The sequence below is a fragment of the Pseudorhodoferax soli genome (assembly GCF_003337555.1).
In the GTDB taxonomy this organism is placed as follows: Bacteria; Pseudomonadota; Gammaproteobacteria; order Burkholderiales; family Burkholderiaceae_C; genus Pseudorhodoferax; species Pseudorhodoferax soli.
Map to the genome: position 1 here is coordinate 112751 of NZ_QPJK01000002.1, position 447656 is coordinate 560406.

A 447656-nucleotide genomic window follows, 5' to 3' on the forward strand; every position below is an offset into this window, starting at 1 on the left:
AGGGACCGCACTCACGGCCGCACAAGTGCCTGCCTCGTTTGGCGTCTCGGAGAAGTTGATGGTGTAGGGAGCGGTGAAGCCTTGGAACGGCAGGCCGGAACCGGTCGGTCGCAGCTGCAGTTGGGCGTCGATCTGAGTTGACCGCAGAGAAACGCTGTTTCCCCCAATATTGCCGTTGTTGATGTGCGTGTAGGTGTTGGCCATCATCGACGCACCGTCGGTGGTCAAGACGCCACTGTTTGGAGTGTTCGAGATCCGCAGCGCGCTACGGTTCACGCCCACCGAGCCACCCGTCACGCCCCAGCTGATTTCCTGAGGGCCGGCCATGCCATCGCTCGTGGCGCGGCCGGGCGCATAGGTCGTCGCGCCGACATCGAAGGCGCTGTCCACCTGGAAGTCCCACTGCGTAACTTGAGCCGCCGAAGCAGCGGAGACAGCTGCGAACGCCGCTGCTGCGACGCCGAGCTTTGCAAACGAGAAAGACATTGAGTGCTCCTTGTGTGGACGCCCCCGAACTGGCGGCCTTTTAGCGCAAGCACAGTCAATGCCTATCGTCAAAAAGCAAATCGGATCAATCGCCTTTGTTTCATTTAAACGAGCAGATCCCTGAATTTGTTAAATGATTCGACATTTAAACAAACCTAATGTCCTACGACAGCGCACGGTTTCAGCCTACATACTCCGCAAATGAGCGAAAGCCGCTGATCAGATGTTTGGTTTATGTACGTAGGCTAATGATTACATTTGACCGAAAAATTACGATGTGAGCATGCAGGTACAAGTGCGGCTACGCCTGAGAGATGACGCACGAGGCCGCCGGCAGCAGCACCAGCAACACCACGGATACCACGCGGCCCAGTGCCACCCGCAGGCGGCGGCGGAAGCGGTCGCTCTTCATGACAACGGCGCCGGACCGGTTTCGAAGTCCCGCGCCTCGCCCTTGCGCTCACTGCGGATCAGCTCGATGCCACGCGCGCGCAACGCATCGCGCAGCGCCAGCCACTCGCGGCGCGGGATCTCCCCTTTGCCGCTGTCGTTCAGGAAGCCGCTGATAAATGCCTTGTTCCCGCCGAGCACTTGAACCTGGGCCACGCTGGCGAAGTCGCTGCGGGCTTCAAAGCTGTCTCCGGGCAGGTAGCGCCGGGCCGTCATGGACGTGATCTCAAGGTGCCACGTCATCGCGGCCATGCCTCCACCAGGCCGGCGCGCTTGGCGCGCTCGCATCCGTACGCCTTGATCCACTCGACCGACCAGACCGCCAGCTGCTGTGCGGTGGCACCCTCGGCCAGGTCAGCCGGCGTCGGGCACGGCATCGTCAGCACCACAGGCGGCGGGTCGATCTTCGCGGGCACAGCGCGCGGCGTCGTTGAGCAGGCGGACAGCATCAGCAGGCACAGGACAGGCAGCCATCGGTTGGGTGACACGTTCGATCTCCTTGACGGTCTTGGTGATGAAGCGGTCCCTGTAGACCGTCTGAACGACGACGCGCTCTTCCACTGTGGCGGCCCTGCCCCGGTTGGACTCGCGCTGCAGCTCGGTCGCCCGCTCGCCGGCCAGTTGGTACTCGGCCAGGGCTTGGCGGGCCTGCGCGGTCTGCGTGCGCTGGTGCAGCAGCAGGCCGGCCAGCACCAGGGCGGCGATGCCGAGCGCGGCGATCGCCGGGTTTCGGATGTCGGCCATCAATCCCTCCAGATCTCGCGGAGTGAGCCGTACAGGTAGGTGCCCAGCAGGCCGGTCGGCACGCCGATCGCCAGCAGTGCGGCCACCAGGAGGGCCAGGGCGAACATAGCGGGAGCCTTGACCAGCAGCACCAGGGTGAGCAGGACACGCCATGCCAGCCGGCGCGCCGGCGTGGTGGCGCGGCGGTCGGCGAAGTGGCCGACCCGCTGACCGAGCGCGGCCGTGGCCAGGTTCCACCAGATCCACAGTGGCGCGCGCGCGCGGCGGCCGAGCGCCACGAGCCAGGGCGGCGTCTTCATGGCGCCAGCAGGCCGGCCGAGAAATGGCCGTCCCTGCCCCACTCCGCGCACAGCTCGCGTGTGGTGTCGCGGCGATCGACCAGGCCTGGCAACTTCGCGCGCTGGCCGGCGACCGTGCCGTAGACCCATCGCGGCATCTGCGCGCAGGCACCGGTCAGGTCGCCGGCATTGGCCAGCCGCTGAATGGTTGTGCCGTCCAGGGCCGACGGCCCCAGGTTGAACACCATGTCGATGAACGACGCACGCACCCACGGGTTGTAGGCGTCCCAGTGCCGCAGCCTGGCCTTGGCCTGCTTCTCGGCATCGCGGTAGCGCGGAAACTCGAGGCGGTGGCAGTCCTCGCGCGTGTAGACGCGGCCAGCCACCACGTCGGGGCCGGTGATGCCGTTGCAGACCGTGAGCGGCTGACCTTTCCCGAGTCGGTCCACGTACGGCGTGCCGATGCGCCGGCCGCTGCTCTCGAAGTGCGAGCCCAGCTCCATGGCCAGCAGCACCTCGGGGCTGGGCTGCTGGCTGGCCACGTAGGCGGTGCCGCTGGCCAACGCCACGCTGGCGGCCAGGGCCAGCAGCCTGTTGCGCAGGCCGGCGTTCAATCGTCTTCTCCCAGCCCGCCGAAGTTCGTGACCGGGTTGCTGCCGTTGCGCAGGTACTCCATGCGCAGCTGGTGCAGCTGCTCCGCACGCGCATCGGCCTTCGCCCGCGCAATGGCGTCCTCGGCCCTTGCCTGGGCCTCCATCCGGTCTGCCTTGCGCCGGTAGTGCCAGTTGACCAGGAAGCCACCGACCGCGACGACCAGGCCGGCCCATGCCACCAAGTCGCTGGACATCGCCATGCCACCAAGCGACACGCCGGCGCCGGTGTATGTGGCCTTCGATGCGACCGTGGCCGCGGCCGCTTCTGCCTCCACGGTGCGCGGCAAAAGAAACGCCAGTGCCGCAGCGATGGCGGCCAACAACTTCTTCATGGGAGCCTTTCGGGCAAAAGAAAGCCGCCTCGTTGGGCGGCTGGAAGGGAACCTGCGTGATCTACTCGGAAGGCCAGGCCACGGCGGCCACGCTGGCCTCGGTCGCGTCTTCGGCGTAGATGGCAGCGCGCAGGGTGCGCGACACCTGGTGCAGATGGTCGGCGTGCTGCGCGAGCGCCACGAGCATGCCCACCATTTGCGAGGCATCCAGCGCCAGGACGGTGTTGTCCTGGCAAGTCCAGTCGATGCTGAACGGTGCGCCGATGGCCAGCGCGGCCTGAGCGGCCGACGTGGCACCAGTGATGCGCAGCGCACTCTCGGCGTCGCTGTCGACCACCTTGCCCATGTACGGGAACCCGGCAGTCTCCAGCCGGTTGCGCTCGGCCTTGATCTCGGCCCACTTCGCGTCCTGCGCCAGCGCCAGAGCCGACACGCCGGGCACCACCCAAGCGCGCATCTCGGCATCTCGCACGTGCCGGAAGCTGGGTGCAGGCCCCAGATCCAGCACCTCGCCGTCCAGGTACAGGCACTGCGCGGGATCGCACAGCGCCTCGACCTCGGCGACCGTGCCGCCCATCTGCGCATGCGGCTCACCGCCGCCCGACATGGCCAGCAGCACCAAGCCGCCATCGTGCTCAACCCAGTAGCTCATCGCTGCCCTCCCGACAAAGTGATCGAGGCCTGTACGCCCTGCGTGGTGCCGGTGCTGGAGATGACGCGCACCGAGTAGCCGTTCGAGCCGGACACGGGCGCGTCGTCGAACGCCGTGATCGGGATGGCCTGGCTGCTGTTGGAACTGCCGCCGTTGGACTGGCCAGCGGAAGACGAGCCGATCTGCGCACCATCGCGGTCCCGGTAGATGCCCAGGGTCAGGAACGCACCCGCCGCCTCCGAGATGAAGAACGAGACGTTCACCGTGGCGGTGATGTTCACGCCCGAGCTGCCTGCCGCCATGGGGATCGCCCGGGTCACGAGCACCGTGCCGGCCTGCGGGTTGTTGAAGGAGCCGCCACGAGCGTACAAACCGGAGGTGATCGATCCGCCCCGCAGGTTGATCGTGTCGACGGCATTGATGGCGTTGGCCGTCAGCGTGCCGCTGAAGGTGCCGTCCGACCCGTTCAGCTTGCAGTTCGTCTCCATCACGCCCGTGGCCATGTCGAACACGAAGTAGCGCCCGCTTGGACCGGACATCGCCAGGCCACCAGTGTGCATGTGCATGCTGTAGCCGTTGTTCGTCATGTAGATCTGGCGCGTGTCCAGATCGATCGTCATCTTGCCGTCGCTGGACACCAGCCGGCCATTGACGATCAGGCCCAGGTTCGGGTTGATCGCCGAGAGCGCGGTTGTGCGAATGCCCCGCTCGTCGATGATGGTCCCCTGCCCCGATGCCGAGTAGTCCGTCGGCACCGTCTGGTAGGGGCTGGCCACCGCCAGCATCGGGCGGGCCAACCAGGCGTAGCTGTTGGCCGGCGTCGAGCCTGGCAGCGTAGGGAACTTGCGGAAGAACAGCCGCATCGAGACCGCGTTGGCCGGCGCGGTGCCGAAGCCGAACACGCGCTGATAGCCTGACAGCGCTGCCCCGCCGCCCATACCAGTCGAGATGTTTGAAGCCACCTCGGCGATAGTCGCGCCGGCTGCATCGTAGAACCCCAGCAACAGCATGCACGCGCAACGGTGCGACGCGACGGGTGCCGAGAACTGGTAGCGCTTGCCGGCCTCGCACGGGATAACCTCAGTGACCCACTGCGCCACCAGGTTCTGGCCCTGGAACCAGTCGTTCGGCTGGTAGATGCAGAACGCATCTCCGCCGGCAGGCTTCCAATCGTTGCTCGGGTAGTTCAGGTGCCCACTGGTGTCGGCTCCGAGGTTGCCCTGGCTGAACAGCCACCCCAAGGTCGTCACGAGCGTGGAGTTTGGCAACAGGTTGGCGCTGACCGCCACCCGAACCGACAAGGCATCGACGGTCTCGCCCTTGAGGTGGCGGAACTCGATTTCGGTGGAGCGAATGTGCTCCGCGCGTAGCTGGTCCACACCGACCATGCGCGCCTGAATCGTGCCGTCGATGTACATATTGCCGGCGAAGCCGAACGACGGCGAGCCGTCGATGGTGCCAACCACCAACGGATACTTCACACCAGCGCCAGTCGGCAGCGCCCAGGCGAAGCGGTCGGAAAGCACGATGAAATCGGTTTGCTGACCGTCGTTGCCGAAGATCAGGCCGCCGACCTTCGGGCCGTTCGCACTGACCACCCGCACGCCCCACCGGTCCTCGTAGGCCGGCAGTTCGTCAAGCTGCTCCAGCACGTCGTCCAGTCCCTCTTGCAGCTGCGCGATGGCCTCGCTGATGTGCGGCAAGGTGGTCAGTTCCACGTAGCCCGGGGCGCCACGGTTGCCGCCGCGGTCAATGGCCGTGACCCAGAACAGGTAGGTGCCAGCCGTGGCCGGCGTGTGCACGTAGCCGATGGCGTCGGTCAGGGTCAGCACGGGAGCGTCCGCCAAGAGGGGCCCAACCCGCACTTCATAGCCCTGCAGCGGCTGCGTGGTGCGCGACGGCGTCCAGCGCAGTTCCACCTGGTCGATCCACACGTCGCCGGTGACGATCGGCTGCGCCGGTGGCAGGATGACCAGCCCGGTGCTCGCAGGCTCCGACGTGTCGCCCGCCGAGTTGACGTGCACGGCGTAGAACATCAGCGTGCCAGCTTGCAGCCAAGCCAGGTTGCAGGTGTTGGCCTTGCCTTCGAAGACGGGCGACGCAGTCGCCCACGACCCGCCAGCCAGCCCCATGCGGATTTGCGTGGACGCGTAGTCGATGGAGTCGACATCCTGCGGCGTGTTCCAGCGCAGCACCACCCCATTCGTCTCGACCGACGCGACCAGTCCGACCACGGCCCCCACCACCACGCTCGGGTCGGTGAAGATCGCCGAGGCGATCGTGCCCATGCGCCCCAACCCATCGAAGGGCCGGACCTCGACCGACCACGTCTGGTCGGATGGAACGCGCCAGTTCAAGCGCGTGCCGTAGACGTTGCTGTCGATCAGCACCAGGGGTTGGCCAGCCGGAGCCGCCCAGACCTGGGCATGGTCGTAGTTGCCGGTCACGTCCCAGGTGGCCGACAGCTCGTGCTCCCAGCCCGCACCGACCTTCACCCGGGCCCGCGTGATCCGGAGCGCGCTCGCGACCGGCAGGTTCGCCATGAGCGACGATCCGTTCGGCGCGGGCACGTAGTTGCCGTTGATGACGTAGTCCCAGAACTCGGGGCCTTCGGGCACGCAGGAGATGCGCGCGCCCTTCAGATCCGCCTCCGGCTCCATGCTGACCACGCGCACGCGGTAGCCTGGCGTGGGCTTGAAGTCGTAGCACCACAGCGTGTCGTGCGCCGGGTCGCCCTCGGTCGCGCCGGGCAGCGGCAGCCCAGCCGGCCACGGGTCCGCCAGCGTCACTTGGTCGGAAGCAGTAGCCAGCGTCTCGACCTGGAACACCCGATAGTCGCGGTAGCCGGGCAGGCGAACGCCGATGAAGGCCTGCGCCATCGGCGGCACCGTCTCGTCGAGCTGCAGCACCACCTTGCCGGCGACGGTCTGTGCCGACACCAGGCGACCGCCGTAGCCCCACTGCGTCAGGTCGTGGCTGATGGACAGCAGCGACAGCCGCCGGTAGTCGAGGTGCTCGATGTCGGCCGTGTAGCCGATCGTCTTGAACTGGTACAGGCTCTGCGCGAGGTGGTAGCGCGCCATGATGGCCGCGTGCGCCTCGCTGGTGACACCCTCGCCCGTGATGCGGGCCGGGTTGAGCATCGTGGTCACGCCAGGGGCGGCCACGCGCAGCGTCTGCGTTTCCCAGTTGCGGTCGCGATCCAGGTACTGGTATTCGATGCCGTCGGCGGCGTTGCTCAGGCTGTAGGAGACCTCGAAGGACGCCTTGAGCATGTTGGCCATGTTCGCCACGCCGGACAGCGGCTGCCCGCTGGAGACGAACACCGCCGTGGGCCGGCTGCCGTCCGTCCAGCTGAACTCGCCCATGCCGGCCAGCGCGACCTCCTGGCAGAACTGCCCCAGCGACATGGCATCGGTCACCCACCGGTCGTAGGTGTAGCCGTTGGCCGTGCAGTGGAGCATGAAGGCCTTCAAGCCCTCGATGTCGATCTGCGCGTCGGGCAGACCGAAGCCGAACTGCAGCTCGCCGTTGGCGTAGACGCCGCGCATGGTCTGCAGCAGGATGGCACCGGGGTTCGACAGACCGTTCTCGCGCGTCGTCGCCGTGGCCCAGGCCGAGCCGTTCCAGATGGGCATCGGCCGGGCGCGGTAGGTCGCGCGCACCGTGTCCAGGCTGCCGGAGATCTGGCCCGTGGCCTTGATCTTGATGCCGATCCGGCCCCAGTCGCTGTAGTCGGTGGTGTCGGTCTGGATGGTCCGCAGGACGTTCCAGCCGATCTTGCACTGGTCCTTTCCCTCTCCCTGGTTCCACGTCGGGGCACCCAGCCGCACGCGGACTTCGTACTGGCCCTGCGCGACCTGCAACGTGATGGTCCGGCGCAGCGCATCCGCTGACGCGTTGGTCAGCGTCTGCGCCGGCGCCGGCGTCCAGTCGGACACGCCGACGGGGCGGGTCTCGATGAAGAGCGGCACGCTGTTGGTCTGCGTCTGGCCCTTGCCGCCGATGTCGTACAGCTGGCCCTCGAAGTCGAACTGCAGCGCGATCGCGCCCGGCGAACTTGTACGCACGACCCAGGCACCGTCGTTCTCCAGCTCGGCGCCGGTGATCGTGTCGGCGTTGCTGTACAGCGGGATGTCCTGGTTGGCCATGCCAGGGAACCCGCTGTAGAACACGTTCACATCGGTGTATCCGCTGATCGGCGTGTCGCCGACGGCGAGTTCCGACGCGCTGTGCACGTTGACCCCGCCCAGCAGGATCAGGCTCAGGTACTGCTCATCCCCTTCGAACCAGGTGTAGGCATTGCTTGCAACATCAGGGGTGACGCGCATCTCGCCCCAAAGAGTCGGCGGCGGCTGGTAAGGGCGCGGACTGTTGCGCTGCCCGTTCAAGCTGTAGATGGCGCGGGCTGCGGCCGGGCTCGACGCACTGGGCACCTTGGGTGCCAGCACCTTGTTGATGAGCATGGAGCCAGCGATCATCACGCCCGCCTGAATGGCAGCGATCGACGTGGCCGCGCCAGCCGCGACGAAAGTGCCACCGGCTGCACCGTAGATGCCTGTGGCGATGCCGAGCGAGAAGTACGACAGCACCGCGATGGCGATGATGGCCACGACTTGCTTGCCGGCCGTGGCGCGGCAGGCGATGAGCATGCCGTGCTTGGGGAAGGTCCTGGCCCACATGGCCTGCGGCACGGTCGCCCCGGCGATGCTCACCGTCCAGGCGCCGGATCGGATGCCGGGCACATGGCGCTCGAGGAAGACCTCCAGCGTCTCCCCGGGCAGCAGGTTGGCCGGAACGTTGCGCTGCCCGTCCAGGGTGGCAAAGTTCGGCGTGATGACCAGGCGGCCGTTGGCGTCCAGCAGCTCGGCGGCCACGCCATCGACTGCGGCCAACTCGGCGCGATTCAGTTCCATCGAAAGTACCCCATGACCGTCAGGCCAATGCCCGCGAGGTCTTTGATCTTGTGGAGCGAACTACCGCCCTGCATCCATGCCGCGGTGTGCAGCACGTAGGGCGTGTGGTTCAGAAAGAAGTAGGTGCCGACGTGGCCGGCCATGGTCTTGCCGCCCTCGCGCATCAGCAGGACATCGCCGTCAAGCGGCGCGTCCACCTGGTGGGCCAGCTCGGCGCAGTACGCGGCAATGGCCGCGTCCTGCTCGACGTGGGCCAGCGGGCGCGGCCTCTTGCCAGCGAAGACCACCTCGCGACCGAACAGCTCGCGCTGCACGAGCATCACGAGGTCGGCGCAGTCCATCCTCCGAGGGCAATACGGGATGCCAACGAACCGGTCGGTGTGCACGCTAGAAGATGCCTGGCAGGGTGAAGGGATTGGCGATCTGCTTGCAGGCGGCCTGGCGCATCAGCTCATCGACGCTGGCGGTGGCGCGCGCACTGCTGCCGTTGATCACGACGCCGGTGAGCGGCATCCAGAACACGTGCTCGTGCACATCAGGCGTGTCGCGCGCGACGATGATCAGGCGCGCCATCGTGGTGGTGCCGGGCAGCAGCCGCTCCAGCTCGGTGCTGATGTCGCGCCCGACGTTGTCCATCACCAGCTGCATGCGCGGGGCTTGGCCGCTCACGTCGTCCGGCAGCGAGAACCCGAACGGCAACGCGATGTAGGTGATGCCCTGGCTGGTGAAGTCCTGCACGTCGTTGCAGATGTGCATGGGCCCAGTGAAGCTGGGGTTGGTGACCTCCAGCAGCTCGACGTGGCCGACCGTGTTGGTCAGCCGCTGGTTGCGTTCGCGGAACTGGGTCATCGCAGGTACTGCAGGGTGACATCGCGCTTGGCCAGCGCGTAGCCCGACGTGACGGGCACCAGCTTGCCGATGTCGCCGCCCTTAAAGCGCACGCTCAGCAGCTGGTTCGTGCGCGGGTTGAGCCAGTCGAAAAAGCCGATGCGCTTGATCGTCTGGAAATACCAGGTCTCAAAGCTGATCGTGTCCTGCTGGGCATAGAACATCAGCGATGCGGGAATGTCCACGATCACCCTGCTCTGCCCGACCCGCATCTTGGCCAGGCCGCGCTCCATTTCGGAGACGACCACGCCCGGGTCGAACTCCTCGCCTGCCCCCTCCAGCAGGATGCAGACGTAGTCCGGTAGTGCTGCCATCACATCCCCATCTTTCCGCGCGCACGCATGGCTTGGCCGATGCTGCCGCTGTCGGTTGCAAGTTCGCCGGCGATCTCATCCTTGATCGCCTTCTTGATCGTCACGATCAGGTCCATGCCGCCGTTGGCGTTGGGCCGCTTTTCGGCGGTCACCGCGGCGCCCGCTTGGTTGTAGATGTTCACGTCGCCAAAGCCGCCGCGAACCGCTGGAACAAATGGGGCGCTGCTGGATCCGCCCACCCCGCCAGCGGCATGGCTGCGCCCGCTGCGGATCGTTGACACCAGCTGCGCGAAGCCCTGCGGCCCGCCGATGCGCGCCATGTCGCCCTGGTTCAGGATGCCCTCGCCCTTGTGGACGATGCCGGCCGGCTGGTACTTGCCACCAGGGCCGGTGTATCCGCCCTCGGCCCAGCCGCCACCGAACCAGCTCATGACCCCCGACAGCAGGCTGCCGAAGGCTCCGCTGCCGCCCGACCCACCCGACGCCCCCTTGGCCCCGAACAGCGAGTTCACGAGCTGCTGCCCGAGCTGCTTGCTGATCAGATTGTTGAACTCGTTGAACACGGACTTGCCGAAGTCCTTGAGCGAGTCCTTGGCGCTCTTGGCGCCGCCCGCCAGGTCGGAGAAGAGGTTGGAGAACGAGCCCTCGAAGGTTGAGCGCAGCTTGTCGCCGAGTGGATCCAGGCTGGCGTTCAACTCCTCCATCTGCAGCTTGACGCGGCCAAAGGCCTGCTGCTGCTCAGGTGTGAGGAGACCGAGAGCCTGCAGCTGCACGAACTTGTCGATCTCCTGCTGCAGCAGCCCGATGCGCTCGCGCCGCGCGGCGCCAGTGCGCTGCAGGGCCTCCATCTCGCTGATCGTGCCGGCCTCACGGTCGATGGCGATGCGCCTTTCGGCGTCGCTCAGGTCGCCCTGGATCAGCGAGAACTGCTGCGTGAGCTGATTCAGCTGCGCCTGTGCAACAGTCGATTCCTTGAGCTTGGCGAGCGTGTCGAGGCCCTGCTGGTTACCGTTCGCCGTGAACAGCTTCTTCAGCCCCTCATTGGCCTTGTCGAAGTTCAGCGCCGCCGCCTCCGCGGTCTGGCCGCGCAGCTCCATCAGCCGGGTGTTCACGTCCTGCAGCGAGTCGGCCAGGTCCTTGGCGGCCTGCTTCTGCTTCTCGTCCAGCTCGATGGCGGCCAAGCCGGCGTCCTGCTGCACCTTGGCGCGCTTGGCGACCAGGTCGGCGATCTTGCCCTCGGCGTCGGCCCGGTCGGTCTTCTTGTCCGCGCTGGCCCGGTACTTCTGCAGGGCGGCGATCTGGGCGTCGTAGGCCTTGACCTGGCCGGCCGTGGCCTCCTCCAGGATGGCGCGCTGCGCATCGTAGAAGCCCTGAACAGACAGCAGCCCTTGGCCGTTGTACAGATCCAGCATGCGGTTGCGGTCGGCCATGAGGCCGGTCTGCTCTTGCACCAGGCGCTCGAATTCCTTCAGCTCGTTGCTCAGCAGGTTCTTGGTGGCATCGTCGCCCTTGACGGCGATGCGCCCCGGCTTCGGTCGCGGCTTCGCGGGGTCGGCTGCCGGGGCCGGTGCGTTGTTCGCGTCCCGGATCATGCCGGCCTGGGTCTTGCGCAGCGTTTCCAGCTCTGCGGACAGGCTGTTGACCTCCTCGGTCGCTTTTTTGAATCCGCCCGTACCGGGGTAAGACCCACCAAGCCGTTCCTGGGCCTTCGCGAGCTTTCCACCGACCTCGTCGATCTTCTCGCCCAACCGCTCGATCGGGTCGTCCGCACCATGCAGCGCGCGGGCAATGCTGATGCCCAGTCCCGTTCCAACCTTGCCAAGGAAATTGACGATGCCGGCGCCTGCCTTGGTGGTGTACTCCAGGATGAGTGCCAGGCCGGAAACGAAGGTGTTGAATCCTTGCTTCGCCTCCTGCGAATTGAGCGTCTCCGAGAGGCTACGCACGCCCTCGGTCGCACCCTGCAAACTTCCGTCGTCGCCCGTCATCAGGCTGTTCAGGCTGTGCTGCAGCTCGGTGACTGCGCCGCCGAAGGTGTTGCGCGCGGCCTCTGCCGCGCCGCCGTACGACGACTTGAGCGCGTCCAGGATGATCTTCTGCGCCTCGGCTGTGCGGCCGGTGTCCTGCAGGCGCTCGACCAGCTTCTTCTGGTCCTCGCTGAAGCGGAAACCCTGCTTGGACAGAGCGGTCAGGCCCTCGGAAGGAACGTCCAGCGCCTTGCCAACGGTCTCGGCCGCCTGCTCCACCGTCATGCCCAGGCGCGCGGCCATGTCGACCGCGGCCTGCAGCGCTTCGGGAAACTCGTTCCCGACGACGTTGGTGTAGGCCAGCAGGCGCGTCTGCGCGCGGTTGATGTCGCCGTCGCTGAAGACGCCGGCCATGGCCGAGGCCATCTCGTTGAGCTCGTCGGCGGAGTAGCCGGCCGCCTCCTTCGTGCTCTTGAGCACCGCGACCAACTGGGCCTGCTCGGCCTGGGCATCTTTGGATTCCTGGATGAACTTACCGAAGGTCGAGCCGATCGTGATTCCGGCGAAGCCCGCAGCGATCGCGCTGCCCAGCGTGGACCACTCGCGCTCGATCTCCTTCTTGCGCTTGGACAGCTCGCGCGCGGTGCGCGCCGCCTGGCGCTCAGCCTGCGTGGCGCCCTGCGTGAAGCCGCCGATCTTCATGATCAAGTCGAGCGTCAACGTGCCAAGGCTCCTGCTCACGCTGCCACCTTCATTTCATCATTCATGGTTTGCCCTCTACCGGCAAGGGATGGGAGATCAGACCTCGACCGAGCCGACGCGGCGAACGCGCAAAGCGGCAGTCTTGCCGGCCGCGACTTCGATGCTGATATAGACCGTCATGTTCGCGGCCTCGGTCGCATCCACTGTCATCGCAGGGATGCGCAGGAACCGGCGACGCGTGCCGGCCGTGTACAGCTTGGTGGCATCGTTCTCCTGCAGGTGGTTGCGGCCAGGCTGCGTGCCGGCCCAGGACTTCGTGCGCAGATGGAAGGACAGCACCGATGCGTCGTCCGGCACCTCCACCTCGATGATGGCGCACACCGCGAATGAACCAGCGCCGCCAGCGATCTGTCGCTGGAACTCGAAATACTGCGTCGCCGACCCGGCGGTGCACACGACTTGCTGCCAGTCGGTCGGGTCGCTGTCGGTAGATGCGACTTTGGAGCAGACCGCCGTCGAGCCCGTCCCGCCGTTTGACGCAAGCCATCCATCCGCAACCACCCCGGACGCGCCGCCCGCGACCGATCCCGCGGTGCCAGCCATGACGCCATTCACGATGCGCGGGCTGGCCGCGCCCACCGGCGCCCATGAAGCCGGCGACACCGGGACTAGCGCTGGGCGCATCACGTCATACAGCCGCAGCCCCATCCGCTCGGCGCCGTTGGGTGCTGGGTGCACACCGTCATAGAGGATCGACACCGGGATCGTGCCGCTCGCCTGCTGCGGCACGTCGTCCCATTCGACCAGCGTCACCAGCCCCTGGTCGCGCGCGTCGCGCAACAGCTTGTTGACCGCCAGGCGCAGTGCGATTTTCGGCGCCGTGACCGCACTGGTATTCGGCATCAGAAGCCCGACAATGGCCGCGCGGCCCGTCGCCTTGATCTTGCCGACGCCAGACATGATCTGGTCAAACAGCTGCTGTGCGGTCAGCGCTCCGGCCACCAGGTCGTTTGTGCCGGTGTACAGCACGATGGTGCGTTCAGTGGTCAGCGTGGGCAGCCACGCATCCATCGCTGCGACGATGTTGGCCGTGATGTCCCCGGACATACCGAGCACCTTGCCCGGAAGAATGGCGCCCCCAGCAACGGCGATCAGGTGCGACCCATAGCCGCGAATGTCGCGAGCGACAAGCGGCGGCGTGTTTACTTCCGTGAATGACGTCAGAGAGTCGCCAACGAATCCCACGACCATGGGCGCCCCAAAAGCGTCGGCCTTGCCGTCCGCCAACGTCTTGAGCGTCTTGCCCTGCTCTGCCGACAACGCAGCCGTGGAGCCGCCCGTGGTTAGGTCATCGACGATGGGAGTGGCCGCCCCGCCGCCCAGGGAAGCGACCTGGCCCCAAGCGCCGCCCGTCTTGAGATAGACGACGCCGGCGGTCTCGTCGAGGCACAGATCGCCGTTGTCGCCCATACCGGACGCGGGAGCGCCGGTGCTGGCGTGCACGCGGTTGTCGTCGCTCGCCAGCGTGAACTTCTTGAACGCGATCACCGCGGTGCGGCCGTGGCTGGCGGCAGCGTTGGCTGCAGCCGATCCTGCGGTGGTGGAGAGCGTCCACAGCCGCTTGACCGCAGCGGGCTCGGCCAGCACCTGCAGGTCGATGCCGTCGTACCAGACCGGCAGGCCCATTGCGATGCAGGCGCGCTCGTCGGCAAGGCCTTGCAGGAAGGCCGCGCGGTCTGCGTAGACCTTTTTTGTGCCAGGCACGCTGTCGCCCTGGGCCCGATCCAACGCGGAGATGTACCGCTGCGTCGATCCGGTGGGAGTGGTGAATTTAGGCATCTTGCTTTTCAATTTGGTTGGTGCCGGGTGCGCACATCGACGGGTGCTCCGAACATGCGCGCGATCATTTCCAGGGATGCGGGTGACGCTTCGGCCGGCTTCTCTTCAGGCGGCGCGTCGTGGTAGCGCAGGAACTTGTCCAGCGTCTCCTTGCCGCCGTTGCTGGCATGGCGCTGCCAGTCCGATCGCCCGAACAGGAACTCAAGCCGGTGCCCCACGTTCAAGGTGCCGAAGCGGCTGCGGTACTCGGCCCACACCATCACTTCTTCAGCGCTCAGGCGCTCGCGGGCTTCTGCGAGGGTTCGGCCGCCGATTCCGTTGAGGACGAGCTCGCAGAGGAGCTCGTCGGCGGCCGTGAGTTTTTTGCGTCACCACCCATGGCCTGGTTGATGGCCACCAGCAGCTTGAAGCCCAGTTGCGAGTTCAGCGCGCGGGCGTTCTCGGCGCCGAGCGGCACCAGCTTGCCACCCTCCTCGACCAAGACCATCTGGCCGATGGCCGCCGCCCGCTTATCTGGCGAGTCGTCCAGCTGCAGATCCATGGCCATGCCGAAGGCCATGGGCTTGACGAAGACATCGATCGCGTAGTCCTCGCCGTCGTCGCCCTTCCAGTCGATGGTCTGCAAGACCGGTTCGAGGTCGCGGATCGCCCCGGCCGACTTCATGCCGGCCAGGCCTTTGAGTTTTTTCATGGGGTCCTTTGAATGGTCAGTTGACCTGCTTGAGGTTCGGCGGCGTCGCGTCCTGCACGGCCAGCAATGCGGTACGAAGCGCTGCGTAGTCCACGCTCTGCAGCGCCGCCTCGCCAGAGGTGCGGGCCAGCCGTGAAGCCACCGCCATGGCCTGGCCAATCATCACGGAATGCAGCTCCATGCGGGTCGAGCCGAAGGCCGCGTGGGTTGCAGAGACGCAGAAGCTGGCCGACACGTTGGCCGCGTCTGCAGCCTTTGGCACCGCAGCCTCATAGGGGAAGGGGTACGCCTGGTCCGTGCCGCCCGTGGCCGTGCCGAAGCCGCCCTCCGTGCTGATGCCGTGCGGCGTCTGGCTGGTGTCCACCACCCGGCGCACCGCGTGCGAGTCGAGCGGGTAGCTGAAGACGCCGATGGTCTTGAGCGAGCGCGGCGCCGTGCCGTCGGTCATGGCCGTGTCGTTGGCGTCGAACACGAAGTCGCCGACCATGCGGCGCATCTCACGCACGTACAGTTGGCTGGGCCAGTGCAGTTGGTCGTTCGGGTGCGGGTCCAGGTAGTGGTACATGTCCCAGCCGTGCGTGCGCATTCGGCTGGAGAACGCGGTTGGGATGCGGCTGTCGCCGCTGTAGCCCAGCCAGTACAGGAACCCGCGCAGGTAGTCCTCGTGCGCTTTCCAGGATGCCTCGCGCCCGGCCAGGGTCGTGGCGTAGACGTACGCGTTCGCCTTCGCGCCGCCCACCCAATCGGTCGTCCCGACGCCCTGGTTGTTCAGGTCGAAGATGTTGGCCGGCTGGCCGCTGGAGCTGCCCAGGTTGAACTCAAGGATCACGTCGTTGAACGTGGTGGGCTGGCCGGAGGCGAGCCATCGCGCATGGATCTCGTACTGAGACGCGTCGTAGTTCGCCGGAGGCGTTGTTGTCAGCGGCAAGCGGCGCGTGTTGGTGATCGTCGTGGTGAGACGAAAGTTGTAGCTCTGGATGTCCTCGTCCGCCTGCCCCAGAGTTTTGAGATTGGCCGGGTAGATGCCGGGCAGCAGACCGGAGCCGGGCACGTCAGGGGTGACGTAGGGACTGGCGCTCCACTTGCCATTGCCTTGCGCGCCACGGTAGCCGCTCAAGGCTTCCAGGCCCGTGCCTGCGGCTTCGCGCCCCGTGACGGTCGAGACGCCGGCCACCGCCAGCAGATCGCCCTCGTAGCCACCGTCGTGGAAGTACTTGCCCACGAAGGTGCGCCCGTCGCGCGTGGTGATGCTGGTGACCTTGTCGCCGGACTTGGTGGCCGACACCACGCCGCCGGAGAGATAGATCGGGATCGTGAGGCCACCGTCCCGGGCACCATCCAGCATCATGCGCAGCATGCGGGTGTAGTCCACGGGGCGGAAGTCGCTGGCGTTGTTGGGCCGGCCGAAGAGCTCGCGCACCTTCGTCGTCATCGTCTTGGCCAGGCCGCCCAGCTGCGAGAAGGCAATGTAGTCGGTCCGGCCCAGGCCGTGCGCGGACATGCCGCCCGGCTGGGTCTCCCGCCACCCGCCCACCAGCACCACCGATTCGCCGTCACGGGCGCACTGGATGGCGTAGGCCAGCGCACCAGGCGCCAGGCTGTAGACGATGTGATCTGCAGTGACCACGGCGGGCGCGAAGCCCGGCTCGTGGACCTCGATGTCGCCGTCGCGGATCTTGTCGCAGCAATCCCAGACCGCGGCATACAGGATCTGCATCTGCTGGTCGGTCATGCCCTCACCCACGAAGGCGGCGGTGATCCGCTGGGCTGATGGGGTGGTGCGGCCGTTGATCTTGCCGATGGTGATCGGCGCGGAGATGCTTCCGCCCGGGACCGACGTGCTGGCCAGCGTGTCCGTCTTGCGGCTCATGTGCCAGCCCTGCGCCTCGGCGGCGCTCAGCCGGTTGACCGCATGCATGCCGCCGCCGTCGCTGACCAGGCCGGCCGTGACTGCGGACATCGCGCCGAAAGAAGGCGTCTTGTCGGCCGCGGACAGCAGCTGCAGCCCTGCATTGGCCGAGCCATCGCTGGTGCCCATGTTGAACGAGGCAGCATCCACCTCGAACGTGGCCGACGTGTAGCAGCCCATGGAGACGTTGTCCTGCGACAGCGTGCCGAGCGTGATGCCGGTGTTCAGGAAGGCGCTGATGGCCGGGAACGTCATGCCGCGCTGCAGCACGAACGTGGGCGATCCAGCGACCGTCAGATCGTTGGTGCCCGGATTGCGGAAGTTGACCAGGGCTTGGGCTTGGCTGTCGGCCGACAGCAGCCACAGGCCGCGCAGCTTGGACCAGGCGCCGCACGCCTTGAGACGCTGCACCATGCGGTTGAGCGTGATCTTGCGGCGCGCGTTGGGGGTCGCGCCGGCGGCGTCCATGGCAGCGAACACCGCAGACGACTCGGCCTCGTACGCGAAGGCGGGCAAGGCACCGCCGCTGACGACGGCACGGGCCGAGGCCTGGAGCGCGGCTTTGATGGCAGGACGCATCGGATCAGCCCGGCAGGTAGGTGAAGAACTCGGCCGAGTCAACCTGCGGGCCGGTGCTGTTGCTCCAGACTGTGGCCGTGTGCGTGAAGCGCAGGCCGCACTCCGTTCCAAGCTGGGTCATCTCGGAATCGGGCTTCGTGGTGCTGAAGATCTCCACGCCGTTGACGCTCACGGTCTGCTTGTTTGGCTCGACCTTGAAGACGACTTCGCAATCCGTTCCCTCGGCGGGGATGTTCGTTGCCACGGCAGTCGCCAGAGCAGTGCTGGTGCCACTGCCATCGCGGTAGGACAGCGACCAACCTGCGGTGCTGTAGCCAAGCACAATGCCCTTGTCGGCAGACGCTGCCCCGCTCATATCGCCGCGCAGGTAGATGGCGAACGAGATACCCGTGGTCGGCGTGAATTGATGGAACTTGACCTTAGCCATCACGCCACCCGTTCCGGGCATGGTGATGCTGGTGCAGGTGTAGAAGAGGGTGATAGTGTTGCCCTGCGGCGATCCGCGCAGGCGCACCGGGTTGGGCGACGTGCCAGAAGCTGCCGCGCTGTAGCCGCTGACGCCTGCACCGCTGGACGTGGGCCGCTTGACCCAGTTGGCACCGGCGCTGTTGATCACGTCCTGCAGCAGCGTACCGGATGTGGCGGTGTTGAAGTTGGAACCCGCCACCAAGGCGTTCAGCCGCAGTTCGCCGAGCTCGACGGTGTAGTAGTTCTTGCCGGCGATGCGCTGGAAGGTGACGATGTATTCCTGGGCATTGGTGTTGCCCATGGCGACGCCGCCGCGCTTGATGAAGGGGCCGAGGCTCGGCGTGTTGGTTCCGTCGCCGATCAGCACGGTGGTCCAGCGCGCGCCGTCGGCCAGGCCGGCAGAGTTCAGGCTGAACGACATCGGGCCCGCGACCTGTTGCGGCGCCGAGACCATGCGGTTGCCGTCCAGTTGGATCGACGTGCCGAAGGCCACGGCCGCAGGCAGGCCGGATGGCAGCGTTGCGTAGGACTGCCAGTTGGCCAAGGTCGTGGCCGGCAGCGCCTTGAGTTCGTAGCCGATGCCGCCCAGGTCGGTGCGGCTCATCCAGTCGCCGACGGCAGCACCGGACAGGGAGAGCATGGCCGCTTCGTTGGCAGCGGCGCCGCGCCAGACGCGCGTTGCGCCGCCTGTACCGTAGGCCTTCCAGTTCGCCAGGGCGGTGGCCGGGCTCGCTGTCAGCTCGTAGGCTGCAGCGTTGAGGTCGGTGCGGGTGACCCAGTCGCCTACCGCCGCAGTGGCCGCCAGCATCGCGGCCTGATCAGCGACCGCCCCACGGAAGGTGCGTGTGCTGCCGCTACTGGCCGGCGCGCCGTTCAGAAGGCGTAGACCGTTGAGCGTGCTCGTGCCGACGATGGCGCCGCTGGAACCCGCTGCAGCATTGGCGTTGCCTGCCGTATTCGCAAGGTCCACGCCGCTTCCGGCTGCAAAGGACACCGCCCCCAAGCCGGTGACGACATAGGACATCGCAAAGGACCGCGGAAGACCGGGTGGGACAGTGACCGCGCACGCCACCTTGAAGTCGAGCGTCTTGTCCAAAGCAAGCAAGGTGTACGTGGACGCCTCGATCGCCTTGGGCTCCGGGTCGGACGCCGTTCCTCCCAGCGTAGTCTCCTGCGCCCAGGCGCCCAATGCCTTGCGGTAAACGATACCGGCCGTCTCGTCGAGTGCCAGGTCCCCGTTATCCCCTACCCCAACGCCAGGAGCACCGATCGTGGCCAGCACGCGGTTGTCGTCGCTCGCCAGCGTGAACTTCTTGAAGGCGATCACCGCCGTGCGGCCGTGGCTGGCAGTGGCGTTGGCAGCTGCCGAGCCTGCAGTGGTGGAAAGCGTCCAAAGCCGCTTGACCGCTGCGGGTTCCGCGAGCACCTGCAGGTCAATGCCGTCGTACCAGACAGGCAGACCCATGGCGATGCAGGCGCGCTCGTCTGCGACGCCCTGCAAGAAGGCCGCCCGGTCGGCATAGACTTTCTTTGTGCCGGGAATGCTGTCGGGCGCGTTGCGATCCAGCGCAGAGATGTAGCGCTGCGTCGTGCCTGCGGGAGTAGTGAACTTGGGCATGGCAGGCTCCGATCAGCTGGTGGTCCAGTCGCCAGCGGTGGGCTGCGAGTGGGGGTAGTCCATGCGGAACAGGCGCCACACGAAGCCGTCTCCATCGGCGAATGTCACGGCCGACTGCGCCGGCGATGGGCCACCGTCGGTGTTGGGGCCCGCCTCGCCTGCGCCGTTCCAGTCGCCCGGGGTGTTGGTGTCGTCGCGGAAGGTCACACCGACGGCAGAGACATCGCCAGGCATGGCCACCCAGCCGTAGTTGCCGGTCGTGGTCTGCAGGTTCTCGATCGTGCCGATCTTGCTGCCAGGCGAGCCGAACAGCGTTGCGGCATCCAGGAACGCTTGCGTGCCGCTGGTGTGCGCGTTGGCCGGGCCGACGAACCAGCGCGGCCGCGGGCCGGTGCCGGATGCCTTGGGGATCAGCACCTGCGTGCCGCTGATCTGGATGCCGACGGCGGACTTCACCACGTCGTTCAAGTTGAAGCTGAACGGGAACGAGCTCATGTAGCCCTCGAACAGCAGCCAGGACCGGCCGTCCGGCAGATCGAAGTCGTCGTTCACGACCGTGGGCGGCAGGTCGATGGTGCCGTCCGGCTCCATCGGGCCGTCACCCCAGCCGATCGCCCACTTGAGCGTCAGGCCCAGCTGCTTGAGCTGATACAGCTTCAGGTGAGAGGCGTCGGACGGGTCGATGTTGATGCCGAAGGAAGCCGCACCGGGCGAGCCCATGCCGGACACGTACTTGCGGTCCTTGCCCGAGTTCAGGCAGGTCGTCTCGATCTGCTCGACCGACGAATCGATGCCGTCGATGGTGGTGACGCAGCCGACGACGATGATGCTGTTGTCGCGGGGGTCGAGACCGAACAAGTCGGTGCCTTGGGTCTTTACGGTCATGGCGTGGGCCTTTGCAAAAGAAAAGGCCGCGAAGGCGGCCGACAGGTGGGAAAACGAAGAAGGCCGCGATATGCGGCCTTCGGGTGGGTGGCGGCCTTGCGGCTACCGGAAAACGATCCAGGACACGTCGAACCCGACGTGGAAGTTCTTGGTCTGCGGGTCGATGCTCTCGCCGCGCCAGGCGGTCAGGTGTGCATGGCCCTCGATCGCATCGCGGATGGCGTGCGCGACCGCACGCACGGTGTCCACGCCCTGCGATGGCTTGGCGTAGACATCGATCTGAAACAAGCCGGCGTCGTGGTCAGGCCGCCTGGCCAGCGTGTTGCCAGGCGTGCCGGCCGCGGTGCGCCAGACCGCGTAGGGGTACTGCACGTCCTGCGGCGCCATGCCGAAGGCATAGAACCGCAGCGGCCCGCGCAGCGCGCGCAAGTGCGCCTGGACGGCCGGCACGTTGACGGCTTTGAAGATAGGCGGGTTGTTCATGCGCCCGCCTTCTTGGCGATCTTGTCCAGCTCGCGCTCCAGGTTGGTGGCCGCGCCGGCTACCACCTGGTCGACGTTGCCCTCGAGCGCCGGGCGTAGGAATGGCTGCGCGGCCATCTGCTCGGTGCCGAGCTCCACCAGGTGCCAGTGCGGCGTGTTGCCCTTCGGGCCCGTGTCCGGGTTGCCCTTCGGGATGGCGCCGCGTTCGGTGGCCACGCCCACGCTGATCATGATGTCGCCGGTGCGCTTCTGGTAGCCGGAGCGCACGCGCTGCACCACGTTGTCGGAGATCTTGCGGCCCGTCTCCGGGTCGTTGATGCCCTCGGCATTGCGCTTCGCGGCATTGGTGACCAGGCGGGCGGCCTTGCCCAGCGCCGAGCGGCCGGCCTTGCCACGGAACTGCACCGGCAGCGCGCGCAGCTTGGCGATCGCGGAGTCGAAGCCCTGAAGGTCGAAGGTGTCGGCCATGGTCACTGCCCCTCGCCCACGCCGCGCGAGCACGGCGCAGTCAGATAGTCCAAACCCGATTCCTTATCCGGCAGGAAGTCGGCTGGGTTGTAGATCACGTCCGGCCGGCCGCTGCGCACGTGCACCAGGCGCATGGATGCGTCCAGGCCATCGCGGTAGCGGATGACGATGCGCGCGACGATCTCGGCCTGCGTCTTGGCGCTGGCGATGAACTCACGCGCGCTCAGGGGCTCGATCGAGGCCCAGACGGTGGCGACCTCGACCCACTGCTGCGCGGTCTCACCGGTGGAGGGGTCCTGCAGCACGGCGCCCGTTTCGTCCCGCAGGTAGTCCAGGCGCTCGATGCGGACCTGGTGACGCAGCTTGCCGGCTTCCATGGTCATGCCACCGTCGAGCGGCGCGAGCTAGCCAGCAACGCCGTAGCGCCCTGGCCCAGGGTATAGCCGTGGCCGGCGTGGGACGGCACGGCCGGCGCGCCGTCGCCATCGCGGAACCGGTGCTGCTGAGCCAGCTCGACCAGGACCGCAGCCTTGACTGTGGGACGAACGGCCGGCTTGCCCTCGCTGTCCACAGCCGGCACGGGGACTCCGTTGGCGTCGCGCACCACCGAGCCGGCACCATCTCGCGCCAGCACGTACAGGCGCCATTCGTCCTTGAGCCAGTCCCTCACGGCCTCGCTGACGGCCGGGATCATGATGGCGATCCAGGGGCCATCGGCGGCGGTGTCGCTCCGCACGTGCAGCGCGGCTTCCTGAACGGTTACCAGATCCACCTCAGCGCCCCAGCTTGATGGGCGCGGGCGGCCCGGCCTGAATGGTTTTCACGATGGACTCGCCATCGCGGCCCTTGCGCGCTGCGATGATCCAGTCTTCGCTCTGCGCCTGGGGCTTGCCCGAGGTGTCTTTCGTGGCGATCCACAGCGAACCGTCGTGCACCCAGGCCTCGCAGGCCTTGGCCTTCGTGCCTTCGCGCCAGTAACTCCCCGGACGCAGCCCGCCGGCCGGGAAGCGCACTTCCTTCGTGCGCCCAGCACAGGCGGCCTTGATGGCCACCTCGTGGGTCTCCTCGAGGTAGGTCAGATCGAAGGCGTCCAGGCTCATGCCGTCGGCGCCATCGGTCCCATCCTTGCCGTCCTTTCCGACCACCGGGCCCAGCGACTTCACGGTGCCGTTGGTCAGCGTCACCAGCAGCGCGCCGTCGCGGTCGATCATGGCACCGGCCAGGCCGATGCCGTCTGCGCCCTTCTCACCCGGGTCGCCCTTCAGTCCGGGTTCGCCATCCTTCGGCACGGGCAGCGCCTTGATGGCAGCGGCGACGGCGTCCGCAGACTCGTCCCGGACGCTCTTCACTGCGGAGGCGATCAACGGCTGTAGGTCTTCAATGGTGACGCTGCGACCGTCCCTACCGTTCTCACCGTCATTTCCATCTTTCGGCACAGGCAGCGCCTTGACCGCGGCCGTCACCATGGTCTGCACGACCTCCATGTCGCAGTCCTTGCCGTCCGCAGGGACGGGGACGGCGGCCACGGCCTTGGCCACTTCCTGAGCAACCAAGGCGGTGAAGTCGGGGCGCTGGGCCAGCTGCGTCTTCAGCTCGGAGATCTCGGACAGCAACGGCGCGACGGCCTTGCGGATCTCCTCGCCCATCGCCTGGCCGAACAGTTCGGGGTCAAACATTCACGGCCTCCCGGTTTGCGGCTTTGCGCATGGCTGCGATCGCCTTGTGCGTCGACACGACGGCTTTCGCCGCATCCACGGTTGCTTGGTCTTCTTCTGACATGGGAGCGGGCGCAGGCGCGGGAGCGGGAGTTGGGGCAGCTGCCGGGGCCGCCGCTGCGGCGAGGTCCTGGCGCTTCTCCAGCACCGCCAGCGGGTAGTCCTGGTGCTGGCCCCACAGCGTGCCACCACCACCCGTAGGCGGCAGATTGAAGCGCGCGCGGCCTTCGTTCGGCGTCTTGATCTTGCCCTGCACCAGCTTGGACTCCACCTCTGCCCGCTTGGCCTCATCCATGCGCAGCAACGGGTCGAGGTCGAGCTCGACCCCGAGGGGCGCGGCAATGGCGAGGCCTTGATCTAGCAGCGACTCCATGTGCTCGATGTGCGTCTGCAGCGCGTCGGAGTAGTACAGCTGGTTGAGGTCGTCCACCGCCATGCCCGCAGGGATGGTTCCGATGCCGACCTTGAACGGCGGAATTCCGAAGGGCTGACAGATCTGCTCATCGCTGGAGCCCATCTGCTCGACCATCTGGGCGTCGATGCTCTTCATGTCGAAGGGCGTGAACTTCATGTCCGCGCCGATGATGGCCAGCTTCCCCGCGTTGGAGCCGCTGAAGTTCGTCTCCCAGTAGGCCTTGACCTCCTTGGCCTCGTCGTCGGTCATGCCGGCCGGGCCAGTCAGCAGGCCGCCAGGCCGAGCGTTGTTCGTGAAGAACTCGGTTGCCGAGCGAAGGATCTTCATGTTCTTCAGCGCCGGCCAGTGCGCGGCAGCGACGGGCGGGACGCCCACCAGCGGGTGGAACAGCGTCATGCACCGATCGTGGATGATCTCGCTGGCCGGCACGATGAGGTCTGCAGCCGGATAGCCCACGGGCAAAGAGTTCAGTGCGTCGGTCTGCAGCTGGTAGAACACGAAGCCGGACTCCGAGATCATCGGCAGGCAGCGCTCGGGGTCGAGGATGTACAGCGCATTCACGACGCCGCGCGCGTCACGGCGCTTCAGGACGTACGTGTTCCCAGCCGTCAGCTTACTCAGCATCCAGTACTCGCGGAACTGGGCCGGCGTCTGGAAGTCGTTGGGCTTGCGCAGCACCGGGTCATAGGCGGCGTTCTCCACCGCGACCCAGTTGCCACTCTTCTCGCGCTTGCGCAGCGAGAACGGAAGCTTGCCGATGTCCGACGAGATGCGGTTGATGCAGGCATACAGCGTCGGGTACGTCAGCAAGTCGGCCTGCTTCTCCTCGATGTTCTTCTGCCACGCGCCCGCGAAAGGCTCGGTGATGGTGCGTCCATAGTTGCGCCAGGCGCCGGGGACCATGCTCAGCGACTTCTGCCGCGTTAGCCCGCTTTTCAGCGCTCCGAGAACGGTCAGTTCAGACATCGGTGCTCATCCCCTTGGCGATCAGCGAGGCCGCGGCCAGGAGGAACGCGCCTCCCACTGCCAGCGCCCAGCCGGTTCCCGCGATCAGGCCAACACCGGCCACGATGCATCCAGCGCCGGCCACACCCAGGCCCAGCACGGCCGTCAGCGGCTGCGTGGCGGCGCGCTTCAGGCGATCCTTCACGCGGCGTCAACGCGCAGGGCGGCGCGCAGCTTGTCCGCGCCGGCGTTGTGGTGGACCTTGAGGCCGCGCTCTTGCGCGAGCGCGCGCAGGGCGTCGAGGTCCATGGCGTCCAGGTCGGGCGCGGCATCGGCCATGACCACGGACCCTTTGCCCAGGCGCAGCAGCAAGCGCGACTCGGCCTGCGTGACCTTGCGCGTGCGGCCGTCCTTGAATGTGAAGATGACTTGGCTCATGGTGTCCTTCCTCTTGCGCAAGGGGCCTCCTTGCGGAAGCCTCTTGCACCAGCTGGCTGGTTACGGGGTGGGCTGGCCGGTCCAGTTGACGGTCGCCCAAACCACGGCGCCGGGGCGGCGCTTCATGAAGTTGACGATGCGCTCGACCAGGAAGCCGACGCTGTTGGTCTGCCAGAGGCTGACCACGCTGGTCGTTCCGGGGGCGCCGGTGGTGGCGTCCTGGGCCGGGGCGTCGTCCATGACGATGGAGGCCTGGTCGGAGATCGACACCTCGATGCCGCCTTCGTCACCCAGGAAGATCTCGTCGCCCTTGACCAGCATCACCACGTTGGCGGGAATCGCCTGCGAGGTGAAGGCTGGCAGGCCTGCCAGCGTACCGCCCTCCGGCGTGATGCCCGGGAACGCAGCTGCGCCCGCCAGGTTGGTCACCCCGCCGAGGTCGATGGCCGTCGTCTCGGCCATGAGCCAGAAGGCACCTGCCACGCTCAGGTTGTTGCCGACAAGTGCCTTGAGCATCGTCGCGATGTCCAGGCGGATGCCCTCCAGCGAGCCGTCGCCGGCCAGCACGGTTGCCGTGACGCCGTTGCGCAGGCCAGCCGGAGACACACCCGCGACCGCGGCTGCCGTGCCGACCAGCGTGCCGTCCAGGGCGGTGCCGATCGACAGCGTCAGCTCGTCGCGAATCAGGGCGTCGGCGGCGGCGGAAGCGCGGCGGATGGTCTCCTTCGTCGCCGCGGCGATGGTGGCCACCTTCAGCGGCTCCAGCTTCGTCTTGGCGTAGCTCCATTGGGTGACGGGCTTGGACTTGCCCTCGCCAACCCACTTCGCCGCACCCGCCGAGCCTTGCACCAGCACGGGCGTGTCGAACGGCAGGCGCCGCAGGCGGGCCTCGATCTGACCCAGGACGGTCTTCGCGCGCAGGTGCGTCACGAAGTCGGCGAAGTAGGCGCCACCGTCCAGGATCAGGTTGCCGGCCCAGCCAGCGTTGCCGGTGTTGGCGGCGGGGACAGCTGCCTTGGTCAGCGAGGTGCGCAGCTCTTTGTCGTCCGGGTACAGGGCGGACGCGACCTGCAGCGGATCGGCATTGTCCAGGCGCGCGAGGGCCTTGATGCGTGCGATGCGGGCGAAGCCGATGCCCTCTTCCACCTTCTCGGTGTTCTTGACCTGCACGGGCAGGCGCTCGGCGGCGCCGCCGACGGCGATGGCTGCGGCCTTGGTGGTCGCGTCCACGGGCTTGGCGCTGTCCTTCTCGGCGGCCTCGATCTCGGCCATACGCGAGAAGCGGGAAATATCGGCGTCCAGCGACTTGATGGCCGTGGTCAGCGTGTCGAACTGCTCGGCTTCGCCGGTGTCCATGGAGCGGCCCTCATCGACCGGCTTGCGGGCGATGGTGTCGAGCTCGGCGGATTTCGTGGTGCGGGTGGCCTTGAGGTCGGCCAACTGTTGGGCGTACGTCTTCATGTCGTTCCTTTCAGAAACGAAAAAACCGCCTCTCGGGCGGTCTGTGATGGGATGCCGTGGTGACACGGCGTTGGGGCTTTCGGTCAGAGCGGCCTGCGTGCAACGGCAGGCGGCCGACCGAGATCAGGAGCGATCCAGAGGGATGGCCCCCTTCAGGAACCGGAGGTCAATCTCACGGATCAGTGGAATTGACTCGCGCTGGCGCGCATAGAGCGCCTTCACGGTGTCGATGGTGGCGTCGGCATTGGCCGGCACGGTGACGGGCGAGAGCTCGACCACCTCCATGTCGACCAGCAGCGGCGGGCCGTTCTTGCGGACGAACTTCCGGCCGCCCATGGCGCCGATGCTGACGAACTTGACCAGGCCGGACTTCACGGCCTGCCAGGCGAGGTCGGCCCGCTCCTTGAGCAGGCCCGGCTCGGTCAGCTTGGCGAAGTTGGCCACGAAGCGGATCGCGTCGCCGTCCTTGAACAGCTGTGCGCGGCCGATGGCCGGCATGGATTGCTGGTGCTGCCAGATCAGCGGAACCTCGGGGCGGAACCGCGCAGAGGCGATGTCCAGGATCTCGCCGTGGCGGTCCATGCTGCCGGTCGTCGCGATGCCGGTGATCTGGCGCAGGTCCTCGCGGACGCCTTTCAGGACCATCTCGCAGAAGGTGACGTGTTGGGCGGTCATGGCGTCCTCGCTTTCTCGTTGCGGTCAGCCGGCCACGGCCAGGACCAGTTTCTTTTTAGGCACGGCGGTCGCGACAGCAGCACCGATCGCCATGCACAACGCAACAGCGGCATCGATCTTGTTGATCGACCTGGTCTTCGCCAGCCAGTGGTTGCCCCATTTGTCCTCTTCGGTCACCGCGGACATCATTGCGGAGACCAAAACGGGGTTGCGTCGCAGCCGGATGCGGCCTTCGAGCAGCGCATCCTCCAGCAGCCGGAGCGAGCCGGGCATCCACAAGCCCTCAGCCTTTTCCTTGCGCTTCTCGGCCGCCTCTTTCATTGCGTCGGTGGGCTGACCCTTCTTCGTCCCGCCCTGCGGGTGTTCCACGAACTCCAGCGCCAGGCCAATGTCCTTCACGTCCTCTTCGAACCGCTTGAAGGCGTACCGGTCATAGGCCACCATCTGCACGCTGTAACGCGTCGCGTCGTCGGCCAGCGACTGCGCCACGTGCCGGAAGCTGACGTTCTCGCCCTGCGGCGCGTGTATGTGGCCCTGCTGCTTCCAGACCGTGTACGGGATCTTGTCGCGCAGCTCGCGCGCCTGGATCGTGTCGCCCGGTGTCCACGCCTCAATCCAGGCATCGAACAGCGGTTTGTTGTCCTTGTTCACGCCGGTCTGCACGACCGATGCTTTGGCGGTGATGTCTCGGTTCTGCGAAAGGTCCAGCCCCATGAACACCTTCGCACCAGCGTGCAGCTGCTCGGGCTCGAAGTCGGCCAGCGCCGGCTCCAACGTGGCCCGCGTCATCCAGGCCGTCTCGGCATCGGTCCACACGCAGAAGTGCAGGCGCAGGATGCCGTTCAACTGGCCCGGGATCGCCTTCGCCTGGGCCACCACGTCGGCCAGGTACTGTTCGGTGATCGTGACGCCCAGCAGCGGGTTGGCTTTCGGCCAGCACGACGGGTCTCGCAGCGGATCGTCGCCCTGATCCAGCGCGCACACGAAACTGAACGTCGTGTCGTCAATCACCTCACCGACATAGGTCGGGTCGTTGACGGCCTCGGTGTGCCCCGCCGCGACCTTCACTGCGTGCTCATGCTCCTCCCAGCAAACGCTGTTGCGGTCGCTGCCGCTGTTGGTGATCATGAACAGCAGCGGCTGCCGTCGGAACTTGAACCCGCGCTCCAGCATCTCGATGCTCTTGCGGTCGGGCAGCTCGTGCACCTCATCCGCCAGAACGAAGTGCGGTCGCGGGCCCGAGCCAGTCTTTCCCGTGTCCCGCGACACGGGCCTGAAGAAGCTGCCGTTCGGGTGGAAGGCGATGTTGTACTCGCGCCCTTCGCCACCCGAGAACTCAAGCCGCTGCTTTAGCTTTTTCGACGCCTTCACCATCTTCACGGCGTCGGCGAACAGGATGCCGGCCTGCTCCTTCTTGGCGGCGGCGGCGTACACCTGGGCGCCGGCCTCGCGGTCAGCCGTCAGGCCATACAGACCAATGCCGCCCGCCATGGGGCTCTTGCCGTTGCCCTTGCCCTGCTCAATGAAGGCGCGCCGGAATCGGCGTGTGCCGTCCGCACGCTTCCAGCCGAACAGCGATCCGATGATGAATGCCTGGCTCGAATGCAGCCGGAACGGCGTTCCCTCGAACTGGCCCTCGGAAAGCATGAGCATGCCTTCGAAGAACCTGAAGGCGTATTCGGCCGCTTCGTGGTCGAACCGCAGACCCCTCTTGTGCCCGTTCTCCAGGTCCTGCAGGTGCCGGCGACACGCATTGCGCACGTGCGGGCCTGCGACGATCTCGCCGGCCACCACTGCCAGCGCATAGGCCTTAGTGCGGTCGGCCGAAGAACTCGTCGGTAGGGTCTTCTTCTTCGTCGCTGGCATGCCTCACCTTGCTGACATCCACCGGCGTCGCTCCGAGCTTGGACATGATGGTGGCCAAGGCGCTGGAAGCAGCTACCCCCAAATCGTCCTTGTCCATGCGGGCAACCCACGAGCACGCCAGCCGCACCATGATGCGATCGGAGCTTGTCAGCCATGGCATGTCGTGCTGAATCTCAGCCCAGGCAGCTTTCTGCTCCGGCGTCATGGTGGCGTACGGCTCGCCGAGTGGGCGCGAGCCTTTCTGAATCGTGCGGTCCTTGAACCGTCCCGCGTTCTTCGCGATGGCCCCAGACACCGCAGCCTTCGCTGTGGGTGTTCTCGGTCGTGGCATTTGCCCTATATCCTGAATCGTGGATGCGTGAAGAAAGGGTGAGGCGCGGTGTCCAAGGGTGTCGCCTTAAAACTACAGACCATCCCCCCCCTGTCTCGGTCGCCCTGCTGCACCATCACGGTGCGGGATCGACGGGCCAGCCGTCCTCGCCGATGGCCACGGTGTGCCGCCTGCCCAGGTCGTCGCTGGTCTTCTTGTCGTGGCACACGAGGCACAGGACCTGCATGTTCTTGTCCTCGTCCTCGCCATCCTTGTAGAGCGGGACGATGTGGTCGGCGTTGAAGCCGTCGGGCCAGTTGGTCAGCTTGCGGCAGTGGGCGCAGTGCGGGTCCTTGGACCACAGGCGTAGGCGCCGGGCCTGCGCCCTGCGGCCCCGCAGCCGGCCGTCCTGGTCGTCATAGCGGGCGGCCATTGAGCCCACGAGCGGGGAGCGGCGTCACGTCGCCCTGGTCTGCGTCATCAGCCTCTGCCATCGCGCGCACCAGCGCCTCGTTGCTGGCTGCCAGGCGGCTGATGGCCTGCGTCTGGTTGTGCATGGCCTGGATCAGCATCGCGATGCCCATGGTCAAGAATTGTTCGGGCTCGTTCATAGGCTACCTTGGTCCACTTGGCGATCCAGGCACGGCGAGCAGCGCATGCGGTGCACGGCATCAGCGCCAGCCCCAATGGCCAGCTACCCCGTCGCAATGGATGCAGTCGCGGTCCTGTCGGGATGGGCTTGCGGTCGGCCCGGCTTGCATGACGATGCACTGCCCGTCGAGGGTGTGCGCGACGATCTCGCCGTCGTGCAGTTCAGGCACGGCATGCGACAGGCCGACGCCTTCCACCACGACGACGTAGTCGGTGCGGCGTTCCTGCAATCCTGCGGAGGTCTGCACGAGCATGGCGTAACTCCTGGTGGTGGATTGAGGGGTGCACCCATCGGACCTACCGGGCTTGGTCTCGCCCGGCTGGGTGCTGCCGTTCGCTGTTCGCATGGCACCGCACCAGCTGGCGGCGGAAATCTCCCCGCCATTTGCCCGTGGCGGGCCGGCGCCAAGGTGCCGTGATGCTCGGGGGAGCAAGAGGAGCCGGCCGCGGTCCCGAGCGGACAAGGTGTGCGCGGAGGGGTGAGGGATGCGGCCGGCGTATTTCTCAAGGCTCAGGGTTCGCACTGACGCGCTGGACGTTGCGCCGCCTATAGTCCGGCCCATGCTTACACCGGGCACCCGAGCTTGTCTGGAAGAATGCCGCGCTCTCGTGGCAGATGCAGACGTGAAAGATGAGCTGAGGCAGCTTGGCCTCGATCTGATCGGCCATTTGCTAGCCATGCATGCAGACAAGCGGCTGAATTCCCAGATCCTCCTCCTTGCGCTGCCAAGTCTGGAGCTAGTGCCTGGACTGGAAGACGCAGTGAGCGAGCTCCGGGCCGCGGCAAGCCGGGAAGGCCTCAACTAAGGTGAACCGAGGCGCGGGAAGTGCCTCCGGTCATGGAGCCAGGGGCGGTCCCTCTAACTCTGCAATGACGCTACTGGCGTTGGCGGTCAATCCCTCGATCTGCGAAAGCCGCCGTAGCGCTACCAACGCGGAAGACCTCGTAAGGCCGCTGCCGTTCTGCAGGATAAGCAATCCCCGAATGAGGCGAGCAGCTTCCAGTCGCTCGTGATCTGACATGGTCGCGGTCCGCACCGCCTTGAGAAGGCGGTCGAAGTGTTGCAAGGGAATGACTGGTGCAGTCATGTCCAATTTTAGATGCGCCGAACAGCGCTCGCCTGTCAGGCGACTGGCTGAAGCGCTTGTAGCCGCCGCCGCAATAAAGGGCTTCTTCGGTCGCCGACTTGCGCTCTGTCCTGCGCGCGTTCGGCTGGATGGCCCACGGATGCGGGCACCAAACCGCGCGGGAATGGGCCACCACTCCCAGAAAGCCTTCCATGCTCGAAACGAAGCCCGAAAATGGCGCAGTCCCCACCTCGTCAAGCCGCAACCGATACGCCAACAAGCGCATGCTGATCATCTGCGGCGCGATCGCGGCGGTGATCATCCTCGTCGTTGTCCTGAGAGTGCTGAGCACGGTGCAGGCATAGCCAAGGCCGATGGCAGGTGCGCCGTGGGTCGAGCCGCCATGTTTGACCCACCCAAACGGGAAAGGCCCGCCGACCTTGGGAGGGGCGGGCCGACGCCACGGGCTCACATAGAGCAGTGGTTTGCAACGGTGTCGGGCCAGGACTGCGACGGCGCTAACCCGCCGCACCCGTGGGCGTCGGGTCAAATTGTGAAGAGCGCGACGCCCGGCCTGATGACAGCGCAGGGACCGCGTCCACTGAACTAACGAAGACTGCCCAGAAACAACGAAGCCCTCCGCACGGGAGGGCTCACTGAAGCAACGTGGGCGTCACTTCTGCTGGTTCGGCGCCTGCTGCTGGCCCTGCTGGCCACCCTTTTGCTTTTGATTGGGGTCCATCTGCTGTTGACCAGGCTGCTGGCTGTTCTGGCCGGCTTGGTTGCCTTGGTTCGGCATCTGTTGGCCCTTGTTGTCCATCCCGCTGGTGTTCGGGTTCGTAGCGCTCTGCTGGGTCTGCGGCGACTGCGGGTTCTGGTTCTGGCCTTGGTTCTGATTCGCTTGCGTCATCTGAAGTCTCCTGTGTTACGTGGACCAGCTGGCCCACGGATCCACAGTAGAGAAGGTACGCGTCGCGAAATGTCGTGCGGGAGCGCTCCTGCTTGTGGGAACCGGCTCACATGACAGCAGAAAGCAAAAAGCCTCCTTGACGGAGGCCTCGAACTTTCGAGCGCTGCATCTACCGACACCGCCGCCTCCAACATGGATGGGCGACCCTGGATATGCGTTTGCGCTCAGTCGTTGGGTGGCACGATACACGAAACAAGGACCGCGCGCAAGGGGGATTTCGTACAGCTCACCACGGCTCTCCCGCAATGTCGCCGTGGTCCTGCCTAATTTCGAGCAGCTCTTGTTGATCGGTTGCCGGCAGCCGAAGCCCGCACGATGCGCACTGCAGCCGCCGCTCCCGGCCGTCATAGTCTTCCAGCTCCGCGGTGCAATTGGGGCACCACAGGTAGGGCGCCATTGAGGGCTGTCGGGGCGGTTCTTTTGGCGTGTCCACGCTGTAGACGGCCCGGCGAATCGAGAATCCAAGTCGCGGCGAGTAACCACCGCCGCGCACCCCTGCCGAACAATTGAACCTGTTGCTGCCTCGCTGCTCGATCGGTGCTGCGCAAATCAAGCAGTGAAGAACCCTCATGTTGCGATGCTCCTAGATGTCGCGGTTGATCAGCATCTGGCGGCCGTCGCGCACGAGCTTGGCCAGGCCTTCCATTGTGGCGCCCAAGGCCTGGCACGCTCGCTTCGGGCTCACGGGCTTGACGTAGTGCCAGTTGATCGCCGTTCGGTTCGACTGCGGCAGCGCGGCCACGGCCTTGGCCATCTTCGTCGCGTCGGCCGTGTCCAGCACATCCGAGATCTGGTAGGCCATGTCCGCCCGGACGCGAGGCGGTGGCGGCGTCATGCGGAACATGGGCGAAGTCATCGGCGCAGAGGTGCCGTTGCACCAGCGCGCCCAGTTGGCCAGGCGACGATCCATGTGGCGCTGATGCGGCTCGACGGCGTGGAAGTCGACTTGCACGCGGCGGGGGCGCTCTGCTACAGCACTCATGCCTGGACTGCTTCCCGACGTGCGTCCTGGCGCGTGTGCATCGTGCCTCGCACTGAGGCGGCGATCGCCCGGCAGTCCTCGTCCGTGCCGATGAACAGCGGGACGTAGTCGATGCGCCGGTCGTCGGCATAAGCCTGGCGGTTGGTGCTCAGCATGGCATCCATCGGCTCGATGTGGAGCGCGCATTGGCTCTGGCTCCACAGCATGACGTGGGTGCCAGGGGCATGGCCGGCCGGCTTCGGCGGGGTTCCCGCCACGACCTGGGCGGCGGCGTCTGGGGTCAAAGTGATCATGGGTTGGCCTCCTGGGATGAGTACGGAACGAAGGAAAGGGGATAGCGGCGCTCCTGGGTGCGGTACTGCATGGAGTCGCGGTCGAACCACAGCAGCTGCGTGTAGTTCTGGGTGTCGCCGTTGCGCTGCTTCTGCAGCTCAAGCTTTGCGTCGCAGGTGCCGTCGTCGGCCTGCGACTGGTCCTTCTGGGCGCGCCAGACGCTGAAGACGTTGTCAGCGCCGTCGGTGATCTTGGAGCTGCCGGCCACGTCCAGCTTGCCGGGCGCCTGGGACTCGTCGCGGGCCTTGCGGGGATGCGCCACCAGGTGCAGGTGCACGCCCTGGCCGCGGGCGAAGGCGCATAGCTTGCGCATGGCCTCCTTCTGCGCCGTCATGGCGCCGGGCCCGTCCTCGGGCACGTCGGTCATCATCAGCGAGTCGATGACGAAGTGGTTGCAGCCGTACCGGCGCCGCGCGTGCACGAACACCTCCAGCAGGCGATCGAGCTTGGCCGTGCCCAGCACGTCGAACAGCCAGTACTTCTCGCGCATCCACTCGGCGATCTCGCGGATGTAGGCCTGACTCGGCTTGTCCAGGCCGGCCGCCTGCTTCATGGCCCGCTTGAGCAGGCGCGCCGGCTTCATCTCGCCGGAGAAGACGACGAAGTTCGCGCCCGCCTGCATGAGGCCGATCTGCACCTGCTGCAGCAGCAGCGATTTGCCGTGGCCGTTGATGCCGGTCCAGACCGAGACCTCGCCGCCGCGAAACTGGAACCAGTCGAGCGGCTTGTCGAGGAACAGCGACGGGTCGCGCGGCGCGTCGTGTGGCGGGTAGAACAGCGCCGTCACCTGGGCGGTGTAGTCGGCAGCCGAGCGCAGCTCTTCGGGGTCCTGGGCCTTGGCGGCCTTGAAAGCGTCGTGGAAGTCCACGGGCTCGGCGCCGCTCTGCAGGTACTCGTTCGCGTCCTTGGCGCCGGGGAAGGTCATGCGCCGGCAGCGCTCCAGGCCCAGGCGCTGCATGACCTCGCGCGCCCCCTTCTCGCCCGCGTCGTCGCTGTCGAAGCAGATCACGATGTCATCGAAGCGCTCCAGGCGGTCGAAGTCGTTTTCGATCCACTGGTGGTTTCCGGCGCCCGCGTTCACGGACAGCGCAGGCAGGCCGGCCTGGTGCAGCGTCATCGCGTCGAGCTCGCCCTCGGCGATGATCACGGTGCGGCTCTTGCGGTCCAGCAGCGGCCAGCCGAACAGGCAGGGCATCGCGCCCGGCTCCTGCCGCATGTCCCTCTTGTTGTCGATGTTGCGGGCCTTCCCGTTGATGTACTCGCCGGCCTCGTCCAGGTACGGGAACAGGGCATAGACGGCGTCGCCCCGCGTCTGTTCCACGACCTTGAACGCCGCCACGGTCTCCTGCGTCAGGCCGCGGCCCTGCATCCAGGCCAGCACCCTGCTTTCGCCGGACGCTGCCGCCCTGCCCTTCGGCTTCGCAGGCTTCGTGAAGGCCTTGCGCTCGCGCTCGGGCATGACGTCGTGCACGCCCAGGAAGCCCTTCGCCTCGGCGATCGCCTCGGCCAGCGACAGGCTGCGCACAGCCATCCAGAGGTCGATCAGGTCGCCGGCCTCGCCGGTCGAGAAGTCGCTCCACACGCCGGCCTTGGCGCCAGCGATGCACACGGACAGGCTGTCGCCCGGCTCGCCTGCAACGCTGCCGGCCTTCCACTCGCGGCCTGCCTTCTTGCCCTGCTGCAGCAAGTACTCGGCCACCCGGGCGGCGTCGCGCGCCAGCACCTGGCTCACGTCCTTGGCCTTCACGCGTGGGCCTCCTCGTCGCGCGGCAGCTTGCGGCCGTCGCGGAACTTGCCCGCGTTCCAGTGCCAGCACATGCCGTTGTGCGCTTCGTAGACGTTGGGGAACCCGGCGTCCTTCCACCACTGCGCGTCGCGGTGCGCCGCGAAGTACTCGTCGGTTCCGGGCTTGAGCACCGACAGCGTGGCGGTCCCCGACATCAGCGTGAGTTCGGCGCCATCCCACGGCTTACCGCGGAGGTACACGATCGGCGCTTCAACGAACTGGCAGTTCTGCTTGGTCCAGTCCGTTCGCGAGATCCGGGCCTGCAGGTGCTCCAGCACCGTGTCCGCGATCGCCTCGTAACCCCGCTGCCGCCAGACCTTCGCGCACTCGCCCTTGGCCTCCTTGCGCTTGCTGCGCGGCCACAGGTTCCAGAAGCGGACGAAGCCTTCCGGCAGGGTCTCCTCGGGGGGCTTGCCCCCCATAGAGGTTTTCTTCGTAGGAGACGGAGACGGAGACGGAGACGGAGACGGAGACGGAGCATTGCTACTCTGTGCTGCGTGCATGCTGCTAGCACTGCTGGCAGCATTGCTACTAGCATCCTCTGCAGCATGCTGCGTAGCAGGTGCGGCGGTGCTACTGCTACCCGGCGGCATGCTGCTGTTGTTCGGTCGCACTGCTGCGTACTCGGGCACCAGGCGGTCGGCCTCGGCCACACCGTGGTGGCGCTTCGCAGCGTTCCAGCGGGCCTTGGCCGAGCGCTGCTCGCTGCCCGCCGCCCACGGGTTGTGCTCGACCCAGTCGTGCAGTTGGTACTGTCCGTCGGAGCCATCAAGGAAGCGCACCTCGGCCAGCGTGGCAACGAAGCGCCCCTCATCGCCGTCCCACTCGGCGGCGAGCTCAATGTCTTCAGCCGACATGCCCGACAAGTCACCGTCGCTTCGGTTGGATGCCGCCCAGAGGAACAGGCAGACGAGATTCCAGCCCGCGGCCTGGCCAAGCTTTCGGATCAGTTTCTTGGTCTTCGGGTGACCGGGCAGACCGGTCGAGATGCGCGCGTCTGTTGCCATCGATAGCTCAGAACAGCAGCGCGTCGGGTTCGCCAGCTGCCGCAACCCACTGCGTCGAGAACCGGCCCTCGCTGTCGGGAATGCTGGCCTCAATCGCAGCGCCCAAGCGCCGCACCTCCGTTGGGGGGAATTCAATCGTCTCCCTCTCGTCCCAGAGGTCGGCGACGACAAACCGGGACTCGCAACGCGCGAGGTCAACAATGATCGACGCATCGAAGTGGGGCCGCGGCCCACCGCTGACCGGTGTCACGATGACCACGGGGCGCCTCGACGGAGGAGGCGAAGGGTTCCTGACCCACTTGTCTCCGACCCTAGATGAACTGGACGCCGAAGAGAAGATCTGCCCGCCGAACTGAAGGAGCGCGAGGTAGCTCTGCCCGCCTACAGCGCAGAACTCACCCAGAAGGACCGTTGCGCCACCGCGCATCGGTCCTTGGTCTATCTCGCCGGGCCGGCCTGGGGTTGGAGTACTTTCAGTCATCTTTGCCTTTCAACATGAGCAAGACGCCCTTCGGGAAAAAGAAGCCAGCGGCAGGCAGGAAAGGCAACTGCTCTTCGGGGCGGGTAGCTATTCCGCGACCTAGCCGTGGCGTCAAACAGTTGGGATCAGGTCGTCTCGTGGACGCGCAGATCGACCACCGCGCGGCGGCGTTGGCCCTCAGGCTTGCCGGCGTCGTGCGCCGCCTGCAGGTGCGCAAACAGCGCAGCCTGGGCGGCCATGGACTCGGCGAACTCCTTCGTGATACGCACCATGTCCGCGTCCTTGATGCCCTTCGCGGCAGCGTTGGTCGCTGCCTCCGCCAAGAACTCGCCGAACTCCTTGGCAGATGCAGCGATGCGACAGGCGTCGGCCGCGCTCATGCCGCCGGTCGACTCAATGGGGACCAGCACATAGCCGAGCTGGAAAGCCATGGCTTGCAAGGGCGAGTGATCTCCCGTCAACCGGCAAATGTCCACCACCTCTTCCGGGCTGCAATGGGCGCTGGGGTGGCTCGGTGCGACCTTGTGGCTCAGGCTGGTGGGCGAGATGCTCATGTACGCCGCCAGGCCGGTCGCGCCGTTCGAATCGTCTGGGCCTGCGCCCCGGAAGCCGCGCACCGCAGCGTGAAGAAGACCTCGGACGTTCATGCTCCGGCTCCTGGCAAATTCGATGGTTTGTTGGCAGTGACTTGGTTGGGGTAGCTCGGCAAACTGGCGCCAATGAATCCACCCGAAAGACCAGCCAGGTTCGACCCCGTGGCAGCCATGCCGCATGCAGAGGGCACGCTCGTGATCAACACGTCGGTGACGCTGCGTGTGCATGCGCAGCCAGGCATCCCGGAGCACAGGCTGCTGTCGGTGATGACTGCGCGCGTCGCGGGCGGGAAGTTGCTGATGAAGTTCAGCTCGGTGCGGCTGCCCGATCGGAACGAGCAGTTCGAGGCGCGGATGCGGCGCCAGAGGATGCAGCGGTGAGCGGGGTCAAGCATGGACGCCCTCCACGGCCGACTGCGTGGCGACGTGCCACAGGAAGATATGCGGATGGGCTAGCTTCACACTTGGCGGGATGCCGCGTTTCAGCCAGTTGTGGACGCGTTGCGGCCTGCTATAGCCGAGCTTGGCGGCCAACTTGGACGGGCCACCGAGCCGCTTTATCAGCGCGATGTCGGCTTGGACTTGAGCAGTGATCGTCATGCCACAGTGGTTGAGTAAACGTGGCGTGTACTGTAGACCAAGTCGCCGCGTTTAACAACACCATGTTTGAAGTTGCGACAATCGGACGCGTGCTGCATGCATCCAAAGACGTCCACCCTTCCTTCGTCCGCCTCCTTGAAGCCGTGATGGCGATAGGAGTGATGAACTCGAGCATGCTGGCCGCAGAGTTGAACGAGTCTCCTCAGACGATCACGAATTGGGCGAGGCGTGGCGTATCCAAAGCCGGCGCGCTAAACGCACAGCAGCGCTACGGGATCTCGGCCACCTACATCCTCACAGGAGAAGGGCCGCCACTTCCGAGTCAGTCGGACCAAGAAGTTGATCCCGTGTTGGTACGCCGGTACGCAACGCCTTCGATCGACAAGGCACTCGCAGTGATTGCCGCAGCTGCAGAGCGGGCAACCGAGAGCGAGCGCGCCAGCATTGCTGGCTTGCTTCGGGAACTCGTGATGGATCCGAAGCGCAACTCTGCCGACTTGATCCCGATTCTTACGCGGCGCTTGTCATAGCGTTTACGAAGCTCAATAAAACACCGTGTTGACTTTTTAGATTCACGCAGTGTTTAATCGCTCCATGCCAGCGCGTCGCTGGGCAGGAGCGAAGATGGTCACCAATCCCACCGAACACGCAGCTGTCGTAGCCGCACATGCAAGCCGCGCCGCGCTGACTATCGACCGCGGCCCGGTCAGCCTGCGCAAGCTGTACTTGCCTGACGTCTTCGCGTCGCAGGCCGCCTACGACCTTGCGTCCAATCTAGCCCGCAAGGCCAACCGCGACTTCGGCGCCGCGCTGCACCTCTGCGCCCTCGCCCGCATGGACCTCCATGAGCGCGTCGAGCGCGTCGTGATCCGCGGCGGCCTGCTGCACATCGGCGCACCCGGGCTCTGCGCATGAACGCCGTAGCAGACGTGATCGTGGCCGGCTTGATCGGCCTGGGCCTGGCTGCGAGCCTGTGCACCTGGTGGGCGGCATGAGCCATTCAGTATTGGCGGTCGCGCTCTTCGTAATGCACCGTCATCGCAATGCGACGGCGGTCGGCTTGGTTGAGGATGTTGAAGTGGCGCATACGGATGGGCTTGCCGAAGAGCTCCGCATCTACTGGACCGTGCATCAGCAAGGTGCTGAGGGTGTGGATGCAGTCCTCTGTGCCGAAGATCTGAACGTTCATCACACCAGGCTCGTCTACCGCCGCAGCGATCCGGAAGAATCCTTCGACGCAATGAAACCCGGGCACCTCCAGGGTGACGTACATCGAGGGACCACCTTTTCCTGCAGCGCATTGGACGGCTTCAGGATGACCGGGGTGCGTGGCCAGAGCCGTCCTCTGCGGGGCCGTCAGGACGTGGGAGGACGGGCCGACCTCACCCGGTTTTGCATAACGCAAAAGCAACGGAGTAGCGGGTCGCAATTCCAGGCGAGGCTGGGGAAAGTCGCCGGCATGAGTGGCACGCGGGAACATATGCCATGTCAGGACGCACTCGAACCGTCCGGGATCCTGAGCGCAGTCCGAACGACCATCGGACACTTGCGCTTCCGCCACGCTATTGCCGCACCCCCCTTGTATTCGGGCCGGGAAAAAATTCTCATGGCCGAAATGGCCAACCCCACGATCAAGCAGCATGCTGGACCAGATCCAAACCGACTATGAGACTACGGTTTTTTTGGTCTGCTCAGTACATCCTGGTAAGCCTTGGCTTCATCACTTCCGCGGACTTCATTCAGCGGCGTGAATCTGATCAGCTCGTCGGGATGCGGACGGTGGCTTCTGACCATCAGCAACTGGCGCGCAAGAAAAATGTTGCTCATCGACTTCTCGTACTCGGCGATGAACAACGGTTCCGCCTGCCCTTCTGGCGACAGCTTCTGGTAGGCGGCGCGAAACCGGTCCGCGCACTGCAGCACCTGTTCCGCCCAATACTCTTGAGACCGCTTGGCGCCAGCAAGCAGTTCGTCTTTGGCCGCTATTGCACTCTTGAGTGCTTGAACCAATTCCGCAGAGTCCGAGCGCGTGCGAACCTCCTCAAGTTCACGCCTAGCGGCCAAAACGCTCCGTTCCATGTCGGATTGGCGCATGCGCTCACTATCCAACAGAGCTCGCAACTTCAGTACTTCGGACTGCAGCTCGCTCGAGCGTTTCGCTTCGGCATCCATAGCTTTCGACGTTGCTTCAAGCCGCTCGCGAATGTGTTCGCGTTCAATTTCCAATTGAACACGCAGCCTGCGATTTCTTTCGGACTCCTCTTCCAACTCGCTGGCGTCGTGAAGCCGGGCAACTATTTCCGCATTGACGCTTTTGGAAGTAGCCGCCGCTGCGTCACCGAGTCGCGCGTGCAGCTCCTTGGGGAGACGCAGCGTGATGCGCGTGTAGCGGTCTTCTTCTTCCATGCACCAAATTTACATGAAAACCGTGCCAATCCTTGACACGACTTCTATGCTTCACATACATTTGAGTGACACCATGAATACGCCAAAAAGTGACATTGATTTCGTGCGAATCACCTTTAGGGTGCCGTGCCACTTGCTCAACCACCTGAAAAAGCACGCCACTCGAAACTTTCGATCGGTCAACAACGAAATGGTGCACCGCTTGGAATCGACACGTAAGCGGGACATGAATCCGACAACTGAGGAAGGACAGCAACCGTGAGCAAGTCGATGACCGTCAAGCCGGTTCAGGTTCGCATGAGACCGGAACTGCATAGCTGGCTCCACCGACAAGGGCAAGAACAGGACCGATCGGTGAACTGGATCATCAATGACGTGCTCGACCGTGCTCGACGATCCGAACAAGACCGCTCGCGAGTTATTCCTCAAGTTACCCACAACACTTAGTTCGAAACACACAGACGATCTACCACTTATACACAGGTTGTCCTGCGCTTGTCCCATGACGCTAGGCCAAGGTGCGTCTACATTGCGTCACCGTGCCATCGCCCACCGAAAGGAACTCCGAGTGAACAGCATTACCCCCTTCAAATTCGACGGCGCCAGCGTGCGCGTGATCGACATCGACGGCGAGCCGCACTTCGTCGGCAAGGACGTGGCCGAGGCACTTGGCTACGGAGACCCCACGACGGCAATTCGGTCGCACTGCAAGGGGGTGCAAAAGCTGCACCCCCTTCAAACGGCAGGCGGTCGACAGGACGTGCGCGTGCTGGCAGAGCCCGACGTGCTCCGCCTGATCGTTGCCAGCAACCTTCCAGCCGCAGAACGCTTCGAGCGCTGGGTGTTCGAGGAAGTGTTGCCCTCGATCCGTAGGACCGGCGGCTACACAGTTCCGTCACGGACCCCGCAATTGCCGGCCACCGTCAGCGCCATGTTGGCCATCAACAAGGCCATCTCCAAGATTCCCGGCGTGAACGCGGGCATCGCAATGTCGCTGACTCTCGACGCCATTGAACGCCACACCGGCCTGCCGACAACCGGCCTGCGCCTGGCACTGCCCGGCGCCAAGGTGGATGACGCGAAGAAGCTGAACGCTACGCAGGTCGGCGAGATGCTGAACCCGCAGAAGAGCGGCCGCGCCGTCAACACTGCGCTCCAAGTGCTTGAGCTGCAGGCGAAGGACGAGCGCGAGGGCTGGATCTTGACGGACGCCGGCACCAAGCACGGCGAGATGGTGCCCTTCACGCGCCATGGCCACAGTGGCTATCAGCCCCTCTGGCGCGAGTCGGTGTTGGCAGTCCTGCAAGCCCACTACGACACAAGCACCAACGTGGTGACGCTGGTAGGTGCACCGGCATGACATGCGTCGTCCACATCAACGGCCCGCCGCGAAGACGGAAGACCAATGTAGGTGAGGCCTGGGCAGGTGAGAGCGCCCAGACCTCGATGAAGTCCCCCAGCGATCAAACCGAAAGGATTCACCCGTGAATCATGCCATGGAGGCGCCTGGGTGCGCCAGAACTGAGGAAATGACCAGCGGCCGCCATGCGGTTGCTGCCGTCGAAGTCGACCACGCCGCGCGCAATGCCCTGCTCAAGATCGCGGGCCTGGCCTGCGATCTGCAAAACTTGCTCGACATCTGGGCCTCGGCCGAGTTTGAGGACTACCAGCGAGACGCAGCCGCCAGCGCATCGAGGGGCTTGGCCACTTTGATCGGCGCCATCACTGCAACGGTCGGCAGCGACCCGCCCGTCCCGGCCGGCGTGAGCATGTGGCTGTTGGGAGGCCAAGCATGAGCACCGCCACCGTTGAGACGCCGTGGCACGCCGATCTCTCTGAAGATCAGGACAACGCGCGCAAGCTGGCCCACGCCAGCGTCTGCGACATCGAGCACCTGTGCGCCGACTTGCTCGAGCGCGCCAACGACCGGCTGGGCAGCGAAGAGCTCTCAGACAGCGCTTGGTGTGCGCGCATCCGCATGTTCGCCACGCGGATCAAGGATCTGAACTCCTTGGTGATGTCGCACCTCGACGAAGACAGCGTGCAGCTGCGCGAGGCGCACCGCATGGTCTATGGCCGGTTTCCACATGAAGGAGAAGCGCTGTGAGCACCGCCACCTTCACGATGGAGCGGCCCGCCCAGGCTCCGGTCGCACCTGCAGCCGACGACCTGAACGCGCGCCGGGCGCTTGCCTTCGACGCCAACTTCGAACTGGAATCACTGGCCGAGGCGGCCCGGGAACTGCTCGAGGCAGAACGAAGCGAAGGCACGATCAAGTACAGCGGCATCTTGGCCCGGATCGTGACCCTCAACGAGATAGTCTTCTTCGCCATGCGGTTGCACGGCGAGCCCGATGCCGACAACGCCTGGGGTGACCGCGACAAGCTGGACTTCCTCCGTCGCATCTTCGAAGGGAAGCTGCCATGAGCATCGCGACCATTGACAAGCCGCGCGCCGTCCGCAAGGCCCGCGCGAAGGCGCCGGGTGTTGGCCAAGCGAAGCTGACGCAGCTGTCCGACATCCTCTGGCAGGCCTCGCAATGGGATGGAGACCTTTCGTCCGGCTACTCCCTCCGGCTGCTTCGCATCGCGTCCGAGATGGCGCTGGACGACGCGAAGAACTTCGACGCGCTTCGGCCTGACAACCAAGTCGACAAGGCGTTTGACCTTGCGGCTCTCGTCTCGTCCGCTCGGCGCGTGCCGAAGGACCAGCCCATGCCCTCAGGACTTGCGGCGCTGATCGCCAGCGCGCACACGGTGCTGAACGACCTCACGGACTGCGAAGATTGCTTCGATGACGGCGAGGAAAGGGCGGCCGTCGAGCCGGCGCCGATGCTCAACGGCTACACGCCGATGCAGCTGATGGAAATCCTGGATCACATCGCATGCAGCACGGAAGCAGCCGCCGAGATCCTGATGGATGTCGAGGGCCACATCGGGGGCGAAGCGTGGACGCCATCGCAGTGCAAGACGACTCTGCACGTAGCCGCCCAGGCCGTGCGCATGGTGGGGGCCATGGCCGACCAAGCCAGCGGCACGCACCTCATCGGTGGCCCGATTGAGTGGTCGATTGGCGACCGGGATCTGAAGGGGAATCACCATGCATGAACGCGTAGAAGTCGCGCCTGGCGTGTTCCGCCGAGTGCAGCAGCGTCGCGCCGTCTACAGCGGCGACGCAGACGATCTGCAGGCTGCAGGTCTGCTCACGCAGGACATGCTGCCTGGCCATGGTGGCAATCCGCGTGGCATGTGCAGCTACCTGCCCGATGGGACGCGGATCAAGCGCGGTGCGATCAGCCAGACCAAGCCTGGGCACACACGCATCGTGCAGATCAGGGGCAAGGGCAGCACGTTCTTCGAGGTCTGGGTGCTGCTCAGTTCCCAGCGAGTCGAAGCTGTTGAGGCCGAACGGGCCAGCGAGTTCTACAAGCCCTCGCTCGGCGCCGACGCCATCTTTGCTGGACGGCAGTCCGCCCTCGAAGGAGTCGCGGCATGATGTACCGCCCCAACCCTGAGAGCTTGGCAGCAAAGGTCTGCTGCTGGTTTGCAACGCACCCCGAAAGCACCCTGAGCCTGGCCGACATCGTTGAGCGGTTCGTCGTGCCAGGCGACAGCCGCAACGTGCCCGCCCAGTTGGTCTTGGCCATGGACTACGACCTCATCGCCTTCAGCGGCGACGACAAGCTGTTCCGCAAGGGCCCAGCAGACTTGCCTAGCTGCGCCCTGCCCCATGACGACAACAAGGATCGCGATGACGAAGCGCCTGTGGACAAAGGAGGACGAGGCCCAGCTGCGCGCCCTGTACCCGGTGACGAGCGTGCAACAGATCTCGCAGCTGACAGGCCGCAACGGGCCGGCGATCTACAAGCGAGCGCACGAGCTGGGGCTGAAGAAGCTTCACCATCCGGCGCGCAACTGGAGGCCCATCGGGTCGGAGCGGTTGGACCGCGGCATCTTGATCCGGAAAGTGACGGACACCGGCAACCCGAAGAAGGACTGGCGGCGGGTGGATGTGATCGAGTGGGAAGCGATCCACGGGCCAGTTCCGCCGGGCTACACGTTGATGCTCAAGGACTGCAACGGGCCGAGGACCGTGGAGAACCTGGCGCTGTTCACGAAGCAGGAGCACTTCGCACGAACGAGCGTCCGCAACCTTCCGCCCGAGGTGGCCGCGCTGTATCAGCTCAAGGGGCAGATCACTCGAGCAGTCAGGCAGCGGATGGAGAAGGAGCAGCAAGCCCCATCGCCGCCATCCGGCGACACCTGATGGCCACGCTGGCGGACCTGCGTGACCGCGAGAACCCCATGCCCATCGACCGCGCGAGGGCCGTTGCGGAAGTGGCCACGGTGCTGATCAACAGCGCCAAGGTTGAGGTGGAGTACCTGAAGGTGACGAAGCGCAAGACCGGCGAGTTCTTCCGGCCCGGCAAGGCAATCGAACCGGGGCGCGGCGATGCATGATCACGTCCCGTTGGGCACCGGCTTTCGCAATGCGTACTCAGCCTGCGCGGCCGACGCCTTAGTTCAAACCAAGTCGGCGTTCGATCTCAGCCTTCGCACGGCGAACAGCGTCGGCGAGCGCAGCGTCACGCGTCGCAAACGATTCGTCCGAGTTGAAGCGAATGCAGTCTGCGCCGGCAACTGGCGTATAGATGGCGCAGTTGCAACGAAAGCCACCGCGCTCACAGAGTACGGGAGTTGCAACGACGCGGTAGCCGCTGTGTTTGCCACTGCTGTAGCCACTGTCGCTCTGAGGCATCTGACTTCTCCAAGTGCCGACGGCGGGCGGAGTATGGCCGTCTGGGCTACACATCCTGCAAGCAGATGTATCCGCTCCTGCGCACCCGCGTCCAAGTCACGGCGCAAATCAGTCGGAGCGGGTGCCTCGCTGATCAACATCCTCTCTTTGAACGAACGGGCTGAGATGGCCTCTGGCGCGCAAGCCAAGCGCCGCTGCGTGGACGTGGCGCCAGCAGCGCCTATAGGCTGCGATCGCTTGCTCCTCACCGTATACGGCTTCGTCGGCGAGAACCGCAAGAGCATCCAGCGTGACCGCCCCTACGTGGACGTCGGCATCGGCAACGTACTCGAACACCACTCGCCGGGGGTTCATTCGGTATTGAGCTTCAAAGTCCATGGCGCATTCTCTAGGAGCCCAGTGACGGCCCCGGAGATCCCACAGCCCATGCGTAATGGGCTGCTAACCCGGGCTACTTGCGCTCAGCGTCTGCAAGCCATAGAGCCTTCGATCGATCATCCGCTTTGCCAGGGCGACGCCGTGGCTCAGAGCCAACTCTACCGACGTGAACGTGTGGTTCGAGTCGCAGCGGAAGGTGTCCCTCATCTGATCTGGAGGACCGACAACGCAGTTGCATCGGAACCCGCCTCGTCCGCTCGCGCCAGCGGTCACAACGATGTGAAAACCTCGGTGGAGCTCGCTGAGCTGATGCGACTCGATTCGATCGGTCAAGGAGACGCTCCAAGTTGGAGCCCGATACTACCCCCCGTGCAGATGTCGCATGGGCCAGTACTTCAGGAGCGCCGTCCGCGCCCCCTGACCGTTAGCTTTTGTCTGTGGGCAATCAGCTCCCGAGCCTCCGTGCGTGTACGACGCGCCTGCTCCGAAAGCCATCCGGCAGTCCAAGCCACATCGGCAAGCTTTGCGGTAACGCTTGCGTGCTGTGCGGCAGCGTACGGGTTTGCGTGCAGAGTTTCTCCCCGCAGAAATGCCATGCGGCCCTGCCGGCTGATCTCATCGACGCTGAAGGACATGCCACATGCCGGCAATACGCGTGCCGTGGGGCCCGTGGCTGCAGCCCCAAAGGAGTTCGGGTCGTGACTGTTGCAACCCTGATCTCCGACACCGGCCGGCCGGACCTGACCGACCAGCAGGTGGACGCGATCTGCGACGGGTTGACCCAGAACGCCGCGAAGGTGCGCTATCTGCGCGGCCTAGGCCTGCGCGTCGATCGCCGCCCGAATGGCCGGCCCCTGGTCGCGCGCGCCGACTGGGAGCGGGTCTACTCCAAGCGCCAGCAAGCCGACGAAGCACCCGATGGGGCGCGGGATGCTGACCTACCCGCCAATGGCCCGCGCTGGCGAACCGCCATGCCTGCATAGCGATGGGACGAACACGAGACCGCGCGTCGGCCGCAGGCCTGCTACCGCGCATGGAGGCCAGGCCCTGGAGCGACGGCAAAAAGATCACCTACCGCTATCACCCGGTGGGCGGCAAGCCGATCAACCTGGGCACTGACAAGGCGGCCGCGCTGCGCAAGGTCCTGGACCTCAACGGTAAGGCGCCAGCCGACGAGAAAGGAACGCTACGCTGGGTCTGGGCCAAGTTCAAGGACGCCCCGCGCTGGAAGAAGCTCAGCGACGGCACCAGGGCCGACTACGAAGGCGCCTGGAAACAGATCGATGAGCGCCTGGGCCACATGCACATGGGCGAGATCACGACGTTCGTCGTGGCGCAGTACGTGCACATCGAGCGCGCGGAGTCGCCGCGGCGGGCCGACATCGAGAAAAGCCTGCTGTCGCGGCTGTTTGGCCACGGCATCAAGCTGGGCGTGTGTGCGATCAACGCAACAATCGGCGTGGAGCCGCACGGCAGCGAGCCGCGCACGGAGGCGCCCGATCCGGTGCTGCTCGAGCGTTTCCTGGGCTGGCTGGCCAAGCAAACCGAGCAGCGCCAGGTCATCGGCATGGCAGCGGAGTACGCCAGCCTAGCCGGCAATCGGCAGGTGGAGTTTCTGCCGCTGAGCTGGCCGCAGGTGGACCGGGCGGCCGGCGAGATCCGCGTGTTCCGGGCCAAGCAGCGCGGCAAGAAGCGCGAGCGCATCGTGGAGGTGATTCAGATCACGCCGGCCATGGAGGCCCTGCTGGACCGCCTGCAGGCCGTGCAGAAGGAGCGCGGGAAGGATTGCCTCTACGTGTTCCCGACGCGCGACAACAACGCCTACACGGCGCGCGGCTTCAAGACGCTATGGCAGCGCTCTGTGATGAAGGCGATCGAGGACAACGTGATCACGGCCGAGGACCGGTTCACATTCCACGACCTGCGGGCCTACTACGCCACGGTGCACAAGCAGGTGCATGGCGCCCTGCCGGACATGCACACCAACCCGGCCACGACGGCCAAGGTCTACGACCGGAACAAGGAGGTCAGGCGTCGGGCGCTGTAGCCCTCACCGGTACTCTAGCTTGAACCGCCAGTGCCCCATGGTCAGTTCAAGCTGATTCAGAACATCTCGCCCGATGAGCCCCTCGATCGAGCTGTTGAAGAACGGCCTAGCCAGCACCTGCAGGGCAGGTACTGCAAATGGTGCCTCTCCTGGCGTGCGGATCTCAAACGCGATGTCGTGCGCTGAGCAGGTTGTTGGATCGATGTGTGTAGTCGAGCCAACAATATCTCTGGACCCGCTTTGCGGAATGCCAAGAGTCCGCATGAGTTGCTCGCTCACCATGGTCGTGTCGGCGCCGGTGTCAATGAGGAACGGCACCCTTTGGAAGGGCGCCGGCTCAAATCCCAACTGGTGCATCACCCGACGCCGAGGCTCGCTGACGCCTACGAAGACGTCGAGGATCGGTCCACTCTCGGCGTAGTTCCCCCTCAGGGTCGGCACGGGCCGAGGTCGCGCGTGAAATGTGCCACGTCTTGATCCACGGCCACCTTCTTGACGAAGAACTGGTCGAGGCCAAACGTCTGGTAGGCCCACTCGAGCGCCGCAGCGTACGTAGGCGAATAGTGCATCGTCTGGTCACCCTTGATCACGACGTATTCGCCGTCGTGGCGGTCCAGCATGCCTGGTAACTGTGCGCGGTAGGTTCGAAGTTCCTGTTGCAGTTCAACCATAGCGGTTGACCGGGTTGCCGTTGCTCATAAGGTTCTCCTTGTTATGAACCGGCTATCCCCACAGTTGTCCACAGCCGGTTTACGAAGGTTAACCGCGAGCAGCGCCGCTAGCCAATTGATTTTTTTTAACAAAACCTGCAGGCGAATTCCCACGGTGGGAACAAAAACAAAAAGGCGCTACAGCATTGATAGCTGTAGCGCCTTGAATTACGTGGGGTGACTGATGGGGCTCGAACCCACGACAACCAGAATCACAATCTGGGACTCTACCAACTGAGCTACAGCCACCACGAAAGCTCATGAGTATAACCCAGCTTTGGAGCTCACTGCGCCGGCAGGCCCGCAGGTGCCGCAACTTCCATGCGGACCTTGAGGCGCTCCTTGAGCAGGTTGTAGTAAGCGACGGTCTCCGCGGCCGCCCAGGCCTGGGCGTACTGCTGGCGGATCTGCTGCTCCGCCTCGGCCGGCAGGGCGCGCGGTGGTGCGATCTTGTCGACGCGGACCACGGCATAGCCCTGCTCGGCCAGGTCGACGCCCAGCAGTGTCGGCAAGGCCGCGGGATCGGCACGCAGTGCGGCATCGATGAGCTTCGCCGGGAACTGGTGCGTGTCGTCACGCGCGATGGTCACGGCCGCTGGGAGCTTGGCCTGCGCGCCCTGCGTCTTCCACTCGGCCAGTTGCGACTCGCCCTTCTGCTTGGCCAGTTCGGCCGCGCGCTGCGCGGTCCAGCGCGCCCTGACCTGGTCCCGCACCTCGGCCAGTGTCTGCGTGCGCGCCGGGCTGTGCTCGACCACGCGTGCGGACACCAGCTGGTTCGTGCCGACTTCGACAGCTTCCGTGTTGCGCTTTTGTTGCGTGGCATCGGCCGAGAACACTGCCTCGAGCAGGCGGGCATTGGCCAGCGGGCCCGTGGCACCGGCTGGCGGCACGGGCGAGACGGTGGCGGTCTGGATCTGCAGCTTGAGCTTGTCGGCCACGGGCTTCAGGCTGTCGGACTGCTCGTAGACGGAGTTCGTGAAGGTCTCCGCAGCTTCGGCGAACTGGCGTTGTGCCTGCTGGGTGCGCAATTCGGCCTCCAGCTGCGTGCGCATCTCGGCAAAGCTCGGCACCTTGGGGGCGCGGATGTCGGTCAGCTGGATCACGTGGAAACCGAAATCGGACTCCACCACATCGCTGATGTCGCCCTTCTTGCCGAGGCCGAAGATCGCATCGGCGATGGGCTTGTCGATCGCGCTGCGGGCCAGGTAGTCCAGATCACCGCCGCTGGCCGCGGAGCCCGCGTCATCGGAGTTCTTGCGCGCCACATCGGCAAAGGTGGCCGGGCTCTTGCGCACATCCGCCAGGAGTTGCTCGGCACGGGCCTTGGCCTTGGCACGCTCTTCGGCCGAGGCGCCTTTGGGTGCATTCACCAGGATGTGGCTGGCGCGGCGCTCTTCCTTGCCGGCCAGTTGCGCATTGTTCTGCGCGTAGAAGGTCTTGAGATCGTCTTCGTTGACGGTGGTGTTCTTCTTCACGGCGTCCAGGTCCAGCACCACGTACTCGATCTTTGCCTGCTCCGGCGCCTGGAACTGCGCCACATGGTCCTTGTACCAAGCCTCCAGTTCGGCGTCGGTCGGTTTCAGGCCAGCGCTGAAGTCGCCCGCCGCGAACTGCGCCACCTGCACTTCACGCCGTTGGAGGAAGGCCCCGAAAGTGGCGTCCGCCGCGGCGGCCACACCGAACGCCGATTCACCCACGCCGGCCATGACTTGGCGGGTGGAAATCTGGCGGCGCGCGTTGGCCTCGAACATCTCGGGCGTCATGCCCTGCGCGCCCACCAGCAGGCGGTAGCGCTCCACGTCCAGGCTGCCGTCCGGCTTGCGCAGACTGGCGATGGCCGGGTCTTCCTGCAGCGCGCGCGCCAGCCGGCCATCGGTCGTCACGAGATGGGCTTCGTCGGCCGCAACGGCCAGCACGCGGTCGCGCACCAGGCGCTCCAGCGTGGCGTACTTGGCTTCGGGCGAATCCAGGAGGCGAGGATCCAGGGTGGGCGTCTGCGCCAACATGCGCTGCACCTCGTTGCGGTGCGCGTTGTCCCACTCGATCTGCTTGATCTCCGAGCCGGCCACGCGTGCCACCACATGGCCGCCTTCGTTCATCCGCGTATAGCCTTCCAACCCGAAGAACACGAACGACGGGATGATCAGAAGGAACAGCAGTCCCATCATGATCTTGGTGTGCTGGCGGACGAAATCGAACATGAAAATGGTCTCGCAGAAATACGAAAGGCGAACGGATCGTTCGCCTTGGCCGGAGTGGGTGGTGGGTGCTGACGGTCTCGAACCGCCGACCTACGCCTTGTAAGGGCGCCGCTCTACCAACTGAGCTAAGCACCCCACTGCAATCGGATCAGTTCAAGGCGTCTTTCAACGCCTTGCCCGGACGGAACTTGGGAACCTTGGCAGCCTTGATTTTAATCGCCGCGCCGGTGCGGGGATTGCGGCCGGTGCGGGCTGCGCGCTTGCCGACGGCGAAGGTACCAAAGCCCACCAACGACACCGTGCCGCCTTTTTTCAAGGTCTTCTTGACCGCCTCGATCGTTGACTCCAGGGCGCGCGTAGCGGCAGCTTTGGAGATGTCGGCGTTGTTGGCGATGTGTTCGATGAGTTCAGTCTTGTTCACGAAGTGCCCCTCACTTGGGTTGTGTGGTCGGATTCGACACGAAGTTTCCACGGCCCGCACGAGAAGCGGCGCGCATCAGGCGAAGGGAGTGGACACGAATTGTTGCGGCGTCAAAGCCCGCCGCTACCGCCTCTCAACGGGCATGCAGGGCATGGCCTCTCAGGCGGCGCGGACGCGGATTCTAGACGCATTTGCAGGGCTGCCAAGGCAGCTTGCGCAAGGTGCATCGACCATCTTTTCGGTGGTCTCAGAGAGCCTGTGCAATGGCCTTGCCCAGGTCCGAGGTCGAGGCCTTGCCGCCGATGTCGGGGGTGCGCGGCGCCCCGCTGCCGGGCTGCAGCGCGGTCTCGATCGCCTTGAGCACGGCGTCGTGCGCGTCCTTGTGGCCCAGGAATTCCAGCATCATCGCGCCGCACCAGATCTGGCCGATCGGGTTGGCGACCCCCTTGCCCGCGATGTCGGGCGCCGAGCCGTGCACTGGCTCGAACAGCGAGGGCGTGGTGCGCTCCGGGTTCAGGTTGGCGCTGGGCGCGATGCCGATGGTGCCGGTGCACGCCGGGCCCAGATCGGACAGGATGTCGCCGAACAGGTTGGAGGCCACGACCACGTCGAAGAAGTCTGGCCGCTGCACGAAGTGTGCGGTCAGGATGTCGATGTGGAACTTGTCGAGCCGGATCTCGGGATAGGCCTTGGCCATGGCCGCCACGCGCTCGTCCCAGTACGGCATGGTGATCGCGATGCCATTGGATTTGGTGGCGCTGGTCAAGTGCTTCTTCGGCCGCGACTGCGCGAGCTCGAACGCGAACTTCAGCACGCGGTCCACGCCGTGGCGCGACATCACGGTCTCCTGCATCACGATTTCGCGCGGCGTGCCCTCGTACATGCGCCCGCCGATCGAGGAGTACTCGCCTTCGGTGTTCTCGCGCACGATGTACATGTCGATCTCGCCGGGCGCGCGGGCGCTGCCGTCGCGCCGTACCACGGGCGCCACGATGCCGGGCATCAGGCGCGCAGGACGCAGGTTGATGTACTGGTCGAACTCGCGGCGGAATAGCAGCAGAGAGCCCCACAGCGACACATGGTCGGCGATCTTCTCGGGCCAGCCCACCGCGCCGAAGTAGATCGCGTCGTGGCCGCCGATCTGCTCCTTCCAGTCGTCGGGCAGCATCTTGCCGTGCTTCTCGCAGTAGTCCCAGCTGGAGAAATCGAAGTGGTCGAACTGCAGGTCGATGTTGAAGCGGCTGGCGGCTGCCTCCATCACGCGCAGGCCCTCGGGCATGACTTCCTTGCCGATGCCGTCGCCGGCGATCACGGCGATGCGTTTCTTGCTCATGGTGTGCTCCTTTTGGTGGTGGCCGGCGGGCGCACGACCAGCGCCACGCCGAAGGCCGTCAACGCCGTGCCGGCCAGGGTGAAAACGGTGATGGGCTCGCCAAACAACGCCCACGCCATCAGGGCGGTGGTCGGCGGCACCAGGTACAGCAGGCTGGTCACGGCCGTGGCCGCGCCACGCTGGATCATGAGGTACAGCAGCGAACTGCCGCCCAGCGTGAGCACCAGCACCGACCAGGCCATGGCACCGATGAAATCGGCATTCAAGCGGATGGCTTCGGTCTCCAGCAAAAGCGCCAACGGCAGCGTGACCAGCAGCGCCGCCAGGTTCTGCACACAGTTGGCAGTGGGCACGGCACAGGGCTGCAGGTAGCGCTTTTGGTAGAGCGTGCCGATGGTGATGCTGGCCAGTGCGAGCAAGGCCAGCACGAGGTTCTGCGCATCGACCTCGCCATGCCCCAGCTTGTGCCAGACCACCAGCGCCAGCCCGCCGAAGCCCAGCGCCAGACCGGCCCATTGCCGGCCCGCGACCTGGCCGCCTCGCGAAGCGACCCACACCGCCGTCAGCACGGGCTGCAGGCCCACCAGCAAGGCCACCAGGCCAGCCCCCATGCCGAGCTTGACGGCGGCCCATACGCCCCCCAGGTAGCCCGCGTGCATGAACACACCCGTCACGGCCAGATGCCGCCACTGCCTGCCGCCGACCGGCCAGGCCGAGCGTGCCACGCGTGCCCAGGCACCGAAGCACAGCAATGCCAGCGCAAAGCGCAGGGCGAGGAACTTGAGCGGCGGCGACTGCGGCATGCCGTAACGCGCGACGATGAAACCGGTGCTCCAGATCAGCACGAACACCACCGGCATGGACCGCACCCAGCCGCTGGACAGGCTCATTGGGCGCGGGCCCGGATCTCCGGGATGGCCTTCTGCAGGTAATAGACCATGGACCAGACCGTCAGCACGGCGGCGATCCAGATCAGCACGATGCCCCACAGTGCGGTGTCGATGAAACCGAACAGCCAGCCGTCGTAGAGCAGGAAGGGAATGGCCACCATCTGCACCGTGGTCTTGAGCTTGCCGATCATGTGCACGGCCACGCTGCGCGATGCGCCGATCTGCGCCATCCATTCGCGCAGCGCCGAAATGGCGATCTCGCGGCCGATGATGATCAGCGCCACGAACACGTCGGCCCGGTTCAGGTGCACCAGCACCAGCAGGCTCGCGCAGACGAGGAACTTGTCCGCCACAGGATCGAGGAAGGCGCCGAAGGCCGAGGTCTGGTTGAGCCTGCGCGCGAGATAGCCGTCCAGCCAGTCGGTGGCGGCGAACACCACGAACAGCACGGTCGCGATCAGGTTGCAGGTGGCCACCGGCAACGGCAGGTAGAACACCCCCACGATGATCGGGATCGCGACGATGCGCGTCCACGTCATGATGGTGGGAATCGTCCAGAACATGGCGGGCATTGTGGCATGCGACCGAACGCCTTTTTTGCGCCCGGCCATGGCGCCGGCCCGGGTCTCAGTGCAAGGCTTTGTAGATGCGCTCGGCCAGTTCGCGCGAGACACCCTCGACGGTGGCGATATCGTCCACGCTGGCCGCCGCCACGCCGCGCACGCCGCCGAAGCGCTGCAGCAGCCGGGCACGGCGCTTGGGGCCGATGCCAGGGATTTCCTCGATGCGGCTGCCGCCCGTGCGCACCTTGGCGCGCGCCGCACGCATGCCCGTGATCGCGAAGCGGTGCGCCTCGTCGCGGATCTGGGCCACCAGCATCAATGCGGCCGAGTCGCGCGCCAATTGCGCCTTGGGCCGGCCATCGGCGAACACCAGTTCTTCCAGGCCGACCTTGCGGCCTTCGCCCTTTTCCACGCCGACGATGAGCCCGATGTCCAGGCCCAGGTTCTGGAACACCTCGCGCGCCATCGACACCTGGCCGCGGCCGCCATCGACCAGCACGAGGTCGGGCATGCGGGCCTTGGATGGCGGCGGCGGTGCTTCCGCCTGCGGTCCGGCCTCGGTGGCCTCTGCGGCCTCTGCGGCCGCTTGCGCGATCGCCTGCGGCGAGAACTTGGCATAGCGCCGCGTCAGCACCTGGCGCATGGCGGCGTAGTCGTCGCCGCCCGTGATGCCTTCGATCTTGAAACGCCGGTACTCCGAGCTTTGCATCCTGTGCTGCTGGAACACCACGCACGAGGCCTGCGTGGCCTCGCCGGCCGTGTGCGAGATGTCGAAGCACTCGATGCGGAACTGCTCCAGCGCGTCCGGCGCGAGGTCCAGCGCCTCGACCAGCGCGCGCGTGCGCGCCTGTTGCGAGCCCTCCTCGGCCAGCAGCCGGGCCAGCTGCAACGCAGCGTTCTTCTCGGCCATCTCCAGCCACTGGCGGCGCTGCTCGCGCGGCTGGTGCTGGGAGGTCACACGCTGGCCGCTGTCGGCCGACAGGGCCGCGATGAGATCCTTGGACACGGCCTCGCTCGTGATCAGCAGCGGCGGCACGGGCACACCGGTGTAGTGCTGGGCGATGAAGGCCTCGAGCACCTGCACCTCCACCGGCACGGCCGCCTGGGCATCGCTCTCGGCCTCGGCCGCCTGCAGTGCCACGGCATCGTCCACATGGCTCGGGAAGTACGGCCGGTCGCCCAGGTGGCGGCCACCGCGCACCATGGCCAGGTTGACGCAGGCGCGCCCGCCCTGCACCTTGACGGCCAGGATGTCGGCGTCCTTGTCCGAGCCCGTGTCCACCGACTGCTGGTGCAGCACGCGCGAGAGCGCGCCCATCTGGTTGCGCAGCTCGGCGGCCTGCTCGAATTCCAGCTTCTCGGCGTGGGCCATCATGCGCTGCTCCAGGCCCTTGAGCACCAGCTGGGTCTCGCCGTCGAGGAAGCGTTCGGCGTTGCGCACGTCCTCTGCGTACTCGGCGGGCGCGATGTAGTGCACGCACGGACCCGAGCAGCGCTTGATCTGGTACAGCAGGCAGGGCCGCGTGCGGTTCATGAACACCGTGTCTTCGCAGGTGCGCAGGCGGAACACCTTCTGCAGCAGCAGGATGGACTCCTTGACAGCCCAGGCGTTCGGGAAGGGGCCGAAGTAGCGGTGCTTCTTGTCCACCGCGCCGCGGTAATAGGCCACGCGCGGAAAGTCGGATGGCGCCGTCTGTCGCGAGGTCGACAGCTCGGTCGGACCGGCCCCGGTGATCTTGAGGTAGGGGTAGCTCTTGTCGTCCCGGAACAGGATGTTGTACTTGGGACCAAGCGCCTTGATCAGGTTGTTCTCGAGCAGCAGCGCCTCGGCCTCGGAGCGCACCACCGTGGTCTCCATGCGCGCGATGCTGGCCACCATGTGGCCGATGCGCGTGCCACCGTGCGTCTTCTGGAAATAGCTGGAGACGCGCTTCTTGAGGTCTCGCGCCTTGCCGACATAGAGCAACTGGTCGGCGGCGTCGAAATAGCGGTACACGCCCGGCAGCGCGGGCAGCGCGGCGACCTGGGCGAGCAGTTCATCGGAATGCATGGCGCTATTGTGGCCATGGAAAGACATCATCCTCACGCTCGCCCCTTTGCCGGGTCAGCTGACCCGGCGAAGGGGCGCGAGCTTGCTTGGGGCGGCCCGGCGCTGCGCTCACTCCGCTTCGATGCGGGCGCTCTTGACCACCCCGGCCCAGCCAGCCAGGTCGGCCTTGACCTTGGCACCCAGCTGCGCCGGGTCCTGGTAGTCGGCCGTGGCGCCTTGCTCCTCGGCCTTCTTGCGGAACTCCGCGCTTTGCACCACGGTGCGCGCGTCGGCCGCAAGCTTGTCGACCACGGCCTTAGGCGTCGCGGCCGGCGCAAACAGCGCGAACCACGAGGTGGCGTCCACCTTGGGCAGACCGGCCTCGGCCGTGGTCGGCACGTCGGGCAGGCTGGGCAGGCGCTGCTTGCCGGTGACGGCCAGCACGCGCAGCTTGCCGGCCTGGATGTGCGGCATGAAGGGCGGTGCCGTGCCGAAGGTCAGGTCGACCTGGCCACCCAGCAGGTCTTGCAGGGCCGGGCCGGTGCCTTTGTAGGGCACGTGGACCATCTTGATGCCGCCCTGCTGCTCCAGCATGGCGCCTGTCACGTGCTGCAGCGAGCCGTTGCCCGAGGAGGCGTAGTTGAGCTTGCCGGGGTTGGCCTTGGCATAGGCGATCAGTTCGGCCAGCGTCTTCACGGGCAGGCCCTCGCGCACCACGATGATCTGCGGCGCCGAGATCACATTGGCCACCGGCTGGAAGTCGGCCTGCTCCCACTGGTGCGCCTTGGTCAGGTGGGGCGAGATGACGTGGTAGCCCGAGTACTGCATGAGCAGCGTGTAGCCGTCCGCCGGCGCGCGCTTGACGATGCCGGCCGCGATGGCGCCGTTGCCGCCGCCCTTGTTGTCCACGACGACGGACTGGCCCAGCACGGGCGTCAAGGCCTGCGCGAGCATGCGCGCCGACAGATCGGTCGTGCCGCCCGTGGCGGTTGGCACGACCATGGTGATGGGCTTTTGCGGGTAGGCCTGCGCGAGGGCTGCGCCCGAGATGGCGCTCAGCGCTGCCAGCGCGAGAAGGGACCGTCGAATGCGTTGCATGGGTTCATGTCTCCGTGTTCAAAAAATCAATCCACCTGGGCACCGGTCTCTTTGACCACGCGCGCCCACTTGGGCAAGTCGGACTGCACCAGCGCAGCCAGTTGCTGGGCCGAGCCTTTGAACGGCTCGCAACCCACGCCGGCCAGCTTCTCGACCGTCTCTTTCTGCTCCAGCGCGCTGGCCACGGCGGCCTGCAGGCGCGCCACGATGGGCGCAGGCGTTCCCGCCGGCGCGAACATCGCGTACCAGGGCGCCTGGCCGAAGCCCTTGAGCGTCTCGCCGATCGTCGGCACATCGGGCAGCGCGGCCACGCGCTTCTCGTTGACCACGCCCAGCACCTTGAGCTTGCCGGCCTTGATGAGGCCGATCACCGAGGGCAGGCTCTGCACCGACAGCGGCACCTGGCCACCGGCCACATCGGCCGCCGCCGCCGCCGAGCCCTTGTAGGGCACATGCTGCAGCTGGATGCCGGCGGCCTTCTGCAGCATCTCGCCGATCAAATGGTTCAGCGTGCCGTTGCCGGCGGAGGCATAGCTGTACTTGCCGGGTGCGGCCTTGGCCAGCGCGATGAGCTCGGCCACGTTGTTGGCCGGGAACGCCGGGTTGGCCACCAGCGTGTAGCCTGCCGTGGCGATGGGCGCCACGGGCGTGAAGTCCCGCACCGGGTCGAAGCCGGGGTTCTTGTAGAGCGCGGGGCCGATCACGTGTGCGCTGTCGGCCGTCACCAGCAAGGTGTAGCCGTCGGGCTTGGCGCGGGCGGTGTTGGCCGTGGCCAGCGTGCCGCCCGCACCGGGCTTGTTGTCCACCACCACGCTCTGGCCCAGCTGTTCGGACAGGCGCTGCGCGAGCACGCGTGCGATGGCGTCGTTCGCTCCACCGGCCGCCTGCGGCACGATCAGCGTGATGGGCCTGCCCGGATAGGCGTCTTGCGCGTGCGCGCCCAGGGCACAGGCGGCCAGGGCCGACAGCAGCAGGCGGCGAGTCAGCAATGGAAGCGTCATGTTTCTGTCTCCTCTCGTTGTCGAAAAATCGTTCAGGCGCGCGCCAATGCGCGCACGCGCGTCGCCTCGAAGTCCGCTGGCACGGGGTGCAGGTCGAGCCGGCGGCCGGCCTTGACGATCTGGCCCGGCAGCTCGTGGCCGATCAGCGCCGGCAGGCGCCGGGCCGCGGCGATCAGCTGCGCCAGGTCGACCCCCGTGTCGTAGCCCATCAGTTGCAGCGCGTGCACGATCTCCTCGCTGCAGACATTGCCCGACGCGCCCGGCGCATACGGGCAGCCGCCCAGGCCGCCCAGCGAGGTGTCGTAGCAGTCCACGCCAGCCGCGATGCCCGCCAGCACATTGGCCAACCCCATGCCGCGCGTGTTGTGGAAGTGCAGCGTGAACAGCACGCCAGGCCAGCGCGCCCGCGCCGCCGCCGCGAGCGGCTGCACCTGCGAGGGGTAAGCCATGCCCGTGGTGTCGCACAGCGTGATGCCGGCTACGCCGAGATCGACGAAGCGCTGCACCCAGCCGAACACGGCCTCAGACGCCACGTCGCCCTCCATCGGGCAGCCGAACACGCAGGACAACGAGACGTTGACCGACACGCCGGCGGACTGCGCCGTGGCGATGACCTGGGCCAGCGCCGCGAATGACCGTTCCTGCGTCATGCGCAGGTTGGCCAGGTTGTGGGTGGCGCTGGCCGACATGACCAGGTTCAACTCGTCGGTGCGGGCCTCGATGGCGCGCTCGGCCCCGCGCACGTTGGGCACCAGCGCGGTGTAGACCACACCAGGCACACGGGTGATCTCGCGCATCACGATCTCGGCGTCGCGCAGCGCCGGGATGGCGCTGGGCGAAACGAACGAGGTGACCTCGATCTTGGACAGCCCGGCCGCCGACAGCGCGTTGGCCAGCGCGATCTTCTCTTCGGTCGGCACGAAGGCCTGCTCCATCTGCAGGCCGTCGCGCATGCCGACCTCCTGGATATGGATGCGCCGGCCGGCGCCTTGCCAGATGTCGTTGCTCATGCAATCACTCCATTTCTGCGCAGCAGCGCAATCTGTTCGGTGGTGAGCCCGGCCTCGGCCAGCACCGCATCGGTGTCGTCGCCCAGGCGCGGCGCGCTCGTGCGGATGCGGCCCGGCGTGGCCGAGAGCTTGGGCACGATGCCCGGCACGGTCACGGTGTCGCCGTCGCGCGTGGTCTGTGCCAGCAGCATGTCGCGCGCGCGGTAGTGCGGGTCTTCGGCGATGTCGCGCGCGGTGTAGACCTTGCCGGCCGGCACGCGCGCCGCGCCCAGCGCCTCCAGCACCTGCGGGACGCTGCGCGCCGCGGTCCAGGCGCCGATGGCTTCGTCGATCTCGGCCACGCGCGCCACGCGGCCGGCGTTGTCGGCCAGGTCGGTTGCCGTGGCGAGGTCGTCGCGCCCGATGGCGGCCATCAGGCGCTTGAAGATGCTGTCGCCGTTGCCGGCCACGAGCACCCAGCCGTCGGTGCAGGGGTAGGCATTGCTCGGCGCGATGCCGGGCAAGGCGCTGCCGGCGGCCTCGCGCACGGCGCCGAACGCGCTGTACTCGGGGATCAGGCTCTCCATGCAATTGAAAACCGCCTCGTGCAGGGCGACGTCGATGACCTGGCCCTGCCCGCCGTTGACCTTGCGGTGGTACAGCGCCGTCAGCACGCCGATGGCGCCGTGCAGCGCGGCCAGGGTGTCGCCGATGGAAATGCCGCAGCGCACCGGCACGCGACCCGGTTCGCCGGTCAGGTGGCGCAGGCCGCCCATGGCCTCGCCGACCACGCCGAAGCCGGGCATGTCGCGGTAAGGGCCGGTCTGGCCATAGCCCGAGATGCGCAACATGACCAGGCCGGGGTTGAGGCTGTGCAGTTCTTCGGGCGACATGCCCCAGCCCTCCAGGGTGCCGGGGCGGAAGTTCTCGATCAGCACGTCGGCTTCGGCGATCAGCTTGCGCGCGATGTCCTGGCCTTCGGCCTGGCGCAGGTCCAGTGCCAGCGAGCGCTTGTTGCGCGACTGCACCTGCCACCAGACCGAGGTGCCGTTCTGCAGCATGCGCCAGTTGCGCAGCGGGTCGCCGCCGCCGGGTGCCTCGATCTTGACCACATCGGCGCCGAACTCGGCCAGCGTCTTGCCGCAGAACGGGCCGGCGATCAGCTGCCCCATCTCGACCACGCGCACACCGGCCAGGGCCAGCGGCTTGTCTGTCTCCATCGTCTCGTCTCCTGCGTTGCGAACGGCGCGGATGATGCGCCAGGCGGCCGCCGGCGCAAAACCCCGATGCGCGAAGCCGCCATCGCAATCCGGCATGGCGGCTACGATCGCGGCCCATGAAGCTGGACCCGGTCTCCCTGCGCCTGTTCGTCGCCGTGATGGAAGAGAGCGCCATCGCACGTGCCGCCGCGCGCGAGCACATCGCCCCCTCGGCGGCAAGCAGGCGCCTGGCCGAACTGGAGCAGCAGCTGCGGGTGGAACTGTTCGCGCGCAGCAACCGCGGCATGCAGCCAACCGATGCCGCCTGGGCATTGCTGAACCTGGCGCGTGGCGTGCTGCACGAGCTGGACGGCATCGCGCTGCAGATGCGCGAGTACGGCAGCGGTCTGCGTGGCCAGGTGCGGCTGGTGGCCAACATCTCGGCCATCACCCAGTTCCTGCCGGGCGAACTGCAGCGCTTCATGGCCAGGCACCCGGGCGTGCACGTGCAACTGCAGGAGCAGATCAGCAGCGCGATCGCGCGCAGCGTGGCCGAGAACGCGGCCGATCTGGGCATCCTCAACGAGGGCAGCTACGGCGCCCACCTGCGCCTGTTGCCCTACCGCGAAGACGAACTGGTGCTGGCCCTGCCGGCCGGCCACGTGCTGGCGCGGCGCAAGCAGGTGCGGCTGGCCGAGGTGCTGCCCTATGAGCTCGTCGCCACGCACCCGGGCAGCGCCATCCACCACCAGCTGCAGCGTGCTGCCGCCGAGGCCGGTCTGCCGCTCAGGCTGCGCATGCAGGTTTCGGGCTACGACGCGCTGTGCCTGATGGTCGCGGCCGGCATGGGCCTGGGCGTGCTGCCGCGCGGGAGTGCGCAGATCTACAAGAGCGCGCTGTCGATCCGGCTCGTGGCGCTCGACGAAGCCTGGGCCCGGCGCCGGCTCATGCTGTGCCTGCGCGCCGACGAACAGCCCGGCGGCGCGGCGCGGCTGCTGGTCGAGCACCTGCAGACCGATGCGGGCGTGGCGGCATGACCTGGGACATCCTGTGCCGCGTGGTGGACAACCACGGCGACCTGGGCGTGTGCTGGCGACTCGCGGCCGATCTGGCGGCGCGGGGTGAACAGGTCCACCTGTGGTGCGACGACGCCAGCGCGCTGGCCTGGATGGCGCCGCAGGGCCGGGCCGGCGTGCAGGTACACCCGTGGCCCCAGGCAACGCCGGCCGGCGGCCTGGGCGAGGTCGTGGTCGAGGCCTTCGGCTGCGAGCCGCCCATGGCCTGGCTCCAAGCGTTTGGCCAGGCCGCCGAACCGCCGGTCTGGATCAACCTCGAATACCTCTCGGCCGAGGCCTATGTGGCACGCTGCCACGCCTTGCCCTCGCCGCTGATGGCCGGGCCGGCCGCGGGCCGCACGCGCTGGTTCTACTACCCTGGCTTCACGCCCGACACCGGCGGGTTGCTGCGCGAGCCCGACCTGCTGCAGCGCCAGGCCGCGTTCGACGGGCCAGCCTGGCGCCGCCAGCAGGGCCTGGCGGCCGGTGATCTGGTCGTCTCGCTGTTCTGCTACGAACCGCCGGCGCTCTCGGCGCTGCTGCAGCGCGTGGCCATGGCCGGCGCCCAGCTGCTGGTCACGCCGGGCCGCGCCAGCGCCGCGGTGCGCGCCCTGCCCCACCCGCCCGGCCTGTGCCTGCACTGGCTGGCGCCCCGGCCGCAGCCGGAATTCGACGCTCTGCTGTGGGCCTGCGACCTCAACTGCGTGCGCGGCGAAGATTCACTGGTGCGCGCGCTGTGGGCCGGCCAGCCCCTGGTCTGGCAGATCTACCCGCAGGACGATGGCGCCCACCACGACAAGCTGCAAGCCTTTTTAGACTGGCTGCAGGCGCCACCCTCGCTGCATGCCTTCCACGCCGCCTGGAACGGACTGGCTGCTCCCGAACTGCCGCCTTTGAGTGCCGCCCTGCTCGGCGAATGGCGTGCCTGCGTGCAAGCGGCGCGCGACAGGCTGCTCGCCCAGCCCGACCTCGTCAGCCAGCTGCGCGACTTCGCTGCCGAAAAGCGATAAAATCGCAGGCTTTGCGAAATTTCGCAACGGAACTCGCAACCTTGACGCAGCCCACAGAGTACAGGGTTGCGCCCCGGCGCCATCCTGCAACCATGGGCGGCACGGGCCACCCAACCTCTCTGCAGAACGCTTATGAAGATCGCTCAAGAAATCCGCGCCGGCAACGTGATCATGCACGGCAAGGATCCGATGGTCGTGCTCAAGACCGAATACAGCCGCGGCGGCCGCAACTCCGCCACCGTGCGCATGAAGCTCAAGAGCCTGATCGCCAACTTCGGTACCGAAGTGGTGTTCAAGGCCGACGACAAGATGGACCAGATCGTGCTGGACAAGAAGGACTGCACGTACTCGTACTTCGCCGACCCGATGTACGTCTGCATGGACACCGAGTACAACCAGTACGAAGTCGAAGCCGAGAACATGGGCGACGCACTGAACTACCTGGAAGACGGCATGCAGCTGGAAGTGGTGTTCTACGACGGCAAGGCCATCTCGGTCGAGTTGCCGACCAGCGTCGAGCGCGAGATCACCTGGACCGAGCCGGCCGTCAAGGGCGACACCTCGGGCAAGGTGCTCAAGCCTGCCAAGATCGCCACTGGCTTCGAAGTGCCGGTGCCGCTGTTCGTGGCGCAGGGCGACAAGATTGAAATCGACACCCGCACGGGCGAATACCGCAAGCGCGTCTGAGCGAGCGGCTCCCCCCACAAAAAAAGCGCCCGAGGGCGCTTTTTTGTTGCCTGCGCCACCGAAGGCGCAGGATCTCGCAAGCACCGGATCAGCGCTTGAGCAGCACCTTCAGCACGTTCTGCACCCGCCTGGCGGTGCCGGCGTCGTAGGGGCTTGCCAGCACCTTGGCAGTGTCCTGCGCCCAGGTCTGGGCCGGCGACGGGTCGTTGCGGCGCGTCAGCAACTGCAGCTGCAGCATGCGGCGGGCGCTGATCTGCTCGGCCGGCGTCGGCGCCTCGGCGGCGATCTCCAGGCGCAGCAGGGCCTCGGCAGCGGCCTTGCCATCGCCGGCGGGCGCCGAGATGCTCTGCACCCACTGGCCACGCACCGCCGAATTCACCCCAGCGCCCAGTTCCTGCGCGCTGGGCACCTGCTCTGGCTCGCGCTTCTCCCAAGCACCCAGCAGATTGGTGAGCACTTCGCCATGGGCCTGGGCCGCCAGCTTGCGCAGCGCGGCCTGCGCGTGTTCCATGGCATCGCGCTGGGCGCGGAAAGCGGCATCACCCAGGCGCGGACCACGGTCTGCCATGGGAGGGCGGTCGCCGAAGCGACCACCGTCACGGCCATCGCGGCCGTCGCGGCGCGGTTCGAAGCGGTTCTCACCGGGGCGCGCAGGGCCGCGGTCACGGTCGCCGAAGCGCGCGCCGCCGCGTGCGGGGGCGGGCTGGGTCTTCTGCATGCCCGGGCGGTCGTCGCCGCGCATGGCCACCACGGGCTTGCGCACGGGTGCCGGTGCGGGCGCAGGGGCGTCAGCAGCGACTTCCCCTTCGGGCGTTGCGTCGGCAGGCGCATCGGCCGGCGTGGCTGCTGCGTCTGCAGGCGCTTCGGTGCCCGCGGACGTGGCCACAGGAGCCGCGGGCACTGCCGCCGCAGCAGCAGCGGCAGCAGCCTGACCACGTGTGGCGGCCTCCAGCGCTGCCAGTGCGCTGCGGATCTTCTGAGCGTCGCCACTTGCGTTGGCGGCTTCCACCGCACGGGCCGCGTCCAGCACGGCGCGGTCGACCTGGCTCATGGCGCCGGCGGCCTTCTCGCGCTCTTCGGTCTTGCGCTGGAAGGCTTCGTCGATCGGCTTGCGGAAGGCGTCCCACAGCTTCTGCTCGAACTTGCGTTCCAGCGGAATGGTCTGCGCCTCGGCCTGCCAGCGCTGCTGCAGCGCCTTGACGGCGTCGATGCGCAGCAGGGGGGCCGCGCCCAGGACCTTGGCTTCCTCGATCAAGGCGCGGCGACGGTCGATGCTTGCCTGTTGCGCCTGCTCCAGCGGAGCCGCAGCGGCCTGGATGGCTTCCTTCCACTGGTTCTGCAGGTCGGCAAAGGCCTTTTCGCCCAGATGCCCCGCTTCGCGCCAGCGGTTGTCGAACTGGTGCAGGGAACGGCCCAGCAGCTTCCAGTCGGTGGAGGCGGCATGTTCCGCGCCCCAGGCCTTGAGCTCCTCCAGCAACGCCAGACGCTGGGCCTTGTGCTCGGCAGCCTCGGTCTTGCGCTTGTCCAGCCACTCTTCGACGACCTTGTGGGCGGCGTTGCAGGCTTCGTCGAAGCGCTTCCACAGGGCGTGGTTGGCGGCGCCGCCCTGGTCGGTCTGCTTCCACTGCTCGCGCATCTGGCGCAGCGTGTCCTGCATCTTGCGGCCGCCCAGCGCATGGCCCTCGGGCCGCTTGAGCAGGCCTTCGGCCTTGATGACGAGTTCTTCGCGCAGCTGGTCGGCACGCCAGCGCTGCCAGCCTTCCAGTTCACCGGCCGAGACCAGCGCGGTGTGGACTTCAGCCTCGAGCTTGTCGCCGACATGGCGGCCATGGTCCTTGAGCACGGCGCGCAGCGCGGTCGCGGCGGCGCTGCTGGCCTTGCCGTGGCCTTCGGCCACTTCCTGCTGCAGCTTGGCCAGGGCCTCGCTCACGCGCGCCTCAGCCTGCTCTCGCTGGGCGGGATCGACGGCGGGACGCGCCGGCTTGGGCGCCGCGGCCGGTGCGGCCACGGGCTCGGGCACCTCGCCGCGCGCCAGGCGCAGTGCATCGGCCCAGACGCGCACGGGCGGCAGCGGCGCCTCGGCGTTCTCCGAAGCCAGGCGGGCCTGCTCCAGTGAAGCCTGGAAAGCGTCCCAGACCACCAGCAGCTGGGCCTTGGATGCGTCCAGCAGCGGCGGGAACTTGCCGTCCACGCTGGGCCAGTTGGTGTCCTGCGCCAGTGTGTCGGCCTGTTGCTGCCAAGCGGCGACATCGGTGCGCAGGGCCTCCAGCGCGGCCAGTGCGTCCTGCCATGGCTTGGTCGACAGCACCTCGATGCGCTGCGCCAGCAGCACGGCTGCCTCGCGCTGCACCTGCACGCGGTGCTGCAGGTCCTCGATGCCGCGCACGCGCTCGGCCAACTGGGTCTTGAGCGCGGACAGGGGCTCCTTGGACAGCGGCGCGCCGGCCTTGGCCGCGTCGCGCTGCCAGGCCATCGCGTCGGCGATGTTCAGGCGCGGCAGTTCCAGCAAGGCCTGGGCCTTGGTGGCCCATTCCGCCGCGATGGCCTCCCGGCCACGCGCACGCTTGATCTCGTCGAGCTTCTCGCGCAGCGGTTTGGCAGCGCCGCGGTCGCGCACGCTGAGCTCCTGGAATACCTGCTGGATCAGCTCGGCATCGGGATTGCCAGCCAGCCAGTCGCGGATGCGCGCAGTGCGCTCGCCCGAGGTCGGCGCGGAGAAGGCACCGCCGGTCAGGGTGTCCAGCGCCTGGGAGTCATGGGGTTTGGAAGGAGTCGTTGTCACCACGGGTGTTCTGCGAAAAGAAGCGGCCGCCTCGGCAAGTCGGGCGGCCGCAGGATCCATGAGGGGCACACCGGTCGGCGCGCCAAGCCCGCTATTTTCGCTGGTTTTGCGCCGGTACCGCTGCGCTGTGGTTTCAGGGCGTGGCCAGCTCCAGCTCCGCATGCGGTGACCAGCCGGTTTCGGACGCCACGGTGCGGGGCGCACCGAGGAACAGGCGCTCCAACGGAACCTGCTGCGCGGCCAGGTAGTCGCGCACAGCGACGCTGCGCTGCACGGCCAGGTTGCGCACGGATTCGTCGGAGACCTGCATGTCGGCCAGCAGCAGCGCCTCCATGTCGGCCAACGGCAGCTCCTTGGCCACGCCCAACGCATTGCGCGGCTTGCTGGCCAGTTCTGCCCGGGCGTACAACGATTTCAACAGGGCGGGGTATTCCTCGGCGCTGACCACGGTAGGCGGCGCGCCTGCACCCTGCGCCGGCAGAGGCTGGCCCGCAGCCACGACCTCGCGGCGTTTTTCCGCCTGCACCATGCGCCCGAGCCGGGCGCGCTTCAGGGCCTCGCGCTCGGCCTCGGGGCTGGCCGTGCCGATCACCGAGAGCTTGAGGCCCGGCCGGTCGGTCAATGCACGTGCGACCTTGCCGAGTCGCTGTTCGGCCTCCTTGTCGAGCGTGGCGACGCCCGGCGCGAAGGAGACCTGGCCGAGCTCCTCGCCGCCACCGCCGAAGGCGCTGGCCAGCAGGCTGAACGGCGACGTCACGGCCTTGAGGATGAGGTTGCCGAGGATCTTCAGGATCACCGGTCCGATGCTGAACTGCGGGTCGTTCAGCGAGCCCTGGATCGGCAGGTTCAGGTCGATCACGCCATGCCGGTCGGCCAGCAGGGCCGTGGCCAGGCGCACGGGCAGGCTGGCCGGCGCGCCCGGCACCGGGTCGCCGAAGGTGAGCTGGTTCAACACCAGGCTGTTGCTGGCCGTGAGCTGGCCGTTGGGCAGCACCTCGTAATGCAGGTCCACGCTGAGCTTGCCGCGCTGGATGCCGTGGCCGGCGTACTTGACGGAGTACGGCGACAGCGGCGGCAGCTCCAGGTCGCGTACTTTGGCGCGGATGTCCAGGGCCAGCGGCTTGGCAAGGGGGTTGAGCTTGCCGTCGATCTCCAGCGAGGCCGTGCCCTCGGCCCGGCCGCGCAGCGTGAGGTCGGCCATGGCCGGCTGGCCGCCAGCGGCGCCGGCCGAATCGAAGGCGCTGAGCCGGCCTTGCAGCTCAGTGAGGTTGGCCGTGTAGTTGGGCTTGACGAAGCGGTCGGAGAACAACACGCGGCCGCCCTGGACCTGGATCGGCCCGAACCGGATGTTGGGTGCCGGGGCGGCCGGCGCAGCAGCCGCCGAAGCATCCGCGGGCGCGGCCTTGACCAGATCCTGCAGGTTGATGCGGCCGGTCTCGTCGACGATCACGCGCGCGTAGAAATCACTGAGAGCCGTTTCCTTGACTGCCAAGGCGAGCGCCGCGCCAGGCGCCATCTCGAGCGCCAGGCCGCGCAGGCGCAGCGTGTTCCAGGTCAGCAGGTCGCGTCCGTTGGCGGCTTGCGCGGTGTCGCCGCTCCCCTGCTGGGCGCGCAGGTCGTCAATGCCCAGGTCGCCCGCGACGCGCAACGCAGGGCCGCCGCTCTGCGCCGCGTAGCGCAGGCTGCCCTTGAAACTGGTGTCGGCGCGCTGCAGCCGCACGTTGAGCGCTTCGCCGAAGTACGGCTCCAGCGCGTGCAGCGGCAGCTGTTGCAGGTCGAGATCAGCCTGCAGCACCAGGGGCTCCAGCGCCAACTGGCCGCGCAGCGACAGCTTGCCTGGCGTGGTCTTGCCGGCGGCGACAGCGGCCGACAACTCCACGGGCACCGGGTGCGCGCGCTGATCGAGTTGCACGGGGCCAGCGCGCAGCTTCAGCGCCGAGACCGCCAGCGCGACCGGCCTGGCGGTGGACTGGTCGGCATAGCCCAACGCGCCCTCGTCGACTTCCACAGAGCGCAGGCCGACGCGCCAGGGTGCGCCTGCTGGCGCCGGTGCGGGATGGGCCTCGGCGCGCGCGGGCACGAGCCAGTCCTCGAACATCCAGCGCCCCTTGGCATCGCGCGCGAGCGCCAGGCGGGGCCGCTCCACCTGCACGCGGCCCACATCCACGGACCGGTTGGCCAGGTCGACGCGGGCGTCGCGCACCTCGAGCTTGCGGATGTCGGTGGGCTCGGCCGTGGCCAGCGCGAGTTGCGTGACGCTGAGCTGCTCGGCGTTGAGCACCAGGCCGCCCTCGGCCTTCCAGGCCAGCGCCACGCGCGCCGACAGCTCGCCTTTCAGGCGTGGCTTGAACACAGCCGCCAGGTAGGGCGCGCCGAGTTCCAGCGGAGCCTTGTCCAGCGCGGCCTGGAGATCGGCGGCCTTGTCGGTCGCGCTGCCCTCGAAGGCCAACGCGGCGGCGCCACCGATCCGGGCCGAGCCCTGCAAGCGCATCGGGTGCGCGAAGGGATAGGCCAGGTCCTGCAGCGCCAGCGTCAACTGGTCCACCGAAAGTTCGGCCGGCGGCCCGCCGGGCGCTGCCAGTTGGTCGCGCCAGGCGATACGTCCGCCTTGCAGCGCGGCCTTGTCCAGCACCACCGACCAGGCCGGCGCGGGGGCGGCCGGCTCGGCGGCGGGCGCTGGCTCGGCCGCCGCTGTCGCAGCAGGCAGCAGGTTGAACTGGCCACCGCCGTCGCGCTCCACGCGCAACTGCGGTCCATCGATCTGGAGCGAGGCGAGCCGCAACACCCGCTGCAACGGGCGCAGTTCGGCCACGTCCAGCGCGATGCGCTCGACCTGCAGCAGCTCGCCACCGCCGACGTCATGCAGGCGCAGGCCATGCAGGCCCAGCCGGCCCTTGACGACCACGGAGGCGGCCGGTGTCTGCTCGAAATCCAAGGCCAGATCGGCCTCCAGCACACCGGCCTGCAACTTGACCGGCAGACCTTGCGGCCAGTAAGGCAGGTAGGGCTGCACGTCGAAACCACGGATGGAGAAGTGCGCCGCCGTCTTGCGTGAATCCAGGAACGGCGTGCTCTGCGCTGAAGAGTCGAAGGCGCTGCCGTTGAGCGTGAACGCCAGCCGCGGCTGGGTCTGGATCTCGCGGTCGGCCTGCAGGTTGCTGAGGAAGGGCAAACCCAGCTGCAACCCGCGCAGGCTGTGCTGGCGTCCCACCACGTCGTCCTGGACCTCGACGGACCCGTCCATCAGCGCCAAGTTGTAGAGGGCGAACTTCGGCGGCTCGCCTGGAGGCTTGTCCGAAGGCGCCGACAGGCGCGCCAGGATGTCGTCGATGTCGTAATGGCCGGGCGACTGCTGGCGCAGCCGAAGTCGCGGCTGGCTCACCTCCAGTGCATCGAGCACCGGCGCGAGCCGCCAGAGGGAGTCCAGCGCCGCGTTGACGTAGATCTGGCCGACGTGCAGCTGATCGCCCGCGCCGTCCTGGGTGCGCACGGCCAGATCCTGTAGCGTGAGTTCCAGGCTCCAGGGGCGGAACTCCACCGTGCCGATCTGCACGCTGCGGCCCAGCGCCTCGCCGATGGCGCGCTCGGCCTGGGGCTTGAGCAGCCACGGCACCCACAACATTCCGGCGCTCCAGAAAAAGGCGAGGCCCAGTAGCGCCAGGATCAGGCGCTGCAGCCTGAGGGAAATACGGGAGCGGAGCGCTGCGAGCATGCCGGCATCCTACTGCGCCGGCACCAACAAGAAAGCCCGGCGCCAGGAAGATCCTGGACGCCGGGCCGGGCAGCGGACTCATCGTCTTTCGCCGCCGTTTTCGCAGGCCGGAGGTCAATGTCCCGCCGTGCGGTGGAGGCAAGGTATTGCCTCCGAGGGGTTACCGGGGCTGCAACCTTTGGCACGAATGCCGCGGAACTGCTCCTACCGGTGAGATGCTCGCTGTTAGGCAAGCGCCTTCACTCTAGTCGCCGCTTTGAACTCTGGCAAAGCTGGCGTTTCAATGACAAAAGTGTTCGCCATTGACGCCTTTGTGTTGACACAAATGGCCCACTGCATCCACTTTTAAAATTCCCCAGAAGAATAACGATTGAATTTTATATTCTTGACTTGTTATTAAAGCCACTTCTAGAATCCGCCAGCCCCAACAGGGGCCCCTGGGGTTTTCCCGTAGTGCCACTAGGCCAAGCAATCGCATCCTTCCGCAGGATTCAGCGATTCCGGACATGGACCCCATCCGATCGACAAGCCTTCCGCCCAGCTCTCCTGCCGTGGCGGCGGGCTTCTGAGAGAAGGAAGGCTATGGAGCTTTTACAGAACATCGGGCAAGGGCTGAGGACGTTCGCGTCCGACGTCGCCCAAGGGTTCTTCGAGATCACCCACAACGGTTTCGCCTTGCTGGGCTTGGTCGTCGTGGTGTGCGCGGGCACCGCACTTGCACGTCCTGACCTGCGCCAGTCGGCGGAAGTGGAATTGATGGGCTGGCTGCAGGAGCGCCACATCGCCACGACCGAAGCCGCCTGGCAACCCTCGGAGCCCGGTGCGATCGAGCGCGCCACCGCCACCAACCCGGCAGAGCTGCCCAAGCAGCAGGCGGCCGTGGCGTTCTGGCTCAGCAAGAAGTACCGCGTCGCGCCCGAGCCGCTGGGCGCGCTGGTGGCAGAGGCCTACGAGGTGGGCCGTCAGACCAAGCTGGATCCGACGTTGATCCTGGCCATCATGGCTGTGGAATCGGGCTTCAACCCGTTTGCGCAAAGCACCGTCGGCGCCCAGGGCCTGATGCAGGTCATGACGCGGGTGCACACCGCCAAGTACGACCGCTTCGGCGGTACGCTGGCGGCTTTCGACCCGGTCACCAACCTCAAGGTCGGCGTCAAGGTGCTGCAGGAATGCATCGCACGCGCCGGCTCCATCGAAGGCGGCCTGCGTCATTACGTGGGCGACGGCCTCGGCGAACAAGGCCAGAACTACGCTCTCAAGGTGCTGGCCGAACATGCACGGCTGTTCCAGGTGGCCACCGGCCGTGCCCTGCCGCCGCCAGAGCCACGCGTGATCCCGGCAGCTGCGCCTGCCGAAGAACCGCAGCTCGCCCCGGTCCAGACCAAGGCCGACGACACCTTGCTGTCGCTGTCCCAGAGCGCTTCCTGAAGCGGGGCAGCCGGGCCGGAGGCTCGGCTACACTAGCGCCGTACGCAACTGGCGATAGGCAACGGTCAAGCGCAGACCGCATGCTGACGTGGAACAGCCGGACTTTCACAAGCTCCTCGACAACCACTGGGAAGCGTACCGCAGGATCCTCGTGACCCCCGCGTTCAGCCGTTCGCCTGGGCAGCCCTTGTACTGATACAAGGCCATACCTCTGAGGACTGCCATGTACGACCGCAACATCCTGATCGAACAAACCGACCCCGAGCTGTACGCCGCCATCCTGGCCGAAAACCGCCGCCAGGAAGACCACATCGAACTGATCGCCAGCGAGAACTATGCTTCGCCCGCCGTCATGGCCGCGCAGGGTTCGCAGCTCACCAACAAGTACGCCGAGGGCTATCCCGGCCGCCGTTACTACGGTGGCTGTGAGTACGTGGACGTGGCCGAACAACTCGCCATTGACCGCGTCAAGCAGTTGTTCGGCGCCGACGCCGCCAACGTGCAGCCGCATTGCGGCGCCTCGGCCAACCAGGCTGTGTTCCTGGCCTTCCTCAAGCCGGGCGACACCATCATGGGAATGAGCCTGGCCGAAGGCGGCCACCTGACCCACGGCATGGCGCTGAACATGAGCGGCAAGTGGTTCAACGTGGTGAGCTACGGCCTCAACGCCAAGGAAGAGATCGACTACGACGCGATGGAACGCCGCGCGCACGAGACGAAGCCCAAGCTGATCATCGCCGGAGCCTCGGCTTACAGCCTGCACATCGATTTCGCGCGCTTCGCCAAGGTGGCGCGCGATGTCGGGGCAATCTTCATGGTCGACATGGCGCACTATGCCGGCCTGATCGCCGCGGGCGTCTATCCCAACCCGGTTCCGCATGCCGACGTGGTGACCTCGACCACGCACAAGAGCCTGCGCGGCCCGCGCGGCGGCATCATCCTGATGAAGTCCGAGCACGAGAAGGCCATCAACAGCGCCGTGTTCCCCGGCCTGCAGGGCGGCCCGCTGATGCACGTGATCGCCGCCAAGGCCATCGCTTTCAAGGAAGCCCAGGCGCCCGAGTTCAAGGCCTACCAGCAGCGCGTGCTCGACAACGCCCGTGTGGTGGCCGAGACGCTGACGGCGCGCGGCCTGCGCATCGTCAGTGGCGGCACGCAAAGCCACGTGATGCTGGTCGACCTGCGGGCCAAGGGCATCACCGGCAAGGAAGCCGAGGCCGTGCTCGGTGCCGCACACATGACCATCAACAAGAACGCCATCCCGAACGACCCGGAGAAGCCGATGGTGACGAGCGGTGTGCGCGTCGGCACCCCTGCCATGACCACGCGCGGCTTCGGCACGGACGAGGCCCACGCCACAGCCCACCTGATCGCCGATGTGCTGGACAACCCACGCGACGAAGCCAACCTGGCCCAAGTGCGCACCAAAGTCGCCGCACTGACGCAGCGCTTCCCGGTGTACGGCTGAGCCGTAAAGCCGAGCACAGGTCCGCCGTGCGGTGCCCCTTCTGCGGCCACGCCGAGACCCAGGTCGCCGAGACCCGGGTTTCGGAAGACGGCGACTTCATCCGTCGGCGTCGGCGTTGCGCCGGCTGCGACAAGCGCTTCACAACCTATGAGCGCGCCGAAGTGAGCTTTCCGGCCGTGGTCAAGAAGGATGGTCGGCGCACCGAGTACGCGCCGGCCAAGCTGCGCTCTTCCTTCGCGCTGGCGCTGCGCAAGCGGCCCGTCAGTACAGAGCAGATGGACGCGGCGATCGAGCGCGTCGAAGAGAAATTGCTGAATCTCGGCGTCCGCGAAATTCCGTCGCAGTCCATTGGCGAACTCGTCATGCGCGAGTTGAAGAAGCTCGACAAAGTCGCCTATGTGCGGTTTGCCAGCGTCTACCGGAGCTTCGCTGACATCGAGGAGTTCAAAACACTCGTGGACGAGGTCAAACGCTGAACAATTCGACGAATCGTATGCAAAGCGCTTCGTTGTGAATTTTCTACCTTCTTTGTAAGCAGTTGAATCCATAGACTGCCTCCCTGCCATTGCGCTGCGAGGTTGTCATGAGCTTCTTTCGTCTGAAGGTTGGCGCGTACCGCGCCGTTGCGGGCATCACCCTGGTCGAAACCATGGTCTGCCTGCTGATCGCCGGAGTTCTGGTCTCGTTGGCCGGACCTGCGTGGCGTGATCTGCTGCTGCGCCAGCGCATGGGCATGGTACGCACGGAACTGTCCAGCGCAATGCAGGTGGCACGCTGGGAGGCGGTGCGGCGCAACGTCCAGGTCAAACTGCAGCGGCGCACTGACTGCGGCGCCTTGCTAGCCGCCATCCACGACTGGGACTGCGGTTGGGATGTGGAAGCGGCGCTTCCGGGCGAAGCACGAACATTGCAGACCTTCATGCCGCCGCCCGGTGTACGACTGGCGCACCCGGGCGGCGGAGCGGCAATGGAGTTCGGTCCAAACGGCGTACCTACACTGGTTGCGCACAAGTTCGTCATCACTCCAGCGACGCAAGCCACATCGATGACCACCGTCTTGTGCATCAACCGCACAGGGCGTGTGCGCACCGTCAACGGGGCGGCCACATGCTGAGTCGCCGTCGCACACGCCAGACCGGTATCACCCTGCTGGAATCGCTGGTGGCCATGCTCGTCCTGTCGGTTGGCATCGGCGCACTGGCCTGGACCCAGGCGCGGCATCTGGCAGACGGCCGCGAAACCACCGCACGCAGCATGGCGATTCTTCTGACCGAAGATCTTGCGGACCGCATGCTTTTCAATCGCGGCGCAGCAGCAAGCGGCAGCTACGAGTTGGCTTGGGGCGAACGTCCGGCGCCGGCAGATTGCCGCAGCGCCCCCTGCTTGGGCAGCGCACTGGCGCGCGCCGATTTGTCCGCATGGCGCGATGCCTTGGCGCGAGCGCTGCCCGCCAGCGATGCGCACGTGTTTGCAGCCGGCAGCAGTCGGCAGATGGGCATTGCGATCTCCTGGCGCTCGCCCCACTCCAACGTCCTGGCGCAGCCGACGGACCTCGATTGCCCCGCGCAAAGCAGCTGCCATGTCACCTACGTCCCGTTTTGAGCGGCAAAGCGGCCGCATGCTGCTCGAGCTCATCGTGGCGCTCGCGGTGGGCCTGGGCGTTGTGCTGACTGCGATGGGGACGCTGGCTTTCGTGCAGGCCAGCGCCACCGTCCACGGCGACGCCCTCCTATTGCAGCAGCGTGCTGATATCGCGCTTCATGCGATCGGCCAGCAGCTGCGGCAGGCCGGCGCCGTCGAGTTGGTGGAGAACACCGATGGCAGCGTGCGCTTCAGTAACGCGTTCGACGGTCATGCTGCCAGCGGCTTCGCCGTGCAAGGAGAGAACGGCAGCCCGGGCAAACCCGACACGCTGAGCACGAGTCGACAGGACGACGGCGAGGCACACGATTGCCTCGGCAACCGCCCTGACGCCACAGCCCGAGGCATCCGCATGGACAGCCGCTTCTCCGTAGCCGGCGGCAGCCTGCGCTGCCTGGGCGCACAGACGGCCAGCGGCAGCCAGATCATTGTGGACGGCGTGGAGGACTTCCAGGTCCTCTATGGCGTGCGCTCGACCGGCTCGGGCGGCGACCAGTTCCGGTTCGTCGATGCCGATGGGCTCGCCGGTCGGTGGGCCGATGTGGCCGCAGTCCAGATCTGCCTTCAGCTGCGCGGCGAGCACCTCCATCCACAGGCGGCGAGCGTGCGCAACTGTCAGGGGGTGGACCAGGCCGCAGACGGCAGGCTGCACCGCGTGGCGTACGCCACGTTCAGCCTGCGCAACATCCACCCTACCGGTTCGTGAGGTCAAGCATGCAAGAGCGTGGCATCGCCCTTCTGAGCGTGATGGTGACACTGGTACTTGCCGGCCTTGCAGTGCTGGCCAGTGCCCGCGCCGGACTGCTGTACGAAATGGTGGCGGGACACCGGTCCGACCGGCTGCGCACGCATGCCATGGCGGAGGCCCTGCTGCTCGATGCCGAAGCCGACATCCTCGGGCGCCATGGCGATGCGCCCTGCCAGCCCAGCGCCGCGGGGTCGCAGCGCACCGCAAGCGGCTTCATCGGCTGCCGTGAACGCGGCACGGCATCGGTCGCCGCGGCGCCCTACTTCCCACAGGACACGGAGGAGTTCGACGAGGTGCGTTCCCTGCTTCAGGTCGGCGCCGCCGTGCCATGCCGCGACGGCATCTGCGCGCCTGCAAGCCTCCATGCCCTGGCCAGCACCGCGGCGCTGCCAGAAGCGCTCGGCGCCCGGCTCGGACAGTTCACCCGGCCGAGCGATGGCGCAGGGTCGGCAACCAGCATGCGCGGTCGGTACTGGGTCGAGATCTTCCTGTTCCACGGCGAAGGAACGGCCCCGACAAGCCTGCAGCAAGTCTTGCCAGACCCGGCACGCCCCTTCGTCTACCGCATCACTGCGCTGGCCGAAGGCCACAAGCCAGGCACGCAGGTGGTTCTCAGGAGCCTGTTCGTTCCCTATCCCAGAAGCCAGCTGCAATGACACGACTGCCCCTGTGCGCCTGCGCTGCCTTGCTCAGCGTGCTCGCCACCAATGCCATTGCAGAGCCGCAGGCCAGCGCCATCGTCGCGGCTTCGGGCAGCCAGACGCAAAGCCAACAGATCTTCGTTGGCTGGTACGACAACGCCGCCGGCGACGTGCAGGCTCTGGACAGCCCCGCGGCAAGCCATCCACGGTGGAGCGCTGCCGCGCGGCTGCAAGGCCTGGGCAGTGCATCGCGCACCCTGGCAAGCGCCGGTGTGGAGCGCGGCAGCGCCGCCTGGACCGCATTGGCCGACCAATACGGGGCCGCGGCGCTGGGAGCAGTGCGCAACGCCAACCTGTGGTTCGTCGCGGGGCGCGCTGGCGTGCCAGGAGGGCGCGCCATGGTCTATGCCGGCGCCACCGACGGCATGCTGCACGGGTTTGCCGCCGACGACGGCAGCGAGCTGCTGGCGTATCTGCCACGCCGACTGCAGCGCCGGTCCGGAATGGCAGCTGTCGATGGACCGGTGTTTGGTGGCGACGCCCCAGTTGGCGCCCAGGCCGCGCCGCGCAGCTTGCTCGTGGCCGGGCTCGGCCTGGGCGGGCCGGGCTATGTGGTGCTGGATGTGGGCATGCCCGACCGCTTCGCATCGGCCCGCGCCACCGATCTCGTCGTCGCCGACACCACCGACGGGACGGACGCCGACATCGGCCAGCTGCACGCCCCTGCCGTGCTCGACGACGCGAACGCCAACCGTGCCCGCCACATCGTGCAGATGGCCAACGGCCGCTGGGCGCTGGTGATCGGCAATGGCTACTTCAGCACCGCGGGCCGGCCTGTCTTGCTGGTGCAGTACCTCGATCAGGCCCGCGAATTGCTGCGCCTGTCTCCCTGCATGGCGGATGCGCCGTGCGCCTACGCGGGCGGCAACGGCCTGGCCATGCCGAGGTTGCTCGACACCGATGGCGACGGCCGCATGGACCTGGCCTACGCGGGCGATCTGCAGGGGCAGCTGTGGCGCTTCGACATGGGCGGCACCGAAAGTGACTGGCGCGCCAGCCGTGTCTTCACGGCCTGCGACGCGCAAGGCCGCCGCCAGCCCATCACCACGGCACCCTATGCGCAACACCATCCCCAGGGCGGATGGATGCTGGTGTTCGGGACCGGTCGCCATCTGCTCGACCAGGACAGCGCCGTCGCGGACCCGCAATCGCTGTATGGCGTGCACGACCGCGGCCCATCCGACCCGCTGCAACCGGAAAACGCCGCCTGCCGGCGCCCAGACACGCTGAGCGCGCTGGCCTACGGCGACGCGAGTGCCTCGCAAGGCACGGACTACCACGACATTCGCAAGCTGGTGCAGCCCGAAACCGCCGCACGATCGCGCGGTTGGTGGATCGACTTGCCGCACCCTGGGCAGCGCGTGCTGCACAACCCGCAGCTGTTCGAGGGCTACAAGCTGCTGGTACGCAGCGTGGTGCCCGTCGGCGGCGCACAGCCGCGCAGCGCCGGGCGCGCCTGGGTATCGGTGCTCAACCTGCTGACTGGCATGCCGCCGGCTCAGCCGCCCTTCGTGCTGGCCGACGCCGGCCTGCAGGCGCAGCCATTGGCCATGGCCAGCGTGCCGACCGGACCGGCGCTGCTGTCGCGCCGCCCCGGCAGTCGTGAAGCTCTGCTGCGCTCCGCCAACGGCCAGCAGCTGGCGCTGCGCACCGGCACGACGGTGGGTGCACGGGCCGGCTGGCGCGAACAGCCCTGAGCGATCCCTGACAATCCGGCGCGTGACCCCCGATTTCATGCCCGAGGCACTGGCGCTGGCCGAACAGGCGCTGACCCTTTCCAACCCCAACCCGCGCGTCGGCTGCGTGCTCAGTGACGCCCAGGGCGGCGTGCTGGGCCGCGGCTTCACACAACAGGCCGGCGGGCCGCACGCGGAAGTCATGGCACTGCGCGACGCACAGGAGCGAGGCCATTCGGTGGTCGGCGCCACCGCCTGGGTCACGCTGGAACCCTGCGCCCACCATGGCCGCACCGGCCCCTGCTGCGATGCGCTGGTCGCAGCCGGGGTGGCCCGCGTCGTCGCGGCCTGCGAAGACCCCAACCCCCAGGTGGCAGGCCAGGGCCTGGCCCGTCTCGCTGCGGCCGGCGTTGCGATCGAGTGCGGACCGGGCGGCGCCGCCTCGCGCGCACTGAACATCGGCTTCTTCAGCCGCATGCTGCGCGGCCAGCCCTGGGTGCGCATGAAGATCGCCGCCTCGCTGGACGGCCGCACCGCCTTGGACGATGGCCGCAGCCAATGGATCACCGACACGCCCGCCCGGACCGACGGCCATGCATGGCGCGCGCGCGCCTGCGCCGTGCTGACCGGCATTGGCACTGTGCTGCAGGACGACCCGCTGCTGGACGTGCGCCTGGTACCCAGCACACGCCAGCCGCATCTGGTGCTGGTCGACAGCCGGCTGCAGCTGCCGCTGACGGCCAATCTGTTCGCCCCCAAGCGGCAATTGCTGATCTATACCGCCAGCGACGACGCGGCCAAGGCCGAGGCCCTGCGCGCACGCGGCGCCACGGTCATCCGTCTCCCGGGCCAGACACCGCAAACCGCCGCCAAGGTCGATCTCGCCGCACTGCTGCACGACCTGGCCGCGCGCGAGGTCAACGAAGTCCACGTGGAAGCCGGCACCCAACTCAACGGTTCGCTGCTGCGCGAGGGCCTGGTGGACGAGCTGCTGGTCTACCTCGCCCCCAAGCTGATCGGCCAGGGCATGGGCATGGCGCGCCTGGGTCCGCTGGACGACCTCGCCGAGGCCCTGGCCTTGGAATGGGGCACCGTGGAACGCGTCGGCGCCGACCTGCGCATCCTCGCCCGCATCCCCGGCCGCGACCAGATCTGACCCCGCGCGCCCGGCGCAGGCGCAAAGCCTGCGAAAATACGCGGCTATGTTCACGGGAATCATCACCGGAGTGGGGCGCATCGCCGCTGTCCACGACCTCGGCAGCTCCTCCAGCTACGGCAAGCGGCTTGTCATCGAGACGCCGACCGCCTACCTCGACGATGTGGGCCTGGGCGACAGCATCGCGCTCAACGGCGCCTGCATGACGGTCACGACGCTGGACGCTCCCGGGCTCCGCTTCACCGTCGACGTCTCGGCCGAATCGCTGGCCCGCACCGCGGGACTGGCCGACACCGGCCGCGTCAACCTCGAAAAGGCGCTGCGCGCGCACGACCGGCTCGGCGGCCACATCGTCTCGGGCCATGTGGACGGCCTCGGCCATGTGCAGCGCTTCGAGCAGGTCGGCGAAAGCTGGGCGCTGGACATCCTGGCCCCGACCGAGCTGGCCCGCTACATGGCCTACAAGGGCTCGGTCACGGTGCAGGGCGTGAGCCTCACGGTCAATGCCGTCGAGGATGTGGCAGATGGTTGCATCATCCGCATCAACCTCATCCCCCATACGGTAGAGAACACCACCCTGGGCGACTTGCGCCAGGGTTCGCCCGTGAATCTCGAAATCGACACCATCGCCCGCTACGTGGAACGCATGCTGCGGCTGGGCAAGGACAACAACGCATGACATCCCCCTCCCCCGCGCCGATCTCCCCGGTCGCGGACATCGTCGCCGAGCTGCGCGCCGGCCGCATGGTCATCCTCGTGGACGAGGAAGACCGCGAGAACGAAGGCGACCTGGTGCTGGCGGCTGACCACGTCACGCCCGAGGCGATCAACTTCATGGCCCGCCATGCGCGCGGCCTGATCTGCCTGACGCTGTCGCGCGCGCTCTGCGAACGCCTGCGCCTGCCGCCCATGGTGGCACGCAACGGCGCCAAGCACTCCACCGCGTTCACCGTTTCCATCGAGGCCGCCGAGGGCGTCACCACCGGCATCTCGGCCGCCGACCGTGCGCGCACCGTGCAGGCTGCCGTGGCGCCAAACGCGCGGGCCGAAGACCTGGTGCAGCCCGGCCACATCTTCCCCCTGCAGGCCGTGGACGGCGGCGTGCTCATGCGCGCCGGCCACACCGAAGCCGGCTGCGACTTGTCCGTCATGGCCGGCTGCAGCCCTGCCTCGGTCATCTGCGAGGTCATGAACGAGGACGGCACCATGGCCCGCCTGCCGGACCTGCAGCTGTTCGCCGCCCAGCACGGCCTGAAGATCGGCACCATCGCCGACCTGATCGAGTACCGCAGCCGCACCGAGTCGCTCGTCGAGCGGGTGGGCAGCCGCGAGATCCAGACCGCCTACGGCCCGTTCACGGCCCATGCCTACCAGGACAAGCCCAGCGCCAGCGTGCACCTGGCCCTGGTCAAGGGCAGCTGGAGCCCCGATACGAGCGTGGCGGTGCGTGTGCACGAGCCGCTGTCCGCACTCGACCTGCTGGAGGTCGACCGCTCCATGCACTCGTGGACGCTGCCATCGAGCCTGGAGCACATCGCGCGCGAAGGAGCAGGCGTGGCCGTGCTGCTCAACTGCGGCGAAAGCGCCGCCGAGCTCCTGGCCCAGTTCGAGGGCACGGCGCGCGCAGCCCAGGCCCCCGAACGCGGCCGCATGGATCTGCGGACTTACGGTGTGGGCGCACAGATCCTGCGCGATTGCGGCGTGCACCGTATGCGCCTCATGGGCAACCCGCGGCGCATGCCCAGCATGACGGGCTACGGCCTGGAAAGCACGGGCTACCTCGCGCCCGGCCAAGACAAGGAAGAACAATGAAGGGCGCCAACCAGGGCGAACTCGCCGGCAACGATCCCCGCCTGGACGGCCGTGGCCTGTCCATCGGCATCGTGCAGGCCCGCTTCAACGCCGACATCACCGACGCGCTGGCCCAGGCCTGCAAAGAGGAACTGGCCGCGTTGGGGGTCGCTGCCGACCAGATCCGCCATGAAACCGTTCCCGGCGCGCTGGAAGTACCCATTGCGCTGCAGGCCATGGCCGCCTCGCGCCGCTACGACGCGCTGGTCGCCCTGGGCTGCATCGTGCGCGGCGAGACCTACCACTTCGAACTGGTGGCCAACGAATCGGGCGCCAGTGTGAGCCGCATCGCGCTGGACCACAGCATCCCGATCGCCAACGCGATCCTGACCACCGAAAACATGGAGCAGGCCGTGGCCCGCCAGACCGACAAGGGCCGCGACGCGGCCCGCGTGGCGGTCGAGATGGCACGCCTGCTCGAACAAGTGCGCACATGACCGAGCAAACCAACGACGACGCGCCCCCCATGGGCCACCAGACCCGCACCGGCCGCACTGCCACCGGCGCGCGCAAGGCGGCCGCCAAAAACGCACGCAGCCGCGCACGCGAATTCGCGCTGCAGGCGCTGTACCAGCACGTGGTGAGCGGCAACGATGCCGCGGCCATCGACGTCTTCACGCGCGACCTGTCGGGCTTCCACAAAGCCGACGCCGCGCACTACGACGCCCTGCTGCACGGCTGCATCGCCGAGGCGGGACAGATGGACGCGCTGATGGAGCCGCTGCTGGACCGCACCATGGAACGCATCTCGCCGATCGAGCATGTGGTCCTGTGGATCGGCATCTACGAGATGCGCCACTGCCCGGACGTGCCCTGGCGCGTGGTGCTCAACGAGTGCATCGAGCTGGCCAAGGAATTTGGCGGCACCGATGGCCACAAGTACGTCAACGGCATCCTGAACGGGCTGTCGCCGCAGCTGCGCGCGACCGAAGTCGAGGCCGACCGCGGCAAGAAGAAGCCGCCAAGCGCATGAGGATTTCGCGCCGGGCCCAGGCCATCGAACCCTTCTACGTGATGGAGGTGGCCAAGGAGGCCGCCGCGCTTGCGCGCGAGGTGGCTGGTGGATCGCAGCCCATGGTGTTTCTCAACATTGGCGAGCCCGACTTCACGGCCCCGCCGCTGGTCCAGGAGGCCGCAGCACGTGCCGTGCGCGATGGCCGCACGCAGTACACCCAGGCCACCGGCCTGCCCGAGCTGCGCGAGCGCATCAGCGCCTGGTACGCCGAACGCCTGGGCGTGCAGGTTCCGGCGCGCCGCATCGTCGTCACGGCCGGCGCCTCTGCCGCGCTGCAGCTGGCGTGCCTGGCACTCATCGAGGCCGGCGACGAAGTGCTGATGCCGGACCCTAGTTACCCCTGCAACCGGCATTTCGTGAGCGCCGCCGAAGGCCGCGCCGTGCTGCTGCCGACCACGGCGGCCGAGCGCTTCCAGCTCAGCGCCGACAAGGTTGCCGCTGCCTGGAACGCGCAGACGCGCGGCGTGCTGCTGGCCTCGCCGTCCAACCCCACGGGCACCTCGATCGCGCCGGAAGAACTGGCCCGCATCCACGCCCAGGTGCTGGCGCGCGGCGGCATCACGCTCATCGACGAGATCTACCTGGGCCTGTCCTACGACCCGGCTTTCGGCCGCAGCGCGCTGGCGCTGGGCGACGACGTGGTCAGCATCAACAGCTTCTCCAAGTACTTCAACATGACGGGCTGGCGGCTGGGCTGGCTGGTCGTGCCCGATGCGCTGGTGCCCGTCGTCGAGCGCATCGCGCAGAACCTGTTCATCTGCGCCAGCACCATTGCCCAGCATGCGGCGCTGGCCTGTTTCGAGGCCGAAAGCATCGCGCTGTACGAGCAGCGCCGTGCCGAATTCCGCGCGCGGCGCGACTACTTCGTGCCAGCGCTCGACGCGCTGGGCCTGAAGGTGCCCGTCATGCCCGACGGCGCCTTCTACGCCTGGGCCGATTGCGCGCAGGCCTGCGAGCGTCTGGGTGTGCAAGGCAGCTGGGACCTCACCTTCGCGCTCATGCACCAGGCCCACCTGGCCGTGACGCCAGGCCGCGATTTCGGCCAAGCCGACACCGGCCGGTTCATCCGCTTCTCCACGGCCAGCTCCATGGCCCACCTGCAGGAAGCCGTGGCGCGCCTGCGCACCCTGCTCGCATGACGGCCGATGTCTTCCGCTTCCCGGTGCGCGTGTACTGGGAAGACACCGATGCCGGCGGCATCGTGTTCTATGTGAACTACCTGAAGTTCTTCGAGCGGGCTCGCACCGAATGGCTGCGTGCGCGCGGCATCGGCCAGCGCGCGCTCAAGGACCAGAGCGGCGGCATGTTCGTCGTCAGCGCCACCGAGGTGCGCTATCTGCGGCCCGCGCGGCTGGACGACGAACTGTTGGTCACCGTGCGCGTGGAACGTTTTGGCGCCGCCTCGCTCCTACTGGCCCAGCAGGTGCTGGCGGGGCCCGCAGCCGGCGGGCCTGTGCTTTGCGAGGGAAGCATCCGCATCGGCTGGGTCCAGGCCGACACCCTGCGTCCTGCGAGAATCCCGCCCTCCGTTTTGAACGTGCTCGAACATCCATGACGCTTACCTTGCGCCCTTCCGTCCGGAGTCCCCGATGAACCAGGACATGTCGATCCTGCATCTGGTGCTCAACGCCAGCTTCGTCGTCCAGTTCGTGATGGCGCTGCTGGTCTGCGTCTCCATCGCCAGCTGGGCGGCGATCTTCCGCAAGCTGTTCGCGCTCAAGAAGGTGCATGCGCTCAACGAGGAGTTCGAGCGCGACTTCTGGTCCGGCAGCAACCTCAACGAGCTGCACGCGGCCGCCACGCAGAACGCCAAAAGCGCCGGCCCCATGGAGCGCATCTTCGCCAGCGGCATGCGCGAATACCAGAAGCTGCGCGAGCGCCGCATCACCGACGCAGGCACGCTGATGGACGGCGCGCGCCGCGCCATGCGCGCCAGCTTCCAGCGCGAGATGGACGTGATCGAGACCAACCTCTCGTTCATGGCATCGGTCGGTTCGGTCTCGCCCTACGTCGGCCTGTTCGGCACGGTCTGGGGCATCATGCACGCCTTCACGGGCCTGGCCAGCATGCAGCAGGTGACGCTGGCCACCGTGGCGCCCGGCATCGCCGAGGCGCTGGTCGCCACGGCCATCGGCCTGTTCGCCGCGATCCCGGCCGTGGTGGCCTACAACCGGTTCGCGCGCGACATCGACCGTACCGCGATCCGCCTGGAAACCTTCATCGAAGAGTTCTGCAACATCCTGCAGCGCAACGTGGCGACGCAATCGCCATCGGGACACTGACATGCCAGGAACGATCTCAAGGGGCCGCGGCCGCCGCACCATGAACGAGATCAACATGGTGCCCTTCATCGACGTGATGCTGGTCCTGCTGATCATCTTCATGGTCACGGCCCCCATGGTCACGCCCAGCCTGATCGACCTGCCCAGCGTGGGCAAGGCGGGGCGCCAGCCGGACAAGATCATCCAGGTCGTCATCAACAAGGATGAGCGGCTGGAGGTCAAGGGCGGCGATGGCAGCCAGCAGGTCTCGCAGCGCGAGCTGGCCGCCGCCGTCAAGCGCGCCCAGGGCGAAGACACCAATGCGCCTGTCGTGATCAGCGCCGACCGCAACGTGAAATACGAGACCGTGGTCAAGGCCATGGACGCGTTGCAGCGCGCCGGCGTCGCGCGCGTGGGCCTGTCGGTGCAGCTCGGCCAGTAGGCGAAGGGCCAATGGCTACCTTGACCCACGCTGCACTGGAGCCGTCCAGCCTCACGCCACCGCAACAGGACGGCCTGCTGCGCTCCGTCGGCCTGGCGCTGGTGGCGCATGCGCTGCTGATCGCCGCTCTGACCTGGGGCGTGAACTGGAAGTCGCAGGAAACCCCGGCCGTGGAGGCCGAGATCTGGTCGTCCGTGCGCCAGCAGGCCGCACCGCGCGCAGTCGAGCCGCCAGCGGTGCAGCCCGAGCCCGAACCGCCCAAGCCCGAGCCCAAGCCCGAGCCCAAGCCCGAGCCCAAGCCCGAGCCCAAGGTCGAACCGCCTCCGACCCCACCGGCGCCACCCAAGGTCGCTCCGCCGCCTGACACCAGCGTGCGCGACGCGCAGATCGCGCTGGAACGCGAGAAGCAGGAACGCGAACGCAAGGAGCGCGAGCGCGAATTGGCCGAGCGCCGCGAACAGCAGAAGAAGGCCGCCGCCGAAAAACAGCGCCAGGAAGACCTGGCCGAAGCCAAGCGCGAAGCCCAGCAAAAGGCCGAGGCGCAGAAGAAGCTCGAAGCCCAGAAGAAGGCGGAGGCACAGAAGAAGGCCGACGCCGAGGAACGCAAGGCGGCCGAGGCTGCCGAAGCCAAGCGCAAGCAGCAGCAGGCGGCCGTGAAGGCCGCCGACGAGAAGGCCGCCGAGGCCCGTCGCCAGGAGAACATCCGCCGCATGCAAGGCATGGCCGGCGCGAGCGGCGGCGCCACGGCCACCGGCAGCGCCCTGCAGTCCACCGGCCCATCGGCCAGCTACGGCGCGCGCGTGGCGGCACGCGTGCGGCCCAACATCGTGTTCCCCGACAGCGTGCAAGGCAACCCGAGCGCCGAGGTCGAGGTGCGCAGCGCGCCGGACGGCACCATCATCGGCAAGCGCCTCACCAAATCCAGCGGCAACAAGGCCTGGGACGATGCCGTGCTGCGCGCCATCGACAAGACCGAGACCCTGCCACGGGACACCGACGGCCGCGTGCCCGGGCTCATGACGATCAGCTTCCGGCCCAAGGAATAAGGCACTTCTGCCCGCCAAAGAAAAAGCCCGCGATGCGGGCTTTTTCTTTGGGCAGCGGGCCGCAAGCCCGCTGGGACGGTCAGGCCGGAACCTTGTCCGCCACGTCCGTGTAGTCCTGGATCTTGTCGAAGTTCAGGTACTGGTAGATCTGGCCGCTGGCGGCTGTCAGCACGCCCATGTCGACCATGTACTCTTCCTTGGTCGGGATGCGGCCCAGCTTGGAGCAGATCGAGGCCAGCTCGGCCGAACCCAGGTACACGTTGGTGTTCTTGCCCAGGCGGTTCGGGAAGTTGCGCGTGCTGGTCGACATCACGGTCGCGCCCTCGCGCACCTGCGCCTGGTTGCCCATGCACAGCGAGCAGCCCGGCATTTCGGTGCGGGCGCCGGCGTTGCCGAACACGCCGTAATGGCCTTCCTCGGTCAGCTGCTGCGCGTCCATCTTGGTCGGCGGCGCGATCCACAGCTTGACCGGGATGTCGCGCTTGCCTTCGAGCAGCTTGGACGCCGCACGGAAGTGGCCGATGTTGGTCATGCACGAGCCGATGAACACCTCATCGATCTTGGCGCCGGCCACGTCGGACAGCGTCTTCACGTCGTCCGGGTCGTTCGGGCAGGCCACGATGGGTTCGTGGATGTCGGCCAAATCGATCTCGATCACAGCTGCGTACTCCGCGTCGGCATCGCCCTGGAGCAACTGCTGGTCCTTGAGCCAGGCTTCCTGCGCAGCGATGCGGCGCTGCAGCGTGCGCGCATCGGCATAGCCCTCGGCGATCATCCACTTCATCAGCGTGATGTTGCTGTTGATGTACTCGGCGATCGGTTCCTTGTTCAGGTGCACCGTGCAGCCGGCAGCCGAACGCTCGGCCGAAGCATCGGACAGTTCGAAGGCCTGTTCCACCTTCAGGTCGGGCAGGCCTTCGATCTCGAGGATGCGGCCCGAGAAGATGTTCTTCTTGCCCTTCTTCTCGACCGTCAGCAGGCCCTGCTTGATGGCGTACAGCGGGATCGCGTTGACCAGGTCACGCAGGGTCACACCGGGCTGCATCTTGCCCTTGAACTTCACCAGCACGGACTCGGGCATGTCCAGCGGCATCACGCCGGTGGCGGCCGCGAAGGCCACCAGGCCGGAGCCTGCGGGGAAGCTGATGCCGATCGGGAAGCGCGTGTGCGAATCGCCGCCAGTGCCCACGGTGTCGGGCGTCAACAGGCGGTTGAGCCAGCTGTGGATCACGCCGTCGCCCGGGCGCAGCGAGATGCCGCCGCGGTTGGCCATGAAGTCCGGCAGCTCGTGGTGCATCTTCACGTCCACCTTCTTCGGGTAGGCGGCGGTGTGGCAGAACGATTGCATGACCAGGTCGGCCGAGAAGCCCAGGCAGGCCAGGTCCTTCAGTTCGTCGCGCGTCATCGGGCCGGTGGTGTCTTGCGAGCCGACCGAGGTCATCTTCGGTTCGCAGTAGGTGCCCGGTCGGACGCCCTGGCCTTCGGGCAGGCCACAGGCGCGGCCGACCATCTTCTGCGCCAGCGAAAAGCCCTTGCCGCTGTCCACCGGGGCCTGCGGCAGGCGGAACAGGGTGGATGCAGGCAATCCGAGGGCCTCGCGGGCCTTGGACGTCAGGCCGCGGCCGATGATCAGCGGAATGCGGCCACCGGCGCGCACTTCGTCGAACAGCACCTCGCTCTTGACCTGGAACTCGGCGATGACCTGGCCATCCTTGAGTGCCTTGCCTTCGTAGGGGCGCAGTTCGACCGTGTCGCCCATGTTCATCTGGCTCACGTCGAGCTCGATCGGCAGCGCGCCGGCATCTTCCATGGTGTTGTAGAAGATGGGAGCGATCTTCGTACCCAGGCAGACACCGCCGAACTTCTTGTTCGGGATGAAGGGGATGTCTTCACCGGTGAACCACAGCACCGAGTTGGTGGCCGACTTGCGGGAGGACCCGGTGCCGACCACGTCGCCCACGTAGGCGACCGGCAGGCCGCGGGCCACCAGTTCCTCGATGAACTTGATCGGGCCGCGCTTGCCGTCTTCTTCGGGCGTGAAGGGCGCGCCGTCGCGCTTGTTCTTCAGCATGGCCAGCGCGTGCATGGGGATGTCCGGGCGCGTGGTGGCGTCGGGAGCCGGCGACAGGTCGTCGGTGTTGGTTTCGCCGGGCACCTTGAACACCGTGAAGGTGATGCTCTTGGGCACTTCCGGGCGGCTGGTGAACCATTCCGCGTCGGCCCAGCTCTGCAGCACGGCCTTGGCGTTGGCATTGCCCGCGTCGGCCAGTTCCTTGACGTCGTGGAACTGGTCGAACATCAGCAGCGTCTTCTTGAGGCCGTTGGCGGCCACAGTGCCAACCTCTGCGTCCTTGAGCAGGTCGACCATGGGGCCAATGTTGTAGCCGCCCAGCATGGTGCCCAGCAGCTCGGTGGCCTTGGCGCGCGAGATCAGCGGGCTCTTCTCGGCGCCATGCGCCACGGCCGCCAGGTAGCTGGCCTTGACCTTGGCAGCGTCGTCCACACCGGCCGGCACGCGGTGGGTGATCAGGTTCAGCAGGAACGCTTCCTCGCCCGCGGGCGGTGCCTTCAGCAGCTCGATGAGCTCGGCCGTTTGCTGCGCCGACAACGGCAGCGGAGGAATACCCAGCGCAGCGCGCTCGGCAACGTGTTCACGGTAGGCTTGCAACATTTTCTTCTCCTGGGAACAGACCGACGGACGCATAAGCAAGAAGCGCACCGTTGGCGTGGGGCTGAATCTTGTGTTAGTTCTTGGGCGCGTCCGCGCTCTCAAAGATGGACCTGGGCGGGTTCTTCTTCATCTCGTCGGCAAACGCGAGCTGCGCCGGCGCCTGGCACTCATCCGCCACGCGAACGCCCTGCTTCTGGTTCATGAGCATGGACTTGTTGCCCAACTGCAGCCACATGGCGCCAGCCTTCGGATCTTCCAGACGGATCGCGCCGGTGCGGCTTTCGACCGGATGCATACGGTAACGGGCGCCCTTGGTGGAGACCGTGAAGAAGCCGGGCTTCTGCTCGTCTGCCGTCACGACCACATCGGCACCCAGCTCGCACTGGATCTTGCCGGTGAACACCCTTTGCGCGACTGCCAGATCGGCGTCGGAGATGACCACGTGCGTGTCCTCGGAGATCGGCGTGACCTCTTCGACGGCCTTGGCCGCACTGCGCCGGATCGGCGCCTTCTTCGGCTCCGCCTTGGCGGTCGGTTTGGCGGCGGCCTTGGCAACCGGCTTGGCAGCGGTCTTCGTGGAGGTCTCGGCGGCGGCCTTGGACGTGCTGCTTTGGGCCGAGGCTGCAAACGGCAGAGCCATCGACAAGACAGCGATGAGGGCGAGCTTCTTCATGGGAGGGAATTTCCTTGGCGGATGGGTTGCTAGGTTGCTGGCTGGCGTTCAGGCACGAAGAACGCCTGCGCCTGGTGCGGGAGCACACGCCCTGTGGCGTGCGCACGCACCAGCACCTGCCAGAAATGGCGGTAGCTTGCACGGTCGTGCAATGTGCCTTCGAAGCTGACGGGCGCCCAGCTTGCACCGATGGCGGCGTCCAGGATCTGTGCGGCTTGGTGGATCTGCTCTTCGTCCGGCGCGAACGCTTCAAGAATCGGACGGATTTGGCTGGGGTGGATGCTCCACATCCGCGTGTAGCCAAACTCGCGCGCTGCGCGGCGGGCCGCCATGCGCATGGCCTCGCCATTGCTGAACTCGGTCACGACGCAGTGCGACGGCACCTTGCCGTGGGCGTGGGCGGCCGAGGCGATTTCGAGCTTGGCGCGCACGACCAGCGAATGGGCGAACTGCCCGGCCACGCCCATGCCGTCGGCAGGGATCGCGCCGGCGTGGGCCGAGACGAAGTCCATGAGGCCGAAGCTCAGCGACTGCACGCGTGCGTGGGCCGCGATGTCGAAGGCATTGCGCACGGCCAGCGGCGATTCGATCAGCACATGCAGCGGCAGCTGCGACGCACCCGCTGCATCGAGCGCCTGCACTGCGCGCACCACATCGGCCAGGCTCTCGACCTTGGGCACCATCAGGTGGCTCAGGCGCGCGCCGGCGCGGCCCGCGATGAAGGACACATCGCTGTCGAACGCGGCATGGTCGACCGGGTGCACGCGCACGCCGACCCGCATGCCGGGCGCAGCGGCCAGCGCCAGTTCGGTGACCAAGGCGGCATGCTCGGCCTCGCCACCCACGGGCGCGCCGTCTTCGCAGTCCAGCGTGACGTCGAACACGCAGGCGCCGAATTCCTGGGCCATCTCGGCCTGCAGCGCCAGGCTCTTGCGCATGCGCGCCTCGACGCCGCTGTAGTGGTCACAGACCGGCAGCGTGACGGCGCCGGCCTGCGCGCCGAGCAGCACGGTGGCGGGATGGTTGGCAGCGGTGACGGTCATGCGGATTGACGTGCCACGATGAACATGCGGGGAAAGGCCAGCAGCCGCTTGCCGTCGGCACGCGGTGCGTACGCCGCATCGACGCGCCGCTCGTACTCCGCCAGGTAGCTGGACTGCAGCGCGGCCGGCAGGCGGTCGACAAAGGGCTTGAGCCCGGTGCCGCGCACCCATTCGACGATGGCCGCGGCCGAGGCCATTGGGTGCTGGTAGATGGTGTGCCAGACGTCCACCTGCGCCGCCAGCGGGGCCAGTAGGTCGTAGTAGCCGCCGATGCCCAGCAGTTCGGTGCGCAGCTTGTCTGCGTCGCCGATGGGCTCGGCCCAGGGCGCCAGGGCCGCCACCTCGCGCATCAGCCGATGGGTCGGCTGCTGCCGGTTGTCGGGCATCTGGATGGCCAGCACGCCGCCCGGCGCCAGCGCCGCAAACAGGCGCGGGACCAGCGTCTCGTGGCCAGGCACCCATTGCAGGGCGGCGTTGGCATAAATGAGGTCGGGCGCGGGTCCATCGGCCTCTTGCGGCGCCCAGGCCGCGATGTCACCCCATGCGAAGCGCGCCTGCGGCAGGCGCTCGCGCGCATTGGCCAGCATGGGTTCGGAATTGTCGATCCCGACGACCTTGGCGCCGGGAAAACGCTGCACCAGCAGCTCGGTGGAATTGCCCGGTCCACAGCCCAGGTCGACCACGTGGGCGGCCTGTGCCAGCGGCACACGCGCCAGCAGATCCTGTGCGGGCCGCGTGCGCTCGTCCTCGTAACGACGGTAGAGCGTGGGGTTCCAGTCGAGCATGCCGGCTTCCTGCTTACAGGAGGTGCTTGACGCCGTCCTGCTCGCTTTGCAGCTCGGCCAGCGTCTTGTCGATGCGCTCCTGGCTGAATGCGTCGATCTCCAGGCCCTCGACCAGCTTGTACTCGCCGTTCTCGCAGGTGACGGGGAAGCCGAACATCACGTCCTTCGGAATGCCGTACTGGCCGTCCGACGGAATGCCCATGGTCACCCACTTGCCGTTGGTCCCCAGGGCCCAGTCGCGCATGTGGTCGATGGCGGCGTTGGCAGCCGAGGCGGCCGACGACAGGCCACGCGCTTCGATGATGGCGGCACCGCGCTTGCCCACGGTGGGCAGGAAGGTGTCGGCGTTCCAGACCTGGTCGTTGATCATCTTGGCCACGCTTTCGCCGCCGATGGTGGCGAAGCGGTAGTCGGCGTACATCGTGGGCGAGTGGTTGCCCCAAACGGTCAGCTTCTCGATGTCGGCCACGGGCTTGCCGGTCTTGGCAGCCAGCTGGCTGGCGGCGCGGTTGTGGTCCAGGCGCAGCATGGCGGTGAAGTTCTTGCGCGGCAGGTCCGGCGCGCTCTTCATGGCGATGTAGGCGTTGGTGTTGGCCGGGTTGCCGACCACCAGCACCTTGACGTTGCGGCTGGCGACGGCGTTCAGCGCCTTGCCCTGGGCCGTGAAGATGGCGCCATTGACGGCCAGCAGCTCGGCACGTTCCATGCCGGGGCCACGCGGACGCGAGCCGACCAGCAGGGCGTAGTCGGTATCCTTGAACGCGGTCATCGGGTCGCTGTGCGCCTCGATGCCAACCAGCAGCGGGAACGCGCAGTCGTCCAGCTCCATGATCACGCCCTTGAGCGCCTTCTGCGCCTTCTCGTCCGGGATTTCCAGCAATTGCAGGATCACCGGCTGGTCCTTGCCGAGCATTTCGCCCGAGGCGATGCGGAACAGGAGGGCGTAACCGATTTGACCAGCTGCACCAGTGACGGCAACGCGGACGGGCTTTTTGCTCATGAGGAAGGCTCCGGAAAGGAAGGAGGGAGAAACACCCCCGCCCAGGCGACGGAACAGTGAGCGCACGGGCCCGGGGGACAGCCCTAGAGTTTACCCGTGTTCCGCAAAAGTGGTCAATTTGTCTTATGTCTTATATAAGATAAGATTGCCCGCCGCGCAGGCCGCTGCGGCACCGCGTGCGCGGGCATGGAAGGCTGGCTAGAACGCCGGCCGTCCGCGCGTCATCCAACCCCGCCGGGCGTTCCGACTCCCGGCACCCTGCCCCAGTTCCATGCCCGCACCCATCTCCGGCAACGCCGCCGAGCCGTCCCTGGACACGGGCCTGAGCGCCACGCCGGCCTTCAGCCCGCTGTACCAGCAGATCAAGGGCCTGATCCTGCAGCGCCTGCAGGCTGGCGAGTGGAAGCCTGGCGAACTGATCCCGAGCGAGATCGAACTGGCCGCCCGCTTCCGCGTGAGCCAGGGAACGGTGCGCAAGGCGGTCGACGAACTGGCCGGGGAGAACCTGCTGGTGCGGCGCCAGGGCAAGGGCACCTTCGTCGCAACGCACACCGAGCAGCATGTGCGCTACCGCTTCCTCAAGCTCGTGCCCGACGACGGCGACCTCATCCGCGAAGGCCCCGCCCAACGCGCCTTTCTCGAATGCAAGCGCACCCGGGCCAGCGCGGAGATCGCGCGCGCACTGGGCTTGCGCAGCGGTGACGCGGTGATGCAGGTGCGCCGCGTGCTCTCCTTTGCCGCGGATGGCGGCGCCCAGACGCCGACCATCCTCGAAGACCTTTGGCTGCCGGGCGGGCCCTTCAAGGGCCTCACCGCCGAGCGCATGGCAGGCTTTCGCGGGCCGACCTACGCCCTGTTCGAAACCGAGTTCGGCGTGCGCATGGTGCGCGCCGAGGAGAAGATCCGCGCCGTGCTGCCCGATGCAGACCAGGCCGGCATCCTGCAGGTCGCACCCGCCACGCCACTGCTCAGCGTGGAGCGCGTGGCCTACACCTACAACGACACGCCCATGGAACTGCGGCGCGGCCTGTACCGCACCGACACGCACCACTATCGCAACGATCTGAGCTGACTTTCGCGCATGGGCAGACGCATGTGCGACTGGCTTTGCAAGACCTCGTCGCGTTTGTCCTGTTGCATTGCAATAGAATTTTGGGCTAACCGCCGCGACAGAATTACAAGGCAGTTACATCCACGAAAGCGCATTCATGACAGAAGCCGCCTCCTCAGCACGACCCAAACGCCCCGAGTTCCGCAACATCAACGCCCTCACCGATCTGCCGACCTACCGGTTGCCGGCTGCAGGTTGGGTGTCCATCCTGCACCGCGCCAGCGGCGTGCTGATGTTCCTGTTGATGCCGTTCATCATCTGGATGTTCGACACCTCGGTCACGTCCGAACTGTCGTTCGCACGCTTCAAGGCCGCGTTCAACACCGGCCTGGGTTTTGCGCCGGGCTGGTTCCTGAAGCTCGTGGTACTGGCGCTGATGTGGGCCTACCTCCACCACTTCATCGCCGGGCTGCGCCACCTGTGGATGGACGTGAGCCATGACGCTGTCAACAAGCAGTTTGGCAAGACCTCCGCCACCACCGTGCTGGTGCTGAGCCTGGGCCTCACGCTGGTGCTGGGCCTGAAGCTTTTCGGCGTCTACTGATCACAACAAGGAAAAGTCTCCCCATGGCTGTCAACTACGGATCCAAGCGCATCGTCGTCGGTGCGCACTACGGCTTGCGCGACTGGCTGGCGCAACGCGTCACCGGCGTGCTCATGGCGCTGTTCACCGTCATCGTGCTGGCCCAGCTGCTGCTGACCAAGGGCCCGGTGGGCTACGACCTGTGGGCCGGCATCTTCGCCGCCCAATGGATGAAGGTGCTGACCTTCTCCGTGATCATTGCCCTGATCTACCACGTGTGGGTGGGCATCCGCGATGTGTTGATGGACTACATCACCGCAGCAGTCTGGCTCCGTCTCGCGCTCCAGATTTTCACCATCGTCTGGCTGGTCGGCTGTGCCGGCTGGGCCATCCAAGTCCTCTGGAGACTGTGAGCATGAGCTACACCAAGAAGAACATCAACAAGCGCAAGTTCGACGTCGTCATCGTCGGCGCCGGCGGCTCCGGCATGCGCGCTGCACTCGAACTCTCGCGCGCCGGCCTGTCCGTCGCTTCGCTGTCCAAGGTTTTCCCGACGCGCTCGCACACGGTGGCGGCGCAGGGCGGCGTGTCCGCCTCGCTGGGCAACATGTCCGAGGACAACTGGCACTACCACTTCTACGACACCATCAAGGGCTCCGATTGGTTGGGCGACCAGGACGCCATCGAGTTCATGTGCCGTGAAGCGCCCAAGGTGGTGATCGAGCTCGAGCACTTCGGCATGCCATTCGACCGCAACCCGGACGGCACGATCTACCAGCGCCCGTTCGGCGGCCACACCGCCAACTACGGCGAGAAGCCCGTGCAGCGCGCCTGCGCCGCGGCCGACCGCACCGGCCACGCCATGCTGCACACCCTGTACCAGCAAAACGTCAAGGCCAAGACCAACTTCTTCGTCGAGTGGATGGCGCTGGACCTGATCCGCGACGCCGATGGCGACGTGGTCGGTGTCACCGCGCTCGAACTGGAAACCGGCGAGCTGTACGCGCTGCAGGCCAAGGCCGTGCTGCTGGCCACCGGCGGCGCCGGCCGCATCTTCGCGGCATCGACCAACGCCTTCATCAACACCGGCGACGGCCTGGGCATGGCGGCGCGCGCCGGCATCCCGTTGCAGGACATGGAGTTCTGGCAATTCCACCCGACCGGCGTGGCCGGCGCGGGCGTGCTGCTGACCGAAGGCTGCCGCGGCGAAGGCGCCATCCTGCTCAACAGCAATGGCGAACGTTTCATGGAGCGCTACGCGCCCACGCTGAAGGACCTGGCACCGCGCGACTTCGTCTCGCGTTCCATGGACCAGGAGATCAAGGAAGGTCGCGGCTGCGGTCCCAACAAGGACTACATTCTCATGAAGCTGGACCACCTGGGCGCCGACACCATCCGCAAGCGCCTGCCCTCGGTGGAAGAGATCGGCCACAACTTCGCCAACGTCGACATCACCAAAGAGCCAATCCCGGTGGTGCCGACCATCCACTACCAGATGGGTGGCATCCCGACCAACATCAACGGCCAGGTCGTCACGCACGACGGCCAGCAGAACAACATCGTCAACGGCCTGTACGCGGTCGGCGAGTGCTCCTGCGTGTCGGTGCATGGCGCCAACCGCCTGGGCACGAACTCGCTGCTGGACCTGCTGGTGTTCGGCAAGTCCGCCGGCAAGCACATCGTCGAATTCATCCGCGGCAGCGGCGAGCACAAGCCGCTGCCGGCCGATGCAGGCGACAAGACGCTGGCCCGCCTGAACCAGTTGCAGGAATCCACGGATGGCGCCTACGCGCAGGACGTGGCCAACGACATCCGCGCCACCATGCAGCAACACGCCGGCGTGTTCCGCACGCAGGCCAGCATGGACGAGGGCGTGGTCAAGGTCGACGCCATCCGCGACCGCGTCTCCGGCGTCACGCTGAAGGACAAGTCGATGGTCTGGAACACGGCCCGCATGGAAGCGCTGGAAGTCGACAACCTGATCGAAGTCGCGCAGGCCACCATGACCTCGGCCGCCGCGCGCAAGGAATGCCGCGGCGCCCACACCGTCTACGACTACGAGCACCCGGCCGACCATGCCGAGTTCCCGCTGGGCCGCAACGACAAGGAATGGATGAAGCACACGCTGTGGCACAGCGAAGGCAACAACCTGACCTACAAGCCGGTCAACCTGAAGCCCCTGACGGTCGATTCGATCCCGCCCAAGGTCCGTACGTTCTAACAAGGTCCCACACGATGAAGCGCACATTCCAGATCTACCGCTACGACCCGGACAAGGACGCCAAGCCTTACATGCAGACCGTCGAGATCGAGCTCGACGGCAGCGAACGCATGCTGCTGGATGCCCTGGTCAAGCTCAAGCAGCAAGACCCGACGATCTCGTTCCGCCGCTCCTGCCGCGAAGGCGTCTGCGGCTCCGATGCGATGAACATCAACGGCAAGAACGGCCTGGCCTGCCTGACCAACATGAACACGCTGAAGGACCCCGTCGTCCTGAAGCCGCTGCCAGGCCTGCCCGTGATCCGCGACCTGATCGTGGACATGACGCAGTTCTTCAAGCAGTACCACTCGATCAAGCCCTACCTCATCACCGAAAGCCTGGCCCCCGACAAGGAACGCCTGCAATCGCCCGAGGAGCGCGACGAGCTGAACGGCCTGTACGAGTGCATCTTGTGTGCGAGCTGCTCCACGAGCTGCCCGAGCTTCTGGTGGAACCCGGACAAGTTCGTGGGCCCGGCCGGCCTGCTGCAGGCCTACCGCTTCATCGCCGACAGCCGCGACGAAGCCACGGCCGAACGCCTGGACAACCTGGAAGACCCGTACCGCCTGTTCCGCTGCCACACCATCATGAACTGCGTGGACGTGTGCCCCAAGCATCTGAACCCGACCAAGGCCATCGGGAAGATCAAGGAGATGATGGTGCTTCGCACCGTCTGAATGCCGTGGCCCAAGCGCAGGAAGTCCTCGACGAACGCGCGCTGGCGATGCTGCGCTGGCGCTGCCGGCGCGGCCTGCTGGAGAACGATCTGTTCCTGGAACGATTCTTCGAACGCCACGGTCCAAATGTCACTGCGGCGCAGGCCGATGCCCTGTCGCAATTGATGGAATTGGGAGACCACGACCTGCTCGACCTGCAACTGGCACGCAAGACGCTGGAACAGGTCAGTCCTGCGCTGGACAACGCCGAGACGCGCGCTGTCCTGAATCTGTTACGAGAAAACCGCTGAAAGGGTGAACATGAAACTAGCCGAAAACAAAGCCACGCTGTCGTTCAGCAATGGCAGTCCGAGCGTCGAGTTGCCTGTGTACCAGGGCAACGTCGGTCCGGATGTCGTGGACATCCGCAAGCTCTACGCGCAGACCGGAATGTTCACCTACGACCCGGGCTTCCTCTCCACGGCATCGTGCCAATCCGCCATCACCTACATCGATGGCGACAAGGGCGAGCTGCTGTACCGCGGCTACCCCATCGAGCAGTTGGCCACGAACTGCGACTTCCTGGAAACCTGCCACCTGCTGCTGTACGGCGAACTGCCGAACACGGAGGAAAAGGGCAAGTTCACCAAGCTCGTGACCAACCACACGATGGTCAACGAGCAGATGCAGTTCTTCCTGCGTGGCTTCCGCCGCGATGCGCATCCGATGGCCATCATGACGGGCCTGGTCGGCGCGTTGTCGGCCTTCTACCACGACAGCACGGACATCAACAATCCGGAGCACCGCAACATCTCCGCGATCCGCCTGATCGCCAAGATGCCCACGCTGGTCTCGATGGCCTACAAGTACACCATCGGCCAGCCGTACATGTACCCGCGCAACGACCTCAGCTATGCAGGCAATTTCCTGCACATGATGTTCGCGACGCCCTGCGAGGAATACAAGGTCAGCCCGGTGCTCGAACGCGCGCTGGACCGCATCTTCATCCTGCACGCCGACCACGAGCAGAACGCCTCCACCTCCACGGTGCGCCTGTGCGGCTCCTCGGGCACCAACCCGTTCGCCGCCATCGCCGCCGGTGTCGCCTGCCTGTGGGGCCCTGCCCACGGCGGTGCCAACGAGGCTGCGCTGAACATGCTGTATGACATCCAGCGCGAAGGCGGCGTTGAGAAGATCGGCGAGTTCATCAAGAAGGTCAAGGACAAGAACTCCAGCGTCAAGCTGATGGGCTTCGGTCACCGCGTCTACAAGAACTACGACCCGCGCGCCAAGCTCATGCAGGAAACCTGCAACGAGGTGCTGACCGAGCTGGGCCTGGAGAAGGATCCGCTGTTCAAGCTGGCCAAGGAGCTGGAGAAGATCGCCCTGGAAGACGAGTACTTCGTCTCGCGCAAGCTGTACCCGAACGTGGACTTCTACTCGGGCATCGTGCAGCGCGCCATCGGCATCCCGGTGCCGCTGTTCACGGCCATCTTCGCGCTGGCCCGCACGGTCGGCTGGATTGCCCAGTTGAACGAAATGATCGGCGACCCCGAGTACAAGATCGGCCGTCCGCGGCAGCTGTTCACGGGCTCGACCAAGCGCGACGTGCAGCCGCTCGCAAAGCGCTGATCGACTGTTGCCTTCGGGCACAAGAGCCCCGCCGGCCCTCTGGCCCGCGGGGCTTTTTCTCGTCCACGGCCGGCAGGAGGGGCATCGCGATCGGCGATGCCTCCGGCCTTAAAACTGGTGGAAAATGGCCGCCCCGTCGCCGCAGGCGATGCCCCACCATGATGAAACCGTCCGAACGCAACTTTGCCCGCCGCATCGACCTCACGTCGTTGCAGCTGTTCGTGGCCGTCTACGAACTGGGCAGCATCGGCAAGGCTGCCGAGCGGGAGTTCATCGCTGCCTCGGCCGTCAGCAAGCGGCTGTCCGACCTGGAAACGCTGTTGCAGACCACGCTGCTGTACCGCCACGCGCGCGGTGTGGACCTGACGCCGGCCGGCGAAAGCCTGCTGCACCATGCCCGCTCCGTGCTGTTCAGCCTGGACCGCATGCAGGGCGAGCTCAGCGAGTACGCCGACGGCGTGCGCGGCCATGTGCGCGTGCACGCCAGCATCTCGGCCATCGTGCAGTTCCTGCCCGAAGACCTGGGCGATTTCGTGCGGCGCCATGGCGGCATCAAGATCGACCTGGAAGAGCATTTGTCCAGCGAGGTCGTGCGCGCAGTGCAGGAGGGCGCGGCCGACCTGGGCATCTGCCATGCCGCGGCCGCCGAGACCAGTGACACGTTGCAGACCCGCCCCTACCGGCGCGACCGGCTGGTGCTGATCGTGCCGCGCGGCCACCAGTTGGCAGGACGCGGGGCCGTGCCGTTCGATGCCACGCTGGCTTTCGACCAGGTGGGCCTGCACAGCAACAGCTCCATCCACCTGGCCATGCACAGCGCGGCCGCGAGCCTGGGCCGCACCATCAAGCTGCGCATCCAGGTCACGGGCCTGGATGCCATGTGCCGCATGATCCACAACGGCCTGGGCATCGGCGTGATGCCGCAGCGCGCGTTCGAACTCATGCACGGCGTGGGCGACCTCGAGCATGTGCCGCTCAGCGACGCCTGGGCCGAACGCCAGATCCGCATGGTGGCGCGCGACTTCTCCACGCTGCCGGTCACGGCGCGGCTGCTGGTCGAGCACCTGGCCCCGCCTCCCGAACCACCTGCCGAGCCTGTGTCTGCCGACCAGGCCTTGGCCGTTTGAACGAACCAGTCCCCCACGAAAGAAGCCCATGAGCCTCACCACCAGCCCCGCGGGTGCGCGCACCCTGTACGACAAGATCTTCGACGAGCACACCGTCCACACCGAGGAAGACGGCACGGCCGTGCTGTACATCGACCGCCACCTGGTGCACGAGGTCACGAGCCCGCAGGCCTTCGAAGGCATCCGCCAGGCCGGCCGCAAGGTGTGGCGCGTGAGCTCCATCGTGGCCACGGCCGACCACAACACCCCCACCACGGGCTGGGAACAGGGCTACGACGGCATTGCCGACCCGATCAGTAAGGAACAGATCACCACGCTGAACAGCAACATCAAGGAGTTCGGCGCGGCCGCGTTCTTCCCCTTCATGCACAAGCGCCAGGGCATCGTGCACGTGATCGGCCCGGAGAACGGTGCCACGCTGCCGGGCATGACGGTGGTCTGCGGTGACAGCCACACCAGCACGCACGGTGCCTTCGGTGCGCTCGCGCATGGCATCGGCACCAGCGAGGTCGAGCACGTGATGGCCACGCAGACACTGCTGGCCAAGAAGGCCAAGAACATGCTCGTCAAGGTCGAGGGCCAACTGGCCAAGGGCGTCACGGCCAAGGACATCGTGCTGGCCATCATCGGCAAGATCGGCACCGCCGGCGGCACGGGCTACACCATCGAATTTGCCGGCTCCGCCATCCGCAGCCTCAGCATGGAAGGCCGCATGACGGTCTGCAACATGGCCATCGAAGGCGGCGCGCGTGCCGGCCTGGTGGCGGTGGATGACAAGACCATCGATTACGTCAAGGGCCGCCCGCTCGCACCCACCGGCGTGGCTTGGGATCAGGCCGTTGCCTACTGGAAGACGCTGCACTCCGACCCGGGCGCCCACTTCGACACCGTGGTCGAGCTGGACGCCACGCAGATCGTGCCGCAGGTCACCTGGGGCACCTCGCCCGAGATGGTGCTGGGCATCGACGGCCGGGTGCCCGATCCCGACAAGGAGAAGGACGCCAACAAGCGCGGTGCCATCGAGCGCGCGCTGACCTACATGAACCTGGAGCCGGGCAAGGCGCTCGACGACATCTTCGTCGACAAGGTGTTCATCGGCAGCTGCACCAACAGCCGCATCGAGGACATGCGCGAAGCCGCCGCCGTGGTCAAGAAGCTCGGACAGAAGGTGGCCAAGAACGTCAAGCTCGCCATGGTGGTGCCGGGCTCGGGTCTCGTGAAGGAACAGGCCGAGCGCGAAGGCCTGCACGAGATCTTCAAGGCCGCCGGCTTCGAATGGCGCGAGCCGGGCTGCTCGATGTGCTTGGCCATGAACGCCGACCGGCTGGAGCCGGGCGAGCGCTGCGCCTCCACCAGCAACCGCAACTTCGAAGGCCGCCAGGGTGCCGGCGGACGCACGCACCTCGTCAGCCCGGCCATGGCCGCGGCCGCTGCCGTGCATGGCCACTTCGTCGACGTGCGCCAGTTCGCCTGAGGCAGCCCCCATGAAAGCCACCACCGCACTGCTGCTGGCTGCTGCCTTCGCGCTGGCCGCATGCAACACCGTCAAGGGTGTCGGCAAGGACGTGCAACGTGCCGGCGAAGCCATCGAGCGCTCGGCCAAGTAAACACAGGAACACCGCCATGCAGAAATTCACCATCCACAAGGGCCTCGTCGCGCCCATGGACCGCGAGAACGTCGACACCGACGCCATCATCCCCAAGCAGTTCCTCAAATCGATCAAGAAGACCGGCTTCGGCATCAACCTGTTCGACGAGTGGCGTTACCTGGACAAGGGCGAGCCCGGCGTGCCCGAGTCCGCGCGCAAGCCCAACCCCGACTTCGTGCTGAACCAGCCACGCTACGCCGGCGCCTCGGTGCTGCTGGCGCGCAAGAACTTCGGCTGCGGCTCCTCGCGCGAGCACGCGCCCTGGGCGCTGGACCAGTACGGCTTTCGCGCCATCCTGGCGCCGAGCTTTGCCGACATCTTCTTCAACAACAGCTTCAAGAACGGCCTCTTGCCCATCGTGCTGCCCGAAGCCACCGTGGCCCAGCTGTTCGACGAGTGCTTTGCGTTCCCGGGCTACCAGCTGACGGTCGATCTGGAGCGCCAGGTCGTCGTGCGCCCGCAGGGCGAGGAGATCGCGTTCGACGTCCAGCCCTTCCGCAAGTACTGCCTGCTCAACGGCTTTGACGACATCGGCCTGACCTTGCGCCACGCCGACAAGATCCGCGCCTACGAGGCCGAGCGCCTGGCCGCCAAGCCCTGGCTGGCCAACACCATGCTGTCCGCCTGATCCCTTTTCCAACCTATCTTCATCGCTTATGAAAATCGCAGTTCTGCCGGGTGACGGCATCGGCACCGAGATCGTCGAACAGGCCGTCCGCGTGCTGAAAGCACTCGACCTGAAGCTCGAGATGGAAACCGCCCTCGTCGGCGGCGCCGCCTACGACGCACACGGCCACCCGCTGCCCGAGGCGACGCTCCAACTCGCCAAGGAGGCCGATGCCGTGCTGTTCGGCGCTGTCGGCGATTGGAAGTACGACACGCTGGACCGCCCGCTGCGTCCCGAGCAGGCCATCCTGGGCCTGCGCAAGAACCTCGGCCTGTTCGCCAACTTTCGCCCCGCCATCTGCTACGAGCAACTCGTCGGCGCCTCCAGCCTCAAGCCTGAGCTGGTCGCCGGCCTGGACATCCTGATCATTCGCGAGCTGACCGGCGACATCTACTTCGGCCAGCCGCGCGGCCGCCGCGTTTCGCCCGATGGCCACTTCCCCGGTGCCGAGGAAGCTTTCGACACCATGCGCTATTCGCGCCCGGAGATCGAGCGCATCGCGCGCGTGGCCTTCGAGGCCGCGCGCAAGCGCAGCAAGCGCGTGACCAGCGTGGACAAGGCCAACGTGCTGGAAACCTTCCAGCTGTGGAAGGACGTGGTCACCGAGATCGGCAAGGAATATCCGGACGTGGAGCTCGACCACATGTACGTGGACAACGCCGCGATGCAGCTGGTCAAGGCGCCCAAGAAGTTCGACGTGGTCGTGACCGGCAACATGTTCGGCGACATCCTGTCCGACGCCGCCGCGATGCTGACCGGCTCCATCGGCATGCTGCCCTCGGCCAGCCTGAACAGCAGCAACCAGGGCCTGTACGAGCCCAGCCACGGCAGCGCGCCCGACATCGCCGGCAAGGGCGTGGCCAACCCGCTGGCCACCATCCTGTCGGCCGCGATGATGCTGCGCTTCTCGCTGAACCAGGTGGCCGCCGCCGACCGCATCGAGTCGGCCGTGCAGAAGGTGCTGGCGCAGGGCCTGCGCACGCCCGACATCTACAGCGAAGGCACGACCAAGGTCGGCACGCGCGAGATGGGCGACGCAGTGCTGAAGGCGCTGGGCTAGAATCTCGCCCCATGTCCGCCGCCGCCTGCTCCGCAATCCTGTCCATGCCGTTCGGCATGGCTGCGGCGGCCGACATCTCCACCAAAACCACGACCACCATTACGGGCTGACTCAGCCTGGTTCGTCGTGCGCCCTTCCTGGCCGTCGACGCGCCAGGCGAGCAGTCCCTCTAGGCGCTGTTTGTTTTTACTTGAAAGGGCAATGTGATGAAGGTAGGTAATCTGGTCGGCCTCGTCGGCTGGCGCGGCATGGTCGGCTCGGTCCTGATCGACCGCATGCAGGCCGAGGGCGATTTCGAGTTGATCGAACCGGTGTTCTTCTCGACCTCCAACGCGGGCGGCAAGGCCCCTGCGCAAGCCAAGAACGAGACCACGCTGCAGGACGCCTACGACATCGCCGCGCTCAAGCGCTGCGACATCATCATCACGGCCCAGGGCGGCGACTACACCAGCGAAGTTTTCCCCAAGCTGCGCGCCGCCGGCTGGAACGGCCACTGGATCGACGCAGCCTCCACGCTGCGCATGAAGGACGACGCGGTCATCGTGCTCGACCCGGTCAACCTGCCGGTGATGCAGCGTGCGTTGGCCAAGGGCGGCAGGAACTGGATCGGCGGCAACTGCACCGTCAGCTGCATGCTGATGGGCGTGGGCGCGCTGTACAAGGCCGGCCTGGTCGAATGGATGAGCACCATGACCTACCAGGCCGCATCCGGCGGTGGCGCCCAGCACATGCGCGAGCTGCTGACGCAGTTCGGCAGCATCCACGGCGAGGTGCGCGACCTGCTCAACGACCCCAAGTCGGCGATCCTGGAGATCGACCGCAAGGTGCTGGCCAGGCAAAAGGCCCTTTCCGCCGACGAGACCGCCAACTTCGGCGTGCCGCTGGGTGGCAGCCTGATCCCGTGGATCGACAAGGACCTGGGCCTGGGCAAGTCGCAGGACGATGCCGAATGGGGCATGTCCAAGGAAGAGTGGAAGGGCGGCGCCGAGACCAACAAGATCCTGGGCCAGGGTCCGTCCTTCGGCACCGGCATCACGCCGGTCGACGGCTTCTGCGTGCGCATCGGCGCCATGCGCTGCCACAGCCAGGCGCTGACCTTCAAGCTAAAGAAGAACGTGCCGCTGGCCGACATCGAAGCCATGCTGGCCGCCGACAACGAGTGGGTGCGCGTGGTGCCGAACACGCGCGAGGACACGCTCAAGGGCCTGACGCCCGTGGCCACCACCGGCACCCTGACGATCCCGGTCGGCCGCATCCGCAAGCTGGCCATGGGCCCGGAATACGTGGGCGCGTTCACGGTCGGCGACCAACTGCTGTGGGGCGCAGCCGAGCCGCTGCGCCGCACGCTGCGCGTGCTGCTGCAGGCCTGAGCCGCACCCTTCCCCCTGACACGGCCCGCCTCTGGCGGGCCGTTGGCGTCTGGCAACATCGGGGGGCAGCGAGAATGGCGCGCTCCAATGCGGCGCCAAGTTCGAACCCGCTTCAGCTTGTCAGCCTAAAGCATTGCTGCTACCGTTCTTTTTAGTAACCAAGTCGGCCCGTCCATTTGCATGATCAAACGTTCCAATGCTGCTGAACAGGCCGATGACAAACCACTGGTGAAGCCGGCCTTGCAGGGCTGGACGCGCAGCATGGTGGCCGCAACCGCCACCGCGGCATTGCTGGCGCCGCTGCAGCAGGCCCAGGCATTGACCTTGGGCCGGGCCTCGGTGCAATCGGCCCTCGGCGAGCCGTTGCGCGCCGAGATCGAGCTGCCGGACATCACGGAAGAAGAGTCCCGCACGCTGCAGACCGCGATCGCGACGCCCCAGGCGTTCCGCGCGGCCGGGCTCGAGTACAACGCCGCCCTGGGCACGGTGCGCATCGAACGGGCGCGCCGCGCCGATGGTCGCGCCGTGCTGCGGCTCAGCAGCGACCAGCCCGTCCGCGAGCCCTTCATCGACCTGATCCTGCAGGCCAACTGGGCCTCGGGCCGGGCGGTGCGCGATTACACCTTGCTGCTGGACCCACCGTCGCAGCGCCAACCCGCTGCGCAGACGGCGCCGCAGTTGCCGCCCAGCGCCGCCGCGGCACCGCCTGCCGTGGCCGCGCCGCCTGCTCGCCCACCCGCCGCGCCCCCGGCGGCTTCGGCGCCAGCGCCGGCCCCAGCGCCAGCCGCCACTCCAGCGCCGCCCTCGCCTCCTGCAGCGCCGCCGGCTCCGGCAGCACGCGCAGCCGCACCCCCACCGGCGCCCGGCGCCACGCCAGACACCGCCACCGTGCGCCGTGGCGACACCGCCAGCCGCATCGCCTCCGCCAACCGGCCGCCCAACGTCTCGCTCGACCAGATGCTGGTCGCCATGTTGCGGGGCAATCCGAACGCCTTCATCGACGGCAACGTCAACCGCCTGCGTGCCGGTGCCGTGCTGGACTTGCCCAACGCCAGCCAGGCCGCCGCCGTTCCCGCGGACGAAGCCACGCGCACGATCGCGGCCCAGTCGCGCGACTTCAACGCCTACCGCAGCCAGATGGCGGGCCAGGTGCCCACGGTCCCGGGCGGCGCGCAGCGTTCTGCCAGCGGCCGGGTGCAAGGCAAGGTCGACGACAGCCGGCCCGCGGCGACGGCACCGGACCGGCTGACCCTGTCCAAGGGTGGCGTGCAAAGCCGCGCGCAGGAAGAAAAGATTGCGCGCGAAAAGGCCAGCAAGGAAGCCGCCGAACGCGTCGCGGAACTCTCGCGCAACATCGACGCGCTCAACAAGCTGGGCGCGGGCGGCCCCGCATCATCCGCATCCGCATCCGCACCTGCGCCCGCCCCAGCGCCGGCGCCGGAACCTGCGGCCTGGGCTGCTGCGCAGGTCCCTGCCCCGCAAGCTTCGGCCCCAGCCCCGGCGTCCGCCCCGGAACCCGCCGCATCGGTGCCTGCAGCCGAGCCGCCTGCCTCCGCCAAGGCCCTGCCAGCCCCCGGCCCAATGCCCGCGGCGCAGGAACAGGGCGGCCTGCTCGACAGCCTGCGCCGCAACCCGCTGCTGCTGGCCGCGGCGGCCGTCCTGCTCGCCCTGCTGGCCGCGTTGGGCATCTACCGCGCACGCCAGCGCCGCCAGGCCGCCGAAGAGGAGAGCCGCCTGCAGGAGCCGGTGGAGTCGTTCTTCGCCAGCAGCGGTGGCCAGCATGTGGACACCACCGCCGAGAGCGAGGCGGCGGCTACCGCCGTCTACTCGCCCAGCCAGTCCGACACCAGCAGCGAGGTTGATCCGGTGGCCGAAGCAGAGGTCTACCTCGCTTACGGCCGCAATCTGCAGGCCGAGGAAATCCTCCAGGAAGCCCTGCGCACCACGCCCGAACGCGTGGCCATCCACGCCAAGCTGGCCGAGATCCATGCCAAGCGCCGCGACGCGACCGCGCTGCAGGCGACCGCGGCGAAGGTGCACGCCCTGACCGGCGGCACTGGCCCCGAATGGGAAGCTGTCGCGGCACTGGGCCGCGAACTGCAACCAGAACACCCGCTCTGGCGCGATGCCGCCGTGGCGGGCCTGGGCGCGGCAGCCGCAGGCGCCGCTGTCGCTGTGGCTGGCGCCGCGCCGCCGCCGCCCGCGGCCGATGACAGCGATGCTTCGCTGTGGCCGGACTCCACGGCGACCCCGCCCGCGCCGTCGGCACCCGCACTGCAGCCCATGCCGGACATTAGCCTGGACCTCGGCGACGACGACAGCCCGGCCCCGCGGGCGCCGCCTGCCAAGCCCGCGGCCGATGCCGAGCCACCGGCGCCACCGATGGCCGAAGCCATGGACCTCGACTTCGACGTGCAGAGCACCTACAAGGCGCCGTTGGCGGCGCCCACGCCCGCACCGGCCACGGACTCCGACCTGCTGCCGTTCGACCTGGGCTCGCTGTCGCTGGACCTCGGCGAACCCGCCGACAAGGGCTCGGCCGCCGAGCCCATCGCCGAACCGGAGGCCGACGACCCGCTCGCCACCAAGCTGGCCCTGGCCGAGGAATTCCAGGCCATTGGTGATGACGACGGCGCGCGCGCGCTGGCAGAAGAGGTGCTGGCCGAAGCCACCGGGCCGCTCAAGGCCCAGGCGCAGCGCTTCCTGGCCGAACTCGGCTGAGCGGCGCGCCGGGGAGGGATCGATGGTGCGTCTGGCACTCGGGGTCAGCTATGCGGGCCAGGCCTACGACGGCTGGCAGAGCCAGCCTTCGGGCAACACCGTGCAGGACAAGCTCGAAGCGGCGCTGCGCAGCTTCGCGCAGCAGGACATCGGCACCCTCTGCGCCGGCCGCACCGATGCCGGTGTGCATGGCCTCATGCAGGTGGTGCACTTCGACACCACGGTCCGGCGCGAGACCCATGCCTGGGTGCGCGGCACCAACAGCTTCCTGCCTGGTGACATCGCCGTGCAATGGGCCCATCCCGTCACGGAGCAGTTCCACGCACGCGCCAGCGCCATCGGCCGGCGCTACGCCTACGTGCTGATGGAGTCGCCCGTGCGGCCCAGTGTGGAGCGCGGGCGCATCGGCTGGGTGCACCGCCCGCTCGACCACGCAGCCATGCAGGCGGCGGCCGTGCTGTTGCTGGGCGAGCACGATTTCACATCCTTCCGCGCCTCGCAGTGCCAGGCGCGCACGCCCGTCAAGACCATGCGCCGCATCGACATCACGCGGCGCGGCGCCTACTGGCGTTTCGAGTTCGAGGCCGATGCATTCCTGCACCACATGATCCGCAACCTCATGGGTTGCCTGCTGGTCGTCGGCAAGGGCGACCGGCCCGTGGAATGGATGGCCGAGGTGCTGGCCGCGCGCGACCGCCGCGTAGCCGCCCCCACCTTCTCACCCGACGGTCTGTACTTCCTGGGCCCGCGCTACGAAGACCATTGGGGCCTCCCGGAACGCACGGTTGCCTATGATTGGCTCCCCTGAGCGCTTCGCCTGAAAGCGCCCCACCGCCGCCCGTTTGGGCAGAGGTTTCCCCCTATGACCAGAACCCGCATCAAGATCTGCGGCATCACGCGCGAACAAGACCTGGACGCCGCCGTGGCCGCTGGCGCCGACGCCGTCGGCTTCGTGCTCTACGCCAATAGCCCGCGCTGTGTCGCACCGCGCCGCGCGGCCGAGCTTGCACGCCGGCTGCCGCCCTTCGTCACGCCCGTGCTGTTGTTCGTCAACACCCCGCCCCAGGAAGTGGCCGCCGCCTGCGACCAGGTGCCTGGCGCCACGGTGCAGTTCCACGGCGACGAGACGCCGGCCCAATGCCTGGCTGCCACGGCACGCCCCGCCCGCCCCTTCCTGCGCGCAGCCCGCATTCCGCTGGATGAAAACGCAGGGCCGTTCGACTTGGTAAGATTCGCGGCCGAATTCTCCCAAGCCCAGGCCATCCTGCTCGACGCCCATGTCGAGGGATACGGCGGCGGCGGCAAGGCATTCAATTGGTCACTCCTGCCAACAAGCGTCGACTCTCACCTCGTCTTGAGTGGTGGACTCACGCCTGCAAACGTGACCGATGGCATCTTGCAGGTGCGGCCACGCGCGCTGTCGCTGGCCGTTGATGTGAGTTCCGGCGTCGAGGCCTCCAAGGGCATCAAGGACGCCGACAAGATCAACCGCTTCGTCGCGGCCGTCCGCGCCGCCGACGCGCACTTTGCAAAGATTCATCATGTCGACCCCTTATCAACAGCCTGATGCCTCAGGCCATTTCGGCGTCTATGGCGGCAGCTTCATCTCCGAGACGCTGACGCACGCCATCGCCGAACTGCGCGAGGCGTACGCCCGCTACCAGCACGATCCCGAGTTCATCGCCGAATTCAAGAGCGAGCTGGCGCACTTCGTCGGCCGCCCCTCGCCCGTCTACCACGCGGCGCGCAGCAGCCGCGAGCATGGCGGCGCGCAGATCTTCCTCAAGCGCGAGGACCTCAACCACACCGGCGCGCACAAGATCAACAACGTGATCGGCCAGGCCATGCTGGCCAAGCGCATGGGCAAGCCGCGCGTGATCGCCGAGACCGGCGCCGGACAGCACGGCGTGGCCACGGCCACCATCTGCGCGCGCTACGGGCTGGAATGCGTGGTCTACATGGGCAGCGAGGACGTGAAGCGCCAAAGCCCCAACGTGTTCCGCATGAAGCTCCTGGGCGCCACCGTGGTGCCGGTGGAAAGCGGCAGCAAGACGCTCAAGGACTCGCTCAACGAGGCCATGCGCGACTGGGTCGCCAATGTGGACGACACCTTCTACATCATCGGCACCGTGGCCGGCCCGCACCCCTACCCGATGATGGTGCGCGACTTCCAGAGCGTGATCGGCAACGAGTGCCTGGTGCAGATGCCCGAGATGCTGGCAGCAGCAGGATGCAAGAACGACCAGCCCGACGCGGTGCTGGCGTGCGTGGGCGGCGGCAGCAACGCCATCGGCATCTTCTACCCCTACATCGGCCATGCAGGCACCCGCCTGATCGGCGTGGAAGCCACCGGCCAGGGGCTGGACAGCGGCAAGCACGCGGCCTCGCTGCAGCGCGGCAGCGCCGGCGTGCTGCACGGCAACCGCACCTACCTGCTGCAGGACGAAAACGGCCAGGTGACCGAAACGCACAGCATCAGCGCCGGCCTGGACTACCCGGGCGTGGGGCCCGAGCACGCGTTCCTGAAGGACATCGGCCGCGCCGAGTACGTCGGCGCCACCGACGCCGAGGCGCTGGACGCCTTCCACTACCTGTGCCGCACCGAGGGCATCATCCCGGCGCTGGAATCGGCCCACGCGTTTGCCTACGCGCGCAAGCTGGCACCCACCATGCGGCCCGACCAGAGCATCCTCGTGAACCTGTCCGGCCGCGGCGACAAGGACATCGGCACCGTTGCCGACCTGTCGGGCGAGGACTTCTACGACCGCCCCTCCATGCGCGGCCACGCCGTCAAGGGAGGCCAGCCATGAGCCGCATCGCCACCACCTTCGCCGGGCTCAAGGCGCAAGGCCGCAAGGCGCTGATCCCCTATGTCACGGCCGGCTTCCCCTATGCCGACGTCACGCCCGAACTCATGCACGCCATGGTCGCGGCCGGCGCCGACGTGATCGAACTCGGCGTGCCGTTCAGCGACCCGATGGCCGACGGGCCGGTGATCCAGGAGGCAGGCGAGAAGGCCCTGGCCCTGGGCATCGGCATGGCGCAGGTGCTCGCGATGGTGAAGGCTTTCCGCGTGCAGGATACGCAGACGCCCGTGGTGCTGATGGGCTACGCCAACCCGGTCGAGCGTTACGAGCAGCGCCACGGCGCCGACAGCTTTCCGCGCGATGCGGCGGCCGCCGGTGTCGACGGCGTGCTCGTCGTCGACTACCCGCCCGAGGAGTGCGTGGACTTTGCGGCCCGCCTGCGCGCCAAGGGCATCGACCTGATCTTCCTGCTGGCTCCCACCTCGACCGACGAGCGCATGCGCCAGGTGGCCGAGGTGGCGAGCGGCTACGTCTACTACGTCTCGCTCAAGGGCGTGACGGGTGCCGGCACGCTGGACACCGCGGCTGTGGAGGCCATGCTGCCGCGCATCCGCCGCCATGTGCAGCTGCCCGTCGGCGTCGGCTTCGGCATCCGCGATGCCAGCACGGCCCAGACCGTGGGCCGCGTGGCCGATGCGGTGGTCATCGGCAGCAAGATCATCCAGCTGCTCGACGGGCAGCCGCGCGACCAGGTCGCCAGCACGGCGGCTGGGTTCCTGCGCGGCATCCGTTCGGCACTCGACGCATAATCCTTCCCCCGTTCGCTCACCGGAGTAGCCAAATCTCATGTCCTGGCTCGAAAAACTGCTTCCCGCCAAGATCCAGCCCAGCGACCCGGCCGAGCGCCGCCAGGTCCCCGAGGGCCTGTGGATCAAGTGCCCCAGCTGCGAGACCGTGCTCTACAAGACGGATCTCGAGAAGAACCTGAACGTCTGCCCGACCTGCGGCCACCACCACCGCATCACGGCGCGTGCACGGCTGGACACCTTCCTGGATCCCGAAGGCCGCTACGAGATCGGCCACGAGGTCCTGCCCATGGACCCGCTCAAGTTCAAGGACAGCCGCAAGTACCCTGAGCGGCTCAAGGAAGCGCTGGACAACACCGAGGAAACCGATGCGCTGATCGTCATGGGCGGCGCACTCCATGGGCTGAACGTGGTGGTCGCCTGCTTCGAGTTCGAGTTCATGGGCGGCAGCATGGGCAGCGTGGTGGGCGAACGCTTCGTGCGCGGCGTGCACGCGGCCATCGACCAGAAGGTGCCCTTCATTTGCTTCACCGCCACCGGCGGTGCGCGCATGCAGGAGGGCCTGCTCTCGCTGATGCAGATGGCCAAGACCAATGCCTCGCTGACGCGCCTGGCCAAGAAGGGCCTGCCCTACATCAGCGTGCTGACCGACCCGACCATGGGCGGCGTGAGCGCCGGCTTCGCCTTCGTCGGCGACCTGGTCATCGCCGAACCCAAGGCGCTGATCGGCTTCGCCGGCCCGCGCGTGATCGAGTCCACCGTGCGCGTGACGCTGCCCGAGGGCTTCCAGCGCGCCGAATTCCTGCAGCAAAAGGGCGCGGTCGACCTGATCTGCAACCGCAAGGACCTGCGCCGCACCATCGCCAGCACGCTGGCCATGCTGCAGCGCCAGCCGGCCGACGCCGTCAGCGCCGGCTGATCAGAAGCTCATGCCGCCCAGCACGCCGCGCAAGGCGTGCTGCAGCACGATGGACGCCACCTGCAGCAACACCAGCAGGATCAGCGGCGTGAGATCCATGCCGCCCACCAGCGGCACCACGCGCCGCAACGGCCGCAGGGGCGGCGCCACCAAGCGGCCGATCACGTCGTACAGCGGCGACTGCGCCTGCACCCACGAGAGGATGGCGTAGACGATCAACAGGCCCGTGAGGCCGTAGATCACCAGGCCGATCACGCCGAAGATCGCCATCACCGGCACGACGACCAGTGCGCCGCCGGTCAGCAACCACAGCAGGAAGAATTGCGCCAGCTTGAGCAGCAAGGCTCCGGCCAGGCTGGCCATGTCCCAGCGCCCCACCGGGCGCAGCACCTTGCGCAGCGGCAGCACCAACCAGTCCGTCAGCGCGAACACCATGTTGCCGATCGGGTTGCCGAACGGGATGCGCTGGTGCTGCATGTACAGCCGCAGCAGGCAGGCGCTGCCCAGCAGGCCGGCGGCCACCTCGAGCAGAAAAGCGAAGATTTGATACAGCATGCGGCCCTATGAAAAGCGCATGGGATGATAGCGGCTGCAACAATCCCGCCGGTCCCTTGATTCCCTCGCCGCTGCCCCTGTTTCCGCTGTCCACCGTGTTGTTCCCAGGGGGCGTGTTGCCGCTGCGCATCTTCGAGGTGCGCTACCTCGACTTGATCGGCCAGTGCCAGCGTGAAGGCAAGCCCTTTGGCGTGGTCGCTTTGCACCAGGGCACCGAGGTGCGCCGGGCCGGCGCGCCTGCGGAGGAATTCCTGCAGGTCGGCACCCTGGCCCACCTGCGCGATGTCGAGCGGCCACAGCCTGGGCTCATCAACATCGTCTGCGACGCAGGCGCACGCTTTCGCATCGAGGGTGCGCGCCAGCTTCCGCACGGCCTGTGGATGGCCGATGTGCAGGCCATACCCGACGACGCAGCCGTGCCCGTGCCCGACGACCTGAGCGAGGTGGCCACGGCGCTTGAACAGCTGCTGGACAGCTGGCGCGCGCGCGCCATCCCCGAAGACCAGTGGCCGCTGCGCGCGCCCTGGCGCTGGGACGACTGCGGCTGGCTGGCCAACCGCTGGTGCGAACTGCTGCCGCTGCCACTGGCCGTGAAGCAGCAGCTCATGGAACTGGACAATCCGCTGGTGCGGCTGGAGCTGGTGGGTGATCTGCTGGCACGGCACGGCCAGGCCTGATGCCGGCAGCGCGCGCTTCTTCTTCCGTGCTCGGCTGGCCCCGCGCCGTCAAGCGCGTCGTGGTCGTGGTGACGGACGTGGCCCTGTCGCTTGCGGCGACCTGGCTGGCCTTCACGCTGCGCCTGGACACGCTGCACTGGCCCGCGCAAGACCAATGGGCCGTGTACACGGTGGCACCGCTGCTGTCTGTGCCGGTGTTCGTGCGCTTCGGCTTGTACCGCGCGATCTTCCGCTACACGGGCGTGGCCACGCTGGTCGCCACGGCCAAGGCCATCGCGCTGTACGCGCTGATGCTGCTGGCCGCGCTGGCCGTGATGCAGAACGCGGGCCTGTCGGTCGTGCCGCGCAGCCTGGGCATCCTGCAGCCGCTGATCTTTCTGCTGCTGGTGCTGGCCAGCCGCACGCTCGCGCGCGCCTGGCTGGACGCGCAGGCGCAGCACGGTCTGCGTGCCCCGCGCCGGCTCATGGTGTATGGCGCAGGCCAGGCCGGCGCGGAGGCCGCCGCCGCGCTGCTGAACGGCCGCCAGCCCTACCGCTTGCTCGGCTTCATCGACGACGACGCGGCCAAGGTCGGCCGCAGCATCCATGGCGTGCGCGTGTTCGCGCCACGCGAACTTCCCGCCTTGGTCGCGCGCCTGCGCGTGCAGGACATCCTGCTGGCCATCCCGAGCGCGGCCCGCGAACGCCGCAATGACATCCTCAAGGGCCTGCAGCCGCTGCCGGTGCACGTGCGCACGCTGCCCAGCCTGGCCGACTTGGCCAGCGGCCGCGTCAGCGTGCAGGACATCCACGAGCTGGACATCGAGGACCTGCTGGGCCGCGAACCCGTGCCGCCGCGGCCCGAACTGCTGGCGCGCAACCTGGCCGGCCGCACGGTGCTGGTCACCGGGGCGGGCGGCAGCATCGGCAGTGAACTGTGCCGCCAGATCCTGCGCGAAAGGCCGACGCGGCTGGTGCTGCTGGACCACAGCGAGTTCGCGCTCTACACCATCCACGAGGAACTGCAAGGCCTGGGAACGCGCCTGGGCAGCGAAGTGGACCTGGTGGCCGTATTGGGCAGTGTCGTGCACTACGCCCGCCTGACCGCGCTGTTCCAGCGCTGGCAGCCCACCACGGTCTACCATGCCGCGGCCTACAAGCACGTGCCACTGGTCGAGGACAACGCGGCCGAGGGCGTCATGAACAACGTGCTCGGCACGCTGAACCTCGCGCGCGCCGCCATGGCCGGAGGCGCCGAGCACTTCGTCCTGATCTCCACCGACAAAGCCGTGCGGCCGACGAACGTGATGGGGGGCAGCAAACGCGTTGCCGAGCTGATCCTGCAGGCGCTGGCGGCGACGCCGGTCGCCGTGTTCGACACGCCGCGCGACGCGCCCCCGGCTGAGCTGCGCAACCGCACGCGCTTTTCGATGGTGCGCTTCGGCAACGTGCTGGGCTCCAGTGGCAGCGTGGTGCCGCTGTTCCGCCGGCAGCTCGCGGCTGGTGGGCCGTTGACGGTCACGCATGCGGAGGTCACGCGCTACTTCATGACCATCACCGAGGCCGCGCAACTGGTGTTGCAAGCCAGCGCCATGGCCCAAGGCGGCGAGGTGTTCGTGCTGGACATGGGGCAGCCCGTGAAGATCATGGACCTTGCGCGGCGCATGGTGGACCTGTCGGGGCTGCGCGTGCGCGACGAAGTGCATCCGTACGGCGACATCGCCATCACGGTCACGGGCTTGCGTCCGGGCGAAAAGCTCTACGAGGAACTGCTGATCGGCGACAACCCGGAGCCGACAGAGCATCCGCGGATTCTCCGGGCGCGGGAGGAGCACATGGACTGGGACGTGCTGAGCACGCACCTGCAGGCCTTGACGGATGCGGCGCGGCATGGCGAGACCACTTCCATGCTGGAGCAGCTGCGACAGCTCGTCCCCGGATATCGGGGCGGCGAACGGGCCTGAGAACATGCCGGCTAAGCGCACCGCCAATGCATTGCACAGAGGCAGCCCGGATGGCGCGTTGCGGGCCGATGGCTGAGCCGGCAGCAGACGACAACGGGGTACAGACCGCAGCGCCTGGCCTCCTGTCCAGGGCCGAAGCACACCGCAGCATCGTGCATGGCGTGGTCTGGGTTTCGGCGTTGGCGCTGCTGGGCAAGCTTGCCAGCGCGGCCAAGGAAATGGCCGTTGCCTGGCGCCACGGGACCAGCGCCGCCGTGGATGCCTACCTCTTCACCTACAACCTCATCGCCTGGCCGATCGCGGTGTGGTTCGGCGTTCTTCTGGCGGTTCTGGTTCCCCTGCTTTCGCGGCTGCAGATCGACCGCAGCGCCGAGGCCCGCAGCCAGGCGCGCCTGTTTCGCGCCGAGCTGCTCGGCACGTCCATGCTGCTGGCAGGCGCATTGGGCCTGGCCACCTGGGCGGCACTTCAACTGATCCTCGGCGCAGGCTGGACCGGGCTGCCTGCGGGCACCGCGCACCTTGCGCGCGATGCCAGTGCGCCGATGGCTGCGCTTGTTCCACTCGGCATGCTGGTCTGCCTGCTGTCGTCCTGGATGCTGGCGCAAGGGCGGCACAGCAACACGCTCATGGAAAGCCTGCCCGCCATCGTGATCATGGCTAGCGTGCTGCTGTGGCCGTCACGCGCCATCGGTCCGCTGGTCTGGGGCACCGTCGCAGGCTTTGGGCTGCAACTGGCTTGTCTCACCCTGGCGCTGCGACGGCAGAACGGCATCGTGCCGCCGCGCCTGGGCCTCCGCGCTTCACACTGGCCAGCGTTCTGGCGAGGCTTCGGGCCGATGCTGTTCAGCCAGTCGCTGCTGGTCACCGCCGTCCTGGTCGACCAATTCTCGGCGATCCACTTGCCCGTCGGCTCCGTCGCCACGCTGAGCTACGCCAACCGCATCCTGGCGCTGCTGATCGCCGTCGGCGTCACAGCCGTCTCACGTGCGACCCTGCCCGTGTTCTCCAGTGCGCATGCACTCGAGCCGCTCGTGGTGAAGCAGCTCGCAGAACGCTGGGCATGGATGATGTTCGGCGCCGGACTGCTCGTCATCGCGGGCGGCTGGCTGCTGGGCGGACTGGTGGTCCGCCTGCTCTTCGAGAACGGCGCCTTCGGCCCGTCCGATACGGCGTCGGTCACCCGCGTTCTGCAGCATGGCCTGCTGCAGCTTCCCTTCTACTTCTCTGGCATCGTGATGATGTCGTGGCTGTCGGCGCTGGGCCGCTACCGGGGCATCCTGGTCGTGTCCGCCGGTGCGCTTGCGCTGAAAATCGCTGCCAACTTCTGGCTCGCCCCCCGTGTCGGCCTGGTCGGCATCCAATGGTCCACAGCAGCGATGCATGCATTTTTCCTCCTCGGCCTGCAGGTGGTCATGCTCTGGCCATCCGCCGGGTGGCGCCAACGGAGAACGCCCCCATGATCAACCGGATCATTGCCGCGTTCCAGCGTCCGGAAGACGGCTGGGACCCCATCCGCCCGCAGTACGCGGCGGCCTATGCGCGCGAGCACGGGGAGGAGGCAGACGAAACGTTGGTCGATGCGCTGGAGGCGTGGATCGGCGGCTTCGCTGGAAAGCATGTCCTCGACCTGGGGAGCGGGCCTGGGCAGTACGCCGTCGCGTTCGCCCGGCGCGGTGCCCTCGTCACCTGCCACGACATCTCCCGCAGCTACCTCCAGATCGCCCGGGAGAAGGCGCAGGCATCCTGCGTGGCGGACCGGATGCGGTTCTCCATCGGCTACATGGACGACGCCCTGTGCCTGGCGCCGGGTCCGTGGGATCTTGTGTTCAACCGCGTCTGCTGGTACTACGCCTTCGACGACCGCTCTTTCGCGGAGTTGATCTATCGCCTCATCGCGCCCGGAGGGTATGGCTACATCGACACGCACAATGCCAGCTTCCGACGGGAAGACCTGAGCCTGTCATCGGCCGTGCGCACGTGGATGAACAGCCACTTGGGGCTGAAGATCGGACATCCCCATCCCCCACGTGGGCGCATCGAGCAATTGCTCAAGCGCCATCCCTTCAAGCGGCTCGACGCCGACTACAGCAGCCCCGGCAACGACCGGATCAGGCTGGAAAAACCCGAAGGCGCAAGCACATGAGTGCCGAGTATCTGGTGCGGTTCGACGACATCTGTCCCACCATGAACTGGGAGCACTGGGCACGCATCGAGGCCATCCTGGCGCGCCACCGTGTCAGGCCGATCCTCGCCGTAACACCCGACAACCACGACCCGCAACTCATTGCCGGACCGGCGCGGCCCGACTTCTGGGATTACATCCGCGAGCGCCAGCGCTGCGGCTGGAGCATTGCGTTGCATGGCTGCCACCACAAGTACGAGACCACCGACGCAGGCTTGCTGGCGCTCAACCCATTCAGCGAATTCGCCGGGCTGCCGCGCGCAGCGCAGCAGGCCAAGCTCGCCTCTGCATGCCGCATCTTCGAAGCACAACGCGTACGCATCGACGCCTGGATCGCACCGGCCCACAGCTTCGACGCGACGACAGTCGAGTTGCTGCTCCAACTGGGCATCCGCACCATCAGCGATGGCTTGTTCACGCGGCCCGTTCGATGGCTGGGTGCGACCTGGGTACCCCAACAACTGTGGCGGTTTCACGCCATGCCAGCAGGCCTGTGGACGGTCTGCTTCCACAGCAACGGATTCACAGAGGGGGGATTCGACGCGTTCGCACGGAGCATCGAACGGCATGCACCGCGCATCACGGCACTCGATGCCGTGCTTGCGCGCACGCAGGCCGCGCCACTGCACTGGACCGACCGAGGGTTCGCGCAGCTGTGGCTTTGGATGTTGCGGCTGCGCCGCCGGCTTCGCCCCGCACGCGCATGATCGTGGCCATCGTCATCACAGGGCTTTCGGTCGGCGGCGCCGAAGTCATGTTGCTCCAGCTACTGGAACGACTGGACCGCGCGCGCTTCCAGCCCCACGTTTTTTCGCTGACCACGGTCGGAGAAATCGGGCCCCGCATCGCCGCGCTCGGCATTCCCGTGGAAGCGCTCGGCTTGCGCACCGGCGCGCCCAATCCATTGCGACTGTGGCATCTGGCCCGCCGCCTGCGTGCCATCCGGGCCGATGTCGTCCACACCTGGCTGTACCACGCCGACCTGCTGGGTTCGGTTGCTGCGCGTTGGGCAGGCATCCGCGCCGTTGCCTGGGGCATCCACCACAGCAACCTGGACCCTTCGCTGAACAAGCGTTCGACGCTCGCCGTCGCCCGGCTGTGTGCGCGGCTGTCCACGCGCTGGCCGCGGCGCATTGCGCTGTGCTCCGAGGCGGCCATGCGCAGCCACATCGCCTTCGGCTATGACGCAGGCAAGATGGAAGTCATCCCCAATGGGTTCGACCTTGCGCGCTTCCAGCCCGACCCGCAGGCCGGCGTGCGTCTCCGTGCGGAACTCGGCTTGCCCGATGACACGCCGCTCATCGGCCTCGTTGGCCGGCTCGATCCGCAGAAGAACCACGGCGGATTCCTGGTTGCCATGGGCATGCTGCACCGCCGCTTGCCACTGGCCCGGTTCGTACTGGCGGGGCGCGGCGTGGACCCGCAGGCCGATGGCATCACTGCGCTCGCAGCGCGATCAGGCATCCTGGACGCATGCCATCTGCTGGGCTACCGCGCCGACATGCCGAACATCATGGCCGCACTCGATGTGCTGGTCTCTTCGTCGCACGGCGAAGCGTTCGGCAACGTCATCGGCGAGGCCATGGCCTGCGGTGTTCCCTGCGTCGTTACCGATGTCGGTGTTTCCGCGCACATCGTCGGTGACACGGGGTTGGTCGTTCCCGCGGGAGATCCAGCCGCCCTGGCGAACGCTGTGCAAACCCTGATCGAGCAGCCTGCGACGGAGAAGGCACACCGTGCACAGGCGGCGCGCGCGCGGATCGCTGTGCTGTTCGAGATCGGCGTTGTCGTGCGCCGCTATGAACGCTTCTACGAAGACGTGGCCAGAGCATGAGAGCACCCGGCAAGGCCCTGCTTCTGCTGGTGAACCTGAACCGCTCGCTCTGGCTGTTGCGGCTGGGTCGACGCCTCCATGCCGCATTCGGTGGACGATGGGGGCAGCTTCAGGACCCGGCCATTCTGCGCAAGCACATTCCCGGCTGGTGGCGTCCCGATCCGTCTCGCACCGTCTCGATGACGATCGTCGAGGGGACGCGCATGGTCCTGGAACTCGACGACCACGTCCAGTTCCGGACTTTCATGGACGGCTACTTCGATCTTGTTCCGATCGCGCTTGCCAGGCAGCTGTGCCAGGGCGGTCTCGTCTACCTGGATGTCGGAGCCAACGTCGGGACCACGAGCATTCCCGTCGCGAACCGTGGCGTTGCGACCATTGCGATCGAGGCGTCCACGCACATCCTCGCAAAGTTGTACCGAAACCTGGCACTCAATCCTGGCGCCACGATGCAGGTCTTCGGCTACGCCGTGGGAGAACACGACGGGGAGCAGGTGTCGCTCTTTCGCCCGTTGGACGGCAACCTGGGCGCGACATCGACACTGGCGGCTTGGGGTGGAGGCCATGCTGTCGCGGTCGAGAAAACGACGTCCTACCGCGTCGACACGGTGCTGGAGTTCCTCGGCGCAGGAAAGGTTGGCTTGATGAAGCTGGACATCGAAGGCGCGGAAGCGGCCGCTCTGGCTGGCAGCCAACGCCTGATCGCAGAGCAGATGCCGGCAGTCCTGTTCGAGTGGAGACCCGACATTGCCGCACACGCAGCAGGTGCGATCAGGCCTGCACACGCCATGCTGCCGACGCACTACCTGCTGTTCGGGGTCCGGCTGGCTGCGGCGCAGGGAGCATCGGGCAACAATCTGCAGCTGTCGCCATTCGACGCAAGGCAGAGCTACGAGAACATGCTGGCCGTGACGCCGCGCAACCTGCTTCACCACGGCTTGCTTGCCGCTGCTGGTGCGCGCATCGAATCCTGGGGCTGACGCATGGTCCCCTGGTATCTCAAGATTCCCATGAAGATGGTGCTGGCGCGCTTGCCGGTGCCCAGGTCGCTGTTCAACCGCCTGGGCGTCTTTCGGCACGGGGGCATGCGCAGGCCGGACTACGCCCTCGAGATCGTCCAGCGGCACACGGCCTTTGCACATGTCGACCTGGCCCGCAAGCATGTCCTGGAACTTGGGCCTGGCGACTCCGTCGGCAACGGCATCGTCGCCTATGCGCTGGGCGCGCGGAGCACCTGCCTGGTCGACGCGGGCGACTGGGCAACGCGCGACCTCGACGTCTACAGGGCATTCGTCCGCTGGCTCGACACAGCACTCCCCGACCCCACGCGGCTGCGCGAGGCCGGCACCGACTGGGCGGATTTCGATGGCCTGCTGAGGGCCTTCAACATGCGTTACCTGACCAGCGGCCTCGCTGCGCTGCGCGGCTTGCCATCGCAGTCGATCGACTACTGCTTCTCAGAAGCCGTTCTCGAGCACATCCGCGTGCACGAGTTCGATCTGTCGATGGTGGAGCTGCAGCGCGTGCTGCGCCCAGGGGGAATTGCCAGCCACACCATCGACTACAAGGACCATCTACAGGCCAGCCTGAACAACATGCGCTTCTCGCGAGAACGATGGGAAAGTCCGCTGTTCTCGGCATCCGGGTTCTACACGAACCGGCTGCGCCACAGCGACGTGATGGCTTCGTTCCAGCGCGCCGGCTTGCAGACCGTACGCGAGGAGCGCATGCACTGGGCCGCCCTGCCGATGAAGCGTTCCTGCGTCCACGCCCAGCTGCGCGGCTACACCGACGCTGACCTGCGGGTCCATGAAGCCTTCGTGGTGCTCCGCGTACCATGAGCGGCGAACCTGCCATGCCCAGGAAGCTGCTGTTCGTCGTCAACGTCGACTGGTTCTTCGTCTCTCACCGGCTTGCGATCGCCACTGCGGCCATTGCTGCCGGCTACGAGGTCCACCTTGCGGCCACCTTCACCGACAAGCGTGATGAGATCGAGGCACACGGCATCATCGCGCACCCGTTGGCCATCCGGCGCGGCGGCGCGAACCCGTGGTCGGAGTTGCAGAACCTGATGCGCGTGTTCGGTTTGGTGCGGTCGTTGTCTCCGGATGTTCTCCATCTCGTGACCATCAAGCCCATCATCATGGGCGGCCTGTCGGCGCGGCTGCTCGCGACCCGCGCCGTCGTCATGAGTGTTTCGGGCCTGGGCTTCGTGTTTTCGTCGAATGCGCGGTTCGCGGCAGCGGTACGGCCACTGGTTCTTTGGCTCTACCGCGCCTGCTTCAACCGGGAGAAGCTTCGGGTCATCTTCCAGAACCGCACGGACCAGGACACCATCTGCGCCGCTACCGGTCTGCCAATCCGCAAATGCGTGCTGATCCGTGGATCGGGGGTCGACCTGGACCGCTTCGCCCCCGCACCGCGGGCGGCGTCAAAGCCGATCGTCGTCCTCGCCGCACGGCTGCTGAAAGACAAGGGCATCGCGGAGTTCGTGGAAGCGGCAAAGGCATTGCGCAGCAGGGGCGTCGAGGCCCGCATGTGCCTGGTGGGCGAGCCCGACCCAGAGAGCCGGGCAAGCATCGAACCGGCCCAACTGGGAAGCTGGCGCGCAGAGGGGGCCGTCGAGCTATGGGGGCATCGGCAGGACATGCCCGCCGTACTGCAGCAGGCGAGCATCGCGGTGCTTCCCTCGTACTATGGCGAGGGCGTTCCCAAGGTGTTGCTCGAAGCGGCGGCGTGCGGGTGCGCAGTCGTCACGACCGACATGCCCGGCTGCCGCGATGCCATCACGCCTGGCAAAACGGGCCTGGTGGTAGCTCCGCGCGACGCTGAGGGTCTGGCCAACGCCATCGAGCGCTTGTTGGCAGAACCCGCGCTGTGCAACAGCATGGGGCGCGCCGGTCGAACCCTGGCGCAGGCCGAGTTCGGCATCGGGTCGGTCGTGGCAACGCATTTGCAGATCTACGCCGAGCTGCTGGGGCCGCCATGAACGTGCTTGTGACCGGCGCGAGCGGCTTCATCGGTTCGGCCCTGGCACGCCATGCGGCGCTGACGGCTGCGGGTCTGACATGGCGTCTGGCCTTGCGTGCCGGCTTCGCCGAGCGGGCACAGTTCGTCGAGAGCCCCGATCTGTCCGGCGCAGCGGATTGGCGGGAGGCCGTGCGTGGTTGCCATGCCGTCGTCCACGCCGCGGCGCGCGTGCATGTCGTGCGCGACCGGAACAGTGACCCGCTGGCGCTGTACCGTGCCGCCAACACCGAGGGGACCCTGCAGCTCGCTCGCCAGGCGGCGCAGGAGGGCGTCGGACGCTTCATCTTCCTCAGTTCAGTGAAGGTGCATGGCGAAGCCAGCACACCAGGACGCGCGTTCACCGAACAGGTGGCGCCAATGCCGGCAGACCCCTATGGGACCAGCAAGCACGAAGCCGAACTCGGCCTGGCCACCATCGCACGGCAAACCGGCATGGACATCGTCATCATCCGGCCGCCCCTGGTGTACGGTCCAGGCGCAAAGGCCAACTTCGCCGCGCTGGTCCACGCTGTCGAGCACGGCTGGCCACTGCCGCTGCGCGCCATCCAGAACCGGCGCAGCCTGGTGGCGCTGGACAACCTCATCGACTTCATCCTGGTCTGCCTGCGCCATCCGGGCGCGGCCAATCAAACTTTTTTGGTCAGCGACGGCGAAGACCTGTCCACGCCCTGCCTGTTGCGCCGATTGGGCGCCGCGATGGGCCGGCCGGCCCGTCTGTGGCCCATGCCGCCCGCCCTGCTGTGCGCTGGCGCGGCCATGCTCGGCCGCCGCGCCGCCGCTGAGCGCCTATGCGGCACGCTGCAGGTCGACATCACCAAGGCCCGCACGCTGTTGGGCTGGTCGCCGCCAGTCACCGTGGACGAGGGCCTTCGCCGCGCCATCCAGGGATTGCCGCCATGAAGCGCCTGTTCGACCTGCTGTTTGCCCTGGCCCTGCTGCCCCTGCTCGCCCTCCCCCTGCTCTCCCTCGCCCTCGCCGTCCGCCTCACCTCCCCCGGCCCCGCCCTCTACTGGTCCGACCGCGTCGGCCGCCACAACCGCATCTTTCGCATGCCCAAGTTCCGCAGCATGCGCACCGACACGCCCGCCGTGGCCACGCACCTGCTCGAACGCCCCGAGCAATATCTCACGCCCATTGGCAGCTTCCTGCGCCAAAGCAGCCTGGACGAGTTGCCCCAGCTCTGGAGCATCCTCAAGGGCGATATGAGCTTCGTCGGCCCGCGCCCGGCCCTGTTCAACCAGCACGACCTCATCGCGCTGCGCACCCAACGCGGCGTCGATGCGCTGGCACCCGGCCTCACGGGCTGGGCCCAGGTCAACGGGCGCGACGAACTGCCGATCCCTGTCAAGGCCGACTTCGACCACTGGTACCTGCAGCACCGCAGCCTGCGCGTGGACCTGCTGATCCTGTGGCGCACCGCGCGCAAGGTTCTGGCCCGCGACGGGGTCACGCATTGATGCGCCCATTGAGCTTCTAAAATGGCGGGTTCGCCGCAGGCAGCCCGCCAGCGCGCCTTCCGTTCTTTCATCCATGTCCGACCCCACCAGCACGCCCACCGCCACCGACGACAACCAGCTCATCGCCGAGCGGCGCGAGAAACTCAAGGCCCTGCGCGCGCTGCAGGCTGAGGGCGGCGGCGTGGCATTCCCCAACGACTTCAAGCCGCAGGACAAGGCCGCCGCGCTGCAGGCCGCGCACGAAGGCGTGGCCAACGACCAGTTGGAGCCTCAGGCCGTGCGCGCCGTGGTGGCCGGCCGCATGATGCTCAAGCGCGTGATGGGCAAGGCCTGCTTCGCCACGCTGCAGGACGCCACCGGCCGCATCCAGCTCTACATCACGCAGGACCTCGTGGGTCCCGAGGTCTTGGCGGCCTTCAAGCACTGGGACCTGGGCGACATCGTCGGCTGCGAGGGCACGCTGTTCCGCACCAAGACCGGCGAACTCTCGGTCAAGGCCACCAGCGTGCGCCTGCTCACCAAGTCGCTGCGCCCGTTGCCGGACAAGTTCCACGGCATGCAGGACCAGGAGCAGAAATACCGCCAGCGCTACGTCGACCTGATCACCGACGCGGACGCGCGTGCGCGCTTCACGGCGCGCAGCCAGGCCGTCTCGGCGATCCGCGGCTTCATGGTCGAGAACGGCTTCCTGGAGGTGGAGACACCCATGCTCCACCCGATTCCGGGCGGTGCCAACGCCAAGCCCTTCGCCACGCACCACAACGCGCTGGACCAGGAGATGTTCCTGCGCATCGCGCCCGAGCTGTACCTGAAGCGCCTGGTCGTCGGCGGCTTCGACCGGGTGTTCGAGATCAACCGCAATTTCCGCAACGAAGGCATCTCGGTCCGGCACAACCCGGAGTTCACGATGATGGAGTTCTACGCGGCCTACTGGAACTACCGCGACCTGATGGACTTCACCGAGGCGCTGGTCCGCCATGCCGCGCAGACCGCCTGCGGCACGCTGGCCCTGACCTACGGCGGCAAGCCGGTGGACCTGGCCCAGCCCTTCGCCCGCCTGACCATCCGCGAGGCCATCGTGGCCCACACCGACGCTGGCGACAACGTCGACAGTGCCGAGTGGCTCATCGCCGCGCTGCGCAAGCTCGGCATGACCGAGGAGAAGGACCGCCTGTCCAAGCGCAGCCTGGCCAGCCTGCAGGTGCTGTACTTCGAAGAAACGGTGGAAGAAAAGCTCTGGCAGCCCACCTTCATCATGGAACACCCGACCGAGATCTCGCCACTGGCGCGCGCCAACGATGCACGGCCCGAAGTGACCGAGCGCTTCGAGCTGTACATCACCGGCCGCGAGTTCGGCAACGGCTTCTCCGAGCTCAACGACGCCGAAGAACAGGCGGCGCGCTTCCAGGCCCAGGTGGCCGCCAAGGACAGCGGCGACGACGAGGCCATGTACTTCGACCACGACTTCGTGCGTGCGCTCGAATACGGCATGCCACCCACGGGCGGCTGCGGCATCGGCATCGACCGGCTCATGATGTTGCTGACGGATTCGCCCAGCATCCGCGACGTGATCCTGTTCCCGGCCCTGCGCCGAGAGGGCTGAGCTCTTGGGGCTGCGCGACTACCTGCCCCTGTGGGCGCACGAGTGGATCGACGTCATCGTGCCGGGGCTGCAGATCGTCGGCATCCTGGTCGTGGCCTGGCTGCTGCAGTACCTGCTGCGCCGGATCGTGTCACGTGTCGGCCAGCGCTACCAGCTGCCGACGGACCTGGTGGCACCGGTGCGCAACATGCTGCGCTACCTGATCTACGGCGCCGCCTTCCTGCTTGTGATGGAACGGTTGGGCGTCTCGGCCACGGTGCTGTGGACCGGCTTCACGGGCTTCGTGACCGTGGCAGCCGTGGCCTTCTTCGCGGCCTGGAGCGTGCTGTCCAACCTGTTCTGCGCGGTGCTGATCTTCAGCACGCGGCCGTTCCGGCTCGGTGACGTGGTCGAGCTGATCGACTCGGGCGACAAGCCCGGCATCAAGGGGCGCGTGATCGACATCCAGCTGGTCTACACCACGCTGGAAGACGTGACGGCCGAGCACGCTGGCGCGCTGCTGCAAGTGCCCAACGCGCTGTTCTTCCAGAAGTCGCTGCGCCGCTGGCGCACCGATCCGGGCACGTTGTCGCTGTGAAGACCTCCGCGCCGGCACTCGGCATCGATTTCGGCACCTCCAACTCGGCCGTTGCCTGGGTGGGCGCCGACGGCTTGGCGCAGGCCCTGGCCGTGGAGGGCGCCGCGACGACCCTGCCCACGGCGGTCTTCTACAACACCGAGGAAGGCCAGCGCCACTTCGGCCGCGACGCCATGGAGCAGTACCTGGCGGGGCTGGAGGGCCGCCTCATGCGCTCGCTCAAGAGCGTGCTGGGCAGCGCCCTGATGCAGGAGACCACGGCCATCGGCGACCAACTGGTGCGCTTTCAGGATGTGGTGGCGCTGTTCCTCTCGGAACTGGCTGCGCGTGCCGAACACCGGCTGGGCAGCCGCCCGCGCCGCGTGGTGCTGGGCCGGCCCGTGCACTTCGTCGACGACGACGACAAGCGCGACCGCCAGGCCGAAGACAGCCTGCGCGCGGCCGCGCAGAGCGCCGGCTTCGACGAAGTCGCATTCCAGTTCGAGCCCATCGCAGCGGCGCTGGACTATGAGCGCCGCATCGCGGGCGAGTCGCTGGTGCTGGTGGCCGACATCGGCGGCGGCACCTCGGACTTCACGGTCGTGCGGCTCGCGCCGGGCCGTGCCGGTGCGACGGACCGCAGCGGCGATGTGCTGGCCACCCGCGGCGTGCACATCGGCGGCACCGACTTCGACCAACGCCTCAACCTCGCGCGCGTGATGCCTGCGCTGGGCTTCGGCCACCATGGCCCCAGCGGCCGCGAGGTACCGAGCGCGATGTTCTTCGAGCTCTCGTCGTGGCATTTGATCCACTGGGTATCGGGCCCGCGCGCGGTGCGCGAGGCGCGTGCGCTGCGCGTGAACTACAGCGACCTGCGCCTGCACGACCGGCTGCTGCACGTGGTCGGCGAAGGCCAGGGCCACCGCATCGCGGAGACGGTGGAGCGGGCCAAGATCGCGGTTTCGCTGCGCGAGGCCGAGACGGCGATGGCACTGGATTGCATCGAGCCGGGGCTGGCCATCGCGCTGACACCCGCGCAGCTGGCCGATGAACTCGGCGCACTGCTGGCGCGCGTGGTCGCATGCGCCCAAGACTGCGTGCGCGCGGCTGGCATCGCGCCGAGCGAGCTGCACGCTGTCTACCTGACGGGCGGCTCGTCCGCGCTGCGGCCCTTCCAGGCGGCGCTGCAAGCCGGCTTCGCGGGCGTGCCGCTGGTCGAAGGCGATCTGTTCGGCGGCGTCGCGGCCGGCCTGGCCTACCAGGCGCGCACGCTGTACGGCGCCTGAAACCTCAGGGCAGTTTCCAGAGCGCCTGCATGTAGGCCGGTTGCGTCATGAGCGCGTCCCAGTCCGTGGCCGGCGAGCGCGGCAGCAGGGCCAGGCGGCGCTGCTCCGATGCCTCGGACGGTTGCCAGCGGCCCTCGATCTGCGCCTGGGCCAGGCCGTCGATGAGCTTGTCCAGCACCGCGCCCTCCCCCAATGACTGGTTGCACAGCAGCGCCAGGTCGCAGCCCGCCTGCAGCGCGGCCAATGCAGCCTCGGTATAGGACAGGGTGCGGCCGTCCAGCTGGCGTGCGCCGGCCATGCTGAGGTCGTCGCTGAACACCGCACCATCGAAGCCCAGTTGGCCACGCAGGATGTCCTGCAGCCAGCGTGGCGAGAAGCCAGCCGGCCGCGCATCGACCTTGGTGTAGACCACGTGCGCAGGCATCACGGCGGTCAGCACGCCATCGAGCCAGCGGTAGGGCTGGGCATCGTCGGCCAGGATGGCCTTGAGGCTGCGGCGGTCGACCGGAGTGTCGGTGTGCGAATCGGCGCGCACGAAGCCGTGCCCGGGGAAATGCTTGCCGCAGTGGGCCATGCCGGCCTGCAGCAGGCCCTGGGCGACGCAACGGGCCAGCATGGCGACCACGCGCGGGTCGCGTGCAAAGGCACGGTCGCCGATCACGCCGCTGCCACCATGGTCCAGGTCGAGCACGGGCGTGAAGCTGAAGTCCACGCCGCAGGCACGCAGTTCGGCGCCCAGCACGTAGCCGCAGGCCGTCGCGGCCGCCATGGCGGCCATCGCACCCTCGCCGGACCGCTTCTCCTCGGCCTTGAGCCAAAGATCGCCCAGCGCGCGCATGGGCGGCAGATGGGTGAAGCCATCGGTCTTGAAGCGCTGCACGCGGCCACCTTCGTGGTCCACGCAGATGAGCAGGTCGGGCCGCAGCGCATGGATCTCGGCGCACAGGGCCGTGAGCTGGGCGCGGTCCTGCCAGTTGCGGCTGAACAGGATCATGCCGCCCACCAGTGGATGGCTCAGGCGGCGCCGGTCGTCGTCGGTCAGCAGGGTGCCAGCGATGTCGAGAATCAGGGGAGCGTGTTGCATCTTCAGTTTTTTTCCACGACCACGAAGCTTGCCGCGTAGTCGGTCTCGTCGGTCAACGTGACGTGTGCCGTGAAGCCCTGGGCCTCGAACCAGGTCTTGAGCGCGCCGTGCAGCACGATGACGGGCTGGCCGCTCGGCAGGTTGGCGATCTCGCAGGTGCGCCAGGTCATGGGCATGCGCATGCCCAGGCCGATGGCCTTGCTGAAGGCCTCCTTGGCCGAAAAGCGCGTGGCCAGGTAGCGCAGCCCGCGATCGGGCCAGCGCTCGCCGCGGCGGCGGTAGACGGCGAGTTCTGCTTCGCTGAGCACCTTCTCGGCGAAGCGCTCACCATGGCGTTCCACGCTCTCGCGGATGCGCCGCACGTCGCAGATGTCGGTGCCCAGGCCGTGGATCATGCAGCTTCGATGCAGGCCAGGTAGGCGCGCACGGTTTCGCTGTAGCCCAGCTCCAGCGCGTCGGCGACGAGCGCATGGCCGATGGACACCTCCTGCACGGCCGGGCAGGCCGCGAGGAAGGGCGTGAGGTTGTCGCGGTTGAGGTCGTGGCCGGCGTTCACACCCAGGCCTGCTGCGGCGGCCGCCCGCGCAGACTGCGCGAAGGCTTGCAGCACCTCGGCCTGTCGCGGGCTGCCGAAGGCCGCGGCATAGGGCTCGGTGTAGAGCTCCACGCGGTCGGCACCCACGGCCCGGGCAGCGGCCATGGCCCCCGGCTCCGGGTCCATGAACAGGCTGACGCGCACGCCCAGGGATCGGGCCTCGGCGATCAGCGGACGCAGGCGCTCGCCGTCCTTGGCGAGATCCCAGCCATGGTCGCTCGTGAACTGGTCTTCGCCATCCGGCACGAAGGTGCATTGCGCAGGCCGCACGGCGCGCACGAACTCCATGAGGTTCTGGAAGGGGTTGCCCTCGATGTTGTACTCACGGTCGGGCCAGGCCTGCATCAGCGCGGCCAGTTGGTGCACGTCGTCCGTGCGGATGTGGCGCGCATCGGGCCGCGGGTGCACCGTGATGCCTTGCGCGCCGGCCTTCAGGCACAGCTCGGCCGCGCGCAGCACGCTCGGGATGCCCAGGTGCCGCGTGTTGCGCACCAGTGCGACCTTGTTGACGTTGACGGACAGCGCGCAGCGCTGCGGGGAAGGGGTGGTCATAGGGCTTGCAGGTCCATCATCAGCTGCCGGGTGTGCAGCGGGGCGCCGCCGCAATGGTAGTGCAGCAGCGTGCGCAGCTGGGGCTTGAGGGCTGGCGCAAGGTGGGCACCTGCATGCAGCGTGGCCATGAAGGGCGCGGCATCCTGCAGCGCATCGTGCAGCGCGGTCCATTGCGCGCCGGAGAGGCCTGCGCGGTCGTCGCCATGGCGCTCGCGCAGGCCGCCCTCGGGCACCAGCGTGTACTGCGTTGCCGCGTGCAGCGGCGCCAGCGTGGCGGTCTGCAAGTCCAGCGCGGGCAGCACGCCGGTCTCGCGCAGCAGCAGGAGTTCGAAGGCACGCAGCACGGGCTGCAGCGCCTCGCCATGCTCGGACGCCAGCAGCGCCACAGCCTGGCCGTAGGCATCGAACAACTCGGGGTGTGCGTCCTCGCGTGCGAGCAGGCGCTGCAGCAACTCGTTGAGGTAGTAGCCGGCCAGCAGTGCGTCGCCGGTCGGCATGACATGGCCGCCGCCCCACTCCGCGCCCTTGAGGGTGCGGATCTCGCCATCGCCGCCGAAGGCCAGGCGCAGGGCCTGCAGAGGCAGCAGCACGGGGCGGAAGCTGGAACTGGGCCGCTTGGCGCCCTTGGCCACCAGGGCCACACGGCCATGGCGGCGCGTGAACACGTCGAGGATCAGGCTGGACTCGCTCCAGTCGTAGCGGTGCAGCACATAGGCCGGCTCGTCGAGGACGCGTCGGACGGCCACATGCTCACTCGTAACCGAACGAGCGCACGCGCGCTTCGTCGTCGGCCCAGCCCGAGCGCACCTTGACCCAGAGCTCGATGAAGACCTTGGCGTCCATCAGCTTCTCGAGTTCGACGCGTGTCTCGGTGCCGATGCGTTTGATGCGCTCGCCCTTGTCGCCGATCACCATGGCCTTGTGGCCATCGCGCTCGACCACGATGGTGGCGGCGATACGTACCAGGCGCTTGTTGGGCCCGCGGCCAGCCTCTTCGCTGTACTGGTCGATGATGACGGTAGAGGTGTAGGGCAACTCGTCGCCGGTCAGACGGAACAGCTTCTCGCGCACGGTCTCGGTGACGAGGAACTTCTCGCTGCGGTCGGTCAGCTCGTCCTCGGCGTAGAACCAGGCTTGCTCGGGCAGGTACTTCTCGCAGATGCCGAACAGGCGCTCGATGTCCTTGGCGTTCTTGGCCGACATGGGCACGAACTCGGCGAACGCGTGGCGCTCCTGCATGGACTTGAGCCAGGGCGCGATCTCTGCACGCCGGTGCACGTTGTCCAGCTTGTTGGCCAGCAGCACCACCGGTGTGCCTTCCTTGAGCAGGGAGAGCACCTTGGCGTCGGCCAGCGTGAAGCTGCCGGCCTCGACCACGAACAGCACCAGATCCACGTCGCCAACGGCGCCCAGCACGGTCTTGTTCAGCGAGCGGTTCAGGGCGTTGTCGTGCCGGGTTTGGAAGCCAGGCGTGTCGACGAAGACGAACTGCGTCGCGCCGCGTGTGCGCATGCCCGTGATGCGGTGGCGCGTGGTCTGCGCCTTGCGCGAGGTGATGCTGATCTTCTGGCCGACCAGCGCATTGAGCAGCGTGGACTTGCCCACGTTGGGCTTGCCGACGATGGCGATCAGGCCGCAACGCTGGCCATCGGCGCCTGGCGCCGGCGGGATCTCGGGCATGGCAGGGGTAGCTTCTTCGCTCATGGCTTGCTCGCTTTCAGTTTGGCCAGCATGGCGGTTGCGGCGGCCTGTTCGCCGGCGCGGCGGGAGCCGCCGATGCCACGTTCGCGCAGGCCCATCTCCTCGATGGCGCACTCCACGTCGAACGTCTGGCTGTGGGCAGCGCCCAGGGTGCCGACCACGGTGTAGGCCGGCAGCTTCATCTTGCGGCCTTGCAGCCACTCCTGCAAGGCCGTTTTCGGATCCTTGCCGATCGCCTGCATCTGCGGGTTGATGGCGATCTTGGCGAACAGGCGCTGCACCAGGGCCTCGCCCGCGGCGAAGCCGCCGTCCAGGTAGGTGGCGCCGATGATGGCCTCCAGTGCGTCGGCCAGGATGGAGGGCCGCTTGTAACCGCCCGAGCGCGCCTCGCCCTCGCCCAGGCGCAACATGGCCGGCAGGTCCAGGCCCAGCGCGATGCCGTGCAGGGTGTCCTGCTTGACCAGATTGGCGCGCACGCGTGAGAGATCGCCCTCGGGCAGTTCGGCCAGGCGCTGGTACAGGAGGGTGGAGACGGACAGGTTCAGCACCGAATCGCCCAGGAACTCCAGGCGCTCGTTGTGGTCGGCCGAAAAACTGCGGTGGGTGACGGCACGCAGCAGCAGGCGCTCATCGGAAAAGCGGTAATGCAGGCGCTGCTGCAGCGCCGCGAGGTCAGGATTCACGCGGGGACACTAGCGGGACCGGCCCTGGTACTTGAGCAACAGGTAGGCCGGACCGAACAGCGCGACCTCCTTGTTGTAGGCGAAGGCCACGACGACCTTGTCGCCTTCCTTGCTGATGTTGAGGTCCGTACCCTTGATGGACGAGATGTCGTCCACGGCTGCGGAACGGTCGAACAGCGAACGCACCTCGGCCACAGTGGTGCCCGCGGCGGCACGATCGGCCGCCTTGCGGATGGCCTGGTACTCCACCACGGTCGGCACGACCTTGGCGCCGACGACGAAACAGAACACCACGATGGCGCCGACGATGATCACGCCGAAGAAGCTCAAGCCGGTCTGCCGGCCGCCCACACGCCGATGCTGCGAAAGAGTCCGCACTGTCTGCCTCCTCAATTGAAGGCGCCGATGCGCCCGAAACTGCCGAAGTTCATCCAGATGAAGAAGGCCTTGCCGACGATGTTGGCGTCCGGCACGAAGCCCCAATAGCGCGAGTCCAGCGAGTTGTCGCGGTTGTCGCCCATCATGAAGTAATTGCCCTCGGGCACTTTGCAGACAACGCCCTCGACGCTGTAGCGGCACTGGTCCTTGCCGGCGAAGTTCTCCACGCCGGGGATGAAGGCGGGGCGGTCGTCATCGATCAGCAGGCGGTGCGGCTTTTCGCCGAGCTTTTCCTCGTACTGCTTGAAGTACCGCATCGCGTCCTGGTCGAAGAACTCGGGCACGGAACTGGTGGGCACCGGTTGGCCGTTCACGGTCAGGCGCTTGTTCAGATAGGCCACCTCGTCGCCCGGCACGCCGACCACCCGCTTGATGTAGTCCAGGCTGGGCTTGGGCGGGTAGCGGAAGACCACCACATCGCCCCGCTGCAGCGGATTGCCATCGGTGATCTTCTTGTTGATGACCGGCAGGCGCACGCCGTAGTGGAATTTGTTGACCAGGATCAGGTCGCCCACGAGCAGCGTCGGGATCATCGAGCCCGAGGGAATCTTGAACGGCTCGAACAGAAAGGAGCGCAGCAGGAACACCACCAGGATCACCGGGAACAGGCCGGCGGTCCAGTCCAGCCACCAGGGCTGCATCAGCAGACGGCTCTTGGCCTCGGCCAAGTCCACGTGGTCGACCTGGGTGATGCCCTTGCTGGCCAGGTCCTGCTTGCGTTGCGCAGTCTGTTGCTCGAGCAAGGCCACGGCCTTGCGCCGGCGCGGCAGGAACACGAAGCGCTCGGCCAGCCAGTACAGGCCGGTCACGAAGGTCGCGAGGAACAGCAGCAGTGCGAAATTGCCTTCGAGGCGCCCGAGGTACCAGGCCCCCGCATAGGCCACGAAGCCAGCGAGGATGGCGGCGGTGATGACCGGCATCAGTCTTCCACCTGCAAAATGGCCAGGAAGGCCTCCTGAGGAACTTCCACCGAGCCAATCTGCTTCATGCGTTTCTTGCCAGCCTTTTGTTTTTCAAGGAGCTTGCGCTTGCGGGAAATATCGCCGCCGTAGCACTTGGCCAGGACGTTCTTGCGCAAAGCTTTGATTGTCTCACGCGCGATGATGTTGGCCCCGATGGCGGCCTGGATCGCAACGTCGTACATCTGCCGCGAAATGATCTCTCGCATCTTCGCCACGACCGCGCGGCCGCGGTACTGCGACTGGCTGCGGTGCACGATGATCGACAAGGCATCGACCTTCTCGCCGTTGAGCAGGATGTCGACCTTGACCACGTCGGACGCGCGGTACTCCTTGAACTCGTAGTCCATGGACGCATAGCCGCGGCTCACCGACTTCAGCTTGTCGAAGAAGTCCAGCACGATCTCGCCCAGTGGCATCTCGTAGGTCAACACAACCTGGCGGCCCTTGTAGGCCATGTTGATCTGCACGCCGCGCTTCTGGTTGGCCAGGGTCATGACCACGCCCACGTACTCCTGCGGCATGTACAGGTGCACGGTGACAATGGGCTCGCGGATCTCCGCCGTTTTGCCGATGTCGGGCATCTTGGACGGGTTCTCGACCATGATCACTTCGCCGTCGTTCTTCATGACCTGGTAGACCACGCTGGGCGCGGTGGTGATCAGGTCCTGGTCGAACTCGCGCTCGAGCCGCTCCTGCACGATCTCCATGTGCAGCAGGCCGAGGAAGCCGCAACGAAAGCCGAAGCCCAGCGCCTGGCTGACTTCGGGCTCGTAGTGCAGCGAGGCATCGTTGAGCTTGAGCTTCTCGAGTGCGTCGCGCAGGGAGTCGTACTCGCTGGCTTCTGTCGGGTAGAGACCGGCGAAGACCTGCGGCTGAATTTCCTTGAAGCCCGGCAGCGGCTCTTCGGCCGGACCCAGGTTGTTGGGCAGCTTCTTCTCGAGCGTGACGGTGTCGCCGACCTTGGCGGCCTGCAGTTCCTTGATGCCCGCGATGATGTAGCCGACCTCGCCCGCCTCGAGCGCCGGACGCGGCTCGTTGGCGGGCGTGAAGACGCCCAGGCTGTCGGCGTTGTAGATGGCACCCGAGGCCATCATCTTGAAACGCTCGCCCTTGCCAAGGCGGCCGTCGACCACGCGGACCAGCATGACCACGCCGACATACGAGTCGAACCAGCTGTCGATGATCATCGCGCGCAGCGGCGCATCTGGGTTGCCCTTGGGCGCGGGCACGTGCGCGACCACGGCCTCGAGGATCTCGTCGATTCCCACGCCGGTCTTGGCCGAACAGGCAATCGCATCGGTGGCGTCGAGGCCGATCACGTCCTCGATCTCGGAGCGCGCGTTGTCGAGATCGGCGTTCGGCAGGTCGATCTTGTTGAGCACCGGCAGCACCTCCACACCGAGGTCCAGCGCGGTGTAGCAATTGGCCACGGTCTGTGCTTCGACGCCTTGCGATGCATCCACCACAAGCAGCGCGCCTTCGCATGCAGACAGCGAGCGGCTCACCTCGTAAGAGAAGTCCACGTGGCCCGGCGTGTCGATCAGATTGAGGTTGTAGACCTTGCCATCGCGCGCCGTGTACTTCAGCGCTGCGGTCTGTGCCTTGATAGTTATCCCACGCTCTTTTTCGATGTCCATCGAATCGAGCACCTGGGCTTCCATCTCACGCTCCGCGAGGCCGCCACAGCGTTGAATCAAGCGGTCTGCGAGCGTCGATTTGCCGTGGTCGATGTGCGCGATGATCGAAAAATTTCTGATGTGCTGCATCAACGGGAAGCTTTAAGTAATTGAATTTAGAGGGCGCACAAAAAGAAAAAGGGCGCGTCGATCAACGACGCGCCCAGAACCAACAATCTTTGGCAACTGCGATAGTTGGAACTTCATTGTAGGCAAAAAGCCCAGACTGCATAGCCGAGGGAACTGGTCCAAGGGGTCGTTGCAGGGTCACAACAAGCATTTTATCTACAGCTTATCCACAGGAATGCTGGATAGGTCTCTGGACAACTTGTGGGCGCCCTGTGGATCGTATGGCCGTTGCCTGTTGGCATCCCGCATCGTGGATTGACGGACGCTTCGATATGCCGAGTACGCCGACATCCAGCGCCTGATTCTATCCAAACCGCTTGATGAGGCCGGAAAGCTGGCGGGCGCTAACTTCCCATGGACAAGTTAATGCTGTGAAAAAAAACAGCCGAGAGTCGCATCGGCACCACCATCGGCAGCCCCAAACCCTGCAAACCTGAGCAGAGGCTGGGGCCTTTATCCGCCGCGATCCGTTCAGCGCTGTGCGCGAATCAGCGCGTACTGGGCCCAGTCGCCGCGCCGGAACAGCACGTTCACAGGCTTGCTGCGGTCGACCTTGGCGATGACGGCCTCGAAATCCTTGACGCCCGTGATCTCCGTGTTGGCGATCGCGACGATCACATCGCCCTCGCGCAGGCCAGCCTGCGCCGCCCCCTCGGTGGCGGCATCGACCTTCACGCCGCCCTTGATGCGCATCTCCTTCTTCTGCGCATCGGGCACCTCGCTGACCACCAGGCCGAGGGCCTGGCCGGCAGCGGAACCGCGCGGACGCTCTTCCTTGGCCTGAGCCTTGGCAACCGGTGTCTCGGCTTCGATCTCGGCCACGAGGATGCTGAGCTCCTTGGTCGCGCCACGGCGGAACACGGTGATGGCGCTCTTGGTGCCCGGCTTGGTGTTGCCGACCTGGCGCGGCAACTCGCCGAAGCGCTCGATCACACGGCCTTCGAAGCGCGTGATGATGTCGCCCGCTTCGATGCCGGCCTTCTCCGCTGGCGAGCCAGGCTCCACGCTGCGCACCAGCGCGCCCTGCGGCTTGCCCAGGCCGATGGATTCGGCAACGTCCTTGGTGACCTGCTCGATTTGCACGCCGATCTTGCCGCGCGACACGCGGCCAGTTGCACGCAGCTGCTCGCTCACGCGCGTGGCCTCGTCTATCGGGATCGCGAACGAGATGCCCATGAAACCGCCCGACCGCGAGTAAATCTGGCTGTTGATGCCCACCACCTCGCCGCGCATGTTGATCAGCGGCCCGCCGGAGTTGCCGGGATTGATCGCCACATCGGTCTGGATGAAAGGCAGGTAGTCACCCGTGTCGCGCTGCTTGGCACTGACGATGCCGGCAGTCACCGAGTTCTCCAAGCCGAACGGCGAGCCGATGGCCATGACCCACTCGCCCACCCGCAGGCGGTTGACGTCGCCCAGCTTGACGGCCGGCAGGCCGGTGGCCTCGATCTTCACGACGGCCACATCGGTGCGCTTGTCCGAGCCGATCAGCTTGGCCTTGAACTCGCGCTTGTCGGTCAGCGTGACCAACACCTCGTCGGCGCCGTCGACCACGTGGTGGTTGGTCATGATCAGGCCGTCGGCGCTGAGGATGAAGCCCGAGCCCACGCCGCGCGGCTGCGATTCGCCATCGGGCTGCTGCGGGCGCGGGCCCTGGCGCGGAATGTTGGGCAGCGGGATGCCGAAGCGGCGGAAGAACTCCAGCATCTCTTCGTCCGTGCCACCGGGGCCCGGGCGCGCGGCCGCGCGCTCGACCGTCCGGATGTTCACCACCGACGGACCGACTTGGTCGACCAGGTCCGTGAAGTCGGGCAGCCCGCGCACCTGCTGCGCCAGGACCGGCGTGTGCGGCGCAAGCGCCAGGGTTGCTGTGAGCGCCATGGCCCAGGCCATGGCCTGCACGCGCAGTTGTCGTCCGGCGAAGCTAGACATCGTCATCCACCTCTTTCCATCTCATGGTTCACAGGGCCTGCGCCCCATTTGCTCGTCTATTTGCGGGTGCGCTGCAGCGATGCGGCAAAGTTCTTGAGCGTGGCCGCCGGGACCTCGCCCACGGCGGTCAGCCACCAGTCCTCGCTGCGCCGCATCAGGGATTGCGTCGCGCCCATTCCCACCAGCCCCTCCTTGAGGTGGCGCTGTGCATCGTAAGGCTCCACGAACAAGGAGACCGAAGCCAGGCCGTCAGAGAAGACCCATTGCATGGTGCTGGGCGGCGTCCCTGGCTGCGGCGCGCGCTTGATGCAACTCATGGAACGAAAGCCCGGCACGGGCTCGCTGAGCGTCCAGCCTTCGGTGGCAGGATCCGTGGCCAAGGTTTCCACGCGCTCGGTACGGTAGCCGGCCGTCTTGTTCATCATGCGCGCCAGGCTTTCCAGGCGCACAGGTGCGTCGATCTGCAGTTCGGAAAAGGCGGCCTGCTCGAGCACCTTGCCGTCCACATCCAGCGTCTGTAGCTTGATCACGAGGCCGGACTTCTTCTCGGTCCAGACCCGGTAGCCGAAACGCAGCTTGTCCCTGGGCTTGAGCAACACGATGTCGGCCTCGAAACCGGCCACGCGGTCCTGGCCGAGCCGCTTGGCGCTGTAGAACTCGGCGATCGAGGTGTCGGCGGCCTGCAGCAGATTGGGAAACAAGCCCAGGGCATCGCGCTTTTCCATGCGTGCGACCTTGCTGTCCTGCAGGAAGGTGACGACATGGTCGTTGCGCCTGAAAGTGGTGCGCGGCGGGCCTGTCAACGCATCCACGCGCTCGATCTGCTGCTCGCCTTCGCAGGCATGCCAGATGCGCGCGCTGGCCAACATGGCCTCCGACGACACGACGAAGGTGCCGGTGTAGGCGCGTTTGCGAGAAGCATCGTGCATGCGCGTCAGCCATTCGCCGATGCTGCGTTGATCGGAAGCAGCCGGCGCGGCATCGACCGAGGCCGGGGCAACCTGAGCCAGCGCGGCGCAGGCGGCCAGACCAAGGGAAACCGCGGCCACCGCGGCGCGGCCAGACGACAGCATGGACATCGATAGCAAACTCACCCTTGACCGGCCATCAACGCTCCGACGCCGTGAACGTGGCGCTGCGCAGCAGGCCGGCGGGCACAGGCATCTGCAGGGCGCTGGAACTGCCCGCCTGCTTGTGCGCGGCGAGCAACTCGTCCAGGCGCGCATCGCGCAACATCACCTGTGCCTCGCCACTGGGCAGCCGCACCTCCTGCTCGACAACCTGTGGTGCCGCACTGGCCTCCAACACAGGCGCTTGCACAGCCGCCATCTGGGGCTGTGGCACGGCGGTACCGGCCCCGCCCACCACAGTCCAGGCCAGCGCGGCGACCGCGACGAAGGAGGCGCAGCCCGCCACCATCTTCCAGCGGAAACTGGCGTCGTTGGCCGGCTCGCGGCCCCGCACTGCCACGGCCACAGGCTCCGCAACAGGCTCCGCAACAGGCACGGCAACCGGGCGAGCAGGCACCAGTGGCGGCTCCTGCGCGAGCCGCGTCTGCAGGCGCGAGAGGAAGTCGGAAGAAGCATGCACGGCGGTCTGCTCGCCGCCGCGCAGCACGTCGCCGATCAGGTGGTAGGTCTGCCAGGTCGTGTGGAGCCCGTCGTGCCCGGCCTGAGGCGCAGCCATCAACTGCGCGGTCTCGTCGCCACCGAGCTCGCCGTCGGCCAACGCCGAAAGCCGTTCGTGCAGCTTCAACACTTCGTCCTGGTTCATCGTCGTCACCTGCATCACTGTTTCCGCCGCGCTGTCACCAGCGCTTGCCCGACTGGTTCTCCAGCAGGGGCTTGACCTTGGCCGAAATCGCCTCACGCGCACGGAAGATGCGGGAACGCACCGTTCCGATCGGGCAATTCATGGCTTCGGCGATTTCCTCGTAGCTGAGACCTTCGATCTCGCGCAGCGTCACGGCCTGGCGCAAATCTTCGGGCAAGGCTTCCATTGCCATGTTCACCACCGAGGAGATTTGCTTGGCCGCCAGCACGGTGTCGGGCGTCTCATGGCTGATTGGTTCGGTTTCGCCGCGGTAAGTTTCATCGTCGTCGTCACCGGAGCGCAGCGCCGCTTCCGCGACGGTGGGATCGCGCTTGAAGTCCATCAGCGTCTTCTTGGCGGTGTTGACCGCGATGCGGTACAGCCAAGTGTAAAACTGTGCATCGCCACGGAACTTCGGCAGCGCACGGTAGGCGCGGATGAAGGTTTCCTGGGCGATGTCCTCGACCAGATCCACATCGCGCACCATGCGGGCGATGAGCCGCTGGATGCGGCGCTCGTACTTGAGGACCAGCAATTCGAAGGCACGCTGGTCGCCAGCGACCGCGCGCTCGACCAGCAGCAGGTCGCTGTCGCCCCCCGTGGGCGGGGTACCGCTCACGGATGGGGCTCCGGCACTGTCGATGGGGCAAGGCTTCGCTGGTACAAGGCGCGGCGCAGATCGCGCCAGCGCGACGGCGCGGCCACACACGCCAGCCAGCGCCACTGCACACGGCCGGGCGCCCCCGTCATGCGCACGAGCACGGCCGATTGCAGGTCCAGGTGCAGGGCGACGCTCACCGCGTGCTCATCCGCCTGCGCGGCATCGTCCGGCAACCACCACCAGGCTTGGCCATCCCAGCGCAACTGGCCAGCACGCATGCCGCGCCACTGCAGAAAGATGACGGCGGCCGCGAGCAGCCAGCTGGCCCCGATGGCGGCCAGCGCCGCGGCCGGCAGACCAGAGGCCCAGCCATAGAGGCAAGGAGCTGCCGGCGCCAGGCACATCCATGCCAGCGCACGGCCGGCACGCGCAGACCGCGGCACCGGAAAACGGACCGCCGGAGCGCTGTGCATGCCGAACAGGAAGGTCGCGGATGGCTCAGACGCGCTTGAACACCAGCGAGCCGTTCGTGCCGCCAAAGCCGAAGTTGTTCTTCAGCGCCACATCGATGCGTGCATCGCGGGCGGTGTTGGCGCAGTAGTCCAGGTCGCACTCCGGGTCCGGATCGGTCAGGTTGATCGTCGGAGGAATCTTCTGGTGGTGCAGTGCCAGGATCGTGAACACGCTCTCGATGCCGCCCGCGCCGCCCAGCAGATGGCCGGTCATGGACTTGGTCGAGTTGATCGCCAGCTTGTAGGCGTGCTCGCCGAACACCGCCTTGACGGCGTTGGACTCGTTCACGTCGCCCAGCGGCGTGGAGGTGCCGTGCGCGTTCAGGTGCTGGACCTGGTCGGGGTTCAGGCCGGCGTTGCGCAGCGCCATCTGCATGGAGCGGCGCGGGCCGTCCACGTTGGGCGCGGTGATGTGGTACGCGTCGCCCGTCATGCCGAAGCCCACGAGTTCAGCGTAGATCCTGGCGCCACGGGCCTTGGCACGCTCGTACTCCTCGAGCACGACCACGCCTGCGCCCTCGCCCAGCACGAAGCCGTCGCGGCCCTTGTCCCAGGGACGCGATGCGGCCTTGGGATCGTCGTTGCGCGTGCTCAAGGCGCGCGCGGACGCGAAACCGGCAATGCCCAGCGGCGAGACCGTGGACTCGGCACCGCCGGCCACCATCACATCCGCATCGCCCGACTCGATCATGCGGGCCGACAGGCCGATCGCGTGCAAGCCGGTCGTGCAAGCCGTGACCACGGCGATGTTCGGGCCCTTGAAGCCGTACTTGATCGAGACGTGGCCGGAAATCATGTTGATGATCGAGGCCGGCACGAAGAACGGTGACACCCGGCGCGGGCCGCGGTTCACCAATTCGGCGTGGGTCTGTTCGATCATGGGCAAGCCGCCGATGCCCGAGCCGATGTTGCAGCCGATGCGCGTGGCCTCTTCCTCGCCCAATGCGTCACCCGTGGGCAGTCCGGAATCCACGACCGCCTGGCACGCGGCCGCGATGCCCAGGTGCATGAAGCGGTCCATGTGGCGCGCTTCCTTGTCGGGGATGTAGCTGGCGACGTCGAAGCCCTTGACTTCACCTGCGAATTTGCAGGCCAGGTTGCTTGCGTCGAAGCTCTGGACCAGATCGATGCCGGACTGGCCGGCCAGCAAGGCCTGCCAGGACGACTCCACCGTTGCTCCAACCGGGCTCAGACAGCCCAGACCTGTGACGACGACACGACGACGCGACATAAGCGGCGGTTCCCTTCGGCCTCAGGCCTTCTGGTGGCTGTTGGCGTAATCGATGGCGTTCTGCACCGTGGTGATCTTCTCGGCGTCTTCATCGGGGATCTCGATGCCGAACTCGTCTTCCAGTGCCATCACCAGTTCGACGGTGTCGAGCGAGTCGGCGCCCAGATCGGCAACGAACGACTTCTCGTTCGTGACCTGGGACTCCTCCACACCCAGTTGCTCGGCAATGATCTTCTTGACGCGTGCTTCGATATCGCTCATGGTTCCCTCTTAGGGTTTGTAAAGAATCGGTGATTTTAGCGAGGCGGCTTGCCCGGCACTTGTCCCCCGCTGCGCAGGGAATCGGCCGGCCGTCCCATCGCTACATGTACATGCCGCCGTTGACGTGCAGTTCCTGCCCCGTCACGTAGGCCGCCTCGGGTGAGGCGAGATAGGCCACGGCATGGGCCACATCGGATGGCTTGCCCAGTTGGCCCAACGGGATCTGGCCGAGCAGCGCCTTGTGCTGCTCGTCCGAGAGCTTGTCGGTCATGTCGGTGGCGATGAAGCCCGGTGCGACACAGTTGACCGTGATGCCGCGCGAGCCAAGCTCGCGCGCCAGTGCGCGCGTCATGCCGGCGACACCGGCCTTGGCGGCCGCATAGTTGGCCTGGCCCGGGTTACCGGACGCACCCACGACCGAGGTGATGTTGACGATGCGCCCGTAGCGCTGCTTCATCATCGTGCGCATGACGGCGCGGCTCATGCGGAACACAGCCTTGAGGTTGGTGTCCAGCACGGCATCCCAGTCCTCGTCCTTGAGTCGCATGGCCAGCATGTCGCGCGTGATGCCCGCGTTGTTGACCAGCACGTGCAGTGCGCCGTGCTCCTTGGCGATGGCGTCGACCAGCGCTTCGCCGGCTTTGGCATCGTTGACATCCAGCACGCGGCCGCTGCTGCCGGCGTGTGCGGACAACGCCTGCGTGATGTGGGCGGCGCCCCCTTCGCTGGTGGCCGTGCCGACGACCTTGAAGCCGCGCTGTGCAAGGTCCAGCGCAATGGCGGCACCAATGCCGCGCGAGGCGCCGGTGACCAGCGCGACCTGTTCGGAAATGGCGGGTGCGCTCATGCCGTCGTTCCTTCGAGCTGTGTCTTGGCCTGGGCCAGCGTGGCGGGGTCGTAGACGGCGCCCGAGGCCAGTTCGGCGTCGATGCGCTTGACGAGGCCGGCCAGCACCTTGCCAGGGCCGCACTCGAGCAGCGTGCCGATGCCGCGCGCCTTGATGGCCTGCACGCATTCGACCCAGCGCACCGGGCCAAAGGCCTGGCGGTACAGCGCGTCGCGGATTGCGTCGGCGTCCTGCTGCACGGCCACGTCGATGTTGTTGACCACGGGAATCTGCGGCGCTGCCAGCGTCAAGCTGGCCAGGCGTTCGCGCAGACGCTCTGCGGCCGGGCGCATCAGGCTGGAATGGAACGGTGCGGACACCGGCAGCGGCAGCGCGCGCTTGGCGCCCTTGCTCTTGAGCAGCTCGCAGGCCTTCTCGACCGCCAGCTTGCTGCCGGCGATCACGGTCTGGGCCGGATCGTTGAAGTTGACGGCTTCGACCACTTCACCGGCCTGGTTCAGCGCGGCCTGCGCCTCGGCGCAACCGGCGGCGACCTGAACACTGTCCATGCCCAAGATGGCGGCCATCGCGCCGGCGCCCACGGGCACGGCTTCCTGCATGGCCTGGGCACGGAAGCGCACCAGCGGCGCGGCCTGGGCCAGCGTCAGCACGCCAGAGGCGACCAGCGCCGAATACTCGCCCAGCGAGTGACCAGCAACGACGGCCGGCACCAGTCCGGTCTCGGCGATCCAGGCACGGTACGCGGCCACGCCTGCCACCAGCATCACGGGCTGGGTGTTGGTGGTCAGCGCCAGGGCCTCCTTGGGGCCGTCGTGGATCAGCTTGGCGACGTCTTCGCCCAGCGCTTCGGAAGCTTCAGCCAGCGTCTGGGCCACGGTGGCGTGGCCCTGCCAGCCGTCCAGCATGCCGACGGCCTGCGAGCCCTGGCCCGGAAAAACAAATGCGAATGGTGTGGTCATGGCGTGGAAGGCGCGCGGGTGCTTTGGCAGGCACCCCGCATGCACGGTTTCCTCAGAAGTTCAGCAGGACGGCGCCCCAGGTGAAGCCACCGCCGACACCTTCGAGCATCAACAGGTCACCCTTCTTGACCTGGCCCTGGCGCACGGCGTGGTCCAAGGCCAGCGGAATCGAGGCCGCCGACGTATTGCCATGCTGGTCCACCGTGACGACGAGTTTGTCCAGCGGCAGCTTCAGCCGCTTGGCCGTGCTCTGCATGATGCGGATGTTGGCCTGGTGCGGAATCAGCCAGTCGATCTGGTCCTGCGTCTTGCCGGCCTTGGCCAGCGTGGCGCGTGCCGCGTCCTCGAGCACGCCAACGGCGAGCTTGAACACGGCCTGGCCGTCCATCTTGAGCAGCGGGTCGCCCAGCACCGCGCCGCCGGACACATGGCCAGGCACGCACAGGATGCCGACATGCTTGCCATCGGCGTGCAGGTCGCTGGCCAGGATGCCGGGCGTCTCCGACGCCTCCAGCACCACGGCGCCTGCACCGTCGCCGAACAGCACGCAGGTCGTACGGTCGCTGAAATCCAGGATGCGCGAGAACACCTCGGAGCCGACCACCAGCGCGCGCGTGGCATTGCCGGCGCGGATCATCGCGTCGGCCACGGTCAGCGCATAGACGAAGCCGCTGCAAACCGCCTGCACGTCGAAGGCCGGGCAACCGGCGATGCCGAGCTTGTGCTGCAGGATCGCGGCAGCCGAGGGAAACACCATGTCCGGCGTGGACGTGGCGACGATGATGAGGTCGATCTGCTGCGGCGCGATGCCAGCGGCTTCGATGGCCGCCTGTGCGGCCGGCACGGCCAGGTCGCTGCAGTTGACGTCCGGCGCGGCGAAGTGCCGCGCCCGGATGCCGGTGCGCTCGACGATCCACTCGTCGGAGGTCTCGACACCCTTGGCCGCCAGTTCGGCGGCCAGGTCGGCGTTGCTCAGGCGGCGCGGCGGCAGGTAGCTGCCGGTCCCCGTGATGCGGGAATAGGTGGGCATGGATGTTGTCAGTGGTGGGCTGCCAACTCGGCCGGCACCGGCGCACCGGTGTCCACGGCCTGCTGCGGTGCGGTCTTGGCGATGCGGGCCTGAACCTGCTCCAGCAGCTTGTTGCGCGCCGCATCATAGCCGCGGTTCAGCGCCTGCTCGAAGGCGAAGGCGTCGGCCGAACCGTGGCTCTTGAACACCAGGCCGCGCAGGCCCAGCAGCGCTGCGCCGTTGTAGCGCCGGTGGTCGAGCCGGCCCTTGAGCGCCTGCAACACCGGGTATGCGACCAGGGCTGCCGCCTTGGTCCAGATGCTGCGCGAGAACTCGGCCTTCAAGAAGCCGCTGATCATCGAGGCCACGCCTTCGCTGCTCTTGAGTGCGACATTGCCGACGAAGCCGTCGCAGACGACGATGTCCGTCGTGCCCTTGTAGATATCGTTGCCCTCCACGTTGCCGTGGAAGTTCAGGTGGCCGGCGGCATGCGCGGCCTGGAACAGTTCGCCAGCCTGTTTGATGACTTCGCTGCCCTTGATCGTCTCTTCGCCGATGTTGAGCAGGCCGACCGTGGGCTCGTCATGCCCCTTGAGCACGGACACCAGCGCCGCGCCCATGAGGCCGAACTGCAGCAGGTGCTCGGCCGTGCAATCGACATTGGCGCCCAGGTCGAGCACCGTGGTGGCGCCACCGCGCGCATTGGGCAACTGGGTCGCAATGGCAGGCCGGTCGATGCCGGGCACGGTCTTGAGCAGGTAGCGCGCGATCGCCATCAGCGCGCCGGTGTTCCCGGCGGACACGGCCACATCGGCCGCCTTGTCCTTGACCTGGGCAATTGCCACGCGCATGGACGAATCGCGCTTCTTGCGCAGCGCGACTTCCACCGGGTCGTCCATGCCCACGACTTCGCTGGCCGGAACGGCGCGCGCACGCGGGTGCGAGAAGTCCTTCAAGGCCTCGGGCAGGCCGACGAGCAACAACTGCGCATCAGTATGTGCGGCCAGAAAAGCCTGGCACGCCGGCAGCGTGATGCCGGGGCCATGGTCACCCCCCATACAGTCGACAGCCACAGTGATCATGGGCGCGACTGTACGTCTACGGGACGCACGAATTCGAGAGAAAAGTGAACGGTCACCAAAACAAAGGCCCGTCGGCTACGCGAGGCAGCCACGGGCCTTGTGGGCGAAACGATCAGGCTTCGGACTTGTTCTTTAGCACCTGGCGGCCACGGTAGAAGCCGTTGGGGCTGATGTGGTGGCGCAGGTGGGTTTCGCCAGTGGTGGGTTCCACGGCGATGCCGGGCACGTTCAGTGCATTGTGCGAACGGTGCATGCCGCGCTTGGACGGCGATTTCTTGTTTTGCTGGACTGCCATGCTTGGCTCCTTGGGTCAAAAGTAGAGGTTTGCGGGGACCGCGACCCGGAAACTCTCTTCGAAAGGAGATATCTGGAGCGATCTGGCCGACGTTATGCCCAGTATCACCTGGGCCCGCGGCACGCGAAGCCGGCCATTATAGCCCGGCCGAAAGCGTTCCGGCTAGTGGTCGTTTGCGCCGGGCTTGCGCTTGATGTCAGCCAGGACGCCGAACGGATTCGGCTTGTCGGCTTCGGCCCGGGCGAAACCGGGGTCGGCCACCTCCATCGGCACCGCGTTCGGGCAGATGTCATGGCGCGGCACCAGCGGCAGTGCCATCAACAACTCGTCCTCGACCAATGCTTGCAGATCGAAGGCGGGGTCCAGCACGAGCACGTCCTCGTCGGCATCCTCGTCCTCGCGCGCAGCCTGGGCCTCGTCGGCCACGAAACGGAACCAGCGGTCCACGCTCAGGGGTTCGTCGACCGCTTCCAGGCAGCGCTGGCAGGTCAGCGGCACATCGGCCTCGGCCACCAGATGCAACCAGATCTGCGGCGCCACGCCGGCCGACTGGCGCAGCTTGCCAACGGCATGCCAGCGCACGGGATGGTCGGCGCCACGGCCTTCGGCTTCTTGAAACAAGCGCGGATAGTCGACGAGACGGTCTTCCTGCTGCCGCTCGCCGTCCGATTGGGCGAAGGCCTTGATGTCCAGGCCACGTGCCTGCTTGGGGGCTGTCATGCGGGGCAGTGTAAGAGAATCGTGCCATGCCACGCCTCATCCTGGGATCGACCTCGCCCTACCGCCGCGAACTGCTGACACGCCTGCGCATCGCCTTCGACGTGGTGGCGCCCGAGGTCGACGAAACCCCGCTGGCCGGCGAAGCGCCGGCCGATCTCGCCCGCCGCCTGGCCCTCGCCAAGGCCCACGCCGTTGCCACCCAACACCCCGACGCCGTGGTGATCGGCTCGGACCAGGTCGCCGATCTGCATGGCCAGCCGCTCGGCAAGCCCGGCGACCACGCACGCGCCACCGCCCAGTTGCGCGCCATGCGCGGGCAGACCGTGGTGTTCCAGACCGCACTGTCGGTCGTGCATGCCGCGCAAAGCTTCGCGCAGACAGCCTTGGTGCCCGTGCAGGTGCGTTTCCGTGACCTGGAAGATGCCGAGATCGAGGCTTACCTGCAGGCCGAGCAGCCCTACGACTGCGCCGGCAGCGCCAAGAGCGAAGGCCTGGGCATCGTGCTGCTGGACGCCATCACCAGCGACGACCCGACCGCTCTGATCGGCCTGCCGCTGATCCAGACCAGCCGCATGCTGCGCGCCGCCGGCGTGAAATTGCTGTGAACGGCCGCCTGTACCTGGTGCCGGCACCGCTGGACTTCGGCTGCGCCGAACAGGCGCCGCTGCAGGACGCGGTGCCGCTGGGCACGCTGCAGGTCGCAGCCCGTCTGTCGCACTGGATCTGCGAGAACGCCAAGAGCACACGCGCCTACCTCAAGCGCATCGACGGCGTCGTGCCGCTCGCCACGCCGCTGCAGCAACAGGTGATGACCGAGTTGCCGCGCGAAGTGCACAAGAAGGGCGACCACGGCCCGGGTTTCGACGCGACACCGCTGCTGGCGGCCGCGCTGCAGGGCCATGACATCGGGCTTGTCAGCGAGGCCGGCATGCCTGCCGTCGCCGATCCGGGGAGTTCGGTGGTGCGCGCTGCCCATGCCCTGGGTGTGGCGGTGGTTCCCCTGGTCGGCCCCAGCGCGCTGCTGCTGGCGCTGGCGGCCAGCGGGCTCAACGGCCAGAACTTCGCCTTTGTCGGCTACCTGCCACAGGATGCCGAGGCCCGCAGCGAACGCGTACGCCAGCTCGAGGCCCTCGCGCTCAAGACGGGCCAGACGCAGTTGTGCATCGAAACGCCGTACCGCACGGAGACGCTGCGCCGTGCCCTTGTGCAAACGCTGCAGCACAACACGCGGCTGGCCATCGCCACCGGCCTGACGCTGGACCAGGCCAACATCCTGAGCAGGACCGTGAAGGTATGGCGCCAACATGCCGAGCCTTTGCCCGACGTCCCAGCCGTCTTTGCGATCGGCCGCTGAGCGGCCTCAGCGCAGCGCGGGCACCGACTGGACGGCACGCATGGCGCCCTCGCCCATGGCCGCGCCGAAGCGCTTGGCCAGGCGTTCGGCCACGTTTTCACGGCGCGTGTAGTCCACGATCTCTTCGGCCTTGACCACGTCGCGCGCCACATAGTCCAGGCTGCCCAGCTGGTCCGCCAGGCCCATCTGCACAGCCTGCTCGCCGCTCCAGAACAGGCCGCTGAAGGTCTCGGGCGTTTCCTTGAGCCGGTCGCCACGGCCCTTCTTGACCACGCCGATGAACTGCTGGTGGATGGTGTCCAGCATGTTCTGCGCCAGCGCGCGCTGGGTCTCGCTCATCGGGCTGAACGGGTCGAGGAAACCCTTGTTGGCGCCCGCCGTCAGCAGCCGGCGCTCCACGCCCAGCTTGTCCATGAGGCCGGTGAAGCCGAAGCCGTCCATCAGCACGCCGATGCTGCCCACGATGCTGGCCTTGTCGACGAAGATCTTGTCGGCGCCGACGGCGATGTAGTAAGCGGCCGAGGCGCAGGTCTCCTCCACCACGGCATAGACCGGCTTGTTGTGCTTGGCCTTGAGCCGCAAGATCTCGTCGTTGATCATGCCGGCCTGCACCGGGCTGCCGCCCGGGGAGTTGATCAGCAGCACGACGGCCTGCGCGCCCTGGTCCTCGAAGGCGCTGCGCATGGCGGCCACGATGGATTCGGCGCTGGCATCGGCACCGGAAGCGATCTCGCCCTTGATCTCGACCACAGCGGTGTGCGTGGACGAGGTGTCGGTCGTCGGCGCGGCACGCAGCAGCAGCAGCCAGGCCAAAGCCACGAAGAAGCCCAGCCAGGCCAGCCGCGTGAAGATCTTCCAGCGGCGGGCGGCGCGCTGTTCCTTCAGCGAAGCGAAAGCCAGCCGCTCCAGCAGGCTGCGCTCCCATTGCGGATCGGTCGGGGGGGGGCCCGAGGGGTGCGGTTCACTCATGGCGTTTCAGATGACTAGAAGAAAACGGGTTGCAACTGGGGCCCAGTATGCCAATGGACCACGCCGTCGGATTCTGACAACGCGATCTTGACCAGGCCGCCGCGGCACGGACCACCGCCGCAGGCCCCGGAATCGGGCCGGTAGGCGGCGCCGTGGGTGGCGCACAGCAGCCAGTCGCCGCTGTCGTCGAAGAAGCGGTTGGGCTGGTAGTCGAGCTCCATGGCCACGTGGGTGCAGCGGTTCAGGTAGGCATGGGCCTGGCCGCGCCAGCGCACGGCGAATGCGCGGCAGGTCTGGCCTTGGTACAGCACATCGAAGGGCACGGCGTCCCCGCCCTCGGACAGGTCACGGGAGTTGCACAGGGCAACGCGGTCCATGGCGGCTTGCTTGCCAGCTTCAGCCCGGCGCCAGCAGCCAGTCGTGCAGTTCGCGGACCGAATGGGCCACGAACAGCGGCTGCAACGCAGCGAACTCACCATGGGGATGCGCCCCATAGCCGACCCCCACGCTGGGGCAGCCGGCGTTCAGCGCCATCTGCAGGTCATGCGTGGTGTCGCCAACCATGAGCGTGCGCCCGGGCGCCACATCGAACTCGCGCATGAGCTCGTTCAGCATGCGCGGATGCGGCTTGCCAGCGGTCTCGTCGGCCGTGCGCGAACTGTCGAACAGGCCTTGCAGCTCCACCACGCGCAGCGCTTCGTCCAGGCCGCGGCGCGACTTGCCGGTGGCCACGGCGAGCAGAATCTGCTGCTGCTTGAGCGCGCGCAGCAACTCCAGCACGCCGGAGAAGAGCACGATGTCGTTCTGGTGCTGCATGTAGTGCACACGGTAACGCGCTGCCAGATCGGGGTAGCGTTCGGGCGGCACGTCCGGCGCGGCATGGGCGAGAGCCTGCGGCAGCGCCATGCCGATCACGAAGGAAGCTGCGGTGTCCGTGGGCACGGTGCCGCCGACATCGCGCACCGCCTCCTGGATGCAGCGCGTGATGATGGCCGTCGAATCGAACAGGGTGCCGTCCCAGTCGAAGGCGATCAGGTCAAAGCGTCTGGCTTGCATGCGGCGATTGTCACCCCTGCCCCGTGACAGCCGCCCGGCACGCGCTCAGAAAACCGGCCAGTTCGGCCGGCAATGCGGCCTCCAGCTGCACCGTCTCGCCGCTGGCCGGGTGTGTGAGCCGCAACCGCCAGGCGTGCAGGAACATGCGCGACAGGCCCTGGCGAACCAGCACCTTGTTCAGCGCGAAATCGCCGTACTTGTCATCGCCCGCAATCGCATGGCCCTCGCTGGCCAGGTGCACGCGGATCTGGTGCGTGCGGCCGGTCTTGATGGTCACCTCCAGCAGGCTGTAATCGGCAAAGGTCTCGACCACCCGGACCAGCGTGATCGAGCGCATGCCCTGCGGATCGTCGGCGGCCGCGATGCGCACGCGGCGCTCGCCCTCCGTGCCCGGCCTGCCGGGCAGCAGGTAGCGCACCAGCGGCTTGTCCAGCACCTTGCGCTTGGCTGGCCACTGCCCCAGCGCCAGTGCCAGGTAGGTCTTGCCGGTCTCGCGCTCGCGGAACTGGTCCTGCAGGTGCTTGAGGGCGCTGCGCTTCTTGGCCACCAGCAGCACGCCCGAGGTCTCGCGGTCCAGCCGGTGCACAAGTTCCAGCATGGGCGCGCCGGGCCGGGCCATGCGCAACTGCTCGATCACGCCGAAGTCCACGCCGCTACCGCCGTGGACGGCCACGCCGGCCGGCTTGTCGATGGCCAGGAAGGCCTCGTCCTCGTACAGCACGGGAAAGCTGCGGGCCGGCGTGCTGCGGGCCATGGCCTCGGCCTTTTCTTCGGCGCGCTCGGACAGGCGCAGCGGCGGCAGCCGCACGCTGTCGCCCAGCGCCAGCCGCGTGGCGGCATCGGCGCGACCCTTGTTCACGCGCACTTCGCCGCTGCGGATGATGCGGTAGACATGGGTCTTGGGCACGCCCTTGAGCACGCGCAGCAGGTAGTTGTCGAGCCGCTGGCCCTCTGCATCGGGGCCGATTTCAACGAGCTTTGCAACCGGCGCCGACACCTCCTGCGCTGCACCTATAATATTTTTCACCAGCGCCTCGGCCTAAGTGCTTGATAAGACACGAGTTTAGAGCACGACTCCGAACCGCTGGGAGGCGATGCCACTTGCAGGCGTCGGCTGCAGACCCCGGGCCCGAGCGGCCTCTGGTGGCGGCCGGTGGCTTTCGAGGCGGGCTGACGCAATTGAAACCCTGATACGGAATACCCCAAACCGGCCTGGCCGGGCTGCCCACGGCAGCGAAGCCAGGCTGGCGGATCAAAGCAAGAACATGGTGTGGAGGCTCCCTTCCCGAACCTGCCAGCCCGGGCGAGCGCCCGCGCGGCCAGGGTCGCGCGCGAGCCACGCACCGCCCCGGCCCGCCTGTCCGACCGCAGCACCCGCGGCCCGGACAGGCCCTGCACAGCCCTTGCTCCATCCACGCGCCCATGCCCATTGCGCGAGCCCGATGGCTCGTGAGTGACGGCTCTCCGGCAATTCCCTTCGTTTCAAGCGCGTTCGTTCAGGCATCAACCAGGTTCCCACGGAACCACGACGTTTTGACGACACACCGGGCTCCAATGGAGCCCAGAGGACGCTACCCATGAAACGGATGCTGATCAATGCCACGCAGGCCGAAGAGCGCCGCCTGGCCATCGTTGACGGGCAAAAACTGCTCGACTACGAAATCGAGATCGAAGGGCGCGAACAGCGCAAGGGCAACATCTACAAGGCCGTGGTCACGCGGGTCGAGCCTTCGCTCGAGGCCTGCTTCGTCGACTACGGCGAAGACCGCCACGGCTTCCTGCCGTTCAAGGAAATTTCCCGCCAGTACTTCGCCGAAGGCGTCTCGGTCAGCCAGGCCCGCATCAACGATGTGATCCGTGAAGGCCAGGAACTGGTCGTGCAGGTCGAGAAGGAAGAGCGTGGCAACAAGGGCGCCGCCCTCACCACCTTCATCTCGCTGGCCGGCCGCTATGTGGTGCTGATGCCCAACAACCCGCGTGGCGGCGGCGTGTCGCGCCGCATCGAGGGCGACGACCGGGCCGAGCTCAAGGAGGCGATGGACCAGCTCGAGTACCCCAAGGGTTCGAGCATCATCGCGCGCACCGCCGGCATCGGCCGCAGCGCCCCCGAACTGCAGTGGGACCTGAACTACCTGCTCAAGCTCTGGAAGGCCGTCGACGAAGCCGCCAAGAGCCTGCGCAAGCCCGAGCTGATCTACCAGGAATCCAACCTGGTGGTGCGCGCACTGCGCGACTACTTCAACCACGACATCGGCGACATCCTGATCGACACCGACGACGTGTACGAGCAGGCCCAGCAGTTCATGGCGCACGTGATGCCCGAGCACGCGGCGCGCGTGAAGCGCTACCGCGACGACGCCCCGCTGTTCAGCCGCTTCCAGATCGAGCACCAGATCGAATCGGCCTACGCCCGCACCGTGACGCTGCCCTCCGGCGGCGCCATCGTGATCGACCACACTGAGGCACTGGTCTCCGTCGACGTGAACTCGGCCCGCTCCATCCGCGGCGGCGACATCGAGGAAACCGCGACGCGCACCAACCTGGAGGCTGCAGAAGAAGTGGCACGCCAGATGCGCCTGCGCGACCTGGGCGGCCTGATCGTGATCGACTTCATCGACATGGAGGAGTCCAAGAACCGCCGCGAGGTCGAGAACCGCCTGCGCGATTCGCTGCGCCAGGACCGCGCCCGCGTGCAGTTCGGCACCATCAGCAAGTTCGGCCTCATGGAGATGAGCCGCCAGCGCCTGCGCCCTGCGTTGTCCGAAGGCGCCTCCATTCCCTGCCCGCGCTGCGGCGGCTCCGGCCACATCCGCGACACGGAAAGCTCGGCGCTGCAGATCCTGCGCATCATCCAGGAGGAGTCGCAGAAGGACAACACCGCCTCGGTGCTGTGCCAGGTGCCCGTCGAGGTCGCCTCCTTCCTGCTCAACGAGAAGCGCGCCGAGATCGCCAAGATCGAACTGCGCCAGCGCATCAGCGTGCTGATGGTGCCCAACAAGACGCTGGAAACGCCGAACTACCGCATGGAGCGGCTCAAGCACGACGACCCGCGTCTGGACCAGATGCAAGCCAGCTACAAGCTGGCCGAAGAGGTCGAGGACCGCACGGCCGTCACGCGTCGCTCGCAAGAGCCGACCAACAAGCAGACCCCGCTGATCAAGGGCGTGCTGCCCGACGCGCCGGCCCCGCAGCCCGTGGCCAAGCCCGTCGAGGCACCCGCACCGGCACCTGCACCTGCACCTGCGCCGGCACCTGCCGCGTACGTGCCGCCCGTGCACGAGGAAAAGGGCTTCCTCGGCTTCATCAAGAGCCTGTTCGGCGCCCGTCCGGCCCCCGCGCCGGCACCCGTGGCACCCGCGCCCGTGGCGGCGCCCGCACCTGCGGCTGCGTCCAAGCCCGAGGGCCGTGGTCCACGCGGTGACGGCCAGGGCCGTGGTGGCCGTGGCAACCGTGGCCGCAACGGCGAAGGCCGTGAAGGACGCGAGCCACGCGAAGGCCGCGAAGGGCGTGAACCCCGTGAGGCCCGCGAGCCCCGCGCACCGCGCGCCGACGAAGTCCGCGGCGAAGGTGCCGAGGCACGCGGCCGTGGCCGCGGCGAACGCCAGGGCAGCCGCCCGCGCGCCGATGCCGACGTTCGCAACGAAGGCCAGCCTACGCTGCCGCTGAACGGTGAAGCAGGCGCAGACCAAGCCCCTGCCGAGCGCCAGCGCCCGCCGCGCAATGCCGAACGCGGCGAGCGTGGTGAACGCAGCGAGCGCGGCGAGCGTGGTGAACGCAGCGAGCGCGGCGAGGCCCGTGAAGCACGCGAGCCGCGCGAACCCCGTGAACCGCGTGAGCCACGCGAAGGTGGTCGCGGCCGCGGCCGGGGCCGCGGCGAGCGCGAGGAACGCGTGGGCGGCGATGCCGAAGCCACGGGCAACACCGACGACGCGGCGCTGAACGATGCACCGGCCGCTGCAGAGCGCGCCGAGCGCACCGAGCGCACGTCCTACTTCTCGGCACCACAGGCACCCCAGGCCGCAACGCAGGCCGAAGGCGCCGCCGAGGCGCCCTCCGCTGACGCGGAAGAAGCCGCCCCGCGGGCCGACGGAGAAGAAGCACCGCGCCGCGAGAAGCGTTCGCGCGACCGCTACGGCCGCGACCGCCGCGAGCGTGGCCCGCGTCCGGCCGACCAAGCCGACCAAGCGGATGGCGACGCAGCCGAGGCCGCGCCGGTCACGCCGGTCGAGGCGCAGGCCGAAGCCGCAGCGGCTCCTGCGGCGCCCGTCCAGGCACCTCTGGCTGCGCCCGTGGCGGCCGCTCCGGCACCGGTATCGGCACCTGCACCGGCATCTGCATGGGCACCGGCACGTGAACGTGCACCGGCCCCGGCCCCGGCACCCGCACCGGCACCCGTCGCGGCAGCACCCGCGGCAGCCGCCCTGCCCCAGGTGCAGTCCTTCACGCTGCCGGTCGGCGAACTGGAGCAGATCGCGTTGGGCGCTGGCCTGCAGTGGATCTCCACTGACACCGCCAAGAGCGCCGCCGTGCAAGCCGCCATCGCCGCAGAACCCAAGCCTGTGCGTGTGCCGCGTGAGCGCCCGCCCGTGGTCCAGATCTCCGACGAGCCCCTGGTCCTCGTCGAGACCCGCCGCGACCTGGGCAGCATGCAGTTGCCGTTCTGATAGCGGCAGCGCGCCATGAAAAGACCGCCTCTCGAGGCGGTCTTTTTTTTTGCCCGGCGTTGTCGCCGGGCAGGGGCTCGGCTCCTGGTTTCGATCCCGGCAACGGGTGCGCAAGGCGGCGCCAGCGCGGGCAGACGGAACACGGCAAGCCCGGTGCGGTGCCTGCCTGTGCCTGCTTGCCTGGAGGAGGAAGTCTTGCCGCGGCAAAACGCCGCAGCACGCTGCGGCGTTCGCCGAAACCGCCTTACAGCAGCGCGGCCTCGCGCAGCGCCTGCTGCGAAGCGGCGCTGTCGCCGCGCTGCTCGGCCAGCGCCGCCAGCGCGCGCCAGGCATTGCGCCTGAGCTCCGCATCCTGCAGCCTGCCCTGCGCCTGCGTGAGCAGTTGCTGGGCCTTGCCCCACAACTGGTGGCGCAGGCAGGCAATGCCGGCCAGGTACTTGAGCTCGGCGCTTTCGGGATGCTGACGCTGGGCGGCTTCGATGCGTTCCAGCCATTGCAGGTCGCTCGCACCGGCTTCTGCGCCGAAGCCTTCTTCCAGCGCATGGATGAGCTTGACGAGCACCGGCGCCTGTTCTCGCAGATTGGGCGCGCGCAAGAGCTCGTCCCAGACCGGTTGCAACCATTGCCGCGACAGGGCGACGTCGCCATCCAGGGCCGCGAGGCGGTGGCCGGCCTGGATCGCGACCTCGGCCATGGTCTGCTCGGCGGGCTCCAACTCCGCCCAGGCACGCTGCAGCTGCACAGGATCGTGCGCGCCATGGATCAGCTCCAAGGCCAGGCCCTTCAGGATCAGGTGCGCAGCCTCGGGCGAGAACGCGCGGTGCTTGGCCAGCAGCCGCGCCGTCTCCAGCGCCGGCAGGGTCTGGCGCGACAGCCGTGTGGCCTTGAGCCGGGCCCGCAGGGCCAACGTGCGGCGTGCGGCGCCTTGCGGCATCGCGTCCAGCCACTGCAGCGCCGTCTGCGGATCGCGGTCGGCCAGCGCCCAGCGGGCGGCCTGCAACTGCACACCTTCGCGCGTCTCCTGCGCCTCGCGTGCGTCGGTTTCCTTGAGCAGCTCCTGCAGATGCGTTTCGCGGGTCGTGCGGTCCTGCAGCGCGTGGGCGCTCTCGGCAGCCACGAGGTGGGCTGTGGCCCGCAGCTTGCCTGCATGCTGGACCGGATGGCCGCTGGCCGCCAGCATCTCTTCCTGTTCTAGCGCCGCCTCGGCCGCCTTGCGCGCACGCAGGAAGCGGCCGGCCTGCTGGTGCGTGAGCGCATCCAGCACCGCAGCGTGCATGGCGCGCTCGCGCTGTTGCAGGCGCCAGCGCTGGGCCTGGCGCGGCATGGAGAACAGGGCCGACAGGCCGCGCAGCGCCAGGTGCAGCAGCACGAAGCCCAGCGCCAGCGAGGCCAGCACCAGATTCAGCGACAGATCGACACGGTAAGGCGGCAGGAACAGCGTGACCGTTCCCTGGTTGTTGCCAGCCAGCAGCGCAGCACCGGCCGCCAGGCCGAACAGCGCCAGAAACCACAGCAGGGCGCGCATCATGCGGTTCAGCGCCCCGCTGCCGCCGTGGCCAGGGCCGACAGCGTTTCGTCGATGCGCGGCAGCTCCACCGCCTTGAGTTGCGCCTGCACATCGGACAGCGTGTTGGCGAACTGCTGGGTGCGCCGCGCCGCCGGGTCGAAGTAGCGGTGCAGCATGAAGGCGGCCGCCGCCGCATCGGCCCGGGCCGACGGGAATTGGCGCGCCAGCAGGCCCATGCGCACGTTCAGCAGGCGCAGCTTGAGGTTCTCGCGCAGGAAGTAGGTCTGGTCGGGCGCCAGCAGGGCGGCCTCGGGCTGGTCGATGCGCGACACGCGCATGAGCCGCGCGGCCTCTGCCCGCACCAGTTGCCAGATGCGCAGCCACCAATGTTCGGAAGGCGGCTCGGCCTGGGCCTGCCCCTTGGCGAGGTTGGCGGCCAGCACGGCGTTGAGCATGGGCACGTCATCGATCTGGCGCACCAGGTCGTCGAGCTTCTCGAGGATGGTCTGGGTGTCGGTGATCTGGGTGGAGCGGATCGCCTCGGTGTCGCGCGCGACAGCGCGGCGCACGGGTTCCAGCCGCGGCTGGGCGGCGCGTTCGAGGCGCTGATCCGCCGTGCGCAGCGCTGCCAGCAAGGGCTCGGCCGTCAGCGTCAGCTGGGCCTGCTGCTGCGCCAGCCGCAGCGAAGACTCGAGGTCCACGACCAGGGTCTCGTCGCGCGAGCGCGACAGGCTCGCGAGCAACTCGTCAATCTGCGCACGCTGCAGCGTGGCTTCGCCGAGCTTGGTGTCGCTCACGGCCTGGCGTGCGGCGGTTTCGCGTGCCAGGTCCTGTGCTTCACGGGCCGCAGCGCGGGCCTCCATGGCGCGGGCCTGCGTGTCGGCGCTTTGCCGGGCAAGGTTCTCCTGCATGCCGCCGACCTTCTGCCACAGCAGGCCGACCGCTGCCAGGGCCAGCACGACCAGCAGGGCCAGGAAGAGGACGAGCACCCGGGGGGCGGTGGTGGCCGGTGGCCGGGCTTGGGGGGCTGGCCCTGTGGCGGCATGGCCCGGCAGGGGTTCTGAAGACAGCTCGGCAGCGTTCATCGCGCGGATTCTATCGACGCGACCACGTCGTCCAGGTCGGGGCGCACGGTGGCGACATGGCCGAAACCGGCGGCGCTCGCCGCCTCGGCGATGCGCGCATGCGTGGCCAGTGCGCGCGTGGCGCGCCAGCTGGCATCGGGCAGCAGTTGTTGCAGGTGGCGCACTGCATCGGAACTGCTGAACAGCCACAGCGCATCGGTCGCGCCCGTGGCCCGCTCACGGGTGGCCCGGTCCCAGCGCGGCAACTCGCGCGCATAGGCGGCCAGCGCATGCACCCGGGCACCGGCCGCCACGAGCTGGTCGGCCAGCCAGGGCCGGCCCGCCAATCGGCCATCGGCATCGGTACCGCGCACGATCAGCACCTGGGCGCCGGCCAGGCCGGCGTCGGTACCGACCAGGCGCCACAGCGCTTCGGAGTCGAACTGCGGCGCATCGGCAGGTGGCGCGACCAGCGCCTGCGTCGGCACGCCGGCCGCCCGCAGCGCGCGGGCCGTGCCGGGGCCGGTGGCCCAGGCCGCCGTCTGCGCGGGCCAAACCAACGCCACGGGCTTTGCCGCAAAAAAGGCTTCGACCGCATTGGCGCTCACGAACATCGCGGCGCGGCAGTCCGCCAACCGGTCCCAGGCCTCGCGCACGGGTGCGGGATCGGTGGGCCGGATGTCGATCAGGGGCAGCGGCTCGGCCGACAGCCCACGGGCGCGCAGCTGCTCGCACCAGTGCAACGCTTCGCGCAGCGGCCTCGTGACCAGCACGCGCATGCGCGCGTCAGCCCGCTTTGCGGGCACCGCCGGCCTGCAAGGCCTCGGCCACCCGCAAGCCCAGCGCCTCCGCGGCGGCCGGGCCATCGACCGGCCCCGCGACTTCTGCCCGCACCAGGGCGCCCTCGCGGTCCTGGTCGCCCCAGGCGGCACGCAGCTGCAGGGCGCCATCGGCCCAGTGCGCATGCGCGGCCAGCGGCATCGAGCAGCTGCCGCCCATGGCGCGGCTCACGGCACGCTCGGCAGCCGTTGCCAGCGTGGTCTGCTGGTGTGCCAGCGGCGCCAGCAGGGCCAGCAGGTCGGCACGGTCGGACCGCACCTCGATGCCCAGCGCGCCCTGCCCGGCTGCGGGCAGCATGCGGTCTTGCGTGAACACATCGCGGATGCGGTCCGCGAGGCCCAGGCGTTTGAGACCGGCGGCCGCCAGCACGATGGCCGCGAACTGGCCTTCGTCGAGCTTGCGCAAGCGCGTGTCCAGGTTGCCGCGCAACGGCTGGATGTCCAGGTCGGGACGCAGCGCCTTCAGCAGCACGCTGCGGCGCAGGCTGGAGGTGCCGACCACGGCGCCCTGCGGCAACGCATCCAGCGATGCGTAGTGCGGCGAGACGAAGGCATCGCGCGGGTCCTCGCGCTCGAGCACGCAGGCCAGCACGAAGCCGTACGGCAAGTCCATGGGCACGTCCTTGAGCGAATGCACGGCGATGTCGGCGCGGCCGTCCTCGAGCGCGGCTTCGAGTTCCTTGACGAACAGGCCCTTGCCGCCGACCTTGCTCAGCGAGCGGTCCAGGATCTGGTCGCCGCGCGTGGTCATGCCCAGCAGTTCGACGCTGTGGCCGCGCTGCGCCAGCAGTGCCTGCACGTGTTCGGCCTGCCACAGCGCGAGCCGGCTTTCCCGGGTCGCGATGACGATGGTGGAAGAGGGGGAGGAGCGCACGCAGGTAACCAGTTCGTAATCGGCCGCGGGGGCCGGATGCTAGCATGGGGTAAGCCCGCAGCAGGGCATGGCATTCTTCTTGCAGGGCGCTTGTACAGCCCCCGTTCCAACATGAAAACACAAGACCAGGCGCCCTCTCCCACCGCTGCGGCCGCAGCCCCTGCCACCGACGAGACGCCCCAGCGCAGCCGTGCCGCGGCGCGCGATGCGGAGCGGCCCCTGGTCGAGGACATCCGCCTGCTGGGCCGGCTGCTGGGCGATGTGATCCGCGAGCAGGATGGCGCGCCCGCCTTCGAACTCATCGAGCAGGTGCGCAAGCTGTCCGTCGCGTTCCGCCGCGATGCCGACGAGGAAGCCGACAAGGCGCTCAAGAAGCTGCTCAAGAGCCTGACGGCCGACCAGACCGTCAGCGTGATCCGCGCCTTCACCTACTTCAGCCACCTGGCCAACCTGGCCGAGGACCGCCACCACATCCGCCGCCGCGCCGTGCACGAGCGCGCCGGCAACACGCAGGAGGGCAGCATCGACGTGGCGCTGTCGCGCCTGCGCTGGGCCGGCATCTCGCCCAAGGCCATCGCGATGACGCTGGCTACGAGCTACGTCTCGCCCGTGCTGACCGCCCACCCGACCGAAGTGCAGCGCAAGAGCATCCTCGATGCCGAACGCGACATCGCCCAGCTGCTCACCGCGCGCGACGAAGTGCGCCTGCGCGCCCAGCTGGCCGGCACCGGCCGCGACGCACTCGCACCGCGCGAACTGGCCGCCAACGAGGCCCAGCTGCGCGCCCGCGTGATGCAGCTGTGGCAGACGCGCCTGCTGCGCTTCTCCAAGCTCACGGTGGCCGACGAGATCGAGAACGCGCTCTCTTACTACGAGGCGACCTTCCTGCGCGAGATCCCCAAGCTCTACGCGCAGCTCGAGCGCGAGCTCGGCAACCAGCCGGTGGCCAGCTTCCTGCGCATGGGCCAGTGGATCGGCGGCGACCGCGACGGCAACCCCAACGTCAGCGCCGAGACCATGGAATACGCCATGCGCCACCAGGCCGAGATGGCGCTGCGCCACTACCTGACCGAGGTGCACCACCTGGGCGCCGAACTCTCGCTGTCGGCCCGCCTCGTCGACATCCCGGCCGAGATGCAGGCCCTGGCCGAGCGCTCGCCCGACACCAGCGAGCACCGCAAGGACGAGCCCTACCGCCGCGCGCTGACCGGCATGTACGCACGCCTGGCCGCCACGCTCAAGACATTGACGGGCGGCGACGCCGCGCGCCACGCCGTGGCGCCGCAGAACGCCTACCTGAAGGCCGAGGACTTCCTGGCCGACCTGCGCACCATCGAGGCCTCGCTCAAGTCGCACCATGGCGGCGCCTTCGCCGCGCAGCGCCTGCACCCGCTGATCCGCGCCGTCGACGTGTTCGGCTTCCACCTGGCCACGCTGGACCTGCGCCAGAGCTCGGACAAGCACGAGGAGGTGGTGGCCGAGCTGCTGGCCACGGCGCGCCTGGAGCCGCAGTACGCCGCGCTCGACGAGGCCGCCAAGCGTGCGCTGCTGCTGCGCCTGCTCAACGACGCGCGGCCGCTGCGCGTGCTCGGCGCCCAGTACTCCGATCTCGCGCGCCACGAACTGGCCATCTTCGAGAACGCCCGCAGCGTGCTGCAGCGCTACGGCCGCAACGCGATCCGCCACTACATCATCAGCCACACCGAGACCGTCAGCGACCTGCTGGAGGTGTTGCTGCTGCAGAAGGAAGTGGGCCTCATGCACGGCCTGCTCGACGAGGCCAAGGCCAAGGGCGCCCGCGGTGAAGGCGCCAGCTGCGACCTCATCGTGGTGCCGCTGTTCGAGACCATCGAGGACCTGCGCAACGCCGCGCCCATCATGCGCGAGTTCTATGCGCTGCCAGGCATCGCGCGGCTGGTGCAGCGCTCGGGCGGCGAGCAGGACATCATGCTGGGCTACTCGGACAGCAACAAGGACGGTGGCATCTTCACGAGCAACTGGGAGCTGTACCGCGCCGAACTCGCGCTGGTGGAGCTGTTCGACGAACTGTCCAGCAGCCACGACATCACGTTGCGCATGTTCCACGGCCGCGGCGGCACCGTGGGCCGTGGCGGCGGCCCGAGCTACCAGGCCATCCTGGCGCAGCCGCCCGGTACCGTGCGGGGCCAGATCCGGCTGACCGAACAGGGCGAGGTGATCGGCTCCAAGTACGCCAACCCCGAGATCGGCCGGCGCAACCTGGAGACGCTGGTCGCCGCTACGCTGGAGGCCACGCTGCTGCAGCCGACGAAGGCCGCCACGCCGGCCTTCCTCGACGCGGCCGCCGTGCTGTCGGAGGCCAGCATGCGCGCCTACCGGCACCTGGTCTACGAGACGCCGGGCTTCACCGACTACTTCTTCGAGTCCACGCCGATCCGCGAGATCGCCGAACTCAACATCGGCTCGCGCCCGGCCTCGCGCAAGGCGAGCCAGAAGATCGAGGACCTGCGCGCCATCCCCTGGGGCTTCAGCTGGGGCCAGTGCCGGCTCACGCTGCCGGGTTGGTACGGATTCGGCTCCGCCGTCGAGACCTTCCTGGCCGGCGACACTGAGCAGGCCAGCACGGGCAGGAAGCCCGCGGGCGCCAAGGAACGGATGGCGCTGCTGCAGAAGATGTACCGCCAGTGGCCCTTCTTCCGCACGCTGCTGTCCAACATGGACATGGTGCTGGCCAAGAGCGACCTGCAGTTGGCGGCGCGCTACGCCGAGCTGGTCAGCGATGCGCGGCTGCGCAAGAAGGTGTTCGGTGCCATCGAGGCCGAGTGGCAGCGCACGGCGCAGGCGCTGGCGCAGATCACCGGCGAGAAGCAGCGCCTGGCCGGCAATGCCGCGCTGCAGCGCTCGATCCGCCACCGCTTCCCGTACATCGACCCGCTGCACCACCTGCAGGTGGAACTGGTGCGCCGCTACCGCGCCGGCCAGTCTGACGAGCGCGTGCGCACCGGCATCCACATCTGCATCAACGGGATCTCGGCCGGGCTGCGCAACACCGGCTGAGCCGGTTCAACGCGCAGGACCGCGGCTCAGGCGTAGACGTCGAGCCGCGTGCCCAGCATGCCTTGCGGCACGGGCGGTGGCGGCGGCAGCGATTCCAGCAGGGCCGCCGCAGCGGCCTCCTGCGCATCCAGCGCCTTCTTCAGCACGCGCAACTGGACCGTCGATTGCACCGCATCGGCGGGCACCGATTGCGAAGCGGCGCTGGCCGTGGCGGCCTGGACGGCAGGCGTGCTGGCGATGTTCATTGCGAGCGGCCGTAGACGTCCTCGAAGCGCACGATGTCGTCTTCCCCGAGGTAGCTGCCCGACTGCACTTCGATCATCTCGAGCGGCAGGCGGCCCGGGTTCTCCAGCCGGTGCGTGGAGCCCAGCGGGATGTAGGTCGACTCGTTCTCGGAGACCAGGTAGCTTTCCTTGTCGCGCGTGACCTTGGCCGTGCCCGACACCACGATCCAGTGCTCGGCGCGGTGGTGGTGCATCTGCAGCGACAGCTGGCCGCCCGGCTTGACCACGATGCGCTTGACCTGGAAGCGCGCGCCGTTGTCCACGCTGTCATACCAGCCCCACGGGCGGAACACCTTGCGGTGCAGCTGGCCCTCGGAGCGGCCTTCGCGCTTGAGCGCGTCCACGATCTTCTTGACGTCCTGCGTCTTGTCCTTGTTGGCCACGAGCACCGCGTCTGCCGTCTCCACCACGATCAGGTTGTCCACGCCCACGCAGGCGATCAGCCGGCCTTCGGACAGCGCCAGCGTGTTGCGGCTGTCGTGCAGCAGCACGTCGCCCTGCTTCACGTTGCCGCTCTCGTCCTTGGGCAGCACTTGCCACAGCGCATCCCAGGCGCCGACATCGGACCAGCCGGCCGACAGGGGCAGCACCACACCGGCCGGCAGGTCTTCGCGGCCGCCGGCGGCCAGGCGCTCCATGACCGCGTAGTCGATGGAATCGCTGGGGCAGGCCGTGAAGGCGGCCTTGTCCACGCGCAGGAACTCGCCGTCGGACGAGCCCTGGCCGAAGGCGGTCTCGCAGGCGGCCAGGATGTCGGCGCGGCAGCCGGCGATCGCCGCCAGCCAGACCGAGGCCTTGAGCATGAACAGGCCGCTGTTCCAGGCGTAGCCGCCCGCGTCCAGATAGCCCTGGGCCGTGGCGCGGTCGGGCTTCTCGACGAAACGCGCGATGCGGCTGGCGCCGCCCTCGAAGGCCGCGCCGGACTGGATGTAGCCGTAGCCCGTCTCGGGCGTGTCGGGCGTGATGCCGAAGGTCACCACGGCGCCGGCCTCGGCCAGCTTCGCGCCCTGCACCACGACGGCCTGGAACGCCGGCACATCGACGATCACATGGTCGGCCGGCATCACCAGCAGCACCGGGTCGGCACCGTCGCGGCGCGCTGCGAGCGCGGCCAGCGTCAGCGCCGGCGCGGTGTTGCGGCCGATGGGCTCCAGCACGATGGTGCCCGGCTTGCCCATCAGGCGCAGCTGCTCGGCGATGACGAAGCGGTATTCCTCGTTGGAGACCACCATGGGCGCGGCCACGGACACGCCGGCCAGGCCCTCGACACGGCGCACCGTGGCCTGCAGCAGCGAATCGTCACCGATCAGCGGCAGCAGCTGCTTGGGGTACTTCTCGCGCGACAACGGCCACAGGCGGGTGCCGGAGCCGCCGGACAGGACAACAGGTTGGATCAGCATCGTTGCTTCAGACGGAGTTGGAATGGGTTTCAGGCGGCGTAGCCGTTGGGATTGCTGCTCTGCCAGCGCCAGGCATCCTGGCACATGGCGACGAGGTCGCGTTCGGCCCGCCAACCCAGCACGGCCAGTGCCTGGGCCGGATCGGCATAGCAGGAGGCCACGTCGCCGGCGCGGCGCGGCGCGAGTTGGTAGGGCACGGGCTTGCCGCTGGCCTGCTCGAAGGCGCGCACCATGTCGAGCACGCTGTAGCCGGTGCCGGTGCCCAGGTTGACCGTGAGGCCGCCCTCCTGCGTCTGCAAGCGCTCCAGCGCACGCAGATGGCCGACGGCCAGGTCCACCACGTGGATGTAGTCGCGCACGCCGGTGCCGTCGGGCGTGGGGTAGTCGTTGCCCCAGACCTGAAGCTGCTCGCGCCGGCCGATGGCGACCTGCGCCACGTAGGGCATGAGGTTGTTCGGCACGCCGCGCGGGTCTTCGCCGATCAGGCCGCTGGCATGCGCGCCGACCGGGTTGAAGTAGCGCAGGATGGCGATGCGCCAGGACGCATCGCTCAGCTGCAGGTCGCGCAGCATGTCCTCGATCATGAGCTTGCTGCGGCCATAGGGGTTGGTGGCCGAAAGCGGATGGTCCTCGGTCAGCGGCAGGCGCTGCGGGTCGCCATAGACGGTGGCCGAGGAGCTGAACACCAGCTGCTGCACGGAACACTCGCGCATGGCTTCCAGCAGGCGCAGCGTGCCCACGACGTTGTTGTCGTAGTAGGAGAGCGGCTGCTGCACCGATTCGCCCACCGCTTTCAGGCCCGCGAAGTGGATCACAGCGCTGGCGCCGCTCGACTTCAGTGCGTCGACCAGCGCCGCCCGGTCACGGATGTCGCCACGCACCAAGCTGGGTGCCTTGCCCGCAATGCGTGCGATGCGGGCCACCGACTCCGGGTTGCTGTTACAAAAATTGTCAAAAATGGTGACGTCGTGGCCCGCCTGCAGCAGTTCGACGCAAACATGGGAGCCGATATAGCCGGCACCGCCGGTGACAAGGATCATTGGTGTTCTTCGCAAGGCCGGCGCGGGCCGGCGGGAGATGGTTCTTGCAGCGCAGCGCGGGTTGCAAGCCTGTGGCGCGGCAAGAATAGCATGTGCCATGCCAGGCCCTGTGTCAGCCGCAAGGCGCCCATGGGCAGCGCGATCAGGCCTCCAAGGCCTGCTGCATGGCCGCGCGAAACCACTGCGACGCCGGGTCCGTGTCGGTGGACGCATGCCAGTACAGAAAGGTTTCCAGCTCCGGCAACGCCACCGGCAGGGCCAGCACCTGGATGCCGGCCTGCGCGTTGTCCAGCACGGCCTGCGAGCGCGACATGGTGGCCAACAGGTCGGTGCGCGCAACGATGGCACTGGCCGCACCGTGGCGCTGGCAGCGCACACGGATGCGGCGGCGCATGCCCAGCCGGCCGAGCGCCACGTCCTCCAAGCCCACGCCGCGCCGGCGCCCGGTCACCAGCACGTGCTCCTGCGCGAGATAGGCCTCCATGTCGAAGCCCGGGCCGATGGCCGGATGCCCGACCCGGGCCAGCACCACGAGTTCGCTCGCGCCGATCTGCTGGCGCCGGATCTCCGCCGTCAGCGGAAGGCCGATGTCCAGCGCCAGGTCGAGTTCGCCGCTGCGCAGGTCTTCATCCAGATTGCCGCGGTCGGCCCGCACCGTGGCCAGCCGGATGCCCGGGGCTTCGCGCGCCACGCGTTCGGCCAGATCCGGCAGGAACGACAGTTCGGCCGAGCCGCTGGTGGCAACCGTGAACAGCCGCTGGCTGCTGGCCGGGTCGAACTGCCCGACCTGGCGCAGCATCTGGTCCAGCCCGCCCAGCGACGCGTGCACCGTGCCCGCCATCATGCGGGCCATCGGCGTGGGGATCATCACATTGCCCTGGCGCTCGAACAGCGGGTCGCCCAGCAGCTCGCGCAGCCGCGCGAGCGCATGGCTCACCGCGGGCTGCGACAGGTGCAGCTGGCGCGCGGCCGACGTGATGCCGCGCTCGCGGTAGATCGCATCGAAGACGGCAAACAGGTTCAGGTCGATTCGGGACAGCTGCATGGTCTCGCGCCAGGGTGAGGCAGGCTATGCATGCGGCAAATACCGCGTGATGCGCACATTGCATTCGCCATCGGAGGGTCGCGCTGGCAAGCTGGGCGTCTTCCCGGCCTGCCGCCAGCCGGCCATTGTCCTTCTTCAGCACCAGCCACCCGTGACCCTGCTCGCACCGACGCATCCCGCCGTCTCCGACCGCTTCGCTCCGCTGCACGCCCTGGTCTGGCGCCCCGAGCCCGGCTCGAGCGCGCAGCACCGCGCCTGGACGCTGGAGCGGCCGCGCCCGCCCAGCGTCTCGCCCACCCAGCAGCGCACGCTGCTGGCCGGCGCCTGGCTGGCCGGGGTGGGCGAGGCGGCGCGCGAGGCGCTCATGGCCGCGCTCAGCGTCTCCAAGGTTGCCGCCGGCGACCAGCTGCTGCACCAGGGCGAGCACAGCGCGCTCTGGCATGGCGTGGCCAGCGGCGCCGTGCGCCTGGGCAGCGTCAGCGCATCGGGCCGGCAGCTCAGCACGGCCCTGGTCGCGCCGGGCGAATGGTTCGGCGAGGGCCCGGCCCTGGGCCGGCTGGCCGAAGCCTGCAGCGCCCATGCCCATGCCGATGCGGTGCTGGTGTCGCTGCGCTTCGATGCACTGCGCCGGCTCACCGCCGCCCACGCCGACCTGCGCCACGCCCTGCTGCGCTGGAGCGCCGCGCGCCAGCGCGCCGCCATGGAGGCCGTGCTGCAAGCCGCCAGTGCCCCGCTGAGCCAGCGCCTGGCCGCCTGCCTGCTCGACCTCGGCCAGCGCTTCGGCCAGCCGCAGGACGAGGGCTTTCGGCTCACGCTGCCGCTCACCCAGACCGACCTCGCGCAGCTCGTCGCCACCAGCCGCCAGCGGCTGAACCAGGGCATGCAGGACCTGCGCCGCCTGCGCGTGCTCGACACGCGCGAGGCCCAGATCACCGTGCTGTCGACCGAAGCACTGCAGCGCCGCGCCGGCATGCCGGCCTGAGCCTTACTCCAGCCCCATCAGCAGGGGCCGCACGTAGAGCTCCACCGCCGCTTGCGGCGTCGTGCCCGGCACGAAGCGCTGCAGTTCCGCCGCGGCGTTGATGCCCACCATGGCGAGTTGCGCGGCCTGCATCGGGTCCAGCGGCCGGATCGAGCCGTCCACCATGCCGCCCACCACCAGCGACGCCAACCGCTCGCCAATGCGGCCCAGCGCCTGGCGGATGCGGCTGCGTTCGGCCGCGTCCGGCAAGGTCGGCACGGCAGACCACTGCAGCAGCGGGCTGCCGTCGGGTGTGATCTGGAACAGCACCAGCGCGCGCAGCACGGCACTGAGCCGCTCCCAGCCGCTCACCTGCTCCTGCTCGGCCTGCGCCAAAGCCTGGCGGACGATGGCGAAGGTCTCGTCGAAGCAGCAGGCGACCAGGTCGTCCTTGGTCTCGTTGTGGTAGTAGAAGCCGCCCTTGGTCATGTTCAGCCGCTCGGCGATGCGGTTGACCGAGGCGCCGCGGTAGCCCTGCTCGTTGATGAGCTGCGTGGCCGTGCGCAGGAAGGCGGCCGAGGGCGAGAGGTCCGCAGAGCCCAGCTGCCAGCGCAGCTCGCAGCCCTCTGCCTGCCAGCGCGCGCCGCTGGCCATGACGCCGCGCAGCAACAGCCCCAGCATGCTGTCGGCCACCGCGCCGAAGCGCTCGGGCTCGTGCCGCAGCAGCCAGACGCGCTGCGCGTTGACCACGCCCAGCACGATGTGCGTGCGTGCGTTGGCCGCGCTGCGGTCTGCCGTGGCCTCGTCGTTGAGCAGGCGCCGCAGCCGGCGGAACATGTCCTCGTAGGCCGCGTACACCGGCGCCATGTGCTCGCCGCGCAGCGCGCGCAGGTCGTGGAAGCGCGTCACGGGCGCATGCAGGCCCTGCTCCACCGCCGCCAGCACTTGCGCATGCGCACGCAGCAGCGCACCCAGCCGCGCGGGCATTCCCGCCTGCGCCATGGCCTCGTCGGTCAGGCGGTTGTACAGGTCGATGCTGCGCAGGTAGCAGGCCGCCGCCAGGTCTTCCTTGCGCCGGAAGTAGTAGGTGACGCTGTTCTTGATGAGGCCCACCCCCTCGGCCACCGCCGACAGCGTGGTGCCGCGGATGCCGCGCTCGTTGAGCAGGCCGCTGGCCGAGGCGATCAGCGCCTCGCGCTTGTCGGCGAACTTGGTGGTCTGCGCAGGGGAGGTGTTCATGGGCGGCCGCGATTGTCCGCGAGCCGCCGCCGTTCAATTGCGGAACACCGCCGCCATGCTGGCGTCGTCTTCCTTGCTGCCCTCGTGCATGCGGATCTCGTTGCGGCCCACCACCAGGTGGTGCACTTCGTCCGGCCCGTCCGCCAGGCGCAGCGTGCGTTGCTGCGCGTACATGTGCGCCAGCGGCGTGTGCTGCGACACGCCCAGCGCACCGTGCATCTGGATCGCCTGGTCGATGATCTTGCACACGCGCTCGGGCACCATGGCCTTGACCATGTGCACCCACTGGCGCGCCTCGCGGTTGCCCAGCACGTCCATGGCCTTGGCGGCCTTGAGCACCATCAGCCGCATGCTCTCGATCTCGATCCGTGCGCGCGAGATGATCTCCACGTTGCCGCCCAGCCAGGCCAGCTGCTTGCCGAAGGCCTCGCGCGAGATGCCGCGCTCGACCATCAGGTCCAGCGCCTTCTCGGCCGCGCCGATGGAGCGCATGCAGTGGTGGATGCGGCCCGGACCCAGGCGCAGCTGCGAGATCTCGAAGCCGCGGCCCTCGCCCAGCAGCATGTTGGACTTGGGCACGCGCACGTTGTCGAACACGATGTGCATGTGGCCGTGCGGCGCATGGTCCTCGGCGAACACGTGCATGGCGCCGACGATCTTCACGCCCGGCGTGTCCTTGGGCACGAGGATCATGGACTGCTGCTTGTGCGCCGGCGCATCCGGGCTGGTGCGCACCATGGTGATGAAGATCTTGCAGCGCGGGCTGCCTGCGCCCGAGATGTAGTGCTTCTCGCCATTGATGACCCACTCGTCGCCGTCGAGCACCGCGCTGGTGGCCACGTTCTTGGCGTCCGACGAGGCGTGGTGCACCTCGGTCATCGCGTAGGCCGAGCGGATCTCGCCGTTCAGCAGGGGCTTCAGCCAACGCTCCTTCTGCTCAGGCGTGCCCACGCGCTCCAGCACCTCCATGTTGCCGGTGTCCGGCGCCGAGCAGTTCATGCTCTCGCTGGCCAGCGGCACCTTGCCCAGCTCGGAGGCGATGTAGGCGTAGTCCAGGTTCGACAGGCCCTCGCCCGTCTCGGCGTCGGGCAGGAAGAAGTTCCACAGGCCCTCTTTCTTGGCCTGGTCCTTGGCGGCATTGAGCAGCTCCAGCTGGCCGGGCGCGTACTGCCAGCGCTCTTCGCCGACGCGGTTCTTGCCGAGCGCCTCGTACTTCTCGGCCATCGGCGCCACCGTCTCGGTGATGAAGCGCTTGACGTGCTCGTACAGCGGCAAGGCCTTGGCGGACATGCGCAGGTCGTTCAGTTCGTCGGTCGGGTTGAAGCCGAAAGCGGGGGTGGGCTTGCTCATGGTCGAAGGGTCTCCAGGCGTGCTGTGGTTCGGTTGTTTCAGACACACAGTATGGAAGATCGCCCGGCCCCGCGGAGTCCAATCCGCGACAGCCGATTCCAGGGTTTGCACCGAGCGGCGCAGCAGGCTGCGCCGCTACCATTTTTGGCGTTTCATCCCTGGAGTACGGTCTGTCCCGCACCGGACACCTGCCAAGCTCCGTGCCCTTTACTCCCATCCACAGGACACCGCCATGCGCCAAGCCGTCATCGTCTCCTATGCCCGCACCGGCCTTGCCAAGGCCGGCCGCGGCGGCTTCAACGACACCCCCAGCATGACCATGCTGGGCCATGCCATCCGGCACGCCGTGCAGCGCTCCGGCGCCGACCCGGCCGAGGTCGAGGACGTGATCGCCGGCTGCGTGGCCGCCTCGGGCAACGTGGCACGCGCCGCCGGCCTGCTGGCCGGATTGCCCGTCACCACCTCGGGCATGACGCTGAACCGCGCCTGCTCGTCGGGCCTCAACGCCATCGCCATCGCCGCGCACCACATCGTCGAAGGCGGCGCCAACGTGATGGTCGGCGGTGGCGTCGATTCCATCAGCTTCCAGGGCGGCGGCGGCGGCGGGCGCGACGACAGCCTGCTGCAAACGCACCCCGCCATCTGGATGCCCATGATCGACACCGCCGACATCGTCGCCGCGCGCTACGGCCTGTCGCGCGAGTACCAGGACGAGTACGCCCTGCGCTCGCAGCGGCTCATGGCCGCGGCGCAGGAAGCCGGCAAGTTCAAGGACGAGATCATTCCGGTCAAGACGCGCATGAAGGTCGTCGACAAGGCCACCAAGGCCGAGAGCTATGTCGACACCGTGGTCGACCGCGACGAGTGCAACCGGCCCGACACCACGCTCGCCGGCCTGGCCAAGCTGGAGCCGGTCAAGGGCCCGGGCAAGTTCGTCACCGCGGGCAACGCCAGCCAGCTGTCCGACGGCGCCGCCGCCGTCGTGCTCATGGAAGCCAAGGAGGCCGAGCGCCGTGGCCTGCAGCCGCTGGGCGCGTTCAAGGGTTGGGCCGTGGCGGGCTGCGAGCCCGACGAGATGGGCATCGGCCCCATCTACGCCATCCCGCGCCTGCTGGAGCGCCATGGCCTGGAGATCTCCGACATCGACCTGTGGGAACTGAACGAGGCTTTCGCCAGCCAGTGCCTGTACAGCCGCGACAAGCTCGGCATCGACCCCGACATCTACAACGTCAACGGCGGCTCCATCGCCATCGGCCACCCCTTCGGCATGACCGGCGCGCGCCTCACCGGCCATGTGCTCATGGAAGGCAAGCGCCGCGGCGCCAAGCATGTCGTGGTGTCCATGTGCATCGGCGGCGGCATGGGCGGCGCGGGCCTGTTCGAGGTGTTGTGACGGCGGCCAGCACCGCCACCGCCGCCACCGCCCGGCCGCGCCGCGCCAGCGCTGCGCCCGCCAGCCGCACCACCGACCGCTTCCAGGTCAAGCGCGAGGCCATCCTGGCCGCTGCCGCCGAGGAGTTCAACCGGCACGGCATGAAGGGCGTCACGCTGGCCGGCGTGGCCGAGCGCGTGGGCCTGCACAAGGCCAGCGTCAGCTACTACCACCGCCACAAGGAAGACCTCGCGGCCGACTGCATGCTGCAGGCCGTGGCGGCCATGCAGGAGGTGGTGAAGGCGGCCCTGGCCGAACCCACGCCCGAGCGCCGCATCCGCGCCGTCCTGCGCGGCCAGGCCGCGCTGCTGGCCGACATCGCCACGGGCCGGCGCGGCGCGCTGGTGTCGTTCAACGAGATCCGCGCGCTGGCCGCGCCGCAGGTGGACCAGGTGGTGGCGGCCTACAACGCGCTGTTCCGCAGCCTGCGCCAATGCTTCCCCGGTGCCGGCTGGACCCCGGCCCAGCGCAATGCGCGCACGCACCTGCTGCTGGCCCTGGCCAACATCATGCGTACCTGGATCGACCGCTACGAGCCGCAAGACTATCTGCTGGCCGCCGACGCGCTGGCCGAGCTGTTGCTCGGCGGCCTGGCTGCCGATCCGCAGCGCTGGCACGCACAGCCCACCCCGCAGCTGCATGCCGCGCAGGCCGAGGGCACCGACGTGCGCGAGGCCTTCCTGCGGGCGGCCACGGTGCTCGTCAACGAGCAGGGCTTTCGCGGCGCCTCGGTCGATGCGATCTCGGCCCGGCTGCACCTGACCAAGGGCTCGTTCTACCACCACCATGCGAGCAAGGACGACCTCGTCGCCCAGTGCTTCGCACGCAGCTTCGACGTGATCCGCCAGACCCAGCTGCAGGCGATGGCGCAGACCGCCTCGGGCTGGGAGCGGCTCGTTTCCAGCAGCTGCGCGCTGGTGCGCTTCCAGCTGTCCGACGCCGGGCCGCTGCTGCGCTCGTCGGCCCGCAGCGTGCTGGCCGAGGGCGCACGCCACGACCCCATCCAGCGCGGCAACCAGCTGACCGAGCGCTTCGGCCTGTTCATCGTCGACGGCATGCGCGAAGGCGCGATCCGCCCCGTGGACGCCAGCCTGGCCGCGCAGCAGGTGGCCGGCATGGTCAACGCTGCATCGTCGCTGCGCACCTGGGTGGCGGGCATCGGCATGGACGAGGCCGTGGCGCTGTATGCGCAGCCGCTGTTCACCGGCATCCTGGCGCCGCCGGGAAATTGAGATGAAAGTGCCCTGCACATCCCCCCGCCGCGCACAGCGGCCGAGCGAAGCGAAGGCCCGAACCCCAGGCCGAGCGCAGCGATGGCCCGACTGTGACTTCCCCCTGTGCCCCTGCCGAGGAGCGCAGTGCCATGGGCTGCGCGGAGCATCTCGCGCTTCAACATCTGACTCATTGCGCTTGTTCGAGCTGAGTGAACGCAGTGAACGGTGCGAGTTGCGCAATGCAGCCCATGGCGCGAGCACCGCAGGTTGCCCGGAGCGAAGCGCAGGGACAGGGGCACCGGGGTCGCCTTCTTTTGCTTACTTTTCTTGGCGAAGCAAGAAAAGTAAGTCGCCGTGCGGGGGCGAATACCCCGCCTCCTCATCTCGATCAGCCAGAGGTGTGCATAGACCACGCTGCGCAAGCTTGAGCACCTGGGGCCGGGATGTGCCCCCGGCAGTGCAGTCACTTTCTCTTGCTATCGCCCAAGAGAAAGTAACCAAAGAGAAGGCGACCCCGGTGCCCCCGTCCCTCCGCTGGCGCTCCGGGCAACCTGCGGTGCTCGCGGCCTGGGCGCATTGCACAACTCGCACCACTCACTGCGTTCGTTCAGCTCGGACAAGTGCAATGAGTCAGTTATTGAAGCGCGAGGTTCCCCGCGCCGCCCAGTCCACTGCGCTCCTCGGCGTGGGCACAGGGGTGGGAGCGGGGTCACACACGGGCCATCGGTGCGCTCGGCCCCTGCTTTTGTTGCGCAACACCTCCATCACTGAAACAACCACCCAACTCGGAGACATTCCATGACCACCACCATCCCCGCCCGCTCCCTCGCCGTCGAGGGCGACATCGGCGTCCTCACGCTGAGCTACCCGCCCGTCAACGCGCTGTCGCAGGTCATGCGCGAGGCCATCGTCGAGGGCATGCGCGAGGCCAACGCCAACCCGGCCGTCAAGGCCATCGTGCTGATCTGCGACGGCCGCACCTTCCTGGCCGGCGCCGACATCACCGAGTTCGGCAAGCCGCCCAAGGCGCCCTCGCTGCGCGAGGCGCAGGACCAGATCGAAGGCGCCAGCAAACCCGTCATCGCCGCGATCCACGGCACCGCGCTGGGCGGCGGCCTGGAAGTGGCGCTGTGCTGCCACTACCGCGTGGCCGTGCCGAGCGCCAAGTGCGGTCTGCCCGAGGTGCACCTGGGCCTGCTGCCCGGCGCTGGCGGCACGCAGCGCCTGCCGCGCATCGTGGGCGTGGAGAAAGCGCTGGACATGATCCTCAACGGCAGCCACGTGCCCGCCAGGAAGTGCCTGGAGATGGGCCTGGTCGACGCGCTGGTGCCCGAGGGCGAACTGCGCGCCGGCGCCATCGCCTTCGCGCGCACGGTGCTGGCCGAGGGCCGGCCGCTGCGCCGCGTGCGTGACAACGACGACAAGCTGCTCGCCGCGCGCGCGCACCCCGAGATCTTCGCCAAGGTGCGCCAGGACAACGCGCGCAAGTTCCGCGGCTTCCCGGCCCCCGAAGCCAACATCCAGTGCATCGAGGCGGCCGTCAACCTCTCCTTCGACGAAGGCCTGGCCACCGAGCGCCGGCTGTTCACCGAACTCGTGGCCGGCACGCCGTCCATCGCGCAGCGCTACGCCTTCTTCGCCGAGCGCAAGGCCACCAAGATCCCCGACGTGCCCGACGACACGCCCACGGCCCGCGTGGCCAAGGTCGGCATCATCGGCGCCGGCACCATGGGCGGCGGCATCGCGATGAACTTCGCCAACGTCGGCATCCCGGTGGTGCTGGTGGAGACCCAGCAGGCCGCGCTGGACCGCGGCCTCGCGGTGGTGCGCAAGAACTACGAGAACTCGGCCAAGCGCGGCCGCTTCACCACCGAGCAGGTGGAGCAGCGCATGGATCTCTTGACCGGCAGCCTGCAGATGGAGGCGCTGGCCGATTGCGACCTGGTGATCGAGGCCGTGTTCGAGAACATGGCGGTCAAGAAAGAGATCTTCGGCAAGCTCGACCGCATCTGCAAACCCGGCGCCGTGCTGGCCACCAACACCTCGGCGCTCGACGTGAACGAGATCGCCAGCGCCGCCACCTCGCGGCCCGAGGCCGTGGTGGGCATGCACTTCTTCTCGCCCGCCAACGTGATGAAGCTGCTCGAGGTCGTGCGCGGCGCCAAGACCAGTGCCACGGCGCTGGCCACCGCCATGCAGATCGCCAAGAAGATCGGCAAGGTGGCGGCCGTTTCGGGGGTGTGCCCCGGCTTCATCGGCAACCGCATCCTGGCGGCACGCAGCGCCCAGGCGCAGGCCATGGTGCTGGAAGGCGCGATGCCCTGGGACATCGACCAGGTGCTCTACGACTTCGGCCTGCCCATGGGCCCGTTCGCGATGAGCGACCTGGCGGGCCTGGACATCGGCTGGAGCAAGGAAACCAGCAAGGGCGCCACCATCCGCGAGCGCCTATGCGAGATGGACCGGCGCGGCCAGAAGAACGGCGCCGGCTACTACGACTACGCCGTGGTGGACGGCACGCGCACCGCCCAGCCCAGCGAGGTGACGCGCGGCATCATCCGCGATCTCATGGGTGAGCAAGGCAAGGTGGCGCGGGCCATCGGCAAGGAAGAGATCCTCGAGCGCTGCGTGTACGCCATGGTCAACGAGGGCGCGAAGATCCTGGACGAAGGCATCGCCATCCGCGCCAGCGACATCGACGTGGTGTGGGTCAACGGCTACGGCTGGCCGGTGTACCGCGGCGGGCCGATGTTCTACGCCGACACCGTGGGCCTGCCCACCGTGGTGGCCCGGCTGCAGGCCTATGGCGACCGCATGGGCCCCGGCTTCACGCTGTCGCCGCTGCTGGAGCGCATGGCGGCCGAGGGCAAGAGCTTCACGCGCTGAGCCGGCCCGGCGGGGCCGATGGCTTCCAGCACCTTGCACACCTGCGTCTTGGCGTGCGCATCGTCGCCCGAATAGAACTGCACGCGCTGGCCGCCGCAAGCTTCGGGCTGCGCCAGCACGTTCACATCGAGGTGGTTGAGCGCCTTGACGACGCGGGCGCCCGGCACCAGGGCGCGGAACACCTCGCTCGACGACCGGCCGCCCAGGTCGATGGCCTTGATGCCATGGGCGTCCAGCGGATTGGCAGGGTCCTTGGCGTCGGGCGAATCCGGACCGAGGAACTCGACCGGGTTGGTGCCGTCGATGACGATGCGGTCGTTCCACGCTGGCAGGCTGCCCAGCGCCTCGTTCAAATCGCTCCAGCGCACGGCCACGAGCCTGGCCGCAGCGGGCGGCGTGCTGCGCAGTGCGCCAGCCCGCCCGGCGGTCAGCCGAGCCGGCCGGCCTGCTGCAGTTGCATGCCGAGCCGCCGGATCTCGGCCTCGCCGCGGGCGAGCGCCTCGGCGCTGGTGTGCACCGAGTAGGAGCCCAGCACCAGCGCGTGTGGATGCGGCGCGGCCGAGCCCAGCACGAAGTGGGTGTCGCCCTCGGCGGCGAAGTCGATGGCCTGGCCGGAGCGCGCGAAGGCCACCAGCTCGCCCGCCGCGATGGGCTCGCCCGCAGACAGCTGCCCACTGGCCACCGCCACCCACGCCACGCTGTGGCCCTCGGGCGGGGTGTAGCGCCAGCGCTCCCCGTCGCGCAGTTGCACCGAGAGATAGGCCATCGACGACGGCGCCGCGATGGCGCTCTGCGCCGCGCCGTACCGGCCCAACAGCACGCGCGCCGGTCCATCCTGCGGCACCTGCGCTGGCGCCAGGTACTGGCTGTGTGCGTGCGCGTGCTCGAGCGCCGCCGGCAGCGCCACCCACAGCTGGAAACCACGGCCGGGCACGTCGCCCACCGGCGCGCCGGTGTGCCAGACACCGGCGCCAGCACGCATCAACTCCACGCCACCGGCCGGCAGCACGCCGGCCTGGCCGGTCGAATCCTCGTAGCGCACGTCGCCTTCGGACAGGAAGGTCAGCGTGGCGATGCCCGAATGCGGGTGCATGCCGAAGTTCTGCCCGGCGGCACCGGGCTGGAAGTGGACCAGGTCCAGGAACACGAAGGGCTTGAGCACCTGGCCCAGGTCGCCAGGGCTCATGAGCCGCGTGACCGGTCCGTGCGTGCTGCCGCGCGTGCGGTGGACGATGGCGCGCGGCGCGGTGGCCACAGTGGCGGCGGTGGCAGGTTCGGTGCTGGCAGGAAGGGCGGACATGTGAGAACTCGTGGGTGTCGATGCGGTGGGGGTAGCTTAGAAACCGATCGATTGCTTGACTAGCCGGCACAATCGGATTGCACTCATCCACAGAACACAGGAATCACGCATGCTGGACCTCAACGACGTGGCCGTGTTCGTTCAGGTGGTGCGCTGCGGCAGCTTTGCCGAGGCCTCGCGCCGGCTCGGCGTGCCGCCCAACACGCTGAGCCGCCGCGTGCAGCAGCTCGAGGCGCAGCTGGGCACCCGGCTGCTGCAGCGTTCCACCCGCAGCCTGTCGCTCACCAGCGCAGGGCAGGCCTTCCACGCGCGCTGCGCCAGCGCGGTCGACGGGCTGCTCGATGCCGGCCAGGCGCTGGCGTCGGCCGAGCAGGAGCCCAGCGGCCTGGTGCGCGTGGCCGCGCCGGCCGACTTCTTCGACTTCTTCCCGATGGAATGGCTGGCGCAGTTCCTGGCGGCGCATCCGCGCGTGCGCGTGGACTTCGTGCTCAGCGATGCGCGCGCCGACCTGATCGCGGACCGCATCGACGTGGCGATCCGCGGCGGCGTGCTGAAAGACTCCGGCTTCTTCGCGCGCAAGGTGCTGGACCCGGGCATCGACGGCCTGGTGGCCAGCCCGCACTACATCGCGGCACGCGGCGTGCCGGACACCCTGCAGGCCCTGGGCGGGCACGACTGCCTGGTGTTCGGCCACCCGGGCGAACGCGCCACCTGGCACCTGTCGGGGCCTGGCGGCGCCCCGGCAGAAGTGCAGGTGTCCGGCCGGTTCAGCGGCAACACCGCGCAGGCGCTGCGCAAGGCGGCGCTGGCGGGCCTGGGCATCGCGCTGCTGCCGTCGACGATGACGCGCCGCGAGCTGCGCGCCGGCCTGCTGGTGCCCGTGCTGGCGCAGTACCACCGCGCGGGCCACGGCGTGCACGTGGTGTACCCCAGCCGGCGGCACCTGCCGCTGGCGGTGTCGGCCTTCATCGACCTGGTGGTGGCGCGGCTCGGCACCGTCGAGGAGCTGCTGCCGGCCGTGCCAGGTTGACCGGTCGATCGGCCGCGCCGCACGGCCCCGGCGCCGAGGCGCCTCAGCAGCCCGCGCGATCCACGGGCGGCGCCTGGCGCGGACGGCGTGCAGTCGCTCGTGCGCGCCCGCAGTGCGTCGTGCGCGGCGTACCGGGGCGGCGTCGTCACGCCTGATCGAGGTGCTGCAAGCCGACGAGAGCCTGCCGCGCGCCTCCGAGGCCCAAGCCCAGGCGCAGACCGAATCGGCGCGCGCCGCGGTCGCTCAAGGCGCTGGGCGGCGCTGGCAGCCAGGCGCGTGGCTGCCGGGCTTGCGTTCACCGGCGGTGCCATGCCAGCGGTGGCACGGCGATTGCCGCCGTCCAGGCCCGGCATGACCATCTGCTCCCATGAACACCACGCCCCGCTACCCCCCGGATGCCAACGACATCGAAGCGCAGGAATCCTGCGACATCTTCTGCGTGCTCTGCTCCGCCAGAACCCGCCGCAGCGCGGGTGGCGGCCTGCGCTGCGCTGTCGGTGGCGAGCTGCCCCCACGGCTCGCGCAGGCGATGGCCGAGGCCGTGGCCCGCGTCGCCGCGCCGCACACGCCGACGCACGAGCCCCGGCTGGCCAGCTTCCTCGCCTGCCCCAACTGCACCACGGAGCTGCAGCGCTACGCTGCCGACCAAGCTGCGGCCTGCGTCATCTGCGGCTTGCAGCTGGACGTGCCGGACGCTGCCGAGCTCGCCGACTTCCGCGCGCGCCACCGCGATCCCGTCACCGATCCCTGACGCCCCGTGCCGCGCGCTGCGCAACGCGGGGCGACCGAGAGCGCAGCGCGCTTCCCACGAAGCCGCGCCAGCGCGGCAACCTCGGCACCTGGGCCGCGCGCACCGCCGGCACCAACTGCAAGAGTTGCTGCAATTTCTCCAGTCACCGCGCCGCACGACAGCGCCGGCCTGGCCATCGCCGTCGCGCAGCGCTGCTACCTTGCGGCCGAGTGAGCGTGGACCATGCGGGCCGAACGGCTCGGGCCACCACCGCAGCCGGCACGCCCGTCCCGGGTGCCGGCTGCGGGCGGCGCCGCGTCAGAACGGCTTGGCCGTCATGAGCCAGAACACCACCACCAGCGCCGTGAACGCCGGCACGCCGAGCGCTGCCCACACCCTCTCGTACCGCCAGTACGGCGCCGGCAGCTCGGGCTCGCGGGACTGTGCGGCCAGCCTGTGCATGCGCCATTGCAGCCACAGCACCGGCAGCCAGCACGCGCCCGCCAGCAGGTACAGCAGGACCGAGGCCCCCAGCCAGTTCATCGGCGCTAACTGCAGGGGGAAACCGGCCATCACCACCATGCCGACGCCCGTGACCGGCTGGATGAAGCCCGACGGCGTGGTGAAGTAGAGGTCGGCCTGCATCACCACGCGCGTCACCACGGTGATGGCCGCGCGGTTGCGCGTGCGGTTGGCCATCAGCATGAAGAACGCCGTGCCCAGGCCGGTTCCGAACAGGATGGTGGACGAGACGATGTGCAGCGTCTTCAAGGTCAGGTACATGCCCGCTTCTCCGTGGTGGCCGCCTGTGGCCAGTGCGGCTCCGGACGGCTGGCACGCGCAGCGCGTGCATGCGTCCGCACCCGGCAAGGTGCGTGCCCAGCCACGCCGGGCATGCGGATTGCCACGGGTTGTTCTTCAATCCGTCGTTCGTCCACGCGTCCATGCAAGCCCTCGTCCCTGCCCTTCCAACACCACACCGCCCCGGCGCTGCTGCCGACCGCAGCGCGGGCCTCCACGCCCCGGCCCGCCGCGCGCCGGCGGTACAAGATTGCTGAGCGCCGACACGCGGGCCGGCCCGCTCCAAGTGCAGGCCGAGGCCCTGAGCCCGCGCGCCGCGCGGATCGCTGCCTCGCTACTGGCCGACGAGCCGCTGGTGCCGACGGATCTGCGCGCAGCGCTGCACACGGCGCTGGTGGCTGGCGATGCCGACAGCGATGGCCCGCCCATCTGGCACCGCGGCGACCCCGATGGCGAGGCTGCGTGCCGCTTCGTCGACGCCTGCAGGGCCGCCTGTGCCCCATAGCGCCGCACTGCCCCGCCCCTGCCGCCGCCGCTGCAGGCGTGGAGCGGCGGGCACCCCCTGCGTCCCGCCCGCACCGCCGGCCACCAGCACCGGGGCCGCGCCATGAAGCGGCTGCAACTGGCGCTGCAGGGCGGCGGCGCCCATGGCGCCTTCACCTGGGGTGTGCTGGACCGTCTGCTGGACGAGCCCGACATCGCCATCGAGGGTGTCAGCGGCACCAGCGCCGGCGCGCTCAACGGCGCCGTGCTGGTGTGCGGCCTGCACGCGGGTGGCCCGCAGGTGGCCAAGCAACGGCTGGCGCGCCTGTGGCACGACATCGCGGCGGTCGGCGCGCCGCTGACCTGGCTGCTGACGCCGCTGCGCAAGCCCGGCCTGGGCGTGTGGGACGACGCAGCGCCGCTGCTCTCGCCCTACCAGACCAATCCCTTTGCCATGGAGCCGCTGCGCCGCGTGCTGGCAGGCCTGGTGGATGTGCAGACGCTCAACGCCAGCGCACCGACGCGCCTGCATGTCAACGCGCTCAACGCCCGGACCGGCGTGTGCCGGGTGTTCGGCCCCGGCGCACTCGGCATCGACGCCCTGCTCGCCTCGGCCTGCGCGCCGCTGCTGTTCCAGGCCGTCGAGATCGATGGCGAGCCGTACTGGGACGGCAGCTATGCCGCCAACCCCTTGCTGTGGCCGCTATTCCCACCCGAGCTGCAGGCCGACATCCTGCTGGTGGAACTGACGCCGCTGCGCCGCGACGATCTGCCCACCACGGCCAAGAACATCCTGAACCGCATCAACGAGCTGGCCTCGATCCGCGGCCTGGTCGACGAGCTGCGGCTGCTGGAGCACCTCAACCGCAGCCATGCCCACGCCCACCTGCGCCTGCACGTGGTCAGCCTGGCCGAATCGGTGGAGCAGGCGGTGGCCGAGCCGTCCATCAAGCGGACCGTGGGGATGGATCTGTTCGAGATGCTGCGGGCCCAGGGCCACGCGGCGTGCGACCGCTGGCTTGCAGCGCATGGGCGCGCGCTGGGCCGCGAGGCCAGTGTGGATGTGCGGGCGAAGTACCTGGAGGGGTATGCGCAGCCGCATGGTTGGGGGGCGGGCTGGGATGAAGGCGTCGGGCGCCGAGGGCGCGACCATCCGAAGATGGCGTCGGAGAAACGGTCGTTAGCGCGGTGCGGTGACTGCGTCGGTAGCGCGGCCGCTGCCGTGGCAAGCCATGACAGCGGCAGCGCCAGATGCTCTTAGCGGACCAGGAAGGGCCGAGGTCATGAGCCAGTCGGCTGCTTCACGCCCTCTGTCGTCAACCTCATCGACGTGACATCAGCAGCGCAGCACTGGCGGCCATCGATGCCGCCAAGTCCACCGATGACGTCATGCTCAGACCTTGGCGAGGAAGGCCGCTGCATCACCTGCTTCGCACTGCCAGTCTGCGAAGACCCCGACCAGGTTGCATTCCACGCAGCGGCAGGCAATGTAGTACCACCGCACGTCATGTGTGCCTTCGGACACGGAGACGCCGGACACCAGCTCGAACACCTCGTTCTCGCACACGCACTCGTGCGCCTCAGGCGCGGCTTCGTCAACGTGGTCCTGGCTGTCGCCCATCAGGTGTTCCTGCCCGCAGTCGGTGCAGGTGCGGATTGCCACACCGGCTTCTTCATCGGTCTGCAGCGCGAAAGTCCGGCATCCGCAATCGCATTTGGACGTGGCGAACCGGACGGCCTCATGGCGATTCGCAACGCTGTAGCTGCGAAGTTCGGCTTGGGTGTCGCCGGACGTCGTCCCGTACCAGAACTTGCCCCTCTTCGTGAGTGCCATTGGTGCTGCTCCATTTCTCGAGATGGGCTTCCCGCCAGGCCTGATGCCGGGCTCGCCCCGTTCGTCTGGATTCTGCCTGGAGGCGCGGTGCGGGTGCTGGACGATCGCTGGCCGCGCCAGATGCCGATGAAGTCCCGGGTCGCGTTGACCGCCCCGGAACGCCGCCAGTTCTGCGCACCATCCACAGGCTCGGCAGCGCGCGCAGTTGCGCGGAATTGCCCAGCCCGCGGCAACACACCCAACCTGGCCGAACTGGCGCCTGGTCAGCCGGATCGGGCGCTACCCCCAGTGTGGTTCACAACGTGATCTCCGGGCCGATCTGCCAGCGCGCTGCCCAGGCCGGCCATGTGCCCTGCGGCGCATCGGCCGGCCAGCGCTGCGCGAACACGGGCGTGGTCTCCACCGGGCCGGCCGCGAGCGCTTCGACCTGCAGCGGCGCGTCGCCCAGGTTGACGTCGAGTTCCAGCACCAGCCCGTCCGCGTAGCGCCACTGCACGGCCAAGCCCGTGCTGCCCACCCGGCGGGCGGTGTGTTGGCCGGTCAGCAGCTTGTGTTGGCGTGGGCTGACCCAGCGGCGCCGCGCAACCAGCGCGCGGCGCACCAGGTCCCACTGCCGGCGGCCCTGCGGGCTGTCGCGCGCCAGCCAGTCCAGCCGGCTCATCGCGAAGGTGGCGACACTGCACGCGTCGGGCAGCACCTGGCCGCTGCCTTCGTCCACTGCATGGCCGAATTCGCGCTGGCGGCCCGCGCGCACCGCGTCGCGCAGTTCGCCCTGCCAGTCGGCGAAGTACAGGAACGGCGAGGCCGCGCCGAACTCCTCGCCGAAGAACAGCATCGGCGTGGCCGGCGTCAACAGCGCCAGCAAGGTCGCGAGCGGCGCGGCCTCGGCCGGCACCAGCTGCGACAGGCGCTCGCCGAACGCGCGGTTGCCCACCTGGTCGTGGTTGTGCGCGAAGTTCACCATGGCGCCCAGCGGCTGCGGGGGCGCCGGCACGCAGGCCTCGCGGCCACCGGCAGGCTTGCGCGCGGAGCCTTCGAACACCATGCCGTGCGTGAGCGAGCGGGCCAGCAGGTCCAGCGGCTCCTCGGCGTAGTCGCGGTAGTAGCCCGAGCACTCGCCGGTCAGCGCCACGTGCAGCACATGGTGGAAATCGTCGTTCCATTGCGCGTCGTAATGGCCGGGCTCGGGCCTGGGTGCCAGGCGGCTGTGTGCGTTGCGCTCGTTCTCCAGCGTCAGGTGCACGTGGCGGCCCGCTGCTGCGGCGCGCACGGCGGTGGCGATGTCCTGCACGATGTCGGGCTGGCTGGAGTCCACGATGGCATGCACGGCGTCCAGCCGCAGGCCGTCGATGTGGAACTCCTCCACCCAGTACAGCGCGTTGTGGACGAAGAACTCGCGCACCCAGCGGCTGTCGGCGCCGTCGAAATTGATGGCGGCGCCCCACGGGCTTTGGTGTGTCTGCGAGAAGAAGCCCGGCGCGTAGGCCGCAAGGAAATTGCCGTCCGGCCCGAAGTGGTTGTAGACGACGTCCATGAACACCATGAGGCCCAGCCGGTGCGCATGCTGCACGAAGGCGCGCAGGTCGTCCGGGCTGCCATAGGCGGAATGCGGTGCGAACGGCAGCACACCGTCGTAACCCCAGCCGAACTGCCCGCCGAATGCGGCCACCGGCATCAGTTCCACGGCGGTGATGCCCAGCGCGGCGAGGTCGGCCAGGCGCGTGGCAGCGCTGGCGAACGTGCCCTCGTGGGTGAACGTGCCGACATGCAGCTCGTACAGCACCACCTCGTTCCAGGGCCGGCCGCGCCAGTCGTCGTCCCACGCGAAGCGGGTGGCGTCCACCACGCAGCTGGGGCCATGCACGCCCTGCGGGTTGCTGCGGGAGGCCGGGTCGGGCACCAGCTGCCCGCCGTCGATGCGCCAGCGGTACAGCGTGCCGGCGCCGGCATCCGCCACGGTGCAGTGCCACCAGCCGTCGTCGCCGCGCGTGGCGTCCACGGTGCGAAGTGGCTCGGCCGTGCCGAGCACCAGGGCCGCGCTGTCGGTGGCGGGCGCCCAGAGGCGGAAGTCCACACCCCCGCCGGCGCGCACGCTGGCGCCGAAGGGCATCGAATGGGTCGATCGCATCGCCGTCATTTCCTTTGGAGTCGTGGGCCATGGGTGGGCAAGGCCCATGCCCGCCCATGTACTCGTGGCCGTGCCGCCAACGCAGTGGTGACGACCCCTGCATGCCGCGCGGAAAAATGTTCGGCAAGGCTTACAGGGCAGGCAGGGGCCGCGTGCCGGCGGGGCGCAGGCGGGAAAGCGCGCGCTTCATAGCAGCGCCCCACCTGCATCCGCGCGATGCACGGTGTCATCGCGCGTTTGTCAGCTGGCGGCGTGGCTTGCGTTCTGCAGGGCCCTTGGGCCTTTCTGGATGGATCAGCGGCCGGTACCGCCGCCGGAGCCGCCACCCATGCCGCCAGTTCCACTGCTCCCACCAGTGCCGCCGCCGCTGCCCGATCCCGTGCTGCCCGAGCCGGTGCTGCCCGAGCCGGTGCTGCCGCCCGAGCCGCCGGAACTGCCGCCCATGCCGCCGGTGCTGCCCCTGGCGGTGTTGTTGTTGCCGGATGTCGTGCCGCCGCTGCCCGTGGTGCCGCTGCGGTTCGTTCCACGGTCGGACATGCCGCTGTTGCCCCTGGAGCTGCCGGACGGGGCGCTGGCACCGGACCTGGCCCCGCCCGAGCCGGTCGTGGCGTCGTTGCGCGCCGCGCCGGCCGCACCGCCTGTCGTCCCGGAAGTGCCGCCCCCTGTGGTGCCTGTACCGGTGCTTTGCGCCTGCACGAATGCCGGCGCGGCGGCGATGGCAGCCACGACGAGGCAGGCCGAGATGGTGGAACGGCCCGAGCGCCGGCTGGTCTGGATCGATTGCATGAAAGGTCTCCGTTTGAGGGTGCGTGCGTGGATCGACGACGCCGATGGCGTCCATCCCGTGCCGGAATCGCAATGCCGAAAGAAAGCGCACCCAGCGCACACCCGTGTCGGACAACGCCTCGCCGAAGCCCGCGACCAGGCCGGAACGCGCCCGCATCGGCCCGACCGCCCGCGTCCTCAGCTGAAGCGGGTCGGCGGCACGTTCAGGTGGACCAGCCCATGGCCCCCATCAGCAGCCGCAGCAGGGCTGCGGCACCTGCCAGCGTGGCCACGCTGACGCCCCAGATCGCCACCATCCAGCCGATGCGGCTCAGCCACTGGCGCGGCGACGCAGGCGGCGGTGCGAGGGGCCGCCCGCGCAAGCCCCTGCGCGATGGTGCGTGCACACCTGTGGGCGCTGCCCCACGTGGCGGGCTCTCAGTGGTAGCCATCGCCGTGCCGCACCTTGCCGCGGAACACCCAGTAGCTCCAGGCCGTGTACATGAGGATGATGGGGATGATCAGCAGCGCTCCCACCAGCGCGAAGCCCAGGCTCTGCGCCGGGCCTGCGGCCTGCCAGATCGAGATGTCCGGCGGGATCACGTTGGGCCACAGGCTGATGCCCAGGCCGGAGTAGCCCAGGAACAGCAGGCACAACGTCAGCACGAACGGCGAGGCGTGGCCGTGCCCCGGCACCTCCCTCAGCAGCCGCCACACCACCAGCCCCACCAGCGCCGGCACCGGCGCCAGGTACAGGATGTTCGGCAGGCTGAACCAGCGGGCCGCGATGGCGGCGTGCTGCAGCGGCGTCCACACGCTCAGCGCCACGATCACGCCGAACATCGTCCACACCAGCGGCATCGCCAGCCGGCGCATGCGCTGCTGCAGCGCGCCCTCGGTCTTCATGATGAGCCAGGTGGCGCCCAGCAGCGCGTAGGCGGCGATCAGCGCCAGGCCGGTGAACAGCGAGAACGGGCTCACCCAGTCGAAGGAGCCGCCCGCGAAGTTGCCGTCGGCCACCTTCAGCCCGTTCAGGAAGGCGCCCAGCGTCACGCCCTGGAAGAACGTGGCGGTGACCGAGCCACCGATGAAGGCCGCGTCCCACCAGCGGCGCTTGCCGGCCCGCGCCTTGAAGCGGAACTCGAACGCCACGCCACGGAACACGAGGCCGATCAGCATCAGGATCAGCGGCAGGTAGAACGCGCTCAGGATCACCGCATACGCCAGCGGGAACGCCGCCAGCAGCCCCGCGCCGCCCAGCACCAGCCAGGTCTCGTTGCCGTCCCACACGGGCGCCACGGTGTTCATCATCACGTCGCGGTCTTCCTTCGCCTGCACGAACGGAAACAGGATGCCGATGCCCAGGTCGAAGCCGTCCATCACCACGTACATCATGATGCCGAACAGGATGATCACGGCCCACACCAGGGGAAGGTCAATGCCCATGGCGGTGCTCCGGTGCGGCGGTGTCGCCGTGTGCGTCCACTCCCTCGGTCGCCGCCGACAGCGGGCGCATCGGGTGGCGCGGCTCGCCGGGCCCGCCCTGTACCGGCAGGTCGCCTTCGTCCGATGCGGGGCCCTTGGTGATGAGCCGCAGCCCATAGGCCGTGCCGGCGCCGAACACCACGCAATACACCACCACGAAGAGCGCCAGCGTGAAACCGACCTGCGTCGCCGAGTGCTGCGGCGAGGCGGCGTCTGCGGTGCGCATGAGCCCGTGCACGATCCAGGGCTGCCGGCCGATCTCGGTGGTGTACCAGCCGGCCAGGATGGCCACCAACCCCGCTGGCGACAGCGCCAGCGCGAAGCGCAGGAAGCCGCGTTGCGAGAACAGCCGCTGCCCGCGCCGCAGCCACAGGCCCCACGCCGACAGCGCGATCATCAGCAGCCCCAGGCCCACCATCAGGCGGAAGGTCCAGAACACGATGGTCGCGTTGGGCCGGTCCGCGGGCGCGAAGTCCTTCAGCGCCGGGATGCGGCCGTCCCAGCTGTGCGTCAGCAGCAGGCTGCCGGCGCGCGGGATCTCCACGGCGTAGCGCGTGGTTTCGGCCGCCATGTCGGGCAGGCCGAACAGGATCAGCGGCACGCCTTCGCCTTCGGCGCCATGCTCCCAGTGCCCCTCGATGGCGGCCAGCTTGGCAGGCTGGTACTGCAGCGTGTTCAGGCCGTGCTGGTCGCCGATGAAGGCCTGGATGGGCGTGGCGGCCAGCAACATCCACATGGCCATGGACAGCATGGTGCGGATGCGCGTGTTGTCGTTGCCGCGCAGCAGGTGCCAGGCCGCGGCGCCGGCCACCATGAGCGCCGTGGCGATGTACGAGGCCACCACCGTGTGCGTGAGCCGGTAGGGGAACGAGGGGTTGAAGATCACGCGCAGCCAGTCCACCGGCACCACCCGCCCGTCGATGATCTCGTGGCCCTGCGGCGTGTGCATCCAGCTGTTGGAGGCCAGGATCCAGGTGGCCGAGACCAGCGTGCCGAGCGCCACCGCGAGCGTGGACACGAAATGCAAGGCCGGCCCCACGCGCTCGCGCCCGAACAGCATCACGCCCAGGAAACCCGCCTCGAGGAAGAACGCTGTCAGCACCTCGTAGGCCAGCAAGGGGCCGGTCACGCCGCCCGCGAAGCGCGAGAAGTTGCTCCAGTTGGTGCCGAACTGGTAGGCCATCACCAGGCCCGACACCACGCCCATGCCGAAGGCCACGGCGAACACCTTGATCCAGAACTGGTAGAGGTCCAGGTACACCTTGCGGCCCGTGCGCAGCCACAGCCCTTCCAGCACGGCGAGGTAGCTGGCCAAGCCGATGGTCAATGCCGGAAACACGATGTGGAACGAGATCGTGAATCCGAACTGGATGCGGGAAAGCGTGATCGGGTCCATCTAGAGGAAAACCTTGGTGAGCCCACGGCGCACATGACGTCTGCACGCTGCATCGGCCTGCGCATTGCACTGCGGATCGGCGTGCGCGGGAAGAGGGCATTTTGTCTACCGCCGCGCGGGCCGTGCGCCACCCACGGCCGCAACGCTGGGGGCAAACGGCGTGCCTGCTGCTCGCGCTGGCACGGCTGCGGCCACCGCGCTAGTGCACACCGACCTGTGCCCGGAGCGGTGACGGGAGCGCAGGCATGCGTGCGCTTGCGGTCGCAGGCCAGCTGCTCTCTCCGTTCACGCCGCTGTCTCCGCGGTGGCCGGTGGGTCTGCACTGTCGGCGTCCGGCGGTGCTGCCCGGCGCAGGAAATCGATGGTGCGCCTCGCCACCCGCTCGGGCTCCTCGTGGTGGAGCCAGTGGCTGGCCTGCGGCAGGTGCACCGATGCTCCTTGCCGGCAAACGCGCAGCCCGGCCTCCGCCAGTCCGGCGTCGAGCGCAAGGTCGCGGTCGCCCCAGATCACCTGCACCGGCACATCGATCGTCGACATGAGCGACCGCGACCATGGCAGCGCGCGGTACCAGTTGAGCATGCCGGTGAGTGCACCTTCCGCGCGCCAGGCTTGCCGGTAAGCGGCCAGCCGCGCCGGGTCGAACGTGCCGGGGCGGCTGCTGCCGGTGAGAAGGCGCTGGAGCAGCGCGTTGTCGTGCGCACCGAGCAGCCACTCGGGCACGCCCGGCATCTGGAAAAAGGCGACGTAGGTGCTGCGCAGCAGCTGCATTGGATGCACCAGGCTGAAACCCGGCAGGCTGCCGGGGTGCGGCGCATTGAGGATGCAGGCGGCGCGCACCCGTCGTGCATCGCGGGCGGCCAGGTGCCAGGCCACCACTCCGCCCCAATCGTGGCCGACCACGGCGAAGCGCGCATGGCCAAGCGCGGTGCTCAGATGCAGCACGTCATCGGCCAGGACATCGAGCGCGTAGGCGCGCAGCCCAGCGGGTTTGTCACTGCGGCCGTAGCCGCGCTGGTCCGGTGCCGCCACGCGCCAGCCTTCGGCGGCCAGGGCGCCGGCCAGTGCCGTCCAGGCGTCGCCGGTTTCGGGAAAGCCATGCAGCAGGATCACGAGCGGCGCGCCCTCGGCGCCTTGCACACGGACGTGCAAGCTCAGCCCGTTGGCCGACATGCGGCGCGCGATGGCGGCGTCGGCAGTCATCGGCAGGGCTTTCGGCGTCGTTGGTGCAGCATGCCCCGGCAGCAGCAAACGGGATGCCCGACTGTTGCCCAGGCCCTGTCGCCGGGCACCTCAATTGCCCGGCTAGCGCCATGCCATCGACCTCTTCCCCCTCCTCCACCCCACAGGATGCCTCTCTGGCACGCCCCGGCGACGAGACACCGGCAGGCACGCCGCAGAGCGCCGAGGGTATCTGCCCACGATGCGGCGGCAGCGGCCGCGTCGCGGACGCCGAGTGTCCCAATTGCGCGGGCAGCGGCACCGTGACCGTCATCGTCGGCGACGCATGAGGCATGGCACGTGCGCAGGCCTTCCCGCGAGCCCAAGGGGAAAGCCCCTTGGGCGTCGACATCAACGGGACGCACGTGACGGATCGGCTTGCCGCGATCGATCGCTGCGACCTGTCGCTGTGACGCCCCATGAATGCAGGGAAGTCGCAAGCTCACCCTCCTTCAGATCCGGTACACCCTCGCTGCGGTGTCATGGAACATGGCGTGCTGCTCCCCCTCCGAATACCTCGCCGCGATCTTCTTCATCGCGTTCCAGTAGCTCACGTAAGGCAGCGAGCGCCGGTCCATCGGGAAGTTGCTTTCGAACATGCAGCGCTGCGGACCGAAGCACTCGATGGTGTGCCGGTAGCAGCGCCCCTGGGCCTCGGCCAGTTCGCCTGACCGGGCGGGCAGCGCCGTGCCGGCAGGCGCCTACTTCAGCGAGTTCAGCATGACTTCCCGGATCTTGCCGTCTTCCACTACGGCGGCCCGGCCGTCAGCCTCCGAGCTACCTGTGGCGTCGACGCCGGACACCCCGAACATGTTCTCCCTGCGCGGCATGGTCTTGAAGGCCTCGTTGAGCTTGGCGCGGATGGCCGTGGCGTCGGTCACGCTGCCGGCCAGCTTCATGGCCAGGGCGGTGGCATGGACGGCGCTGTAGTTCAGGGAGGTCTCCGAGGTCACGAGCCGGTTCGGGTACAGCTTCTGGAAGCGCTGCACGAAGGCGACCGACTCGGGCAGCTTGTCTTCCATCACAGGCAGCACGCCGATGGCGCCGTTGAGCGAGCCATAGCCTCCGCTGACCTTGGCGACCTCGTCCAGCTTGGCCTGATCGATCAGGATGAAGCCGCCCTTGAAGCCGAGCTCGCGCGCCTGCTTGACGACCAGACCGGTCGGCTCCGAAGGCCCGCCGATGAACATCACGTCGGGCTTGCCCGCCAGTGCGCGGCTGACCCCGCTGTAGAAGTCCGTCGCCCGGGTGTAGCTCATGGGGTTGTCGGCGACGACCTTGCCGCCGGCCTTCTCGAGCAGGGGCTTGAACGCGGCGTTCCAGGCCTTGGCGTAGTCATGGTCGGCATCGGCGATGGCCACGTTCTTGCCGAACTTCTTCGTCGTGTAGTTGATGAACGGCTCGATGTAGGAGGTGAAGTCCGGCGGAATCCGCAAGGTCAGCTTGTTGCCGCGTGCGGTGATCTGCGGTGTGCTGCTATAGGCCAGCACCAGGTACTTCTGCGCTTCGTTGTTGGTCTGCAGGGCATAGATGCCGCCCGAGTGCGGCACGAGAACGGCCGGCGTCTTGCTCTCCTGCACGAGGCGTTGTGCGTTGATGGCGGTCTCCGACGGGTTGTACTTGTCGTCCAGCGCGGCGATCTCCAGCTTGTACTTCTTGCCGGCGACCTCGAACCCTGCAGCATTGATTTCGTCCACGGCCATGTTCATGCCGTCCAGCACGTTCTTGCCGTACAGGGCGGCGCCGCCGCTCAAAGGGCCTGAAAAGCCGATCTTCACGACCTCCTGCGCCATTGCAGGGGCGGTGAGCACCAGCCCGGCGGCGAGTGCGGTGGCAAGACGGTTCGGTTGCAAACGCATGGCAGTCTCCTTCGTGTGTAAAAAATAAACGCTCAGGCGCCGATGTAGGCGCGCCGCACGGCTTCGTTGTTGAGCAGGCTTTCGCGGTCGCCTTCGAGCACGATGCGTCCACGCTCCAGCACATAGGCGCGGTGCGCGATCCGCAGTGCCGCGAACGCGTTCTGCTCGGCCAGCAGCACCGTGGTGCCGGCCTGGTTGATGCGCTGGATGACCTCGAACACCATCTTGACCACCAGCGGCGCCAGACCGAGCGAGGGTTCGTCCAGCAGCAGCGCCTTGGGCCGGCCCATCAGTGCGCGGCCAATGGCCACCATCTGCTGCTGGCCACCGCTCAGAGAGCCGGCCGGGTCGTCCTTCTTCTCGTCGAGGATGGGGAACATCCCCAGCACCTCGTCCAGCACCTTCTGGTTGCCGGCTCGGTCGCTGCGGTGCACGTAGGCGCCCAGCGTGAGGTTCTTCAGCACCGACATCTGCGGGAACAGCTTGCGCCCCTCGGGGCACTGCACCACGCCGGACGCCACGATCTGCGACGGCTTCATGCCGACGAGTTCCCGGTTCTGGAACTTGATGCTGCCGCCGGCGGCCTTGTGCAGGCCGCTGGCGGTCAGGAAGATCGAACTCTTGCCGGCACCGTTCGCGCCCAGCAGCACCACGAGCTCGCCCTCGCGCGCATGCAGGTTCACGCCATCCAGCGCACGGAAGCTGCCGTAGTTGAGGCTGACCTGGTCAAGCGCGAGCATCAGCAGCCTCCAGGTGGTCGATCCCCGCGTGGTCGGTGCCGAGGTAGGCATCGATCACGGCCGGATTGCGGCGGATCTCGGCCGGCGTGCCCTCGGCGATGCGCTCGCCATGGTTCAGCACCAGGATCTTGTCGGCCAGGCTCATGATCATGTCCATCTTGTGCTCGATCAGGCAGACGGTGAGCCCGCTCTTCACCATCTTGCGGATCAGCTCGGCGAGCCCGAGCGTCTCGTCCGGGTTGACGCCGCCGGCAGGCTCGTCCAGCAGCACCAGCGACGGGTCGGTCGACAAGGCCAGCGCGAAGGCCAGGCGCTTGCGCTCTTCCTGCGAGATGTCGCCGGCCACCCGGTGCTCCAGGTGCGCCAGGCCGACGAAGTCGAGCGCCGCACGCGCCTTCTCGCGGCAGACCTGCTCCTCCTGCCGCAGCCGCCGGGAGCCGACCAGCACATCCCACAGACCGGAGCGCGTGCGCAGGCGGTGGCCCACGATCAGGTTGTCGAGCACGCTGGCCACGTCGAACAGCGTCGTGGTCTGGAAGGTGCGGGCGATGCCCAGGCGTGCCATCTGGTCCGCCGGCAGGTTGGTGACATCCTGGCCCTTGAAGACGATGCGCCCGCTGGTGGGCCGGTGCACGCCATTGATGAGGTTGAAGAAAGTGGTCTTGCCGGCGCCGTTGGGGCCGATGATGGCGTTGATGCGGCCGGCCTCGATCGTGGTGCTGACGTCGTGGACGGCCGCCAGGCCGCCGAAGCGCTTCGTGAGGTGGCTGATCTCAAGCATGGCGGTTCCCTCCAACCGTTGCGCTGGGTGGACTGGGTGCGCGTGGCGCGCGCTGTGCCGCGGCCCGGCGCACGCGCCAGGCCAGGAAGCTCCCAACGATGCCGTGCGGCACGAAGATCACCAGCAGGATGAGGATCGGCCCGAACACGATGAAGCGGTACTCCTGCAGGAACTGCAGGTACTGCGCGAGCCAGGGCATCATGATGGCGCCGACCAGCGGCCCGAGCAGGGTGCCCAGGCCGCCGACGATCATGGACACCGTCATGTCGAAGGTGGTCTCCACGCCCGCCAGGCCCGGGCCGAGGAAGCGCACGAAGCCGGCGTAGAGCCCGCCGGCCATGCCCGCGTAGAACACCGACAGCATGAAGGCCAGCAGCTTGGTGCGCATCGGGTTGATGCCGATCGACTCGGCCAGGGCGTCGCTGTTGCGGATGGCCATGAACGAGCGTCCGAGCAGCGAGCGCGTGATGCGGTGCATCAGCCAGACACCCACCACGAGCACGGCGAACACGAGGTAGTACAGCGACAGCGGCGTCTCGAAGCGCAGCGGGCCGATCGGCGACGGCACCGGGATGCCGATGATGCCGACCGGGCCGTGCGTCAGGCTGTCCCACTTCTCGATGACGAGGAACATGATGTAGCCCACCGACATCGTGAAGATCGAGAAGAAGTGCCCCTTCAGCCGCAGCGACACGATGCCGACGAAGAAGCCCAGCACGGTGGCGAAGACGCCCGACAGCGCAAAGGCGATCCAGAACGGCACCTGGTGGTCCACCGTCAGGATGCCCACGGTGTAGGCACCGACCGCCATGAAGCCGCTGTGGGCCAGGTTGAACTGGCCCGTGTAGCCCACGATCAGGTTCAGGCCCAGGGTGGCCAGCGCGAAGATGTAGGCGGTCGACATCACCGTGAGGTGGTAGTCGTTGCGGGCCAGCAGGGGGAACGCCAGGCCGGCCGCGAACAGCACGGCCCAGCCGATGCGTGCAGCGCCCGGGCTCATCAGTGCGCCCCCTTCGAGAAGATGCCCTGCGGACGCAGCGACAGGATCAGCACCAGGATGGCGAAGGCGATGATGTCCTTGTAGTCGGTCGAGATGTAGAAGGCGCCGAAGCTCTCGGCGAAGCCGATGATCAGGCCGCCGACGATGGCCCCCGGCACGCTGCCCATGCCGCCCAGGATGATGATGACGAAGGCCTTGGTGATCACCAGGTTGCCCATGGCCGGAAAGACCAGGTTGATCGGCGCGAACAAGGCCGCCGCCACGGCCGCGAGCGCGCCCGAGATCGCGAATGTCAGCATGGCGACGCGGTTGGCATCGATGCCCACCAGCGAGGCACCGTCGCGGTTCTGCGCCATGGCGACGATGGTCGAGCCCATGACCGTGCGCGTGAGGAACAGATGCAGTGCCAGCATCAATGCAAAGGCAGCACCGATGATCAGCAAGCGCTGCACCGGCGCCGTGACGCCGGCCACCTCGACCATGCCGCCATAGGGCGTCGGCATGCGGTGGAATTCAGCACCCCAGATGGCTTGCGCACCGGCCTCCAGGAACAGCAGCAGGCCGATGGCCGCGATCATGGGGTGCAGCCCGCTGGCGTTGCGCAAGGGGTGGAACACCAGGCGCTCGGCCAGCGTGGCCAGCACCGCCACGCACAGCGCGGCACCGGCCATGGCCACCCAGTAGTTCAGCCCCCACGCCACCATGAGGTGGAACGAGGCGAACGCACCCACCATGTAGAACGCGCCGTGCGCAAAGTTGGGCACACGCAGGATGCCGTAGACCAGCGTCAGCCCGAGTGCCACCAGGCTGTAGATGCCGCCCAGCGTCAGGCCGTTGAGAACCTGCTGAAAGAAAAGCTCCATCTCGTCTCCATTCTTTGAGGTGTGCGCCGCGCGTGCGGTCTGCGCAGCACGGCGTGAAGCGGTGGCTCCATGCCTGCGCTGCGAGGTTCAGATCCGGTACACCCTCGCTGCGGTGTCATGGAACATGGCGTGCTGCTCGCCCTCCGAATACCCCGCCGCGATCTTCTTCATCGCGTTCCAGTAGCTCACGTACGGCAGCGAGCGCCGGTCTACCGGGAAGTTGCTTTCGAACATGCAGCGCTGCGGACCGAAGCACTCGATGGTGTGCCGGTAGTAGCGTCCCTGGGCCTCGACCAGTTCGTCCGAATGGGCCGGCAGCGCGCGCCGGTCCCAGCCGAAGCCGTTGTCGGGCATGGCCAGGCCGCCCAGCTTGGCGACCACGTTGGGGCAGCGCGCGATTTCTGCGATGTCGCGCTGCCACTGGCTGAAGATCGCGTCGCGCTGGCCGGCATACGCGCCCACGCCCAGCGGCGTGCCGAAGTGGTCCAGCACCAGCGTCGTGCCCGGCACGGCGCGCGCCAGCGCGGCGAAGTCGGCGTTCTGGTGGTGGTAGTGCCAGGTGTCGTAGGTGTGGCCCAGGCGGCCCAGCAGGGCCACGCCGGCGCGAAAATCGGCGTCGGCGTACAGGCCTTCGCTGCCGCGGCCGGGGATGGTCAGGGCCTCGGGGTTGGCGTCGCGCGCGCCGGCATGGCGGATGCCGCGGAACAGGCCCTGCGCCGCATCGGCCTGTGCGGCCAGCACCTCGCGCAGCTGCGCCTCGCCCTGGCGCAGGTCGGCGTGGCCGACGAAGCCGGCGATCTCGGCGCCGCCACCGCCCTCGCGGCTGGCGCGCGCGATGCCGGCCACGAACTCGGCCTCCCCCACGCTGCGCAGGTGCTCGGGGCCGTCGGCGCGGTAGCTGGCCCGGCACTCGATGAACACGGTCTTCTGGATGTTGTGGCCGCCGCCCGTGTCGGCCCACAGCTGGCCGAGCAGGTAGGGGCCCCAGTCGCCGCGCGCCACCCACAGGTGGTGGTGCGGGTCGATGATGGGGCGGTCGGGGTCGATCGCCTCTTCGCGCACCTGGTTCAGCCAGGCCTGCGAGCCGGGGGCAGGTTGGGTCATCGTTCAGTCTCCAGCAGTTGTGGTTCGGTTGCGGTGGAACCGCGTGGCTACACGAGGTTGCGGGCGGGCTTGGGCGACAGGCCGATCACGCCCTCGGCTACCAGCGCATCGAAGCGCGCCCTGCCGATGCCTGCATGGGCCTGCAGCGCGGCCTGGCTGTGCTCGCCCAGAAGGGGCGCCGGGCTGTGCGCACCCAGGCGTTGGCCGTTCTGGCGGATGGCGGGGCCGATCTGGCGCTGTGGGCCGGACACGGCGCGGTCCATGTCGACGAACAGGTCGGTCCCGGCGAGGTCCGGATCGCCTTCCAGTTGGTCGGCACGCAGCAGCGCCGCCGCGCCGATGCCGGCGGCGCGCAGCGCGGTTGCAGCGGATGCAGCGGGCTGCGGACGCGACCAGTCGGCGATGGCCGCGTCGATGGCGTCCTCCCTTTGACGCCGGCCCTCCAGCGTGCGCAAGGCCGGGTCGTGTGCCCACTCGCTGCGCCCCAGCAGCCCGCACAGGGCGGCGAAGCCGGCGTCGTCGGCCACCTCCAGCGCCAGCCACTGGTCTTCACCAGCGGCCGGGTAGATGCCGTGCGGCACGGCGAAGCCGCGGCGGTTGCCGCGCCGCAGCGCAGCGGCCGGTGCCAGCTGGTGCGCCAGCAGTGCTGGCGTCGTGAACTGCAGCATGGCCTCGACCATGCTGATGTTGACGTACTGCCCATGGCCATGGCGGCGGCGGTGCACCAGCGCCGTCAGCAGGCCGGCGCAGCCGTAGAGCCCGCCCACCGGATCGCCGTGCGCCAGGTGCGTCATCGTCGGCGCAGTGCCGGGCGTGCCCGTGAAGCTGGGCAGGCCGCTGCCCTGCTCCAGCGTCGAGCCATAGGCGCGCGTGCCCGACCAGGCGTTGCCGGTGCCGAAGCAGGACATCGAGGCCATGACCACATCGGGCCGCACCGCGCGCAGCTGCGCGTAGTCCAGGCCGAACTTGGCCATCACGCCCGCGGCCTGGTTTTCGACCACGGCGTCCGCGCCGCGCACCAGGTCGAGGGCCACCTGCCGGCCGGCAGGCAGGGTCAGGTCGATGCTGACGCCCTGCTTGCCGCGGTTCATGCCGCAGAAGATGCTCGACAGCTCGTAGCCGCGCTCGGCGATGAACTCGGGTGTCCAGTTCATGCCGCGCCACCAGTCCGGGTAGCGGGCCGCCTCGATCTTGACGACGGTGGCGCCCAGGTCTGCCAGCAGGCGCGAGGCCAGCGGGCCGGCCCAGCCCATGGAGAAATCGACCAGGGTGACGCCTTGCAAGGGCGGCGCGTGTGCGGCGGTGGCCCGGGCTGCTGGGGCCTCTGTCGGCGCTGCGGCGCCATCGGCCGACGCGGCACGCGCCGGCGTCAGCCGGGTCGCCACCGGCGTGGCGCTGAGGCCGAAGGGCGTCCGCGGCACCTGCACCGCACGCCCCGGCAACATCAACCGGGCCAGCGAGCCGCGCGCCCGGAAGACCGGATGCGCCAGGATGCCGTCGGCGTCGGGCACCACGACGATGGGCACCCGGTACTCGCGCCCGACCTCGGCCCATTCCGTGGCCGTGCGCCGGGCCAACGCGGCGCACAGGCCCTGCTCCACCTCGTCCAGGCGGCCGAAGCGCAGTTCCCGCGTTGCCAGGCCCTCGTCTGCGGCCATGGCCCGCAGGTCCAGCGCCTCGCACAGGGCGCGCCACTGGTCGGGCGTGGCCACGGTGATGCCGACCCAGCCCTCGCGGCACGGGTAGATGCCCACCGGGCTGTTGGGCGCGAAACGGTTGATGCCCCAGCGACGCATCGGCAAGCCGTCGCGCTGGAAGAAGTACATGTGCATCTCGGCCAGCACCAGGTTGGCCTCGGCGATCGCCACCTCCAGCCGGCGCGGCGCCTGCGTGGCCTCGGCCAGCAGGGCGGCGCAGGCCGCGATGTAGGCGGTGACACCGCCGACCATGGTGGCCTGCCGGTCGCCATGGGCCAGCGGGGGGCCCTCTTGCGTGCCGACCATCTGCGGCAGGCCGGTCAGCGCCTGGACGATGAGGTCGCTGCCGGGCCAGTCGCGGCGGGGTCCGGTGCGGCCGAACCACGACAGGTCGACGCTGGCCACGCGCGGCTGCAGCGCGCTGGCGTCGCACTGCGATGCCTCGCCCACCAGCACCAGGTCGAAGCTGCGGCTCAGTGCCTGCAGCGGCGCGCCTTGCGCCATCGCCGGCAGCACCGTCTTGCCGGCTGCGAGCCACTGGCCATAAGCCTGCTCGAGCGGATCGTCGGCGCGCACGATGCCCGCCAGGCGCAGCGCTTCGCTCAACGCGGTGCTGTGCACGTCGGCGCCCGCGTCGGCCAGCAGGCGGCCGCAATAGGCCGCGGCCGCGCCGCCGCCGATTTCCAGCACCCGCACACCGGCCAGTGCCTGCGGCGCGGCGGCCGGCGCCGCGTCCGTCGGTGTGTCGCCCGTCATCTGCCGCCCCTCACGGCCGCATGCCCGCGCCGCTGCGCCCCGGCGTGCGCAGGGGTTCGGCCAGGTGCACGAAATCGACCAGCCGCTCGCGCGTGGCGCGTGGGTCGATGATCTCCTCGACCCAGAATTTCTCGGCGCTGCGGAACGGCGAGCGCAGCGCATTGAGGCGGGCCTCGATGCGGCCCAATTCGGCCGCGGGGTCTTCCGCCGCCTCGATGTCGGCACGGTAGGCGGCCTCGATGCCGCCCTCCAGCGGCAGCGAACCCCAGCTGGCCGACAGCCAGGCATAGCGCAGCGACAGGCGGCCGCTGGGCTGGTGGGCAGCCCCCGCCACGCCGAAGGCGTTGCGCACGATCACCGTGCACCAGGGCATGGTGGTCTGGTTCATTGCGGCCATCGCGCGCACGCCGTGGCGGATGGTGGCCGTGCGTTCGGCCTCCTGGCCGATCATGAAGCCCGGGCAGTCCATCAGGTAGACCACCGGCAGGTGGAAGGTCTCGGCCAGGTCGACGAAGCGCACCACCTTCTGGCAGGTGTCGGCGCTCCAGGCGCCGCCGTAGTGGTAGGGGTCGCTGGCCAGCAGCAGCACCGGGTGGCCGTCGATGCGCGCCAGGCCGGTGATGATGCTGCGCCCGAAGCCGGCACCCATCTCGAAGAAGCTGCCGGCATCGACCACCGACGCGATGATGGGCCGCATCTTGTAGACCTGCCGCCGGTTGCGTGGCACGGCCCGCATCAGCGCCTCATCGGCCCGCGCGGGATCGTCCTGGCTCGGCAGCACGGGCGGCACGCCATAGACCGACGGCGGCAGGTACGACAGGAAGCGCCGCACGCAGTCGAAGGCCTCTTCCTCGGTGTCGACCACGTGGTCGATGGCGCCCGCGCGGGCCTGCACGTCCGCCCCGCCCAGCTCCTGCTTGGTCAGGCTCTGGCCCAGCCGCGCGACGAGCGGCGGGCCGGCCACGAACATGGCCGAGTTGCGCGTCATGACCGAGTAGTGGCTCGATGCCAGCCGCGCCGCGCCGAGCCCGGCCACCGAGCCCAGGCCGAGGCCGACCACGGGCACTTGCCCCAGGTTGGCCGTCATCATCTGGAAGCCGCGCGTCTGGTCCACGCCGCCCGGCAGGTTGGACGCGCCCTTGGTCTCGATGGTCTTGACCGAGCCGCCGCCGCCGGAGCCTTCGATGATGCGCACGATGGGCAGCCGGTACGTGGCCGCCATGTCCTCCGCCATGAGCGGCTTGGCGGCGATGGACGCATCGGCCGAACCGCCGCGCACCGTGAAGTCGTCGCCCACCAGCACCACGGCCCGGCCATCGATGCGGGCGCGGCCGAACACGCAGTTGGCCGGCATCACCTGCTGCAGGCGGCCTGCGTCGTCGTAGGTGCCGGTGCCGGACAGCGCGCCGACCTCGTGGAAGCTGCGCGCATCGGCCAGCCGGTCGATCCGCTCGCGCACCGTCAGCCGGCCGGCGTCGTGCTGGCGCTGGACCTTGTCGGCCCCGCCCATCTGCTGGGCCATGGCGTGGCGCTGCGCGAGTTCTTCGAGTTCGGGAGTCCAGGTCATCGGTGCCTTCCTTGTCTTAACGTTTGGTGGTGGGGTCGAGCGCCACGCGCATGGATTCGCCCAGCGTGTTGAAGGCCAGCGCGGTCAGCAGGATGGCCATGCCGGGCGCGTACATCTGTTCGGGGGCCAGTTCCATGTTCTGGTAGGCGCGCGCCAGCATCGAGCCCCAGCTGGGGCTGGGCGGCTGGATGCCCAGGCCCAGGAAGCTCAGCGAAGCCTCGGCCAGCAGGGCCGCTGCGAGCAGCAGCGTGACCTGCACGATCACGGGCTGCACGGTGTTGGGCAGCACGTGCCGCCACAGGATGCGCGCCGTGCTGGCGCCGAAGCAGCGCGAGGCATCGACATACAGGTCCTGGCGCACCACCAGCGCGCGCGCACGCACCAGCCGCGCCAGCTGCGGCGAGAACACGATGCCGACCGAGATCATCCCGTTCGTCAGCCCGATGCCGAGCGCACCCGTCACCGCGATCGCCAGCACGATGGACGGGAAGGACAGCAGCGCATCGATGAAGCGGCTGATGCCGTCGTCCACCCAGCCGCCCGTGTAGCCGGCCAGCAGCCCCACCGGCACGCCGAGCACGATGGCGATGCTCACCGCCAGCACGCTGGCGTACAGCGTGCTGGCGGCGCCGTGCAGCATGCGGCTGAACACGTCGCGGCCGAGGTCGTCGGTGCCGAGCAGGTGCGCGGTGCTGGGTGCGGCCAGCGTGTTGTCCAGGTCCTGCGCCTCGACCGTGTAGGGCGCGAGCAGCGGCGCGGTCAGTGCCAGCACCACCAGCGCTACCAGGAAGGCCAGGCTCAGCGCGGCACGCAGGTCGCTGCGCAGCCAAGCCAGCAGGCGCCGGATGCCGGTCGGTCGGACTTCGGACTGGTGGGCCGCGGTGCCACCGGCAACCGGGGCCAGTTCAATCGTGTTCATGCGGATTCCTTCGCGCTGGGGTGCTCATGCGATGCGCGGGTCGAGGAAGGTGTAGAGCAGGTCGGCCGTGAGGTTCACCGCGATCACCACCAGCACCATCACGAACACCACGCCCTGCACCACGGGCAGGTCGCGCGTGAGCGCGGCGTTGACGATGAGGTTGCCCATGCCGGGGATGGCGAACACGGCCTCGACCACCACGGTGGCCGCCAGCATGCGGTTGAACAGCAGCGTGATGACGGTCAGCAGGTTCACGCCGGCGTTCTTGAGGCCGTGCTTCCACAGGATGGCGCCGGCGCTCAGCCCCTTGGCGCGCAGCGTGCGCACGGGCGGCGACGACAGGATCTCGACCAGCGAGCTGCGCAGCTGGCGCGAGACCTCGGCCACGCCGCCGGCCGCCAGCGCAAGCGCCGGCAGGATGGCGTGGTGCAGGGCCGGCCCGATGCCGTCCTGCAGCGCCTTGGCGCCGGTGGCGGGGAACCAGCCGAAGTCCAGCGCCAGCCAGGCCACCAGCAGCATGGCCAGCCAGAAGTTGGGCACCGCGATGCCCAGCGACGCGATGGACGTCACGGCCCGGTCGCGCAGGCCGTCGGGCCGGCTGGCCGCCAGCATGCCCAGCGGGATGCCGACCAGCAGCGCCACGCCCATGGCCAGCACCACGATCAGCAGCGTGTTCGGGAACGCCCGCGCGATGGAGCGCGCCACCTCCTCGCCGGTAGCCAGCGAGCGTGACAGGTCGCCCTGCACCGCATGCCCCAGCCAGCTGCCGTACTGCACGAGGAACGGCCGGTTCAGGCCGTAGATCTCGCGGATCTCGTGGATGCGCGCCTCGGTCGCGTTCTCGCCGGCCAGCGTGATGGCGATGTCGCCCGGCATCAGCTTGAGCAGGCTGAACACCACGAACGTGGCCAGCACCAGCACCGGCAGCGCCTGCAGCAGGCGCCGCCGGACCACGCGCAGACGGCCGGACCTCAGCATGGCATGGCCACGCACATGTGCGCTGCGGCGCTCATTGCAGCGAGATGAATTCGTACTTGGGCTTGCCGAGCAGGTTGGACTCGTAGCCCTTCACCTTGGACGACGCGGCCACCAGCTCGTACTGGAAGGCCAGCGGCGCCACCAGCGCGTTCTCCATCACGTGGCGCTGCAGGCGCCGGAAGATCAGCGTGCGCGACTCGATGCGCTCGGCCACGCGGCTCTCGGCCAGCATGTCGGCCAGCTCCTTGCCGGTGTCGACCCGGCCGGCGTTGAAGTACGCATCCTTGCTGTACAGCAGGCTGTAGGTCATGCTCGGATCGGGCCGGCCGGTCCAGGCCGACAGCAGCATGTCGAACTTCTTCTCGGTGCCGAAGAACTGGCCGCTGATCTCGGGGATGGTGCCGGTGATGAACTTGAGCCGGATGCCGGCCTCGCGCGCCTGCTCCATCACGATCTCGCTGCGCCGCACGGAATCCTGGTCGGTGTAGCTGCCCACGGTGAGCTCGATGCCGTCCTTGTAGCCGGCCTCGGCCAGCAGCTTGCGGGCCTTGGCCGGGTCGTGCGGGTACAGGTTGACGAGGCTCTCGTCGAAGGCCCAGTGGCTCTTGGGCAGGTTCATGTAGGCGGGCTCGCCCACGCCGGCCAGTGAGCCCTTGACGAAGGCCTGCCGGTCCACCGCATGGTTGATGGCCTGGCGCACCTTCAGTTTGTCCAGGCCGGGCTTGGCCATGTTGAGGTACAGCTGCAGGCAGTACAGCGTCGGCCCGCTGATCTGGCGCAGCTGCTTGGCCCGGGTGATGATGGGGATCAGCCGCGGCGGCACCTGGTAGGCGAAGTCGTTCTGCCCGCTCACCACGGCGCGCAGTCCTGTGGCCAGCTCGGGGATGATGAAGAACTCGATGCCGTCGACGAAGGCGCGGTCCTTGCGCCAGTGGTTCTCGGCCCGCGTGACCTCCACCTTCTCGTTGGCGGACCAGCGCACGATCTTCCAGGGGCCGGCGCCCACGGGCTTGCGGTCGTGCTCGGCACCGAGCGCCTGCACCGCCTTGGGCGAGACCATCATGCCCGCGCGGTCGGACAGGATGGCCGGCAGCGCCGTGTCGGGCCGCAGCAGCTTCACCGTCACGCGCAGCGGGCCGCTGACCTGCACATCGGCCACGCTCTGCAGGTCGGCCTTGATGTTGGAGCGGGGGTCCTGGCGGTTGCGGTCGAAGTTGAACTTGACGGCCTCGGCATTCAGCGGCGTGCCGTCGTGGAAGACGATGCCGGGCTGGATCTCCAGCACCATGGTCAGCGGGTCGGGGAAGGTGTAGCTGGCCAGGCCCGGCTTGGTCTTGAGCGTCTGGTAGTCCCATTCGACCAGCGTGTCGAAGATGGTCCACAGGAAGGTGTGGTCGGACCCCGCGCCGCCGGTGGCCGGGTCCAGGCTCGATGGGTTGGCGTTGGCCGAGACCTTGAGCACGCCGCCGCGCTTGGCCGGCGCGGCCTGCGCCCACGCAGCACCGCCCGTGGCGGCCGTGCCGGCGATGGCACCCGCCATCACCATGAGGTCCCTGCGCGACAACGCCACGGGGGCTGGCCCGGACGCACGATCGGATTCGGTTTCGGATTCGGATGCTCGGTGGCTCATGCTTGTCTCCTTTGTGGTCTTCCGTGAAGCTGCGCCGCGGACCGCCCTCTCAGGGGCCGTGCCGCGCCGGTGCGGCGTCGGGCGGGCGCGCTGGCGGCCCGTCGGCGCTGGCGTAGTGGCAGGCGGCCCAGTGGGCCGGCCGCAGTTCGCGCCAGGCCGGAACCTCGGCAGCGCAGCGCGGTTGCGCGCTGGGGCAACGCGTGCGGAAGCGGCAGCCCGACGGCGGGTCGATGGGGCTGGGGATCTCGCCCTGCAGCACGATGCGCCTGCGACTGCGCAGGTGCGATGGCAGCGGCAGCGGATCCGCCGACATCAGCGCTTCGGTGTAGGGGTGCAGCGGGCGCTCGCTGACGGCCTCGGTCGGCCCGACCTCCATGAGCCGGCCCAGGTAGGTCACGGCGATGCGGTCGCTCACGTGCGAGACCACCGACAGGTCGTGCGTGATGAAGACGTAGGTCAGGCCCATCTCGCGCTGCAGGTCGGCGAACAGGTTCAGCACGTCGCCGCGGATCGACACGTCCAGCGCCGCCACCACTTCGTCGCACACGATCAGCTTGGGCCGCAGCGTCAGCGCACGCGCGATGTTGATGCGCTGCTTCTGCCCGCCGGACAGCATGTGCGGGTAGCGCTGCGCGTACTCGGCCGCGATGCCCACCCGGTCGAGGGCCTGCAGCGCGCGGCGCTCGCGCTCAGCCGCACTGAAGCCGCCGGCGATCTCCAGCGGCTCGCAGACGCTGTCGAGCACGCGCTGGCGCGGGTTGAGTGCGGCGTGCGGATCCTGGAAGATGACCTGGTAGTCGCGGCGGTGCTGGCGCAGCGCGCGGGCGCTCAGCGTCTGCGGGTCCACGCCGTCGTGCAGCACCTGCCCCGCGGTGGGCCGCAGCAGGGACACCAGGGCGCGCCCCAGCGTGGTCTTGCCCGAACCCGATTCGCCGATGATGCCGAAGGTCTCGCCGGCCACCACGTCGAAGCTCACGCCGTCGACGGCGCGCACCGTCTCGCCACGGTCGGCCAGCGGAAAGCGGATGCACAGGTCGCGCACGCTGAGCAACGGCGGTGCGCCGGCCATGGGTGCTGCTGCTGCGGCGGCGGCGGCGCTCAATTGAGCACTCCCGGCAGGTGCAGATCCGCCGCACGTTCGCAGCGCGCCAGGTGGCCCGCCTCCAGCTGCTGCGCCACCTGCTCGCGGCTGCACTGCGGCGCGGCGTGGTCGCAGCGTTCCCGAAAGCGGCAGCCGGTCGGCATCTCGCTGGGCGAGGGCACGCGGCCACGGATCGATGGCAAGGCCTCGCGGCGTTTCGCCAGGCGCGGCAACGAACGCAGCAGGCCCGAGGTGTAGGGGTGGCGTGGCCGCACCAGCGCAGCGTCGACCGGGCCGTCCTCGACGATCTCGCCGGCGTACATGGTCAGCATGCGCGTGCAGACTTCGGCCACCACGCCCAGGTCGTGGCTGATGAACATGAGGGCCGTGCCCGCGCGGTCGCTCAGTTCGCGCAGCAGGTCGGTGATCTGGGCCTGCACCGTGACGTCCAGCGCCGTGGTGGGTTCGTCCGCGATCAACAGCTTGGGTTCGCAGATCAGTGCCATCGCAATCATCACGCGCTGGCGCATGCCGCCGGAGAACTGGTGCGGGTACTCGTCGTAGCGGCGCGCCGGCGTGGAGATGCCGACACGCGCCAAGGCGTCCACCGCGCGCTCGCGCGCCTCGGCGGGGCTGACCGGAAAGTGGCAGCGGTAGGCCTCGGCGATCTGGTGGCCGATGCTGAACACCGGGTCCAGCGCGGTCATGGGCTCCTGGAAGATCATCGCGATGTCGCGCCCGCGGATGGCCCGCATGCGCGACTCGGGCAGCCCGACCAGGTCCTGCCCCTGCATCAGCACCCGGCCCTGCATCACCGTGTTCTGCTCCGGCAGCAGCCGCAGGATCGACAGCCCGGTGACGGACTTGCCGCAGCCGCTCTCGCCCACCACGCCCAGCCGTTCACCGGCGGCGATCGTGAAGTTCAGCTTGCGCGTGACCGCCACGCGGCCACGGCCGGTGAGGAACGACACGGAGAGATCCTGGACTTCGAGCATGGTGTGGCCGGTGGGTCTCGTGGGCTGCGCCGGGCCGTCAGAACGCCAGCCGGCGGAAGGCGTCGGCGTCGGCTTCGTGCATGAGGCCGAGGTACTGCAACACCTCGTCGCGGGTGTTGGTCATGATCTTGCGCATCAGCAGCTCGGCGCCGTCCGCGTCGCTGGCGCGGATTTTCTCGAGCAGCCGCGCGTAGTCTTCGTAGGTCGCGGTGCGACGCGCCGAGCTTTCGTAGTCCGGTGGGGAGGGCTTGACCCACAGCATGCGCCACAGCGCATCGTGCGGCAGGTCGCGGTAGGTGGCCTGCAGCACCTTGGGGCTGCCGCAAGCGGCCAGCAGGCCCATCGCCACGCGGCCGGTGGCCTGCGCGAAATCGAGCAGCGAGGGCTTTTTCTGCCCGGCGAGCCGGCGCAGCTGCGCCAGGCGTGGATCGACCTCGGCCAGGCCGGACTTGTCGGGGTCGCACGAGAGGTAGCGCACCGCCAGGCCCAGCAGCACGCCGCGCACGTTGAAGATGTCGGCCACCTCGTTGTGCGAGAGGTGGCGCACGCGCGCACCGCGCCGGGCCTGGATCTCGATCAAGCCCTGCCGCTCGAGGATGCGCAGCGCATCGCGCACCGGCCCACGGCTGACCGCGAACATCTCGGCCACGGCCTGCTCGCCGACCCGCTCGCCGACCGGGTGCTGCCCTTCCAGGATGGCCTGGCCGAGTTGCTTGGCGATCTGTTCGCCGGTGGTGGCTGTGGTGGTGGTGGTGGTGGTGGTGGAGGAGGCGGAGGTGGTCGCGGCGGCCGGCCTGGTGGCCTTGCCTGTGGCCTTGCCTGCGGCCGGTCGCGCGCTTCTACCCGTCGACGTTCCAGAGCTTCTGGACGAGACCTTTGCAGCAACTTTGGCAGGGGTCTTGCGGGCGTGTGGCATCTCTGACATTCACGGTGGCCGGTCCATTCTAGGAATGCGGTGTGCTCCTTGAAACTGTCATTTGTTAACAATTTCGGGGTGTTTTCCCCTATGTCGTGCAGAGCGGTGCGCCGGTCCAATTGCAGCGAACACACGCACTGCTGCGCAGCGCCGGGCGCCTGCGCGGTCCCCCGTTCGTACTGGAGGCAAGACACCATGGGCATGCACCGCATCGAATCCCCCGTGACCGGCAAGGTCTGGAAACTGGAGCGCCAGGTCGGCGACCAGGTCGCAGCGGGCGACACGCTGCTGATCCTCGAATCGATGAAGATGGAGATCCCGCTGGACGCCACCGCGACCGGCGTGCTCAAGGAGTTGCTGGTCGGCGAGGGCGACGAGGTGCAGGAGAACCAGGTGCTGGTGGTGGTGGCGTCCTGAGGCGTCCGGCCCCGGTGCTGCGTCACTTCCGCGGGCGGCACGCGGGCCCCCGCGCTACTCGCCGAAGTGCGTGTCGGCTGCGGCGGCCGCGGCGGCCGTGCTGGCCAGGGGACTCAGCATCAGGGGCCGGCGCCGCCAGCGGCCCCAGCGGTAGTAGGCCCAGGCCAGCAGCGCCGAGGTGATGCTGCCGAACGGAAAGCTCCACCAGATCGCAGCACTGCCCAGCCAGGGCTCCAGCCACACCGCGAACGGCACGCGGAACAGCCACATGGTGACCACGAAGACCAGCGTGGGCGCCAGCATCGCACCGTTGGCACGGACCACGGCGAACAAGCCCATGGTGATGGACAGTGCGATCCAGCCCCACAGCGCGATGAAGTTGATGCGGCGCGCCTGCGCCAGCACCTCGCCGTGTGCGCCATCCGCGCCATCCCCGCGGATGAACAGGCGCAGCGGCAGGTCGTCGAAGGCCGCACCCAGTGCGTAGATCAGCAGCGTGGCCGTGGTGGAGACGGCCAGGCTGGCCAGGCAGCCGCGCAGCGCGATCTGCTCCACGCGCTGCCAGCGGCCCGCGCCGATGTTCATCGCCGCCATGGCCGACATCGACGCGGCCAGCGCATTGCCCGGCACCTGCACATAGGTCCACAACTGGGCCGCGCCCGCATAGGCTGCGGCCATGGTGGCGCCGTAGCGGTTCACCAGGCCCAGCAATGCGAAGTAGGCGCCCTGCGTGACGATGGACTCCAGCGCCATCGGCACGCCGCGGCGCAGCATGAGCAGCAGCAAGGCGCGCTCGGGCCGCAGGTGGCGGATGTCGTCGCCATGCAGCGCGATGGGCAGGCGTCGGCGGTAGATGGTGCGCAGCAGCGCAGCCAGCGCCGTGCCGGCGCTCAGCAGGTTGGCCAGGCCGACGCCTGCGATGCCCAGGCCGCGCAGCAGCAGCGGCACCAGCAGCAGCGAGAGGCCGATCCACACCAGCGTGAAGCGGAACGGCGTGCGCGAATCGCCGGTGCCGCGCAGCATCATCACCAGCACCAGGTAGACGAAGATGGCCGGCATCGACAAGCAGGTGAAGCGCAGGTGCACGACCGCGTAGCCGCGCACCTCGGCCGGCGTGCCCAGCGCGTCGATAAGCAGCGGTGCCAGCGCCCAGCCCGCCGCCGCGACGATGAGCGAGAAGCCGGTGACGAAGGCCAGCGCGCAGCCGGCCACGCGCTTGACGGCATGCAGGTCGCCCGCCCCCAGCGACTGGCCGATGGCCACGCCGGCCGCGGTGCCCATGCCCATCACCGCGCCCATCAGCATGAACAGCAGCACGGCGGCGGTGGCCACGGCTGGCAGCGCGTTGGCGCCCAGCAGCTGGCCCACCCACAGCGCGGCCCAGGTGCCGGTGGCCGCGTGCAGCAGGTTGGTGGCCAGCAGCGGCAGCGCGAAGCGCATCAGCGTGGGCGTGATCGGCCCGGCGACGAAGCGGCTCGCCAGGGCGTGGGTGGACGCGGTGACGGGGGCGCTCACACGCTGGCGACGCGGCCCTGGTGTGCTGCCAGCGCGGCCTGCTGGATCTGGCGCTTGAGGATCTTGCCGGAGGGCGTGCGCGGCAGCGGCCCGGGCGCCAGCTGGATGTAGCGGGGGATCTCGAAGCGCGCCAGGTGCTGCGCCAGAAACGTGCGCAGCGCCTCCACATCCAGGCCCGGGGCGCCATGCACGGTGGCGCCCACCTCCTCGCCCATGCGCTCGTCGGGCACGGCGTAGACAGCAGCCTCGTGCACGTCGGGGTGCAGCAGCAGCGCGGCCTCGACCTGGCCGCAGCCGATGTTCTCGCCGCCGCGGATGATGAGGTCCTTGATGCGGTCGACGATGAAGAGGAAGCCCTCGTCGTCCAGATACGCCACGTCGCCCGTGCGGAACCAGTCGCCGTCGACGAAGCTGCGCGCATTGACCTCGGGCCGGTTCCAGTAGCCCGGGAACACCGAGGTGCCGCGCACCAGGAGTTCGCCGCGCTGGCCGGCCGGCAGGCTCTCGCCCGTCTCGTCGACGATGCGCAATTCCAGCACCAGCGCGCAGCGGCCCGAACTGGCGGGCCGGGCCAGGTAATCCTCGCCACCCACTCCGGTGCCGATGGCGTTGGTCTCGGTCATGCCCCAGCCGGTGTTGGGCAGCGCCTGGGCAAAGCTGGCGCCGATCTGGCGCACCTGCTCGGGCGCGCGCGGCGCACCGCCGCCGCCCAGCGTGACCAGCGAAGCCAGGCTGTACTTCTTTTGCTGCGCCACGCGCACGAGGTCGCCCGTCATCGCGGCGGGCGCCACCAGCGAGGTGAGCCGTTCGCGGTCGATCAGTTCGGCGGCCTGTTCGGCATCCCAGCGGTGCATGGCCACCATGCGCCGCTGCATGCGATAGCACGACAGGTACGAGGCATGCAGCCCCGACACATGGAACAGCGGAACGGCCAGCAGCGTGCCGGGCTGCGGGGGCGGCACGGCCGGCGGCTCCAGGCCGGCCACGCGCTCGCCGACGGCCCGGTCCAGCTCCCACGACAGCAGGGCCGCCAGGATGTTGCGGTGCGTGGAGACCACGCCCTTGGGATGGCCGGTCGAACCCGAGGTGTAGAGGATGGTGGCGAAGTCGTCGGGCGCGATGTGGGTAGGCGGCATGGGCACCTCGCCCACGGCTTCGGTCATGGCCTGCAGCGCGCGCACGCCGGGCGGCAGTTCGGCCGTGCGCACGGCCAGGCACTGCAGCTGCGGCAGCGCCGCGCGCACCTGGGGCTGGGTGAGCCGCGCCAGGCGTTCGGTGTCGGCCAGCACCACGGTGGCGCCGCTGTCCTGCAGGCCGTAGAGCAGCTCGTCGGCCTGCCAGTGGCCGTTCATGGCCACGGCCACCGCGCCGATGCTGGTGATGGCCGTGAAGGCCAGCACCCACTCGGGGTAGTTGCGCATGGCGATCGCCACGCGGTCGCCCTGGCGCACGCCACAGCCGTGCACCAGCACATGGCCGATGCGGCTGGCCGCGAGCCAGGCCTCGCGGAACGTCAGCCGCTCGTCTTGGTAGACCAGGAACGGCAGCTCGCTGGCGGTCTGCTCGTACAGCGCCCGCAGCGAGGCGGGGCCGTTGGCGAACACGCGCACCTGGCGGCCCAGCGCGGTGGCCTCTTCCAGCGCGTAGGGCATGCCGGGCGCGGTCAGTGCCGCGATGGCTTCGGCGCGTGTGGCAGGGGTGGCCATGTCAACGCCCGTTGAACACGGGTTCGCGCTTGGCGACGAAGGCCTTGGTGGCCTCGCGGTGGTCTTCGGTCTGGCCGCAGTGCACGTGGTGCGTGGCCTCCAGGTCCATGCAGTCGTCCACCTCGCCGGCCAGTGCGCGGTTCAGGTTCTCCTTCATGTAGCGGTAGGCGACGGTGGGGCCGGCGGCCAGGCGCAGCGCCAGCGCGCGCGTGCGCTCGGCCAGTTCCTCGGGTGCGCAGACCCAGTTGGCCAGGCCCAGGCGCAGGGCCTCGTCGGCGCCCACGCGGTCGGACAGGAAGTACATCTCGCGCGCCTTGGCCGTGCCCACCAGCTGCGTGAGGAAGTAGCTGCCGCCGTAGTCGCCCGAGAAGCCGACCTTGGCGAAGGCCGTGGTCATCACCGCCGTGCTGGACATGATGCGCAGGTCGCAGGCCAGCGCCAGTGCCAGGCCGGCGCCGGCGGCGGCGCCGGGCAGCGCGGCCAGGGTGGGCTTGGGCATCTTGAACAGCTTGCCGGCCGTGGCGCGCTGGTTCACGCGCTGGCGGTGGATGGCCTGGTCGATGGTCTGCGCGCCCACGGTGCCGTCGCCGCTGGCGGCCATGCCCTTCACGTCGCCGCCGGCGCAAAAGCCCTTGCCCGCGCCGGTCAGCACGATGCAGCGCACGGCGTTGTTGAACTCGGCCAGCGCCAGCTGCTCCTGCAGCGCGGTGTTCATGGCGCGGCTCATGGCGTTGCGCGCGTCGGGGCGGTTCAGCGTCAGTGTCAGCACGCCGGACTCCAGCGTGGCCAGCAAGTCGGGGGTGCCGGTGTCGAGCGCTGTGGCGGCGGTCATGGATTCGGACATGGGAATGCTCCTGGAAGGAAAGTCAGACGTAGCGGAAGCTGGCGTTGGAGACCACGGTCTTGTCGCCCACGCGGCCTTCGAAGACGAGCCGGCCGGGGCCGTCGTGCCAGCCCACCAGCCGCAAGGTGTCGCCCGGGTAGACCGGCGAGGAGAAGCGCAGGCCCAGCGCGCCGAAGCGCGCGGCGTCGCCACCGCACAGCGCGCCCAGCAGCAGCTGGCCGCAGTGGCCATAGGTGCACAGGCCGTGCAGGATGGGCTGCGCGAAGCCGCCGAAGGCAGCCGCTTCAGGCGCGATGTGCAGCGGGTTGTAGTCGCCCGACAACCGGTAGATGTGGGCCTGGTTGGCCGGGATGTGCACCGAGAGGTCGAGGTCGGGCGCGCGGTCGGGCATGGTGAGCTTGGCCGACCGCGCGGTGCCGGCGCCCTCGAACGGTTCGATGTCGCCCAGCGCCGCCACGCCGCGCCGGAACGAGCCGCTGACCATGCGCACGCAGACCTGGCCGCTCGCGTCGATCACCTCGGCCTCGACCTCGGCAAAGGCCGCGCCGCGCGGGCGTGGGTGCACCGACAGCAGGCGGGCGCGCACCTGCACGGCGCCTTCGGTGGGCAGCGGGGCCAGTTGCTCCAGGTGGCGCTCGGCATCCAGCATCAGCGGGCCGGGCGACGGCGGAATGGCGTCGGTGTCGATCTGCAGGCCGGCCGCGCCCCAGCGGATCGCGAAGGTGGGGAACACCGCGAACTGCGGGTGCTGCTCGTAGACGTGGCGCAGGTCGCTGCAGCCGATGCCCACGGCGTACAGCAGCACATCGCGCTGCGTGTAGGCGATGGTGACCGGGTCGCTCCAGGGGCCGGGCTGGCCGTCGGGCAGCAGCGCGCGCGGGCGGTAGGTGGGCATGGGCTCGTCTCCTTGTTTTGTCTTCAGGCTTGTTGTGCCTGTTGGGCTTGTTGTGCCCATTGCCATGCGCGTCGGGCACGCGGCGCGGCGCTGGCGCCGGCCGCCTTGGCCTGGGCGCTGGATGCCGTGCCGGCTTCCACCCGTTTGGCAATGCCCTGGGCGATGGCAGCCAGGCGGAACAGGTTGTAGGCCATGTAGAACGACCAGTCCTGGCGCAGCACCTCGGGTGTGGTCAGGCCGCTCTGGTCGCAGTACATGGCCATGTAGTCGTCCAGGGTGGGGATGCCCAGCGCCGGCAGGTCCAGCCCCTCCAGCCCGCGCTGCGTGGACGGTTCCACATGCCAGACCATGCAGTGGTAGCTGAAGTCCGCCAGCGGATGACCCAGCGTGGACAGCTCCCAATCCAGCACCGCCAGCACGCGCGGCTCGCTGGGGTGGAAGATCATGTTGTCGAGCCGGTAGTCGCCGTGCACGATGCAGGCCTTGTCGTCGCGGCCGCTGGCCGGGATGTGGGCCGGCAGCCATTGCAGCAGCGCGTCCATCTCGGGGATGGGCTGCGTGATGGAGGCCTGGTACTGCTTGCCCCAGCGGCCGATCTGCCGCTCCAGGTAGTTGCCGGGCTTGCCGTAGCCGGCCAGCCCGCGTTCGGCGAAGGGCACGCGGTGCAGCGTGGCGATGACGCGGTTCATCTCGCGGTAGTGGGCGCTGCGCTCGCCCGGAGTCATGCCGGGCAGGGCCGGGTCCCACAGCACGCGGCCTTCGACGTGCTCCATGATGAAGAACACGCGGCCGATGACCGACTCGTCGTTGCACAAGGCCAGCATGCGCGCCACCGGCACGCCGCTGCCGTACAGGGCCTGCATCACCGTGAACTCGCGCTCGACCGCATGGGCGCTGGGAAGCAGCTTGGCAGCCGGGCCGGGCTTGGCGCGCATCACGTAGCGCTGGCCGGGCGTGACGATGCTGTAGGTGGGGTTGGACTGGCCGCCGGGGAACTTGGAGACGGTCATCGGGCCGGCGAAGCCTTCGACGTTCTGGGCGAGCCAGGTGTGCAGGGTGGCTTCGTCGAAGCCGTGCTCGGTGGGGGGGTGGGTTGCTTCGGTCATGTCAGTTGTGCACTGGTCGCATCGCGTGCATTGGTGGCGTGGAGGCCGAGGCCACCGGGTGGCCTTCTCCGCGAATGTCCCCCGCCAGGGCCGCAGGCGGCCCAGGCTCCTCCTTTATTTCGCTGCGAAGGCCACCCGATACCCTCGACCTTGGCAGCATCGCGTCGTGCGGGCCGCTCAGGGGCTGTGCCCATGGACTGTGTCGATGGCGTGCTCCGCGCAGCGAAATAAAGGAGGAGCCCCGGGCCGCCTGCGGCCCGGGGCGGGGGACATTCGCGGAGCGGAGTACGCCGTCGGCGCGGTCTGGCCGCCACAGAGGGTCCAAATGTCGATCCCGCATGTCAGTGGTACGCCTCCAGCGCTTCATCCAGCGTGCGCTCCAGATCCGCCGCCGTGGCGCAGTGCGACATGCTGGTGCAATACGGCCGGTACTGCAGCATGGCGCTGTCGCCGCTGCCCCAGCGCCCCTCCGCCTCCGGGCACAACCACACCACGCGCTTGGCACGGCTTGCCAGTTCGGCGAACAGGTCGAGCCGCGGATTCGAGCCGTTGCTGCGGCCGTCGCCGAGCACGATCACGGTGGTGCGGCGGTCGATGGCGTCCCAGTGCCGGTCGTGCAGGTCGACCCAGGCCTGGCCGTAGTCGGTGGAGCCGTTGCCGACCTCCTTGAGGATCAGGGCCATCGCGTCGTCGAAGGGCAGCTTCTCGAGCGGCTCGGCCACATCCTGCAGGCGGTTGGAGAACGCAAAGCTGCGCAGGTCGCCCACGGCGTCGTGCAGCGCGTAGAGGAACAACAGCAGGAAGCGCACATGCGAGGCCACCGAGCCCGAGACGTCGCACACCGCGACGATGCGCGGCTTGTCGCGGCGGCGGTGTTTGAAGGCCAGGGTGACGGGCACGCCGTCGTGGCCGGCGTTGGCGCGCATGGTGCGGCGCAGATCGAGCTGGCCGCGCCGTTCCACGCGCTGGCGCCGCGCGTGGCGGGCTGCCAGCTTGCGGGCCATGCGCGCGACCGCTGCCTTCATGCGCTCCATCTCGGCCGGCGCCATGCGGCCCAGCGCGCGCGTGACGACCACCTCGGTCATGAAGGCCTCGGTGGCGGGCTTGCCGAAGATGGCGTAGCGCTGCTGCACCACGGCACGGGCCTGGCGGCGCAGCTGATCGCGCGCGGCTTCCAGGGCCTGCACCTCGGCCGGGGCCTGGGGCTGGGGCTCGGCGCGCAGCGCGGCCAGCCGGGCTTCGAGTGGTGCGATGCCCAGGGCCTCCAGCGTCTGGCGCGCGTAGTAGCCGGTCTGGGTGGCAAAGCGGATCTCGTCCACGCCGGCGCTCGCAGCGGCGCGCGCGAGCGCAGCGGCCAGGGCGTCGCCGGCCTGCCCGTCCGCGCCGGGCTGGGCCAGGTCGAGCAGCGCATCGACGGCGGCGTCGCCGGTGCGCAGCTGCGTGGCCGCCTGTTCCATGGCCGTGGGCTGCGGCCGGCCGAAATAGAGGTCGAAGACCTGGTCGTGGATCTGCTTCTCGTCTTCGGACTTGGCCAGCACCAGGCCGAGTGCGGCCTTGAGGCCGTCGCGGTCGCCGTAACCCACGAGCGCCAGCGCGCGTGCCGCGTCGATGGTCTCTGCCGTGGACGCCTCGGCCCCCGCGGCCCGCAGTGCACGCACGAAGCCGGCGAGGATGCTGTCCATCAGGAAGCCGCCAGCGCAGCCTGGGTCATTTTGGCGAGCCGGCCCTCGACCTCGCGCACATCGGTCTCGCGCTTGAGCAGCACGCCCAGCGTGTCGCGGACCGTCTGCTCGTCGAGCGCGCTGGCGTGCAGGAGCAGCAGCGTGCGCGCCCAGTCCACGGACTCGGCGATCGAGGGTGGCTTGCGGATGTTGTCGGCCCGCAACCCCTGCACGAAGGCCACGAGCTGCGCCAGCAGTTGGTCCTGGATGCCGGGCACGCGGGCGCGCAGCACGCGCTGCTCGAGCGCCGCATCGGGAAAGCCGATGTGCAGGTGCAGGCAGCGGCGCTTGAGCGCGTCGCCCAGTTCGCGCGTGTTGTTCGACGTGAGGATGACCAGCGGCGGCACCTCGGCGCGGATGGTGCCGATCTCGGGGATGGTGACCTGGTAGTCGGCCAGCACCTCGAGCAGCAGCGCCTCGAAGGACTCCTCGGACTTGTCGATCTCGTCGATCAGCAGCACGCTGCCGCCAGGCTGCTCCATGGCCTGCAGCAGCGGGCGCGGTTCCAGGAATTCGCGTGAGAAGAACAGGTCCTGGAAGCCCGCGAGCTTCTTGAACGCGCTGTCCAGCGTATCGGCATCGTCCACCAGCAGGCCGATCTTCTCCTTCAGGATCTGCGTGTACAGCAGCTGCTTGCCGTACTTCCATTCGTACAAGGCCTTGCTGTCGTCCAGGCCCTCGTAGCACTGCAGGCGCAGCAGCTCGAACTGCAGGGCGCGCGCGGCCGAGACGGCCAGCTCGGTCTTGCCCACGCCGGCGGGGCCCTCGATCAGCACCGGCTTGCGCAGGTGGTGGGCCAGGTAGAGCGCGGTGGCGATCGGGCGCGAGGCGATGTAGCCCACGCCTTCGAGCAGGGCGATGACGCTGTCGACGGACGCCAGGCCGGCTGGCGTGCTGGGGGGGAGTGCTGCGTTCATCCGGTGAGTATGGGAGGGCACCCCGGCGCGGGTAGTCCAGCGGGGGACAGACCGCTTCAGGGTTTTCCTTGGGTTTCAGTCCGCTTGCGCGAAACGCTCGAGGTGGTGGTCGGCATCGCCGAAGCGCAGGCCGGCCATGGTCAGGCGGCGGAAGGTGTGCGAGACCTTGAGCTCCTCGGTCATGCCCATGCCGCCGTGCAGCTGCACGGATTCCTGGCTGATGAGCCGGGCCGCGTCGGCGATCTTGACCTTGGCGGCCGAGACGGCACGGCGGCGCTGCGCCGCATCCGTTGCGCCATCGACCCGCGCCGCCGCCAGGATGGCCATGGAGCGCGCCTGCTCGAAGGTGATCAGCATCTCCACCATGCGGTGCTGCAGCACCTGGAACGAGGCGATGGCCGTGCCGAACTGCTTGCGCGCCTTGGTGTACTCCAGCGTGGCCTCGTGCGCGTGGCGCATCGCGCCGATGGCGTCGGCACACTGCAGCGCGCAGGCGAAGTCCAGCGCCTCGTCGATGTGCGGCTGCGCGGCGCCAGCATCGCCCAGCAGGGCATCCTTGCCGAGCTGCACGCCCGCGAACGCGACGTCGGCCACGCGCAGGCCGTCCACCGTGCGGCTGGGGTTCAGCGACACGCCCGCCGCGCGCGGATCGACGATGAACAGGCTGGCACCTGCGTCGGTGCGGGCCGAGACGATGAGGCGTGCGGCCGATGCCGCGCCCACCACCACGCTCTTGGCGCCGTCCAGCACCCAGCCATCGCCTGCGCTACGCGTGGTGGTGGCCTCGGGCGCCTGCGCGTAGCGGCGGCCCGGCTCCAGATAGGCCAGCGTCAACGCGGCCGTGCCGTCGGCCAGGCCGGGCAGCAGCGCCGCGCGCTGGGCGGCAGTGCCGGCCTGTGCGACCAGCCGGCCGGCCACGATGCTGTCGAGCAGCGGCTCGACCACCAGGGCTTCGCCCAAGGCTTCCATGACGGGCATCAGGTCGAGCGCGCCGCCGCCGAAGCCGCCGTCGGCCTCGGGCAGCGCGATGGCGGTCAGCCCCATCTCGGCCAGTGCGTGCCAGGTGGCATCGCTGTGGCCGCTGGCCGAGCCGACGATGGCCTGGCGCTGCTCGAAGCCGTAGTGGGTGGCCAGGTACTTGCGCACCGAGTCCGCCAGTTGCTGTTGTTCGTCGCTGAGTTCGAAGTTCATGTCGTGTCCTCGCTCACAGCCCCAAGGTCATCTTGGCGATGATGTTGCGCTGGATCTCGTTGGAGCCGGCGTAGATGCTGGCCTTGCGGTAGTTGAAGTAGCGCGGTGCCAGGCGCGAGCTGAAGTGGTCGATGGCGCCGCCTTCCACCGCCTTGAACGGCTGGGCCATGGGGCCTGCGGCCTGCATCATGAGTTCGGTGATCATCTGCTGCACCTCGGTGCCGCGGATCTTGAGCATGGACACATCGGCCCCGGGCGGCTGGCCGCTGCGGCGCATCTTGTCGAGAAAGCGCATCGAGGTGAGTTCCAGCGCATCGAGCTCGATCTCCACGCGCGACAGCCGGTCGCGGAAACGCGGGTCGTCGATCAGCGGCTTGCCGCCCTTCTGCTCGCGCTGGGCCAGGGCCTTCAACGCGGCCAGCTCGCGGCGCGAGCCGCCCACGTTGCCCGAGCCCATGCGCTCGTGGCCCAGCAGGTACTTGGCGACCGTCCAGCCGCGGTTCTCCTCGTGCACGAGGTTCTGCACGGGCACCGCCACGTCGTCGAAGAACACCTCGTTCACCTCGTGGCCGCCGTCCATCAGGATCAGCGGGCGCACCGTGATGCCCGGCGTCTGCATGTCGATCAACAGGAAGCTGATGCCCTCCTGGCGCTTCTCGGCCGTGGGGTCGGTGCGCACCAGGCAGAAGATCCAGTCGCCGAAATGGCCCAGCGTGGTCCAGATCTTCTGGCCCGTGACGCGGTAGACATCGCCGTCGCGCACGGCGCGGGTCTTGAGCGCAGCCAGGTCGGAGCCGGCGCCGGGTTCGGAGTAGCCCTGCACCCAGAAATCATCGCCCTCGCGGATGCGCGGCAGGAAGCGTTCCTTCTGCTGCGGCGTGCCGAACTTGAGCAGCACCGACGCGCACATGCTGGGGCCGAAGGGCGGCAGGGCCGGCGCGCCCGCCAGGCCGAACTGCTCTTCGTACAGGTAGCGCTGCGTGACGTCCCAGCCCGTGCCGCCCCACTCCACCGGCCAGTGCGGCACGGCCCAACCCTTGGCGGCCAGGATCTTGTGCCAGCGCATGATGTCGTCCTTCGACATGCCCTTGTACTGGGTCACCTTGTCGCGGATGTCGGCGGGCAGGTTGGCGTCGAGCCAGCCGCGCACCTCGTCGCGGAAGGCCAGTTCTTCGGGGGAATAGTTCAGGTCCATGGTGGGCTTTCTTCAGACGGCCGTCTGGCCAGGCAGCTGCCGCGTGACGGGGTGCGAGCTCGACAGCCCGCCATCCACCGCGATGGCCTGGCCGTTCACATAGCTGCTCTGGTCGGACGCGAGGAACAGCGCGACCTGCGCCAGCTCTTCGGGCTGCGCGGCGCGGCGCAGCGGGTTCAGGCGGCCGAGCTTGTGGTCCACGCCCTTCTCGCGCGCGTAGTCGAAGGTGGGCTGGGTCATGCCGGTCTCGGTCAGGCCCGGGCAGATGGCGTTGACGCGCACATTGCTCTCGCACAGCTGCTGGGCAGAGACCATGACCAGGTTGATCACGCCGGCCTTGGAGGCCGAGTACGCCGGCCCGCCCGCGCCCGAGCGGATGCCCGCCACGGAGGCCGTGCAGATGATGGAGCCGCCGCGGCCCGCATCGGCCAGCGCCTTGCCGGCGTGCTTGACCATGAGCCAGGGGCCGATCAGGTTCACACGCAGCACCTCGGTCCAGGCCTCGGGCGTCAGCTCGAAGATGCCGGCGCGGCCGCCCGAAATGCCGGCATTGGCAAATGCCACGTCGAGCTGGCCGTACTGCTGCAGCGCGGTGGCCACGAGCTTTTCGACATCGGCCTCCAGGCCCGCGTCGATCTGCAGCGCCACGGCCTGGCCGCCGGCCTCCTGCACGGCGCGTGCGGTGGCGTGCACGGCCTCGGTCTTGTCGCCCAGCACCAGTTTCGCGCCCTCGGCGGCGAAGCGCAGCGCCGAGGCGCGGCCGATGCCCGAGCCGGCGCCCGTGATGATGGCGACCTTGCCGCTCAGTTGTTCCGCCATACGGCTTGTCCTTGTGGTGTTGGAATGGAGGGCGCAGCGTGCCAAAGCGGCACGGCGCCTGCGATCACTTGCGCGACAGGCCCCATGCCTTGCCTCATGCGGGCTGCGCCGCGGGCATGGCCTTCTCCCAGGATTCGTCCCACTCCATGACGGAGTGGCGCTTGCCCACCGCGCGCACCTGGCGCTGCGGCGGCACGTAGCTCACCGGCCGCATCGGGCTCCTGATCTCGTCGTTGGACACCGGCCGCTTCTGCAGCCGGCGCGCCGGGTCGGCGATGGGCACGGCCGCCAGCAGGCGCTTGGTGTAGGGGTGCTGCGGGTTGCCGAAGACCTCCTCGCGCGGGCCGATCTCGACGATCTCGCCCAGGTACATCACCGCCACGCGGTGGCTGATGCGCTCGACCACGGCCATGTCGTGCGAGATGAACAAATAGGCCAGGCCCATCTGCTCCTGCAGTTCCAGCATCAGGTTGATGACCTGGGCCTTGACCGACACGTCGAGCGCGGAGACGGATTCGTCGGCCACGATCAGCCGCGGCTTGAGCGCCAGCGCGCGCGCGATGCAGATGCGCTGGCGCTGCCCGCCCGAGAACTCGTGCGGGTAGCGGCTGGCCATGTCGGGCGCCAGGCCCACGCGGCGCAGCAGCTCGGCCACCTGCTGGTCGGCCTCTGCCGCCGTGGCCAGGCGGTGGATCAGCAGCGGCTCGGCGATCGCCTCGCCGATCTTCATGCGCGGGTTCAGGCTCGCGTACGGGTCCTGGAAGATCATCTGCATGTGGCGGCGCTGCTCGCGCAGGGCCGACTTGTGCAGCTTGAGCACGTCCTGGCCATCGAGCAGGATCTCGCCGGCCACGGGCTCGTCCAGCCGCAGGATGGAGCGGCCCGTGCTCGTCTTGCCGCAACCCGATTCGCCGACCAGTGCCAGCGTCTCGCCGGGCTGCAGGCTGAACGACACGTTCTCCACCGCGTGCACGCGGCCCGTGACCTGGCCCAGCATGCCGCCGCGCACCTCGAAGCGCGTGGTCAGCTTGCGCACCTCCAGCACGGGCGGCACGCCGGTGGCCACGGTGTCGCTGACCTCGGTGGGCACGTCGCTGAGGCCCGTGGCGCGGTCGACCACCGGAAAGCGCATGGGCCGCAGGTGCCCGTTCATCGCGCCCAGGCGCGGCACGGCCGACAGCAGCGAGCGCGTGTAGGGGTGCTCGGCCCGCGCGAAGATGTCTTCGGTGCTGCCGCTCTCGACCGCCTTTCCGTTGTACATGACCACCGTGCGGTCGGCGATCTCGGCCACCACGCCCATGTCGTGCGTGATGAAGAGCACGGCCATGCCCTCCTCGGCCTGCAGCGTCTTGATGAGCTCCAGGATCTGCGCCTGGATGGTCACGTCCAGGGCAGTCGTGGGTTCGTCGGCGATCAGCAGCTGGGGCCGGCAGGCCAGCGCCATGGCGATCATCACGCGCTGGCGCATGCCGCCCGAGAAGCGGTGCGGGTGTTCATCGAAGCGCGTCTGCGCGGCCGGGATGCGCACCTTGTCCAGCAAGCGCAGCGTCTCGGCCCGCGCAGCGGCCTGGTCCAGCCCGCGGTGCAGCACCAGCGCCTCGGCGATCTGGAAGCCGATGGTCAGCGAGGGGTTCAGGCTGGTCATCGGCTCCTGGAAGATCATGGCGATGCGGTTGCCGCGCACCTGGCGCATGGCCGGCTCGCTGAGCTTGAGCAGGTCCTTGCCCTCGAACAGCACCTGGCCGGCCTCGATGCGGCCGGGCGGCTCGGGGATCAGCCGCATGATGGACATGGCCGTCACGCTCTTGCCCGAGCCGGATTCGCCGACCAGGGCCAGCGTCTGGCCGGCATGCACGTCGAACGACACGTCGTCGACGGCGGTGAACAGCCCGCGCTCGGTCTGGAAGCGCGTGGTGAGGCCTTTGACTTGGAGAATTGGTGGCATTTCAGTGGTCCTCAAAGCGGGGCTGGAAGCGGCAAGGCCAAGCGCAGCGATGGCCCGTGTGTGACCCCGCTCCCACCCCTGTGCCCACGCCGAGGAGCGCAGTGGCCTGGGCGGCGCGGGGAACCTCGCGCTTCGTGAACTGACTCATTGCACTTGTTCGAGCTGAACGAACGCAGTGAGTGGTGCGAGTTGTGCAATGCGCCCAGGCCGCGAGCACCGCAGGTTGCCCGGAGCGCCAGCGGAGGGACGGGGGCACCGGGGCCGCCTTCTCTTTGGTTACTTTCTCTTGGCGGAGCAAGAGAAAGTGACTGCGCTGCCGGGCGCACATCCCGGCCTCTAAGACTTGCGCGAACGCAGTGTGTTCTATCGACCACCACGCCTGATCGAGGTCCAGAGGTGGGGCTATCCACCCCACACCCGGACTTACTTTTCTTGCTTCGCCAAGAAAAGTAAGCAAAAGAAGGCGACCCCGATGCCCCTGTCCCTCCGCTGGCGCTCCGGGCAACCTGCGGTGCTCGCGCCATGGGCTGCATTGCGCAACTCGCACCGTTCGCTTCGCTCACTACGCTCGAACAAGCGCAATGAGTCAGTTCACGAAGCGCGAGGTTCCCCGCGCAGCCCATGGCACTGCGCTCCTCGGCAGGGGCACAGGGGGAAGTCCCACACGGGCCATCGCTGCGCTCGGCCAGGGGCTCGGGCCGTCGCTGCGCTCGGCCTGTGGGTGCGTGGCTCGCAAGTTGAGGCCGTTTCACTTCAGAAGCCCATCTTCTTTTTCAGTTCCTGGTCGACCCACATGCGCGCATAGATCGGCCCCGGCCGCGCAGCGCCCGCGAACAGCTCGCCGTCGTAGTTCTTGACCCAGGGCCACCAGGCCGCGTAGTAGTACGGCGTGGGCATGAAGATGTAGGGCGCGGCCGCCAGGATCTCGCGCGTGGCCTGCTTGATCTTGGCCTGGCGCGCAGGCTCGTCGCGCTCGGCGTAGATGGCGTCCATCTGCGCATCGAACTTCGGGTCGGCCCACTGCGCGGCGTTCCAGGTCTGGCCCGACATGAAGTTCTTGCGCAGCGAGGTGGTCGGATTGGTGAAGCCGTTGCTCATGTAGTAGCCCGGCGCGTTGGTCTTGGACGTCATGGCCGACAGGAAGGGCGCGTACTCCATCGACTGGATCTCCATGCGCACGTTGACCTTCTGCAGGTAGCCGGCCAGCATCTGCAGCAGCTCCATGCTGTTGGGCTCGCAGGCGCAGACCTGCACCTTGAAGCTGAAGCCCTTGGCGTGGCCGGCCTCGGCCAGCAGCTTCTTGGCGCCCTCGGGGTCGTAGGTGAAGAGCTGCTTGACCTCTGGGGGCATGGCCGCCAGCGGCTCGTAGTAGCCGTCGAAGGCCGGGCTCATCGGGAAGCTCAGCAGCTCGGCATTGCCGCCGTAGAACTGCTTGACCACCTCCTGCTTGTTGACGGCCATATTCAGCGCGCGGCGCACGCGGATGTCGTCGAAGGGCTTCTGGTCCACGCGCATGGCCAGGTAGTTGGCGCTGGTGGCCAGGAAGCGCTTCCACTTGAGCGCCGGTGCGTTCTTCTTGAGTTCGTCCACCGAAGTCCAGCGGATGGTCTCCAGGATGTCCAGCCGGGCGGTGCGCAGCGCGGTCAGCTGGGACGACTCGTCCTTGATGGTGCGGTAGGTGATGCTGTCGACGAAGGGCAGCTGGTACGCCTGGCCGCCGATGCTCTCCTTGTCCCAGTAGACCGGGTTCTTCACGTAGGTGTTGGCATTGCCCTGCACGAAGTTGCTGAGCAGGAACGGGCCGGTGCCGTTGGCCTTGCGCCAGTCGCCAGCGCCGGCCTCCACCACCTCGCGCGGCACCACGCTGGAGTAGTAGCCCCAGCCCCAGCGGTAGTCCCACTCGGCGTTGAAGCTCTTGAAGCGGAACACCACGGTGTGCTTGTCCGTCGCCTCGACCTTGTCGATGTGGTCGAAGTAGGTCGGGATCTTCTTGGCGCTCTTGTCCTGGCGGTTGTAGGAATACACCACGTCGTCGGCCACGAGTTCGCGCTCGGCCATCACGCCTTCCTTGGCCGGGAACTTGATGCCTTTGCGCAGCTTGACGCTCAAAGTGAGCGGGTCGGTCCAGGTCCAGCTCTCTGCGAGTTCACCGCGCATGGCGTCCGCAGGCACCCAGGCGTCGGCCGCGAAGGCCTGCTTGCCGCCGTTGCGCTGGGCCTTGGAGAGGTCGGCCGCGAACAGCTGCTCGTACATCTGGCCGGCGTCGTGGTTGAACTTCCAGTTCCAGTCGGCACCGTCCCACGACAGCGCGGTCCGCGTGACGTAGACCGTGCCGACGTTGAGCGTACCGCCGTACTGCGGCTTGGCGGGGGCCTGGGCGAACGCGGCGCCGGCCGCCAGCAGCGCCAGGCCGGCAAGGTTGCGCAAGGGGGTCATGCTGTCTCCTTCTTGTGGCAGGTAGCGCGCCTGGCGGTGGCGCCGCGGCGCGTCAGAAACCCATCTTCTTCTTGAGTTCCTGGTCGATCCAGATGCGCGAATGGATGGGGCCGGGCCGCTCGGCGCCCGCGCGCAGCTCGCCGTTGTAGTTCTTGACCCAGGGCCACCAGGCGGTGTAGCGGTAGGGCGTGGGCAGCCAGATGTGCGGCGCCTTTTCCAGGATCTCGCGCGTCATGCCGCGCAGCAGCTGCTGGCGCTTGGCTTCGTCGGGCTCGGCCAGCATCGCGTCGACCTGCTTGTCGAAGGCAGGGTCGCTGTACTGCGAGGGATTCCAGGTCTGCCCGGTGACGAAGGTCTTGCGCAGCGCGGTGGTGGGGTTGGTGGCGGCCAGGTTCACGAAGTAGCCCGGCGCGTTGGTCTTGGTGGTCATGGCCGACAGGTAGGCCGGGTACTCCATGACCTGGATCTCCATCTTCACGCCGACCTTGGCCAGCTGGGCCGAGATCAGCGAAAGCAGGTCGTTGTCCAGGCTGCCGGAATGCGTCTGCACCTTGAACGTGAAGCCCTTGGCCAGGCCGGCCTCGGCCAGCAGCTTCTTGGCCTGCTCGGGGTCGTGCTTGAACAGCGCCTGGATGCTGGCGGGCATGGACGACACCGGCTCGTGGTACGGGCCGTACGAGGGGTGCATCGGATACGACATCAGCTCGGCGTTGCCGCCGTAGAACGACTTCATGATCTGGTCGCGGTCGATCGCCATGTTCAGCGCGCGCCGCACGCGGATGTCGTCGAAGGGCTTGGTGTCCACGCGCAGCGCCAGCACCGGGCCGTTGACGGCCAGGTAGCGGTTCCACTGCAGCTGCGGCGCGCTCTTCTTGATCTCGTCCACCGCCGTCCAGCCCACCACCTCCAGCAGGTCGAGCCGGCCGGTGCGCAGGGCCGTCATGTAGGTGGATTCGTCCTTGATCAACCGGTAGTTGATGGTGTCGACGAAGGGCAGCTTGTACTTCTGGCCGGCGATGGTCTCGCTGTCCCAGTAGTTGGCGTTCTTCGTGAAGGTGACGGTGTTGCCCTGCACGTAGTTGCTGATGCCGAAGGGGCCGGTGCCGTTGGCCTTGCGCCAGTCCTTGGCGCCGGCCTCCACCACCTCCTTGGGCACGATGGCCGAGTAGTAGCCCCAGCCGAAGCGGTAGTCCCACTCGGCGTGGTAGGCCTTGAAGGTGAAGACGACGGTGCTGGCGTCCGGCGCCTCGACCTTCTCGATGTGGTCGAAGTAGTTGGGGATCTTCTTGGCGCTCTGCTCGTAGCGGTTGTAGCTGTAGACCACGTCCTGCGCGGTGAGCTCGCGCGCCTCCATCACGCCGGCCTTGGCCGGGAACATCACGCCCTTGCGCAGCTTGATCTCCACGCGGCGGGGGTTCTCCAGCATCTTCCAGCTCTCGGCCAGTTCGCCGCGGATGGCGTCGCTGGGCAGGAAGGCGTCGATCGTGAAGTCGTAGGGCCCGCCGTTGCGCTTGGCCTTGGACAGGTCGGCCGCGAACAGGGACTCGTAGGTCAGGCCCATGTCGTGGTTGAACTTCCAGGTCCAGTCGGCGCTGTCGAAGGACAGCGGCGGCACCGTGAGGAAGATGGTGCCGATGTTGATGGTGCCGCCGTACTGCGGCTTGGCAGGGGCCTGGGCCAAGGCCGTGCCGGCGGCCAATGCGGCAGCGGCGGCCACGACGACAGCGGCGAACTTGCGGGATGCGGTCATGCGGTCTCCTTCGTTTTTTGGGGATCGGAACGTCGGCTCAGCGCGTGCCGCGCATGCGCGGGTCGAGCAGGTCGCGCAGGGCGTCGCCGAAGACGTTGGTGGCGTAGACCACGGCGGTCAGGCACAGGCCCGGCGCCAGCGCCAGCCAGGGGCCTTCGAACATGAAGGTGCGGCCGCTGCCCGACAGCATGGAACCCCAGGTAGGGGCCGGCGGCGGCACGCCCAGGCCCAGGAAGGACAGGCCGGATTCCGCCAGGATGGCCGTGCCGACGCGCGTGGTGAACAGCACGATGATGGGCGGCATCACGTTGGGCAGCACATGGCGCCACAGGATGCGCGGCGACGAGGCGCCGAGCGACTGCGCGGCGTGCACGTAGGTGTTCTCGCGCACCGAGATCACGGCCGAGCGCACGATGCGAGAGCCGGCAATGCCCAGCAGCACCCCCAGCGTGATGATGATCTGCGGCATGCCCGGGCCGAGCACCGAGACGACGACGATCAGCACCACGAGGTCGGGGAAGCTCATCCACGCATCGACGAAGCGCTGCAGGAACAAATCGAGCTTGCCGCCGAAGTAGCCGCTGACGATGCCCAGCACGGCCGAGATCAGCGTGGCCAGCAGCGCGGCTGCGCAGCCGATGATGACCGACAGCTGCGCGCCGTAGATGCAGCGCGACAGCAGGTCGCGGCCCAGGTTGTCGGTGCCGAACCAGTGGCCAGCGCCGGGTGGCTTGAGCCGTTCGGCGGGCGAGATGTCGTTGTAGCCGAAGGGTGCGATGAAGTCGGCGAACACGCCGCAGAACAGGAAGAACAGCAGCATGGCGCCGCCGGCCGCACCGAGCGGCTTCTCGCGCACGAGGCGCCGCAGGAAGGGCAGGACGCCGCCGGTGACCGGCACCGGGGCTGCGATGGGAACACTGGTGGCGATGCTCATGTCAGCGTGCTCTCACTTTGGGGTCGAGCAGGCCATAGCTCAGGTCGACCAGCAGGTTGATGACGAGGACCGCCACGCCGACGATCAGGAAGACGCCGGTGACGATCGGGTAGTCGCGCTGGCTCACGGCTTCGAGCAGCAGCATGCCCATGCCCGGGATCACGAAGATCTGCTCGATGATCACGGCGCCGCCCAGCAGCAGCGGGGCCTGCAGGCCGATCAGCGTGACCACCGGGATCAGCGCGTTGCGCAGCGCATGGCGCAGCACCACCACGCGTTCGCTGAGGCCCTTGGCCTGCGCGGTGCGGATGTAGTCCTGGCGCAGCACCTCCAGCATCATGGTGCGCGTCATGCGCATGGTGATGGCCGACAGCGAGGTGCCCAGCACGATGCCCGGCACCACCATCTGCTGCAGGTTTTGCCAGGGGTTGGTGAAGAAGCCCACGTAGTCGATGGGCGGCGACCAGCCCCACCAGATCGACGGGAACACCACCACCATGGTGCCGAGCCAGAAGCTGGGCACGGCCAGCAGCAGGATGGAGAACGAGCGCGCGACATAGTCGCCCGCCGTGTCCTGCCGCGTGGCCGAGTAGATGCCGATGGGCAGCGCCATGGTCAGCGAGACCACCAGCGCGATGGCGCCGAGTTCCATGGTGACGGGCAGGCGTGCGCCGATCTGCTCGGCCACCGAGGTGCCCTGCCACAGCGAGGTGCCCAGGTCGCCGTGGAACACGATGGCGCGCACCCACAGCAGGTATTGCTTCCACATCGGCTTGTCCAGGCCGAGCGCGGCGATGAGCTGGTCGCGGCTCTTGGGTTCGGCCGAGATGTCGTTGTTGCTCAGCATGAGATCGACCACATCGCCGGGAATGAGCCGGATCGAGATGAAGACGATGAGGCTGGCGATGACCAGTGTCGGCAGCAGCGACAGCAGGCGGCGGATGACGTAGGCGTGCATGGCGTCAGCTCCGCCCGCGGCCTGCGCGGCCGGTCCGGGAACATCGTTGGCAAGGCGTCACGGGTGATCGCATGTGTCTCCTTGATGTCGGCGTCGCCCGCTGCGGCACAGGTGCCGCGGGACGACTTTGGGTCTGCGCAGTCTAGTGATTCGATTCACGATTGGAACGTGGGGTATGCCCCACCCGTGGATGTCTCTCACATTACAAGACCCACTTGGCGATGGGATTAGAAAACACGGTCTCACCAGAACAACCACAGGCAGGAGCAAGGAAATGTCACTTTTCGCACTCGACCGCAAGGTCGCCGTCATCACCGGTTCTTCGCGTGGCATCGGCCGCGCCATCGCCGAACGCATGGCCGAGCAAGGCGCCCGCGTGGTCATCTCCTCGCGCAAGGCCGGGCCCTGCGACGAGGTGGCCGCGGCCATCAACGCGCGCCACGGCGCCGGCCGCGCCATCGCGGTGCCGGCCAACATCTCGTCCAAGGAAGACTTGAAGCACCTGGTCGACGAGACGAACCGGCAGCTGGGCGCCATCGACATCCTGGTGTGCAACGCCGCGTCGAACCCGTACTACGGGCCGATGGCCGGCATCGCGGACGAGCAGTTCCGCAAGGTGCTGGAGAACAACGTGATCGCCAACCACTGGCTCATCGGCTTCGTGGCGCCGCAGATGGTCGAGCGGCGCGACGGCGCGGTCGTCATCGTGTCGTCCATCGGCGGGTTGCGCGGCTCGCCGGTGATCGGCGCCTACAACATCTCCAAGGCGGCCGACTTCCAGTTGGCACGCAACCTGGCGGTGGAGCTGGGGCCGCACAACGTGCGCGTGAACTGCATCGCGCCCGGGCTGATCCGCACCGACTTCGCACGCGCGCTGTGGGAGAACCCGGACACGCTGGCCAAGGCCACAGCCAACGCACCGCTGCGGCGCATCGGCGAGCCCGACGAGATCGCCGGGGCGGCGGTGTTCCTGGCCTCGAAAGCCGGCTCGTTCATGACCGGCCAGGCCATCGTCGTCGATGGCGGCGTCACCATCTGAGGGGCGCACCATGCAAGACGACGACACGCTGGCCGGCTTCCGCGCCGAGACCCGCGCCTGGCTCGAGGCCAACTGTCCGCCCGAGATGCGCCAGCCCGTGGCGACCGAAGACGACATCTGCTGGGGCGGCCGCAACGCGCAGTTCAGCAGCGACGCGCAGCGCCTGTGGCTGCAGCGCATGGCCGCGCGCGGCTGGACCGTGCCGGCCTGGCCGCGCGACTACGGTGGCGGCGGCCTGTCGCCCGAGCAGGCCAAGGTGCTGGCGCAGGAGATGCGCGCGCTGGGCTGCCGGCCGCCGCTGTCGAGCTTCGGCATCTGGATGCTGGGGCCGGCGCTGCTGAAGTTCGGCACCGAGGCGCAAAAGCTGGAGCACCTGCCGCCGATCGCGCGCGGCGAGATCCGCTGGTGCCAGGGCTATTCCGAGCCGGGCGCGGGCTCGGACCTGGCGGCGCTGCAGACGCGCGCCGAAGACCACGGCGACCACTTCATCGTCAGCGGCCAGAAGATCTGGACCTCGTACGCCGACAAGGCCGACTGGATCTTCTGCCTGGTGCGCACCGACCCGCGTGCGAGCAAGCACACCGGCATCAGCTTCGTGCTGTTCGACATGGCCAGCGCCGGTGTGTCGACCCGGCCCATCCTGCTGATCTCGGGCAAGTCGCCGTTCTGCGAGACCTTCTTCGACCAGGTGCGCGTGGACAAGCGCAACCTGGTCGGTCAGGCCGGCGCCGGCTGGACGGTGGCCAAGTACCTGCTGACGCACGAACGCGAGATGATCAGCGCGATCGGCGACCGCGCCGCGCCCACACCGCTGGGCCGCACCGCCCTGGCGCTGGTGGGCGCGGACGCACAGGGCCGCCTGGCCGACCCGCTGCTGCGCGCGCAGATCGCCGAGTTCGAGATCGACGAGGCGGCCTTCCGCGCCCTGCTCGCACGCTTCGGCGAGGTGGCGCGTGCGGGGCAGGCGCACCCGGCCTTCTCTTCCGTGCTCAAGTACTACGGCGCCGAGCTCAACAAGCGCCGCCACGAACTGCTGATGGCCGCCGGCGGCAGCGATGCGCTGGAATGGGAGAGCGCCCGCTCGCAGCAAGGCCATGCGGCGCGTGCCTGGCTGCGCACCAAGGGCAATTCCATCGAGGGCGGCACCAGCGAGGTGCAGCTCAACGTGGTCGCCAAACGCATCCTCGAACTGCCCGGAGCCTGAATCCCATGTCCTACCTTCCCACACAGGAACAGACCATGCTGCGCGACAGCGCGCGCGCCTTCCTCTCCGAACAGGCGCCCGTGGCGCAGCTGCGCAGCCTGCGCGCGCAGGCCACGGGCGACGGCTTCGACCGCGCGCTGTGGCAGCGCTTCGCCGGCCTGGGCTTCACCGGCATGCTGGTGCCCGAGGCGCAGGGCGGCCTGGGCCTGGGCCATGCCGACGCCGGCCTGCTCATGCAGGAGATCGGCCGGCACCTGAGTGTGCTGCCGTTCTCGGCTTCGGCGGTGGTGGCGGCCAGCGCGATCCGCGCCGCGGACAACGAGGCCCAGTGCGCAGCGCTGCTGCCGGCGATCGCCAGCGGCGAACGCATCGCGGCGCTGGCCGTGGACGAACGCGGCCGGCACGGTCCGCAGCAGCTCGCACTGGCTGCGCAGCGCGACGGCGCCGGCTGGGTGCTGAACGGCGGCAAGACCTTCGTCGAGTTCGGCCATGCGGCCGACCTGCTGGTCGTGGCGGCGCGCACGGGCAGCGCGCCGGGCGACATCGGGCTGTTCGTGCTGCCCCAAGACACGCCCGGCCTGCAGGCCGAGCGCGTGGCCATGGTGGACGCCCAGGCCTCGGCCCGGCTGGTGCTGAAGGACGTGCGCCTGGGCGCCGACGCCCTGCTCGGCGCGCCGGACGGAGGCGGGGCGGCGCTGCAGGCCGCGCTGGACGCAGGCCGTGCCGCGGCGGCGGCCGAACTGCTGGGCATCGCCGACGAGGTGTTCGCGCGCACGCTGGCCTACCTCAAGGAACGCCGGCAGTTCGACCGGCTGATCGGCGAGTTCCAGGCGCTGCAGCACCGCGCGGCAGTGCTCATGGTGGACATCGAACTGGCGCGCGCCGCCGTCGGCCAGGCCCTGCAGGCGCTGGACACCGACCCGGCTCGCGCCAGCGCGGCCGTGTCGGTCGCCAAGTCGCGCGCTGGGCGCAGCGCCACGCTGGCGGTGCAGGAAGGCGTGCAGATGCACGGCGGCATGGGCATGACCGACGAGTTCGAGATGGGCTTCTTCATGAAGCGCGTGCGCGTGCTGCAGGAGCGCTACGGCGATGCCGGCTTCCACGCCGACCGGCTGGCGGTGCTGGGCGGGTACTGAACAGGGAGACGGCCGAGGGGGAGTTGGTAGGGCCCCCGAGAGTCGAACTCGGCACCAACGGATTATGAGTCCGCTGCTCTAACCAACATGAGCTAGGGCCCCGCGCCGCACCGGTTGCAACCGGCGGCGGGCGGCGCCGATTGTAGGGGCCTACCGCGGCCGGCTCAGCGCGTTGCTGACCAGCTTGGACGTGATGTCCACGATCTGGATCATGCGGTCGTAGGGCATGCGCGTGGGGCCGATCACGCCCAGCGTGCCGACGATCTGGCCGTCGACCTCGTAGGGCGCGCTGACCACCGACAGCTCTTCGAACGGCACGACCTGGCTTTCGCCGCCGATGTAGATGCGCACGCCCTCGGCGCGGGTGGACACGTCGAGCAGGCGCAGCAGCTGCGTCTTCTGCTCGAACAGGTCGAAGGCGCGGCGCAGGTGCCGCATGTCGCTGGAGAAATCGCTGACGGCCAGCAGGTTGCGCTCGCCCGAGATCACCACCTCTTCCTTGGCGTCGGAGGCTTCGGAACTCAGGTTGACGGCCGTCTGCATGAGCGTGGCGATCTCGCTGCGCAGGGTCTCGACCTCGCTGGCCAATTTGTCGCGCACCTGCTCGAAGGCCATGCCCACGTAGTTGGCGTTGAGGTAGTTGGCGGCCTCGACCAGCTGCGACTGGGTGTAGTCGGCCTCGGTGAACAGCACGCGGTTCTGCACGTCGCCATCGGGCGAGACGATGATGACCAGCACGCGCCGCTCGGACAGCCGCAGGAACTCGATGTGGTGGAACACCGAAGCCCGGCGCGGCGCCAGCACCACGCCCACGAACTGCGACAGGCTGGACAGCAGGTTGGCCGCGTTGGCGATGACCTTCTGCGGCTGCTCGGCCGCCAGGCGCGGCGTGTGCAGCTGGTCGCGCTGCGCCGTGAGCATGGTGTCGACGAACAGGCGGTAGCCGCGGGCTGTGGGAATGCGCCCGGCCGAGGTGTGGGGACTGGCGATCAGCCCCAGTTCCTCGAGGTCGGACATCACGTTGCGGATGGTGGCGGGCGACAGATCCAGACCCGAGGCCTTGGACAATGTCCGAGAGCCCACGGGCTGGCCATCGGCGATGTAGCGCTCGACCAGCGCTTTCATCAACAACTTGGCTCTGTCATCCAGCATTGGCACATTTTAGTGATGTAATTTGCCAATGAAATCCACGTTCCGCCGGGTTGCGCTGTTCGGCAAGTACCAGCCTTCGGCCTTCGGCGGTTCTTCCTCGACGCCATCACCGGCCATGCGCGAAATCGCGCAGTTCCTGGTCAGCCAGGGCTGCGAGCTGGTGCTGGACCGGCAGACCCAGGCAAATGCCGGCCTGCACGAGTTCGAGTCCCAGGACATCGAGGCCATCGGCGAGCAGTGCGACCTGGCCCTGGTGGTCGGCGGCGACGGCACCATGCTGGGCATCGGCCGGCAGCTGGCGCCCTACGGCGTGCCGCTGATCGGCATCAATCAGGGCCGGCTGGGGTTCATCACCGACATCCCGCTGGAGGGTTACCAGAGCACGCTGGCGCCCATGCTGGCCGGCGCCTACGAGGAAGACCACCGCAGCCTCATGCACGCGCGCGTGATGCGCGGGGGCGAGTGCGTGTTCGACGCACGCGCCATGAACGACGTGGTGATCAACCGCGGCCCGACCTCGGGCATGGTGGAGCTGCGCATCGAGATCGACGGGCATTTCATGTCCAACCAGCGCTGCGACGGGCTCATCGTCGCCACGCCCACGGGATCGACGGCCTATGCGCTGTCGGCCGGCGGGCCGCTCATGCATCCCTCGATCCCGGGCTGGGTGCTGGTGCCGATCGCGCCGCACTCGCTGTCGAACAGGCCGCTGGTGCTGGCCGACCCGGCCGAGGTGGCCGTGGAGCTGGTGTCCGAACGCGACGCCAGCGCCAATTTCGACATGCAATCGCTGGCCTCGCTGCAACAGGGCGACCGCATCACCGTGCGGCGCTCGCAGCACCGCGTGCGCTTCCTGCACCCCAAGGGCTGGCACTATTTCGACACGTTGCGGGCCAAACTGCACTGGAACGGAGGCGGCTGAAGATGCTCAGGCGCATGCAACTGCGCGATTTCGTGATCGTGCGCGAACTCGAACTCGACCTGTCCGGCGGCTTCACGGTGCTGACCGGCGAGACCGGCGCCGGCAAGTCCATCCTCATCGACGCGCTGCAGCTGGCCCTGGGCAGCCGGGCGGACGCGGGCGTGGTGCGCGAAGGCGCCACGCGCAGCGAGGTCAGCGCCGAGTTCGACGCCACGCCGGCCGTGCAGGATTGGCTGCAGCAGGCCGGCTTCGACGAAGCGGAGCAGTTGCTGCTGCGCCGCATGGTCGACGCGCAGGGCAAAAGCCGCGCCTGGATCAACGGCAGCGCGGCCACCGCCACGCAGCTGCGCGAACTGGGCGAGCTGCTGCTGGACATCCATGGCCAGCACGCCTGGCAGAGCCTGACCCGCCCCGCCAGCGTGCGCGGCCTGCTGGACGGCTACGCCGGGCTGGACCTGGCCCCGCTGGAACGCCTGTGGGCTGGCTGGCGCACGGCCGCCCGCGCGCTGGGCGATGCGCGCCAGGCACAGGATTCATTGCAGCGCGAGCGCGAGCGCCTGGCCTGGCAGATCGCCGAGGTCGACAAGCTCGCGCCCGGCGATGACGAATGGGAGCAGCTGAACGCCGACCACGGCCGCCTGTCCCATGCCCAGGCCCTGATCGACGCGCTGCAGACCGCCATCGCCGCGCTCGACGATGACGACCAGGGCGCACTGCGCGGCCTCACGCGCGCCCACGCCGCGCTGGCCGAGCAGGAGCACGTGGCCCCCGAATACGCCGAGATGGCCGAGGTGCTGGCCAACAGCCTTGCCCAGGCCGAGGACGCACTGCATTCGCTGCACGCCAGCCAGCGCCGTACCGAACTGGACCCCGAACGCCTGGCGGCGCTGGACGAGCGGCTCGCCCAGTGGATGAGCCTGGCGCGCCGCTACAAGCGCCAACCGGCCGAACTGCCGGCGCTGTGGACCGGCTGGAAAGAGGAACTCGCCAAGCTCGACGCGGCAGCCGACCTGGCCGCGCTGGAGCGCAGCGAGCGCCAGGCCTTCGCAGCCTTCGAGGCCGAGGCCAGGCGCGTCGCCAAGGTCCGCGCGCAGGCTGCGCCCAAGCTGGCCAAGGCCATCACGGCCGCCATGCAGAGCCTGGGCATGCAGGGCGGCCGCTTCGCCGTGGCGCTGGAGCCGCTGGCCGAGCCCGCCGCCTTCGGTCTGGACGAGGTGCAGTTCCTCGTGGCCGGCCACGCGGGCAGCACGCCGCGCCCGGTGGGCAAGGTCGCTTCGGGCGGCGAGCTCTCGCGCATCGCGCTGGCCATCGCCGTGACCACCAGCGCGCTCGGCGGCGCGCCCACGCTGATCTTCGACGAGGTCGACTCCGGCGTGGGCGGCGCTGTGGCCGAAACCGTGGGCCGGCTCATGAAACAGCTGGGCACCGACCGCCAGGTGCTGGCCGTGACCCACCTGCCACAGGTGGCGGCCTGTGCCGACCACCACCTGGTGGTGGCCAAGCAGCGCGAAGGCGCGGCCACGGTCAGCCACGTCGGCGAGGTGCAGGGCGAGCAGCGCGTGGCCGAGATCGCCCGGATGCTGGGCGGCGAGCGGCTGTCGGGCACCACGCTGGCCCATGCACGCGAGATGCTGGGGACCGCCCCATGAGCGATGTGACGACCAACCTGGACATCGTGCTCATCACCGGCATGTCCGGCTCGGGCAAGTCGGTGGCGCTGCACGCACTCGAAGACGCGGGCTACTACTGCGTGGACAACCTACCGCCCGAGCTGCTGCTGAACCTGGCCGAGCTCGAGCAAAAGCATGGCAGCCGCCGCGTGGCCATCGCGATGGACGTGCGCAGTGCCACCTCGCTCCCGCTGGTGCCGGCGCAACTGGCCGCGCTGCGCAGCCAGGGCGTGACGGTCAAGTCGCTGTTCCTGGACGCAGGCACCGACACGCTGGTGCGGCGCTACTCCGAGACGCGGCGCCGCCATCCGCTGTCGCGGCGCGACCTGCTGGACCAGCAGAACGCGCTCTACGAGGCCATCGAGCTCGAGCGCGAACTGCTGTCCGACCTGCGCGAGCAGGCGCATGTGATCGACACGAGCATCATCCGCGCCTCGCAGCTGCAGGGCTACGTCAAGTCGCTGATCGCGGCGCCCAACAGCCAGCTGACGCTGGTGTTCGAGTCCTTCGCGTTCAAGCGCGGCATTCCGCTCGATGCGGACTATGTGTTCGACGTGCGCATGCTGCCCAACCCGCACTACGACCCGGACCTGCGGCCCCTGACGGGCATGGACGCGCCGGTAGCCGATTTCCTGCGCCAGAGCGCCGAGGTCGGCCAGATGTTCACGCACGTCGAGCGCTTCCTCACGCACTGGCTGGAGCCGCTCGCGCGCGACCACCGCAGCTATGTGACGGTGGGCATCGGCTGCACGGGTGGGCAGCACCGCTCGGTCTTCCTGGTCGAGCAACTGGCCAAGAGCTTCAGCCGCAACTGGGTCACGCTGAAGCGCCACCGTGAGCTGGACGCCCACGCCAGCACCGTCATGGGGCCGGCGCCAGACCCGAAATGGGGCTCAACAGTTTTTTGACCGGGGCCGGCAGCCCAATGCCGGCCAGCGCTTCAGGCAGCAGCCACTGACCTTCGCGCGGCAGGTCGCTTGGCGACAGCTGCACGTAGACCGGGTGCAGCAGCAGGTCCTTGTGCGTCAACACATGCGTGAAGGGCGGCAACGGCTGGACCTGCGCACGGGCGCCGGCCGGCAGGGAGGCCAGCAGCGCATCCTCGTCCTCGAACACCGGCAGGCAGTGCAGGCCCGACCAGATGCCCGTTGGCGGACGCCGGGCGATGAAGATGCGGCCTTCGGCGTCCTCGGCCCACAGCAGCCACCAGTCGGCGCGGCTGCGCTTGAGCTTGCGCGTCTTGACGGGATAGTCCTGCATGCGGCCTTCATGCCGGGCCACGCAGCGCGACTGCAGCGGACACAGCAGGCAAGAGGGACTGCGCGCCGTGCAGACCGTGGCGCCCAGGTCCATCACCCCCTGCGTGTAGCGCGGCATGGCCGTGTCCAGGTCGGTCTGCGGCAGCAGCTCTGTCGCCAGCGCCCAGAGCGTGCGCTCGTTGCGGGCCTCGGCCAGGTCTTCGCCATAGCCCAGCAGCCGTGTGAGCACCCGCTTGACGTTGCCATCCAGGATGGCCACGCGCTCGGCGAAACAGAACGACGCCACCGCCGAAGCCGTGGAACGGCCGATGCCGGGCAGCGTCTGCAAAGCCTCGGCCGTTCGCGGGAACTGCCCGCCGTGCAAGGCCACCACCTGGCGTGCGCAAGCGTGCAGGTTGCGCGCGCGGCTGTAGTAACCCAGGCCCGCCCAGTGGGCGAAGACATCGTCCTCGCTGGCCGCCGCCAGGGCCTGCACGTCGGGAAAGCGTTCGAGGAAACGCGCGTAGTAGCCCAGCACGGCGGCGACCTGGGTCTGCTGCAGCATGATTTCGGAGAGCCAGACCCGGTACGGGTCGCGCGTGTTCTGCCAGGGCAGCGCATGGCGGCCATGGGTGACCTGCCACTGCACGACCTGGCACGCGGCCCAGCCTGGTGCGCGGGGATCCGGTCCGCTCACTGGAGTACCTTCGGCTTCGCCTGCGGTGCGAGCTTGCTTGGGGCGGCCCGGCGCGGCGCTCATGCCTTCTGGCACTGCGGGCAGAAGAAGGTCGAGCGCTGACCCTGGCGCAGCGCGCGGATCGGCGTGCCGCAGACGCGGCAGGGCAGGCCTTCCCGGTCGTAGACCATGGTTTCCAACTGAAAGTGCCCCTGCTCGCCGTAGGCGTTGGAGAAGTCGCGCAGGCTGCTTCCGCCGCGCTGAACCGCGCGCGCCAGCACCTCGCGCACGGCCGCGTGCAGCCTGCGCGCCCGCAACGGCCCGATGCGGCGGGCCCGCGTCGTGGGACGGATGCCGGCCAGGAAGAGCGCCTCGGACGCATAGATGTTGCCCACGCCGACCACGAGCTCGCCGGCCATCAGCACCTGCTTGATGGGCGCCGCGCGCAGGCGCAGGCCGGCATGGAACACGGCGGCGTCGAAGCCCTCGTCCAACGGCTCGACACCCAGGCGGCCCAGCAGTTTGACGGCTTCTGGGGCATCCTGGCTCTCGGCATGCACGACGGCGCCGAAGCGCCGCGGATCGTGCAGGCGCAACAGGCCGAGCGAGGTCTCCAGGTCGAAGTGGTCGTGCGGGCCTGCGGCCTGCATCTGCAGGTCGAAGCGCAGGCTGCCCGACATGCCCAGGTGCAGCAGCAGGAGGCCGCGGTCCAGGTCGAGCAGCAGGTACTTGCCACGCCGGCGCACGGCCTGCACGCGGCGGCCGACCAGCACCTCGGGCGCGACGCCCAGGCCCCAGCGCAGCGGCTTGCCCAGGCGCACGCCGGTCACGGTCGCGCCGGCAATGCGCTCGGCAAAACTGCGGCGCGTGACTTCAACTTCTGGCAGTTCCGGCATGGTCCATGGGGCTTGGCGGGCTGCATTATGATGGCCCGATGATGCGACTCCTGCGACCGGCTGCCCGTGGTCTTGTCTCGCTGACATTGCTGCTGGGCCTGCTGCCGGCGCATGCGCAAGCACCTTCCGCCAGCAATGGCGAAGCGCCACCCACACCACCCTCCACCCCATCCGCGTTGACCGCGGAACTGTTCTACGAGCTGCTGCTGGGCGAGATGAACGCCTCCAGCGGCGAACGGGCGACCGGCTACGCGCTGATCCTCGACGCGGCCATCAAGGCCAAGGACCCGCAGCTGTTCCAGCGTGCCGTCGAGCTGGCGCTGCAGTCGCGCTCGCCCGATGCCGCGCTGCGCGCTGCGCGCGCCTGGCGCGACACATTGCCGCAATCACGCGAGGCGAACCGGTTCCTGCTGCAGATCCTCGTCGCGGCCAACCGGGTGCTGGAGTCCGTGGAGCCGCTGCGCGGCGAGATCGCCGGCAGCCCGCCGATGGAACGCAACGCGGCCATCCTGGCCGTGCCGCGCGTCTACGGCCGCGTGCCCGACAAGAAGCTCGCGCTGCAGGCCGTCGAGCAGTCGCTGCAGGGCTACCTGCAGGACCAGACCACGGGCGCATCGGCATGGGCCAGCCTGGGCCGCATGCGGCTCTTGGCAGGCGACGTGCCCGGTGCGCTGGAAGCCGCACGCCGCGGACAGGAGATCGAGCCGGGCGCGCAGGCCCCGGCCATCCTGGCTCTGGAGATGTTCGGCCGCAGCCAGCCGCAGGCCGAGGACATCATCAAGCGCCAGCTGCAGGCCAGCCCCTCGCCCGAGATGCAGCTGGCCTATGCCCGCGGGCTGCTCGACGAGATGCGCTACGCCGAGGCGCTGGCGCAGCTGGAGCAGCTGACCACGCGCCATCCCGAGTTTCCGGACGGCTGGCTCGTGCTGGGCTCGGTGCAGACGCAGGACAGCCGCCCTGAGCTGGCCGAGGCGTCGCTCAAGCGCTTTCTCACTCTCGCGCAGCCGCTGCCAGAGAGCGAGCAACGCAAGCGCGCCATGAACCAGGCCTACCTGGCGCTGGCGCAGACCGCCGAGAAGCGCAAGGACTTCGCCGCCGCTGAGGGCTGGTTGGGCCGCATCGACAACGCCGAGGAGATGCTGGCGGCGCAGAACCGCCGAGCCTCGCTGCTTGCGCGCCAGGGCAAGTTCGACGAGGCGCGCGCGCTGATCCGCGGCCTGCCCGAACGCAACGAGGCCGAGGCCCGCGCCAAGCTCAACGCCGAGGTGCAGCTGCTGCGCGATGGCAAGCGCTACCAGGAGGCCTACGACCGCCTGCAGCAGGCGCTGAAGCGCGAGCCCAACGACACCGACCTGCTGTACGAGCAGGCCATGGTGGCCGAGAAGCTCTCGCGGCTGGACGAGATGGAGCGCCTGCTGCGCCGGCTGATCGAGCTGCGGCCGGACTACCACCACGCCTACAACGCGCTGGGCTACTCGCTGGCCGATCGCAATGTGCGGCTGGACGAGGCCAAGCGCCTGATCCAGAAGGCACTGGAGATCGTGCCCAACGACCCCTACATCGCCGACAGCCTGGGCTGGGTGGAGTTCCGCCTGGGCAACCGGGCCGAGGCCGAGAAGATCCTGTCGCAGGCCTTCCAGGCCAAGCCCGATGCCGAGATCGCCGCCCACCTGGGCGAGGTGCTGTGGGCCGGTGGCCAGCGCGAGCGCGCAGTCGCCATCTGGCGCGAAGGCCTGAGCCTGAACGCCGACAACGAATCCCTGCGGACCACGCTCAAGCGCCTGCGCGTGCCTGGGCTGCAATGAGTGCCAGGCTTGCGCGGCGCGTGCTGCTGCTGGCGGTCGCGCTGGGCCTGAGCGCCTGCGCCCTGCCGCCACGTGCGCCCGATGCGGCCGGCCAGCCCTACTGGAACGGCCGGCTGGGCCTGCAGGTCGATGGTGACAAGCCCCAGTCCTTCTCGGCCGGCTTCGAATTGCGCGGCGCGCCGCACGCCGGCGAGCTCTCGCTGTACTCACCGCTCGGTGCCACGCTGGCGCAGCTGCGGTGGGCACCCGGCATGGCAGAACTGCAGGCCGACGGCCAACGCCGCCAGTACCCCTCGATCGAAGCGTTGACGCAGGAAGCCACGGGCACCGCCCTGCCGCTGCCCGCGCTGTTCGCCTGGCTCGACGGCAAGCCGGCCGAGGTGCCGGGCTGGCAGGCCGACCTCTCGCGCATCGCCGATGGCCGCCTCGTCGCGCGCCGCAGCGAACCGCTGCCCACCGCCGAACTGCGCATCGTGCTGCAGCAGCCGTGAAGGCGCTGTACGAGGTCGCGGCGCCGGCCAAGCTCAACCTGTTCCTGCACATCACGGGCCGCCGCGCCGACGGCTACCACCTGCTGCAGTCGGTCTTCATGCTGATCGACTGGCACGACACGCTGCATTTCGAGCTGCGCGAGGACGGCCTTCTGAGCCGTGAGGATCTGGGCCCCGCCCTGCCGCCGGACGACCTCACGCTGCGGGCCGCGCGTGCGCTGCAGCAGGCCAGCGGCACGCCGCTGGGCGCGCACATCGGCGTGCTGAAGCGCGTGCCGGCGCAGGCCGGCATGGGCGGCGGCTCTTCCGACGCCGCCAGCTGCCTGTTGGCGCTCAACCGCCTGTGGGGCCTGAACCTCAGCGTGCGCCAGCTGTCGGCCATCGGCCTCACGCTCGGCGCAGACGTGCCCTTCTTCCTGTTCGGCCGCAATGCCTGGGTCGAAGGCATCGGCGAATCGATGCAGCCCGTGGACATCCCGCCGGCCCGCTTCCTGGTGGTCAAACCACCCCAGGGACTGGAGACTGCGAAAATTTTTGGGTCGCCTTCGTTGAAACGCGATTCTGATACTGCTATACTCACAGGCTTTGCTGCACACCCCTTCTACTTCGGTAGAAACGACTTGCAGGACGTCGCTCAAGGCCTGAGCACCGATGTCGCAGATGCCCTTTCGTGGCTCTCGGCACACGGCAAAAATGGCAGAATGACGGGCTCTGGAAGCGCAGTGTTTGCACTCTGGGACAGTGATCACCAACCGGTCGCTCCGCAGGGTTGGCAGGCACGGATTTGCGGCAACATGGAAGTCCATCCTTTGGCGGGGTGGGCATCCGGAGACAATTGAACGGTGGACGGCTTTGCCGGACACCTGTGTAGGGGAGTCGCCAAGTTGGTTAAGGCACTGGATTTTGATTCCAGCATGCGAAGGTTCGAATCCTTCTTCCCCTGCCACCTGACAAGTCGGGCCTGAGAACCAGGCCCTTTGTTTTTTCTGGCGAACTCAGCCGAGGCACGTGATGCAGGCCCTCCATCCCGATTTCATGATCTTCACCGGCAATGCCAATCCCGGTATGGCCGCTGAGATCGCGCACCACCTCGGCATCACGCTGGGCGCTGCCAGCGTCGGCCGTTTCTCCGATGGTGAGGTCACGGTCGAGATCAACCAGAACGTGCGTGCCCGCGATGTGTTCGTCGTGCAAAGCACCTGCGCGCCGACCAACGACAACCTGATGGAACTGCTGATCATGGTCGACGCGCTCAAGCGCGCCTCGGCCGAACGCATCAGCGCCGTCATCCCCTACTTCGGCTACGCCCGCCAGGACCGCCGCCCGCGTTCGGCCCGCGTGCCGATCACGGCCAAGGTCGTCGCCAACATGCTGCAGTCCGCCGGCGTCGACCGCGTGCTGACCATGGACCTGCACGCCGACCAGATCCAGGGCTTCTTCGACATCCCGGTCGACAACATCTACGCCTCGCCCGTGCTGCTGGGCGACCTGCGCCAGAAGAACTACGAAGACCTGATCGTGGTCTCGCCCGACGTGGGCGGCGTGGTGCGCGCACGTGCGCTGGCCAAGCAGCTGGGTTGCGACATGGCCATCATCGACAAGCGCCGGCCCAAGGCCAACGTCAGCGAAGTCATGCACGTGATCGGCGAGATCGACGGCCGCAACTGCGTGATCATGGACGACATGATCGACACCGCCGGCACGCTCGTGAAGGCGGCCGAGGTGCTCAAGGAGCGCGGTGCCAAGAAGGTCTACGCCTACTGCACGCACCCGATCTTCTCGGGCCCTGCCATCGAGCGCATCACCCAGGGCTCGGCCCTGGACGAAGTCGTCGTCACCAACACCATCCCGCTCAGCGAATCCGCTGCGGGCTGCAAGAAGATCCGCCAACTCACCGTGGCACCGCTGATCGCCGAGACGATCCAGCGCATTGCCAAGGGCGAGTCGGTCATGAGTCTGTTCTCGGACCAGGACAACCTGTTCTAAGCCGGGAACATCAAGCCGACGCCGCCTCGCCTTGCGCCTGGCGGCGTTTTTTCAACAGGAGCGCAGGCTGGTCGCGGCCCGCTCCCACAGGAGTTCACCATGAAATTCGTCGCTTTTGAGCGCGCAAAGCAGGGCACGGGTGCGAGCCGCCGTCTCCGCATCACCGGCCGGACCCCCGGCATCGTCTACGGCGGCGCCGGCGAGCCCCAGCTCGTCGAGCTGGACCACAACGCACTGTGGCACGCCCTGAAGAAGGAAGCCTTCCACTCCTCCGTTCTGGAGATGGAAGTGGCCGGCCAGGTCAGCAAGGTCCTGCTGCGTGACGTGCAAATGCACCCGTTCCGCCAGTTGGTGCTGCACATCGACTTCCAACGCGTCGATGCCAAGACCCGCCTGAACAAGAAGGTGCCCGTGCACTTCAAGGGCGAGGAAGAGTCCGATGCCGTCAAGCTCGACCACAACCTGGTCAACCACGTGACGACCGAACTCGAACTGAACAGCCTGCCGGCCGACCTCCCCGAGTTCATCGAAGTCGACCTGTCGGGCCTGAAGAACAACGGCACCGTCACGCTGAACGACATCAAGCTGCCCAAGGGCGTGAAGTGGGTCAGCCACGGCCGCAAGGCCCCGGTGCTGGCTTCCGCCACCGCACCTGTGGTCGAAGAAGAAGTGGCACCGGTGGCAGCTGCTCCGGCCGCTCCTGCCAAGGGCAAGGGCAAGAAGTAAGCTCTGCACTTCGCCACGACGGCCCGCCTCGGCGGGCCGTTTTCATTTCCGCATCCGTTCACCGACCGAACCATGAACCATCCCGTGTCCCGCCGCAGCGTGCTGGGCGCCTTGGCCGCCCTGCCGCTGGCAGGCATGGCCCAGTCCATTCCGTCGACCCTGCGCATCGTCGTCGCTTACCCGGCAGGCGGCGTGTCCGACGTGGTTGCGCGCGCGCTGGCCGACAAGCTGGCCGTGCAGCTGGGCACCACCGTCATCATCGAGAACCGGGCCGGCGCGAGCGGCAGCATCGGCATGGACATGGTGGCCAAGGCCGCGCCCGACGGCGCGACGCTGGGCTTCTCCGCCGTCAGCCCGCTGGTGCTGAACCCGCACCTGGGCAAGTCGCCGTTCGATCCCTTGAAAGACATCGCGCCCGTAGCGAGCGTGATGGTCTCCCCCGTGGTGCTGGCCGCCACGCCGGCCTGCGCCGCGGCCGACTTCCAGGCCCTGCTCGCACAGGCGCGCAGCCAACCCGGCGCGGTGCGCTGGGCCACCTCGGGCCAGGCCTCGCTGGGCCACATCATGCTGGCGCAGCTGCGCGCGGTGACCGGCGTGGACATCACGCACATCCCCTACAAGGGCGGCGGCCAGCAACTCAACGATGCGCTGGGCGGGCAGTTCGAGATCCTGTCGACCAACGCCGGGCCGGCCCTGATCAACCACATCCGCGCCGGCAAGCTGCGCCCGCTGGCCGTGGGCTCGCCCACGCGGCTGGACAGCCTGCCCCAGGTGCCCACCCTGGCCGAACTCGGCGTGCCGGCTGCCAACCTGTCCTCGCAGTTCGGCATCTTCGCGCCTGCCGGCCTGCCGGCCGCGCTTCTCGCGCGCTACAACGCCGAGATCAACAAGGCGCTGGCCACGCCCGACCTGCGCGCCAAGCTGCATGCCACCGACAACCTGCCCACGGGCGGCACCGCGGCCGAGTTCGCGCGCACGATCGCCACCGAGCACGAGGCGAACGGCCGCATCATCCGCGCCGCCAAGATCTCGGCGGAATAATCCAGCCATGGGGATCAAGCTCTTCGTCGGCCTGGGCAACCCAGGCTCTGAATACGAACAGACCCGGCACAACGCCGGCTTCTGGTTCATCGACGCGCTGGCGCGCGAGCTCAAGGTGGCACCCGTGCCCGAGAAGAGCTACTTCGGCCTCGCGGCGCGCGCGCAGTTCCAGGGCCAGACGCTGTGGTTGCTGGAGCCGCAGACCTTCATGAACCTGTCGGGCAAGTCGGTCGCAGCGCTCGCGCGCTTCTTCAAGATTGCGCCCGAGGAGGTGCTGGTCGCGCACGACGAACTCGACATCGTGCCGGGCCAGGTCAAGCTCAAGCAGGGTGGCAGCCATGCCGGCCACAACGGCCTGCGCGACATCCATGCGCAGCTCGGCTCGCCCAACTACTGGCGGTTGCGCCTGGGCATCGGCCATCCAGGCGCCAAGGACCAGGTGCTCAGCTGGGTGCTCAAGAAGCCCATGGCCGAGCACCGCGACGCGATCGACGAATGCATCCAGCGCTCGGTGCGTGCGCTGCCGCTGCTGGTGGCGGGCGACTTCACGCAGGCCATGATGCAGATCCACACCAGCAAGCCCCCACGGCCCAAGCCACCGCGGCAGGAGCCGCCGCAACAGGAGCCGCCGGCACCGGCGGCCACGCCTCAGGGCTGATCGACCGCGGGCTTGCCGGCTTCGGCCTGCAGCCTGCGGTACTTGGCCCACAGGCTTTCCTTGCTCTCCACGAAGTCCGGATGCACCGGGATGCAGGCCACAGGGCAGATCTGCACGCATTGCGGTTCGTCGAAATGCCCTACGCACTCGGTGCAGCGCGCAGGGGCGATCTCATAGAACGCCTCGCCCATGGAAATGGCGTCGTTCGGGCACTCGGGCTCGCACACGTCGCAGTTGATGCACTCATCGGTGATGGTCAGGGCCATGACCGATTATCCGGCCGACGCCGCCATGGCTATCATGGCGACCGCGATGACCCGCCCCACACAAGGCCCAAGGCCTACAACAATCCGCGGCGCGCCATGAGCCTGTTCCTGGCCAAGCGCTTTGCCACCCTGATCGCCACGCTGCTCGGCGCCTCGGTCATCGTTTTCCTGGTGCTCGACATCCTGCCCGGCAACGCCGCGCAGATCCTGCTCGGTCCCGATGCCGCGCCCGAGGCCGTGGCGGAGCTCGCGAGCAAGCTGGGCCTGGACCAGCCGGCTTGGGCGCGCTACTGGCAGTGGATGGGCGGCCTCGTCACCGGCAACCTGGGCGACAGCCACGCCTACGGCTCGCCCGTGCTGGACCTGATCCTCGAACGTCTCGCACTGACCATGCCGCTGGCCATCATCGCGATGCTGCTGACCACCGTGCTGGCGCTGGTCGTGGGCGTCACGGCCGCGTCCAGGCACAACCAGATGGGCGACGTGGGCCTCATGGGCCTCACGCAGGTGGGCATCGCGATCCCGAACTTCTGGTTCGCGATCCTGTTGATCCTGCTGTTCTCGGTCAAGTTGCAGTGGTTCTCGGCCGGCGGCTTCGATGGTTGGGGCGAGGGCTTCGAAGGCCTGTGGCAAGGCCTCAAGGCGCTGGTGTTGCCCGCCCTCTCGCTGGCAGTGGTGCAGGCCGCCATCCTCGCGCGCATCACGCGCTCGGCCGTGCTCGAGGTCATGCGCGAGGACTTCGTGCGCACCGCGCGCGCCAAGGGCCTCAAGCAGCGCGCCGTGCTCTGGGGCCATGTGCTGCGCAACGCGCTGATCCCTGTCATCACGGTGATGGGCATGCAGTTCGCCGAACTCATGGCCGGCACCATCGTGGTCGAGAACGTGTTCTACCTGCCCGGCCTCGGCCGGCTGATCTTCCAGTCCATCGCAAACCGCGACCTGATCGTGGTGCGCAACTGCGTGATGCTGCTCGCGGCCATGGTGGTCATCGTGAACTTCGTGGTCGACCTGCTGTATGCCGTGATCGATCCGCGCCTGAAGGCCAGCGACATATGAGTGCGGTCCTCTCCCCGCTGCAGGCGCCCGGCTTCTGGTCGCGCGCGATGCGCCACCGCAGCTTCGTGGTTGGCGCCGTGCTCACCGCGCTGCTGCTCGCGGCCGCCCTGCTCTCCTACCTCTGGACGCCCTGGGCACCGCTGGAGATGGACATGGCCAACAAGCTGCAAGGCCCGTCGGCCAGCCACTGGCTGGGCACGGATGCCTTCGGCCGCGACGTGGCCTCGCTGCTGCTGGTGGGCGCGCGCGCTTCCATCCTCGTGGGCGTGATCGCGGTCGGCATCGGCCTCGTGGCCGGCACGGCATTGGGCCTGCTGGCGGCTGCCAGGCGCGGCTGGGTCGAGGAAGCCATCATGCGGCTCGCCGATTTCTCGCTGGCCTTCCCGGCCATCCTGTCGGCCATCATGCTGACGGCGGTGTTCGGGCCCGGCATCGTCAACGCCATCGTCGCCATCGGCATCTACAACATCCCGATGTTCGCGCGCATCGCGCGCGGCTCGGCCAAGGCGGTCTGGGCACGCGAGTACGTGACGGCCGCGCGCGCCTGCGGCAAGGGCGCCTGGGCCATCACCTTCCAGCATGTGCTGCCCAACATCTCGGCGGCGCTGATCGTGCAGAGCACGATCCGTTTCGCCATCGCCATCCTGGCCGAGGCCGCGCTGTCCTACCTCGGCCTGGGCACGCAGCCGCCGCAGCCTTCCTGGGGCCGCATGCTCAGCGAGGCGCAGACGCTGATGTTCCAGCAGCCGCTGCTGGCCGTGTTCCCGGGCCTGGCGATCGCGCTGGCTGTGCTGGGGCTCAACATGCTGGGCGACGGTCTGCGCGACCTGCTCGACCCCCGACTGGCCCGCGCCCGGTAAAGCCCATGACCGAACCCCTGCTCCAGGTGCGCGACCTGCGCATCGGCCTGACCACGCAGCGCGGCCCGGCCGACGCCGTGCGCGGCCTGTCTTTCGACCTCGCGCGCGGCGAGACGCTGGGCATCGTCGGCGAATCGGGCTGCGGCAAGTCCATCACCGTGATGTCGCTGATGGGCCTGTTGCCTGCCAACGCGCGCGTGGGCGGCAGCATCCGCTTCGGCGGGCAGGAACTCGTGGGGCTGCCAGAGTCGGCCATGTGCGGCATCCGCGGCAACCGCATCGGCATGATCTTCCAGGAGCCCATGACGGCGCTGAATCCGGTGCACACCATCGCCCGCCAGGTGGCCGAGCCGCTGCGGCTGCACCGCGGCCTGTCCAAGGCAGAGGCCCGGCGCGAGGCCCTGGCCCTGCTCGACCGCGTGGGCATTCCCGACGCAGCGCAGCGCCTGGACGCCTACCCGCACCAGTTCTCGGGCGGCCAACGCCAGCGCATCATGATCGCCATGGCGCTGGCCTGCGGGCCCGACCTGCTGATCGCCGACGAGCCGACGACGGCGCTCGACGTGACGATCCAGAAGCAGATCCTCGACCTGCTGGCCGAACTCGTGGCCGAGCGCGGCATGGCGCTGATCCTGATCTCGCACGACCTCGGCGTGATCGCGCAGACCGTCTCGCGCATGCTGGTCATGTACGGCGGCAGCGTGGTCGAGAGCGGCCCCACGGCCGCCGTGTTCGCCGAGCGCGCCCACCCCTACACCCAGGGCCTGTTCGCGGCCCGCCCGGCCCTGGGCGCGACCAAGGGCCACCGGCTGGCCACGATCGCCGGCAGCGTGCCCGAACTCGTGGACCTGCCGCCAGGCTGCCCGTTCGCGGGCCGTTGCGCCCACACCGTGCCTGAATGCCACGCCACAGTCCCGCCGCCCACGCTGCTGCCGCACGACCATGCCGTGCGCTGCATCCGGCTGCCGGAAATCGCGGGAGTGGCGGCATGACGGCCCTGCTCGCAGTGCAGGACCTCGTGCGCCACTACGCGATGCCGCGCGAGCGCCTGTTCGGCCCGCTGCCCATGGTTCGCGCGCTCAACGGCGTGAGCTTCGAATTGCAGGCCGGCCGCAGCCTGGGCATCGTGGGCGAGTCCGGTTCGGGCAAGTCCACCATCGCGCGCCTGATCATGGCGCTGGACCGTCCGACCAGCGGCAGCGTGCGCCTGCAGGGCAAGGATCTGCACGCACTCGACGAGCAGGCGCTCAAAGCCGCGCGGCGCGACTTCCAGATGGTGTTCCAGGACCCCTACGGCTCGCTGGACCCGCGCCAGACCGTGGCCCGCATCGTGGCCGAGCCGCTCGCCGCGCTGGCAGACTCGGGCCGGCAGGAGCAGCGCGCGCTTGCCGGCGAGATGCTGGCCGCAGTGGGCTTGCGCAGCAGCGACCTGGACAAATACCCGCACGAGTTCTCGGGGGGCCAGCGCCAGCGCATCGCGATCGCCCGCGCACTCATCACGCGGCCCCAGCTCATCGTGGCCGACGAGCCGGTCAGCGCGCTCGACGTCTCGGTGCAGGCCCAGGTGCTCAACCTCATGCAGGACCTGCGCGAGAAGTACGGCGTGAGCTACCTGCTGATCAGCCACGACCTGGCTGTCGTGCACCACCTGTGCGACGAGGTCTGCGTGCTGCACCGCGGCCTCATCGTCGAGCGCGGCGAGACGGCCCGGTTGTTCCAGCACGCCGAGCACCCCTACACCCAGGCGCTGCTCGCTGCCGTGCCACGCGCCGAACCGCCGGAGCGCCGCCCGATTTGAGGTATGGTCCGGCGGTTTGTCCCGCAAGCCTTCTTTTCGGAGAGAGATGACATGCTGAACCGCCGTACCGTCCTGACCACCAGCGCTGCCGGTGCCCTCGTCGCCGCGCTGCCGGCCGCCGCCCAGAACCGCAAGGACGCCATGGTGCTGGGCATGACGCTGGAGCCCACCGGCCTGGACCCGACCGTCAGCGCCGCCGCCTCCATCTCCGAGGTCACGCTCTACAGCATCTATGAGACGCTGACCAAGATCCAGCCCGACGGCCGTGTCGTGCCGCTGCTTGCCGAAAGCTGGGACGTCTCGCCCGACCTCAAGACCTACACCTTCCGGCTGCGCAAAGATGTCAAGTTCCACAACGGCGAGCCCTTCAACGCGCAGACCGTCAAGTTCGCGTTCGAGCGCGCCGGCGGCGAGAAGAGCACCAACAAGGACAAGCGCACCTTCGCCAATCTGGGCGTGCAGGTGGTGGACGACTACACGGTCGTGCTGCTGAACAAGGAGATCGACCCCGACCTGCCGTTCGCGCTGGGCCAGGCCACGGCCATCGTCGTCGAGCCCAAGAGCGTGGACACCAACGCCGCCAAGCCGGTGGGCACCGGCCCCTACCAGCTGGAAAGCTACAACAAGGGTTCGGCCCTGTGGCTGCGCAAGTGGGCGGCCTACCGCAACCCGGCCGCGGCCAAGCTCTCGCGCATCGGTTTCCGTTTCATCTCCGACCCGGCCGCCCAGGCCGCCTCGCTGCTGGCCGGCGATGTGGACGCCTTCCCGCGCATCGCCACGCGCGTGGTCGCGCAGTTCAAGGGCAACCCGCAGTTCCAGACCATCCTGGCCGGCTCGCGCGCCAAGACCATCCTGGCCTTCAACCACCGCCGCGGCCCGCTGAAGGATGTGCGCGTGCGCCGCGCCATCCTGGCCGCGATCGACCGCAAGACCGTGATCGAGGGCGCCGCCGACGGCTTCGGCACGCCCATCGGCAGCCACTACGTACCGGGCGCGCCCGGCTACGTGGACACCACGGGCATCAACCCCTTCGACCTGGAGAAGGCGAAGAAGTTGATGGCCGAATCCGGCATCAAGATGCCGATCGAACTGACCATGACGCTGCCGCCGCCCCCGTATGCCCGCCAGGGCGGCGAGGTCATCACGGCGCAGCTGGCCAAGATCGGCATCAACGTGAAGACGCAGAACGTGGAATGGGCGCAGTGGCTGTCGGGCACCTACGGCGGCGGCTTCAACTTCGACCTGTCCATCGTCTCGCACGTCGAGCCCTTCGACCTCAACAACTACGCCAAGCCAGAGTACTACTGGGGCTACGACTCCAAAGAGTACCGCGCGCTGTACGACAAGCTCATGGCCACGGGCAACCTGGCCGAGCGCAACAAGCTGCTCGGCGACGCGCAGCGCCTGCTGGCCACGGACGCGGCCAACGGCTTCCTGTACCAGCCGCAGTTCCCCACCATCGCCAAGAAGAACGTCAAGGGCCTGTGGACCAGCCTGCCGATCTTCGCCAACGACCTGGGCGCCCTGTCCTGGGGTTGAGCCAGGCATGACGGGCATGCCGGTCGACAGCCTGGGCAACCCCGTCACGCTGGACGACGCGGCCAGCCTCGCCCACGTGGACGACTTCGTCCAGGGCCTGCTGCGCTACGAGCCGCGTGCCGCGCGCTTGCTGGAGATCGCGGACCAGGAACCCGGCGCGCTCGTGCAGGCGTATGCCGCGGCACTGCAGATGTTCGCCGAGACACCCGGCGCACCCGCGGCCGCTGGGCCGCACGTGGCGCGCGCCGCAGCATCTGCGGCGCGGGCCACGCCGCGCGAGCAGCGCTTCGTGGCGGCCATCGCGGCCTGGGTCGCAGGCGACATCGGCCGCGCCCTCGCGCTGCACGAAGAGCAGGCCGCCGAGTTCCCGCGCGACCTGGTCTCCGTCAAGCTCGCCCAGTACCACCTGTTCAACCGCGGCGACGCACCGGGCATGCTGCGGCTCGCGCGCGCCGTGGAGCCGGCCGCCGCCGATGTGCCGCAGCTGCACGGCATGCTGGCCTTCGGCTGGGAGCAATGCCACTTCCTGCGCGAGGCCGAGGCGGCGGCGCAACAGGCGCTGGCTGGCGAGCCTGGCGAGCCCTGGGCCCACCATGCGCTGGCGCACGTGATGCTGACCGAAGGCCGGATCGCAGAAGGCCAGCAGTTCATGGCGGAGATGGCGCCGCACTGGGCCGGCCTGAACTCCTTCATGCGCACGCACAACTGGTGGCATGCCGCGTTGTTCGCCATCGAGCTGGAACAGTTCGACGCCGCGCTGCGGCTCTACGACGAACAGGTCTGGGGCGTGCTGCCGGACTACTCGCAGGACCAGATCAACGCCGTCTCGCTGCTGGCCCGGCTAGAGCTCGCGGGTGCGGAAGTGGGCCCACGCTGGCAGGACCTGGCACAGTGGCTGGCCCCGCGCGTGGCCGACCAGGTGCTCGCCTTCCTGGACCTGCAGTACCTCTACGGCCTGGCCCGCGCGGGCCGGCCCGAGGCCGACCGCTTGCTGGCCAACCTGGCGCAGCGCGCGGACCACGACTGCACCTGGCGCGAGGTCGCCCTGCCGGCCGCGCAAGGCCTCCTGGCCCATGCCCGCGGCCAGCATGCCGAGGCGGCACACGCGCTCGCACGCGCCTTGCCGCGGCTGCGCGAGATCGGCGGCAGCCACGCGCAGCGCGACCTGTTCCAGCAGATCTACATCGACGCGCTGGCCCGCGGCGGCCAGCTGGCCGAGGCGCAAAACCTCGTGCAGCAACAGGCGCGGCAGTTGCCCGCCTCGGGCCGCCTGCAGCGCCAGGGCCGGTCGCTGGCGCTGGCATTGGGCATCGCCTAGAAGCGCCAGCCCAGGCCCACGCCGAACAGCACCGGGTCCACATCGAACTGGCCGACCTTGGCGCCCGCGACCTTCACGTCCGTGCCCAGCCAGAGCTTCTTGATGTCGAAGTTGAGCACCAGGTTCTTGTACGGCAAGGGAATGTCCACGCCCACCTGCAGCGCGCCACCGAAGCTGCTCCTGTCGATGTCCACGCCCGGGGGCAGGTGCACCGAGCTGAAGCGCGTGTAGTTGACCCCGGCGCCCACGTACGGCCGCACGCTGCCGCCCGGGTTGAAGTGGTATTGCGCCGTCAGCGTCGGTGGCAGGTGGCGCAGCGTGCCAACGGTGGCGCCACCTGCGCGCAGGTCGTGCTTCTGCGGGATTGTCAGCACCAGTTCGGCCGCGATGTGGGGCGTGAAGAAGTAGCTGATGTCGACTTCAGGGATGGTCTTGTCGTTGATCGACAAGCCCAGGCCCGTGCTGTCGCCGTTGTCGCTGTTCAGGTGCACGGCCCGCAGGCGCACCTGCCAGGGCCCGGCGTCGGCGCTCTGTGCGAATGCGGGGGCGGCCATCGCCAGGCCCAGCACGGCCGCGGCGATCATTGGCTTGTTCATGGTCTTCTCTCTGTCATCGGTCCGGGAACACTCCCAGGACCGATTACAGAAGGACCGTGGCGCGCGCGGCTTGATGCGGCTCAAACCCCGCGCCGCCGGCGGCTCGGGGTTGCCGCCGGCTTGCGCTGCATCAAACGATCTACAGGCCCAGGCGCCTGCAGAGCTCCAACGTGGCCACCGACTGGTTCATCGTGTAGAAGTGCAGCCCCGGCGCGCCGCCGCGCAGCAACTGCTCGCAGAGCGCCGCGACCACGTCCAGCCCGAAGGACTTGATGGAGGCCGTGTCGTCACCGAAGGCCTGCAGCCGCAGCCGGATCCAGCGCGGGATCTCCGCGCCGCAGGCGTCGGAGAAACGCATGAGCTGCGTGGAACTGCCGATCGGCATGATGCCTGGCACGATGGGCACGTCCAGGCCCAGCCGCTGGCTGTCCGCGCAGAAGCGGAAGTAGGCGTCGGCGTTGTAGAAGTACTGCGTGATGGCCGAGTCGGCCCCCGCGCGTACCTTGGCCGCGTAGGCCTGCAGGTCGGCCTCGGGAGAGCGCGCCTGCGGATGCACCTCCGGGTAGGCCGCCACCTCGATGTGGAAGGCATCGCCGGTCTCGGCGCGGATGAAGGCCACGAGGTCGCTTGCGTACTGGAATTCGCCGCCGGCGCCGTAGCCACTGGGGAGGTCGCCGCGCAGCGCCACGAGGCGCTTGACGCCCATGGCGCGCAGTTCGGCCAGCTGGGTGCGCACCGTTTCCTTGGTGGCGCCGATGCACGAGAAGTGCGAGGCCGCGTCCACGCCCTCGGCCAGGATCTCGCCCACGGTGCCGAAGGTGCCCTGCTGCGTCGATCCGCCGGCGCCGTAGGTCACCGAGCAGAAGCTCGGCTTGCGCGCGTACAGCGCCTCGCGCACACCGCGCAGCTTGGCCGCGCCCTCGGGCGTCTTCGGCGGAAAGAACTCGTAGCTGACCGGCGTGGCCGGTTGGGTGCCCGTGTTCATGTCTTCTTTCTCCCCAGGATCCAGAACTCGCGGTTGCCATCGCCCCCGCTGATCGCGCTGTCCCACCAGCCGGCGACGGCCAGGCCCAGGTCGGCGCAGCAGGCTTCGACGCGCTCGCGCACGATGGGGTACATGGCCTCGTCGCGCACGATGCCGCCCTTGCCCACCTGGCCGGGCTGCAGTTCGAACTGCGGCTTGACCAGCATCAGCAATGCGCCGTCGTCGGCCATGAACGGCACGACGGCCGGCAGCACCAGCGTCTGCGAGATGAAGGACAGATCGCCCACGATCAGGCCGAAGCCGCCTTCAGGCAGTTCCTCGCCGAGATCCTCGGGCTCGAGCGCACGCGCGTTCACGCCCTCGACGCAATGCACGCGCTCGTCGCCGCGCACGCGCGGATGCACCTGGGCATGGCCCACATCCACGCCGACGACGCGCGCCGCGCCATGCTGCAGCAGGCAGTCGGTGAAGCCGCCGGTGGACTGGCCCACATCGAGGCAGACGAGCCCGGTCGGGTCGACGCCGCTGGATTGCAGCGCGCCTTCGAGCTTGAGCCCGCCGCGCGAGACGTAGCGCGACTCTGCCGCGTCCGCCAGCTGCAGCTCGGCCGCGTCCGGTAGCTCGTCGCGGTTCCGGGCGACGGCCTTCCAGGGACCATTGCCGACGCGCCACGACAGGCCCGCGGCGATGAGCCGCTGGGCCTGCGAACGCGATGCGGCAAGGCCGCGGTCCACCAGCAACTGGTCAGCACGCATGCCCAGTGCCGCCATCAGTAGCGGTAGGTGTCGGGCTTGTACGGGCCCTGCACCGGCACGCCGATGTAGGCAGCCTGCTCCTTGGTCAGCACGCTCAATTGCGCGCCGAGCTTGGACAGCTGCAGGCGGGCGACCTTCTCGTCCAGGTGCTTGGGCAGCACGTAGACCTGGCCGACCTTGTAGTCCTTGGGCTTGGTGAACAGCTCGATCTGGGCGATGGTCTGGTTCGCGAACGAGGACGACATCACATAGCTGGGGTGGCCCGTGCCGCAGCCCAGGTTCACCAGGCGGCCCTTGGCCAACAGGATGATGCGCTTGGCCGGCTTCTTGCCGACCTTGGGGAAGATCACGTGGTCGACCTGCGGCTTGATCTCGTCCCACTGGCAGTTCTTTTCCAGCGAGGCGACGTCGATCTCGTTGTCGAAGTGGCCGATGTTGCAGACGATGGCCTGGTCCTTCATGGCCACCATGTGCTCGTAGCGGATCACGTCCTTGTTGCCCGTGGTCGTGACGAAGATGTCGGCCTTGTCGGCGGCGTACTCCATGGTCACGACGCGGTAGCCTTCCATGGCGGCCTGCAGCGCGTTGATCGGGTCGATCTCGGTGACCCACACTTGCGCCGAGAGTGCGCGCAGGGCCTGGGCCGAGCCCTTGCCCACGTCGCCGTAGCCAGCCACCACGGCGACCTTGCCGGCGATCATCACGTCGGTGGCGCGCTTGATGCCGTCCACCAGCGATTCGCGGCAGCCGTACAGGTTGTCGAACTTGCTCTTGGTCACCGAGTCGTTGACGTTGATGGCGCGCATCTGCAGCGTGCCCTTGGCCGACATCTCGTTCAGGCGGTGCACGCCCGTGGTGGTCTCTTCGGTCACGCCGATGATGTTCTTCAGGCGGCGGCTGTACCAGGTCGGGTCGACCTTGAGCTTGGCCTTGATGGCGGCGTGCAGGATCTTCTCTTCCTCGCTCTTGGCGCGGCCCAGCGACTTGATGTCCTTCTCGGCATTGGCGCCCAGGTGCATCAGCAGCGTGGCATCGCCGCCGTCGTCCAGGATCATGTTGGGGCCGTCGTTCTTGCCTTCGAACTCGAAGATGCGGTGGGTGTAGTCCCAATAGTCGACCAGGGTCTCGCCCTTGATGGCGAACACCGGCGTGCCTGCGGCGGCGATGGCGGCGGCGGCGTGGTCCTGCGTCGAGAAGATGTTGCACGAGGCCCAGCGCACCTGCGCGCCGAGCGCCTGCAGCGTCTCGATCAGCACGGCGGTCTGGATCGTCATGTGCAGCGAGCCCGTGATGCGCGCGCCCTTGAGCGGCTGGGCCTTGGCGAACTCGTCGCGGATGGCCATCAGGCCGGGCATTTCGGTCTCGGCGATGGCGATTTCCTTGCGGCCCCAGGCGGCGAGGCCCAGGTCGGCGATGGCGCAATCGGCGTTCAGCAGTTGCTTGGTAGAGGCAGGGGCGTTCATGACGGCTCCGTGGTCCCGCAGGGGGACAGGTTGAAGACGACCACGTTCTTGGGGGAATGAACTCACCGCACAGAGCGTGGGCGAGCGTCGTTGCAAATGGATTCCGAGCCTCGCGCCCCTGTGAAGGGATGGCGCTGCAACGCTCCTCGGAAGCCGACGATTATAAGAGCGTCCGCCTTGGTGGCCGTCATACGCCGCTTGCCTCCCATACCCTCTGCCGCGCCAGCCGCATGCGCATCGGCGGTCTCCGGCGGCCAGACGGCTCCTTTACCGTTCCCGGCTTCCCGCTGGTGCTGGCCCGCATGGCGCCAGCGGGCGCATCGCCCTGCTCTTGGACTAGGGGATGCCCCAAGCCCATACCGTGCAAAACTGCACGAATGCATGTACGCACTTGCAGGATTCCCCGGAACAATACGCCGCCCATGGAAACCGCCGACCCACCCAGTCCCCTGGTGACCACCGTCACGGCAACGCAAGCCAACGATTTCACGACGCTGTTCGACTTCTTGCCCATCGGCGCCTACCGTTCCTCGCCCGATGGCCGGCAAATCCGCGCCAATCCAGCCCAGGTGCAGCTGAACGGCTACACGCACGAGGCCGAGCTGGTCGCCGCGATGCAGGACATCGGCCGCCAGTGGTATGTGGACCCGTCGCGTCGCACCGCCTTCCGCGAGATGCTCGAGCGCCAAGGCCACGTGCGCGGCTTCGTCTCCGAGGTCTACCGCCACAAGACCGGCGAGCGCATCTGGGTCAGCGAGAACGCCCACGTGGTGCGCGATGCCGCAGGCCACATCCTGTTCTACGAAGGCACGGTGGAGGACATCACCGAGCGGGTGCGCGCCGACGCCGAACTGCACCGGCGCGACGAGATCTGGAAGCTGGCGCTGGAAAGCACGGGCGACGGCGTCTGGGACTGGAACCTGGCCGAGGGCGTGGCCAGGATGTCTCGCCGCTGCCTGGAGATGTACGGCTTGGGCGCGCACGACCTGCGTCCCTCGCCGCACAGCATGGACCAGCGCACGCACCCGGACGACAAGGACCGGATGCTGCGCGACCGCCAGTCGCACCTGGACGGCGATGCCCCGAGCTATGTGAACGAACACCGCGTGCTGTGCGCGGACGGCAGCTGGAAGTGGGTGCTCGCGCGCGGCATGGTGATCAGCCGCGACGCCCAGGGAAAACCGCTGCGCATGGTGGGCACGCACACCGACATCACGCAGCGCAAGGAGGCCGAGGCGCTGATCTGGCACCAGGCCAACTTCGACGCACTGACCGCCCTGCCCAACCGCCGCATGCTGCGCGACCGGCTCAGCCAGCACATGCTGCGCTGCGACCGCGAGCGCCTGCAGCTGGCGCTGCTGTTCATCGACCTGGACCACTTCAAGGCCGTCAACGACACCCTGGGCCACGAAGGCGGGGATCGCCTGCTGGTCGAGGCCGCGCAACGGCTCAGCCGCTGCGTGCGGGCCTCCGACACCGTGGCCCGCATGGGCGGCGACGAGTTCACCGTGGTGCTGCCCGAGTTGCACGAGGTGCGCGAGGTCGAACGCATCGTCCAGGCCATCCTGCGCGAGCTGGCACGCGCCTTCCACCTCGGCGACGAACCCGCCTTCGTGAGCGCCAGCATCGGCATCACCTTCTACCCTGGCGACGGCCAGAGCGTGGACGACCTGCTGCGCCAGGCCGACCAGGCGCTCTATGTCGCCAAGGATGCCGGGCGCAACCGCTTCGCCTACTTCACCCCGGCCCTGCAGGAAGGCGCGCAGCTGCGTGCCCGCGTCGCCAACGACCTGCACGGCGCACTGCCCGCGCAACAACTCAGCGTGGAGTACCAGCCCATCGTGGCGCTGGCCAGTGGCGCGGTCTACATGGCCGAGGCGCTGCTGCGCTGGCACCATCCGCGGCGCGGCCGCATGGCGCCGATGGACTTCGTGCCGATTGCCGAGGCGAACGGCATGATCGTCGAGATCGGCGAATGGGTGTTCCGTGAGGCGGCGCGCCAGACGCAGCTGTGGCGTTCGCAGCTCGATCCACGCTTCCAGATCAGCGTCAACAAGTCGCCCGTGCAGTTCCACCGCGCCGACGCAGACCATGCGCAGTGGCTGCGTGAGCTGGCGGCGCTGGGGCTGCCGCGCCATGCGATGACGGTGGAGATCACCGAAAGCCTGCTGCTGGACCCCAGCGCCAACGTGGCCGACCACCTGATGGCGCTGCGCGCGGCCGGCATCGGCGTGTCGCTGGACGACTTCGGCACGGGCTACTCCTCGCTGGCCTACCTGCAGCGCTACGACATCGACTTCATCAAGATCGACAAGTCCTTCGTGGCCGGGCTGGCACCGCAGTCCAACGATCTGGCGTTGTGCAAGGCCATGGTCGTGATGGCGCACCAGCTCGGCATCGCCGTGATCGCCGAAGGCGTGGAGACCCTGGCGCAGCGCGACCTGCTGGTGGATGCCGGTTGCGACTATGCGCAGGGCTACCTGTTCGCGCCGGCCATGCCCCCCGGGCAGTTCGAAACCTGGTTCAGCCAGCCGCGCGCCTGAGCGCAGCGGTGCGCTGGCGCGTCTGCGCGCCGGCCATGGCCACCAGCCCCGGCGCGAACCATTCCCGCACGGTCTCGGCCGGCAGTTCGGCGCAGACGCGGTCGATGTTGGCCTGCATGCGCGCAGCATCCACGCGCAGCCCGGGCAAGGCCGTGGCCAGCGCGCGCAGGCTGCCCGATGCGGCCATCCACAGCGAAGGCCACTCGGCCTGCTCCGCCTGCCAGGCGCCGAGCGCGCGCTCGTGTTGCTGCACCATGCCGGCCAGCAACGCGGCGACACGCTGCGGCACGCGCTGGGCGGCCGACAACGCCACCATCGACGCCACGGGATTGCGCTTGTGCGGCATCACGGTGGAACTGCCGCGCCCGGTCTCGGCCGGCTCCATGAGTTCGCCGACCTCGTGCTGGCCCAGCAGCGCCAGGTCGGCCGCGAGCTTGCCCAGGCTTCCGGTCATGAGGCCCAGCGCACAGCCCAGCGCCACCCAATCGTCGCGCTGTGTGTGCCAGGCGCCGCCGCCGTCGCGCAGGCCCAGGGCCGAAGCCACGCGCGCGCGCACGGCCGCGGCGCGCGGTGCGTCCACCTGCATCTGCGCCAACGTGCCGACGCCGCCGCCCAATTGCAGCTGCAGCGCGTCAGCGGCCGCCTGCCGCAGCCGCTGGCGGCCACGCACCAGCGGCGCAACCCAGTCCGCGCACTTGAAGCCCAGACTCGTGACCGAGGCCGGCTGCATCAGCGTGCGTGCCAGCATGGGCGTGTCGGCATGGGCCTCGGCCAGTGCCAGCAGGGCCTGGATGCAGCGCTGCAGGTCGGCATCGAGCAGGGCCAGCGCGTCGCGCGTGACCAGCACCAGCGCGGTGTCGATCACGTCCTGGCTGCTGCTGCCGAAATGCGTCCAGGCCACGGCGTCGGCATTGAACAGGCCGACCGCCTCGCGCAGCGCCCGGATGAGCGGGATGGCCACGCTGCCGGCGCGGCCGCTGTCGCGCACGATCTTCTCGACATCGAACAGCTCGACGCGGCAGGTGTCCACGATGGAGCGCGCCACCGCCAGCGGGACCAGGCCCTCGTCGGCCTGGGCCTGGGCCAGTGCCGCCTCGAAGCGCAGCATCGCCGCCACCACGGCCTGCCCGCTGAACGCGGCCACGGCTTCGGGCGTGGAGAGGTAGCCCTCGAAGAGGCTCATGGCAGCGGTGCTCAGTACTGCAGCGTGGCCACTGCGCGCAGCGCCTCGGCCGTGGTGGTGCCGAAACCGAAGAACTCCAGGTAGGCCGGTATCTGCTCGAACAGCATGTCGGTGCCGACCTGCACGGCGCAGCCCTTGTCCATTGCGGCGCGCAGCAGCGGCGTGTACTCGCTCTTCATGACCACCTCGCCGACAAACGTGGTCGGCGCGATGCGGGCGATGTCGAAAGGCAGGGGGTCGCCCTCCTGCATGCCCAAAGGCGTGGCGTTGACGACGATGTCGAAGCCGGTGGGGTCCTTGCTGCCCGTGCGCACCACGAGGCTGGTGTAGTGCTGGCGCAGCCGCGCGGCCAGCGCGTCGGCCGATTCGGCACGCGCATCGAACAGTGCCAGCTCGGCAGCGCCGGCCTGGGCGATGGACGCGGCGATGGCCGAGCCCACGCCGCCGGCGCCCGAGACCAGCACGCGCGCACCGGCGAAGCTGCGGCCCTTGCGCTGCACGCCGCGCACGAAGCCGGCGCCGTCGAACATGTCGCCCAGCAGGCTGCCGTCGGGCCGCTTGAGCACGGCGTTGCAGGCGCCGGCGATGCGCGCCGTGGGCGTGGCCTCGTCCACCAGATCCAGCGTCACGACCTTGTGCGGCATGGTGACCAACGCACCGCGCAGGTTGGAGAACCGCATGATCTGGCGCAGCGAGACGGCGTAATCCTCGGGCAGCACGCCCATGGGCATGACCACCGCATCGATGCCCTGCTGCGCGAACCAGGGGTTGTAGATCATCGGCGCCTTGAAGGTGGCCGTGGGGTAGCCCAGGTGGGCGATCAGCGTGGTCTTGCCGGAGATCATGGTGTTGTGCGGTGCGTTCAGGGACGAAAGGGCCATTGTCGGATGCGTCAGGCGCCCGCGCGGCCCTGCGCCACTGCCGCTGCGCGCTGGCGCTGGTAGTCGGCCAGCGGCACGGGCTTGGCGTCGGACTGGCCCAGGTCGTGCATCTGGATGCGGAAGGTTTCACGGGCACTGGCGGCGGCCAGCGCGGCGATGACGGTGATGCCGAAGGCGATCGCGCCCACGGTCAGCCAGATGTTCTGGGCGCCGGGCGGGGCCACGATGGTGAACAGGGCCGGCAGCATGGCCGTGATGGCCGTGCCCACGTTCTGCGAAATCGCCATGGCCGAGACCCGGGTGCGCGTGGGGAACAGCTCGGGATAGAAGCTGGGGAACACCGCGTTGTAGCCCTGGTAGACCACGCCCCACATCAGCAGCGACATGACGATCGCCAAGGTGACGTTGTGGATGCTGATGGCATACAGGTAGCCGAAGGCCAGCAGGCCGGCCAAGAGCGAGCCGACGATCAGCGGCGGCTTGCGGCCGATGCGGTCGGACAGGTTGCCCACGAACGGGATCACCACCACCGCCAGGATGTTGCCCATCACGGGAATCCACAGGTACACATCCTTGGCGAAGTTGACGCCATAGGCCGGTTGCACGGCGTAGGCAGCGCCGAAGATGGTGGCCACGACCGGGATCACGTTCATGAGCGCCATCAGCACCACGCGCAGCATGTCGCCCCAGCTGTACTTGAAGGCGTCGAGCACCGGCGAACGGGCGCGCTGCTTCTGCTCGGTCTTGTCGGTGAAGGCCGGGGTCTCGTCGACCTCGCGGCGGATGATGTAGCCGGCCACGATCACGATGAAGGACAGCAGGAACGGAATGCGCCAGCCCCAGGCGTTGAACGACTCCTCGGGCATGTAATGCGCCAGCGGCAGGAAGACGGCGGCGGCCAGGATCTGGCCGGCTTGCACGCCCTGCAGCGTGAAGCTGGCGAAGAAGCCGCGGCGCCCGAACGGGGCGTGCTCCAGGATCATCGAGCTGGCACCGGAGATCTCGCCGGCAACCGCAAAGCCCTGGACCAGGCGGCACACCACCAGGAGGAACGGCGCCCACAGGCCGATCTGCTCGTAGGTCGGCAACAGGCCGACCGCAATCGTCGAGAAGCCCATCAGGAACATGCACCAGACCAGCACCTTCTTGCGGCCGTGCGTGTCGCCGATGTGGCCGAGCACGAAGGCGCCGATGGGGCGCGCCACGTAGCCCACGCCATAGGTGGCCAGCGAGGCGATGATGGCGATGCCGGGATCGCCCTTGGGAAAGAAGATCTGCGGAAAGATCAGCGCCGCGGCCGTGGCGTAGATGAAGAAGTCGTAGTACTCCAGCGCGGACCCGATCCAGCCGCTCGCAGCGGCCTTCTTGGATTGGTGCCGGCCCTGCGGCTCGTGCGCAGCGGTTGCGGTGCTCATGGTTTGTCTCCTGATGGATGGGAAGTCGTTCGACAATCGCACGGCGGGTGCGACGGACTGGACTCTAAAGACGGAGAAGCCCCACCGCCCAGCCTTCGCGGCACACACTCGTTCGATAATCGAACGATAACGCGCGATTATCGATCACACCAAGGGTTTTCACTGATGAGCGACGCCGCCGACAACGCGCCTGCCAGCCTGCACCGGCGCGACTGGATCGCCGGGCTGGACCGTGGCCTGGGCTTGATCGAGGCCTTCGACGACGCCCACCCGCGCATGACGGCCAGCGAGATCGGCCAGCGCACCGGCATGACGCGCACCGCGGCGCGGCGCTATCTGCTCACGCTGCAGCACCTGGGCTACGTGGCCGGCGACGGCAAGCTCTTCTGGCTCACGCCGCGCGTGCTGCGGCTGGGCCAGTCCTACCTGGAATCTGCGCGGCTGCCGCGCGTGGTCCAGCCCTTCCTGCAACGCGTGGCCATGGGCACGCACGAGACCGCCTACCTGGCGGTGCTGGACGGCGACGACGTGGTCTACATCGCACGCAACGGCCCCAACCGCAGCATGAACACCGGCTACGTGCTGGGCGCGCGCGTGCCGGCGCAGCTCACGGCCTCGGGCACGCTGATGCTGGCGCTGCGGCCCGAGGCCGAAGTCGAACATTGGCTGCAGACGCACGACCTGCGCGTGTTCACGCCACACACCATCGCCAGCAAAGACCGGTTGCGCCTGGAGTTCGCGCGCATCCGCGTGCAGGGGTGGTCGCTGTCGGAGCAGCAGCTGGACCTGAACTCGCGCGGCGTCGCCGTGCCGCTGCGCGACCGCAACGGCGATGTCGTGGGCGCGCTCAACATCACCATGCCCATGGGCCACGAGAGCAGCGACGACGCTGTCGCGCGCGTGCTGCCCGTACTGCGCGAGACCGCACAGGCCATGCGCAACCTCATCTGATCAGGGGCCTCAGGGACCGATCACCAGGCAGGCCAGGGGCGCCGCCTCCCCCACCGTCCACTGCAGGGCCTGGCCCCTGCCGCGCAGCTGGTGGCCGGCGCCGGCGTACCAAAAGCCCGAGCCGGCGACCTGCTGCGGCAGCCCACCTGGCCGCCGCCCGGCAAGCTGACCAGCGCATGGTCGCGCTCGAAGCGCACATCCAGGCGGACCCCACCTTCGCAGGTGTAAGCCACCAAGGGCGCGCGCACCGGCGTGCAGGCCACCACCAGGGCCAGCAGCCAGGGCCAGGGACCTTTGCGCAGCGTCGAAACAATCGTCACACCGGGCATTCTTGCAGCTGCGACACTTGCCACGATGAACGCCTGGCTGATCCCCCTGCTCTGCCTGCTTGCCGGCAGCGCCCACGCTGCCGACAACTGCGAAGCCCTCCGCAGCGGCATCGAGGCACGCATCCGCGCGGGCGGCATCGCCAACCCCCTGGTCACCGTGGTGGACACCGGCCAAAGCGCGCCGGGCCAGGTGGTCGGCAGCTGCGCGATGGGCAGCAAGAAGATCGTCTATGTCCAGGGCGACGCGCCGCCCCGCAGCAGCGCGCCCATCCTGACCGAATGCCGCGACGGCTCCATGCCCGTCGATGGCCGCTGCCCGCGCTGATCCGGGTTTGCCCGAAAATAGCGGTTTTTCCGGCCGCGCCCCCGCCGCGCCGCCCGCCCCTCACCTGGAACCGCGCTTTGTCCTTCGTCTCCGAAACCCGGCGTCGCCGCACCTTCGCCATCATTTCCCACCCCGACGCGGGTAAAACGACGCTCACCGAAAAGCTGCTGCTGTTCTCGGGCGCGATCCAGATCGCCGGCTCGGTGAAGGCCCGCAAGGCCAGCCGCCATGCCACCTCCGACTGGATGGAAATCGAGAAGCAGCGCGGCATCTCGGTGGCCAGCTCGGTCATGCAGATGGCCTACCGCGACCATGTGGTCAACCTGCTCGACACGCCCGGCCACAAGGACTTCTCCGAAGACACCTACCGCGTGCTGACCGCCGTGGACTCGGCGCTGATGGTCATCGACGCCGCCAACGGCGTGGAAGCGCAGACGCGCCGGCTGATCGAGGTGTGCCGCCAGCGCGACACGCCCATCATCACCTTCGTCAACAAGATGGACCGCGAGGTGCGCGAGCCGCTGGACATCCTGGACGAGGTGGAGCGCGAGCTCGGCATGCCCTGCGTGCCCATGACCTGGCCGGTCGGCCAGGGCAAGGCCTTCGGCGGCATCATCAACCTGCGCACCCAGGCCATGACGGTGTTCGAGTCCGGCAGCGAGCGCCGGCCGCAGGACTTCGACGCCATGCCGCTGGCGGACCGTGCCGCGCTGGAGGCGCGCTTCGGCAGCGAGTTCAACCACGCCATGGAGAGCATGGAGCTGGCCACCGGTGCCTCGCCGGCCTGGGACCACGCCGCCTTCCTGGCCGGCAAGCAGACCCCCGTGTTCTTCGGCTCCGGCGTCAACAACTTCGGCGTGATGGAAGTGCTGGACGCGCTCGTGGACCTGGCGCCGCCGCCGCAAAAACGCGTGAGCACGGTGCTGGTCAACCGCCAGCCCGTCACCAAGGAGATCCAGCCCGAGGACAAGGATTTCGCCGGCGTGGTGTTCAAGGTGCAGGCCAACATGGACGCCAACCACCGCGACCGCATCGCCTTCGTGCGCATGGCCTCGGGCAAGTACACGCCCGGCATGAAGCTCAAGGTGCAGCGCACGTCCAAGGAGCTGCGGCCGACCTCCGTCGTGACCTTCATGAGCCAGCGCCGCGAGGCCGTCGACGAGGCCTACGCCGGCGACATCATCGGCTTCACCACGCACGGCGGCGTACAGCTGGGCGACACCATCACCGACGGCGCGAACCTGCAGTTCACGGGCCTGCCCTTCTTCGCGCCCGAGATGTTCATGACCGTGATCCTGCGCAACCCGCTGCGCACCAAGCAGCTGCAGCAGGGTCTGGCCCAGCTCGGCGAGGAAGGCGCGATCCAGGTGTTCAAGCCCGAGGCCGGCGGCGCCATGCTGCTGGGCGCGGTGGGCCAGCTGCAATTCGAAGTGGTGCAGCACCGCCTGAAGGCCGAGTACGACGCCGACATCCGGCTGGAAGGCTGCCAGTACACCGGCGCGCGCTGGATCACGGCCGACACGCCGGCCGAGCTGCGCCAGTTCATCGACGCCTACCCTGCCCGCATGGCGCGCGACGCGGCCGACACACTGGCCTACCTGTGCACCTCGCCGTACGACGTGCGCTTGGCGCAGGAGCGCTTTCCCAAGATCCATTTCCATCCGCTGCGCGAGCACGCGGGGCTGGCGCTGCAGAACGCGGGATGAAGCCCCTGGCGGCCTGGCCGGCGGCGGCATCCCGCGCCCTGCGCGGCGTCTTCACCGACATCGACGACACGCTCACCACCGAGGGCGCCATCACCGCGGACGCGCTGCAGGCCCTGGCCGACCTGCGCGCCGCGGGCCTCGCGGTGGTCGCCATCACGGGCCGCTCCGTCGGCTGGAGCCTGCCGTTCGCAGCAGAGTGGCCGGTCGATGCCATCGTGGCCGAGAACGGTGCCGTGGCGCTGCTGCGCGGGGCCGACGGCGTGGTGGAAAAGCGTTACCTGCAGGACGCTGCCACGCGCGCTGCCAACTTCGCGCGCATGCAGCAGGTGCTGGCCCAGGTTGAGCACGGCATCCCGGGCGCGTTGCGGGCCGGCGACTCGGCGGGACGCGAGACCGACATCGCCATCGACCACAGCGAGTTCGTGCGATTGGGCCAGGCGCAGATCGATGCCGTCGTGCGGACCATGCGCGAGGCAGGCCTGCATGTCACGGTGTCCTCCATCCATGTGAACGGCTGGTTCGGCGAGCACGACAAGCTCGAGGGCGCGCGCTGGATCCTGCGCGAACTCTGGCAGCGCGACCTGGACGCCGAAATGGCCCACTGGGCCTACGTGGGCGACTCGACCAACGATGCGCGCATGTTCCAGGCCTTCGAGAACAGCGTGGGCGTGGCCAACATCGCGCGCTTCGTGCCGCAGCTGGCGCACCTGCCGCGCTATGTGGCGCAAGGCGAACGCGGCGCGGGCTTCGCAGAGTTCGCGGGACTGGTGTTGGCGCAGCGCCGTCCGCAAAGCTGAGTAAAAGGCGGCCAGAGGCTCGGGCGCGATGCCCGCACATCCCGAGATTAGTCAGTACACTAGCAGTTTCGGGGATTGCGACAAGGCAGGAATTCGATGGCTACAGAGGGAAAAGAGCCCAAACCGCAGCGGTCTCAAAAGCGGCCATCCGGTGCACATTTCGACCCGATCCAGCAGGTGCTGTGGGCACGGCCGGGGTTTCTGGTGCGCCGGCTGAACCAGATCCACTACGCCTTGTTCGCGGAAGAGTGCAAGACCTACAGCATGACGCCCGTGCAGTTCGGCGTGCTGACGGCCCTGTCGCTGAACCCCTGGCTCGACCAGACCGCCATCGGCAGTGAACTGGGACTGGACCGCACCACCACCGCCGACGTGCTCAAGCGCCTGGAGGAGAAGAAGCTCATCGAGCGGCGCATCAACCCGGCCGACCGGCGCTCGCGCCAGTCCATGATCACCGAAGAGGGCTACCACGCCATGAAGTCGCTGCACGAGAGCATGATGGCCGCGCAACAGCGGCTGATGGCGCCCCTCTCGGCACGCAACCAGGAGATATTCCTGAAGCTGTTGTCCACGCTGGTGGACGGCAACAACGAATACTCGCGCGCCCCGACGCGCGCAGCGCTGTAGCGCAGCGCGCGGCAGAGCACGGCGCTCAGCCTGCGGTGGCCGCCAGCGCCTGATCGCGGTCCAGCAGGATCGCGTACTTCTGCCCCATGTCGAACAGGTTGGCCTCGTGCGGCGCCAGCGCGCGGTCGCCCACGCAGTCCGTCACCACCAGCGGGCGGAAACCCCAGGACATCGCATCGACCACGCTGGCGCGCACGCAGCCGCTGGTCACCGCGCCCGCCACCAGCAGCGTCTGCACGCCGCGCTGCGCAAGCCATGGCGTGAGGCCCGTGGCGAAGAAGGCCGAGGGCACGGTCTTGCGCACCACCAACTCGCCAGCCACGGGCGCGAGCACATCGACGATCTGGCTGGCGGCCAAGTCCTCCTTGAGGCCGAGCATGGTCGGCACCTTGAGCGAGAAGACGTTGTGGTCGGCGTCGTCGTCCTGGTAGACGATGCGGCTGTGCGCCACCGGCCAGCCGCGCGCGCGTGCCGTGGCCAGCAGTTCGCGCGTGCGTTCGATGGCCGCCGGAATGTTGCCCCCGCCGAACTGCGCCGGGTCGGCGAAGCCGTTCACAAAGTCGACGATCAGCAGCCCATAGGGTGCCTTGGGCGGCATGGCCGCACCGAAACCCTGGCGCGCATAGACAGCGCTCTCGGCCTGGCTCATGCCGCACCTCCGTCCAGCACCTTGCCTCGGCGCACGACCACCTCGCCGTCCAGGCTGACGGTGCAATTGCGCAGCGGGATGTCGATGTGGCAGGCCGTGGTGCGCTGGCCGCCGGCCTCGTTGTTCGGCCCCAGGGAGAACAGGAAGTTGCCCTCGAACGCGCGTGCGTCCATGGCGATGGTCTGCTCCTTGTCGTACATCGCCAGCGTGCTCCAGTGGCAGCGCGGCTGCAGGCCCCAGCCGATGTGCGACATGGCGTAGGCCTCGGGGTCGCGGAAGGTCGCCATGTACTCGCTCAGCAACTGCGCGTCAATGCCGCCCTCGATGGCGCGGGCGTAGCCCTTCTCGATCGTCAGGCGGATCGGCGCCGTCGTGTAGCTCTTCTGCGGCAGCACGATGTCGCCCGTGTCGACCACGATGGTGCCGTTGCTGCCGCCTTCGTTGGCGAAGGTGAAGAGGAAACCGCTGGGCCAGTGGTCCCAGCGGCCCGGCTCGTCCACGAAGCCGTACTCGCAGATGGTCGGGAATTCGCCGAGCTGGAAGGTCACGTCGGTGCCTGCTTCGGAGGTGACGTGCATCGTCTTCGCCTTCTTGAGCTTGGTCGATGCGGCGAGCACGCGCGCGCGGTCCGCTTCGGTGGGCACGGTGCGCACCAGCACTTCGGGGGGCTCCACCGCCAGCAGGATCTTGGTGCCGGATTCCAGGATGTCGATCTGCTCGGGCGAGAACAGCAGCGTCATGAGGTCCAGCACCAGGTCGCTGGCCTTGAGCGCGGCGATCGCGGCCGGGTTGCCCGTGAGCGGCGTCTCGCCCAGATAGGCCAGCGCGTCGCGGCTCAGCGCCTTGTCGGCGTTCACGGGCGGCAGGTCGATGCGGCTCACGATGGCGCCCGCCGCCTGGGCTGCCATGGTGGCCGCGCGCAGGGTTTGCGGGTGCGTGGCCGCACCGGTCAGGATGGTCACGGCCTGGCCGGGTTGCACCTCGGACAGGCGCAGCACCTCGCTCCAGGCCTGGGTCAATTGGTGGTCGCTGACGGGCATGGGTTCTCCTTCAAACGGGGGTGCCCAGGAAGTCGCCGAAGCCGGCGTAGAAGCCGGCCTCGTTGTCCCAGGGGATCATGTGGCCGGCGCCGGGCACGCGGTGGTGGCGCACGCCGGGCAGCAGTCGCTCGATCTCGGCCACATCGTCTGGCAGGACCACGTCGCCGCGCTCGGCCGTCATGAGCAGCGCCGGCACGCGGATCGCGGGCAGGCAGGCGTGGATGTCGTCGGTATGGAAGCCGTCGAACGAGCTCTTGATCGCGCGCGGGTCGCAGGTGTGCAGCCACTCGGCGCGCAGGTCGAGCTGGGCGTCGGTCCACGTGGGGCAGAACTTGCGCATGGCCTCGCGGTCGCAGCCGATGCTGGCGGCCGCGATGGAGTCGGCATACCAGGCGTAGTTGGCCGGGTAGGCGCGGCGGCCCGGTCCGGAAACGGGCGGGTCGACGATGACCACGCGCGACAGGCCGGCCGGCGCCTGCGCAGCGGCGCGCGCCACGATGCGCCCGCCCATGGAATGACCGACGAGCGCGAAGCGCGCCAGGCCCAGCGCCTGCACCAGCGCCAGCACGTCGGCCGTCTGCGCTTCGAGCGAATAGTCCAGCGTGTCGGAGGCTGACGACAGGCCACGCCCCCGCACGTCGAGCACATAGGTGTCGAAGTTGCGGCCCAGCCGCTCGCCGACGAAGCCCCAGGTGATGGCCGGGCTGGTGACGCCGGGCACCAGCACGACGGTGTCGCGCTCGGTCCGGCCTTCGCCAGAACCGCCGTAGCGCAGCACGTGCTGGCGGATGCCGTTGGCGGCGATGTTGGCGCCGTACAGGAAGGTGCTCATGGCGGCGCCCACTCAGTAGGCGCCGGAGAGCAGCGCACCGGCACCCGGCACCACGCGATCCAGCCCCAGCGACTTGAGCATGGCGTAGGTGGTGGCCACCGCGGCCGTGATGACGGGCTTGCCAGTCATCGCCTCGACCTGGGCGATGGCCGGCAGCGAGGGCATCTGTACGCAGGCCGACAGCACGATGGCGTCGGCGTCGGCATGGTTCAGCGTCTTGACGATCTCGGGCAGGCGCGCCGGGTCGTGGCGGCCCACGTCCAGGTTGTCGGGGATCTCCAGCGCGCGGTAGTCCAGCACCTCGTGGCCTTCGCGGCGGATGTAGTCGACCACCAGTTCGGTGAGCGGCAACATGTACGGGGCCACCACCACGATCTTCTTCGCGCCGATCACCTTGAGCGCATCCACCAGGGCGCCCGCGCTCGTGATCACCGGGGCCGTCGCGCCGTTCTCCTCGGTGCGCTGGGTCAGGCGTTGCTGCGAGACGCGGTGGTAGCCGGGCCCCATGGCCATGATGGCGACCAGGCAGGCATAGCCCAGCACGTCCACGCGCGCGTCGCTGAGTTCCACGGCGCAGCGGTCGGATTCGCCGTCCATGGCCGCCAGTTCCTCCTTCACCACCTTCTTCATGCGCATGCGGCTGGAATGGAAGGTGAAGCGCTCGGGCCGGATCTGCAGGCGCGCCGTCAGCATCGCCGGGATCTCTGTCTCCATCGTGGTGTTGGAGCTGGGGACGATCTGTCCGATGCGAAAGGTCTTGGTCATGGTCTTGTCTCAGAGATTGAACAGTCGGCGGGCGTTGCCGTGGCAGACGAGATCGCGCGTGGCGGCGTCCAGCGGCGCCTGCTCGATGAACTGGCAGGCGTCCACGGTCGATTCGTAGGGGTAGTCGATCGAGAACAGCACGTTCTCTGCACCCATCTCGCCGATCGCGCCCAGCAGCGAGGGCGCCGAGCACACGCCCGAGGTGGTGATGAAGAGGTTGGACTGGAAGTAGGCCGAAGGCGGCTTCTTGAGCGTGATGCCGTGCGGGTAGGCCGCGAAGCGGCTGTCCAGCCGCCAGCGCATGAAGGGCAGGAACTCGCCCATGTGGCCCAGTACCACCTTGAGGCCGGGGAAGCGGTCGAACACGCCGCCGAACAGCAGGCGCAGCGCATGGCCGCCGGTCTCCATGGCCCAGCCGAAGGTGGCGCCCTGCAGCACCGGCACGTCGGCCAGCAGGGCCGGCACGGCGCTGAAGTTGGCCGGGTGCAGGTAGATCGGCGCGCCCAGCGCCTCGGCCCGTTCCCAGAACACGTCGAAGGCCGGATCGTCGTAGTAGCGGCCGCATGTGTGGCCGTTGATCAGCGCACCCTTGAAGCCCAGCTCCGTCACCGCGCGCTCGAGCTCGCGCGCCGCCAGCTCCGGCTGGTGCATGGCCAGGTGGGCGAATCCGCCGTAGCGGTCGGGCCGGCGCGCCACGCGCTCGGCCAGGAAATCGTTGTTCTCGGCCGCGCGGCGCAGGGCCAGCGCCGCATCGGGCTCGGCCTGCATGCCGGGCGCGCTCTGCGACAGGATCACGTACTGCACGTTGCCGGCGGCCATGTCGTCCAGCCGCGCGTCGTCGAAATCGGCCAGCCGCGTGAGCAGGTCCTTGCGGGCATCGGCGGGCAGGTGCTGGGTGAAGGCCTTGGCGTACTCGGAGAAGACGGGTACGGAGAAGTGCTCTTCGAAGGCGATCTTGGGTGTGGCGTTCACAGGGATGGTTCCGTCAGGGCCGCTCAGGCGGGATAGACCAGGTCGTTGGCGAGGATGTTGGTGTCGTGCACGACCTGGCGGTCGGCCAGCAGCAGCCGGCCGTCCTGGCGCACGAAGCGGTCGTGGTAGCAGCCGGCCAGGTGCAGGGTCGAGGGGCCCTCCACCAGCGTCTGCACGAGCATGAAGGGCGTCTGGGCCAGGATGCCGTCGGGCGTTGCCGACTCGACGCGCGTGAGCCCCAGCAGGTGCAGCATGTAGCGCGGCGCGAACATCTGGGTGCGCGAGATCGCCACGGCGCGGTCGATCATCATGGCGCGGCCTTCGCAGTAGACGAGGCCGACGGGCAGGTCGAGTTCGGCGTTCTCGCGCGCGGTGACGCGGTACACCGCATCCTCGGTGAAGAAGTCGGGCCAGCGCTCCAGGTCATTGGCATCGAGCACGGCGCAGTACTCGGCGTTGAACAGCTCGATCTCCTGGCGCAGCGCGATGGCCTGGGCGGGCGCGAGCTGGCAGGGGCGGTAGGCGGTGAGCTTCATGCGGCACCCCCTTCCACCGGCAGGCCCATGACCTGCCGGTAGTAGATGTACATGGCGCGGATGGCCGCTTCGGAGATCAGGCTCTCCGAGGTGCCCACGCGGCCCGGATCGAGCTTGATGTGGTTGATGCCCGTGCTGGAGCGGCGCACTCCCTCCTGCACGAACTTCATGGCCTCGTTGTCCTCCAGCCCCAGGAAGCCGGCCGGGCCCATCAGGTTGCCCTGGCGCAGCCGGTGGCGCTGCATCTCCGGCGTGTCGTCCTCGTAGCCGAACATGGTCCACTGCATGACCATGCTGTTCGGGCCGTTGGGGATGATCTGGCGCACGCCCAGCGTGTTCATCTCGCGCTGCACGATGAGGTTGGGCCAAACCGTCATCATGGTCACCGACCAGGGCGAATCGAACTCGCGCACGAAGTCGAGGAAGCGCTCGTCCTGCAGCCGCAGGCCATCATGGAAGGAGCGCATCTCCTTCTTGTTCTCCTCGCTCACGCTGGCGTACTTGTCCTCGGACTTGGCCGAGCCCATGAAGCCGTGCCGGCCGTGCACGGTGTCGGCGAACATGGTCGACTTGTTGCCCGCCACCAGCAGGCCGAACACCACGAGGAAGGAGTGCAGCAAGGTCGCGTGGTACGGGTCCTTCAGGTTCTCGTGGTACATCTTCCAGTTGCAGGGCAGCTCGTTGCGGTAGTAGCCCAGCACCTTGAGCTTCTTGCCCGTGAACGTGGTGTCGAACTCGTCCAGGATCTCGGGCGTGAGATAGTCCTCCAGCGGCTCCACGGTGTCGGAGTAGGAGGCGAACACCACGCCGTGCCGCGTGGCCACGCGCAGCTGGCGCGTGCCGTGGTCGGCGTTGCGGAAGTCCTTGGGCATGCCGCCGGCCTTGTTCACGCCGCGCTTGAACGGCACGCCCTGCAGGTTGCCCTTGAGGTCGTAGGACCACTGGTGGTACGGGCAGACGAACTCCTTGGCATTGCCCTGGTTGTGGCGGCAGAACTCGGCGCCGCGGTGGGCGCAGCGGTTCTCGAACACGGCGATGCTGCCGTCCTCGGCGCGCGCCACCACCACCGGCGTGGCGCCCACGTAGGAACGCTTGTAGTCGCCCACGTTCGGGATCTCGGCCTCCAGCGCAACGTAATTCCAGGTGGCGCCGCGGAATATCTTCTCCATCTCGCTGTCGTACAGCGGCTGGCTGGTGTAGACCCAGTCGGGAATGGTGTTGAGGGCATCGGCCGGCCAGACGCAGCCGTCCAGCGGCACGTTCTTGGACGCGTCCGTGATGCCGATCACGGTTTGGGATTGGTACATGGGTGTTCCTCCTGGAAAGCGCCAGGCCACGGCCTGCGTGGCCTTGACCCAGGCACGCAGCGGGCCCGCATGGGCCACGAACGCATCCGGGTCGAAGGGAGTGCGGGCGTCGAACAGCGCACGCAGCGCGCGCAGTTCGCCACCGGCGTTGAGGGCGATGCCGTGCACCGGCACGCCGGCGCGGTGGCCGATCCACAGGGCCTGTGCATTGGCGGCGGGATCGCCTCGGCGCACATACGCCAGGTCGGGCGCGGCCAGGCCCAGCATCTGCAGGTTGTGCGGGCCCTGGTCTGTCCAGAACCAGGGGTAAGGCACCACAGGCTGCGGCAGGCCCAGCATGCCGGCCGCGGCGGCGCGCGCCTGCTCGTTGGCGTTCTGCCAGGACTCCAGCCGCAGCTGCAGGCCCAGGTGCGGGTTGAACTGGCTGGCGCAGTCGCCGGCGGCGAAGACCTGCGGGTCGGAGCTGCGGCACTGCGCGTCCACGGCGATACCGCCGTTGCGCGCATCGATCTGCAGCCCCGCGGCACGGGCCAGCTCCGTTTCTGGCTCCAGGCCAATGGCCACCAGCACCTCGTCGGCCTGCACCACGGCGCCATCGTCCAGCACGAGTTGCACGCCCCGGGCGTCGACCTTCGCCTCGCGCAGGGCACGGCCGAGCCGCAGCGTCACACCGCGCCCACGCGCTGCGTCGGCCAGCCAGGCCGACGCGTCGGCCGGGAGGAAGCGCGACAACAGGGCCGGCGCACTCTCCACCACGGTGGCCTGCGCGCCGAGCGCCTGTGCCGAAGCCGCCGCCTCCAGGCCCAGGAAGCCGCCACCGACCACGGCAAGCCGCACACCTGGCGCGAGCGCGCTGCGCAGGCGGCGCGCGTCGTCCAGGCTGCGCAGGTAGTGCACTCGGGGCGTGCCGGGCGGCAGCGCCGCGAGCACGCGCGCCCGTCCGCCGGTGGCCAGCAGGCATTGCCGGTACGCCAGCACGCGGCCATCGCCCAGGTGCACGGTGCGCTGCGCCAGGTCCAGCCGCTCGGCGCGCGCGCCGGAGATGAAGGTCAGGCCGCAGCCTTCGAACTGCGCAGGAGCCAGCACGTCCAGCGCCGGTTCCTGCGCCTCGCACAACACCGCCTTCGACAAGGGCGGGCGCTCGTACGGCCGATGTGCCTCCGCACCGACCACCACCAGCCCGCCGCCGTAGCCGGCCCCGCGCAGCGCCTGGGCGGCCCGTGCCGCAGCCTGGCCGGCACCGACGACGACGATGGGCGCGTCGGCTGCTGTCATGGCGCAGCCGGGTCGACGACGTAGATCTCGTCGCCCTCGCGGCGCACGGCGTGCGTGCGCAGGTCGACGGTGGCCGGCGCGCACAGGGCCTTGCCGGTGCGGATGTCGAAGCGCGCCTGGTGCAGCGGGCACTCGATGCAGCCGTCCTCCAGGTAACCCTCGGACATCGACGCCTCCGCATGGGTGCAGCGGTTGTCGGTGGCGAAGAACTCGCCCGCGCTGCGGTACAGCGCGATGCGGGCGCTGCCCACGGTGACGGCCATGACCTCGTCGTCCTGCAGGTCTTGGGCAGATGCGATGCGTATCCAGTTCATCGGGGCAGCTCGGTTTGGGAACATCGATCGACAGCACGGTTCATGCCATCAAAATTACTCAGTAGGCTTGCATATTAAAAGAAATATAGCCTCGCCTGCAAGCCTGTTCTTCGGTGCAGCGCGGCACCACCGACGAATCCGCCATCGCCATGGGATGCGTGATCGGCTACAGCATCCGCACCGCGCAATGCCCCGTTTCAGTGAGAGAAATGCGCGCGGATGATGCACGTCCGCACCATATTCGGGCAAACCCCGAGGCTCCGGCGGCCTCCAGGCATTCCACTTCACGGCATAGTTCAGTATGCTGACCGATAAATGCGTAGTACCTTCGCTATTTTCCAAATCACCGCGCATCGATGGCATAGCATTTGCTGAACCGAGCAGGTCAGCCTCCCACCCGCCCCACCCCTCATTCCGAAGGAACTTCCAATGCAACGTCGTGGTTTTCTGAGTCAGGCCGCCGTCGCCGGCGCCGGAGCCGCCGCCCTCGCCGCCCCGTCCGCACAGGCGCAGGCCACCGTGCGCTGGCGCATGTCCACCTCCTGGCCCAAGAGCCTGGACAACATGTATGGATCGGCCGAGCTGCTGTGCAAGCGCGTGGGCGAGCTGTCGGGCGGCCGCTTCGAGATCCGCGCCTTCCCCGGCGGCGAGATCGTTCCGCCCGCGCAGAACATGGACGCCGTCAGCAACGGCACCGTGGAATGCAACCACGTGCTGGCCACCTTCCATTTCGGCAAGAACAGCGCGGTGGCGTTCGACACCGGCCTGTCCTTCGGACTCAACGCACGCCAGCACAACGCCTGGGTCATGCACGGCGGCGGCCTGGCCCACCTGCGCAAGCTCTACAAGCAGTACGGCATCGTCAACTTCACGAGCGGCAACGTGGGGGTGCAGATGGGCGGCTGGTTCCGCAAGGAGATCAAGTCGGTGGCCGACCTGCAGGGCCTGAAGATGCGCATCGGCGGCATCGGCGGCATGGTGATGTCCAAGCTCGGCGCGCTGCCGCAGCAGATCCCGCCGGGCGACATCTATCCCTCGCTGGAGAAGGGCGCGATCGATGCGGCCGAGTGGATCGGCCCCTACGACGACCTCAAGCTGGGCCTGAACAAGGTGGCGCCCTACTACTACTCGCCCGGCTGGTTCGAGGGCAGCGCGTCCATCACCACCATGGTCAACGAGAAGGCCTGGGCCGCGCTGTCGCCCGAGTTCAAGGCCATCTTCGAGACCGCCTGCAACGAGCAGACGCTGTCCATGCTGGCGCGCTACGACGCCACCAATCCTGGCGCCCTCAAGCAGCTCATCGCCGGCGGCGCCAAGCTCGCCTACTTCCCGCGCGACGTGATGGACGCTGCCTACAAGGCCTCGCAGGAAGTCTGGAAAGAGCTGTCCGACAAGAACCCCGACTTCGCCGCGATCTTCCCGCAGTGGCAGGCGTTCCAGAAGGAGCAGGTGGAGTGGTTCCGCGTGGCCGAAGCCGCGCTGGACGGCTACACCTTCAACGCCGTTTCCCGCCGCTGAGCCCGCCCTTCTTTTCTCCCCCACGACCGTTCATGGACCACAGTGACAACCCGGGCACCCGGACGAAAGCGCAGGGCATCGGCGCCCGGGTGCCGCGCAAGGAAGACGCCCGCCACCTGGCGGGCCAGGGCAACTTCGTCGGCGACATGGCCATGCCGGGCCTGTGCGAGGTGGCCTTCCTGCGCAGCCCGCTCGCGCACGCACGCATCGTCTCGGCCAACGTGCCGGCCGATATCGCCGAACTGGTGGTGCTGCGCGATGCCATGCCCGATGCGCAGGACATCGTCTCGCCCTCCACGTTGCCGACCTACCAGCCCTCGGCGCAGTCGCCGCTGGCCTCGGGCAAGGTGCGCTTCGTCGGCGAGCCGGTGGCGCTGGCCTTCGCGCCCACGCGGGCACAGGCCGAAGACCTGGTCGAGCGCGTGGAGGTGGAGTACGCCGAACTGCCGGTCTATGCCAACGTGTGGTCGGCGCTGGACGCCACCGAGGACTTCGTGCACGAGACCTGGCACGACAACCGCTTCGTGACGCTCAAGGCCGACCGCGACTTCGACCAACTCGCGGCCACGGCCGAAGTCAAGGTCTCGCGCCGCATCGAGCTGTCGCGCCAGTGCATGGTGCCCATGGAAGGCAAGGCCGTGCTGGCCTACTGGGACTTCCAGGCCGACCAGTTGGTGGTGGTGAGCGCTACGCAGGTGCCGCACCTGATCCGCACCGGCATCGCCAGCTTCCTCGACCTGCCCGAAGAGCGCGTACGCGTGATCTCGCCCGACGTGGGCGGCGCCTTCGGCTACAAGTGCGTGCTGCAGCAGGAAGAGCTCTGCGTGGCCTGGCTGGCCAAGACCTACCGGCGCCCGTTCCGCTTCCTCGAAGACCGGCGCGAGCACCTGATCGCCGGCGCCAACTCGCGCCAGCACCATTACGAGGTGACGGCCTATGCCGACCGGCGCGGCCGCCTGCTGGCGCTGGACGCGGTCATCACCATCGACGGCGGCGCCTACTCGGTCTGGCCCTTCACCGTGGGCCTGGAGCCCGGCCAGGCCGTCGGCAATCTGCCCGGCCCCTACGACTTCCGCGGCTACCGCTGCGAGACACGCTGCGTGGCCACCAACAAGCCCGGCTTCGTGCCCTACCGCGGCGTGGCGCGCACCGGCGTGTGCTTCGCGCTGGAACTGCTCATGGACGCATTGGCCCGCGAGGTCGGCCGCGACCCCTCCGAGGTGCGTCTCGAGAACCTGGTCCGCCCCGAGCAGATGCCCTATGTGAACGTGGCCAACAAGCACTTCGACGGTGGCGACTACCCGGCCAGCCTGCGCCGCGCGCTGGAGATGGTCGGTGCCGACGCCGTGCGCGAACGCCAGCGCCGCGGCGAACCCGACGGCCGGCGCATCGGCCTGGGCTGCGCCACCTACACCGAGCAGTCCGCCCACGGCACCTCGGTGTTCGCCACCTGGGGCACGGCCGTGATCCCCGGCCACGACCAGGCCATGGTGCGCATGACGCCGGACGGCGGCCTGGAGCTGCGCGTGGGCGTGCATTCGCACGGCCAGGGCATGGAGACCAGCTTCGCCCAGATCGCCCACGAGGTGCTGGGCATCGCCGTCGAGCGCATCCGCCTGCTGCATGGCGACACCGGCCAGACCCCCTACTCCACCGGCACCTACGCCTCGCGCTCGCTGGTGATGTCGGGCGGCGCGGTGTCCATCGCCTGCAAGCAGCTCGCGCCCCGGCTGCGCCACATCGCCGGCCACCTCATGGGCGTGGACCCGGCGGTGGTTGCGCTGGCCGACGGCCGCGCCTGGGCCGGCGAACAGTCGGTCACGCTGGCCGACGTGGCCAACGCCTGGTACGTGACACCGCAGCGCCTGCCTGCCGACGTGGACCGCGCGGGCCTGGAGGTGTCGACCGGCTACAAGCCCAAGGTCGACACCGGCGCCTTCACCTACGCCAGCCAGGCCGCCGTGGTGGCGGTCGACCCGGAGACCGGCGCCATCGAGATCCTGGACTACGTGGTGGTGGAAGACTGCGGCGTGATCGTCAACCCCATGATCGTCGAGGGCCAGACCATCGGCGGCATCGCCCAGGGCATCGGCACCGCGCTGTACGAGGAGATGCCGTACGACGAGCAGGGCCAGCCGCTGGCCTCCACGCTGGCCGACTACATCCTGCCGGGCGCCACCGAAGTGCCGCACATCCGCATCGACCACTTCGAGACGCCCTCGCCGCACACCGAGTTCGGCGCCAAGGGCATGGGCGAAGGCGGCGCCATCGCACCGCCTGCCGTGCTGTTCAACGCCGTCAACGACGCGCTGCGCGGCACCGGCGCGCCCGAGCTGCTGATGACGCCGCTGACGCCGCGCCGGCTGCTGCAGGCGCTGGCGCAGGGCCGGGCCGCCGCCACCAGCACGGTCGCGGCCGCGGAGGCCGCGCCATGAAGGCCGCTGCATTCGACTACCGCAGCCCCGACAGCCTGCTGGCCGCCACGCAGCTGCTGGCCGAGCAGGCAGGCCGGGCCAAGCTGATGGCCGGCAGCCAGTCCTTCGGCCCGATGCTGAACCTGCGCCTGACCCGGCCGCAGCTCGTCGTGGACATCTCGCGCCTGGCCGAACTGGCCGGCGTGCGCGTGGCCGACGGCCAGGTGGAGATCGGCGCCGGCGTCACCCATGCCGCCATCGAGGACGGCCTGCACGCGGCGCTGCGCGAGCACCCCATGCGCGAAGTCGCGGCCGGCATCGCCTACCGCGCCGTGCGCAACCGCGGCACGCTGGGCGGCAGCCTGGCGCACGCCGACCCCGCCGCCGACTGGATCGTCACGCTCACCGCGCTCGGCGCCCGGCTCACGCTGCGCTCGCCGCGCGGCACGCGCAGCATCGCCCTCGAAGAATTCATGCACGCCGCCTACACCACCGCGCTGGACGCGGACGAGGCCATCGCCGCCGTCCACGTGCCGCAAGCCACCACCGGCCACCGCTGGGGCTACTACAAGTTCTGCCGCAAGCCCGGCGAGTTCGCCGAGGCCAGCGCCGCCGTCTGGCAGGGCGCCGGCCAGCCGCAGGCGCGCATCGTGCTCGGCGCGCTGGACGGCGCGCCGCTGCAGCTGCCGGCCCTGGCCGAGCGCATCGCGGCGCAGGGCGCGGCCGCCGCCACGCGCGAGGCCCTGGCCAGCGCCGTGCACGCCGCCCTGCCCGGCCGCGATGCGGTCGACCACCAGTTGCACACGGTCTGCCTGGCGCGCGCACTGGCGCAAGCCGGCCTGGCCACCGCGCCGGCCACCCAGCCGGCGGGAGCACACGCATGAACACCGTGACGCTCGAAGTCAACGGCCGGCCCCTGTCGGCCGAGGTCGAACCGCGCACCCATCTGGGCGACTTCCTGCGCGACACCGTGCGCCTGACCGGCACCCACCTGGGCTGCGAGCATGGCGTCTGCGGTGCCTGCACGGTGCTGGTGGACGGTGCGCCCACGCGCTCGTGCATCACCTTCGCCGTGGCCTGCCAGGACCGCTGCGTCACCACCGTCGAAGGCTACGACGGGGATGCGCTGATGGGCCGCCTGCGCGCGGCCTTCACGCAGCACCATGCGCTGCAGTGCGGCTTCTGCACCCCCGGGATGCTGGCCACGGCACGTGACATCGTGCTGCGCCTGCCCGAGGCCGACGAGGCCCGCGTGCGGCTGGAACTGTCCGGCAACCTGTGCCGCTGCACGGGCTACATGGGCATCGTCGCCGCCATCCGCGACGTGCTCGGCCAGCTGCAACGCGAGCCCGACCCGGCCATCGCCGCGCTGCGGGATGCCGCGCGCGCCGGCCGGCCGCTGGTGCCAGCGGCGGCCACCGCCCCGGCCCAAGGTGCAGCCCGGCCCATGCCGGTCTTTCCGATCGCCACCGCACGGCCGGCGGCAGCCACGGGCTTGCCCGCGGCGACTGCCGTCGCAACGCCTGCCCAGGCAGCCGCCGTCACGCCACGGGCCGACACCACGCCGCAGCCCGATGTGCCCGCAGCAGCCATCCGCAAGGGCACGCAGATCGACGCCGCCTTCGAACTGCCGTTCGGCGCCGATGCCGTCTGGGCCTTCATGGGCGACCTGCCGGCCGTGGCCGGCTGCCTGCCCGGCGCGGTGATCGAGTCCCAGGACGGCGACAAGGTCAAGGGCAGCATCGCCATCAAGTTCGGCCCCATGGCCGCAGCGTTCGCGGGCGCGGCCCGCCTCGAGCGCGACGACGCGGCACGCCGCGCCGTGCTGCGCGGCGCCGGCAAGGACTCGCTGAGCCAGTCGCGCGCCCAGGGCGACATCGCCTACCGGCTCGAAGCGCTGTCGCCGCAGCGCACGCGTGTGCATGTGGACATGCTGTACGCGCTGCAGGGCCCGCTGGCGCAGTTCTCGCGCTCCGGCTTGGTCAAGGACTTCGTGCGCCGCATGGTGGCCGACTTCGGCCAGCAGGTCGCGTTGCGCATGGGCGGCGCCGCCAGCGGCGAAGCCACGCCACCGCCGGCCGCCGTGAGCCCTGTCGCCATCGTCTGGAGCCTGCTGCTGCAGCGCCTGCGCCGGCTGTTCGGCGGTGGCCGCTGACCCGCCGGTTTCGTCATCAACTTTCGAGGCCTCGCATGTCCCATCCTTCCGCACGCCGTCACCTGCTGGCGGCCGCCGCCATCGCCCTGGCCACGCTGCTGGGCGCCGCGCCTGCCGCCGCCCAGGCCCTGGAACCCGTCAAGGTCCGCCTGGACTGGACGCCCTGGGCCAACCACGCCGCGTTGCACCTGGCCCAGCAAAAGGGCTGGTACCGCCAGTCCGGCCTGGATGTGACGCTGGAGGACGGCAACGGCTCCGTCACCACGGTGCAGATCGTCGGCTCCAGCAACGCCTTCGACATCGGCCACGCCGCGCTCGCGCCGGCCATGATCGCGCGCGACAAGGGCCTGCCCGTCAAGGCGCTGGCGGTGTTCCTGCGCAAGAACGACATCGGCATGCTGGTGCCGGTCGACTCCGGCATCACCGGCCCGGCCCAGCTCAAGGGCAAGAAGATCGGCTACACCGCCGGTTCGCTCGAAGCCCCGTTCGTCGACGCCTTCCTGGCAGCCGGCAAGCTCAAGCGCGACGACGTGGAACTCGTCAACTTCGATGCCGCCAGCAAGGCGACCAACTACGCCGTGGGCCGCACCGACGTGGTGTTCTCCACCATCCCGTTCGTGCTGCCGACCACGAGCAAGGCGCGGCCCTCGCGCGCCATCCCGTTCGCGGACTTCGGCCTGAACATGCCGAGCTTCGGCCTGGTCGTCAGCGAAGCCAAGTTCGCCGAGCGTGGCGAGGTGCTCGCCAAGTTCGCCTCCATCGTCGCGCGCACGTGGGAGTACATCTACGCCGGCCACGAGGACGAAGCGGTGGACGCCATCGTCGCCCAGCGCCCGCAGGCCCGGCTCGACCGCGCCGTGCTGCGCGCCCAGCTCGACACGCTCAAGCTGTTTTTCGACAACAAGCCGGGCGAGCGCGTCGGCGTGCCGCAGCCGGCCGACTGGGAAGCCGCCGTCAAGACGCTTTCTTCCGTGCAGCTCATCGGCACCAGCCGCCCCGCCAGCGACTACTACGTGCCCGGCCGCGTGAACCCGGCCGCCTTTGACGCCCTGGTCGCAAAGTAAGCCATGCAGCCATCCAGTGTCTTGGCCAAGGGGGTCAGGAAGCAGTACCCAGGGCCGCGCGGCGTGCAGGCGCTGCAAGGCGTCGACGCAGAGATCGGCGCAGGCCGCTTCGTCAGCATCCTCGGCCCGAGCGGCTGCGGCAAAAGCACGCTGCTGCGCTGCATCGCCGGGCTCGAGGACATCAGCGAAGGGACCCTGACGGTTGGCGGCCGCGCCGTCGACGGCCCGCCGGACGGCGTGGGCATCGTGTTCCAGCACCATGCCCTGCTCGACTGGCGCAGCATCCGCGACAACATCCTGCTGCCCATCGAGTTCGCCGGCAAGCGCGTGGCCGACTACACCGCCAAGGTCGAGCACCTGCTGCGCATGACCGGCCTGCAGGACTTCGCCGACAGCTACCCGCGCGAGCTCTCGGGCGGCATGCGCCAGCGCGCCGCAATCTGCCGCGCGCTGGTGGACGACCCGCCGCTGCTGCTCATGGACGAGCCCTTCGGCGCGCTGGACGCGCTCACGCGCGACCAGATGAACGCCGAGCTGCAGCGCATCTGGATGGAGACGCGCAACACCGTGGTCTTCGTCACGCACGGCATCGCCGAGGCGGTGTTCCTGGGCGACGAGGTGCTGGTGTTCTCGCCGCGGCCCGGCCGCGTGGCGCACCGGTTCGTGGTCGACCTGCCGCGACCGCGCCCGCTGGCGGTGCGCGAGACGCCGCAGTTCGGCCAGTACGTCGGCGAGATCCGCCGGCTCTTCGGCCAGATGGGCCTGCTCGACGAGACCGGGGTGGCCACGGCATGAAGCATCCCGTCGTCTCCTCCATCCTTGCCGGCCTGGCTTCGAGCGTGGTGCTGCTGGTGCTGTGGGAAGTGCTGGCCCGCGCCTCGGGCGTGCGGCCCATCGTGCTGCCGCTGCCCAGCGCGGTGCTGGTCGAGCTCGGTGCCGAATGGCGCTGGTACCTCGGCCATGCCGGCTACACCACGATGACCACGCTGGCCGGCTTCGCGCTGTCGGTGGTCGGTGGCGTGCTGATCGGCACGGCCGTGGCCAGCTCGCGCCGCTGCGAGCGCTTCGTCTACCCGCTGGTGGTGGCGCTCAACAGCGTGCCCAAGGTGGCCGTGGCCCCGCTGTTCGTGATCTGGATGGGCACGGGCGCCGAGCCCAAGATCGCCATCGCCTTCCTGATCGCCGTGTTCGCCATCATCGTCGACACGCTGCACGGGCTGCGCTCGGTGCCGCAGGACGTGCTGGACGTGGCCCGCGTGCTCAAGGGCCGCCCGCTGGCGGTCTTCTGGAAGGTGCGGCTGCCGGGCGCGCTGCCGTCGATCGCGGCCGGCATGAAGGTGGCCGTCTCGCTGGCCCTGGTGGGTGCCATCGTGGGCGAATTCGTCTCGTCCCAGCGCGGCCTGGGCTACGTGATCATGAGCGCGCAGGGCACCTTCGACACGGTGCGCGTGTTCGCCGCGCTGCTGCTGCTCGCACTGATCGGCCTGCTGCTGTATGGCGCCCTGGTCTGGGCCGAACGCGCGCTCACGCCCTGGCGCGCCAACGACAAGCACTGACATCGGAGTTTCAATGGGTGCACTTCTCTCGCTTTCCAGGCTGATCGATGCCATCAACCTGTTCGTCGGCCGCTGGATCTCCTGGACGGTGCTGGCCGTCGTGGTGGTCAGCGCGCTCAACGCGCTGGCCCGCAAGTTCCTGCACGGTGGCTCCAACGCCTGGCTGGAGCTGCAGTGGTACCTGTTCGGCGCGCTGTTCCTGCTGGCCTCGGGCTACACCTTGCTCAAGAACGGCCACGTGCGCGTGGACGTGCTGTCGTCCAGGCTCTCCAAGCGCAAGCAGATCGGCATCGAGATCGCCGGCACGCTGTTGTTCCTGATGCCGGCCGCCGTGCTCATCATGGTGCTGGCCTGGCCGATGTTCTGGGACGCCTGGGTCACGCAGGAGGCCTCGCCGAACGCGGGCGGCCTGATCCGCTGGCCCGCCAAGCTGCTGGTGCCGGTCGGCTTCTCGTTGCTGATCGCGGCCGGCGTGTCGCACCTGATCAAGTGCGCGGGCTTCCTCATGGGCCGCTGCCCCGACCCGACTGCGCGCGACTCGGCCAAGACCGAGGAAGAGAAGCTGGCCGAGGAACTCAAGGCGCGGCTGGATGCCGAAGCCGCCGCGGCGCACGCCGCCGCCCGGGAGCGTTGAGATGGAATTCCTGATCGCCAACCTGGCGCCCATCATGTTCGCGACGCTGGTCGTGCTGTTGTTGTTCGGCTACCCGGTCGCCTTCGCACTGGCGGCCAACGGCATTCTGTTCGGGGTCATCGGCATCGAGCTAGGCCTTCTCACGCCAGCGCTGTTCCAGGCGCTGCCGCAGCGCGTGTTCGGCATCATCATGAACGACACGCTGCTGGCCCTGCCGTTCTTCACCTTCATGGGGCTGATCCTCGAACGTTCCGGCATGGCCGAGGACCTGCTCGAAACCGTGGGCCAGCTGTTCGGCCCCATGCGCGGCGGCCTGGCCTTCGCGGTGGTGGCGGTCGGTGCGCTGCTGGCGGCCACCACGGGCGTGGTGTCGGCCTCGGTCATCTCCATGGGGCTGATCTCGCTGCCCATCATGCTGCGCTACGGCTACGACCGGCGGCTGGCCACGGGCGTGATCGCGGCCTCGGGCACGTTGTCGCAGATCATCCCGCCCTCGCTGACGCTGATCATCCTGGCCGACCAGCTCGGCCGCTCGGTCGGCGACATGTACCGCGGCGCGCTGTTGCCGGGCCTGGTGCTGACCGGCCTGTACCTGGCCTATGTGGCGGGCCTGGCCATCGTCAGCCCCAAGCAGGTGCCGGCGCTGCCGCCCGAAGCGCGGGCGTTCCGCGAGGCCAACGGCAATTCCGGCGCGCGCTCGCTGGTGGTGCTGATGACCATGGCGCTCGGCTTCGCGATCGGCACCATGGAACTCGTGGTCGGCCCGGACGCTCCGGTGGACGAGCAGTTCGTGGTCGGCATGCTGCTGTGGGGCGGCTTCGCCTTCGCCGCCGCCACGGCCAACCGCGTGTTCAAGCTGGGCTGGCTGTCTGCCGTGGCCGAGCGCGTCACCTTCGTGATGATCCCGCCGCTGGCGCTGGTGTTCCTGGTGCTGGGCACCATCTTCATCGGCGTGGCAACGCCGACCGAGGGCGGCGCCATGGGCGCGGTCGGCGCGCTCATCCTGGCGCTGGTGCGCCGGCGCATGAACCTGACACTGCTGCAGCAGGCGATGGACTCGACCACGCGGCTGACCTGCTTCGCGCTGTTCATCCTGATCGGCTCCACGGTGTTCGCGCTGACCTTCCGTGCCGTCAACGGCGACCTGTGGGTCGAGCACCTGCTGACCAACCTGCCGGGCGGGCACTGGGGCTTCCTGGTCTTCGTGAGCCTGTTCGTGTTCGTGGCCGCGTTCTTCCTCGACTTCTTCGAATTGGCCTTCATCATCATCCCGCTGCTGGGCCCGGTGGCGGACAAGATGGGCATCGACCTGGTCTGGTTCGGCATCCTGATCGCGGTGAACATGCAGACCTCGTTCATGCACCCGCCGTTCGGGCTGGCACTGTTCTACCTGCGCTCCGTGGCGCCGCACGACGACTACCGCGACCGCGTGACCGGCACCACCGTGGCCGGTGTGCGCACCAGCCAGATCTACTGGGGCTCGGTGCCCTTCATCGTGATCCAGCTGGCGATGGTGGTGATCGTGATGACGTTCCCGGGCCTGGTCATGCACTACAAGGACGGAGAATCCAAGATCGACCCGAGCAGCGTCAAGATCGAGGTGCAGGGCGGCGGTGCCGGCTTCAACCCCTACGACAACGGCGAGCCGCCGGCCATGCCCACGGCGCCCTGAAGATCAGGCCACGACCGCCTGCTGCAACACGCCGCGCACGGTGTCGGCCACCACGTGCCGGCTCTGGGCGCGCCAGGCCAGGTGCAGTTCGGCATGCAGGCCGGCCGGTTCGCGCAGCGGCCGGAAGGCGACATGCGCATAACCCAGGCGCTGGGCCGATGCGGGCACAAGCGCCACACCCCACCCTGCATCGACCATGGCCAGGATGGAGTGGGTGTGGCTCAGCGTCAGCACGGTGTCGGGCGCCACGTCCTCGGCGCGCAGCCGGCCTGCGATGAGCTCGTAGATGTAGCGCGTGTCCGACGGGCAGTAGGCAATGAAGGGCTGGCCCTGCAGCTCCGCCAGCGCCATGGCGTCGACGCTGGCCAGTGCGTGGCCGGCGGGGGCCGCCAGCAGCAGCGGCTCGCGCAGCAGCATGCACGAGGCCGCGAAGCTGCGCGGCGCGAATGGCCGCACGATGCCCAGGTCGATGCGGCCTGCGGCCAGTGCGTCGAGCTGGTCCACCGTCTGCAGCTCGCGCGGCACGACTTCCACATCGGGCAAGGCCGTGCGGATCGCGCCCAGCACCTGCGGCAGCAGCGCGAAGCTGGCCGCGGCGATGAAGCCCAGCGTGACGGTGCCGGCATCGGCCCGCATGGCGCGGCGCGCGGCCAGCATGGCCGCCTGGCTGCGGCGCAGGATGTCCTCGGCCTCGCGCAGGAAGCTGGTGCCGGCCGGCGTCAGCCGCACCGTGCCACCGGCACGCTCGAGCAGCTGCACGCCCAACTCGTGCTCCAGCAGCTGGATCTGGCGCGTGAGCGGCGGCTGCGTCATGTGCAGCATGGCAGCCGCGCGGCCGAAATGGAGTTCGGTGGCGACGGCGACGAAGCAACGCAGTTGCGAGAGCTGGAACACGATTCAGAACTTGGATGGCGGGATCGACGGATTGGATTGGACGGCGCGGCGGCCGCTTTCTAGAGTAGCACCCCGTTTCACCGCTTCCTGGAGTTCTTCCCCATGCCTTCGTTCCAAGGTCCCGCGCTGCGCCAGGCGCTCAACGGCATCTCCGGCATCCTGGTCACGCCCTTCGACGCGCAGGACCGCGTGGTCGCCGCGCCGCTCAAGCCCGTGGTCGACCGCGCCGTGCAGGCCGGCGTGCAGGTGCTGGTGGCCAACGGCAACACCAGCGAGTTCTATGGGCTGCAGGCGGCCGAGGCCGAGCGTGCCGTCGCCATCGCCGCCGACTGCGTGGCCGGCCGCGTGCCACTGCTGGCCGGCGTGGGCCGCAGCGTGGGCGAGGCCTGCGCGCTGGCACGCGTCTCGCGCGACGCCGGCGCCGACGCGCTGATGGTGCACCAGCCGCCGGACCCCTTCGTCTCGCCGCGCGGCGTGCTCGCCTACGTGCAGCGCATCGCCGAGGCCGGCGCCGGCCTGCCGCTGGTGCTGTACCTGCGCAACGAGAACATCGGCCTGGACGCGATCGAGGCGCTGTGCCGCATCCCCGAGGTCGTAGGCATCAAGTGGGCATCGCCCACGCCGCTGGTGCTAGCCGCCGCCATGCGCCGCACGGCCGACCGGCAGCTGGCCTGGGTCGGCGGCCTGGCCGAGGTGTGGGCGCCGCCGTTCTACGCGGTCGGTGCGCGCGGTTTCACCTCGGGCCTCATCAACGTGCTGCCCGAGCGCTCCGTCGCGATCTACAACGCGCTCGAGGCAGCCGACCAGCCACTGGCCATGCGCCTGATCGAGGAGATGCTGCCGTTCGAGGAACTGCGCGCACAGGAGAACAACGGCACCAACGTGACCGTGGTCAAGAGCGCGCTGCAACTCATGGGCCACGACTGCGGCGCCACCCGCGCGCCCTCGGCCTGGCCGCTCACCGACAGGCAGCAGCAACAGCTGCGGGCACTGCTCAACGGCTGGAACCTGCTGCGCTGAAGCGCACGCCCCCCTTTTCCCTTTTCCACTTCGAGGAGACATCCCATGCGCATTCGCCGCGCGCTGATCGCGCTCGCCTGCACGGCAGCCATCGCCCCCCTGGCTTCGGCCCAGCCACCGGCCTTCCCGGCCAAGCCCATCACCATCGTCATCGGCTCCACGCCCGGCAGCGCAACCGATGGCCTCACGCGCGCCGTGGGCGCCGAGATCACCCGGCGTACGGGCCAGGCCGTCATCGTCGAGAGCCGTGCCGGCGCCTTCGGCAGCATCGCCGCGCAGTACGTGGCCAAGGCCCAGCCGGACGGCTACACGCTGTTCATGACGACCAACACCACGCAGTCGGCCAACCCGCACCTGCTGCGCAAGATCGCCTACGACCCGATCAAGGACTTCGCACCGGTCTCGCTGCTGGCACGCGGCTACCTGGCGCTGGTGGTGAACCCCCAGATCAAGGCCACCAACGTGGCCGAACTCGTGGCCCTGGCCAAGGCCCAGCCGGGCAAGCTCAACTACGGCTCGGGCAGCTCGTCGGCGCAGATCGCGACCGAGCTGTTCCAGCAGGCCACGGGCACCAAGTTCAACTACGTGCCCTACAAGGCCAACCCGCCGGCCGTGCTGGACCTCGTGGGCGGGCAGATCGACCTCATGATCGTGGACCTCACGACCAGCCTGCCGCAGGTCAAGGCCGGCAAGCTGCGTGCGCTGGGGATGAGCAGCCCCAAGCGCTCGCCGCTGGTGCCCGAGGTTCCGGCCATCAGCGAGTCGCTGCCAGGCTACGAATTCGGATACTGGAACGCGCTCTACGCGCCGGCCGGCACGCCAGCGCCGGTGGTGCAGCAACTGGCCGGCCTGGTGCGCGAGGCGCTGGCCGCGCCCGCGGTGCAGCAGGTCATCGAGAAGACCGGGCAGGAGGCCGCGTTCATGGGGCCGGAGGAACTGGGCAAGTTCCAGCTCGGCGAACTGGAACGTTGGGGCAAGATCATCCGCGCGGCGGGGATCGAGGCGGAGTGACTTCCTCTGCATCGGATGCGATGCTGAAGCGCGCATCGCAGCCGATCCCCGCTGCGATCCAGCGCCGGGCCAGCGGCGCCAGCCAGCGCGCGCCCAGCACCTCGGCCGGCGCGCTCAGTGCGCCACACAGGTAGCGGCTCTCCGCCTCGCTCCAGCGCAGCGCGCTGCAAGCACCGCGCCTGCGCCGCGAGAGCAGCATGCCCAGGGGGCACGGCTCCAGCAGGCAGCACATGCCGCAGCCGTTGCACGGCGCGCCATGCGCGGGCTTGGCCGGCGCATGCGGGTGCACGTGCACGACCTGCCAATCAGGGGAATCGGAACGGGGCATGGCGCGATGATGCCGCGTCCGGCCCGAGGGGTCACTGCGGCTTGGCCAGCCCCAGCTTCTCGATGACGACCTTCTCACGCGCCACCGTGTCCTGCGCGAATTTGGTGTAGTCGGCCGTGCTCTTGTAGTCGGGCAGCATGTCGTACTTGGCCAGCGTGGCCACGTAGCTGGGCTCTTCCATGGCCTTCTTGAACGCGTCGTGCAGGCGCTTGACGACCTCAGGTGGCGTGCCCTTGGGCGCACCGATGCCGAAGGGCGAGTTCTGCACGATGTCGTAGCCGAGCTCCTTGAGCGTGGGCGCATCGGGAAACTTGGGCAGGCGCTTCTCGCCCCAGGTGTTGAGCACGCGCAGCTTGCCGGCCTCGACCTGCGGCGCAAATCCGGTGGAATCCACCGCCGCCATGAGCTGGCCGCTGACCACGGCCAGCATGAGGTCGGCGCTGCCCTTGTAGGGCACGTGCTGCAGTTCGATGCCGGCCTGCTGCGCGAGGATCTCGGTCGTCAGGTGCGGGCTGGTCAGCGTGCCGGTGGAGCCGTAGGTCAGCTTGCCGGGGTTGGCCTTGGCGTAGGCCACGAAGTCGGCCCAGGTCTTGAACGGGCTGTTGGACGGCACCACGACACCGAAGGCATAGCCCGTGACGTTGATCACGTAGCTGATGTCCTTGATCGGGTCCCAATTGATCTTGGTGGTGTAGCCCAGGCGGAACACGCCCAGCGGGATCTGCGCGATGGTGTAGCCGTCGGGCTGCGCGATCTGCAGCGCCTGCGCGGGCAGCGTGCCGCCTGCGCCAGGCTTGTTCTCGATGATCACGGGGTGGCCGAGCACCTTGGCCGCGTTGTCGGCCAGCGAGCGCATGGTGATGTCGGTGGGCCCACCGGCGGGAAAGGCGATGACCAGCTTGATGGGCTTGCTGGGGAAGTTCTTCCAGGCCTGCGCCTGGGCGGTGAGGGGGGCCACGAGCGTGGTCAGCGAGGCGAGCGCGGCAGCGCCCAGCAGGGAACGGCGGAACATGGAACGGTCTCTCATCGTGGCGGGTGCAAAGCGGACCATTGGACACGAGCCGCCGCGGGGGCGCATCGGTGATGTCCCGGGGCGCGCGCTGCCGCGCCAGCGACCCGGGCGACACCGGTGGGAATGGCCGGGGCACGAACGCCCTGACATGCAGAAACAGCGCGCCCTGCTCTCCGCGTTTCCGCCGTGGACGGTATGCAGGCGCGCTGCTAGGGTCGTATCGCACCAGGAGTGCATGCAGAACAACCTTTTCGACGGCCCACCACATGAACACACTTCACCGCACAGCGGTTTCCATCACCCTCGCCACCCTCGCCTGCGCGGCCGCCAGCCAGGGCACTCCCGCAACCAGCACCATGGACAAGATCAAGGCCACCGGCGCCGTGGTGCTGGGTGTGCGCGAAGCCTCCGCGCCCATGGCCTATGCGCTCGGCGCCCACGACAAGTTCGTCGGCTACCACGTCGAACTGTGCGAGCACGTGCTCAGGGAGATCGCGCCCGGCGCCCGCTTCGACTACAAGGTCCTGACCGCGCAGAACACCATGTCGCTGGTGCAGAACGGCACGGTGGACATCGGCTGCGGACCGACCACCAACAACCTCACGCGACAGCAGCAGGTGGCGTTCGCGCTGACGAGCTACGTGAGCCAGGTGCGCATGGCGGTGCGGGCCGACTCAGGCATCACCTCGTTCGAGCAATTGGCCGGGCGCAGCGTGGCGGCGTCGACCGGCACGACGGCCGTGCTGCTGCTGCGCAGCTACGCCAAGACAAAGAACATCGAGATCCCGACCGTGCTCGGCAAGGACCATTTCGACAGCTTCCTGATGCTGGAATCGGGCCGGGCCGACGCCTTCGTGCTCGACGACAACCTGCTGGCGGGCCTGATTGCCAATGGCCGCAACCCCACGGGCTTTCGCATCGTCGGAGAGGCCCTGGCATCCGAACCGATCGCGCTGCTGTTCCGCAAGGACGACCCCGCGTTCAAGAAGGCGGTCGACGACGCACTGCGCAGGTACATGCTGTCGGGCGAGGCAGCCAAGCTCTACGCCAAGTGGTTCCTGTCGCCGATCCCGCCGAAAAACGCCAACCTGAACCTCGCCATGAGCGAGACGCTGCAGCAGCTGTTCCGCGAGCCCAACGACAAGCCGCTGGAGTCCTACGCCAAGTAGCCGTCAGCGCGCGAGCACCGGGGCCAGTGCCTTGCCCGTCGCCGTGCCCAGTCGCACCAGTTCTTCCGGCGGCGCCGCGCCGACGATGCGGCCACCGCCATCGCCGCCCTCGGGGCCCAGGTCCAGCACCCAGTCGGCCTCGGCGATCAGGTCCAGGTCGTGCTCGATCACGACCACGCTGTGGCCGCCATCGACCAGCCGGTGCAGCACACGGATCAGCTTCTCGACGTCGGCCATGTGCAGGCCCACGGTCGGCTCGTCCAGCACATACAGCGTGTGCGGCGCCTTCTGGCCGCGGCGGCCTACGTCGTCGCGCACCTTGCTGAGTTCGGTGACGAGCTTGATGCGCTGCGCCTCGCCACCCGACAGCGTGGGCGAGGGCTGGCCCAGCGTCAGGTAGCCCAGGCCCACGTCCTTCAGCAACTGCAAGGGGTGGGCGATGTTGGGCATGCTGGCGAAGAACTCGACCGCCTCGTCGACCTCCATCTGCAGCACCTCGCCGATGCTCTTGCCGCGCCAGCTGACGGCGAGCGTCTCGGGGTTGAAGCGTGCGCCGTGGCAGCTCTCGCAGGGCACCTTCACGTCGGGCAGGAAGCTCATCGCGATGGTGCGAATGCCTTGGCCTTCACAAGTCGGGCAGCGGCCCTCGCCGGTGTTGAACGAGAAGCGGCCGGGGCCGTAGCCGCGGGCCTTGGCCTCCAGCGTCTCGGCGAACAGCTTGCGGATGGTGTCCCAAAAGCCGATGTAGGTGGCCGGGCAGCTGCGCGGCGTCTTGCCGATCGGGGTCTGGTCGACCTCGAGCACGCGGTCGATCTGCTCGTAGCCGCGCACCTCGGTGCAGCCCGTCCAGCTGGCCCCATGCAGCGCCAGCGCCGCAAGGCCGGCCTGGGTGGACTTCTGTGCCACGACGGTCTGCACGTTGGACAGCAGCACGTCGCGCGCCAGCGTGGACTTGCCCGATCCGCTGACGCCGGTCACCACCACCAGGCGCTTGAGCGGCACGTCGGCGTCCACGTTCTGCAGGTTGTGCTCGCGTGCGCCGCGCACCGAGAGCCAGCTGGTGCCCGGCTCGGTGCCGCGGCGGGCCTTGAGCGGATGGCGCATGGCATCGCGCAGGTAGCGGCCGGTGACCGAGTCCTCGGCATTGGCCAGATCCTGCGCACTGCCTTGCGCCACGAGCCGGCCGCCGCGCTTGCCGGCGCCGGGGCCGATGTCGATCAGGTGGTCGGCACGGCGGATGGTGTCCTCGTCGTGCTCGACCACGACCAGCGTGTTGCCCTTGTCGCCGAGCTTGTGCAGCGCGTTGAGCAGGATGTGGTTGTCGCGCGCGTGCAGGCCGATGGTGGGCTCGTCCAGGATGTAGCAGACGCCCTGCAGGTTGCTGCCCAGCTGCGCGGCCAGGCGGATGCGCTGCGCCTCGCCACCGGACAGCGTGGGCGCACCCCGGTCCAGCGTCAGGTAGCCCAGGCCCACTTCTTCCAGAAACTCGAGCCGGCTGGCGATCTCGGGCAGCAGGTCGCGTGCGATGTCGGCCTCGCGGGCCGACAGCCGGCCACCGGCCAACAGCGCCTGCACCCAGGTGCGGACCTGCGCGACGGACATGCGCGCGATGTCGGTGATCGAGCGGCCGTCGAAGCGCACGGCGCGTGCCGTGGCGTTCAGCCGCGTGCCGGCACAGGCCGGGCAGGCGTGCTCGCCCACATCGTCGGCTTCCGGCTCGGCGAAGGTCTGTTCACGGCCCTTGTTGTCGTCGTCACGCACCGAGTCGTCGTAGACGGCGCGCTGCTCCTTCGAGAGCTTGACGCCCGTGCCCACGCAGTCGGGGCACCAGCCGTGCTTGCTGTTGTAGGAGAACAGGCGCGGATCGAGCTCGGCGTACGAGGTGGCGCATACCGGGCAGGCGCGCCGGGCCGAGAACGCCAGCAGCGCGCCGATGTGGGCCGTGGGCTGCCCATCGGCCAATGCGCCGCGCAAGCCGTCGAGCTCGCTCAGCACATGCACTACGCCTTTGCCGTGCTCCAGCGCCTGGGCCAGTGCGTCGCGCAGCCGGCCCTCGTTGGCGGGCGTCACGTCCAGGCTGGCCACCGGCAGCTCGATGGTGTGTTCCTTGAAACGGTCGATGCGCGGGAAGCCCGTGGTCGGCAGAAAGTTGCCGTCCACGCGCAGGTGGGTGTAGCCGCGCGGGCGCGCCCAGTCGGCCAGCTCGGTGTAGACGCCCTTGCGGTTCATCACCAGCGGTGCCAGCAGGCCCACGTGCTGGTCGCGGAACTGGCGCATCAGCTGGGCGGCGATGCTGTCCGGCGTCTGTGGCTGCACCGGTGCGCCGTCCTTGGTGCAGTGCTGCACGCCCAGCTTGACGTACAGCAACCGCAGGAAGTGCCAGACCTCGGTGGTAGTGCCGACCGTGGACTTGCGGCCACCGCGCGACAGCCGCTGCTCGATGGCCACCGTCGGCGGAATGCCGTAGACCGCGTCGACCTCGGGCCGGCCGGCCGGCTGCACGATGCTGCGCGCGTAGGCGTTCAGCGATTCGAGGTAGCGGCGCTGGCCTTCGTTGAACAGGATGTCGAAGGCGAGCGTGGACTTGCCGGAGCCGCTGACGCCGGTGACCACGTTGAAGCTGCCGCGCGGAATCTTCACCGAGAGCGACTTGAGGTTGTGCTCCTTGGCGTTGACGATCTCGATGGCGTCGGGCGCAGCCGCCGCGTAGCGCGGTGCCGGCTCGTGCACGGCCAGCGCCTGGCCCGGCTCCATCGCGGTCTCGTACGCGCGCAACGCGGCGCCGGTGTGCGAAGAAGCGTGCTCGCGCACCTGCTCGGGCGTGCCGGTGGCCACGAGCAGGCCACCGCCGTCGCCGCCCTCGGGGCCCATGTCGATCAGCCAGTCGCTGGCGCGGATCACGTCGAGGTTGTGCTCGATCACGACCAGCGAATGCCCGGCATCGAGCAGCTTGCGCAGCGCACGCATGAGCTTGGCGATGTCGTCGAAGTGCAGGCCCGTGGTGGGCTCGTCGAACAGGAACAGCGTGCCCTTGCGTGCCAGGCTCTGGCGCGAGGAGGCGCCGCTTTTGGCGGCCTCGGCGAGGAAGCCTGCGAGCTTGAGCCGCTGCGATTCGCCGCCCGACAGCGTGGGCACGGGCTGGCCAAGCTTCACATATTCCAGGCCCACGTCGACGATGGGCTGCAATGCGCGCACCACCTCGCGGTCGTTCTCGAACACCAGCACGGCCTCCGAGACAGTCAGATCGAGCACGTCGGCCACGCTGAACTGGCGGCGCTTCGCGCTCGCCACGTCGCGGCGTTCGATCGGCACCTCCAGGATCTCCGGGCGGTAGCGCTTGCCGTCGCAGTCCGGGCAGCGCAGGTAAACGTCGGACAGGAACTGCATCTCCACATGCTCGAAGCCGGAGCCGCCGCAGGTCGGGCAACGGCCGTCGCCGCTGTTGAAGCTGAACTTCGACGCGGTGTAGCCGCGCTGGCGCGCGAGCGGGGCATCTGCGAACAGCGCGCGGATGGCGTCCCACGCACCCACGTAGCTGGCCGGGTTGGAGCGCGCGGTCTTGCCGATGGGCGATTGGTCGACGTACACCACGTCGGCCAGGTGGTCGGCACCGAGCAGGCGGTCGTGCAGGCCGGGCGAATCGGTGGCGCGGCCGAAGTGGCGCAGCAGTGCCGGCGCCAGCACGTCCTGGATCAACGTGGACTTGCCCGACCCGCTGACGCCGGTCACGCAGACCAGGCGCTGCAGAGGGATGTCGACCGTCACATCGCGCAAGTTGTGCTCGCGCGCACCTTCGAGGATCAAGCGTGGTGTGTTCTCGCCGACAGGGCGGCGCTGGCCGATGCCGATCTGCTTGCGCCCGCCCAGATACTGGCCAGTCAGCGTATCGGCGTGGCGCAGCTGCGCCGTGCTGCCGTCGAACACGATCTGGCCCCCGCGCTCTCCGGGGCCCGGGCCCATGTCGATCATGCGGTCGGCCGCGAACATGACGGCCGGGTCGTGCTCGACCACGACCAGCGTGTTGCCCGCATCGCGCAGGCGCTGCATGGCCTCAATGATGCGGTGCATGTCGCGCGGGTGCAGCCCGATGCTGGGCTCGTCGAGCACGAACAGCGTGTTGACCAGCGAGGTGCCGAGCGCCGTCGTGAGGTTGATGCGCTGCACCTCGCCGCCCGACAGCGTACGGCTCTGGCGGTCCAGCGTGAGGTAGCCGATGCCCACGTCGCAGAGGTAGCGCAGCCGCGTGGTGATCTCCTCGAACAGCAGGCGCAGGGCCTGGGCCTCGCCCTGCCCTGCCGTAGGCGTGCCGGTGGAAAGCCGGTCGAAGAAGCGGCGTAGCCGGTCGATGGGCAGCAGCATGAGGTCGTGCAGCGTGAGGCCCGGCAAGGTTTCGAGTTGCGGGCGCGTCCACTGCACGCCTTGCGGCATGAAACGCTTGGCCGGTTCGAGTACGGCGTCCGCATCGTCCTTGCTGCCAAGGCGCCAGAGCAGGCTTTCGGTCTTGAGCCGTGCGCCGCCGCAGGTCTCGCATGGCGTGTAGCTGCGGTACTTGGACAGCAAGACGCGGATGTGCATCTTGTAGGCCTTGCTCTCCAGGTACTCGAAGAAGCGCTTCACGCCGAACCAGTGCTGGTTCCACTTGCCGTTCCAGTTGGGCGAGCCGTGGATCACCCAATGTTTCTGCTCGGGCGTCAGCTGCTTGTAGGGCGTGTCGCGCGGGATGCCGGCGGCCTCGGCATGGCGCATGAGGTCGTCCTGGGCTTCCTGCCAGGCCGGTGTCTGCATGGGCTTGATGGCGCCGGCACGCAGCGTCATCTTGTCGTTCGGAATGACCAGGTCGTAGTCCACGCCGATCACGCGGCCGAAGCCGCGGCAGACCTCACATGCGCCGACCGGCGAGTTGAACGAGAACATCGACGGGATCGGGTCGGCGTAGCGCAGGTCGCTGTCGGGGCAGTGCAGGCCCGTGGAGAAGCGCCAGATCTCGGGCGCGGCGTCGGGCTCGGCCGCGAGCGCGTAGACGTTGAGCCTGCCGGCGCCACGCTTGAGCGCGGTCTCGATGGCCTCGACCGCACGCACGCGCTCGGTGCCGGCCAGGCGGAAGCGGTCGGCCACCACATCGAGCAGCTTGCGCGGACCGGCGGGCGTGGCCACCTCGCGCTCGGCCTGGATGCGCGTGAAGCCGCTGGCCAACAGCCATTCGGCCACCTGCTCGCCCGACGTGCCGGCCGGCAGTTCCACCGGAAAGGTCAGCACCAGCCGCGGATCGTTCTGCTCCGCGGCGCGCCGTTGCAATTGGGCATAGATGCTGTCGGGCGAATCGTGGCGCACGGGCTGTGCCGTCACCTTGTCGAACAGCTGGCCCGCGCGCGCGAACAAGAGCTTCAGATGGTCGTTGAGCTCGGTCATCGTGCCCACCGTGGAGCGCGAAGACCGCACCGGGTTGGTCTGGTCGATGGCGATTGCCGGCGGCACCCCTTCCACGCGGTCCACGGCCGGCTTGTCCATGCGGTCCAGGAACTGGCGCGCGTAGGCCGAAAAAGTCTCGACATAGCGGCGCTGGCCTTCGGCGTAGAGCGTGTCGAACACCAGGCTGGACTTGCCCGAGCCGCTGGGCCCGGTCACCACCGTCAACTCGCCCGTGCGGATGTCGAGGTCCAGGTTCTTGAGGTTGTGCTGACGCGCGCCACGGATGGCGATGGTTCCATGGGGCATGGCTTGGGTGGGGGTGCAGACGTGAAAGGCGGGGAATTGTAGGGAGAGGCATGTAGCCGCGCTGGGAAGCGTGCAAATGTTCACAAAGACGTTCCAGGGCTAGTCGCTGACGCGTCGCCGGCAACACAGCGTGGCCCCCTTACGTCGACTTCTTCACAGGGCGATTTCTCAGAAGTTTCCACAATTCATTGCATACAAACCAACCGTCACTAGGCACTGAATATGAGCAAATCCATCCTCCGCCTGCAGCTGTCCACGCTCGCTCTTCTGTGCGCAGGCGTGGTTCTCTCATCTGCCGCTGCGGCGACCACCGTCACGCTGAATCCGCTCACCACTGGCAGCGTGCCCACTGGAAGCGCGGCGGGCGGTCTGTCCAGCACCTGGTACAAAGTGCAGAACGATGCGCGCTTCAGCAACCAGGTCTACACCGACGAAACCGGCACCACGCAGGCCATCAGCGCCTACAGCTGGGGCACGGGCATCTGGTCGACGAGCGACATCCCGGGCATCGCCTCGGGCAGCAACCCCTATGTGACCAAGACCGCCACCACCACGGGCCAAGTCAGCTACGCCAACAACATCTACAACAACACCCAGGCCAGCGGCGCCTACGGTGTCTGGGGCGAGGACTATCAACGCGCGCTGGCGCCAATCGTCGGCGGCGCGAACGGCTGCCCGCTGCAAACGGAGGCCCAGAGCCTTGCGCATTGCGGCGGCGAGTTCAACTACGCTGCCGTGTTTTCCGGCTACCTCTACGTCGGCGTTGCAGGTGTTTACGATTTCGGCGTGTTCGCCGATGATGGCTTCACCTTCACATTGACGGGCCTGAACGCCAGTCTCGGCATGGCGCACGAAACCCTGGCAGGCAGCAGCGGGCGCGGCCTGTACGAACTGCTGGCCATGAATGGCATCGACGAGTTGTACCTGGAACAGGGCTACTACGGCATCGACATGACCTATTTCAACCGCCTGGAAGCCGGCGTGATCGACCTGGGCTGGCGCGGCCCCGGTGCAACCGCCTGGACGAGCATCGACGAAGGCAGCCTGTACAACCAGGTGCCGGAACCCACCTCGGTGGCCCTTTTCAGCGCCGCCTTGCTGGGCCTGTGGGGCATTCGCCGGCGCAGCCTGTCGGCGGCCGTGCGGTCAGCCGCATGACGCGAGCGCCTGGCCAGCGCCACGCCCGCACGCGCCTGCAGGCTTGCCTCACAGCGCTGTTGCTGGCCAGTTGCGCGTTGCCCAGTTGGGCGGACCGCTACGGACAAGCCATCGCGGAAGCGCGCGCCGGCAAGTACGACAGTGCCCTTGCCACGCTGCAGGATCTGCTGGCGCAGAACCCGCGTCGCCTCGATGTGCGGCACGACCTCATCGCTGTTCAAAGCTGGGCCGAACGGCACGAAGAGGCCATGGCCAGCAGCCGCTCGCTGCGCCTGGGCACCTCCACGCCGGACTATGTGCTGGCCGCCATCGGCAAGTCGGCGTTGAGCCGGAACGACGGGGCTCGTGCAGCCCAGGCCTATGGGTTGCTGGCACAACGCCGTCCACGCAGCGCCGATGCCGCACTGGGCGCTGGGCTGGCACTGCTCGCCGACGGCAAGCCTTCCGCCGCTGACGCGCAGTTGCGCCGAGCGCTGTTGCTGGCGCGGCAGGACGTACCTATGCTGCAGTCGGCACTCGCGGCCTTGCAGGCACGCGATGAAGACCAGCGCGCCCGGCCCTTCGGGGAACGTCTGCTGGCCTTGGGCGTGCAGACGCCAGCAGCGCTTGCATCTGCTCCAGTGGCCATGCCGGCAGCGCCCACTCCTGTGGCAGTTGCTGCACCAGCTCCGGCACCAGCTCCGGTATCAGCACCGACGCTGGCCGACGCCCAGGCCACGAACGGCCGTCATATCCGCGAAGCCATCGAGGTGCTGGACCGCGACTTCACGCCGGCGCGCTACGCGCCCATGGACGCAGCGCTCGTTGAAAACGCCCAGCTCATCGATGAAGCGCGCCAGCAGAAAGCCAACGACGTGCTGCTTCGCCTGCGCCGCGACCGCACCGTCGCGCTGCGCCAGCGTGGCCACGCGGAAGAAGCCCTTGCGCTGTTCCGTGAACTCGAGACCAACGGCGCTCAGCCGAACTATGTCGTGCTGGCCGCGGCAGACGCACAACTGCAATTGCGTCAACCAGCGCAAGCGCGCGCGCTGTACCGCCGCGTGCTGCAGCAGGAACCGACCAGCGCCGCTGCCCGGTCCGGCCTGATTTTCGCGGAGGTCGAGGCCGAGAACTTTCCCGCCGCCGAAGCAGTGTCGCAAGACCAACTGCGCGACAGCGGTGCCAGCGTATCGGCACGCCGCACCGACATCATGCTGCTGCGTTTCGCCGACCGACTGAACGAAGCCGAGGCGGCGCTGAGTGTCCTGCAGGCCGAACTGCCCGACGACGCCGGCCTGTGGCTTGATCAGGGCGAACTGCTGGCGCGGCGTGGCTCTCCCCGCGCAGCCGCAGAACGCTTCGAGGCCGTGCTGAACCGGTCGCCCGACAATATCCGCGCGCGCGTGGGGCTCGCTGACGCCATCTGGGCCCAGGGCGATATCGCCCAGGCCCGCACAGCCATCGAAGATCTGCAACGCAGCGCGCCAGAACACCCCGCCGTGCAACGCCTGGTGCGCGCGTGGGAGCGCAGCAAGCGCCCCCTCCTGGTCAGCGGCGCCACGCGCGGCCTGGGTCAGGGCCACGTGGCCGGCAACAACGATCTGATCTGGGAATCCACGCTGTACAGCGGCATGCTCGGTGACGGCCAGCGTGTCTACGCCAACCACCATCTGGCGCGCGCGAGCTTCGACGACAACTCGGCCAAGCACGAACGCGCCGGCATGGGCATTGAGATCACGCGCCGCGACTGGCAGGCCAGCATGGAAGTGGGCCAGGACCTGCGCAACGGCGAAGACGCCTATTGGGCCATCAGCGGCAGCCGCCAGGTCGGCGACCATTTCTCGGTGCGCGCGCGACACGAGAGCCAGACCAACGACTTCCCGCTCAAGGGCCGTATGCCGGATGCGGAGAACTACCTGAACGCGCCCCGACACCTGCACGCGAGCAAGAGCCTGGTCGGTGCCGCCTACCAGTGGAACGAGTCGCGCCGCATCGCGGCCGACCTGGCCTACTACGACTTCAACGACGGCAACCGCCGCAAGTCCTTCGCGGCCAGCTGGACCGAGCGGCTCTACAGCGGCTACGGCAGGACGCTGGACCTGCAGCCAGCGTTCTACGCCAGCGCCAACACGCTGCGCGACGCGATCTACTTCAACCCGGCGCGCGACATGGCGCTGTCGGTCACGCTGGCCGGCGACTGACTGACCTGGCGACGCTACGACAAGAGCTTCAACCAGCGCGCCGCCATCACCATCGGCAGCTACAAGCAATTCAGCGATGTGCATGCCCCGGGTGGCGGCTGGATGCGCGAGGACTACGGCTGGAACTTCTTCCACGACCTGCGCTACGAGCACGAGTGGAACATCGGCCCTGACTTCTCGACCCGCTATGGCGTCGGCACGCGCCGCTTCCCGTACGACGGCGTCTACGAAACCAAGGGCTACATCTACCTGCACGCCACCTGGCGCTTCTGACCCACTGGAGAGACCAACATGGACTTCGACCTGGGCCGCAGCATCGGCTGGCTGTTCGACTTCACCTTCTACTACCCGCTGTTCATGTCCTATGTGTGGATGTGCGGCGGCCTGTACTACTACTTCCACTACGAGCGCAAGGACCCGGCCTTCGACCAGCCACCGCCGTTGCCGTCCTACCCGCCGGTCAGCGTGTTCGTGCCTTGCCACAACGAGGCGGCCAACCTGCACGAGACCGTGGCCGCCCTGCGTGCACTGAACTACCCCGAGTTCGAAATCCTGCTGATCGACGATGGCAGCACCGATGCCACGCCAGCCCTGATCGACCGCTATGCGCGCGAAGACAGCCGCATCCGCGCGATCCACCTGGCCGCCAACCAGGGCAAGGCCGTGGGGCTCAACACCGCGGCCGCGCTGGCCCGCCACGACTACTTCCTGTGCATCGATGGCGATTCCATCGTCGACCCGCACTGTCTGCAATGGATGATGCGCCAGTTGCTGTCCAGCCCGCGCGTGGGCGCCGTGAGCGGCAACCCGCGGATCCGTACGCGCTCCACGCTGTTGGGCCGCATCCAGGTCGGCGAGTTCTCGTCCATCATCGGCCTCATCAAGCGCGCCCAGCGCACCTACGGCAAGGTGTTCACGGTGTCCGGCGTGATGGTGTGCTTCCGCCGCGCAGCGCTGCACGATGCCGGCTATTGGAACCCTGATGCGCTGACCGAGGACATCGACATCAGCTGGCGCCTGCAATTGCGCCACTGGGACGTGCGCTTCGAGCCCGCCGCGCTGTGCTGGATCCTGATGCCCGAAACCTTCCGCGGGCTGTGGCGCCAACGCCTGCGCTGGTCAATGGGGGGCACGCAGGTGCTCTTCGGCCGGCGCGCCGTGTTTGGCCAGTGGCGGCACCGCCGCATGATCCCCGTCTACATCGAGTACTTCACGAGCGTGCTGTGGGCCTACACCATGGCCGCAGTGATTCTGCTTTGGATCGCGGGCCAGTTCGTACACATCCCTGCGCCATGGCACGTCAACACACTGATTCCGGGCTGGCATGGTGTCGTGATCGGCACCACCTGTCTGCTCCAGTTCGCGGTGTCCATGTTCCTCGATCGCCGCTACGAGAAGGGCCTGGGCCGCAACTACTACTGGATGATCTGGTATCCGCTGGCGTTCTGGATTCTCAACGTCTTCACCACCTTGGTGGCTGTGCCGCGCGTGATCCTGCGCGGCAGCAAGCGTGCCACCTGGGTCAGCCCGGACCGCGGCATCCGGGCACAACCCTGACACAAGAAGAGCCAGACATGAGCAGTCTTTCCATTGAATTGAGCCACCGCCCCGCCAACCCGCTCATCATCGAGCGCCCGGACCTGCAGAGCGGCAACCAGCGCGCGGTCTTCGGCTTGCTGACGGCCGTGTTCTGGCTGCTGTGGGTGGTGCTGTGGTTACCGCTGATCACGGTGTTCGGCTGGGCCTTCTTCGGCTACCAGTTCAAGTTCCACGTCATCGACATGCAAGGCTATGCCGGCTTCCTCGGCGTGCTGGGCGTCTACGCCCTGGTCATTGTGCTGCTGGGCGGCAGCCTGCTGGCCTGGGCCAAGTACAACCACCTGCGCTTTCGTGGCGTGGACCGGCGCAAGGGCTTCGAGCCGCCCACGCCGGCAGATCTGGCCGCCATCCATGGGCGCCTTCCGGAAGAAGTCGCGCAATGGCAGCAGATGAACATCGTCACCGTGCACCACGACAGCGAAGGGCGCATCGCGCGCGTGGAATGAAAGAGGCCCGGGTGACCCGGGCCTTCTCACATGGGGCGCGGCGCGCCCTCAGTCGTTGGCGTAAATGTCGTTGTCCTTGGTCTCCTTGACGAACAAGGTGCCGATGACCAGCGTGACGGCCGCGATGATGATCGGATACCACAGGCCGTTGTACATGTTGCCGGTCTGCGCCACGATGGCCAGCGCGGTGGCCGGCAGCAGGCCGCCGAACCAGCCGTTGCCGATGTGGTACGGCAGGCTCATCGAGGTATAGCGGATGCGGGTGGGGAACATCTCGACCAGCATGGCGGCGATGGGCCCGTAGACCATGGTCACGAGGATCACCAGATAGACCAGGATCACGATGGTCATGAAGGTGTTCATCTTGGCCGGGTCCGCCTTGGCCGGATAGCCTGCGGCCTTGAGGTCGTCGGTCACGGCCTTCTTGAGCGCCGAGTCCTTGGCCTTCAGTTCGTCTGCTGGCAGGCCAGCCGCGTTGTAGCTCGTGATGACCTGCTCTCCGATCTTGATGGTGGCCGGTGCACCAGCCGGGCCGGCCACGTTCTCATAGCTAACCGAGCTGGACGACAGCACCTGCTTGGCGATGTCGCAGGAGCTCGTGAACTTGGACGTGCCCGTGGGGTTGAACTGGAACGAGCATTCCTTGGGATCCGCCGTCACGACGACCTGGTTCTTGGCTTGTGCCGCGGCCAGGTCCGGGTTGACGGCCTTGGTGAGCGCGTTGAACACCGGAAAGTAGGTCAGCACGGCGAGCAGGCAGCCGGCCATGATGATGGGCTTACGGCCGATGCGGTCCGACAGGCTGCCGAAGATCACGAAGAACGGCGTCGCGATGACCAGCGAGATGGCGATCAGGATGTTCGCCGTCGCGCCGTCGAGCTTGAGCGCGCCGGTCAGGAAGAACAGCGCATAGAACTGGCCCGTGTACCAGACCACGGCCTGCCCGGCGGTCAGGCCCACCAGCGCCAGGATCACGATCTTGAGGTTGCGCCATTGGCCGAAGGATTCGGTCAGCGGCGCCTTCGACACCTTGCCCTCGGCCTTCATCTTCACAAAGGCTGGCGATTCGTTCATCGACAGCCGGATGTACACCGACACGCCCAGCAGCAGGATGGACACCAGGAACGGGATGCGCCAGCCCCACTCGGCGAACGCGGTCTCGCCGATGGCAGTGCGCACGCCCAGGATCACGAGCAGCGACAGGAACAGGCCCAGCGTCGCCGTGGTCTGAATCCACGAGGTGTAGAAGCCGCGCTTGCCCGGTGGCGCATGCTCGGCCACGTAGGTGGCCGCGCCGCCGTACTCGCCGCCCAGCGCCAGCCCTTGCAGCATGCGCAGGATGATCAGGATGATGGGCGCGGCCACACCGATGCTGGCGTAACCGGGCAACAGGCCGACGATGAAGGTCGACAGGCCCATCAGCAGGATGGTGACAAGGAAGGTGTACTTGCGCCCGATCATGTCGCCCAGGCGCCCGAACACCAGGGCACCGAAGGGCCGCACGATGAAGCCGGCGGCGAACGCCAGCAGCGAGAAAATGGTGCGCGAAGCCGGATCCAGTGCCGAGAAGAACTGGTTGCCGATGATCACGGCCAGCGTGCCGTAGAGGTAGAAGTCGTACCACTCGAACACCGTGCCGATGGACGAGGCGAGGATGACCTTGCGCTCCTCCTTGGTCATGGGGCGGCTGGCCGGAACCGGCTTCCCCCCCTGCATTGTGGCTGCCATGCGTTTGTCTCCTGTTGTAGCCGGCCCCCGGACGGGAGCCTAGGCGCATTCTTGGAGCGCGCACTGACCCATCTCTGACACCGGGCCAACGGATTCTTACAACTCGGGTACTAACCCGCAGAGTCCGTTTCAGGATGTGGGTTGTCAGACCTCAATGGCTGAACATCCGCCGGTGCAGTTGCCGCAGCGACCACCACACCGTGCCTGCAACCAGCGGAATCGCCAGCGCCGCCGTGCTCTCGGCCGACCAGGGCCAACCGAGCTTCTGTGCACCCTTGGCCAGGTAGCTGACCAGACCGACGATGTAGTAGGTGATGGCTGCGACCGACAAACCCTCGACCGTGGACTGCAGCTTGAGCTGCAGGTCTTGCCGCGTATTCATGGTCGCCAGCAGCGCCTGGCTGCTTTGCTGCTGCTCAATCTCCACGCGCGTGCGCAACAGGTTGCTGATGCGCGAGACGCGCTGCGACAGCGCATCCTGCCGGCGCACCGCCCATTCGCAGGTCTTGCGGGCGGGCGTGAGCCGCCGGTCCATGAACTCGGCAATCGTCTGCAGGCCTGCGCGGCGCACCTCGGCGATGTCGGCGATGCGGCTGTCCATGAGTTCGAAGTAGGCGCTGCTGGCCGAGAAGCGCGAGTGCGTGGCCGCGTGCTGGCTTTCGACCTGGCCGGCCAAGCGCGTCAGGCGGTCCAGCAACGCGGGTTCGGCATCGCGGTCGGCGCTGCGGATGGCTTCGGCCAGGGCCGCCAGTTCGCCTTCGGCGCTGGCCAGCACGGCGCTGGCACGGCGTGCCGCAGGCAGGCCGAGCATCGCCACCATGCGGTAGGTCTCGATCTCCAGCAGCCGCTGCACGAGCCGGCCCAGCCGGCGTGTAGACAGGCTGCCCACGCGCAGCAACATGCGCGAGCCACCGTCGGCGTGGATCGTGAAGTCGGTGTAGACCTCGGCCAGCCCGCCCGCGACGCTGGCGCCGACCTGCGGGTCCTCGTGCAGCCAGTGGCGCGCGAGCGCCTCGACCTCGCCGTCGCGCGCGGACAGCACCCACAGGTTCAGCTGCGACAGGCATTGGCCCGGCAGCGCGGACAGCCAGTCCTGCGGCACTTCGGAGGCGGCGCTGTCTGCCACGCGCTCGGCGGCGGGCGGCGCCGTCATCGGCAGCATGAAGGTCCAGGTCACGAACTCGGTGTGCAGCTCCCAGCGCAGGCGCAGCGGTCCCAGGCTCGCGCGCAGGTGCGTGGTGTTGTCGTCGGGCGGCGGCTGGTGGTGGTCGCGCAGCAGGGCCGCCAGGTGGGCACGGCTCGCGGTCCGTCCCTCTGCATCGGCCAGCATGACCACATGGGTGATGGCCAGCGGCGCCGCCAAGGCCTCCGGCGGCCGGGCATGGACTTCGTTGTGCAGCAGAGCCCGGTCGGGGTGCTGGTGGAGCGCGGTGGAAGGCAGCATCGTGGCGCGATTCTGCCCGCGCCCGGCGGCAGGACTATGGCTTGCGGTCGAGCGCCGAGGGCCGCCGGGGCGCCTCATCCCAGGCGCTTGTGGCGAACCAGGCGTCGCCTTCCAGGTAGGCGCGCAACATGGGCAGTGCGTCCAGGCCCCAGAACACGCGGCCATCCACGACCAGCGCGGGCACGCCGAACACGCCCGCGGCCGTGGCCTCCTCGGTGTTGGCGCGCAACTGGGCCTTCGCGGCCTCGCCGGACGGATCGCGCGGCGGCGCCAGTTCCGCGGCCAGCTGCTGCAGCCGCTCCGGCGCGCTGGCGTCGGCACCGCCGCGCCAGACATGGCGGAACACGGTCTCGCAGATGTAGCGGTTGGGCTGCGGACCGGCACCGCAGGCCAGCGCCAGACGCAGCAGCGGCAGCGGCGCGAACGGGTGTTCTGCCGGCAGGTCCATGGGCACGCCATGCTCGTGGGCCAGCCACAGCACCTGGCGGTAGATGAAGGCGCGCTTGGCCGGGATCTCCGCAGGGCCGCGCAGGCCGTGCTCGCGCAGCACGGCGCCCAGCAGCACGGGCTTGTACCGCACCTGGACGCTGAGGCCCTGAAGCGCCACGGGCAGCGTCTCGAACGCCAGGTAGGCGTAGGGCGAGAGGAAGTCCAGATAGAAGTCGATCTGCTTCATGTGCGCCGCCCGGCCTCCCGAAGGCGCAGGTGCGCCCCCTCGGGAGGCAGCGATACGCGAAGCGATGAGCGTGGGGGCCTTGTCATGCCACAGCCTCGCCTGCGCGTTCCAGCACCAGCCGCCATACCGCACGGCGCGCGGCATCGTCCATGCGCGACCAGCCTGCGATCTCTTCGAGCCGGCGCAGGCAGCCTTCGCACAGCCCATCGGCGCCCATACGGCAGACCGAGACGCAGGGCGAGCCCACGTCGCCGGCCGCTGCCAGCGTGCGCGGGCCGCGCCGCAGCAGGGCCTGGGCCGGGGTCATAGCGTCTGCACCACGTCGGCAACGGGCGCGCCGGTCAAGGCTTCCAGGTCCTGCGGGCGCAGCTTGAACACGCCGTGCGGATGGCCGGCCGCGGCCCAGATCTCCTCGAAGCGGAACAGTTCGCGGTCGATCAGCGTGACCGGCGGCGTGGCGTGCGCCAACGGCGCCACCCCGCCGATGGAAAAGCCGGTCCGGCTCTTGACGAACTCGGCGTCGGCGCGTCCCGTCTTGCCGACCAGCGCATCGACCTTCTTCTCGTCCACACGCCGGTCGCCCGAGGTCACGACCAGCACGGCCGCGTCGTCGCTCTTGCGCCGGAAGATGATGCTCTTGGCGATCTGCCCGACCGCGATGCCCAGCGCATCGGCCGCCTGCTGGGCCGTGCGCGCGGCATCGTCCAGCATCTGCGGCGCATGCGGGTGCGCCTTGTCCTGCAAGGCGCGCGCCACGCGCTGCACGCCCTCGGGCAGCGCCGTCAATTCAGCTCCACACACGGTGATTCCTCAGTTCGAAACACGTTTGACCAGGAACAGGCTGGCGCCCATGGCCATCAACACGCCGCCGAACACGCGGTTCTGCGAACGGCGCGCCCGCGCGCTGCGCAGCAGGCGCTGCAGCCGCGAGGCCAGCCAGGCGTAGCCGTGCATGACCACCATGTCGACCGTCACCGTGGTGGCCAGCAGCACCAGCAGCTGCAGCCACAGCGGGCGTGCCGGGTCGATGAACTGCGGCAACACGGCCACCATGAACACGATGCCCTTGGGATTGGTCATGTTGGTCAGCGCGCCGCGCAGCACGCGCTGGCGCACCGACAGCGCGGCCTCGCTCAGCACCACGCCGGTGGCTGCATCGCCGTGCACCGGCGCGCGCCACTGGCGCCAGCCCAGCCACAGCAGGTAGCCCGCGCCCAGCACCTTGACCACTGTGAACGCCACGGCCGAGGCCATCAGCACAGCGCCGATGCCCGCCCCTGCGACCAGCAGCACCACGGCCAGCCCGATCTGCAGGCCGACGATGGTGGCCGTGGTGCTGCGCACACCGTACGAAAGGCCGTGGCTCATGCTCAGCACGGCCCCCGAGCCGGGCGACAGCGCGATCACCCAGGCCGCCACGCAGTAGGCCAACCAGACATGCAGTTCCATCTCGTCTCTCCGTTCAGCCGCAGCGCTTGGTGCGGATGGCCTTGGACACGCGCGAATGCGGCTCGCGGCCCAGCACCTCGCTGATGTAAACGCCAGCGTCGATCAGTTTGTCCAGATCGATGCCGGTCTCGATGCCCATGCCGTGCAGCAGATAGACCACGTCCTCGGTCGCCACGTTGCCGGTGGCGCCCTTGGCATAAGGGCAGCCGCCCAGCCCAGCCACCGACGACTGGAAGTTCCACACGCCCAACTCCAGGCTGGCCAGCGTGTTCGACAAGGCCTGGCCATAGGTGTCGTGGAAGTGGCCCGAGATGGCGTCGATGCCGTAGTGCGCCAGTGTCGCCTCGATGGCGCGCTGCACCTTGCCCGGCGTGCCCACGCCGATGGTGTCGGCCACGTCCACGCGCTGCACGCCGATGCCCTTCATGAGCCCGGCCAGATAGCCCACCTTCTCGGGCGCGATGTCGCCTTCATAAGGGCAGCCCACCGTGCACGACATGGCGCCGCGCACGGCGATGCCCTTGGCGCGTGCCGCCTCCACCACGGGCGCGAAACGCTCGATGCTTTCGGCGATCGAGCAGTTGATGTTCTTCTGGCTGAAGGCCTCGCTGGCAGCGCCGAAGACCACGATCTCGTCGGGCCACTCGTCGCGCGGCGCGGCGATGGCCGCCTCGAAACCCTTGAGGTTGGGCGTCAGCACCGAGTAGCGCACGCCGCCCTGGCGCTGGATGCCGTGCATGACCTCGGCGTTGTCCGCCATCTGCGGCACCCACTTGGGGCTCACGAAGCTGGTCACCTCGATCTCGCGCAGGCCGGCCTCCTGCAGGCGTTGCACGAGGCCGATCTTGGCCTCGGCCGACACCGGCTGCTTCTCGTTCTGCAGGCCGTCGCGCGGGCCGACATCGACGATCTTCACGCGGGTGGGGAGCTTCATGGTGTGTCTCTCGGGTTGCTGCGGGCAAGCCCGCAAGCCTAGCGCATTGCGCGACAGCGTGTCGGCCAGCCTGGTATCGGATCGTGCCAGCCGGCCGGGCGCGCTGCACGAAGGCCGTCGGCTCCGCCATGTGGCCCGGTGCCGCCCGGCGCAACCGCTCCAGCGGCGCCAGCGCCAGTGCATCTGCGCCATGTCGTCCCGGCACAGGGGCGATGGCCGTCTTCAGGGCCTCAGTAGCCGCGCTCCAGATCCACCACGCCAGCCACCGCCTCGCCGCGCGCCAGCGCGCGGATCTTGCCGGCGATCTGCGCGATCGACTCGCGCCGCAGCGTGCGCGCCGAGCCGTGCGGCGTGATGCTGATCTTGGGGTGTTGCCAGAACGGGTGGGCGGCCGGCAGCGGCTCTGTCTGGAACACGTCCAGCGTGGCACCGGCCAGCTGGCCGCTGTCGAGCAGCGGGATCAGGTCGTCTTCGACCAAGTGGCCGCCGCGCGCGATGTTGATCAGGTAACCGCCCTTCTGGAGTGCCGACAGCGTGGTCTTGTTCAGGATGCCGCGTGTGGCATCGGTCAGCGGCAGCAGGTTGACCAGCACGCGCGTGCCGACCAGGAAGTCGCCCAGCCGCGCCTCGCCCGCGAAGCTGCGCACCCCCTCGATGTCCTTGCGCGAGCGGCTCCAGCCCAGCACGGGGAACTCGAACTGCGCCACGGCCTTGGCCACGCGCTCGCCGAGCACGCCCATGCCCAGGATGCCGACCGGGAAATCGGCCCGCTCGCGCGGCTTGCGGTAGACCCAGCGGCCGGCCCGCGCCTCGGCCTCGTAGACGTCGAACTCGCGGAAATGCCGGATCAGCGCATGGCACACGTACTCGGCCATCTGCACCGACATGCCCGCGTCGTCCAGCCGCACGACGCGCGTGGTGGCCGGGATGTCGAGTTGCATGAGCGCGTCCACGCCCGCGCCGATGTTGAACAACGTCTGCAGCTTGGGCTGTGCGTCGATGAAGGACTGCGGCGGTGCCCAGACCACGGCGTGGTCGGCGGCCGGCTGGCCCGGCTCCCAGGCGAATACCTCGGCGTCGGGCAGTTCGGCCTGCAGGCCTTGGACCCAGGGCTCGGGCTTCTCGGGGAGGCAGACGGCAATGCGCATGGCGATCGGACCTTTGGCAGCAAAAGGCCCGATCCTAACGGCGTGCTACGACGCCGCCAGCTTGAGCAGCTCCGCCCCCTCGGCCACCTGATCGCCCGGCGCATAGAGCAGTTCGGCCACGGTGCCGTCCGCCGGCGCGGCGATGGTGTGTTCCATCTTCATGGCCTCCATCACCGCGAGGGCCTGGCCCTTGGCGACCTTGTCGCCGGCCTTGACCGAGAACGAGACGACCTTGCCCGGCATCGGTGCCGTGAGCCGGCCGCCCTCGGACTGGTGCTCGCCGGCATGGGCCAGCGCATCGACGAGCAGCACTTGCGTGGCGCCCTGCGGCGCGAACAGGTGCACGGTCTCGCCCTGGCGCACGCAGCCCAGCACCACGCGCCGGCCGGCGAATTGCAGGTCGATGCGCCCGTCGGCACGCGTGCTGGAGGCCAGAACGCCGGTGGTCTCGCCCACGCGCAGCTGCAGTGCGCCGTCGTGCAGCACACGCAGTTCGGCCGCACCCTCCTCCCCGTGGAACTGGTAGTCGATGCGCCGCAGCATGGGTGTGTAGGCGCGCCAACCGTCGCGCCGGCTCCAGGGATCGGCCCAGCTGCCGGGGGCCGGTGCAGCCGCCGATCGCTCGGATTGCAGCAGCTGCGCCACGGCACCGGCCACGGCCAGCTCGCGCCCGAGCGGCTCCTGGTGGAACAGCACGGCCTGCTCGCGCTGGATCAGTGCGGTGTCCAGGTCGGCCTGGGCGAATGAGCGGCTGGCCAGCACATGGCGCAGGAACTGCACGTTGTTCTGCACGCCCACCACACGCATGGCGGCCAGCGCCTGGTCCAGCCGTGCCAGCGCCTCTTCGCGCGTGTCGCCGTGCACGATCAGCTTGGCGATCATGGAGTCGTAGAACGGCGAGATGGCGTCGCCCTCGCGCACGCCGGAGTCCACGCGCACGGGGCCGCGTTCGAAGCGCACGCAGTCGGGCAGCTGGTAGGCGTGCAGCGTGCCCGTGGCGGGCAGGAACTGCTTGTCGGGGTTCTCGGCGCAAATCCGCGCCTCGATCGCATGGCCGTGGATGCGCAGCTGGTCCTGGCGCAGCGGCAGCGGCTCGCCGCTGGCCACGCGCAACTGCCACTCCACGAGGTCCAGGCCCGTGATGGCTTCGGTCACCGGGTGCTCCACCTGCAGCCGCGTGTTCATCTCCATGAAGAAGAAGTTCATCGTGCCGTCGGGCCGCTGCTCGACGATGAACTCCACCGTGCCTGCACCCACATAGTTCACGGCACGGGCGGCGGCCACGGCCGCCTCGCCCATCTGCTGGCGCATGGCCGGCGGCATGCCGGGCGCAGGCGCCTCCTCCAGAACCTTCTGGTGGCGGCGCTGCACCGAGCAATCGCGCTCGAACAGGTAGACGGCGTTGCCCTGGGTGTCGCCGAAGACCTGGATCTCGATGTGGCGGGGACGCTGCACGTACTTCTCGACCAGCACCGCATCGTCGCCGAAGCTGTTGATGGCCTCGCGCTTGCACGAGGCCAGCGCGGCCGCGAAGTCCTCCGCCTTGTCGACCGCGCGCATGCCCTTGCCACCCCCACCGGCGCTGGCCTTGATCAACACCGGGTAACCGATGCGGTCGGCCTCGCGCGCCAGCAGAGCCGGGTCCTGGTCGCTGCCGTGGTAGCCCGGCACCAGCGGCACGCCGGCCTTCTCCATGAGCTGCTTGGATTCGGCCTTCAGGCCCATGGCCTGGATCGCCGATGCGGGCGGGCCGATGAAGACCAGGCCGGCGGCGGCGCAAGCCTGCGCGAATTTGTCGTTCTCGCTCAGGAAGCCGTAGCCCGGGTGGATGGCCTGTGCGCCCGTGGCCTTGGCGGCTTCGAGGACGCGCTCCCAGCGCAGGTAGCTGTCCTTGGGCGCGCTGCCACCGATGTGCACGGCCTCGTCGCAGGCCTGCACATGCTGGGCGTCGGCATCGGCGTCGGAGTAGACGGCGACGGTCTGCACGCCCATGCGGCGCGCTGTGGCGGCCACGCGGCAGGCAATCTCTCCACGGTTGGCGATCAGGATCTTCTTGAACATGTCTCAGGTACCTTGTGATGCAGTGTTCGACAACAGGGAAGTCAGCTTGCGCGCCAGGAGGCGCAGGAACTTGAACAGCACCACCAGCAGCAGCACGCTCAGCACGAGCACGAGCAGCAGGCAGATGCCGAAGGCGACCGGATGGTGGGTGGCCAGCCAGACGGCGGCCACCACGAGGCCGTCTTCCAGCAGGCTCAGGCCCAGGTTGGAGAACGGCTCGGGCGAGGTGTTGGCGGCGGCGCGTGCGGTGGCCTTGGTGGCGAATGCGGTGGCCGCGAGCGAGCCGCCCAGCAGGCCGGCCACGGCAGCCATGGTTCCGCTGTCGGCCCCGAACACGCCGGCCGCCAGCGCTGCACCGGCCGGGATGCGGATCACCGAATGCAGCAGGTCCCACACCGAGTCCAGCCCCGGAATCTTGTCGGCGAAGAACTCCACGAACAGCATAAAGCCGCTCGCCGCGAGCATGGCCGGGTGCTGCAGCACCTGCAGCCCGGCGGGCAGCGGGAACCACCCCAGCCAGCCCGACATGCCGACCAGGAACACCACGGCATACAGCCGGATGCCGCTGGCCCAGCCCAGCACGCCGGCCAGGGCCAGCAGCTGCGCCATGTCCAGCCTGCTCGCGCCCGCCTGCGCGACGCTGCCGGCCTGGCCCGCCGCCACGCCGAGCCAGGCGGCGACCGTGCTCCAGAACTGGGCGAGCGAGTCCATGGCGCGCAGGGCCTGTGGTGTTCAGCGCGCCGGCAGCCAGGCCGGGGTGCGCTTGTTCAGGAAGGACTGCACGCCCTCGCGGCCCTCGGCGCTGGCACGGATGTCGGCGATGCCTTCCACCGTCGCCGCAATGAGCTCGGCGTCGATGGCGCGTTCTGCCACGTCCTGCACCAGCTTCTTGCAGGCCTTGACGGCCTCGGGGCCCGCGTTCACGAGTGCCTGCGCGAGCTCGGCGACTTTGGTGTCCAGCGCGTCGGTGGGCACCACGGCGTGGACGAAACCGATGCGCAGCGCCTCGGCTGCGTCGAAGCGCTCGGCCGTCAGGAAGTAGCGGTGCGCGGCACGCGGCCCCATGGCGCGGATCACGTAGGGGCTGATGGTGGCCGGGATCAGCCCCAGCTTGACCTCTGACAGGCAGTAGCCGGCCGTGTCGGCCGAGACCGCGATGTCGCAGGCCGCCACCAGGCCCGTGCCGCCGGCGTAGGCGTCGCCCTGCACACGCGCGATGGTGGGCTTGGGGCAGGTGTAGATCACGCGCAGCATCTCGGCGAGCTTGCCGGCATCGGCCAGGTTCTCGGCGCGCGTGTAGTCGGCCATGCGGCGCATCCAGTTCAGGTCTGCGCCGGCGCAGAAGGACTTGCCCTCGGCCGCCAGCACGATGCAGCGCACGTCGGCGCGCGCGCCGAGCGCGCTGAAGGCCTGGGTCAGTTCCGCAATCAGTTCGTCGTTGAAGGCATTGCGCACCTCGGCCCGGGTGAGCGTGACGGTGGCGACGTGGTTCTGGACGGTGGTGGTGAGCATGGCCATGGCGGGCCTCCTTACATGCGGAAGACGCCGAACTTCGGCTCGGGAATCGGCGCGTTCAGCGCAGCCGACAGGCCCAGCGCCAGCACGCGGCGCGTGTCGGCCGGGTCGATCACGCCGTCGTCCCAGAGCCGGGCCGTGGCGTAGTAGGGATGCCCCTGGTGTTCGTACTGTTCGCGGATCGGCGCCTTGAAGGCGGCTTCTTCCTCGGCGCTCCACTGCCCGCCCCTGGCCTCGATGCCGTCGCGCTTGACGGTGGCCAGCACGCTGGCGGCCTGCTCGCCGCCCATCACGCTGATGCGCGCGTTGGGCCACATCCACAGGAAGCGCGGCGAGTAGGCACGGCCGCACATGCCGTAGTTGCCGGCACCGAAGCTGCCACCGATGACCACCGTGAACTTGGGCACGTTGACCGTGGCCACGGCCGTGACCATCTTGGCGCCGTGGCGCGCGATGCCCTCGTTCTCGTAGCGCTTGCCGACCATGAAGCCGGTGATGTTCTGCAGGAAGACCAGGGGGATCTTGCGCTGGCCGCACAGCTCGATGAAGTGCGCGCCCTTCTGCGCCGACTCGGCGAACAGCACACCCTGGTTGGCGACGATGCCCACCGGCATGCCCTCGATGTGGGCGAAACCGCAGACCAGTGTGGTGCCGAAGCGCGCCTTGAACTCGGCGAAGGCACTGTCGTCCACGATGCGGGCGATGACCTCGCGCACGTCGTAAGGCTTGCGCGTGTCCGCCGGGATCACGCCGTACAGCTCCTCGGGGGCATGGCGTGGCGGGCGGCTGGCTTGCAGCGCCAACTGCGCCAGTTGCGGCACCTTGCTGCGGTTCAGGTGGGCCACGGCCTGGCGCGCCAGCGCGAGCGCGTGCGCGTCGTCCTGGGCCAGGTGGTCGGCCACGCCGGACAGGCGCGTGTGCACATCGCCACCGCCCAGGTCTTCGGCCGAGACCACCTCGCCGGTGGCCGCCTTCACGAGCGGCGGGCCGGCCAGGAAGATGGTGCCCTGCTCCTTGACGATGATGGATTCATCGCTCATGGCCGGCACATAGGCGCCGCCCGCCGTGCACGAGCCCATCACGACGGCGACCTGGGCAATGCCCTGGGCGCTCATGTTGGCCTGGTTGTAGAAGATGCGGCCGAAGTGCTCTCGGTCGGGGAACACGTCGTCCTGGTTCGGCAGGTTGGCGCCGCCCGAGTCGACGAGGTAGATGCAGGGCAGCTGGTTCTGCTGCGCGATCTCTTGCGCGCGCAGGTGCTTCTTGACCGTCATCGGGTAGTACGTGCCGCCCTTGACCGTGGCGTCGTTGCACACCACGACGCAGTCCACGCCGCTGACGCGGCCGATGCCACAAATGATGCCGGCGCAGGGTGCGCTGTCGGTGCCGTCGCGGTCGGGGTACATGGCCAGCGCGGCCAGCGGCGAGAACTCGAGGAAGGGCGTGCCGGGATCCAGCAGCATCTGCACGCGTTCGCGCGGCAGCAGCTTGCCGCGCGCCTGGTGCTTGGCACGCGCGGCAGGGCCACCGCCCTCCGCCGTTTGCGCCAGCTTGGCGTTCAGGTCGGCGACCGCCGCGCGCAGCACCTCGGCGTTGGCCTGGAACTCCGCGGAGCGGACGTTGAGCTTGGTTTCCAGAACGGGCATGGGGGTCTTGTCTCCAGGAAGAGACCCCGAGGGTACCCGTTGCGGCCGTGCAATTGCGGCCACAAGGGTTGCAGATCGTGCCAGCGCCCTGCCCGCGGACGGCCGCCCGCGCCCCGCCGTTTCAGGCCGGAGCGGGCACAGGCTGGGCGCGCATCAGCACGTTCAGCGCGTGCGTGCCTGCAGCCAGAGCAGCCTCGTAGCTGTCCGCGGGCTCGGGCGCACGGCGCGCCACCTTGGTCGGGCGGCCGCGTGCGTCGGTCTCGGCAAGGGTCCACACGAAGGCGCCCGGCACGGGCTCCTCCACCAGAAGTTGCATGGATGGGTGTGTCATGGCGCCATGCTGCGCCGCCTGCCGGCCGAGCGGTGTCGGACAAGTGCGCATCCGTGCCCGCTACCATCCTGCGCCATGCAAGCCCTTCCGCTGGCGCAAGTACTGACGCTGTCGAACGCCCAGATCGTGATCGAGGCAGCCGCCACGCTCGCCTTCGCGGCCTCTGGCCTGCTGGCGGCGGCGCGCAAGCGGCTCGACGCCGTCGGCGTGTGCATCGTCTCCGGCCTCGCAGCCTTCGGCGGCGGCACGCTGCGCGATGTGCTGCTGGACCGCCGGCCATTCTTCTGGGTGGAGCACGCGGGCTGGCTCTGGGCGCTGCTGGTGCTGTGCGTGGCGGCCATGCTGTTCCTGCGCACGCGCCACTTCGCGGCCACCGAACGCGCCATGCAATGGCCTGACGCGTTCGGCCTGGGGCTCTTCGCGGCCAGCGGCACACAGATCGCGCTGCAGGCCGATTCGCCGGCCGTGGTGGCCGTGCTGATGGGCACGATGACGGCGGTGTTCGGCGGCGTGCTGCGTGACATCGTCTGCAACGAGGTCCCGCGCGCCTTCAGCGACCACCAGCCCTATGCCGTCTGCGCCTTCACGGGCGCGTGGGTGGTGGTGCTGGGGCACCGGCTCGGCATGGACGACTGGCTCGGCATGGTGGCGGGCGCCAGCTGCGCGCTGCTGCTGCGCGCCATCGCCCTGTGGACAGGCTGGCAGCTGCCCGCCTGGCACACCGACGAAGCGCCGCCGCGCGAATGACCGTCAGGCCGCCGGCAGCCACGCCGCGAAGAGCCCCCAGCGCCACGCCGCCAGGCCCAGTGCCAGCACCAGCAGCACGGCCAGCCACGGCGTGGCGCTGCGCGGCGCGAAGGGGTCGCGCAGCCGGCGCGTGCCGGGCGGCAGTTGCGCCGTCTGCGACAGCGAAGCGCCCAGCCGGACGTTGAGCCGCATGCGGCCGTTGATGGCCCAGCCGCTGGCGTCCAGGATGGGGCCCAGGCTGCGCTGGCGCAGCTTGAGCCAGGCGATGAGCATGCTCGGACCGGATATCGACAGCACGATGCCCAGCACCCCCATCGGGATCCACCAGCCCAAATCGACGAACTTGGTGAAGAGGCCCACCATGACGGCGCTGATGCTGCCCAGCGCGACGCCCAGGGCCGCCACGGTGCCGACATCGAAGCGCCCGCGCCCGCTGGCGGCGGCCGCGCCCGGCACCGCCGCAGTCGGCGCGGCCTTGTCCACCGTGGCCAACTGGCCCGCCAGGTTGCCCAGGCCCTTCTGCTGCATCGCGTCCCCGGCGGCGGCGCGCTTGGCGACCTGCTCCTCGATCATGCGCAGGAACTTCTTGTACGGGGACATGAAGGCCTGGCCGATGCTGATCGGGTTCTCGATGACCTTGACGATGCGGGCGTCCCAGTCGCGCCCCTCGCGGTCGTAGAACAGGCCGTTGCGGCCCACGAACAGGAAGTCCACGTCGCCGGCGGTGAACGCGGCGGCGATCGTCATCTTCTCCTTGCCGCGCTGGCATTCGCAGTACGCGAGATAGGTCTTGGCCAACCCGGCGACCACGGCGTGCTTGGCGGCGTCGGCCACCTGGACCGTCAGCTCGCAGCTGCGCCCGTCCAGGAACAGGCGTCCGGCCTGGAACACGGCGCCCTCGCGGTGGTAGAAGGCCTCGAACGAGACGAAATTGCGCACCAGGACGACCAGGTCGCGCTGCAGCCGCAAGAGTTTTTCCAGCGCGTTCACACGGCCCTGCTGGCCCCCGGCGGCCACGTCTTGCGCGATCAGGTCGAGTACGCGGGCCTGGGCGGCAGCGGCGGCATCGCCCACCAGTGCGCGCAGCTTCTCGCTGCCCAGCGCCGCCACCGCGCCCGGCGGGCGCCGCAGCAGCCAGGCGCGACAGGGCGCCACATGCGCCTTCAGGCGCTGCCAGCCGGCCTCGTCCAGCGCATCGCCCGCCGGCACGCCAAGCAGGGGCAGCACAGCGTGGTCGCGCAGCGTGCGCAGGGCAACCTGCCAGGCCGGATGTGCCAGGGCGTCCAGCGGCAACGCGCGGCCGGCCGCCACGGGTGCCAGCGGCAACTGCGCCAGCGGTTCCGCATCCACCGCCAGTGGCTGCAGCGCGTGGCTGCGCAGTTGCTCTGGCGTGGGCACGCTCAGCGCGGCGGCCGCCGCCGGGTCGTAGCTGGCCAGGCGGCAGCGCGCGAAAAAGTCCTCGACCTTCGCATACACGGCTTCGACCGCCTGCGCCGCCGTCCGCAGCGTGCCGCAATCGCGCTCGCCCTGGGCATGCCAGGCGAACAGCGCCTCGGCCTCGGAGAAGAAGGCCTTGACGCGCGCTTCGTCCACGCCCGGCGTTCCGCCCGCATCGGCCACGCCACCCTGCGTCGCCACGATCTGCTCGATGAGCGCGCGCAACGCTTCGTCGTCCTGTGCCGTGGACGGCACAACGATGCCGTCGCCGTTGAACCGCTCGCCGGCCAGGTGCTTCTGCCGTTCCGCGAGTTCGGCCAGGCCGATATCGGCAGCATCGGCCTGGCCCTGGCCGGCCAATGTGCGCCGCGCCTCGGCAGCCAGTGCCTGGCCCTCCTCGCTCTCGGAGAGATCCGCGAGGGCAAGCCGGTCGCCGCCACGCAGCAGGCGCTCTGGGTCACGCAGGCGGGCACAGGCCCATTCGCAGGCGTCGATCAACTCGGGCGCGCGGATGCGGCCATCGTTGTCGGTGTCGATGAGGTCCAGCGTGCGCGCATCGAAGTGCAGGCCGCGCGTGGGGCAGGCGAGCGCCACCCAGAGCTTTTGGTCGAGCTCGCGCAAATGAAGGAGATCAGCGCCGCGGGCGATCAGTACCTGATCGACGCCACCGGCGCGAAAGAACTGCCAGGCATGGGACATGGACATCGGCCTGCGGCTGCCGCGCGCTGCAGGCAAGGAAGGATGAGACAGGGCGAGCACCGAGCTTGCCTGGCGATCTCTCGCGCGGCCATCGCCCGAGCGCCGCCCTGCAAGTAGGACAAGGCCACAGGCGCGCCTCGCATCGCGCCGGGTTCGGCACAAAAGCAACCCAACAGCCCGGCCCGCCACATGCACAGATGTGACGCATGAAACTCCCCGTTGCACCATTGGCAGGTGCAGGCACCGCCCCGCTCGCTAAATTCTGTGCCGGGAGACACCATGGCGCGCAGGACCTATTCGGCAGTCGTTGCAGGCACCGCCCTGGGAGGGCGGTCGGACCTGATCAAGGCCTTCGCGCGCCAGGGTGCCGAGGTGCAGTTGCGCCGTGAAGCCGCCAGCAAGCACCCCGAAGCCATCGGCGTCTGGCTGCGCTGCCCTCGCTTCTGGGGCTTGTGGAAGACCTGGGCGCACATCGGCTTCATCGAACACGACGGCGAGCAGCACTGGGCCCACAAGATGGACACCGGGCGCCTGCGCGTGGTCAAGGCCTGGGTGCACAGCGCCCATGCGCCGCTGGAGCACCATCGCCCAAGGGTGCTGCTGCGGGTGACTTTCGAGGGAGACGACACGCGCGAGGAAATGGTCTCGCGACCGATGGCGTAGCACGCCGGGCCCGCAGGGGCGGCGTCAGCTGGGTCGCGTCGGTATTCGCACGTCCGTCCGGGTCAAGCGCGCCACCTGCAGCGGCGGCATTCCGAGTTGCTTGCACAGCCTGCGCTGGAACAGCGTCAGGCGCGGGATTCGGCTCTGCGATTCAGCGGGCAACGAAACCTCCTGGGACGGATGCCACAGCATAGCGGCGCTCCATGCAACCCGCATCCATCGGGCCAAGGCCTGTTGCTTTGCTCCAAATCCGAACCTGCCACCGGTCCACGACAGTCCCGCACCGGCATGAAAAAGCCCGCACGGCGGCGGGCTTCGGAATTGGTCGTGGACTCTTGCGCGGTTCACGTTTACGACCCTCTGGGGAGTTCTCCCCGATGCGCTCGGGTGGGGCGGGAGAAGCCTGATCTCCAGCAGCCCACACTTCCTAGTGGACAGGGGCGCAAGCGCCAACGAACGAGATGGTAGGTGCCTCGCATGACGATTCGGCGACTGCCAGGCGCATGCGGCTGTAGGACAAAGCCGCATCGCGTGATCAAGGCGGCCGTGCGCCGGTTGGTTGCTGCGCGGGACGGTCCGAACGCGCAATGGCGCCGGCGAGTTCCGCCGCATGCGCAGCAAGCGAGGGGTCGTTCGCGATCTGGAGAACCAAGGGCGCGATGCTGGCACGGGCCAGTGGGCTCAGCGTGGAAAGCAGCGCGCCGAGTTCCACGATGGCCTGGCCCACACTCTCGGCCGTGTGGGTGCGGGCCAGCCGGCTCGCCGCAGAGTCAAGCTGGAGGGCTTCGCTGCCCGGCCGCCCCTCCTTCCATTCGCCCTTGCCTTCCTCCAGCCACGCCGGGCGGACGCCGAGGGCCGCGGCCAGGCTTGTCAGATCGCGCGGCCTGTCGCGCACGCCCGCCTCCAGGTCGGCGATCGCACTCGTCAACATGCAAGCGGCCTTGGCCAGCGCGGCCTGCGTGAGACCGCGCAGTTCGCGCGCCCACTTCACTCGTGCACCGATGGATTCCATGGAGCGATTACAGCGGAAGTTGCCGCTGGCTTGCAGTCGGAAGCAGCGCAAGGTCCGGGTGAAGCGCGGTCAAAGCGTCGGCATGCATGGCCCGCGCGAAACCCTCGGACAAGAAAAAACCCGCGATGCCTTGGAGGCATGCGGGCTTCGAGACGTCCTAGGACTGTCCAGTGGTGCCGATTGTCGGAATCGAACTGACGACCGTCCGCTTACAAGGCGGGTGCTCTACCAACTGAGCTAAATCGGCGAAAAACCAGCGGCGATTCTACGCGGTCACTTGACGCGCTTCAGCGCCGGGCGGGGTGCGCCACCACCCGGCCTGGGTGGCTCGGGCTCGGCGCCTTCATCGGCGGATTCGACGGGTGCCAGCTGCAACACCTTGGGTGCGGCCTTGTCGTCAGGCATCTCCGCCGGCAACGGCACGCCGGCAGGTGCTGGCGCAGCCTCGGACGAGGCAGCGGCCACCGGCGAGGGGAAGGCCATGCCCTGCCCGTTCTCACGGGCGTAGATGGCGATCACGCGCCCGATGGGCACGAGGATCTCGCGGGCGGTGCCCGCGAAGCGCGCCTTGAACTCGATGAAGTCATTGCCGAGCTTGAGCGCGCTGGTGGCGTCGAAGCTCACGTTCAGCACGATCTCGCCGTCCTTCACGTATTCGCGCGGCACCTGCACCGTCTCGTCCACCAGCACCGCGATATACGGTGTAAAGCCGTTGTCGGTGCACCATTCGTACAGCGCCCGGATCAGGTACGGGCGGGTGGAAGTGGCGTCGAGCGCGTTCATCCGGTCCGGTTCTCCGCGCTTACTTGCGCATGACCTTTTCGGACGGCGTCAGCGCTTCGATGTAGGCCGGCCGCGAGAAGATGCGCTCGGCGTACTTGAGCAGCGGCGCCGCGTTCTTGCTGAGGTCGATGCCGTAGAAGTCCAGGCGCCACAGCAGCGGTGCGATGGCCACGTCCAGCATCGAGAAGTTCTCGCCCAGCATGTACTTGTTCTTGAGGAACACCGGCGCCAGCTGCGTCAGGCGGTCGCGGATGTGGGCACGGGCCTTTTCCAGCGCTTTCTCGTTGCCCTTGGAGGCACGGTTCTCGAGCAGGCTGACGTGCACGAACAGTTCCTTCTCGAAGTTGAGCAGGAACAGGCGCACACGGGCGCGGTCGACCGGGTCGCCGGGCATCAGCTGGGGATGCGGGAAGCGCTCGTCGATGTACTCGTTGATGATGTTCGACTCGTACAGGATCAGATCGCGCTCGACCAGGATGGGCACCTGGCCATACGGGTTCATGACGCTGATGTCTTCCGGCTTGTTGTAGAGATCGACGTCGCGGATTTCGAAATCCATGCCCTTTTCGAACAACACGAAGCGGCAACGGTGGGAGAAGGGGCAGGTCGTTCCCGAGTACAAGACCATCATGAGAGAAGACTCCTAAAAAACCAAAAAGAGTGGGTGCGGCATCCGCACCCACTCTGATCACGCCCGCAGCCTGCTGCTGCCGGGCATGGACTGCTTACTTGACGTCTTTCCAGAACGCAGCGTTCAGGCGCCAGGTGATGAGCGAGAAGACCGCGAGGAACAGCAGCACCCACACACCGACGCGCACGCGCGTGTTCTGTGCGGGTTCGGCCATCCAGGCCATGAAGCTGACCAGATCACCGACGGCCTGATCGTATTGCAGGGGCGTCATTGTGCCCGGCTTCACCTGCTCCCAGCCTTTGAACACGGCAGTGGCATGGCCATGGCTCTGGATTTCCTCGAAGACAGGCTTGCGCTCGCCCTGCAGTTCCCACAGCACATGGGGCATGCCGACGCTGGGGAAGGCGAGGTTGTTCCAGCCCGTGGCCTTGGTCTCGTCGCGGTAGTAGGTGCGCAGGTAGGTGTACAGGTAGTCCGCACCCGTGCCGCCGTGGCCGGAACGCGAGCGCGTCATCAGCGTGAGGTCGGGCGGGTTGCCACCGAACCATTCCTTGGCCTGGCGCGGGTCGATGGCGGCCTTCATCGTCTCGCCGACCCTGTCGGTCGTGAACAGCAGGTTGTCCTTGATCTGCTGCTCGGTCAGGCCAATGTCCTGGAGCCGGTTGAAGCGCATGAACGCGGCCGAGTGGCAGTTCAGGCAGTAGTTGACGAACAGCTTGGCGCCGTTCTGCAGCGCCACCATGTCGTTGGTCTTGACGGGCGCCTTGTCCCAGGCGATGCCGCCTTCGGCGGCGTGTGCGCTGCCGGCGGCCAGGCCCAGCGACAGCAGCAGGCCAGCGATGAAACCGTGGAGATTCTTTTTCATGATCTGCGTCTGTTCCGTGGCTCAGTGCGGGTTGAATGTCACGCGCGCGGGCACCGGCTTGGGATCGCCCAGGCGGCTCCACCAGGGCATCAGCAGGAAGAAGCCGAAATAGAACAGCGTGCCGACTTGCGAGACGCGCTCGCCGATCGGCGACGGGGCCTGCACGCCCAGGTAGCCCAGAACCAGGAAGTTCAACACGAACACGCCATAGACGTACTTGTGCCAGTCAGGCCGGTAGCGGATCGATTTGACGGGGCTGTAATCCAGCCAGGGCAGGAAGAACAGGATGATGACCGCGCCGCCCATGACGACCACGCCCCAGAACTTGGCGTCGATCGACATCATCAACGCGACGGCAACCACTGCGGCCACGACGATGAAGGCCTTCACGAAGCCCGGCAGGCGCAGCTTGAGCGCCATGAAGCCGGCACCGAGCACCACGCAGGCGACCAGCACATACATCATCTCGCTGGTGATGGCACGCAGCATCGAATAGAAGGGCGTGAAGTACCACACCGGGGCGATGTGCGAAGGCGTCTTCAGCGGATCGGCCGGGATGAAGTTGTTGTACTCGAGGAAGTAGCCGCCGGCCTCAGGGGCGAAGAAGATCACCGCCGTGAACGCCATCAGGAACACGCACACGCCGAAGATGTCGTGCACGGTGTAGTAGGGATGGAACGGGATGCCGTCCAGCGGCTTGCCGTCGGCGCCCTTGGTGGCCTTGATCTCGATGCCGTCGGGGTTGTTGGAACCGACGTCGTGCAACGCCAGCAGATGCGCCACGACCAGGCCCAGCAGCACCAGCGGCACGGCGATCACGTGGAAGCTGAAGAAGCGGTTCAGCGTGGCGTCGCCCACCACATAGTCGCCGCGGATCAGCAGTGCCAGGTCGGGGCCGATGAAGGGGATCGCCGCGAACAGGTTCACGATCACCTGGGCGCCCCAGTACGACATCTGGCCCCAGGGCAGCAGGTAGCCCATGAAGGCCTCGGCCATGAGGCACAGGAAGATCGCGCAACCGAACACCCAGACCAGCTCGCGCGGCTTGCGGTACGAGCCGTACAGGAGGCCGCGGAACATGTGCAGGTAGACCACCACGAAGAACGCGGAGGCGCCCGTGGAGTGCATGTAGCGGATCAGCCAGCCCCAGGGCACGTCGCGCATGATGTACTCGACCGAGGCGAACGCGAGGTTCGCATCGGGCTTGTAGTGCATCACGAGGAAGATGCCGGTGACGATCTGGATCACGAGGACCAGCAGCGCCAGCGAGCCGAAGATGTACCAGAAGTTGAAGTTCTTCGGCGCGTAGTAGTCCGACATGTGGACGCGGTAGGCGTCGAACGCGGTCGGGAACCGGTTCTCCAGCCAGTTGGTCACATGCGCACCGATTGGTGCGTTGGGCGAGATTTCCTTGAATTCAGCCATTGCCAGTGTCCCTCAAGCCTTCTTGTCGTCGCCGATCAGCAGGCGCGTATCCGACAGGTACTGGTGCGGTGGCACCTCGAGGTTGTCGGGCGCGGGCTTGTTGGCGAACACGCGGCCCGCCAGGTCGAAGGTCGAACCGTGGCAGGGGCACAGAAAGCCGCCTTCCCAGTTGTCCGGCAGGGAAGGCTGGGGGCCAGGGGTGAACTTGTCGACCGGAGAGCAACCCAGGTGGGTACAGATGCCGACCACGACGAGCACATCGGGCTTGATCGAGCGGCCTTCGTTGCGGGCGTATTCGGGCGTCAGCTCCGAGGGCTTGCGCAGCGACTTGGGATCGGCCAGCTGGCTGTCGAGCTTTGGCAGTTCTGCCAGCTGCTCGGGCGTGCGCTTGATGATCCAGACGGGCTTTCCCCGCCATTCCACGGTGACCTTTTCGCCGGGCTTGAGCGCGGAGATGTCGACCTCGACCGCGGCGCCTGCCGCCTTGGCGCGCTCCGAGGGCTGAAACGTGCTCACGAACGGAACTGCGGTCGCCACACCACCTACCGCCCCCGCGCAACCGGAGGCGATCAGCCACGTCCGCTTGCTACGGTCGACTGGAATGTCACTCATGGGGTTCCTCAATAGTCTCTTATTGGAGTCAACAAAAGATTGTAGCGGACAGGGTTATTCGCTCTCAAGGCGGACCGATGCCGCCTGTGCCCCCTAAGCGACAGGTGTTTACAGCGAGAATGCGCGGGTTTTTCATTCAGCAAAGCGAGGATTGCCATGGGGATGATGCAGGAGTTCAAGGAATTCGCCGTCAAGGGCAACGTCATCGACCTCGCGGTCGGCGTGATCATCGGTGGCGCCTTCGGCAAGATCGTCGACTCGGTCGTGGCCGACCTCATCATGCCCGTCGTGGGCCTGGTGTTCGGCCGGTTGGACTTTTCCAATCTGTTCGTGGTCCTGGGCACGGTGCCCGCAGGCGTGCCGAACACGCTGGACGCGCTGCGCAAGGCCGGTGTGCCGGTGCTGGCCTATGGCAACTTCATCACCATCGCGGTGAACTTCGCGATCCTGGCCTTCATCATCTTCATGATGGTCAAGCAGATCAACCGCCTCAAGCGCTCGGAACCCGCCCCGGCCCCGGCCGCGCCCGCGACGCCAGAAGACGTCATGTTGCTGCGCGAGATCCGCGACAGCCTGAAGAAGTAACGGGCGTTCAGGCGCGCGCCAACTGGCGCGCCATGCGCAAGGCCTCGATCAGGCTGCGCGCATCCGCCTGGCCGGTGCCGGCGATGTCGAACGCGGTGCCATGGTCCGGGCTGGTGCGCACCAGCGGCAGGCCCAGGGTCACGTTGACACCCTGCTCCACGCCCAGGTACTTCACCGGGATCAGGCCCTGGTCGTGGTACATGGCCACGACCACGTCGAACGCGCCGGTCCGGGCCCGCATGAACACCGTGTCGGGCGCATAAGGCCCCTGGGCATCGATGCCTTCGGTGCGCGCCGCAGCCATGGCCGGGGCAATGGTGTCGATCTCTTCGCGGCCGAACAGGCCGCCCTCGCCCGCATGCGGGTTCAGGCCTGCCACGCCGATGCGCGGCACCCGGCCCAGCACGGCCGCCAACGCGGCATGCGTGATGCGCAGCGTCTGCAGCACGTTATCGAAGGTCACGGCGTCCAGCGCGGCGCGCAGCGACACATGGATGCTGACCAGCACGGTGCGCAGCTCCGGATTGGCCAGCATCATGCGCACCGGCATCTCGGCCACCGGCCGGCCGGCATGGGCCGCGGCCTCGGCCTGCAGCAACTCGGTGTGGCCCGGATAGGGCACGCCCGCAGCAGACAGCGCCTCCTTGTGCACCGGCGCCGTGACCAGCGCTGCCACCTCGCCGCGCAAGGCCGCACGCGCACCCCATTCCACGCAGTCGGTAGCCAGGCGGCCAGCCACGCCGCTGACTGCGCCATAGGGCATGGCGGGCGTGTCGGGGCCCGGCTGCAGCACCGCCATGCAACGCAGTGGCACCTGCCCGACCTGCTGGGGTGCTGCGATCGGCGCCAGTGCCGGTGGGACGCCCGAGAGCAGCGCCAGCGCACGCCGCATGAGTCCGATATCGCCCACGACGAAGCAGCCCTGCAGCAACGCAGGCTCGGCCTGAAAAGCCTTGGCAATGATCTCAGGGCCGATGCCAGCGGCATCGCCCATGCTGATGGCGATCGGCAGCTTGGCCATCAGGCAGGGTTCTCGATCTCGATGAAGCGGTGCGCGATGCCCATTTGGCCCGCGACTCGGGCAGCCACCGCCGGCGCGCCGTAGCGCTCGGTGGCGTGGTGGCCGCAGGCCAGGAAGGCGACGCCGCATTCGCGCGCCAGATGGGCTTGCGGCTCGGAGATCTCACCGGTGATGAACGCATCCGCACCGGCAGCGATGGCCGCCTCGAAGTACGACTGCGCCCCGCCAGTGCACCAGGCGATGCGTCGCAGCGGCCGGCCGTGGCCGGGATCGACCAGGGTCACGCTGCGGCCGAGGCGCTGCTCCACATGCCGGGCCAGTGCCTGTGCATCGGCGAAGGCGCCCTGCCCCAGGAAGCCGAGGTCCTGCTCGCCGAAGCGTGTCGGTTCCAACGGAAGTTCCAGCACACGACCCAGCTGCGCGTTGTTGCCCAGTTCGGGGTGCGCGTCCAGCGGCAGGTGGTAGGCCAGCAGGCTGATGTCGTGCGCGAGCAGCAGCGCCAGGCGCTGCTTCATCCAACCGGTGACGGTGCCGCTCTGGCCGCGCCAGAACAAGCCGTGGTGCACGAAGATGGCATCGGCGCCCTCGGCGATCGCGGCCTCGATCAGCGCCCGGCTGGCCGTGACGCCGCTGACGAGCTGGCGGATCTGCACCTTGCCCTCCACCTGCAGGCCGTTCGGCCCGTAATCCTTGAAACGGGCCGGCTGCAGCAGTGCATCGCAGGCCTGCAGCAATTCGTCGCGCGTGGTGGTGTCCATGGCGGAATTGTCTCAGGCGACGCGGCCCATCAGGCGCGCGGCTGCCACCCCCGCGAAGCGAAGGGCCACAGGCCGATCAGGAAGCCCAGTACCGCGATCCCGGCCACGTAGTGGGCCGGGGCCATCACGTCGACTTTCTGCCAGACGCTGATCAACACCGGCGTGAGGCCGCCGAAGACCGCATAGGCCATGTTGTAGGCGAACGAGAGCCCGGAGAAACGCACGGCCGGGGGGAAGGCGCGCACGCCCACGATGGGCAAGAGCGCGATGGAGCCGACGAAAAAGCCGACGAGCGCGTAGCTCCACACCAGCGACTCGGGCGTGCCCGGCAGGCCCAGGTAGAACAGGTAGGTGGTGGCGAACAGGCCGCCCCAGCCGACCAGCATCACGGCCCTGGTGCCGAACCTGTCCGATGCCCAGCCCACCACTGCGCAGCCGAGGGTCAGCGTGAAGGTCGCGGCCAGGTTGGCCTGCAGCGAGAGCTTGGCCGGAATCTCGAACACCTTCTGCAGGTAGGCCGGCGTGAACAGGATCACCACCACGATGGCCGTCGACAGCACCCAGGTCATGAGCGCGACCAGCACGATGGCAGCCCGGTGTTCGCGCAGCACGGTCTTCACGGGCAGTTCGCGCGCGACCTTCTTGCGCTCGGCCAACTCCTGGAACACTGGCGTTTCCTCGAGGAAGCGGCGCAGGTACACCGAGACCAGGCCGAACACGCCCCCGAGGATGAACGGGATGCGCCAGGCCCAGTCATGGATCTCAGCCGGCGCGTAGTGGGTGTTGAGCGCCACTGCGACCAGCGAACCCAGCAGGATGCCGCCCGTGATGCCGGCGGTCAGCGTGCCCACGGCCATGCCGTAGTGGCGCTGTGGCACGTGTTCGGCCACGAAGACCCAGGCACCCGGCATCTCGCCGCCGATGGCCGCGCCCTGCAGGATGCGCATGGCCAGCAGCAGCAGCGGCGCGGCGATGCCGATGGACGCATAGGTCGGCAGCAGGCCGATCACCAGCGTCGGCACCGACATCAGGAAGATCGACAGCGTGAACATGCGCTTGCGGCCCAGGATGTCGCCGAAGTGCGCGATGACGATCCCGCCGACCGGCCGCGCCAGGTAGCCGGCCGCGAAAATGCCCAGCGTCTGCAGTTGGCGCAGCCAGTCCGGCATGTCGGCAGGGAAGAACAGCGCGCCCAGCACGTTGGCGAAGAACACGAAGACGACGAAGTCGTAGAACTCCAGCGTGCCGCCCAGGGCCGACAGGCCGAGGGTGCGCAGGTCGCGACGGGTGAGCGGTCGGCGGAGTGCGGCGTCCGGCAGGGACGGCGCCGAAACGGTGGTGGTCATAGAGGCTTTTCCGGAAACGGCAGGCAGGATCGCGTCTGCGCAGGACGCGGCCGCGGGGTGGGCGGCACGCAGTGGATCGTTCGACGAGAGGGTCCGGATGGGGCCTGGGCCCATGCACGCGACCGGGGTGGCCGGTCCGGCATGGCAGTGAACGCAGCGGCTGACGCAGGCCTGCAATTCTAAGGGTTTACCCGATGATGTGCTGCGCAGGGGCAAGCCAGCGGGCGGCGAGAGCCGCGGCCGCCATGGCAGACAATGCGCGCTTTCCCGGATACTTTCTTGCCACCATGAAGCGCTTCTGGCTGCTCTTTTCCCAATCCGTGACGGTGCTGCTCGCGGCCTACTTTGTGGTCGCCACCTTGAAGCCCGAGTGGCTGGGCAAGCGCGGCTTCACGGGCAGCAGCATCTCGGTCGTCGAAGCACCCGCGGTGCCGCCCGGCACCGTGGCGGCTGGCAGCTTCGCCCCGGCGGCCAAGCGCGCCGCACCCGCCGTGGTCAGCATCAACACCAGCACAGCGGCCCAACCCCATCCCAACAGCAACGACCCGTGGTTCCGCTTCTTCTTCGGTGACCGCGGCGGCGAGGCGCGCGCCGGCCTGGGCAGCGGCGTGATCGTCAGTGCCGAAGGCTATGTGCTGACCAACAACCATGTGGTGGAGGGCGCCGACGTGATCGAGGTGATCCTCAACGACGCACGGCGCACGCAGGCCAAGGTGATCGGCACCGACCCCGAGACCGACCTGGCCATCCTCAAGATCGACCTGGACAAGCTGCCTGTCATGGTGCTGGGCAGCTCGGACGCCCTGCAGGTCGGCGACCAGGTGCTGGCCATCGGCAACCCCTTCGGCGTGGGCCAGACGGTCACCAGCGGCATCATCAGCGCGCTCGGCCGCAACCAGCTGGGCATGAGCCCGTTGCAGGAATTCATCCAGACGGATGCGGCTATCAACCCCGGCAACTCGGGCGGCGCGCTGGTCGACACGGCCGGCAACCTGCTGGGCATCAACACCGCGATCTACTCGCGCTCGGGCGGCAGCATGGGCATCGGCTTCGCGGTCCCGGTGTCCACGGCCAAGCTGGTGCTCGAAGGCATCGTGCGCGATGGCCAGGTCCGGCGCGGCTGGATCGGCGTCGAACCCAACGACCTCTCGCCCGAACTGGCCGAAACCTTCGGCGTGAAGACCACGGCCGGCGTGATCATCACCGGCGTGCTGCAGAACGGCCCGGCCGCCCAAGCTGGCGTGCGGCCCGGCGACGTGATCGCCGCGGTCTCCGGCAAACCCATCGGCAACGTGACGGAGCTGCTCTCTTCCGTGGCCGCGCTCAAGCCAGGCGAGGCTTCGGAATTCGAGGTGCTGCGGCGCGAGGAGCGTTTGCGCCTGCAGGTCACGCCGGGTGTGCGGCCCAAGCCGCAGCGCGCGCAGCGGCCCTGATCAGTTGCCGCTGGCCTCGGCTTCGGTTTCTTCCGGGGCCTTGGTGTGCTTGATGAACAGCTGCGCCGCCCAGATCCCCACCTCGTACAGGATGCACATGGGAATGGCCAGAGCCAGCTGCGACACCACGTCGGGCGGCGTCACGATGGCGGCCACGACGAAGGCCACCACGATGAAGTAACCGCGAAAGCTCTTGAGCTTGTCAACCGTGACGATGCCCACGCGCGCCAGCACGACCACGGCGATCGGCACCTCAAAGGCCAGGCCGAACGCCAGGAACATGCTCAGCGCAAAGCCGAGATAGGCCTCGATGTCAGGCGCGGCCGTGATGCTCTTGGGTGCAAAGCTCTGGATGAACTTGAACACCTGGCCGAACACGAAGTAATAGCAGAACGCCACGCCGATCAGGAACAGCAGCGTGCTGGAGATCACCAGCGGCATCACCAGCTTCTTCTCGTGCGAGTACAGCCCCGGCGCCACGAAGGCCCAGACCTGATAGAGCACCACCGGCAGCGCGATCATGAAGGCCGCCATCAGAAGGATCTTGAGCGGCACCAGGAACGGCGAGATCACCGAGGTGGCGATCATCGTTGCGCCGGCCGGCAGCGAAGCCACCAGCGGCGCGGCCAGCAGGTCGTACAGCGCGCCCGGGCCGGGCCAGACAGCCAGCACCGCAGCCACGACGCCGATGGCGATCACGGCCTTGATCAGCCGGTCGCGCAACTCCATCAGGTGCTCTACGAACGGCTGCTCCGTGCCGGCGAGTTCGTCTTCCTTCTTGTTCGGATCAGGCATGGTGCAAGCGGATGGGCGGCGGGCTGCTGCGCCGGCCGGACACGGTGCAAACCGTGGTCAATTGAGTTTCTGGGGCCGGTAGCGGGCCACCCGCGCTGCGCCGGACAAGGCCTTGGTTCGCACGCCGGTGCGCGCCTTGTACCACTGCGGCATGGCGCCCTGCTTGACGCGCCAGTGCTTCTTCGGGTGCTTGTACTCGGGGTATTGCACAAAGCCATCGGCCGCCGCGCTGTCGGAAGAAGTCGCCGTGCTGCCGTCCAGGCCGGCCGTGGTGGCTGCCCAGTCCTTCTCGAACTCGCTGGCGGTGGTCTGCATGGAGGACTGCACGTCGCGTGCGGCGCCCTCCACCGTGTCCTTCATCTTCTTGAGTTCGTCCAGCTCCATGGAGCGGTTGACCTCGGCCTTGACGTCGGCCACGTAACGCTGCGCCTTGCCCAGCAAGGCACCCACCGTGCGGGCCACGCGCGGCAGCTTCTCCGGCCCGATGACGATCAACGCCACCGCGCCGATCAGCGCCATCTTCGAAATGCCGAGATCGATCACGGGCGGGCGATCAGGACTTGGTCTTGGCTTCGACGTCGATGGTGGACTTCTCGGCGTTGGCCGCCGTGGTGCCCACCTGCGCGTTCGGGCCGGTCGCGGCCTTGTCTTCCGGGGCGCCGCCGTCCTTCATGCCGTCCTTGAAGCCCTTGACGGCACCGCCCAGGTCGCTGCCCATGTTCCTCAGCTTCTTGGTGCCGAACACCATCACCACGATCAGCAGCACGATCAGCCAGTGCCAAATGGAAAAAGAACCCATGGAAGTACTCCTAACGAATTGCGTTGAATTTTAGTGTGCGGGATGAACCATTCCCGCGAAGGGCGAATAGGCCGCTCAAGCGCGTGCCCAGGGACGCGGGCCACCCAGCACGTGCAGGTGCAGGTGGTGCACCTCCTGGCCGCCTTCGGTGCCGGTATTGACCACCAGCCGAAAGCCACCCTCGGGATACGGGTTGCAACCTTCCTGCATCGCCAGGCGCGGTGCCAGCGCGAGCATGCGGCCCAACATCGGCGCGTGCTCGTCCGTCACGTGGGCCATGGAAGCCACATGGTGCTTGGGGACGATCAGGAAATGGATGGGCGCAGCCGGGCGGATGTCGTGGAAGGCGAAGAACTCGTCGTCCTCGTGCACCTTGCGGGACGGGATCTGCCCTTGGGCGATCTTGCAGAACAGGCAATCGGGATCGTGCATGCGGGCTCGCTCAACGGGATAGGCCGACCGGGCGGCTGGCGTTCATGTCCACCATGCCACGCACGATGCGGTACAGGAACCAGATGGAGATCACCAGCCAGGCGATGGCGCCGGGCAGGTACAGCAGGAAGAACAGCGGCAACGTGACCAGGTAGAGCACGCCAGCCCACAGCACCGAGCGGATGCGCCAGGAGAAATGGCTGGCCTGCCAGGTGCCTTCGGCGTCCGAGCGCTTGACGAGATCGATGACCAGCGCGATCACCAGCAGCCCGATGCTGGGCTGGGCCGAGGGCACCACGGCCGCCACCGCCACCACGAGGTGCAGCAGGTAGCTGATCCAGCCCACCGTCTTGAGCTGCTGGGCCTGCTCACTGTCCTTGACTTCCACGTCGATGACGTCATTAGCCACGGCCGTCTCCTTCGCGTGCAACGGCCTTGCGCAGGGCCTTTTCCTCGATGCCGCTGGTGCCTTCGCGGCGCAGCAGTTCGGCAATCACATCCTGGGGGCCCGCGCCGTAGTGCGCCAGCGCCACCAGCGAGTGGAACCACAGGTCGGCCACCTCGCCCACGAACTTGCCCTTCAGGTGCTCGGCGTCGCCGCGGCCGGCATCGATGTCCTTGGCCGCCATGACGACCTCGGTCGCCTCCTCGCCGATCTTCTTCAGGAAGGCGTCCGGGCCCTTGTGCAGCAGCCGCGCCACGTAGCTGGCATCGGGGTTGCCGCCGGCCGCGGGCTTGCGGCTCTCGATCACGGCCGCGAGGCGGCCCAATGCATCCTGGGACAAAGTGCTCATGCGGCCTACTTGTAGATGGACTCGGGGTCTTTCAAGACCGGGTCGACGGCCTGCCAGTGCGCACCAGCGCCTGCTGCCTCGAGCTTGCTGAAGAAGCAGCTGTGGCGGCCCGTGTGGCAGGCGATGCCCGGCTCGTGGCCCAGTTGCGTGACCTTGAGCAGCACCACGTCGGCATCGCAATCGAGCCGGATCTCGTGCACGGTCTGCACATGGCCGGATTCCTCGCCCTTGAACCACAGCTTGCCGCGCGAGCGGCTGAAGTACACCGCGCGCTGCAACTCGAAGGTCTTCTGCAGCGCCTCGCGGTTCATCCAGGCGAACATCAGCACGTCGCCGCTCGCCGCTTCCTGGGCGATCGCCGGCACCAGGCCCTGCGCATCCCACTTCACATCGTCCAACCAGTCCATCGCAGGATTCTCGGCGATCACGATGACGTCAGATCCGTACGGGAATACCGCGCGCCGCCATGTGGGCCTTGGCCTGGCCCACCGTGAACTCGCCGTAGTGGAAGATGCTGGCCGCCAGCACGGCGTCGGCACCGCCGGTCTGCACGCCGTCGGCGAGGTGGTCCAGATTGCCGACCCCGCCGGAGGCGATGACGGGCACGCCCACGGCGTCGCTGACAGCGCGTGTGAGCGCCAGGTCGAAACCGGACTTGGTGCCGTCACGGTCCATGCTGGTCAAGAGGATCTCACCCGCGCCGCGGCGCGCCATCTCGGCGGCCCATTGCACGGCGTCCAGGCCGGTGTTCTTGCGCCCGCCGTGGCTGTAGACGTCCCATCCGGCACCGCGCTGCGCGGCATCTTCCGGGCTGCGGCGCTTGGCGTCGATGGCCACCACGATGCACTGCGCGCCGTACTTGTCCGAAGCCTGGTTGATCACGTCCGGGTTGGCCAGCGCGGCCGAGTTGAAGCTGGTCTTGTCGGCCCCCGAATTGAGCAGCCGGCGCACGTCCTCGACCGTGCGCACGCCGCCGCCCACGGTCAGCGGAATGAAAACCTGCGAGGCCACCGCCTCGATGATGGGCAGGATCAGGTCGCGGCCGTCGCTGGTGGCGGTGATGTCGAGGAACGTGAGTTCGTCGGCGCCCTGCTCGTTGTAGCGCGCAGCGATCTCCACGGGGTCGCCCGCGTCACGCAGTTCGACGAAATTGACGCCCTTGACGACACGGCCGCCCGTGACGTCCAGGCAGGGAATGATGCGTTTGGCCAGCATGGGCGTTTGCTCGGAGAAAAGGGGAAATCAGGCGACGACGGTCAGCCGCTGCCAACCCGTCCACTGCGCGCCGGGCTGAAGGCTCTGCGGGCGCTCGACCTGCGCCGCCTCGACGCACAGCATCTGCGCATAGCTGTCGGGCGCCATGTCGGCCATGGTCGCGGACTTGGCCGCGCCAGGGTTCCAGACCACGGTGTCTTCGAAACTTGCGCTCTGGGCAATCTCCAGCTGGGCGTCGCCGTCCAGCAGGCGCAGCGGCGCGGCTGCGGCCCGGAACACGCGGTCGAACTCCCCGTCGAAGCGGACCTCGCCCGCATGCGTGGCGCGCGTGTCGGCCAGTGCATCCCAGCAGGGCTGGCCGTCCAGGCCCTGCAGCCGTACGCCGGTGATGTCATCCACTTGCAGATAGGTGTGCAGCGCACCCGTGAAGGTCCAGGGCGTCGTGCCGATGTTGTCCAACTCCAGCAGCATGTCCAGCCGGCCAGCGCCGAGCCGCAGCGTCAACGCAAACCGGAAGTCCGCCGGCCATGTGGCGCGCGTGGCCGCATCGCTTTCAAGGAACAGGGTCAACAGCACATCGCCCGAAGCCGCATCGACGCGCGCGCCGCCGCATTGCCAGGGCAGGTTGCGCGCAAAGCCATGCTTGGCCAGCGGACCGCGGGCGTTGAACTGCGGCAGGCAGACCGGCACGCCGCCGCGGATGGCGGCCTGGCCGTCGAACACCGCCTCGGGGCTCAGGTACAGGCGCTCGCGGCCTGCGCCCGTCCAGGACAACACATGGGCACCGTGCAGGGCCACCAGCAGGCTGTCGTCGGGGCCCCAGGTCAGTCGCAGGCAGGGCTGGCCGCGGAAGGATTCGGCCGCGGCCGCCAGCTCAACCATTGTTGTAGTTGTCGGCACGCTCCTGCGCGCTGGCGAAGTCCAGGTCGCCGGTGTAGATGGCGCGGCCGCAGATCACGCCTTCGATGCCTTCGCTCTCGACCTCGCAGAGCTTCTCGATGTCGGTGATGTTGGACAACCCGCCGGAGGCGATGACCGGCGTGCTGAGCGCCTGCGCCAGCTTGACCGTGGCATCGATGTTGATGCCGGTCAGCATTCCGTCGCGGCCGATGTCCGTGTAGATGAAGGACTCGACCCCGTAGTCCTCGAACTTCTTGGCCAGGTCGACGACTTCGTGGCCTGTGAGCTTGCTCCAGCCGTCGGTGGCGACCTTGCCGTCCTTGGCATCCAGGCCCACGATGATGTGGCCGCCGAAGGCGGTGCAGGCATCGTGCAGGAAGCCGGGATTCTTGACCGCGGCCGTGCCGATGATGACGTAGCGCAGGCCCGCATCCAGGTAGCGCTCGATGGTGTCCAGGTCGCGGATGCCGCCTCCCAGCTGGACGTCGACCACATCGCCGACCTCCTTCAGGATGCGCCGGATCGCCATCTCGTTCTTGGGCTTGCCAGCGAATGCCCCGTTGAGGTCGACCAGATGCAGGCGGCGCGCGCCCTGGTCGACCCATTTGCGGGCCATTTCGGCTGGGTCGTCGCTGAAAGTGGTGGACTGTTCCATGTCGCCTTGCTTGAGGCGGACGCATTGACCGTCTTTCAGATCGATCGCAGGAATGAGGAGCATGGTGCTGAGGGCAGCCTGAGCGTTGGAAGGGGAAGGGTCAGGGATTCCAGTGGAGGAAGTTGCGGTACAGCGCCAGACCATGCGCTGCGCTCTTCTCCGGGTGGAACTGGGTCGCAAAAATATTATCGCGGGCGATGGCGCAGGTAAAGGTTTCCCCGTACTCCGTCAAGCCTGCACTGTGGCGCTGATCCGACGGACGTGCGTAAAAACTGTGCACAAAGTAGAACCAGCTTTGGTCTGGCACCTCGCCCCAAACCGGATGGCGGCGCCCGTCGGGCTCCTGCTGCATCACGCGGTTCCACCCCATCTGGGGCACCTTGTAGCGGCTGCCATCGGGCTGGGTGCGCCCTTGCAGGTCGAAGCGCAGCACCTCGCCGGCGATCAGGCCCAGGCCAGGCGTGTCGCCACCGGCGTCGCCCGAACGGGTCTCGGCGCTGCGGTCCAGCAACATCTGCATGCCCACGCAGACACCGAACAGCGGCTTGCTGCGCGAGGCCTCGAGCACCGACTCCAGCAGGCCGGACTCGCGCAGCTCGCGCATGCAGTCGGGCATGGCGCCCTGGCCGGGCAGCACCACGCGCGTCGCCGCGCGCACCTGAGCCGGATCGCTGGTCACGACCACGTCCACGCCCTCGCCTGCCGCAGCGGCCTGCACGGCCTGCGACACCGAGCGCAGGTTGCCCATGCCGTAGTCGACCACGGCCACGGTGTTGCCGGCCATTACAACGAGCCCTTGGTGGAAGGAATGGTGCCCAATGCGCGCGGATCGAATTCCAGCGCGCCGCGCAGCGCGCGGGCGAAGGCCTTGAACACGGTCTCGCACTGGTGGTGCGCGTTCACGCCGCGCAGGTTGTCGATGTGCAGCGTCACGAAGGCATGGTTCACGAAGCCCTGGAAAAACTCGTGCGTCAGCTGGGTGTCGAACGCGCCGATCATGCCGCTCGTGAACGGCACGTTGAGCACCAGGCCCGGGCGGCCCGAGAAGTCGATCACCACACGGCTCAGCGCCTCGTCGAGCGGCACGTAGGCATGGCCGTAGCGCCGGATGCCCTTCTTGTCGCCGATGGCCTTGGCCACGGCCTGGCCCAGCGTGATGCCCACGTCTTCCACGGTGTGGTGGCCATCGATGTGCAGGTCGCCGTCCACCGCGATGTCCAGGTCGATCAGGCCGTGCCGCGCAATCTGGTCCAGCATGTGGTCGAAGAAACCGATGCCGGTGCCCAGCTTGGCCTGGCCGGTGCCGTCCAGGTTGACACGCACCGTGATCTTCGTCTCGGCGGTGTTGCGGCTGACCTCGGCGGTGCGTGCGAATGGCGCGGTGGGGGTGGTGACTAGGCTGCTCATAGGGACTGCTGCAGGGCCCGCAGCATCTGGGCGTTGTCGTCGGCGCTGCCGACCGTCAGGCGCAGGCAGTTGGCCAGCAAAGGGTGCATTTTAGAAACGTTCTTCACGAGCACGCCGCGGGCTTTCATGCCCTCGAACACGGCCTGGGCCTCGCCCGGTACGCGCACTAGCACCATGTTGGCGTCGCTGTTCCAGACCTTGAGCCCCAGCGCGCGCAGCGCCGGCAGCAAGGCATCGCGCTGGGCACGCAGGTCGGCGGCCTGGGCATCGAACACCTCGGCGTGTTCCAGCGCGAACAGCGCGCACTCGGCGTTGAGCACGCTGACGTTGTACGGCGGGCGCACCTTGTCGATCTCGGCCATCAGCGCGGACGGACCCATCATGTAGCCCAGGCGCACGCCGGCCAGGCCGAACTTGCTGAGCGTGCGCATCAGCAGCACATGGCCGTGGCGCGCCACGCGGTCGATGTAGGAGCGGCTGGCGAAGGGCTGGTAGGCCTCGTCCATGACGACCAGGCCAGGCGCGGCAGCGACGATGCGCTCGACCACCGTGTCGTCCCACAGGTTGGCCGTGGGGTTGTTCGGGTAGGCCAGGAAGACGATGGCGGGCTGGTGCTGTTCGATGGCTGCCAGCATGGCGGCCTCGTCGAGCTCGAAGTCGGCCGTGAGCGGCACGCCGACGAAGTTCAGGCCCTGCAGCTGCGCGCTCATCGCGTACATCACGAAGCCGGGCACGGGCGCGAGGATCGTCGCGCCGGGTCGGTCGCAGGCCATCGCCAGCAGGGAGATCAGTTCGTCCGAGCCATTGCCCAGCATGAGGCCGAAGCCTTCTGGCATCTGCGCATGGCGTGCCAGCGCCTGGCGCAGTGCGTCCAGGCGGCTGCCGGGGTAGCGGTTGAGTTCCACCGCGCCCAGCCGCTGGCCCAGCTGCGCCTGCAGCGCCGCGGGCAGCCGGTACGGGTTCTCCATCGCGTCCATCTTGAGCAGGCCGCTGGCGTCCTGCACGGCATAGGCGTGCATGGACTGCACGTCCTGGCGGATGAGTCGGGCGAGGCGGGGAGCGAGTGCAGCGGTCATGGTTTCAGGCGCAATTCGGCCGCGCGCGCATGGGCCTGCAGGCCCTCGCCATGGGCCAGCACGGAGGCGATGGGGCCGAGCACCTGGGCACCGGCCGCGCTGACTTCGATCAGGCTGCTGCGCTTTTGGAAGTCGTACACCCCCAGCGGGCTGGAGAAACGCGCCGTGCCGGAGGTCGGCAGCACGTGGTTGGGGCCGGCGCAGTAGTCGCCCAGGCTCTCGCTGGTGTAGGCACCCAGGAAGATGGCGCCGGCGTGCTTGAGCAGCGGCTCCCAACGGTGCGGATCCGCGCTGCTGACCTCCAGGTGCTCGGGTGCGATGCGGTTGCTGATGGCACACGCTTCTTCCATGTCGCGCGTGTGGATCAGCGCGCCGCGGCCGTTCAGGCTGGCGGCGATGATCTCGGAGCGCGGCATGGTGGGCAGCAGGCGGTCGATGGCCTCCTGCACGGCGTCGATGTAGGCCGCATCGGGGCAGAGCAGGATGCTTTGCGCAAGTTCGTCGTGCTCGGCCTGGCTGAACAGGTCCATCGCCACCCAGTCGGCCGGCGTGCTGCCATCGGCCAGCACCAGGATCTCGCTGGGGCCAGCGATCATGTCGATGCCCACCGTGCCGAACACACGGCGCTTGGCCGCAGCCACGTAAGCATTGCCGGGGCCGGTGATCTTGTCCACGGCCGGCACGGTGGCCGTTCCATAGGCCAGCGCGGCCACGGCTTGCGCGCCACCGACCGTGAAAGCGCGGGTGACGCCCGCCACGTAGGCCGCAGCCAGCACCAGCGGGTTCTTCTCGCCGCGCGGCGTGGGCACGACCATGATGATCTCGCCGACGCCCGCCACGTGGGCCGGGATGGCGTTCATGAGCACGCTGGACGGATAAGCGGCCTTGCCGCCGGGCACGTAGATGCCCACGCGGTCCAGCGGCGTGACCTTCTGGCCCAGCAGCGTGCCGTCGGCATCGCGGTAGCTCCAGCTCTCGCCGCTGGCCTTCTTCTGGGCCTCGTGGTAGCTGCGCACGCGCTGCGCCGCAGCCTGCAGGGCCTCGCGCTGGGCTGGCGGCAGGCCGTCGAAGGCCGCCTTCAGCTCTTCGGGCTGCAGCGTCAGCGCCTGCAGGTCGGGCGCGTCCAGGCCGTCGAAGCGGCGCGTGTACTCCAGCACCGCGGCATCGCCACGCCGTTGCACGTCGGCCAGGATCTCGGCCACCCGCTGCTCGATGGCGGCGTCGGTGTCGGCCGACCAGTGCAGCCGGGCCTTGAACTGCGCCTCGAAGTCGGCCTGGGTGGTCGCCAGGCGCAGCGGGCTGGCCGACAGCGTCATGCCGCGCTCCCGACCGGCTGGCGCAGCGCGGCCGCAAAGCCGTCGATGACCTGGCGCAGTGCGGCCTGCTTGCGCTTGAGCGCGGCCTGGTTCACGACCAGGCGCGAGCTGATGTCCATGATGCGCTCGACCTCGACCAAACCATTGGCACGCAGCGTGTTACCGGTGGACACCAGGTCGACAATGGCGTCGGCCAGGCCCGTCAACGGCGCGAGTTCCATGCTGCCGTAGAGCTTGATCAGGTCGACGTGCACGCCCTTGGTGGCGAAGAAGTCGCGCGCGATGCCGACGTACTTGGTGGCCACGCGCAGGCGCGAACCCTGGCGCACGGCCGAGGCGTAGTCGAAGTCCTTGCGCACGGCCACGCTGATGCGGCAGCGTGCGATGTCCAGGTCCAGCGGCTGGTAGAGGCCGTGCCCGCCGTGTTCGATCAGCGTGTCGCGGCCGGTGATGCCGAGGTCGGCACCGCCGTACTCCACATAGGTCGGCACGTCGGTGGCGCGCACCAGCACCACGCGCAGCTCCGGCTGGTTGGTCGCCAGGATCAGCTTGCGCGAGGTTTCGGGGTCTTCCAGCACCTCGATGCCGGCCGCGCGCAGCAGCGGCAGCGTCTCGTCGAAGATGCGTCCCTTGGACAAGGCCAGCGTGATCATGCTTTCACCCGTTCGATGTCCGCGCCGATGCCGCGCAGCTTGGTTTCCATGCGGTCGTAGCCGCGGTCCAGGTGGTAGACGCGGTCGACCAGCGTCTCCCCGTCGGCCACCAGGCCGGCGATGACCAGGCTGGCCGAGGCGCGCAGGTCCGTCGCCATCACAGTGGCGCCGGACAAACGCGGCGCACCCTCGATCAACGCGACCTTGCCGTCGATCTGGATGCGCGCGCCCAGGCGCACCAGTTCGTTCACGTGCATGAAGCGGTTCTCGAAGATGGTCTCGGTGACCTTGCTGGCGCCCTGCGAGATGCAGTTGAGCGCCATGAACTGGGCCTGCATGTCGGTCGGGAAGCCCGGGTACTCGGTGGTGCGGAAGTTCTGCGCGCGCAGGAACTCGTAGGCCGGCGCGTCGGCCTGCACCCGCACGCCGCCCTCCACCACCTGCACGCGCGCACCGGCGTCGCGCAGCTTCTCGATCACGGCGTCCATGTGGTCGGCACGCGCCCCTTGCAGCAGCACGTCGCCACCGGCAGCCGCCACCGCGCACAGGAACGTGCCTGCCTCGATGCGGTCGGCCACCACGGCATGCTGGCAGCCGTGCAGGCGTTCCACGCCCTCGACCACGATGCGGCGCGTGCCGTGGCCGTGGATGCGCGCGCCCATGGCGATCAGCATCTCGGCCAGGTCGGGGATCTCGGGCTCCTGGGCGGCGTTCTCGAGCACGGTCTCGCCTTCGGCCAGCGCGGCGGCCATCAGGAAGTTCTCGGTGCCGGTGACGGTGACCATGTCGGTCGTGATGTGGGCGCCGCGCAGCCGCGTGCGGCCCTCGGGCAGCCTGGCGATCATGTAGCCGTGCTCGACGACGATCTGCGCACCCATGGCTTGCAGGCCCTTGATGTGCTGGTCCACCGGGCGCGAGCCGATCGCGCAGCCACCGGGCAGCGACACCGTGGCATGGCCGAAGCGCGCCAGCAGCGGCCCCAGCGCCAGCACCGAGGCGCGCATGGTCTTGACCAGCTCATACGGCGCTTCGGGCTTGTCCAGGCTGCGCGCGTTGATGGCCACGCGGCCGTCGTCGTGCTGCTCCACCGCCACGCCCATGTTGCGGATCAGCTTGAGCATGGTGGCCACGTCCTGCAGGTGCGGAACGTTGGACAGCTCGACCTTCTCATCGGTCAGCAGGGCAGCGCACAGCTCCGGCAGGGCCGCGTTCTTGGCGCCGGAAATGCGCACTTCGCCGCTCAGGCGGCGGCCGCCGCGAATCAACAGTTTGTCCATCAGAAGCCGTTCAGGAAATCAGGCCCGCGCAGCTGGCCGCGGGCGGAGGGAAGCGCTCAGTGCTGCGGTCGGCCCTGGGCCACCCATTCGTCGGGCGTCAGGGTCTTCATCGACAGCGCATGCACTTCGTCGTTGCGTATTTTCTCACCCAGCGTGGCGTAGACCATCTGGTGCCGCTGGATGGGGCGCTTGCCCGAGAAGGCGGTGGACACGATGGTGGCGTACCAATGCCGGCCGTCGCCCTGGACGTGAAGGTGCTCGCAGGCCAGGCCGGCAGCGATCAGGGAGCGGAGTTGGTCGGCGGTCATGCGGGGAACGTCTTCAATTGCGGATCTTGTAGCCGGTGCGCAGCAGGTGCACCGCGATGGCACTCACCACCACCAGCGCCGTGCCGACGATGGCCAGGCTGGTCCAGGGCGAGATGTCGCTGATGCCGAAGAAGCCGTAGCGAAAGCCGTCGATCATGTAGAAGAACGGGTTCAGGTGGCTCACGGTCTGCCAGAAGCTGGGCAGCGAATGGATGGAATAGAACACGCCCGACAGGAAGGTCATGGGCATGATCAGGAAGTTCTGGAACGCCGCCATCTGGTCGAACTTCTCGGCCCACAGACCGGCGATCACGCCCAGGGTGCCGAGCAGCGCCGCGCCCAACACGGCGAACACGATGATCCACAGCGGCGCCACCAGGTGCACGCCCGTGAAGCCCACCGTGACCAGGAACACGCCGAAGCCCACCAGCACGCCGCGCACCACGGACGAGCCGACGTAGGCGACGAACCAGCTCCAGTGCGACAGGGGCGTGAGCAGCACAAACACCAGGCTGCCCATGATCTTGCTCTGGATGAGCGAGGACGAACTGTTGGCAAAAGCGTTCTGCAGCACGCTCATCATGACGAGGCCGGGCACCAGGAAGGCCGTGTAGCCGATGGTGTCGTAGACCTTGACCTTGTCCTCCAGCACGTGGCCGAAGATCAGCAGGTACAGCACGGCCGTCAGCACGGGCGCGGCCACGGTCTGGAAGCCCACCTTCCAGAAGCGCAGCACTTCCTTGTAGAACAGGGTTTGCCAGCCGGTCATGCGGTCAACGCCATCGGGGCGGTCGGGTTGCGTTCGGCGGCCATGACCTGCAGGAACACGTCTTCCAGGTCGGCCTTGCGGATTTCCACGTCCTCGACCGTCAGGCCGGCCTGGCGCACGGCGGCCAGGTACTGCTCGATCTCGAGCGCGCCCTGGGCCGGCAACTGCACGATGCGGCCGGTCACGCGCGCGGTCAGCGCCAGCGCGGGCGGCAATTCGCGGTCGACCTTGAAGCGCAACACGTTGCTGGAGGCAGACCTCAGCAGTTCGCTGGTTTCGGCCAGCGCCACCATGCGGCCTTGCTTGAGCATGCCGATGCGCGTGCACAGCGCCTCGGCTTCTTCGAGGTAGTGGGTTGTCAGCAACACGGTGTGGCCCTGCTTGTTCAGGCGGGCGATGAACTGCCACAGCGTCTGGCGCAGTTCCACGTCGACACCGGCGGTGGGCTCGTCGAGCACGATCACGGGCGGGCGGTGCACCAGCGCCTGGGCCACGAGCACCCGCCGCTTCATGCCGCCGGACAGCTGGCGCATGTTGGACTGGGCCTTGTCGGCCAGGCCCAGGCTTTCGAGCAGCTCGTCGATCCAGGCGTCGTTGTTGCGCACGCCGAAGTAGCCGGACTGGATGCGCAAGGCCTCGCGCACGTTGAAGAACGGGTCGAACACCAGCTCCTGCGGCACGACGCCGAGCTTGCGGCGGGCCTCGGCGAAATCGCCCTGCACGTCGTGGCCGTGCACGGCCACGCGACCGCTGCTGGCACGCGAGAGGCCCGCGAGGATGCTGATCAGCGAGGTCTTGCCGGCGCCATTGGGCCCCAACAGGCCGAAGAATTCGCCCTCGGCGATGTCGAAGCTGACATCGTCGAGTGCACGGAAGGGGGAGTTGCCGCCTTTGGACCCTGCGTAGGTCTTGCTGACGGACTGAAACGAGATGGCGGGCATGGGCAACCCGGCATTCTAAAGGCCGCCGGTTTTTGCTGCAGGCGGCGGGCCAGGCTCAGACGGCAGCGGGCAGCAGCAGGTCCACGCCGTAGAGCTTGGCGAGCGAGCGCAGCCGCTCGGGCAGCGCGCGCACCGTGAAGCCGCGGCCCTGGCTCATGCCTTCGCGCCGGCACTGCAGCAGCACGGCCAGGGCCGAGGAATCGAAGCGTTGCAGCGCGCTGGCATCCACCAGCACCGGCCCGGTCTGCGAGGCCAGCCCTTGCAACAGCATGTGCAGCGAGGCCGAGGCCTCGGCATGCGTGAGCGTGGCCGGCAGCACCAGCATCAGCCGCTCTTCTTGTCGTTGGACTTGTTGCGCTGCGCCAGCGCCGCGATCAGGCCATCCAGGCCCTTGGCATTGATCTCCTGCGAGAACTGGCTGCGGTAGGTCTCCACCAGCCAGATGCCCATCACGTTCAGGTTGTAGATCTTCCAGCCGGCGCCCTCGCCCGGCGTCTTCTCGAGCCGGTAATCCAGCTGCACCGGATCGCCACGGCCGCGCACTTCGGAGCGCACCACGACCTCCTTGTCTTCCGCCGCTGCGCGCAGGGGGCGCACCGAGATCTCCTGGTCGCTGACCTGGGCCAGCGCGCCGGAATAGGTGCGCACCAGCAGGATCTTGAATTCGTCCTGCAGCTTCTGCTTCTGCGCGTCCGTGGCTTGGCGCCAGGCCGGGCCGACCGCCGAAGCCGTCATGCGCTGGAAGTTCACGTTCGGCATGATCTTGGTGTCGACCAGCGTGATGATCTTGCTGACATCACCGGCCTGGATCGACTTGTCGGCCTTGATGGCGCCCAGCACATCGGTCGACAGGCGCGTGATCAGCGCGTCCGGCGCCTCGTCGGCGGCCAGGGCCAGGCCCGACACGCCCTGGGCCAGCACCAGGCTGGCCACGCCGGCCCAACGGGCGAGTTGTCTGCGGTTCATCATTGCGTTCTCTCCAACAGGGCACGCAGCCCGTGTGTGTGCATGGGTATTTGAGGCCGCCGGCTGCAGAGGGTTCCGCAGCGGCCAGGCGGGGTGCGACAGAATGTGCAGCCGATTACTGTGCGGGTGCCGGCACCGGCCGCGCACTGGGATCATCGGCCTGCCCATCGTAGTCCGAGGCACCGCGCCACTGCAGGTAGACATCGCGGGTGAAGCTGTACTTGTCCAGCGCCGCTTCGTCGAGCACGCTGCTGGCGCGCAGCAACTGCGCCCGCGCGTCGATGATGCGCAGGCCATACAGGCCGTAGCGTGCACCATGGTCGTCCAGGTGCGAGACCGGGTTGCCCCAGGTGTCCACCGGCAGCGCAGCCGTGTCGCGGATGGTGGACGGGCCCAGCAGCGGCAGCACCAGGTAGGGACCGGTCGGCACGCCCCAGCGGCCCAGGGTCTTGCCGAAGTCCTCGCGGTGGCGCGGGATGTCGGCATCGCTGGCGATGTCGATCAGGCCGCCCAGGCCGAACACGGTGTTGACCTGGAAGCGGAACAGGCTCTCCACTGCCGCCTGGCCGCGCAGTTGCAGCAGTGCATTCACGGCGGTCCAGGCGTCCGCCAGGTTGTTGAAGAAGTTGCGCACCCCGGTGCGCACCGGGCTGGGCAGCGTGTCGTTGTAGGCCTGGGCCACAGGCTTGAGAACCGCCCGGTCCACGCCTTCGTTGAAGCTGTACACGCCGCGGTTGAAGGGCTCCAGTGGGTCGCGCGGGTCGGCGTTCGGGCCCGTGGCACAGCCGCCGAGCAAGGCCAGCACCAGCACGCCTGCCATGGCAGCACGGGGTCGGACGAAAGAGAACTTCATGGCGTGGATACCCTTATTTTTTCGGAGCAGGCGCCGCAGGCGTGTCTGCTGCCTTGTTGTAGAGGAACTGGCCGATCAGATTCTCCAGCACCACAGCCGATTGCGTGGTGGTCACGGTATCGCCGGCGGAGAGGTTCTTGTCGTCGGCACCGGCCTCGATGCCGATGTACTGCTCACCGAGCAGGCCGCTGGTCAGGATCTTGAGCGAACTGTCCTTGGGAAAAGTGTAGCGAGTCTGCATCGCCAGCGTCACGCGCGCCTGGAAGCTCTTGTCATCAAATTCGATGGCTTCCACGCGGCCCACGACCACACCGGCGCTCTTCACCGCCGCTTTGGGCTTCAGGCCGCCGATGTTGTCGAACTTGGCGGCGATGGTGTAGGTGGACGACAGGCTCAGGCTCGTCAGGTTGGCCGCGCGCAGCGCGAGAAACAGGATGGCGGCCGCGCCCAGCAGCACGAACAGCCCCACCCACACATCCGTCTTGGAACGTTGCATCGACTTCCCCTGCCCGGCTCGCGGGCTCTCAGATATTGAACATCACGGCCGTCAGCACGAAGTCCAGCGCCAGCACGGCCAGCGAAGACACGACGACGGTGCGCGTGGTGGCGCGCGACACGCCCTCGGGCGTGGGCTGGGCCCGCCAGCCCTGCAGCAGCGCGACAAATGTGACCGTGAAGCCGAACACGATGCTCTTGAGCACGCCGTTGCCGACGTCGGCCAGCCAGTCCACACCGCCCTGCATCTGGCTCCAGAACGCGCCAGCGTCCACGCCGATCATGACCACGCCGACCAGCCAGCCGCCGATGATGCCGACGGCCGAGAACAGCGCCGCCAGCAGCGGCATGGCGATCACACCGCCCCAGAAGCGCGGCGCCAGCACGCGCTGCACCGGGTCCACAGCCATCATCTCCATGGCGGTCAGTTGCTCGCCGGCCTTCATGAGGCCGATGCCGGCCGTCAGCGAGGTGCCGGCCCGGCCCGCGAATAGCAGCGCCGTGACCACTGGCCCCAGCTCGCGCACCAGGCTCAGCGCCACCAGCAGGCCCAGCGCCTCCGACGAGCCGTAGCGCTGCAGGGTGTAGTAGCCCTGCAGGCTCAGCACGAAGCCCACGAACAGGCCCGAGACCATGATGATGGCCAGCGAGTAGTTGCCCAGGAAGTGGATCTGGTCGCGCACCAGGCCGAAACGGCGCAGGCAGGCGCTGCCCAGGCCCAGCAGGCGCACGAAGAGGCGCGCGGCCTCGCCCAGGTCGGTCAGGGCCGTGCGCGCGGCAAAGCCGATGTCGGCAGGCTTGTACCAGCTCATTTCTTGCGCACCGCCACGGAAGGCCCGTGCGTGGGACCGAAGTCCTGGTCGATGCTGGGGCCGGGGTAATGGAAATGCACGGGGCCGTCGGCCTCGGCGTTGACGAACTGGTGCACCAGTGGGTCGGTGCTGGCGCGCACTTCGGCCGGCGTGCCCTGCGCTGCGATCCGGCCGTTAGCCAGCACGATCACGTGGTCGGCGATCGCGAAGGTCTCGTCCAGGTCGTGCGAGACGACGATGCTGGTCAGGCCCATGGCGTCGTTGAGCTGGCGGATCAGGCGCGCGGCCGTTCCGAGCGAGATCGGATCGAGGCCGGCGAAGGGCTCGTCGTACATCACCAGTTCGGGGTCGAGCACGATGGCACGCGCCAGCGCCACGCGCCGCGCCATACCGCCCGAGACTTCGCTCGGCATCAGGTCGCGCGCGCCACGCAGGCCCACCGCATTGAGCTTCATGAGCACGATGTCGCGCACCAGCGCTTCCGACAGGTCGGTGTGCTCGCGCAGCGGAAAGGCCACGTTCTCGAACACGTCCAGGTCGGTGAACAGGGCCCCGAACTGGAACAGCATGCCCATGCGGCGACGGATCGCATACAGGCCGGTGGGGTCCAGCGCCGCCACGTCCTGCTTGTCGAACAGCACCTGGCCCTTCTGGCCCCGGATCTGCCCGCCGATCAAGCGCAGCACAGTGGTTTTGCCGCCACCCGAAGCGCCCATCAAGGCGGTCACCTTGCCGCGCGGAATGGTCAGCGAGACGCCATCCAGGATCGGACGCTCTCCGTAAGAAAACGAGAGGTCCTTGAGTTCAACCAGGGGTTCGGCAGGGGCGGGAATAGCGTCCATCAAAACAAGAAGGCCGGAGAGCTCCGGCCTTGGACGATGATAAGGGATGCCGCGCAGGCCATCGTATACGCGGCGATGCCCTTACTTCCCATCAGCGGGGCAGGTCCGAGAAGCCCATCAGGAACTCGTCGACCGCCCGCGCCGCCTGCCGGCCCTCGCGGATCGCCCAGACCACCAGGCTCTGGCCGCGGCGGATGTCGCCGGCCGCGAAGACCTTGGGCACGTTGGTGGCATAGCCGCCGTCGAACTCGGTCGTGGCCTTGGCGTTGCCACGGGCGTCCTTGTCGACGCCGAAGGACTCCAGCACCAAGGCCACCGGGTTCACGAAGCCCATGGCCAGCAGCACCAGGTCGGCCTTCATGACCACCTCGGTCCCCGGGATCTCCACGAGCTTGCCGTCCTTGAACTCCACGCGCACCGTCTTCAGGCCAGTGACCTTGCCCTTCTCGCCGACGAACTCCTTGGTGGAGATGGCGAACTCACGCTCGCAGCCCTCGTCGTGGCTGGAGCTGGTGCGCAGCTTGATCGGCCAGTAGGGCCAGGTCAGCGGGCGGTTCTCCTCCTCGGGCGGACGCGGCATCACCTCGAACTGCGTCACGCTGACCGCGCCATGGCGGTTGCTGGTGCCCACGCAGTCGCTGCCGGTGTCGCCGCCGCCGATGACGATGACGTGCTTGCCGTCGGCACGCAACTGGCCCTTGAGCTTGTCGCCGGCGTTGACCTTGTTCTGCTGCGGCAGGAATTCCATCGCGAAATGGATGCCATCCAGATCGCGGCCCGGCACGGGCAGGTCGCGCGACTGCTCGGAGCCGCCGGTCAGCACGATGGCGTCGAAGTCCTTCTGCAGTTGTTCGGGCGTGACGCTGTGCTTGGCCCAGTTCGTGACCTTGGAGTCCTTGGGCCAGTTGCCCACGACCGTGCTGGTCTTGATCGTCACACCCTCCGCCTGCATCTGCTCGACCCGGCGGTCGATGTGCGATTTTTCCATCTTGAAGTCGGGGATGCCGTAGCGCAGCAGGCCGCCGACGCGGTCGTTCTTCTCGAACAGCGTGACGTCATGGCCGGCCCGCGCGAGCTGCTGGGCCGCGGCCAGGCCGGCCGGGCCGGAGCCGACCACGGCGACCTTCTTGCCGGTCCTGTGCTTGGCAGGACGCGGCGTGACCCAGCCCTCTTCCCAGGCCTTGTCGATGATGGCGTGCTCGATCGACTTGATGCCGATCGGGTCGTCGTTCACGTTCAGCACGCAGGCCGCCTCGCAGGGCGCGGGGCAGATGCGGCCCGTGAACTCGGGGAAGTTGTTCGTGGAGTCCAACACCGCGAAGGCGTTCTGCCAGTCGTTGCGGTACACCAGGTCGTTGAAGTCCGGAATGACGTTGTTGACCGGGCAGCCGTTGTTGCAGAACGGCGTGCCGCAGTCCATGCAGCGCGCGCCCTGGACCTTGGCCTGCTCGGGCGTCAGCCCGATCACGAATTCCTTGTAGTGCTTCAGGCGCTCGGAGGCGGGCGCATAGCCCTCTTCGATGCGCTCGTGCTCCATGAAGCCGGTGATCTTTCCCATCGTGTTCTACCTCGTTGTTCTGGCTGCGTTCAGACCTTGGCCGGCTGGCGCACGGCGTGCGGCTCCAGACCCACATGTGCGTTGTTGCCGCTGCTGGCGAGCTCGACCTTGCGGTCATGGATCTCGCCGAGGGCGCGCTTGTATTCGTTCGGGAACACCTTCACGAACTTGCCGCGCGAGGTCGCCCAATCGTCCAGCAGGTCGCGCGCACGCTTGCTGCCAGTCCAGCGGTGGTGGTCTTCCAGCAGCTTGCGCAGGATGGCCTCGTCGGTCGCGCCGTTGTGCCAGTGGCCACGCTTGACGGTGGCCGTCTGCTCGGCCGTGGTCAGCACCTTCTCCAGCGTGACCATGGCGGGGTTGCAGCGGCTGGCGAACTGGCCGTCCTCGTCGAAGACGTAGGCCACGCCGCCGCTCATGCCGGCGGCGAAGTTGCGGCCGGTCTTGCCCAGCACCGCGACGGTGCCGCCCGTCATGTATTCGCAGCCATGGTCGCCCGTGCCCTCCACGACGGCCGTGGCCCCCGACAGGCGCACGGCGAAGCGCTCGCCAGCCACGCCGCAGAAATAGGCCTCGCCGGTGGTGGCGCCGTACATCACCGTGTTGCCCACGATGATGTTGCGCACTGCCTCGCCGCGGAAGTCCAGGCTGGGACGCACCACGATGCGGCCGCCCGACAAGCCCTTGCCGGTGTAGTCGTTGGCCTCGCCGATCAGGTACAGCGTGATGCCCTTGGCCACGAAGGCGCCGAAGGACTGGCCGCCCGTGCCCTCGAACTGGATGTGGATGGTGTCGTCCGGCAGGCCCTCGGGATGCACGCGCGTGACGGCGCCCGAGAGCTTGGCACCCACGGTGCGGTTCACGTTGCGCGCGACCTCGATGAAGCGCACCTTCTCGCCCTTCTCGATGGCCACCTTGGCCTTCTCGATCAAGCGCGTGTCCAGGTTGTGCTCCAGGCCGTGCTCCTGGTTCTCGACATGGAAGCGCGGCACGTCGGCCGGCACCTCGGGCAGCGCGAACAGGCGCGAGAAGTCCAGGCCCCTGGCCTTCCAATGGGCGATGCCCTTCTTGATGTCCAGCAGGTCGGCCCGGCCGATCAGGTCGTTGAACTTGCGGATGCCCAGCTGCGCCATGATCTGGCGCACTTCCTCGGCGATGAAGAAGAAGTAGTTCACCACGTGCTCGGGCTTGCCCGAGAACTTCTTGCGCAGCACCGGGTCCTGCGTGGCCACGCCCACCGGGCAGGTGTTCAGGTGGCACTTGCGCATCATGATGCAGCCCTCGACGATCAGCGGCGCGGTGGCGAAGCCGAACTCGTCGGCGCCCAGCAGCGCGCCGATGGCGACGTCGCGGCCGGTCTTCATCTGGCCGTCGGCCTGCACGCGCACGCGGCCGCGCAGGCGGTTCAGCACCAGGGTCTGCTGCGTCTCGGCGAGGCCGATCTCCCAGGGGCCGCCCGCGTGCTTGATGGACGACCAGGGCGAGGCGCCCGTGCCGCCGTCGTGGCCGGCGATCACCAGGTGGTCGCTCTTGCACTTGGTCACGCCCGCGGCGATGGTGCCCACGCCCACCTCCGACACCAGCTTGGTGCTGATGGACGCGTGCGGCGCCACGTTCTTCAGGTCGTGGATCAGCTGCGCCAGATCCTCGATCGAGTAGATGTCGTGGTGCGGCGGGGGCGAGATCAGGCCCACGCCGGGCACGGCGTAGCGCTGCTTGCCGATGTACTCGGTGACCTTGCCGCCGGGCAGTTGGCCGCCCTCGCCCGGCTTGGCGCCCTGGGCCATCTTGATCTGGATCTGGTCGGAGGACGACAGGTACTCCGCCGTCACGCCGAAGCGGCCAGACGCCACCTGCTTGATCTTCGAGCGCAGTGAATCGCCAGCCAGAAGCGGCAGGTCGACCTCGACCTCCTTCTCGCCGATGATGCTCTTGAGCGTGTCGCCCTGCTTGATCGGGATGCCCTTGAGCTCGTTGCGGTAGCGCGCCGGGTCTTCCCCGCCCTCGCCCGTGTTGCTCTTGCCGCCGATGCGGTTCATGGCCACGGCCAGCGTGGCATGGGCTTCGGTGGAGATCGAGCCCAGCGACATGGCGCCCGTGGCGAAGCGCTTCACGATCTCGGCAGCGGGCTCCACCTCGTCCACCGGGATGGCCTTGGACGGATCGATCTTGAACTCGAACAGGCCGCGCAGCGTCATGTGGCGGCGGCTCTGGTCGTTGATGATCTGGGCGTATTCCTTGTAGGTGTTCCAGTTGTTGGCGCGCGTGCTGTGCTGCAGCTTGGCAATGGCATCGGGCGACCACATGTGCTCTTCGCCACGCGTGCGCCAGGCGTACTCGCCGCCGGCGTCCAGCATGCTGGCCAACACCGGGTCGTCGCCGAAGGCGGCGGCGTGCATGCGCAGCGCTTCCTCGGCGATCTCGAACACGCCGATGCCTTCCACGCGGCTCGCGGTGCCGCTGAAGTACTTGTCGACGGTGCCGTTGTTCAGGCCGATGACCTCGAACAGCTGCGCGCCGCAATAGGACATGTAGGTCGACACGCCCATCTTGGACATGATCTTGGACAGGCCCTTGCCGATCGCCTTGACGTAGTTGTAGACGGCCTTCTCGGCCGACAGCGCGCCGGGCAGGTCGGCGTGCATGGCGGCCAGCGTTTCCATCGCCAGGTAGGGGTGGATGGCTTCGGCGCCGTAGCCGGCCAGCACGCCGAAGTGGTGCACTTCACGCGCGCTGCCCGTCTCCACGACCAGGCCGGCCGTGGTGCGCAGGCCCTCGCGCACCAGGTGCTGGTGGATGGCGCTGGAGGCCAGCAGGGCGGGGATCGCGACCTGGGTCGCGCTCACGGCACGGTCGGACACGATCAGGATGTTGGCACCGCCCTTGATCGCGTCGACGGCTTCGGCGCACAGCGAGGCCAGCTTGGCTTCCACGCCTTCGCGGCCCCAGGCGGCGGGGTAGGTGATGTCCAGCGTGGCCGAGCGGAACTTGCCCTGGGTGATGCGCTCGATGTCGCGCAGCTTGGCCATGTCGGCGAAGTCCAGGATGGGCTGGCTCACTTCGAGCCGCATCGGCGGGTTGACCTGGTTGATGTCCAGCAGGTTGGGCTTGGGGCCGATGAAGCTGTTCAGCGACATCACGATGGCCTCGCGGATCGGGTCGATCGGCGGGTTCGTGACCTGCGCGAACATCTGGCGGAAGTAGTTGTAGAGCAGCTTGTTCTTGCTCGACAGCACGGCCAGCGGGCTGTCGTTGCCCATGGAGCCGATGCCCTCTTCCCCAGCCTGGGCCATGGGGCTCATCAGGAACTTGATGTCTTCCTGCGTGTAGCCGAAGGCCTGCTGGCGGTCCAGCAGCGAGACGGCGCTGTCGGCCGGGTTGCCGGAAGTCTCCGACAGGTCGTCCAGCTTGATGCGCAGGTTCTCGATCCACTGCTTGTAGGGCTTGGTGTTGACGACGAGCGACTTGAGCTCGTCGTCCTCGATCATGCGGCCCTGCTCCAGGTCGATCAGGAACATCTTGCCGGGCTGCAGGCGCCACTTGCGCACGATCTTGTGCTCGGGAATCGGCAGCACGCCGGCTTCCGAAGCCATGATGACCATGTCGTCGTCGGTCATGATGTAGCGCGAGGGGCGCAGGCCGTTGCGGTCCAGCGTCGCGCCGATCTGGCGGCCGTCGGTGAACACGATGGAGGCCGGGCCGTCCCAGGGCTCCATCATGGCGGCGTGGTATTCGTAGAACGCGCGGCGGCGTTCGTCCATCTTCTCGTGCTGCTCCCAGGGCTCGGGGATCATCATCATCACGGCCTGGGCGATCGGGTAGCCCGCCATGGTCATGAGTTCGAGGCAGTTGTCGAAGGTGGCCGTGTCGGACTGGCCGGCGAAGCTGATCGGGTACAGCTTGGCCAGGTCGGCCGCCAGCACCGGGGACGACATCACGCCCTCGCGCGCCAGCATCCAGTTGTAGTTGCCGCGCACCGTGTTGATCTCGCCGTTGTGGGCGACATAGCGGTACGGGTGGGCCAGCGGCCACTTGGGGAAGGTGTTGGTCGAGAAGCGCTGGTGCACCAGGCCGATGGCCGAGACGCAACGTTCGTCCGCGAGGTCGAAGTAGTACACCCCCACCTGGTCGGCCAGCAGCAAGCCCTTGTAAACCACGGTGCGGCTGGACATGGAGGGAACGTAGTACTCCTTGGAGTGCTTCAGTTCCAGGTTCTGGATGTTGGCGCTGGCGGTCTTGCGGATCACGTACAGCTTGCGCTCCAACGCGTCCTGCACGATCACATCGGCGCCGCGGCCGATGAACACCTGGCGCAGGATGGGCTCGGTCTTGCGCACGGCCGGGGACATCGGCATGTCCTTGTTGACGGGCACGTCGCGCCAGCCCAGCAGCACCTGGCCTTCGGCCTTGATGGCACGCTCGATCTCCTGCTCGCAGGCCATGCGCGAGGCGTGTTCCTTGGGCAGGAAGATCACGCCCACGCCGTACTCGCCGGCCGGCGGCAGCGTCACGCCCTGCTTGGCCATCTCTTCGCGGTACAGCAGGTCCGGGATCTGGATCAGGATGCCGGCACCGTCGCCCATGAGCTTGTCGGCGCCCACGGCGCCGCGGTGGTCGATGTTCTCCAGGATCTTGAGCGCCTGGGTGACGATGTCGTGCCGCTTCTCGCCCTTGATGTGGGCCACGAAGCCCAGGCCGCAGGCGTCGTGCTCGTGTGCGGCGGAATACAGGCCGTGCTGGGCCAGGTGTTGGATCTCTGCATCCGTGGTCATCGACGCACTCCTTCGGGTTTTCACTCAATCGCGGGGGAAGCGGAGCATAGTGCGTTGCAACAAGGATGCCAAGCGGAATAAATGGGGTCAGATCCTTTTTAAATCCCGACGTTTTTCATCAGAAAATATTTGGGGACATATCGACTTTGAGCGGCCTCTGCCCTTGTGTACACGGCGACAGATGATCGCTCAGGTGGTCTTGCGCGGGCGGCCTGGCTGGCTGCGCGTGAGCCGGCGCGGCGCGGATTGCTGCAGCCGCGCCACGAAAGCCTCGTCGCCCAGCGCCCAGCCGCCCAGAACGGAGCGGGTCAGTGCATCCTGCTGCGCCGATGTGACGCCGTCATGCACCATGCTGGCGTATGCAGCCTCGCGTGCGAAGGGGGTGTTGTCCAGCGCCCAATAGGCAGGCGGCGGCGTCAGCCAGCCGTCGTTGCGCAGCCCCGCATAGTGGCCATGGCTGGACCAGGGATAGTCCTTGGCGGCCTGCACCAGCGATGCACGCACCGGGTTCAGGTCGAAGTAGGCCATGCAGGGCAGCAGGTAGCGCTCGGGCTGCAGGACCGTGGAACGGTAGCGCCCCTCCCACAGCGTGCCGCTGCGGCCATGGGCCAGGTTGAAGCGGCGCACATAGATGCGGCCCACGGCCTGCAGGGCGTGCGAGAGCGCACCCTCCTCCGGTGGCGTCAGCAGCAGATGGAAATGGTTGGGCATCAGCACGTAGGCGTGCAGCGCCACGCCCACGCTGCGGCATTCCTGCGCCAGCAGTTGCAGCATGGCTACATGCTCGTCGGCCGTCGTGAAGATGGCCTGGCGGTTGTTGCCGCGCTGCAGCACATGGTGCACCTGGCCAGCCAGGGACAGGCGGGGCAGGCGCGCCATGTTGTTACGCAGGCAGCAGGTCGAAGCGGGTCTCGCGCAGCGCTTGCAGGCCGAATTCGTCCAGCAGCTGGCCCAGGCGCTCGGCTGCGCTGCGCTTGCCGCGGCCGGTCTTGCGCGCCACGATGAGTTCGTTCTTCAGGCTGTGCTCCCAACCCACGAGTTCGGTCACCGTGACCTGGTAGCCGCAGGCCTCCAGGTACAGGCAGCGCAGAACGTTGGTCAGCTGGCTGCCGATCTCGCGCGTGTGCAGCGGATGGCGCCAGAGCTCCGCCAGGGGCGTGCGTGCCAGCGCCAGCGCCTTGTGCTGGCGCAGGCTGGCCGCCACCTCGGCCTGGCAGCAAGGCACCAGCACCATGCTGGCGGCCTCCTTCTGCAAGCCGAAGCGGATCGCGTCGTCGGTGGCGGTGTCGCAGGCATGCAGGGCCGTGACGATGTCGATGCGCGGCGGCAGCTGCTTCGATGCACCCGCCTCGGCCACGCTGAGGTTCAGGAAGGACATGCGGCCGAAGCCCAGCCGCTCGGCCAGCAGTCGCGATTTGTCGACGAGTTCGGCGCGCGTCTCGACGCCGTAGACATGGCCGGGGCGCTGCGCGAACACCAGGTCGTAGAGCATGAAGCCCAGGTAGGACTTGCCCGCGCCGTGGTCGGCTAGGGTGATGGCGGCATCGGGCGCGAAGCCCTCGCGCATCTCGCGCTCGATGAACTGCACGAGGTGGTAGACCTGCTTGAGCTTGCGGCGCGAGTCCTGGTTGAGCTTGCCCTCGCGCGTGAGGATGTGCAGCTCTTTCAGCAGCTCGATGGACTGGCCGGGCCGCAGTTCAGAGGCCAGGGCCGCGGCCGGGTCGGCCGGTTCGGAAGCTCGGCGTTTCATGGGGATTCCTTGGTGGCGCCGACGCCGAGCGCGGCCCAGCCCTCGACACCCAGCCCCTCGAGCGTGGCCATGTTGCGCTCGAAGATCTCGGCGGCGTCAGGGAAGGCGGAGGTGGCGCGTTCCACGCTGTCTTCACGCAGCAGATGCAGCATGGGGTACGGCGCGCGGTTGCTGCAGTTGGTCACGTCGTCGGCTGCGGTGCCGGCGAACTGGTAGTCGGGGTGGAAGCTGGCGATCTGGAGCTCGCCGACGGCGTCGAGCGTGTCGAGCACGGCATCCGCCCGGTCCAGGAAATCGTTGAAGTCCAGGAAGTCGGGCAGCGCGTGCGGCAGCACCAGCAGCGTGGTGTCGCGCTGCTCGGCGTCCAGCGCGAGCAGCGCCTGGATTTCGTCGCGCAACACGGCCTCCACGGCGTCGTCGTCGCGCGCGTCGCTCACCGCCACGTGCAGCTGGCCCTTGGCCACCACACCCTTGGCGAAGGGGCACAGGTTCAGGCCGATCACGGCGCGTTCGAGCCAGCGCTGCGTGTCGGCGCGGACCAGGTCTTCAGACGGCATGGCGGCACTCATCCGAGCAGGCGCTGGCCGGTCAGGCGTTCGTGCTCGCGCGCGGCAAAGCGATCGGTCATGCCCGCGATGTAGTCGGCAACCACACGCGCCTGGCCCGCCATGCCCACGGCGGCGAAACGCTTGGTGGCCCGCTCGGCAAAGCCTCCGGCCATCTCGGCCGGCGCCTGCTGGTAGGCCGCGAACAGCTCCTGCACCACAGCCTTGGCGCGGCCCGTGACCTCGACCACCTGCGCATGCCGGTACAGGTTGGCCATCAGGAAACGCTTGAGTTGCTGCGAGGCCTCACGCATGGCGTCGCCGAAGCCGACCAGCGGCGCGCAGCGGCGTGCCGCATCGGCACTGCCCGGCTGCGCGCGCGCCAGCGCCGCACTGCTCGCATCGATCACGTCGTAGACCTGGGCACTCAGCATGCGGCGGATGCTCTCGTACAGCAGGCGGCGTCCGGCCAGCTGCGGGTGCTCGCGCAGCGTCGCGCGGCGGTAGTCGTCGAACAGCGGCACCTCTTCCAGCTGCGCCATGACCAGCAGGCCAGAACGCACGCCGTCGTCGATGTCGTGCGCGTTGTAGGCGATCTCGTCGGCCAGGTTGCACAGCTGCGCCTCCAGGCTGGGCTGAGTCCGCTCGAGGAAGCGCAGCCCCACGTCGCCCGGGCACTCGGCCTCCAGCCGCTCGGCATTGGCGCGCGAGCAGTGCTTGAGGATGCCCTCGCGCGTCTCGAACGACAGGTTCAGCCCGTCGTAGCGCGGGTAGCGCTCCTCGAGCTCATCCACCATGCGCAGGCTTTGCAGGTTGTGCTCGAAGCCGCCCCACGCACCCATGCAGGCGTTCAATGCGTCCTGCCCGGCATGGCCGAACGGCGTATGGCCCAGGTCGTGCGCGAGCGCGATGGCCTCGACCAGGTCTTCGTTGAGCTTCAGCGAACGCGCGATCGACCGGCCCAGCTGCGCCACCTCGAGCGAATGCGTGAGCCGCGTGCGGAATAGGTCGCCCTCGTGGTTCAGGAACACCTGGGTCTTGTAGACCAGGCGCCGGAACGCGGTGGAATGCACGATGCGGTCGCGGTCGCGCTGGTATTCGGTGCGCGTGGGCGCCGGCACCTCGGCATGCCGGCGGCCCCGGCTCGCAGCCGGGTCGCAGGCGTAGGGAGCCAGCACGCCCTGCATCGTTCAGGCGCAGGACGCGTCGATGACCTCGCGCACCAGCGCATCGGGTGCACCACGCACCACGGCACGGCCGATGCCGTCGATCAACACGAACTTGATCTCGCCGGCCTCGGCCTTCTTGTCCACGCGCATGAGTTCGAGATAGCGGCCGGCGTTGTCCCCGGCATCGAGGACGGGGCCAACGGTGGGCAGCCCGGCGCGTTCGATGAGGCGCGTCAGGCGCAGCACCGCGGCGTCGTCGATCAGGCCCAGGCGCTGCGACAGCCGTGCGGCCATCACCATGCCGCAGCCCACGCCCTCGCCGTGCAGCCAGGCGCCGTAGCCCATGCCCGCTTCGATGGCGTGGCCGAAGGTGTGGCCGAAGTTGAGGATGGCCCGCAGTCCGCCTTCGCGCTCGTCCTGGCCGACCACGTCGGCCTTGATCTCGCAGCTGCGCCGCACGGCGTGCGCCAGCGCGGCGGGGTCGCCGGCGCGCAGCGCATCGACGTTGGCCTCGATCCAGCCGAGGAAGGCGGCGTCGGCGATGGGGCCGTACTTGATGACCTCGGCGAGGCCCGCGCTGAGCTCGCGCGCGGGCAGGGTCTTGAGCAGGTCCAGATCGCACACCACCAACTGCGGCTGGTAGAACGCACCCACCATGTTCTTGCCCAGCGGATGGTTGATGGCGGTCTTGCCGCCGACCGAAGAATCCACCTGGGCCAGCAGCGTGGTGGGCACCTGCACGAAGGGCACGCCGCGCATGTAGCTTGCGGCTGCGAAGCCCGTGATGTCGCCCACCACGCCACCCCCGAGTGCGAACAGCACCGTCTTGCGGTCGCAGCCACGCGACAGCAGCGCGTCGAAGACCAGGTTCAGCGTTTCCCAGGTCTTGTAGGCCTCGCCATCGGGCAGCACCACGGTGTGCACGGCGCGGAAGCGCCCGGCCAGCGCCCGCTGCAAGCGCTGCACATAGAGGGGCGCGAGCAGGGTGTTGGTGACGATCAGTGCCGCTGCCGCCTTCGGCACGGCGGCGTAGGTCTCGGGCTGGTCGAACAGGCCCGCGCCGATGGCGATCGGATAGCTGCGCTCGCCCAGCGCGATCTGCACCTGGGCCGTGGGAGGGGCGGAAAGGGTGGCGTCCATGAGGGCGCCAAGTGTAAGCCGCGGCTCTCAGCCGCCCTGGCGCTGCACGATCTCGGCGATGGTGTTGACCAGCGCCGCCGTCGACGGCCGGCCGATCGTGATGACCTCGTGCGCGGTCTCGCGGTAGAGCGGGTCGCGCTGCGAAAACAGCTCACGCAAGCGGGTCTGCGGGTCCGCGACCTGCAGCAGGGGCCGCACCTGGTCGTGCCGCAAGCGGCGGTAGACCTCCTCCGGCGTGGCGAACAGGTAGAACACGCGGGTGTGCTCACGCAGGCAGGCACGGTTGGCCTCGCGCAGCACGGCACCACCGCCGGTGGCGATCACGGCCGGGCCGGTGGCTGCGATGTCGGCCAGCGCCTGCTGCTCGAAGTCGCGAAAGCCGACCTCGCCCTCGCGCTCAAAGTACTCGCGGATCGAGCAGCCGAGCTGGCGCTCGACCCACTGGTCGGCATCAACGAAGGGGAGTTGGAGTCGGCGCGCCAGTTGACGGCCGACGGTCGACTTGCCCGATCCGGGCAGGCCGATGAGTGCAATGTTCAAGGAAATCTATAAGAGTCAATTCGCCACAGTGCAGTCGAGAACTGTTCCAAACGGACTCCACTGACCTGCCGGCCCAGGAGTTTTACTGGTGAAGTCACCCGCCACGCCACCGGCCAAGTATGACAGCTTCGAGCTCGACTCCGTCCCCGCGACGCTCGCGCGCGCTGTGATCTCGAACTCCACCCACGGCGCATACTGCTCGCCGTACTCCACAGCGAAGCTTGCAAAACCGGTGTCGTCCGTGGTGACCGTTGCCACCGGAATCACCCCCGGCATCCCAGGCGTCAACCGACCATCGCGGTTGGTGTCTTCGTTTGGACCAAGAATGCCGTTCCGGTCGCGGTCTTCGTTGACACAACCTTGCACCCCTCGCGCCATGTTGTAGCCCCAAGCACCGTCATCCTCAGAGTAGCTCAGGTTTCCCTTGTAATAGACGGTCGGAAACACCGAAAGCACCACCGACTGGTTTCTGACCGCCGCGCCGTTGGCGTCCGTCACCCGCAAAGAGAACGGCTTGGAATAGACCGTCTCATCCTTGTTGGCGATCGTGTTACTCGTCGCGATGGCGATGAACAAGGCTTGGTTGCTCACGGTCAGCGCAGCAGTACTTTGCACGCTCGTTCCGGCAACGGTGGCACGGATCTGCACGCCATCCGCCGCCGTGGACAGTGGCCCGGAAATGAACGTGTCGCTGATAGTGCCGTTGGCATCGGTCGTTCCGGTACCAGTACCCAGCCGCCCACCGCTCGTATCGGTGACCAACGTGAAATTCACCGTCCGTCCCTTCACGGGATTCCCGGAAGCGTCACGCACGACCGCCTGCAGTTGCGCGCGGTTCGTCGACGAACCCGATGCGTTCGGTTGCACCGCACTCGGATTGATCTGCAGCACCACCGAATCGGGGGTCGCTGCGGTGAACAGCAGTGCAACGCTGGTCAGGGCGCCACCGCCCATCTGGGCCGTCACAGTCGCCGGTCCGGCCGTGGCAGATACCAGATTTACCGCAGCCTCGCCGTTGGCATCGGTCAGCACCGACGCTACGGACACGGTTCCCCGCGTCGTGCTGAAGTTGACAGTTTGCCCGGCCACACCGGCGCCCGCCGAACGGTATCGCACGCGAACCTCACGGCTGGAATTGACAAACACCTCCGTGCCCGCGCTCGGGCTGACCACGGCAAAGTCTTCGCCGCTCACCGCTACCGCAAGTGTGGTCGAAGCACCGCCGCCACTGACCGTCAGCACATCGTTGCCAGCGTTGTTGGCGACATAGTTGAACGTTGCGCTGCCGTTCACGTCGGTGGTCAAGCCAGTCGGGCTCACGTTGTTGCCGAGGCTGGAACTGACGGTCAGGGCGCTGCCGGAGATGGCATTGCCACCGCTGTCGCGCAGCGTTGCCGTGTATGTCGTCGTCCCTGCAACCAGAACGGAGCCGACACCCACAAGGGAAAGGGCGGTGCCGGTCACCGGCAAGACCACTGAGCCCGTAATGGTTCCAGCCGTGACTGTGACGCGGATATCGCGGTTTGCACGGTTCGCCCCCGTCGCCAGGGTAGCCGTGGCCGCCCCGTTGGCATCCGTTGTTGCAGCGACCGACTGCAAGACGCCGGAGTCGGCGACGAAAGACACGGCTGTATCGGCCATGCCGTTGTTTGCCGCATTCTTCACAAGCGCCGTGATCGTGACCGAATTCGCACTGGCGGATGCCAGCGTGGCCGCCGACGACAACACTTCCACACTGGCGACCGCAGGGGTCGGTGTAATGGTCCCGCCTCCGGAACTGCCGGTGGAGCTACCCCCACCCCCACAAGCCACCACCAATCCAGCCACGGCCACAGCCGCAAGGTATCGCATCCAACGCATAGCTCTTCCCTCTTGTGATTCTGTGTCTGCGCCGCAGGCCGGCGCCTCAGCGTCCCGCCATCCGGTCCGCGATCATCTTCGGCGTGATGAACACCAGCATCTCCGTCTTGTTGGAGGTGCGCGTGCGGCTCTTGAACAGGTTGCCCGCGATCGGGATGTCGCCCAGCAGCGGCACCTTGGTCACGTCATCGTTCTCGGTCAGCTCGAAGATGCCGCCGATCACCACCGTGCCGCCGTTCTCCACCAGCACCTGGGTCTTGATGTGCTTGGTGTTGATGGCAAAACCGGCCGAGGTGCTCTGGCCCACGCTGTCCTTGTTCACGTCCAGGTCCAGGATGATGTTGCCCTCGGGCGTGATCTGCGGCGTCACCTCCAGCTTGAGGTTGGCCTTGCGGAATGCGATCGAGGTCGCGCCGCTCGAGGTGGCGACCTGGTAGGGCAGCTCGGTGCCCTGCTCGATCAAGGCCTTGGTCTGGTCGGCCGTCACCACGCGCGGGCTGGACACCACCTTGCCCTTGCCGTCGGCCTCCATGGCAGACAGCTCCAGCGACAAGAAGCGGCCGACGCCCTCCTTGAAGATGGACACCGCAAAGGTCGCTGCGTCCGTCGCACTGCCCTGGGTCGTGGCGGGCAGGTTGACGAAGTTGCTGCTGGTGTTGATCGCGTTGCCGTTGGCAGCGGCGACGGCATTGCTGTAGCTGGTGCCCGCGACGATCCGGTTGCCGCCGCCCAGGCTGTAGCCGTTGCCGTTGCCGCCACCGAGCCGCACGCCGATGGACTTGCCGAAGGTGTCGGACGCTTCGACGATGCGCGCCTCGATCAGCACCTGGCGCACCGCCACGTCGAGCTTCTTGATCAGTTCGTTGACGGCCTCGAGCCGGCTCGCGACGTCGGTCACGAACAGCTGGTTGGTGCGCGGCTCGGGGATGGCCGTGCCGCGGCTGCTCAGAAAGCGGCTGTTGCCGGAGCTGCCGCTGCCGCCACCGCCCGCGTTGGTGATCTGCGTGGCGATGTCGGTGGCCCGCGCATAGTTCATCTGGAAGGACTGGGTGCGCAGCGGCTCCAGGTTCTCCAGCGCCGCGGCGGACTCCAGGTCCTTCTTCTTGCGCGCGTCGATCTCGTCCTTGGGCGCGATCCACAGCACGCTGCCGCTCTTCTCCATGCCCAGGCCCTTGGCGTCCATGATGATCTGCAGCGCCTGGTCCCAGGGCACGTCCTTGAGCCGCAGCGTCACCGCGCCGGTGACCGAATCGGAGGTCACCACGTTGAAGTTGGTGAAATCGGCGATCACCTGCAGCAAGGCGCGCACCTCGATGTTCTGGAAGTTCAGCGACAGCTTCTCGCCGCTGAAGCCCGGGCCCTGGCTCAGGCGGTTCGGGTCGACGCGCTGCGGCCGCACCTCGACCACGAACTGGCCTTCGCTCTGGTAGGCGCTGTGCTCCCAGTTGCCGCGCGGCTCGATGACCATGCGCACCCGGTCGCCCACCTGGAAGGTGGAAACGGTCTGCACCGGTGTGCCGAAGTCGGCCACGTCCAGCCGGCGCCGCAGTCCTTCGGGCAACGAGGAGTTGAGGAACTCCACCACCAGGCTCTGGCCTTGCTGGCGCACGTCCACGCCGACCTGGCTGTTGCCCAGGCCCACGACCACGCGGCCGGTGCTGTCGGTGCCGCGCCGGAAGTCCAGGTCGCGCAACGCCGCACGGCCCTGTGCCCCGGCATCGGGGAACACCGGGGCCGGGCTGGCCGGCAGTGCCGACGCCACGGGGTCGAGCACGATCAGCACCGAGTTGCCCTGCAGCAAGGCCTTGTACGAGGTGGCCTGCTTGAGGTTGAGCACCACACGGGAGCGATCGCCCACGCTGAGCACGCTGGCCGAGCGCAGGTTGCCCTGGTTGATGTCGATGGGCGTGCGCGGCATCGTGCTTGCCACGCCCGCGAAGTCCAGCGCGATGCGCGCCGGCGACTGGATGGCCACGCCGGCCGGCAGGGCTGCCGGGGCTTCGCTGAGGTCGATGCGCACGATCTCCGAGCCGTTCTGCACCGCGCCGCTGACCGACTGGATGGTCGGCACGGCCCAGGCGCCGCAGCAGGCCAGGGCCAGCCCGAGCGCTGCCATGCCTCGCGCCAGGATGCTGCGGGGACGGTGGTTGTGCTTGTTCATTTGACTTTCTCCTGCAGCTGCAGACTCGCCGCGCGCTCGATCCACTCGCCGCTGCCGTCCTGCACGATCTCGCGCAGGAGCACCTCCGCTTCGTCGATCTTGGTGACTTTCCCGTAGTTCTGGCCCAGGTGCTCGCCGACCCGGACCTGGTAGAGCAGGTTGTCCACGCGGACCAGCGCCACCGGCGCGCCGGCGCGGCGCAGGCTGCCGACCAGGGCCATGGCGTCCAGCGGATAGGCCTCCAGCGGCTCCTTGCGGCGTGCCAGCTCGGGGCCGATCAGGCCACTGTTGCTGGCCGTCGGCGCCGCATCCTGCCGCAGCACCGAGGCCAGCCGCTGCTGGCTGAACGGGTCGACGGACGCCTCCTGCGTGTAGGCCTGCGGCACGAACTGCTTGGGGGGCGACAGCGGCGTCACCTTGGTGCGTACCTGGCTGCGCCGCTCGGCCATCCACTGCTGCAGCTCGTCCTGGTCGTTGCCGGTGCAAGCGCCCAGCAACAGCACAGCGCACACCCAGGCCCCCAGCCCGGCCCAGCGCAGCAGCCGGCTCACTTGCCGCCCCCCTTGGCGGGGATCTTCTGGGCGGCGATCTCGTCGGCGTCCAGGTAGCGGAAGGTGCGCGCCGTGGCATCCATGGTCAGCGCGCCGTCGCGGGCGGGCACGATGCTGATGTTGTTCAAGGTCACGATGCGCGAGAGGTTGGCCACGTCGGCCGCGAAGGCGCCGACGTCGTGGAAGCGGCCCGTCACGCGCAAGGCGATCGGCAGTTCGGCGTAGTAGGGGCGCACCACGACCTGGCCCGGACGGAACAGGTCGAACTGCAGGCTGCGTCCCAGGCCGGCCTGGTTCACGTCGGACAGCAGTGCCGCCATCTCGGCCTTGCTGGGCAGCTGGCGCTCCAGCTGCGTCACGTACTGCTGGATCTGCTCGCGCTGCTTCTTGAGGGCGTCCAGGTTCACGGCCTTGACCAGGCGTGTCTCGTACGCCTGGCGCAGTTCCGTTTCCTTGCCCTGCTCGGCGATCAGGTCGTCTTCGAAGCTGCTGAGGTAAGCGAACCAGGCCACTGCCAGCACGGCGAGCGCCACGAAGGCCAGCAGCAGCGCGCGCGGCAGGGGCGGCCACTGGGAAGGATCGGACGGATGCAGGTTGCGGAACTGCCCGGCCATCCGAGCCTGCAGCGCAGCGACATCGAGGGAGCGGGCCTTCTTGGATTGGGTCGCCATGGCGCTCGCTTCTTCAGGGTTTCGCCACGGCCGGCGCCGAAGCCGCCTTGGCGGCCGCCTCGACCTCGCTAGCGCGCACCAGGCGCACACGCAGGTTGAAATTGGCCACGCGCCGGTTGTCGCGTGGGCTCAGGGCCACGTTGCCCGCGACGATCTCGGCCAGGTCCGGCCTGGACAGCCAGGGCGTGTTCTCGGCCAGGTTGCGGAGCAGCTCGGAGATGCGCTCGTTCGACTGGGCCACGCCCTGCAGCGTGACGGCCTGGTCGTCCTGCTTGAGGCTGGTGATGTAGACCCCGTCGGGCAGCTGCTTGACGAGCTCGTTGAGCAGGTGCACGGGCAGGTTGCGGTCGGCCTGCAGGTCTTCCACCGCCTTCTGGCGTGCCGTCAGCGCCGCGATCTCCTGCTCGATCGTGGCGATCTCCTTGATCTGCACGTCCAGTGTCCGGATCTGCGCCTGCAGGAACTGGTTGCGCTCCTGCTGGTTCTCGATGCGCGCCTGGAACCACAGGTAGATGGCGCCAGCCACCGCCAGGCCGACCAGGGCAGAGACGCCCAGCATGACCTGGAAGGCCTCCTTGCGGGCCTTGCGCGCCGCCTCGCGGTGAGGCAACAGGTTGATGCGCACCGTCGTCATGACTGCACCCTTCGGCCTGCGGCCTGTCCCGCCAGGCGGGAGCGAGCTTGCTTGGGGCGGCCCGGCGCGGCGCTCATGGGAACCTGCGCAGCGCCAGGCCGCAGGAGGTCAGGTAGGCGGGCGCCTCGCGGCCCATGCGCGCTGTGCGCACGTCCTTGCCCATCTCCATGCCGTCGAAGGGATTGGCGAGGTGGCACGGAAACGAGGAGTGCAGCGTGACGGCTTCCGTCAGCCCCGCCAGCGGCGCGGAGCCGCCGGCCAGCATCACGTGGTCCACCTTGTTGTGCGGAGTGCTCGTGAAGAAGAACTGCAGCGCTCGGCCGATTTCCTGGGAGAGCCCCTCGACGAACGGCGCCAGCACGCTGCTGGAATAGTCCGGCGGCAGCTCGCCGCTGCGCTTCTTCTGTTCGGCCTCCTCGGCCGAGAAGCCGTACTGGCGCACGATCATCTGGGTGAGCTGCGCGCCGCCGAAGGCCTGGTCGCGGTCGTACAGCACCTCGCCATCGCGCAGCACCTGCATGCTGGTGGTCATGGCGCCGATTTCGAACAGGGCCACGATCTGGCCAGCGCCTTCGTTCGGCAATTGCGCGACCAGCCGGCCGACGGCCAGCCGCGAAGCAAAGGACTCGATGTCCAGCACCACCGGGGTCAGGCCCGCCGCCTCGGCCAGGCCCTGGCGGTCCTGCACCTTCTCCTTGCGCGAGGCGGCGATCAGCACCTCCACGTCGCCGGAGCCACCGGCGCTCGGCCCGACCACGCAGAAATCCAGGCTCACTTCGTCGAGCGAGAACGGGATGTACTGGTTGGCCTCGGACTCGACCTGGAACTCCATCTCCTGCTCGGTCAAGCCGCCGGGCAGTGCGATCTTCTTGGTGATGACGGCCGAGGGCGGCAACGCCATGGCCACGTTCCTGGTGCGCGTGCCACTGCGCTTGACGAGACGGCGCAGGGCCTGCGCCACTTCGTCGAACTTCTCGATGTTGCCGTCGGTGATCCAGCCGCTCTCCAGCGGCTCGATGGCGCAGCGGGTCAGCAGCAGGCGCCCAGCGGGATCATGGTCCAGTTCCACCAGCTTGATGCTGGACGAACTGATGTCGATCCCCAGCAACGGGGCCGGTCTACGGCTGAACATCGTCCCCAAAGAGATCAATCAAGGCCCCTGAATTGCTCAGAAATCGCTACAAATGCTGACAAGCTTTATGGATGCTATCAGCAACAGTTTGGTGCGTGACCGCTTTGTGTACGCCGTTGCACATGCGACGTTGCCAAAAGCCGACGCCCGCGGACCGCAAGGTGCGCCGATTTGTAACAACCGCAGGGCGCGGGCCGTGGGCATGCATGCCGCAGCCCGCGGGCCGCAGGGCAAAATGACGGCCCGCGTCCGGCCCCGGCCGGCGCCATCCCGCGAGTCTCTATGCCTTCAAAGTCTTCCCCCGGCGACGCTCCCAAGGCCGCCCCCTCCACCCCGCGCGGCCCGTGGGCATGGGTCGGCCGCGTGCTGGTCTGGCTCGTGGGCATCGCTGCGGCGGGCGTCGCGGCCGTGGGCCTGATGGTGGCGATCGCCCTGGCAGTGGCCTACCCGAACCTGCCCGACATCTCCGACCTGGCCGACTACCGGCCCAAGCTGCCGTTGCGTGTGTACTCGGCCGACAACCTGCTCCTGGGCGAGTTCGGCGAAGAACGCCGCAACCTCATGCCGATCGCCGAGATCCCGAAGGTCATGAAAGACGCGGTGCTGGCCATCGAGGACGCCCGCTTCTACGAACACGGCGGCGTGGACTACAAGGGCGTGGCCCGTGCGGCGCTGGCCAACCTGGGCAGCTTCAAGAGCCAGGGCGCCTCCACCATCACCATGCAGGTGGCGCGCAACGTCTACCTCTCCTCCGAGAAGACCTACACGCGCAAGATCTACGAGATTTTGCTGACCTTCAAGCTGGAGCACCTGCTCTCCAAGGACAAGATCCTGGAGATCTACATGAACCAGATCTTCCTGGGCAACCGGGCCTATGGCTTCGCTGCGGCCTCGGAAACCTACTTCGGCCGCCCGCTCAAGGACATCACGGTCGCCCAGGCCGCCATGCTGGCCGGCCTGCCCAAGGCGCCTTCGGCCTACAACCCCATCAGCAACCCGAACCGCGCCCGTGTGCGCCAGCTCTACATCATCGACCGCATGCTGGAGAACGGCTTCATCACGGCCGCCCAGGCCCAGCAGGCCAAGACCGAGGAGCTGCGCATCCGCCCAGGCAACGAGGGCACGCGCGTGCACGGCGAGTTCGTCGCCGAGACGGTGCGCCAGCTGATGTACGCGCAATACGGCGACGCCACCTACACGCGCGGCCTGAACGTCTACACCACCCTCAGTTCCAGCGACCAGGTCGCCGCCTACAACGCACTGCGCCGCGGCATCATGGATTTCGAGCGCCGGCAGATCTACCGCGGCCCGGAGAAGTTCGTCACGCTGCCCGCTGGCGGCGCGGAACTGGAAGACGCCATCGACGACGTGCTGCTGGGCCATCCCGACAACGGCGACGTGCTGTCCGCCGTGGTGCTGGAGGCCACGCCCAAGCGCATCCTCGCGGTGCGCGGCAATGGCGACGAGGTCGAAATCACGGGCGACGGCCTGAAGCCCGCGCAGTCGGGCCTGGCCGCTGCGGCCCCGCCCAACATCAAGATCCGCCGCGGCGCCGTGATCCGTGCGGTCAAGACGCCCAAGAACACCTGGGAGATCACCCAGCTGCCCGAGGTCGAAGGCGCCTTCGTGGCCATGGACCCGCGCACTGGCGCCGTGCGCGCGCTGGTGGGCGGTTTCGATTTTCAGAAGAACAAGTTCAACCACGCCACCCAGGCCTGGCGCCAGCCGGGCTCCAGCTTCAAGCCCTTCATCTACTCGGCCGCGCTGGAGAAAGGCTTCACGCCGGCCACCGTGGTCAACGACGCGCCGCTGTTCTTCGATGCAGGCTTCACCGGCGGCCAGCCCTGGGAGCCCAAGAACTACGACGGCAAGTTTGACGGCCCGATGACCCTGCGCACGGGCCTCGCAAAGTCCAAGAACATGATCTCCATCCGCGTGCTGCAGGCCGTGGGCGCCAAGAACGCGCAGGACTGGATCACGCACTTCGGCTTCGAGGCCGAGCGCCACCCGGCCTACCTGACCATGGCGCTGGGTGCGGGCTCGGTCACCCCCATGCAGATGGTGGCGGCCTATTCGGTGTTCGCCAACGGCGGCTACCGCGTCAACCCCTGGCTGATCGCCAAGGTGACCGACCACAAGGGCCGCGCGCTGGTGGAGACCCAGGCGCCGGTGCTGGACGAGTCCATGCGCACCATCCCGGCGCGCAACGCCTTCCTGATGAACAGCCTGTTGAACGAGGTCACGCTGCGCGGCACGGCCGCGCGCGCGCAGGCCACGCTCAAGCGCCCGGACGTCTACGGCAAGACCGGCACCACCAACGATGCCATCGACGCCTGGTTCGCCGGCTACCAGCCCACGCTGGCGGCCGTCACCTGGATCGGCTACGACCAGCCGCGCAACCTGGGCTCACGCGAGACCGGCGGCGGCCTCTCTCTGCCGGTGTGGATCAATTTCATGGAGACGGCGCTCAAGGGCGTGCCGGTGGTTGCGCTGACCCCGCCGCCTGGCGTGGTGAACAGCGGTGGCGAGTGGTTCTACGAGGAATATGCCCACAACGCCGGCGTCAACAGCCTGGGCCTGGACGCGCCGCTGCCCAACAGCAACGGCAACGGCGGCACGGTGGCAGCGCCGCCGCCGGCCGAGGAACGCAACCGCATCCTCGACCTGTTCAGAAACTAGGAGAAGACGAGCGCCTGGCCCGCCTGGGCGCTCGCGTCGCGCGAGAGCTGGGCGAAGAACTCGGCGCCGCCCTTGGTGTCGCGCCACTGGCCATCGGCGAAGCGGTAGTGGTAGCCGCCGGATTGGGCGGCCAGCCAGACTTCGTGCAGCGGCTTTTGCAGGTTGACGACGATCTGGCTGCCATTGGGGAAGGCCAGCGTGACCATGCCGCCCACGCGCTGGTTGTCCAGGTCGGCATCGCTCTCGTCGTTGATGCGGTCGCAACTGGCTTCCACGGCCGCCAGGAGTTGCTCGGCAAGGTCCATGAATTCGGGGTCGGTCATAATTTTGCGGATGTCTTCTATGCCAAAGATTCTAGGTGCGGCCTTGCTGGCGCTGCTGGCTGCAGCATGCGGCCAGAAGGGCGATCTGTACTACGCCAAGGACCCTGCTGCGCGCAACCGGGCCTCGCTCGGTCAGGCCCTGCGCCCCTCGATGCCGGCTTCGGCCACCCCGGCGCCCGAAGCCCAGGAACTGCCTTCGCTGACGCCCGCGACCCAGCCCCTGCCGCTGCCCCGCAACTGAAGGCCGGTCGGCGCCAGCGCCGTTGAATTCCAGGCCTTGGCAGGCGCAGGCCTTGCTTTGCACATGGCTTGCCTGGCCGGGCCTGCATAACATCTTCCTCTTTTCGCTGCCCGCACCATGACCAACACGCCCCTGCCCGGCCATCCCCATGTCCACCAGCGCGACGGCGCGCTGCACACCGAAGGCGTGCGCCTGGCCGACCTGGCGGCCACGCACGGCACACCGCTCTTCGTCTACTCCAAGGCCGCGATGCTGGACGCGCTCGCGGCGTACCAGCGCGGCTTCGCCGGCCGGCGGGCGCAGATCTGCTATGCGATGAAGGCCAACTCCACGCTGGCCGTGCTGCAGCTGTTCGCGCGTGCGGGATGCGGCTTCGACATCGTCTCGGGCGGCGAACTGCAGCGCGTGCTGGCCGCCGGTGGCGACCCGGCCAAGGTGATCTTCTCGGGCGTGGGCAAGACCCGCGCCGAGATGCGCCAGGCGCTGGACCATGGCATTGCCTGCTTCAACGTGGAGAGTGCGGCCGAACTCGACGTGCTCGACGAGGTGGCACGTGCGCACGGCAGCCGCGCCCGCGTGAGCATCCGCGTGAACCCCGACGTGGACGCCAAGACCCACCCCTACATCTCCACCGGCCTGAAGGGCAACAAGTTCGGCGTGGCGCACGACGAGGCGTTGGCGCTGTACCGCCATGCAGCCCGCCTGGCAGGCCTGCAGGTGGTCGGCATCGATTGCCACATCGGATCGCAGATCACCGATGCCTCGCCCTACCTGGACGCGATGGACCGCGTGCTCGATCTGGTGGACGCGGTCGAGGCGGCTGGCATCCCCATCGCGCACATCGACTTCGGCGGCGGCCTGGGCATCGTCTACGGCGCACCTGGCGACGACGCGCCACCGGCGGCCGACGGCCTGTGGCAGCAGCTGCTGGCCAAGCTGGATGCACGCGGCTACGGCGACCGCCTGCTCATGATCGAGCCCGGCCGCTCGCTCGTCGGCAACGCCGGGTTGTGCCTGACGGAGGTGCTCTACCTCAAGCCCGGCACGCAGAAGAACTTCTGCATCGTCGACGCGGCCATGAACGACCTGCCGCGCCCGGCCATGTACCAGGCCTTCCACCAGATCGTGCCGCTGGCGCCGCGCGCCGATGCACCGGCCGTCTACGACGTGGTCGGCCCGGTCTGCGAGAGCGGCGACTGGCTGGGCCGCGACCGCAAGCTGGCGGTGCAGCCTGGCGACCACCTGGCCGTGCTCTCGGCCGGCGCCTACTGCATGAGCATGTCCAGCAACTACAACACGCGCGGCCGGGCGGCGGAGGTGCTGGTCGACGGCCAGGCCGCCCACCTCATCCGCGCGCGCGAGGACGCGCAGGCGCAGATGCGCGGCGAGTCGCTGCTGCCGGGCTGAAGCGACGCCACAGCCGCCAGCCCAGCAGCACGCCGAGGATGGCGGCATAGACCGCGACCTCGGCGAAGTCGTTCTTGCCCGAGCGCATCCAGAAGAAGTGCAGGATGCCCAGGCCGGCCACCAGGTAAACGGCCTTGTGCAGCGCCTGCCAGCGCCTGGCACCCATGGCCTTGATGGCACGGTTGAACGAGGTGGCGGCCAGCAGCGTCAGCAGCACCAGCCCCAGGAAACCGACCAGGATGAACGGCCGCTTGGCGATGTCGGCGGCGATGTCGGGCACGTCCAGGCCCATGTCGAACCAGGCGTAGCAGAGCAGGTGCAGCGCGCCGTAGAACCAGCAGAACACGCCCAGCATGCGCCGAAAGCGCGCAAGCGCCGGCCAGCCGGCCATCACACGCAATGGGCTGACCGCCAGCACGATGCACAGGAAGCGCAGCGTCCAGTCGCCGGTGGCACGGATCAGGTGCTCGGCCGGGTTGGCGCCCAGCGTGTTCGCAAAGGCCCCCCAGGTCAGCCAGGCGAACGGCAGCAGGCACAGCGCGAACACCACGGGCTTGGCGGCCGGGTGCAGCAGCAGCTTCACGTCAGTAGTTCTTCTTGAGGTCCATGCCGGCGTACAGCTGGCCGACCTGGGCCTCGTAGCCGTTGAACAGCAGCGTCTTGCGCTTCTTGGCGAACAGGCCGTCCTCGCCGATGCGGCGCTCCGTGGCCTGGCTCCAGCGCGGATGGTCGACGTTGGGGTTCACGTTGGAATAGAAGCCGTACTCGTTGGCGGCGGCCTTGTTCCAGGCCGTCGCCGGCTCCTTGTCGACGAAGCGGATCTTGACGATGCTCTTGGCGTTCTTGAAGCCGTACTTCCAGGGCACGACCAGGCGCACCGGGGCACCATTCTGCTTGGGCAGCACCTCGCCGTACATGCCGAAGGACAGCAGGGTCAGCGGGTGCATGGCCTCGTCCATGCGCAGGCCTTCGGCATAGGGCCAGCTCAGCACGCGCGAGCCGACGAAGGGCATGGTCTTGGGATCGGCCAGCGTCAGGAATTCGACGTACTTCGCGCCCGGCTGCGGCTCCACCTTCTGGATCAGCGCCGACAAGGAATAGCCGACCCAGGGGATGACCATGGACCAGCCCTCGACGCAGCGCATGCGGTAGATGCGCTCTTCCTGCGCGGAGAGCTTGAGCAGGTCTTCGAGCGCGTACTTGCCGGGTTTCTTGACCAGGCCCTCGATCTCCACGCTCCACGGGTCGGTCTTGAGCGTGTGCGCGTTGCGCGCCGGATCGGCCTTGTCGGTGCCGAACTCGTAGAAGTTGTTGTAGCTGCTGGCGTCCTCGTAGGAGGTCAGCTTCTCCATCGTCACGGCACCGGCCACGGCCGAGCGCGCGCCCGGCAGGGCCGCCAGCTTGTTGGGCCGCACCACCTGGGCTAGCGCGTCGCGCTGCGCCCAGCCGGCAAGCGCTGCACCGGCGGCGCCACCGGCCATCCAGCGCATGAGCTGGCGGCGCTCTGCATAGACGCCGCGCGGCGTGATCTCGCTGGCGTGGCCGTGGTCAAAGCCGTTGTCTGGGGTCCGGATCAGCATCGCAAGCTCCTCAAGAGGTTCGTGGTCAGACCGGCCGCCGTTCAAAGCGTTCCGTAGCTGTGCAGCCCGGATAGGAACATGTTGACGCCGAGGAAGGCGAAGGTCGTGATCGCCAGGCCCACCAGCGCCCACCAGGCCGCCACGGTGCCGCGCAAGCCCTTCATGAGCCGCATGTGCAGCCAGGCTGCGTAGTTGAGCCAGACGATCAGCGCCCAGGTCTCCTTGGGGTCCCAGCTCCAGTAGCCGCCCCAGGCCTCGGCCGCCCACAGCGCGCCCAGCACGGTGGCGATGGTGAAGAAGGCGAAGCCGACGGCGATGGCCTTGTACATCACGTCGTCGAGCACCTCCAGCGCGGGCAGCCGCCCGGCGATGCGGCGCCGCCCGAACAGGATGCCTGCGACGATCAGCGCCGAGACACCGAAGTAGATCGCCCAGTAGCTGCTGCCGCCATCCACGCCGCCCTGGCGGAAGACGATGGGCTCGAAGCACAGCACCACCCCCAGCGCCCACAGCGGCGCCAGCCGCCACCAGCGCTGTTTTTCAGGAGGTAGGCCGGCCTGCTGCTTGATCAGGTAGGCGAACGCCACCATGGCGGAGAGCGCGAAGGTGCCGTAACCGACGAAGTTGGCCGGCACGTGCAGCTTCATCCACCAGCTCTTGAGGGCGGGCACCAGCGGCTGGATCTCGTGCGCCTCGCGCACCACCGTGTACCAGAGCAGGAAACCCACGGCAGCGCTGATCACGAGCATCACGAAGGCACCCAGCGCGCGCGTGCGGTACTGGTCCTCAAAATACAGGTAGAACGTGGCCGTCAGCCAGCAGAACAGCACGAAGACCTCGTACAGGTTGCTGACCGGGATGTGGCCGATGTCCGGGCCGAGCTGGTGGCTCTCGTACCAGCGCACCATGGTGCCGACCAGGGCCATCGTGACGGCCGCCCATGCCACGCGCGAGCCGATCAGATCCAGCGCCGCAGACGGGTTGCGCGCCACCATGCCGCCCCAGTAGAAGACCGTGCTGATGAAGAACAGCATGCTCATCCACAGGATGGCCGACTGGCTGGACAGGAAGTATTTGAGCCAGAACACCTGGTCGGCGCGCGCCAGGTCGCCACGGCCATCGACCTGGTAGGAGACGATGGCCAGCAGCGCCAGGCCCGCCACCACCAGCATCAGCGCGCGCAGCGGCCGCCAGAACCAGCCCAGCCAGATCAGGCTGGGCACGGTGCCGGCCAGGATGCACTTCTCGTAGATGTCCATGGCGGCGTGGTAGCGCGAGAACGCGAACACGCCGCCTGCCACGACCAGCACGGCAAACAGCCAGTCGAACCCGTTGCGGCGGGCCAGGAAGCTCTCATGGAGCACCAGCGTGTCGGCGCTGCGCGTGATGGTGGTCATGGTGTCACTCCTTTGCGGCGGTCTCGGCGCCAATGAGCCTGCTTTTGAGCAGGTCGAATTCGCGGTCCACGTCCAGCGTCTTGCGGTTGGACGACAAGGCCATGGTGGCTTGGGTGGCGTCGCCCTGGGGCGCCATCCAGACCCACAGGCGGCGCTCGCGAACATACAGCATCGCGAAGATGCCCAGGATCAGGAACAGGCAGCCCAGGTACACGATGTTGCGTCCGGGGGCACGTGCCACCTGGAACACGCTGGCCTGCACCTGGTTGAAATTGGCCAGCTGGAACACCATCGGCGCCGGGTACAGGGACGCATCGCTCAGCGAGAGCACGGCCTGCGTCATGAAGCCCTGGGTCTTCTCGCTGCTGTCCAGCGGCTTGGCGCCCACGCGCTCCTGGCCCATCTGCACGAGTTCGAACAGCACACCGTTCAGGATGCGCACCAGCACCTCGCCGGCGCGGCCGCGCTCGCCCTCGGGCACATTGGTCTCCATGAAGTCGGCAATGGCCTGCAGGCCGCCGCGCGGCGTGGTCCCGCCAGCGGCGCCTTCGCCCGCGAACAGGGCCAGGGCCTTGGCGGCGGAGGCAGCCAGTTGCTCGGCCAGCTCGGGCCGTTTCGGGTCGACAGCGCGCGCGGCGTAGCGCCGCACGGCCGCAGCGCGCAGCGCCGGGTCCATGAGGTCGGCGCGCAGCCGCAGGAAGGTGTCCATGCTGGCGTTCTCGTCGGCGGGCACGCGCAGGTAGCGGAAGGATTCGGCCGGCGTCTCGCGCACGCCCAGCAGGAAGGCCGACACACCGTCGCCGGTGTCCACGGGCAGCATGTAGTTGTGGTACTCGCGGGCCTGGCCGGCCGCGTCGCGCAGGCGGTAGGTGATGCTGGGGCCCACGTTGCGCAGTTCGCGGTGCGTGACGGTCTTGTTGCCCGCGCCCAGGCGCGCATCGATGGCGCCGCGCAGGTCGACCTTGCGCACGTCCACGGCGCTGCCAGCCTGGCCCGTCAGGTTCTCGACGTTGATGACGCGCAGGGCCTGGTATTCCAGCGTCATCTTCTCGCTGCCGCGGTTCAGCTCCGTGCTGCCGCCGATCACGCCATCGACTTCGAAGGTCTTGCCGCCCGGCACCAGCGGCACGGCCCTGAGCTGCACGCTGGAGCCGCCGTCGTCGAAGCTGGACTGGTAGATCTCCACACCCTTGTAGCTGGCCGGGTGGTTGACCTCCACACGTGCAGGGGTCTGCGCGCCGGTCTCGCGGTCGTGGATCACGATCTCGCTGGCGAACAGCTTGGGCATGCCGGTCGAGTAGTACTCGACGATGAACTTCTTGAGCTCCACCGTGAAGGGCAGGTCCTGCAGCAGCACGCCGTCGGACTGGGCCAGGATGGCGGTGCTGGACTGCGTGCCCTCGGCCACCATCAGGTTGCCACGGAAGGTGGGGTTGCGCATGGACAGCCGGTGCTCGGGCGCCACGTCGGCGATCATGCCGCCACCCTTGTAGACGGTCTTTCCGTTGAACCAGGTCTGGGCACGCACCACGAGGTCGCCGTCCAGCAGGCCGCCGATGCAGACCAGCACGATCGCGCTGTGCGCCGCGATGTAGCCGAACTTGTTGGCCGCGCCGGCCTTGGCCGCCACCATCCAGCCCTCGCCCTGGGGCGTCTCGCGGCGCTGCAGCTTGACCTTCCAGCCGGCCCCCGCCAGGGCCTGGCCCACGCGCGCGGCGGCGGCCTCGGGCGCACCGGCGACCACGGCGCTGGCCTTGTGGTGGAAGGCATTCAGGCTCTGCGCGCGGATGTTCTCCTTGTAGACCTTGAGGTCCGCGAAGATCTTGGGCGTGCTGCGCGCGATGCACAGCGTGGTGCTGGTGACCAGGAAGGCCAGGATCAGCAGGAACCACCAGGCGCTGTAGACCGCATTGAGGCTGAACTTGTCGAACACCAGCGCCCAGAACGGCCCGAACTGGTTGACGTAGTTGTTGGCCGGCTCATGTTGCTTGAGCACCGTGCCGATGATGGACGCGACGCAGATGATGGTCAGCAGCGCGATGGCGAAGCGCATCGACGACAGCAGCTCCACCGCGGCCCGCCAGGCTTGCGAGCCGCTGCGAACGCGCAGGCCGTGGGTGGTGGTGGTCATCGTGCAAGGCCCCGGTCAAAAACAAAACGGGCCGCTGTACCAGCCGGCCCGCCGTGGCGCCCGATTCTTGGGGTGGGAATCGGGCAATTGGTTCCGCCCGCTTGCGGGCGCCGCGGTGTGGGCCTCAGCGCAGGCCGGCGATGTAGTCGGCCACGGCGCGGATCTCGCGGTCGTTCATCTTGGCCGCCACGCCCGTCATCTGGGCGCTGTTCTTGCGCTTGCCGTCGCGGAACTCGGTCAGCTGGGTGGCCGTGTAGTCGGCATGCTGGCCCGACAGGCGCGGGTACTGCGACGGGATACCGGCGCCGTTCGGGCTGTGGCAGCCTGCGCACGCGGCAACCTGGCGGTCAGGGATGCCGCCGCGGAAGATGCGCTCGCCCATCTGCACGAGTTCCTTGTCCTTGGCGAAGCCGGCCTTGGGCTTCTGCGAGGTCAGCCAGTAGGAGATGTTGCGCATCTCGTCGTCGCTGAGCGCCGAGGCGAAGCCCTTCATGATCGGGTTGTTGCGCTTGCCGTCCTTGAACTCGTGCAGCTGCTTGACCAGGTATTCGGGATGCTGGTGCGCCAGCTTGGGGTTGGCCGCGATGGCCGAGTTGCCATCGGCACCATGGCAAGCCGCGCACACCGCCGTGTAACCCTGCTCGCCCTTGACCAGGTCGGGCTTGGCCACCTTGGGCGCGGCTGCCGGCGCCGGGTCGGCGGCGTGGCTGGAGAACGACGGCGCTGCGAACACTGCAGCCAGAACCAGGGTGGCAAGCAACTTCATATCGAGGGTGGTTTTATGTACGCAAAACCGGGCGATTCTACAATGCGCCCCCAAGCCAACCTCGCACTTACATGACAGCTCCCGCTCCCGCCGCCGCCGCACCGGCCCCCTCCGCCGCTGCCGTCGCATCGGGTTGGCTCCATACGGCCCGCTTCCTGACCACGGCCCCCAAGCTGGAGTTCCTGCCCGCGCTGGACCTGCCCGAGATCGCCTTCGTCGGCCGCTCCAACGCCGGCAAGTCCACCTGCATCAACACGCTGACGCAGCAAAAGCAGCTGGCCTTCGCCTCCAAGAAGCCCGGCCGCACCCAGCACATCAACCTGTTCGCGCTCGGCAAGCAAGGCGTGACCGACGCCGTGCTGGCCGACCTGCCCGGCTATGGCTACGCGGCCGTGCCCAAGGCCGACAAGATCCGCTGGCAGCAGGTGATGGCCAACTACCTCGTCACGCGCGAGAACCTCAAGGGCATCGTGCTGCTGTGCGACCCGCGCCTGGGCCTGACCGAGCTCGACGGGGTGCTGCTCGAAGTGGTGCGTCCGCGCGTCGAACAGGGGCTGAAGTTCCTGTTGCTGCTGACCAAGGCCGACAAGCTCACGCGCATGGAGGCTAGCAAGGCCCTGGCGATCGCCAAGCTCAACGCGGGTGGTGGCGAGGCCATGCTGTTCTCCGCGCTCAAGCGCCAGGGCATCGACCAGGCCAGCCAGCTGCTGTGGCGCTGGGCCCACCCCGAGGCTGCATTGCCCGCTGCCGCTCAGTAGACCGGCGGCGCCCCGGGCGGGCGGGTCTTGAAGCGCTTGTGGACCCAGAAGTACTGCTCGGGCATGGTGTCGATGTAGCCCTGCAGGCGCTCGTTCATGAGGGCCGTGTCGGCCACGGCGTCGGGGCCCGGGAAGCCGTCCCAGCCCGGCAGGATCTGCACTTCATAGCCGGCAGCAGTCAGCCGCGTGACCACCGGCACCACGCGTGCGCGGCCGAGCCGGGCGAAGCGGGCCAGCGAGGGCACGGTGGCGGCCGGCACGCCGTAGAAGGGCACGAACACCGAGTCGCGCGCGCCGAAGTCCATGTCGGGCAGCAGGTACACCGGCTCACCGGCCCGCAAGGCCGCGACCACCGGCTTGATGCCGTCGGCGCGGTTGTACAGCTTGGCATTGCCGAAGCGCTGGCGCCCGCGCGCCACCCAGATGTCCACGGTGGGATTGGATTGCGTGGTGAAGATGGTGGCGAACTCCCGCGGGATCTGCTGCGACAGCGCCGTCGCGCCCGCATCCAGGCCGACGAAGTGCGGCGCGAAGAGCAGCGTGGGCGCGGTGCCGGCCAGCTCGTGCACCGCGCCCGTCATCTGCAGGCGTTCACGCACCACTTCCGGCCGGGCGTGCCAGAGCCAGGCACGGTCCAGCCAGGCCTGCACGAACACCTCGAAATGGCGGCGCGCCAATGCCTCGCGCTCGGCCGCCGCCATCTGCGGAAAGCACAGTGCCAGGTTGGTCAGTGCGATGCGCCGGCGGCTGCCCACCAGCGCGTAGAGCAGCCGCCCCAGGAATGCGCCCAGGCCGCGCACCCACGGCAGCGGCAGCGGCGCAAGAAGACGCAGCAGGGAAATCGCGAAACGGGTCATCAGGCCAGCCGGCCGGCGCGGCGGCCACAGCACATCAGGGTCATGGGGAACGCTAGAATCGCCGCCGTCGCTGAGTTATGGAACTACTTGCAGGGCGACGTTAAACACATCTGCTAAAGCGTTCGCCACGAGCTCTCCGCCAGAGGCAACGCGCGACGCAACAGCCGTTTTCAAAGCGAAGGAGTTTATTCAAATGGCGAACGATTTCCTCTTCACATCCGAATCCGTCTCCGAAGGCCATCCCGACAAGGTGGCCGACCAGATTTCCGACGCCATCCTCGACGCGATCTTCGAGCAGGACCCGCGTTCGCGCGTGGCCGCCGAGACGCTGACCAACACCGGCCTCGTGGTGCTGGCCGGCGAGATCACGACCAACGCGCACGTGGACTACATCCAGGTGGCGCGCGACACCATCAAGCGCATCGGCTACGACAACACCGACTACGGCATCGACTACAAGGGCTGTGCGGTGATGGTCTGCTACGACAAGCAGTCCAACGACATCGCCCAGGGCGTGGACCACGCATCGGACGACCACCTCAACATCGGTGCCGGCGACCAGGGCCTGATGTTCGGCTACGCCTGCGACGAGACGCCCGAGCTGATGCCCGCGCCGATCTACTACGCGCATCGCCTGGTGGAGCGCCAGGCCCAGCTGCGCAAGGACGGCCGCCTGCCCTTCCTGCGCCCCGACGCCAAGAGCCAGGTGACGATGCGCTACGTCGATGGCAAGCCGCACTCGATCGACACCGTGGTGCTCTCCACCCAGCACCACCCCGACCAGAGCGAGACGCCGACCAAGATGAAGGCCAGCTTCACCGAAGCCATCATCGAGGAGATCATCAAGCCGGTGCTGCCCAAGGAATGGCTGCAGGACACCAAGTACCTGATCAACCCGACCGGCCGCTTCGTCATCGGCGGCCCGCAGGGCGATTGCGGCCTCACCGGCCGCAAGATCATCGTCGACACCTACGGCGGCGCCTGCCCGCACGGGGGCGGCGCGTTCTCGGGCAAGGACCCGTCCAAGGTCGACCGCTCGGCCGCCTACGCCGCACGTTACGTCGCCAAGAACATCGTCGCCGCCGGCCTGGCGCGCCAGTGCCAGATCCAGGTGGCTTACGCGATCGGCGTGGCACGCCCGATGAACATCACGGTCTACACCGAAGGCACCGGCGTGATCTCCGACGAGAAGCTCTCCGCCCTGGTGCAGGAGCATTTCGACCTGCGCCCCAAGGGCATCATCCAGATGCTGGACCTGCTGCGCCCGATCTACCAGAAGACCGCGGCCTACGGCCACTTCGGCCGTGAAGAGCCCGAGTTCACCTGGGAACAGACCGACAAGGCCGCCATCCTGCGCGCCGCTGCCGGCCTGTAAACGGAGCCACCCATGCGCTCAGAGGCCACGCCCATGTGGCGCGGCCCGCGCTGGGCCCTTGCCGTGCTGCTCGCGATGCTGGGCATGCTGGGCCCGTTCGCGATCGACACCTACATCCCGGCTTTCTCCGGCATCGCGCGCTCGCTCGGCGCCACGCCGGTGGAGATGCAGCAGACGCTGTCGGCCTACCTCTTCGGCTTCGCGTTCATGAACCTGTTCCATGGGGCGCTGTCGGACAGCTTCGGCCGCCGGCCCGTGGTGCTGTGGGGCATCGCCGTCTTCACGATCGCCTCGGCCGGCTGTGCCCTGTCGCAGAGCATCGGCCAGCTGGTGTTCTTCCGCGCCCTGCAGGGGCTGTCGACGGGTGCCGGCATCGTGGTCTCGCGCGCGGTGATCCGCGACGTGTACCCGCCCGCCGAGGCGCAGAAGGTCATGAGCCAGGTGACCATCTACTTCGGCGTGGCGCCAGCCATCGCGCCCATCGTGGGCGGCTGGCTGTTCGTGCACCTGGGCTGGCACAGCGTGTTCTGGTTCCTCACCGGCGTGGGCGTGCTGCTCTGGATCAGCAACTGGCGGCTGCTGCCCGAGACGCTGCAGCCGGCGCAGCGCCAGCCCTTCCATGTGCCCGACCTCATGCGCGGCTACCGCCAGCTGCTGTCGGACCCGCGCTTCGTGCTGCTCGCCTTCGCCAGCGGCGTGCCGTTCAACGGCATGTTCCTGTACGTGCTGTCGGCGCCTGAATTCCTGGGCACGCTGCTGCACCTGGAACCCACGCAGTTCTTCTGGTTCTTCCTGCTGACGATTGCCGGCATCATGGGCGGCGCCATGGCCAGCGGCCGGCTGGCCGGGCGCATCCCGCCCAAGCGGCAGATCCGCCACGGCTTCCTGATCATGACCGTGGTGGCCGTTGTGAACCTGGCCGCCAATTTGCTGTGGACGGCCGAGCCCCTGTGGGCATTGCCGCCGATCGCCGTGTTCGCGTTCGGCTGGGCGCTGATGGTGCCCGTGGTCACGCTGCTGGCGCTCGACCTGCATCCCACGCGGCGCGGCATGGCCTCGTCGCTGCAGGCCGTAGTGGGCTCCACGGCCAACGGCGTGGTGGCCGGTGTGATCGCGCCGCTGGTCATGCATTCGACCGTCCTGCTGGCCTTGGCCTCGCTGCTCATGATGGGCGTCGGCCTCGTCTGCTGGATCTGGCTGCACCACCGCTGGCCGGAGATCGGCCGGCACGCCAACGCCGCGTAAAGCCGGCGCGGCGGCGGAACCGAAACGCACCTGCCGGGCTCCCACCCGGCCATGATCGAACTTCAGCACCTGGCCCTGCACTACGCGCTGGGCGAGACGCGTGTGGACGTGCTGCGCGACGTCAGCCTGACCATCCCCGCGGGCCAGAGCGTGGCCATCGCCGGCCCTTCGGGCTCGGGCAAGACTTCGCTGCTGTTGCTGCTGGCCGGGCTGGAACGCCCGCAGGCCGGCCATGTGCTGCTGGACGGCCAGGCCCTCGACACACTGGGCCGCGACGCACTGGCCGACCTGCGGCGCGAGCGCGTCGGCATCGTGTTCCAGTCCTTCCACCTCTTGCCCAGCCTGACGGCACTCGACAACGTGGCGCTGCCGCTGCAGCTGGCCGGCCGGCGCGATGCCCATGCCAGGGCGCGTGATTTCCTGCGCCGCGTGGGCCTGGCCGCGCGCCAGCACCACTACCCTGGCCAGCTCTCCGGTGGCGAGCAGCAGCGCGTGGCGATCGCGCGGGCGCTCGTGCACGGCCCGCGCCTGCTGCTGGCCGACGAGCCCACCGGCAACCTGGACGACCAGACCGGTGCGCGCGTGCGCGAACTGCTGCTCGAGCTGAACCAGGAGGCCGGCACCACGCTGGTCCTGGTCACGCACGACATGGACTTCGCAGCGCAGTGCCAGCGCGTGCTGCGCCTGCACGACGGCCAGCTCCATGAAGCCCGCCAAGAGGACGCCCATGCTGCTTAGCCTGGCCTGGCGCGACCTGCGTGCGGGCGGCCGCCAGCTCTGGGTGTTCTGCGCCTGCCTGGCGCTGGGCGTTGCCCTGGTGGCGGCCAGCGGCGGCCTGTACCGCCAGGTGGCCGGCGCGTTGCAGGAGGATGCGCGCGCGCTGTTCGGTGGCGACCTCGAGGTGCGCCATGCCGAGCCCTTGTCGCAGGCAGAACTCGACTGGGTGCAGGCGCGCGGCGAGGTGTCGCGCGCGGTCGCGTTGCGCAGCATGCTGCGCGTGCCGGACGGACGGGCCCAGCTGGCGGCGCTGCAGAGCGCCGACGCCCGCTATCCCTTGTACGGCCAGGTCACGCTGGCGCCAGAGCAGCCGCTGGCCGATGCGCTTGCCCAGCGTGACGGCCTCTGGGGCGTGGCCGTGGACGGCGTGCTGGCCCGGCGCCTGGACCTGGCACCGGGCAGCACCGTGCAGCTGGGCGATCTCACGCTGCAGGTGCGCGCCGTCATCGCGCGCCAGCCCGACCGCAGCCTGCGCGCCGACTGGAACGGTGCGCCCGTGCTGCTGGCCGAGGGCGCGCTGCAGGCCACCGGCCTGGTGCAGCCGCTGAGCCGCGTGCAATACCTCTACCGCGTGCGCACCGCCACGCCACCAGCGGCCTGGCGCGACAACTTCGTCGCCGCCTTCCCGCAGTCCAATGCCGAGGTGCGTAGCTTCGCGCAGCGCAGCGAGCGCGTGGCCCAGGTGCTGGAGCAGGTCGGCTCGGCGCTCATGCTGATCGGCCTGTCGGCGCTGTTCATCGGCGGCCTGGGCGTGTTCAACAGCGTGCAGTCCTATCTGCAAGGCAAGCTCGCCACACTGGCCACGCTGCGCGCGCTCGGCCTGCGCGATGCGCGGCTCGCGGCCCTGGTGCTGCTGCAGGTGCTCATGCTCGGCGTGGCCGCCAGCGCCGTCGGCGTGCTGGCCGGCGGTGCGCTGGCGCTGGGCGGCGCCTCCCTGGCCGCGCACAGCCTGCCGCTGGTGCAGCAGCTTGGCCCGCAGCTCGCGGCCATGGCCGGCCCGGCCGCGCTGGCCATGGGCTTCGGTGTATTGACCGCACTGGCCTTCGCGTTGCCAGCCCTGGGCCGTGCGCTGACGGTCACGCCGGCCGCACTCTTCAGGGGCCTGGATGCCGCGGTGCTGCGCACGCCCGCCTGGGCCTGGGCCGCGAGCGCGGCCTGCGCGCTGACCATCGCCGCACTGCTGGTCGGCAGCCTGCCCGATGCGCGCATCGGCTGGGCCTTCCTCGCCGTGGTCGCGGTGCTGCTGGTGCTGCTCGAAGGCATGCAGCGCATCCTGCGGGCGCTGGCACGCCGGCTGCTGGCCTCGCGCTGGCAACCGGCCTTCGCGCTGCGGCTCGCGCTGGCCGGCCTGCAACGGCCGGGCTCGGCACTGCGCCCGGCCCTGCTCTCGCTGGGCACGGCGCTGACCTTGCTGGTGGCCTGCACGCTGGTCGTCGCCACGTTGCTGCGCACCATCGCCGACACCGTGCCGCGCGAAGCCCCCGGCCTGGTGCTGCACGACGTGCAAAGCGAACAGCTGCCCCTGCTGCGCGAGCAACTGGGCACCGTGCAGCGCCTGCAGACGGCACCGCTGGTGCTGGGCCGGCTGGCCGCCGTGAACGGCGACGCGCTGCGCGACAGCGGCGACGCGCGCCGTGCGCGCGAGGCGCGCAACGAGCACAAGCTTTCCACGCGCGCTGGCAACCTGGACGACGTGGTGGTCGGGCGCGGCGCGCTGTGGGCGGCCGACTACCGGGGTCCGCCGCTGGTGGCCATGGAAGACCGAGAAGCCGATCAGCTCGGCCTGAAGGTCGGCGACCGCCTGCGCTTCGACATCCAGGGCCAGCCGGTCGAGGCCACGCTTGCCGCCATCTATGGCCAGCGCCGGCTGCAAGCACGACTGTGGCTGGAAGGCATCTTCAGCGACGGCGTGCTCGATCCGTTCATCACGCGCCATGTGGGCGCCGCCTGGCTCGATCCGCAACAGGCGATTGCGGCGCAGGACCGGCTGGCGGCGGCCGCCCCCAACATCGTCAGCGTGCGCACCGACGCCTTGCTGTCCGAGAGCCGTTTGCTGCTGGGCCGCGCCAGCGCCGCGCTGGCGGTCATCGCAGGCACATGCCTGGCCGCCAGCCTGCTGGTGCTGACCAGCGTGGTCGCGGCCAGCCGCGCGCGGCAGGTCTATGAATCCAGCGTGCTGCACGTGCTGGGCGCGCGCCTGAGCAGCCTGCGTCTGGCATTGCGCTGGGAGTACGCGCTGCTGGCCGGCGTCACAACCGTCTTCGCCACCGTAGCTGGCAGTGCGATCGCGCTGGCGCTGCTGCGCTGGCGGCTGGAACTGGACGCCAGCGGCCTGTACTGGACCGGTGCCGTGGCCGCGCTGGGCGTCAGTGGACTGAGCCTGGGGCTGGGCGCGCAGTGGCTGCTTGCGCAGTTGCGCCTGTCGCCGGCGCGGCTGCTGCGCTCCGGCGGCTGACGGTCAGTCGTCCACGCCCGGCCCGGTCTCCAGCACCGGGTCGGCGCTCTCGTCCTCTGCCGCCTCGGCACGCGGGCCGTACTGCCCGTCGCCCATGGCGCGCAGCGTCGAAGCGCCGTCTTCCCAGGCCTCGCTGTAGGTGTCGTAGGCGTCGTCGGAGGCCTCCACGACGAACCAGGTCTTCATGGCGTCCTCGCTCTCGATGATCATCCAGTGGTACAGGCCCGGTTCGGGCTCGTCGACGGACAGCGCCAGATGGCGCAACGGTGTGTGTTGCATGGCAGTTCCTTCGCTGTTCCTGCCAGTATGGAAACCAGCGGCGCCGCCGCTGTAGGCCGGCGGCCTCCGCGGTTGCCGGTTCAGAACTTGGTGTAGCCGCCGTCGATGATGAACTGCTCGCCCGTGGTGTAGGCCGCGGCGTCGCTGGCCAGGTACACCGCGATGCCGCCGAAGTCGTCGATCGAACCCCAGCGCCGCGCCGGCACGCGCGGCATCACCGACCCCGCGAATTTCTCGTTGGCGAAGGAGCGCTGGGTCATCTCGGTCTCGATCCAGCCCGGCAGGATGGAGTTGACGCGGATCCTGTGGCGCGCCAGTTCCACGGCCAGCGCGCGCACCATGGCGGTGACGGCCCCCTTGGAGGCGCCGTAGTGGCTGTTGCGCGCCGCGCCCTCCACCGCCGCCGTGCTGGCCGTGGCCACCAGCGAGCCGCCCTCGCCGTGCGCGGCCATGTGCCGGGCGGCGGCGCGGAAGGTCAGGAACACGCCCTCCACGTTGATGCGCTGGACACGCCGGAATTCCTCCAGCGACATCTCGGTCAGCACCGTGCCCTTGCTGGACACGCCGGCGTTGGCAAAGCAGGCATGGATGGGACCGAGCGCGGCCACGGTGTCCGCGAAGGACTGCTCGACTGCCGCCTCGTCGCCCACGTCGCAGACCGCGCTGTGCACGCGCGCCGCATCGCCGCATTCACGGGCCAGTGCGTCGCGCGCGCTGGCCGTCTTGTCGGGGTTGGAGCCCCAGATCGACACCGAGGCGCCGCAGGCGAGCAGCGCGCGCGCCATGCCCAGGCCGATGCCGCCGTTGCCGCCGGTGATGAGCGCGCTGCGCCCGCTGAGATTGAAGGGTTGGTACATGTCTGTCTCCTGATGGTGGTCGCGTGTATAGCAAGCGCCGGCCCTGCGCAAAGACACCAAGGTGACGCAGCGCCCCCCGCCCCCGCGCACAATCGCCGGCCATGGACCGCGAAGAACTGCACCACCGCCAGATCGACCTGCGCTTCTACCGGCTCGCCAGTGGCCTGTACGAGGTCGTCGGTCGGCTCGTCGACACCAAGCGCCAACCCTTCCGGCGCCAGTTGGCAGAGGCCGACACGCCCCCTGGCACGCCCATCCACGACATCGCCGTGCACCTGGTCGTCGACGGAGACATGCTGGTGCACGATGCCTTCGCCTCCATGGACGCCACGCCCTTCAGCATCTGCCCGGGTGCCACGTCCACGCTGGCACCGCTCAAGGGCCTGTCCATGCGCAAGGGCTGGAACCGCCAGGTGCGCGAGCTGCTGGGCGGCGCGGCCTCGTGCACGCACATCGTGGAACTGCTGGGGCCGATGGCGACCACGGCCTTCCAGGGCCTGGCACCGGCGCGGCTGGCACAGATCAACCTGCCCGGCAGCGAAGCCCAACGCCAGGCCAAGGTCGACAGTTGCTATGCCTACGCGGCCGAGCGCGAGGTCGTGGCACGGCTGTGGCCACATCTCCACCGCAACCCAGATCGGCTGAACTGAGCCGCCAGGCCGGGCGCCGCAATGGCGCCAACACAGAAAGACCGCACAGTTCGGTCGGCCAGCGCGCGACCGGGATGTGCCACCATCCGGCCCACCCATGGGAAGCATGTCTACCTACGCGCTGGATCCACGCACCACCGTCCTGATCGGCAGCATCACGAGCGGGCTCATGGCCCTCGTGCTGTGGCTGCTGGCCCGCGCCACGCCCCTGCCCGTGCCGGGGCTGCGGACCTGGGTGGCCGGTGCCTGGCTGGTGTTCGTCGCGCTGGTGCTGCTGGGCCTGCGCGACTGGATCACGCCGCTGGCCTCGGTCACGCTGGGCAACAGCGCGCTGGTGCTGGCCTACATCGTCTGGCTGGCCGGCACGCACCGGCATTTCGGCGTGCGCCTGCGCTGGCTTCCCTGGCTGGCGGCCTGGGCCGCCATGGTGGCCGCGGTCACCTGGTTCGTCTACGGCGATGCGAGCTTCCGCGCCCGCTCGGTGATCGTGGCCGCCCTGTGCAGCGCCATCAGCGCCTACCACGCGCTCGTGCTGCTGCGCTACCCGCAGGCCGAGCGCTTCGGCCGCTCGCTGGGCATCACGCTGACCAGTTCCTGGCTGACGATCCTGGCTGCGGTTTATGCCATACGGGCCGTGCACGCGGCGCTGTTTCCGCAGGGCGACAGCGGCCTGCTGACCCAGGACACGATCCAGATCGTCTACACCGGCAGCTTCACGGTGTGCAACCTGCTGCTCGTGATCGGGTTTGCCACGATGGCATCGGACCATGTGCGCGCCCGCATCGAGGAGCAGGCCGTCCGCGACGCGCTGACTGGCACGCTGAACCGCCAGGCGCTGCGCGAATGCCTGGAGCGCGCGCGCGCCAGCCACAAGCGCACGGGCCAGCCTTTCTGTGTCGCCATGCTGGATGTGGACCACTTCAAGAAGATCAACGACAACCACGGCCATCCCGTGGGCGACCGCGTGCTCGTGCACCTGTGCCGGCGCATGGCAGCGCTGGTGCGGCCGCACGATGCGGTGGCACGCTACGGCGGCGAGGAGTTCGTCATCGTGATGCCGCAGACGCGCCTGCCCGAGGCCGCGCTCGTCGCCGAGCGCATCCTCCTTGAAGCAGTGCAGGTCGACAGCCCCACCCTGCCGGCGTTCACGGTCAGCATCGGCCTGGCCGAATCGTCGACCGACGATGCCACGGCCGACGCCATCATCACGCGGGCCGATGCCGCGCTCTACCAGGCCAAGGCGCGGGGCCGCAACCGGCTCGAGCGCGCCGCCCTGCGGCTGGTCAACGCTTGAACAGGTCGAGGATGCTGCGGCGCTCTTCGCTGCGCTCCTCGGTGGCTGGCGGGGCGGCGCCCGGCATGGGCTGGGCCGTCGGCACCGCCTCGGTGCCGACCAATCCTGGCACGGCGGTGCTGGCGAACTCGGTGTAGGACCAGTCGCCCTCGTTGCGCACCACACCCTCGGGCACGGCCGGCTGCGCCACCGGCACGCCCTTGAGCGCCTGGCGCATGAAGTCGATCCAGACCGGCATGGCCAGCGCGCCGCCGCTGGCGTGCGCGCCCAGGTTCTGCGGCTGGTCGAAGCCGATCCAGGCGATCGCCGCCAGCGTGGGCTGGTAGCCGGCGAACCAGGCGTCGACCGCGTCGTTGGTGGTGCCGGTCTTGCCGTACAGGTCGGGGCGCTGCAGCGTGGCGCGCGTGCGGGCAGCCGTGCCGCGCGTGGCCACCTCGCCCAGGAGCTGCGTCATCAGGAAGGCGTTGCGCGCGGGCACGGCGCGGGCCGTTTCGTCGAGCACCGGCGGGGTTTCCTGCTGCAGCACCTGGCCGCGCTGGTCCGTCACCTTGTCGATCAGCCGGGGCTGGACGCGGTAGCCGCCGTTCGCCAGCACCGAATAGGCCGATGCCATCTGCATCGGCGTGACCGAACCGGCCCCCAACGCCATGGTCAGCGAGGGCGGCTGGCGTTCGGCGTCGAAGCCGAAGCGGCTCACCCATTGCTGTGCGGCCGGCACGCCCACGGTCTGCAGCACGCGGATGGCGACGACGTTCTTGGACTTGGCCAGCGCCGTGTCCAGGCGCACCGGGCCGTCGAAGGCACCGTTGTCGTTCTTGGGCTCCCAGGGCTTGCTGCCCGTGACGCTGGCGTCGAAGAACAGCGGCCCGTCGTCGACGATGGTGGCCGGCATCAGGCCCTTCTCGAGCGCAGCCGAGTAGACGAAGGGCTTGAAGGTGGAGCCCGGCTGGCGCCAGGCCTGCGTGACGTGGTTGAACTGGTTCTTGCCGAAGTCGAAGCCGCCAACCAGTGCGCGCACCGCGCCATCGCGCGGGTCCATGGCGACGAAGGCGCCCTCGACCTCGGGCAGTTGCGTGATCTCCCAGCTGCCCTTGTCCGTGCGCATCACGCGGATCACCGCGCCGGGGCGGATCCTGACGGCCGCCGCCGCGTTCGCCGCCAGGCCGGACTGCGCCGGCACCAGGCCCTCGCCCGTGATCTCCAGCCGCTCGCCATCGCTGCGCACGGCCTTCACGCGCCGGCTGTCGGCCTCCAGCACCACGGCGGAGACCAGTTCGCCGTTGTCGGGGTGGGCGTCCAGCGCCTCCTCGATGGCATCGTCCTGCGCCTCGCCCGCGGTCGGCAAGGCGATCTGGCCCTCGGGGCCGCGGTAGACCTGGCGCCGCTCGTACGCCATGATGCCGCGCCGCAGCGCGCCGTAGGCTGCGGCCTGGTCGGCCGCGTCGAGCGTGGTGTAGACGTTCAGGCCGCGCGTGTAGGTGGCATCGCCGTACTGCGCAAGCATCTGCTGGCGCACGCTCTCGGCCACGTATTCGCCATGCACGGCCACTGTGTCGCCGGCGCTGCGCACCGCCAACGGCTCGGCCTTGGCGGCCTGCGCCTGGGCCGCAGTGATGAAGCCGTTCTCTTGCATGCGCTCGATGATGTACTGCTGGCGCACGCGCGCACGGCGCGGGTTGCTGATCGGGTTGTTGGCCGAGGGCGCCTTCGGCAAGCCGGCGAGCATGGCGGCCTGGGCCACGGTGATGTCCTTGAGCTGGCGGCCGAAGTAGACCTCGGAGGCCGCCGCGAAACCATAGGCCCGGTGGCCCAGGAAGATCTGGTTCATGTAGATCTCCAGGATCTGGTCCTTGGAGAGCGCGCGTTCCAGCTTGAAGGTCAGCAGCACCTCGCGCAGCTTGCGCGCATAGGTCTTCTCCGACGACAGGAACATGTTGCGCGCCACCTGCATGGTGATGGTGGAGGCGCCCTGGCTGCGCGAGCGGCCCAGGTTGGCAACCGCCGCGCGCAGCATGCCCAGATAGTCCACGCCGTCGTGCGTGTAGAAGCGCTGGTCCTCGATGGCCAGCACCGCGTCCTTCATGACCTGCGGGATCTCGGCGATCGGCGTGAGGTTGCGGCGCTCTTCGCCGAACTCGCCGAGCAGCACGCCGTCCCGCGTGTACACGCGCAGCGGCAGCTTGGGCTGGTAGTCGGCCAGCACGGACACGTCGGGCAGTTGCGCATAGGCCTGGTAGGCGGCCACGCCCAGCCCAGCGGTGGCCAGCGCGACCGTGGCCAGGACGATGCCCCCAGCCCAGAGCAGGGTGCGGCGGCGTGCGCCGGCCCGCGGCGAAGCAGAAGAATCGTTCGAGGGGTCGGGCTGGCGGGGAGAGGAGACCATGCGGTGCGCGGAAAAGGCGTGGGGCAATGCCCACCTGGCAGAGTCGCCCGCCTGCGAAATGGTTCGGCAGGGCGTCAGCGCTCTTACGTAAGCCCTTGATTTTCCTCTATTGGCGCGACGGCAGCCAGCCAGCGCTTGCGCCGGGGCGCAATCCGAGGGTGCCACCCAGGTTTTGGCGGCTTTGCATAATCTGCCCCGGCCCGCGCGCCGCCGCGCCGCGCCCCTCTGTCAGAACCGCGCCGATCCCCCCATGAAGTTCCCCCTGGGCAGACTGCCCGCCGCCCGCCGCTTGCGGCAGATGGCCACCCATGCGCCGACCCCGGAAATGCCCGATGTGGCCCACAACCTGGCGCGTTTCAGGACGCGCGTGCTGGTGGCTGGCGCCGTCGTGCTGTGCGCCTTCGGCATGCTGGCCGCGCGCCTTGTGCACCTGCAGGTCACGCGGCACGAGGACTTGGCCGCCCAGGCCGAAGGCAACCGCACGGCCATCGTGCCTGTGGTGCCCCAGCGTGGCCTGATCCTGGACCGCAACGGTGTGGTGCTGGCCTCCAACTACTCCGCCTACACGCTGGAGATCACGCCGGCCAAGGCCGGCGATGTCGAGCAGACGATCGACCAGCTCGCCGAACTGGTGGAGATCACGCCGCGCGACCGTCGCCGCTTCAAGCGCCTGCGCGAGGACTCGCGCAACTTCGAGTCGCTGCCGATCCGCAGCCGCCTGACGGACGAGGAGGTGGCCCGCTTTGCCGCCCAGCACTACCGTTTCCCGGGCGTGGAGATCAATGCGCGGCTGTTCCGGCGCTACCCGCTGGGCGAGACGGGCAGCCATGTGCTGGGCTACATCGGCCGCATCAACCAGCGCGAGAAGACCGCGATGGAAGACTGGGACGAGGACGAGCAGGCCAACTACCGGGGCACGGACCACATCGGCAAGCTCGGCATCGAGCAAAGCTACGAGAAGCAGCTGCACGGCCAGACCGGCGTGGATGTGCTGGAGACCGCGGCCAGCGGCCGTGCGGTGCGCGAACTCAGCAGCCACCGCGCCACCTCGGGCAACACCGTGATGCTCACGCTGGACATCCAGCTCCAAAAGCTCGTCGAAGACCTGTTCGGCGAGCGCCGCGGCGCGCTCGTGGCGATCGACCCGCGCAGTGGCGAGGTGCTGGCCATGGTGTCCAAGCCGACCTTCGATCCGAATGCGTTCGTCGAGGGCATCGACCAGGACAGCTGGCAGGAGCTCAGCGAGTCCATCGACAAGCCGCTGCTCAACCGCGCGTTGCGCGGCACCTACCCGCCCGGCTCGACCTACAAGCCCTTCATGGCGCTGGCAGCGCTGCAGCAGGGGGTGCGCGGCCCGCGCGACATCGTCAACGACCCGGGCTACTTCAACTATGGCGGGCGCCGCTTCGGCAGCCCGGAGGGCAACCTGGGCGCCGTGGACATGCGGCGGGCGATCCAGCATTCGTCCAACACCTACTTCTTCTCGCTGGCCGTGGACATGGGCGTGGACGCCATCCACGACTTCATGGCGCCGCTGGGCTTCGGCCAGATCACCGGCATCGACCTGCCGGGCGAGGTGCGCGGCGTGCTGCCCAGCACCGACTGGAAGCGCCAGGCCTACAAGCGCGCCGACCAGGGCCGCTGGTTCCCGGGCGAGACCGTCTCGCTGGGCATCGGCCAGGGTTACAACAGCTTCACCATGCTGCAGCTGGCCGTGGCGGAAGCCACGCTGGCCGCGGGCGGCATCAAGCACCAGCCGCACCTGGTGCGCGCGCTGCAGGACGCGGCCTCCGGCCAGGTGACGCCGCGCCAGCAGCCGCCCGGCGAAGACCTGCACTTCGCACCCCGCAACGTGGACGTGGTGCGCGACGGCCTCGTCGCCGTGATCAAGGAGGGCACGGGCAAGCAGGTGTTCGCGGGTGCGGCCTACAGCGCGGCAGGCAAGACCGGCACGGCCCAGGCCGTCACGCTGCGCCAGGGAACGAAGTACAACGCCCGCGCGATGGAAGAGCACCAGCGCGACCACTCGTTGTTCGCCGCTTTCGCACCGGTGCAGGATCCGCAGATCGCGCTGGCCGTCATCGTCGAGAACGCAGGCTGGGGGGCGGCGGCGGCGGCGCCGATCGCACGGAAGGTGTTCGACTACTGGCTGGACCCGCACCGGGCCGAGCGGCCGCAAGACATGCACTGAGCGCGCAGGGGTTTGTGGCGCGCTGCGCAGGAGGCGGCAGGCCGGTCGCCCGCTGAGGAAGCGCCGCTATGCCACCGCGCCATGGGCCTGCGGTGCGACATAGGGGGACTCCACCACCCGGTCCGCGGTGCAGAGCAGCCCGGCCCCCAGCATCGATTCGTACTGGTCGCGCGTGACCGGCATGCGGAACATCGCGGCCCCGCCTTCGACATGGTCTACCCGCAACCATTCGAGGCATCCCTTGCCCAGCCGGTAGCGGTGCGCGCCCTCGGGAACGTAGATGCTCAGTTCGTGCAGCTTGTCTCGAACGTTCATGGCGATCTCCCGGACGAGGGTTGTGGCGCAGTCTGAAGCGGCGCAAGCGCCGCGTGTGTCGGACGGCAGCCTGTCTTGTTGCGGCAGGCCAAGGCATTGAATTTGGCGCCCGGGTTTCGCTCCGGGCGAGCGGGAGAGATCTGTTCTCCTACAGCCACGCGACCGGTGGGACAGGAAGCAGTCACGCCTGTGGCCAGCATAGGGGCGTCTTGTGACAGTCTTGCCAAGCCCCCAGACGCAGCGGGTGGTTGGCGCGGACGAACCGTTGCTCCCGCTCAATAATTCAATATTTGTTGTACAGTCGATGGATGGAAGAAGCAGATGCCGTCCGATCCCTGGCCGCCCTGTCGCAAGCGCTGCGGCTGCGGCTGTTCCGCGCTCTGGTCGTTGCCGGTCCCGCGGGGCTGACCCCTGGCGCGCTGGCCGAGCAACTGGCGGTGGCGGGCAACACCCTGTCGTTCCACCTGAAGGAGCTGGCGCATGCCGGCCTGGTGACGCAGGAGCGCCAGGGCCGCAACCTCATCTACCGGGCTTCGTTCGCCACGGTGAACGACCTGCTGGGCTACCTCACCGAGAACTGTTGCGAGGGCGCGGCGTGCGCGGTGACCGATGCGGTGACAGGGCACTGCGTGCCCCATGCGCACGGCCGCCACTGAACGCTGGGCGCCCCGATGCTCGCAGCCATCCTGATCTTTCTGTTCACGCTCGTCCTGGTCATCTGGCAACCACGGGGCCTGGGCATCGGCTGGAGTGCATCGTTCGGCGCCGTGCTCGCGCTGGTGTTCGGCGTGGTGCAACCCGCCGACATCGCCGTGGTGTGGGGCATCGTCTGGAATGCGACGGCCACCTTCGTCGCGGTCATCGTCATCAGCCTGCTGTTGGACGAAGCGGGCTTCTTCGAGTGGGCCGCGCTGCATGTGGCCCGCTGGGGCGGCGGCAACGGCCGCTGGCTGTTCGCCTTCACCGTGCTGCTGGGTGCCGTCGTGGCCGCGCTGTTCGCCAACGACGGAGCGGCGCTGATCCTCACGCCCATCGTCATGGCCATGCTGGCCGCGCTGGGCTTTTCTCCGGCCGCCACGCTGGCCTTCGTGATGGCGGCCGGCTTCATTGCCGACGCGGCCAGCCTGCCGCTGGTCGTCTCGAACCTGGTCAACATCGTGTCGGCCGATTTCTTCAGCATCGGCTTCAACCGGTACGCGGCCGTGATGGTGCCGGTGAACATCGCCGCCGTGCTGGCCAGCCTGCTGGTGCTGCTGCTGTACTTCGGACGGGAGATTCCGGCACGCTATGACCTGGCCCAGCTCAAGGCGCCGGCCCAGGCCATCCGCGACCGAGCCACCTTCCGCGCCGGCTGGGTGGTGCTGGTTCTCCTGCTGGTGGGCTTCTTCGGCCTGGAGCCGCTGGGCGTTCCCGTCAGCGCCGTGGCGGCGGTGGCCGCGGTGGTGCTGCTGGCCGTGGCCGCCAGGGGGCGCGTCATCGGCACGCGCAAGGTGCTGCACGGCGCGCCCTGGCAGATCGTCGTGTTCTCGCTGGGCATGTACCTGGTGGTCTACGGCTTGCGCAATGCCGGGCTGACCGACCGCATCGCCACGTTGCTGGACTGGTTTGCGCTGGGCGGCATCTGGGGCGCAGCGCTGGGCACTGGCGTGCTCACGGCGCTGCTGTCCTCGGTCATGAACAACATGCCCACGGTGCTGATCGGCGCGCTGGCCATCGACGCATCGCAGGCCAGCGGTGCGGTGAAGGAGGCGATGGTCTATGCCAACGTCGTCGGCTGCGACCTGGGGCCGAAGATCACGCCCATCGGCAGCCTGGCCACGCTGCTGTGGCTGCACGTGCTGCAGAAAAAGGGAACCACCATCCGCTGGGGCACCTACTTCCGCGTGGGCATCGTGCTCACGCTGCCCGTGCTGCTGGTCACGCTGTCGGCCCTGGCGCTGCGCCTCGGCCTGGATTGAAAGCAATTGCCAAGGAACCGACCATGAGCGACATCACGATCTACCACAACCCCGCCTGCGGCACGTCGCGCAACGTCCTCGCGATGATCCGCAACTCCGGCGCGGAACCCCGGGTCATCGAATACCTGAAGACCCCGCCCGACCGGGCCACGCTGGAAAAGCTGATCGCGGCCATGGGTACCACGCCGCGCCAACTGCTGCGCCAGAAGGGCACGCCCTACGAAGCGCTGGGCCTGGACAGCACCACGTGGACCGACGCGCAGTTGATCGACTTCATGCTGCAGGAGCCCATCCTCATCAACCGGCCCATCGTCGTCACGCCCCTGGGCACGCGGCTGTGCCGGCCCTCGGAAGCGGTACTCGATCTGCTGCCCAGGCCGCAGCAAGGCGCCTTCGCCAAGGAAGACGGCGAGGCCGTCATCGACGAGAAGGGAGCGCGCCTTGCCAAGCCCTGAACTGCCGAACGTCGATGCCGAGAGCTTCCGCCGGCCCGAGCTGGCGCAGCTGCTGCCGGCCCAGCGCGCGACCCATCCGCCGCGCATCCTGCTGCTCTACGGTTCGGTACGCGAGCGCTCCTACAGCCGGCTGGTGACCGAGGAAGCGGCCCGGCTGCTGCAGGCCTTGGGCGCCGAGGCGCGCATCTTCGATCCGCGCGGCCTGCCCCAGCCCGATGGCGCACCCGAAGACCACCCCAAGGTGCAGGAGCTGCGCGAGCTGGCGCAGTGGTCGGAGGGCATGGTCTGGTGCTCGCCCGAGCGGCACGGGGCCATGACCGGCATCATGAAGTCGCAGATCGACTGGATTCCCCTCTCAAGCGGATCGGTGCGCCCGACGCAGGGCAAGGCTCTGGCCGTCATGCAGGTATCCGGCGGCTCGCAGTCCTTCAATGCCGTAAACCAGCTGCGCGTGCTGGGGCGCTGGATGCGCATGCTGACCATCCCCAACCAGTCGTCGGTGGCCAAGGCCTTCGCCGAATTCGAGGAAGACGGCCGCATGAAGCCCTCGCCGTACTACGAGCGCGTGGTCGACGTGATGGAAGAACTGGTCAAGTTCACGCTGCTGACGAGGGATTGCGCTGGCTACCTGGTAGACCGCTACAGCGAGCGGCGCGAGAGCGCCGAGGCGCTGTCTCGGCGGGTCAACCTGCGCAGCATCTGACAGTCCGGGCGGGCCGCGGACTGCACCAGGCAGGCTGTGTCCGGAGCCTTCTTCTGGCCTTGCGCGCTCATTGCGGAACGTCAGTCATGTTGAGCTTGCCAACGCTCTAAGCCGTTGAATCTCTGCCGCCCACTTCCTTCCGCACCATAGAAGTTGGGCCGTCAGCGCCACTCGACATGGCTGATGCGGATGGAAGTGGAGGCGAGATCAACCACCTGATAGTCCCGGTGGCCGCATTGGGCGGTCGTTCGCCTCGTCGCTTGGATGAAGGCAGTGCAGCGAACAGAGCCGGTCAAGCATTCGGCTTGTAGGGAACCGCATCGCGCTCCTGGCGAAGGGCCTCCCTGACTTCGTCGTGCGCATGGTTGTCGCGCAGCACTTCTTCTGTCTCATGCGGTTCGGCGCTTGTAGCCACCAATGTGCACTTGGAGAAAAGAATGTGTTGGCCAGTCACGTCGTAGCCATCTGTCTGTGTCTTCCTGACGGACGCTTCAACGTACTGGGTTTGGACAACTTTGCCGACGCATTCGGTTCGGATGAAGACGCCTTTCGATACGCGTACAAGAGCCACTGCCACCTCGCCTTGGTTGATATGAAACGGCCGCCGCAGAGCTGGAGTTCCTCTTAGAACGGCCTGCGGCACTTTTCGATGGGTTGAGCCATTGGCTGCGCGCGCCTTGGCGGGGGGTGCCCTGAGAGAAACACGGCACCTCATGGCCGCGAGACATCCGTTGGTGCGGCCGGTGCCTCCCGCAGTTGGCCGCCTTCCATCACGAGCACCCGGTCGGCGACTTCGAAGTAGCGGTCGTCGTGCGAGATCACGACCAGCGTGTGGCCCTGCGCGCGCAGCGCGGGCAGGAACTCGCGGTAGAAGCGCTTGCGGAATGCCGGGTCCTGGTCGGCCGCCCACTCATCGAACACCATGACCGGACGGGCCTCGGCGCAGGCGTGCACCATGGCCAGGCGCTTGCGCTGCCCGGTGGACAGGTCGGTGCCGGCCAGGCGGCCATCTTGCACTGTGAGCTTGTGCGCCAGCTCCAGCCGCTCCAGCGCGGCCTGCGCAGCGGCGTCGCGCTCGGCCGCAGGCCTTTCAGTCTCGGGCAGCTCTTCGAACAGATGAAAGTCCGACAGGACTGGCGAGAACAGCTGGCGGTACGCGTCGCGGCCGGCGTCTTCCACGGGCCGGCCGTCCAGTAGCAAGCGGCCCTGCTGAGGGCGGTACAGGCCGGTCAGCAGCTTGAGCAAGGTGGTCTTGCCGGCGCCGTTGTCGCCGACGATGAACAGAAGCTCACCGCGCCGCAGCTGCAGATCCAGCGGGCCGAGAGCGAACGACGCTGCGCCCTCGCTGGCCTCGAAGGCGTAGCGCACGCCCTGCAGTGTGATGCTGTGCAGCAGCTGCGGCGGCTCGTCGCTCACCTGGCCGGGCTCGGGATTGGCGAAGCACGCGCCCAGTTCGTTCACACGGCCCAGCGCGACGCGCGCGCGGGCATAGAACGGCAGAAAGCCAAGCACCTGGTCCAGTGAGCCCTTCATGTACAGCAGCGCCAGCACGAAGCCGCCAGCCACCTCGGACGACAGCTGCCACCAGCGCGCCGCCGCGAACACCAGGGCGACCAGCAAGAAGTACAGCGCCGCACTGGCCTCGAAGGACAGCGCGAACAGGTCGCCGGCCTCGACCTGCGCACGCGCGATGTCGTCGGCGTGGCGCGCGATGCGGCCGTCCAGCAGCTGGCGGCGCCGGCCCCGACTCAAGCGCAACTCCTTGGCGCCATCGCCGAGCGTGCGCCAGGCCTTGTGCAAGGCATCCTCGTCATCGCGCGCGGCCTCGAATCGCAGCATGGCGCGGTCCTGCGCCCAACGCTGCAGCGCCAGCGAAAGCGCCAGCGCACCGAGCACCAGCAGGGCGAGTTGCCACGACAGCCAGGCCAGCCACAGCACGCAGCCCAGGACCACGCTGGCCGCCACCACGGTCATCGGCAGCGACAGGCACAGGCCGCTGACCATGCCCACATCCCCCGTCAGCACGGGCAGGAGGCGGTGCGTGCGGTAGCGTTCCAGGGCATCCAGCGGTGCCGCCAAGATGCGCTGGGCCAGCATCAGTCGCAGCTCGCGGATGATGGTCTGGCCGGTGCGGTTGCTCAGCGCGCTGGCGGTGGCTCGGCCGGCCAGCATGGCCAGACCGAGGCCGACGAAGGCCAGGGCCATCTCGCCCAGCGGGCCGGCCGGGCGGTGCAGGGCCACGTTGATGCGGGCGAGCAGCGCCACCGTCGCGGCGCTGGCACCCACACCGGCCAGTCCGGCCACCGTCAGTGCCAGGGCATGCCGGCGCAGCAGGCCGGCCGGGCCGAGCAACAGGGCAAGGGAAGGGATGTCGCGCATAGGACCGGTCGTCACAAGAACAGGTCCGCGTGGCGTCGGCTGGCGGTGGGCCGCGCATCATAGTGGAGTGCACGAGGCCACCGATGGCTGTGGAGGCGCTGGTTCGAACCTGGCGTCTTCAACGTCGCGGTCCAGGGCGCCGGGTTGTTGGCCGCTTGCTTGCCGCGACGGAGGGCCTGCCAAGTGGCGCAGGGGGCATCGCCCCCTCCTCAGTGGCGTTCCGAACTCGGTTTTTTGCCTCCGCCCCTTGAACCGCCACAATTCCGCCTTATGATTAGCACTCGATGGAGAGGAGTGCTAGCGATGCATCCGATCCACGTTTCCAGCGCGCACCGGTGTGCGCCTGCCCCCTTCCAAGCAAACTTCTTCAGGAGCTGCAATTGAAACTTCGTCCTTTGGCCGATCGCGTGATCGTCAAGCGCATTGAAAGCGAAACCAAGACTGCCTCTGGCATCGTGATCCCCGACAACGCTGCCGAAAAGCCCGATCAAGGCGAAGTCCTGGCCGTTGGCCCGGGCAAGCTGGACGACAACGGCAAGCGCATCGAGCTGTCGATCAAGGTCGGCGACCGCGTGCTGTTCGGCAAGTACTCGGGCCAGACCGTCAAGGTCGATGGCGACGAACTGCTGGTGATGAAGGAAGACGACCTGTTCGCAGTCGTCGAGAAGTAATTTCTCGCCTCGCACCCTCTTACTGAATCGAATCCGGAGAAACTCTCATGGCAGCAAAAGACGTCATTTTCGGCGGTGAAGCCCGCGCCCGTATGGTCGAAGGCGTGAACATCCTGGCCAACGCGGTCAAGGTCACCCTGGGCCCCAAGGGCCGCAACGTGGTGCTGGAGCGCTCGTTCGGCGCCCCCACCGTGACCAAGGACGGCGTGTCCGTGGCCAAGGAAGTCGAGCTGAAGGACAAGCTCCAGAACATGGGCGCCCAGATGGTCAAGGAAGTCGCTTCCAAGACCTCCGACAACGCTGGCGACGGCACCACCACCGCCACCGTGCTGGCCCAGGCCATCGTGCGCGAAGGCATGAAGTACGTGGCCGCCGGCATGAACCCGATGGACCTGAAGCGCGGCATCGACAAGGCGGTCACCGCCCTGATCGCCGAGCTGAAGAAGGCCTCCAAGGCCACCACCACCTCCAAGGAAATCGCGCAAGTCGGCTCCATCTCGGCCAACAGCGACGAATCCATCGGCAAGATCATCGCTGACGCGATGGACAAGGTCGGCAAGGAAGGCGTCATCACCGTCGAAGACGGCAAGAGCCTGGACAACGAGCTGGATGTCGTCGAAGGCATGCAATTCGACCGCGGCTACCTGTCGCCCTACTTCATCAACAACCCGGAAAAGCAAGCCGCGTTGCTGGACAACCCCTTCGTGCTGCTGTTCGACAAGAAGATCAGCAACATCCGCGAACTGCTGCCCACGCTGGAAGCCGTCGCCAAGGCTGGCCGTCCGCTGCTGATCATTGCCGAAGAAGTCGACGGCGAAGCGCTGGCGACCCTGGTGGTCAACACCATCCGCGGCATCCTGAAGGTCGTGGCCGTCAAGGCACCTGGCTTCGGCGACCGCCGCAAGGCCATGCTGGAAGACATCGCCATCCTGACGGGCGGCAAGGTCATCGCTGAAGAAGTCGGCCTGACGCTCGAGAAGGTCACCCTGGCCGACCTGGGCCAAGCCAAGCGCATCGAAGTGGGCAAGGAAAACACCACCATCATCGATGGCGCCGGTGCTGCTGCCGACATCGAAGCCCGCGTCAAGCAAGTGCGCGTTCAGATCGAAGAAGCGACCAGCGACTACGACCGTGAAAAGCTGCAAGAGCGCGTGGCCAAGCTGGCCGGCGGTGTTGCCGTGATCAAGGTCGGCGCTGCCACCGAAGTCGAAATGAAGGAAAAGAAGGCCCGTGTCGAAGACGCACTGCACGCCACCCGTGCTGCCGTCGAAGAAGGCATCGTGGCTGGTGGCGGCGTTGCGCTGCTGCGCGCCAAGCAAGCCGCTGGCACCATCAAGGGCGACAACCCTGACCAGGACGCCGGCATCAAGCTGGTGCTGAAGGCCATCGAAGCGCCCCTGCGCGAGATCGTCTACAACGCCGGTGGCGAAGCCTCCGTCGTCGTCAACGAAGTGCTGAACGGCAAGGGCAACTACGGCTTCAACGCCGCCAACGACACCTATGGCGACATGATCGAGATGGGCATCCTGGACCCGACCAAGGTGACCCGTACGGCTCTGCAGAACGCGGCTTCCGTGTCCTCGCTGATGCTGACGACCGAAGCCATGATTGCCGAAGCACCGAAGGACGACGCTCCTGCCGGTGGCATGCCTGGTGGCATGGGCGGCATGGGTGGCATGGGCGACATGGGCATGTAATGCCTGCCCGGTGCGGCTGCAAAGCCGCACCGCCCAAGAAAAAGCCCCGCGGCGCAAGCTGCGGGGCTTTTTGCATTCCGGGCGCCGCTCAGCCGGCGGGGTTGTCGCGATGCTCTACACGCGCCTGGGCCTGGCTGACGCGGGCCAGCGCTTCCTCGAAGCTCGTGAACCAGGCCTGCTGCGCGGCCGGCGAGCAGTGCGGGATCCAGGTGCGCAGCGTGTCCTCGATGGCACTGCGCATCAACTCGCCGGCCTGCTGGGCCGTGACCGCGGCCGGCAGCGCTGCACATGAGCACCCCATGCCCTGCAACAGGTCGCCTACCGTGCCCTGCGCCGGGCCGGCCTGCGACGACGCACCCATGCCCGATGCGACGAAACCGGCCGAGGAGTCGTCGAACAGGGCCAGGTCGGGCCAGGGCGGCACATGCCGGGACAGCGGCTCGCCGGTCATGTCGTCGAACAAGGCCTCCTCGTCACCGGGCGCCAACTCATGCTCGCCCGCGTCGGACACCAGCAAGGAGAACCGACCGATGCGCAGCACGTCGCCTGCGGCCAGCGCCGCCTCCTCGGCCGTGGCCAGCAGGCCGCCGTTGTGGATGATGGTGTTCAGGCCCATGTTGACCAGCACGAAGCCGGTCGGCCGCCATTCCACGCGTGCATGCAGGCGCGACACCGAACGCTCTGCATCGCTGAGCACCAGGGTGTTCTGGGAGGCCCGGCCCAGCGTGCCGCCCTGCGGGCCGAACACCGCCCCAGGGTCGGCGGCACCTTCGATGGACAAGCGCAGTGCCGGCATGGTGGTCCTCAGCCGCGCAGGCGCTGCAGCAGGCCGGCGGTGGAGGCGTCCAGCCCGCTGGCGTCGCCACTGGCCAGGCGCGGCTCGATGTCCTTGGCCAACACCTTGCCCAGTTCCACGCCCCACTGGTCGAAGCTGTTGATCCCCCAGACGGAGCCGCTGGTGAACACACGGTGCTCCTGCAGTGCGACCAGCGCGCCCAGGCTGCGCGGCGTGAGTTGCTGCAGCAGCAGGAAGCTGCTGGGCCGGTTGCCCGGGAAGTCGCGGTGGCCACCGGCATCGGGCTTGCCCTGCATCAGGGCCTGGGCCTGGGCCAGCGCGTTGGCCAGCAGCGCGCTCTGGTGGCCCGGCAGGCTGTGGGTGGCCTCGCGCACGGCGATGAACTCGACCGGCACCACATCCGTGCCCTGGTGCAGCATCTGGAAGTAGGCGTGTTGGCCATTGGTGCCAGGCTCGCCCCAGAGCACCGGCGAGGTGCCGTAGGGCAGCGCGCCGCCACGGCGGTCCACCCGCTTGCCGTTGCTCTCCATCTCCAGCTGCTGCAGGTAGGCCGGCAAGCGTGCGAGCGCGCTGTGGTAGGGCGCGATGCTGCGGCTCGTGAAGCCCAGGAAGTTGCGGTACCAGACATCCAGCAGGCCCAGCCGCGCCGGCAGGTTGGCCTGCAGCGGCGCTTCGCGGAAATGCCGGTCCATGGCGTGGGCGCCGGCCAGCAGTTCGCGGAAGCGCTCGGCGCCGATGGCGATCGCGATCGGCAGGCCGATCGCGGACCACAGCGAGTAGCGCCCGCCCACCCAGTCCCAGAAGCCGAAGATGTTGGTGATGCCGAAGGCACGCGCAGCCTCGACGTTGCTCGACAGCGCAGCGAAGTGGCGTGCCACGTCGCTTCCGCCCTCGCGCTGGAACCAGGCCAGCGCCGAACGCGCGTTGGCCATGGTCTCGGCGGTGGTGAAGGTTTTGGACGCGATGAGGAACAGGCTGCTTTCGGGCTTGAGGCGGCGCAACACGGCGTCCAGCTCGTGGCCGTCCACATTGCTGACGAAGTGCAGGCGCCGCTCGGGCGCGGCGTAAGCGTCCAGCGCGCGCACCACCATCTGCGGGCCGAGGTCGGAGCCGCCGATGCCGATGTTGACGATGTCGGTGATCTGGCCGTCGGCGCGCACCCGCTCAGCGTAGGCCAGCATGGCGTCCAGCGTTGCGTGCACCTCGGCCAGAGCCGCATCCAGGTCGGGCGTGGCCTGCGGCGTGCCGGCCGGCGCGCGCAGCAAGGTGTGCAGCACGGCGCGCTGCTCGGTGTTGTTGATGCGCTCGCCAGCGAACATGGCGTCGCGGTGCGCCGGCATGCCGGCCTGCTCGGCCAGGTCGAACAGCGCGTTCTCGATGCCGGCGTCGATCCAGTTCTTGGACAGGTCGGCGAACACCTCGGGTGCTTGCTGGCTGAAGCGCGGCACCCGGCCGGGGTCGTCGGCCAACGCAGCGCGCACGTCGTAGCCCGTCTTCAGGGACTGGCTCAGTGCGCGCAGCTGGCCCCAGGCGGGCAGCTGGTCGCAGCGGGGTCGGTCGGCCCAAGCCATTTCAGGCCGCCTGCATGAGCTTTTCGAGCTTGACGGCGTCCACCGCAAACGCGCGGATGCCCTCGGCCAGCTTCTCGGTGGCCATGGCGTCCTCGTTCAGCGCGTAGCGGAAGCCCGCCTCGTCGTACTGCACGGGAGCGAGGTCGAGCTTGCCTGCGGCCTCCGCATCCAGCGCCCGCGTGAGCGGCTCTTCGCTGGCTGCCAGCTTGGCCAGCAGGTCGGGGCTGATGGTGAGCAGGTCGCAACCGGCCAGGGCCGTGATCTGGCCCGTGTTGCGAAAGCTCGCGCCCATCACCTCGGTGGCGATGCCGAAGCGCTTGTAGTACTCGTAGATCTGGCGCACCGAGCGCACGCCCGGGTCGTTGGCGCCGCTGCTGGCAGCCTCGTCCCACGCGCTGCCAGCGGACTTCTTGTACCAGTCGTAGATGCGGCCGACGAAGGGCGAGATCAGCTGCACCTTGGCGGCGCCGCAGGCCACCGCCTGGCAGAACGAGAACAGCAGCGTGAGGTTGGTGCGGATGCCCTTTTTCTCGAGCTCGGCAGCCGCCTGGATTCCTTCCCAGGTGGAAGCCACCTTGATCAGCACGCGCTCCTTGGCGATGCCTTCGGCCGCGTACAGCGCGATCAGGCGCTCCCCGCGCGCCACGGTGGCGGCGGTGTCGAAGCTCAGGCGCGCATCGACTTCGGTCGACACGCGGCCCGGGATGATGGCCAGGATCTCGCAGCCGAAACGCACGAGCAGCCGGTCCATGACCTCGTCCAGCGCCTTGCCGCGAAAGCGCGCCACGGCATCCTTGAGCAGCGGCGCGTAGTCCGGCTGCTGCACGGCCTTGAGGATCAGCGAGGGGTTGGTCGTCGCGTCGGTCGGCTTGTAGGCACCGAGCTGCTTGAAGTCGCCGGTGTCGGCAACGACGGTCGTGAGCGCCTTGAGGGCATCGAGTTGGTTCATGGCGGGTGGCAAGGCTATTGCAAGGGATGGCAAGGTGCGCAAAGGATACGGCAAGCACACACGGGGCCAGGTCAGCGAAGGCCGCATCGCGCAGCGCGAGCAGTATGCCCGACCATGAAACTAAGTTACAGTCCCACCCACCTTTTCATGTAACAACCATGAGCTTCGACCTTGTTCTTTTCGGCGGCACCGGCGATCTGGCCTGGCGCAAGCTGATGCCTGCCCTGTTCCAGTCCTTCCGCCACGGCACCCTGCCGGCCAATGGCCGCATCATCGGCGTGGCCCGCGACGACCTCAGCGACGACGACTACCGCGCGCTGATCGGGTCGCGCTTCGATGCCGTGGAGGGTGACAAGCGCCCCAACGTCGAGGAGTTCAAGCGCTTCGCCGAGCTGCTGCACTACCAGCGCGTGGACCTGTCCAAGCCGCAGGACTTCGCGGCGCTGGCCGACACGCTGCTGGCGCGCGATGCCGATTCGCTCGTGATGTACGTGGCGACCGCGCCTGCTCTCTTCACGCAGGTGGTCGAGCAGATCGCCGCGGCCAAGCTCAACGGGCCCAAGACGCGCGTGGTGCTAGAAAAACCGCTGGGCCACGACCTGGCCTCCAACCGCGCCATCAACCAGGCCGTGGGCAGCGTGCTGGCCGAGAATCAGGTGTTCCGCATCGACCACTACCTGGGCAAGCCCTCGGTGCAGAACCTGTTCGCCATGCGCTTCGGCAATGCGCTGTTCGAGCCGGTCTGGCGCCGCGAGTACATCGCCAACATCCAGATCACCATCGCCGAAGACCTGGGCGTCGAAAAACGCGGCGCCTTCTACGACCAGACCGGCGCGCTGCGCGACATGGTGCAGAACCACGCGCTGCAGCTGGTCTGCGCCATCGCGATGGAGCCGCCCATCAACGCCCACGCCGACGCGATCCGCGACGAGAAGCTCAAGGTGCTGCGCTCGCTCAAGCGCTGGAACCCTGAAACGCTGGGCCTGCACACCGTGCGTGGCCAGTACGCGGCAGGCACCGCGTATGGCGCGCGCGTGCCGGGCTACCTGGAAGAGCCCGGTGTCGATCCGGAAAGCCGCACCGAGACCTTCGTCGCGCTGCGCACCGAGATCGAGAACTGGCGCTGGGCCGGCGTGCCCTTCTATATCCGCACCGGCAAGCGGCTGTCTTCGCGCGATGCGCGCATCGAGGTCAACTTCAAGCCCACGCCGCATGCGATCTACGACACGCCGCAGGGCAGCTTCAACCGGCTGGTCATCAACCTGCAGCCCAAGGACGGGCTGGAGCTGCACCTGATGGCCCAGGGCCAGGGCAGCCGCAAGCGCAGCGGCCGCGCCGAGCAGTTGGCGCCGGTGCAGGCCGACCTGGACTTCGACAAGCGCTTCGGCAGCGAGCGCGTGGGCGCCTACGAACGCCTGCTGCTCGACGTGCTGGACGGCCGGCTCAACCTGTTCGTGCGCAGCGACGAGCAGGAGGCGGCCTGGCGCTGGGTCGAACCCATCCTGGAGTACTGGAAGAACGAGAGCCGCCCGCCGCGCAGCTACGCCGCCGGCACCTGGGGACCGAGCGCGTCCAGCGCCATGATCGCGCGAGACGGCTTCTACTGGAGCGAGGAAGCCTGATCGCCATGCTCGAGCGGATCCGCGCCTGTCTGCCCTCGCTGGCGCCCGCCGAGCAGCGCGTCGCCAAGCTGGTGCTGAACGACCCGCGGGTGTTCGCTTCGCTGCCGGTCGGCGAACTGGCGGAGATGGCCCACGTCAGCAAGCCCACGGTGGTGCGTTTTTGCCGCAGCGTGGGCTACGACGGGCTGGTGGATTTCAAGCTCAAGCTGGCCGGCAGCGTGAGCGAGGGCGTGCCCTTCATCCACCGCTCGGTGGACATGGACGACAAGACCGGCGACGTGATGGTCAAGGTCATCGACAACACCGTGGCGGCCTTCCTCAAGTACCGCAACGATGCGGGCGTCGGCGCCATCGAGAGGGCGGTAACCGTGCTGGCCGCCACGCACGAAACCGGCCGGCGCGTGGAGTTCTACGGCGTGGGCAACTCGGGCATCGTGGCCCAGGACGCGCAGCACAAGTTCTTCCGGCTGGGCGTCAACACCATCAGCTACAGCGACGGCCACATGCAGGTCATGGCGGCCTCGATGCTGCGCGCGGGCGACTGCGTGCTGGTCATCTCCAACTCGGGCCGCACGCGCGACCTCATGGACGCCTGCGACATCGCGCAGCGCAAGGGCGCCACGGTCATCGTGCTGACCGCCAGCGGCTCGCCACTGGCCGTGGCCGGCAACATCCACCTGGCGGCGGACCACCCGGAGGGCTACGACCGCTACAGCCCCATGGTGTCGCGGCTGCTGCACCTCATGGTGATCGACATCCTGGCCACCTGCGTGGCGCTGCGCATCGGCGGCGCGCGCCTGCAGCCGCTGCTGCAGGACATCAAGGACAACCTGCGCAGCAAGCGCTACACCTGAGCGCCCGCCAGCCAAGCGGCTGCAGCGCGGCACATGCTGATAAGGAAGCTGTATCAAGCATGCTCAGAATTGATCAATAGCGGCGCAGGGCATGCCTGCCTACGATGCCCGCCATGAACGCTGACACCCTCCCCCCGCCTTTCCCCCCCTTGGCCGAACTCGCAAGCGCACTGCGCGACGGCACCATCACATCGCAGTCGCTCACGCAGGAATGCCTGCAGCGCATCACGGCCCACGACGGACACTGCAAAAGCTTCCTCGCCGTCTACCCCCAGGAGGCGCTGGCCGCCGCCGCACGCGCCGACGAGGAATTGCGCGCCGGCCACGACCGCGGGCCGCTGCACGGCATCCCGGTGGCGCTGAAGGACCTCGTGGACATCGAAGGCAAGCCGACGACGGCAGGCTCGCCCTTGCTGGCGGGCAACACCGCGCGGCAGGACGCCGCTATCGTGCGGCGCATCGCCGAGGCCGGCGGCATCGTCGTCGGCAAGACGCACCTCGTCCAGTTCGCGCTCGGCGCCTGGGGCACGAACCCGCACATGGGCACGCCGCGCAACCCCTGCGGCCGACCGGACGCGGTGCTGGCGCCAGGTGGCTCCAGCAGCGGCTCGGCGGTGGCCGTGGCGGCGCACCTCGTGCCCTGGGCCGTGGGCTCGGACACCGGTGGCTCCGTCCGCGTGCCGGCCGCGTTCTGCGGCATCGTCGGCTTCAAGCCCACCATCGACGCACTGCCGCGCACGGGCGTCTACGCACTGAGCAAGACGCTGGACAGCCTCGGCCTGCTGGTCAGCTCGGTCGACGACGCCCGCCTGTGCTTTGAGGCACTGGCCGGCGCCCCGGCCGCAACGGCCGCCTCCGGCCGGCGCCTCGGCGTGCTGGAACCGGCCGAGCTGGCAGCGCTGGAACCGGCGTTGGCCCGCAGCCTGGCGGACCTGCTGCGCCGGCTGGAGCGGGCGGGGTGGACCCTGGTGCCGTTCCGGTTCCCGGCCCCGCTGGCCGAGTTCAAGGAGCCGACCAACGCCATCATGATCACCGAGGGCGCCTGGGTGAACGCCCGTTTCCTGGACGATCCCGACGCGCCGATCGACCCGGCCGTGCGCCCACGCCTGGTGGCCGCGCGCGCCACACCGGCCATGGAGTACCTGCAGGCCCAGGCGACGGCTGCGCAATGGCAGCAGCACTTCGCCGCCGAGATGGACCGCCTGGACCTGGCCGCTTTGGCGATGCCGGTCACGGCGATGGCGGCGCCGCGCCTGCAGGACATCGACCACGGCATGGCGCCCGTGCATTTCACGCGGCCCATCAACCTGCTGGCGCTGTGCGGCATCGCGCTGCCGGCCGGTCAGGACGATGAGGACCGGCCGATCGGGCTGCAGCTGGTCGGCCGGGCCGGCGCCGACCATGCGCTGCTGCGCGTGGCCCAAGCCGCAGTGGCCGACCTGGGAGCGCCGCTGTGAACGGCGCCCTCGCCCTTCACCCCGTGCGCCATGGCCTTCGCCGTCGCTTCCGCGATGGCCTGCAGCGCGGGCTGCCCGTGCCGTCGCCCCTTGGCCCGACCAGCACGAAGACCTCTTTCAAACAGCTGCTGTGCGTGCTCTCGCTCGCGCTGTCGGGCCTGGCCGGCGCGACGGACTACCCCGACAAGCCCGTGCGCATCGTCGTGCCCTACCCGCCCGGCGGCGCCTCGGACACCGTGGCACGCTTGGTCGGCCAGCAACTGGCACAGCGCCTCGGCCAGCCTGTGCTGGTCGAGAACAAGCCCGGCGCGACCGAGCAGATCGGTGCTGGCTTCGTCGCCAAGAGCAAGGCGGACGGCTACACGCTGCTGCTTGCGTCCACCGCGGGCCTGTCGGTCAATCCCACGCTCTACAAGGGCCGGCTGGCCTACGACGCGCAGAAGGACTTCGCCCCGCTCGCCATGCTGGTCACGCTGCCCAGCATCGTGATGGTCCACCCCGCGTTGCCGGTGCGCACGTTCGCCGAACTCACGGCCCACCTGCGTGCCGCGCCGAGCGCGGTGAGCTATGCCTCCAGTGGTGCCGGCAATCCCAGCCACCTGGGCATGGAGCTGTACAAGCGCCTCGCGACGCTGGACCTCACGCACGTACCGTACAAGGGCGGGGCGCCGGCGCTGCAGGACCTCATGTCGGGCCAGGTGCAGGTGATGATGGCGATCGGCCCCGAGTCCATGCCCATGGCCACGGTGGGCAAGCTGCGTGCCCTCGCGGTGACGACAGCGAAGCGCTCCCCAGCCTACCCGGGCCTGCCGACCGTTGCGGAAACACCCGGCTTCGCCAACTTCGAACTCCTGCATTGGTTCGGCCTGCTGGCACCCGCCGGCACGCCCACGGCTGTCGTGGCGCAGTTGAACCAGCGCGTCAATGAGATCCTGCACGACCCGGCTGTGAAAGCCCGGTTGACGGAACTGGGCATGGACATCGAAGGCGGCCCTCCGCAGAAGCTGGCGGACACCATGCAGCGCGACCGGCTCAAGTGGGAGAAGGTCATCACCGACGCCAACATCCGCATCGACTGAACAGGCAGGAGCAGACACCATGGTTTTCACTGGAACCGGCATCCTGATCTCGTCGATGGAGGTGCTGCCGCACGAAGACGCGGACTTCAACACCTGGAACGACGTCGAACACATGGCCGAACGCGTGGCAATCCCCGGCTTCCTGGACGGCCGCCGCTACGCATCGGTCGACGCGCCGACGCGCTACCTGCAGATCTACAACACGGTGGATGTGGGCGTGCTGGACGGCCCGGCCTACCGCGCAGCGCTGGCGAACCAGACCGACTGGTCGATGCACCACATCACGCGCTTCATCGGCCCCACACGGGTGGTCGGCCGCCTCGTGCACAGCCGGGGAAGCGTGCGCGGCGTCGCCGTGCTGCTGCTGCGGCTGCGCCCGACCGGCGCGCCCGCCATGCTGCCGGCGCTGGCGGGGCTGCTGAACCTGATGCAGCAACCGGGGGCCGGGTCCATCCACTTCGTGGAAGCCGAGCCGCGGCTGTCGCGCCCCGTCACGGCCGACGACAGCTACGTGGGTGGCCAGGACTGCTATGTGGTGCTCGAATGCACCAGCGTGCCGGCGGCTGAGCGCATCGTGGCCGCACTGCCGCGGCCAGCGCCCGCCTACGGCCAGCTCGTCAGCGCACGCGTGTACCAGTACCGCATGGATGTCAGCGCAGCGGCGCTGGCGGCATCCGCGGGAGCCTAGATCCGGCCCTCTTCCACGGCGTGGCAGGCAACGGTCACGCCGCCGATCTTCTGCATCAGCGGTCGCTCTGCCCTGCAGCGCGCATTGGCGTGGGGGCAGCGTGGGTTGAAGCTGCACCCGGTGGGCGGGTTCAGAGGATTGGGCACCTCGCCCTGCACCGGCGTGCGGGCGCGGCCGGTGTCGTGCATCTTGGGGATCGCATCGAGCAGCATGCGCGTGTAGGGGTGGCGCGGCTCGGCGAACAGGCTCTGCTTGTCGGCCAGCTCCACGAGGCGGCCGAGGTACATCACGCCCACCTCGTCGCTCACATGGCGCACCACCGCGAGGTTGTGCGAGATGAACAGGTAGGTCAGGCCGCGCTCGCGCTGCAGCGTCTTCATGATGTTGAGCACCTGGGCCTGCACGCTCACATCGAGCGCCGAGGTCGGCTCGTCGCAGACCAGGAAGTCGGGCTGGGTGGCCAGGGCGCGCGCGATCGAAATGCGTTGGCGCTGGCCGCCCGAGAACTGGTGCGGGTACTTGGCCATGTCCAGCGGCGACAGGCCGACGGACTGCAGCAATTCGCCCACGCGGGTACGGCGGCCTTCCCTGTCGTGGATCAGCCCGTGCTCGAGCAGTGGCTCGGCAATGATGTCCTCGACCACCCAGCGCGGGTTCAGGCTCGCGTAGGGGTCCTGGAAGATCATCTGGATGCGCCGGCGCAGCGCCGCGCCTTCGCTGCCGGCGCGTCCCTCGGACGCCTTGAACGCGGCCTGCGCATCTTGTCCGTCGAAGGTGAGCCCACCGCGTGTGGGTGCGTACAGGCCGACCAGCAGGCGCGCGACAGTGCTCTTGCCACAGCCGGACTCGCCCACCAGGGCCAGCGTCTTGCCCTTCTCGATCGAGAAGCTCACACCGTCGACCGCATGCAGCAAAGCCCTGGGCTTGCGCTCGATCACGCGGTTGAGCCACGGCGGCGAGACGTCGAAGACCTTGGCCAGGTCGTGCGCCTGGACCAGCGCGCTCATCGTGCGCCCCCGGCGTGCAGCCAGCAGGCCGCGCGGCTGGCACCGGCGTCCATGAGCTCGGGGCGATCCACCTTGCAACGGTCGAACACCTTGGGGCAGCGCGGATTGAAGGCGCAACCCTGCGGTATGGCGTTGAGCCGCGGCATGGAGCCATCGATCTGGTTGAGCATCTCGCGGTCGACGGTGATGTCCGGGATGGCGGCCATGAGGCCGTCGGAGTAGGGATGGGCCGGGTGGTTGATGACAGCGTGCACGGGGCCGATCTCGGCGATGCGGCCGGCATACATCACGGCCACGCGGTCGCAGGTCTCGGCGATCACGCCCATGTCGTGCGTGATCAGCATCACGGCCGCGCCGTGCTGCTGGCACACGCGCTTGAGCAGCTGGATGATCTGCGCCTGGATCGACACGTCCAGCGCCGTGGTGGGTTCGTCGGCCACGATGAGCTTGGGCTCGGCCGCCAGCGCCAGCGCAATCACCACGCGCTGGCGCATGCCGCCAGAGAATTGGTGCGGGTAGTGGTCGATGCGCTGCTCGGCCGCCGGAATGCCGGTGTCCTGCAGCAGGCCGATGGCGCGCTTGCGTGCTTCGGCCGCGCTCACCGGCAGGTGCGCCAGGATGGTCTCGGTGAGCTGGCGGCCGACCGAGTACAGCGGGTTCAACGAGGTCAGCGGGTCCTGGAAGATGGCGCCGATGCGCCGGCCGCGGATGCGGCGCATGGCATCGTGGTCCAGGTTGTCGATGCGCTGGCCTTCCAGCAGGATCTGCCCGCTGGCGATGCGTCCCGGCGGCTCCAGCAGGCCGATGATGGACGCGCCGGTCAGCGACTTCCCCGCGCCGGACTCGCCCACCACGCCGAGGATTTCGCCGGGAGCGATGGAGAAGGAGATGTCGTCCAGCGCGCGCAGCGTGCCGCGCCGGCTGGGGAATTCGACGACCAGGTTCTGGACTTCTAGCAGGGACATGGAGGCTGGCTTGTGGCTGGCAATGTGCGCAGGTCAGCGCAGGCGGGGATTGAGCGCGTCGCGCAGCCAATCGCCCAGAAGGTTCACGCTGAGCGCGATCAGCACCAGCATCAACCCGGGAAACAGCGTGATCCACCATTCGCCGGAGAACAGGTAGTCGTTGCCCACACGGATCAGCGTGCCCAGCGAAGGCGACGTAGGCGGTGCCCCCACGCCCAGGAACGACAGCGTGGCCTCGGTGATGATGGCCGTGGCCACCTGGATGGTGGCCAGCACCATGACGGGGCCCGTCACATTGGGCAGAACATGGCGGCGCATGATGCGCAGCGGCGAAACGCCGGTCACGCGGGCGGCCTGCACATACTCCTTGTTGCGCTCCACCAGCGTGGAACCGCGCACGGTGCGCGCGTACTGCACCCAGCCGGTCAGCGAGATCGAGATGATCAGCACGCCGAAGGCCAGGCCTTCGTGGGCATTGGGAAACAGCGCGCGGCCGACGCCGGCGATCAGCAGGGCCACGAGGATGGCCGGGAACGACAACATCACGTCGCACAGGCGCATCAGCGCAGCATCGATCCAGCCGCCCTTGAAACCCGCGAGCAGGCCCAGGCTCACGCCGACCAGGAGCGACAACACCACCGAAGCCAGGCCCACCACCAGCGAGATGCGTGCGCCATACATCAGGGCCGACAGGATGTCGCGGCCCTGGTCGTCCGTGCCCAGCAGGTACTTGGAGGTGCCCTCGGCCTGCCAGGCCGGCGGCAGCCGTGCGTCGCTGAGCTCCAGCGTTGCCAGGTCGAACGGGTTGTGCGGCGCGACCCAAGGCGCGAAGAAGGCGCAGAAGATGCACACCAGCGCCACGGCGCCCGCGACGACCGCCGTGGGCGAGGTGCGGAAACTGTGGCCGACATCGCTGTCCCAGGCACGGTGGAACCAGCCGCCGCGTGTTGCCGCCTGCATCACTTGCCGACCTGAATGAACTTCCAGGGCATGAAGTTGTCCGGCAGCTGCACCACCGTGACGCCCTTGCGCACGGCCCAGTTCAGGGTTTGCTGGTGCAGCGGGATGTGGCCGATGTCGTCCTGGTGCATCTTCATGGCCTCGTGGATCATGGCCATGCGCTTGGTGTCGTCGACCTCCGAGGCGATCTGGTCGGTCAGCGCGTCGAGCTTGGGATTGCTGTAGGCGCCCAGGTTGAACTGGCCGCGGCCACCCTCGCCCGGCGTGCCCATGATGGGGAAGAGCACGTTGTGCACGTCCACCGTGCTGGCCACCCAGCCCAGCATATAGAAGCTGGTGTTGCGGCTCAGGATCTTCTGGAAGTAGGTGGCCTTGGTTTCGGCTTCCAGGTTGATCTTCACGCCGATGCGCGCCAAGCTGGCTGCGACCGCCTGGCAGATGTCGCTGTCGTTCACGTAGCGGTCGTTCGGGCAGTTCATCTTGACTTCGAAGCCGTTCGGGTAGCCGGCTTCGGCCATCAGCTTCTTGGCGGCTTCGGTGTCATAGGGCAGGCGCTTGTCCAGGTCCTTGGCGTAGCCGCGCACCTGCGGCGGAATCATCAAGCCCACCGGAATGGCCGAGTTGCGCATCACGCGCGTGCGGATCGTCTCGATGTCGATGGCCTGGTAGAAGGCCTGGCGCACACGCTTGTCCTTGAACGGGTTCTTGCCCTTGATGTTGGAGAAGAGCAGTTCGTCGCGCTTCTGGTCCATGCCCAGGAAGATGACGCGCAATTCGGGGCCCTGCAACACATTGGCCTTGCCGTCGCGCTTGATGCGCTCGACATCCTGCACCGGCACCGGCTCCATCACGTCGACCTCGCCGGACAGCAGGGCCGCCACGCGCGTGGCGTCGTTGCCCACCACGTTGAAGACCACCTCGTCGACATTGCTGTCGAGCTTGCCCCAGTAGTTGGGACTGCGCGTGAACACCGAGCGCACATTGGGCTGGCGCTCGCGCGCGCGGAACGGGCCGGTGCCGTTGGTGCGGAACGAGGCGGCGTTCTCGATGCCCTTGCGCCGGTCCACCGGGCGCACGGCCTGGTTGGCCTCGCACCACTTCTTGCTCATGATGTACCAGTTGGTGATGAGGTCGGGCAGGATCGGGAACGGCATCGTCGTCACCACGTCGATGGTGTGGTCGTCGATCTTGTTGATCTGCTTGATCTGGCCCACGTAGCTCTTGACGTCCGAGCCTTCGCCGCGCGCACGGTCGTAGCTGAAGATCACGTCATCGGCCGTGAACGGCGTGCCGTCGTGGAACTGCACGTTCTTGCGCAGGTTGAAGCGCCAGACTGTGGGCGCCGTCTGCTTCCAGTCGGTGGCCAGCGCGGCAGTGAGCTTGAAGTCGGCACCGCGCGTGACCAGCGGCTCGTAGACGTTGCCGGTCACCGTGAGTTGCAGCGACTCCTGCAGCGAATGCGGGTCGAGCGAGGTGGCGTCGCCCTGGTTGGCGATGCGCAGCGTGACGGCCTGCGCCGAAAGGCACGCGGCCAGCAGCAGGGAAGCAGTCAGTGCAGCGAGGCGGGGCTTGGTGGGCATGGCTTGGGCTCCGGTGAAAGACTCAGGTGGGGTTGGACGCGGGCAGCGGCATGCCTTGCTCGACGAGCCCGGCATGCAGCGCCGCACCCAGGGGCAGGATGTCGTCGTTGAAGTCGTAGCGGCTGTTGTGCAGGTAGCACCCGTCCGGCGCACCCTGCCCGATGCGCAGGTAGGCACCCGGCCTGGCCTGCAGCATGAAGGAGAAGTCCTCGGCCCCCATGCTCGGCTCCATGTCGCGCACCAGGCGCTCAGGGCCGACGAGGCGCTCGGCCACGTCCCCAGCGAACAAGGCCTGCGCGCGGTGGTTGATGGTGGCCGGGTAAATGCGCTCGAACCGCACCTCCGCCTGGGCGCCGAAGCCCTGGGCAACTGCGGTGCACAGTTCGGACAGGCGCCGCTCCACGAGCGCCTGCACGGCGGCATCGAAGGTGCGCACGGTGCCGACCAGCGTGGCCTCTCCGGGCACCACGCTCATGGCGCCGAGATCGCCTGCCTGCATGGCGCACAGGCTCAGCACCGCGGCATCGACGGGCCGGGTATTGCGCGAGACGATGCTTTGCGCCGCCGTGATGATGTGGGCGGCGACCAGCACCGGGTCCACCGTCTGGTAGGGGTGGGCGCCATGGCCGCCCTTGCCGATCACGCGGATCGTCACGCGGTCGGCCGCCGCCATCATGGCGCCGCTGTTCAGGCCGATGGTGCCGGGCGCCATGGCGGGCCAGTTGTGCATGGCGAACACGGACTGCACGGGGAAGCGGTCGAACAGGCCGTCCTCCAGCATGGCGCGCGCGCCGGCAAAACCTTCTTCGCCCGGCTGGAAGATCAGCACGGCCGTGCCGTCGAAGTTGCGCGTCTCGGCCAGGTAGCGCGCCGCACCGACCAGCATGGCGGTGTGGCCGTCGTGGCCGCAGCCGTGCATGAGGCCGCTGCGCGCGGAGCGCCAGTCGCGTTCGCCCTGCTCCGCCATCGGCAGCGCGTCCATGTCGGCGCGCAGGCCCAGCAGGCGCCCGCTGGCGGTGCTGCGCCCGCGCACCAGGCCCACCACCCCCGTCTTGGCGATGCCGGTGTGGACCTCGTCCACGCCGCACAGCCGCAGCGCGTCGGCCACACGGGCCGCCGTGTAGACCTCCTCGAAGCCCAGCTCGGGATGCGCATGCAGGTCGCGCCGCAACGCCGTGAGCTCGGGGTGGAACTGCGCAATGTGGGCGAATGCACGCCCGCCCGCACGCAACACGGATGCCTGCATCAATGTCCCCCCGACTTGCCGAGGCGCAACCGCGGGTCGACCGCGAAGTACAGCAGGTCGACGACGAGGTTGATGGTCACGAAGATCAGCGCGATCAGGCACAGGTAGGCCGCCATGACCGGGATGTCCGCGAAGGTCACGGCCTGGATGAACAGCAGGCCCATGCCGGGCCACTGGAACACCGTCTCGGTGATGATGGAGAACGCGATCAGCGTGCCCAGCTGCAGGCCGGTGATGGTGATCACCGGCACCAGCGTGTTCTTGAGCGCATGGCCGAAGTGGATGGCACGGTCCGACAAGCCGCGCGCCCGCGCGAACTTGATGTAGTCCGTGCGCAGCACCTCCAGCATCTCGGCACGCACCAGCCGCAGGATCAGCGTGAGCTGGAAGATCGCCAGCGTGATGGCCGGCAGCATGATGTGGTGCCAACCCTTGGGCGTCAGCAGGCCGGTGCTCCACCAGCCCAGCTGCACCGTCTCGCCGCGCCCGAAGCTCGGGAACCAGCCCAGCCAGACCGCGAACACCAGGATCAGCAGGATGCCGATCAGGAAGGTCGGCAGCGACACGCCCAGCAGCGACAGCGTCATCAGCACCTGGCTCATGAAACTGCCGCGGCGCAGCGCGGCGTAAACGCCGGCGGGCACGCCGACGAGCAGCGCGATCAGCGCGGCGACCAGCGCCAATTCCAGCGTGGCCGGGAAGCGCTCGGCGATCAGCCGCGACACCTTCGCCCCTTGGCGCAGCGACAGGCCGAACTCGCCCTGCGCCGCGTTGTAGAGGAAGTGCCAGAACTGCACGATGAACGGGCGGTCCAGGCCCAGAGCCTCACGCAGTTCGCGGATCTGCTCGGGCGTGGCGTCCTGCCCGAGCAGGAATACCACCGGATCGCCGACATACTGGAACAGCAGAAAGGCGATGAAGGCCACGGCCACCATCACCACCACGGCCTGCAGCAGCCGGCGCAGGATGAATGCAAACATCGGTTGAGGCTCCAGGAGCCCGGCGGCGCACCTTGCGCGCCGTCAGGCCCGCAAGATCAGTTGACCTTGATCAGGCGCCAGTCGAGGCGGTTGTCGGCGCGGTGCACGACCTCGATGTTCTTCTTCATGGCCCAGGGGATGACCTGGTTGTACAGGGGCAGGTGCGAGACATCTTCGTGCGAGAGGATCAGGGCCTTCTCGATGAGCTCGTTGCGGTTCTTGAGATCGGTCTCGACCTTGACACGCTCGATGAGCGCATCCATCTGCGGGTTGGAATAGCGGCCCACGTTGTAGTTGCCGTCGCCGCCAGCACCGACCGAGCGCACCAGCGATTGCAGGCTGTACAGCGCATCGAAGGTCGGCACGCCCCAGCCCAGCATGTAGATGCTGGCCTCGTAGCGCTGGATCATCGGGAAGTAGGTGACCAGCGGCAGGGTGCGCAGCTTGGCCTTCACGCCCACGCGTGCCCACATGGCCGTGATGGCCTGGCAGACCGCCTCGTCGTTGATGTAGCGGTTGTTGGGACACGCGAAGTCGACCTCGAAGCCCTGCGGGTAGCCGGCATCGGCCAACAGCTTCTGCGCCGCCTTGGCATCGTAGGGCCAGCGCGCGTCGGCCTTCTTGGTCCAGCCGTTGACCTGCGGCGAGACCAGCGTGCCGGTGCTCTCCCCCAGGCCGCGCAGCGTCACGCGCTGGATGGCGCTGATGTCGATGGCCTGGTACAGCGCCTTGCGCACGCGCAGGTCCTTGAGCGGGTTCTTGCCCTTGACGCTGGAGCCGACCAGTTCGTCGCGGAACTGGTCCATGCCCAGGAACAGGGTGCGGTTCTCCACGCCGTCCATGACCTTCATCTCGGCATTGCTGCGCAGCCGACCCAAGTCCTGCGGGCTGGGATCGAGCACGAAATCGGTCTCGCCGGACAGGAGCGCCGCCAGCCGCGTGGCCTGCGCCTTGATCGGGGTATAGACGATCTCCGTCACGTTGCCCGAGTTCTTGCCCCAGTAGTGCGGGTTGGCCACCAGCACCATGCGCTGGTCGGGCTGCCACTCCTTGAGCATGTAGGGGCCGGTGCCCATGGCATTGCGGTGCGCGAAGGTCTCGTCCTGCGTCTTGATGTCCTTGGGCTCGACGGACTTGTTCTTCTCGGCCCAGGCCTTGCTCATGATGCGCAGCTCGGTCAGCTGGTTGATCAGCGTGGGCGTGGGTGCCTTGAGCATCACGTCGACCGTGTTGTCGTCGACCTTGACCACCTTGTCGATGCCCTGTGCGTAGACCGCGTAGTTGGAAGTCTTGGCCATGGCGCGCGTGAGCGAGAACACCACGTCGTCCGCGGAGAAGGGCGAGCCGTCGCTGAACTTCACGCCCTTGCGCAAGGAGAAGCGCACCTGCGTGGGACTGACCTGCTTCCATTCGGTGGCCAGCTGCGCATCGGGCTTGAAGGTCTTGCTGTTGTAGTAGACCAGCGAGTCGTACATGGAGGCATGCACGCCGTTGCCCAGCGCGTTGTTCTGCGAGTGGATGTCCATCGTGGGAATGTCGCTGGCACTGGACCATTTGAAGGTCTTGGCCTGCACGGCAGTCCCGAGGGTCAAAGCGACGAATGCACCGGTACAGAACAAGGCAATTTTTTGCATGGGCAGACTCTCAAAAAAGGAGATTCCACTATGCAACAAGCGGGCCAGGCCGGGCAGCCGGAGTTTCCCCATGCGCTCAGGGAGCGGCTGCCATTGTCTGGTGCAGGTTCAGCGGGCCATACCACGCCCGTGCATGGCCACCGGTGTTGTCGGAGTCCGTCATGATGCCCACGGCGACCAGCGCACCCGGCTCTTCACCGAAGGCCCGGATGAAATCGGCACGCACATCGCGTTGGTAATCGCGCCACACACCCAGGCTGCCGGGACCGGACTCCACCACGATCTTGCGGATCCGGTCGGTGCGCGGATTCAGCACCACGGTGCCTGGCGGGCGGGTGTTGCACCATACGTACATCAGCGTGGCATAAGGCATCTCCTCCCCGGTCAGGGCACGCGCCAGTTCGGAGAGCATCGCGTTCTTGGCAGAGAAGCGGCTGCGGTCGCCTTCGAAGGCCAACACCAGCCGGACGGGCGCATCGTCGGCATCGCGGACGGCCATGTCGGCCCCGGGGATCAGGGCCGGAACTTTCCAGGAGAACGACAACTTGCCCAATTCAGCAGCCGGCACATGCAGCTGCTTGCGCACCATGCTGGCGGAGGCGTCGGCAGTCACAGCCATGGCCGCGCGGCCGTCCACTTGCACGGCGTCGAACCGCGTCGTGCGCTTGCCTGGCAAGGGCAGGTGCTGCCATGGCTTGCCCTGTGCTTGCGGCAATGACGCCTTGCCCCAGGGCGTCTCGGCGATGGACGCCGCGGTGTTCGGTGCGTCTTTGTCCGTGCGCCAGGATGCGCAACCCGCCAATTGAAAGGCAAACAGGGCCACGAGCACGAAGCGCATCAATCCGGATCCCCTCAAAAGCAGCACGCACGAAAAAGCCGCCGGTCTTGCGACGCGGCGGCTATATACATTGCAATCGCCAGGCTGCGCTCAGGCAGCCTTTGGATTAGAACGTGTGGACAACGCCCACGCCGACGGCGTAGGGGTTGGCAGAGGCCAAGCCGCGGCCGTTTGCGTTGACAGCGGTGATCGCGTTTTGGTCGTAGCCCTTTGCGAAGTCGATGTACAGACGGGTGCGCTTGGACAGAGCGTAGTTGGCGAACAGTTCGAGAGCTTGGATGTCGGCTTCCGTATTGCGGGCGTATGCCACACCAACGTTTGCAGGGCCGAAGGGAGCCACTGCAGCCAAGGTCCAGCCCTTGCCACCGGCCAGTTGACCACCGCTGCCAGCCGCGCCACCAGCGCTGAACGTGTTGTAGTTGCGCGTCAGGTCGCCGTCGCGCTCACGACGGTTGTACGTTGCGGCCAGCTTCACAACGCTCAGGTCGTAGCTCACGCCCACTGCGTAGGCAGTGCGCAGGCCTTCTGCAGACTTGGTCTCGGCAATGGCGCTGACAGACAGCGGGCCGTTGGCGAACGTTGCACCCAGGCTGTAGCGGTTCTTGGAAGCGTCCGGCACGCCGATGCCCTGCACGCCACCTTCGTCACCCTTGGCCGTGAAGCCAGCGCGCACCACCACACCACCGAAGTTCGGCGAGGTGTATTGCAATTGGCTGCTACGACGCGAAGAACCGTACCAGGTCACAGCGCTGATGCCGGCGCGGTCATAAGCGGAGGAGTAGGAAGTGCCGTTGAAGTCATAGGCACCCATCACCTTGGCGCCGATGGACGACGAGCGGCCCAACTGGATCGCACCCCAGCCAGCGCCTTCCAGGCCCACCCAGGCTTCACGGCTGAAAGCAACAGAAGTGCCGCCAGTGGACAGATCCAGACCGCCGGATTGCAGGTTGAAGTTGGCCTTCAGACCGCCGCCCAGATCTTCCGTGCCACGGAAGCCGATCACCGACGTGCTGTTGAAACCGTCTTGGGTGCCGGCATAGCCTTCACCGTTGTTCATGCCCCACTTGCCGTCCTTGACCTTACCGAAGCCAATGTCCAGCACGCCGTACAGGGTGACAGACGACTGGGCCATGGCAGCGCCGGAAGCAGCCAGCACGGCCAAAGCGATCAGACTCTTTTTCATTGCGAGATTCTCCAAGGTTAAACAGAGGGCTCCGGTTCGAAGAGACCGCGTCGTGCTTCAGCACTTTTGTTCGATCTCACCGGAGTCCCGGGCCAACCTCCTTTTGGGAAGTTGGGCGTATTGCACCAGAACAGGTGACCTTGGGCAAAAGAAAAGGCCGAAGAAGGCTCTTTTTCGTTGCATGGTTACAACAGCCCGCACGAGCATGGGGGGCTGTGCCAACGCGCTCAGATGTCGCAGACCGGCCCCTATACTGGGTTTTTCGCGACCTGCCGCCCATGGACACACTGCTCAGCACCGTCGACTCCGCCCTCCGAACGCTGTTCGTGCAAGCCCGGGCGAGCCGGCCTTGCCCCACCTTGCCGGAGCAGGCCACTGCGTTGGCGCACGAGGAGAAGCAGTTGTCGGGCTCGCTGATGCGCGTCAACCATGTGGGAGAGGTGTGCGCCCAGGCGCTTTACACGGGCCAGGCCCTCGCCACGCGGGACCCGGCGCTCCGCGCCCATTTCCAGGAAGCGAGCCGCGAGGAAACCGACCACCTGGCCTGGACGGCCGAGCGTTTGCAGGAACTGGGCGCGCGGCCCTCGCTGCTGAACCCCGTCTGGTACGCCGGTGCATTCGCACTCGGCTTCGTGGCTGGGAAGATCGGCGACAAGTTGAGCCTGGGCTTCGTGGTCGAGACCGAAAAGCAGGTCGCCGAGCACCTGGGCTCGCACCTGGGCCGTCTTCCGGAAGGCGACCATGCGTCGCGCGCCATCGTGGCCCAGATGCGCGACGACGAACTGCGCCATGCGCGCGATGCCGCCCTGGCCGGTGCGCTGCCCTTGCCCCGATTCGCCAAAGGCTTGATGCGCGCGGCAGCGAAGGTCATGACGACCACCGCGCACCGCATCTGAAGCACCTGCGGCGCGCGCAGTGCGCTGAGGGCTTCAGCCGTCCTTCAGCTCGAAGCTGGTGACGATCTCGGCTGTCTTGCCGAGCATGATGGTGGCAGAGCAGTACTTGTCGTGGCTCATGGCGATCGCCCGTTCCACCGCCGCGGGCTGCAGACCCTTGCCGGTGACCGTGAAGTGCATCTGGATGCGCGTGAACACCTTCGGGTCGGTCTCGGCGCGCTCGGCGCTGAGCTTGACCGAGCAACCGCGCACATCATGCCGCCCGCGCTTGAGGATCAACACCACGTCATAGGCTGTGCAGCCGCCCGCGCCGGCGAGCACGGTCTCCATGGGGCGCGGCGCCAAGTTGCGCCCCCCGTTTTCGGGCCGCGCCTCGTCTGGCGCGCCGTCCATGGCCAGCACATGGCCGCTGCCGGTTTCCGCCACGAAGCCCATGCCGGATTGCGTGCCGGCGGCGCCGGTCCAGCTCACTGTGCATTCCATCTCTACATACCCCTGGGTTGTGCTGGCCAAACAGCGTTGCGAAAGTGCCGAATTCTTCACGAAAATTCACCGCTGACATGTCACGCAATGCTGCGTCGCACAAAAATAGTGGCTATACTTCATCCATCGCGTCGCAAGTCGGCGCACCGATTGTCTCCTCCACCCTCCGAAAAGGTGGATTAGCCCCGAACCGCAAGGTTCGGGGCTTTTTTCTTTGTGCGGCGCAAAACACCGTGGTGCGGTGTTCTCTATGATCCGCGCTCCCCGCACCGCACGCTCCCGCTCCATCCCATGCCTTCCACCAAGCGCCTGTCTCCTGCCGACTACCTGAAGAAGATCCTCACCGCCAGGGTCTACGACGTGGCCACGGAGACAGCGCTGGAGCCGGCCCGCGCCCTGAGCCTGCGCCTGCACAACACGGTGCTGCTCAAGCGCGAGGACCAGCAGCCCGTGTTCAGCTTCAAGTTGCGCGGCGCCTACAACAAGATGGCGCACCTGACGCCGGCGCAGCTCAAGAAGGGCGTCATCTGCGCCTCGGCCGGCAACCACGCACAGGGCGTGGCCATGAGTGCCCGCAAGCTCGGCTCGCGCGCCGTGGTGGTGATGCCGACGACCACGCCGCAGCTCAAGATCGATGCTGTGCGCGGTTTCGGTGGCGAGGTCGTGCTGCACGGTGACAGCTACAGCGATGCCTACCAGCACGCCGCCAAGCTCGAGAAAAAGGAAGGCCTGACCTTCGTCCACCCCTTCGACGACCCGGACGTGATCGCTGGCCAGGGCACCATCGCCATGGAGATCCTGCGCCAGTTGCAAGGGCTGGGCATTCAACACCTGGACGCGGTCTTCGTCGCCATCGGCGGCGGCGGCCTGATCTCCGGGGTGGCCAACTACATCAAGGCCGTGCGCCCGGAGACCAAGGTCATCGGCGTGCAGATGACGGATTCCGACGCGATGGCCCGGTCGATCGCGGCCGGCAAGCGCGTGACGCTGGACGACGTGGGCCTGTTCTCCGACGGCACGGCCGTCAAGCTGGTCGGCGAGGAAACCTTCCGCATCGCGCGCGGTCTGGTCGACGACTACGTGCTGGTCGACACCGATGCGGTCTGCGCTGCCATCAAGGATGTCTTCGTGGACACGCGCAGCATCGTGGAGCCGGCCGGCGCGCTGGCCGTGGCCGCGATCAAGCAGTACGTGGCCACCCACAAGACGCGCGGCGAGACCTACGCCGCCATCCTGTGCGGCGCCAACATGAATTTCGACCGCCTGCGCTTCGTGGCCGAGCGTGCCGAGGTCGGCGAGGAGCGCGAGGCCCTGTTCGCGGTGACGATCCCCGAGGAACGCGGCAGCTTCCGCCGCTTCTGCGAGGTGGTCGGCCAACTGCCCGGCGGCCCGCGCAACGTGACCGAATTCAACTACCGCATCAGCGATTCGGCCCAGGCCCACGTGTTCGTCGGCCTGACCACGCACGGCAAGGGCGAATCGGCCAAGCTGGCCACGCGCTTCGTGCGCAGCGGCTTCGAGGCCATCGACCTCACCCACGACGAACTGGCCAAGGAGCATGTGCGCCACATGGTGGGCGGCCGCTCGGCACTGGCGCGCGACGAACGCCTGCTGCGCTTCACCTTCCCCGAGCGCCCCGGCGCGCTGCTCAAGTTCCTGAGCCTGATGAAGCCGAACTGGAACATCAGCCTGTTCCACTACCGCAACCAGGGCGCGGACTATGGCCGCATCCTGGTCGGCATGCAGGTGCCGGCCACCGAGGCCAAGGCCTTCGGCAAGTTCCTCGACCAGCTGGACTATCCCTGGGTCGAAGAGACCGCCAACCCGGTCTACCGCCTGTTCCTGCAGGCCTGAGTGCGCGTGCAGCAGGCCATCCGGCACTACCTGGTCGCGCTGCAGTTCTTCACGCGCGTGCCGGTGACGGGCCGCCTCGCGGCCTGGGTCGGTTTCGACCAGGCCATGCTGCGTGCGGCCGCTGCGCATTTCCCGGGCGTTGGCTGGCTCGTCGCGCTGTGGGCCTGCTGCGTCAGCACCCTGCTCTGGTGGCTGCTGCCGGCACAGGGCTTCACGCCGCTGGCCGTGGCGGCGCTGGGCACAGTGGCCACCGTGCTGATGACCGGCGGTTTCCATGAGGACGGCCTGGCCGATGTGGCCGACGGCCTGGGCGGCAGCCTGGACCGCGAGCGCGCACTGGACATCATGAAGGACTCGCGCATCGGCGCCTTCGGTGCCATGGCCCTGGTGCTGGGCCTGGTGTCCAAGATCGCGCTGCTGGCGGTGGTGGGCGGCTCCGGCCTGGCGCCGCTGCTGTGGGCGCTGCTGGGCGGGCATGTGCTGTCGCGCCTGCTGCCGCTGGCCCTGCCCATGCTGCTGCCGCACGTGGGCGACACCGCCCGCTCCAAGGCCAAGCCGCTGGCAGACCAGATCGATGTGCACACGCTGCGCCTGGGTGCGCTGTGGTGCCTGCCGGCGCTGCTGGGCATCGCCCTGGGCCAGGGCCTGGCCTTCGTGCTGTATGGCTGCACCAGCGCGGTGTTGGCCGCCGCCTGGATGTTCCGCTGGTTCCGCCAACGGCTGCAGGGTTTCACCGGCGATGCGCTGGGCGCCACCCAGCAGGTCTGCGAAATCGCCTTCTACCTGGGTGCGGCCTGCGCGCTGGGCCGCGGCTGATGCGGCTGTGGCTGGTGCGCCATCCGCTGGTGCAGTTGGCGCCCGGCATCTGCTACGGCGCCAGCGACGTGCCAGCCGATCCGGCCCATACGGCGCAATGCGCTGCGCAGCTGGCCCGGGAGCTGCCGCACGGGGTCGCTGGCGCATGCTCGCCGCTCGGCCGCTGCCGCAGCCTGGCCGATGCACTGGCCCGGCTGCGCCCCGATCTGCGCTTCAGCACCGATGCACGCCTGGCCGAGATGGATTTCGGCCACTGGGAAGGCCAGCCATGGGACGGCATCGGCCGGGCCGCCATGACGGCCTGGACGCAGGACTTCGCGCGGCACCGTCCGGGCGACGGCGAATCGGTCAGCGACTTCATCGCGCGCGTGCAAGCGGCCCTGCAGGCCACCACCGCATTGGACGTGCCCGAGGCGCTGTGGGTCACGCATGCCGGCGTCATCAAGGCCGTGCGCTGGCTGCTGTCCGGCAAGGGCCCGCTGGAGCGCGCCGACCAATGGCCGACCGACAGCCTGGCCTGCGGCGCCAGTTGCGTGCTGGCCTTGCCGCCTAACGCGTGACCGGCGGCAGTTCCAGCGTGGCCAGCGGGTCGGCGTCCGGCGCGGCGGCCAACACCGCCTTGCGCGCGCCGACCGAGCTCAGCCGCACGCCGGGTTCGATCTCGGCACCCACGCGGAACGGCTTGGGCGGCTGGCCGGCCACGGCGATCAGCGCCGCGCCGCCCTGGCGCCGGTCTGCCACCACGCCCGTCAGCACATAGCGGTTGTTGGTCACCACCGGGGCCGCGGCCACCTGCACCGTGGCGCCCAGCAGGCGCCCCACGGCCGTGGCGTCGGCCTGCGCCAACGCCGACTTGGCCACCGGCGCCGGCGCCGCCTCGCCGCCCGGCCCCAGCAGGCGCAGCGCCCAAAACGCCACGCTGAGGGCGGCCAGCGTCCACACCAGCACGGTCACCAGCCGCACAGGCCAGGGATTCGCAGTGCGGGCGGACGGAAAGGAAGCTGGAGCGGTTCGCAACATGCGCGGATTATCATGGAACGCTTCGCCCCAGCAGCGCTCCACATCTCCATGAATCTGTTGTCCCGCTCCCGCCGCCGCATCCAGGCCGGCTTCACCCTGATCGAACTGATGGTCGTGCTGGTCATCATCGGCGTGCTGGCCGCGCTGATCGTGCCCAACGTGCTCGACCGCGCGGACGACGCGCGCGCCACCGCCGCCAAGACCGACGTGACCAACCTGGTGCAGGCCCTGCGCATGTACCGGCTGGACAACCAGCGCTACCCCACGGGCGAGCAAGGCCTGCAGGCCTTGCTGGTCAAGCCGACCACCAACCCGGCGCCCATCAACTGGAAGCCCTACCTGGAAAAGCTGCCCAACGACCCCTGGGGCCGCCCGTACCAGTACCTCAACCCCGGCGTGAAGGGCGAGATCGACGTGATGTCCTTCGGCGCCGACGGCCAGCCCGGCGGCGAGGGCAAAGATGCGGACATCGGCAGCTGGCAGTAAGCCGACGCGCCCGCGCGGCTTCACGCTGCTCGAACTGCTGGTCGTCGTGGCCATCGTGGCCCTGGCCAGCGCCGGTGTCGGCTTCGCGTTCCGCGACAGCGCCGACAGCCAGCTCGAACGCGAGGCCCAGCGCCTGGCGGCGCTGTTCGACGCCGCCCGTGCGCAGTCGCGCGCCAATGGCGTGCCGGTGCGCTGGCGCGCGCTGGAAGGCGGTTTCCGCTTCGAAGGTGCGCTGCCCGGCACGCTGCCCGAACACTGGCTGAGCCGCGACACCATCGTCGCTGCGCAGGCCAGCGTGCTGCTGGGGCCCGAACCCGTCATCGGCGCGCAGTGGCTGGAACTGCGTTCGGTCGCCAACCCGCAGCTGGCGCTGCGCGTCGCGACCGACGGCGTGCGCCCGTTCGCGGTGCAGAACGTGCAGCCGTGATGCGCCCGAGCCGGGGCTTCACGCTGGTCGAGGTGCTGGTGGCGCTCGGCATCGTCGCCATCGCGCTGCTGGCCGGCACCCAGGCCACGAGCGCGCTGACGCGCAACGCCACGCGCCAGAGCGACGTGCTGCTGGCCCAGATCTGTGCCGAGAACGAACTCATGGCGCTGCGCCTGGCGCGCCAGCTGCCCGGCGTCGGCGACACCGACCAGCCCTGCGAGCAGGCAGGCCGCATGTTCCGTGTGCAGCTGGGCGTGCGCCCCACCCCCAACCCGAGCTTTCGCCGCATCGATGCACAGGTGCTGGAAGACGGCGTGCCGGTGCTGCGCATCACCACCATCCAGGGGCGCTTCTAGATGCGCAGGGCCCACCGCGGCTTCACGCTGGTCGAGCTGCTGATCGCGCTGGCCATCATGGCCATCGTCGCCGTGCTGAGCTGGCGCGGCCTGGACGGCATGACCCGCACGCAGGCCGCCACCCGCGCCCACACCGACGCCGTGCTGACACTGCAGGCCGGCCTGGCGCAATGGACCGCCGACCTGGACGCCATGCTGGATGTCACCGAGCGGCCGCCGCTGGACTGGGACGGCCGCGTCATGCGCATCGTGCGCGCCAGCACCACGCCCGGCGAGACCGGCCCGCTGGTCGTGGCGTGGACGCGCCGCGGCGTGGCCGACGGCGGCCAGTGGCTGCGCTGGCAGTCGCCCGTGCTGCACAGCCGGGCCCAGCTGCTGCAGGCCTGGGAGCGCGCCGGCAACTGGGCGCAGACGCCCAGCAGCGACGAGCGCCAACGCGAGGTGGCCATCGCGCCCCTGCTGGACTGGCGGCTCTTCTACTACCGCGTCAACACCTGGACCAACCCGCTGTCCAGCGCCGACACGCCGCAGACCGGCAACAGCGGCGGCACCGATGTGCCCGACGGCGTGCGCCTGGTGCTCGAGCTGCCGCCGGGCGGCGCGGTGTCGGGCACCATCACGCGCGACTGGGTGCGGCCCACGGTCGGAGGCAGCGACCGATGAGGCGCGCCCACGCCCAACGCGGCGCAGCCCTGCTGCTCGCCATGCTGACCGTGACCCTGGTGGCGACCTTTGCCGCCACCGCGCTGTGGCAGCAGTGGCGCGCGGTCGAGGTCGAGCAGTCCGAACGCGCGCGCAGCCAGTCGGCATGGGTGCTGATCGGTGCGCTGGACTTTTCCCGGCTGATCTTGCGCCAGGACGGAACGGCCAGCGACACCGACCACCTGGCCGAACCGTGGGCCGTGCCGCTGCAGGAATCGCGCATGTCCACCTTCCTGGCGGCCGAGAATGGCGTCAACCAGGGCGGCGACGAAGGCCTGCCCGAGGTGTTCCTCTCGGGCAGCATCGTCGACCTGCAGTCGCGCATGAACGTCGCCAATCTGGTGGACGGAGAAGGCAAGCTGCTCGAAAAGCCACTGGAGGCCTTCAAGCGGCTGTTCGAGCTGCTGGGCCTGCCCCAGGCCGAACTCATGGCCATGGCCGAGAACCTGCGCCGCGCCAGCCAGAAGGAAACCGACGACGGTGCGGACGTGCCGCTGCGCCCCGAACGCTTCGAACAGCTCGCCTGGCTCGGCGTCTCGCCAGGCACGCTACGCCTGCTGGAGCCCTATGTCACCTTGCTGCCGCAGACGACCGCCATCAACCTGAACACCGCCAGCCCGCAGGTGATCGCCGCATCCATGGAAGACGTGGACCTCACAGCGGCCCAGCGGCTCGTGCAGGCCCGCAACAACAGCGCGCTGCGCACCGTGGCGGACGCGGCGAGGATCCTCGACCGGGTCGGCCAGCTCACCGAAGGCGACTACGCCGTGCGCTCCAGCTTTTTCGAAGTCAACGGCCGCTTGCGCATGGAGGGCACCGTGGTCAGCGAGCGCTCGCTGATCAAGCGCGCCGCGGGCCGCAATCCCGCCGTCACCACCATCTGGCGCCAACGCGTGGCCGGAGAGCGCCAGCCGTGACCGTCATCAGCGCTCTCTACAATCGCGCGCCGCAAGCGCGGCCCGGCCGCGTCCCTCCGCCTCCGAGAGAGAAACCTTGAGCACCCTGATCGTCGTCCTGCCCCTGGACACCCCCGGTGCAGCCACACCGCTGGAGTACGTGCTGAGCGCCGACGGCCGCACCGCCGGCGCCCACGCGCATGCCGTGGCTGCGCTGCTGCCCGCCGCACGCGAGACCGTGGCGCTCGTGCCTGCGCAGGCGTTGTCCTGGCACCGCGTCGAGCTGCCCAAGGGCTCGCTCGCGCGCGCCGCCGCCGGGACGCCCCGCCTGCGCGCGCTGCTCGAAGGCCTGCTCGAAGACCGCCTGCTCGACGAGCCCGGCGCCGTGCATTTCGCGCTAGAGGCCGGTGCCCGCGCCCAGGCCCCGGCCTGGGTCGCCACCTGCGACCGCGCCTGGCTGCGCGCCGGCCTGGACCTGCTGGAGGCGGCGCGCCGCCCGGCCGCCCGTGTCGTGCCCGAGCTGGCGCCCGGCAGCGAGCAGATCGAAATCCTCGGCACGCCCGAGTCCGCCTGGCTGGCCTACAGCGGCGCGCAGGGCGTCAGCGTGCTGCCACTGGCCGCGCCGTCGCTGGACTGGGCCCTGGCCCAGGCCGGCAGCGCCGAAGAGGTGCCCGTGCTGGCCGACCCCGCCCTCGCCCAGCTGGCCGAGCAGAGCGGCGCCCGCCAGGTGCAGCTGCGCCCCGCCACGGAACGCTGGCTGCAGGCCGGTGCCGGCAGCTGGGACCTGGCGCAGTTCGATCTGGCCAGCTCCGACCGCCGCCGCGCCGTGCAGGGCACGCTGCGCCGCATGGCCGCCATCGCCCGCGGCCCGCAGTGGCGCCCGGCGCGCTGGGGCCTCGGCCTGCTGGTGGCCGCCCACCTGGTCGGCGTGAACGCCTGGGCCTGGAAGGAATCGACCGCCCTGGCCGACAAGCGCGCCGCCGTGCGCGGCGTGCTCTCCAGCAGTTTTCCGTCCGTGCGGGTGGTGGTCGACGCGCCGGTGCAGATGGCGCGCGAGGTTGAACTGCTGCGCCAGGCCTCCGGCGCCTACGGCCCGCGCGACCTCGAAGCCATGCTGGGCGCCCTCGGTGCCACGCTGCCGCCCGCCCAGGTGCCGCAGGCCATCGAGTTCGGCAACGGCGAAGCCCGGCTGCGCGGCCTGGCCACCGACCCCGAGGCCCTGGCCGCGCTGAACAGCCGGCTGCGTGCCCACGGCATGGCGGCGCAGTCCGAAGGCGAGCGCCTGCTGCTGCGCGCCCTGCCCGGTGCCGGAGCCACACCATGAAGATCGCCGCAATTCAACAACAGCTGCGCACCCGCTGGGACCTGCTCGCGCCGCGCGAGCGTGGCGCCGTCGTGCTGGCCGGGGCCATCGTGCTGGTGGCCCTGGCCTGGTGGGTTCTGCTCGGCCCGGCCCTTGCCACGCTGCGCCATGCCGAGGCGCAGCACCATGCGCTGGATGTCCAGCTGCAGACCATGCGCGGCCTGCAGTCCGATGCCATGGCCCTGCAGAACCAGCCGCGTCTGCCCTACGACGACGCGCTGCGCGCGCTGGAGACCTCGGTGCGCCAGCGTCTGGGCAGCACCGCCCAGCTCAGCGTCGCGGGCGAGCGCGCCACGCTCACGCTCAAGGGCGCCGAGGCCGATGCACTGGCCCGCTGGCTTACGCAGGCACGCGTCAATGCGCGCGCACTGCCGGCCGAGGCCCGCCTGACACGCGCGGCCGGACCCGCCAACGCCCCCGCCCGTTGGGACGGCGCACTGGTCCTCACGCTGCCGGCCCGCTGACCGTGGCGCGTGCCCCCCGCACCACCGCGACCGCGCGCGCCCCCTGGGGCTGGGCCTGGCTGGGTGGCGCCGTCGGGCTGTTGGCCGGCGTGCTGGTGTTCGCGCCGGCCAGCTGGCTGGCCTGGGCCGTGGAGCAAGGCAGCGACCAGCACGTGCTGCTGCGCGCGCCGCGCGGCAGCCTGTGGAACGGCTCGGCACAGCTGGTGCTGGCCGGCGGCGCGGACAGCCGCGACGCCATCGCCCTGCCCGGCCGCTTCGAGTGGCAGCTGCGCCCCGCGCTGTCGGGCCTGAAGCTGGCCATGCGCGCGAGTTGCTGCATGCAGCAGCCCTGGCAGGTGCGCGCCCAGCCGCGCTGGACCGGTGCGCGCGTGCTGGTCGGCGATGGCCAGTCGCACTGGCCGGCCACGGTGCTGGCCGGCCTCGGCACGCCCTGGAACACGGTCCAGCCCGAGGGCACGCTGGCGCTGTCCGCGCAAGACCTGTCGCTCGAATGGATCTCGGGGCGCGTTCTGGTGAACGGCCGCCTGCAGCTGGAGGCCAGCGAGCTGTCCTCGCGCCTGTCCACGCTCAAGCCCATGGGCAGCTACCGGCTCACGCTGGCCGGCGGCGGCGACGACGCGCCGCCCAGCCTGCGGCTGGAGACCATTTCCGGCAGCCTCAGCCTGAATGGCAGCGGACAATGGGTGGGCTCGCGCCTGCGCTTCTCCGGCGAGGCCATCGCCGATCCCGAGCGGGTCGACGCGCTTTCCAATCTCCTGAACATCATTGGCCGACGCAATGGCCTGCGTTCCATCATCCAAGTGGGCTAGCCCGATGCACTCCTTCCTGAACCGACGCCCCGCCCACCCGACCCCCCGGGCCTGTGCCCTCGCCGCCGCGCTGCTGTGCAGCGCCCTGCCGGTGCGGGCCCAGATCCCGCCGGCGCCGCAGGTGCCGCAGGCCGGCATGCCGGCCGCTGCCATGCCGGCCCCGGGCGGCCCCAGCACCGTCAGCCTGGTGCCCAGCGGCCCGCGCCGCGGCGACCCGGTCACGCTGAACTTCATGAACGCCGACATCGAGGCCGTGGCGCGCACCATGGCCACCATCACCGGGCGCAACGTGGTGGTGGACCCGCGCGTGAAGGGCACGATGAATTTGTCGACGGACCAGCCGGTGCCGCCCTCGGTGGCCTACAGCCAGTTCATCGCGGCGCTGCGCATGCAGGGTTTCACCGTGGTCGATGCCGCCGGTCTCGACAAGGTCGTGCCCGAGGCCGATGCCAAGCTGCAGAGCAGCCCCGTCAGCATCAGCGATGGTGGCGACGGCGGCCTGCCCAGCGGCAGCCAGATCGTCACGCAGATCTTCCGGCTCAACCACGAAAGCGCCAACAACCTGGTGCCGGTGCTGCGCCCACTGATCAGCCCGAACAACACCATCAACGCCAACCCAGGCACCAACTCGCTGGTCATCACCGACTACGCCGACAACCTGCGCCGGCTGGGCCGCGTGATCGCGGCCATGGATGTCTCCAACGCCACGGACGTGGAGGTGATCCCGCTGCGCCACGCGCTCGCCAGCGACATGGCGCCCCTGGTGTCGCGCCTCGTCGAACCGGGCAGCAGCACAGGCGGTGGGGCAGCACCGGCCGCGGGCCAGGCCGCCGACACCTCATACCGCACCACGCTGCTGGCCGAGCCGCGCAGCAATGCGCTGGTGGTGCGCGCCAGCAACCCGGCGCGCATGAACCTGATCCGCTCGCTGGTGGCGCGGCTGGACCAGCCGCCAGCACCCGGCTCCAGCGCCGCCAGCGGCAACATCCATGTGGTCTACCTCAAGAACGCCGACGCCGTGAAACTGGCGGCCACGCTGCGCGCGGCCATGGCAGCGGGCAACACCGGCGGCACCGGCACGCAGGGCGGCGGCAGCGTGCCCGGCAGCAGCACGTCCAACCTGGGCACGCTGCAGACCTCGTTCGGATCGAACAGCAGCAACAGCAGCTCGGGTGGCAGCACCAACAGCGTCTCGGGCTTCGGCAGCAGCAGCTCGGGCGGCGGCAACCTGAGCCAGGGCAACAGCAACCAGCCGTCGACCGGCGGCCAGATCCAGGCCGACCCCTCGACCAACTCGCTGATCATCTCCGCGCCCGAGCCGCAGTACCGCCAGCTGCGCACCGTCATCGACCGGCTCGACGGCCGGCGCGCACAGGTGCTCGTGGAAAGCCTGATCGTCGAGGTCAACGCCGAGAAGGCGGCCGAGTTCGGCATCCAGTGGTCGGCCCTGCTGGGCGGCAAGAACCTGGCGGCACTCGGCACCAACTTCAGCGTGGGTGGCAGGAACATCTTCAGCATCGCGCCCGGCCTGCTCAACGGTTCCGGCACCACGACGGCCGGGCAGACGGCGTTGCCCTCCACCGGCGGCAACCTGGGCTACATCTACCAGAAGAACGGCAACAACGTGCTCGGCTTCCTGGCGCGCTTCCTGGAAACCAACACCGACGGCAACATCCTCTCGACGCCGAACCTGCTGACGCTGGACAACGAGGAGGCGCGCATCATCATCGGCGAGAACGTGCCCTTCGTGACCGGCTCCTACACCAACGCCACGAGCACCGGCTCGGGCACCGTCAACCCGTTCCAGACCTACGAGCGCCAGGACGTGGGCCTGACGCTGCGGGTGCGCCCGCAGATCAACGAGAACGGCACGGTCAAGATGGTGATCTACCAGGAGAGCTCGGCCGTCAAGTCGGGCACCGAATCGGCCGCGAGCGGCCCGACCACGACCAAGCGTGCCATCGAATCCACCGTGCTCGTGGACGACGGCTCCATCGTCGTGCTGGGTGGCCTGCTGCAGGACCAATACGGCGGCAACCAGGAAAAGGTGCCGGGCGTGGGCGACATCCCGTTCTTCGGCAACCTGTTCAAGAGCGAAGCCCGCTCGCGCAGGAAAACCAACCTGATGGTGTTCCTGCGCCCCGTGGTGGTGCGCGACAACTCCTCGGCCGAGCAGTTGTCCATGGACCGCTACGACCTCATGCGCGTGGGCCAGCAACAGGCGCAGCCGGTGGAGAGTTCGCTCGTGCGCGTGAACGAGGCGCCCGTGCTGCCCGAGCAGCCGCTGCGCCGGCTGACCCCGGCTGCGGCGACCATGCCAGCGCCGCTGCTGCCGCCCTCCACCAACCTGCAGACCCAGACGCCGGGCGCGCCGTCGCAGCCTGTGACCACGCCGCAGTGATGCGCCACCCGCTGCCCTACGCCTTCGCCCGCAGCCAGCAGCTGCTGCTGGAAGAGAACCTCGGCGAGCTCACGCTGTGGCTGCACCCGGCCACGCCGCCGACCGCCGTGGCCGAGGTCATGCGCAAGCACCGGGTGCGCCATGTGCAGTCGCTGGCCCAGGCCGCGCTGGCCCAGCGCATCAGCGCCGCCTATGCCCAGGGCGAGTCCAACGCCGCGGCCGTGGTCAGCGAGGTCGAGAGCGATGCCGACCTGTCGCGCATGATGCAGGAACTGCCGGCGGTGGAAGACCTGCTGGAGACCTCGGACGACGCGCCCATCATCCGCATGCTCAACGCGCTGCTGACGCAGGCCGCGCGCGACGGCGCCAGCGACATCCACATCGAGCCCTACGAGCGCCACTCCAGCGTGCGCTTCCGCGTGGACGGCACGCTGCGCGAGGTGGTGCAGCCCAACCGCGCGCTGCACGCCGCGCTGATCTCGCGCCTCAAGATCATGGCCGAGCTCGACATCTCCGAGAAACGCCTGCCGCAGGACGGCCGCATCAGCCTGCGCATCGGCACGCGCGCGGTCGATGTGCGCGTCTCCACGCTGCCCAGTGCGCACGGCGAACGCGCCGTGCTGCGGCTGCTGGACAAGTCCAGCGAGCGCATCAGCCTGACCTCCGTCGGCATGCAGGGCGAGGCGCTGCGCCAGCTGCAGGCACTCATCGCCCAGCCGCACGGCATCATCCTCGTGACCGGGCCCACGGGCTCGGGCAAGACCACCACGCTGTACGCTGCGCTCTCCGAACTCGACGCCTCGCGCAGCAACATCATGACGGTGGAAGACCCGATCGAGTACGAGCTGCCCGGCATCGGCCAGACCCAGGTCAACGCCAAGATCGACCTGACCTTCGCCAAGGCCCTGCGTGCGATCCTGCGGCAAGACCCGGACGTGATCATGATCGGCGAGATCCGCGACTTCGAGACCGCGCAGATCGCCATCCAGGCCTCGCTGACGGGCCACCTGGTGCTGGCCACGCTGCACACCAACGACGCCGCCAGCGCCGTCACCCGGCTGATCGACATGGGCGTGGAGCCCTTCCTGCTGAGCTCCTCGCTGCTGGGCGTGCAGGCCCAGCGCCTGGTGCGCAAGCTGTGCACCACCTGCCGCGGCCCGGGTTGCGACGCCTGCGGCCACACCGGCTACCAGGGCCGCACCGGCGTGTTCGAGCTGCTGGTGGCCGACGATGCGATCCGCGCCCAGGTGCACAACCGCGCGTCGGAGGCCGACATCCGCGCCGCCGCGCAGCGCAACGGCATGCTGCTGATGCGCGAGGACGGGGAACGCCTGGTGGCGGCAGGCGTCACCTCGCGCGAAGAACTCTTGCGCGTGACACGCGACTGAGCCGCCGATGCCAGCCTACGCATTCGAAGCCGTCGATGCCGAAGGTGCGACCCGCAAGGGCGTGCTGGAGGCCGACACCGCGCGCTCGGCGCGCAGCATGCTGCGCGCCCAGGCGCTCGTGCCGCTCTCGGTCGAGCCGGTCGGTTCCGGCCAGGGCGTGGGCGAGGCACCGCCGCGCTCGCGTGGGCTGTTCGCCGGCCGCGTGTTCCGCGGCACGGCGCTGGCCGTGTGGACGCGCCAGATCTCGGGACTGGTCTCGGCCGGCCTGCCGCTCGAACGTGCGCTGACCGCGCTGACCGAGGAGGCCGAGGACGAGCGCCAGCGCCACCTGCTGGCCGGCTTGCGTTCGGAGGTCAATGCCGGTTCTTCCTTTGCCAAGGCGCTGGCCCGGCACCCGCGCGAGTTCAGCCCGATCTACACCGCCGTGATCGGCGCCGGCGAGCAGAGCGGCCATCTCGGCCTGGTGCTGGACCGGCTGGCCGAAGACCTGGAGACCCAGCAGGAGCTCAAATCGCGCCTGATCGGCGCCGCGCTGTACCCGGCCATCGTGAGCCTGGTGGCCATCGTGATCGTGATGTTCCTGGTGGGCTACGTGGTGCCGCAGGTGGCCAACGTGTTCGCGGGCACCAAGCGCGCGCTGCCCATCCTCACGGTGGTCATGCTGGCCATCAGCGACGTGGTGCGCCACCACGGCTGGTGGATCGCGCTGCTGCTGCTGGCCGGCGGCGTCTGCCTGAAGCTGTCGCTGCGCGCCGAGGCCGTGCGCCAGCGCTTCGACGCCCTGGTGCTGCGCCTGCCCCTCATCGGCAAGCTGGCCGCGGGCTACAACGCCGCGCGCTTCACGAGCACGCTGGCCATGCTGGCAGCGGCCGGCGTGCCCATCCTGCGCGCACTGCAGGCCGCCGCCGAGACGCTCAACAACCGCGCCATGCGCGCCGACGCACTCGACGCGCTGGTGGCGGTGCGCGAAGGCGCGCCGCTGGCCTCGGCGCTGGCCCAGAAGAAGCGCTTCCCCGGCCTGGTCTCGATGTTCGCGCGCCTGGGAGAACAGACCGGCGAGTTGCCCACCATGCTGCAGCGCGCTGCGCGCCAGATCGGCGGCGAGGTGCAGCGCCGCGCCATGGCACTGGCCACCATCCTGGAGCCGCTGCTGATCGTGGCCATGGGCATGATCGTCATGCTCATCGTGCTGGCGGTGCTGATGCCCATCATCCAGCTCAACCAATTCGCGAGGTAACCCGATGCCCGCCACCCTGGAAGACAAGCTCGTCGTCGCGATCTCCTCGCGCGCGCTGTTCGACCTGGAGGAGGAGAACCGTCTGTTCGACGCCGGCGATGCGCGCGCCTACATGCAGCTGCAGCTCTCGCGGCTGGAAGTGCCGGCTCGGCCCGGCGTGGCCTTCTCGCTGGTGCGCAAGCTGCTGGCCTTCAACGACCCCGCGCAGCAGCGTGTGGAGGTCGTCATGCTCTCGCGCAACGACCCGGTCAGCGGCATGCGCATCTTCCGTTCGGTGCGCGAGGCCGGCATCAAGCTCGAGCGCGGCGTGTTCACCCAGGGGCGCGATCCATTCGGCTACCTGCGCCCGCTGCGCGCCCACCTGTTCCTGTCGGCCAACGAGGCCGATGTGCGCGAGGCACTGGCCCAGGGCTTCCCGGCCGCCCGCGTGCTGACGGAGTCGGTCCAGGCGGGCAAGAACCACCCCGACGAGGTGCGCATCGCCTTCGACGGCGACGCCGTGCTGTTCTCCGACGAGGCCGAGCAGGTGTTCCAGGCCCAGGGCCTGGACGCGTTCCAGCTGCACGAGACCGACAAGGCCGCGCTGCCGCTGCCCGACGGCCCGTTCAAGCCGCTGCTGGCCGCGCTGCACCGGCTGCAGCAGGCGTCCCAGGCCGGCATGCGCATCCGCACCGCGCTGGTCACGGCGCGCAGCGCGCCGGCGCACGAGCGCGCCATCCGCACCCTCATGAACTGGAACATCGAGGTCGACGAGGCCATGTTCCTGGGCGGCCTGCCCAAGGGCGAGTTCCTGCGCGAATTCGAGCCCGACTTCTTCTTCGACGACCAGACGACGCACGTGCGCTCGGCCGCCCGCCATGTGCCAGCCGGGCATGTGAGCCACGGCGTCGCCAACCACCCTCCCCCGGCGCGCTGAGCGGCCGACGGGGCGCGCGCCCCTGCGGAACACCCGGATGCGGCGGCCTGCAGCGCCCGCTAGCATGCGCCGCGGAGGAGACTGTTCTTGACGTTCGACAACGCCGTGCTGACGGGTGCCTGCGGCGGGCTGGGCCAGGCACTCGCCCGTGCGCTGATCGCCGGCGGTGCGCGGGTGGCGCTGGTCGGACTGCAACGCAAGGCCCTGGCCCCGCTGGCCGCGCTGGCGCCCGGCCATTGCGCCGTCTACACCCCCGATGTGAGCGATGGCCCCGCCATGGCTGCCATGGCGGCGGATTGGACTTCGCGCTTCGGCCCGCCTGACATCGTCATCGCCAATGCCGGCGTGGCCGGTGGTTTCGACACGGCGCACCCCGAAGACCTGGCCGTGCTGCGCCGCATGCTGGAGATCAACCTGCTCGGCGTGGCGGCCACCTTCGGGCCCTTCCTGTCCGCGATGCAGGCCACGGGGCGGCCAGGCGCCCTCGTCGGTGTGGCCAGCGTGGCGGGCTGGCGCGGCCTGCCCGGCAACGGCGCCTATTGCGCCAGCAAGGCCGGCCTGATCGCCTACCTGCAAAGCCTGCGCGCCGAACTGCGCCCCACCGCGCTGCGCGTGCACACCGTGAGCCCGGGCTATCTGCGCACGGCACTGACCGCTGGCAACCGTTTCGCCATGCCGGGCCTGCTGGAGCCCGACGATGCCGCCCAGCGCCTGCTGGCCGGCGTGGCAGCCGGCCGCGAGCACATCGTGCTGCCGCGCCGCACCGGCTGGCTGGCCCGCACACTGGCCCTGCTGCCCGCGCCGCTGCACGACCGCATCCTGTTGGCGCAGCCGCGCAAACCGCGGCCGGGCGAAGCCGGTGCCACCGAGATTCCCGGCGTGAAACGATGAGCACCGCTACGCACGAACAGATCGCCCTCATCGGCGCCGGCCCCTCGGGCCTGGCCGGGGCCCGCAACCTGCAGAAGCTGGGCATCGCCTTCCAGGGCTTCGAAGCCCACGGCGATGTCGGCGGGCTGTGGAACATCGAGAACCCGCGCTCCACGGTCTACGCCTCGGCGCACCTGATCTCCAGCAAGCGCATGACGGAGTTCAGCGAGTTCCCGATGGCCGACGCCGTGGCCGACTACCCGAGCCACCGCGAGCTGCTGGACTACTTCCGCGCCTTCGCGCACCGCTTCGAGCTGCACCGCCACTACCGCTTCCAGACCCGCGTGCTGAAGGCCGAGCCCGTTTCCGACGCGCCCGGCACGCGCTGGCGCCTGACCACGCAGACCGGCGACGCGGCGCCCGAGGTGGCCGAATACAAGGGCCTGGTGGTCGCCAACGGCACGCTGGCCGAGCCCAACATGCCGACCTTCCCCGGCCAGTTCGACGGCAAGATGTGGCACACCTCGGCCTACAAAGAGGCCACGCAGTTCACCGGCCAGCGCGTGCTGATCGTGGGCGCGGGCAACTCGGGCTGCGACATCGCGGTCGATGCCGTGCACCACGCCAGAAGCACCGACATCTCGGTGCGCCGCGGCTACTACTTCGTGCCCAAGTACGTGTTCGGAAAACCGGCCGATTCGATCGGAGGCAAGCTCACCCTGCCGCCCTGGCTCAAGCAGCGCATCGACAGCACCATCCTGCAGTGGTTCACGGGCGACCCGGTGCGCTTCGGCTTCCCCCGGCCCGACTACCGCATGTACGAGTCCCACCCGGTGGTGAACTCACTGATCCTCTACCACATCGGCCATGGCGACGTGGGCGTGCGCCCCGACATCGAGCGCTGCGACGGCCACACCGTGCACTTCAAGGACGGCCAGGCACGCGACTACGACCTGATCCTGGCCGCCACCGGCTACAAACTGCACTACCCCTTCCTGGACCATGCGCTGCTGAACTGGCAGGGCATGGCGCCGCGCCTGTACCTGAACATCTTCGCGCCGCGCTTCGATCGGCTGGCCGTGCTGGGCATGGTGGAAGCCAGCGGGCTGGGATGGCAGGGCCGCTACGAGCAGGCCGAGCTGGTGGCGCGTTACTTCAAGGCGCTGGACGCAGGCAGCCCGCAGGCCGCCGCGCTGCAGGCCGCCAGGGATGCCGCCCCCGCCAGCTGGCCCGACATGTCCGGCGGCTACCGCTACCTGAAGCTCGAACGCATGGCGTACTACGTCCACAAGGACACCTACCGCAAGGCGGTGCGCGCCGCAGCCGAGGCGTTTCAGTAACCCCCTGGAGGCGCCATGCTGCCCGTCGACGAGATCCGCCTGAACTTCAACCCGGCCTCGCTCGCCGTGCTCAACGCGGTGCTGGCCTTCCTGATGTTCGGCATCGCGCTGGACACGCGCATCGCCGATTTCAAGCGCGTGGCGCGCATGCCGCTGGCTTTCGCGGTGGGCGTGGGGGCGCAGTTCATCGCGCTGCCGGCGATCACCTATGCGCTCACCCGGCTGCTGGGCGTGGGCCCCAGCATCGCGCTCGGCATGATCCTCGTGGCCTGCTGCCCGCCTGGCAACATCAGCAACATCCTCACCCACCGCGCGGGTGGCAACGTGGCGCTCAGCGTGTCGATGACGGCGGTGTCCAACGCGATCGCCATCGTGGCCATGCCGCTGAACTTCGCGTTCTGGGGCGGCCTGCACCCCACGGCCGCGGCGCTGATGCAGAGCATCGCCATCGACCCGCTGGAGATGGGCGGCCACATCCTCGTCATCATCGGCCTGCCCTTCGTGCTGGGCATCTGGTGCGCCGACCGCTTCCCGCGCTGGACGGAGCGCTTCAAGAAGCCCATGCGCATCCTGAGCTTCGTGACGCTCATCGTCTTCATCCTCGGCGCCATCGCCGGCAACTGGCGCTTCTTCCTCGACTACGTGGGCCTGGTCATCGTGGCGGTGGCGTTGCACGACACGCTGGCCTTCGCCACCGGCTGGCTCTGCGCACGCGCCTTCGGCCTGGCCGACTACGACCGCCGCGCGCTGACCATCGAGGTGGGCATCCGCAACGCCGGCCTGGGACTGGTGCTGATCTTCAGCTTCTTCGGCGGCCTGGGCGGCATGGCGGTGGTGGCCGGCGTGTGGGGCTTCTGGGACATCATCGCCGGCCTGGTGCTGGCCAGCTGGTGGGGCAGGCAGCCTTTGCGGGGCGGTGTTCCGGCCTACGAAACGCCATGAGGGCCGAACGCATCCTGGTGACCGGCGCCGACGGCTTCCTCGGCCGCGGCCTGCTCCGCGCGCTGGCGGCGCGGCCAGCGCCGACCCTGGTGGTGGCGGCCGACCTGCGCGAAGTGCCGGCCGAGCGCCGCCTGCCCGGCATCGACTACCTGCGCTGGGATGTGCGCGACGACGGACTGGCAGAGGTACTGGCCCTGCATGGCATCGACACGGTGGTGCACCTGGCCTCCATCGTCACGCCGGGCAAAGGCTCGACGCGGGCGCTCGAGCATGCGGTGGACGTGGGCGGCACGCGCAAGGTGCTCGACGCATGCCTGGCGCAAGGCGTGCACCACCTGCTCGTTTCCTCCAGCGGCGCGGCCTACGGCTACCACGCGGACAACCCCGGGTGGCTGACCGAAGACCATCCGCTGCGCGGCAACGAGAGCTTCGCCTACGCCCACCACAAGCGGCTGGTGGAGGAGATGCTGGCCGAGGCCCGCATCCGGCATCCGCAGCTGGCGCAGACGGTGCTGCGCATCGGCACCATCCTGGGCGAGGGAGTGGACAACCAGATCACCGCCCTGTTCGAGAAGGCGCGGCCGCTGGCGATCGCGGGCAGCGACAGCCCCTTCGTCTTCATCTGGGACGAGGACGTCTGCGGCGCCCTGCTGCACGCGCTGGACGGCAGCGGCCAGCCCGGCTGCTACAACCTCGCCGGCGACGGCGCCCTGACCATCCACGCCATCGCCGCGCGGCTGGGCAAGCGGCCCCTCGTGCTGCCGGCGGGCCTGCTGCGCAGCGCACTGCGCGTGGGCCGCGCGCTGGGCATCGGGCGCTACGGGCCGGAGCAGCTCGACTTCCTGCGCTACCGGCCGGTGCTGGACAACAGTGCGCTCAAGCAGCGCTTCGGCTATGTGCCGCACAAGACCAGCGCGCAGGCCCTGGACGCTTTCATCGCCGCGCGCAGGGCCCAGGGCCGGCCGCTGTAGGCCGGCGGCACACCCCGTTCGGCAGCTGGACAGGGCGCGCATCTCCGGACGCATTCCCATCTGACTGGACTGGCGCCGCGTCCGCTTAAGTTCCGCCTCAGTCGTCCACCGGATGGCCGCGCTAGCATGGCTGCGCCCACCACGATCTGCCGGGACGACATGCAATTCCAACAACGGCTTGCGCTGACGCGCCAGCAGGCGCAACGCATCTGGCGCCTGTCGCTGCCCTACTTCCAGTCCGAGGAGAAATGGCGCGCGCGCGGCCTGCTCGCCACGATCGTGGTGCTCAACCTGGCCGGGGTCTGGCTGCTGGTGCAATACAACGACTGGTACCGCGTGTTCTACGACGCGCTGGAAAAGCGCGACCAGGCCGTCTTCTGGCAGCAGCTGGGCCGCTTCACCATCCTGGCCTTCGGCATGATCATCCTGGCCGTCTACCGCTTCTACCTGACCCAGCTGCTGGAGATGCGCTGGCGCGCCTGGATGACCGGCAGCTACCTGAAGCGCTGGATGGCCGACCACGCCTTCTACCGCATGGAGCTGGCGCGCTACGGCCAGGCCGAAGGGAGCGCACCACCGGACAACCCCGACCAGCGCATCCAGGAAGACCTGAACCTGTTCACCACCTACACCGTGTCGCTGACCATGGGCGCGTTCAACGCCTTCGTCACGCTGGTGAGCTTCGTCGGCATCCTGTGGGGGCTGTCGGGCGCGTTCGCGTTCGATGTGGCCGGGCGGCATGTCGAGATCCCGGGCTTCATGGTCTGGATGGCGGTGCTCTACTGCCTGGCCGGCAGCCTGATCACGCACTTCATCGGTCGACCGCAGATCGGGCTCAACTTCCGCCAGCAGCGGTTGGAGGCCGACTTCCGGCACCACATGGTGCGCGTGCGCGAGTACAGCGAGGCCATCGCGCTGGACCGCGGCGAGCCGGTCGAGCGAGCGCAGCTGGACACCCGTTTCGGCAAGGTGCTGGGCAACTACCTGGACCTGATCCGCGCGCAGAAGCGGCTGATCTGGTTCAGCAGCTTCTTCGGCCAGGCGGCGGTGATCTTCCCGTTCCTGGTATCGGCGCCACGTTTCTTCAGCGGCGCGCTGCAACTGGGCGATCTGATGCAGATCTCTTCGGCTTTCGAGCGGGTGCAGAACGCACTGGCGTGGTTCGTCGAGAACTACCAGGAGCTGGCGGTCTGGCGCGCCACGACCGACCGGCTGACCAGCTTCGAAGCCCACCTGGCTGCGCATGCAGAGCGCCGTGAGGGGCAGGACGTCCGCTACACGCCGGGCGGTCACGCACTGGCCACGGAAAATCTCGGGCTGGCGCTGCCCGATGGAACACAGCTGCTGGCCGACCTGAAATTGCAGATCGAGCCGGGCGAGCGCGTGCTGCTGCAGGGCCCCTCGGGCAGCGGCAAATCCACCTTGCTGCGCGCTCTCGCCGGCATCTGGCCGCATGCCAGCGGCAGCGTGACGCAGCCGGCAGACGTGATGTTCATCCCGCAGCGGCCCTACTTCCCCGACGGACCCTTGCGCGATGCGCTGGCCTACCCCAAGCCAGCCTCCGACTACCGCGACGAGGACCTGCGCGCCGCGTTGCGCGACGCCCAGTTGCCACAACTGCAGGACAGCCTCGACCGCCAGGACGCCTGGAGCCAGAAGCTCTCGGGGGGTGAACAGCAGCGCCTGGCCGTGGCCCGCGTGCTGCTCAAGAAGCCGCGCTGGATCTTCGTCGATGAGGCCACCAGCGCGCTCGACGCGCCGGCCGAGCAGGCGGTCTACGGCAAGCTCGTCGCGCAGGTGCAGGCGGCCGGCGGCGGCCTGCTGTCGATTGCGCACCGGCCGGCGGTGGCGGCGTTCCACGACCGCAGCTGGCAGCTCGTGGCAAGCGACGGTGGGGCGGCGCGCTTCCAGTTGCAACAGGCGCCGCTGCCTGTGCATTGAACGGGTAGACGCGGTAACGCAGCAGGGCGCGTCGGCAGACCGTCTCGCCCAACACAGTGCGTTGCACCAGCCGGTACACCTGTCGCATCCGCATGCGACAGGTGTCGCGCCGGCTGTGACAGCCTCGCGTGGTCCCGGTGCTGCCAGATCCTTTCAGAACAAGCACTTGCGCGGCGGCAGGTGGCGGGCATGCCGCTTGCGCAACAGGGACTGCCGCGGCCAAGCCGGCCCGGCGACACCACCCGCAAGGAGACAACCGCATGACCCAGACCTTGGCCGAAACGCCGGTCACCTCCCCGTCCGCCGACGCCGCGCAATGGCTGCAGGACTTCGGCGCCGCGCTGGCCCGCGGCGACATCGCCGCCGCGCTCGCCGCCTTCGCCGACGACTGCTACTGGCGCGACCTCGTCGCCTTCACCTGGAACCTGCACACGTCCGAGGGCAAGGACGCCATCGCCGCCATGCTGCAGGCCAACCTGGCCCGCGTCGCGCCCAGCGGCTGGAAGGTGCAGGACCAGCCCAGCCACGCCGACGGCGTGACCGAAAGCTGGTTCACGTTCGAAACCGCGGTGGCGCGCGGGCGCGGCCACCTGCGGCTGAAGAACGGCAAGTGCTGGACGCTGCTGACGGTGATGAGCGAGCTCAAGGGCTTCGAGGAAAAGAAGGGCACGCGCCGCGTACTGGGCGCCGAGCACGGCGCGCGCCGCAACCGCACCACCTGGCTGGAGCGCCGCCAGCAGGAGGAAGCGGCACTCGGCTACACCGAGCAGCCGTACTGCGTGGTGATCGGCGGCGGCCAGGGCGGCATCGGCCTGGCGGCGCGGCTGAAGCGCCTGGGCGTGTCCACCCTCGTGATCGAGCAGAACGCGCGGGCTGGCGACTCCTGGCGCAAGCGCTACAAGTCGCTGTGCCTGCACGACCCGGTCTGGTACGACCACATGCCCTACCTGCCGTTTCCGGACGACTGGCCGGTGTTCACGCCCAAGGACAAGGTCGGCGACTGGCTGGAGATGTACACCAAGGTCATGGAGCTCAACTATTGGAGCTCGACCGAGGCCAAGAGCGCCAGCTTCGACGAGACGAGCAAGACCTGGACGGTGACGGTGGAGCGCCGCCACCCGGATGGCCGGCTGGAGACCGTGGTGCTGCGGCCCACGCAGCTGGTGTTCGCGCTCGGGGTGTCGGGCTTTCCGTCCGTGCCCGCGATCGCCGGCGCTGAGACCTTCGAGGGTGACCAGCACCACTCCAGCGCCCACCCGGGCGGCGAAGCCTATGCCGGCAAGCACTGCGTGGTGCTGGGTTCGAACAACTCGGCCCACGACATCTGCGCCGACCTGTGGGAGCACGGCGCCGATGTGACGATGGTGCAGCGCTCGTCCACGCACATCGTGAAGTCCGATTCGCTCATGGAACTGGCGCTGGGCGGGCTGTATTCCGAGGAGGCGGTGGCCAACGGCGTCACCACCGACAAGGCCGACCTGCTGTTCGCCTCGTTGCCGTTCAAGATCATGCACAGCTTCCACGTGCCGGTGTACGAGGCGATCCAGCAGCGCGACAAGGACTTCTATGCGCGGTTGCAGAAGGCCGGCTTCCTGCTGGACTTCGGCGACGACGGCTCGGGCTTGTTCATGAAGTACCTGCGGCGTGGCTCGGGCTACTACATCGACGTGGGCGCGTCGGAGCTCGTGGCCGACGGCAGCATCCATTTGAAGAGCGGCGTCAACATCGAACAGATCAAGCCGCGCTCCGTGGTGCTGACCGACGGCACGGAACTGCCGGCCGACCTGCTGGTCTACGCCACCGGCTATGGCTCGATGAACGGCTGGGTCGCCAGCATCGTCTCGCCCGAGGTGGCCGACCGCGTCGGCAAGTGCTGGGGGCTGGGCTCGGGCACCACCAAGGACCCGGGCCCCTGGGAAGGCGAGCTGCGCAACATGTGGAAGCCCACGCAGCAGCCGCAACTGTGGTTCCACGGCGGCAACCTGCACCAGTCACGCCACTACTCGCAGTACCTGGCGCTGCAACTGAAGGCGAGGATGGAAGGGATCGCGACCCCGGTCTACGGCCAGGGCGCCGTGCACCACCTGCGCTGAGCGCAGGCCGCCGGGCATCACAGCCCGGTGGTCTTCTTGGCCGACGGGTCGGTGTAGGTGACCGGGCTGTCGGCTTCTTTCGGCGGGTTCAGCGTGAGGTTGCCGGTCTGCGCCACGTCGATGGCGTTGCCGCCGGCCCGCCACAGGCTTTGCAGGAAGTCCAGCAGCTTCTTGGAAATGGGCTCCTTGGGCGGCTCGGGCGGCTCTTCTTCCTCGACCTTGGGCTTCTCGGTCCAGTTCTTGGGCGCCGCATCGTCCGGGCCGGATGGCTGGTCCGGGCCCGGCTTCTGGCCGGTGGCCTGGTAACGGCCCAGGGCTTCGGCCGTCTCGGCGGTCGGGGCGGCGTCTGTCTGCAGGCGCTGCTCGAAGGCTTCGGTCGCCGCCTCGATGCTGGACTTCTGCGGCACCGCGCCGGTCTGCCCGGCCTGGGCACCACCCTGCCCGACCGCGGCCGACGCCGCCACCATGACGGCACCGGCCGCCGTGGCGGCTTCGTCCTCGCCGGCACGGCCGGAGCGGATCAAGGCATCGGCCTCGGCAGACAGTTCCACCCGGATCGAGGGCTGGGGCTGCTCAGCGACGGCGCGCTCCTGCAACACCCGGGTTTCTTCACGCGTGGCCCGCGCCACGGTTCCGGCGGGCGCGGCCGGGCTGCCGGCGGCCGGCTGCGAATCGGCGCCGGCGGCGGCCGGCCCATTCACAGTGCGATCAACAGAAGGCAGTTGCATGGCGCTCACCAAAGGACTGGACAAACAGCCGGGAAATGGGTTTTTCCTGGCCTCGCTTGTCTTAACGGCAGAACTGGGTGGGAATTTAGGCCTATTTCTTCCAAAGACCCGAAATTCTTCACACAGCGCACGGAGCGTTACAGAAAGCGCTCCAGCAGCCGGCGCGAGGGCCGGTCCAGCGCCTGGCGGTCGCGCACGCGGTAGTGCACGCCCTGGCCGCTGGCGATCAGAAGGCCGCCATCGGGCAGGCGCCGGATGTCCTCTTCGCTCTTGAGCACGAAGTCGCTGGTGCCGCGGTCGGTTTCCACGCGCCAGATGCTGGGCGTGGAGAAGGTGGACACACTCAGCAGCCGTTGCACCTCGGGCTGGAAGTCGCGCGCCGAGAGCTCTTCCTCCAGCAACGCGCGCTGCGCCACCGGCAATGCCTCCAGCCGCTCGATCCAGACCAGCTCGCGCCCGTCACTGCCCACCAGCGACAGGCCATGGTCAGGCGCGGACAGGGGAAACGCCCGCACGGGCACCACGCCGGCATGCTCGGCACCGCCCAAGCGCAGCACCAGCTGGCCCATGGGATGGCGTTGCAGTTCGAAATCCATCACACGCCTCCTGCCGGGTGGGCCGGGTGGCTGGCCGGCAGCTCGACCAGGGTGTCGCCATCGGCGTCGACACGCCGCACCTGGGCCTCGTACAGCCGCCAGTAGGCGCCCTGGCGCGCCATGAGTTCGTCGTGCGGCCCGACCTCCACCACCTGGCCGCGGTCCATGACCACCAATCGGTCGGCCTTGCGCAGGGTCGACAGCCGGTGCGCGATGGCGATGGTGGTGCGGCCCTTGACGAGGTTGTCCAACGCCTTCTGGATTTCCTTCTCGGTCTCGGTGTCCACGGCCGAGGTGGCCTCGTCCAGGATCAGGATCTTCGGGTCGATCAGCAGCGCGCGCGCGATAGAGATGCGCTGGCGTTCGCCGCCGGACAGGCCCTGCCCGCGCTCGCCGACCAGCGAGTCGTAGCCCTGGGGCAGGCGCAGGATGAACTCGTGCGCATGGGCGGCGCGCGCCGCGGCCACGATCTCGGCGCGCGTGGCGCCCGGCCGGCCGTAGGCGATGTTCTCGGCGATGGTGCCGAAGAACAGGAAGGGCTCCTGCAGCACCAGGCCGATGTGGCGCCGGTAATCGGCCACGCGCAGGCGGCGCAGGTCCAGGCCGTCGACACGGATCGCGCCTTCGCTGACGTCGTAGAAGCGGCAGATCAGGTTCACGAGGGTGCTCTTGCCCGAGCCGCTGTGGCCGACGAGGCCGATCATTTCGCCCGGACGGATGTCCAGCGACAGGTTGCGGATCACCGAACGGTTGCCGTAGCGGAAGGCGATGCCGTCCATCTGCAGCCCGCCGCGCAGGCCGCCGGCCGGCAGCGCCACCGGTTCAGCCGGCTCGGGCACGTTGGAGCGGTGGTCCAGGATGTCGAAGATGCGCTTGGCGCCCGAGGCGGCCTTCTGCGTGACCGAGACGATGCGGCTCATGGAATCGAGCCGCGTGTAGAAGCGGCCGATGTAGGCCAGGAAAGCCGTCAGCACGCCGACCGTGACCTGCTGGTGCGCCACCAGCCAGATGCCGAAGGCCCAGACCACGAGCAGGCCGATCTCCGTCAGCAGCGACACCGTGGGCGTGAACAGCGACCAGGTCTTGTTGAGCCGGTCGTTGACTTCCAGGTTGCGCTGGTTGGCTTCGCGAAAGCGCTGCGCCTCGCGGCCTTCCTGGGCAAACGCCTTGACCACGCGGATGCCGGGGATGGTGTCGGCCAGCACGCTGGTGACGTCCGACCACACGCGGTCGATCTTCTCGAAGCCGGTGCGCAGGCGGTCGCGCACCACGTGGATCATCCAGCCGATGAAGGGCAGCGGCAGCAAGGTCACGAGCGCGAGGCCCGGGTGGATGGAGAACAGCACGGCCGCCGTCATGCCGATCATGAGCACGTCGGTCGCGAAATCGAGCGCATGCAACGAAAGGAAAACGCAGATGCGGTCGGTTTCTGAACCGATCCGCGACATCAGATCGCCGGTACGCTTGCCGCCGAAGTAATCGAGGGACAACTGCAGCAGATGGTCGAAGGTGGCCGTGCGCAGGTCGGCGCCGATGCGCTCTGACACCAGGGCCAGCAGGTAGGTGCGCCACCAGTTCAGGCCCCAGCCCAGCAGCGCCGCCGCCAGCAAGCCGGCCAGGTAGCCCAGCACCGTACCGGGCGCGATCTGCTGGCCGTTCTGGAACGGGATCAGCACCTCGTCCATGAGCGGGATCGTCAGGTAGGGGGGAACCAGCGTTGCAGCTGTGGAGGCCAGCGTCAGCGCGAAGCCCAGCAGCAGTTGCATGCGATAAGGGTGCGCAAAGCGCCACAGTCGCAACAACACCCAGGTGGAAGGCGGCGTATGCAACTCGCGGAAACAGACGCTACAAGTTTCGCTGTCCGCAGGCAGCGGGGCATGGCAGGTCGGGCAGATGCTGCCCTCGTCCTCGTCGGCCGGTTCCTGGCTGCCGCGCCGCTCGAACTGGCGCAGCAGCCGCAGCGCCTGGGGGTCTGCCGCGAGCGTGAAACGCCAGTGCGCCAGCCGCTGGCGTCCATCGTGCAGTTCGAGCTGGCCGACGCCGGCGTGGTCGGAATGGCGCAGGTCCAGGCCGACCGCCAGCGGCCAGCTGCGGACCTGCGGCAAACCTGTCTCGCAGGTGACAGCAACCAGGCGCCGCTCGGTCAGTGCCAGCAGGCCCGGCGCAAAACGCAGTTGCGCATCCAGGTCAACCGCCACGCTCGCTGTTACGTTTTCACCGCCTGCCAGTTCTGCCCTGAGAGCCGACTGGAGCGTAGAACTGGAAAGGCCGACCTGATGTGGAAGATGCATGTTGAACAGATGAGGCGCGAAATTCTCGCCGAAGGCCAGCGCTGCCGGGCCGGCGGCCACCCACAACGCGCCAGGCGGTCCGCATGACGACAAGCACCCCGGCGCTGTCGCGCGAGGCCGATATCCAGCTGCTGCGCATCCGCTACCTGCGCGGCCCCAACATCTGGACCTACCGTTCTGCGCTGGAAGTCTGGCTGGACCTGGGCGAACTGGAAGACTTTCCATCCAACCTGATCCCCGGCCTGACCGAGCGCCTGGTGGCCATGCTGCCCGCGCTGGTCGAACACCACTGCGGCGTCGGCGAGCGCGGCGGCTTCCTGCAGCGCCTGGTCGAAGGCACCTGGGCCGGCCATGTGCTGGAACACGTGGTCATCGAACTGCTGAACCTGGCCGGCATGCCGACCGGCTTCGGGCAAACCCGTAGCACCTCGCAGCGTGGCATCTACCGCATGGTGTTCCGCGCGCGTGACGAGCAGGTCGCGCGCACGGCCCTGGCCTGCGGCCACCGGCTGCTGATGGCCGCGATCCATGGCGAGAGCTTCGCCGTCCCCGTCGCCGTGGCCCAGATCCGCGCCAAGGTCGACGACTGCTACCTGGGCCCCAGCACGGCCTGCATCGTGGCGGCTGCGGCCGACCGCGGCATCCCGCACATCCGGCTCAATGACGGCAACCTCGTGCAACTGGGCCACGGCGCACGCCAGCGCCGCATCTGGACCGCCGAGACCGACCGGACCAGCGCGATCGCCGAAGGCATCGCCAGCGACAAGGACCTGACCAAAAGCCTGCTGGCCGCGTGCGGCGTGCCCGTCCCAGAAGGCCAGGTGGTCGACAGCCCGGCTGCGGCCTGGGAGGCCGCACAGGACATCGGCCTTCCCGTGGTCGTCAAGCCCTCGGATGCCAACCATGGCCGCGGCGTGAGCCTGGACCTCTCCGAGCAGGCTGACATCGAAAAGGCCTACGGCGTCGCCGACGCCGAAGGCAGCGAAGTCATCGTCGAGCGCCTCATCCGCGGCGATGAGCACCGCCTGCTCGTGGTCGGCGGCAAGGTCGTGGCGGCAGCGCGTGGGGCGAGCCTGTCGATCACGGGCGATGGCCGCCAGACCGTGGTGCAGCTGATCGACAGCCAGCTCAACAGCGACCCGCGCCGCGGCGACGCCGAAGAGTTCCCGCTGGAGACCATCCAGCTCGAGAAGGATGGCGTGATGCGCCTGCTGCTGGAGCGCCAGGGCCTGGACGGCGCCGCGGTGCCGGCCAAAGGACGGCGCGTGCTGGTGCAGCGCACCGGCAACGTGGCGATCGACTGCACGGACGAGGTGCATCCCGAGGTGGCGCACGCGGCCGCATTGGCCGCGCGGGTGGTCGGCCTGGACATCGCCGGCATCGACCTGGTCGCCGAAGACATCGGCAAGCCGCTGCAGGCCCAGGGCGGCGCCATCGTCGAGGTCAACGCCGGCCCCGGCCTGCTGATGCACCTGAAGCCGGCCGAAGGCGCGCCGCGCCCCGTCGGCCAGGCCATCGTCGACCACCTGTTCGCCGAGGACGAGGACGGCCGCATCCCCATCGTCGGTGTGGCTGGCACCCTGGGCACGGCGACCATCGCGCGCCTGGTGGCCTGGCTGCTGCACCTGTCGGGCCGCCGCGTCGGCCTGGCCTGCAGCGACGGCCTGTTCCTGGACAGCCGCCGCGTCGACGCTGGCGACTGCGCCGGCTGGGAGAGCGGCCACCGCCTGCTGATGAACCGCGCGGTCAATGCCGCCGTGCTGGAAAACGGCCCGGCCTCGATCCTGCGGGACGGCCTGGCATACGACCGCTGCCAGGTCGGCATCGTGACCGACATGGGCGGCGCCAGCACCCTGGCCGAGTTCGACATCCAGGAGACCGACCAGCTCGCCCGCGTGCTGCGCACCCAGGTCGACGTGGTGCTGTCCGATGGCGTGGCCGTGCTCAACGCCAGCGACGCACGCGTGGCCGCCCTGGCCTCGCTGTGTGACGGCCAGGTCATCCTGTACGGCAAGGAGGCCGAACTGCCGGCCATCATGGCGCACCGCGCCAATGGTGGCCGGGCCGTGCTGATGCAACAGGGCCAGCTGGTGCTGGCCCTGGGCAGCAGCGTGACGGCGCTGGCCGGCATCCAGCAGCTGACCGCTCGCCGCGGCAAGAACATGCGCGACGACAAGCTGGTGTGCAGCGTGCTGGCCGCCGTGGCCGCGGCCTGGGCGCTGCAGATCTCCCCGGACCTGATCTCCGCCGGCCTCAAGACCTTCGAACTCGATCCGGGATCGACCACCCGTACCGCCAAGACCCTGGCCGCGCGCTGATGCCTTCCACCGACGACAACAGCTTCGTGCAAGCACGAGACAACACCATGCACATCTCTCGCGTGCGGGCCCTGCGCGGCCCGAATTTGTGGAGCCGGCACACGGCGCTCGAGGCCATCGTCTCCTGCGCGCCGCCCGAACGCTCCATCGTCGAACTGCCGGGCTTCGAGATCGCCGTGCGCGCGCGCTTCCCGACCATCGGCACGCTGCGCTCCGGCCCGAACACCGGCCCCGTGGCGCTGGCCCATGTGCTGGAGAGCGCGGCGCTGGCGCTGCAGGCGCAGGCCGGCTGCCCCGTCACCTTCAGCCGCACGGCGGCCACGCTGGAGCCGGGCATCTACCAGGTCGTGGTCGGCTACAGCGAGGAGGCCGTGGGCCGCCGCGCGCTCGCGCTGGCCGAGGCGCTGATCCTGGCCACGCTGCAGGGCCAGCCCTTCGACGTCGAAGCCGCGATTGCCGAACTGCGCACGCTCGACGAGGACGAACGCCTGGGCCCGAGCACCGGCTGCATCGTCGATGCCGCCGTGGCCCGTGGCATCCCTTACCGCCGGCTCACGCGCGGCTCCATGGTGCAGTTCGGCTGGGGCTCGCAGCAGCGCCGCATCCAGGCCGCCGAACTGGACGCGACCAGCGCTGTCTCCGAGTCCATCGCCCAGGACAAGGACCTGACCAAGAAACTGCTGCATGCCGCCGGCGTGCCGGTGCCGCATGGCCGCCCCGTCGCCAGCGCCGACGAGGCCTGGGCCGTGGCCCAGCAGATCGGCCTGCCCGTGGTCGTCAAGCCGCAGGACGGCAACCAGGGCAAGGGCGTCACGGTCAACATCACCGACCGTGCGCACCTGGACGGTGCCTTTGCCACCGCGGCCGAGTACGGCGAGGTCATGGTCGAGCAGTACCTGCCCGGCAGCGACTTCCGCCTGCTCGTGGTCGGCGACAAGCTCGTGGCCGCCTCGCGCCGTGACCCGCCCCAGGTGACCGGCGACGGCGAGCACACCGTGCGCGAACTCGTGGACATGGTCAACGCCGACCCGCGCCGTGGCGATGGCCACGCCACGGCGCTGACCAAGATCCGCTTTGACGACATCGCCGTCGCGCGGCTCGGCGTGCAAGGCCTGGAGCCCGATTCCGTGCCCAAGAAGGGGCAGCGCGTCATCCTGCGCAACAACGCCAACCTGTCCACCGGCGGCACCGCCACCGATGTGACCGACGACGTGCACCCGGACATCGCCGCGCAGGCCGTGGCGGCCGCCCAGATGGTCGGCCTGGACATCTGCGGCGTGGACCTGGTCAGCGAAACCGTGCTCAAGCCGCTCGAACAGCAGCGCGGCGGCATCGTGGAAGTGAATGCCGCGCCCGGCCTGCGCATGCACCTGTCGCCCTCGTACGGCAAGGCGCGCAACGTCGGCCAGGCCATCGTCGAGACGCTGTACGGCGCCGGCGAGGACGGCCGCATTCCGGTGGTGGCCGTGACCGGCACCAACGGCAAGACCACCACCACGCGGCTGATCGCCCACCTGTTCACCGCGGCCGGCCTGCGCGTGGGCATGACCAACACCGACGGCGTGTACGTCGAAGGCCGCCAGATCGACAGCGGCGACTGCAGCGGCCCGCGCAGCGCGCGCAATGTGCTGATGCATCCCGATGTGGATGCGGCCGTGTTTGAGACGGCGCGTGGCGGCATGCTGCGTGAAGGCCTGGGCTACGACCAATGCCAGGTGGCGGTCGTCACCAACATCGGTGCCGGCGACCACCTGGGCCTGAACTACATCACCACGGTGGAAGACCTGGCCGTGCTCAAGCGCGTGATCGTGCAGAACGTGGCCACGAGCGGTTACGCCGTGCTCAACGCGGCCGACCCCAACGTGGCGGCCATGGCGGCGACCTGCCCGGGCCAGGTGATCTTCTTCGCAGCCGACCGCCACCACCCCGTCATGGCCACGCACCGCGCCCAGGGCCGGCGCACCGTGCACGTGGACGGCGAGCACCTCGTCGCGGCGGTGGGTTCCTGGCGCGAGACGATTGCGCTGCGCGACATCCCGATCACGCGCGGCGGCACCGTCGGCTTCCAAGTCGAGAACGCCATGGCGTCGGTGGCTGCGGCCTGGGCCGCCGGCCTGTCCTGGGACGCGGTGCGGCGCGGGCTGGCCAGCTTCGCCAACGATGCCGACAACGCACCCGGCCGCTTCAACGTGATGGACTACCGTGGCGCCACCGTGATCGCCGACTACGGCCACAACCCGGACGCCATGCGGGCCCTGGTCGCGGCCGTGGACGCAATGCCCGCGCAGCGGCGCAGCGTGGTCATCAGTGGCGCTGGCGACCGGCGCGACGAGGACATCCGCGAGCAAACCGCCATCCTGGGCAACGCCTTCGACCACGTCATCCTGTACCAGGACGCCTGCCAGCGCGGCCGCGCCGACGGCGAGGTCCTGGCGCTGCTGCGCCAGGGCCTGGTCGAGGCCAGCCGCGCGCGCCAGGTCGAGGAGATCCACGGCGAGTTCAAGGCCATCGACCATGCGCTGGCGCAGTTGCAGCCCGGTGACCTGTGCCTGGTGCTGGTGGACCAGGTCGAGGAAGCGCTGGGCCATCTGGCACGCTGCGTCGAGGAAGCGGCAGCCGTCTCGGCCTGACGCGTTTCGATACGGTTTCGGCGCAGCCTGCGGGCCCGACCCGCAGGCTAAAATCCGCCATTTGTCGAAACCGTCCCCCATGTCCGCTGCATCTGCAGGGCACGCACGTGCCAGCTTCGACTTGAAGAGCGCCAGCCTGCCACTGATCACGGTGGTGCTCAAGACCCCGAACCTTGCCACGCTGTCGCAGGAACTGCAGGCCCGCTTCGGCGAAACCCCCGACTTCTTCGACGAAGACCCGGCCGTGATCGTGTTGACGCAGATCGCGCAAGACCCCACGCCGCTCAGCTTCTCGGTGCTGTTGACGCTGCTCAAGCACTACCGGCTGCGCCCCTTCGGCATCCATGGCGGCAGCCTGGCGCACAAGGAAACTGCCGCGGCCGTCGGCTTGATGGACCTGCCCGAGATCTCCTCGTCCGCCGTGGCGGTGCCGGGCGATGCGCCCGCCCCGGCTGCTGCTGCTCCCGCTCCAGTGGCGGCACCGGCCCCGGCCGACGCGGCCAACCCCGCGAATGGCACCATGGTGATCGACCGGCCTCTACGTTCGGGCCAGCAGATCTACGCCCGCGGCTGCGACCTGATCGTGCTGCAGGCTGTCAACTTCGGCGCCGAGATCATCGCGGACGGCAATATCCACGTGTATGCGCCGCTGCGCGGCCGGGCCATCGCCGGCGCGCGCGGCAACACCGACGCCCGCATCTTCAGCACCTGCATGGAGGCGCAGCTGATCTCCATCGCCGGCATCTACCGCACCAGCGAAGTCGCGCTGCCCGCCGACGTTCTGGGCAAGCCCGCCCAGGTGCGCCTGGTCGGCGAGAGCCTGGTGCTCGACCCCATCTGAATCCATCCCTTAGAAAAAGGACCTCCATTCCATGAGCAAGATCATCGTGGTCACCTCCGGCAAGGGAGGTGTGGGCAAGACCACCACCAGCGCCAGTTTTTCCTCGGGCCTGGCACTCAAGGGCCACAAGACAGTCGTGATCGACTTCGACGTCGGCCTGCGCAACCTGGACCTGATCATGGGTTGCGAGCGCCGCGTGGTGTACGACCTGATCAACGTGATCCACAACGAGGCCAACCTGAACCAGGCGCTGATCAAGGACAAGCAGTGCGACAACCTTTTCGTGCTGGCGGCCTCGCAGACGCGCGACAAGGATGCGCTGACGCAGGACGGCGTGGAGAAGGTGCTCAAGGACCTGGCCGAGATGGGCTTCGAGTACATCGTCTGCGACTCGCCCGCCGGCATCGAGACCGGTGCGCTGATGGCCATGCACTTCGCCGACTACGCGCTCGTGGTGACCAACCCCGAGGTCTCCTCGGTGCGCGACTCCGACCGCATCCTGGGCATGCTGGGCTCCAAGACCAAGCGCGCCATGGAAGGCGGCGAACCGATCAAGGAACACCTGCTGATCACGCGCTACAACCCGGGCCGCGTGGCCGACGGCCACATGCTGTCGCTGGAAGACATCCAGGACATTCTCCGCATCCCGCTGATCGGCGTGATCCCGGAATCCGAAGCCGTGCTGCAGGCCTCCAACCAGGGTGTGCCCGCCATCCACGGCAAGGACACCGACGTGGCCGAGGCCTACAAGGACGTGGTGGCCCGCTTCCTCGGCGAGGACAAGCCCATGCGCTTCGTCGATGCCGAGAAGCCCGGTTTCTTCAAGCGACTGTTCGGGAGGTAAGGCCGATGTCCTTTCTGTCCTTTCTGCTCGGCGAGAAGAAGAAGACCGCCAACGTCGCCAAGGAGCGGCTGCAGATCATCCTGGCGCACGAACGCGGCAGCCGCGGCGGTCTGCGGCCCGACATGCTGCAGGAACTACAGCGCGAGCTCGTGGCGGTGATCTCCAAGTACGTCGCCGTGAACCAGGAGCACATCAAGGTGAACCTGGAGCGCCAGGACACCTTGGAAGTCCTCGAGGTCAAGATCGAACTGCCCGAAGGGCGCTGAAGCCATGCGGGCCTGGCTGCTCCTGAGCACTTTGCTGGTGCTGGCCTGTACGCGCGCCGATGCCCAGAAGGTCGGCGAGGTCGACACGGCCTTCCAGTGGCTGGGGCCCAACCACAAGATCGTGGTCGATGCCTACGACGACCCGCGCGTGCAGGGCGTGACCTGCTACGTCTCGCGCGCGCGCACGGGCGGCATCAAGGGCGCCGTGGGCCTGGCCGAGGACAAGGCCGAGGCCTCCATCGCCTGCCGCCAGGTCGGCCCGATCAGCGTGCCGCAGCCGCTGCCACGCCAGGAAGAGGTGTTCAGCGAACGCATGTCGGTGCTGTTCAAGCGGCTGCGCATCGTGCGCATGGTGGATTCCGAACGGCACACGCTGGTCTACCTGACCTACTCTGACAAGCTGGTCGAGGGCTCCCCGCAGAACGCCATCACGGCGGTGCCCGTGGACCGCGCCACGCCCCTGCCGGTCAAGTAAGCGGATGCCCGAAGAGCGCCCCTCGGTCCTGACGCCCGACGAGGCCTCGTCCCCAGACGCCGACCTCTCCACGCTGGCCCCGCTGCGCTGGCCGGTGTTCCGCATGCTGTGGATCGTCTGGCTCGCGTCCAACATCTGCA

At 68.4% G+C, this 447656-nt stretch carries 434 protein-coding genes, 5 tRNA genes, 2 pseudogenes and 2 riboswitches (2 of these 443 running past the window's edge); of the genes and pseudogenes, 181 read left to right on the forward strand and 260 right to left on the reverse strand.

Going from position 1 to position 447656, the window contains the following annotated elements:
* From DES41_RS07130 to DES41_RS07290, 33 genes are all read right to left on the reverse strand, one after another.
* Positions 1–486: the 5' portion of a THxN family PEP-CTERM protein gene (locus DES41_RS07130; protein ID WP_114466960.1), read on the reverse strand. It extends 303 nt beyond the left edge of the window; 486 of the gene's 789 nt are visible here — the first part of the coding sequence; the start codon lies at positions 484–486; its stop codon lies beyond the left edge, outside the window.
* A gap of 408 nt (positions 487–894) precedes the next feature.
* Positions 895–1188: a hypothetical protein gene (locus DES41_RS07135; RefSeq protein ID WP_114466961.1), complete on the reverse strand. Its 294-nt coding sequence runs from the start codon at positions 1186–1188 to the stop codon at positions 895–897.
* A gap of 102 nt (positions 1189–1290) precedes the next feature.
* Positions 1291–1680 (reverse strand): hypothetical protein, encoded by a 390-nt coding sequence (locus tag DES41_RS07140; protein ID WP_114466962.1) that lies wholly within the window; start codon positions 1678–1680, stop codon positions 1291–1293.
* Positions 1680–1979 (reverse strand): hypothetical protein, encoded by a 300-nt coding sequence (locus DES41_RS07145; protein ID WP_114466963.1) that lies wholly within the window; start codon positions 1977–1979, stop codon positions 1680–1682. The genes DES41_RS07140 and DES41_RS07145 overlap by 1 nt, the downstream gene beginning before the upstream one ends.
* Positions 1976–2572, reverse strand: coding sequence for a glycoside hydrolase family protein (locus DES41_RS07150; RefSeq protein WP_114466964.1), 597 nt, complete (start codon positions 2570–2572; stop codon positions 1976–1978). Before DES41_RS07150 ends, DES41_RS07145 begins: the two co-directional genes overlap by 4 nt.
* Positions 2569–2943 (reverse strand): holin, encoded by a 375-nt coding sequence (locus DES41_RS38310; RefSeq protein ID WP_170168116.1) that lies wholly within the window; start codon positions 2941–2943, stop codon positions 2569–2571. Before DES41_RS38310 ends, DES41_RS07150 begins: the two co-directional genes overlap by 4 nt.
* A gap of 61 nt (positions 2944–3004) precedes the next feature.
* Positions 3005–3595 carry a DUF4376 domain-containing protein gene (locus DES41_RS07160; RefSeq protein WP_114466966.1) on the reverse strand — a complete coding sequence of 197 codons (591 nt, stop codon included), beginning with the start codon at positions 3593–3595 and terminating at the stop codon, positions 3005–3007.
* Positions 3592–8511, reverse strand: a complete 4920-nt coding sequence (gpJ, locus tag DES41_RS07165; RefSeq protein WP_114466967.1) for a TipJ family phage tail tip protein — start codon at positions 8509–8511, stop codon at positions 3592–3594. Before gpJ ends, DES41_RS07160 begins: the two co-directional genes overlap by 4 nt.
* Positions 8502–8852: a hypothetical protein gene (locus DES41_RS07170; protein WP_114466968.1), complete on the reverse strand. Its 351-nt coding sequence runs from the start codon at positions 8850–8852 to the stop codon at positions 8502–8504. The genes gpJ and DES41_RS07170 overlap by 10 nt, the downstream gene beginning before the upstream one ends.
* 46 nt (positions 8853–8898) lie before the next feature.
* Positions 8899–9360, reverse strand: a complete 462-nt coding sequence (locus DES41_RS07175; RefSeq protein WP_114466969.1) for a DUF1833 family protein — start codon at positions 9358–9360, stop codon at positions 8899–8901.
* A complete protein-coding gene (locus DES41_RS07180; protein WP_245965610.1) occupies positions 9357–9713 on the reverse strand; it encodes a hypothetical protein in 357 nt (118 codons plus the stop codon). Before DES41_RS07180 ends, DES41_RS07175 begins: the two co-directional genes overlap by 4 nt.
* Positions 9713–12421: a phage tail length tape measure family protein gene (locus DES41_RS07185; protein ID WP_147282806.1), complete on the reverse strand. Its 2709-nt coding sequence runs from the start codon at positions 12419–12421 to the stop codon at positions 9713–9715. Before DES41_RS07185 ends, DES41_RS07180 begins: the two co-directional genes overlap by 1 nt.
* A gap of 57 nt (positions 12422–12478) precedes the next feature.
* Positions 12479–14221, reverse strand: a complete 1743-nt coding sequence (locus tag DES41_RS07190; RefSeq protein WP_114466971.1) for an SGNH/GDSL hydrolase family protein — start codon at positions 14219–14221, stop codon at positions 12479–12481.
* An 8-nt stretch (positions 14222–14229) separates the two neighbouring features.
* Positions 14230–14481 carry a hypothetical protein gene (locus DES41_RS07195; RefSeq protein ID WP_114466972.1) on the reverse strand — a complete coding sequence of 84 codons (252 nt, stop codon included), beginning with the start codon at positions 14479–14481 and terminating at the stop codon, positions 14230–14232.
* 14 nt (positions 14482–14495) lie between these two features.
* Positions 14496–14912, reverse strand: coding sequence for a phage tail assembly chaperone family protein, TAC (locus DES41_RS07200; RefSeq protein ID WP_114466973.1), 417 nt, complete (start codon positions 14910–14912; stop codon positions 14496–14498).
* A gap of 16 nt (positions 14913–14928) precedes the next feature.
* Positions 14929–17400 (reverse strand): FAD-dependent oxidoreductase, encoded by a 2472-nt coding sequence (locus DES41_RS07205; RefSeq protein WP_114466974.1) that lies wholly within the window; start codon positions 17398–17400, stop codon positions 14929–14931.
* A 4-nt stretch (positions 17401–17404) separates the two neighbouring features.
* Entirely contained in the window at positions 17405–19486 is a 2082-nt protein-coding gene (locus tag DES41_RS07210; protein ID WP_114466975.1) for a hypothetical protein, read from the reverse strand.
* 12 nt (positions 19487–19498) lie between these two features.
* Complete coding sequence (locus DES41_RS07215) at positions 19499–20371, reverse strand: phage tail tube protein (RefSeq protein WP_114466976.1); 873 nt, start codon at positions 20369–20371, stop codon at positions 19499–19501.
* Between the two features lie 102 nt (positions 20372–20473).
* Complete coding sequence (gene gp17, locus DES41_RS07220; RefSeq protein ID WP_114466977.1) at positions 20474–20854, reverse strand: tail completion protein gp17; 381 nt, start codon at positions 20852–20854, stop codon at positions 20474–20476.
* The gene (locus DES41_RS07225) at positions 20851–21321 is read right to left on the reverse strand and encodes an HK97-gp10 family putative phage morphogenesis protein (RefSeq protein ID WP_114466978.1); all 471 of its coding nucleotides are present in this window, start codon (positions 21319–21321) and stop codon (positions 20851–20853) included. The genes gp17 and DES41_RS07225 overlap by 4 nt, the downstream gene beginning before the upstream one ends.
* A gap of 2 nt (positions 21322–21323) precedes the next feature.
* Entirely contained in the window at positions 21324–21704 is a 381-nt protein-coding gene (locus DES41_RS07230; RefSeq protein ID WP_114466979.1) for a phage head closure protein, read from the reverse strand.
* The gene (locus tag DES41_RS07235; RefSeq protein ID WP_114466980.1) at positions 21701–22093 is read right to left on the reverse strand and encodes a hypothetical protein; all 393 of its coding nucleotides are present in this window, start codon (positions 22091–22093) and stop codon (positions 21701–21703) included. Before DES41_RS07235 ends, DES41_RS07230 begins: the two co-directional genes overlap by 4 nt.
* A 1-nt stretch (position 22094) precedes the next feature.
* Positions 22095–22997 carry a hypothetical protein gene (locus DES41_RS07240; protein ID WP_114466981.1) on the reverse strand — a complete coding sequence of 301 codons (903 nt, stop codon included), beginning with the start codon at positions 22995–22997 and terminating at the stop codon, positions 22095–22097.
* Complete coding sequence (locus DES41_RS07245) at positions 22990–24417, reverse strand: phage portal protein (RefSeq protein WP_114466982.1); 1428 nt, start codon at positions 24415–24417, stop codon at positions 22990–22992. Before DES41_RS07245 ends, DES41_RS07240 begins: the two co-directional genes overlap by 8 nt.
* On the reverse strand, positions 24410–24601 hold the full coding sequence (locus tag DES41_RS38315; protein WP_170168117.1) for a hypothetical protein: 192 nt from the start codon (positions 24599–24601) through the stop codon (positions 24410–24412). Before DES41_RS38315 ends, DES41_RS07245 begins: the two co-directional genes overlap by 8 nt.
* On the reverse strand, positions 24598–24834 hold the full coding sequence (locus DES41_RS07255; RefSeq protein ID WP_114466984.1) for a hypothetical protein: 237 nt from the start codon (positions 24832–24834) through the stop codon (positions 24598–24600). The genes DES41_RS38315 and DES41_RS07255 overlap by 4 nt, the downstream gene beginning before the upstream one ends.
* Positions 24835–24894: 60 nt before the next feature.
* A complete protein-coding gene (locus DES41_RS07260; RefSeq protein WP_114466985.1) occupies positions 24895–26295 on the reverse strand; it encodes a phage major capsid protein in 1401 nt (466 codons plus the stop codon).
* Between the two features lie 123 nt (positions 26296–26418).
* The gene (locus DES41_RS07265; protein WP_114466986.1) at positions 26419–26970 is read right to left on the reverse strand and encodes an HK97 family phage prohead protease; all 552 of its coding nucleotides are present in this window, start codon (positions 26968–26970) and stop codon (positions 26419–26421) included.
* A 24-nt stretch (positions 26971–26994) separates the two neighbouring features.
* Entirely contained in the window at positions 26995–28836 is a 1842-nt protein-coding gene (locus DES41_RS07270) for a terminase large subunit (RefSeq protein ID WP_114466987.1), read from the reverse strand.
* Positions 28781–29131, reverse strand: a complete 351-nt coding sequence (locus DES41_RS07275; protein ID WP_245965611.1) for a hypothetical protein — start codon at positions 29129–29131, stop codon at positions 28781–28783. The genes DES41_RS07270 and DES41_RS07275 overlap by 56 nt, the downstream gene beginning before the upstream one ends.
* 151 nt (positions 29132–29282) lie before the next feature.
* Positions 29283–29579 carry an HNH endonuclease gene (locus tag DES41_RS07280; protein WP_114466989.1) on the reverse strand — a complete coding sequence of 99 codons (297 nt, stop codon included), beginning with the start codon at positions 29577–29579 and terminating at the stop codon, positions 29283–29285.
* The gene (locus DES41_RS07285; RefSeq protein ID WP_114466990.1) at positions 29563–29757 is read right to left on the reverse strand and encodes a hypothetical protein; all 195 of its coding nucleotides are present in this window, start codon (positions 29755–29757) and stop codon (positions 29563–29565) included. The genes DES41_RS07280 and DES41_RS07285 overlap by 17 nt, the downstream gene beginning before the upstream one ends.
* A gap of 60 nt (positions 29758–29817) precedes the next feature.
* Positions 29818–30051 carry a hypothetical protein gene (locus DES41_RS07290; protein ID WP_114466991.1) on the reverse strand — a complete coding sequence of 78 codons (234 nt, stop codon included), beginning with the start codon at positions 30049–30051 and terminating at the stop codon, positions 29818–29820.
* A gap of 1026 nt (positions 30052–31077) precedes the next feature.
* Between DES41_RS07290 and DES41_RS38320 the strand changes: the two genes are divergently transcribed.
* Positions 31078–31230 (forward strand): hypothetical protein, encoded by a 153-nt coding sequence (locus DES41_RS38320; protein ID WP_170168118.1) that lies wholly within the window; start codon positions 31078–31080, stop codon positions 31228–31230.
* A 308-nt stretch (positions 31231–31538) separates the two neighbouring features.
* Here the strand turns inward: DES41_RS38320 and DES41_RS07300 are convergent, their stop codons facing one another.
* From DES41_RS07300 to DES41_RS37705, 7 genes are all read right to left on the reverse strand, one after another.
* On the reverse strand, positions 31539–31775 hold the full coding sequence (locus DES41_RS07300) for a hypothetical protein (protein WP_114466993.1): 237 nt from the start codon (positions 31773–31775) through the stop codon (positions 31539–31541).
* A 643-nt stretch (positions 31776–32418) separates the two neighbouring features.
* Positions 32419–32817: a hypothetical protein gene (locus DES41_RS07305; RefSeq protein WP_147282807.1), complete on the reverse strand. Its 399-nt coding sequence runs from the start codon at positions 32815–32817 to the stop codon at positions 32419–32421.
* On the reverse strand, positions 32814–33110 hold the full coding sequence (locus DES41_RS07310) for a hypothetical protein (protein ID WP_245965612.1): 297 nt from the start codon (positions 33108–33110) through the stop codon (positions 32814–32816). The genes DES41_RS07305 and DES41_RS07310 overlap by 4 nt, the downstream gene beginning before the upstream one ends.
* The gene (locus tag DES41_RS07315) at positions 33107–34897 is read right to left on the reverse strand and encodes a toprim domain-containing protein (protein ID WP_114466995.1); all 1791 of its coding nucleotides are present in this window, start codon (positions 34895–34897) and stop codon (positions 33107–33109) included. The genes DES41_RS07310 and DES41_RS07315 overlap by 4 nt, the downstream gene beginning before the upstream one ends.
* The gene (locus tag DES41_RS37700; RefSeq protein ID WP_147282808.1) at positions 34894–35943 is read right to left on the reverse strand and encodes a hypothetical protein; all 1050 of its coding nucleotides are present in this window, start codon (positions 35941–35943) and stop codon (positions 34894–34896) included. The genes DES41_RS07315 and DES41_RS37700 overlap by 4 nt, the downstream gene beginning before the upstream one ends.
* A 7-nt stretch (positions 35944–35950) precedes the next feature.
* Positions 35951–36202 (reverse strand): hypothetical protein, encoded by a 252-nt coding sequence (locus DES41_RS07325; RefSeq protein WP_114466997.1) that lies wholly within the window; start codon positions 36200–36202, stop codon positions 35951–35953.
* A gap of 347 nt (positions 36203–36549) precedes the next feature.
* The gene (locus DES41_RS37705) at positions 36550–37071 is read right to left on the reverse strand and encodes a phage regulatory CII family protein (protein WP_147282809.1); all 522 of its coding nucleotides are present in this window, start codon (positions 37069–37071) and stop codon (positions 36550–36552) included.
* A 108-nt stretch (positions 37072–37179) separates the two neighbouring features.
* On the opposite strand from DES41_RS37705, the gene DES41_RS07335 reads away from it, so the two are divergent.
* Complete coding sequence (locus DES41_RS07335) at positions 37180–37398, forward strand: hypothetical protein (RefSeq protein ID WP_114466999.1); 219 nt, start codon at positions 37180–37182, stop codon at positions 37396–37398.
* A gap of 6 nt (positions 37399–37404) precedes the next feature.
* On the opposite strand, the gene DES41_RS07340 is transcribed toward DES41_RS07335, so the two are convergent.
* Positions 37405–37617, reverse strand: coding sequence for a helix-turn-helix domain-containing protein (locus tag DES41_RS07340; RefSeq protein WP_114467000.1), 213 nt, complete (start codon positions 37615–37617; stop codon positions 37405–37407).
* A gap of 62 nt (positions 37618–37679) precedes the next feature.
* Between DES41_RS07340 and DES41_RS37710 the strand changes: the two genes are divergently transcribed.
* Positions 37680–38147, forward strand: coding sequence for a hypothetical protein (locus tag DES41_RS37710; RefSeq protein ID WP_147282810.1), 468 nt, complete (start codon positions 37680–37682; stop codon positions 38145–38147).
* Between the two features lie 94 nt (positions 38148–38241).
* Entirely contained in the window at positions 38242–38532 is a 291-nt protein-coding gene (locus tag DES41_RS07345; RefSeq protein WP_114467001.1) for a hypothetical protein, read from the forward strand.
* A gap of 85 nt (positions 38533–38617) precedes the next feature.
* Here the strand turns inward: DES41_RS07345 and DES41_RS07350 are convergent, their stop codons facing one another.
* Together DES41_RS07350 and DES41_RS07355 are read right to left on the reverse strand one after the other, a co-directional pair.
* On the reverse strand, positions 38618–38890 hold the full coding sequence (locus DES41_RS07350; protein ID WP_114467002.1) for a hypothetical protein: 273 nt from the start codon (positions 38888–38890) through the stop codon (positions 38618–38620).
* Between the two features lie 398 nt (positions 38891–39288).
* Positions 39289–40023 (reverse strand): toxin-antitoxin system HicB family antitoxin, encoded by a 735-nt coding sequence (locus tag DES41_RS07355; protein ID WP_114467003.1) that lies wholly within the window; start codon positions 40021–40023, stop codon positions 39289–39291.
* Between the two features lie 73 nt (positions 40024–40096).
* Here DES41_RS07355 and DES41_RS39800 point away from each other — a divergent pair, with 73 nt between their 5' ends.
* The 9 genes from DES41_RS39800 (at position 40097) to DES41_RS07400 (ending at position 44483) form a co-directional block, all read left to right on the forward strand.
* On the forward strand, positions 40097–40285 hold the full coding sequence (locus tag DES41_RS39800; RefSeq protein ID WP_170168119.1) for an Arc family DNA-binding protein: 189 nt from the start codon (positions 40097–40099) through the stop codon (positions 40283–40285).
* A 306-nt stretch (positions 40286–40591) separates the two neighbouring features.
* Positions 40592–41383: a BRO-N domain-containing protein gene (locus tag DES41_RS07365; RefSeq protein WP_211332928.1), complete on the forward strand. Its 792-nt coding sequence runs from the start codon at positions 40592–40594 to the stop codon at positions 41381–41383.
* A gap of 169 nt (positions 41384–41552) precedes the next feature.
* The gene (locus DES41_RS07370; RefSeq protein WP_114467006.1) at positions 41553–41819 is read left to right on the forward strand and encodes a hypothetical protein; all 267 of its coding nucleotides are present in this window, start codon (positions 41553–41555) and stop codon (positions 41817–41819) included.
* The gene (locus tag DES41_RS07375; protein ID WP_114467007.1) at positions 41816–42130 is read left to right on the forward strand and encodes a hypothetical protein; all 315 of its coding nucleotides are present in this window, start codon (positions 41816–41818) and stop codon (positions 42128–42130) included. Before DES41_RS07370 ends, DES41_RS07375 begins: the two co-directional genes overlap by 4 nt.
* Positions 42127–42450, forward strand: a complete 324-nt coding sequence (locus tag DES41_RS07380; RefSeq protein WP_114467008.1) for a hypothetical protein — start codon at positions 42127–42129, stop codon at positions 42448–42450. Before DES41_RS07375 ends, DES41_RS07380 begins: the two co-directional genes overlap by 4 nt.
* Positions 42447–43130 carry a hypothetical protein gene (locus DES41_RS07385; protein WP_114467009.1) on the forward strand — a complete coding sequence of 228 codons (684 nt, stop codon included), beginning with the start codon at positions 42447–42449 and terminating at the stop codon, positions 43128–43130. The genes DES41_RS07380 and DES41_RS07385 overlap by 4 nt, the downstream gene beginning before the upstream one ends.
* Positions 43123–43518 carry a hypothetical protein gene (locus DES41_RS07390; protein ID WP_147282811.1) on the forward strand — a complete coding sequence of 132 codons (396 nt, stop codon included), beginning with the start codon at positions 43123–43125 and terminating at the stop codon, positions 43516–43518. The genes DES41_RS07385 and DES41_RS07390 overlap by 8 nt, the downstream gene beginning before the upstream one ends.
* Before the next feature lie 255 nt (positions 43519–43773).
* A complete protein-coding gene (locus DES41_RS07395; protein ID WP_147282812.1) occupies positions 43774–44289 on the forward strand; it encodes an HNH endonuclease family protein in 516 nt (171 codons plus the stop codon).
* Positions 44289–44483 (forward strand): hypothetical protein, encoded by a 195-nt coding sequence (locus tag DES41_RS07400; RefSeq protein ID WP_114467012.1) that lies wholly within the window; start codon positions 44289–44291, stop codon positions 44481–44483. The genes DES41_RS07395 and DES41_RS07400 overlap by 1 nt, the downstream gene beginning before the upstream one ends.
* A gap of 406 nt (positions 44484–44889) precedes the next feature.
* Here the strand turns inward: DES41_RS07400 and DES41_RS07405 are convergent, their stop codons facing one another.
* Positions 44890–45159, reverse strand: coding sequence for a hypothetical protein (locus DES41_RS07405; protein WP_147282813.1), 270 nt, complete (start codon positions 45157–45159; stop codon positions 44890–44892).
* 698 nt (positions 45160–45857) lie between these two features.
* On the opposite strand from DES41_RS07405, the gene DES41_RS07410 reads away from it, so the two are divergent.
* Together DES41_RS07410 and DES41_RS07415 are read left to right on the forward strand one after the other, a co-directional pair.
* Positions 45858–46142: a hypothetical protein gene (locus DES41_RS07410; RefSeq protein WP_114467014.1), complete on the forward strand. Its 285-nt coding sequence runs from the start codon at positions 45858–45860 to the stop codon at positions 46140–46142.
* 2 nt (positions 46143–46144) lie between these two features.
* A complete protein-coding gene (locus DES41_RS07415) occupies positions 46145–47206 on the forward strand; it encodes a site-specific integrase (RefSeq protein ID WP_114467015.1) in 1062 nt (353 codons plus the stop codon).
* Between the two features lie 3 nt (positions 47207–47209).
* Here the strand turns inward: DES41_RS07415 and DES41_RS07420 are convergent, their stop codons facing one another.
* The 14 genes from DES41_RS07420 to DES41_RS07480 all read right to left on the reverse strand — a co-directional run bounded on the left by DES41_RS07420 (position 47210) and on the right by DES41_RS07480 (position 59661).
* Positions 47210–47740, reverse strand: coding sequence for an aspartyl protease family protein (locus DES41_RS07420; protein WP_114467016.1), 531 nt, complete (start codon positions 47738–47740; stop codon positions 47210–47212).
* The gene (locus DES41_RS38325; protein WP_170168121.1) at positions 47635–47877 is read right to left on the reverse strand and encodes a hypothetical protein; all 243 of its coding nucleotides are present in this window, start codon (positions 47875–47877) and stop codon (positions 47635–47637) included. The genes DES41_RS07420 and DES41_RS38325 overlap by 106 nt, the downstream gene beginning before the upstream one ends.
* Before the next feature lie 212 nt (positions 47878–48089).
* Positions 48090–48165: transfer RNA gene (locus DES41_RS07425), tRNA-His, on the reverse strand.
* Between the two features lie 35 nt (positions 48166–48200).
* Positions 48201–50117 (reverse strand): SurA N-terminal domain-containing protein, encoded by a 1917-nt coding sequence (locus tag DES41_RS07430; RefSeq protein ID WP_114467017.1) that lies wholly within the window; start codon positions 50115–50117, stop codon positions 48201–48203.
* Between the two features lie 59 nt (positions 50118–50176).
* A tRNA-Val gene (locus DES41_RS07435) sits at positions 50177–50252 on the reverse strand.
* Positions 50253–50265: 13 nt separating this feature from the next.
* Positions 50266–50538 (reverse strand): HU family DNA-binding protein, encoded by a 273-nt coding sequence (locus DES41_RS07440; RefSeq protein WP_056672701.1) that lies wholly within the window; start codon positions 50536–50538, stop codon positions 50266–50268.
* A gap of 247 nt (positions 50539–50785) precedes the next feature.
* Entirely contained in the window at positions 50786–51871 is a 1086-nt protein-coding gene (locus tag DES41_RS07445; RefSeq protein ID WP_114467018.1) for a tartrate dehydrogenase, read from the reverse strand.
* Positions 51868–52761: a DMT family transporter gene (locus DES41_RS07450; protein WP_114467019.1), complete on the reverse strand. Its 894-nt coding sequence runs from the start codon at positions 52759–52761 to the stop codon at positions 51868–51870. Before DES41_RS07450 ends, DES41_RS07445 begins: the two co-directional genes overlap by 4 nt.
* Entirely contained in the window at positions 52758–53324 is a 567-nt protein-coding gene (pgsA, locus tag DES41_RS07455) for a CDP-diacylglycerol--glycerol-3-phosphate 3-phosphatidyltransferase (protein ID WP_114467776.1), read from the reverse strand. Before pgsA ends, DES41_RS07450 begins: the two co-directional genes overlap by 4 nt.
* A 64-nt stretch (positions 53325–53388) precedes the next feature.
* Positions 53389–55374 (reverse strand): excinuclease ABC subunit UvrC, encoded by a 1986-nt coding sequence (gene uvrC / locus DES41_RS07460; protein ID WP_114467777.1) that lies wholly within the window; start codon positions 55372–55374, stop codon positions 53389–53391.
* A gap of 108 nt (positions 55375–55482) precedes the next feature.
* Positions 55483–56451: a Bug family tripartite tricarboxylate transporter substrate binding protein gene (locus DES41_RS07465; RefSeq protein ID WP_114467020.1), complete on the reverse strand. Its 969-nt coding sequence runs from the start codon at positions 56449–56451 to the stop codon at positions 55483–55485.
* A gap of 26 nt (positions 56452–56477) precedes the next feature.
* Positions 56478–57452, reverse strand: coding sequence for a Bug family tripartite tricarboxylate transporter substrate binding protein (locus tag DES41_RS07470; protein WP_114467021.1), 975 nt, complete (start codon positions 57450–57452; stop codon positions 56478–56480).
* A gap of 32 nt (positions 57453–57484) precedes the next feature.
* Positions 57485–58462, reverse strand: a complete 978-nt coding sequence (locus DES41_RS07475) for a hydroxymethylglutaryl-CoA lyase (RefSeq protein ID WP_114467022.1) — start codon at positions 58460–58462, stop codon at positions 57485–57487.
* The gene (locus DES41_RS07480) at positions 58459–59661 is read right to left on the reverse strand and encodes a CaiB/BaiF CoA transferase family protein (protein WP_114467023.1); all 1203 of its coding nucleotides are present in this window, start codon (positions 59659–59661) and stop codon (positions 58459–58461) included. The genes DES41_RS07475 and DES41_RS07480 overlap by 4 nt, the downstream gene beginning before the upstream one ends.
* Positions 59662–59777: 116 nt before the next feature.
* On the opposite strand from DES41_RS07480, the gene DES41_RS07485 reads away from it, so the two are divergent.
* The 3 genes from DES41_RS07485 (at position 59778) to efp (ending at position 62392) form a co-directional block, all read left to right on the forward strand.
* Positions 59778–60677 (forward strand): LysR family transcriptional regulator, encoded by a 900-nt coding sequence (locus DES41_RS07485; protein WP_114467024.1) that lies wholly within the window; start codon positions 59778–59780, stop codon positions 60675–60677.
* On the forward strand, positions 60674–61705 hold the full coding sequence (gene earP / locus DES41_RS07490) for an elongation factor P maturation arginine rhamnosyltransferase EarP (protein WP_114467025.1): 1032 nt from the start codon (positions 60674–60676) through the stop codon (positions 61703–61705). Before DES41_RS07485 ends, earP begins: the two co-directional genes overlap by 4 nt.
* A 132-nt stretch (positions 61706–61837) precedes the next feature.
* Entirely contained in the window at positions 61838–62392 is a 555-nt protein-coding gene (gene efp / locus DES41_RS07495) for an elongation factor P (protein ID WP_114467026.1), read from the forward strand.
* A gap of 88 nt (positions 62393–62480) precedes the next feature.
* Here efp and DES41_RS07500 read toward each other — a convergent pair whose 3' ends face one another.
* Complete coding sequence (locus DES41_RS07500; RefSeq protein ID WP_114467027.1) at positions 62481–65234, reverse strand: DUF349 domain-containing protein; 2754 nt, start codon at positions 65232–65234, stop codon at positions 62481–62483.
* Positions 65235–65307: 73 nt separating this feature from the next.
* A complete protein-coding gene (locus DES41_RS07505) occupies positions 65308–68886 on the reverse strand; it encodes a DUF748 domain-containing protein (RefSeq protein ID WP_114467028.1) in 3579 nt (1192 codons plus the stop codon).
* A 582-nt stretch (positions 68887–69468) separates the two neighbouring features.
* Here DES41_RS07505 and DES41_RS07510 point away from each other — a divergent pair.
* The 18 genes from DES41_RS07510 (at position 69469) to tolA (ending at position 84319) form a co-directional block, all read left to right on the forward strand.
* On the forward strand, positions 69469–70314 hold the full coding sequence (locus tag DES41_RS07510; protein WP_114467029.1) for a lytic transglycosylase domain-containing protein: 846 nt from the start codon (positions 69469–69471) through the stop codon (positions 70312–70314).
* A gap of 34 nt (positions 70315–70348) precedes the next feature.
* A riboswitch (ZMP/ZTP riboswitch) is annotated at positions 70349–70503 on the forward strand.
* Positions 70504–70537: 34 nt separating this feature from the next.
* Positions 70538–71782 (forward strand): serine hydroxymethyltransferase, encoded by a 1245-nt coding sequence (gene glyA / locus DES41_RS07515; protein ID WP_114467030.1) that lies wholly within the window; start codon positions 70538–70540, stop codon positions 71780–71782.
* A gap of 26 nt (positions 71783–71808) precedes the next feature.
* Complete coding sequence (nrdR, locus tag DES41_RS07520; protein ID WP_114467031.1) at positions 71809–72258, forward strand: transcriptional regulator NrdR; 450 nt, start codon at positions 71809–71811, stop codon at positions 72256–72258.
* A 107-nt stretch (positions 72259–72365) separates the two neighbouring features.
* Positions 72366–72896 (forward strand): GspH/FimT family pseudopilin, encoded by a 531-nt coding sequence (locus DES41_RS07525; protein ID WP_147282814.1) that lies wholly within the window; start codon positions 72366–72368, stop codon positions 72894–72896.
* Positions 72890–73384, forward strand: a complete 495-nt coding sequence (pilV, locus tag DES41_RS07530; protein ID WP_114467033.1) for a type IV pilus modification protein PilV — start codon at positions 72890–72892, stop codon at positions 73382–73384. Before DES41_RS07525 ends, pilV begins: the two co-directional genes overlap by 7 nt.
* A gap of 16 nt (positions 73385–73400) precedes the next feature.
* Entirely contained in the window at positions 73401–74129 is a 729-nt protein-coding gene (locus tag DES41_RS07535) for a PilW family protein (protein WP_170168122.1), read from the forward strand.
* An 8-nt stretch (positions 74130–74137) separates the two neighbouring features.
* The gene (locus tag DES41_RS07540) at positions 74138–74827 is read left to right on the forward strand and encodes a pilus assembly protein (protein WP_114467035.1); all 690 of its coding nucleotides are present in this window, start codon (positions 74138–74140) and stop codon (positions 74825–74827) included.
* Positions 74824–76569 (forward strand): pilus assembly protein, encoded by a 1746-nt coding sequence (locus tag DES41_RS07545; RefSeq protein WP_114467036.1) that lies wholly within the window; start codon positions 74824–74826, stop codon positions 76567–76569. Before DES41_RS07540 ends, DES41_RS07545 begins: the two co-directional genes overlap by 4 nt.
* Before the next feature lie 37 nt (positions 76570–76606).
* A complete protein-coding gene (ribD, locus tag DES41_RS07550; RefSeq protein ID WP_114467778.1) occupies positions 76607–77704 on the forward strand; it encodes a bifunctional diaminohydroxyphosphoribosylaminopyrimidine deaminase/5-amino-6-(5-phosphoribosylamino)uracil reductase RibD in 1098 nt (365 codons plus the stop codon).
* Positions 77705–77750: 46 nt separating this feature from the next.
* On the forward strand, positions 77751–78383 hold the full coding sequence (locus DES41_RS07555; protein WP_114467037.1) for a riboflavin synthase: 633 nt from the start codon (positions 77751–77753) through the stop codon (positions 78381–78383).
* Complete coding sequence (gene ribBA, locus DES41_RS07560; protein ID WP_114467038.1) at positions 78380–79516, forward strand: bifunctional 3,4-dihydroxy-2-butanone-4-phosphate synthase/GTP cyclohydrolase II; 1137 nt, start codon at positions 78380–78382, stop codon at positions 79514–79516. Before DES41_RS07555 ends, ribBA begins: the two co-directional genes overlap by 4 nt.
* Entirely contained in the window at positions 79513–79992 is a 480-nt protein-coding gene (gene ribH, locus DES41_RS07565) for a 6,7-dimethyl-8-ribityllumazine synthase (RefSeq protein ID WP_114467039.1), read from the forward strand. The genes ribBA and ribH overlap by 4 nt, the downstream gene beginning before the upstream one ends.
* Complete coding sequence (gene nusB / locus DES41_RS07570; protein ID WP_114467040.1) at positions 79989–80528, forward strand: transcription antitermination factor NusB; 540 nt, start codon at positions 79989–79991, stop codon at positions 80526–80528. The genes ribH and nusB overlap by 4 nt, the downstream gene beginning before the upstream one ends.
* Positions 80525–81709, forward strand: a complete 1185-nt coding sequence (locus DES41_RS07575) for a pyridoxal phosphate-dependent aminotransferase (RefSeq protein WP_114467041.1) — start codon at positions 80525–80527, stop codon at positions 81707–81709. The genes nusB and DES41_RS07575 overlap by 4 nt, the downstream gene beginning before the upstream one ends.
* The gene (ybgC, locus tag DES41_RS07580; RefSeq protein ID WP_114467042.1) at positions 81706–82125 is read left to right on the forward strand and encodes a tol-pal system-associated acyl-CoA thioesterase; all 420 of its coding nucleotides are present in this window, start codon (positions 81706–81708) and stop codon (positions 82123–82125) included. The genes DES41_RS07575 and ybgC overlap by 4 nt, the downstream gene beginning before the upstream one ends.
* Positions 82126–82159: 34 nt before the next feature.
* Entirely contained in the window at positions 82160–82852 is a 693-nt protein-coding gene (gene tolQ / locus DES41_RS07585) for a protein TolQ (protein ID WP_056672648.1), read from the forward strand.
* A 1-nt stretch (position 82853) separates the two neighbouring features.
* On the forward strand, positions 82854–83273 hold the full coding sequence (gene tolR, locus DES41_RS07590; protein WP_056672646.1) for a protein TolR: 420 nt from the start codon (positions 82854–82856) through the stop codon (positions 83271–83273).
* A gap of 11 nt (positions 83274–83284) precedes the next feature.
* Complete coding sequence (gene tolA, locus DES41_RS07595; protein WP_114467043.1) at positions 83285–84319, forward strand: cell envelope integrity protein TolA; 1035 nt, start codon at positions 83285–83287, stop codon at positions 84317–84319.
* Between the two features lie 79 nt (positions 84320–84398).
* On the opposite strand, the gene acnB is transcribed toward tolA, so the two are convergent.
* From acnB to DES41_RS07620, 5 genes are all read right to left on the reverse strand, one after another.
* On the reverse strand, positions 84399–86990 hold the full coding sequence (acnB, locus tag DES41_RS07600) for a bifunctional aconitate hydratase 2/2-methylisocitrate dehydratase (RefSeq protein WP_114467044.1): 2592 nt from the start codon (positions 86988–86990) through the stop codon (positions 84399–84401).
* 73 nt (positions 86991–87063) lie between these two features.
* Positions 87064–87663, reverse strand: coding sequence for a hypothetical protein (locus DES41_RS07605; RefSeq protein WP_114467045.1), 600 nt, complete (start codon positions 87661–87663; stop codon positions 87064–87066).
* 29 nt (positions 87664–87692) lie between these two features.
* Positions 87693–88706 (reverse strand): HpcH/HpaI aldolase/citrate lyase family protein, encoded by a 1014-nt coding sequence (locus DES41_RS07610; RefSeq protein ID WP_114467046.1) that lies wholly within the window; start codon positions 88704–88706, stop codon positions 87693–87695.
* On the reverse strand, positions 88703–89491 hold the full coding sequence (gene tam / locus DES41_RS07615) for a trans-aconitate 2-methyltransferase (protein WP_114467047.1): 789 nt from the start codon (positions 89489–89491) through the stop codon (positions 88703–88705). The genes DES41_RS07610 and tam overlap by 4 nt, the downstream gene beginning before the upstream one ends.
* 13 nt (positions 89492–89504) lie before the next feature.
* On the reverse strand, positions 89505–90491 hold the full coding sequence (locus tag DES41_RS07620) for a malate dehydrogenase (RefSeq protein WP_114467048.1): 987 nt from the start codon (positions 90489–90491) through the stop codon (positions 89505–89507).
* Positions 90492–90762: 271 nt separating this feature from the next.
* On the opposite strand from DES41_RS07620, the gene DES41_RS07625 reads away from it, so the two are divergent.
* The 19 genes from DES41_RS07625 to accD all read left to right on the forward strand — a co-directional run bounded on the left by DES41_RS07625 (position 90763) and on the right by accD (position 109799).
* The gene (locus DES41_RS07625; protein ID WP_114467049.1) at positions 90763–91563 is read left to right on the forward strand and encodes a GntR family transcriptional regulator; all 801 of its coding nucleotides are present in this window, start codon (positions 90763–90765) and stop codon (positions 91561–91563) included.
* Positions 91564–91699: 136 nt separating this feature from the next.
* A complete protein-coding gene (gene sdhC, locus DES41_RS07630; protein WP_114467050.1) occupies positions 91700–92146 on the forward strand; it encodes a succinate dehydrogenase, cytochrome b556 subunit in 447 nt (148 codons plus the stop codon).
* A 23-nt stretch (positions 92147–92169) separates the two neighbouring features.
* Positions 92170–92538 carry a succinate dehydrogenase, hydrophobic membrane anchor protein gene (sdhD, locus tag DES41_RS07635; protein ID WP_114467051.1) on the forward strand — a complete coding sequence of 123 codons (369 nt, stop codon included), beginning with the start codon at positions 92170–92172 and terminating at the stop codon, positions 92536–92538.
* A gap of 2 nt (positions 92539–92540) precedes the next feature.
* Positions 92541–94346 (forward strand): succinate dehydrogenase flavoprotein subunit, encoded by a 1806-nt coding sequence (gene sdhA / locus DES41_RS07640; RefSeq protein ID WP_114467052.1) that lies wholly within the window; start codon positions 92541–92543, stop codon positions 94344–94346.
* Positions 94347–94360: 14 nt separating this feature from the next.
* A complete protein-coding gene (locus DES41_RS07645) occupies positions 94361–95062 on the forward strand; it encodes a succinate dehydrogenase iron-sulfur subunit (RefSeq protein WP_114467053.1) in 702 nt (233 codons plus the stop codon).
* On the forward strand, positions 95059–95352 hold the full coding sequence (locus DES41_RS07650) for an FAD assembly factor SdhE (protein ID WP_425466351.1): 294 nt from the start codon (positions 95059–95061) through the stop codon (positions 95350–95352). The genes DES41_RS07645 and DES41_RS07650 overlap by 4 nt, the downstream gene beginning before the upstream one ends.
* A gap of 10 nt (positions 95353–95362) precedes the next feature.
* Positions 95363–96673 (forward strand): citrate synthase, encoded by a 1311-nt coding sequence (locus tag DES41_RS07655; RefSeq protein WP_114467054.1) that lies wholly within the window; start codon positions 95363–95365, stop codon positions 96671–96673.
* A 161-nt stretch (positions 96674–96834) separates the two neighbouring features.
* Positions 96835–97800 carry a LysR family transcriptional regulator gene (locus DES41_RS07660; protein WP_114467780.1) on the forward strand — a complete coding sequence of 322 codons (966 nt, stop codon included), beginning with the start codon at positions 96835–96837 and terminating at the stop codon, positions 97798–97800.
* A gap of 28 nt (positions 97801–97828) precedes the next feature.
* The gene (leuC, locus tag DES41_RS07665; protein ID WP_114467055.1) at positions 97829–99274 is read left to right on the forward strand and encodes a 3-isopropylmalate dehydratase large subunit; all 1446 of its coding nucleotides are present in this window, start codon (positions 97829–97831) and stop codon (positions 99272–99274) included.
* Positions 99275–99284: 10 nt separating this feature from the next.
* Positions 99285–99407: an entericidin A/B family lipoprotein gene (locus DES41_RS07670; protein WP_114467056.1), complete on the forward strand. Its 123-nt coding sequence runs from the start codon at positions 99285–99287 to the stop codon at positions 99405–99407.
* 16 nt (positions 99408–99423) lie between these two features.
* Complete coding sequence (gene leuD / locus DES41_RS07675; RefSeq protein WP_114467057.1) at positions 99424–100077, forward strand: 3-isopropylmalate dehydratase small subunit; 654 nt, start codon at positions 99424–99426, stop codon at positions 100075–100077.
* A gap of 28 nt (positions 100078–100105) precedes the next feature.
* The gene (leuB, locus tag DES41_RS07680; protein ID WP_114467058.1) at positions 100106–101176 is read left to right on the forward strand and encodes a 3-isopropylmalate dehydrogenase; all 1071 of its coding nucleotides are present in this window, start codon (positions 100106–100108) and stop codon (positions 101174–101176) included.
* Between the two features lie 206 nt (positions 101177–101382).
* Positions 101383–102546: an aspartate-semialdehyde dehydrogenase gene (asd, locus tag DES41_RS07685; RefSeq protein WP_114467059.1), complete on the forward strand. Its 1164-nt coding sequence runs from the start codon at positions 101383–101385 to the stop codon at positions 102544–102546.
* 180 nt (positions 102547–102726) lie between these two features.
* The gene (locus DES41_RS07690; RefSeq protein WP_114467060.1) at positions 102727–105267 is read left to right on the forward strand and encodes a FimV/HubP family polar landmark protein; all 2541 of its coding nucleotides are present in this window, start codon (positions 102727–102729) and stop codon (positions 105265–105267) included.
* 25 nt (positions 105268–105292) lie between these two features.
* A complete protein-coding gene (gene truA, locus DES41_RS07695; RefSeq protein ID WP_114467781.1) occupies positions 105293–106075 on the forward strand; it encodes a tRNA pseudouridine(38-40) synthase TruA in 783 nt (260 codons plus the stop codon).
* Positions 106076–106129: 54 nt separating this feature from the next.
* Positions 106130–106834: a phosphoribosylanthranilate isomerase gene (locus DES41_RS07700; protein WP_114467061.1), complete on the forward strand. Its 705-nt coding sequence runs from the start codon at positions 106130–106132 to the stop codon at positions 106832–106834.
* Positions 106809–108077 (forward strand): tryptophan synthase subunit beta, encoded by a 1269-nt coding sequence (gene trpB, locus DES41_RS07705; protein ID WP_114467062.1) that lies wholly within the window; start codon positions 106809–106811, stop codon positions 108075–108077. The genes DES41_RS07700 and trpB overlap by 26 nt, the downstream gene beginning before the upstream one ends.
* Positions 108074–108883, forward strand: coding sequence for a tryptophan synthase subunit alpha (gene trpA, locus DES41_RS07710; protein WP_114467063.1), 810 nt, complete (start codon positions 108074–108076; stop codon positions 108881–108883). The genes trpB and trpA overlap by 4 nt, the downstream gene beginning before the upstream one ends.
* A 37-nt stretch (positions 108884–108920) precedes the next feature.
* On the forward strand, positions 108921–109799 hold the full coding sequence (gene accD, locus DES41_RS07715) for an acetyl-CoA carboxylase, carboxyltransferase subunit beta (RefSeq protein WP_114467064.1): 879 nt from the start codon (positions 108921–108923) through the stop codon (positions 109797–109799).
* Here accD and DES41_RS07720 read toward each other — a convergent pair whose 3' ends face one another.
* Positions 109800–110354 (reverse strand): YggT family protein, encoded by a 555-nt coding sequence (locus DES41_RS07720; protein WP_114467065.1) that lies wholly within the window; start codon positions 110352–110354, stop codon positions 109800–109802.
* A gap of 8 nt (positions 110355–110362) precedes the next feature.
* On the opposite strand from DES41_RS07720, the gene DES41_RS07725 reads away from it, so the two are divergent.
* From DES41_RS07725 to DES41_RS07790, 14 genes are all read left to right on the forward strand, one after another.
* Positions 110363–111031, forward strand: coding sequence for an LON peptidase substrate-binding domain-containing protein (locus DES41_RS07725; RefSeq protein WP_114467066.1), 669 nt, complete (start codon positions 110363–110365; stop codon positions 111029–111031).
* Complete coding sequence (locus tag DES41_RS07730) at positions 111031–112974, forward strand: polysaccharide biosynthesis protein (RefSeq protein ID WP_114467067.1); 1944 nt, start codon at positions 111031–111033, stop codon at positions 112972–112974. The genes DES41_RS07725 and DES41_RS07730 overlap by 1 nt, the downstream gene beginning before the upstream one ends.
* Before the next feature lie 68 nt (positions 112975–113042).
* The gene (locus DES41_RS07735) at positions 113043–114434 is read left to right on the forward strand and encodes a lipid II flippase MurJ (protein WP_170168124.1); all 1392 of its coding nucleotides are present in this window, start codon (positions 113043–113045) and stop codon (positions 114432–114434) included.
* The gene (locus DES41_RS07740; protein WP_170168125.1) at positions 114431–115117 is read left to right on the forward strand and encodes a class I SAM-dependent methyltransferase; all 687 of its coding nucleotides are present in this window, start codon (positions 114431–114433) and stop codon (positions 115115–115117) included. Before DES41_RS07735 ends, DES41_RS07740 begins: the two co-directional genes overlap by 4 nt.
* Positions 115114–115863, forward strand: a complete 750-nt coding sequence (locus DES41_RS07745; protein ID WP_114467070.1) for a DUF2334 domain-containing protein — start codon at positions 115114–115116, stop codon at positions 115861–115863. Before DES41_RS07740 ends, DES41_RS07745 begins: the two co-directional genes overlap by 4 nt.
* Positions 115860–116990 (forward strand): glycosyltransferase, encoded by a 1131-nt coding sequence (locus DES41_RS07750; RefSeq protein ID WP_114467071.1) that lies wholly within the window; start codon positions 115860–115862, stop codon positions 116988–116990. The genes DES41_RS07745 and DES41_RS07750 overlap by 4 nt, the downstream gene beginning before the upstream one ends.
* Positions 116987–117970, forward strand: coding sequence for an FkbM family methyltransferase (locus DES41_RS07755; protein ID WP_114467072.1), 984 nt, complete (start codon positions 116987–116989; stop codon positions 117968–117970). The genes DES41_RS07750 and DES41_RS07755 overlap by 4 nt, the downstream gene beginning before the upstream one ends.
* 36 nt (positions 117971–118006) lie before the next feature.
* A complete protein-coding gene (locus tag DES41_RS07760) occupies positions 118007–118831 on the forward strand; it encodes a class I SAM-dependent methyltransferase (protein WP_170168126.1) in 825 nt (274 codons plus the stop codon).
* Positions 118832–118845: 14 nt separating this feature from the next.
* On the forward strand, positions 118846–119979 hold the full coding sequence (locus DES41_RS07765; protein WP_114467074.1) for a glycosyltransferase family 4 protein: 1134 nt from the start codon (positions 118846–118848) through the stop codon (positions 119977–119979).
* Entirely contained in the window at positions 119976–120920 is a 945-nt protein-coding gene (locus DES41_RS07770) for a UDP-glucose 4-epimerase family protein (protein WP_114467075.1), read from the forward strand. Before DES41_RS07765 ends, DES41_RS07770 begins: the two co-directional genes overlap by 4 nt.
* Positions 120917–121477: a sugar transferase gene (locus DES41_RS07775; RefSeq protein WP_114467076.1), complete on the forward strand. Its 561-nt coding sequence runs from the start codon at positions 120917–120919 to the stop codon at positions 121475–121477. Before DES41_RS07770 ends, DES41_RS07775 begins: the two co-directional genes overlap by 4 nt.
* Before the next feature lie 73 nt (positions 121478–121550).
* The gene (lysS, locus tag DES41_RS07780; RefSeq protein ID WP_114467077.1) at positions 121551–123080 is read left to right on the forward strand and encodes a lysine--tRNA ligase; all 1530 of its coding nucleotides are present in this window, start codon (positions 121551–121553) and stop codon (positions 123078–123080) included.
* A 4-nt stretch (positions 123081–123084) separates the two neighbouring features.
* Positions 123085–123657 carry a mechanosensitive ion channel family protein gene (locus DES41_RS07785; RefSeq protein ID WP_114467078.1) on the forward strand — a complete coding sequence of 191 codons (573 nt, stop codon included), beginning with the start codon at positions 123085–123087 and terminating at the stop codon, positions 123655–123657.
* Positions 123654–124922 (forward strand): Hsp70 family protein, encoded by a 1269-nt coding sequence (locus DES41_RS07790; RefSeq protein WP_245965616.1) that lies wholly within the window; start codon positions 123654–123656, stop codon positions 124920–124922. The genes DES41_RS07785 and DES41_RS07790 overlap by 4 nt, the downstream gene beginning before the upstream one ends.
* A gap of 4 nt (positions 124923–124926) precedes the next feature.
* Here the strand turns inward: DES41_RS07790 and nagZ are convergent, their stop codons facing one another.
* The 22 genes from nagZ to DES41_RS07900 all read right to left on the reverse strand — a co-directional run bounded on the left by nagZ (position 124927) and on the right by DES41_RS07900 (position 144003).
* Entirely contained in the window at positions 124927–126006 is a 1080-nt protein-coding gene (nagZ, locus tag DES41_RS07795; RefSeq protein ID WP_114467080.1) for a beta-N-acetylhexosaminidase, read from the reverse strand.
* 2 nt (positions 126007–126008) lie between these two features.
* Entirely contained in the window at positions 126009–126401 is a 393-nt protein-coding gene (gene acpS, locus DES41_RS07800; RefSeq protein WP_114467081.1) for a holo-ACP synthase, read from the reverse strand.
* Positions 126398–127153 carry a pyridoxine 5'-phosphate synthase gene (locus DES41_RS07805; protein WP_114467082.1) on the reverse strand — a complete coding sequence of 252 codons (756 nt, stop codon included), beginning with the start codon at positions 127151–127153 and terminating at the stop codon, positions 126398–126400. The genes acpS and DES41_RS07805 overlap by 4 nt, the downstream gene beginning before the upstream one ends.
* A complete protein-coding gene (recO, locus tag DES41_RS07810) occupies positions 127150–127899 on the reverse strand; it encodes a DNA repair protein RecO (protein WP_114467083.1) in 750 nt (249 codons plus the stop codon). Before recO ends, DES41_RS07805 begins: the two co-directional genes overlap by 4 nt.
* Positions 127900–127903: 4 nt before the next feature.
* Entirely contained in the window at positions 127904–128857 is a 954-nt protein-coding gene (era, locus tag DES41_RS07815; protein WP_114467084.1) for a GTPase Era, read from the reverse strand.
* Positions 128854–129537, reverse strand: a complete 684-nt coding sequence (rnc, locus tag DES41_RS07820) for a ribonuclease III (protein ID WP_114467085.1) — start codon at positions 129535–129537, stop codon at positions 128854–128856. Before rnc ends, era begins: the two co-directional genes overlap by 4 nt.
* 9 nt (positions 129538–129546) lie before the next feature.
* Positions 129547–129915, reverse strand: a complete 369-nt coding sequence (locus DES41_RS07825) for a DUF4845 domain-containing protein (RefSeq protein WP_245965617.1) — start codon at positions 129913–129915, stop codon at positions 129547–129549.
* An 11-nt stretch (positions 129916–129926) separates the two neighbouring features.
* Positions 129927–130895: a signal peptidase I gene (lepB, locus tag DES41_RS07830; protein ID WP_114467087.1), complete on the reverse strand. Its 969-nt coding sequence runs from the start codon at positions 130893–130895 to the stop codon at positions 129927–129929.
* Positions 130895–132703 (reverse strand): translation elongation factor 4, encoded by a 1809-nt coding sequence (lepA, locus tag DES41_RS07835; protein ID WP_114467088.1) that lies wholly within the window; start codon positions 132701–132703, stop codon positions 130895–130897. Before lepA ends, lepB begins: the two co-directional genes overlap by 1 nt.
* 510 nt (positions 132704–133213) lie before the next feature.
* Complete coding sequence (locus DES41_RS07840) at positions 133214–134623, reverse strand: DegQ family serine endoprotease (protein ID WP_245965658.1); 1410 nt, start codon at positions 134621–134623, stop codon at positions 133214–133216.
* A 107-nt stretch (positions 134624–134730) separates the two neighbouring features.
* Positions 134731–135753, reverse strand: a complete 1023-nt coding sequence (locus DES41_RS07845) for a MucB/RseB C-terminal domain-containing protein (RefSeq protein WP_342769641.1) — start codon at positions 135751–135753, stop codon at positions 134731–134733.
* A gap of 28 nt (positions 135754–135781) precedes the next feature.
* Positions 135782–136447: a sigma-E factor negative regulatory protein gene (locus DES41_RS07850; RefSeq protein ID WP_114467784.1), complete on the reverse strand. Its 666-nt coding sequence runs from the start codon at positions 136445–136447 to the stop codon at positions 135782–135784.
* 34 nt (positions 136448–136481) lie between these two features.
* On the reverse strand, positions 136482–137105 hold the full coding sequence (gene rpoE / locus DES41_RS07855; RefSeq protein ID WP_114467089.1) for an RNA polymerase sigma factor RpoE: 624 nt from the start codon (positions 137103–137105) through the stop codon (positions 136482–136484).
* Positions 137102–137560, reverse strand: a complete 459-nt coding sequence (locus tag DES41_RS07860) for a hypothetical protein (protein ID WP_211332929.1) — start codon at positions 137558–137560, stop codon at positions 137102–137104. The genes rpoE and DES41_RS07860 overlap by 4 nt, the downstream gene beginning before the upstream one ends.
* Before the next feature lie 25 nt (positions 137561–137585).
* Positions 137586–138830, reverse strand: coding sequence for a beta-ketoacyl-ACP synthase II (fabF, locus tag DES41_RS07865; protein WP_114467091.1), 1245 nt, complete (start codon positions 138828–138830; stop codon positions 137586–137588).
* A 21-nt stretch (positions 138831–138851) separates the two neighbouring features.
* Positions 138852–139091 (reverse strand): acyl carrier protein, encoded by a 240-nt coding sequence (gene acpP, locus DES41_RS07870; RefSeq protein WP_056672556.1) that lies wholly within the window; start codon positions 139089–139091, stop codon positions 138852–138854.
* A gap of 100 nt (positions 139092–139191) precedes the next feature.
* A complete protein-coding gene (fabG, locus tag DES41_RS07875) occupies positions 139192–139938 on the reverse strand; it encodes a 3-oxoacyl-ACP reductase FabG (RefSeq protein ID WP_114467092.1) in 747 nt (248 codons plus the stop codon).
* Entirely contained in the window at positions 139935–140897 is a 963-nt protein-coding gene (gene fabD, locus DES41_RS07880; RefSeq protein WP_114467785.1) for an ACP S-malonyltransferase, read from the reverse strand. The genes fabG and fabD overlap by 4 nt, the downstream gene beginning before the upstream one ends.
* A gap of 52 nt (positions 140898–140949) precedes the next feature.
* Positions 140950–141927 (reverse strand): beta-ketoacyl-ACP synthase III, encoded by a 978-nt coding sequence (locus DES41_RS07885; protein WP_114467093.1) that lies wholly within the window; start codon positions 141925–141927, stop codon positions 140950–140952.
* An 8-nt stretch (positions 141928–141935) separates the two neighbouring features.
* Complete coding sequence (gene plsX / locus DES41_RS07890; RefSeq protein ID WP_114467094.1) at positions 141936–142988, reverse strand: phosphate acyltransferase PlsX; 1053 nt, start codon at positions 142986–142988, stop codon at positions 141936–141938.
* Positions 142989–143100: 112 nt separating this feature from the next.
* Complete coding sequence (gene rpmF, locus DES41_RS07895; protein WP_005794249.1) at positions 143101–143283, reverse strand: 50S ribosomal protein L32; 183 nt, start codon at positions 143281–143283, stop codon at positions 143101–143103.
* A 162-nt stretch (positions 143284–143445) separates the two neighbouring features.
* Entirely contained in the window at positions 143446–144003 is a 558-nt protein-coding gene (locus DES41_RS07900) for a YceD family protein (RefSeq protein WP_114467095.1), read from the reverse strand.
* Between the two features lie 26 nt (positions 144004–144029).
* On the opposite strand from DES41_RS07900, the gene DES41_RS07905 reads away from it, so the two are divergent.
* Positions 144030–144608: a Maf family nucleotide pyrophosphatase gene (locus DES41_RS07905; RefSeq protein WP_114467096.1), complete on the forward strand. Its 579-nt coding sequence runs from the start codon at positions 144030–144032 to the stop codon at positions 144606–144608.
* Positions 144599–145357 (forward strand): SAM-dependent methyltransferase, encoded by a 759-nt coding sequence (locus tag DES41_RS07910; RefSeq protein WP_114467097.1) that lies wholly within the window; start codon positions 144599–144601, stop codon positions 145355–145357. The genes DES41_RS07905 and DES41_RS07910 overlap by 10 nt, the downstream gene beginning before the upstream one ends.
* 6 nt (positions 145358–145363) lie before the next feature.
* On the opposite strand, the gene DES41_RS07915 is transcribed toward DES41_RS07910, so the two are convergent.
* The 4 genes from DES41_RS07915 to DES41_RS07930 are packed head-to-tail and all read right to left on the reverse strand — an operon-like array spanning position 145364 to position 148409.
* On the reverse strand, positions 145364–146326 hold the full coding sequence (locus DES41_RS07915) for a S49 family peptidase (RefSeq protein WP_114467098.1): 963 nt from the start codon (positions 146324–146326) through the stop codon (positions 145364–145366).
* A gap of 14 nt (positions 146327–146340) precedes the next feature.
* Positions 146341–146703, reverse strand: a complete 363-nt coding sequence (locus tag DES41_RS07920) for a Rieske (2Fe-2S) protein (RefSeq protein ID WP_114467099.1) — start codon at positions 146701–146703, stop codon at positions 146341–146343.
* Between the two features lie 19 nt (positions 146704–146722).
* Entirely contained in the window at positions 146723–147382 is a 660-nt protein-coding gene (locus DES41_RS07925) for an HAD family hydrolase (RefSeq protein WP_114467100.1), read from the reverse strand.
* Between the two features lie 10 nt (positions 147383–147392).
* Positions 147393–148409, reverse strand: a complete 1017-nt coding sequence (locus tag DES41_RS07930; protein WP_114467101.1) for an RluA family pseudouridine synthase — start codon at positions 148407–148409, stop codon at positions 147393–147395.
* 550 nt (positions 148410–148959) lie between these two features.
* On the opposite strand from DES41_RS07930, the gene DES41_RS07935 reads away from it, so the two are divergent.
* A complete protein-coding gene (locus tag DES41_RS07935; RefSeq protein ID WP_114467102.1) occupies positions 148960–152046 on the forward strand; it encodes an Rne/Rng family ribonuclease in 3087 nt (1028 codons plus the stop codon).
* A gap of 244 nt (positions 152047–152290) precedes the next feature.
* Here DES41_RS07935 and DES41_RS07940 read toward each other — a convergent pair whose 3' ends face one another.
* The 4 genes from DES41_RS07940 to hemC are packed head-to-tail and all read right to left on the reverse strand — an operon-like array spanning position 152291 to position 156330.
* Complete coding sequence (locus tag DES41_RS07940; RefSeq protein ID WP_114467786.1) at positions 152291–153571, reverse strand: heme biosynthesis HemY N-terminal domain-containing protein; 1281 nt, start codon at positions 153569–153571, stop codon at positions 152291–152293.
* An 8-nt stretch (positions 153572–153579) separates the two neighbouring features.
* Complete coding sequence (locus DES41_RS07945) at positions 153580–154638, reverse strand: uroporphyrinogen-III C-methyltransferase (RefSeq protein ID WP_114467103.1); 1059 nt, start codon at positions 154636–154638, stop codon at positions 153580–153582.
* Complete coding sequence (locus DES41_RS07950) at positions 154635–155396, reverse strand: uroporphyrinogen-III synthase (protein WP_114467104.1); 762 nt, start codon at positions 155394–155396, stop codon at positions 154635–154637. The genes DES41_RS07945 and DES41_RS07950 overlap by 4 nt, the downstream gene beginning before the upstream one ends.
* Positions 155397–155403: 7 nt before the next feature.
* Positions 155404–156330: a hydroxymethylbilane synthase gene (hemC, locus tag DES41_RS07955; protein WP_114467105.1), complete on the reverse strand. Its 927-nt coding sequence runs from the start codon at positions 156328–156330 to the stop codon at positions 155404–155406.
* Between the two features lie 111 nt (positions 156331–156441).
* On the opposite strand from hemC, the gene ppc reads away from it, so the two are divergent.
* Entirely contained in the window at positions 156442–159366 is a 2925-nt protein-coding gene (ppc, locus tag DES41_RS07960) for a phosphoenolpyruvate carboxylase (protein ID WP_114467106.1), read from the forward strand.
* Positions 159367–159392: 26 nt separating this feature from the next.
* Here the strand turns inward: ppc and DES41_RS07965 are convergent, their stop codons facing one another.
* The 4 genes from DES41_RS07965 to DES41_RS07980 all read right to left on the reverse strand — a co-directional run bounded on the left by DES41_RS07965 (position 159393) and on the right by DES41_RS07980 (position 163135).
* Positions 159393–159611 (reverse strand): putative motility protein, encoded by a 219-nt coding sequence (locus DES41_RS07965; protein WP_114467107.1) that lies wholly within the window; start codon positions 159609–159611, stop codon positions 159393–159395.
* Positions 159608–161050, reverse strand: a complete 1443-nt coding sequence (locus tag DES41_RS07970) for a mannose-1-phosphate guanylyltransferase/mannose-6-phosphate isomerase (protein WP_114467108.1) — start codon at positions 161048–161050, stop codon at positions 159608–159610. Before DES41_RS07970 ends, DES41_RS07965 begins: the two co-directional genes overlap by 4 nt.
* 29 nt (positions 161051–161079) lie before the next feature.
* Complete coding sequence (gene galE / locus DES41_RS07975; RefSeq protein WP_114467109.1) at positions 161080–162090, reverse strand: UDP-glucose 4-epimerase GalE; 1011 nt, start codon at positions 162088–162090, stop codon at positions 161080–161082.
* 142 nt (positions 162091–162232) lie between these two features.
* Positions 162233–163135: a LysR family transcriptional regulator gene (locus DES41_RS07980; protein WP_114467110.1), complete on the reverse strand. Its 903-nt coding sequence runs from the start codon at positions 163133–163135 to the stop codon at positions 162233–162235.
* Positions 163136–163286: 151 nt separating this feature from the next.
* Between DES41_RS07980 and DES41_RS07985 the strand changes: the two genes are divergently transcribed.
* Positions 163287–164117 (forward strand): Crp/Fnr family transcriptional regulator, encoded by an 831-nt coding sequence (locus DES41_RS07985; RefSeq protein ID WP_170168127.1) that lies wholly within the window; start codon positions 163287–163289, stop codon positions 164115–164117.
* A 3-nt stretch (positions 164118–164120) separates the two neighbouring features.
* On the opposite strand, the gene DES41_RS07990 is transcribed toward DES41_RS07985, so the two are convergent.
* Together DES41_RS07990 and DES41_RS07995 are read right to left on the reverse strand one after the other, a co-directional pair.
* A complete protein-coding gene (locus DES41_RS07990; protein WP_114467112.1) occupies positions 164121–165335 on the reverse strand; it encodes a TetR/AcrR family transcriptional regulator in 1215 nt (404 codons plus the stop codon).
* A gap of 33 nt (positions 165336–165368) precedes the next feature.
* Positions 165369–166625, reverse strand: a complete 1257-nt coding sequence (locus DES41_RS07995; RefSeq protein ID WP_425466352.1) for an acyl-CoA dehydrogenase family protein — start codon at positions 166623–166625, stop codon at positions 165369–165371.
* A gap of 292 nt (positions 166626–166917) precedes the next feature.
* Here DES41_RS07995 and DES41_RS08000 point away from each other — a divergent pair, with 292 nt between their 5' ends.
* The 3 genes from DES41_RS08000 (at position 166918) to DES41_RS08010 (ending at position 172217) form a co-directional block, all read left to right on the forward strand.
* Positions 166918–168078, forward strand: a complete 1161-nt coding sequence (locus tag DES41_RS08000; RefSeq protein WP_114467114.1) for an acetyl-CoA C-acyltransferase — start codon at positions 166918–166920, stop codon at positions 168076–168078.
* On the forward strand, positions 168075–169349 hold the full coding sequence (locus DES41_RS08005) for a TetR/AcrR family transcriptional regulator (protein ID WP_211332930.1): 1275 nt from the start codon (positions 168075–168077) through the stop codon (positions 169347–169349). Before DES41_RS08000 ends, DES41_RS08005 begins: the two co-directional genes overlap by 4 nt.
* Positions 169350–170129: 780 nt before the next feature.
* Complete coding sequence (locus tag DES41_RS08010; protein WP_114467115.1) at positions 170130–172217, forward strand: 3-hydroxyacyl-CoA dehydrogenase NAD-binding domain-containing protein; 2088 nt, start codon at positions 170130–170132, stop codon at positions 172215–172217.
* On the opposite strand, the gene DES41_RS08015 is transcribed toward DES41_RS08010, so the two are convergent.
* Positions 172133–172585 carry an NAD(P)-binding domain-containing protein gene (locus tag DES41_RS08015; protein WP_342769642.1) on the reverse strand — a complete coding sequence of 151 codons (453 nt, stop codon included), beginning with the start codon at positions 172583–172585 and terminating at the stop codon, positions 172133–172135. The genes DES41_RS08010 and DES41_RS08015 overlap by 85 nt on opposite strands.
* A 59-nt stretch (positions 172586–172644) precedes the next feature.
* Positions 172645–173517, reverse strand: a complete 873-nt coding sequence (locus DES41_RS08020) for a pirin family protein (protein WP_114467116.1) — start codon at positions 173515–173517, stop codon at positions 172645–172647.
* A gap of 109 nt (positions 173518–173626) precedes the next feature.
* Here DES41_RS08020 and DES41_RS08025 point away from each other — a divergent pair, with 109 nt between their 5' ends.
* The 3 genes and pseudogenes from DES41_RS08025 (at position 173627) to DES41_RS38330 (ending at position 175298) form a co-directional block, all read left to right on the forward strand.
* Positions 173627–174547, forward strand: coding sequence for a LysR family transcriptional regulator (locus tag DES41_RS08025; RefSeq protein WP_114467117.1), 921 nt, complete (start codon positions 173627–173629; stop codon positions 174545–174547).
* A 54-nt stretch (positions 174548–174601) separates the two neighbouring features.
* Positions 174602–174902 (forward strand): annotated as a pseudogene (locus DES41_RS39000) (hypothetical protein); the annotation flags it as partial.
* Positions 174903–174914: 12 nt separating this feature from the next.
* Entirely contained in the window at positions 174915–175298 is a 384-nt protein-coding gene (locus DES41_RS38330) for a hypothetical protein (protein ID WP_114467118.1), read from the forward strand.
* A 297-nt stretch (positions 175299–175595) separates the two neighbouring features.
* Here DES41_RS38330 and DES41_RS08040 read toward each other — a convergent pair whose 3' ends face one another.
* Positions 175596–176060 (reverse strand): DUF2269 family protein, encoded by a 465-nt coding sequence (locus tag DES41_RS08040; protein WP_114467119.1) that lies wholly within the window; start codon positions 176058–176060, stop codon positions 175596–175598.
* A 268-nt stretch (positions 176061–176328) separates the two neighbouring features.
* On the opposite strand from DES41_RS08040, the gene DES41_RS08045 reads away from it, so the two are divergent.
* Both DES41_RS08045 and DES41_RS08050 read left to right on the forward strand, forming a co-directional pair.
* Positions 176329–176583, forward strand: coding sequence for a hypothetical protein (locus tag DES41_RS08045; protein WP_114467120.1), 255 nt, complete (start codon positions 176329–176331; stop codon positions 176581–176583).
* Positions 176584–176685: 102 nt separating this feature from the next.
* Positions 176686–177822: a patatin-like phospholipase family protein gene (locus DES41_RS08050; protein WP_114467121.1), complete on the forward strand. Its 1137-nt coding sequence runs from the start codon at positions 176686–176688 to the stop codon at positions 177820–177822.
* 132 nt (positions 177823–177954) lie between these two features.
* Here DES41_RS08050 and DES41_RS08055 read toward each other — a convergent pair whose 3' ends face one another.
* The 22 genes from DES41_RS08055 to DES41_RS08165 form a co-directional block, all read right to left on the reverse strand.
* Positions 177955–178395 (reverse strand): hypothetical protein, encoded by a 441-nt coding sequence (locus DES41_RS08055; RefSeq protein ID WP_114467122.1) that lies wholly within the window; start codon positions 178393–178395, stop codon positions 177955–177957.
* A 295-nt stretch (positions 178396–178690) separates the two neighbouring features.
* Positions 178691–180523, reverse strand: coding sequence for a malto-oligosyltrehalose trehalohydrolase (gene treZ / locus DES41_RS08060; RefSeq protein WP_114467123.1), 1833 nt, complete (start codon positions 180521–180523; stop codon positions 178691–178693).
* A 294-nt stretch (positions 180524–180817) separates the two neighbouring features.
* Positions 180818–181309, reverse strand: coding sequence for a hypothetical protein (locus tag DES41_RS08065; protein ID WP_114467124.1), 492 nt, complete (start codon positions 181307–181309; stop codon positions 180818–180820).
* 203 nt (positions 181310–181512) lie between these two features.
* Positions 181513–181671 carry a DUF2474 family protein gene (locus DES41_RS08070; RefSeq protein ID WP_245965619.1) on the reverse strand — a complete coding sequence of 53 codons (159 nt, stop codon included), beginning with the start codon at positions 181669–181671 and terminating at the stop codon, positions 181513–181515.
* Between the two features lie 55 nt (positions 181672–181726).
* Complete coding sequence (gene cydB / locus DES41_RS08075) at positions 181727–182734, reverse strand: cytochrome d ubiquinol oxidase subunit II (protein WP_114467126.1); 1008 nt, start codon at positions 182732–182734, stop codon at positions 181727–181729.
* Positions 182724–184169, reverse strand: coding sequence for a cytochrome ubiquinol oxidase subunit I (locus DES41_RS08080; protein ID WP_114467127.1), 1446 nt, complete (start codon positions 184167–184169; stop codon positions 182724–182726). The genes cydB and DES41_RS08080 overlap by 11 nt, the downstream gene beginning before the upstream one ends.
* Positions 184170–184454: 285 nt before the next feature.
* Positions 184455–185369, reverse strand: coding sequence for an alpha/beta fold hydrolase (locus DES41_RS08085; protein WP_114467128.1), 915 nt, complete (start codon positions 185367–185369; stop codon positions 184455–184457).
* A 470-nt stretch (positions 185370–185839) separates the two neighbouring features.
* Positions 185840–186070, reverse strand: a complete 231-nt coding sequence (locus tag DES41_RS38720) for an amidohydrolase family protein (RefSeq protein WP_114467130.1) — start codon at positions 186068–186070, stop codon at positions 185840–185842.
* A gap of 18 nt (positions 186071–186088) precedes the next feature.
* Positions 186089–187246: an ABC transporter substrate-binding protein gene (locus DES41_RS08100; RefSeq protein WP_114467131.1), complete on the reverse strand. Its 1158-nt coding sequence runs from the start codon at positions 187244–187246 to the stop codon at positions 186089–186091.
* A 32-nt stretch (positions 187247–187278) separates the two neighbouring features.
* Positions 187279–187986 carry an ABC transporter ATP-binding protein gene (locus DES41_RS08105; protein WP_114467132.1) on the reverse strand — a complete coding sequence of 236 codons (708 nt, stop codon included), beginning with the start codon at positions 187984–187986 and terminating at the stop codon, positions 187279–187281.
* Positions 187973–188767: an ABC transporter ATP-binding protein gene (locus DES41_RS08110; RefSeq protein WP_114467133.1), complete on the reverse strand. Its 795-nt coding sequence runs from the start codon at positions 188765–188767 to the stop codon at positions 187973–187975. The genes DES41_RS08105 and DES41_RS08110 overlap by 14 nt, the downstream gene beginning before the upstream one ends.
* Complete coding sequence (locus DES41_RS08115; protein WP_114467134.1) at positions 188760–189767, reverse strand: branched-chain amino acid ABC transporter permease; 1008 nt, start codon at positions 189765–189767, stop codon at positions 188760–188762. Before DES41_RS08115 ends, DES41_RS08110 begins: the two co-directional genes overlap by 8 nt.
* A complete protein-coding gene (locus DES41_RS08120) occupies positions 189767–190630 on the reverse strand; it encodes a branched-chain amino acid ABC transporter permease (RefSeq protein WP_114467135.1) in 864 nt (287 codons plus the stop codon). The genes DES41_RS08115 and DES41_RS08120 overlap by 1 nt, the downstream gene beginning before the upstream one ends.
* Before the next feature lie 87 nt (positions 190631–190717).
* The gene (locus DES41_RS08125; protein WP_114467136.1) at positions 190718–191734 is read right to left on the reverse strand and encodes an amidohydrolase family protein; all 1017 of its coding nucleotides are present in this window, start codon (positions 191732–191734) and stop codon (positions 190718–190720) included.
* 47 nt (positions 191735–191781) lie between these two features.
* Positions 191782–194187, reverse strand: a complete 2406-nt coding sequence (locus DES41_RS08130; protein WP_114467137.1) for a CaiB/BaiF CoA-transferase family protein — start codon at positions 194185–194187, stop codon at positions 191782–191784.
* A gap of 10 nt (positions 194188–194197) precedes the next feature.
* Positions 194198–195754, reverse strand: coding sequence for an acyl-CoA carboxylase subunit beta (locus DES41_RS08135; RefSeq protein WP_114467138.1), 1557 nt, complete (start codon positions 195752–195754; stop codon positions 194198–194200).
* Positions 195755–195770: 16 nt separating this feature from the next.
* On the reverse strand, positions 195771–196673 hold the full coding sequence (locus tag DES41_RS08140; RefSeq protein ID WP_114467139.1) for an ABC transporter permease: 903 nt from the start codon (positions 196671–196673) through the stop codon (positions 195771–195773).
* A 24-nt stretch (positions 196674–196697) separates the two neighbouring features.
* Positions 196698–197651: an ABC transporter permease gene (locus DES41_RS08145; RefSeq protein WP_114467140.1), complete on the reverse strand. Its 954-nt coding sequence runs from the start codon at positions 197649–197651 to the stop codon at positions 196698–196700.
* A gap of 31 nt (positions 197652–197682) precedes the next feature.
* A complete protein-coding gene (locus tag DES41_RS08150; RefSeq protein ID WP_114467141.1) occupies positions 197683–199281 on the reverse strand; it encodes an ABC transporter substrate-binding protein in 1599 nt (532 codons plus the stop codon).
* Between the two features lie 49 nt (positions 199282–199330).
* Positions 199331–200350 carry an ABC transporter ATP-binding protein gene (locus DES41_RS08155; RefSeq protein WP_114467142.1) on the reverse strand — a complete coding sequence of 340 codons (1020 nt, stop codon included), beginning with the start codon at positions 200348–200350 and terminating at the stop codon, positions 199331–199333.
* A 29-nt stretch (positions 200351–200379) separates the two neighbouring features.
* The gene (locus DES41_RS08160) at positions 200380–201357 is read right to left on the reverse strand and encodes an ABC transporter ATP-binding protein (protein WP_114467143.1); all 978 of its coding nucleotides are present in this window, start codon (positions 201355–201357) and stop codon (positions 200380–200382) included.
* 37 nt (positions 201358–201394) lie between these two features.
* On the reverse strand, positions 201395–202273 hold the full coding sequence (locus DES41_RS08165) for a GntR family transcriptional regulator (protein ID WP_170168128.1): 879 nt from the start codon (positions 202271–202273) through the stop codon (positions 201395–201397).
* A 195-nt stretch (positions 202274–202468) separates the two neighbouring features.
* Between DES41_RS08165 and DES41_RS08170 the strand changes: the two genes are divergently transcribed.
* Positions 202469–202690 (forward strand): acyl-CoA carboxylase biotin carboxyl carrier protein subunit, encoded by a 222-nt coding sequence (locus tag DES41_RS08170; protein ID WP_245965621.1) that lies wholly within the window; start codon positions 202469–202471, stop codon positions 202688–202690.
* 54 nt (positions 202691–202744) lie between these two features.
* On the opposite strand, the gene DES41_RS08175 is transcribed toward DES41_RS08170, so the two are convergent.
* The 15 genes from DES41_RS08175 to DES41_RS08245 form a co-directional block, all read right to left on the reverse strand.
* Positions 202745–204205: an MATE family efflux transporter gene (locus tag DES41_RS08175; protein WP_114467145.1), complete on the reverse strand. Its 1461-nt coding sequence runs from the start codon at positions 204203–204205 to the stop codon at positions 202745–202747.
* Positions 204202–205911 carry a class I adenylate-forming enzyme family protein gene (locus DES41_RS08180; RefSeq protein WP_114467146.1) on the reverse strand — a complete coding sequence of 570 codons (1710 nt, stop codon included), beginning with the start codon at positions 205909–205911 and terminating at the stop codon, positions 204202–204204. The genes DES41_RS08175 and DES41_RS08180 overlap by 4 nt, the downstream gene beginning before the upstream one ends.
* Before the next feature lies 1 nt (position 205912).
* Positions 205913–206755: an enoyl-CoA hydratase gene (locus DES41_RS08185; protein WP_245965622.1), complete on the reverse strand. Its 843-nt coding sequence runs from the start codon at positions 206753–206755 to the stop codon at positions 205913–205915.
* 22 nt (positions 206756–206777) lie between these two features.
* Positions 206778–207650, reverse strand: a complete 873-nt coding sequence (locus DES41_RS08190; protein ID WP_170168129.1) for a MaoC family dehydratase — start codon at positions 207648–207650, stop codon at positions 206778–206780.
* 23 nt (positions 207651–207673) lie between these two features.
* Positions 207674–208756: a phosphotransferase family protein gene (locus DES41_RS08195; RefSeq protein ID WP_114467148.1), complete on the reverse strand. Its 1083-nt coding sequence runs from the start codon at positions 208754–208756 to the stop codon at positions 207674–207676.
* 341 nt (positions 208757–209097) lie between these two features.
* Positions 209098–210438 (reverse strand): vWA domain-containing protein, encoded by a 1341-nt coding sequence (locus tag DES41_RS08200; RefSeq protein WP_114467149.1) that lies wholly within the window; start codon positions 210436–210438, stop codon positions 209098–209100.
* The gene (locus tag DES41_RS08205; RefSeq protein WP_114467150.1) at positions 210438–211394 is read right to left on the reverse strand and encodes an AAA family ATPase; all 957 of its coding nucleotides are present in this window, start codon (positions 211392–211394) and stop codon (positions 210438–210440) included. The genes DES41_RS08200 and DES41_RS08205 overlap by 1 nt, the downstream gene beginning before the upstream one ends.
* Positions 211395–211469: 75 nt before the next feature.
* Positions 211470–212585 (reverse strand): acyl-CoA dehydrogenase family protein, encoded by a 1116-nt coding sequence (locus tag DES41_RS08210; RefSeq protein ID WP_114467151.1) that lies wholly within the window; start codon positions 212583–212585, stop codon positions 211470–211472.
* Positions 212586–212598: 13 nt separating this feature from the next.
* Complete coding sequence (locus DES41_RS08215) at positions 212599–213780, reverse strand: acyl-CoA dehydrogenase family protein (RefSeq protein WP_114467152.1); 1182 nt, start codon at positions 213778–213780, stop codon at positions 212599–212601.
* Positions 213781–213792: 12 nt separating this feature from the next.
* Entirely contained in the window at positions 213793–214599 is an 807-nt protein-coding gene (locus DES41_RS08220; protein WP_114467153.1) for an SDR family NAD(P)-dependent oxidoreductase, read from the reverse strand.
* Positions 214600–214693: 94 nt separating this feature from the next.
* The gene (locus tag DES41_RS08225; protein WP_114467154.1) at positions 214694–216544 is read right to left on the reverse strand and encodes an ABC transporter ATP-binding protein; all 1851 of its coding nucleotides are present in this window, start codon (positions 216542–216544) and stop codon (positions 214694–214696) included.
* Positions 216545–217297: 753 nt separating this feature from the next.
* Positions 217298–218980, reverse strand: coding sequence for an ABC transporter substrate-binding protein (locus tag DES41_RS08230; protein WP_114467155.1), 1683 nt, complete (start codon positions 218978–218980; stop codon positions 217298–217300).
* A 52-nt stretch (positions 218981–219032) separates the two neighbouring features.
* Complete coding sequence (locus DES41_RS08235; RefSeq protein WP_114467156.1) at positions 219033–220730, reverse strand: ABC transporter substrate-binding protein; 1698 nt, start codon at positions 220728–220730, stop codon at positions 219033–219035.
* 37 nt (positions 220731–220767) lie between these two features.
* Positions 220768–221664: an ABC transporter permease gene (locus tag DES41_RS08240; RefSeq protein ID WP_114467157.1), complete on the reverse strand. Its 897-nt coding sequence runs from the start codon at positions 221662–221664 to the stop codon at positions 220768–220770.
* A 1-nt stretch (position 221665) separates the two neighbouring features.
* Positions 221666–222622 carry an ABC transporter permease gene (locus tag DES41_RS08245; protein ID WP_114467158.1) on the reverse strand — a complete coding sequence of 319 codons (957 nt, stop codon included), beginning with the start codon at positions 222620–222622 and terminating at the stop codon, positions 221666–221668.
* 274 nt (positions 222623–222896) lie between these two features.
* On the opposite strand from DES41_RS08245, the gene DES41_RS08250 reads away from it, so the two are divergent.
* Genes DES41_RS08250 through DES41_RS08260 form a run of 3 tightly spaced genes read left to right on the forward strand, consistent with a single transcriptional unit; the run spans position 222897 to position 226001 of the window.
* Positions 222897–223661 (forward strand): SDR family NAD(P)-dependent oxidoreductase, encoded by a 765-nt coding sequence (locus tag DES41_RS08250; protein WP_114467159.1) that lies wholly within the window; start codon positions 222897–222899, stop codon positions 223659–223661.
* Between the two features lie 10 nt (positions 223662–223671).
* Positions 223672–224865: an acyl-CoA dehydrogenase family protein gene (locus DES41_RS08255; RefSeq protein ID WP_114467160.1), complete on the forward strand. Its 1194-nt coding sequence runs from the start codon at positions 223672–223674 to the stop codon at positions 224863–224865.
* A gap of 5 nt (positions 224866–224870) precedes the next feature.
* A complete protein-coding gene (locus DES41_RS08260) occupies positions 224871–226001 on the forward strand; it encodes an acyl-CoA dehydrogenase family protein (protein WP_114467161.1) in 1131 nt (376 codons plus the stop codon).
* A gap of 24 nt (positions 226002–226025) precedes the next feature.
* Here the strand turns inward: DES41_RS08260 and DES41_RS08265 are convergent.
* Together DES41_RS08265 and hrcA are read right to left on the reverse strand one after the other, a co-directional pair.
* Positions 226026–226103: transfer RNA gene (locus DES41_RS08265), tRNA-Ile, on the reverse strand.
* 48 nt (positions 226104–226151) lie between these two features.
* Complete coding sequence (gene hrcA / locus DES41_RS08270) at positions 226152–227153, reverse strand: heat-inducible transcriptional repressor HrcA (protein ID WP_114467162.1); 1002 nt, start codon at positions 227151–227153, stop codon at positions 226152–226154.
* A gap of 28 nt (positions 227154–227181) precedes the next feature.
* Between hrcA and DES41_RS08275 the strand changes: the two genes are divergently transcribed.
* The 3 genes from DES41_RS08275 to rapZ are packed head-to-tail and all read left to right on the forward strand — an operon-like array spanning position 227182 to position 230653.
* On the forward strand, positions 227182–228075 hold the full coding sequence (locus tag DES41_RS08275; RefSeq protein ID WP_114467163.1) for an NAD kinase: 894 nt from the start codon (positions 227182–227184) through the stop codon (positions 228073–228075).
* Between the two features lie 14 nt (positions 228076–228089).
* Positions 228090–229724 carry a DNA repair protein RecN gene (recN, locus tag DES41_RS08280; RefSeq protein WP_245965623.1) on the forward strand — a complete coding sequence of 545 codons (1635 nt, stop codon included), beginning with the start codon at positions 228090–228092 and terminating at the stop codon, positions 229722–229724.
* On the forward strand, positions 229721–230653 hold the full coding sequence (gene rapZ / locus DES41_RS08285; RefSeq protein WP_114467165.1) for an RNase adapter RapZ: 933 nt from the start codon (positions 229721–229723) through the stop codon (positions 230651–230653). The genes recN and rapZ overlap by 4 nt, the downstream gene beginning before the upstream one ends.
* Here rapZ and mutY read toward each other — a convergent pair.
* Both mutY and mutM read right to left on the reverse strand, forming a co-directional pair.
* Positions 230607–231680, reverse strand: a complete 1074-nt coding sequence (gene mutY / locus DES41_RS08290) for an A/G-specific adenine glycosylase (protein ID WP_245965624.1) — start codon at positions 231678–231680, stop codon at positions 230607–230609. The genes rapZ and mutY overlap by 47 nt on opposite strands.
* Before the next feature lie 59 nt (positions 231681–231739).
* Positions 231740–232555 (reverse strand): bifunctional DNA-formamidopyrimidine glycosylase/DNA-(apurinic or apyrimidinic site) lyase, encoded by an 816-nt coding sequence (gene mutM, locus DES41_RS08295; protein ID WP_114467167.1) that lies wholly within the window; start codon positions 232553–232555, stop codon positions 231740–231742.
* A gap of 38 nt (positions 232556–232593) precedes the next feature.
* Here mutM and DES41_RS08300 point away from each other — a divergent pair, with 38 nt between their 5' ends.
* From DES41_RS08300 to pth, 8 genes are all read left to right on the forward strand, one after another.
* Complete coding sequence (locus DES41_RS08300; protein ID WP_114467168.1) at positions 232594–234360, forward strand: tetratricopeptide repeat protein; 1767 nt, start codon at positions 232594–232596, stop codon at positions 234358–234360.
* Positions 234357–234851, forward strand: a complete 495-nt coding sequence (locus DES41_RS08305; protein WP_114467169.1) for an outer membrane lipoprotein LolB — start codon at positions 234357–234359, stop codon at positions 234849–234851. The genes DES41_RS08300 and DES41_RS08305 overlap by 4 nt, the downstream gene beginning before the upstream one ends.
* Positions 234848–235690, forward strand: a complete 843-nt coding sequence (gene ispE / locus DES41_RS08310; protein WP_114467170.1) for a 4-(cytidine 5'-diphospho)-2-C-methyl-D-erythritol kinase — start codon at positions 234848–234850, stop codon at positions 235688–235690. The genes DES41_RS08305 and ispE overlap by 4 nt, the downstream gene beginning before the upstream one ends.
* 30 nt (positions 235691–235720) lie before the next feature.
* Positions 235721–235797: transfer RNA gene (locus tag DES41_RS08315), tRNA-Gln, on the forward strand.
* Between the two features lie 65 nt (positions 235798–235862).
* A complete protein-coding gene (locus DES41_RS08320; RefSeq protein WP_114467171.1) occupies positions 235863–236837 on the forward strand; it encodes a ribose-phosphate pyrophosphokinase in 975 nt (324 codons plus the stop codon).
* A gap of 99 nt (positions 236838–236936) precedes the next feature.
* On the forward strand, positions 236937–237563 hold the full coding sequence (locus tag DES41_RS08325; RefSeq protein ID WP_114467172.1) for a 50S ribosomal protein L25/general stress protein Ctc: 627 nt from the start codon (positions 236937–236939) through the stop codon (positions 237561–237563).
* 72 nt (positions 237564–237635) lie between these two features.
* Positions 237636–238604 (forward strand): Bug family tripartite tricarboxylate transporter substrate binding protein, encoded by a 969-nt coding sequence (locus tag DES41_RS08330; RefSeq protein WP_114467173.1) that lies wholly within the window; start codon positions 237636–237638, stop codon positions 238602–238604.
* A 7-nt stretch (positions 238605–238611) separates the two neighbouring features.
* Positions 238612–239262, forward strand: coding sequence for an aminoacyl-tRNA hydrolase (pth, locus tag DES41_RS08335; protein WP_114467174.1), 651 nt, complete (start codon positions 238612–238614; stop codon positions 239260–239262).
* On the opposite strand, the gene DES41_RS08340 is transcribed toward pth, so the two are convergent.
* Entirely contained in the window at positions 239253–239528 is a 276-nt protein-coding gene (locus DES41_RS08340; RefSeq protein WP_114467175.1) for a YfhL family 4Fe-4S dicluster ferredoxin, read from the reverse strand. The two genes, pth and DES41_RS08340, sit on opposite strands and share 10 nt — an antisense overlap.
* Positions 239529–239624: 96 nt before the next feature.
* Between DES41_RS08340 and DES41_RS08345 the strand changes: the two genes are divergently transcribed.
* Genes DES41_RS08345 through DES41_RS08370 form a run of 6 tightly spaced genes read left to right on the forward strand, consistent with a single transcriptional unit; the run spans position 239625 to position 246099 of the window.
* Complete coding sequence (locus DES41_RS08345) at positions 239625–240584, forward strand: ABC transporter permease (RefSeq protein ID WP_114467176.1); 960 nt, start codon at positions 239625–239627, stop codon at positions 240582–240584.
* Positions 240581–241444, forward strand: coding sequence for an ABC transporter permease (locus tag DES41_RS08350; RefSeq protein WP_114467177.1), 864 nt, complete (start codon positions 240581–240583; stop codon positions 241442–241444). The genes DES41_RS08345 and DES41_RS08350 overlap by 4 nt, the downstream gene beginning before the upstream one ends.
* Before the next feature lie 5 nt (positions 241445–241449).
* A complete protein-coding gene (locus tag DES41_RS08355) occupies positions 241450–242436 on the forward strand; it encodes an ABC transporter ATP-binding protein (RefSeq protein WP_114467178.1) in 987 nt (328 codons plus the stop codon).
* Positions 242433–243242: an ATP-binding cassette domain-containing protein gene (locus DES41_RS08360; protein WP_114467179.1), complete on the forward strand. Its 810-nt coding sequence runs from the start codon at positions 242433–242435 to the stop codon at positions 243240–243242. Before DES41_RS08355 ends, DES41_RS08360 begins: the two co-directional genes overlap by 4 nt.
* 51 nt (positions 243243–243293) lie before the next feature.
* On the forward strand, positions 243294–244781 hold the full coding sequence (locus tag DES41_RS08365; protein ID WP_114467180.1) for an ABC transporter substrate-binding protein: 1488 nt from the start codon (positions 243294–243296) through the stop codon (positions 244779–244781).
* Between the two features lie 7 nt (positions 244782–244788).
* Positions 244789–246099, forward strand: coding sequence for a tetratricopeptide repeat protein (locus DES41_RS08370; RefSeq protein ID WP_245965625.1), 1311 nt, complete (start codon positions 244789–244791; stop codon positions 246097–246099).
* On the opposite strand, the gene DES41_RS08375 is transcribed toward DES41_RS08370, so the two are convergent.
* The 4 genes from DES41_RS08375 to ahcY all read right to left on the reverse strand — a co-directional run bounded on the left by DES41_RS08375 (position 246096) and on the right by ahcY (position 249898).
* Complete coding sequence (locus tag DES41_RS08375) at positions 246096–246695, reverse strand: OmpW/AlkL family protein (protein WP_114467181.1); 600 nt, start codon at positions 246693–246695, stop codon at positions 246096–246098. The two genes, DES41_RS08370 and DES41_RS08375, sit on opposite strands and share 4 nt — an antisense overlap.
* A gap of 139 nt (positions 246696–246834) precedes the next feature.
* The gene (gene metF / locus DES41_RS08380) at positions 246835–247680 is read right to left on the reverse strand and encodes a methylenetetrahydrofolate reductase [NAD(P)H] (RefSeq protein ID WP_114467182.1); all 846 of its coding nucleotides are present in this window, start codon (positions 247678–247680) and stop codon (positions 246835–246837) included.
* On the reverse strand, positions 247677–248435 hold the full coding sequence (locus DES41_RS08385) for a TlyA family RNA methyltransferase (protein ID WP_114467791.1): 759 nt from the start codon (positions 248433–248435) through the stop codon (positions 247677–247679). Before DES41_RS08385 ends, metF begins: the two co-directional genes overlap by 4 nt.
* 14 nt (positions 248436–248449) lie before the next feature.
* Positions 248450–249898 (reverse strand): adenosylhomocysteinase, encoded by a 1449-nt coding sequence (gene ahcY / locus DES41_RS08390; RefSeq protein ID WP_114467183.1) that lies wholly within the window; start codon positions 249896–249898, stop codon positions 248450–248452.
* Positions 249899–249973: 75 nt separating this feature from the next.
* Positions 249974–250052, reverse strand: a riboswitch (S-adenosyl-L-homocysteine riboswitch).
* Positions 250053–250320: 268 nt separating this feature from the next.
* On the opposite strand from ahcY, the gene DES41_RS08395 reads away from it, so the two are divergent.
* Complete coding sequence (locus tag DES41_RS08395; RefSeq protein WP_170168130.1) at positions 250321–252441, forward strand: putative bifunctional diguanylate cyclase/phosphodiesterase; 2121 nt, start codon at positions 250321–250323, stop codon at positions 252439–252441.
* Here the strand turns inward: DES41_RS08395 and DES41_RS08400 are convergent.
* Genes DES41_RS08400 through DES41_RS08410 form a run of 3 tightly spaced genes read right to left on the reverse strand, consistent with a single transcriptional unit; the run spans position 252422 to position 255920 of the window.
* On the reverse strand, positions 252422–253624 hold the full coding sequence (locus DES41_RS08400) for a lyase family protein (RefSeq protein ID WP_114467185.1): 1203 nt from the start codon (positions 253622–253624) through the stop codon (positions 252422–252424). The two genes, DES41_RS08395 and DES41_RS08400, sit on opposite strands and share 20 nt — an antisense overlap.
* 11 nt (positions 253625–253635) lie before the next feature.
* Positions 253636–254469 (reverse strand): shikimate dehydrogenase family protein, encoded by an 834-nt coding sequence (locus tag DES41_RS08405; protein ID WP_114467792.1) that lies wholly within the window; start codon positions 254467–254469, stop codon positions 253636–253638.
* Positions 254470–254516: 47 nt separating this feature from the next.
* Entirely contained in the window at positions 254517–255920 is a 1404-nt protein-coding gene (locus DES41_RS08410) for an MFS transporter (protein WP_114467186.1), read from the reverse strand.
* A gap of 165 nt (positions 255921–256085) precedes the next feature.
* Between DES41_RS08410 and DES41_RS08415 the strand changes: the two genes are divergently transcribed.
* From DES41_RS08415 to DES41_RS08435, 5 genes are all read left to right on the forward strand, one after another.
* Entirely contained in the window at positions 256086–256871 is a 786-nt protein-coding gene (locus tag DES41_RS08415) for an IclR family transcriptional regulator domain-containing protein (RefSeq protein ID WP_114467187.1), read from the forward strand.
* Positions 256872–257225: 354 nt separating this feature from the next.
* On the forward strand, positions 257226–257525 hold the full coding sequence (locus DES41_RS08420) for a DUF1161 domain-containing protein (protein WP_114467188.1): 300 nt from the start codon (positions 257226–257228) through the stop codon (positions 257523–257525).
* 77 nt (positions 257526–257602) lie between these two features.
* On the forward strand, positions 257603–259231 hold the full coding sequence (locus DES41_RS08425) for a peptide chain release factor 3 (RefSeq protein ID WP_114467189.1): 1629 nt from the start codon (positions 257603–257605) through the stop codon (positions 259229–259231).
* Complete coding sequence (locus DES41_RS08430) at positions 259228–260028, forward strand: HAD-IIB family hydrolase (RefSeq protein WP_114467190.1); 801 nt, start codon at positions 259228–259230, stop codon at positions 260026–260028. The genes DES41_RS08425 and DES41_RS08430 overlap by 4 nt, the downstream gene beginning before the upstream one ends.
* A 96-nt stretch (positions 260029–260124) precedes the next feature.
* Positions 260125–260655 (forward strand): MarR family winged helix-turn-helix transcriptional regulator, encoded by a 531-nt coding sequence (locus DES41_RS08435; RefSeq protein WP_114467191.1) that lies wholly within the window; start codon positions 260125–260127, stop codon positions 260653–260655.
* A 25-nt stretch (positions 260656–260680) separates the two neighbouring features.
* Here the strand turns inward: DES41_RS08435 and DES41_RS08440 are convergent, their stop codons facing one another.
* The 9 genes and pseudogenes from DES41_RS08440 to DES41_RS08475 form a co-directional block, all read right to left on the reverse strand.
* Complete coding sequence (locus tag DES41_RS08440; protein ID WP_114467192.1) at positions 260681–261304, reverse strand: isochorismatase family protein; 624 nt, start codon at positions 261302–261304, stop codon at positions 260681–260683.
* Positions 261301–262344 carry a 2,5-dihydroxypyridine 5,6-dioxygenase NicX family protein gene (locus DES41_RS08445; protein ID WP_114467193.1) on the reverse strand — a complete coding sequence of 348 codons (1044 nt, stop codon included), beginning with the start codon at positions 262342–262344 and terminating at the stop codon, positions 261301–261303. The genes DES41_RS08440 and DES41_RS08445 overlap by 4 nt, the downstream gene beginning before the upstream one ends.
* A 10-nt stretch (positions 262345–262354) precedes the next feature.
* Complete coding sequence (locus DES41_RS08450) at positions 262355–263176, reverse strand: alpha/beta fold hydrolase (protein ID WP_114467793.1); 822 nt, start codon at positions 263174–263176, stop codon at positions 262355–262357.
* A gap of 12 nt (positions 263177–263188) precedes the next feature.
* Positions 263189–263941 carry a maleate cis-trans isomerase family protein gene (locus DES41_RS08455; protein ID WP_114467194.1) on the reverse strand — a complete coding sequence of 251 codons (753 nt, stop codon included), beginning with the start codon at positions 263939–263941 and terminating at the stop codon, positions 263189–263191.
* Between the two features lie 9 nt (positions 263942–263950).
* The gene (locus DES41_RS08460) at positions 263951–264913 is read right to left on the reverse strand and encodes an amidohydrolase family protein (RefSeq protein WP_114467195.1); all 963 of its coding nucleotides are present in this window, start codon (positions 264911–264913) and stop codon (positions 263951–263953) included.
* 23 nt (positions 264914–264936) lie between these two features.
* Positions 264937–265449, reverse strand: a complete 513-nt coding sequence (locus DES41_RS08465; RefSeq protein WP_114467196.1) for an aromatic-ring-hydroxylating dioxygenase subunit beta — start codon at positions 265447–265449, stop codon at positions 264937–264939.
* Positions 265446–266756: an aromatic ring-hydroxylating dioxygenase subunit alpha gene (locus DES41_RS38725; RefSeq protein ID WP_211332952.1), complete on the reverse strand. Its 1311-nt coding sequence runs from the start codon at positions 266754–266756 to the stop codon at positions 265446–265448. The genes DES41_RS08465 and DES41_RS38725 overlap by 4 nt, the downstream gene beginning before the upstream one ends.
* A gap of 30 nt (positions 266757–266786) precedes the next feature.
* Positions 266787–268031, reverse strand: a pseudogene (locus tag DES41_RS38730) (NAD(P)/FAD-dependent oxidoreductase); the annotation flags it as partial.
* Positions 268028–268345 carry a bifunctional 3-phenylpropionate/cinnamic acid dioxygenase ferredoxin subunit gene (locus tag DES41_RS08475; protein WP_114467198.1) on the reverse strand — a complete coding sequence of 106 codons (318 nt, stop codon included), beginning with the start codon at positions 268343–268345 and terminating at the stop codon, positions 268028–268030. The pseudogene DES41_RS38730 and the gene DES41_RS08475, both read right to left, overlap by 4 nt.
* A 429-nt stretch (positions 268346–268774) precedes the next feature.
* Between DES41_RS08475 and DES41_RS08480 the strand changes: the two genes are divergently transcribed.
* Genes DES41_RS08480 through DES41_RS08520 form a run of 9 tightly spaced genes read left to right on the forward strand, consistent with a single transcriptional unit; the run spans position 268775 to position 279358 of the window.
* Entirely contained in the window at positions 268775–269863 is a 1089-nt protein-coding gene (locus DES41_RS08480) for a TRAP transporter substrate-binding protein (protein ID WP_114467199.1), read from the forward strand.
* A gap of 32 nt (positions 269864–269895) precedes the next feature.
* Positions 269896–272298: a xanthine dehydrogenase family protein molybdopterin-binding subunit gene (locus DES41_RS08485; RefSeq protein WP_114467200.1), complete on the forward strand. Its 2403-nt coding sequence runs from the start codon at positions 269896–269898 to the stop codon at positions 272296–272298.
* A complete protein-coding gene (locus tag DES41_RS08490) occupies positions 272295–273161 on the forward strand; it encodes an FAD binding domain-containing protein (protein WP_114467201.1) in 867 nt (288 codons plus the stop codon). The genes DES41_RS08485 and DES41_RS08490 overlap by 4 nt, the downstream gene beginning before the upstream one ends.
* Complete coding sequence (locus DES41_RS08495; RefSeq protein ID WP_114467202.1) at positions 273158–274432, forward strand: xanthine dehydrogenase family Fe-S subunit; 1275 nt, start codon at positions 273158–273160, stop codon at positions 274430–274432. Before DES41_RS08490 ends, DES41_RS08495 begins: the two co-directional genes overlap by 4 nt.
* A gap of 35 nt (positions 274433–274467) precedes the next feature.
* Positions 274468–275496 carry an ABC transporter substrate-binding protein gene (locus DES41_RS08500; protein ID WP_114467203.1) on the forward strand — a complete coding sequence of 343 codons (1029 nt, stop codon included), beginning with the start codon at positions 274468–274470 and terminating at the stop codon, positions 275494–275496.
* Between the two features lie 3 nt (positions 275497–275499).
* On the forward strand, positions 275500–276291 hold the full coding sequence (locus DES41_RS08505) for an ABC transporter ATP-binding protein (RefSeq protein ID WP_114467204.1): 792 nt from the start codon (positions 275500–275502) through the stop codon (positions 276289–276291).
* Positions 276288–277052, forward strand: a complete 765-nt coding sequence (locus DES41_RS08510) for an ABC transporter permease (RefSeq protein WP_114467205.1) — start codon at positions 276288–276290, stop codon at positions 277050–277052. Before DES41_RS08505 ends, DES41_RS08510 begins: the two co-directional genes overlap by 4 nt.
* A 13-nt stretch (positions 277053–277065) precedes the next feature.
* A complete protein-coding gene (locus DES41_RS08515) occupies positions 277066–277686 on the forward strand; it encodes a TRAP transporter small permease subunit (RefSeq protein WP_114467206.1) in 621 nt (206 codons plus the stop codon).
* 1 nt (position 277687) lies between these two features.
* Positions 277688–279358 (forward strand): TRAP transporter large permease, encoded by a 1671-nt coding sequence (locus tag DES41_RS08520; RefSeq protein ID WP_114467794.1) that lies wholly within the window; start codon positions 277688–277690, stop codon positions 279356–279358.
* 3 nt (positions 279359–279361) lie between these two features.
* Here the strand turns inward: DES41_RS08520 and DES41_RS08525 are convergent, their stop codons facing one another.
* Complete coding sequence (locus tag DES41_RS08525) at positions 279362–280252, reverse strand: LysR family transcriptional regulator (protein ID WP_114467207.1); 891 nt, start codon at positions 280250–280252, stop codon at positions 279362–279364.
* 102 nt (positions 280253–280354) lie between these two features.
* Here DES41_RS08525 and DES41_RS08530 point away from each other — a divergent pair, with 102 nt between their 5' ends.
* Positions 280355–281272: a dihydrodipicolinate synthase family protein gene (locus tag DES41_RS08530; RefSeq protein WP_114467208.1), complete on the forward strand. Its 918-nt coding sequence runs from the start codon at positions 280355–280357 to the stop codon at positions 281270–281272.
* 45 nt (positions 281273–281317) lie between these two features.
* Positions 281318–282283 carry a Bug family tripartite tricarboxylate transporter substrate binding protein gene (locus tag DES41_RS08535; RefSeq protein WP_114467209.1) on the forward strand — a complete coding sequence of 322 codons (966 nt, stop codon included), beginning with the start codon at positions 281318–281320 and terminating at the stop codon, positions 282281–282283.
* Here the strand turns inward: DES41_RS08535 and DES41_RS08540 are convergent.
* Both DES41_RS08540 and DES41_RS08545 read right to left on the reverse strand, forming a co-directional pair.
* Positions 282252–282611: a hypothetical protein gene (locus DES41_RS08540; RefSeq protein WP_114467210.1), complete on the reverse strand. Its 360-nt coding sequence runs from the start codon at positions 282609–282611 to the stop codon at positions 282252–282254. The genes DES41_RS08535 and DES41_RS08540 overlap by 32 nt on opposite strands.
* 31 nt (positions 282612–282642) lie before the next feature.
* Positions 282643–283623 carry a tripartite tricarboxylate transporter substrate binding protein gene (locus DES41_RS08545; RefSeq protein WP_114467211.1) on the reverse strand — a complete coding sequence of 327 codons (981 nt, stop codon included), beginning with the start codon at positions 283621–283623 and terminating at the stop codon, positions 282643–282645.
* A gap of 266 nt (positions 283624–283889) precedes the next feature.
* Here DES41_RS08545 and DES41_RS08550 point away from each other — a divergent pair, with 266 nt between their 5' ends.
* On the forward strand, positions 283890–284792 hold the full coding sequence (locus tag DES41_RS08550; protein WP_114467212.1) for a transporter substrate-binding domain-containing protein: 903 nt from the start codon (positions 283890–283892) through the stop codon (positions 284790–284792).
* Between the two features lie 3 nt (positions 284793–284795).
* Here DES41_RS08550 and uvrA read toward each other — a convergent pair whose 3' ends face one another.
* On the reverse strand, positions 284796–290507 hold the full coding sequence (gene uvrA, locus DES41_RS08555; RefSeq protein WP_114467213.1) for an excinuclease ABC subunit UvrA: 5712 nt from the start codon (positions 290505–290507) through the stop codon (positions 284796–284798).
* A 222-nt stretch (positions 290508–290729) separates the two neighbouring features.
* On the opposite strand from uvrA, the gene DES41_RS08560 reads away from it, so the two are divergent.
* The 5 genes from DES41_RS08560 to pgaD all read left to right on the forward strand — a co-directional run bounded on the left by DES41_RS08560 (position 290730) and on the right by pgaD (position 295890).
* Positions 290730–291665 (forward strand): PEP-CTERM sorting domain-containing protein, encoded by a 936-nt coding sequence (locus DES41_RS08560; protein ID WP_114467214.1) that lies wholly within the window; start codon positions 290730–290732, stop codon positions 291663–291665.
* Complete coding sequence (gene pgaA, locus DES41_RS08565; RefSeq protein ID WP_147282817.1) at positions 291662–293845, forward strand: poly-beta-1,6 N-acetyl-D-glucosamine export porin PgaA; 2184 nt, start codon at positions 291662–291664, stop codon at positions 293843–293845. Before DES41_RS08560 ends, pgaA begins: the two co-directional genes overlap by 4 nt.
* A 78-nt stretch (positions 293846–293923) precedes the next feature.
* On the forward strand, positions 293924–294118 hold the full coding sequence (locus tag DES41_RS37720; RefSeq protein ID WP_147282818.1) for a hypothetical protein: 195 nt from the start codon (positions 293924–293926) through the stop codon (positions 294116–294118).
* A gap of 18 nt (positions 294119–294136) precedes the next feature.
* On the forward strand, positions 294137–295402 hold the full coding sequence (gene pgaC / locus DES41_RS08570; protein ID WP_114467216.1) for a poly-beta-1,6-N-acetyl-D-glucosamine synthase: 1266 nt from the start codon (positions 294137–294139) through the stop codon (positions 295400–295402).
* Between the two features lie 17 nt (positions 295403–295419).
* Positions 295420–295890 carry a poly-beta-1,6-N-acetyl-D-glucosamine biosynthesis protein PgaD gene (gene pgaD, locus DES41_RS08575; RefSeq protein WP_114467217.1) on the forward strand — a complete coding sequence of 157 codons (471 nt, stop codon included), beginning with the start codon at positions 295420–295422 and terminating at the stop codon, positions 295888–295890.
* Between the two features lie 48 nt (positions 295891–295938).
* Here pgaD and DES41_RS08580 read toward each other — a convergent pair whose 3' ends face one another.
* The 13 genes from DES41_RS08580 to DES41_RS08640 all read right to left on the reverse strand — a co-directional run bounded on the left by DES41_RS08580 (position 295939) and on the right by DES41_RS08640 (position 308807).
* The gene (locus DES41_RS08580; RefSeq protein ID WP_245965626.1) at positions 295939–297618 is read right to left on the reverse strand and encodes an MFS transporter; all 1680 of its coding nucleotides are present in this window, start codon (positions 297616–297618) and stop codon (positions 295939–295941) included.
* A gap of 151 nt (positions 297619–297769) precedes the next feature.
* Positions 297770–299062: a DUF3422 family protein gene (locus tag DES41_RS08585; RefSeq protein ID WP_114467219.1), complete on the reverse strand. Its 1293-nt coding sequence runs from the start codon at positions 299060–299062 to the stop codon at positions 297770–297772.
* Positions 299063–299096: 34 nt separating this feature from the next.
* Positions 299097–299738, reverse strand: coding sequence for a 2-hydroxychromene-2-carboxylate isomerase (locus tag DES41_RS08590; protein ID WP_114467220.1), 642 nt, complete (start codon positions 299736–299738; stop codon positions 299097–299099).
* A gap of 82 nt (positions 299739–299820) precedes the next feature.
* Positions 299821–300045 carry a DUF1289 domain-containing protein gene (locus tag DES41_RS08595; protein WP_114467221.1) on the reverse strand — a complete coding sequence of 75 codons (225 nt, stop codon included), beginning with the start codon at positions 300043–300045 and terminating at the stop codon, positions 299821–299823.
* Positions 300042–300539 carry a YbaK/EbsC family protein gene (locus DES41_RS08600; RefSeq protein ID WP_114467222.1) on the reverse strand — a complete coding sequence of 166 codons (498 nt, stop codon included), beginning with the start codon at positions 300537–300539 and terminating at the stop codon, positions 300042–300044. Before DES41_RS08600 ends, DES41_RS08595 begins: the two co-directional genes overlap by 4 nt.
* A 9-nt stretch (positions 300540–300548) precedes the next feature.
* Complete coding sequence (gene rhtB / locus DES41_RS08605; RefSeq protein ID WP_114467223.1) at positions 300549–301187, reverse strand: homoserine/homoserine lactone efflux protein; 639 nt, start codon at positions 301185–301187, stop codon at positions 300549–300551.
* A 13-nt stretch (positions 301188–301200) separates the two neighbouring features.
* Positions 301201–302121 (reverse strand): hydroxymethylglutaryl-CoA lyase, encoded by a 921-nt coding sequence (locus DES41_RS08610; RefSeq protein WP_114467224.1) that lies wholly within the window; start codon positions 302119–302121, stop codon positions 301201–301203.
* Positions 302122–302351: 230 nt separating this feature from the next.
* Positions 302352–303269, reverse strand: a complete 918-nt coding sequence (locus DES41_RS08615; protein WP_114467225.1) for a 2-hydroxyacid dehydrogenase — start codon at positions 303267–303269, stop codon at positions 302352–302354.
* 45 nt (positions 303270–303314) lie between these two features.
* Entirely contained in the window at positions 303315–305330 is a 2016-nt protein-coding gene (locus DES41_RS08620; RefSeq protein ID WP_114467226.1) for an acetyl/propionyl/methylcrotonyl-CoA carboxylase subunit alpha, read from the reverse strand.
* 3 nt (positions 305331–305333) lie between these two features.
* Entirely contained in the window at positions 305334–306041 is a 708-nt protein-coding gene (locus DES41_RS08625; protein WP_114467227.1) for a DUF4126 domain-containing protein, read from the reverse strand.
* A gap of 21 nt (positions 306042–306062) precedes the next feature.
* The gene (locus tag DES41_RS08630) at positions 306063–306848 is read right to left on the reverse strand and encodes an enoyl-CoA hydratase/isomerase family protein (protein ID WP_114467228.1); all 786 of its coding nucleotides are present in this window, start codon (positions 306846–306848) and stop codon (positions 306063–306065) included.
* A gap of 11 nt (positions 306849–306859) precedes the next feature.
* Positions 306860–308491, reverse strand: a complete 1632-nt coding sequence (locus DES41_RS08635) for a carboxyl transferase domain-containing protein (RefSeq protein ID WP_114467229.1) — start codon at positions 308489–308491, stop codon at positions 306860–306862.
* 121 nt (positions 308492–308612) lie between these two features.
* Positions 308613–308807 (reverse strand): hypothetical protein, encoded by a 195-nt coding sequence (locus DES41_RS08640; RefSeq protein ID WP_245965627.1) that lies wholly within the window; start codon positions 308805–308807, stop codon positions 308613–308615.
* A gap of 90 nt (positions 308808–308897) precedes the next feature.
* Between DES41_RS08640 and DES41_RS08645 the strand changes: the two genes are divergently transcribed.
* Entirely contained in the window at positions 308898–309569 is a 672-nt protein-coding gene (locus DES41_RS08645) for a trimeric intracellular cation channel family protein (RefSeq protein ID WP_114467231.1), read from the forward strand.
* Between the two features lie 3 nt (positions 309570–309572).
* On the opposite strand, the gene DES41_RS08650 is transcribed toward DES41_RS08645, so the two are convergent.
* Positions 309573–311705 (reverse strand): hypothetical protein, encoded by a 2133-nt coding sequence (locus DES41_RS08650; protein WP_147282819.1) that lies wholly within the window; start codon positions 311703–311705, stop codon positions 309573–309575.
* Between the two features lie 279 nt (positions 311706–311984).
* Here DES41_RS08650 and DES41_RS08655 point away from each other — a divergent pair, with 279 nt between their 5' ends.
* Entirely contained in the window at positions 311985–312368 is a 384-nt protein-coding gene (locus tag DES41_RS08655; RefSeq protein WP_114467233.1) for a hypothetical protein, read from the forward strand.
* 535 nt (positions 312369–312903) lie between these two features.
* Here the strand turns inward: DES41_RS08655 and DES41_RS08660 are convergent.
* The 7 genes from DES41_RS08660 to petA all read right to left on the reverse strand — a co-directional run bounded on the left by DES41_RS08660 (position 312904) and on the right by petA (position 317696).
* The gene (locus tag DES41_RS08660) at positions 312904–313380 is read right to left on the reverse strand and encodes a helix-turn-helix domain-containing protein (protein ID WP_114467234.1); all 477 of its coding nucleotides are present in this window, start codon (positions 313378–313380) and stop codon (positions 312904–312906) included.
* A gap of 171 nt (positions 313381–313551) precedes the next feature.
* A tRNA-Thr gene (locus DES41_RS08665) sits at positions 313552–313627 on the reverse strand.
* A gap of 26 nt (positions 313628–313653) precedes the next feature.
* Positions 313654–314163, reverse strand: coding sequence for a ClpXP protease specificity-enhancing factor (locus DES41_RS08670; protein WP_114467235.1), 510 nt, complete (start codon positions 314161–314163; stop codon positions 313654–313656).
* A 19-nt stretch (positions 314164–314182) separates the two neighbouring features.
* Positions 314183–314794, reverse strand: a complete 612-nt coding sequence (locus DES41_RS08675; RefSeq protein ID WP_056672295.1) for a glutathione S-transferase N-terminal domain-containing protein — start codon at positions 314792–314794, stop codon at positions 314183–314185.
* Between the two features lie 94 nt (positions 314795–314888).
* Positions 314889–315659 (reverse strand): cytochrome c1, encoded by a 771-nt coding sequence (locus tag DES41_RS08680; protein WP_114467236.1) that lies wholly within the window; start codon positions 315657–315659, stop codon positions 314889–314891.
* 21 nt (positions 315660–315680) lie between these two features.
* Positions 315681–317084 carry a cytochrome b gene (locus DES41_RS08685; RefSeq protein ID WP_114467237.1) on the reverse strand — a complete coding sequence of 468 codons (1404 nt, stop codon included), beginning with the start codon at positions 317082–317084 and terminating at the stop codon, positions 315681–315683.
* Between the two features lie 12 nt (positions 317085–317096).
* The gene (petA, locus tag DES41_RS08690) at positions 317097–317696 is read right to left on the reverse strand and encodes a ubiquinol-cytochrome c reductase iron-sulfur subunit (RefSeq protein ID WP_056898241.1); all 600 of its coding nucleotides are present in this window, start codon (positions 317694–317696) and stop codon (positions 317097–317099) included.
* A 156-nt stretch (positions 317697–317852) separates the two neighbouring features.
* On the opposite strand from petA, the gene mscL reads away from it, so the two are divergent.
* Entirely contained in the window at positions 317853–318281 is a 429-nt protein-coding gene (gene mscL, locus DES41_RS08695) for a large conductance mechanosensitive channel protein MscL (RefSeq protein ID WP_114467238.1), read from the forward strand.
* Positions 318282–318288: 7 nt separating this feature from the next.
* On the opposite strand, the gene pdxA is transcribed toward mscL, so the two are convergent.
* Genes pdxA through DES41_RS08710 form a run of 3 tightly spaced genes read right to left on the reverse strand, consistent with a single transcriptional unit; the run spans position 318289 to position 321406 of the window.
* Positions 318289–319302 carry a 4-hydroxythreonine-4-phosphate dehydrogenase PdxA gene (gene pdxA / locus DES41_RS08700; RefSeq protein WP_114467239.1) on the reverse strand — a complete coding sequence of 338 codons (1014 nt, stop codon included), beginning with the start codon at positions 319300–319302 and terminating at the stop codon, positions 318289–318291.
* On the reverse strand, positions 319302–320060 hold the full coding sequence (locus DES41_RS08705) for a Nif3-like dinuclear metal center hexameric protein (protein WP_114467240.1): 759 nt from the start codon (positions 320058–320060) through the stop codon (positions 319302–319304). The genes pdxA and DES41_RS08705 overlap by 1 nt, the downstream gene beginning before the upstream one ends.
* Before the next feature lie 29 nt (positions 320061–320089).
* Entirely contained in the window at positions 320090–321406 is a 1317-nt protein-coding gene (locus DES41_RS08710; protein WP_114467241.1) for an MFS transporter, read from the reverse strand.
* A gap of 287 nt (positions 321407–321693) precedes the next feature.
* Between DES41_RS08710 and DES41_RS08715 the strand changes: the two genes are divergently transcribed.
* Positions 321694–322839, forward strand: a complete 1146-nt coding sequence (locus tag DES41_RS08715; RefSeq protein WP_114467795.1) for a S1C family serine protease — start codon at positions 321694–321696, stop codon at positions 322837–322839.
* On the opposite strand, the gene tatC is transcribed toward DES41_RS08715, so the two are convergent.
* The 39 genes from tatC to DES41_RS08910 form a co-directional block, all read right to left on the reverse strand.
* A complete protein-coding gene (gene tatC / locus DES41_RS08720; RefSeq protein WP_114467242.1) occupies positions 322840–323634 on the reverse strand; it encodes a twin-arginine translocase subunit TatC in 795 nt (264 codons plus the stop codon).
* 57 nt (positions 323635–323691) lie between these two features.
* Entirely contained in the window at positions 323692–324177 is a 486-nt protein-coding gene (tatB, locus tag DES41_RS08725) for a Sec-independent protein translocase protein TatB (RefSeq protein ID WP_114467243.1), read from the reverse strand.
* Positions 324178–324187: 10 nt separating this feature from the next.
* A complete protein-coding gene (gene tatA / locus DES41_RS08730; protein ID WP_114467244.1) occupies positions 324188–324433 on the reverse strand; it encodes a Sec-independent protein translocase subunit TatA in 246 nt (81 codons plus the stop codon).
* A 75-nt stretch (positions 324434–324508) separates the two neighbouring features.
* Complete coding sequence (locus tag DES41_RS08735) at positions 324509–324865, reverse strand: histidine triad nucleotide-binding protein (protein ID WP_114467245.1); 357 nt, start codon at positions 324863–324865, stop codon at positions 324509–324511.
* Between the two features lie 10 nt (positions 324866–324875).
* A complete protein-coding gene (locus DES41_RS08740) occupies positions 324876–325274 on the reverse strand; it encodes a DUF4870 family protein (RefSeq protein WP_114467796.1) in 399 nt (132 codons plus the stop codon).
* The gene (locus DES41_RS08745; RefSeq protein ID WP_114467246.1) at positions 325267–325659 is read right to left on the reverse strand and encodes a phosphoribosyl-ATP diphosphatase; all 393 of its coding nucleotides are present in this window, start codon (positions 325657–325659) and stop codon (positions 325267–325269) included. Before DES41_RS08745 ends, DES41_RS08740 begins: the two co-directional genes overlap by 8 nt.
* Positions 325660–325664: 5 nt before the next feature.
* Positions 325665–326066: a phosphoribosyl-AMP cyclohydrolase gene (gene hisI / locus DES41_RS08750; RefSeq protein ID WP_114467797.1), complete on the reverse strand. Its 402-nt coding sequence runs from the start codon at positions 326064–326066 to the stop codon at positions 325665–325667.
* 28 nt (positions 326067–326094) lie between these two features.
* Positions 326095–326874, reverse strand: coding sequence for an imidazole glycerol phosphate synthase subunit HisF (hisF, locus tag DES41_RS08755; RefSeq protein ID WP_114467247.1), 780 nt, complete (start codon positions 326872–326874; stop codon positions 326095–326097).
* Positions 326875–326901: 27 nt separating this feature from the next.
* A complete protein-coding gene (locus tag DES41_RS08760; RefSeq protein WP_114467248.1) occupies positions 326902–327756 on the reverse strand; it encodes a D-hexose-6-phosphate mutarotase in 855 nt (284 codons plus the stop codon).
* A complete protein-coding gene (gene hisA, locus DES41_RS08765; RefSeq protein WP_114467249.1) occupies positions 327749–328492 on the reverse strand; it encodes a 1-(5-phosphoribosyl)-5-[(5-phosphoribosylamino)methylideneamino]imidazole-4-carboxamide isomerase in 744 nt (247 codons plus the stop codon). The genes DES41_RS08760 and hisA overlap by 8 nt, the downstream gene beginning before the upstream one ends.
* A 37-nt stretch (positions 328493–328529) precedes the next feature.
* Positions 328530–329213, reverse strand: a complete 684-nt coding sequence (hisH, locus tag DES41_RS08770; RefSeq protein WP_114467250.1) for an imidazole glycerol phosphate synthase subunit HisH — start codon at positions 329211–329213, stop codon at positions 328530–328532.
* Complete coding sequence (hisB, locus tag DES41_RS08775; RefSeq protein WP_114467251.1) at positions 329213–329836, reverse strand: imidazoleglycerol-phosphate dehydratase HisB; 624 nt, start codon at positions 329834–329836, stop codon at positions 329213–329215. Before hisB ends, hisH begins: the two co-directional genes overlap by 1 nt.
* Positions 329833–330912, reverse strand: a complete 1080-nt coding sequence (hisC, locus tag DES41_RS08780; protein ID WP_114467252.1) for a histidinol-phosphate transaminase — start codon at positions 330910–330912, stop codon at positions 329833–329835. Before hisC ends, hisB begins: the two co-directional genes overlap by 4 nt.
* Entirely contained in the window at positions 330909–332228 is a 1320-nt protein-coding gene (hisD, locus tag DES41_RS08785) for a histidinol dehydrogenase (RefSeq protein WP_114467253.1), read from the reverse strand. Before hisD ends, hisC begins: the two co-directional genes overlap by 4 nt.
* A complete protein-coding gene (gene hisG, locus DES41_RS08790) occupies positions 332225–332881 on the reverse strand; it encodes an ATP phosphoribosyltransferase (protein WP_114467254.1) in 657 nt (218 codons plus the stop codon). The genes hisD and hisG overlap by 4 nt, the downstream gene beginning before the upstream one ends.
* Positions 332878–334158 (reverse strand): UDP-N-acetylglucosamine 1-carboxyvinyltransferase, encoded by a 1281-nt coding sequence (gene murA, locus DES41_RS08795; protein WP_114467255.1) that lies wholly within the window; start codon positions 334156–334158, stop codon positions 332878–332880. The genes hisG and murA overlap by 4 nt, the downstream gene beginning before the upstream one ends.
* A gap of 56 nt (positions 334159–334214) precedes the next feature.
* Positions 334215–334466: a BolA family protein gene (locus DES41_RS08800; protein ID WP_114467256.1), complete on the reverse strand. Its 252-nt coding sequence runs from the start codon at positions 334464–334466 to the stop codon at positions 334215–334217.
* 13 nt (positions 334467–334479) lie between these two features.
* The gene (locus DES41_RS08805) at positions 334480–335235 is read right to left on the reverse strand and encodes an ABC transporter permease (RefSeq protein WP_114467257.1); all 756 of its coding nucleotides are present in this window, start codon (positions 335233–335235) and stop codon (positions 334480–334482) included.
* Complete coding sequence (locus tag DES41_RS08810) at positions 335232–336176, reverse strand: ABC transporter ATP-binding protein (protein ID WP_114467258.1); 945 nt, start codon at positions 336174–336176, stop codon at positions 335232–335234. Before DES41_RS08810 ends, DES41_RS08805 begins: the two co-directional genes overlap by 4 nt.
* Positions 336177–336231: 55 nt before the next feature.
* Positions 336232–336501 carry an STAS domain-containing protein gene (locus tag DES41_RS08815; protein WP_114467259.1) on the reverse strand — a complete coding sequence of 90 codons (270 nt, stop codon included), beginning with the start codon at positions 336499–336501 and terminating at the stop codon, positions 336232–336234.
* Positions 336501–337145 carry an MlaC/ttg2D family ABC transporter substrate-binding protein gene (locus DES41_RS08820; RefSeq protein ID WP_425466343.1) on the reverse strand — a complete coding sequence of 215 codons (645 nt, stop codon included), beginning with the start codon at positions 337143–337145 and terminating at the stop codon, positions 336501–336503. Before DES41_RS08820 ends, DES41_RS08815 begins: the two co-directional genes overlap by 1 nt.
* A gap of 112 nt (positions 337146–337257) precedes the next feature.
* Positions 337258–337995: an MlaA family lipoprotein gene (locus DES41_RS08825; protein ID WP_245965628.1), complete on the reverse strand. Its 738-nt coding sequence runs from the start codon at positions 337993–337995 to the stop codon at positions 337258–337260.
* A 13-nt stretch (positions 337996–338008) separates the two neighbouring features.
* Positions 338009–338491 (reverse strand): outer membrane lipid asymmetry maintenance protein MlaD, encoded by a 483-nt coding sequence (gene mlaD, locus DES41_RS08830; protein WP_114467261.1) that lies wholly within the window; start codon positions 338489–338491, stop codon positions 338009–338011.
* Positions 338492–338519: 28 nt separating this feature from the next.
* Positions 338520–339302 carry a lipid asymmetry maintenance ABC transporter permease subunit MlaE gene (gene mlaE / locus DES41_RS08835; protein WP_114467262.1) on the reverse strand — a complete coding sequence of 261 codons (783 nt, stop codon included), beginning with the start codon at positions 339300–339302 and terminating at the stop codon, positions 338520–338522.
* Positions 339299–340144 (reverse strand): ABC transporter ATP-binding protein, encoded by an 846-nt coding sequence (locus tag DES41_RS08840; RefSeq protein WP_114467263.1) that lies wholly within the window; start codon positions 340142–340144, stop codon positions 339299–339301. The genes mlaE and DES41_RS08840 overlap by 4 nt, the downstream gene beginning before the upstream one ends.
* Positions 340145–340235: 91 nt before the next feature.
* Complete coding sequence (locus DES41_RS08845) at positions 340236–341702, reverse strand: glutamate synthase subunit beta (protein WP_114467264.1); 1467 nt, start codon at positions 341700–341702, stop codon at positions 340236–340238.
* A gap of 29 nt (positions 341703–341731) precedes the next feature.
* On the reverse strand, positions 341732–346471 hold the full coding sequence (locus DES41_RS08850) for a glutamate synthase-related protein (RefSeq protein ID WP_114467265.1): 4740 nt from the start codon (positions 346469–346471) through the stop codon (positions 341732–341734).
* A 189-nt stretch (positions 346472–346660) separates the two neighbouring features.
* Positions 346661–347350: a transposase gene (locus DES41_RS08855; protein WP_114467266.1), complete on the reverse strand. Its 690-nt coding sequence runs from the start codon at positions 347348–347350 to the stop codon at positions 346661–346663.
* Between the two features lie 4 nt (positions 347351–347354).
* A complete protein-coding gene (locus tag DES41_RS08860; protein WP_114467267.1) occupies positions 347355–348221 on the reverse strand; it encodes a class I SAM-dependent methyltransferase in 867 nt (288 codons plus the stop codon).
* A complete protein-coding gene (locus tag DES41_RS08865; RefSeq protein WP_245965629.1) occupies positions 348218–348778 on the reverse strand; it encodes a DUF1415 domain-containing protein in 561 nt (186 codons plus the stop codon). The genes DES41_RS08860 and DES41_RS08865 overlap by 4 nt, the downstream gene beginning before the upstream one ends.
* A gap of 8 nt (positions 348779–348786) precedes the next feature.
* Entirely contained in the window at positions 348787–349953 is a 1167-nt protein-coding gene (locus DES41_RS08870; RefSeq protein WP_114467269.1) for a deoxyguanosinetriphosphate triphosphohydrolase, read from the reverse strand.
* A gap of 3 nt (positions 349954–349956) precedes the next feature.
* Positions 349957–351075, reverse strand: coding sequence for a 3-dehydroquinate synthase (gene aroB, locus DES41_RS08875; protein WP_114467270.1), 1119 nt, complete (start codon positions 351073–351075; stop codon positions 349957–349959).
* 27 nt (positions 351076–351102) lie between these two features.
* The gene (locus DES41_RS39005; protein ID WP_114467271.1) at positions 351103–351615 is read right to left on the reverse strand and encodes a shikimate kinase; all 513 of its coding nucleotides are present in this window, start codon (positions 351613–351615) and stop codon (positions 351103–351105) included.
* Between the two features lie 15 nt (positions 351616–351630).
* The gene (locus tag DES41_RS08885; RefSeq protein ID WP_245965630.1) at positions 351631–353349 is read right to left on the reverse strand and encodes an Ig-like domain-containing protein; all 1719 of its coding nucleotides are present in this window, start codon (positions 353347–353349) and stop codon (positions 351631–351633) included.
* A gap of 172 nt (positions 353350–353521) precedes the next feature.
* Complete coding sequence (locus DES41_RS08890; protein ID WP_114467273.1) at positions 353522–355636, reverse strand: type IV pilus secretin PilQ; 2115 nt, start codon at positions 355634–355636, stop codon at positions 353522–353524.
* Positions 355633–356187, reverse strand: a complete 555-nt coding sequence (locus tag DES41_RS08895; RefSeq protein WP_114467274.1) for a pilus assembly protein PilP — start codon at positions 356185–356187, stop codon at positions 355633–355635. The genes DES41_RS08890 and DES41_RS08895 overlap by 4 nt, the downstream gene beginning before the upstream one ends.
* Complete coding sequence (locus tag DES41_RS08900; protein ID WP_114467275.1) at positions 356184–356858, reverse strand: type IV pilus inner membrane component PilO; 675 nt, start codon at positions 356856–356858, stop codon at positions 356184–356186. Before DES41_RS08900 ends, DES41_RS08895 begins: the two co-directional genes overlap by 4 nt.
* A 13-nt stretch (positions 356859–356871) precedes the next feature.
* Positions 356872–357492 carry a PilN domain-containing protein gene (locus DES41_RS08905; RefSeq protein ID WP_114467276.1) on the reverse strand — a complete coding sequence of 207 codons (621 nt, stop codon included), beginning with the start codon at positions 357490–357492 and terminating at the stop codon, positions 356872–356874.
* Positions 357493–357565: 73 nt separating this feature from the next.
* Entirely contained in the window at positions 357566–358624 is a 1059-nt protein-coding gene (locus DES41_RS08910) for a pilus assembly protein PilM (RefSeq protein WP_425466344.1), read from the reverse strand.
* 282 nt (positions 358625–358906) lie between these two features.
* Between DES41_RS08910 and DES41_RS08915 the strand changes: the two genes are divergently transcribed.
* Positions 358907–361303, forward strand: a complete 2397-nt coding sequence (locus DES41_RS08915) for a penicillin-binding protein 1A (protein ID WP_114467278.1) — start codon at positions 358907–358909, stop codon at positions 361301–361303.
* Here DES41_RS08915 and cyaY read toward each other — a convergent pair.
* Positions 361300–361626 carry an iron donor protein CyaY gene (gene cyaY / locus DES41_RS08920; protein WP_114467279.1) on the reverse strand — a complete coding sequence of 109 codons (327 nt, stop codon included), beginning with the start codon at positions 361624–361626 and terminating at the stop codon, positions 361300–361302. The two genes, DES41_RS08915 and cyaY, sit on opposite strands and share 4 nt — an antisense overlap.
* 19 nt (positions 361627–361645) lie before the next feature.
* On the opposite strand from cyaY, the gene lptM reads away from it, so the two are divergent.
* Complete coding sequence (lptM, locus tag DES41_RS08925; RefSeq protein ID WP_170168112.1) at positions 361646–361867, forward strand: LPS translocon maturation chaperone LptM; 222 nt, start codon at positions 361646–361648, stop codon at positions 361865–361867.
* Between the two features lie 117 nt (positions 361868–361984).
* Positions 361985–363274, forward strand: a complete 1290-nt coding sequence (lysA, locus tag DES41_RS08930) for a diaminopimelate decarboxylase (protein WP_114467281.1) — start codon at positions 361985–361987, stop codon at positions 363272–363274.
* Here the strand turns inward: lysA and DES41_RS08935 are convergent.
* From DES41_RS08935 to DES41_RS08955, 5 genes are all read right to left on the reverse strand, one after another.
* Complete coding sequence (locus DES41_RS08935) at positions 363213–363857, reverse strand: protein-methionine-sulfoxide reductase heme-binding subunit MsrQ (protein WP_114467282.1); 645 nt, start codon at positions 363855–363857, stop codon at positions 363213–363215. The two genes, lysA and DES41_RS08935, sit on opposite strands and share 62 nt — an antisense overlap.
* Before the next feature lies 1 nt (position 363858).
* Entirely contained in the window at positions 363859–364854 is a 996-nt protein-coding gene (msrP, locus tag DES41_RS08940) for a protein-methionine-sulfoxide reductase catalytic subunit MsrP (protein ID WP_114467283.1), read from the reverse strand.
* Positions 364855–364895: 41 nt separating this feature from the next.
* Positions 364896–366251, reverse strand: coding sequence for a c-type cytochrome biogenesis protein CcsB (gene ccsB / locus DES41_RS08945; RefSeq protein ID WP_114467284.1), 1356 nt, complete (start codon positions 366249–366251; stop codon positions 364896–364898).
* A gap of 4 nt (positions 366252–366255) precedes the next feature.
* Positions 366256–368382: a cytochrome c biogenesis protein ResB gene (locus tag DES41_RS08950; protein WP_114467285.1), complete on the reverse strand. Its 2127-nt coding sequence runs from the start codon at positions 368380–368382 to the stop codon at positions 366256–366258.
* Between the two features lie 124 nt (positions 368383–368506).
* A complete protein-coding gene (locus DES41_RS08955) occupies positions 368507–369148 on the reverse strand; it encodes a c-type cytochrome (protein ID WP_114467286.1) in 642 nt (213 codons plus the stop codon).
* Positions 369149–369219: 71 nt separating this feature from the next.
* On the opposite strand from DES41_RS08955, the gene yihA reads away from it, so the two are divergent.
* Positions 369220–369906 (forward strand): ribosome biogenesis GTP-binding protein YihA/YsxC, encoded by a 687-nt coding sequence (gene yihA / locus DES41_RS08960; RefSeq protein WP_114467287.1) that lies wholly within the window; start codon positions 369220–369222, stop codon positions 369904–369906.
* Here yihA and DES41_RS08965 read toward each other — a convergent pair.
* Positions 369900–370766: an LpxL/LpxP family acyltransferase gene (locus DES41_RS08965; protein WP_425466353.1), complete on the reverse strand. Its 867-nt coding sequence runs from the start codon at positions 370764–370766 to the stop codon at positions 369900–369902. The two genes, yihA and DES41_RS08965, sit on opposite strands and share 7 nt — an antisense overlap.
* 190 nt (positions 370767–370956) lie before the next feature.
* Here DES41_RS08965 and metK point away from each other — a divergent pair, with 190 nt between their 5' ends.
* From metK to DES41_RS08985, 4 genes are read left to right on the forward strand one after another with little or no spacing between them, the layout of a single operon-like run.
* The gene (gene metK / locus DES41_RS08970; RefSeq protein ID WP_114467288.1) at positions 370957–372138 is read left to right on the forward strand and encodes a methionine adenosyltransferase; all 1182 of its coding nucleotides are present in this window, start codon (positions 370957–370959) and stop codon (positions 372136–372138) included.
* A 12-nt stretch (positions 372139–372150) separates the two neighbouring features.
* Positions 372151–373383: a multidrug effflux MFS transporter gene (locus DES41_RS08975; RefSeq protein WP_114467289.1), complete on the forward strand. Its 1233-nt coding sequence runs from the start codon at positions 372151–372153 to the stop codon at positions 373381–373383.
* 51 nt (positions 373384–373434) lie between these two features.
* On the forward strand, positions 373435–374121 hold the full coding sequence (locus DES41_RS08980) for an ABC transporter ATP-binding protein (RefSeq protein ID WP_114467290.1): 687 nt from the start codon (positions 373435–373437) through the stop codon (positions 374119–374121).
* Positions 374111–376615, forward strand: a complete 2505-nt coding sequence (locus tag DES41_RS08985) for an ABC transporter permease (RefSeq protein WP_211332934.1) — start codon at positions 374111–374113, stop codon at positions 376613–376615. The genes DES41_RS08980 and DES41_RS08985 overlap by 11 nt, the downstream gene beginning before the upstream one ends.
* Before the next feature lie 3 nt (positions 376616–376618).
* Here the strand turns inward: DES41_RS08985 and DES41_RS08990 are convergent, their stop codons facing one another.
* Together DES41_RS08990 and DES41_RS08995 are read right to left on the reverse strand one after the other, a co-directional pair.
* A complete protein-coding gene (locus tag DES41_RS08990; RefSeq protein ID WP_114467292.1) occupies positions 376619–376894 on the reverse strand; it encodes a hypothetical protein in 276 nt (91 codons plus the stop codon).
* An 80-nt stretch (positions 376895–376974) separates the two neighbouring features.
* Positions 376975–377751: an SDR family NAD(P)-dependent oxidoreductase gene (locus DES41_RS08995; protein WP_114467293.1), complete on the reverse strand. Its 777-nt coding sequence runs from the start codon at positions 377749–377751 to the stop codon at positions 376975–376977.
* A gap of 101 nt (positions 377752–377852) precedes the next feature.
* Between DES41_RS08995 and DES41_RS09000 the strand changes: the two genes are divergently transcribed.
* Together DES41_RS09000 and DES41_RS09005 are read left to right on the forward strand one after the other, a co-directional pair.
* Positions 377853–378401: a DUF2889 domain-containing protein gene (locus DES41_RS09000; protein WP_114467294.1), complete on the forward strand. Its 549-nt coding sequence runs from the start codon at positions 377853–377855 to the stop codon at positions 378399–378401.
* A 97-nt stretch (positions 378402–378498) separates the two neighbouring features.
* A complete protein-coding gene (locus DES41_RS09005; protein ID WP_114467295.1) occupies positions 378499–379695 on the forward strand; it encodes a GGDEF domain-containing protein in 1197 nt (398 codons plus the stop codon).
* Here the strand turns inward: DES41_RS09005 and DES41_RS09010 are convergent.
* Positions 379685–382078: a penicillin-binding protein 1A gene (locus tag DES41_RS09010; RefSeq protein ID WP_114467296.1), complete on the reverse strand. Its 2394-nt coding sequence runs from the start codon at positions 382076–382078 to the stop codon at positions 379685–379687. The two genes, DES41_RS09005 and DES41_RS09010, sit on opposite strands and share 11 nt — an antisense overlap.
* A 325-nt stretch (positions 382079–382403) precedes the next feature.
* Here DES41_RS09010 and mrdA point away from each other — a divergent pair, with 325 nt between their 5' ends.
* Positions 382404–384269: a penicillin-binding protein 2 gene (gene mrdA / locus DES41_RS09015; RefSeq protein ID WP_425466354.1), complete on the forward strand. Its 1866-nt coding sequence runs from the start codon at positions 382404–382406 to the stop codon at positions 384267–384269.
* A gap of 66 nt (positions 384270–384335) precedes the next feature.
* Here the strand turns inward: mrdA and DES41_RS09020 are convergent, their stop codons facing one another.
* Positions 384336–384584, reverse strand: a complete 249-nt coding sequence (locus DES41_RS09020) for a hypothetical protein (RefSeq protein ID WP_114467297.1) — start codon at positions 384582–384584, stop codon at positions 384336–384338.
* A 308-nt stretch (positions 384585–384892) separates the two neighbouring features.
* Between DES41_RS09020 and DES41_RS09025 the strand changes: the two genes are divergently transcribed.
* From DES41_RS09025 to arsH, 4 genes are read left to right on the forward strand one after another with little or no spacing between them, the layout of a single operon-like run.
* On the forward strand, positions 384893–385240 hold the full coding sequence (locus tag DES41_RS09025; RefSeq protein WP_114467298.1) for an ArsR/SmtB family transcription factor: 348 nt from the start codon (positions 384893–384895) through the stop codon (positions 385238–385240).
* A gap of 15 nt (positions 385241–385255) precedes the next feature.
* Positions 385256–386542, forward strand: a complete 1287-nt coding sequence (locus DES41_RS09030; protein WP_114467299.1) for an arsenic transporter — start codon at positions 385256–385258, stop codon at positions 386540–386542.
* Between the two features lie 23 nt (positions 386543–386565).
* Positions 386566–386997, forward strand: a complete 432-nt coding sequence (gene arsC / locus DES41_RS09035) for an arsenate reductase (glutaredoxin) (protein WP_114467300.1) — start codon at positions 386566–386568, stop codon at positions 386995–386997.
* On the forward strand, positions 386984–387700 hold the full coding sequence (arsH, locus tag DES41_RS09040) for an arsenical resistance protein ArsH (RefSeq protein WP_114467301.1): 717 nt from the start codon (positions 386984–386986) through the stop codon (positions 387698–387700). The genes arsC and arsH overlap by 14 nt, the downstream gene beginning before the upstream one ends.
* Before the next feature lie 292 nt (positions 387701–387992).
* Here arsH and DES41_RS37725 read toward each other — a convergent pair whose 3' ends face one another.
* Together DES41_RS37725 and DES41_RS09045 are read right to left on the reverse strand one after the other, a co-directional pair.
* Positions 387993–388271: a hypothetical protein gene (locus tag DES41_RS37725; protein ID WP_147282820.1), complete on the reverse strand. Its 279-nt coding sequence runs from the start codon at positions 388269–388271 to the stop codon at positions 387993–387995.
* Between the two features lie 140 nt (positions 388272–388411).
* The gene (locus tag DES41_RS09045) at positions 388412–390079 is read right to left on the reverse strand and encodes a cyclic peptide export ABC transporter (protein WP_114467302.1); all 1668 of its coding nucleotides are present in this window, start codon (positions 390077–390079) and stop codon (positions 388412–388414) included.
* 380 nt (positions 390080–390459) lie between these two features.
* On the opposite strand from DES41_RS09045, the gene groES reads away from it, so the two are divergent.
* Positions 390460–390750: a co-chaperone GroES gene (groES, locus tag DES41_RS09050; protein ID WP_114467303.1), complete on the forward strand. Its 291-nt coding sequence runs from the start codon at positions 390460–390462 to the stop codon at positions 390748–390750.
* Between the two features lie 47 nt (positions 390751–390797).
* Complete coding sequence (gene groL, locus DES41_RS09055; protein WP_114467304.1) at positions 390798–392447, forward strand: chaperonin GroEL; 1650 nt, start codon at positions 390798–390800, stop codon at positions 392445–392447.
* Positions 392448–392535: 88 nt separating this feature from the next.
* On the opposite strand, the gene DES41_RS09060 is transcribed toward groL, so the two are convergent.
* The 3 genes from DES41_RS09060 to tal are packed head-to-tail and all read right to left on the reverse strand — an operon-like array spanning position 392536 to position 395763.
* Positions 392536–393243, reverse strand: coding sequence for an FHA domain-containing protein (locus DES41_RS09060; protein ID WP_114467305.1), 708 nt, complete (start codon positions 393241–393243; stop codon positions 392536–392538).
* A gap of 8 nt (positions 393244–393251) precedes the next feature.
* Positions 393252–394814, reverse strand: a complete 1563-nt coding sequence (gene pgi / locus DES41_RS09065) for a glucose-6-phosphate isomerase (RefSeq protein ID WP_114467306.1) — start codon at positions 394812–394814, stop codon at positions 393252–393254.
* Between the two features lies 1 nt (position 394815).
* Entirely contained in the window at positions 394816–395763 is a 948-nt protein-coding gene (gene tal, locus DES41_RS09070) for a transaldolase (protein WP_114467307.1), read from the reverse strand.
* A 158-nt stretch (positions 395764–395921) separates the two neighbouring features.
* Between tal and zwf the strand changes: the two genes are divergently transcribed.
* From zwf to DES41_RS09095, 5 genes are all read left to right on the forward strand, one after another.
* The gene (gene zwf, locus DES41_RS09075; protein ID WP_114467308.1) at positions 395922–397385 is read left to right on the forward strand and encodes a glucose-6-phosphate dehydrogenase; all 1464 of its coding nucleotides are present in this window, start codon (positions 395922–395924) and stop codon (positions 397383–397385) included.
* Positions 397386–397390: 5 nt separating this feature from the next.
* A complete protein-coding gene (locus DES41_RS09080) occupies positions 397391–398239 on the forward strand; it encodes a MurR/RpiR family transcriptional regulator (RefSeq protein ID WP_114467309.1) in 849 nt (282 codons plus the stop codon).
* A 149-nt stretch (positions 398240–398388) separates the two neighbouring features.
* On the forward strand, positions 398389–399696 hold the full coding sequence (locus DES41_RS09085; protein WP_245965631.1) for an amidase: 1308 nt from the start codon (positions 398389–398391) through the stop codon (positions 399694–399696).
* Positions 399693–400775: a Bug family tripartite tricarboxylate transporter substrate binding protein gene (locus DES41_RS09090; RefSeq protein WP_245965632.1), complete on the forward strand. Its 1083-nt coding sequence runs from the start codon at positions 399693–399695 to the stop codon at positions 400773–400775. Before DES41_RS09085 ends, DES41_RS09090 begins: the two co-directional genes overlap by 4 nt.
* A 19-nt stretch (positions 400776–400794) precedes the next feature.
* A complete protein-coding gene (locus DES41_RS09095; RefSeq protein WP_114467310.1) occupies positions 400795–401463 on the forward strand; it encodes a hypothetical protein in 669 nt (222 codons plus the stop codon).
* Here DES41_RS09095 and DES41_RS09100 read toward each other — a convergent pair.
* From DES41_RS09100 to DES41_RS09140, 9 genes are all read right to left on the reverse strand, one after another.
* Positions 401460–402470: an ABC transporter ATP-binding protein gene (locus DES41_RS09100; RefSeq protein WP_114467311.1), complete on the reverse strand. Its 1011-nt coding sequence runs from the start codon at positions 402468–402470 to the stop codon at positions 401460–401462. The two genes, DES41_RS09095 and DES41_RS09100, sit on opposite strands and share 4 nt — an antisense overlap.
* Entirely contained in the window at positions 402467–403435 is a 969-nt protein-coding gene (locus tag DES41_RS09105) for an ABC transporter ATP-binding protein (protein WP_114467312.1), read from the reverse strand. Before DES41_RS09105 ends, DES41_RS09100 begins: the two co-directional genes overlap by 4 nt.
* A 33-nt stretch (positions 403436–403468) precedes the next feature.
* Complete coding sequence (locus tag DES41_RS09110) at positions 403469–404395, reverse strand: ABC transporter permease (protein ID WP_114467313.1); 927 nt, start codon at positions 404393–404395, stop codon at positions 403469–403471.
* Entirely contained in the window at positions 404395–405975 is a 1581-nt protein-coding gene (locus tag DES41_RS09115; protein WP_114467314.1) for an ABC transporter substrate-binding protein, read from the reverse strand. The genes DES41_RS09110 and DES41_RS09115 overlap by 1 nt, the downstream gene beginning before the upstream one ends.
* A gap of 22 nt (positions 405976–405997) precedes the next feature.
* Complete coding sequence (locus DES41_RS09120; protein ID WP_114467315.1) at positions 405998–407221, reverse strand: M20 aminoacylase family protein; 1224 nt, start codon at positions 407219–407221, stop codon at positions 405998–406000.
* On the reverse strand, positions 407221–408201 hold the full coding sequence (locus tag DES41_RS09125) for an ABC transporter permease (protein WP_114467316.1): 981 nt from the start codon (positions 408199–408201) through the stop codon (positions 407221–407223). The genes DES41_RS09120 and DES41_RS09125 overlap by 1 nt, the downstream gene beginning before the upstream one ends.
* 56 nt (positions 408202–408257) lie before the next feature.
* The gene (locus DES41_RS09130) at positions 408258–409835 is read right to left on the reverse strand and encodes an ABC transporter substrate-binding protein (protein ID WP_114467317.1); all 1578 of its coding nucleotides are present in this window, start codon (positions 409833–409835) and stop codon (positions 408258–408260) included.
* A gap of 76 nt (positions 409836–409911) precedes the next feature.
* On the reverse strand, positions 409912–410673 hold the full coding sequence (locus tag DES41_RS09135; RefSeq protein ID WP_114467318.1) for a DUF3047 domain-containing protein: 762 nt from the start codon (positions 410671–410673) through the stop codon (positions 409912–409914).
* Positions 410674–410779: 106 nt separating this feature from the next.
* Positions 410780–411856 carry a porin gene (locus tag DES41_RS09140; protein WP_114467319.1) on the reverse strand — a complete coding sequence of 359 codons (1077 nt, stop codon included), beginning with the start codon at positions 411854–411856 and terminating at the stop codon, positions 410780–410782.
* A 278-nt stretch (positions 411857–412134) separates the two neighbouring features.
* Between DES41_RS09140 and coq7 the strand changes: the two genes are divergently transcribed.
* A complete protein-coding gene (coq7, locus tag DES41_RS09145; RefSeq protein WP_114467320.1) occupies positions 412135–412752 on the forward strand; it encodes a 2-polyprenyl-3-methyl-6-methoxy-1,4-benzoquinone monooxygenase in 618 nt (205 codons plus the stop codon).
* 33 nt (positions 412753–412785) lie between these two features.
* Here coq7 and DES41_RS09150 read toward each other — a convergent pair whose 3' ends face one another.
* Complete coding sequence (locus DES41_RS09150; RefSeq protein WP_114467321.1) at positions 412786–413235, reverse strand: OsmC family protein; 450 nt, start codon at positions 413233–413235, stop codon at positions 412786–412788.
* Between the two features lie 291 nt (positions 413236–413526).
* Here DES41_RS09150 and ilvA point away from each other — a divergent pair, with 291 nt between their 5' ends.
* The 3 genes from ilvA to DES41_RS09165 are packed head-to-tail and all read left to right on the forward strand — an operon-like array spanning position 413527 to position 416465.
* A complete protein-coding gene (ilvA, locus tag DES41_RS09155) occupies positions 413527–415089 on the forward strand; it encodes a threonine ammonia-lyase, biosynthetic (protein WP_114467322.1) in 1563 nt (520 codons plus the stop codon).
* Between the two features lie 6 nt (positions 415090–415095).
* A complete protein-coding gene (locus DES41_RS09160) occupies positions 415096–415905 on the forward strand; it encodes an adenosylcobinamide-GDP ribazoletransferase (protein ID WP_114467803.1) in 810 nt (269 codons plus the stop codon).
* Complete coding sequence (locus tag DES41_RS09165) at positions 415905–416465, forward strand: histidine phosphatase family protein (RefSeq protein ID WP_114467323.1); 561 nt, start codon at positions 415905–415907, stop codon at positions 416463–416465. The genes DES41_RS09160 and DES41_RS09165 overlap by 1 nt, the downstream gene beginning before the upstream one ends.
* On the opposite strand, the gene DES41_RS09170 is transcribed toward DES41_RS09165, so the two are convergent.
* A complete protein-coding gene (locus DES41_RS09170) occupies positions 416455–416868 on the reverse strand; it encodes a type II secretion system protein N (protein ID WP_245965633.1) in 414 nt (137 codons plus the stop codon). The two genes, DES41_RS09165 and DES41_RS09170, sit on opposite strands and share 11 nt — an antisense overlap.
* Before the next feature lie 105 nt (positions 416869–416973).
* Here DES41_RS09170 and gspG point away from each other — a divergent pair, with 105 nt between their 5' ends.
* The 18 genes from gspG (at position 416974) to DES41_RS09260 (ending at position 436527) form a co-directional block, all read left to right on the forward strand.
* Complete coding sequence (gene gspG / locus DES41_RS09175; protein ID WP_211332935.1) at positions 416974–417411, forward strand: type II secretion system major pseudopilin GspG; 438 nt, start codon at positions 416974–416976, stop codon at positions 417409–417411.
* Positions 417386–417838 carry a pilus assembly FimT family protein gene (locus DES41_RS09180; RefSeq protein ID WP_114467326.1) on the forward strand — a complete coding sequence of 151 codons (453 nt, stop codon included), beginning with the start codon at positions 417386–417388 and terminating at the stop codon, positions 417836–417838. The genes gspG and DES41_RS09180 overlap by 26 nt, the downstream gene beginning before the upstream one ends.
* Entirely contained in the window at positions 417838–418194 is a 357-nt protein-coding gene (gspI, locus tag DES41_RS09185) for a type II secretion system minor pseudopilin GspI (RefSeq protein ID WP_114467327.1), read from the forward strand. Before DES41_RS09180 ends, gspI begins: the two co-directional genes overlap by 1 nt.
* Positions 418195–418857, forward strand: a complete 663-nt coding sequence (locus tag DES41_RS09190) for a prepilin-type N-terminal cleavage/methylation domain-containing protein (RefSeq protein ID WP_114467328.1) — start codon at positions 418195–418197, stop codon at positions 418855–418857. It begins immediately after the preceding gene.
* Complete coding sequence (gspK, locus tag DES41_RS09195) at positions 418854–419813, forward strand: type II secretion system minor pseudopilin GspK (RefSeq protein WP_114467329.1); 960 nt, start codon at positions 418854–418856, stop codon at positions 419811–419813. The genes DES41_RS09190 and gspK overlap by 4 nt, the downstream gene beginning before the upstream one ends.
* A 76-nt stretch (positions 419814–419889) precedes the next feature.
* Complete coding sequence (gene gspL / locus DES41_RS09200) at positions 419890–421116, forward strand: type II secretion system protein GspL (RefSeq protein WP_114467330.1); 1227 nt, start codon at positions 419890–419892, stop codon at positions 421114–421116.
* Positions 421113–421619, forward strand: a complete 507-nt coding sequence (gene gspM / locus DES41_RS09205) for a type II secretion system protein GspM (RefSeq protein ID WP_114467331.1) — start codon at positions 421113–421115, stop codon at positions 421617–421619. The genes gspL and gspM overlap by 4 nt, the downstream gene beginning before the upstream one ends.
* Positions 421620–421621: 2 nt before the next feature.
* Positions 421622–422428: a type II secretion system protein N gene (gspN, locus tag DES41_RS09210; protein WP_114467332.1), complete on the forward strand. Its 807-nt coding sequence runs from the start codon at positions 421622–421624 to the stop codon at positions 422426–422428.
* A 4-nt stretch (positions 422429–422432) separates the two neighbouring features.
* A complete protein-coding gene (gene gspD / locus DES41_RS09215) occupies positions 422433–424829 on the forward strand; it encodes a type II secretion system secretin GspD (protein ID WP_425466345.1) in 2397 nt (798 codons plus the stop codon).
* A complete protein-coding gene (locus DES41_RS09220) occupies positions 424829–426217 on the forward strand; it encodes a GspE/PulE family protein (protein WP_114467333.1) in 1389 nt (462 codons plus the stop codon). Before gspD ends, DES41_RS09220 begins: the two co-directional genes overlap by 1 nt.
* Before the next feature lie 7 nt (positions 426218–426224).
* Positions 426225–427454 carry a type II secretion system inner membrane protein GspF gene (gene gspF, locus DES41_RS09225; RefSeq protein ID WP_114467334.1) on the forward strand — a complete coding sequence of 410 codons (1230 nt, stop codon included), beginning with the start codon at positions 426225–426227 and terminating at the stop codon, positions 427452–427454.
* A 4-nt stretch (positions 427455–427458) separates the two neighbouring features.
* Positions 427459–428370, forward strand: coding sequence for a 5'-nucleotidase (locus tag DES41_RS09230; RefSeq protein WP_114467335.1), 912 nt, complete (start codon positions 427459–427461; stop codon positions 428368–428370).
* A gap of 87 nt (positions 428371–428457) precedes the next feature.
* Positions 428458–429261 carry an SDR family oxidoreductase gene (locus tag DES41_RS09235; protein ID WP_245965634.1) on the forward strand — a complete coding sequence of 268 codons (804 nt, stop codon included), beginning with the start codon at positions 428458–428460 and terminating at the stop codon, positions 429259–429261.
* Entirely contained in the window at positions 429258–430580 is a 1323-nt protein-coding gene (locus DES41_RS09240; RefSeq protein WP_114467337.1) for a flavin-containing monooxygenase, read from the forward strand. Before DES41_RS09235 ends, DES41_RS09240 begins: the two co-directional genes overlap by 4 nt.
* Before the next feature lie 15 nt (positions 430581–430595).
* Positions 430596–431522, forward strand: coding sequence for a bile acid:sodium symporter family protein (locus DES41_RS09245; RefSeq protein WP_114467338.1), 927 nt, complete (start codon positions 430596–430598; stop codon positions 431520–431522).
* Positions 431519–432493: an SDR family oxidoreductase gene (locus DES41_RS09250; RefSeq protein ID WP_114467339.1), complete on the forward strand. Its 975-nt coding sequence runs from the start codon at positions 431519–431521 to the stop codon at positions 432491–432493. The genes DES41_RS09245 and DES41_RS09250 overlap by 4 nt, the downstream gene beginning before the upstream one ends.
* A gap of 159 nt (positions 432494–432652) precedes the next feature.
* Positions 432653–434434: an ABC transporter ATP-binding protein/permease gene (locus DES41_RS09255; protein ID WP_114467805.1), complete on the forward strand. Its 1782-nt coding sequence runs from the start codon at positions 432653–432655 to the stop codon at positions 434432–434434.
* Positions 434435–434694: 260 nt separating this feature from the next.
* A complete protein-coding gene (locus DES41_RS09260) occupies positions 434695–436527 on the forward strand; it encodes a flavin-containing monooxygenase (RefSeq protein WP_114467340.1) in 1833 nt (610 codons plus the stop codon).
* 17 nt (positions 436528–436544) lie between these two features.
* On the opposite strand, the gene DES41_RS09265 is transcribed toward DES41_RS09260, so the two are convergent.
* The 3 genes from DES41_RS09265 to DES41_RS09275 form a co-directional block, all read right to left on the reverse strand.
* Positions 436545–437255: a hypothetical protein gene (locus DES41_RS09265; RefSeq protein WP_147282821.1), complete on the reverse strand. Its 711-nt coding sequence runs from the start codon at positions 437253–437255 to the stop codon at positions 436545–436547.
* A 137-nt stretch (positions 437256–437392) separates the two neighbouring features.
* Positions 437393–437851: a cyanophycin metabolism-associated DUF1854 family protein gene (locus tag DES41_RS09270; protein ID WP_114467342.1), complete on the reverse strand. Its 459-nt coding sequence runs from the start codon at positions 437849–437851 to the stop codon at positions 437393–437395.
* On the reverse strand, positions 437851–440142 hold the full coding sequence (locus DES41_RS09275; protein ID WP_114467806.1) for a cyanophycin metabolism-associated ABC transporter: 2292 nt from the start codon (positions 440140–440142) through the stop codon (positions 437851–437853). The genes DES41_RS09270 and DES41_RS09275 overlap by 1 nt, the downstream gene beginning before the upstream one ends.
* Positions 440143–440225: 83 nt before the next feature.
* Here DES41_RS09275 and DES41_RS09280 point away from each other — a divergent pair, with 83 nt between their 5' ends.
* From DES41_RS09280 to DES41_RS09310, 7 genes are all read left to right on the forward strand, one after another.
* The gene (locus DES41_RS09280) at positions 440226–442460 is read left to right on the forward strand and encodes a cyanophycin synthetase (RefSeq protein WP_245965635.1); all 2235 of its coding nucleotides are present in this window, start codon (positions 440226–440228) and stop codon (positions 442458–442460) included.
* Positions 442461–442507: 47 nt separating this feature from the next.
* On the forward strand, positions 442508–445090 hold the full coding sequence (gene cphA, locus DES41_RS09285; protein WP_114467808.1) for a cyanophycin synthetase: 2583 nt from the start codon (positions 442508–442510) through the stop codon (positions 445088–445090).
* 79 nt (positions 445091–445169) lie between these two features.
* Positions 445170–445931 (forward strand): septum site-determining protein MinC, encoded by a 762-nt coding sequence (gene minC / locus DES41_RS09290; RefSeq protein ID WP_114467343.1) that lies wholly within the window; start codon positions 445170–445172, stop codon positions 445929–445931.
* Between the two features lie 31 nt (positions 445932–445962).
* A complete protein-coding gene (gene minD / locus DES41_RS09295) occupies positions 445963–446775 on the forward strand; it encodes a septum site-determining protein MinD (protein ID WP_114467344.1) in 813 nt (270 codons plus the stop codon).
* Positions 446776–446780: 5 nt separating this feature from the next.
* Positions 446781–447041: a cell division topological specificity factor MinE gene (gene minE, locus DES41_RS09300; RefSeq protein ID WP_114467345.1), complete on the forward strand. Its 261-nt coding sequence runs from the start codon at positions 446781–446783 to the stop codon at positions 447039–447041.
* A 4-nt stretch (positions 447042–447045) separates the two neighbouring features.
* Complete coding sequence (locus DES41_RS09305; RefSeq protein ID WP_114467346.1) at positions 447046–447516, forward strand: CreA family protein; 471 nt, start codon at positions 447046–447048, stop codon at positions 447514–447516.
* A 4-nt stretch (positions 447517–447520) separates the two neighbouring features.
* Positions 447521–447656, forward strand: the 5' end (the start) of a protein-coding gene (locus DES41_RS09310; RefSeq protein WP_114467347.1) for an MFS transporter. It continues 1493 nt past the right edge of the window; the window shows 136 of its 1629 coding nt (coding positions 1–136); its start codon is at positions 447521–447523; its stop codon lies beyond the right edge, outside the window.

Coding starts and splice junctions, on each gene's coding strand:
- DES41_RS07135 (WP_114466961.1), bottom strand. CDS start 1,188: ATGGCCGCGATGACGTGGCACCTTGAGATCACGTCCATGACGGCCCGG.
- DES41_RS07140 (WP_114466962.1), bottom strand. CDS start 1,680: ATGGCCGACATCCGAAACCCGGCGATCGCCGCGCTCGGCATCGCCGCC.
- DES41_RS07145 (WP_114466963.1), bottom strand. CDS start 1,979: ATGAAGACGCCGCCCTGGCTCGTGGCGCTCGGCCGCCGCGCGCGCGCG.
- DES41_RS38310 (WP_170168116.1), bottom strand. CDS start 2,943: ATGAAGAAGTTGTTGGCCGCCATCGCTGCGGCACTGGCGTTTCTTTTG.
- DES41_RS07160 (WP_114466966.1), bottom strand. CDS start 3,595: ATGAGCTACTGGGTTGAGCACGATGGCGGCTTGGTGCTGCTGGCCATG.
- gpJ (WP_114466967.1), bottom strand. CDS start 8,511: ATGGAACTGAATCGCGCCGAGTTGGCCGCAGTCGATGGCGTGGCCGCC.
- DES41_RS07170 (WP_114466968.1), bottom strand. CDS start 8,852: ATGGACTGCGCCGACCTCGTGATGCTCGTGCAGCGCGAGCTGTTCGGT.
- DES41_RS07175 (WP_114466969.1), bottom strand. CDS start 9,360: ATGACCCAGTTCCGCGAACGCAACCAGCGGCTGACCAACACGGTCGGC.
- DES41_RS07180 (WP_245965610.1), bottom strand. CDS start 9,713: ATGGCAGCACTACCGGACTACGTCTGCATCCTGCTGGAGGGGGCAGGC.
- DES41_RS07190 (WP_114466971.1), bottom strand. CDS start 14,221: ATGCCTAAATTCACCACTCCCACCGGATCGACGCAGCGGTACATCTCC.
- DES41_RS07195 (WP_114466972.1), bottom strand. CDS start 14,481: ATGGTGTGGGCCGAGTACCGCAGCCGCTTCGGCACCTTGAACGTGGGG.
- DES41_RS07200 (WP_114466973.1), bottom strand. CDS start 14,912: ATGAAAAAACTCAAAGGCCTGGCCGGCATGAAGTCGGCCGGGGCGATC.
- DES41_RS07205 (WP_114466974.1), bottom strand. CDS start 17,400: ATGCGTCCTGCCATCAAAGCCGCGCTCCAGGCCTCGGCCCGTGCCGTC.
- DES41_RS07210 (WP_114466975.1), bottom strand. CDS start 19,486: ATGCCCAAGTTCACTACTCCCGCAGGCACGACGCAGCGCTACATCTCT.
- DES41_RS07215 (WP_114466976.1), bottom strand. CDS start 20,371: ATGACCGTAAAGACCCAAGGCACCGACTTGTTCGGTCTCGACCCCCGC.
- gp17 (WP_114466977.1), bottom strand. CDS start 20,854: ATGAACAACCCGCCTATCTTCAAAGCCGTCAACGTGCCGGCCGTCCAG.
- DES41_RS07225 (WP_114466978.1), bottom strand. CDS start 21,321: ATGGCCGACACCTTCGACCTTCAGGGCTTCGACTCCGCGATCGCCAAG.
- DES41_RS07230 (WP_114466979.1), bottom strand. CDS start 21,704: ATGACCATGGAAGCCGGCAAGCTGCGTCACCAGGTCCGCATCGAGCGC.
- DES41_RS07240 (WP_114466981.1), bottom strand. CDS start 22,997: ATGTTTGACCCCGAACTGTTCGGCCAGGCGATGGGCGAGGAGATCCGC.
- DES41_RS07245 (WP_114466982.1), bottom strand. CDS start 24,417: ATGTCTGAACTGACCGTTCTCGGAGCGCTGAAAAGCGGGCTAACGCGG.
- DES41_RS07255 (WP_114466984.1), bottom strand. CDS start 24,834: ATGAGCCAAGTCATCTTCACATTCAAGGACGGCCGCACGCGCAAGGTC.
- DES41_RS07260 (WP_114466985.1), bottom strand. CDS start 26,295: ATGAAGACGTACGCCCAACAGTTGGCCGACCTCAAGGCCACCCGCACC.
- DES41_RS07265 (WP_114466986.1), bottom strand. CDS start 26,970: ATGACCGCCCAACACGTCACCTTCTGCGAGATGGTCCTGAAAGGCGTC.
- DES41_RS07270 (WP_114466987.1), bottom strand. CDS start 28,836: ATGCCAGCGACGAAGAAGAAGACCCTACCGACGAGTTCTTCGGCCGAC.
- DES41_RS07280 (WP_114466989.1), bottom strand. CDS start 29,579: ATGGCCGCCCGCTATGACGACCAGGACGGCCGGCTGCGGGGCCGCAGG.
- DES41_RS07285 (WP_114466990.1), bottom strand. CDS start 29,757: ATGAACGAGCCCGAACAATTCTTGACCATGGGCATCGCGATGCTGATC.
- DES41_RS07290 (WP_114466991.1), bottom strand. CDS start 30,051: ATGCTCGTGCAGACCTCCGCAGGATTGCAGGAACGCCGCACCGACTAC.
- DES41_RS38320 (WP_170168118.1), top strand. CDS start 31,078: ATGCTCGAAACGAAGCCCGAAAATGGCGCAGTCCCCACCTCGTCAAGC.
- DES41_RS07300 (WP_114466993.1), bottom strand. CDS start 31,775: ATGACGCAAGCGAATCAGAACCAAGGCCAGAACCAGAACCCGCAGTCG.
- DES41_RS07305 (WP_147282807.1), bottom strand. CDS start 32,817: ATGAGTGCTGTAGCAGAGCGCCCCCGCCGCGTGCAAGTCGACTTCCAC.
- DES41_RS07310 (WP_245965612.1), bottom strand. CDS start 33,110: ATGATCACTTTGACCCCAGACGCCGCCGCCCAGGTCGTGGCGGGAACC.
- DES41_RS37700 (WP_147282808.1), bottom strand. CDS start 35,943: ATGGCAACAGACGCGCGCATCTCGACCGGTCTGCCCGGTCACCCGAAG.
- DES41_RS37705 (WP_147282809.1), bottom strand. CDS start 37,071: ATGAACGTCCGAGGTCTTCTTCACGCTGCGGTGCGCGGCTTCCGGGGC.
- DES41_RS07340 (WP_114467000.1), bottom strand. CDS start 37,617: ATGACGATCACTGCTCAAGTCCAAGCCGACATCGCGCTGATAAAGCGG.
- DES41_RS37710 (WP_147282810.1), top strand. CDS start 37,680: ATGTTTGAAGTTGCGACAATCGGACGCGTGCTGCATGCATCCAAAGAC.
- DES41_RS07345 (WP_114467001.1), top strand. CDS start 38,242: ATGGTCACCAATCCCACCGAACACGCAGCTGTCGTAGCCGCACATGCA.
- DES41_RS07350 (WP_114467002.1), bottom strand. CDS start 38,890: ATGTACGTCACCCTGGAGGTGCCCGGGTTTCATTGCGTCGAAGGATTC.
- DES41_RS07355 (WP_114467003.1), bottom strand. CDS start 40,023: ATGGAAGAAGAAGACCGCTACACGCGCATCACGCTGCGTCTCCCCAAG.
- DES41_RS39800 (WP_170168119.1), top strand. CDS start 40,097: ATGAATACGCCAAAAAGTGACATTGATTTCGTGCGAATCACCTTTAGG.
- DES41_RS07370 (WP_114467006.1), top strand. CDS start 41,553: ATGACCAGCGGCCGCCATGCGGTTGCTGCCGTCGAAGTCGACCACGCC.
- DES41_RS07375 (WP_114467007.1), top strand. CDS start 41,816: ATGAGCACCGCCACCGTTGAGACGCCGTGGCACGCCGATCTCTCTGAA.
- DES41_RS07385 (WP_114467009.1), top strand. CDS start 42,447: ATGAGCATCGCGACCATTGACAAGCCGCGCGCCGTCCGCAAGGCCCGC.
- DES41_RS07390 (WP_147282811.1), top strand. CDS start 43,123: ATGCATGAACGCGTAGAAGTCGCGCCTGGCGTGTTCCGCCGAGTGCAG.
- DES41_RS07395 (WP_147282812.1), top strand. CDS start 43,774: ATGACGAAGCGCCTGTGGACAAAGGAGGACGAGGCCCAGCTGCGCGCC.
- DES41_RS07400 (WP_114467012.1), top strand. CDS start 44,289: ATGGCCACGCTGGCGGACCTGCGTGACCGCGAGAACCCCATGCCCATC.
- DES41_RS07405 (WP_147282813.1), bottom strand. CDS start 45,159: ATGGACTTTGAAGCTCAATACCGAATGAACCCCCGGCGAGTGGTGTTC.
- DES41_RS07415 (WP_114467015.1), top strand. CDS start 46,145: ATGGGACGAACACGAGACCGCGCGTCGGCCGCAGGCCTGCTACCGCGC.
- DES41_RS38325 (WP_170168121.1), bottom strand. CDS start 47,877: ATGGTTGAACTGCAACAGGAACTTCGAACCTACCGCGCACAGTTACCA.
- DES41_RS07430 (WP_114467017.1), bottom strand. CDS start 50,117: ATGTTCGATTTCGTCCGCCAGCACACCAAGATCATGATGGGACTGCTG.
- DES41_RS07445 (WP_114467018.1), bottom strand. CDS start 51,871: ATGAGCAAGAAACGCATCGCCGTGATCGCCGGCGACGGCATCGGCAAG.
- DES41_RS07450 (WP_114467019.1), bottom strand. CDS start 52,761: ATGAGCCTGTCCAGCGGCTGGGTGCGGTCCATGCCGGTGGTGTTCGTG.
- pgsA (WP_114467776.1), bottom strand. CDS start 53,324: ATGTTCTGGACGATTCCCACCATCATGACGTGGACGCGCATCGTCGCG.
- uvrC (WP_114467777.1), bottom strand. CDS start 55,374: ATGCATTCCGATGAACTGCTCGCCCAGGTCGCCGCGCTGCCCGCGCTG.
- DES41_RS07465 (WP_114467020.1), bottom strand. CDS start 56,451: ATGCAACGCATTCGACGGTCCCTTCTCGCGCTGGCAGCGCTGAGCGCC.
- DES41_RS07470 (WP_114467021.1), bottom strand. CDS start 57,452: ATGACGCTTCCATTGCTGACTCGCCGCCTGCTGCTGTCGGCCCTGGCC.
- DES41_RS07475 (WP_114467022.1), bottom strand. CDS start 58,462: ATGAGCAACGACATCTGGCAAGGCGCCGGCCGGCGCATCCATATCCAG.
- DES41_RS07480 (WP_114467023.1), bottom strand. CDS start 59,661: ATGGAGACAGACAAGCCGCTGGCCCTGGCCGGTGTGCGCGTGGTCGAG.
- DES41_RS07485 (WP_114467024.1), top strand. CDS start 59,778: ATGAAGCTGGACCCGGTCTCCCTGCGCCTGTTCGTCGCCGTGATGGAA.
- earP (WP_114467025.1), top strand. CDS start 60,674: ATGACCTGGGACATCCTGTGCCGCGTGGTGGACAACCACGGCGACCTG.
- efp (WP_114467026.1), top strand. CDS start 61,838: ATGAAGATCGCTCAAGAAATCCGCGCCGGCAACGTGATCATGCACGGC.
- DES41_RS07500 (WP_114467027.1), bottom strand. CDS start 65,234: ATGGATCCTGCGGCCGCCCGACTTGCCGAGGCGGCCGCTTCTTTTCGC.
- DES41_RS07505 (WP_114467028.1), bottom strand. CDS start 68,886: ATGCTCGCAGCGCTCCGCTCCCGTATTTCCCTCAGGCTGCAGCGCCTG.
- DES41_RS07510 (WP_114467029.1), top strand. CDS start 69,469: ATGGAGCTTTTACAGAACATCGGGCAAGGGCTGAGGACGTTCGCGTCC.
- glyA (WP_114467030.1), top strand. CDS start 70,538: ATGTACGACCGCAACATCCTGATCGAACAAACCGACCCCGAGCTGTAC.
- DES41_RS07525 (WP_147282814.1), top strand. CDS start 72,366: ATGAGCTTCTTTCGTCTGAAGGTTGGCGCGTACCGCGCCGTTGCGGGC.
- pilV (WP_114467033.1), top strand. CDS start 72,890: ATGCTGAGTCGCCGTCGCACACGCCAGACCGGTATCACCCTGCTGGAA.
- DES41_RS07535 (WP_170168122.1), top strand. CDS start 73,401: ATGCTGCTCGAGCTCATCGTGGCGCTCGCGGTGGGCCTGGGCGTTGTG.
- DES41_RS07540 (WP_114467035.1), top strand. CDS start 74,138: ATGCAAGAGCGTGGCATCGCCCTTCTGAGCGTGATGGTGACACTGGTA.
- DES41_RS07545 (WP_114467036.1), top strand. CDS start 74,824: ATGACACGACTGCCCCTGTGCGCCTGCGCTGCCTTGCTCAGCGTGCTC.
- ribD (WP_114467778.1), top strand. CDS start 76,607: ATGCCCGAGGCACTGGCGCTGGCCGAACAGGCGCTGACCCTTTCCAAC.
- DES41_RS07555 (WP_114467037.1), top strand. CDS start 77,751: ATGTTCACGGGAATCATCACCGGAGTGGGGCGCATCGCCGCTGTCCAC.
- ribBA (WP_114467038.1), top strand. CDS start 78,380: ATGACATCCCCCTCCCCCGCGCCGATCTCCCCGGTCGCGGACATCGTC.
- ribH (WP_114467039.1), top strand. CDS start 79,513: ATGAAGGGCGCCAACCAGGGCGAACTCGCCGGCAACGATCCCCGCCTG.
- nusB (WP_114467040.1), top strand. CDS start 79,989: ATGACCGAGCAAACCAACGACGACGCGCCCCCCATGGGCCACCAGACC.
- DES41_RS07575 (WP_114467041.1), top strand. CDS start 80,525: ATGAGGATTTCGCGCCGGGCCCAGGCCATCGAACCCTTCTACGTGATG.
- ybgC (WP_114467042.1), top strand. CDS start 81,706: ATGACGGCCGATGTCTTCCGCTTCCCGGTGCGCGTGTACTGGGAAGAC.
- tolQ (WP_056672648.1), top strand. CDS start 82,160: ATGAACCAGGACATGTCGATCCTGCATCTGGTGCTCAACGCCAGCTTC.
- tolR (WP_056672646.1), top strand. CDS start 82,854: ATGCCAGGAACGATCTCAAGGGGCCGCGGCCGCCGCACCATGAACGAG.
- tolA (WP_114467043.1), top strand. CDS start 83,285: ATGGCTACCTTGACCCACGCTGCACTGGAGCCGTCCAGCCTCACGCCA.
- acnB (WP_114467044.1), bottom strand. CDS start 86,990: ATGTTGCAAGCCTACCGTGAACACGTTGCCGAGCGCGCTGCGCTGGGT.
- DES41_RS07605 (WP_114467045.1), bottom strand. CDS start 87,663: ATGAAGAAGCTCGCCCTCATCGCTGTCTTGTCGATGGCTCTGCCGTTT.
- DES41_RS07610 (WP_114467046.1), bottom strand. CDS start 88,706: ATGACCGTCACCGCTGCCAACCATCCCGCCACCGTGCTGCTCGGCGCG.
- tam (WP_114467047.1), bottom strand. CDS start 89,491: ATGCTCGACTGGAACCCCACGCTCTACCGTCGTTACGAGGACGAGCGC.
- DES41_RS07620 (WP_114467048.1), bottom strand. CDS start 90,491: ATGAGCAAAAAGCCCGTCCGCGTTGCCGTCACTGGTGCAGCTGGTCAA.
- DES41_RS07625 (WP_114467049.1), top strand. CDS start 90,763: ATGCCCGCACCCATCTCCGGCAACGCCGCCGAGCCGTCCCTGGACACG.
- sdhC (WP_114467050.1), top strand. CDS start 91,700: ATGACAGAAGCCGCCTCCTCAGCACGACCCAAACGCCCCGAGTTCCGC.
- sdhD (WP_114467051.1), top strand. CDS start 92,170: ATGGCTGTCAACTACGGATCCAAGCGCATCGTCGTCGGTGCGCACTAC.
- sdhA (WP_114467052.1), top strand. CDS start 92,541: ATGAGCTACACCAAGAAGAACATCAACAAGCGCAAGTTCGACGTCGTC.
- DES41_RS07645 (WP_114467053.1), top strand. CDS start 94,361: ATGAAGCGCACATTCCAGATCTACCGCTACGACCCGGACAAGGACGCC.
- DES41_RS07655 (WP_114467054.1), top strand. CDS start 95,363: ATGAAACTAGCCGAAAACAAAGCCACGCTGTCGTTCAGCAATGGCAGT.
- DES41_RS07660 (WP_114467780.1), top strand. CDS start 96,835: ATGAAACCGTCCGAACGCAACTTTGCCCGCCGCATCGACCTCACGTCG.
- leuC (WP_114467055.1), top strand. CDS start 97,829: ATGAGCCTCACCACCAGCCCCGCGGGTGCGCGCACCCTGTACGACAAG.
- DES41_RS07670 (WP_114467056.1), top strand. CDS start 99,285: ATGAAAGCCACCACCGCACTGCTGCTGGCTGCTGCCTTCGCGCTGGCC.
- leuD (WP_114467057.1), top strand. CDS start 99,424: ATGCAGAAATTCACCATCCACAAGGGCCTCGTCGCGCCCATGGACCGC.
- leuB (WP_114467058.1), top strand. CDS start 100,106: ATGAAAATCGCAGTTCTGCCGGGTGACGGCATCGGCACCGAGATCGTC.
- asd (WP_114467059.1), top strand. CDS start 101,383: ATGAAGGTAGGTAATCTGGTCGGCCTCGTCGGCTGGCGCGGCATGGTC.
- DES41_RS07690 (WP_114467060.1), top strand. CDS start 102,727: ATGATCAAACGTTCCAATGCTGCTGAACAGGCCGATGACAAACCACTG.
- DES41_RS07700 (WP_114467061.1), top strand. CDS start 106,130: ATGACCAGAACCCGCATCAAGATCTGCGGCATCACGCGCGAACAAGAC.
- trpB (WP_114467062.1), top strand. CDS start 106,809: ATGTCGACCCCTTATCAACAGCCTGATGCCTCAGGCCATTTCGGCGTC.
- trpA (WP_114467063.1), top strand. CDS start 108,074: ATGAGCCGCATCGCCACCACCTTCGCCGGGCTCAAGGCGCAAGGCCGC.
- accD (WP_114467064.1), top strand. CDS start 108,921: ATGTCCTGGCTCGAAAAACTGCTTCCCGCCAAGATCCAGCCCAGCGAC.
- DES41_RS07720 (WP_114467065.1), bottom strand. CDS start 110,354: ATGCTGTATCAAATCTTCGCTTTTCTGCTCGAGGTGGCCGCCGGCCTG.
- DES41_RS07725 (WP_114467066.1), top strand. CDS start 110,363: ATGAAAAGCGCATGGGATGATAGCGGCTGCAACAATCCCGCCGGTCCC.
- DES41_RS07730 (WP_114467067.1), top strand. CDS start 111,031: ATGCCGGCAGCGCGCGCTTCTTCTTCCGTGCTCGGCTGGCCCCGCGCC.
- DES41_RS07735 (WP_170168124.1), top strand. CDS start 113,043: ATGGCTGAGCCGGCAGCAGACGACAACGGGGTACAGACCGCAGCGCCT.
- DES41_RS07740 (WP_170168125.1), top strand. CDS start 114,431: ATGATCAACCGGATCATTGCCGCGTTCCAGCGTCCGGAAGACGGCTGG.
- DES41_RS07745 (WP_114467070.1), top strand. CDS start 115,114: ATGAGTGCCGAGTATCTGGTGCGGTTCGACGACATCTGTCCCACCATG.
- DES41_RS07750 (WP_114467071.1), top strand. CDS start 115,860: ATGATCGTGGCCATCGTCATCACAGGGCTTTCGGTCGGCGGCGCCGAA.
- DES41_RS07755 (WP_114467072.1), top strand. CDS start 116,987: ATGAGAGCACCCGGCAAGGCCCTGCTTCTGCTGGTGAACCTGAACCGC.
- DES41_RS07760 (WP_170168126.1), top strand. CDS start 118,007: ATGGTGCTGGCGCGCTTGCCGGTGCCCAGGTCGCTGTTCAACCGCCTG.
- DES41_RS07765 (WP_114467074.1), top strand. CDS start 118,846: ATGCCCAGGAAGCTGCTGTTCGTCGTCAACGTCGACTGGTTCTTCGTC.
- DES41_RS07770 (WP_114467075.1), top strand. CDS start 119,976: ATGAACGTGCTTGTGACCGGCGCGAGCGGCTTCATCGGTTCGGCCCTG.
- DES41_RS07775 (WP_114467076.1), top strand. CDS start 120,917: ATGAAGCGCCTGTTCGACCTGCTGTTTGCCCTGGCCCTGCTGCCCCTG.
- lysS (WP_114467077.1), top strand. CDS start 121,551: ATGTCCGACCCCACCAGCACGCCCACCGCCACCGACGACAACCAGCTC.
- nagZ (WP_114467080.1), bottom strand. CDS start 126,006: ATGCAACACGCTCCCCTGATTCTCGACATCGCTGGCACCCTGCTGACC.
- acpS (WP_114467081.1), bottom strand. CDS start 126,401: ATGATCCACGGCCTGGGCACCGACATCTGCGACGTGCGGCGCATCCGC.
- DES41_RS07805 (WP_114467082.1), bottom strand. CDS start 127,153: ATGACCACCCCTTCCCCGCAGCGCTGCGCGCTGTCCGTCAACGTCAAC.
- era (WP_114467084.1), bottom strand. CDS start 128,857: ATGAGCGAAGAAGCTACCCCTGCCATGCCCGAGATCCCGCCGGCGCCA.
- lepB (WP_114467087.1), bottom strand. CDS start 130,895: ATGCCGGTCATCACCGCCGCCATCCTCGCTGGCTTCGTGGCCTATGCG.
- lepA (WP_114467088.1), bottom strand. CDS start 132,703: ATGCAGCACATCAGAAATTTTTCGATCATCGCGCACATCGACCACGGC.
- DES41_RS07840 (WP_245965658.1), bottom strand. CDS start 134,623: ATGGCGCTCACAGCAACCCTGGCGCTTGCGCCGCACACGCCGGTCCTG.
- DES41_RS07845 (WP_342769641.1), bottom strand. CDS start 135,753: ATGTCCATGCTGTCGTCTGGCCGCGCCGCGGTGGCCGCGGTTTCCCTT.
- DES41_RS07850 (WP_114467784.1), bottom strand. CDS start 136,447: ATGAACCAGGACGAAGTGTTGAAGCTGCACGAACGGCTTTCGGCGTTG.
- DES41_RS07860 (WP_211332929.1), bottom strand. CDS start 137,560: ATGCACAGCGCTCCGGCGGTCCGTTTTCCGGTGCCGCGGTCTGCGCGT.
- fabF (WP_114467091.1), bottom strand. CDS start 138,830: ATGTCGCGTCGTCGTGTCGTCGTCACAGGTCTGGGCTGTCTGAGCCCG.
- acpP (WP_056672556.1), bottom strand. CDS start 139,091: ATGAGCGATATCGAAGCACGCGTCAAGAAGATCATTGCCGAGCAACTG.
- fabG (WP_114467092.1), bottom strand. CDS start 139,938: ATGAGCGCACCCGCCATTTCCGAACAGGTCGCGCTGGTCACCGGCGCC.
- fabD (WP_114467785.1), bottom strand. CDS start 140,897: ATGACCACACCATTCGCATTTGTTTTTCCGGGCCAGGGCTCGCAGGCC.
- DES41_RS07885 (WP_114467093.1), bottom strand. CDS start 141,927: ATGCCCACCTATTCCCGCATCACGGGGACCGGCAGCTACCTGCCGCCG.
- plsX (WP_114467094.1), bottom strand. CDS start 142,988: ATGATCACTGTGGCTGTCGACTGTATGGGGGGTGACCATGGCCCCGGC.
- rpmF (WP_005794249.1), bottom strand. CDS start 143,283: ATGGCAGTCCAGCAAAACAAGAAATCGCCGTCCAAGCGCGGCATGCAC.
- DES41_RS07900 (WP_114467095.1), bottom strand. CDS start 144,003: ATGACAGCCCCCAAGCAGGCACGTGGCCTGGACATCAAGGCCTTCGCC.
- DES41_RS07905 (WP_114467096.1), top strand. CDS start 144,030: ATGCCACGCCTCATCCTGGGATCGACCTCGCCCTACCGCCGCGAACTG.
- DES41_RS07915 (WP_114467098.1), bottom strand. CDS start 146,326: ATGAGTGAACCGCACCCCTCGGGCCCCCCCCCGACCGATCCGCAATGG.
- DES41_RS07920 (WP_114467099.1), bottom strand. CDS start 146,703: ATGGACCGCGTTGCCCTGTGCAACTCCCGTGACCTGTCCGAGGGCGGG.
- DES41_RS07925 (WP_114467100.1), bottom strand. CDS start 147,382: ATGCAAGCCAGACGCTTTGACCTGATCGCCTTCGACTGGGACGGCACC.
- DES41_RS07935 (WP_114467102.1), top strand. CDS start 148,960: ATGAAACGGATGCTGATCAATGCCACGCAGGCCGAAGAGCGCCGCCTG.
- DES41_RS07940 (WP_114467786.1), bottom strand. CDS start 153,571: ATGCGCGCCCTGCTGTGGTTTCTGGCGCTGTTCGGCCTGGCGGCCGGT.
- DES41_RS07945 (WP_114467103.1), bottom strand. CDS start 154,638: ATGAACGCTGCCGAGCTGTCTTCAGAACCCCTGCCGGGCCATGCCGCC.
- DES41_RS07950 (WP_114467104.1), bottom strand. CDS start 155,396: ATGCGCGTGCTGGTCACGAGGCCGCTGCGCGAAGCGTTGCACTGGTGC.
- ppc (WP_114467106.1), top strand. CDS start 156,442: ATGAAAACACAAGACCAGGCGCCCTCTCCCACCGCTGCGGCCGCAGCC.
- DES41_RS07965 (WP_114467107.1), bottom strand. CDS start 159,611: ATGAACATCGCCAGCACGCCTGCCGTCCAGGCCGCCACGGCCAGCGCC.
- DES41_RS07970 (WP_114467108.1), bottom strand. CDS start 161,050: ATGCTGATCCAACCTGTTGTCCTGTCCGGCGGCTCCGGCACCCGCCTG.
- galE (WP_114467109.1), bottom strand. CDS start 162,090: ATGATCCTTGTCACCGGCGGTGCCGGCTATATCGGCTCCCATGTTTGC.
- DES41_RS07980 (WP_114467110.1), bottom strand. CDS start 163,135: ATGCAGCTGTCCCGAATCGACCTGAACCTGTTTGCCGTCTTCGATGCG.
- DES41_RS07990 (WP_114467112.1), bottom strand. CDS start 165,335: ATGAACACCTCCCCTGCGCAGACCACCAAGTTCGCCGACAAGCGCGAG.
- DES41_RS07995 (WP_425466352.1), bottom strand. CDS start 166,625: ATGTCCGCCAAGGCCTTGCCGCTGTACGAGCACGTCAAGCGCTTCATC.
- DES41_RS08000 (WP_114467114.1), top strand. CDS start 166,918: ATGCGCCAAGCCGTCATCGTCTCCTATGCCCGCACCGGCCTTGCCAAG.
- DES41_RS08010 (WP_114467115.1), top strand. CDS start 170,130: ATGACCACCACCATCCCCGCCCGCTCCCTCGCCGTCGAGGGCGACATC.
- DES41_RS08020 (WP_114467116.1), bottom strand. CDS start 173,517: ATGTCCGCCCTTCCTGCCAGCACCGAACCTGCCACCGCCGCCACTGTG.
- DES41_RS08025 (WP_114467117.1), top strand. CDS start 173,627: ATGCTGGACCTCAACGACGTGGCCGTGTTCGTTCAGGTGGTGCGCTGC.
- DES41_RS38330 (WP_114467118.1), top strand. CDS start 174,915: ATGAACACCACGCCCCGCTACCCCCCGGATGCCAACGACATCGAAGCG.
- DES41_RS08040 (WP_114467119.1), bottom strand. CDS start 176,060: ATGTACCTGACCTTGAAGACGCTGCACATCGTCTCGTCCACCATCCTG.
- DES41_RS08050 (WP_114467121.1), top strand. CDS start 176,686: ATGAAGCGGCTGCAACTGGCGCTGCAGGGCGGCGGCGCCCATGGCGCC.
- DES41_RS08055 (WP_114467122.1), bottom strand. CDS start 178,395: ATGGCACTCACGAAGAGGGGCAAGTTCTGGTACGGGACGACGTCCGGC.
- treZ (WP_114467123.1), bottom strand. CDS start 180,523: ATGCGATCGACCCATTCGATGCCCTTCGGCGCCAGCGTGCGCGCCGGC.
- DES41_RS08065 (WP_114467124.1), bottom strand. CDS start 181,309: ATGCAATCGATCCAGACCAGCCGGCGCTCGGGCCGTTCCACCATCTCG.
- cydB (WP_114467126.1), bottom strand. CDS start 182,734: ATGGGCATTGACCTTCCCCTGGTGTGGGCCGTGATCATCCTGTTCGGC.
- DES41_RS08080 (WP_114467127.1), bottom strand. CDS start 184,169: ATGGACCCGATCACGCTTTCCCGCATCCAGTTCGGATTCACGATCTCG.
- DES41_RS08085 (WP_114467128.1), bottom strand. CDS start 185,369: ATGACTGCCGACGCCGCCATCGCGCGCCGCATGTCGGCCAACGGGCTG.
- DES41_RS08100 (WP_114467131.1), bottom strand. CDS start 187,246: ATGCGTTTGCAACCGAACCGTCTTGCCACCGCACTCGCCGCCGGGCTG.
- DES41_RS08105 (WP_114467132.1), bottom strand. CDS start 187,986: ATGCTCGCGCTTGACCAGGTCAGCCTCAACTACGGCAGCTTCCGTGCG.
- DES41_RS08110 (WP_114467133.1), bottom strand. CDS start 188,767: ATGCTTGAGATCAGCCACCTCACGAAGCGCTTCGGCGGCCTGGCGGCC.
- DES41_RS08115 (WP_114467134.1), bottom strand. CDS start 189,767: ATGAGCCCGGGCGCTGCACGCATCGGCTGGGCCGTGCTGTTCGCGGCC.
- DES41_RS08120 (WP_114467135.1), bottom strand. CDS start 190,630: ATGGAGCTTTTCTTTCAGCAGGTTCTCAACGGCCTGACGCTGGGCGGC.
- DES41_RS08125 (WP_114467136.1), bottom strand. CDS start 191,734: ATGACCCAACCTGCCCCCGGCTCGCAGGCCTGGCTGAACCAGGTGCGC.
- DES41_RS08130 (WP_114467137.1), bottom strand. CDS start 194,187: ATGACGGGCGACACACCGACGGACGCGGCGCCGGCCGCCGCGCCGCAG.
- DES41_RS08135 (WP_114467138.1), bottom strand. CDS start 195,754: ATGACCTGGACTCCCGAACTCGAAGAACTCGCGCAGCGCCACGCCATG.
- DES41_RS08140 (WP_114467139.1), bottom strand. CDS start 196,673: ATGAACACGATTGAACTGGCCCCGGTTGCCGGTGGCACCGCGGCCCAC.
- DES41_RS08145 (WP_114467140.1), bottom strand. CDS start 197,651: ATGCTGAGGTCCGGCCGTCTGCGCGTGGTCCGGCGGCGCCTGCTGCAG.
- DES41_RS08150 (WP_114467141.1), bottom strand. CDS start 199,281: ATGAGCCACCGAGCATCCGAATCCGAAACCGAATCCGATCGTGCGTCC.
- DES41_RS08155 (WP_114467142.1), bottom strand. CDS start 200,350: ATGGCCGGCGCACCGCCGTTGCTCAGCGTGCGCGACCTGTGCATCCGC.
- DES41_RS08160 (WP_114467143.1), bottom strand. CDS start 201,357: ATGCTCGAAGTCCAGGATCTCTCCGTGTCGTTCCTCACCGGCCGTGGC.
- DES41_RS08165 (WP_170168128.1), bottom strand. CDS start 202,273: ATGCCACACGCCCGCAAGACCCCTGCCAAAGTTGCTGCAAAGGTCTCG.
- DES41_RS08170 (WP_245965621.1), top strand. CDS start 202,469: ATGGGCATGCACCGCATCGAATCCCCCGTGACCGGCAAGGTCTGGAAA.
- DES41_RS08180 (WP_114467146.1), bottom strand. CDS start 205,911: ATGGCCACCCCTGCCACACGCGCCGAAGCCATCGCGGCACTGACCGCG.
- DES41_RS08185 (WP_245965622.1), bottom strand. CDS start 206,755: ATGTCCGAATCCATGACCGCCGCCACAGCGCTCGACACCGGCACCCCC.
- DES41_RS08190 (WP_170168129.1), bottom strand. CDS start 207,650: ATGCCCACCTACCGCCCGCGCGCGCTGCTGCCCGACGGCCAGCCCGGC.
- DES41_RS08195 (WP_114467148.1), bottom strand. CDS start 208,756: ATGACCGAAGCAACCCACCCCCCCACCGAGCACGGCTTCGACGAAGCC.
- DES41_RS08200 (WP_114467149.1), bottom strand. CDS start 210,438: ATGGACAGCATCCTCGCCGGCTTCGTGCGTGCACTGCGGGCCGCGGGG.
- DES41_RS08205 (WP_114467150.1), bottom strand. CDS start 211,394: ATGAACGCAGCACTCCCCCCCAGCACGCCAGCCGGCCTGGCGTCCGTC.
- DES41_RS08210 (WP_114467151.1), bottom strand. CDS start 212,585: ATGAACTTCGAACTCAGCGACGAACAACAGCAACTGGCGGACTCGGTG.
- DES41_RS08215 (WP_114467152.1), bottom strand. CDS start 213,780: ATGGACCTGAACTATTCCCCCGAAGAACTGGCCTTCCGCGACGAGGTG.
- DES41_RS08220 (WP_114467153.1), bottom strand. CDS start 214,599: ATGGCGGAACAACTGAGCGGCAAGGTCGCCATCATCACGGGCGCCGGC.
- DES41_RS08225 (WP_114467154.1), bottom strand. CDS start 216,544: ATGCCACCAATTCTCCAAGTCAAAGGCCTCACCACGCGCTTCCAGACC.
- DES41_RS08230 (WP_114467155.1), bottom strand. CDS start 218,980: ATGACCCCCTTGCGCAACCTTGCCGGCCTGGCGCTGCTGGCGGCCGGC.
- DES41_RS08235 (WP_114467156.1), bottom strand. CDS start 220,730: ATGACCGCATCCCGCAAGTTCGCCGCTGTCGTCGTGGCCGCCGCTGCC.
- DES41_RS08240 (WP_114467157.1), bottom strand. CDS start 221,664: ATGAGCATCGCCACCAGTGTTCCCATCGCAGCCCCGGTGCCGGTCACC.
- DES41_RS08245 (WP_114467158.1), bottom strand. CDS start 222,622: ATGCACGCCTACGTCATCCGCCGCCTGCTGTCGCTGCTGCCGACACTG.
- DES41_RS08250 (WP_114467159.1), top strand. CDS start 222,897: ATGTCACTTTTCGCACTCGACCGCAAGGTCGCCGTCATCACCGGTTCT.
- DES41_RS08255 (WP_114467160.1), top strand. CDS start 223,672: ATGCAAGACGACGACACGCTGGCCGGCTTCCGCGCCGAGACCCGCGCC.
- DES41_RS08260 (WP_114467161.1), top strand. CDS start 224,871: ATGTCCTACCTTCCCACACAGGAACAGACCATGCTGCGCGACAGCGCG.
- hrcA (WP_114467162.1), bottom strand. CDS start 227,153: ATGCTGGATGACAGAGCCAAGTTGTTGATGAAAGCGCTGGTCGAGCGC.
- DES41_RS08275 (WP_114467163.1), top strand. CDS start 227,182: ATGAAATCCACGTTCCGCCGGGTTGCGCTGTTCGGCAAGTACCAGCCT.
- recN (WP_245965623.1), top strand. CDS start 228,090: ATGCAACTGCGCGATTTCGTGATCGTGCGCGAACTCGAACTCGACCTG.
- rapZ (WP_114467165.1), top strand. CDS start 229,721: ATGAGCGATGTGACGACCAACCTGGACATCGTGCTCATCACCGGCATG.
- mutM (WP_114467167.1), bottom strand. CDS start 232,555: ATGCCGGAACTGCCAGAAGTTGAAGTCACGCGCCGCAGTTTTGCCGAG.
- DES41_RS08300 (WP_114467168.1), top strand. CDS start 232,594: ATGATGCGACTCCTGCGACCGGCTGCCCGTGGTCTTGTCTCGCTGACA.
- DES41_RS08305 (WP_114467169.1), top strand. CDS start 234,357: ATGAGTGCCAGGCTTGCGCGGCGCGTGCTGCTGCTGGCGGTCGCGCTG.
- DES41_RS08320 (WP_114467171.1), top strand. CDS start 235,863: ATGCAGGCCCTCCATCCCGATTTCATGATCTTCACCGGCAATGCCAAT.
- DES41_RS08325 (WP_114467172.1), top strand. CDS start 236,937: ATGAAATTCGTCGCTTTTGAGCGCGCAAAGCAGGGCACGGGTGCGAGC.
- DES41_RS08330 (WP_114467173.1), top strand. CDS start 237,636: ATGAACCATCCCGTGTCCCGCCGCAGCGTGCTGGGCGCCTTGGCCGCC.
- pth (WP_114467174.1), top strand. CDS start 238,612: ATGGGGATCAAGCTCTTCGTCGGCCTGGGCAACCCAGGCTCTGAATAC.
- DES41_RS08340 (WP_114467175.1), bottom strand. CDS start 239,528: ATGGCCCTGACCATCACCGATGAGTGCATCAACTGCGACGTGTGCGAG.
- DES41_RS08345 (WP_114467176.1), top strand. CDS start 239,625: ATGAGCCTGTTCCTGGCCAAGCGCTTTGCCACCCTGATCGCCACGCTG.
- DES41_RS08350 (WP_114467177.1), top strand. CDS start 240,581: ATGAGTGCGGTCCTCTCCCCGCTGCAGGCGCCCGGCTTCTGGTCGCGC.
- DES41_RS08355 (WP_114467178.1), top strand. CDS start 241,450: ATGACCGAACCCCTGCTCCAGGTGCGCGACCTGCGCATCGGCCTGACC.
- DES41_RS08360 (WP_114467179.1), top strand. CDS start 242,433: ATGACGGCCCTGCTCGCAGTGCAGGACCTCGTGCGCCACTACGCGATG.
- DES41_RS08365 (WP_114467180.1), top strand. CDS start 243,294: ATGCTGAACCGCCGTACCGTCCTGACCACCAGCGCTGCCGGTGCCCTC.
- DES41_RS08370 (WP_245965625.1), top strand. CDS start 244,789: ATGACGGGCATGCCGGTCGACAGCCTGGGCAACCCCGTCACGCTGGAC.
- DES41_RS08375 (WP_114467181.1), bottom strand. CDS start 246,695: ATGAACAAGCCAATGATCGCCGCGGCCGTGCTGGGCCTGGCGATGGCC.
- metF (WP_114467182.1), bottom strand. CDS start 247,680: ATGAACACGGGCACCCAACCGGCCACGCCGGTCAGCTACGAGTTCTTT.
- DES41_RS08385 (WP_114467791.1), bottom strand. CDS start 248,435: ATGCGTGCTGACCAGTTGCTGGTGGACCGCGGCCTTGCCGCATCGCGT.
- ahcY (WP_114467183.1), bottom strand. CDS start 249,898: ATGAACGCCCCTGCCTCTACCAAGCAACTGCTGAACGCCGATTGCGCC.
- DES41_RS08395 (WP_170168130.1), top strand. CDS start 250,321: ATGGAAACCGCCGACCCACCCAGTCCCCTGGTGACCACCGTCACGGCA.
- DES41_RS08400 (WP_114467185.1), bottom strand. CDS start 253,624: ATGAGCCTCTTCGAGGGCTACCTCTCCACGCCCGAAGCCGTGGCCGCG.
- DES41_RS08405 (WP_114467792.1), bottom strand. CDS start 254,469: ATGATCTCCGGCAAGACCACGCTGATCGCCCACCTGGGCTACCCCACG.
- DES41_RS08410 (WP_114467186.1), bottom strand. CDS start 255,920: ATGAGCACCGCAACCGCTGCGCACGAGCCGCAGGGCCGGCACCAATCC.
- DES41_RS08415 (WP_114467187.1), top strand. CDS start 256,086: ATGAGCGACGCCGCCGACAACGCGCCTGCCAGCCTGCACCGGCGCGAC.
- DES41_RS08420 (WP_114467188.1), top strand. CDS start 257,226: ATGAACGCCTGGCTGATCCCCCTGCTCTGCCTGCTTGCCGGCAGCGCC.
- DES41_RS08430 (WP_114467190.1), top strand. CDS start 259,228: ATGAAGCCCCTGGCGGCCTGGCCGGCGGCGGCATCCCGCGCCCTGCGC.
- DES41_RS08435 (WP_114467191.1), top strand. CDS start 260,125: ATGGCTACAGAGGGAAAAGAGCCCAAACCGCAGCGGTCTCAAAAGCGG.
- DES41_RS08440 (WP_114467192.1), bottom strand. CDS start 261,304: ATGAGCCAGGCCGAGAGCGCTGTCTATGCGCGCCAGGGTTTCGGTGCG.
- DES41_RS08445 (WP_114467193.1), bottom strand. CDS start 262,344: ATGCCCGTCAGCGACCACCAATTGACCCAGGCCTGGAGCGAGGTGCTG.
- DES41_RS08450 (WP_114467793.1), bottom strand. CDS start 263,176: ATGAGCACCTTCCTGTACGGCGCCAACATCGCCGCCAACGGCATCCGC.
- DES41_RS08455 (WP_114467194.1), bottom strand. CDS start 263,941: ATGACCAAGACCTTTCGCATCGGACAGATCGTCCCCAGCTCCAACACC.
- DES41_RS08465 (WP_114467196.1), bottom strand. CDS start 265,449: ATGAAGCTCACCGCCTACCGCCCCTGCCAGCTCGCGCCCGCCCAGGCC.
- DES41_RS38725 (WP_211332952.1), bottom strand. CDS start 266,756: ATGTACCAATCCCAAACCGTGATCGGCATCACGGACGCGTCCAAGAAC.
- DES41_RS08475 (WP_114467198.1), bottom strand. CDS start 268,345: ATGAACTGGATACGCATCGCATCTGCCCAAGACCTGCAGGACGACGAG.
- DES41_RS08480 (WP_114467199.1), top strand. CDS start 268,775: ATGCAACGTCGTGGTTTTCTGAGTCAGGCCGCCGTCGCCGGCGCCGGA.
- DES41_RS08485 (WP_114467200.1), top strand. CDS start 269,896: ATGGACCACAGTGACAACCCGGGCACCCGGACGAAAGCGCAGGGCATC.
- DES41_RS08490 (WP_114467201.1), top strand. CDS start 272,295: ATGAAGGCCGCTGCATTCGACTACCGCAGCCCCGACAGCCTGCTGGCC.
- DES41_RS08495 (WP_114467202.1), top strand. CDS start 273,158: ATGAACACCGTGACGCTCGAAGTCAACGGCCGGCCCCTGTCGGCCGAG.
- DES41_RS08500 (WP_114467203.1), top strand. CDS start 274,468: ATGTCCCATCCTTCCGCACGCCGTCACCTGCTGGCGGCCGCCGCCATC.
- DES41_RS08505 (WP_114467204.1), top strand. CDS start 275,500: ATGCAGCCATCCAGTGTCTTGGCCAAGGGGGTCAGGAAGCAGTACCCA.
- DES41_RS08510 (WP_114467205.1), top strand. CDS start 276,288: ATGAAGCATCCCGTCGTCTCCTCCATCCTTGCCGGCCTGGCTTCGAGC.
- DES41_RS08515 (WP_114467206.1), top strand. CDS start 277,066: ATGGGTGCACTTCTCTCGCTTTCCAGGCTGATCGATGCCATCAACCTG.
- DES41_RS08520 (WP_114467794.1), top strand. CDS start 277,688: ATGGAATTCCTGATCGCCAACCTGGCGCCCATCATGTTCGCGACGCTG.
- DES41_RS08530 (WP_114467208.1), top strand. CDS start 280,355: ATGCCTTCGTTCCAAGGTCCCGCGCTGCGCCAGGCGCTCAACGGCATC.
- DES41_RS08535 (WP_114467209.1), top strand. CDS start 281,318: ATGCGCATTCGCCGCGCGCTGATCGCGCTCGCCTGCACGGCAGCCATC.
- DES41_RS08540 (WP_114467210.1), bottom strand. CDS start 282,611: ATGCCCCGTTCCGATTCCCCTGATTGGCAGGTCGTGCACGTGCACCCG.
- DES41_RS08545 (WP_114467211.1), bottom strand. CDS start 283,623: ATGTTCCGCCGTTCCCTGCTGGGCGCTGCCGCGCTCGCCTCGCTGACC.
- DES41_RS08550 (WP_114467212.1), top strand. CDS start 283,890: ATGAACACACTTCACCGCACAGCGGTTTCCATCACCCTCGCCACCCTC.
- uvrA (WP_114467213.1), bottom strand. CDS start 290,507: ATGCCCCATGGAACCATCGCCATCCGTGGCGCGCGTCAGCACAACCTC.
- DES41_RS08560 (WP_114467214.1), top strand. CDS start 290,730: ATGAGCAAATCCATCCTCCGCCTGCAGCTGTCCACGCTCGCTCTTCTG.
- pgaA (WP_147282817.1), top strand. CDS start 291,662: ATGACGCGAGCGCCTGGCCAGCGCCACGCCCGCACGCGCCTGCAGGCT.
- pgaC (WP_114467216.1), top strand. CDS start 294,137: ATGGACTTCGACCTGGGCCGCAGCATCGGCTGGCTGTTCGACTTCACC.
- pgaD (WP_114467217.1), top strand. CDS start 295,420: ATGAGCAGTCTTTCCATTGAATTGAGCCACCGCCCCGCCAACCCGCTC.
- DES41_RS08580 (WP_245965626.1), bottom strand. CDS start 297,618: ATGGCAGCCACAATGCAGGGGGGGAAGCCGGTTCCGGCCAGCCGCCCC.
- DES41_RS08585 (WP_114467219.1), bottom strand. CDS start 299,062: ATGCTGCCTTCCACCGCGCTCCACCAGCACCCCGACCGGGCTCTGCTG.
- DES41_RS08590 (WP_114467220.1), bottom strand. CDS start 299,738: ATGAAGCAGATCGACTTCTATCTGGACTTCCTCTCGCCCTACGCCTAC.
- DES41_RS08595 (WP_114467221.1), bottom strand. CDS start 300,045: ATGACCCCGGCCCAGGCCCTGCTGCGGCGCGGCCCGCGCACGCTGGCA.
- rhtB (WP_114467223.1), bottom strand. CDS start 301,187: ATGGAACTGCATGTCTGGTTGGCCTACTGCGTGGCGGCCTGGGTGATC.
- DES41_RS08610 (WP_114467224.1), bottom strand. CDS start 302,121: ATGAAGCTCCCCACCCGCGTGAAGATCGTCGATGTCGGCCCGCGCGAC.
- DES41_RS08615 (WP_114467225.1), bottom strand. CDS start 303,269: ATGCGCATTGCCGTCTGCCTCCCCGAGAAGCCCGAGCCCTGGGTCCAA.
- DES41_RS08620 (WP_114467226.1), bottom strand. CDS start 305,330: ATGTTCAAGAAGATCCTGATCGCCAACCGTGGAGAGATTGCCTGCCGC.
- DES41_RS08625 (WP_114467227.1), bottom strand. CDS start 306,041: ATGGACTCGCTCGCCCAGTTCTGGAGCACGGTCGCCGCCTGGCTCGGC.
- DES41_RS08630 (WP_114467228.1), bottom strand. CDS start 306,848: ATGGCCATGCTCACCACCACCGTCCAGAACCACGTCGCCACCGTCACG.
- DES41_RS08635 (WP_114467229.1), bottom strand. CDS start 308,491: ATGCCCGTTCTGGAAACCAAGCTCAACGTCCGCTCCGCGGAGTTCCAG.
- DES41_RS08640 (WP_245965627.1), bottom strand. CDS start 308,807: ATGCAACTTCTGGTGGAGGAGCCCGTGCCGGGCGCCTTCGTGTGGACC.
- DES41_RS08645 (WP_114467231.1), top strand. CDS start 308,898: ATGCAAGCCCTTCCGCTGGCGCAAGTACTGACGCTGTCGAACGCCCAG.
- DES41_RS08650 (WP_147282819.1), bottom strand. CDS start 311,705: ATGTCCCATGCCTGGCAGTTCTTTCGCGCCGGTGGCGTCGATCAGGTA.
- DES41_RS08655 (WP_114467233.1), top strand. CDS start 311,985: ATGGCGCGCAGGACCTATTCGGCAGTCGTTGCAGGCACCGCCCTGGGA.
- DES41_RS08660 (WP_114467234.1), bottom strand. CDS start 313,380: ATGGAATCCATCGGTGCACGAGTGAAGTGGGCGCGCGAACTGCGCGGT.
- DES41_RS08670 (WP_114467235.1), bottom strand. CDS start 314,163: ATGAACGCGCTCGACGCCACTTCCACCCGCCCGTACCTGATCCGGGCG.
- DES41_RS08675 (WP_056672295.1), bottom strand. CDS start 314,794: ATGATGGTCTTGTACTCGGGAACGACCTGCCCCTTCTCCCACCGTTGC.
- DES41_RS08680 (WP_114467236.1), bottom strand. CDS start 315,659: ATGAAAAAGAATCTCCACGGTTTCATCGCTGGCCTGCTGCTGTCGCTG.
- DES41_RS08685 (WP_114467237.1), bottom strand. CDS start 317,084: ATGGCTGAATTCAAGGAAATCTCGCCCAACGCACCAATCGGTGCGCAT.
- petA (WP_056898241.1), bottom strand. CDS start 317,696: ATGAGTGACATTCCAGTCGACCGTAGCAAGCGGACGTGGCTGATCGCC.
- mscL (WP_114467238.1), top strand. CDS start 317,853: ATGGGGATGATGCAGGAGTTCAAGGAATTCGCCGTCAAGGGCAACGTC.
- pdxA (WP_114467239.1), bottom strand. CDS start 319,302: ATGGCCAAGCTGCCGATCGCCATCAGCATGGGCGATGCCGCTGGCATC.
- DES41_RS08705 (WP_114467240.1), bottom strand. CDS start 320,060: ATGGACACCACCACGCGCGACGAATTGCTGCAGGCCTGCGATGCACTG.
- DES41_RS08710 (WP_114467241.1), bottom strand. CDS start 321,406: ATGACCACCACCGTTTCGGCGCCGTCCCTGCCGGACGCCGCACTCCGC.
- DES41_RS08715 (WP_114467795.1), top strand. CDS start 321,694: ATGAAGCGCTTCTGGCTGCTCTTTTCCCAATCCGTGACGGTGCTGCTC.
- tatC (WP_114467242.1), bottom strand. CDS start 323,634: ATGCCTGATCCGAACAAGAAGGAAGACGAACTCGCCGGCACGGAGCAG.
- tatA (WP_114467244.1), bottom strand. CDS start 324,433: ATGGGTTCTTTTTCCATTTGGCACTGGCTGATCGTGCTGCTGATCGTG.
- DES41_RS08735 (WP_114467245.1), bottom strand. CDS start 324,865: ATGCACGATCCCGATTGCCTGTTCTGCAAGATCGCCCAAGGGCAGATC.
- DES41_RS08745 (WP_114467246.1), bottom strand. CDS start 325,659: ATGAGCACTTTGTCCCAGGATGCATTGGGCCGCCTCGCGGCCGTGATC.
- hisI (WP_114467797.1), bottom strand. CDS start 326,066: ATGGACTGGTTGGACGATGTGAAGTGGGATGCGCAGGGCCTGGTGCCG.
- hisF (WP_114467247.1), bottom strand. CDS start 326,874: ATGCTGGCCAAACGCATCATTCCCTGCCTGGACGTCACGGGCGGCCGT.
- DES41_RS08760 (WP_114467248.1), bottom strand. CDS start 327,756: ATGGTTGAGCTGGCGGCCGCGGCCGAATCCTTCCGCGGCCAGCCCTGC.
- hisA (WP_114467249.1), bottom strand. CDS start 328,492: ATGCTCCTCATTCCTGCGATCGATCTGAAAGACGGTCAATGCGTCCGC.
- hisH (WP_114467250.1), bottom strand. CDS start 329,213: ATGGCCGGCAACACCGTGGCCGTGGTCGACTACGGCATGGGCAACCTG.
- hisB (WP_114467251.1), bottom strand. CDS start 329,836: ATGAGCAGCCTAGTCACCACCCCCACCGCGCCATTCGCACGCACCGCC.
- hisC (WP_114467252.1), bottom strand. CDS start 330,912: ATGACCGCTGCACTCGCTCCCCGCCTCGCCCGACTCATCCGCCAGGAC.
- hisD (WP_114467253.1), bottom strand. CDS start 332,228: ATGACGCTGTCGGCCAGCCCGCTGCGCCTGGCGACCACCCAGGCCGAC.
- hisG (WP_114467254.1), bottom strand. CDS start 332,881: ATGATCACGCTGGCCTTGTCCAAGGGACGCATCTTCGACGAGACGCTG.
- murA (WP_114467255.1), bottom strand. CDS start 334,158: ATGGACAAACTGTTGATTCGCGGCGGCCGCCGCCTGAGCGGCGAAGTG.
- DES41_RS08800 (WP_114467256.1), bottom strand. CDS start 334,466: ATGACCGCCGACCAACTCCGCTCCCTGATCGCTGCCGGCCTGGCCTGC.
- DES41_RS08805 (WP_114467257.1), bottom strand. CDS start 335,235: ATGACCGGCTGGCAAACCCTGTTCTACAAGGAAGTGCTGCGCTTCTGG.
- DES41_RS08810 (WP_114467258.1), bottom strand. CDS start 336,176: ATGCCCGCCATCTCGTTTCAGTCCGTCAGCAAGACCTACGCAGGGTCC.
- DES41_RS08815 (WP_114467259.1), bottom strand. CDS start 336,501: ATGCTGGTGCTGCCGGCCACGCTCACGCATGCCGAGGCCTCGGCCTCG.
- DES41_RS08820 (WP_425466343.1), bottom strand. CDS start 337,145: ATGATGAACCGCAGACAACTCGCCCGTTGGGCCGGCGTGGCCAGCCTG.
- DES41_RS08825 (WP_245965628.1), bottom strand. CDS start 337,995: ATGAAGTTCTCTTTCGTCCGACCCCGTGCTGCCATGGCAGGCGTGCTG.
- mlaD (WP_114467261.1), bottom strand. CDS start 338,491: ATGCAACGTTCCAAGACGGATGTGTGGGTGGGGCTGTTCGTGCTGCTG.
- mlaE (WP_114467262.1), bottom strand. CDS start 339,302: ATGAGCTGGTACAAGCCTGCCGACATCGGCTTTGCCGCGCGCACGGCC.
- DES41_RS08840 (WP_114467263.1), bottom strand. CDS start 340,144: ATGGACGCTATTCCCGCCCCTGCCGAACCCCTGGTTGAACTCAAGGAC.
- DES41_RS08845 (WP_114467264.1), bottom strand. CDS start 341,702: ATGGGAAAGATCACCGGCTTCATGGAGCACGAGCGCATCGAAGAGGGC.
- DES41_RS08850 (WP_114467265.1), bottom strand. CDS start 346,471: ATGACCACGGATGCAGAGATCCAACACCTGGCCCAGCACGGCCTGTAT.
- DES41_RS08855 (WP_114467266.1), bottom strand. CDS start 347,350: ATGGCGCGCCTGCCCCGCCTGTCCCTGGCTGGCCAGGTGCACCATGTG.
- DES41_RS08860 (WP_114467267.1), bottom strand. CDS start 348,221: ATGAAACGCCGAGCTTCCGAACCGGCCGACCCGGCCGCGGCCCTGGCC.
- DES41_RS08865 (WP_245965629.1), bottom strand. CDS start 348,778: ATGCCGTCTGAAGACCTGGTCCGCGCCGACACGCAGCGCTGGCTCGAA.
- DES41_RS08870 (WP_114467269.1), bottom strand. CDS start 349,953: ATGCAGGGCGTGCTGGCTCCCTACGCCTGCGACCCGGCTGCGAGCCGG.
- aroB (WP_114467270.1), bottom strand. CDS start 351,075: ATGGACGCCACCCTTTCCGCCCCTCCCACGGCCCAGGTGCAGATCGCG.
- DES41_RS08890 (WP_114467273.1), bottom strand. CDS start 355,636: ATGAACAAGCACAACCACCGTCCCCGCAGCATCCTGGCGCGAGGCATG.
- DES41_RS08900 (WP_114467275.1), bottom strand. CDS start 356,858: ATGGCGACCCAATCCAAGAAGGCCCGCTCCCTCGATGTCGCTGCGCTG.
- DES41_RS08905 (WP_114467276.1), bottom strand. CDS start 357,492: ATGACGACGGTGCGCATCAACCTGTTGCCTCACCGCGAGGCGGCGCGC.
- DES41_RS08910 (WP_425466344.1), bottom strand. CDS start 358,624: ATGTTCAGCCGTAGACCGGCCCCGTTGCTGGGGATCGACATCAGTTCG.
- DES41_RS08915 (WP_114467278.1), top strand. CDS start 358,907: ATGCCTTCAAAGTCTTCCCCCGGCGACGCTCCCAAGGCCGCCCCCTCC.
- cyaY (WP_114467279.1), bottom strand. CDS start 361,626: ATGACCGACCCCGAATTCATGGACCTTGCCGAGCAACTCCTGGCGGCC.
- lptM (WP_170168112.1), top strand. CDS start 361,646: ATGCCAAAGATTCTAGGTGCGGCCTTGCTGGCGCTGCTGGCTGCAGCA.
- lysA (WP_114467281.1), top strand. CDS start 361,985: ATGACCAACACGCCCCTGCCCGGCCATCCCCATGTCCACCAGCGCGAC.
- msrP (WP_114467283.1), bottom strand. CDS start 364,854: ATGCTGATCCGGACCCCAGACAACGGCTTTGACCACGGCCACGCCAGC.
- ccsB (WP_114467284.1), bottom strand. CDS start 366,251: ATGACCACCATCACGCGCAGCGCCGACACGCTGGTGCTCCATGAGAGC.
- DES41_RS08950 (WP_114467285.1), bottom strand. CDS start 368,382: ATGACCACCACCACCCACGGCCTGCGCGTTCGCAGCGGCTCGCAAGCC.
- DES41_RS08955 (WP_114467286.1), bottom strand. CDS start 369,148: ATGAAGTTGCTTGCCACCCTGGTTCTGGCTGCAGTGTTCGCAGCGCCG.
- yihA (WP_114467287.1), top strand. CDS start 369,220: ATGACAGCTCCCGCTCCCGCCGCCGCCGCACCGGCCCCCTCCGCCGCT.
- metK (WP_114467288.1), top strand. CDS start 370,957: ATGGCGAACGATTTCCTCTTCACATCCGAATCCGTCTCCGAAGGCCAT.
- DES41_RS08975 (WP_114467289.1), top strand. CDS start 372,151: ATGCGCTCAGAGGCCACGCCCATGTGGCGCGGCCCGCGCTGGGCCCTT.
- DES41_RS08980 (WP_114467290.1), top strand. CDS start 373,435: ATGATCGAACTTCAGCACCTGGCCCTGCACTACGCGCTGGGCGAGACG.
- DES41_RS08985 (WP_211332934.1), top strand. CDS start 374,111: ATGCTGCTTAGCCTGGCCTGGCGCGACCTGCGTGCGGGCGGCCGCCAG.
- DES41_RS08990 (WP_114467292.1), bottom strand. CDS start 376,894: ATGCAACACACACCGTTGCGCCATCTGGCGCTGTCCGTCGACGAGCCC.
- DES41_RS08995 (WP_114467293.1), bottom strand. CDS start 377,751: ATGTACCAACCCTTCAATCTCAGCGGGCGCAGCGCGCTCATCACCGGC.
- DES41_RS09000 (WP_114467294.1), top strand. CDS start 377,853: ATGGACCGCGAAGAACTGCACCACCGCCAGATCGACCTGCGCTTCTAC.
- DES41_RS09005 (WP_114467295.1), top strand. CDS start 378,499: ATGGGAAGCATGTCTACCTACGCGCTGGATCCACGCACCACCGTCCTG.
- DES41_RS09010 (WP_114467296.1), bottom strand. CDS start 382,078: ATGGTCTCCTCTCCCCGCCAGCCCGACCCCTCGAACGATTCTTCTGCT.
- mrdA (WP_425466354.1), top strand. CDS start 382,404: ATGCCCGATGTGGCCCACAACCTGGCGCGTTTCAGGACGCGCGTGCTG.
- DES41_RS09020 (WP_114467297.1), bottom strand. CDS start 384,584: ATGAACGTTCGAGACAAGCTGCACGAACTGAGCATCTACGTTCCCGAG.
- DES41_RS09025 (WP_114467298.1), top strand. CDS start 384,893: ATGGAAGAAGCAGATGCCGTCCGATCCCTGGCCGCCCTGTCGCAAGCG.
- DES41_RS09030 (WP_114467299.1), top strand. CDS start 385,256: ATGCTCGCAGCCATCCTGATCTTTCTGTTCACGCTCGTCCTGGTCATC.
- arsC (WP_114467300.1), top strand. CDS start 386,566: ATGAGCGACATCACGATCTACCACAACCCCGCCTGCGGCACGTCGCGC.
- DES41_RS09045 (WP_114467302.1), bottom strand. CDS start 390,079: ATGCGCGACATCCCTTCCCTTGCCCTGTTGCTCGGCCCGGCCGGCCTG.
- groL (WP_114467304.1), top strand. CDS start 390,798: ATGGCAGCAAAAGACGTCATTTTCGGCGGTGAAGCCCGCGCCCGTATG.
- DES41_RS09060 (WP_114467305.1), bottom strand. CDS start 393,243: ATGCCGGCACTGCGCTTGTCCATCGAAGGTGCCGCCGACCCTGGGGCG.
- pgi (WP_114467306.1), bottom strand. CDS start 394,814: ATGGCTTGGGCCGACCGACCCCGCTGCGACCAGCTGCCCGCCTGGGGC.
- tal (WP_114467307.1), bottom strand. CDS start 395,763: ATGAACCAACTCGATGCCCTCAAGGCGCTCACGACCGTCGTTGCCGAC.
- zwf (WP_114467308.1), top strand. CDS start 395,922: ATGAGCTTCGACCTTGTTCTTTTCGGCGGCACCGGCGATCTGGCCTGG.
- DES41_RS09080 (WP_114467309.1), top strand. CDS start 397,391: ATGCTCGAGCGGATCCGCGCCTGTCTGCCCTCGCTGGCGCCCGCCGAG.
- DES41_RS09095 (WP_114467310.1), top strand. CDS start 400,795: ATGGTTTTCACTGGAACCGGCATCCTGATCTCGTCGATGGAGGTGCTG.
- DES41_RS09100 (WP_114467311.1), bottom strand. CDS start 402,470: ATGAGCGCGCTGGTCCAGGCGCACGACCTGGCCAAGGTCTTCGACGTC.
- DES41_RS09105 (WP_114467312.1), bottom strand. CDS start 403,435: ATGTCCCTGCTAGAAGTCCAGAACCTGGTCGTCGAATTCCCCAGCCGG.
- DES41_RS09110 (WP_114467313.1), bottom strand. CDS start 404,395: ATGCAGGCGGCAACACGCGGCGGCTGGTTCCACCGTGCCTGGGACAGC.
- DES41_RS09115 (WP_114467314.1), bottom strand. CDS start 405,975: ATGCCCACCAAGCCCCGCCTCGCTGCACTGACTGCTTCCCTGCTGCTG.
- DES41_RS09120 (WP_114467315.1), bottom strand. CDS start 407,221: ATGCAGGCATCCGTGTTGCGTGCGGGCGGGCGTGCATTCGCCCACATT.
- DES41_RS09125 (WP_114467316.1), bottom strand. CDS start 408,201: ATGTTTGCATTCATCCTGCGCCGGCTGCTGCAGGCCGTGGTGGTGATG.
- DES41_RS09130 (WP_114467317.1), bottom strand. CDS start 409,835: ATGCAAAAAATTGCCTTGTTCTGTACCGGTGCATTCGTCGCTTTGACC.
- DES41_RS09135 (WP_114467318.1), bottom strand. CDS start 410,673: ATGCGCTTCGTGCTCGTGGCCCTGTTTGCCTTTCAATTGGCGGGTTGC.
- DES41_RS09140 (WP_114467319.1), bottom strand. CDS start 411,856: ATGAAAAAGAGTCTGATCGCTTTGGCCGTGCTGGCTGCTTCCGGCGCT.
- coq7 (WP_114467320.1), top strand. CDS start 412,135: ATGGACACACTGCTCAGCACCGTCGACTCCGCCCTCCGAACGCTGTTC.
- DES41_RS09150 (WP_114467321.1), bottom strand. CDS start 413,235: ATGGAATGCACAGTGAGCTGGACCGGCGCCGCCGGCACGCAATCCGGC.
- ilvA (WP_114467322.1), top strand. CDS start 413,527: ATGCCTTCCACCAAGCGCCTGTCTCCTGCCGACTACCTGAAGAAGATC.
- DES41_RS09165 (WP_114467323.1), top strand. CDS start 415,905: ATGCGGCTGTGGCTGGTGCGCCATCCGCTGGTGCAGTTGGCGCCCGGC.
- gspG (WP_211332935.1), top strand. CDS start 416,974: ATGAATCTGTTGTCCCGCTCCCGCCGCCGCATCCAGGCCGGCTTCACC.
- DES41_RS09180 (WP_114467326.1), top strand. CDS start 417,386: ATGCGGACATCGGCAGCTGGCAGTAAGCCGACGCGCCCGCGCGGCTTC.
- gspI (WP_114467327.1), top strand. CDS start 417,838: ATGCGCCCGAGCCGGGGCTTCACGCTGGTCGAGGTGCTGGTGGCGCTC.
- DES41_RS09190 (WP_114467328.1), top strand. CDS start 418,195: ATGCGCAGGGCCCACCGCGGCTTCACGCTGGTCGAGCTGCTGATCGCG.
- gspK (WP_114467329.1), top strand. CDS start 418,854: ATGAGGCGCGCCCACGCCCAACGCGGCGCAGCCCTGCTGCTCGCCATG.
- gspM (WP_114467331.1), top strand. CDS start 421,113: ATGAAGATCGCCGCAATTCAACAACAGCTGCGCACCCGCTGGGACCTG.
- gspD (WP_425466345.1), top strand. CDS start 422,433: ATGCACTCCTTCCTGAACCGACGCCCCGCCCACCCGACCCCCCGGGCC.
- DES41_RS09220 (WP_114467333.1), top strand. CDS start 424,829: ATGCGCCACCCGCTGCCCTACGCCTTCGCCCGCAGCCAGCAGCTGCTG.
- gspF (WP_114467334.1), top strand. CDS start 426,225: ATGCCAGCCTACGCATTCGAAGCCGTCGATGCCGAAGGTGCGACCCGC.
- DES41_RS09230 (WP_114467335.1), top strand. CDS start 427,459: ATGCCCGCCACCCTGGAAGACAAGCTCGTCGTCGCGATCTCCTCGCGC.
- DES41_RS09240 (WP_114467337.1), top strand. CDS start 429,258: ATGAGCACCGCTACGCACGAACAGATCGCCCTCATCGGCGCCGGCCCC.
- DES41_RS09245 (WP_114467338.1), top strand. CDS start 430,596: ATGCTGCCCGTCGACGAGATCCGCCTGAACTTCAACCCGGCCTCGCTC.
- DES41_RS09250 (WP_114467339.1), top strand. CDS start 431,519: ATGAGGGCCGAACGCATCCTGGTGACCGGCGCCGACGGCTTCCTCGGC.
- DES41_RS09255 (WP_114467805.1), top strand. CDS start 432,653: ATGCAATTCCAACAACGGCTTGCGCTGACGCGCCAGCAGGCGCAACGC.
- DES41_RS09260 (WP_114467340.1), top strand. CDS start 434,695: ATGACCCAGACCTTGGCCGAAACGCCGGTCACCTCCCCGTCCGCCGAC.
- DES41_RS09265 (WP_147282821.1), bottom strand. CDS start 437,255: ATGCAACTGCCTTCTGTTGATCGCACTGTGAATGGGCCGGCCGCCGCC.
- DES41_RS09270 (WP_114467342.1), bottom strand. CDS start 437,851: ATGGATTTCGAACTGCAACGCCATCCCATGGGCCAGCTGGTGCTGCGC.
- DES41_RS09275 (WP_114467806.1), bottom strand. CDS start 440,142: ATGCATCTTCCACATCAGGTCGGCCTTTCCAGTTCTACGCTCCAGTCG.
- DES41_RS09280 (WP_245965635.1), top strand. CDS start 440,226: ATGACGACAAGCACCCCGGCGCTGTCGCGCGAGGCCGATATCCAGCTG.
- cphA (WP_114467808.1), top strand. CDS start 442,508: ATGCACATCTCTCGCGTGCGGGCCCTGCGCGGCCCGAATTTGTGGAGC.
- minC (WP_114467343.1), top strand. CDS start 445,170: ATGTCCGCTGCATCTGCAGGGCACGCACGTGCCAGCTTCGACTTGAAG.
- minD (WP_114467344.1), top strand. CDS start 445,963: ATGAGCAAGATCATCGTGGTCACCTCCGGCAAGGGAGGTGTGGGCAAG.
- minE (WP_114467345.1), top strand. CDS start 446,781: ATGTCCTTTCTGTCCTTTCTGCTCGGCGAGAAGAAGAAGACCGCCAAC.
- DES41_RS09305 (WP_114467346.1), top strand. CDS start 447,046: ATGCGGGCCTGGCTGCTCCTGAGCACTTTGCTGGTGCTGGCCTGTACG.